Here is a 378018-nt window from a genome sequence, read left to right on the forward strand (position 1 = left end):
GGCTCCTGCCGCGTCACCTCGAAATGATCATAGCCTTCCTTGATCATCTTCCAGAACGGCATGTTCGGGTTGTTCCGGTGCCTGGCCATGTTCACCGGAGTCATCTTGAACGGATAGGCCTGCAGCTGGAATGCCTTCTGGCCGCCGAAGAAGGATTCGCGCCCGAGCGAATAGATCTCCGCGATCTGCTCGTCGGTCATCGCGTAGCAGCCGCGCGAGGAGCAATCGCCATGCACCATCAGCTGCGAGCCGGTGCGCCCCAGCGCCTTGTCGAACGCGTTCGGGTAACCCGTGTTGAACGACAGGTAATAGGCCGATTGCGGATTCATCTGGCTCGGATTGATCGAGTAGAATCCCTCCGGCGCCTGCCGGTCGCCTTCGCGCACCTTCGGTCCGAGGTCGCCCGACCAGCGGCAGATCGGATAGGTCTTGAGCAGGGCGAACTGGCCGCTCCGTGTCTGCTTCCAGATCTCGAGCTCGGCCTCCTGCTTGAACAGCCGGACCAGGATCGGCGATTGCAGGTCCATGTCCTTCTCGGCCATCGCGGCGATCAGCTTCGGCGGCACCGGCTGGTTGGCCTTGGCGTTGGTCGCGAGCGAGACCTGGTCGGTGTTGCAGCCCGAGAGCAGGACGCCGGCCGTCATCAGCGCAACCGAAGCCAAGAGCGCGCGAGCAAGCGAACGAGAAATCAAGATCGACCCCACACCGTGCCGGGCAGCGAGCGCAAACCCCAATCGTTTGGAGCACGATCCGACCGGATGACCGGGCCCGCCTGGGACGGGTTTTTCAGACCACGCTCCAGCGCTTATGCCCTGAAGCCATTGATTAAAATTCTAACCTCTGGGTCATGTGGTCGCAACCCGAGCGGGGATCACGAGGGCGTTGGCCCAGTGGCATGGTCAACGAAGACTGAATGGACGCGACTTTGGGCCGGACTTGGGCTTTTCGGGCCCATCACCACTCAGATCGCCGATTTGGGCAAAAAAAGGGTTAATGCGGGGTTACCTGGCCCGGCCCGACATTCCGGTTTCGCCCTTTGGACGCCCGGAATGACGGCCCAATGCCAAATCAGCCCAGTTTCCGGCCGATCTCCAGGAATTTCTGCCGCCGCTGCTTGCGGATGGCCTCGCCATCAAGCCCGCGCAGCTCGTCGAAGGCCTTGGCGATCGCATCGCCCGTGGTGGCGATCATGGCGGCGGGGTCGCGGTGGGCGCCGCCGACCGGCTCCTTCAGGATGGCGTCGATCACCCCGAAGCGGAGCATGTCCTGGGCGGTGATCTTCATGTTGTTGGCGGCTTCCTGCGCCTTGGTGCCGTCGCGCCAGAGGATGGAGGAGGCGGCCTCGGGGGAGATCACGCTGTAGATGGCGTGCTCCAGCATCAGCACCTTGTTGGCGGTGGTGATGGCGATGGCGCCGCCCGACATGCCCTCGCCGGTGATGATGGCAACGTTCGGCACGGTCAGTGCCAGGCACGCATCGGTCGAGCGCGCGATCGCCTCGGCTTGGCCGCGCTCCTCGGCGCCGATGCCGGGATAGGCGCCTGCCGAATCGGCGAGCGACAACACGGGCAGGCCGAACCGCTCGGCCATCTCCATCAGCCGCACGCATTTGCGATAGCCTTCCGGCCGGGCCATGCCGAAATTGTGCCGGATGCGGCTCTCGGTGGAATCGCCCTTTTCCTGGCCCATCACGCAGATCGGCTCGCCACGGAAACGGCCGAAGCCGGCGACCAGCGCCTCGTCCTCGCCGAACTTGCGGTCGCCGGCGAGCGGGGTGAATTCGGTGATCAGGCCCTTGATGAAGTCGTTGAAATGCGGGCGCTGCGGATGCCGCGCCACCAGCGTCTTCTGCCAGGGCGTCAGGTTCTGATAGAGGTCGGCCAGCGCCTGCGCCGCCTTGTCCTCGATGCGCGAGACTTCCTCGGCAATGTCGGTGCCGGAGGCTGCCATGGCCCGCAGCTCGTCGAGCTTGGAATCGAGCTCGGCAACGGGCTTTTCAAAGTCGAGATAGCTGCGCATCTGGTCTTGCATCAACTCAATATAGGGAGGACGGGGCGAGGCGGCGAAGCGGATTTAGATTGTCGGAAAGAAGTGTAGCTTCTTCAATGGGTTGACCTGTGCGCTGCGAGCGAGCCCGCCAATCAGTCGAAAGGCCCCGGCTCTTTCTGCGGAGAAGTGGCCGAAGTCAAGGCGGTTTCATGGGTCGCCCCTGGCCCGGATGAAGCGCGGCGCAACCCGGGGGGTCTACCCGCAAGGTGAGAATCCCGGATTTCGCTGCGCTCCATCCGGGCTACGGAAAACTCACTTCTCCGCCAGCGGGTGCAGGTCGCGCACGAGGCTCTTCAGCCGTTCCTCGACCACATGGGTGTAGATCTGGGTCGTGGAGATGTCGGTGTGGCCGAGCAGGGTCTGCACGATGCGCAGGTCCGCGCCATTGTGCAGCAGATGGCTCGCAAAGGCGTGGCGCAGCACGTGCGGAGACACCAGCCGGGCCTGCAGGCCCGATGCGACCGCGAGCTCCTTGAGGTCGCGGGCAAAATGCTGCCGCGTCAGATGCCCGCTTTCGCCGAAGGACGGGAATAGCCATTTCGAGGCGGCCAAGCTGTTCTTCTTGTCGCCCTTGGCGGCTTCCGTCGCGGCGAGATAATCGGCCATCGCCTGGCGCGAGGCCTCGTTCAGCGGCACCAGCCGCTCCTTGTTGCCCTTGCCGCGCACCACGATCATGCGTGCATCACGCTTGGCCGCCGAGCGCGGCAGCGCCACCAGCTCGGAGACGCGCAGGCCCGTGGCATAGAGCACCTCGAGCAGGCAATAGAGCCGCAAGCTTCGCATCCGTTTCGATGGAGAGGCGTCTTGCGCCTCGCTCAATTCCTTGGCGCGGCGAAGCATGCGATCGACGTCTGCGATCGACAGCACCTTTGGCAGTCCGCGGCCGCGCTTGGGGCCGGACAGGATCGCGGCGGGATCGTCGGTCCGGATGCGCTCGTTCAGCAGGAAGCGATAGAGATGCCGCATCGCCGACAGCCGACGTGCGACGCTGGTGGATTTGAAGCCGCGGGCGTCGAGGTGGGCAAGATAGTCGCGCAGCGTTTGCGTCTCCGCATCCGCAAAATTGTGGCCGGCTCGGCCCAGGAACTCCGAGAAATCGGCGAGGTCGCGGCGATAGGCATCGAGCGTGTTGGGCCCGGCACCTTGTTCCGCGGCGAGCATGTCGAGGAACAGGCCGATGAGCTTGGTGTCTGAGGGCTTGGTGCGCATGCCCCGGAGGCTAGCTCCTATTTCTTGAGAAACTTATCCGGCGGGATCGTCACGATCATCTCCCGCGACTTGGGGCTGACGAAATTCGCCAACGCGAAAACCGCGGCGTAGACGATGCCTGCGATCACGGCGACGACCGTCAGGAAGCGGAACAGGCTGGGCATCGGCGAGATCTCGGAGACGGGGCCGGACGGACAAATTAATCAATGAAATCATCCAACATGTTCGTCCTTTCATGGCAAGAGTCCTCTGGCGAGGGCCCTTGTGGGGTCGTATAGGTGGCCGAAGCCTGCTGCCTTTGGCGGTAGATCGAGCGAGATCCGATCGAGCGAGACATGTCCGACGCCGCGTTGCCGCTTCCTGCTTCGCCCGAGGCCGACATCCTGTCGGCGCTCGGTGCGCGCTCGATCGTGCTCGTCGGCATGATGGGGGTGGGCAAATCCACCATCGGCCGCCGCCTGGCGACCCGCCTCAAGCTGCCCTTCGTCGATGCCGACACCGAGATCGAGGCGGCAGCCGGCATGACCATACCGGAAATCTTCGAGCACCACGGCGAGCCGCATTTCCGCGACGGCGAGGCGAGGGTGATCGCGCGCCTGCTCGAGAGCGGACCCGTGGTGCTGGCGACCGGCGGCGGCGCGTTCATGCGGGAGGAGACGCGCACGCGCATCGCGGCGAAAGCGATCTCGATCTGGCTGAGGGCGGACCACGACGTCATCATGCGCCGCGTGCGCCGCCGTGCCGACCGTCCGCTGCTCCAGACCGCCGACCCCGAAGGAACCGTGGCCCGCCTCCTCGCCGAGCGCGAGCCGGTCTATGCCGATGCCGACCTCACCATCGCCTCGCGCGACGTGCCCCACGACAAGATCGTCGAGGAATGCATCGAGGCGCTGCACGCCCGCCTCTGCGGCGGACACGCCGCCCAACCACCTGCCGACGTTGCGAGTGCGTTAAGATGACTGCGCCATTGAAACATTCCGATCCGGTCAAGGTGGACGTCGCGCTCGGCGATCGCGCCTATGACATCGTCATCGGCCGCGGCGTGCTGGCCTCGGTCGGCGAACGGCTCGCGCGCCTGCGCCCCGGTGTCCGCACCGCGATCGTGACGGATCGCACCGTTGCGAAGCACTGGCTCGAGCCGACCGAAGCTTCGCTCGCCGCCAGCGGCATTCCGACCTCACGCATCGTTGTCGAGGAAGGCGAAATCTCCAAGACCTACGCCGGCCTCGAGAAGGTCAGCGAGGCCCTGATCGCCGCGAAGATCGAGCGCAACGATCTCGTCATCGCGCTCGGCGGCGGAGTGGTCGGCGATCTCGCCGGCTTTGCGGCCGCGATCCTGCGCCGCGGCGTCGATTTCGTGCAGGTGCCGACCTCCCTGCTGGCGCAAGTCGATTCATCCGTCGGCGGCAAGACCGGCATCAACTCGCCGCAGGGCAAGAACCTGCTCGGGGCCTTCCACCAGCCGGTGCTGGTCATTGCCGACACCGCCGTGCTCGACACGCTGTCGCCGCGCCAATTCCGGGCCGGCTACGCCGAGGTCGCCAAGTATGGCGTGCTGGGCGACGAGGCCTTCTTCACCTGGCTGGAGAAGAACCATTCCGACATCTTCAAGGGCGGCGCGGCCCGCGAGCACGCCATCGCGACCTCGTGCCGTGCCAAGGCGGGGATCGTCGCGCGCGACGAGCGCGAGACCGGCGAACGCGCGCTGCTCAATCTGGGCCACACTTTCGGTCATGCCCTGGAGGCTGCGACCGGCTTCTCGGATCGCCTGTTCCACGGCGAGGGTGTCGCGATCGGCATGACGCTGGCGGCACAGTTCTCGGCGAAGCTCGGCATGATCGGCGAAGCCGACGCAGCGCGGGTCGAGCGTCATCTGATCGAGGCGGGGCTGCCGACGCGCTTGCAGGACATCGCGGGGTTCGCGCAGGAAGGACTCGCCGATGCCGACGCGCTGATGGGTCTGATGGCGCAGGACAAGAAGGTCAAGCGCGGCAAGCTCACCTTCATCCTGCTCGAAGCGGTGGGACGCGCGGTGATCGCGAAGGACGTCGAGCCGGCGCTGGTGCGGGATTTCCTGAAATCGAAGCTGTCGCAATGATGGCGGGATCGTCCGGACATGCCGCCCACACGGAAGGGCGGACGGTCACGGCGGTCGCGAGGCAAACATGAGTTCGATCTCGATCAATCTGCTGCTTGCGGTCCTCTTGCTCGCTGCCAACGCGTTTTACGTGGCGGCGGAGTTCGCACTCGTGAAGAGCCGCGGCTTCCGCGTCAAGGCCATGGTCGAGCAGAACCGCTTCGGCGCGCACCTGCTGCAGGCCATGATGGGAAACATCGAATCCTATCTCGCCTGCTGCCAGCTCGGCATCACCATGGCCTCCCTCGGGCTCGGCTGGATCGGCGAGCCGACCGTGTCTGCGCTGCTGAGCCCGGTCCTCAGCCCGCTCGGACTGTCGGAAGCCACGCTGCACTTCACCTCGTTCGTGGCGGGTTTCCTGGTTTTCTCTTCGCTGCACATCATCATCGGCGAGCAGGTGCCGAAGACGCTTGCGATCAGGGAGCCGATGCCGGTGTCGCAGTGGATCGCGTATCCGCTTCATGTGTCCTATCTCGTGTTCTATCCGCTGAGCTGGTGCCTCAACACGGCCTCGGGCGCGATCCTGCGTCTGATCGGAGTCCAGGAGTTTTCGCAGCACGAGATCCTGACGGATTCGGAAATCGAAGGCCTGGTCGAGGAATCGGCCGTGCACGGCAAGATCGAGAGCGGTGAGGCCGAGTATATTCACAACGTCTTCCGCCTCGGCGAGCTGACCGTGTCCGACGTGATGGTTCACCGCACCGCCATGGTGATGATCAATGCCGACCTGCCGCCGGAAGAGCTGGTGCGGGAGGTGCTGGCTACCGAGTACACACGCATTCCGCTGTGGCGCGAAAAGTCGGAGAACATCATCGGCATTCTGCACGCCAAGGATCTGCTGCGGGCCATCCGCGCGTCGGAGGGCGACACGTCGCGCATCGACGTCACCACCATCATGCTGCCGCCCTGGTTCGTGCCGGAGATGCGGCCGATCTCCCAACAGCTCAAGGCGTTCCGCCGCCGCAAGACGCATTTCGCGCTGGTCGTGGACGAGTACGGCGAGGTCGAGGGCCTCGTGACGCTCGAAGACATCTTGGAGGAGATCGTCGGCGATATCTCCGACGAGCACGATGTCGTGGTCGCAGGCGTGCGCCGCCAGCCCGATGGCTCTGTCGTGGTCGACGGCTCGGTCCCGATTCGCGATCTCAACCGCGCGCTCGACTGGCATCTGCCCGATGAGGAGGCAACGACGGTCGCCGGCCTCGTCATTCACGAGGCGCGATCGATCCCCGACCGCGGCCAGAGCTTCACCTTCCACGGCTTCCGCTTCCGTGTCCTCCGCCGCGAGCGCAACCGCATCACCGCGCTCCGTATTTCACCGGTGCCGCGCGAGACCGAGCTGGAAGAGGCCAAGCCGAGGCGGGCCGGCACGTCGTTTTGACGCAGCAGATTTGGACGTCGGAGTTTCCACATCGTCATGGCCGGGCCTGACCCGACCATCCACGTCTGCGCTGTTGCGCGAATGAACGTGGGGGGCACGGGTCAAGCCACTGCATGACGAACGTTTCAACTATGTGCAAGCTCGTCCGGGACGGGAGGGTAGCATCAGCCTTCCCCCGGCGCCTGTGCCTGGATCGCGAGCGCATGCACGCCGCCGGAGAGTTCCGCGGCCAGCGCCGAATTTATCATGCGATGTCGGTCGACCCGGCTCTTCCCTTTGAAGGCATCAGACACGATATAGACGCGAAAGTGCGTCTCGCCGCCCGCCCGATGGCCGGCGTGCCCCTCATGCAAATGTGACTCGTCGACGACTTGCAGGCTTTCCGGCGTGAAAGCTTCCTGCAACTTGTTGCTGATAGTGTCTTTCATAGCCATGTGTGCCATTAAGGTGCGCGATCGCACTCCGTCAATACCCGGACGTCCAAGGTCATTGCGACCGGGTGCTCAGCGAATTGCAATGTCAAGACTTGAAGGTTTTTGCATTGCGTAGTCAAAGTCAGCCATGCCGATCGATTCATCAAAGTTCTTCGACTCCATCCGCGTCAAGCCGCGCGGCAAGCAGCCGGAAGTGAAGCCGCGCGACACCGCCGTCAATTGCGAGTGGGCGGGCTGCGCGAACAAGGGCTCGCATCGGGCGCCCAAGGGGCGCGAGAACCAGCGCGAGTATTGGCATTTCTGCCTGGATCATGTGCGCGAGTACAACCAGAACTACAATTTCTTTTCCGGAATGAATGCCGACGCCGTCGCACGCTACCAGAAGGATGCGCTGACGGGCCACCGCCCGACCTGGAAGATGGGCGCCAATGGCGGCAAGAAGAATGCGGAAGCCGAAATCGACATGGCGTCCGATCCGTTCAGCATGTTCTCGGAGATCAATGGCCGCGCCAACTGGCGGAAGGGTCCCGAAGCCCAGCCCAAGGCCGAGACGCGCAAGGTGATGAATGCCGAGCGCAAGGCGCTCCAGGTCATGGGCCTCGGCCCCAGCGCCACGCTCGCCGACGTCAAGACGAAGTACAAGGCGCTGGTCAAGCAGCACCACCCCGACGCCAATGGCGGCGACCGCTCCACCGAAGATCGCCTGATCGAGATCATCAAGGCGTACAATTATCTGAAGACGGTGGTGCGGGAGGCGTAGGGTGCGGCAGGCGCCTTGCTTCCACGCATGCTTTCCAAGCTCATAATGAATGCCGTCCGCCCGGAAGCGGACGGCACCATCAACGTCACCTCACCCGGCAGACGCGGACGCGCTTGACGATGCGACGCCCGTGATAGCCGCGCTTGACGACCGTGCGTACGGTGCAGACTCGTCGCGGAGCGTAATGATAGCGAGCGTTCACGATGTCCGCCGAGACCGCAGCGCCCGGGATCGGATGAGCCGTCAGCGCATGGGCTGGCATTGCGAGTGACGACAGAGCGAGCAGCGTTCCTGCAGCGAGGGCGTAGAAGAGTTTCTTCATTATCGTTCCTTTGTTGCCTGCCCCTGAGAAGGCATTCGTTGGGGCAAGCATGAATGCGCAGCGCGCGTTATCGTTCCGGATCGCCTGCTGAAACCTTCGTCGCATGCTCGTAGAAAGCCCGGTGATGGATTCGGCAGGCCGGAGGTCGCTCGCGATCAGTCCGCAGGCATCGCGCCCACATAGGACGAGCTCGGCCTGATCAGGCGCCCGGTCCGCTGCTGCTCGCGCGCATGCGCGGTCCAGCCTGCGGCGCGCGCGACCGCGAAGACCGGCGTGAACGCCTGCCTCGGAATTGCCAGCGCATCGAGCAGGATCGCGGTGAAGAACTCCACATTGGTCTCCAGCGGCCGATCCGGATTCTTCTTGCGCAGTGCGCTGCGGATATAGGCCTCGACCTCGCCGGCAAAGGGCAGGTCGGCGCCGTCCGCCGCGAGCCGCTCGATCGCAGCCTTGAGCACGTCGGCCCGCGGATCGCGCACGCGATAGACGCGATGGCCAAAGCCCATCAGCCGTTCGCCGCGCGCGAGCGCTGCATCAACCCAGGGCCGGATGCGACCGCTTGAGCCGATCGCATCGAGCATTTCCAGCACCGGCTCCGGCGCGCCGCCATGCAGCGGGCCGGTGAGCGCGCAATAGCCGGCGGTGACGGCGGCGAACAGGTCGGCCTGAGTCGAGGCCACCACACGCGTCGTAAAGGTGGACGCATTCATGCCGTGATCGCAGACCGTCACGAGATACGCGTCGAGCGCCGCGACCTCGCGCGGCTCCGGCGAGGAGCCGCGCAGCATCCGCAGCGTATCGGCGGCATGGCTCGCATTCGGATCGGGCGCGACCGGCTCGAGCCCCTTGGCGCGGCGAACCAGCGCGCCCGCGATCACCGGCAACGCGCCGACGATGGTCGCCTCGTGCGCCAGCCCGTTCTCTGCACGAAGCCCCGCGACGCCTGCGCGAAACCCGTCGACGATGCCCATGCCGCGCGTCGCCGGCAGGAGGTCGCCCAGCCGTGCGAAGGCGCGCTCGCGCGCCGTGCCCAGGCTTGCCCGCACATTGGCTTCGCTGAGATTGCTCTTGCTGGCGCCGTTCCAGAGCCGGGCAGTGACGCCTTCAAAGCTGGACTGGCTTGCCAGCCGGCCGACATGCTCGCCGGCGATGATCAGCTCGCCCCGCTCGCCGTCGACATGACTGAGCACGGTCTCGGCGGCGGGAACGCCGTCCAGCCCGATCTGGCTTTTGGTGAGGTGGATGTTCATGGCCCAAATCTCCCTTTTGCATTGCACGCAGGGGAAAGGTCAGGCCTCTCGACACATTGATCAATCTTGATTACATAAATCAACATGAAAAATTCTTCGGCGCTCTACTTGTCTGCCCGGGAAGCCGCCGCCGAGCTCGCGGTTTCCCCGGCCACCCTCTACGCCTATGTCAGCCGCGGCCTGATCCGCTCCGAGCCGACGCCGGACTCCAGGAAGAACCGCTACCGCGCCGAGGACGTCCGAGCGCTGAAGGAGCGCCGCGTGCCGTCGCCGGAGCCGCGCGGACTGCGTAGCTTCGATGCCGACCTGCCGGTGATGGACACCGAGATCTCGACCATCACCGAGGAGGGTGCGATCTACCGCGGCGTCAATTGCGTCGATCTTTCCGAGAGCGATACGCTCGAGCACACGGCGACGCTGCTCTGGGACGTCTCCGGCGTCGATCCGTTCGATCCGGACAATCAGCCGGAGATTTCCGATGAGATGCGCGCGATCGGCCAAGCCGCGCGCCGGGCCGCGCCGATCGACCGCGCCATCGCCGTGCTCGCGCTGGCCGCGAGCGCCGATCCCCGCGCCTTCACCCGAGCGCCCGACGGCCGCGCGCTCGTCGGTGCGCGCATCGTCCGCCTGCTGGTTGCGACCATGCTCAACGCCGAGCCGTCGGCCGAGCCGCTGCATCAGCAGATTGCCGGGGCCTGGGTGGCCGACAACAAGCATGCGCCCGACCTGATCCGCCGCGCGCTGGTGCTGCTCGCCGATCACGAGCTGAACGCCTCGACCTTCACCGCACGCTGTGCCGCCTCGACCGGCCTCAACCTCTACGACTCCGTCATCGCCGGGCTCGCCGCGCTCAAGGGCCCGAAGCATGGCGGTGCCGGCGTGCTGGCCTCGCAACTGGTGAAAGCGCTGGTCGATCGCGATGTCGAGCCGATGGTGCGCGAGCGCGTCGCGCTCGGCGAGCGCTTTGCCGGCTTCGGCCATGGTGTCTACAAGCGGGGCGACCCCCGCGCGCAATCGCTGCTCAATGCGCTGTCGCGCGCCGGGGCGCCGCGAAAGTTCACCCGCGAGGTGCCGGAGCGGATCGCCGAAGCCACCGGCGAATTCGTCAATATCGACTACGCGCTCGCCGTCCTCGTGCACGCGCTGCGCCTGCCCGCCGGCAGCGAGCTCGCTCTGTTCGCGATGGCGCGCAGCGTCGGCTGGATCGCGCATGCCAGCGAGCAATTGCAGTTCGGGAAGTTGATCAGGCCGAGGGCGAGATATGTGGGGCCTGCGCCGGGGCGTCGGGCGGGAGCTGCTGGTTAGAAGCTCGATGCCGGGCTGTCGTCCCCGCGTTCGCAGGGACGGCATCTTTGGCGTCGCAGCAGCCTACTCCCCCGGCTTGGCCACGGCGGCAGCGCCGTTCCGCCGACGGCGATAGATCCACATCCCGACGCTCGCCGTGACCGCAACGCCCACCACGGTCAGCATCCAGATATGCTTGCCGACATGCTGGTGATGATGCAGCCCGGCATAATCGTGCAGCGCGGTGACCGCGAGAACGCCCGGCAGCACATGCGCGGGGGCCCAGGCCAGGATCGCCGGGATGTTCACGGCGTAGAATCTCGCGGGCGCCATGCCCAGGGCGCCGGCGGTGACGGGCACGAAGGCGCGGATCGGCGGGACGAAGCGGGCGAAGAACACGGCCCACGTGCCGAAGCGGTTGAAGAAGTTTTCGCTCTCGGCGACCACGCGGGGATAATTGGTCAGCGGCCAGGTGCTGAGGATCTCGCGCTGGCGCCGGTGGCCGATCCAGTAGGCCGAGCCGTCTCCCAGCAGCGCGCCGGCTGCGGCCGCGAGCAGCACCCATGGCAGCTGCAGCTCGCCGCCCGGGACCAGCGCGCTCAGCGCCAGGATGATGGTCGAACCGGGGATCACCGATCCCACCACCGGCACGGCTTCGAGCAGCGCCGCCAGGAACAGGGTGAGATAGCCGAGCCAGGCATGGGCCGAGACGAAGGCGATGAGGGGATCGAGGAAGGATGTCACGTCGTCTCTGCGGCCGGCTGGAGAGCTGGAGTTCGGACCCTACATGGGCAGGCCCATGCCGCAACAGTGCCATCGCGGGCTGCTGCGCCCAAATCGCAGGGAAATTGGGCGTGATTCGCAAGGCAGCCCTCCAAAAACTGCGTTCCTTACCTATCTAAATGAAAAGACAACGGAACTTTGATTGTTGCCCGGGCTTCTGCCGGCTCGTTGTCTCTGATAGGTTGCTTTCCAGCACCCAGCCGCAGCCAACGTGCGAATAACCGGTTTCGGGACCGCCCGGGACCTCGGAGGATTGATGACGACCGCCGCCCTGTCCAAAGTTGAGGAAGTTTCCGGTCTGCCCGACATGAAGGTGTCGGTGCGCCAGGTGTTCGGGATCGACAGCGATCTCGAAGTGCCCGCCTATTCCGAAGTCGATCCTCACGTGCCCGAAGTCGATTCCGATTACCGCTTCGACCGCGCCACCACGCTCGCCATTCTCGCCGGCTTCGCCAAGAACCGCCGCGTCATGGTGACCGGCTATCACGGCACCGGCAAATCCACCCATATCGAGCAGGTCGCCGCCCGCCTGAACTGGCCCTGCGTGCGCGTCAACCTCGACAGCCACATCAGCCGCATCGATCTCGTCGGCAAGGACTCCATCGTGGTCCGCGACGGCAAGCAGGTCACAGAATTCCGCGACGGCATCCTGCCCTGGGCGCTGCAGCACAACGTCGCGCTGGTGTTCGACGAATACGACGCCGGCCGGCCGGACGTGATGTTCGTGATCCAGCGCGTGCTGGAGGTCTCCGGCCGCCTGACGCTGCTCGACCAGAACAAGGTGATCAAGCCGCATCCGGCGTTCCGCCTGTTCGCGACCGCCAACACCGTCGGCCTCGGCGATACCTCGGGCCTCTATCACGGCACCCAGCAGATCAACCAGGGCCAGATGGACCGCTGGTCGATCGTCACCACGCTGAACTATCTCAGCCACGACGAGGAAGTGGAGATCGTGCTGGCCAAGGCCAAGCACTATCGCACCCAGGAGGGCCGCGACATCGTCAACAAGATGGTGCGCCTGGCCGACCTCACCCGCAACGCCTTCGCCAACGGCGACCTGTCGACGGTGATGAGCCCGCGCACGGTGATCACCTGGGCGGAAAACGCCGACATCTTCGGTGATATCGGCTTTGCCTTCCGCGTCACCTTCCTCAACAAGTGCGACGAGCTCGAGCGTCCCCTGGTCGCCGAATTCTACCAGCGCTGCTTCAACGCCGAGCTGCCGGAATCGGCGGTGAACGTGGCGCTGAGCTGAGGTGTGGGATGTCGTCCCGGACCAGCGCAGCGCAGATCCGGGACCCATAACCACAGGCCGTGGTTTTGCGAAGAGCGGGGCCGTCAGTACCTCACTAACTGCTCCCTGTGGTTATGGGTCCCCGCCTTCGCGGGGACGACGGCTCGGGTTGAGCCTGGGACGACGGTGAGATCGAGATGAGCACCACCTCCAACTCCAAATTCCGCAACACCAAGGAAGCGCCGACCGAGCCGTTCAAGCGCTCGGTGGCCTCCTGCCTGAAGGCGATCGCGAAAGCGCCCGAGCTCGACGTCACCTTCGCGGCCGAGCGCCCGGGCCTTGCGCCCGGCAAGGCGCGGCTGCCCGAGCCGGCGCGGAAGATGACCAAGCGCGACGCTGCGATCGTGCGCGGCCATGCCGATTCCATCGCGCTCAAGATCGCCTGTCACGATCCCAAGGTGCATCGCAAGCTGATGCCCGGCAATCCGCAGGCGCGCGGCGTGTTCGAGGCGGTGGAGCAGGCCCGCGTCGAGGCGATCGGCGCGCGCCGCATGGCCGGCGTTGCCAAGAACCTCACCGCGATGCTCGACGACCATTTCCATCGCGGCAAGTTCGACGAGATCACCGACCGCGCCGACGCGCCGCTCGCCGATGCGCTGGCGATGCTGGTGCGCGAGCGCCTGACCGGCATGGCGCCGCCGGCCGCGGCCAAGAAGATGGTCGACCTCTGGCGTCCCATCCTCGAAGACAAGATCGGCAAGCGGCTCGACCGGCTCGACGGCGTGCTCGAGGACCAGTCCAAGTTCGGCGATGCCGTGCATGACCTGCTCTCGGCGCTCGAGCTCGGCGACGAGCGCAGCGCCGACAGCGAGGACAACGACGAGAACGACGAGAACCAGGACGGCGACAACGACCAGTCCGGCGCCGAGGGCTCGCCCGATTCCGACGCCGCGCAGGAGATGAGCGCCGACCAGGCGCAGGCCTCGAGCGAGGAGATGAGCGAGAGCGCGATGGAAAGCGCGCAGGCCTCGACCTCCGACACCTTCGACGACGGCGAGCTCGGCGACGACGAGACGCCGGGCGAGGCGACGCGCCCGAACCAGCACGGCAAGAACGAGCCGCGCGGGCCGGAATACCACGCCTTCGCGCCCAAGTTCGACGAGGTCATCGCCGCCGAGGACCTCTGCGACCATGACGAGCTGGAGCGCCTGCGCGCCTATCTCGACAAACAGCTCGCGCACCTGCAGGGCATCGTCGCCCGCCTCGCCAACCGCCTGCAGCGCAAGCTGATGGCGCAGCAGAACCGCGCCTGGGAGTTCGACCTCGAAGAGGGCATCCTCGATCCCGCGCGGCTGTCGCGCGTCGTCACCGATCCCTATCACCCGCTGTCCTTCATGCACGAGAAGGAGGCGACGTTCCGCGACACCGTGGTGACGCTGCTGCTCGACAATTCCGGCTCGATGCGCGGCCGCCCGATCACGGTCGCCGCGACCTGCGCCGACATTCTCGCGCGCACGCTGGAGCGTTGCGGCGTCAAGGTCGAGATCCTCGGCTTCACCACGCGCGCCTGGAAGGGCGGGCAATCGCGCGAGGCGTGGCTTGCCGCCGGCAAGCCGGCCAATCCCGGCCGCCTCAACGATCTCCGCCACATCATCTACAAGTCGGCCGATGCCCCCTGGCGCCGCGCGCGCAAGAACCTCGGCCTGATGATGCGCGAGGGGCTGCTGAAGGAGAACATCGACGGCGAGGCGCTGGACTGGGCGCACAAGCGCCTGCTCGGCCGGCCCGAGCAGCGCAAGATCCTGATGATGATCTCGGACGGCGCGCCGGTCGACGATTCCACGCTGTCGGTCAATCCCGGCAATTATCTCGAGCGGCACCTGCGCCACATCATCGAGGAGATCGAGACCCGCTCCCCGGTCGAGCTGATCGCGATCGGCATCGGCCATGACGTGACGCGCTATTATCGCCGCGCGGTGACGATCGTGGACGCCGAAGAGCTCGGCGGCGCCATCACCGAGAAGCTCGCCGAGCTGTTCAGCGAGACCAACACGGCGCCCACGCAAGCCCCCGGTCGCCCGCGACGCAAATTGCATTCGTGAGCACGCATTCGTCCCGCCGCAGCTTCCTTGGGCACGCCGCGGCGGGATTTTCCACTCTCGCCGTCTCCCGCCTCGCGCAGGCGCAGGCCGCGGCCGAGCCGCCGCCAAGAACGGCTCAACGCGCGCTTCAGGTCGAGCACGCGGTCGCAGAGCCCGTCAGCGTCGAGGTCAATGCGCGCCCCATTCCCAATTTCGAGCCGCGCGACCGCTCGCGCACGCGCTTCGGCTCGCTGGACTATCGCAGCGGCCTGGTGCTGACCTCGCCCTATCGCGGCTTCGGCGGCCTGTCCGGCCTCCGCTTCCTCGACGGCAAGGGCGAGCGCTTCCTCGCCATCTCGGACCAGGGTGGCTGGTTCACCGGCGCCATCCGCTATTCCGGCCGCGAGATGACCGGACTTGCCGATGTCGAGGCCGCGCCGGTGCTGGGCCCCGACGGCCGGCCGATCACCGAGAAGAAGCTCTGGTACGACACCGAGTCGCTCGCGCGCGACGGCAATCTCGTCTATGTCGGGCTCGAGCGCGTCAACCAGATCCTGCGTTACGATTTCGCCAAGGGCGGCACGCGCGCCCGCGGCGAGGCGATCGCCATCCCGCCGGCCCTGCGCAAGCTGCCCTACAACAAGGGGCTGGAGGCGATGGTGGCCGTGCCGAAAGGCAAAGACCAGAAGTTGCCGCTCGCGGGCAGCCTGATCGCCTTCTCCGAGCGCGCGCTCGATGCCGACGGCAATCTCATCGCCTTCCTGATCGGCGGCGCCTCGCCCGGCCAGTTCAGCGTGCGGCGCACGGAGACCTACGACATCAGCGATGCCGTGCTGCTGCCATCGGGCGAGCTGCTCATCCTCGAACGCAAATTCTCCTGGTTCACCGGCGTCAACATCCGCATCCGCGCGATCCCGCTGAAATCGATCGCGCCGGGCGCGCTGGTCGACGGTCCCGCGCTGTTCGCCGCCGATCTCGGTCACGAGATCGACAACATGGAAGCCATCGACGCCCACGTCACGAGCGAAGGCGAGACGGTGCTGACGCTGATCTCCGACGACAATTTCTCGATGCTGCAGCGGACCCTGCTGCTGCAATTCACGCTGACGGAGTAGGGCAGTCTGTCTCGGTGGGGACGCTGGCTTGCTTCAAACCGCCATTGCGGAAATGCACGCCCGGGCTACCCCCCATTCCCGCCGCGCAGCTGGCAATCCGCCGCGCGCCCACTACACTCTCCCGCATCATCCTCCTTCCCCGGAACTCCCCGCATGAGCGTCCTGTTTTCCCCGATCAAGCTGCGCGGCCTGACCCTGAAGAACCGTCTCGTGGTGTCGCCGATGTGCCAGTATTCGGCCGAGGACGGCGTCGCCAATGACTGGCACTTCACCCACATCAACAATCTCTGCCTGTCGGGCGCGGCGATGTTCTGCATCGAGGCGACCCATGTGGAGGCGATCGGCCGCATCACCCCGGGCTGCCTCGGGCTCTACAGCGACGCCTGCGAAGCCGCGCTGAAGCCGATCCTCAACTCGGTGCGCAGATATTCCTCGACCGCGATCGCGATGCAGCTCGCCCATGCCGGCCGCAAGGCCAGCAGTGCCAGGCCGTGGGACGGCGGCCAGCTGATTCCGGTGAGCGAGGGCGGCTGGCAGACCGTCGGCCCGTCGGCGGTGCCGCACAAGGAGGGCGAGGCCGCCCCGCTCGCGCTCGATGAAGCGGGCCTGAAGCGCATCCGCGAGGCCTTCGTCGATTCCGCCAGGCGCGCCGCGCGGCTCGGCATCGACGCCATCGAGGTGCACGGCGCGCACGGCTATCTCCTGCATCAATTCCTGTCGCCGATCGCCAACAGGCGCACCGACGAATATGGCGGCAGCCTCGAGAACCGCATGCGCTTCCCGCTGGAAGTGTTCGACGCGGTCCGCGCGGCATTCCCCGCCGACAAGCCGGTCGGCATGCGGGTGTCGTCGACCGACTGGGTCGAGGGCGGCTGGGACCTGGCGCAGACCATCGCGTTCGCGAAAGCCTTGAAGGCGCGCGGCGTCGACTGGATCGATGCGTCCTCCGGCGGCGTCTCGCCGCTGCAGAAGATCCCGCTCGGCCCCGGCTACCAGGTGCAGTTCGCGGACGCGATCAAGCGCGAGACCGGCCTGCCCACCATCGCCGTCGGCCTGATCACGGAAGCGAAGCAGGCCGAAGAGATCGTCGCATCGGGCAAGGCGGACATGGTCGCGCTCGCCCGCGGCATGCTCTACGACCCGCGCTGGGCCTGGCACGCCGCCGCCGAGCTCGGCGGCCAGGTCGAAGCCCCGCCGCAATACTGGCGCTCGCAGCCCTCGACCCAGAAGGAGCTGTTCGGCAAGACCACGTTCGGCGCTAGGTAGGCAGCGCGCTGCCGCCCCCCGTCATTGCGAGCGCAGCGAAGCAATCCAGCATCCCTCCACGGAAAGACTCTGGATTGCTTCGCGGAGCCTGTCATCGGGCCGCGCGAAGCGCCGACCCGTTGGCTCGCGATGACAATAGCAGGCAGGCGTGCACAAGGTGATTCAGGTGTTCTTCACCCCTCCGTAACTCCCCCGAGCTTCCACGGCCCGCCAAACTGGCCTAACCTTCCGCGAAACCAGAGGCAATGGAGGGGCTGCCCATGCGTTATCCTGTCCGCAAAGCGGCTCACATCTTCGAGCGCGTCGGCCTTGCGATGGCGGGCGCCGCCTGCGGGCTGTTCGTCGGCGCCCATGTCGGGTCGGCTATACCGATGCTGACGACGCAGGGCTTCCTGCTGCTGATGATGCTGCTCGGCGCCATCGGCTTCTATCTCGGCATCGACACGCCGCAGATGCCGTTCGACGATGCGCACAGCCAGATCGACGCCGCCGAGTTCATGAGCGCCGCCGGCACCCTGTTTGCGACGCTCACCGCCTTCGTCTCCGTCGTCGTCATCGTGCTCCGGCTCGACCCGCACATGACCTGGACCTGGCTGGTGTTCGCCGGCTGGCTCGCCGGCGTGGTCATGCAGATCGTCGCCGGCGCAAAGGCGAGGATGCGGAAGTAGCTGCGGTCGTGGTGCGAGAGGTCGCGCCGCGAGCACACTGCGTTCCCTCCCCCCTTGTGGGGGAGGGCTAGGGAGAGGGGTAGCCACCCGGCGTGCTGTATCGAGTTCGGGGAGACATGTTGCCGCTGCTCGCACGCGACGAACACCGTTTGCTGAGCCACCCCCCTCCCCAACCCTCCCCCACAAGGGGGGAGGGAGCAGGGCGGAGCACGTGGCTCGACCTGCGCTCGGAGGCTCGAAGAGCGATGTCCCCTGGAGCGTTTTCGAGCGAAGTGGGTACCGGTTTGCGTAAAGAAAACGCGTCAAGACAACAATCCAGAGCTTCGGTTCGGATTCAATCAGAACCGAAAATGCTCTAGAACACCACGCCCACGCGCGTGCCGCGCTTCCACGCGATCCGGCAGCGCTTCTTGGTGTTGACGTGCAGGAGCTCGAAGCGATCGGGAATCTTCACCTGGCCGCCGAGATCGACGCAGGCTCCGCCGGGCGAATAGTCGATCAGCGTGCAGGGGATCACCGGCGCGCGCGGGTCGGTGATGATCTTGGCCTGCCGCGACACCAGCCCTGCGGGCTTCACGCGGGTAAATCGGCGCGGATGCTGTGGCACGTCTCCTCCAAGTCCGCAGGTTCGCGGTGATCGTGCCGAATGATCGCAAGGAGATGATGCGATCCGGCTAAGGCGCGGAGGAGAATTTTAATGAAAAGTGTCGGCGAACCGGGAAAGCGGCGGTAGCTGGCCACCCGCCAGGGGAGGGTAAGGGACAGCGTGCCGCGATCCTCACGCCTCCGCCGTCTCCCCCGCCGCCAGGTCCGCCCCCGGCTCCACCGGCATCGGCACGGTCACGTAGTCCTTCGGCATGTTCACCGGCCGGTAGTCCGGCTCCACCGCCATCCGCTTCAGCACGCTCTCGTGCACATGCGCTCCATCGGGAATCACGCGCGGCTCGGCGTCGGGGATGTAGAAGCCGAGCACCACCTTGCGCTCCGGCCATTCCCTGTATGTCGCGCGCTTCGGCACATATTCCAGCAGGCGCCAGGCCCAGTTCATGGAATCGTGCAGCGTGCCGGTCTTGCCGGTGAAGGCGGGCGCCACGTAGTGGAACGGCGAGTTCTTGCGCTGGACGCCCCAGGCGAGCTGGTTCACGGTGCGCGGGTTGAACTTCAGCCCGGCCTTCGCGGCCTCCGCGATCATCCACAGCAGCGGATATTTCGATTGCCCGCTCTCCGCCTCGGGATAGCCGCCGCCAACGTCGCCATGCACGCCGGCGAACCACACCTGCCGGATGTCCTGCGCCACCTTCTTCTCGTCGGGCACGTAGCGGTTGCTCCAGAACTCCTGCGGCTCGCAATATGTGTTCAGGCGGAACATGCGACGGCGCTCGTCGATCGCGATCGCCTGCCGGAAGGTCCTGACGCTGGGATTGCGCCGCGTGAAGGCGAGCTCCTCCAGGCTCGGCAAGAACAGGCGGTCGGGGCGCGGCACGATCACGCTGGCCACGCTGTCCCATACGCCGACGAAGTGGATGGTCGGCCACCGCGTCGAGGTGATGCGCGCGAACTGCGCGGCGAGGTCGAACTTGTCCTTAGGGACCGGCCCGCTCTCGTCGAACGCGACGTCCTCGACGTCGGCGGCATCGTTGCCGTGCCCGGTGCCGGAATATTGCTTGTAGGCGATCAGCCCTGAGCCTGCGAGGTTCGCCTGCTCCGGCGAGATCAGGCCGATCTTGTGGATCAGCCCCGCCAGCACGCGCACCGTGTAGGCCCCGCGCGAGAAGCCGAACAGGTAGATCCTGTCGCCGGGCGCGTAATGCTGGACCAGGAAGCAATAGGCCGAGAGCACGTTGTCGTCGAGCCCGTAGCCGGTGGCGAGCCCCAGCACCATGTTGACGTTGGCCTTGAAGCGGTGCCACGTCGTCGGCTCCGTCACCGTGCCGACCCCGGGATCGTAGAACACCAACTGCCGCGGCTGCGTCCTGTCCGTCTTGCGCAGGCAGCGATAGAGCTTCAGGACGTTGGAGATGTTCTCGCTGATCTCGTTGCCGGTGCCGTCACAGCAGATGACGAGATGCTTCGGCTCGGGCTTGCGATCGGTGGTGTGCGCAGGGTCCATGAGGTGCGCCTCCGAGGGATGCTACCGGGGCGAGTATAGCGGAGAATTGGGTGTTTGCCGAACATTACCCTGCGTCATCAATCGTCACTGTTACTCACTAAGAGCAATTGGATCCCTAACGCCCACAGTTCGAGTCCAAGTGCAGCGCCGACGGCATCCTCTGGGCTTCTCGCTTCCTCCTTAAGACGGTTAAGTCGTTCATTTCTCTGCGCGCGACGGCGATCGTCGGGTGTGCGCGACGAGCCCTTATGACTCAGGAATGCGCTTGCCTCCCGAAGCTGATGCCGCCTTATCTCCGATCGACTCTCAAGACCTTCATAGACGTGCCAAACCGCGTCTCCTAAGCGTCGTTCGTCGCTGCTCAACCGTTCGCGAATTTTATTCTCTATCAATCCAAGGCGCATCTCCTCAATTTCAGATGGCTCAGAGCAAACGTGAACGGATGATCGATCGTACACGATCCGATGAATGCCGTCTGGAGAGCTCTTTGCGACCAGTGCTTGCCTTATGCTGGTCGGGGAGATCACTATTGACTGATTTAGTACCTCTTTCTTTTCAAAGAGGTCAGCATACTGAGGCCAATCGGCGAATCGAGGCGCCACATAATATGCTTCGGCTCCGTCCATTTCAGCCTTTAGAAGCGTCTCAAATTGCCCATCAGGTTCGGCAGTATCTATTGAAAATCGGAAAAACGGTCTCTGAACTGCTGGAGCTGGAAAACGTTTATCGGTACGTACAAATCTCTCTACCGATTGTCCAAGTTTGAACTGAAGAAGGAGCGCAAGGCCCGGTTTGTCAAACCTTACATCGAACCCAAGCCCCTTCTCTTGAATTAGGCTTGGTAAGAAAGGGACTGTCTTGATGCCTAGGCCTGAAAGAAGGTCTTCCGCTTCTCGTGTTACGCCGTACGGCCGTAACAATCTTGGCGTTTGGGATGAAAGTCCCTCGGATAGTATTCTCTCCTACCACGTAGGCAGCGCGGCCCTCGGGCACCAACACCCGGGCGCACTCGCGCACGGACTGCATCATATCGCTGATGTAGTGAGCAAGAATGGCCTCGTGGCGAGGAGACAGCTTTGGCGTTAACCTCAGGTCACGGATAATTCTCTTTACATTCTCATCCTCGCGCGCGGCATGATCGCCGCATTCTGTTCCTACGCTTTCGGAACGAATGTCGCCAAGCTCGCCAACTGTATATCCCATCCAGATCAAAGAGAATTTGCTACAGCGCATGTAATCGATTGCATTGAGATAAGGCGGTGACGTCAAAACCAGATCGATACTGCCGTCCGCGAGAGGTAGCTTTCGCGCGTCGCCGACGAAATCCATCGGCTTGAGGATCGTCGCGTCAGAGACGCATTGTGGTGCGCCTTTTCCCGCCTCATCATAACAAAACAGGCTGGCGCATCCTTGGCGATGGACCTCTCACACAGCCGTCCTCATAAGGCATTCGATCTTGCTCCGATTAAGCCGTTTAACAAGTTTCTGACCGCTGTAGACCACGTACTCAAGAACTGCATTTCCAAGAGTCAGCTTAACCGTGGTCCCGCAGCGCGAGCATTGCTGGGAGAGGAAAGAAGATATCCTGGCCTGTGTAGGCATCATGCGGTGGGAAGTTGACCCATTTCTCGTTATCGTTGTCAAACGTGTTGTTAAGGTCTAGCCGGGCGGGGGTTGCCGTCACGCCAATGTAGATACCGTCGTGACTGATAAGCTTTTTGATCAGCGCGTTTATCTTGGTGACGTCGCCCTTGTTAATTAGCGCATTCGGTGTCGCGAAATCGGCTTCATCGTCGATAATCACCTTATCGCGGATGCGCTCCAACTTCTGGTTCAGCTTTGTCAGGTCGCTCGCATTCTTCTTGCAGAAGATGACGTGATATCCCGTAGATAAGGAGTATTCCGGATCTATAACGTCTGAGAAATTGCGGGCGGCGGGCGAAAGCTTCGACCGTTGGAAGCGGTCCAGATTTTGTTGAAGTAGCTGAACGCTGTCGTTCAGCAGGTGGACCACCACGCGATGACCATCATCTAGGAGTTTAGCCGTAAGACAGATCATCATCTCTGTCTTGCCACTCTGGGGTTCTCCATAGATGACAAATGACGAGGTGCCACTCTTAAGAGTATCGCAAGCGCTTGAAACAGCTGCTTCAATGCATGAGGTCTGCTTGCTTAGCGACTTCAGCCGATTAAGCTGTGTTTGGTATCTATCGCGCTGCTGCGCAATGGCCCGCAGCTCGGTGATGTCGAGCCCCAATCGATTGCCCCCTAGTTGAACTATCGTTTTGCACGATCATAGCGAGCATTAGATTCGGGGCAAGTTAGGCGGAGGTATAATGAGGCTGACCGAGACAAAAACGGCCGGATCTTCCGATCCGGCCGCCACACAAACTCTACTCGGCTAAGCCTACGCCACGCGACGCAACCTAGCCCCCGCCCAATTTCTGAAAACTCAGCTCGCCTTCTTTTCCGGCGCGGCCGTCGGGCCGACCTTCTTCTGGATGGCGCGCTTCAGCTCGAGGGCGCGCGGCGACAAATTGTCGGCGTCGGCCTTGAGCAGGAAGGGGTCGAGGCCGCCATTGTGGTCGACGCTCTTGACCGCATTGGTGGAGACGCGCAGGCGCACGTTGCGGCCGAGAGCTTCCGACTGGAACGTCACGTTGACGAGGTTCGGCAGGAAGCGGCGCTTGGTCTTGATGTTGGAGTGGCTGACCTTGTGGCCGACGAGGGGGCCCTTGGCCGTCAGTTCGCAGCGGCGAGACATGGTAGAAATCCTCAATCTAAGCCCCCAACGATCTGCGGCCGCCATTCTGGGCGCCACGGGGGCAAATTCTTTCGTCCTTGCAGGGAGCGGGCGGACGTATAGGGGGGAAGGGGCGTTGCGTCAAGTTTTCGGGGCTGTTGGGACGCGGGTTTTCGTGCCGCCACCCTGGTGTCATCGCCCGGGCTTGACCGGGCGATCCACTACGCCGAGGCGGCGCGGCTGGCCAGAGGAGCCGCGCCGTACTGGATGCCCCGATCGAGCCGGGGCATGACGTCGGAGAGAGCGGGAGAGGTAGGAGCCCGCGGCAGCCGCCCCATCATCAAAACGGCAATGTTTGTCGCGCCTTACCATCACATAAAGGGCGTATTCGCGCTTGATGAGTGCAGTGGAGTTCCCGGCCCTTTCGGGCCCGACTACATTGCTTGCCGCGGTTTTTGGCTTAAGTAACAGCGTATCGCGCTCCGATTGGATTGTTTCGTGCCGACAACGCCTCATTTTGCGCAAGAGCTGCGCCCGGTCCGTCCGCGTTTTGCCGGCAGGCTGGTGGCGCTTTGCGCGCTGGGCCTCGGGTTCGGCCTGGCGTTCGGCGCGGCGCCGGCGGCGGCGCAGGGCAAGCTCGAGGCGCAATATGAGGCCTCGCTGGCCGGCATTCCCGTCGGCAAGGGCGCCTGGAACATCGATATCCAGGACGACGTGTTCTCGGCGGCCGCCTCCGGCGGCACCTCGGGGCTGCTCAAGTCGTTCACCGGCGGGGCCGGCACCGGCGCCAGCCAGGGGCGCGTCGTCAATGGCGCGCTGGTCGCGACCGGCTACCAGGCCTCCACCACCACCCAGAAGAAGACCGAGGAAATCCGCATCACCCTCGACAAGGGCAATGTGAAGGATTTCTCCATCCTGCCGGAGCCGCCGGTCGATCCTGACCGCATCGTCGTCACCGAGGCGCATCGCCGCGGCGTCTGGGACCCCATGACCGCCTCGCTGCTGCGCGTGCCCGGCAATGGCGATCCCGTCTCGCCGGAAGCCTGCCGCAACGCGGCGCCGGTGTTCGACGGCCGCATGCGCTACGAACTCAAGCTCGATTTCAAGCGCATGGACACGGTCAAGGCGGAAAAGGGCTACAAGGGCCCGGTCGTGGTCTGCTCGATCTATTTCGTGCCGATCGCCGGCTACATCCCCGATCGCCCCGTGATCAAGTACCTCGCCGCCCAGCGCAACATGGAGATCGCGTTCGCCCCCATCGCCGGCACGCGCATCCTGGTCCCGTTCTGGCTGAAGGTGCCGACGCCGCTGGGGCCGGCCATGCTGGAAGCCACCAGCTTCGTCACCTCCGCCCAGCCTCCGCGCGTCGCCAAGACGCAGTAGGCGCGCTGCGCAGCTCCCTCTCTCTCGGCGTCACTCCGGCCTCGCGCCAGTGGGGCGCGCCACGGAATGGCGAACGAAATCGGGTCCGGAAGCGGGCCCCAATGATTTCAAGGACTTGCCTACTGTGCATGGGGTTGTTTTGCAAAATGGGTTGGGAAGGCCGGCCATCCATCCGCTTCGAAGACGATGGAGGCGGACCAAGCCCGCGCATGGCGCGCCGGGAATCCATTTGACTCCTGCCCGATTCTGATTCGACTCGGGGCCGTCCCCAGTTTTAACGGTCTCGCCCGCTTGTGCGCCTGCGCAAAACTCCATCTAGTGCGCAACCATTGCGAGTCCCGCGACATGTTGCGGGAACGGAACAGGACTCAATCGGGAGTCAGCGATTCGGCCGCGATTCGTTCTAGAGTCGTTCCGAAGCTTAAAGCGAACGGGAAAAGCGTCGCAAAGTGAAACAGTTGCGCGGGGTTCGGGGGATGGGCGTTCCCACACCGGGGCATGACAGCGGAGCGCGTGGCTGGCCGCCCGGCGTTCGGCGGCATGGCTGACACTGCCAAGCCCCCACACCGCCCCATCCAGCACTGACATTCGCCCAAATCGGCACTACCTAATCCCCACACATGGCTTTTTCCTCCTCCCCCTTCGCTTCCGAGCGCGCCCTTCACGATCGAGTGCCTGGCGCGGGCGTCACCGCGGTGCTCGGGCCGACCAACACCGGCAAGACCCATCTCGCCATCGAGCGGATGCTCGCGCATCCCTCCGGCATGATCGGCCTGCCGCTGCGCCTGCTCGCGCGCGAGGTCTACAACAAGATCGCCGCCAGGGCCGGTGAAGCCAGCGTCGCGCTCGTCACCGGCGAAGAGAAGATCAAGCCGAAGAACCCGCGCTATTGGGTCTCGACGGTCGAGGCGATGCCGCGCGACCTCGACGTCTCCTTCCTCGCCGTCGACGAGGTGCAGATCGCCGCCGATCTCGAACGCGGCCACGTCTTCACCGATCGCATCCTCAACCGCCGCGGCCGCGACGAGACGCTGCTGCTGGGGGCCGCCACGATGCGGCCGATCATCGAGCGGCTGCTGCCGGGCGTCTCCATGATCACGCGGCCCCGGCTGTCGCAGCTCGAATTCGCCGGCGACCGCAAGATCACGCGCCAGCCGCGCCGCACCGCCATCGTCGCGTTCTCGGCCGATGAAGTCTACGCCATCGCCGAACTGATCCGGCGCCAGCACGGCGGCGCCGCCGTGGTGCTGGGCTCGCTCAGCCCGCGCACGCGCAATGCGCAGGTCGCGATGTTCCAGAACGGCGACGTCGATTATCTCGTCGCCACCGACGCCGTCGGCATGGGCCTCAATCTCGACGTCGACCACGTCGCCTTCGCCTCCGACCGCAAGTTCGACGGCTACCAGTTCCGCCGGCTCACGCCGTCCGAATTCGCGCAGATCGCCGGCCGCGCCGGCCGCGCCACCCGCAACGGCACGTTCGGCACCACGGGCCGCTGCGCGCCGTTCGAGCCCGAGCTCGTCAACGCGCTGCAGAACCACACCTTCGATCCCGTGAAGGTGCTGCAATGGCGCAACGCCAGGCTGGATTTCTCCTCGCTCGGCGCGCTCCAGGTGTCGCTCAACCTCGCTCCCGGCCACGAGGCGCTGACGCGCGCGCCGATCGCCGAGGACATGCGCGTGCTCGATCACGCCGCCCGCGACGGCGAGGTGCGCGATATCGCGCATGGCAAGGTTGCGGTGGAGCGGCTGTGGGAAGCCTGCCAGGTCCCGGACTATCGCAAGCTGTCGCCGGCCGCCCATGCCGAGCTGGTGACGACGCTGTACGGCTTCCTGATGCAGAAGGGATGCATCCCCGATTCCTGGTTCGAGGCCCAGGTCACCCAGGCCGACCGCATCGACGGCGACATCGACACGCTGTCGGCCCGAATCGCGCAGATCCGCACCTGGACCTTCGTGGCCAACCGCCCGGACTGGCTGAGAGACCCCGAGCGCTGGCAGGGGATCACGCGGGAAGTCGAAAATAAATTATCGGATGCGCTCCATGAACGCTTGACTGAGCGTTTCGTTGATCGCCGGACCAGTGTATTGATGCGCCGCCTGCGGGAGAACACGAGCTTGAATACTGAAATCGGCAAGACCGGCGAAGTCATCGTCGAAGGCCATGTCATCGGCCGCCTCGACGGCTTCACCTTTGCACCGGATGCGGCGGAAGCCGGCTCCGATGCGAAAGCCTTGCAGGCTGCAGCGCAAGCCGTGCTCGCCGGCGAGATCAACGCCCGCGCCGAAAAGCTGGGCAATGCCCCGGACGAGCAGTTCGTGCTGACCTCCGAAGGCATCATCCGCTGGACCGGCGATGCCGTGGCGCGACTGTCTGCCGCAGACGAGGCGCTGCATCCGCGCATCCGCATCATCTCCGACGAGCGCCTGACCGGTCCCCCTCGCGACAAGGTGCAGGCGCGGCTCGAGCTCTGGCTCAAGACGCATATCGAGAAGCTGCTCGGGCCGATGTTCGAGCTGTCGAAGGCCGAGGACGTCACCGGCATCGCCCGCGGCATCGCCTATCAGCTGGTCGAGGCGCTCGGCGTGCTGGAGCGGCCCAAGATCGCGAACGAGCTGAAGGATCTCGACCAGCCCTCGCGCGCCGTGTTGCGCAAATACGGCGTCCGCTTCGGCGCCTATCACATCTATTTCCCCGGCCTGCTCAAGCCCGCCGCGCGTGCGCTCGCAGCGCTGTTGTGGGCGCTGAAGCAGGACAATGTCGATCTCTCCGCGCTCTCGGGCGCGCAGCATCTGGCATCGTCGGGCCGCACCTCGTTTCCGGTCGACAAGGCTCTGCCGCGCGACGCCTATCGCGTGCTCGGCTACAAGCAGGCCGGCGAACGCGCCGTTCGCGTCGACATCCTGGAGCGGCTGGCCGATCTGATCCGCCCGGCGCTGGCCTGGCGCGAGAATTCGCCCGGCGAAAAGCCGGCCGGCGCGTTCGACGGCCGCAGCTTCGTCGTCACACAGGCGATGACCTCGCTCACCGGCTCGGCCGGCGAGGACTTCGCCTCGGTGCTGCGCGCGCTCGGCTATCGCATGGAGAAGCGTCCGCCGCTGCCGCCGAAGCCTGTCGTGGCCGAGACGGTTGCTACCGAAACGGTTGCTACAGAGACGGTCGCGGCCGAGACGCCGCCGGTCGAAGGCAGCGCGGAGACCTCGACCGAGACTGCGGCAGAGGCCGTTGCCGGCCTGCCGGCGGAAACGACTCCCGCGACCGAAGCCGCTGTCGAAGCCGTTACGGTCGAAGACGCGCCCGGAATGGAGCCGCGCGACGAGCCCGCTCAAGAGGAGCCGGCGCTCGAAGCGGCTCCCGAGGCTCCCGTCACGCCCGAAGATGCCCCCGGCATAGCGCCGCCGGCCGAAGAGGCTCCTGCGTCCACCGAGGCTGCCGGGCTCGAAGCCGCTGCTGCCGAGACTGCCGCGGTTGAAGCTGCCGCATCGCCCGACGCTGCTGCGCCCGAGGCTCCGGCCGCGCCCGCAGAGCCCGAACTCGTCGAAGTCTGGCGTCCCGCCGGCCGTCACGAGGATCGCAAGCCGCGCCACGAGCGCCATCGCCATCAGCGTCACCACAACCAGCCGCGCACACAGCCGGGTGCTGAGACTGGAGCTGCACCCGGTGCGGCGAGCGCCGCGCCCGGTGAAGCGGCCGAAGGCGCGAAGCCGGGCCATCGCCATGGCGGACATCGCAAGGACTTCCGCAAGGGGCGCGAAGGTGGCGAGGGCGGCGATCGCCGCGACGACCGCAATCGCAGCTTCCAGGGCAAGGATCGCGACAACAAGGATCGCGATCGCAACCGCGACAACAAGGGCAAATTCGGCGGCGATCGTGACAAGGGCCGCGAGCATCGCGGCCGCGACCGCGACAAGGGGCGCGATCGCCAGGGCGGTCCGTCGCTGCGTCCCTACGCCTCGAGCGCGAACCCGCGCGAGCGCGATCGTCCGGCTGATCCGAACTCGCCCTTCGCCAAGCTCGCCGCGTTGAAGGAGCAGCTCTCGGGGCGGAAGGAGTAGCCCACGACCGAGCGGCAGCGCATCGACAAATGGCTGTGGCACGCCCGTGTGGTGAAGGCGCGCAGCTCGGCCGCTGAGCTCGTCGTCACCGGCCACGTCCGCGTCAACGGCGCGCGCGAGACATCGCCCGGGCATGCGATCAAGGCCGGCGACGTCCTCACCATCGCGCTCGATCGCACCGTCCGCGTCCTGAAGGTCATCGCCTTCAACGAACGCCGCGGCGATGCGGCCTCGGCGCGGGTCCTCTATGAGGAGCTCGGGACGCGCAATTAATTGCGCTTCTTATTCATTTCTTGGTCGATCAAGCGCACAAAGCCGTCATGATCGGGCCTTCCCGATCTTGCGGCGCCGGGCCATCCGCGCTACGCAAGCCGCGACTTTTGAAAGAGCTTTTCGGAGCGTTGGATGACTTACGTCGTCACTGAAAACTGCATCAAGTGCAAGTACACCGACTGCGTCGAGGTCTGCCCGGTCGATTGCTTCTACGAGGGCGACAACATGCTCGTCATCCACCCCGACGAGTGCATCGATTGCGGCGTGTGCGAGCCGGAATGCCCTGCCGACGCCATCAAGCCGGATACGGAACCGGGCCTGGAAAAGTGGCTCGGGGTCAATGCCGAGTACGCCAAGAGCTGGCCGAACATCACCCAGAAGAAAGAATCGCCTGCTGACGCCAAGGAGTTCGACGGCATGGAGGGCAAGTTCGAGAAATATTTTTCTCCGAACCCGGGCTCCGGCGATTAATTCGGGCCCAAACTTAACCCTAATAGCGGCCCTTCCGCCGAAAACCAGCCCTGAAGACCCCTAAATCATTGATTTTTGCGGGAAATGTGCTATATTGGGCACATTAAGCCGAACCCCGTCAGCCCGTTGGCCCCTCTGGGTTCCCGTGAAAACCAAATGTCGAACAGGGGCGTGGCAGTTTCCGCGCGCAGGCTGTGTCACAGAAAACGCGTAAAAAGAGTACTTCAGCGAGGGCTTCCCATAAGGAGGCCAAAAAAGTCGCCGCGGCCAGCCGTAGCGCATCCAAGGGTCGGACCGCGACGAAGGCGCCGGCTGCAAAGTCCTCGAAGAACAAAAGAAGCGCAATGCCTAACAAGACTGCCAAACCGGCCGCGAAAGCGACCGCTGCCAAGCCTGCTGCCGCCAAGCCTGCCGCTGCGAAGTCTGCTGCCGCCAAGCCCGTGACTGCCAAGGCTCCCGCTGCCAAGCCCGCGACGAAGGCCCCTGTTGCTGCTGCGCCTGCCAAGGCGCCCGCCGTCACCAAGCCCGCTGCCGCGCCGAAGGTCGAGGAAAAGAAGGTCGTGACCCAGCGTCAGGGCTTCAAGGCCAACGAATTCGTCGTCTATCCCGCTCACGGCGTCGGCCAGATCCTCGCCATCGAGGAGCAGGAGATCGCCGGGGCCAAGCTTGAGCTGTTCGTCATCAACTTCATCAAGGACAAGATGACGCTGCGCGTTCCGACCGCCAAGGTCGCCAATGTCGGCATGCGCAAGTTGTCCGATCCGGCGCTGGTCAAGAAGGCGCTGGAGACGCTCAAGGGCCGCGCCCGCGTCAAGCGGACCATGTGGTCGCGCCGTGCCCAGGAGTACGAAGCGAAGATCAATTCGGGCGACATCGTCGCGATCGCGGAAGTCGTGCGTGATCTCTACCGCTCGGAATCGCAGCCGGAGCAGTCCTACAGCGAACGCCAGCTCTATGAGGCAGCGCTCGACCGTCTGTCCCGCGAGATCGCGGTGGTGCAGCACTCGACCGAGACCGAAGCGGTCAAGGAGATCGAGGCCCAGCTCGCCAAGAGCCCGCGTCGCGCCAACGCCAAGGCGGAAGCCGCCGATGGCGAGGGTGACACGGATGCCGAGGGCGATGCCGATGATACCGATGGCGACGACACCACCGTCGCCGACGAGGCGGCGTAAGCCCCTCGCTGCCTCGACCGCAACAGATCAAAAGCCCGGCCGCTTGGCCGGGCTTTTTATTGATGGAGGGGGCGCTTCGAGCGGCCGCTGGCCTGCCGTTCGCCTCAATGAAGAACTGCACCGTCGCCGTCCGGCCGCGTTGTGTGACGCCGGACACTTTCTCCCGTCTCGCTTTCATCCAGAGTGCCGCCACGCGCTGGATGTCCCGGCCGCACAAGCCAAGGGAGAAGGGTCATGAAGTTTCCTCGTTTCGCTATGTCCGCCTTTGCAGCCACCGTCGGAATCGGCCTGCTGGCAGTCTCCGCCTCGTACTCGCCCGCCGCTGCAGGCGCTTTCGGCCCGGACTACAGCTGGATGGGCAATCGAAAATACATGGACTGCCTGAAATATATGGGGGCGTTCGGGCCCAACTATCCCGGACGGGACAAGAACATCGCGATCTGCAAGAGAGAGTTTCTTCCGGGCGGTCGCTGATCGTGACCGGCAGGCGGCTGCATCGCGCCACGCCTACTTCACCGGACGCTTCTCGAGCTTTCTCGCGAGCGTCCGTCGGTGCATCCCGAGCCGCCGAGCCGTTTCCGAGATGTTGAATTCCGTTTCGATCAGCGTCTGGTGGATCCGTTCCCATTCCAGCGTCTTGATCGAAGTGGGCCGCGCATCGAGGGCGACCTCGGCATTGCCCTCGGCCTTGTGGAAGGCAGCCTCGATGTCGTCGGTGTTCGACGGCTTTGCGAGATAGTGGCAGGCGCCCAGCTTGATCGCCTCGACGGCGGTGGAGATGCTGGCGAAACCGGTCAGCACCACGATCAGCATGTCCGGATCGTGTGCGTGCAGCAGCTCGACGCAGGCGAGGCCCGAGGCTCCTCCCAGCTTGAGGTCGACCACGGCATGGCTGAAGGAGCGTTGCTCCAGCACCTGTCGTACCTCCTCGATCGAGGCGGCGAGCACGACCTCGTAGCCTCGGCGTTCAAAGGAGCGCTTCAGCGTGCGTGCAAAGCCGGCGTCGTCCTCGACGACGATGAGCGAACGGTCAGCCGTCAAAATTCCCTCCGATCGCGAGCGTTGCGAGCGGCAACGTCAGGCGCACCGTGGCCCCGCGCTTCCTGTGGTTCTTGGCGGTCACGGTGCCACCTAGCTTGCGTACCACGTTCACGACCAGGAACAGGCCGAGGCCGCCGCCGGTGCGGCCCTTGCTCGATTGGTAGGGCTTTCCCAGCTGCGCGAGCATTTCCGGCGCAAAGCCGGCGCCGCGGTCGCTGATCGACAGCACCAGATTGTCGTCCTCGCGCTCGGCCACGAGCTCGACCCAATCGCGCGAGACCTCATAGGCGTTGTCGAGCACGTTGAAGATCACCTGCTTCAGCGCGACGTCGGAGACGATCGCGACGTCCTCGCCGAAGGTGTTGACGAAGTAGAGCGTGCGGGCCGAGCGCGCGTCGCGCCACTCCTCGACCAGCGCAGTCACGAACGCTGTCACCGTCGTCGGCGAGGAGCCCTCGCCGCGTGCTTCGCCCGCCGAGACCAGGATCCCCGTGACGATCGACTTGCAGCGCTGCAGCGAGGTTTCCATCTCCGCAAGGTCTTCGGCGAGCTCCTGATCGGCGGCGAGATCCGGCATGCGCCGCCAGTCGCTGAGGATCACCGAGAGCGAGGCGAGCGGCGTGCCGAGCTCGTGCGCCGCTCCGGAGGCGAGCAGGCCCATGCGCACGATATGATCCTGCTCGGCGGCATGCTGGCGCAGCGCTGCCAGATTGGCGTCACGCTCGCGCAAATTCCTGTTGATGCGGGTGACGAAGACCACCAGCAGCACGGCGTTGAGCACGAAGCCCAGGAGCATGCCAAGCACGGTGAGACTATAGGTCTCGCTCAAGGGATTGGGCGGCAGATCGAGCGGGCGGTAGGCCAATGTCAGCCAGACGAAGCTTGCGCAGGTCAGGGCGACCAGCGACCAGGTCGAGCGGGAATCGAGCAGCACCGCGCCCAGCGTGACCTGGAGCAGGAACAGCGAGGTGAAGGGATTGGTGGCGCCGCCGGAGAGGTAGAGCTGCGCGGTCAGCGCGGCGACGTCCAGCATCAACGCGACCAGCAGCTCGTTATTGGTGATCGCGGCGCGATGGCGCACCCACACGAGGCTTGAGACGTTGAGCAGCACCAGGGCGCCGATCACGGCGCCCATCCGTTCCAGAGGCAGCGGGATGCCGAGACCAAAATGCACGACGCCGATGGTCACCATCTGGCCGACCACCGCCGTCCAGCGCAGCTGGATGAGCAGCGCCATGTTCTTGCGGTTGGTCTCGTGATCGGTCGGGGCCGTCCCGACCAGCTCGCTACGCGCATCGGCCTGCGATTGCAGCGTGACCAGCCCGCCGCGCGCAAGCGTCTGGGAAAGCGTCTTCCCGTCGTCAGGTGGGCTCGGCGATCGTTCCAGCATCTGATCCCGTCCTGCGGGCGAGGGCATTCGGGCCGCCGGCCTTGTCGTGGACGAAGCGTTTGCGGCGGAACAGCCCGCCGCCGAATGTGACGAACAGTCGGCCGGCCAGCATGAAAGCCAGGGCAAACCACGTCAGCGCGTAGATCAGGTGGTTATTGGGAAAGCGGATCACGGTCAATCCGCCGATCGGCCCGCCAGCGATTTGTGATCTGGCGTCGGCATCGACAAAGAAGGGCGCGACCTCGTGGAGACCCCGCGCGGCCGCGATCGCGGCGACGTCCCGCGAGTACCAGCGGTTGTGCTGCGGCACGTTGTTCCTGAGGAATCCACCCTTCGGCTCGGTGATGCGAAGAAGACCGGTGATCTCGACCAGGCCCTCCGGATTGCCGTCTCTGCGCGTCGATGCGTCGCGCCGCTCCGACGGCACGAAGCCGCGGTTGATCAGCACCTGCGTGCCGTCATCGCGCTGGAGCGGCGTCAGCACCCAATAGCCGGGGCCTTCCTCGGTGACGGCATGAACCAGCGTCTCGCGGTCATGGAGGAAGCGGCCGCTGAGGCCGACGTGCCTGTATTCGTCGTTTGCGGCGCTGATGATGGGCCATGAAGCGGCCGAGGGAACCGGCTGGGCCGGAGCGTGGACGCGCTGCTCGACACGTTCGATGAGAGCCAGCTTCCAGGCGCGGCGCTCGATCTGCCAGACGCCCAGAGCGATCAGGAGTACAAGAGCGGTGAGCGAGAGGACCGTGAACCACAAGGAGGGCGGACGCACAGCCTTGCTGTGCATCCCTGTCTCGCTCGTCGCCGGCCGGGTCATGCTCACTTCATCCCGCTCATCTGGTGCATCGGCATCATGTTGCTGTTCAGGTGGCTCATCACCCACAGCGATCCGGACAGTGCAATCACCACCATCACGATGGTGAAGATCAGCGCCATCAGGGTCCAGCCGTTCTCGGAGGCCGCGTTCATGTGCAGGAAATAGATCATGTGCACGACGATCTGCACGATGGCGAAAGCCATGATGACCAGCGCGGTGATCTGCTTGCTCGGCAGTGTGCCGCTCATCACCAGCCAGAACGGAATTGCGGTGAGCACGACCGAGAGCACGAAACCGAGCATGTAGCTCGAGAACGTGCCGTGGGCGTGGCCGTCGCCGTGGTGATGGCCGTGAGCGTGCGCGGCGTTCGTATCGGTGCTCATCGCAGAACTCCCAGGAGATAGACGAAGGTGAAGACGCCGATCCAGACCACATCGAGAAAGTGCCAGAACATCGACAGGCACATCAGGCGGCGGCGGTTGGCTTCGATCAGGCCGAACTTTCGGACCTGCACCATCAGCGTCACCAGCCAGATCAGGCCGCAGGAGACGTGCAGGCCGTGAGTGCCGACCAGGGTGAAGAAGGCCGACAGGAAGGCGCTGCGCTGGGGCGTGGCGCCCTCATGGATCATGTGGGCGAATTCAAAGAGCTCGATGCCGATGAAGGCCAAGCCGAACAGGCCGGTGATCGCAAGCCACGCTTGGGTCTGTGCGACCTTGTTCTGCTGCATCGTCAGCATGGCGAAGCCGTAGGTGATCGACGACAGCAGCAGCATCGAGGTGTTCACCGCGACCAGGTTCAGGTCGAACAGGTCCTTCGGTGCAGGTCCGGCCGCATAGTTGCCGCCGAGCACGCCGTAGGTGGCGAACAGGATCGCGAAGATGAGGCAGTCGCTCATCAGATAGATCCAGAAGCCGAGCGACGTGCTCCAGCCTTCCGGATGCGGGTGCTCGTCGGCGAGATAGAAAACCGGCTCGCCGGTCTGCGAGGGATGAACAGCGACGGTCATTCAATTGACTCCCGCGAGCAGCTTGGTGCGCGCGTCCTCGGTCCGGATGACGTCTTCAGCCGGAATGTCGAAGTCGCGGTGATAGTTGAAGGTGTGGCCGATGCCGACGGCGACCATCGCGATGAAGCTCACCGCTGCCAGCCACCACATGTACCAGACGAGAGCAAAGCCCATCGCGGTGGCAAGGCCGGCGATGATGATACCCGTGCCGGTGCTGCTCGGCATATGGATCGGCTTGAACCCGGTGAGCGGACGCTGGTAGCCCCGGCGCTTCATGTCCCACCATGCGTCGTTGTCGTGAACGACGGGGGTGAAGGCGAAGTTGTAGTCCGGCGGCGGCGAGGACGTCGCCCATTCCAGCGTGCGTCCATCCCAGGGATCGCCGGTGACGTCCTTGAGCTGCTCGCGCCGGAGCAGGCTGACCGCGAACTGCATGAGCATCGAGAGAATGCCGATGAAGATGAAGAGGGCTCCGACCGCGGCGATGACGAACCAGATCTGCAGTGACGGGTCGTCGAACACGCGCAAGCGGCGGGTCACGCCCATCAGGCCGAGCACATAGAGCGGCATGAACGCGAGATAGAACCCGGTGACCCAGAACCAGAACGACATCTTGCCCCAGAACGGATCGAGCTTGAAGCCGAAGGCCTTCGGGAACCAGTAGTTGATGCCGGCGAACGCACCGAACACCACGCCGCCGATGATCACGTTGTGGAAGTGCGCGATCAGGAACAGGCTGTTGTGCAGCACGAAATCGGCCGGAGGCACCGCGAGCAGCACGCCGGTCATGCCGCCGATCACGAAGGTCAGCATGAAGGCGACCGTCCACATCATCGGCAACTCGTAGCGGATGCGGCCGCGATACATCGTGAACAGCCAGTTGAACATCTTCGCGCCCGTCGGGATCGAGATGATCATCGTGGTGATGCCGAAGAACGAGTTGACGCTGGCGCCCGAGCCCATCGTGAAGAAGTGGTGCAACCACACCAGGTACGACAGGATGGTGATGACCACCGTGGCGTAGACCATCGAGGTGTAGCCGAACAGCCGCTTGCCCGAGAAGGTCGAGGTGACCTCCGAGAAGATGCCGAAGGCGGGGAGAACAAGGATGTAGACCTCTGGGTGGCCCCAGATCCAGATCAGGTTCACGTACATCATCGGGCTGCCGCCGAAATCGTTCGTGAAGAAATTGGTGCCGACGTAGCGGTCGAGCGACAGCAGCGCGAGCACGACGGTCAGGACCGGGAAGGAGGCGACGATCAGGACGTTGGTGCAGAGCGAGGTCCAGGTGAACACCGGCATCTTCATCATCGTCATGCCGGGGCATCGCAGCTTGACGATGGTGCAGATCAGGTTGATGCCGGATAACGTCGTTCCGACGCCGGCGATCTGCAGCGCCCATATGTAATAGTCGACGCCGACATCCGGACTGTAGCCGATGTTCGACAGCGGCGGATAGGCCAGCCAGCCGGTGCGGGCGAACTCGCCGATGAACAGCGAGGCCATCACCAGCACCGCACCGCCGACCGTCATCCAGAAGCTGAAATTGTTCAGGAAGGGGAACGACACGTCGCGGGCGCCGATCTGCAGCGGCACGACGTAGTTCATCAGGCCGGTGACCAGCGGCATCGCCACGAAGAAGATCATGATCACGCCGTGAGCGGTGAAGATCTGGTCGTAGTGATGGGCATTGAGATAGCCTTCGGAGCCGCCAAAGGCGAGCATCTGCTGGCCGCGCATCATCAGCGCGTCGGCGAAGCCGCGCAGCAGCATCACGATGCCGAGGATCATGTACATGATGCCGATGCGCTTGTGGTCGACGGTGGTGAACCACTCGCGCCAGAGATAGCCCCAGAGGCGGAAATAGGTGAGGCCGCCGAGCAGCGCGGCGCCGCCGAGCGCGACCACCACGAAAGTGCCGACGACGATCGGCTCGTGCAGCGGCAGTGACTCGAGGGTGAGCCGGCCGAAGATGAGCTTGGGAAGATCAGGAGACATGCGGGATCTCGTTAGGAGTCTGATTTCGGACGCTGTCCGAGGAAGAAGGACGAGGATTTGAGCGGCATGAACGAGGGTCGCTTCAGGCCGGCGCCGAGCAGAGGCGCGGTATCGAGGGGTGCTGCGATCGAGGCGGTGGTCCTGCCCTGCGGCGCATCGGGTGTACAGGTGCCGGCGACGAAGGTCGGCTCAGGCCCAAGCGCGGTGCCGCGGCGGGCGTATTTGTCGTAGGCCAGCGGCAGGGTGTTGGTGAGGCCCTGATGACCGGCGCCGCCCCTGGCGTCGATCGCCATCATCTCGCTCTGGCACATCTTGCCGGTCTCCACGCACATGTTGAGGATCAGGCGATAGAGATCGGCATCGACGGTGCCCCAGCGCCGCACCGGCTCGTTCTGACTGGGCTTTTCGAGCTGGAGATACTCGGCGCGGCCGAGCGTGCCGCCGGCGGACTTGGCGCTGGCGATCCAGGCGTCGAAGCCTCTGTCATCCAGGCCCTGGAAGTTGAAGTGCATGCCGGAGAAGCCGGCGCCGCTGTAGTTCGCGGAGAAGCCCTTGTAGGTGCCGGCGTGATTGACGACCGCGTGCAGCTTGGTCTCCATGCCCGGCATCGCATAGATCTGGCCGGCGAGCGCGGGGATGTAGAACGAGTTCATGACCGAGGACGCGGTGATGCGGAAGGTGATCGGACGATCGACCGGCGCGGCCAACTCGTTGACGGTCGCAATGCCGTAGCCCGGATAAATAAAGAGCCACTTCCAATCGAGCGCGACCACATCGACCTCGAGCGGAGCCTTGGACTGGTCCACGGCGCGCTCGGCATGGATGCGGCCGAGCGTGCGATAGGGATCGAGCAGATGCGTGCCCATCCAGGTCAGCGCGCCCAGGCAGACGATGATCAGGAGCGGCGCCGACCAGATCACCAGCTCGAGAGCGGTCGAATGATCCCAATCCGGTTCATAGCGAGCGTCGGTGTTGGACTGGCGGTAGCGCCACGCGAACAGCACCGTCAGCGCCATCACGGGCAGCACGATCAGGAGCATCAGGACGGTCGAGATGATCACGAGGTCGCGCTGCTGGGCGGCGATGTCGCCGGCTGGCGCCAGCACGACGTAGTCGCAGCCGCCGAGAGCGGCAGCCAGAGGGAGCAGCGCCAGGATCTTGAGACGGGACACGGGCCGGGCCTTTGAGAATGAGTTTCCTTTGCGGGACCGACGGGTAGCTGCGGCGCAACAGGCCGGACATTGGACAATTTGCCCAATGTTGCAGTGCGGAGCGTTGGACCAGACAGGGCCTGATCGCCTGGCCTCGCCGGGCGGTCGGCTTTGGTTTTCAGGACGTTGAAGGCGCACGGATGGCGACGGCACAGACCCCCGCAATGGCAGACCTCCACACCGGCGAGCACGGCCACGACCAGGCGAGTCCCGGCGAGATCGCCATCGGCGTCATCATCGGCCGCACCTCGGAATTCTTCGACTTCTTCGTCTTCGCGATTGCCTCGGTGATCGTGTTCCCGCGCCTGGTATTCCCGTTCGCGAGCGAACTGACCGGCACGCTCTATTCTTTCATGATCTTCGCGCTGGCTTTCATGGCCCGGCCGATCGGCACCGTCATCTTCATGACGATCGACCGGAGTTACGGCAAGACCGCCAAGCTGATCTCGGCGCTGTTTCTGCTCGGCACAGCCACCGTCGCGATCGCGTTCTTGCCCGGCTATCCGGAGATCGGCGCCGCCGCGATCTGGCTGCTGGCGCTGGCGCGAATCGCACAAGGTCTTGCCTGGGGCGGCGCCTGGGACGGCATGGCTTCGCTGTTGGCGCTGAATGCCCCGCCTTCCCAGCGCGGCTGGTACGCGATGGTACCGCAGTTGGGCGCCCCGCTCGGACTGATCGTGGCGAGCGCGCTGTTCGCCTATTTTGCCGGCAATCTGTCTGCCGACGATTTCTTCGGCTGGGGCTGGCGCTATCCGTTCTTCGTCGCCTTCGCCATCAACGTCGTGGCGCTGTTTGCCCGCCTGCGCATGGTGACGACGGAAGAATACGCCTCGCTGTTCGAAAGTCGCGAATTGCAGCCGTCGCGCATCTCCGAGACCGTCGCGCGCGAAGGCCAGAACATCATGCTCGGCGCATTCGCGCCGCTGGCGAGCTTTGCGCTGTTCCACATGGTCACGGTGTTTCCGCTGTCCTGGGTGTTCCTCTTCACCCATGAAAGCCCGGTTCGCTTCCTGATCATCGAGATCGTGGCCGCCGTGTTCGGCGTCGGCGCGATCGTGGCGTCCGGCATCATCGCCGACCGCGTCGGCCGCAAGTCGCTGCTGATGGGATCGGCGATCGCGATCGCGATCTATAGCGGCTTCGCCCCGCAATTGCTCGACGCCGGGGCATTCGGCGAGACCATTTACATGGTGATCGGGTTCATCCTGCTCGGCCTGTCCTTCGGCCAGTCTTCCGGCGCGATCGCCTCGAACTTCCGGCAGACGTACCGCTACACGGCTTCGGCGTTGACTTCGGACATGGCCTGGCTGTTCGGCGCCGGCTTCGCTCCGCTGGTGGCGCTGCTTCTCGCCACCAATCTCGGCGTCATCGCCTCGGGTGCGTATCTCCTGTCGGGCGCGTTCTGGACCTTGCTCGCGCTCTGGCTCAGTGGCCAGCGCGAGAAGGGGGATATGGACACGGGGCGGTAGGGCTCAAGCAGCACGCGATTCGTAGCCCGGATGGAGCATCGGCGTAAGCCGGGACAGACGGGCCATCGATACAAATCCCGGATTGCGCTACGCTCCATCCGGGCCACGGCGTGCGCCTGGTGCCAGCCTCAATCCGCCACGATCTTCACGCGATCGCGCACCTTCACTTGCGCGTTGCGTTCGAGACCGTTGAGCACGCGGAAGCGCTCGGCGGGACGGTCGACGCCGGCCATGCGGTGGGACAGCGATTCCACGGTATCGCCGGGCTGCACGGTGATGACCTTGATCCGCAGCGGGCGCGCGGCCTGGATCTCGTCGAGTGTCAGGCGGCGGAATGAATTGACGGTCTCGCGCGCATTGCGGTCGCTTTCCGTCGACCTCTGCCGTGTCGCAAAGATGAAACGGTACACGTCGCTCCCGAAGCGCAGCGCATAGACCTTGAACTGCCACTGGTCGCCCTTGGCGGTGGCGGATGCCGCCGGAAAACCGTTGATGGTGATGTCCTCGGTCGAGGCCTTCTCGACGCCATCCATCCAGCCAGAGTTCAGGTACTCGCCGAGCGACTGTTCGGCCGGCACGCGCACGACATCGAAGCGCATCGCCTGCGCGCCGCCCTCGCGCACGCCGATCACGGCCTGCGCGGTGTTGTCGAGCGTGAAATTCTCGGGTGCCTGGAAGGTGAAGCCGAGCTTCGGATGCAGGAAGCGCCGGCCGCGGACGAAACCTTCGCTCGGGTCTTCGCCATAGACGAGGTTGTCGACCGCGGCGAGATAGCTCTCGCGGTCGCGCTCGGCGCCTTCCGGCGCAGTGTATTGCCGCGCGATGTTCTGCGCGTTCTGCACCCGCTCGGGCGTCGCCGGGTGCGAGGAGGTGAAATCCTGCGCGCGCGGATCGAGCGAGTTCTTTCCGGCCTTCAGCTCGGCATTGCGCTCCATCGCGGAGAGGAAGCGCGCCGCTCCATAAGGGTCGAAATGCGCCTTGGCGGAGATGCCGACGCCGATGCCGTCGGCCTCGATCTCCTGCTTGCGCGAGAAGCTCGCCATGGTGAGCTTGGTCTTGGCGAGCGCGAGGGCGGTGAGATCGGGATCGTTGCTCATGTCCGTGACGACGCGGGTGACGATTGCAGCCTGGCGGGCCTGGTCCTCGCGCATCGCCGCATGCTTGGACAGCACATGGGCCATCTCGTGGCTGAGCACGGAGGCCAATTCCGAGGTGTCGCTCGCAAGCGCAAGGAGTCCGCGCGTGACGTAGAGCTGGCCGTTCGGCAACGCGAAGGCATTCACCGCGCCGGAATTGAGAATGGTGACCTTGTAGCCCTGGTCCGGACGGTCGGAGGCCGCAACCAGCCGGTCGACGGTCTTGCTGACGAGCGCCTCGAGCTTGGGATCGTCATAGGTCCCGCCATAGCTCGACAGGATGCGCTCGTGCTCCTTCTCGGTGGCCGGCGTTTGCGCGATTGCGGGCTTCGGCTTGGGCATCACGACGGCCGCCGGGGTCGCCGCGGTGTGGAACCGGCCCATATCGCCGCATCCCGCCAGCGCAGTGCCCAGAGCAAGGCACAGCACGGCCGGCGCAGCCCGCAGCCGGCGGCCTTCACCTCGTCCCTGCCGTTCTAGCACCCCATTCACGTCGCTTAACCCGTGCCCGGCCTGATCTAAGGCCTTACCCCTATCGGCTCGTTTGCGCCCAGCAACTCGACCTGTCCCACGAGGCGTATATCGATCCGCGGCCCCGTGTTCCCTTCGACCCAGCCTCGAATTCGAATACGTTTATTCTCCAAGGACTTAAGGGCGATTCCGGCGCTTTCGAATGCCGGTAGCGTGCGCCTTGAAATAGTCGCCGCAAAGCTCCGTGTCCAGTTTCGCCCGAAGTTGAGGTAGGTCATTGCCCCAGCTTGCCGGACCGACAGGACCTTGCCCTCGACCACCGTAAAGCGCCCGATCTCCGCCAAAATATCGTCCGGACTTTCCGCGTTTTTTATGGCCGACGAGTCAGCCCAGCTGCCCATTTTTTGGCGCCGCGCTGCGGCTTCGGACGCCATCAAGACTGCCGCGCAGTCCCTGTCCACGATTTCGGCGGAGACCATGGCATCGCCCTGGGCCAGCAGCATGGCCTGCACCGACGTGTCGCTTCCGCCGATGAACAGCAGCGCGCCCTGGCGGCCGTATCGATCGGGCATGTCGTCGGGACTCCGCAGCGTCACGTCACGGCCGGCGAGCAGCGACACCAGCGCCTGCTTCGTGGCCGCCGTCGGCTCGATGCCGGCGAGGCGGACCTCGCGCCCGTCAGCGAGGCGCACGCTGCGCGGATCGATGATCGCCGCAACGCGGCCCTCGCCGATGGCTTCGAACTGGCAGGGCGCGGCGAACGCACAATGTCCGGCCACGAGCAGAAATGCGACGATGAGGTGAAGCCGTGGCGTCACGTGACCGGAGAGGTTGCGTTGTCTGCCGATCATAGCTCAAGCGTGCTGGATCGCGAAGAGACGGTTGTGTGACCTCTCGCTGTTGCCCCACATCCGTCACTGCGAGCGCAGCGAAGCAAATCCAGACTCATTCCATCGTGAGATCCTGGATTGCTTCGCTGCGCTCGCAATGACGCGTGGAAACCTTCGTGGCCGACTCGCCATTCCGTTTTGCGGAAATCATGCGCGGCAATTCTGCTATCGCAACCCCCTCGCGCTTGCTGCGCTGTTGCGCATGCGGCATGATTGCGGCAATAGCAAACACCCATCTGCTATAGCCAAGAGCAATACCAAGCCGCCATCAGAGTACGGCGCGATAAGGGAGGTTGTTTTCGATGAAGATGATTTTGTCCGGCATTTTTGCCGCCGCGTTTGCCCTCAATGCGAGCGCCGCGCAGGCCCAGGACAAGCCGCCGCTGAAGATCGGCGGCATCCTCGACATGTCGAGCCTCTATGCCGACATCACGGGTCCCGGCAGCGAGACCGCGGCCAAGATGGCCGTCGAGGATTTCGGCGGTGAGGTGCTGGGGCGCAAGATCCAGGTGCTGGCAGCCGATCATCTCAACAAGGCCGATCTGTCCGCCAACATCGCCCGCGACATGCTCGACAATCAGGGCGTCGAGATGATCTACGACGTGGCGGCCTCCGCGACCGCGCTCGCCGCCGGCGAGATCGCGAAAGCGCGCAACAAGATCATCATGTTCAACGGTCCGGGCTCGATCCGTCTCTCCAACGAGGCCTGCGGCCCCTACACCATCCACTACGTGTTCGACACCTACGGTCAGGCCAACGTCACCGGCCTTGCGGCCGTGAAGTCGGGCCTTGACAGCTGGTTCTTCCTTACCGCCGACTACGCCTTCGGACAGGATCTGGAGAAGGACACCAGCGCGGTCGTGACCAAGACCGGCGGCAAGGTGCTCGGCAGCGTGCGCCATCCGCTCAACACGTCGGATTTCTCGTCCTTCCTGCTCCAGGCCCAGGCTTCCAAGGCCAAGGTGATCGGGCTCGCCAATGCCGGCGGCGACACTATCAACGCCATCAAGCAGGCGGCGGAGTTCGGCATCACCAAGGGCGGCCAGAAGGTCTCGCCGTTGCTCGCCTTCGTCACCGATATCGACTCGATCGGGCTGGAGACCGCACAGGGCTTGCTGCTTGCGGAAGCGTTCTACTGGGACCTCAACGACGATACGCGCGCATTCTCCAAGCGCTTCATGGAGCGCACCAAGCGGGTGCCGACCTCGGCGCAGGCCGGGGTCTATTCCTCGGTCACGCATTACCTGAAGGCGGTGAAGGCGGCCGGCACCACCGACGCCGCGGCCGTGATCAAGGTGATGAAGGAGACGCCGATCAACGACTTCTTCGCCAAGAATGGCAAGATCCGCGAGGACGGCCGCATGATTCACGACATGTACCTGTTCGAGGTGAAGAAGCCCTCGGAGTCGAAGGGCCGCTGGGATGACTACAAGCTGATTGCCACCGTGCCCGGCGCCGAGGCGTTCCAGCCGCTGGAGCAGTCGCGCTGCCCGCTGGTGAAGAAATAAGCCTCGTCGTTGCGAGCGAAGCGAAGCAAGCCAGAGACGTTTCCGCAGAGACGGTCTGGACTGCTTCGTCGCTTCGCTCCTCGCAATGACGGCGTGGTGAGAGCTAAATCAAAAAACAAGGGAGACGTCCTGTGAGCAACGACATGGTCTTGCAAAAGCTCGAAGGCGGGCTGCTCACCATCACGATGAATCGCCCGGAGCGGAAGAACGCGCTGAACCCCGAGATGGTCGTCGGGCTGGTCGAAGCGGCACGACGCGCAGCCGACGATCCCGAGGTGCGGGCGGTGCTGTTCAAGGGTGCGGGCGGCTCCTTCTGTGTCGGCGGCGATGTCAAGTCGATGGCGGCAGGCCGCGCACCGCTGCCGTTCGAAGTGAAAATGGCCAACCTGCGCCGCGGCATGGAGGTCTCGCGCATCCTGCACCAGATGCCGAAGCCGGTGGTGGCCCAGCTCGACGGTGCGGCGGCCGGCGCGGGGCTGTCGATGGCGCTGGCCTGTGACCTGCGCATCGCCTCCGAATCCTGCAAGATCACCACGGCCTTCGCCAAGGTCGGCTTCTCCGGCGATTACGGCGGGACTTATTTCCTGACGCAGCTGCTCGGCAGCGCCCGGGCGCGCGAGCTCTATCTGATGTCGCCGGTGCTGACGGCGAAGGAAGCACATGCGATCGGCATGGTGACGAAGGTGATGCCCGACGCCGAGATCGACGCCGCCGCGCACGAACTGGCGCTGTCGCTGGCGCAGGGCCCGTCGATCGCGCTCGGCTTCATCAAGCGCAACATCAACAATGCCGAGCATCTGGCGCTGGAGGATTGCTTCGACGGCGAAGCGATCCATCACACCCGTTGCGGCGATACCGAGGACCACAAGGAGGCCGCAAAGGCCTTCGTCGAGAAGCGCAAGCCCACCTTCAAGGGCGCATGACGATGGCGCCCTATATGCGGCTGCGGCAGATCTGCCTGGTTGCGCCGCAGCTCGAGCCCGTCATCTCGGACATCGCCGAGATCATGGGCCTTGCGGTCTGCTACCGCGATGGCAATGTCGCAAAATACGGCCTGGAGAATGCGCTGCTCCCGGTCGACACGATCCTGCTGGAGGTGGTCGCGCCGTTCAAGGACGGCACCACGGCCGGCCGCTTCATCGAGAAGACCGGCGGCCGCGGCGGCTACATGGCGATCTTCTGCTGCAACGATCCCGACGAGCGCGGCCGCAACGCCAACGCGATGGGCGTGCGCACCGCCAATGTCATCGACCATGCGCCCTATCACGGCGTCCAGCTCCACCCGCGCGACTGCCGCGCCGCCTTCATCGAATTCAACCACACCGAAGGCAGCGACGACATCCTCGGCGCCTATCCGCCGGCGGGACCGGACTGGCAGAAATTCATCCGCAAGGATGTGACGCAGGCGCTGACGGCGGTGGAGATGCAAAGCCCGGATCCGGCGGGGCTCGCGGAGCACTGGGGCAAGATCATCGGTGTTGCGCCGAGTGGCGATGCCGAACTGAGGCTGCCGAACGCCACCTTCCGCTTCGTCAAAGGCCGCAGCGAGATCATGAGCGCACTGGAGTTCCGGGTCGCCGATGCTGCTCGTGTGCTGCATGCCGCGCGGGCGAAAGGCGTTGCGGTGACCGGAAATGAGTTCTTGTTGGGCGGTGCGACGTTTCGCGTTGCTTGAGCCGCTTCATCGTTATCCGTCACCCTGAGGCGCTCGCCTCTTCGGCGAGTCTCAGGGGCGACGTTGCGGGCGGAGCCGTTCATCCTTCGAGACTCTCTGCACGTGCTGTGCGCCGTGCAGCCCGCGCCCTCAGGATCCAAGGTCCGATGGCGCGGCCGCTCAGGGATGGAACAGGGGCGAGAAGAGACGCTACCGTCCCTTGAAGTTCGCGACCCGCCGCTCTTCGGTCGCCTTCACGCCTTCCTTGAAGTCTTCCGTGGCGCGCAGGCGCGTCTGCTCGGCGAGCTCGTGGTTGGTCGCGGCCATGACGCGGTCGGCGAGGCCGGCGCGCATGGTGGCGCGAGTCGAGAGCAGGCCGAGCGGGGAGCATTCGGCGATCTCGCCAGCGAGCTTCATCGCGGCCGCCTTCACCTGATCCTGCGGCACCAGCTCGTTGGCGAGGCCCCACTTCACCGCCTCTTCGCCGGTGACGCGGCGGCTGGTGTAGAACATCAGCTCGGCGTTGTTCTTGCCGATCAGTTCCGGCAGCGTCACGGTCAGGCCGAAGCCGGGATGGAAGCCGAGCTTGGTGAAGTTTGCGGAGAAGCGCGCTTCGGGACAGGTGACGCGGAAATCCGCCGAGACGGCCAGGCCCAGACCGCCGCCAATGGCGGCGCCCTGCACGGCCGCGACGATCGGCTTCTTGGCGCGGAAGATGCGGACGGCCTGGATGTAGAGATGGTTGATCGGGCCGAGACTGTCGGCCGGATCGCCCTTCTTCTCGGCCTCTTGAGCCTCCTGGGCCTGCCGCGCCGGATCGCCGAAATTGGCGCCGGCGCAGAACGCCTTGCCCTGCGCGGAGAGAACGGAAGCGCGGATCTCGATGTCGCGGTCGAACTCCTCCAGCGCATCCGCGATCTGGTTGATCAGCGAAATGTCGAAGAAGTTCAGCGGCGGGCGGCGGATCTCGATGGTGCCGACATGCCCGACCTTCTCGACGCCGATATCTTTATAGGTGCTCATTTTTAGTCTCCAGTATCTCAGTAGCGAAGAACCACCTCTCCCATCGGGAGAGGTCGATTTGCGCCAGCAGATCGGGTGAGGGGATCAGCTTAGCGTGGGACCCTAACCCCTCACCCGGCGCTACGCGCCGACCTCTCCCGACGGGAGAGGTGGACGGAGCGCGGGGCGAAGCTTTCGATCCCATCTATCGCAGGCCAAGTCCGCGGGCGATGATGCCGCGCAGCACTTCCGTGGTGCCGCCCTGGATGGTGAGTTTCGGCGCGGTCTTGATGGCGAAGTCGAGCTGCCGCTCCAGGGTCTCGCGGTTGGTCGCGGTCTCCTCGACGAAGGCGGCGAGATCGCGCACGCGATGCGGCAGCTGCTGCTCCCAGACGGTGCCGATGTCCTTGACGATCGAGGCCTCCACCACCGGCTCCTTGCCCGCTTCCAGCATGCCGGCAACGGAGACCGACATGCGCCGCATCGTATGGAGTTGCGCGACGAGGCGCCCGATGCCCTCGGCGCTGCGTGTATCGGGATCGGGGCCGACCGCGCGGACGAGCTCGGTGAGCACGTAATAGGTCTCGAGGAAGCGCTCGGGGCCGGAACGTTCATAGGCGAGCTCGCTCGTCGCCTGCTTCCAGGCACCGTCGACCTCGCCGAGCACGTGATCATCGGGGATGAAGTAATCGGTGAAGACGACTTCGTTGAACTCGTACTGGCCGGTGATCTGGCCGATCGGGTTCACCTTGATGCCCGGCTGCTTCATCTTGACCAGAAATTGGGTCAGGCCGTGGCGGCGGTTCTCCTTGGTCGGCGGCGAGGTCCGGAAGATCGCGATCATGTAGTCGGCGATGTGCGCCGACGAGGTCCAGATCTTGGTGCCGTTGATGAGATAGCCGCCGTCGGTCTTGGTCGCGCGCGTCTTCGCGGCGAACAAATCGGAGCCCGAGTTCGGCTCGCTCATGCCGATGGCGAAACAGATCTCGCCGCGGCAGATGCGGGGCAGGATGTCCATCTTGATGTGCTCGGGCGCATATTTCAGCAGCACCGGTCCGCTCTGACGATCGGCCACGAAGAAGCGCCGCGTCGGCGCGTTGGCGACACGCATTTCCTCGGTCACGACATAGCGTTCGAGGAAGGAGCGCTCCTGGCCGCCATATTTCTTCGGCCAGGTCATCCCCAGCCAGCCTTTGGCGCCGACCCGGCGGGAAAATTCCGGCGCATCGGTGTCTTCGCGGTTGGGCTGGTGCGGATCGAAGGTGCCGGCGGCGATCTCCTCCGCAAGGAAGGCGCGCACTTCCTTGCGCAATTGCTCGCACTTCTCGGGGAGGCGGATCGGATCGAAACGGAGGGCAGCGGTCATTGTGTATCTCCCGGATCAGCGCGACGCCACGAGCGGCCACAATTCGTCGGCGCCGCGGTTTGCGACCAGCTTGCCGAGCTCGACCGCCCAGTAGCTTTCCGAGCCGAAATCGTCGCGCCAGGCCAGCGCGCGCAGGGAATAACGGTGCAGGATGTGCTCCATGGTGAAGCCGATGGCGCCGTGAACCTGATGCGCGATGCCGCCGCCTCTCTCCGCGGCTTCGGCGCAGCGGATCTTGGCCGAGGCGGCTTCGAGATAGACCTCGTCGTTGAACGACTTTGCATTCGCGATGGCGTCGGCCGCGGATGTTGCAGCGGCCAGCGCTGCGGCGGATTCGCCGGCAAGGCGCGCGAGATTGTGCTGCACGGCCTGGAATTTCGAGATCTTCTTCTCGAAAGCGACGCGCTCGTTGGAATAGCGCACGGAGATGTCGAGCATGGACTCCAGCGCACCCGCGATCTGAAGGCTGCGTACAACGCCGCCCATCAGCATCAGATTGGTCTGGTCGAGGCCTTTCGGCGCAGGCTTGATGGTGACGGGCTGGACCCTGTCGAGCGTCACGGTGTCGCTGTGGTCATAGCCAACGTTGAGGCCCGCCTCGATGCGCACCTTGGCCGCATCGACCAGGGCGATGGAAACGCCGTCCTTGCTGTGCACCAGCACCGCAAAGTGCTTCGCCGCCTTGGCAAATGGCACGCCGCGCGCGCGGCCGGAAAGCGCGCCGTCGGCATCGAGCGTTACACGGTCCTTCGGTGAGGCCGGCAGCACCGTCATCTCGCCTTCGGGCGAGGCGATCTTCGCCTGCGCCAGCAGCCAGCCTGCCAGCATGGTCTCGGCCAGGGGAACCGCGACGGCGAAACGCCCCGCGGCATTCAGCAAGGCAAAGCCATCGGCAAGGCTGGCAGCGGAGCCGCCGAGATCGTCGGGCACCCAGGCCAGCGGCAGGCCGGCTTCGCTCAGCGCCTGCCACAGCGGCGCCTGCCATGAATCTTTCTTGTCGTTGTTGATGGTTTGCGGATCGGCGAGATCGGCGAAGATCTTCTCCGCGGTCTCGACGACGATATTGTCACTCTCCGCCACAGCGTTCCCCGTGTTTTGCCCATTGGCGCGCCCCTTCGGGCGGCGCGCAGGCTCTTCTTGCGCCCGATGATCCGAAAAAGCCATGGCCCTGACAAGCGTTGATCGCAGATCAACCTGCGGCCTGGGCATGGGCGCGAGGACCGCAGAAGACTAATTCCGCTTAGCGGAGTTTGCTCGATTTGCAGGGCGCGGCAAACTCGCTAAACAGGATGCCGACGTCAGAACAGGGGAAGGAATTTCAGGATGGCAAAGGACGGCTTGTGCGCAATCGTGACGGGGTCGGCGTCCGGTCTCGGCGCGGCGACTGCGGAAATTCTCGCCCGGAGCGGAGCGCGGCTCGTCATCAACTATTCGTCGAGCCAGAAAGAGGCCGAGGCCACGGCCGAGCTCTGCCGCAAGGCCGGCGCCGCGGAGGTCCTGGTCGCGCAGGGCGACGTCTCCAGGGATGACGATTGTCGCAAGATCGTGGCTGCCGCTGCGCCCTGGGGCCGGCTGGATATCCTCGTCAACAATGCCGGCACCACCAAGCATGTCGCTCACGCCGATCTCGATGGATTGTCAGCGGAGGACTTCCAGCGGATCTACGGCGTCAACACCATCGGCCCGTTCCAGATGGTGCGCGCTGCGCGCAGCCTGCTCGAGGCCGGCGCCAAGGCTTCGGAGCGACCGTCCGCGGTGGTCAACGTCTCCTCGGTCGCCGGCATCAGCGGCGTCGGCTCGTCGATCGCCTACGCCGCGAGCAAGGGCGCGCTCAATACCATGACGCTGTCACTGTCGCGCGCGCTGGCGCCGCTGATCCGCGTCAACACGGTCTGCCCCGGCTATATCGACACGCCCTGGTTCACCAAGGGCCGCGGCGAGGCCGGCGCCAAGCAGGTGCGCGACAGCGTGGTGGCCAAAGTGCCGCTGAAGGTCGCGTCGACAGCGGAAGACATCGCCCAGCTCGTCTGCTTCCTGGCAATGCCGGCCTCCAGCAACATGACCGGCGAAGTCGTGCGCATGGATGCGGGCATGCATTTAGTGACGTGATTGGCGCGCTCTTTCCCCGTCATGGCCCGGCTTGACCGGGCGATCCACGCGTTGCCGCGTGGATCGAAAGACGTGGATGCCCGGGGCAAGCCCGGGCATGACGATGTGGAGACGGTTCGCCGTCTCTGGGCGTTTCGAGTTGTTATCCCTTGATCACGCCGCTCGCCACCAGCCGATTCCAGATGAACAGCACCACCACCGCGCCGATGGTTGCGGTGATGAAGCCTGCGCCCTGGTCGGGGTTGTAGTGGCCGATGGCCTGGCCGAGCCAGGTGGCGAGAAACGCGCCGGCGATGCCGAGGATGGTGGTGAGGATGAAGCCGCTCGGATTGTTCGGCCCCGGTGCGAGCCAGCGCGCGATGAGGCCGGCGACGAAGCCGACGACGATGATCCACAACAGGCCGCCCATGCTCATGATTGTGCTCCCCTTCCTGAGAACGCTTGGAGCATGATCCAGAGACGTGTGTCGCCGTGCTCCGAAGAGATCATGCTCAGACCAAAACCTCAGATTCGGCCCGAGAGCTCGTCTTCGGTCGGCAGCCGCCCGTCTGGCGTCAGCTGATCGACCACCTGCGGCAGATATTGGCTGAGGCCGGAGAGCAGGTCCTCGCGTGACAGGCCGCTCTGGGCGGACAGGCTGTCGATCTGGTCGGCGCCGAGTGCGCTGGCGAGATCGCCCGGCGCGATCGGCTTGTTCTCGCCCTTGCCGACCCAGGAATTGGCGGTGTCGGCGTGGCCGCTTTGCTGCAACTGGTTGAGGAGATCGCCGAGCCCGCCGCTAAGAATGCTGCCGGCCGCACCGCCGGCGAGCAGACCGCCGAGGCCGCCCTTGAGCATGTCGCTCAGACCGCCACCCGTGCCTGCGTTCACAGGCGGAGGTGCGGGCGCCGGTGACGGTTGGGGCGCAGAGCCGGACTGGTTGCCGGTGAAATGCTTGAATGCCTTCCAGGCCAGCAGGCCGAGCAGCGCCATGGTCATCGGCGACATGCCGCCGGAGGATTTGTCGGTGCTCGCTGTGGTCGGACCGCGCGGGCCGTTCTGCATGCCGTTGAGGACATCGAGTAGACCCATGGTGCTCTCCTTTGGCGTCTCGTTCGGCGAGCGCTCGCCGCTGACTGCCCCCCGGGCGAAAACATATGAGGCGCTCATGACGGTTACAAGGCGGCTGCGACGCGATGGGCAGCGGCCTTTGCCTCTGCTATCGAAGGCCGGCCATTCAGGGAGCGAATTCAGTGATGACGGATCGACCGATCGTGGTGGCCGGCGCGGGCGCCATCGGCTGTTTCGTCGGAGGCATGCTGGCGGCGGCAGACCGCCGCGTCGCGCTGCTGGTGCGGCCCCGGGTGAAGGCCGAGATCGAACGCTTCGGACTGTATTTGACCGATTTCGACGGCTCCGAGAAGAAGCTCGATGTGAGCCGGCTGACGCTGGCAGAGGATCCCGCGATCTTGCACAGCGCAGGCCTCGTGCTGGTCACGGTGAAGAGCGCCGACACCGCCGCTGTCGCCGAGCAGATCGCGCAGCATGCGCCGCAGGACGCGGTCATCGTCTCGCTTCAGAACGGCATCGGCAATGTCGCGGTCCTGCGCGAGCGGCTCGGCGGCCGCCGCGTGCTTGCCGGCATGGTGCCCTTCAACGTGATCGCGATGGGCGAGGGCCGCTTCCACCGCTCGACCTCCGGCGATATCCACGTCGGAGAGGATCCACAGAATACGGCCGCTGCGCTCTCGGTTGCCGGCCTCGCGGTGCGCGCGAGCGGTGACATCACCGGCGTGCAATGGGGCAAGCTGATCATCAACCTGAACAACGCGCTCAGCGCGCTCTCCGACATGCCGCTCGCCGCGCAACTGGCCAGCCGGGACTGGCGCAGGCTGTTCGCGGACCAGATGGCCGAGGGGCTGGCCGTGCTGAAGGCCGCCGGCATCGTGCCGGTGTCGTCGACGCCGATCCCGATGAACTGGTCTCCGACCCTGCTGCGCTTGCCGGATGCGATCTTCAACGCGATCCTGGGGCGCACGATGAAGATCGATCCCGAGGCACGCTCCTCGATGTGGCAGGACCTCAAGCTGGGCCGCAAGACCGAGATCGACTATCTCCAGGGTGCGCTGATCGCGCTCGCCGAGCAAAACAATGTCAGCGTGCCGCTGATGCGCCGCATTGTTGCGCTGATCAAGGAAGCCGAGGCGACCGGCAGCGGTCCCCTTCGCCTGACACCGCAGCAGATCCGCGGGAACGCGTGAGCGGAATGGAGAACAGGATGAAGCGTCGTTTTGTGATCGGGCTAGCGCTGACCGCGTTTTGCGGTGCACTGACGCTAGCCCATGCGAGGCCGCCGACGGTGATGAACTCTCCGGGCTACGACAGGCGATTGCAGGAGAGCAGGTCGCAGCTGGGGAGTTCGCCGACGGTAGTGGAGCCTGCGAGTCCGCCCGTGGTCAAACCGAAGCGCAGCAAGAAGAAGCGCGCGCGCTGACGCTCCATCCCTCCGCTATCGTCCCGGGCCAGCGCCAGAGGGCGCTCCAGCTTCGCGACTACGTTTTGTTGCAAGGCTATTCCGGCCTGGCGTGGCTCAACCCTTCTTCGCCGGCTTGCTGGGTGCCGGGTTGAACAGCTTCTTCAGATCGTTCAACCCTTCCGACAGGCGTGGCCATTCGCAGGAGAAGGAGCCCTTGGTGCATGCGCCCTTCGCTCGCGCGCGCGTATCGCCGATGGCGGCCTGCTGAACCTTCGGCCGACCGACGGGGATCGGCACGCGCTCGACTTCGGTTCGCAGCGCGACCTGCTGAAGCTGCTGCACCTGTTGCTCTTGTTGCTCGCGCTGCTGGCGGGCCGTGGCTTGCGCCGCTTCATTGCTGCGGCGCTGCTTGGCGAGATAGGCGGTATAGGCTTCGTCGATCTTCTTCTGTTCCTCCGGCGTCGGATTGGGGCCGGCGATGTCGAAGGTGCGATCCTGGAGGAAGTCGTAGTAGGAATAGCCGCCGCCCGGCTTGCGGCGGCCGGCAAACTTGGCGTTGCAATCGGCAAGGGCCGCCGTCTTCTCCGCCTTGGTTGCGGCTTTCTCGGCGGCGTCAGCGCATTCCTCGAAATCGACCGGTGCGCGTCTCCACCATTGCGCCTCGGCGTGTGCAGGCATCAGCAGGAAAAATCCTGCTGCGGCCGCGGGAAGCAGCGCCGCACGACGCGATGTATCTCCGGTCGACATTCTACGAGAGCATTCCTTGCAAGACTCAACCCGAGCTGAGTCGAGTCGGATTTTTGCCCCTTTATCGTCGCCTTGTCACCCGTGGAACCCGGGAATTTCATGGCTGTGATGCTGACATTTTGTGCTTGACGTGGCGCGAGAGTCACAGCGCTGCGGCGGCATGCTGTTACACTTGTGCCGCCAGCCCCTCACTGCCGAGGTGCCGCCAAGAAAATGGAAACGCCTGATGCTGTTGCCCCTGTCCGATGTGCCGCGCTGGTATGCCGAGCGCAAGCCGCAAGGCACGATCGCCATTCGTCACGGGCAGGACACCCTGACATGGGACGAGCTCGAGCGCGGCGCCAACCGGCGCGCGCGGGCGTTTGCGGCCAAGGGCGTCAAGCCCGGCGATTTCGTCGCGATCGGATTGCCCAACGGCAACGCGTTCTTCGAGACGTCATTTGCGGTCTGGAAGTGCGGGGCGACGCCGACCTCGCTGTCATGGCGGCTGCCGCGCGGCGAAGCGGCCGCCGTGCTCGACATTCTCAGGCCTGCGCTCGTGGTCGGCGGCGAGGCCGACTGGAATGCGCCGAACCGGTTGCCCGCCGAGTTCGTGCCGGAAGGTTTCTCGGATGAGCCGCTGACGCCGCCGGTGGCGCGCTACTGGAAAGCGATGACCTCAGGCGGCTCGACCGGCCGTCCCAAGGTGATCCTCGACCACCAGCCGGCGGTGACCGATACCGCGGCCGCCCCGCCGCTCAATATTCCCTTCGGCGTCTCGCTGCTCAATCCCGGCCCGCTCTACCACAACGCCCCGTTCATCGTGTCGCACTACGCGCTGTTCGTCGGCGGCATGCTCACGGGGCTCACCAAATTCGATGCCGAGGAAACGCTGCGCCAGATCGAGCGCGAGCGCGTGCAATGGGTCAATTTCGTGCCGACGATGATGCACCGGATCTGGGCCCTGCCGGAGAGCGTGCGCAACGCCTACGACCTGTCGAGCCTGCAGACGGTCTTCCACATGGCGGCCCCGATGCCGCCGTGGCTGAAGGAAAACTGGATCGCCTGGCTCGGACCCGAGCGGATCTGGGAGCTCTATGGCGGCACCGAGCGGCAGGGCGCCTGCATCATCTCCGGTACCGAATGGCTGACGCACAAGGGCTCGGTCGGCAAGATCGGCGACATGGCGCGCTTGCGCATCATCGGCGAGGACGGCAACGACGTCGCGCCCGGCGAGACCGGGGAGATCTACTTTCTCAACAACGACGGCAAGGACGCCACCTATCACTACCTCGGCGCGGAGCCGAAGCGCCGCGCCGACGGCTGGGAATCGCTCGGCGATATCGGCCGGCTGGATGCGGAGGGCTATCTCTATCTGGGCGACCGCCTCGCCGACATGGTACTGCGCGGCGGCGCCAACATCTATCCGGCGGAGGTCGAGGCCGCGGTGTCCGAGGCTCCCGGCGTGCGCTCCTGCGTCGTGGTTGGGCTGCCCGATCCGGAACTGGGCCAGCGTGTGCATGCCATCATCGAGCCGGAGCCCGATGCGGACGGCCAGGCCATCGCCGACGGGATGGCGGATTTCCTGAAGGACCGGCTTAGCCGCTACAAGCATCCCGAGAGCTTCGAATTCGTCAACGCCCCGCCGCGCGACGACTCCGGGAAGGTCCGGCGCACGCTTTTGCGCGACGAACGCGCAGCATGGATGAAGGAAGGGCGCGCCTTCCGGATTCTGCCGGCGAGAGCGCGGGCGCATGCCGACTGAGACAGATACGGAAGGACTGACATGACGATCGCCATTGCAGCGAACAGCGTGCCGAAACCGCCGGCCGACATCATCGCGGGCTTTCGAGACGCGCCGACCTCGATCATCTCCGACAATCTCTCCCGCCTGCCCGGCGCGGTGGGGCTGAGGCCCTTTCATCGCGGCGCCAAGCTGGTGGGCACGGCCTTCACCGTGCGCACGCGGCCCGGCGACAATCTCGCCATCCATCGCGCGCTCGAACTGGTCGGTCCCGGCGACGTCATCGTCGTCGATGGCGGTGGCGATGAGACGCGCGCTTTGGTCGGCGAGATCATGAAGAACATCGCGCAATGGCGCAAAGCCGAAGGCTATGTCATCGACGGCGCGATCCGCGACGTCGCAGCCTTCGCGGCCGACGACTTTCCGTGCTTCGCCCGCGCGGTGATCCATCGCGGCCCATACAAGAACGGTCCGGGTGAGATCAACGTGCCTGTCACCATCGGCGGCAGCGTGATCTCGCCCGGCGACATCGTGGTCGGCGACGAGGATGGCGTGGTGTCGTTCCCCGCTGCCGGCGCAACTGCGCTGCTGCAGGCGGTCCGTGCCCAGATGAGCCGCGAGGAGGAGACGCTGAAGGCGATCCGCGAGGGCCGCTACCAGGGCTCTTACGGAAAGTCCTGATCAGAGAAGCGAAGGGGAGGATGGCGTGAGCCAGAAGGACGAGTTCCACAACATCGACGATACGAACGATGGCCTTTTCCGCGAGCTGGCCGCCGGAGTGACGACGCGCATCTTCTCCGGGGAGCAGGCGATGCTGTCTGTTGTGACGCTGGCCCCGCATGCGCAAGGCACGCTGCACCATCATCCCGAGGAGCAATGGGGCGTGCTGCTCGACGGTTCGGCCATCCGCGTTCAGGGCGATGAGGAAATCGCGGTGAATAAGGGCGATTTCTGGCGCACGCCGGGTAACGTGCCGCACACCATGCGCGCCGGACCCGAAGGCGCCCGCGTGCTGGACATCTTCAGTCCGCCTCGGCCGGAATACCGGAAAGCAGGGTCGGGCTTCGGAACGACCTGAAGCGCTCCGCGCTTCAGGTATTGATGTGGGGCATGATCTTTCCGGAGAACCGCTGACCGTTTTTTCCGATCGTGCTCGAGCGCCAAATAGCAAAAAGCCGGGCGCAACGACGAGGGGGGGACCGTGACGATCACACGACGGGCGCTGCTGGCCGTGCCCGCCATCCTCGCGATGGCACCGGCGCGCGCCCGGGCCTCGAAAATCACGCTGGTGGTGCCGTTTCCGCCGGGCGGATCGACCGATGCGATGGCGCGGCTGCTGCAGAGCAATCTGCCACCCAGCTGAAGGAGACGCAACACATGACGCTGCTGCTCCAGGACGGCGCCGCCTTCAAGACCTTCTTCGACAAGCAGGTCGCCACTTGGCGCAAGGTGGTGAAGGACAACAATATGAGGGCGTAGCCGGCGGCCTCGTCACGCGCCGCGCAGCGGACGGGCGAAGCTCAGCTCATGGCCATCGGGGTCGGTGAGATGAAAGTAGCGCTCGCCCCATTCCGCATCGCGCGGCGTGGTCGACGGCTGCCATCCGGCCGCGCGAGCCTGCTCATAGGTGGCGTCGACGTCGGCGACATAAAAGATGACTCGGCCCCACCAGGACCACTGCCTGTCATCGGGCTGTGCCGTCAGGTTGACATAGCCGGTGCCGGCGCGAAAGCTCGTGAACGCCGCGGCCTCGCCGCCATACAGGAGCTCGAACCCCAGCGAGCGGTAGAAATGCACGGCGCGCGCCATGTCATGGGTGCCGAGCGTGATGGCGCTGATGCTGTCGATCATGTGGCTGCTCCGCGGCAATGGATCTGGAGCTGAATGTACAGCTCCTTCTGCGCGTTGAGATGACCCGCGTTGCGGCTGGCGAACCGCATCCTCCTCTGCTATGAGAAGGCCGAACCTGCAAGGCCGGGTTCCGCGGTCCCGTAGCTCAGCCGGATAGAGCGGCGGTTTCCTAAACCGTAGGTCGGAAGTTCGAGTCTTCCCGGGATCGCCACTTCGGCATGTATCCAGCCCGAAGACATGGGCTGCGGCGTCCTCGTCCGTGCGCCCCCGTCGGCGAAAGCCGATCGGGTACGCCCCCTAAGATCGACGGCTTGGACGCACCTGTCAGTCCCTTCCCGCCTCCATGATCGCCCTGGCAAGCCGCGCCGGATCGGAGAAGCACAGCTCGTGGCTTCCCGGCACCTGCACCAGGCGGAACAGGCCGAGCTTCTCCGACAGACGCGGATGCCAGCCATAGCTGTGCGGCAGCGCGGTGTCCTCGGTGCAGTTGATGTAGGATTTGGCCAGCGGCATCTCGGCCGGATTGGCCTTGAGCGCGATCTTGTCGGTGAAGGTCGCGAGCGGGTGCGGATTGAGGACGTCATAGGCGCGTTGCGCCGTCTCCAGGTCGGCATCGTTGATGAAAGCCTCGCGCCAGATCGGGAAGGGCAAGACGACGGAGCCGTCGCCGCGCTCGGCTGCGATCGCGTCGAACAGCCCGACATAGTGCGGCGGCACCATGTCGTTGAGGCATTCGCCGTTGTTGGGCACGAAGGCATTCCAGTAGACCAGGCGGCGGATGCGCTCCGGCGCGAGGTCGGCAACGCCGGTGATGATCATGCCGCCATAGGAATGGCCGAGCAGGACGACGTCCTTCAGATTGTTCTCGGCAAGGTGGTCGGCGATCGACTGGATCGGCTCCTTCAGCCCGGTCGTCTTGGCATCGCCGGGACGGTTGCCCTTGATGGTGGGGGTGTGGACCTGGTGGCCGGCCGCGCGGATCGGTGCGGCGACGGGCTCGAACTCGGCACCGGTGTGCCAGGCGCCGTGGACGAGAACGTAGGTCGACATGTTGTGGCTCCTCCCGAGGGTGTGGTTAGATCGAGGCCGCGCCGTTCTGACCGGAGCGGCGCCGCCGCACGTCAATTCTGGACGCGCGGCTGATCTGCCGCTTGGCTGGAAGTGAACCGGATTGGTCTCGGAGTGAACCGATGCAGCTGATCGAGCGCGCCGTTTCGTCACGCCAATCGGCCTGGGACACCGGGGGCGTCCGGCCGGCGGAGCAGTTCGCCTATTATCGCGAGGCGATCTGCCAGGCCTTCATGAATCTGACGCCGGAGCCGGCGGCCGCAGCCGGCTTTCCTGCCAGCGTCGAACACATCCGTCTCGGCGATGCCGCGATCAACCGCGTCAGCTTTCCCGAGCACGTGGTGCGGCGCTCGGCGGCCGACATCGCGGCGTCCGAGCGCAGCTGCTTCTACCTCAATTTGAAGCTTGCCGGACGTTGTCGCATTCAACAGGGCGATCGCGAGGTCAGCCTGTCGCCCGGGCAGGTCGGCATCTTCGACAGCGATCGGCAGTTTGCGCTTCTGCACGACCGCGGACCGCAATTGCGCGTCGCCTCGTTCTGGGTGCCGGCCGAGGCCTTGCGCGAATGCCTGCCGGCATCGTTCGGCGTCGCTGCGGCGCGCGTCTCCGATGATCCCTATGTCGGCCATCTCATCGTCGAGACCGCGCGTACGCTCAGCGACGGGGCCTTGCGCATCTCCGAGGAGGAGGGCGTGCTTCTGTTCCGGGCGTTGATCGAGCTCGTCGCGGTGAGCCTGTCGCGGCGCAGCCGGGCAGGCGCAGCGGAATCTGAAAGTCTCGCCGATGCAACTGCGCTGGCGGTGAAGCGCGCCATTCACCGGCGGCTCCGCGAGCCCGGCCTTGCGGTTGCCGATATCGCCGGTGCCGTGGGCATCAGCGAGCGCTATGTGCACAAGCTGCTGGCGCGATCGGGCTCCAGCTTCACCGACTACATCATCGACCGCCGGCTCGACGGCGCGGCGAGGGATCTCGCGGATCCCGCGATGGCGGATCGTGCGATCGGCGCCATCGCGTTCGACTGGGGTTTCTCGGATCTCTCCCACTTCACGCGGCGCTTCAAGCAGCGCTTCGGCTGCCGGCCGCGCGACTGGCGTGCGCGATGATCTAAAGCGACCTCGAAATCAGCAGCTTCATGATCTCGTTGGTGCCGCCGTAGATCTTCTGGATGCGGGAATCGATGAAGATGCGGGAGATCGGATATTCCTGCATGTAGCCGTAGCCGCCGAACAGCTGGAGGCATTCGTCGGCCGTCTCGACCTGCTTTTCCGAGCACCAATATTTCGCCATCGACGCCGTCACCGTATCGAGATCCTTTGCGATCAGGCGCTCAATGCACCAGTCGACGAAGACGCGCGCGATCATCGCCTCGGTCTTGCGCTCGGCCAGCGTGAAGGCGGTGTTCTGGAATTCCATCAGCGGCTTGCCGAAGGCTTTCCGTTCCTTGGTGTAGTCGGTGGCGAGCTTGACCGCGCGCTCCATCGAGGCGACGGCGCCGACCGCCAGCGCAAGGCGCTCCTGCGGCAGCTGCTGCATCAGCTGAACGAAGCCCTGGCCTTCCTCCTTGCCGAGCAGGTTTTCCGGCGGCACGGTGACGTTGTCGAAGAACAATTCCGACGTGTCGGAGGCGTGCAGCCCGATCTTGTCGAGGTTGCGCCCGCGCTTGTAGCCCTCGGCGCCCGCGGTCTCGACCACGATCAGCGAAATGCCCTTGGCACCGGCATCGCCGGTGCGCGCGACCACGATGACGAGATCGGCGGCCTGTCCGTTGGTGATGAACGTCTTCTGGCCGTTGATGACGTAGGAATTGCCCTGCTTCTTCGCCGTGGTCTTCACGGCCTGCAAATCCGAGCCGGTGCCGGGCTCGGTCATGGCGATGGCGCCGACCATCTCGCCGGAGGCCATCTTGGGCAGCCAGCGCTTCTTCTGCTCCTCCGAGCCGTAATTGAGGATGTAGTGGGCCACGATGGCGCTATGCACGGAGACGCCGGTCGTCAGCTCCGGCACGGTGCTTTCGAGATCGTCGAGCACGGCGGCGTCATAGGCGAAGGTCGCGCCGAGCCCGCCATATTCCTCCGGCACGCTGGCCAGAAGTGCGCCCATCTCGCCGAGCCGGCGCCAGGCGAAGCGATCGACCATCTTCTGCTCGCGCCATTTCTCGGCGTGAGGGGCCAGGTCCTTGGCGAGATACTTGCGGAACTGGTCGCGGAACGTGTCCAGCTCTTCGGTCATCCACGACGATCGGTAATGCATCAGCGCCTCGCTCTCAGACAATCAGGCCGCCACCGGCGACGACCACCTGGCCGCTGATATAGTTGGATTCCGGGCTGCAGAACAGATAGACGGCGTCGGCTGCTTCTTCCGGCGTGCCGCCGCGGCCGAGCGGGATCATGCGCGACATGGCTTCCAGCATGTGCGGCTGCACCCCTACCTTGATGTCCCGGCCGGCGACGTCGATGGTCTTCTGCTGCGCCTCGATCGGCTGGGTCAGGCGGGTGTTGATGAGGCCGAAGGCGACGCAATTGACGTTGACCTTGTAGCGGCCCCACTCCTTGCACATGGTGCGGGTCAGCCCGATCAGCGAGGCCTTGGCCGAGGAATAGCTCGCCTGACCGGCATTGCCGTAGAGGCCCGCGATCGAGGAGATGTTCACGACCTTGCGGAACACCTCGCGCCCCTCCTCGGCTTCCTTCCTGGCGAACACGCGGATCGGCTCGGCGGCGGCGCGCAGGATGCGGAACGGGGCGACGAGGTGGACGTCGAGCATGGCCTGAAACTGCTCGTCCGTCATTTTCTGGATGGTGGAGTCCCAGGTGTAGCCGGCATTGTTGACGATGATGTCGAGCCCGCCGAACTTGTCCAGCGCGGCTCCGACGAAGCGGTCGGCGAAACCCGCCTCAGAGACGCTGCCGTTCACGGCGACGGCGTCGCCGCCGAGCGCCCTGATCTCCGCGACCACGGCGTCGCCCGGTTCGGCATCGAGGTCATTGACGACGACGCGCGCGCCTTCACGCGCGAGCTTGAGTGCTATCGCGCGCCCGATGCCGCGGCCCGAGCCGGTGACGAGCGCGACCTTTCCCTGCAGTTTTGCCATTCTGAATAAGTCCTCTTGCTGTTACAGCGCGACGACGGCGCTGCCTTCGAGCTTGACCTCGCCGCGATCGTCCCTGGTGGTGAGCGCAAGCCTTGCGCGGCGCTCGCCATCCTCGGCGAAGAGCTCGGTCACCGTGCCTTCGCATGTCAGCTTGGCGCCAAGCTGGGTGATGGCGACGAACCGGGTCGCGAAACTGCGTAGCCGCGACGGTGGCACCGCATCCGTCAGCGCCTGCCCGAGATAGGCCATCGCCAGCATGCCGTGAGCGAACACATCCGGAAATCCGGCCGCCTTGGCGAAGTCGAGATCGACATGGATCGGATTGTGGTCGCCCGAAGCGCCGCAATAGAGCGCCAGCGTGTGGCGGGTGATCGGCGGAAAGACCTTGTGGACGATCCGGTCGCCGGCCCTGATGTCTCCGGATGCCGTCATCACGTCACCTCGTTCCGGACGACGATGGTGCGCGTGGTATCGGCAACGTGCACGCCGTCCTGGTTGGTCACCTCGCATCGAATGCCGATCAGCGTCATCGCGCCGCCCTTCTTGTCCGTCACGCTGGTCACGCGCGGCCGGAACGTCAGGGTGTCTCCGACCAGAACCGGCGCGTGATAGGCGAAGCTCTGCTCGCCATGCAGCACGCGGGCAAGGTCGATGCCGAGCGCGATGAACATCTCGAAGGGGTCGTCGACGTCCATCATCTCCAGGCAGAACAAGTAGGTCGGCGGCACCGGCATGCCGTCGAATCCGGCCGCCCGCGCCGCATCCGCGTTGCGGTAGACCGGGTTCTCTTCACCCAGTGTATTGAGAAAATAGCGGAGGCGGCCCGGCTCCACCCGCGCGGTGACGGGCGTGAAGCTGCGCCCTACGGCGGACTGATCGACCATGTTTGTCAGTGCCGCTTGTAGAGCGTAACGACGCAGGCGCCGCCGAGGCCAAGATTGTGCTGCAGCGCGACCTTGGCACCCTCGACCTGCGTGGAGCCGGCCGTGCCACGCAGCTGCCGCGTCAGCTCGTAGCACTGCGCAAGTCCGGTGGCGCCGAGCGGATGTCCCTTCGACAGCAATCCGCCGGACGGATTGGTCACGATCCGGCCGCCATAGGTGTTGTCGGCGTCATTGATGAACTTGCCGGCTTCGCCCTCGCCGCAAAGGCCGAGCGCCTCGTAGGTGATCAGCTCGTTGTGGGCAAAGCAGTCGTGCAGCTCGACCACGTCGAGATCGTCGGGCCCGATGCCGGCGCTTTCATAAACCCGGCCTGCCGCCTCTTTTGCCATGTCGTAGCCGACCAGCTGCATCATGTCGCCGGCCTTGAAGGTCGAGGGCGTGTCGGTGGTCATGGCCTGCGCCGCGATGCGAACCTCCTTGCCGATGCCGTGCTTGTCGGCAAACCGCTCGGAGACCAGCACGGCGGCTGCGCCGCCGCAGGTCGGCGGGCACGCCATCAGGCGCGTCATGACGCCGGGCCAGATCACCTGATCGTTCATGACGTCGTCCGCCGTGACCTCCTTGCGAAACAGTGCGAGCGGATTGTTCTTGGCATGGCGGCTCGCCTTGGCGCGCACCTTGGCGAAGGCGTCGAGCGGAGTGCCGTACTTCTTCATGTGGCTCAGCCCGGCGCCGCCGAAATAGCGCAGCGCCAGCGGAATGCCGGGAGCGTCGATCAGCTGGTCCGCTGCCGCGTCGAATTCCTCGAATGCGCTCGGACGATCGGTATAGACGCTGCCGAGCGCGCCGGGCTTCATCTGCTCGAAGCCGACCGCCAGCACGCAATCCAGCGCTCCGCTCGCGATCATCTGCCGCGCCATGAACAGCGCGGTGGAGCCGGTCGAGCAATTGTTGTTGACGTTGACGATGGGGATGCCGGTCATCCCGACATGGTACAGCGCGCGCTGCCCGCAGGTGGAATCGCCATAGACGTAGCCCGCGTAGGCCTGCTGCACCTTGTCGTAGCCGAGGCCCGCATCGGCGAGCGCCAGCTTGACCGCTTCCGTCCCCATCTCGTGATAGGGCGCGCTGGCTCCCGGCTTGGCGAAGGGAATCATGCCGACCCCTGCGACGATGACGTCAGACATCGCTTCCTCCAAATAAATTACCCGTTGGACTTTTTCTTACCCGTGGGTAACATATCGGTCGATGCCCACGAGAGTCAACCGACCGAGCATGGATTCAGCGCCGCCCGTTCCGCCCTCATTGCCGTCGTCTTCGCCCTGGCTGCCGTTCGAGAGCCGCCGCCGCGCCCGCGACGAAAAGCGCGAGGCGGTGCTGCGCGCCGCAGTGCAGCTGTTCCTGGAGCAGGGCTATCATCGCGTGACGCTGAACGAGGTCGCCGAGCGGCTGAACATCACCAAGCCCGCGCTGTACAATTATTTCCGCGGCAAGGACGAGATCCTGTTCGAATGCTGGTCGATGGGCGCCGAGCTCGTCGACAGCGTCATCACGGAGATCAACGGCGGCGGCGGTTCGGGGCTCGCCAAGCTGCGCAAGCTGGTGCACGCCTATGCCGCGCTCATGGCGACCGATTTCGGCGCGAGCCTGGTGCGTTTCGACCTGCGCGACCTGACCGAGCGGAACGCCGCCGTCGCGCGTGCCTCCAAGAAGCGGATCGACGCCACCTTCCGGCGCTACATCGCCGCAGGCACGGCCGACGGCTCGATCAGGCCTTGTGATCCCAAGCTTGCAGCCTTCGCGATCGCGGGCGCGCTCAACTGGATCGGCCATTGGTATCGCCGCGACGGCGAGCTGTCGCCGAGCGAAATCGCCGACGAGTTCACGGTTCGCCTGACGGAGGGCCTCGCAACCGAGAGCCGGCAGCAGATGACAAAGAAGACGCCGGGGGCGCCGCAACGGCGCAACTCAGGACGCACGACGGCAGGGAAGAAGCGTACAGGAGGAGGAACGCGATGAACATCACGCACGGACTGCGGCGCGCGCTGCAGATCAACCCGAAGGGACTCGCCACCGTCTATGGCCAGCGGCGTCGCAGCTGGGGCGAGCTCGGCGAACGCGTTGCAAGGCTGGCCGGCGGGCTGCGCTCGCGCGGCGTCAGTGATGGCGATCGCGTCGCCGTGCTGTCCTTCAACTCGGATCGCTACCTCGAGCTCTACCTGGCGACCGGCTGGGCGGGCGGCGTGATCGTGCCGCTCAACATCCGTTGGAGCGCCCTTGAAAACGAGGATGCGATGCGCGACTGCCGTGCCTCCGTTCTGCTGGTCGACAAGGCCTTTGCGCAGGTCGGCGCGCAGCTCGCCGGCGCAATTCCGGGTCTGGAGCTGATCTATGCCGACGACGGCGAGGTGCCGGCCGGAATGGAGAGCTATGAGGAAATGGTCGCGGGCAGTGCGCCCGTTGCCGATGCCATGCGCAAGGGCGAGGATCTCGCCGGCATCTTCTACACGGGCGGCACCACCGGGCGTTCCAAGGGCGTGATGCTCAGCCACCAGAACCTGATGGCCAATGCGCTCAACGCTCTCGGCGAAGGACTGTTTCCGGCGAGCACGATGTACCTGCACGCGGCGCCGATGTTTCACCTCGCCAACGGCGCGGCCATGTATTCGCTGCTGCTCTCCGGCGGCTCCAACGTGATCGTTCAGGGCTTCACGCCCGAAGGTGTGATGGCCGCGATGCAGAGCGAGCGTGTCACCGACGTGCTGCTGGTGCCCACCATGATCCAGATGCTGGTCGATCACCCCGCGATCGGGAACTACGACCTGTCCTCGCTCAAGCACATCATCTATGGAGCCTCGCCCATCAGCGAGGCGGTACTCGACCGTGCTGCGCGCGCACTGCCGCATGTGCGTTTCACCCAAGCCTACGGCATGACCGAATTGTCGCCGATCGCGACGCTGCTGCATGCGAGCGAGCATGTCGGGGAGGGGCGCAGGAAGGGACGTCACCGCGGCGCGGGCCGCGCCACGCTCGGCTGCGAGGTGCGGATCGTCGACGAGAACGATCAACCCCTGCCCACGGACGCTGTCGGCGAGATCGTGGTGCGCGGCGACACCGTGATGATGGGCTATTGGGAGCGGCCGGAGGAGACCGCGCGGGCCGTCGTCGACGGCTGGATGCACACAGGCGACGGTGGCTACATGGACGAGGAGGGCTTCATCTATGTCGTCGACCGCGTGAAGGACATGATCATCTCGGGCGGCGAAAATGTGTACTCGGTCGAGGTCGAGAACGCGCTGGCGCAGCATCCCTCGGTGCTGCAATGCGCGGTGATCGGCGTTCCCAATGAGCAATGGGGAGAGCAGGTCCACGCCGTCGTGGTCAAACGCAGCGGTGTCGAGGTTTCGCCCGGCGAGCTGATCGAGTTCACGAAGACGTTGATTGCCGGTTATAAATGTCCCCGCAGCATCGAGATCACAGAAACGCCGCTGCCGCTGTCCGGCGCCGGCAAGGTGCTCAAGCGCGAGCTGCGCAAGCCGTTCTGGGAGGGGCGGGAACGGCGGGTCAGCTAGGGCCTTCGCGGACACGTGCGAGGTTTCCTGTTTTCAGATCGCGGTCGCGCAGGTACCATCGAGAGCATTCATCGGGAACATTCGGTCTTGGTCGAGACGCGCGAGCTCAAGCTCGACATCGAACGCATTGGTACGGTCTCGGCGATCCTGACGCGGCCGGACCATGCGCGCGCCTGCTACGTGCTGGCGCACGGCGCCGGCGCCGATATGCGGCATTCCTTCATGGAGAAGGTCGCGGAGGGGCTCGCGAGCCGCGGCATCGCGACCTTGCGCTTCAATTTTCCCTACATGGAGAAGAAACAAGGGCGTCCCGACCAGCCGGCTGTTGCGCATGCCGCCATCCGCACGGCAGTCGAGGAGGCGGCGCGGCTGTGTCCTGGCCTGAAACTTGTTGCCGGCGGCAAATCGTTCGGCGGGCGCATGACCTCGCAAGCGCAGTCGAAGGCACCGCTCCCTGGTGTCAAGGGCCTCGCCTTCCTCGGCTTTCCCCTCCATGCCGCCAAGAAGCCGTCGTCCGAGCGCGCCGAGCACCTCGCCGGCATCGCGATCCCGATGCTGTTCCTGCAAGGCACGCGCGACGAGCTTGCCGATCTCGGCCATCTCAAGCCGGTGACCGAAATGCTGGGCGCGAAGGCGACGCTGCATGAGGTCGAAGGCGGCGACCACTCCTTCGCGGTGCTGAAGAAGTCCGGCCGCAGCAATGACGAGGCGCTCAAGGAGGTGCTTGATACTCTCGCGGCCTGGATCGACCAGCGCGCCTGACCTCAGGCTGAATAGAGCCCCTTGTCGCGCGCTTTCTGGATCGCCAGTGCGGCGATCAGGTCGAGCGTCGGCGTCGACAGGCCGGCGGTCCGCGCGAAGGCCTGCGGCGCCTTGACCAGCACGTCGATCTCCATGGCGCGGCCGAGTTCGTAGTCCTGCAGCAGCGACGGCTTGTGATTTGGGGCGGGGCCGCTGCGCGTGACGCGCTTGACCTCTGGGATGAAATGCTGGGCAATCTCGTTGGCCTCGTTCAGCATGCGCGGAATCACGTCCGCGAAGGCCGGGTCGTCGCGCACGCCACGCGCGGTCTGGCCGGTGAGCAGGCACAGCACCGAGAGCGACATGTTGGTCAGCAGCTTTGACCAGATCGCCTCGCGGATCTCGGCCACCGGCGGCGATTCCAGCCGGGCATCGTTGAGGACGTTGCGGAGCTTCGTGATGCGCTCGCAATTGCGGTCGTCGCATTCGCCGATCAGAAGCCGGTTGCGGTCCGGGGTCAGGTTCTGCACCACGCCCGGCGCGATCACCTCGTTGGAGGAGAACACGACGCCTCCGATGATCCGCTCCTTCGGGATGCAGGCGCGCAAGCGTCCGCCGGGGTCGAGAAATGAAATGTCGGGCGGGGCGGGATGCCGCGGCGGCAGGCCGATACCGTACCACCAGGGAATGCCGTTCTGGGCGAACACGATGGCGGTGTCGTCCTGGAGCAGCGGCTTGATGCTGGAGACCAGTCCCTGCAGCGCCGTCGCCTTCAGCGTCGAGATCACCACGTCCTGCGGGCCGAGCTGGGCCGGATCGCCTGTTGCGTTCACCTTGGCGCCGACCTCGGAATCGCCGACGCGCAGCTTGAGGCCGCCCGCGCGCGCGGCCTCGAGATGCGCGCCGCGCATCACGCACGAGACCTCGTTGCCGGCGCGCGCCAGCCGTACCGCAATGTGGCTGCCGACGGCGCCCGCACCGAAAATGCAGATACGCATGATGATGTCCGGTCCCTGTCTCTTTGCCGCCCGGAAGCCAGCATGACACAAGCCGCCATGCGGTGGACGCGGCCGCCCCACGCCGGAAAGATATGGATCAGGACACGCCGCGTCGGCCATAGTGCGCAGCAAAGAAACCGACCGGAGGACCACCGATGACCGCCAACCCCGTCCTGTGGACATCAGATGAGCGTGGGGTTGCGACCGTCACGTTGAACCGCCCGGAGGTCAATAACGCCTATGATGGCGCGCTGATCGCGGGCGTGCTCGCGGCCATGGACGATCTGTCCAAGAAGCCGAACCTGCGCGTCGTCGTGCTCAGGGGCAACGGCAAGCATTTCCAGGCCGGCGCTGACCTCAAGTGGATCAATAGCGTGCGGCCGCAATCGGCTGAGGCCAACGAAGCGGCCTCGCGGGCGACGTTCGAGGCTGTGCAGCGGCTCAACACGCTGCCGATCCCCACCGTCGCGCTGGTGCAGGGCGGCTGTTTTGGCGGCGGCACCGGCGTGATCGCGGCCTGCGACGTCGTGATTGCCGCGGATAACGCGTTGTTCTCGATCACCGAGGTGCGCTGGGGGCTGACGGCGGCGATCATCATCCCGCAGCTCTGCGACGCCATTGGTGTACGCCAGGTCCGCCGCTACGCGCTCACCGGGGAACGTTTCGGCGCCGAGGACGCCCGCCGCATCGGCCTCGTCCACGAGGTGGTGCCGCTCGCCGATCTCGAAGGCGCAGGCAGCAAGGTGGTCGAGCAATTGCTCGCCAACGGACCGGATGCGATGGCCGAGACCAAGCGTCTCGCGCTCGAGAGCTCGTTCGGCGGCATGGCGGTGGGCGATGCCGCCTACACCCGGCTCGTGCAGCTGCATTCGCTCAAGCGACAGAGCGCGGAGGCAGCGGAAGGGCTGGCGTCGTTCGCCGAGAAGCGGACGGCGAATTGGGGCGGCGGTAAGGGCTGAACGTCAGCAGCCGCGGCAGATGTTGTTGATGCTGCGATAGACTGGGTCGTCGTTCTGCCGCATCTCGCGGAGCGTTTCGAGCGCGGTACTTTCGCGAGGCGGCTCGGGCCTGCGCTTGGCCGCAAGCTCATCCTCCTGCCGCTTGTAGCAGGCTTCGCGGTCAGGCTTTTCCCGGATGAAGCGGCAGTTCTGCTCCAATGCCGCTGCATGGCCCGATGGGAGCACGAAGGCGACCAGGGCAACGAGCGCGGATTTCTTGGCCATACGATACATGGCTGCCCTTGTCTCAGGTCCAGCGAGTGGGAGCAACCGTGATCTTGCGATGGTGGGGCGAGCCGGGCTAATCCTCCATCCCTCCAGACAAATGCCGGGAGCGGACGCGCCATGCGGCCCAGGATGATCGAAGAACCGGCACGGAAAGTGCCGCTCTATGGCGAATACGAAGTGGTCGTGCTTGGCGGCGGTCCGGCCGGCATCGTGGCGGCGGCCTCGGCCTCGCGGGCCGGGCGGAAGACGCTGCTGATCGAGCGTTACGGGTTTCTCGGCGGCATGGGCACCGCAGCCGGCGTCACCAACTTCTGCGGCCTGCATGGCAATGTCCATGGCGAGCACCGGCGGCTGGTGCAGGGCATGGCGTCGGAGCTGCTGGCGCGGATCGATCGCTTGAACGGCCTGAACACGCCGCATCTGATCCTCGGCAAGGTCTATGCGCAGGCCTACGACACCGCGGCCTACAAGATCGCGGCCGATCAACTGCTCGCCGGTCACCAGGTGAACATCCTTTTCCATGCGCTCGGTGCCGGCGTCGTGATGGGCGATGACCGCCGCATCGACGCGTTGCTGGTCGAGACCAAGGCTGGCCGGCAGGCGGTGCGGTCCGAGATCTTCATCGATTGCTCCGGCGACGGCGATCTTGCCGTGTGGGCCGGCGCGCCGTTCGAGCTCGGCGATGAGCACGGTCATCCGCTCTACCCTTCGATGATGCTGCGCCTCAACGGCATCGATCCGGAGAAGGCGGGCGATGCGTGGCGCACCATTCCGCAATTGATGGACAAGGCCCTTGCGGCCGGCACCCACACATTCCCGCGCAAGAGCGTGATCGTGCGGCCGCAAAAGTCCGGCATCGAGTGGCGGGTGAACTTCACGCAGGTCGCGCGCGAGGACGGCCACGCCATCAACGGCGTCGAGCCCGACGATCTCACCCGCGGCGAGATCGAGGGCCGCAAGCAGGCGCTGGCCGCGTTCGAATTCCTGCGTACCGTGCCGGGCTTCGAAAGATCCTACATCGTCGACCTGCCGCCGCAGCTCGGCATCCGCGAGACCCGCCGCATCAAGGGCGGCTACCAGCTCAGCGGCGAGGACGTGCTCGGCTGCGCCTCGTTCGAGGATTCTATCGGCGTCAATGGCTGGCCGATCGAGGCGCATGTTCCCGGCGACGTCGTCTTTACATTCCCGCCGATCCCGGACTCGCGCGGCTACAACGAGCTGCCTTACCGGATGCTGGTGCCCGAAGGCGTCGACAATCTCCTGGTTGCGGGCCGCTGCGCGTCCATGACACATGAGGGCCAATCGGCCGCGCGGGTCTCCGGTGCCTGCTTCGCGATGGGCGAGGCCGCAGGTTCCGCCGCCGCGCTCGCGCTCGCTGGAAATCGGATTCCGCGCGACATCCCCATTGAAAAATTGCAGGAAACCTTGAAACAACAGGGCGCCTTCATCGGGCGGGACCAGGCGCTGCCTGAAGGCCTGTAGCGGACTGCAAGACAACCACGAGAGGAAACGGGATGATCGGGATGGTGCGGCTCGTGCTCGCGGGCCTGGTGGCGATCATGGTGATGGGTACGGCGCGGGCCGAGGACGGCCTGAAGGCCAAGATCGGCGTGCTCCGCCTGTCCTCCTCCGCGCCCGTCTTCATCGCGCAGGATAAGGGCTATTTCCGCGACGCTGGCCTCGAGGTCGAGCTGAAATTCTTCGATGCGGCGCAGCCGATCGCGGTCGCCACCACCTCGGGCGACGTCGATTTCGGCATCACCGCCTTCACCGCCGGTCTCTACAATCTTGCCGGCAAGGGCACGCTGAAGGTGATCGGCGGGATGAGCCGCGAGAAGGCCGGCTATCCCCTGATCGGCTATTTCGCAAGCAACAAGGCCTATGCCGCCGGCCTGAAGACGCCGAAGGATCTTGCAGGCAAGCGCGTGGCGGTCACACAGGTGGGATCTAGCTTTCACTATTCGCTCGGCCTGCTCGCCGACAAATACGGCTTCAAGCTCGCCGAGGTGAAGATCGTGCCGCTGCAATCGCTGTCGAACGCGGCCGCTGCGCTGAAGGGCGAGACCGTCGATGCGGCGCTGCTGCCGGTCTCCACCGCGCGAAAGCTGATGGACGAGGGCGGCGCGAAGTTCCTGGGCTGGGTCGGCGACGAGACGCCGTGGCAATTGGGGGCGGTGTTCGCCTCGCCGAAGACGCTGACCAACAGGGCGGCGGTGACGAAGCTGCTTGGAGCGCTGGCGAAAGCCGACCGTGAATATCACGATGTGATCCTCGCCGCCATGAAGGGCGGCGTCGCGCCGATCAACGAGCAGACAAGGCCGCTGCTGGAGATCGTCGCGAAATACACCAACCTGCCGGTCGAGCAGGTGGTCGGCAACTGCGCCTACATCGATCCCGACGGCAAGCTCGACGTGACGAACGTCGACAACCAGATCAAATGGCTCCAGGAGCAGGGATTTGCGGACAAGGGGTTCAATGCCGACGCGATCATCGCCAAGGAATACGTGAAGGCGGATTGATGCTTCTGTCATTCCAGGGCTCGGGAAGCGAGAGCTCCGGTGCGCACTTGCGCACCTGAGAATCTCGAGGTTCCCCGGTACGCAAGTGCGCACCTGAGGTCTGATCCTTCGGATCATCCCGGAGCGACGGAGAACAGGATAGACGAGGCAGCATGGACCTGATTGCCAGCCACATCTCCCATCGCTTCGGCGATCTCGCCGTGCTCGACGACGTCTCCTTCACCGTCAGCGCCGGCGAGGTGGTGGCGATCGTCGGGCCCTCGGGTTGCGGCAAGAGCACGCTGCTGTCCATCCTGGGCGGCCTCCTGCAGCCGACCTCCGGCGCGCCCGAGCTGCGCGGTGACCCGCCGGCGGACAGTTTCAATCCGCTGACCTTCGTGTTTCAGGATTTTGCGCTCCTGCCCTGGGCCAGCGTCGAGGAGAACGTCGAATTCCCGCTGCTGCACACGGCGCTCTCGCCGACGCGGCGGCGCGCGCTGGTCGACGACGCCCTGCGCCGCACCGGGCTGACCGAATTTCGCACCACTTATCCGAAGCAGCTTTCCGGCGGCATGCGCCAGCGCGTCGGCATTTCGCGCGCGCTTGCGGTGAAGCCGGCGATCCTGCTGATGGACGAGCCGCTCTCGGCGCTGGATTCGCAGACGCGCGAGCTCTTGATGGAGGATTTCGTCCGCCTGCTCGCCGATGGCAGCATGGGCGCGGTCTATGTCACCCACAATCTCGAAGAGGCGTCGCGGCTCGCCGATCGCATCGTGGTGCTGTCGCGCCGGCCGGGCCGCATCCGCGAGGTCGTCTCCGTGCCGATGACGCGGGCCGAACGGGGCGAGACTGCGGCGCGCGAGAAGCTATTGGCGATCCAGAGCCAGATCTGGTCGCTGATCCGGAACGAAGCCATCGATGCCGAGCGCGAGGTCCAGCATGCTTGATCGCGCGGAAGCTCCTTCGACTGATCAGGCGACGCGCCGAGTCCGCTTTCGCGGCGCCGGCTTCGTGCCTGCGTCGAGCCGCTTCGGCGGCTGGATCGCGCTCGCGCTCGCGGTCGCAATCTGGCAGGCGGCCGGCAGCGCCGGTCTTGCCAATCCGCTGTTCCTGCCGCCGCCGTCGGCGATCGCGCGCGCGATCTACCAGCTCGCGATCTCCGGTGCGCTCTGGCAGCATCTGTCGGCTTCGCTCCTGCGCATCGGTGTCGGCTGGCTGCTCGGGACTGCGGCCGGCGTCGCCGTCGGCTTCGCCATCGGCCTGTCGCGGCTCGCGCGCAGCGTCGGCATCACCTTCATCTCGGCGCTGTTCCCGATCCCGAAGATCGCGCTGCTGCCGCTTTTGATCCTTTGGCTGGGCATCGGCGAGGAGCCGAAGATCGCGACCATCGCGCTCGGGGTGTTCTTCTCGACCGCGATCTCGGTCTATAGCGGCGTTGATGCGGTGCCGCGCAACCTGATCCGCATGGCGCAGAGCTTCAACGTGCCGTTCGCGACCATCGTGCGCAAGGTGATCTGGCCGGGAGCGCTGCCCGCGATCCTTGCCGGCTTCCGCATCACTGCATCGGTCGCGCTGCTCCTCGTCGTCAGCGCCGAGATGATCGGCGCGCAATATGGGATCGGGGCCTTCGTCTTGCAGGCCGGCAATTTGATGCAGACGGATCAGCTGCTCGCGGGCGTGGTGATCCTGTCGGTGTTCGGGCTCGCGGTCGGCAAGGTGATCGGCTGGCTGGAGACGCGGCTGCTGCACTGGCGCTGAAGCCTACTCCGTCATTGCGAGCGCGGCGAAGCAATCCAGACTCTTTCCACCGCGGCAGCCCGGATTGCTTCGTCGCAAGGGCTGCCCGCAATGACGATCTGGCTAGCACCAGAATCTCACGCGTTGCCGCGGTCCTCGCGGAACAGATCCAGCTTCTGCTGCACCGGGCGGTCCGAGAAGCTGAACAGCACCGCGTCCTCGTCCGCCTCGTGCGTGACCCAGTGCCAGCTCGGCACCACGAACAGGTCGCGCGGGCCCCATTCGAAAACGGCATCGCCGATGCGGCTGCGCCCCTTGCCTTCGATCGGGCAGAACACGGTGGCATCGGTCGACCGATAGCGCGCGGTCTTGAAGCCCTTCGGCAGCAGCTGGATGAAGGTGCCGATGGTCGGCATGGCGAAATCGCCGGTCTCGGGATTGCTGAACTTCAGCTTCAGGCCGTGGCATGCGTCCCACTCCTGGCTCGTGCGCGCCTTCTCCAGCGCCTCGCGGGTGTAGGCGTAGGGATAGCTGAAGATCGGCGAGGTCTTCGAGCTGCGCTTCACATCGACCGGCAACAGGTTGTGGCCGTAGCGCGCAAAGCTGTCGCCGGCGGGCTTCGTGATCTTCTGCTGATCCTCCTTCGAACCTTCCGCGAAGGAGCAGTCGAAGAACTGCACCAGGGGGATGTCGAGACCGTCGAGCCAGAACATCGGCTGATCGGTTTCGTTGGAATGATCGTGCCAGGTCATCGAGGGCGTGATGATGAAGTCGCCGGGCTCCATCGCGGTGCGCTCGCCGTCCACCGCGGTGTGGGCGCCCTTGCCTTCGAGCACGAAGCGCAGCGCCGACTGGCTGTGGCGGTGCGCAGGCGCGACGTCGCCGGGCACCACCATCTGCACGCCGGCGTAGAGCGACGTCGTGATCTTGGATTGCCCGCGCAGGCCGGGATTCTCCAGCACCAGCACGCGCCGCTCGGCCTCCTTGGCCGTGATCAGCTTGCCGGCTTCCGTCATGTAATCGCGGATGACGTCGAATTTCCAGAGGTGAGGCCGGCAGGCGCTCTTCGGCTCCGGCGTGATGAGATCGCTCATCACCGTCCACAGCGCGGTGAGGTTTTCGCCGTCGATCTTTCTGTAGAATGCCTCGCGTTCCGGCGTCTTGGCCACGGCTTCCATGGTCGCTGCTCCCGATCGTTTGTTGATTGACAGTATACTGACGATCTAGGTAGCGTCAACGTAACGAAGGGCATACAAGCCACCGTCATTCCGGGGCGTGCGCTAGCATCGGACTATGGTGCGCACTTGCGCGCCTGAGAATCTAGAGGTTCCGGGTTCTCGCTGCGCGAGGCCCGGAGGACAGAAAATTGGGAGGTCTACATGAAGCTGCACGGCTATTTCCGCTCCAGCGCCGCTTACCGGGTGAGGATCGCGCTGAACCTCAAGGGCCTCGGCGCCGAGCACCTGCCGCACCATCTGCGCAAGGGCGAGCAATGCGCGCCCGCCTATCTTGCCATCAATCCGCAAGGCCTCGTGCCGGCGCTCGAAAACGACGGCGGCGCCGTGCTGACCCAATCGGTCGCGATCATCGAATGGCTCGACGAGACCCACCCCAATCCGCCGCTGCTGCCCAAGGATCCGCTGCGCCGCGCCAAGGTGAGGGCGTTCGCGCTCGCAATCGCCTGCGACACCCATCCGGTACAGAACCTGAAGGTGCTGGCGCGGCTGCGCGAGCTGGGCCTGCCCGAGGAGAAGGTCCAGGATTGGGCAGCCTGGGCCAATCGCGAGGGCCTGTCGGCATGCGAGACCCTGATCAGGGACGAGCCGGGCCCGTTTTGCTTCGGCGATGAGCCGAGCCTGGCCGATCTCTGCCTCGTGCCGCAGCTCACCAATGCGCGCCGCTTCGGCGTCGATGTCTCCGCCTATCCGCGCCTGCTCAAGGCCGAGGCCGCGGCGAAGGCGCTGCCAGCGTTTGCGGATGCCGCGCCGGAGAAGCAGCCCGATGCCGAGTAAGCCGCTTCCTCCGATCACGATGGACGCGGTCTATGCCGCGCCGGGTTATCTGTTCCGGCGCATGCAGCAGATTGCGGTCTCGATCTTCATGGAGGAGTGCAAGGCATTCGATCTCACGCCGGTGCAATATGCCGCGTTGATCGCCATTCACACCCATCCCGGCATCGACGCCACGCGCCTCTCGGCGGTAGTCGCCTTCGATCGCTCCACGCTCGGCAGCGTGATCGAACGGCTCCAAGCCAAGGATTACATCGAGCGCAAGCCGGCGCCGGAAGACAAGCGCATCAAGCTGCTCCACCTGACCAGATCCGGCGCCGCGATCCTGCGCGAGATCATCCCCGCCGTCGAGCGCGCCCAGGCGCGCATGCTGGAGCCGCTGAAGCCCGCCGACCGCAAGGTGTTGATGGACCTTCTCGGGCAGCTCGTCGATCTCAACAACGAGGCGTCGCGCGTGCCGCTGCGGGCGGAGGATGCGCTGGAGCATCTGGGGAAGGCGGGCTAGTGGAGTTTGAGGCGATACAGTTGCGTCATCTCCGCCGTCGTCCGGGGCGCCGTAGCGCGAGCCCGGGACGACACCAGCAGTGCTTCGGCAGTGGTTGCTACAACCTGAGCAGCGCCTGCCGATCGATCTTCCCCGTGCCGGTCTTCGGCAGCTCGTCGATGAAGATGACCTCGCGCGGATATTTGTAGGGCAGCAGCTTGCGCTTCACATAGTCCTGCAGCCGGCGTGTCGTTTCGCCCTGGTCAACGGCGCGGTTGTTCATCACCACCACCGCCTTCAGCGTCATGCGGCGGTCCGGCAGTTCGGCGGCGAACACAGCGCATTCGCGGATGTCGGGGTGGTCGGCGAGGCACAGCTCGACCTCGAGCGGGTAGACCCATTGGCCGGAGATCTTGATGAGGTCGTCGGCGCGGCCGCGGAAAAAATGGAAGCCGTCGGCATCGCGGATGAAGCGGTCGCCGGTATAGATCCAGCCACCGTCGCGGATGGTCTCGGCGGACTTGTCCGGCCGGTTCCAGTACAGCGGCGTATTGGAATCGCCGCGGACCCACAGGATGCCTTCCTCATTGTCGCCGACGTCGCGTCCGTCCGTGTCGCGCAATGCGACCTCGTAGCCGGGCACGCGCAGGCCGGCGGCGCCGAGCTTCTTCTGCTCCGGACGGTTGGACAGATAGATGTGCAGCACCTCGGTCGAGCCGAGACCCTCGACGATTTCGAGGCCGGTCAGGGTCTTCCAGCCGTTGAACACCTCGGCCGACAGCACTTCGGCCGCCGAAAGGGACATGCGCAATGACGAGAAATCCGTCTTGTCCGCGCCTTCGGCCTTGGTCAGCGATGTGTAGAGCGTCGGCAGGCCGAAGAACACGGTCGGCTTGTACCGCTCGATCGCGGCGAAGATCGCGGCAGGCTTCGGCTGACCCGGCAGCAGCAGCGTCGCCGCTCCGGCCGAGAACGGGAAGGTGACGGAATTGCCGAAGCCGTAGGCGAAGAAGATCTTCGGCACCGAGAAGCAGATGTCGTCGGGCGTCAGCTTCAGGATGTTCTGCGCGAAGGCGAGATCGCTATAGGCCATGTCGTGCTGGAGATGCACGATGCCCTTGGGCTTTCCGGTCGAGCCCGACGAGTACATCCAGAACGCCATGTCGTTGCGATGGGTGTCCGCTTCCCTCAGCTGGGTGGAGAATTGCGCAAGCCAGTCTGCCGCCGCGAGCACCCTCGGTGCGGCGTGGTCGCCGGGCGCGCCGTTGACGGCGATCAGCGTATGCAGCCGCGTGTCCTTGCAGGCTTCCGCATTGAAGCGCGCGCAGAACTCCGCGTCCGCGACCGCGACACTCGCCCCGGAATCGGCGAGATAGAATTGCAGCAGGTCCGGCGGCGTCAGCGTGTTGATCAGGAGCGGCACGAAGCCGGCCCGCACCGCGCCGAAGAACGCGGCCGGATAGGCCGGCGTGTCGTCGAGGAACAGGAGCACGCGGTCGCCGCGCTTCAGGCCGAGCGAGGCAAGGCCATTGCCCCAGCGGCACGCTTCCGCGCAGAGTTCGGCATAGGTTCGCGTACCCGCCGGGCCCATGAGCGCGCATCTCTCACCACGGCCCTTGCCGAGATTGTCGAACAGCACGCGGCTGGCATTGTAGGTGTCGGGGACGACAAAGCCGATCTCGCGTGCCCCCGCGCTGTCGGCTGGCACCTGGTCGCGAATCTCGTTGCTCATGCCGCATCCCCGGCATTCCTGGCGGCCTCGTAGCGCGCCATGAAGGCCGGCGACATGTGGCGCAGGCGTGCGTCGTCGATGCGGCCGGAGCGGGTGATGTAGCTGTAGGCGAAATCCAGCAGGGGAAGCTTCATGTGCTCGGCGAAGTGTTCGTACCAGAACGCACTCGTGCGCGCGGCGTTGACGAGCTTCTGCACGATGGGCTTGCGCGCGGCCTGATAGCGATGCAGCGCCGTCGCAAGATGCGCGTCGGATTCCAGCGCCTTGACCAGCGCGATCGCGTCCTCGATCGCGAGCCGCGTGCCCGAGCCGATCGAGAAATGCGCCGAATGCAGGGCGTCGCCGAGCAGCACCATGTTCTTGAACGACCAGTGCTCGTTCCAGACCCAGGGAAAGTTGCGCCAGATCGATTTGTTGGAGACAAGGCAATGGCCGCCGAGCGTGTCGGCGAACACCTCCTCGCAGACTCCCTTGGATTGCTCGACGTCCTTGTAGGCGAAACCGTAGGCCTGCCATGTGGCGTGATCGCATTCGACCAGGAAGGTGCTCATGCTGGACGAATAACGGTAGTGATGGGCGTTGAAGGCGCCGCGCTCGGTCTTCACGAAGGTCTGCGACAGCGTGTCGAAGCGTTTCGACGTACCGTACCAGACGAACTTGTTGGAGGAGTAGGACAGGGAGGTGCCGAAATCGCCTTCGAAGGCGCGGCGCACCAGCGAGTTCAGCCCGTCGGCGGCGACGATCAAATCATGGCCGTTGAGCTGGTCGATGGTGTGGATCTGCGTGTCGAAGCGAGGCGTCACTCCGACGCCGAGCGCACGCTGCTGCAGGAATCTGAGGAGCTCGAGCCGTCCGATCGAGGAGAAGCCGACGCCATCGATGGCGACGCTGTCGCCGTGCAGGTGCAGCGTGATGTTCTCCCAGCTCTCCATGTGCGGCGCGATCGCATCGACCGTTTCGGGGTCGTCGGCGCGCAGGAACTCCAGGGCCTGATCGGAAAACACGACGCCAAAGCCCCAGGTCGCGTCGGCCGGGTTCTGTTCGAACAGATCGACCTGATCCTCGGGGTGACGCTTCTTCCAGAGATAGGCGAAGTAGAGCCCGCCGGGCCCCCCGCCGATCACGGCGATCCGCAACGTCTGCCTCCCTTTAATTGACAGTATACTTACTATCTAGGGGTAGACTAATGTGCTCCAGCCGCTGGCGCCAGCAGAATTATCGGTAGCCTGCGTGCGGCACCTCGGCCTCGGCCTCGGATGCGTATAGGCGTGCGTCCAAGATCGTCTGGTCAGAACCATAGCCAAACCACTCCGGAATGGCCACCGCAGTGTCAGGCGGACGCTGTAGCCCAAACCCCATTCACCGGCTCGCCGGTGGCAGCGGACGACCGGACCAGGTCTGGGGATCGCGACCTGCCTCGCCTATCGCGCGGCGAATCGCCCCAGCACGTCCCTGCAGGCCGGTGACAGCGATGCGGCATTGCTGGCGAGGCACTGGATGATGCGGCCGCCGCCAGCCTCGACGCCGGCGCAGATCGTGCGGATGTCGGCTCCGCAGGCCGATTGGGCGACGAACAGCTGCTCGCGTGGCCGCAGCGGGCGAAGCACGAGCACGGTCGGCGCCGCAGCGGGCGCTGTCGCGGGAGCTGCGCCTGCGGGCGCAGCCGTCGCCGCTGTGCCGGATGCCGCGCCCAACGCGGCTTGGCAGGAGGAAGAGACCTTGGCCTTGTTCTTCTCCAGGCATTCGAGCGCGGCCGTTCCGCCCGGGGGCACGCTGGCGCAGACCTTGGGATAATCGCCGCGGCAAGCGCTCTTGATGGTCGAGACCTGGGCAGTGCTCGGCTGCTTGGCGGGAGCAGTCTTAGGCGCCGCGGCAGTGGCCGGCTTTGCAGGTTCTGCGGGAGGCACACCAGGCGCGGCCTGGGCCTTCGGTGCTGCGAGTGCCGCCGGCGCGGCCTCGGTCTTGGGTGCAGCCGGAGCGGCTTCAGCCTTCGGCGCCGCCGGAGGCTCGAGCGCGCGCACGGCAGTCTGGCATCCCGGTGACAGGCTGGACATGTTCTTCTGCAGGCATTGAAACGCTTCCGCGCCGCCAGGCGTTACGCTCGAACAACGTGCCATGAAGTCCGAACGACATGCAGAGCGGATCGCGCTCTTCTGGGCCTCGGTCGGTGTCTGCGCGATCGCCACTGTTGCCGTTGCGAGGAGCGCTGCCGCCAGCAAGGTCACGCGCGCGGATGTGTGCTTCAACGTATTGAACATCTGACTGCTTTCCCGCCCCTGTCGGCAAACGCCGGCGGCTTCCTGAGATGTGATGCGATTGCAATCGTCGCGAGTGGTGCCCGCGACCGATATCATTGGCCGCTTCAGCCCCACCTGCAAGGTCAATTATTCCGGTGCAACCTGCCTCGTCAAAGCCTGATCATGCGCTTGCCGCGGTTTTCGCCCGCGAGCAATCCGATCAGCGCCTTCGGCGTGTTCTCCAAGCCTGCGATGATGTCCTCCTGCACCCTCAGCTTGCCGGACTTGACCCATGCCTGCAGGTCGGCGAGTGCGCGCTGGCTCTCCTTCATGTAGTCCATCACGATGAAGCCCTGCATGGTCAGCCGCTTCACCACGATCAATCCAGGCACGCCGCGCGGGCCGTGTGCTGCGGGGACGCCGTCATATTGCGAGATCGCGCCGCAGCAGGCGATGCGCCCGTAATTGTTCATCTGCGGCAGGCAGGCTTCGAGAATGTCCCCGCCGACATTGTCGAAATAGACGTCGATGCCTTTCGGAGCGGCTGCGCGCAGCGCCTTGAACAATGCGCCGTCCTTGTAATCGACGGCGGCATCGAAGCCGAGCTCGGAGGTCAGCCAGTTGCACTTCTCGGCCCCGCCGGCGATGCCGATGACGCGGCATCCCTTGATCTTGGCGATCTGCCCGACGATCGAGCCGACCGAGCCCGCGGCCGCCGAGACCACGACCGTCTCGCCCTCCCTGGGCTTGCCGATCTCCAGCAGGCCGAAATAGGCGGTGAGGCCGGCGATGCCGAACACGCTGAGCAGGTGCGTCATCGGCTCGAGCTTCGGCATCTTGGTGAGATGCTTCGCCGGCACCGCGGCATATTCCTGCCACCCGGTGTCGCCGAATACGATGTCGCCGGGCGCAAGCTCGGGCGCCTTCGAGCTGACGACCTCGGCGATGGCGCCGCCGGCCATCACGCTGTTGGCTTCGACAGCCGAGCGATAGGTCGCACCGTGCATCCAGGCGCGGTTCGCAGCATCGAGCGAGATGTATCGGACGCGCAGCAAGGCCTCGCCGTCCTTCGGCTCCGGCACGGCGCCCTCCACCATCTTGAAATGCTCGGGGCCCAGCTTGCCGCTGGGCTTCTCCACCAGCAGAATCTGGCGATTGACGTTGCTGCTCATGGACATTCCCTCGTCGATGGTCTGATTATCGATGCCGGCGTTCAAACAAACGTGCGAAGCCGCATTCGCCGTGCGCTGTGCGAAGGCTAGATCGCAGCGTTCCATTGCACAACGGGAACATCCTGCCAACGGCTGGACGCCGACATCCTGCTCTCCGGCGTGGCGCGCGCGACAACGCGCCGCTCAAGCACATCTCTCCGAGCGTGATCTCGATGTGGCGTGTGCCGGCCGAGCTGCTCGCTGCCGTCTGACCGGACTCAGGGCCGTCCCGTCACGTTGAAATCCGGTCTTGCGTGACCGCGCATCTCCGTGGCCGGCGAAGTGCCCAGCAATCGCGCCGGCACGTGTCTGCCGGTGAAAGTCTGCGCATCCATGCTCTGCTGCATGTAGAGCTGCCCCGCGACCAGTGTCACGGCCGCACAGGCGAGCACGAACATCGCCAGAGCCAATTGGTGCGCTTCATTCATGTCCGCAGCTCGAAAGACTGGAAACTGCTGATTTAGCTGCCAAAAGGACGGTGCAACGTTGATGTTGCGCAACTTCAGAGGTTGAATTCTCTCCGGCAGACTACTTAGGGGACTCGCCCTAAGATAAGCCGCGCAATCGCGCGACCCGGCGGTTCCGTTTAACAACGCCTTAGCGGAACAGAGTCCGGAGAGCCCAATGAATCATTCGATTTATAGCGCCGACCGCGCCACTCATTCGAGGATCGTCATCGTCGCGCTGCTGGTTGCCGCGGCCGTCGCCGGCCTTGCCGTTTCCCGCCACGCCGATGTGAGAACCGTATCGGTCGAGAGGGCCGCCGTATTCAAGCCTAGCAAGGCGGTGGTTCTGAGCGGTTCGGCCATCGTCGCCGTCCGCTGACCCGGAGATCCCCGATGCGAATGAGCAGAACTGAGGCCGGGATTGCCAACAAGCCGTTTGACGCGGCGTTCTGGTCCGTTGCAGCCGTCCTTAGCGGGGCGGTTGTCTATCTCGCCTGTCTGATCTAGCGGGCCGCGAGCCCGTCAGAGGCCGATGCCGTCTTGCGAGCGGCGTGCCGCCGCGCATTTCGTTATTGTTTGCGCTGGCGCAACTGACACGACCAGATGCGCGATAGCGTCTTGGAGCCTGGCGGCTCTCTCTGAAACCCCGATGCAGTTGCTATGGCAACGAGGCTCGGTAATTCCGGGCCTCGTTCTATTTTGCCGATTGGCTGTCGAAGGATATCGGCGGTCAGCGCTGGCGGCTCAGTGCTCTGCCTCGAAGATCCGGTCCAGCGCCGCCTCATACGCCGCATGCACCATTTCCGGATGCAGCTTGCCCAGTGCTTCCATCATCACGCCGGAATTGATCTCGAGCACTTTCCATTCGCCGCCGACGCGGACCACGTCGATGGACGCGAACGCGATCCCGATGGCGCTTGCGGCGGCGCTTGCGAGTCTGACGCAAGCCGCGCGAACCTCGCCATCGCCGAGCAATATCGGCGTTGCGCCGGCATCGAGATTGTGCCGCCAATCTGTGCCACGCCGCTTGCTGTAGACGACGAGCGGGAGATCACCGAGCAGCACCACACGGACTTCGTCCTCCATCGCGACATAGGGCGAGATCACGAGTCCGGCGCTCATCGAAAACACGTCGCGAACCGCGCGGTCGAGCTCCGCCTCCGTCGTCGCCTTGAACACGGCCCGGCCCGAGGTGCCCTCGTTCGGCTTCACCACGACGCCTTGCGAATTCTGGGCGAGCAGCATCAGCATCTCCCGGCGCCAATCGGTGCCGGCGACGTGAATGCCCAGGCTCGGATTGAGGAACAGGTGATGCGGAACGCACGGCACGCCCGCCAGCGTCAGCACCTCGGCGGTGGCCGACTTGTCATTGGCGAGGCGGTGGGCGATGGCGCTGTTGAGGCCGATGTCGTAGCCGAAGGCGAAGTGACGCTTCGCACCCTGGCGCATCGCGATCAGCCAGCCACCCGCGCGGACATCGACCGCGATGCCATGCTCCGCGCAATAGCGCCTGATCGCCTGAACGAAGATTCGCTCGCCGCTCGCCATACTTTTCGTTTCTGTCGCCAAAAGCCGTAAATGCGCGGAAAGGGCGCCAGCCGGGGATGAAAATCAGAGCTATTCTTAATGAATTTCTCGCGAGCGCAGCAGAAATTAACTGCTCCAACCACGCGGCTGAGTGGAAGGAAATTGCCTGCCGTGCCTGCTCGGGAGGGGAATCGTTAATGCTGTGGCCAGTTCTGCCGCAAATGCCGGTTTGACCGGCATCAATTGCATCCGGAACGAGGTTGATTATTGGTCGCAATGGCGTAGATCACACACGCGAAATCCTCCGCCATGGCAATGGTGTCCGCCCCCATTTCAGGGCCGGGCTACGCTTTTGCCCGAAAGCCGCAACTATTCGGAATATCGAGAATCATGAGCGCGTTTTACCGAGAGAAGGTTCTTTCCGTCCACCATTGGACCGACACGCTGTTCAGCTTCCGCGCCACGCGCGATACCGGCTTCCGGTTCCAGAACGGCCAGTTCGCCATGATCGGCCTCGAGGTCGACGGTCGTCCGCTGCTGCGGGCCTACAGCATGGCGAGCGCCAACCACGAGGAAGAGCTGGAATTCTTCTCGATCAAGGTTCAGGACGGCCCGCTGACGTCGCGCCTGCAGAAGATCAAGGAAGGCGACACCATCCTGGTCGGCCGCAAGGCGACCGGCACGCTGATCACCGACAACCTGCTTCCCGGCAAGCGGCTGATGCTGCTGTCGACCGGCACCGGCCTTGCGCCCTTCGCGAGCCTGATCAAGGATCCCGAGGTCTATGAGCAGTTCGAGAGCATCGTGCTGGTGCACGGCTGCCGCCAGGTCTCCGAGCTCGCCTATGGCGAGAAGCTCGTCGCGACCCTGCGCGAGGACGAGCTGTTCGGGGAGCTGCTCGCGGACAAGCTCGTCTATTATCCGACCGTGACCCGCGAGCCGTTCAGGAATCGCGGTCGCATCACCGACCTCATCAGCTCCGAGCAGATATTCAACGACATCGGGCAGTCGCCCCTCGACATCGAAACCGACCGCATCATGATGTGCGGCAGCCCGGCGATGCTCGAAGAGCTGAAGGCGATGTTCGAGAGCCGCGACTTCGTGGAAGGCTCCGGCAACAAGCCCGGCCATTTTGTGATCGAGAAGGCCTTCGTCGAGCGGTAAGCTCGGTTGGAAAGTGGCGCGATCGTGCGCCACATTCAGCTCGTCGTCCCGGCTCTGCCGCTCAAGCTTGCCCGGGACGGCAGCTCTGTCTGGTGGCGGCTGTCGCTCTTCCATCCTCTTGCTGCACCGCAACCCGGTCCATCGGGCTGATTGATTTCTCTCGGCCGAATTCGCTAGCCTGAAACAAGGGCCGCGTCATATCCGTATGACAGGCGCGGGCGTATCGTAGCGCCTTCTGGCGAGAGGATGTGATCGTGGCCGAGGACAACAAGACGCAGCAATCTCCCAAACGTCTGCCGCTGGCGGAAGAGGGGATCATGGAGACCCTGCTGCTTCCATTCTCGCCCCGCTTCATTGTGCTGACGATCTGCGCGATCGTCACCGCACTTCTCATCGGCATCGGCCTGGCGGATCGCAAGATCTTCGACATCATGCTGGTCCCGATCCTGATCTTCGGCGCGCTGACGCTGCTCGGGGTGCGCGATCTCCTGCAGAAGAGCCACGCGGTGCTGCGCAACTACCCGATCTCCGCGCATATCCGCTTCCTGCTCGAAGAGATCCGGCCCGAGATGCGGCAGTATTTCTTCGAGAGCGAGAAGGACGGCATGCCGTTCTCGCGCGACACCCGCGCGGTGGTCTATCAGCGCGCGAAGATGGAGCTGGACAAGCGGCCGTTCGGCACCCAGGAGGACGTCTACCGCGAAGGCTACGAGTGGATGCATCATTCGGTGTCGCCGAAGCCGCATGCCGCGGAAAAATTCCGTGTCGTCATCGGCGGGCCGGATTGCGCAAAGCCCTACTCCGCCTCGGTGTTCAACATCTCCGCGATGAGTTTTGGCGCACTCAGCCCCAACGCCGTTCGGGCGCTGAATGCCGGCGCGAAGAAGGGCGGCTTCGCGCACGACACCGGCGAGGGCGGCGTCAGCCCCTACCACCGCGAGATGGGCGGCGACATCATCTGGGAGATCGGCTCGGGCTATTTCGGCTGCCGCCATCTCGACGGCACCTTCGATCCCGAAGCGTTCGCGCGCGTCGCGAGCGACGACCAGATCAAGATGGTCGAGCTCAAGGTCAGCCAGGGCGCCAAGCCGGGCCACGGCGGCGTGCTGCCTGCGGCGAAGGTCTCGGAGGAGATCTCCAAGATACGAGGCGTAGCGATGGGTGAGGACTGCATCTCGCCGGCCTCGCACCGCGCCTTCTCCACGCCGGTCGGCATGATGCAGTTCGTCGCCGAGATGCGCCGCCTCTCCGGCGGCAAGCCGGCCGGTTTCAAGCTGTGCATCGGGCACCCCTGGGAATTCCTGGCGATCTGCAAGGCGATGCTGCAGACCGGCATCTATCCGGATTTCATCGTCGTTGACGGCAATGAGGGCGGCACCGGAGCCGCGCCGCTGGAATTCATGGATCATCTGGGCATGCCGATGCGCGAGGGCGTCAATTTCGTCCACAACGCGCTGGTCGGCATCAATGCGCGCGACCGCATCAAGATCGGCGCCTCGGGCAAGATCGCGACCGCTTTCGACATGGCGCGCGCGATGGCGATCGGCGCCGATTACTGCAACTCGGCGCGCGGCTTCATGTTCTCGCTCGGCTGCATCCAGTCGCTGAGCTGCCACACCGACCGCTGCCCGACCGGAGTCGCGACGCAGGATCCGACGCGCGCCCGCGCGCTCTACGTGCCGCTCAAGATCGATCGCGTGTACAATTATCACCACGCGACGCTGCACTCGCTGACGGAGCTGATCGCCGCGGCCGGCCTCGACCATCCGCAGCAGCTGCGTCCGATCCACTTCACCCAGCGCAGCTCGACGACGGACGTGAAATCGTTTGCGCAGCTCTATCCGGCGCTGCGCCCGGGCGAGCTGCTCGAAGGCACTGAAGACCCGCGATTTCGCGACGCCTGGCGAATGGCGCGCCCGGAGACGTTTCAGCCGGCGCTGTAGGATGCCGGCTGCCTGATTCATCCCGACTTCAGCCCGCACTTAACGTTTGTTTCAACTTTGGGTGTAAATTGGGCTCATGGGCGACGAACGACGCAGCAGGGCGAGACATCGCGTGCTGAAGGCCGGAACGATCGAGTTCGGCGGCGGCGCGATCGACTGCACCGTCCGCAACCTTTCCGACACCGGTGCGGCGCTCGATGTCACGAGCCCCGTCGGCATCCCCGAGCGCTTCACCCTCTTCGTTCAGGCGGATGGAACTCACCGGGCCTGTACCGTGGTATGGCGCAAGGAAAGGCGGATCGGCGTGAAGTTCGGGTAAGGCCACACAGGCGTGCTGAACTCACGCCGCGGCCTGCTCGCTCCGCCGGGTCGCCAGGATCTTGTCGATCCTGCGCCCGTCGAGATCGACCACCTCAATGCGCCAGCCGCCGACGTCGAAGGCATCGCCGGCGCTGGGCAGCACGTTGAACTGTTGCAGCACGAGGCCGGCCACCGTGTTGTAGCGGTGCGGCGGCAATTCGATGCCGAGCAGCTCGCCGAATTCGTCGGCCGGCATCCAGCCGGAGATCAGGAGCGAGTCGTCGGCGCGCCTGACATAGGCCGGCTCCGGCGGTCCCGCCTCGGAATGGAAGGCCCCGACAATGGACTCGAGGATGTCGGCAGCCGTCACCATGCCTTCGAAGGAACCGTATTCGTCGTAGACGAAACCGACGTGAACCGGCGCAGCTTTCAGGATGGCCAGCACGTCGCGCGCATCAGCCGACACCGGGATGCCGGGCGCCTCGCGCACCAGCGCGCGCAGGTCAGGATCGCGCTTGTTCATATAGGCGACCAGCAGGTCCTTGGCCTGGAGCACGCCGATCGGCGTGTCGCGGTCCCCGTCGGAGACGGGAAAGCGCGAATGCGGGCTCTTGGCGATGATTTCCTGGATGACCGCCGGATCGTCGTTCAGGTCGATCTCGTCGACCTCCGTGCGCGGCGTCATGACCGCACCGACCGGCCGATCGCCGAGCCGCATCACGCCCGCGATCATCTCTTTCTCGCCGGGCTCGAGCACGCCCGCGCTCTCGGCCTCGCTGACGAGGTGATGGATCTCGTCCTCCGAGACCTTCTCGTCCGCTTTGCCGCCGCGGCCGAGCAGCGTGAGGATCAGCTTTCCCGAGACGTCGAGCAGAAAGACGAGCGGCAGCGATATTTTCGCGAGCACGTGCATCGCGGGCGCGACCCTGACTGCGATGCTTTCGGGGTCGCGAAGCGCGACCTGCTTCGGTACCAGCTCGCCGACGATCAGCGTCGCGTAGGTGATGAGCGTGACGACGATGCCGACGCCGATGATGTCGGCAATGCCCTTGGACAGCCCGAGCTCGAGCAGCCATTGCGTCAGCCGCTGTCCGAGTGTCGCGCCCGAGAACGCCCCGGAGAGCACGCCGACCAGGGTGATGCCGATCTGCACCGTCGAGAGAAACTTGCCGGGATCGGCGGCCAGCGTCAGCGCCCGCTCGGCGCCGCGCACGCCCTTGGCCGCGAGCAGCGACAGACGCGCCGGACGTGACGAGACCACGGCCAGCTCGGACATGGAGAGCAGGCCATTGATGACGATCAGCACGACGACGATAGCGAGTTCGAGTGAGAGCATTGACCTTCCGGAGGTAAATAAGTGTGTCGCGCATCGGCGCGCCAGTCACTGATATAGGTATTACTGAGGAGAATGCGGGCAATTCTGCGTATTTGGCATCGAAGGGAACCCGCGTCCGCCAGCGGTATCCAGGCCGCCGCGACGACCTGACGCTCCGCGGAACTACGGATCGTTGCTTAACGGGGTCTTAGTGGCCCGACGGCTAGGTTTCGACATTGCAGAAATCTAGCTGGGGACTGAAAGATGCGGATTGGGAAGCTCTTCGCACTGTCGATGCTGACGGTGACGGTATTTGCAGTCATCCTCGGCGCAGAGGTGCTGATACCCCAGGCGCGCATCTTCACGAACCGCTCGGACGCGATCAAAACCGTCGACGCTTTTGGCGCGACGCTGATGGCCAGCCAGCACGTCGCGAGCCTTCGCGCGCCCTACATCGGACCGATCTTCCAGGAAGGCGCTGCGACGCAGGCGCAGCTCGAAGCTGCGACGAAGGCTGCGAAAGCTGCCGAGGCGGGCTTCGAGGCGGCACGGCGCGCTGTCCTGGTGCTGGATGACGGGGCCGCCATCGCCGAGAATATCGACCGGGCCGCACGGCGACTGAAGGATATCACCACCGCTGCCGATCGGGCGATGAGCGTTCCGCTCGCGGCGCGTGACAGCGCGGCGACAAAGGGCTTCCTGCCCGGTGTTGCCGAGGTCATCGGCCACATCGAACCGGTCATGAACCGTCTCGAGGCAAAGGTCGTCAATGTCGATTCCTCGCTGGCCGCACTCCTGAGCCTGGCGCGAACGGCTCAGGATCTGCGTGTCTCGGCCGGCAGCCGCGCCGCCACGCTGTCCCCGGCGCTCTCCGCACGCCGCCCGCTCACCGCGGCTGAACTGTCGCTGATGGACCGCATGCAGGGACGCGTGGAGGCCGATCGCGAGCGTATCGAGGCCGGAGTCGACCAGCTTGGAAATCCCGCCCGCATCGCCGCCGCGCTGAAGGCGGCAACGGAATCCTACTTCGGACAAGCAGCGGTCGCCGTGGACAAGGAGCTTCCTGCGGCCCGGAGCGACGGCAAGTACGGCGCCACGGCGGACGAGCTCGCGAAAGTCATCGTGCCGGCGATCCAGATGTTCTACGGCGTGCGTGACGCCGCGCTGGCGGAAGCAGCCGAGCGCGCCTCCGCCGCGCGCGACGGCGCGCTGGCGATGCTCGCGCTCGCCGCTGTCGTCGTGACGGCGCTGCTCGGGACGCTCGCTGGCGTGACGATCATGTTGCGCAGGCGCGTGGTGACGCCGCTTGCGAAGCTCGCCGACGTGATCGGGGTGCTCGCCGCAGGACGGCACGAGGTCGAGATCCCTGCAACGGGCCGCAACGACGAGATCGGCCAGGTCGCGGGCTCGCTCCAGCACTTCAAGGATTCGCTGCTCGCCAAGAAGGCCGCCGACGAGGCCGCCGCGGCCGAAGCCGAAGCGAAGCTCAAGCGCAGCCAGCGCATGGACCAGATCGCGCGCGAGTTCGAAGCCATGATCGGCGACGTGATCAATACCGTCTCGTCGGCCTCCTCGGAGCTGGAAGCGTCGGCGGGAACATTGACGAGCACGGCCGAGCAGTCGGAAAAGGTCACCGCGACGGTGGCGGCCGCGTCCGAGCAGGCCTCGACCAACGTGCAGACCGTCGCCGCCGCGGCCGAGGAGATGGCCTCGTCTGTGGACGAGATCAGCCGTCAAGTCCAGGATTCCGCGCGCATCGCCGGCGAGGCAGTGCAGCAGGCGACGCGCACCAATGATCATGTCGGCGAGCTCGCCAGGGCCGCGGGCCGCATCGGCGACGTCGTCGAGCTCATCAGCCAGATCGCCGGCCAGACCAATCTTCTGGCCCTCAACGCCACCATCGAGGCGGCGCGCGCCGGCGAGGCCGGCCGCGGCTTTGCCGTCGTCGCCTCCGAGGTCAAGGCGCTGGCCGAGCAGACCGCCAAGGCCACCGGCGAGATCAGCCAGCAGATCTCCGGCATCCAGGCCGCGACCGAGGACTCCGTCGGCGCCATCAAGGCGATCGGCGACACCATCACGCGCATGTCCGAGATCGCGTCCGCCATCGCATCGGCGGTCGAGGAGCAGGGCGCGGCGACGCGGGAGATCTCTCGCAACGTTCAGCAGGCCGCGCGCGGCACCCAGCAGGTCTCCGCCAGCATCGTCGACGTGCAGCGCGGCGCCAGCCAGACCGGATCGGCCTCCGCCAACGTGCTGACGTCCGCGAAGTCGCTGTCCGGCGAGAGCACCCGTCTCAAGGCCGAGGTCGGAAAATTCCTGGACGCGATCCGGGTGGCGTAAAGGCCGCAGAATATTGGCTCGATGCAAGCCGAGGACAAGAACACCTCTCCCCTCCGGGGAGAGGTGAACGACCATCGAGCCCGTGCTGAATAGGCTCAGAACTCCCCGTGCAGCCGCCCCGAGAACACCGACACGGGTCCGCGATCGGCGTTGTAGGCGGGGTTGACGATGAGCTGGTAGTCGCCGGTGAGGGTGAGGTTCTTGTTCAGCGCGTAGGCGTAATAGGTCTCGAGGATGCGCTCCTTGCGGTAGTTGAGCGCGCCGTCGCCGACGAGAACGCCGAGGCCGCCGGCGGCGAGGAAGTCGCGATAGTCCCGAGAAATCGCGTTGATGGCGCCGCCGATGCCGATCACGTCGTCGGAGCGCCCCCATGCCGCGCCCCTGATCGAGAGGCCGCCGGACAGGCTGCGATGAATGTCGGTGAAGGCGAGGGTTTCGGTCCTGCCGTCGTTCGAGCTCCAGCGGCCGAACAGCCCGACATCGTCCGTGATCGCCTGCTCGACGTTGAGCACATAGCCGTACTTCAGGCGGCCGCGCCGGGTCCGCGCGATGTCGAGGTTGAGTCCGGGATTGTCCAGCGTCTCGCGGAAGCTGCCCATATTGGCGCTGTCCAGCCAGCCTATGGTCCTGAGCTTGCCGGGGCGGCCGAACAGCGAAAACCGGGTCTCGAGCTCGAGTAAGTATTGCCCGCGCTCCCCGACCCTGGTGTCGAAGTGATTCCCATTGGACTCCGCCACCATCAGGAAATAGCCGCCGCGCAGTGCCCATTGCCGCTGGTTGAGTTCGGCAGTGACGCCGTAGGTGAGGCCGACTCTGTCGGCGGAATAGTCGAAGGCGCCGGGCGCCCAGATCGACCAATTCATGAAATCCCGGCGGGTGTCCTTTGCATAGGCATTGCCGTCGAACACGTCCACCACCGCGAACTTGCCGGCCTGCAGGGTGAGGCGTGACACGTCGGCCTTCTGGGCGAGCTGCAGCTGGCCGCTCGCGAGCTCCTCCTGCTCGCCGCCAAATCCAAACGTCTGGCGCACGAACAGGCGCGAGGCGTTGTAATGTGGGTAAGGGAAGTTCGACTTCTGCGCCTCGCCGTTGGGAAAGCCCGCTGCACCGACGGTGTCGTTCAATCCAAAACCCTGAAGCAGTTCGGGATTGTAATAGACCTCGCCGCCGTCCCAGAGCCGTGCGTTCAGGAACAGGCTGTTGCTCCACGTCGCCTTGGCCTGCCGCGACGGCGAGAGCGAGTTCGGTCCGCTATAGAGCGCGGGAAATGACGGATAGCCTTGCGGCAGATAGGTGCTCTGGCCGTGGATCTCCCAGCGATCGGATTCCGTGTCGAAAAGAGAGCTTTTCGGGTTGTAGCTCGGCAGGCCCGGCCAATCGACCTTGCGATTGAGGCCGAGGCGGATGGCGTGCATGTCCAACGTCGATGCGTAGTTCACGCCCGACGGAAAGCTCACCGCCGCGCGGTCGAAACCCTGATAGAGATATTCGAGCCGTGCCGTCCAGTGCGGCGCAAACCCGTATTCGAGGCCGGCTCCAGCCGCCCAACCGAGTCTCGTGTGCAGTCGCCTGTCCTCGACGTCGTTGATGGGCGTTGAGAGAAAGCGCTCGCCGGCAAAGGCGAGCCCGCCGGTCGCGTAAAGGAGCCCGTTGCCGCTGGTGTAGCCAAGCCGCGCGCGCAGGCTCGCGACATAGTCCCAGCGCTCCTCCGCGCTCGACAGCCCGGTCGCAGCCGATGACACGACGTGATTGGAGGGCAGGTAGTTCGGAAACGAGATGTCGCCTTCGACGCCGAGCAGGACCCCCGAGCTGAGGCGCCAATTGTAGCCGGCCTGGACGCCCCCGGTCATGCCGTTGAACACGTGGTTGTCGGTCGCGACCGTGGGATCGGCGAGCGTGGCCGAGGACGTGCCGCGGGTGAATCCGGTGTGCATGCCGATATAGAGTCCGGCCCAGTCGTAGACCGCTTTCAAGGCGGGGGCCTTCAGCACCAGATCAGCCGCCTGGCCGGCGGCGGGAAAAGCCAGCGCGCCCCAGGCAATCGCCGCAGCCGTCCGCAAGGACCTGTAACGGTGACCTCTCAACGTCAAAACGCACGCCCCCAAACGCAAGTCTATTCCACCCGCCGCAGTATCCCTGCCGATTCGCGGGGGCCCTGTCATCAAGCCTCGATCGTCCACGCGAACCGATGCTACTTAGCCCCAAGTTCCCACGGCTACCGCAGCCTTATTGCAATCCATTCGCAACTGCAAAATGTGGGGATTGTTGCAAGTGGATGCTTCGCACTGCTTTGTGACGGGAGTGCAACAACGGCTCCGGCGCAGGAAATGGATGACCCCGCCCGGGGGGACAGCCGGACGGGGTCGGGGGCACGACACGGGGTGGATGAGGCGCCCGTGTCGGACGCAGGATCCACGTGAGATCGGCCTCAGATACTCAGATCAGTAGCAGGTACGAACGCGGCCGACGTACTGGCCGAAGGCGTTGTATTGGGCGACCCAGCCGCAGCGATGATAGCCGTAGTAATAGGGGTCGTTGCTGGCAGCCATCGCGGAGCCGACGACGGCGGCGGTGGCGAGGCCGGCACCCATACCCCAGACCCAGGCGGGCTGCTTGGCTTCAGCCGAGGAGGTGGTGGACACGATGCTGCCGGCGACGGCGAGGGCAGCGAAGGCGACGGCGGCAATCTTGGTCCTGGTCGACATGAGAACTCCATCCGGATTGAGGCGGTCCGTTGTGGCCCGCGTGCCCAATTGGACGGAGCCTCTTCGCGTCCGGTTCGAATCCGGCGGATGAGGCGCTGGTGCGCGCCCTTTTCCCGAACGAATCCAGATGGATGTGAGCTAACCGAGGGGGCCTTTGGCCAGCCTGTTCACGTCGAAGTTATCGACCTCGCCGAGCAGCTCGCAAAAGCCCGTCGCGCCCTGATCGATCAGCTGCTCGCCTTTCTCGGCCACCGCCAGCGTCGCATTGCCGACTGCACCGCTGGCGTTCAGATCCTGCGCCTGCCAGGCGAACGGCGCCGGACGCTGGGTCGACAGCCAGCGATACTGCCGCTCCATCGCGATGCTGCTTGCGGGAAAATCCGCGATCGCGCTCTTGCGCACCTGGTCGGGATAGCGCGCCAGCATGATCGAGGTCTCGACCGCGCCGCCGTGAATGCCGTGGCGTACTTCATCGGCCGGGAACAGCTTGTCGGCGCCGGAGAGCCGCGACCACGACGTCGTCACCACGAACAGCTTCCGATGCGCGCGAAGATCCTGCGCCACCAGCATCATGGCCGCGCTGTTGCCGCCATGGCTGGTGACGATGACGAGCTTCTTTACGCCGCGGCGTGCGACGTCCTCGCCGATCCCCGTCCATTTCTTCAGCGCGGTTTCGGTCGGCAGCGTCTGCGTCCCCGGAAAGTCGATATGCTCGGTGGAGATCCCGATTGTCTCGACCGGCAGGAAACAGGCCGGAACGGACGCCGGCAACAACTCGCGTACGCGCGCCAGATAGGCGTCCGCGATCAGCACGTCGGTTGTCACAGGCAGATGCGGGCCGTGCTGCTCCGTCGCAGCCAGCGGCAGCACCGCGATCCATCGCGACACATCCGCGGGGCTCGCATGAGCCCAGTCGATGTCGATCCAGTCGCGAGGCGGCGTCATCAAGGTTTCCCTGCCTGAATTTGTCACGTAATTTGGGGTATGAGGGGACGCGGGCCCGGCCGGCTCGCGTCCCCTGGCGTCATGCGGTTCTATCGCGTCGCGTTCATATCGGCCAGCCACGATCGACGGAGTGCCATCATGACCCCCTCTCATTTGCGGCGAGCGCTAACGGCGGGCCTGATCGCCGCTCTGGTCGCTCTTGCACCGGCCCGCGCCGAGACGCTGGACAAGGTCACCTTCGGCACCAACTGGGTCGCCGAGGCCGAGCATGGCGGCTTCTTCCAGGCGGTCGCCGACGGCACCTACAAGAAATACGGGCTTGACGTCACTATCGTCCCGGGCGGCCCCAACGAGAACAACCGCATGCTGCTGATCGCGGGCAAGATCGATTTCTTCATGGCCGCGAACACGCTGATGTCGTTCGACGCGGTCACCAACAACGTGCCTGTCGTCACCATCGCCGCGATTTTCCAGAAGGATCCGCAGGTGATGCTGACGCATCCGGACGCGAAGGTCGGCAAGATCGAGGACCTCAAGCCGCTGACGCTGTTCGTCTCCAAGGAGGGCATGACCAGCTACTTCCAGTGGCTGAAATCCGAATACGGTTTCGGCGAGAAGAACGTTCGTCCCTACAATTTCAATCCGCAGCCCTTCATCGCCAATCCCAAGAGCGCGATGCAGGGCTACGTCACCTCCGAGCCTTTCGCGGTCGAGAAGGCGGCCGGCTTCAAGCCCAACGTGCTGCTGCTTGCGGATTACGGCTTCAACACCTATTCGACCCTGATCGAGACGCGCCGTGACATCGTCGAGAAGAAGCCCGACCTGGTCCAGCGCTTCGTCGATGCTTCCATGATCGGCTGGTACAACTACCTTTACCGCGATAACTCCGCCGGCAATGCCATGATCAAGAAGCTCAATCCGGAGATGACCGACGATCTGCTCGCCTATTCCGTCGCCAAGATGAAGGAGCACGGCATCGTCGATTCCGGCGACAGCCTGAAGAACGGCATCGGCGCGATGAGCGACGAGCGCTATACTTCCTTCTTCAACAAGATGGTGAAGGCCGGCGTCGTGAAGGCGGACCTCGACTTCCGCAAATCCTATACGCTGCGCTTCGTCAACAAGGGCGTCGGCGTCGAGCTGCGCCCCAACAAGCCGTAGCGCATGCCGGGACCAATCCACGGTGTAGCGGCGTCGCCCACCTCTGCCCGATGGGGAGAGGTCAAAGACGCGGCGCGACCGAGCTCCACAACGGCCGCCCATCAATGATGGCGAATCCGACGCCACCCACCGTCGAGGCCAAGCTGACGGCTCTCGCCGTCAGCCTGCGCGGCGTGACGAAAGCCTATGACAACGGCGTAATGGCGCTCGGCCCCCTCGACCTTGCCGTGCGCAAGGGCGACTTCATCTCGCTGCTGGGGCCGTCCGGCTGCGGCAAGTCGACGGCCCTGCGCATCATCGCAGGCCTCACTGCGGCGTCTTCAGGCACGGTGCGGGTGGCGCGGCCGGAGGGCGAGATGCAGCCGGGCCACGGCATCGGATTCGTGTTTCAGGAGCCGACCCTGATGCCCTGGACCAGCGTGCGCGAGAACGTGAGGCTGCCTCTGAGGCTTGGTCGGATTCCGAAGGCGGAGGCATGCGCGCGTGCCGACGCGGCGCTCGCCAGCGTCGGGCTGGCCGATTTCGCCGACGCCTATCCGCGCGAGCTCTCCGGCGGCATGAAGATGCGGGTGTCGCTCGCGCGCGCGCTCGTCACTGATCCCGACATTCTGCTGATGGACGAGCCGTTCGCGGCGCTCGACGAGATCACGCGCTTCCGCCTCAACAACGATCTGCTGGCGCTATGGCGAGCGCTCGGCAAGACCGTCATCTTCGTCACCCATTCGGTGTTCGAATCCGTCTACCTGTCACAGCGCGTCATCGTGATGACCGCGCGGCCCGGCCGGATCCAGGCCGACATCCGCATCGAGACCGTCGAGCCGCGAGCCGAGGAGTTTCGCACCTCGGCCGCCTATTCGGACTATTGCCGAAGAGTGTCGGCTGCGCTGGCGCCATCCTATGCGGGACGGTCGACGCTATGACCGCGCAAGCTGCCGTCACCGCAAAACCGTCCGGCGCACGACGCGCGATGCGTTTCGTGCTTCCCCTCATCGTGTTCGCGGCGGGGCTCATCGCCTGGGAGCTGCTGGTCCGCCTCAAGGGGATCCCGCCCTATGTGTTGCCGGCGCCGTCTGTCATCGTCCTGACGCTGATAAAGGACTGGGCCGTGCTTTCGCAATCGCTGGCCACCACGCTGCTGACCACGCTGGAGGGTTTTGTCGCCGCCAGCATCGGCGGGATTGCGCTGGCGCTGCTGTTCAACCAATCGAAATGGGTGGAGTACTCGCTGTTCCCCTATGCAGTCGTGCTTCAGGTGACGCCCGTCATCGCGATTGCGCCACTGCTTCTGATCTATCTCGAGCAGCAGACTGCGGTCGTGGTGTGCGCCTTCATCGTTGCCTTCTTTCCGGTGCTGTCCAACACCACGCTCGGGCTGAATTCGGTCGATCGCAACCTCGCCGGCCTGTTCCAGCTCTATGGCGCCTCGCCGCAGCAGACCCTGCGCTTTCTCAAGCTGCCCGCGGCCTTGCCCTACATTCTTGGCGGCCTGCGCATCGCCGGCGGCCTGTCGCTGATCGGCGCGGTCGTCGCCGAGATCGCGGCGGGAACTGCGGGCGCCGGCTCCGGGCTCGCCTACAGGATCGCGGAATCGGGATATCGCCTGAACATACCCCGCATGTTCGCGGCGCTGCTTCTGTTGTCGCTCGCCGGGATTGTCATCTATGGGGTGCTGGCGCTAGTTTCGCACCTCGTTTTGCGGCGCTGGCATGAGAGCGCGCTTGGAAAGGAAGACTGATGACCGCCGGTTCGATTTCGTCCGAGAAGATCGACCTTCTGATCTATGGGCCGGTGCGGCCGATCCTAGAAAACGGCTTCTCCGATCATTTCGTCGTGCACAAGGCGGAGACGCGCGGCGATCTCGAGCGGCTGACGCCGGCGGTCCGCGACAAGATCCGCGGTGTCGCGGTGACCTATCACACCGTGCGCGCCGACAGGGATTCGCTGTCGCAGCTGCCCAAGCTGGAAATGGTGGCGAGCTTTGGTGTCGGCTATGACCATGTCGATGCCAAATATGCGGCCGAACACGACATCATCGTCACCAACACGCCCGACGTGCTGACCGAGGAGGTCGCCGACGTTGCGATGGGCCTCTTGATCGCCACCCTGCGCGAGTTCATCAAGGCCGACCGCTATGTCCGCTCCGGGCTCTGGCAGACCCAGAACTATCCGCTGAGCGTCGGTTCGCTGCGCGACCGCAAGGTGGGCATCGTCGGCATGGGCCGGATCGGCCAGGCCATCGCGCGCCGGCTCGATGCCTCGCTGGTGCCGGTGGTCTATCACTCCCGCAATCCGTCCAAGGACGTTTCCTACAAGCACTATCCCGATCTGATCGAGATGGCGAAGGCGGTGGACACGTTGATGGTGATCGTGCCCGGCGGCGCCTCGACCAACAAGATGATCAATGCCGAGGTGCTGAAGGCGCTCGGCCCGCGCGGCGTGCTGATCAACGTCGCGCGCGGCTCGGTGGTCGATGAGCCGGCGCTGATCCAGGCGCTGAAATCCGGCACCATTCTCGCCGCCGGCCTCGACGTGTTCGCGGCCGAGCCGAACGTGCCGGACGAGCTCAAGTCCATGCAGAACGTCGTGCTGCTGCCGCATATCGGCTCGGCCTCGGTGGTGACGCGCAACGCGATGGACCAGCTCGTGGTCGACAACCTCAAGGCCTGGTTCGCCGGCAAGGCGCCGTTGACGCCGGTCGCGGAAACGCCGGTCAAGGGGCGCTGATGACCGCGCCTCGGCTCCTCGCATTCGCCATCATGGCATGTGCAGCCGCGGTGGGTTCTGCGCGTGCGCAGGATGCGACGAGCCTGAAGAAGCAGATGCCGGGTCAGTGGGAGCTCTCGACCACCGAGCGCAGCAAGACCTGCGTCGTCACGCTGAAGGGTGATGCCGCTGGCCAGGGCTTAAAGCTGGAGCTCGAGCCGGCCTGCAAGACGGCGCTGCCCTTCACCAAGGACATCGTCGCCTGGAGCGTCAGGGGACTCGACATCGTCCGCCTGCAGGATGCGGCCGGCGAGGCCGTCATCGACTTCACCGAGGTCGAGGCCGGCATCTTCGAGGGCTTGCGGCAGGGCGAAGGCGTCTACATCCTGCAGGATCTCGCCGCCGCGCGTTCCATGGCGAAGTCGATGGACCAGATGATCGGCGACTGGTCGATGGTGCGCGGCAACGGCCAGCCGGTCTGCGGGCTGACGCTGACCAACACCGAAGCGGACCCGGACAATTTCCAGGTCTTCCTCAAGCCGAGATGCGACGCGGCGGTTGCGCAGTTCAATCCGACGCAATGGCGCCTCGAGCGCGGCCAGATCATCCTGATGTCGAAATCGGGTGAGGCCTGGCAATTCGAGGCCGACGATCACGCCCAATGGCGTCGTGTCCCCGACACCGCCGATCCCCTGATCATGCTGCGGCAGTAGGCGGCGGCTGATAACGTTGATGCCGTGCCGCGTTTGGTCGGGTCCCGACGGGGACGAACTCGGATGGGCCGAAGATCGCCTGCCAAGGCAATTCCCGTTCGAACTTTTCTCGCATCTGGAGAGACCAAGACGGGAATCGCTCAAATTCGATCGGGCTTTGACATGAAACTGTTTGCCCTGGCCTTCTCGTGTCTTCTGCTTTTCGCGGTGTCCGCCAGCGCGAATGACACCCGCACCTTCAATGCGATGGTCGCATTGGCCAATCGCGGAGATTCCGAGGCGCAATATCATGTGGGCATGATGTACAACAACGGCATCGGCACGCAGCAGGATCGCAGTCGGGCCTTCGAGTGGTTTCAGAAATCGGCCGCCGCCAACGACCCCCTCGGTGCCTACAAGCTCGGCTGCTACTATGACGGACAAGGCGCAGGCATCATCACAACCGACGCGGATCAAGCACTGAAGTACAAGCTCGTTGCCGCCAATGCGGGTTATGCGCGTGCCCAGCACGATGTCGCTCTCACATATGACCGGCGAGGCAATCCGGAAGAAGCGCTGAAATGGTGGAAGCTGGCGGGCGATCAGGGGCTTCCCGAGGCTCTCTTCAGCCTGTCCCGCGCCTATTCGGCCGGAAAGGGAACGCCGAGAGATTTGTCACTGTCGTATGCCTATTTCAAGCTCTCGAAGGTGGCGCCGGCGAAGAACGTGAACGAGATGGCTTCCATGTTGTCCAAGCCCGAGCTCGAGAAAGCCGAGAAACTCGCTGCCGCATGGAAGCCGCGACCGACCGCCCTGACGCTCAAGGCATTCGCCGGCATCACAGCCGCGGAAGACCATTTGAAAGCCGCCAGGAACCAAGTGTTCTGATTTGGCCTAAATCAACCGCATTCCACGCAAGCTCGCGTGGCCATTCTTGCCCACGATGATGTGGTCGTGCACGGCAATGCCGAGCGGCTTGGCGATGTCGATGATGGCCTTCGTCATCTGGATGTCGGCCTGCGACGGCGAGGGATCGCCGCTTGGATGGTTATGCACCAGGATCAGCGCGGTCGCGGAGAGCTCCAGCGCGCGCTTGATCACCTCGCGCGGATAGACCGGCGTGTGGTCGACGGTGCCGGTCTGCTGCACCTCGTCGGCAATCAGCTGGTTGCGCTTGTCGAGGAAGAGCAGGCGGAATTGCTCCTTGTCGGCAAAGGCCATGCTGGTGCGGCAATAATCGATCACCTCGTTCCAGGACGACAGCGCGTTGCGGCTGTTGACGCCGCCCTTGGCGATGCGGTGCGCCGCCGCGGCGATCAGCTTGAGCTGGTTGACCGCGGCCTCTCCGACGCCGTGGACCTCGCGCAAGCGCGCCACCGGGGCATGGACGACCTCGGCGAACGAGCCGAACGTCTTGATCAGCGATTTCGCCAGCGGCTTGGTGTCGCGCCGCGGCAGCGCCGGAAACAGCGCCATCTCCAGCAGCTCGTAGTCGCTGAGGGCATCCGCGCCCGCGCTGTAGAAGCGCTCGCGCAGCCGCTCGCGATGGCCGTGATAGTGCGGCGCCTCGGCGGATGGATTGTCTGGCTGGTCGGTCTTGCGGGGCATCGGCGCAAGGATGCCGCGCCGGGCGGTTTTTGCAACTCTGAAGTGCTGCGCGACGTCCGGCGGCGGCGAGAAATCAGGCGCCGCGCGAACACGGAGCCTTTCGCATTCACGGCTTGCGGCGCGATCAGGCCTTGACGGCGGCGAAGGCGTAGCCGTTGCCGTCCTTGGCCAGCGTGCCGACGTTCGGAAAGCCGAAATGATAGCCGGCGATCATCCCCTTTTCGGCGATTACGCGGTCGAAGAAGGCGCGCCGCGTGGCTTCCGCCTTCGGCCCGTCGCTGTCGAAGCCGGAGAACCAGCCGGGGTTCTTGACGAACAGCTGATAGATGCCGGTGACGTCGCTCTGGATGAAGAGCTGCTGCCCGCCGGAGGCCACCAGGAAGGACATGTGGCCGATCGTGTGACCCGGCGTGGCGATGGCCTTGACGCCGGGCGCGAGGTCGGCGCCGTCGCCATACTGCTTGATGTTCTTCCAGGTCGGGAAGGTCGCCTGAATCCGCTTGACGTGGGGGCGATTGGCCTCGGGCACTTTCTCCACCAGGGCCGCATCGGTCCAGAACTTGTACTCCACTTCGGGCATCATGATTTCCGCGTTCGGAAATACCTGCGCGTCGGTTTCCTTCACCCACAGGCCCGAAATGTGATCCGGATGGAAATGCGAGATGACCACCGTCGATACCGTCGCCGGATCGAGTCCGGCAGCCTTCATGTTGCTCGCAAGCTTGCCGACGCTGGCGGGGCCGTTGCCGCCGAAACCGGCGTCGAACAGCACGACCTTGCCGCCGGTACGGATGGCGGTGACCGTAAAGGGGTTGTCGATCTTGTCGGGCCCGATGCCGGCTGCGGTCAGCGCCTTCTTGACCTCGTCGAGCCCGGCATTCTTGACCATGCCCTCGGTCACCGGCCGTTCGATCGAGCCTTCATGGAGGCTGAACACCTCGATGTCGCCGACCTTGTATTTGAGGCTGTCGGCGGCGCGCTGTGCAGAAGCGGCTCCGATGAAAGACACTGGTCCGTTGAGGCCGAAGACCAGTGCCGCCCCGGTGCTTCCGAGGACCAGATCCCGGCGTGAAATCTCGAACATTGTGGTGCTCCCTTTGAGTGAATCCTCGGGCGGCGCTTTTCATGGGTTGAATGCGCCCGCCATGGTTCGACACCGGGATGCGTGGCCTATTCCATGGCGATTGTCGTGCAGGGAACGGCAAGATGACGCAGTCAGGCTGCGGTCTTGAGAACAATTTGCAACAAAGAGCGTGCGCTTACGCTGCCGCCCACAGCTTCTCGCCGTGCCGCTCCGACAGCGTGAAGATCTCCACGCCCGTCGCCGTGACGCCGACCGAGTGCTCGAACTGCGCCGACAGCGAGCGGTCGCGGGTGACCGCGGTCCAGCCGTCGGAGAGGATCTTCACATGCGGCTTGCCGAGATTGATCATCGGCTCGATCGTGAAGAACATGCCGGGCTTGAGCTGAACGCCCTCGCCGGGCCGGCCGACATGGATGATGTTCGGCTCGTCGTGGAACATGCGCCCGAGGCCATGGCCGCAGAAGTCGCGCACCACGCTCATGCCCTGCGGCTCGACGAAGCTCTGGATGGCATGGCCGATGTCGCCGGTGGTGGCGCCGGGCTTCACCGCGGCGATGCCGCGCATCATCGCTTCATAGGTGACCTCGATCAGCCGCTCGGCCTTGCGCGCGATCGGGCCGATCGCATACATCCGGCTGGAATCGCCATACCACCCGTCGACGATGAAGGTGACGTCGATGTTGACGATGTCGCCTTCCTTCAGCGGACGGTCGCCGGGCATGCCGTGGCAGACCACGTGATTGAGGGAGGTGCAGGTGGAGTAGCGATAGCCGCGATACATCAACGTCGCCGGATAGGCGCCGTGGCTGAAGGCGAAGTCGCGGACGAATTCGTCGATCTTCGAGGTCGGCACGCCCGGCCCGACGATGTCAGTGAGCTCGTCGAGGCATTTTGCCACCAGCGCCCCCGCCTTGCGCATGCCTGCAAAGGCGTTCGGCCCATGCAGCTTGATCTGTCCGGTCTTGCGCAGGGATGTATCGGTGGCTTCGACGTAGCTCATGCGTGTCAGGTCTTCCGGGTCTTATCTCGATTCGGTGGAAAGGCTTGATTTCAGGCCCCAATCTAATGATTGGCGGCCTTCATGCAAGCCAAGGCAGGGCGTTTTCGAGCGAAGTGGCGACCGGTTCGCGCGAAGAAAACGCGTCAAAACAGGGGCCTTGCCGGCCCGGGGGGGCGAAAGCAGCCTAATCCGGGACTTCCACGGTGGTTTCCACCGGCAGGACGCCGCCGCGGATGCGGATTTCGCGGACGGGGTAGGGAACCCGGATGCCTTCGCGCTTGAACGCGTCCCACAGCGCCAGCATCACGTCGCTCTTGACGGTGTCCATGCCGTCGGGATCCGCAAGCCACAAGGTCAGCGAGAACTTCATCCCGGCCTCCGCAAACTCGGTCAGGATACAGTTCGGCGGCTTGCCCTTCTGGGCGCGTGGATGAGCGGCGGCGATCTCGGCCGCGAGCTTGCAGACCAGCTTCGGATCGGCGTCGTAATTGGTGCCGAAGGCGATCTTCACCAGCGTGTTCTTGTCGGTGTAGGTCCAGTTGACGACCTTCTGCGTCACCAGATCCTCGTTCGGGACCAGGAACTCGCGGCCGTCGCCGGCGGCGACGGAGATGTATCGCGTCTTCATCGCGCTGATGCGACCGGTATTGTCGCCGATGGTGACGAGATCGCCGGGCTTCACCGACTTGTCGGCGAGCAGGATGATGCCCGAGATGAAATTGGCGACGATCTTCTGCAGGCCGATACCGATGCCGACGCCGACCGCGCCGGAGAACACCGCGAGCGCCGACAGATCGATGCCGACGGCGCCGAGCGCAATGACGATTGCGACGGCCAGAAGCCCGATGCGGATGATCTTCATCAGCAGCACCTGCACCGACGGCGTCAGGTCGGTGGTCGCGTTGATGCGGCTCTCGGCGAAATTGCTCGCGATATTCGTGAGCCAGAGCGCGATGAGGAGGAGGGCGCCGGCCTTGATCGCCAGGAGCGGGGTCAACCTGAGACCGCCGAGCACGATCGCGAAGGAATCAAGCAGGTCGACGGTCGCATCGAGCTGACCGACGATGGAGAGCGCCGCGACCAGCCACGCCGTGACCGACACCACCTTGACGATGAAGGCGTTGCGCAGCACCGAGGTGACGAGCCGGATTACCAGCCAGGCGAAGCCCAGCTTGGCTGCGACCATCAGGAGATAGCTGCGGCTTGGCCAGGTCGCATGGTACATCACGACCCGCGAGATGATCACGAGCAACGTGAACACCGCCGTGGAGGCGCTGGCGATCATCACCCGCGCGAAGTGCCGGAGCGGCAGCGGCCACCGCATCGCCAGCGAGGTCATGTCGAGACGGCTGCGAATGGCGGCTTCGGCCGCATAGGCGATACCGGCCGCGGCCAGGATGAGACCGAATTGCAGGTAGAACCAGGGTGAGGAGATTTCCGCTCCGACGCTGCGTGCGGTCGTCTGCACGAACTCCATGAAGTCTTTGAGGTCCATGTCCGTCGGTCTCGTCAGGGAAGCGGAGGAGGGATTGATGCGAGGGGGCCGGAGAATCCCACAAGGGGCACGGCCGAGCCATCGATACACCGCCAAGTGAAGCGCGTTAAGGCCGTAAAAACCTGGCAGATTGCCGCGAGCCGCAGAAAATGGGTTGGCGCGAGAGTCCACCGACGATATGGATGCAATTCCAGCGAATTTTGCCCGGAAGGTGGATGGCTTCCCTCGATTCCGTCAGTCTCGCCATATTGCTCGGCTCCGTCCTCGTCATGGCCGGCATCCTGTCCAGCCTGCTTGCGCTGCGCTTCGGCGCGCCCCTGCTGCTGGTCTTCCTTGCGATCGGCATGCTCGCCGGCGATTCCGGCCCGGGGCAGCTCCAGTTCGACGACGTCCGCACCACCTATTTGGTCGGCTCGGTCGCGCTGGCCCTGATCCTGTTCGACGGCGGCTTGCGGACGCGCTTTGCCAGCATCCGCACCGTGCTGGCACCCTCGGTGGCGCTGGCGACCATCGGCGTGCTGCTGACCGCTTTGATCACGGCACCCTTCGCGAAGTATGCGCTCGACCTCAACTGGTCGGAATCGCTGCTGGTCGGCGCCGTGGTGGCCTCGACCGACGCGGCCGCCGTGTTCCTGCTGGTGCACACCCAGGGCCTGCGCCTGCGCCCGCGCGTCGGCGCGACGCTGGAGGTGGAATCCGGCACAAACGATCCGTTCGCGATCTTCCTCACGCTGATGCTGGTGGAATACATCTCGCTGGGCTCGAGCTCGCCCGGCCATGTGCTGATGGAGTTCGTCCTGGAGGCGGTGCTGGGCGCCATCGTCGGCATCATCGGCGGTCGCCTCGTCGTGATGGCGCTCAACAAGGTCGCCTTGCCGCAGGGGCTGCATGCGCCGTTCGTGGCCACGGCAGCGCTCGTCATCTTCGGCGGCTCGCAGATCATGCACGCCTCCGGCTTTCTCGCGGTCTATCTTGCCGGCATCATCATAGGCAACCGGCCGACGCGCGCGCATAATTCGGTGGTGACCTTCCTCGATGCCGCAACCTGGCTGGCGCAGATCGTCATGTTCGTGCTGCTCGGCCTTTTGGTCTCGCCGAGCCGGCTCGGCACCAGCATATTGCCGGCGGTCGCCGTCGCGCTCGTCCTGATGCTGGTGGCGCGGCCGCTCGCGGTGTTCCTGTGCCTTGCACCGTTCCGCTTCAACTGGCGCGAAAGGATATTCATCGCCTGGACGGGCCTGCGCGGCGCCGTCGCGATCTTCCTGGCGTCGATCCCCATGCTGGTCGGCCTGTCCAAGGCCTATCTTTATTTCGACGTCGCCTTCGTGGTCGTCATCATCTCGCTGTTGCTGCAGGGCTGGACCCTGGCGGCCGCCGCGCGCAAGCTGCACGTGGCACTGCCGCGCGTCGAGCGCGGCCCGCGCCGCGTCGAGCTGGACCTGCCGGGCCAGCTCGAGCAGCAGCTCGTCGGCTATCCGGTGCGGCCCAAGAGCCTGTATTTCCGCCGCGGCCTGATCCCGTCCTGGTCCAAGCCGACGCTGGTGATCCGCAACGAGCACATCCTGACGCCGACGGAAGCCGACCCGGTCGCGCCCGGCGACTACATCTATCTGCTGGCACCGCCGGAAAAAGCCGAGTCGCTCGACCGGTTCTTCGTCGACATGCAGCCGAGCTCGGCGCCAGATCCGCATCTGCTCGGCGACTTCGTGGTGTCCGGCGAGCATACGCTGGCCGAGCTCGCCGAGATCTACGGCGTGATGGTGAGCGAGGATGCGAGCAAGCTCACGCTCGCCGATTATTTCGACGTGCATCTCGACCACGCGCCCAAGGAGGGCGCCGAGCTCGCCCTGGATACCATCGTCCTCGTGGCGCGCAGCATCTCCGGCGGCCGCGTCAACGTCGTCGGCCTGCGCCTGCCCGAGGAGGACGAGACTCCGCCGCCGCTGACGCGCGCGCAAGCGCTGCGGAAGAAGCTCGCGGATGTGTGGGCCTCGGTGGCGGGGGTCTAGCTTTTCCTCGTCATTTGCGAGGACGTCGGGCTTACGGGGCTACGCCAGCACCTTCACGCCGCCGAGACTCGTCACCCGCCCCTGCTTCAGCATCACGATCTGCGTGGCGAGCTGGCGCAGCTCGGCGACGTCGTGGCTGACATAGACCATCGGCACGTTGGCCTCGTCGCGCAGCCGCACCAGATATGGCAGGATCTCGAGCTTGCGGCCCTCGTCGAGCGCGCCCAGCGGCTCGTCGAGCAGCAGCAGCCGTGGCTTCGACAGCAGCGCGCGCCCGAGCGCAACGCGCTGGCGCTCGCCGCCGGAGAGCTTGCCGGGGCGGCGATCCTGCAGCGCGCCGATGTCGAGGAGGTCAATGATGCGCTTGTGCTGCGCCGGATCGAAGGCAAGCCCGTTCATCCGCCGTCCGTAGTCGAGGTTCTGCGCCACGCTCAGATGCGGAAACAGCCGCGCATCCTGGAACACATAGCCGATGCGGCGGCGGTATGTGGGCACGTGAATGCCGGCCGCGGTGTCGTCCACCGTCTCGCCGTCGATCACGATGGTGCCGCGATCCGGCCGCAACAGCCCCGCGATCATGTTGACCAGCGATGTCTTGCCGGCACCGGAGGCGCCGAACAGGCCGATGACGCGCCCTTCGCTGCTGAAGGATGCATGCAGCGAGAAGTCGCCGAGCTGCTTTTCGATGTCGACCCGCAGCATGGTCAATTCCCGTGCAGGCGCTGCGTGGCGCGGCGGGCGAACCACTCGGCGGCGATGAGTGCACCGAGCGCCAGCACGATCGAGACGATCACCAGCCGTCCCGCAGCGGCATCGCCGTCCGGCGTCTGGATCAGCGAATAGATCGCCGAGGAGATCGTCTGCGTCTCGCCGGGGATATTGGAGACGAAGGTGATGGTCGCGCCGAACTCGCCGATCGCTTTGGCGAAGCCCAGCACCATGCCGGCGAGCACGCCGGGCAGCGCCAGCGGCAACGTCACCGTGAGGAACACTTTCCACGGCGCCGCGCCAAGCGTCTCTGCCGCCTGCTCGAGCCGTCGGTCGATCGCCTCGATCGACAGCCGCATCGGGCGCACCAGCAGCGGAAACGACATCACGCCGCAGGCGAGCGCCGCGCCGGTCCAGCGGAACGAGAACACGATGCCGAGATGGTCGGCGAGGAAGCCGCCAACGAGGCCGCGGCGGCCGAACGTCAGCAGGAGCAGATAGCCGGTCACGACCGGCGGCAGCACCAGAGGCAGATGAACGAGGGCATCGAGCAGCGACTTGCCCCAGAAGTCACGCCGCGCCAGCAGCCACGCCAGCGCAATGCCGAATGGCGTCGCCACCAGCGTTGCGATGATGGCGACCCTGAGCGAGAGCAGGATCGCCGTCCATTCGGCGGGAGAAATCTCGGTCATCGAGCCCCAGCTATCACGTCGCAAGACCTAAGTTACGGGACTGATCAGGAACTTGAAGCCGTACTTCTCAAAAATGGACTTGGCCGCCGTGGAGCGCAGGAAGGTCAGATAGCCGCTGGTCTCGGACTTTGCCGTGGTGGTTGCGGCGACCGGATAGATGATCGCGGGATGCGAATCCGCCGGAAAGGTGCCGACGACCTTCACGCCCGGCTCGACCTTGGCGTCGGTGGAATAGACGATCCCGAGCGCGGCCTCGCCGCGTGCGACCAGCGTCAGCGCGGCGCGCACGCTCTCTGCCATCGCGAATTTCGGCTCCGCGGCCTGCCAGGCGCCGAGCCTTTCAAGCGCAGCCTTGGCATATTTGCCGGCAGGTACAGATTTGACGTCGCCCGTCGCGATCCTGCCGTCGCCGGCGAGCCTGGCGAGATCGAAGCCTTGCGCGACAGTCACGTTGTCGATCCTGGAATCCTTGGGCGCGATCAGCACGATGCTGTTGCCGAGCAGGTTGACTCTGGAAGGCTCGTTGATGGTCTTTTTGGAGATCGCGTAGTCCATCCAGTCGGTGTCGGCGGACACGAACACGTCGGCCGGCGCGCCCTGCTCGATCTGCTTGGCGAGCACCGAGCTTGCGGCATAGCTGACCGAGAACTTGACACCGGTCCTGGCGGTATAGGCCGCGTCGATCTCGTCCAGCGCGTTCTTCATGGAGGCCGCGGCGAACACGGTGATGGTCTTGTCCTCGGCGACCGCAGGTGAGAGGGGTGCGGTGGCAAGGATCACGAAGGCGGCGAGAAGCCGGGACAGACGAAACATGGATGCGCTCCGTGCGAGCTCGCGCGCGCAGGAGGCGCGCAATCTGGCGTTGGTTGGGTCAGATGCGACGGGCGGACGCGCTGTTCCACGTGGCCTTGCGACGGCTTACGACCGGCAGGGATATCGCAATTGCGAAGATAGCAGGCCAGGTCGGAAGGTCAAACCTGGTGCGTCATCCCGGGCTCGCTTCGCGCCCCCGGGACGACAGCGATGGGCGAGGCGGCAGCTTGCCTTCCGCCGCAACCTTACCGCTTCGCATCGCCGGCGTGCAGCACCGCTTTGCAGGCCGCCGGCATCTGGGCCAGCGTCATCGGCGGCTTCGGCTTTGGCGGCTCCGGCGGCGGCTTGGGGTGCAGCACCGCGTCGGAAAACCAATAGGCGAGATCCGCGGGCTTGCAGCCTTCGTCCTCGGCCTGTGACGGCTGGCCCTCGCATGCGCCGGCACCGGCAGGGCAGCGCATGCGGATGTGGAAGTGATAGTCGTGGCCCCACCAGGGGCGGATCTTCGACAGCCATGCGCGATCACCCTTGGCCTCGCGGCACACCGCCTTCTTGATCGCGGCGTTGACGAAGATGCGCTGCACCGCGGGCTCCCGCGCCGCATCGCGCAACACCAGCACATGGCCCGGCGTGAACACCTTGGGATCGACGTCGAGCCGGTCGGGCCGCACCATCATCACGGCCGACATCTCCTCCCGCTCCTCGCGCGAGAGCCGGCGGTTCGGCATCGGCGTCAGCCAGATGTCGGCATCGAGGCCGATCTGGTGGCTGGCATGGCCCGAAAGCGCCGGCCCGCCGCGCGGCTGGGCGATGTCGCCGACCAGGATGCCCGGCCATCCCGCATCCCTGTGGGCCTTCGCCGCGAGCCGCTTGATCAGCGCGATCATGTCCGGGTGGCCGTAGCTGCGGTTGCGCGACAGGCGCATCACCTGCCAATGCTCGCCGCTGACCGGAATCGGCTCCGCGCCGCCGATGCAGCCCCTGGTATAGGAGCCGATGACATGGGCCGGCCCCTTCGACGGCAGCAGCTTTCGCGCGAACAGCTCCTTGGCGGCGAGATCGGGGTCGTTCGGATTGGCGAGCGGCGGCAGCGGCTTCGGGGTGACGCTGCCCTTGTCCTGGGCCAGCGCGCCGCCGGTGCCCGGGAGAGCCAATGCAAGCAGGAGGAGGGTGATGCTGCGGCGACTCATGCTGTCGTCCTTATAACGCAATTGCCGCATCAGGGTTAAGAACTCAGGCTTCTGTTCCGGCCGCAGGCTCGCGGCGCAGGAGCTCAGTCAAACCGCGCCTCGAACTGCCGTTTCTTAACTGTGCAATAACCTTGTCCCGTATTGACCAAAATACGTGCGCGGCGGGCGGAATAACTGCGGCCTGGCATGCAATCGCGTGCGATTTCGGAACTGATTCAGGTGCGCGCGCAATTTTGCGCCAGATCGATCCCTGATTGCGGCGCTGAACCCATTTTGACGGTGCCTGCCGTCGCAGCCGCGCCTCGCAAACAGGCAGCAAGGTCCGCCTCGCGCGGATCGCCACCGGGCAAGATTACTTTTTTTTCAGACACTTGTCTCAAGACTCGCGGCCGCCGGGCGCACTGGGACGCGTGAAGTTGAGTTTGAAATCTCGAAGAACAAGAAAGCGAACGCAAAGCGTGCTTGCAAGCGTCGGCAAAAGGGCGCGCAAGCCGCGCTTTGCGGTCGCGTCGCGAGTTCCTTCCGAGCGCAGCGAAGTGCTGCGCAGCCGTGCCGAGGCGGAAGCCGCGATCGCGGAAGCACGCAAATCCCATGAACGCCTGCGCCAGGCCATCGATATGCTGCCGCAGGGCATCGTGTTTCTCGATGCTGAAGGCCGCTACGTCCTCTGGAACAAGAAGTACGCCGAGATCTACAGCAAGACCGCCGACCTGTTTGCGGAAGGAGCGCGCCTTGAGGACACGCTGCGCATCGGCGTGGCCCGCGGCGACTATCCCGAGGCCGTCGGCAACGAGGACGAGTGGATCTCCGAGCGCCTGCAAAAGCTCTATCAGCCCGGTGCGCGCCACGAGCAGAAGCTGTCGGACGGCCGCGTCATCCTGATCGACGAGCGTCTGACCGATGACGGCGGCGTCGTCGGCCTGCGCGTCGACATTACCGAGTTGAAGCAGCGCGAGGCTTCGTTCCGCCTGCTGTTCGAGGGCAATCCCGTGCCCATGATCGTCTGCGCGCTGGACGACGAGCGCATCATCGCCGTCAACGACGCCGCGGTCGCGCACTACGGCTACAGCCGCGCCGAGTTCGAGCGGCTGAAGATCCGCTCCTTGCAGGCCTTTGACAGCGAGCCGCCCTGGACCGCCGACGTGACCGGGGAGGAGCAGGCAGGCCGCACCTGGAAGCACGTCAAGGCAGACGGCGCGCTGATCGACCTTGCGATCTATTCCCGCGAGCTGACTTATGCCGAGCGGCCCGCGGTGCTGCTCGCGCTGATGGACATCACCGAGCGCAAGCGCGCCGAGGCGCGGCTCGCCTTCATGTCCCAGCACGACGGTCTGACCGGCCTGCCCAATCGCAGCCTGCTGCGTCAGCAGGTCGACGAGATGCTGCTGCATACGCGGCGCAGCCCCGAGAAGGTCGCGCTCCTGATGCTGGGGCTCGACAGTTTCAAGGCCGTCAACGACACGCTCGGACATGCGGTCGGCGACAAGCTCCTGCGCGGCGTCGCGAAGCGGTTGCGTTCCACCCTTCGTGAGGAAGACGCGCTGGCGCGGCTCAATTCCGACGAGTTCGCGATCGTGCAAAGCGGGCTGACGCGCCCCGAGGACGCGGTGATGCTGGCCAAGCGCCTCCTGGCGGCGATCGCCGATCCCTATCTGCTCGACGGCCATTCCGTGGTCATCGGCGCCTCGATCGGCATTGCGATGGCGCCCGGCGACGGCGACGATTCCGAGAAGCTGCTCAAGAGCGCCGACATGGCGTTGTCGCGCGCCAAGCTGGACGCGCGCGGCACCTTCGCCTTCTTCGAGGCCGCGCTCGACGCCAAGGCGCAGAGCCGCCGCAAAATCGAGGTCGAGCTGCGCGATGCGATCCAGAACGACGTGCTGCGACCCTATTACCAGCCGCTGATCGACCTCCAGAGCGGCCGCATCACCGGCTTCGAGGCGTTGGTGCGCTGGCCGCATGCGGAGCGAGGCATGGTCTCGCCGGCCGAGTTCATCCCGGTCGCCGAGGACACCGGCCTGATCAATCCGCTCGGCGGGCAGATGCTGCGCCGGGCCTGCCTGGATGCCGCGGCCTGGCCCGACGACGTCCGCGTCGCGGTCAACCTGTCGCCGCTGCAGTTCCGCAGCGGCAATCTGCTCTCGGTGGTGACGGACGCGCTGAAACATTCCGGCTTGCCGCCGCGCCGGCTCGAGCTCGAGATCACCGAGACCCTGCTGTTGGAGAAGAGCGCCCAGATCCTGGCGACGCTGCATGCGCTGCGCGCGCTCGGGGTGCGCATCTCGATGGACGATTTCGGCACCGGCTATTCCAGCCTCAGCTATTTGCGAAGCTTCCCGTTCGACAAGATCAAGATCGACCAGTCCTTCGTGCGCGATCTCGGCTCCAACCGCGAAGCCCAGGCGATCATTCGCTCCATCGTCAGCCTCGGGAAGGGCTTGGGCGTCACCATCACCGCCGAGGGTGTCGAGACCGAGGCCGAGCTGAGCTGTCTCCGCGCCGAAGGCTGCCATGAGGGCCAGGGCTTCCTGTTCAGCAAGGCCCGGCCCCATGCGGAGATCGTCAGCCTGCTGGCGGCGCAGCGCGGCATCGACGGCAACGAGGACGCCGCCCTGGTGGCGTGAGCCGTTAACGCGTCCGCAAGGGAGTGCTGCACTCCCTCGCCCCTCTTTCAAGGGGCGAGGTGAAGAGATCTCAGGCTGCCCGCAGTCCGGCCAGAAACGTATCCACGCTTCGGATCAGCACCGAGGCATGTTGTCCCAGCTCGCCCGTGGCAACCATGACGTCGCCGGCCAGCGCCCGGGACTGGTCGGCGGACTGGCTGGCGCCGGCGACATTGGCCGAGACGTCCGTGGTGCCGGCCGAGGCCTGCTGCACGCTGCGGGCGATCTCCCGCGTTGCCGAGCCCTGTTCCTCGACCGCGGCGGCGATCGTGTTGGCGATGCCGCTGATCTCGCGGATGGTGTCGCTGATGCCGGAGATTGCGGTGACGCAATTTCCGGTGGCGGCCTGGATTGCGGTGACCTGGCTTGCGATCTCGTCGGTCGCCTTCGCGGTCTGGCTCGCCAGCTCCTTCACTTCGGCGGCGACCACGGCAAAGCCGCGGCCGGCTTCGCCCGCGCGGGCGGCCTCGATCGTGGCGTTGAGCGCGAGCAGGTTGGTCTGGCTGGCGATTTCGCTGATCAGCCGCAGCACGTCGCCGATGCGCTCGGCGGCGGTGGCAAGGCTCGTGACCATCTCGGTCGTCTCCGCGGCCTTGCGGACGGCGCCGCTCGCAACCTCGCTGGAATGGGTGACCTGACGGCCGATCTCGTTAACGGATGAGGCCAGCTCCTCCGTCGCTGCCGCGACGGCATTGACGCTGGCCGAGGCTTCCTCGGAGGCCGTCGCTGCGGCGGAAGCTCGCTGCGAGGTGCCGTTGACGCTGGTGGTGATCTCGCCGGCCACGCTCTGCATGCCCTCGGTCGCCTTTGCCACGGCGGCCACCACGCCCTTGACGTCGGCCTCGAAGCGGTCGGCCATCTGGCGCTGGAGTGCCTGCTTCTCGATCTCGGCCCTGGCCCTGTCCGCTTCCTGCGCCTCGCGCAGGGCGCCCGCCTCGAGCATGTTGCGGCGGAACACGTCGACCGCCTTGGCCATGGTGCCGAGTTCGTCCGTGCGTTCGCTTCCGGGAATGGTGACGCTGGTATCGCCGCTCGACAGCCGGTTCATGACCGCAGTGATCGCGGTAAGCGGCCGCGACAGGCCTCGCCCGAGCAGCAGGGCCAGCACGATCGTGACGGCAAGGATCGCAAGCGTGCCGAGGATCAGGTTGCGCTCGGCTGTGGCGAACGCGGCCTCATACTCGCTCGTGTCCTTGATGATCTCGAGCACGCCGACGGGCGCTCCCGCATAGTTCTTGATAAGTCCGGCATAGACCTCGACTGGATGACCGTCGAGCTCGGCCGCATGCCGGACCACCGAACCGTCGATTGCGTTCTTCAGCTGATCCAGCGTGGTGACGACCGTGTCGCCAAAGGTTGACGACAGCTTGTTCAGGTTCTTGCCGTCGAGCGAGTAGACTGCGAGGTCGATGCCAAAGCGCTTCTTGGCGCGGTCGACGAATTCCTTGCCGAAGGCTGCGCCGATATCAACGTTGGCAAGGCTTTTGCCGCCTCGCACGATCGGTGTCATGCCGAAGATGCCAAGCGCCTCCCGGCCGGGCTCGACGCCGACGATCTGCCGGCCGCCCTTGATCGCCTCGACCACGGTCTCCCGGCGCGCCGAGACGTCATCGCCGAACACCTTGGGAGCATGTACACGGTAAAATGCGACCGCGGGCGGAACCTGGAAGGTGATGAGTGGGATACCCTGCGCTTTCAGCGATTTGTTGGCCTCGCCGAGCAGTGCGGCCAGGCTGTCGCGGTCGCCCTTCGCTATGGCATCGCCAACCGGCGGCAGCGCCGCGATCACGGCGGAGACGGCCAGTGCCGAACGCCCTTCATAGTCGATCGCCGCAATCACGCTCTCATATTGCAGCTTGAGCTGCTGATCGAGCGCCATCCGCGTCAGCGCCCGCTGCTGGGTGATCGAGAAGCCGGAGAGGATGGCGCAGGCCACTGCCACTGTGAGTGCGATGGCGAGGATCAGGCGGGCGGCAATCGACTTGATCTTGAACATGAACAATTCCCGGGTATTTCCAAATTCTGCTTTGGTGGGAATGGTTGCAGAAATTGCTTAACAATAAGGCCGGATGGCCCCCGTGTTTTAACGGAGACGCCGTCATCCCTTTGCATGACTCGCTGCAACGGGCGCATGGTGGTTTGCCGCGAGCAAAGGCAACGCGCGCAGTCATTCCTGCAGGCGACCAGTGCAAGTCGCGGAACCGGCGTGAGCGGTCGAAGCCCGATGTTGATCCATCTGGCTGATGGGACCAGGCGATGCGTCGTTCGACGCCGGAGCATCGTTCGAACGCGAGGGCCTCGCCACCATTCCTGGATCTCAGCGACGAGGGCAACGCGGCGAGATGCTTTCTGGACCATAGCAAAGCGGCAATGTACCTTCTCCGGCGGACCATACGGCAAGACCACGTCCCGCGAGGCGATCGGGCAAGCGCGCGCCGACGGGGCGGTGCTCCGATGACGAAAGGCAGTGCGCGGGAGTGAATTGGAATTCGACCATACCGGCACCTCTGAAGGAGCGCGATCTTCGGATCGATCTCTTTCGGGGCCTTTCCCTATGGTGGATCTATATCAATCACATCCCGGAAACTTATCTCAACAGGTTCACGCCCAAGAATTTCGGCTTCAGCGATGCGGCAGAGATTCTCGTGTTTCTGTCGGGCTTGGCGTCCGGCATCGTGTACGGCGATCTGTTGCGCAGCTCCGGCTTTGCGGCGGCGAGCCTGCGCATGTTGCGGCGTTCGTTCGAAATCTATATCGCGCAGATTTTGACGGTCGTCCTGTTGCTGGCGGAAGTGTCCTACATCGCGGCATGGCAGCTCGACATGTTCGATCACGCCAACCTGGCCGTCCTGCTGCAACAGCCCGCGGAAACACTGCTGCAGGCCGCGCTGCTGCGATATACGCCGGTCAATCTGGATCCTCTGCTCCTGATGGTCATACTTCACTTCGCGCTCGTTCTCATCGTGCCGTTGACGATCGGCGCCTGGCCGCTGGCCCTGGCCGGATCCGTGGCTCTTTATGTTTGCGCCCACCTGTTCGACTGGTACATCCCGGCCTATCCAAAGGGGCAACTCTACTTCAATCCGCTGAACTGGCAGTTGCTGTTCGTGATCGGCATCTGGTGGGGAGCGAACCGCGGTGATTGGCAGCTCGCCATTCTCAACTCCCGGATGCTTGCCGTCCTGGCGGCGGGCTACGTGCTGTTCTCGTTCGTGATCACTCTGGGCTGGCAGATCCACGCGATCGAAGCCTATGTGCCGGCCTGGCTGTCGCGTCTGATCTATCCCGTCGACAAGACCAATCTCGACATCCTGCGATTGTTGCATTTTGCTGCGCTCGCGCTGCTCTGTTGGCGTTTTCTTCCGAGCAATGCCAGCATCTTGAAAGCCAGATCGCTGGTGCCGCTGATACGGTGCGGCGAGTATTCGCTCGCGATCTATTGCGTCAGCGTTCTGCTGTCCTTTGCAGCCCATGCGCTGCTCAGCCTGGGCTCGAACGGCCTGGCATCGCAGACGCTGGTCACCCTGCTTGGCTTGGTCCTGATGAGCGCCCTGGCGATGTCGCTCGCCGCGATAGATCGCGGCGTCTTGCCCAATCTCAGGCCATTGTAGGTCGACCGCGACCGCACAGGCGCATCATGCAGATGTCAGACCGCGGCGCGACCGAGATCGAGCGACGGCCGGCGCCTGGTCGGAAAGCTCAGCGCCACTGCGACGGCGGCGAGGCCGATCGCGAATGAGCCGGCGTGCAGCCAAGTGTAGCGCTGGAAGTTATCGAACACGATTCCGCCGGCCCAGGGCCCCAGCGCCATGCCGAGGCTGGCGAAGGCCGACACCGCGCCGAACACGGTGCCCATGATGCGCGCGCCGAAGTATTCGCGGACCAGCACCGCATAGAGCGGCATCACCCCGCCATAGGCGAGGCCGAACACCACCGAGAGCGCGTAGAACTCGCCGAGTTGCGCCACCGCGAGATAGGTCGCGATGCACATCGCCTGCACGAACAGCCCGCCGACCAGCACGGGCTTCGCGCCCATGCGATCGGCCAGCACGCCCAGCAGCAGGCGTCCTCCGAGGCCGGAGACGCCGGCGACGCTGTAGACCGTCACCGCCGTGAGCGGGGCGATGCCACAGACCATCGCATAAGACACCATGTGGAAGATCGGGCCGGAATGCGCGGCGCAACAGGCGAAATGGGCCGCGGCGAGTGCGATGAATTGCGGCGTGCGCAGCGCCTGCGCTGCGGTCAGCTCAACGGCGGCTGCCTCGTCCGCCGTCGCCGGCGCGGGGGCCGCCGGCGCCGGACGCACCAGGAAGCAGGCGGGGATCAACAGCGCCCAGGCGGCAATGCCGATCACCAGCATCGCGGTGCGCCAGTCATAGGCCGTGATCAGCCAGCTCGCGGCCGGCGCGATCGTCACCGGAGAAACGCCCATGCCGGCGGAGACCAGCGCCACCGCAAGGCTGCGGTTCTTCTCGATCCAGGCGCTCGCGAGCGCCATCATCGGTGCATAGAAGCTGCCGACGGCGATGCCGATCAGAACGCCGAAGCAAAGCTGGAACTGCCACAGGGTTGTCGCCTGGCTCGCCGTCACCAGCCCGAGCCCCAGCAGCAGGCTTCCCGAGAGCACCACGATGCGGGTGCCGAAACGATCCGACAACGTGCCCCACAGGAACGCGGCAAATCCCATGCAGAGGAAATCCAGCGTCGCCGCCGCCGAGACGCCGGCGCGCGACCAGCCCATCGCTTCCGAGATCGGCTGCAGAAACACCGCGAGCGACAGCATCGTGCCGAACCCGACACAGGTCATCAGTGCGCCCGCGGCGACAACGACCCAGCCATAGTCGAAGCGTGCTGGCCTGCTCATGCGTTTCCCCGCGCTGTTTGTCTTGTTGGTGGTGCGCGGCGGGATGGTGGCCTAACTTCCGCGCGAGGGCAAGGTGGCCGCAACGGCACGCTGACACTGTCTGTCCGCTTTGGTAGCATGCCTTGGTCCCCGGCCTGCGAGGTTGTTCTCATGAGCGCACACACAGGAATGTGTGAGGAGACAAGTTCAATGAGGCGGGAAGCGCTCTGCAGGCTGCGCGATTGCCGCAGGCTGTTCGTTTCCGTCGTTTTCGCCGTCGCGGTCTCGGCACCTCCGGCATGCGCACAGGACGGCAGAAGCTCGCTGCGCGAGCCGGGGCCGGTCTTCTCGGACAGCGGTCCCGACGCCGAACTCTACGGCGCGGCTGAGGGTTATCCGGTCGGCACCCGGGCCACAGCCACTCAGCTCGACAAGCTGGTCGGCGTCTACAGCCGTTTCGGCGACATCCATCGCTCGCGCACGGTTCGTCGCGCGGCGGCGCCGTGGCACTTCAAGCGCGCGCCTGAGCCATCGATAACGTACAGCTTTGGTACCGAACGGCTGAGCATCGGGGACTATCTCAAGCGCAACCCGGTGACGGGGCTCCTGATCGCCAGGGACGACACCATCCTGTACGAGCACTATCAATATTCGCGGACCGACCGCGACCGCTTTCTCTCGCAGTCCATGGCGAAGACGCTGGTGGCCATGCTGGTCGGGATCTCGGTCTCGGAGGGGCGGATCAAGTCGATCGACGACGTCGTCTCGACCTACGTGCCCGCCCTCGCAGGAACGGAATATGGCAACACATCGCTCCGCGCTTTGTTGAACATGTCGTCGGGCGTCGCGTTTTCCGAAGTCTATGATGGGAAAGATGACATTGCCCGGCTGAGGCGGGCGCTGTTTGCTGGTGAGCCGAGAGACCCCGCGGAGATCGTCGCGCAATTCAACAACCGGACCGCACCACCGGGGACCAGATGGCACTATGCAAGCGTTGAGACCGAGATACTCGGCCTGGTCCTGCGCTCCGTCACCGGCACGCCGGTCGCCGACTATCTCCACGACCGGATCTGGGACCCCATCGGCACCGAAGCGGATGCGTCGTGGGCGATAGACGGTAGCGGGCAGGAGATCGCGTTCTGCTGCTTCAACGCAACCTTGCGGGACTACGCGCGCCTGGCCCGCTTGCTCGCCCATGACGGCGCGTGGGAAGGTCGGCAGCTGATCCCGCGGCAGTGGCTTCTGGATGCCACGACCGTCAGGCCCGAGGATCGCCATCTCGCTCCGCGCGTGGCCACGCCCTATTTCGGATACGGCTATCAGGTGTGGCTTCTTCCGGGCGAGCAGCGCCGATTTGCTCTGCGCGGCATTCGCGGTCAGGTCATCCTGGTCGATCCGGCCTCCAAGCTCGTCATGGTGCACACTGCCGTTCGCAAGAAGCCGACCGAGCCCGGAGGCCTCAGGGAGCCGCTCGCGTTGTGGTCTGCCGTGCTTCAGCAACTCGGGCAATGACGACCTGACGCCGCCTTATATACCCCAGATATTTGCGACCACCGTGTCGGCGCAGGCGAGGTTCGATCGTCCTAGGTCCACAATCGCGGACCTGCCGCGGATGGCCCGGCACCCGGGATGTCGTCACCTCGACTGCATGAATTGAACTGGAGAATACCGATGAGGATCACCGTCGAAACCAGCGTAGCAGCCCCGATCGATCAGGTCTGGCGCGCCTATACGACGCCTGCCGATATCGTGAAGTGGAATGCGGCGTCCGACGACTGGCATACGACCAAGGCGACGGTCGACCTGCGGGAGGGCGGGGCCTTCTCGTCGCGAATGGAAGCCAAGGACGGCAACATGGGCTTCGACTTCGCCGGCACCTACACGAAGATCGTGGAGCACAAGCGGATCGAGTACGCGTTCGGCGACCGCAAGGCCGAGGTCGAGTTCGTGCCCGGCGCGAATGGCGTCCTCGTCCGCGTTGTCTTCGATGCCGAAACGACGCACTCAGAGGAGCAGCAGCGGGGCGGTTGGCAGGCGATCCTCGATAATTTCGCGCGATACGTCGAGGCGAAGCAGAAGGTGTGAATGTTCGGCGAGCCGGACGCACTGACTGCGCCTGCATCACACACCCTGCGATGCTGACACCGTACCCCTGTTTTGCCCGACGGAGCAAGCCAACTTCGCAAAATCGAAAAAGCGCAAGCCCGCCACGAGGGCGGCTACTGTGCATGGGGTTGTTTTCGCGGTTTTGTGTCGCGGGGTGCTGAACGGGTCGGCCGAACCGGTCCCGCGACGAATTCTGCTCCACATCGTCGTCATGGTCGGGCTTGCCCGGCCATCTACGGCTCTTGTCGCTCCAGAAACGTGAATGCCCGGGACGAGCCCGGGCATGACGGCGGTTCGCGACGAGTGAAGCCCCGTTGCTCAGCTATCCACCTTCAGTGCGGCAATGAAGGCCTCCTGCGGGATGTCGACCTTGCCGAACTGCCGCATCTTCTTCTTGCCTTCCTTCTGCTTCTCCAGAAGCTTGCGCTTGCGCGTGATGTCGCCGCCGTAGCACTTGGCGGTGACGTCCTTGCGCAGCGCGCGCACCGTCTCGCGCGCGATCACCTTGCCGCCGATCGCCGCCTGGATCGGGATCTGGAACATGTGCGGCGGGATCAGCTCCTTCATCTTCTCGACCATGGCGCGGCCACGTCCCTCGGCGCGGGTGCGATGGACCAGCATCGAGAGCGCGTCGACCGGCTCGCCATTGACCAGGATCTGCATCTTGACCAGATCGGCCGGCTTGTAGTCGGTGAGGTGATAGTCGAACGAGGCGTAGCCCTTGGAGACCGACTTCAGGCGGTCGTAGAAGTCGAACACGACCTCGTTGAGCGGCAGGTCGTATTTCACCATGGCGCGGGAGCCGACATAGGTGAGCTCCTTCTGGGAGCCGCGGCGGTCCTGGCACAGCTTCAGGACGCTGCCGAGATATTCGTCCGGCGTCAGGATCGTCGCCTCGATCCAGGGCTCGTCGATCTCCGCGATCTTGACCACATCGGGCATGTCGACGGGATTGTGGATCTCGATCTCCTGGCCGTCGGTGAGCTTCATCTTGTAGATGACGCTCGGCGCGGTCGCGATCAGGTTGAGGTCGAACTCGCGCGACAGCCGCTCCTGGATGATCTCGAGGTGCAGCAGCCCGAGGAAGCCGCAGCGGAAGCCGAAGCCGAGCGCGGCAGAGGTCTCCATCTCGAAGGAGAAGCTGGCGTCGTTGAGGCGCAGCTTGCCCATCGCGGCGCGCAGCGTCTCGAAGTCGTCGGCATCGACCGGGAACAGGCCGCAGAACACGACGGGGATCGCGGGCTTGAAGCCCGGCAGCATCTCGGCGACCGGCTTCCTGTCGTCGGTGATGGTGTCGCCGACGCGGGTGTCGGCGACTTCCTTGATCGCGGCGGTGATGAAGCCGATCTCGCCGGGGCCGAGCTCCTCGACCTGCTGCATCTTCGGCGTGAAGAAGCCGACGCGCTCGACGTCGTAAGCCGCGCCCGTGCCCATCATGCGCACGCGCTGGCCCTTCCGCATCGTGCCGTCGACGATGCGCACCAGCACGACGACGCCGAGATAGACGTCGTACCAGCTGTCGACCAGGAGCGCCTTCAGCGTCGCGTCGCGATCGCCCTTCGGCGGCGGCAGGCGGGTGACGATAGCCTCCAGCACGTCGGGAACGCCGAGGCCGGTCTTGGCCGAGATCATCACTGCATCCGAGGCGTCGATGCCGATGACGTCCTCGATCTGCTGCTTGACCTTCTCGGGCTCGGCGGCGGGCAGGTCGACCTTGTTCAGGACGGGAACGATCTCGTGATTGTTGTCGAGCGCCTGGTACACGTTGGCGAGCGTCTGCGCTTCGACGCCCTGGCTGGCGTCGACCACGAGCAGGGAACCCTCGCACGCCGCCAGCGACCGCGAGACTTCGTAGGCGAAGTCGACATGGCCGGGCGTGTCCATCAGGTTGAAGATGTAATCCTTGCCGTCCTTGGCGCGGTACTGAAGGCGCACCGTCTGCGCCTTGATGGTGATGCCGCGCTCGCGCTCGATGTCCATGGAATCGAGCACCTGCTCCTTGCCCGCCATCTCGCGGTCGGAGAGGCCGCCCGTCATCTGGATCAGGCGGTCGGCCAGCGTCGATTTGCCATGGTCGATATGGGCGACGATGGAGAAGTTGCGGATGTTGGAAATGGGGACGGTCGTCATGGGCGCGGGATACCACTCACATCCCCGTGCGGCAACCATATTGCTGTAATTTCAGGGTCTTTGTTCACGCCAAGCTGATTCCAACACGGGCCAAAACGCGCTACGCACGGCCCATGTCCAGGCTCATGTCCACCACCTCGATTCCCTCTGCCCGACCGCGCGTCAGAACCCGGGTGAGTTATGACCGCTTCCGGGCCTGGCTGGTTGCCTGCGCGGTCCGCCCCGAGGCGCGCCTGTGGCTGGTGATCCAGTTCGCCATCCTGCATGCGGTGCTCTGGACCTTCATCCTGATCAATCTCAAGGCGGCGCAGGACGTTCACATGGACGTCGCAGAAGCCTGGGGCTGGGGCCAGAAATTCCTCTGGGGCTATGGCAAGCACCCGCCGCTGTCGGGCTGGGTGGCCGGCCTCTGGTTCAGCGCGTTCCCGGCGGCGGACTGGGCGACCTATGCGCTCGCGATGACGACGGTGAGCGTCGGCATGGTGATCTGCTGGTTCGTGAGCTTGCGCGTGGTGGATGCGCGCCGCGCGTTCCTGGTCGTGGTGATGATCGCGCTCTATCCGATCTTCAATTTCAAGGGATTCAAGTACAACCCGGATCTGTTGCAGCTCGTCACGCTGCCGCTGTTGGTGCTCGCTTATCTGAACGCATTCGAGAGGCGGAGCTGGCAATCCGGAATCCTGCTCGGCCTGGCCGGCGCGCTGGCGCTGATGACCAAGTATTGGGTGCTGACCATGATCGGCGCCATCGGTCTTGCCGCGCTGATCCATCCGGAGCGGCTGCGCTTCCTGTCGTCGCCTGCGCCGTGGGTCGCGATCATGACGATGGTCGCGGCGATGATCCCGCACATCGTGTGGCTTGCAGATGCGCATTTCGTGCCGCTGACCTATGCCGGCGACACCTACAGCCTCGCCGACAGCGCTCAGGTGCACCAGCTCGTCGCGGGCTACGTGCTGCACAATCTCGGACTGCTGGCCCTGCCGGTGGCGCTCGCGGCGCTGGCTATGGCGCTGGTGCCGCCTTGGGGCAGGCTGCTGCTGCGCGCCCCCTCGCGCATCGTCACGCGTGCCTGGGCACGCGGCGGCAATTCCGGCGTCAACGTCTCGCAGGCGTTGAACGTCTGGATCATCCAGGTCGTCGTCGCCCTCGGCCCGCCGCTCGGCGCGCTGGTCTTCAGCATCTACATGAAGACCGATTGGGGAATCTCGCTGTTCTTCCTGGTCCCGCTCGCCCTGGTCGCGATCCCGACGCTGCGCGTGCAGGGCGCCGTGCTGTTCAACATCGCCGCGATCTGGCTCGTGCTCAGCGTCGCGACACTCGCTGCCTCGCCCTGGATCGCCGCGCGCGAGATGGCGGCCAATTCCGGCAACACCGCGACCTACGGCGCGCGCTCGGAGCTGGCGCGCGAGCTGACCCAGGCCTGGCACGCGCGCTTTGCCTCGCGCTGGGCCGTCGTCGCCGGCACCATGGAGTCGATCCAGCCGATGGTGTTCTACAGCCCGGATCATCCGTCCGCATTGCTGCCGCTCGAGGCCTGGGATTCCGGGTTGACCTCGCGCGATGACGCCAAGACGTACGGCTTCATCGGCGTGTTCGATCCGACCGACGGCCGGCTGCCCAAGTTCGAGAAATGGGTGTCGGAAGTCGCGCCCAACGCCGAGCGCATCGTGATGACGACGCGCCGCTTCACCCACGGCAAGGCCGGCCCGGCCATGAGCTGGAACATCTACATCGCGCCGCCGGCGAAGTGAGATTGCTGTCGTTCCCAACGCGCGACGCGTGAATACGGTGCGCGATTGCGCACCTGAGAACCTCGAGATTCCGGAGGTGATGCTTCGCACCATCCCGGAATGACGATCGGGCCTAAACCCCTTCCTCGTTGAACTTGCTCTCGACGAGCTCGGTAATGGCCGCGAGCGCCGCTTCGGCATCGCTCCCGGCGGCGGATACCGTGATGGTCGTGCCGGGGCCTGCGGCGAGCATCATCAGGCCCATGATCGAGGTGCCGCCGACGGTCTCGCCGCCGCGCGTCACCCACACCTGCGCATCGAAGCGCTCGACCGCCTGGACGAACTTCGCGGAGGCGCGGGCATGCAGGCCGCGCTTGTTGACGATCAGAAGATCCTTGGAGATCGCGCCTGCGGGCACGCCTGTCCCCGCTTGTGACGCCTCGTCGCTCATTTGCCGGCGAGCACGCGGCTGGCGATGGTGACGTATTTGCGGCCCGCTTCCTGGGCCATCGCGATCGCATCGGGCAGCGACCGCTCCTCGCGCACCTTGGCGAGCTTCACCAGCATGGGCAGGTTGATGCCGGCGAGCACTTCGACCTTTGGCCGGCTCATGCAGGATATTGCGAGGTTCGAGGGCGTGCCGCCGAACATGTCGGTGAGGATGGCAACGCCGTCGCCGGAATCGACGCGGTTGACCGCCTCGATGATGTCGCTTCGGCAGAGATCGGAATCGTCTTCGGCGCCGATCGTGATCGCCTCGATTTGTTTTTGCGGACCCATGACATGCTCAAGCGCCGCCTTGAATTCGTCGGCAAGGCGCCCGTGGGTCACAAGTACTAGACCAATCATCGGAAAACTCCTCGCGGGCGCTTTTGGTGCACCGCACGAACGCGCCACTTTGACCATCCAGAGCCCCCGCGCAAGAGGGGATGTTGCGTATCTCCCTGAATATAGACGGATGGATAAGGGGAGCTGCGCCGGTCACTCGGTCGCGATACTGGGGTTCATATGGTTACCATTTCCCTTCAAACAATCGCCGGAAAGGTTAACGGAAGATGAACTCTTGGTAGTGGTCAAGGCCGCGACAACCAGGGGAAGGGGCGAATAGTCGCGGGCCACCGGGATTCGCGGTATTTCGACACCCAAAATGCTGGTTTTCAGGGACTCGGCTGGGGGCAGTCGCTCCGCGTCCGCGGCATGCAGATCAACGACGAGACCGACGGTCGCATGCTCCACGAAGTCGCAGCTGCGGATGCCGAGGCCCCGGATCTCGATCAGTCCCACCAGCGGCGCGGCGGGGCGGACCTCAATTTCATGGCCGACTGTCGCCAGATGGACACGGTCATCGCCGACCAGAACGGTCCTTTCGACCAGGCCGGCGCGTCCCGCCATGATCAAATCAAACGCGAGGCGCGACTTGCCCGAGCCGGAGGGCCCGCGGATCAGCACCGCACAAGTCCCGACCATGACGGCGGAGGCGTGAACGCTGGGCCCATCGCTCATAGCGCCGGCAGCCTCACCACGAAGCGCGCGCCTGATACGGTCGGGACGCCTTCGTCATCGGGCGGGCCTGCGCGGTTCTCGGCCCAGATGCGTCCGCCATGGGCGTCGACGATCTGCTTGGAGATCGACAGGCCGAGGCCGGAGTTCTGGCCAAATCCCTGATGCGGTCGGTCGGTGTAGAAGCGCTCGAAGATGCGCTCCAGCGCGTCGTCGCGAATGCCGGGACCATCATCGTCGACCACGATCTCGATCTCGCCGCGGACCCGGCGGCAGGTGAGGCGCACCTTGCTGCCGCGTTCGGAGAACGATTGTGCGTTGGAGAGCAGGTTGGAGACGACCTGTCCGAGTCGCGAATCGTGGCCGCTCACGGCGAAGGTGTCGGTCGGGCTGCGGCCCTCGAAGCGGGTCTCGACCGCGACGTCGTGGCCGAGCTTGGTCTCGTTGGCGACCGACACCAGCGTCGTCAGCAGGCGGCGCAAATCGACCGGGACCGCATCCTGCCGCTGCAGCTCGGCATCGAGCCGGCTGGCGTCGGAGATGTCGGAGATCAGCCGGTCGAGCCGCTTGACGTCGTGTTCGATCACCTCGAGGAGGCGTGCGCGGCTGTTCTCATTGCGCGCGAGCGGCAGCGTCTCGACCGCCGAGCGCAGCGAGGTCAGCGGGTTCTTCAATTCATGGGCGACGTCGGCGGCGAACATCTCGATCGCCTCGATGCGGCTGTAGAGCGCGCTGGTCATGTCGCGCAGCGCGCCGGAGAGATGGCCGATCTCGTCGCGGCGGCGGGTGAAATCGGGAATCTCGATGCGGGCCTTGATGCGGCGGCGGACGCGCTCGGCACTGTCGGCGAGCCGGCGCACGGGGCCCGCGATGGTGCTCGCGAGCAAGAGCGAGAGCATGATCATGACGGCGGCGGCGACACCACCGACCTTCAGGATGGCGAGGCGCTCGGCGGTGACCATCTGATCGATGTCGTCGCCTTGCGTCGACAGCATCAAGGCGCCGTGAATGGCCCGCGAGCGCAGCACGGGGACGGCGACCGAGACGATCACCTCGCCGCGCGCATTCACCCGCACCATCGAGCGCTTCTGCCCTTGAAGCGCGTCGCCCACCTCCGCATAGCCATTGCCGTTCTCGGGCCCGAGCTCCCGATAAAGCGGCAGGTCGCCGCGATTCAGCCAGGTGCGCACTGCGACCATGCCGCGCTCGACGAAACCGGGCTTGGCGGCCGGAGGCGGCAGATCGAAGCGGAGCACGTTCTCGAGGTTTCGGCTGTCGAGCAGCAGGCTGCCGTTCGGATCGTAGATGCGGGCGCGGGTCTTGGTCGGCGAGATCAGCGTGCGCAGCACCGGCGCGACGCGCTCGGGATTGATCGGGAAGTCCAGCGGCGAATACTCGTCCGGGCCGCCATAGGTCTCGCCCGGCTTGAGGTCGAGCAGCCTGTCGGGGTCGATGGTGATGGCGTTGGTCTGCACCGTCGCGGAGGCCGCGATCGCCCCGGCGATGATCTCGGCCTGCACCAACAGGCTCTGCGCGCGCGCGTCGATCAGGCCGGCGCGGAATTGCGACAGATAGAGGATGCTCGCAACCAGCGCCACGAGGCCGGCGAGATTGAGGGAGACGATGCGGCGGGTCAGGCTCGAGAAGGAGAGAGCGAAGAAGAACTGCCCGGCGCGCTTCAGCCAGTTCAGCGGCCGGAAGCCTGACGGCTTGTCCTCGGCAACGAGCTCCTGAACGCCGTTGGAGGTGCTATCCCCGACGCTCGGGTTGGGATCAGGCTGCGTTCGGTCAAGCAATGCTTACGCCCGCGTTAGGACAAGTGGTCGAGAAGGTCCCCGCACCCTAGAGCATGATCCGGAAAAGCGTGCAGCGGTTTTCCGAACAGACCATGCTCAAACGATAACCCAAAGCGCGAGACGCTTCATCCCGTTCTCATCGCGCTTTAGAGCGATCCCGGCCCCGATGGAAATCGGGCCCGGCGATGCTCCTGGTCGTTTGTGAGGCTGCAGAGCCTCAGGCCTCCTTGAAACGATAGCCGACACCGTAGAGCGTCTCGATCATCTCGAACTCGTTGTCGACCACCTTGAACTTCTTGCGCAACCGCTTGATGTGGCTGTCGATGGTGCGGTCGTCGACATAGACCTGGTCGTCATAGGCGGCGTCCATCAGCGCGTTGCGGCTCTTCACCACACCGGGACGGGTCGCGAGCGCCTGCAGGATCAGGAATTCGGTGACGGTGAGCGTCACCGGCTCGTTCTTCCAGGTGCAGGTATGCCGTTCCGGATCCATGCGCAACAGGCCGCGGTCGAGCGCCTTGGCGTCGTTCTCCTTCGGCGCAACGGTCGGATCCTTCGGCGCCGAGCGCCGCAGCACCGCCTTGACGCGTTCGACCAGGAGGCGCTGCGAGAACGGTTTGCGGATGAAGTCGTCGGCGCCCATCTTGAGGCCGAACAACTCGTCGATCTCCTCGTCCTTCGAGGTCAGGAAGATCACCGGCAGGTCGGACTTTTGCCTCAGACGGCGCAGCGTCTCCATGCCGTCCATGCGCGGCATCTTGATGTCGAGGATGGCGAGATCAGGCTGGGTGGTGCGGAAGCCGTCGAGCGCGGAGGCGCCGTCGGTGTAGGTCATGATGCGGTAGCCTTCGGCTTCCAAAGCGATCGAGACGGATGTGAGAATGTTGCGGTCGTCGTCGACCAAAGCGATTGTGGGCATGAGCCTCTGCTTTCTGCTTTCCGTTTGGGTCGTGGCTTGAAACGGCGAGCAATCCAGTGATGCGCCGCATACATGGGTGCCGAAGTGGCGTTCGAACCTTGTCACCGAGCAATGCAAGCTGGGCTGAAGTGTGACCAAGTTCCACGAAACACGGCAGATTCGCCGCATCTCGACCCATAACCGGGCCCCCGTTTACCCGAAAAAAGGCCCCCCACGCAACCACCTGATCCGAGAAAGCCGATGCAACCGACTCCCGACTTCGACCCTGGAAAGCTAGCCAAATCGCTGCTGAGGCGGTCTCGGCAAGGCGCCCTGGCGACGCTGATGACCGGCAGCGGCGATCCCTATTGTTCCCTCGTCAATCTCGCCAGCCACCCCGACGGCTCGCCGATCCTGCTGATCTCGCGCCTCGCTGTGCACACGAGAAACATCCTCGCGGACAGCCGGGTCTCGCTGATGCTGGACGAGCGCGTGGCCGGCGATCCCCTGGAAGGGGCCCGGATCATGCTGGCAGGCCGGGCGGAAGAGGCGGGCGCAGACAAGGATCTGCTTCAGCGGCGGTATCTCGCTGCCCATCCGTCGGCAGAAGGCTTTGTTTCCTTTACGGATTTTTCCTTCTTTCGGATCCGGCCGACGGGAACTCACCTGGTCGCCGGATTTGGCCGGATCGTCGATCTCAAGCCTGAGCAATTCCTGACGGATCTCACCGGCGCCGAGGACCTGCTGGCGGCAGACGAGGGCGCGGTCGAGCACATGAATGCCGACCATCGGGACGCCATGAACCTCTATGCGACAAGGCTCCTCGGTGCGGCCTCGGGCGACTGGCGCTGCACCGGTTGTGACCCTGAAGGCCTCGATATGCAGCACGGCCAGGCGACGCTGCGGCTGGACTTCCCGGAGCGGGTCACGGACGGCACAGGGCTGCGCAAGATGCTGGTCCGCCTCGCTGGTGAGGCGCGCAAGAAGGTGGAGCAGGGCGCAACGCCTTGAACGCCGCCGCCCGTCGCAGCGACCCAAGCCGTAACCGGTCCGGTTGGCAGCGAGGAGTTATGACGCATCGACGTTTGGCACTGGCGGTGGGTGTAGCACTCGCGATCGCCACCTCATGTGCCACGGCCGCTCTCGCCCAGAAGGCCAGTCCGGCCGCGCAAGGTGCGCGGATCAGCGCGCTCATGAGCGCCGGCAAATATGCGGAAGCGCTTCCGCTCGCCCAGGCCATGGTCGCGAGCCTGGAGAAGACCAACGACGGTCGCGAACTGTCCGCCGCGCTCAACAATCTCGGCCAGGTCTATGCCGGCCAGGGCCGCGACGATCTGGCCGAGCCGGTCTACAAGCGCGCCATTGCGTTGATGGAGAAGTCGCTCGGCCTCGACACGGGCTTGATCGCGCCCGAACTGAACAACCTTGCCGCACTGTATCAACGGCAAGGCCGCTTCACTGAAGCGGAGCCGCTGTTCAAGCGCGCGCTCGCCGTCAGCGAAAAGAGCCTGTCGCGCGAGCATCCCGATATAGGCCGAGCTTTGAACAATCTCGCCACGCTCCATGTGAAGCAAGAGCGTTTTGCCGACGCCGAGCCGCTGTTTCAGCGGGCGCTCGCGATCTATCATCAAGCCGCCGGGCCCGAGCATCCCGCTGTTGCAACCGTCCTGAACAACATCGGTCAGCTCAATCGCGATCTCAATCGCGACGCCAATGCCGAAGCGCCGATCAAGCGCTCGCTCGCGATTCGCGAGAAAGTGCTGGGGCCGGAGCATCCCGACGTCGCCCGCTCGCTCAACAATCTAGCCGGGCTCTACGAGCACCAGAAGCGCCATGCGGAGGCAGAGCCCCTTTACCGCCGGGCCCTGGCGATACGCGAGCATGCACTCGGAGCCGATCACCCTGACGTCGCGACCTCGACGAGCAATCTTGCTCATTTCCTGCAAGCGACGGGACGGACGGTCGACGCTTTGCCGCTCGCGCAGAAGACGCTCGGCGCGAACCGTGCGCAGCTGCCCGTCGTGTTGCCGATCCTGTTCGCTGCGCGCCAGCAATCGCTGCTGGCGAGCGACAAGGCGCTCGATGACGCGCTCGCAGCGATCCAGCGCGGCACGCAATCCTCCGCAGCGTCTGCCGTGAACAAGCTTGCGGTGCGGCTTGCCGCCGGCACCGACCGGCTCGCCGAGCTCGTGCGCAAGGACCAGGATCTCGCGGCCGAAGCTGAAGCGCTCGACAAGGCGATCGTCGCTGCGGTGTCGAAGTCCTCGGCGCAACGCGATGTTGGGGCCGAGCAGCGCAGCCGGACGCGGATCGCTTCGATTGCGAACGAACGCGCGGCCCTGCAGAAGACGCTCGCCGTCGAGTTTCCCGAATATTCCTCGCTCTCCAATCCGCTCCCGCTGGCCGTGAAGGACATCCAGCCGTTGCTCTCGGCCGACGAGGCGATGGTGATCTATTCCGTCACCAAGGGTCAGAGCTATGTGGTCGCGATCACGCGCGAGGGTGTCGACTGGAAGGAGATCAATGTCGGAGCGGATCTGCTGGCGCAGAAGGTGTCTGCTTTTCGCAAGGGGCTCGACGTCGGCAAGGCGCGGGACAGCTCCGGAAAATCGGGACTGTTCGATCTTGCGCTGGCGCACGAGCTCTATCTCGCGCTGCTTGGCCCGGTCGAGGTGCTGACGAAGGACAAGCGTAACCTGCTGGTCGTGCCGTCGGCGGCGCTGACCGCGCTGCCGTTCCATCTGCTGGTCACGGAGAAGCCGCAGGCTCCGATCCCGGACAAGCTCGAAGGCTATCGCGATGCCACCTGGCTGCTGCGGCGTCAGGCGGTCTCGGTGCTACCGTCGGTGGTCAGCCTCAAATCCCTTCGGGCCTTTGCGCGCAGGGACCACGGCGTCAAGCCGATGACCGGTTTCGGCGATCCCGTGTTCAACCCTGCTGAAGGACCCGCCGATCGTCGTGCCGCGGGCGGCAAGATCGCCGCGCGCAGCATCGCGACGATTGCCTATGCCGAATTCTGGCGCGGTGCCGGTGTCGATCGCGCTCGACTGGCTCAGGCGTTGCCGCAACTGCCCGATACCGCCGATGAGCTTAACGCGGTGGCGAGGGACGTCGGTGCCGCCGCGGCCGACATCCATCTCGGCCGCGAGGCCAGCGAAACGACGCTGAAGCGTGCAGCGCTTGCCCAATACGGCATCGTCTACTTTGCCACCCATGGCCTCGTTGCCGGCGACGTCAAGGGATTGGGTGAGCCCTCGCTTGCACTTTCCATTCCCGACCAGCCAACGGAGCTCGACGACGGCCTGCTGACCGCGAGTGAGGTGGCCCAGCTCAAGCTCAACGCCGATTGGGTGGTGCTGTCCGCCTGCAACACCATCGCCGGGGACAAACCCGGCGCGGAAGCGCTGTCGGGATTGGCGCGCTCGTTCTTCTATGCCGGCGCGCGCGCATTGCTGGTCTCGCATTGGGCGGTGGATTCCGAAGCGGCCACCCGCCTGACCACGTCGACGTTCGCGCTGCTCAAGAACGAACCAGCGATCGGGCGTGCCGAGGCCCTGCGCCGCGCGATGTTAACGTTTGTTGATGACACCTCCTCGCCCCAGAACGCCTATCCGGCGATGTGGGCGCCATTCGCACTGATCGGCGAACGCGAGGTAAGATAAGAAGACGCGACGAGGAATTGTGCGTCGCAATAACCAGACATAACGCGCAACCACGCCTTTGGTTGCGCGATCATTGTGGTTTCTGCATGCGTCTACTCAGGGCTGACATGCGCGAAGTTTGGCGTGGTCCTTGAATAAACCAAATCCTGCGGGATCAGCTTGGCAACGCCAGCGTTCATCAGTATTAGGTCGTTCAGCCGAGGCCGAATGGCCCATTCATCACGGTGACCGCGATGGCGGCAAACTTGGTCGCGCTAAGTGTCGCGGGTTCTAGGAGGGTTTTTTCGTGCAAGAGACGGGCGTGCGCAACGGTGCCTTCGGCGCCGACAAATTCGGCTTAAAGAATCTCAAGCAGGTTCACTGGAATCTGGGTGCGCCGCAACTCTATCAATACTCGCTTGCTGCGGGTGAGGCGGTGCTCTCCTCGGACGGCGCGCTCTGTGCCGACACGGGCGAGTTCACCGGGCGCAGCCCGAAAGACAAGTTCACGGTGCGTGACGCCACCACCGACAAGAAGATGTGGTGGGCCGGCAACCAGTCGATCACCGCCGAGCAGTTCGAGACGCTCTATCAGGATTTCCTCAAGCACGCCGAAGGCAAGCGGCTGTTCGCGCAGGACCTCTATGGCGGCGCCGATCCGGCCTATCGGATCAAGACGCGCGTCTTCACCGAGCTCGCCTGGCACTCGCTGTTCATCCGCACGCTTCTGATCCGCCCCGAGGCAATCGAGCTGTCGACCTTCGTGCCGGAGCTCACCATCATCGACATGCCGAGCTTCCGCGCCGATCCCAAACGCCACGGCGTGCGCTCGGAGAACGTCGTCGCGATCGATTTCGCCCGCAAGATCGTCCTGATCGGCGGGTCTTATTATGCCGGCGAGATGAAGAAGTCGGTCTTCACCACGCTGAACTACTATCTGCCCGAGCGCGGCGTGATGCCGATGCACTGCTCGGCCAATGTCGGGGCCAAGGGCGACACCGCGATCTTTTTCGGCCTGTCCGGCACCGGCAAGACCACGCTGTCGGCCGACCCCAATCGCACGCTGATCGGCGACGACGAGCACGGCTGGGGCCCGAACGGCGTGTTCAATTTCGAGGGCGGCTGCTACGCCAAGTGCATCAAGCTGTCGAAGGAAGCCGAGCCGGAGATTTATGCGGCATCGACCCGCTTCGGCGCGGTGCTCGAGAACTGCGTGCTCGACGAGGACACACGCGTGGTCGATTTCGACGACGGCTCCAAGACCGAGAACACGCGCTCGGCCTACCCGCTCGACTTCATTCCGAACGCCTCGCGCACCGGCCGTGCGCCGCAGCCCAAGAACGTGGTGATGCTCGCCGCCGACGCCTTCGGCGTGCTGCCGCCGATCGCCAAGCTCTCGCCGGCGCAGGCGATGTATCATTTCCTGTCCGGCTACACCGCCAAGGTCGCCGGCACCGAGCGCGGTCTCGGCAACGAGCCGCAGCCGGAGTTCTCCACCTGCTTCGGCTCGCCCTTCCTGCCGCTCGACCCCTCGGTCTACGGCAACATGCTGCGCGACCTCATCGCCCAGCACAATGTCGATTGCTGGCTGGTCAATACGGGGTGGACCGGCGGCAAGTACGGTGTCGGCTCGCGCATGCCGATCAAGGTGACGCGCGCGCTGCTCACCGCAGCGCTCGACGGTTCGCTTCGCAACGTCGAATTCCGCACCGACAAGTATTTCGGCTTCGCGGTCCCCACCGCGCTGCCGGGCGTGCCTCACGAGATCCTCAACCCGGTCAATACCTGGAAGGACAAGGACGAGTTCGACAAGACCGCCCGCGCGCTGGTCGGCATGTTCCAGAAGAACTTTGCCAAGTTCGAAGCCCAGGTCGACGCGGAAGTGCGTGCGGCCGCGCCGGACGTGAAGCTGGCGGCGGAGTGATCGCTCTCCCTTCAATGCAAAGGGCGGCCGCAAGGCCGCCCTTTTTGTTTGTCGCACAATCTTTCCGCCGTCCTTGATGAGTTCGTGGACGCAGCTACGCCTTGAAGTACGCGATCTGCGTCGTGGTCGCGAGCAGGCGGCCGTTCGGCGACCACAGCTCGCCATGCTGATCGCCGTAGCTCCGGTGAAAGATCTTGGCGTCCGCGGTCGCCAGCACGCGCGTGGTGTCCTCGGCGGCGAGGTTTTCGCTCGTGGTGTGGAAGTAGGTCGTCAGCGACACCGTGCCGAACGGCACCAGCTCGCGTCGCGCATGGAAGACGCGGCCGAAGAAGGCGTCCGACATCGACATCAGCGACAGCATGTCGAGCTTGCGCGGCGTGCGGTCGCTGATCCAGAGCTTCGAATAGGTGCTGGCGGGGTCGGCCTGCCGCGGGCCGATCCGCATCTCGCCCTCGACGAAGCGGAATTCGTACTGGTTGGCCCACGCCGCCGAGATCTTCGGGAACGGCAGCGTCTGTTCGAACGGCGTCGCGTCGGGGACCTCGACCACCCGGTGCTCCCAGGACGGCCGGCGCTCGGCGAACACGGCGGTGGCGAGCGTTGCGACCTCGCCGCCGTTCTGCGACAGCTCCACGCTCCAATGCTGGCTGGAGCGGTTGGCCTTCACCAGCCGCACGTCGAGATCGAACGCTCCCTTGGCGATCGGCGCGCAGTAATTGACGGTCATTGCCAAGGGATCGCCGGCGCGTTGCGGGTGCTCCATCAGCGCGCGCAGGATGGTCGCGGCGGTGGCGCCGCCGAACGGACCGACGAAGGCCCAGTAATCGTCGCTGGTGTGCCCCTGCCAGCTTGAGTCACCGGCGGTGATGCGGGTGGCGTCGTCGAAGGGGTGCGGGAGCTTGGAGTGCATTGTTGGTCCTCGATGCCTCCACAGCCGTCATTGCCAGCGCAGCGAAGCAATCCGGGCTCTTTCCACGGAGACGGTCTGGATTGCTTCGCTGCGCTCGCAATGACGGCGGTTGAGGTTGCGGCGTCGTGTCACCGTGCCGCCTTGGGGATGATGGCGATCATATCATCATCCCTTGCAGAGGATGCAATAACCTCGCAGGTAACCCGCTTCCACACCGCGGAAAATCAGCCCGCGGCGTCGCGCAGGTTCGGCAGCAGCGGCGTGGTCGGATTGACTGGCACGTTCCAGATCTCCTCGGCGTATTCGCGGATGGTGCGGTCCGAGGAGAACCAGGCCATGCGCGCGACGTTGAGGATGGAGGCCCGCGTCCAGGCCGGTATCACCTGCCAGCGCGCATCGACCGCGCGCTGCGCCTCGTAATAGGAATCGAAATCGGCGCTGACCATGTAATGGTCGAGATAGCGCAGCGCATGCGCGATCGATTCGAAGCGGCCGGGGTCGCCGGGCGAGAACTCGCCGGCGCCGATCGCATTGATGGCGCGCTGCAGTTTCGGCGAATTGCGGATCACGTCCGATGCGTCCAGCCCCTGCTTGCGCCGGATCATGACGTCGCCGGCTTCCATGCCGAAGATCGCGATGTTCTCCGCGCCGACATGGTCGCGGATCTCGATATTGGCGCCGTCGAGCGTGCCGATCGTGATGGCGCCGTTGAGCGCCAGCTTCATGTTTCCGGTGCCGGAGGCTTCCATGCCGGCGGTGGAGATCTGCTCGGACAGGTCGGCCGCGGGAATGATCACCTCGGCGAGGCTGACATTGTAGTCAGGCAGGAACACGACCTTGAGCTTGCCGTCGATTGCGGGATCGTTGTTGACGATCTCGGCGACGTCGTTGATCAGCTTGATGATGAGCTTGGCGTAGCGATAGCTCGCCGCAGCCTTGCCGGCGAAGATCTTCACCCGCGGCACCCAGTTGCCGTTCGGATCGTCCTTGATGGCCTGGTACAGCGCGACCGTCTCGATGATGTTGAGCAGCTGGCGCTTGTACTCGTGGATACGCTTGATCTGCACGTCGAACAGCGCGCTCGGATCGACCTTGATGCCGAGCCGCTCGCCGATCACGCGCGCCAGGGCCGTCTTGTTGTGGTGCTTGACGTTGCGGAATCTCTTCTGGAATTCGACGTCGCTCGCGCGCGCCTCGATCAGGCCGAGCTGGGTCGGATCGTCGAGCACGGCATCGCCGCAGGTCTCGCGCAACAACTCGGTCAGCTTCGGGTTCGCCAGCATCAGCCAGCGGCGGAAGGTGATGCCGTTGGTCTTGTTGGTGATGCGGCCGGGATAGAGATGGTTGAGGTCGTGGAAAACGGTCTCGCGCATCAGGTCCGAATGCATCGCCGAGACGCCGTTGATGCGGTGCGAGCCGACGAAGGCGAGCTGCCCCATGCGCACACGGCGGCCGCTCTTCTCGTCGATCAGCGAGACCGAGGCGCGGAAGTCGATGTCGCCGGGGCAGCGTGCTTCGGCGAGCGCCAGATGCTGCACGTTGATGCGGTAGATGATCTCCAGATGCCGCGGCAGCAGCCGCTCGAACAGCTCGACCGGCCAGGTCTCGAGCGCCTCGGGCAGCAGCGTGTGGTTGGTGTAGGAGAGGGTGGCGACCGTGATCTTCCAAGCCTCGTCCCAGCGGAAATTGTGGAGGTCGACGAGGATCCGCATCAGCTCGGTTACGGCGAGGCTCGGATGGGTGTCGTTGAGCTGCACCGCGACCTTGCCTGCCAGGCTGCGCAACTGCCCATCGGACGACAGATGTCGCTTGACCAGGTCCTGAAGCGAGGCGGAGACGAAGAAATATTCCTGGCGCAGCCGCAGCTCGCGGCCCGCCGGGCTCTCGTCGTTCGGATAGAGGAACTTGCAGATCGCCTCCGCGCGCGCCTGTTCGGCGCTGGCGCTGACGTAATCGCCCTTGTTGAACGCGTCGAGCTTGAGCGGATCGGGCGAGCGGGCCGACCACAGCCGGAGCGCATTGACGTGCTGGCCGCGCCAGCCCACGATCGGCGTGTCATAGGCGATGGCCTGCACGGTCTCGGCCGGATGCCAGATCGCGCGGTCGCGGCCCTTGTCGTCGACATGCTCGACGCCGCCGCCGAAATTGACGTCGTAGATCACCTCGGGCCGCTGCAACTCCCAGGGGTTGCCGAAGCCCAGCCACTCGTCCGGATATTCCTGCTGCCAGCCCTGATTGATGATCTGGCGAAACAGGCCGTAATCGTAGCGGATGCCGTAGCCGATCGCGGGGATCGACAGCGTCGCCATGCTCTCCATGAAGCATGCCGCGAGCCGGCCGAGGCCGCCATTGCCGAGCGCGGCGTCTGGCTCGCATTTGCGCAACTCGGGCAGCGAGACGCCGAGATCGCCGAGCGCGAGCTCGAAGATCTTCAGAAGGCCCATATTGTTGAGCGCGTCGGTGAACAGGCGACCGATCAGGAATTCGAGCGAGAGATAATAGACCCGCTTGCGCCCGGTATCGTAGCTGTGCTTCTCGGCCGTGAGCCAGCGATGCACGATGCGGTCGCGCAGCGCCAGCGCCGCGGCCTGGTACCAGTCGTGCTTTGTCGCCATGCCCGCGTCCTTGCCGATGGCAAGGCGCAGCTTTGCCAGGATGGCGCCCTTGATCTCGGTCAGCGCGAGTTCGTCGATAGGCTGTCCGGGGGCGGAATAATTGGGCTGGAACGATGAATCCTGCAAAGCCTTCACTTCCTGGGTCGAAAGAGCTCTCAACTAACCCTACGCGTCCTGCCCTTGCACCGGAACTGTCGTCGGTGCGGTCGTGCATTGCGCTGGCGTAAATTTATGCAAGGAACGGGCCGACTTGGGTACCCGGGGGAGCACGGAGAAACCGGGATTCGGTGCTAGATTAAGGAAGATTCAGCCATCAGTATGGAGACGCCTCATGAGAACGCCCACGCGAGTGCTGATCGAAATCGCTACTGCCCTCCTCGTCGTCTGCATTGGCGCCTCCAGCGCGGCGCTTGGCGCCGGCAAATCCGGCCGCAGCCCCGACGGCCTCAGCTGCGGCTTCACGGTCCCGCAGAAGGCGTCTCCCGCAGCTCGCTGCGCTGCGATCAAGCGCCAATGTGGCGGCAAGTTCTACGCAAATGCGTGCGGTGACAGATTGATCTCCGCAGCAAGCTGAGAGCGCCGAAGGTTCAGCAGACTCAAGCCGCCTTCGTTTGCACCGCATCGCAAAACTGCGCCAGACGATCGGCGAGCCGCAGCGTTGCCGGACTCGCATTGGGCGAGGCCATCAGTGCGAGCTCGGTCTTGTTGATCGGTGCAAAGCCTTCCTTCGCCGTCAGCACGCGGTGGTCTGAGAGGATCGACATCTCCGACAGGATGCTCAGCCCCATGCCGGCGGCGACCGCGGCCTGGATGCCGGCGAGGCTCGATGACGTGTAGGCGGTGTGCCAGGCGCGGCCCGCGCTTTCCAGCGCGTGGATGGCGCCGGCGCGATAGATGCAGCCGAGCGGAAAGCCGATCAGCGGCACGGACGGCACGTCGACGTCGACCGGATGGCTCTTGCTGGTGACCCAGTGCACCCGCTCCGGCCACACCGCGACCGCGCCCTTCTCGCCGGCCTCCCGCTTGTAGAGCGCAAGATCGAGCTCGCCGCGTTCGAGATCGTGGGCGAGGTGCTTGCTCTGGCCCGCGCGCACGTCGAGGCGCAGGCGTGGATGCGAGCGCGAGAACGCGCCCAGCAGCTTCGCCAGGCGGTAGGCCGCGAAATCCTCGGGAATACCGAGCCGGATCGCGCCCTCGCCGTCGGGCTGGCGCAACACGTCGCGCGCCTCCTCGGCGAGCGAGAGCAGCCGGCGCGCATAGGAAAGCAGCCGCTCGCCCGCCTCGGTCGGGCGCACGTCCTTGCCGTCGCGATGCAGAAGCACCTGACCGACATCCTCCTCCAGGCGCTTGATCTGCTGGCTCACGGTCGATTGCGTGCGGTGGACGCGCGCGCCGGCGCGGGTGAAGCCGCCGGCCTCGACGACCGAGACGAAGCTGCGCAGCAGCTCCAGATCGAGCATTGCGGCCTCCATTCGAAAATCCACTGATATGGAGTTAATCATTTAATTTCCAAATGGCAAGCGATCTCCCTAGATCGAGGGCTCAGGAGAATGCCGCATGTCGCTCGCTCCCTCGGTTTCTGTTCCTCGCAGCCGTTTCAACACGCTGCCGCTCGCTATCGGTCTGTTCTGCCTGCTCTGGAGCTACGCCTTCATCGCCGGCAAGATCGGCGTCACCCATTGCCCGCCGCTGATCCTGCTCGCCGCCCGCTTCTCGCTCGCAGGCATTCTGATCCTGGGCGCCACGATGATACGGGGCGATGATTGGTCCCTGTCCTGGCGCGACGCTGCGGTCTTCGCAGTGCTCGGCATCGCCAACAACGCGCTCTATCTCGGGCTCGGCTACACCGGCCTGCAATCGGTTTCCGCCGGTCTTGGTGGCCTGATCGTCTCGGCGAACCCGGTGTTCACGGCCGCGCTCGCCGCGCTTCTCCTCGGCGAGGGCATGACCTGGCGCAAGGCGGGCGGCCTCATGCTCGGCGTGATCGGCGTGACGGCGATTGTCTGGCACCGTCTCTCGGTCGGCACGGACTCGCTGCACGGCATCCTCTTCACGCTGGCCTCGCTGGCTTCGATCGTCGCCGGCACCATCCTGTTCAAGCTGCTCGCGCCGAAGGGGTCGTTGTGGATCGGCAACGGCGTCCAGAACCTCGCCGCCGGCATCGTGCTGACGCCGGTCGCGTTCACCTTCGCCGATATCCACGCGATCGACTACACGCCGAGTCTGATCGGCGCGTTCGCCTTCCTCGTGCTCGGCGGCTCGATCCTCGCCTACTGGCTCTGGTTTCATCTGCTGAAGGTGTGTGGGGCCACCGCTGCCAGCGCCTATCATTTCCTGATGCCACCGCTCGGCATGCTGTTCGCGTTTGTCGTACTCGGAGAGCATGTCGAGGCGCGCGATCTCTTGGGAATCATCCCGGTGGCGCTCGGCATCTATCTGGTGACGCGACTGGCGAAGGCGGCGGCGTCTGCAAGCTGAGAAAGCCCTGCTGTCTCCCCAACGTCCGGCTAGTCTTTCCGGAACACGATCGACGCCATCCATCCCGTCATCAGAGCCATCGCCACTGTTGCAAGGCCGTAGAGCAACCCGTTGTGCCGCGCACTGTTGGCGACGAACTGCTCGAAGCCGACCTTGACGATCTCGAAGGCGGTGTCGGTCTTGCCGATGAACGCCCCGTTCGCAAACAGCTTGATCTCGACCTGATAGGTGCCGATCGGGACCTCTCCCGGCAGTGGAATGCCGGTCCGGAACAGGGTCGGCGTCAGGAACGTCACCGCGCTCGAATCCTCGCGGTAGAGGCCGCGCTGGGTGCGCAGGCGAATGAAGGCCGAGCGGAACACATCGTGGGGCACCACGTCGGCGTAATCGCCGCCGACTCGCTGCGTCAGCAGCACGTTGTTGAGCCCGATCTGCTGTCGCCGCGCGATCTCGGGCGAGGTGATCGCATCGAAGGGGCGGTTGGCGAACAGCGCGAGATAGCTCGGCACCTGCAGGAACTGCCGGTAGTCGGTGTTGATCCAGATCCCGAAGGTGCGCTCCTTGCGCCGCGTCACCATGTCCGCGCGCGGGCCCATCACGGTGACCACGAGATCGTAGGCCGTGCGGTCGGCCGGCGTCGTGGCGTCCTTTTCCACCGAGCCGAACAGCACCAGCTCCTCGCCCGAATAGTTCGGCGTCACCGTGACCCGATGGTTGGAGACTGACACGATCAGCCGCTCGGCCCGCGCGGCGCCGCCGAGCAGCAGGACGAGAGCGATGGCGAGAAGCACGCGAATCATCCGCTCACTCCGAGCTCGCGGATGGTGAAGAGGTCCGAGGGCTGGATCACCAGCTCGATCGCAAAGCGGATTCCGACCGAGAGGATCAAGAGGCCGAGCAGCAGCCGCAGCTGCTCGCCGCGGATCTTCTGGCCGGCGCGGGCACCGAACTGCGCACCGGTAACGCCGCCCACCATCAGGATCAGCGCCAGCACGGCGTCGACCAGGTGATTGGTCACGGCGTGCAGCATGGTCGCGAACAGCATCGTGACCAGCGTCAGCACCATCGAGGTTCCGATCACCGTCGAGGTCGGGACTCTGAGCAGATAGATCATGACCGGCACCAGGATGAAGCCGCCGCCGATGCCCATGATGGCGCCGATGAAGCCGATCGCGATGCCGACGACCACGACCGGAATTACCGAGAGATAGATCTTCGAGCGCTTGAACCGCATCTTCAGCGGCAGGCCGTGGATCCAGTTGTGCGTGCGGCGTGGCGGCAGCGCGCCGCGTCGGGTGCGCATCAAGGCGCGCAGGCCCTCGTAGAACATCAGGCCGCCGACCGTGGTGAGCAGCACGACGTAGGACAGCGCAATCATCAGATCGAGCTGGCCGAGCGCGCGCAGCTGCGTGAACGCCCAAACCCCGAGCGCCGTGCCGGTCACCCCGCCGCAGAGCAGCACGGTCGCCAGCGCCGGATCGATCGCGCGCCGCCGCCAGTAAGAGAGCGCGCCGGAAAAGGACGAGGCCGCGATGTGGCTGGCGACGGAGGCGACCGCGACGGCCGGCGTGATGCCGATGAAGATCAGCAGCGGCGTCATCAGAAAACCGCCGCCGATCCCGAACATGCCCGAGACGAAGCCGACCGCCGCGCCCATGGCGAGCACCAGGAAGACGTTGACCGGGAGGTCGGCGATCGGAAGGTAGAGCTGCATCGAAGGACCACGCTCCGGCGAGACGGATCGATTGCGCGGAATGCCCGCCGGACGGTCGGAACGATTGCCGCGCCCTTCAATAGCGGAATTTGCCGGCCGGCGGGACCGGGAATTTCGGGCGTGGTGAATGGGCGCGACGGCGGTATCGACGCTTTTGCTCCTCACCCCGAGGAGCCGGCGCAGCAGGCGTCTCGAAGGGCGAGGCCCGGACCGAGAGGCGGGCCTGCATGGTTCGAGACGCGCGCGAGGGCGCGCTCCTCACCATGAGGGGAGAGATTTCAATGCGCCGCGGATGCCGAGCGCTTGGTTGCGACTTGCTTCGGCGCCGGCTTGGCGTTCGCCTGCGGCGCGCTGTCCCAGCCTCCGGCGGGCGTCGCAACGTTGACGGCGTCGTCGGGCTGGGGCTCGGCGCTGAAGGTCTGGATCGCGAGCTTGGCCGCAGCGAGCGATTGCGGGTCGAGGCGCTTGGCGACGTCGTCGCGCTTGCCGGCGGCGTCCGCATCGCCCTGCGCGGCCGCCAGGCTGAACCATTTGTAGGACTCGGCGAGGTTCTGTTCGACGCCGATGCCGCGGGCATAGAGAATGCCGAGGTTGAACTGGCTGTCGGCGACGCCGCGATCGGCCGCCTTGCGGAACCACTGGGCCGCGCTCTTGTAGTTCGCGCCGCGTCCGCCGCCGTCGGCATCGAGCACCGCGAGGTTGTGCATCGCCTTCGCGTTGCCGCGCTCCGCAGCCTGCGTGTAGTAGCGTCGGGCGATGTCGGCGTCCTTCTTCACGCCGAGGCCCTTTTCGTACAGCGTTCCGAGCCGGAAGATCGCGGGCACCACGCCGGCCTGCGCCGCGCGGTCGTACCATTTGGCGGCTTCGTCGTAGTTCGTGGCGACGCCCTTGCCTTCGGCGAAGCGCAGGCCGATTTCGTAGGCCGCGGTCGCATCGCCCTTCATCGCGGCGGTGCGCAAGGCCGGGCCGCCGATTCCGTCGGGCAATCTCTCGCTCGGCGGCACCTGGACCAGGCCGAGCTTGGCGCGGCTCGTCCCCGACAACGCGCCGGTGATTTCGCCGGCGGCCGGCGGCAGCGGAGCCGCGGCGGGTGCGGGCGGGATTTCGACCGAGGCCGCGCTGCCCGGATTGGCCGCTTGCGCCGGCGCGGCATTGTTCTGGGACTGCCGTCCGATCGGCGTCGGCGATGTCATCGACGGCGTCACCTGCTCCGGTGTTGCCGGCTTTGTTTCGACTGGAGGCGGCGGGGCGGGCGCCGCCGGCTCGCTCGGAATGTTCTGCATCGCCTGCGGCGCCGGCGGCGGGCCGTCGCCGTCGAGCAGGTTCATCGCCATCTTGAAGGTACCGAGCACGATCACGACCACGCTCGCGCCGACCAGCAGCGAACGGATCTTCGAGGTGATGGTCGAACCGCCGTCCTTGCCCGTTTCCTTCGAACGGTCGGTCCCCGCCTTGGCGGCGCGGCCGGTCTTTTCCGGCTGGGCTGCGGCAGCCTGGGCGGCCCGGCGCGCGGCGGCGATGAAGCTCGATGACGACACCGGCTCTTTCGGCCCGGCGGGAATTTCGCTGATCGCGCTCTCGGACGCCGCGATGCGCTCCGATGGCGTGGCGACGCGTCCGCCTGGCCGTGTGCCTGGCTCGAGCGGATGATCCGGCGGCAATTCCGGCGCCAGGGCGGCGCGTGGCGGGGCCGTATGCGGCTCCAGGATCTCGCTGATCGCGCGCGGCGGAATGGGGGGCATCGCCGGTACCGGGGGCGGCGCGGCGGGAGCGGCGGCATGGAATTCGCGCGGCGCGGCGACGAAGGCGGCGGCCTGTGCGGCTTGCGCGGCGGCGGGGTTGGGCAGCTCTGGCTTCGGATCGTATTTCGGCGGCTGTGCTTGCGGCCGCGGCTCGCGCGCCATCGGCGCGGGCTCCATCGGAGCCGCGGACGGCATCGGCTGCGGAGCGGCGGGCTGCGGCGCAGTGCGCACCCCGCGAAGATCGCCCTCGATCATCGAGAGGCGATCGACGACGTGGCCCAGCGCGCTGTGGACGGCTTCGAGCGAATCCTGGGTGTGCCGGTTGGTCTCGGCCTGGCTGAAACGGATGTCGGAGAGCTCGCGCTTGACGAGATCGACCATGTCGGGATCGGCGGCCGGCGCGGAGTTGCGGCTTTCGGCCAGCGCGGCATAGGTCGCCTGCTGCCGCTCCAGGTGCCTGAGGATGTCGTGCAGCCCGTCCTCGACGCGGCTCAGGTTGCCGTTGCGCGGATCGGAGGCGGCCTCGATCCGTTCCAGCAGATACGAGACGCGCTGCTCGAGATGGGCGAAGGTGGAGGCCGAGTCGTTGCCGACCTGCATGCGGTCGAAGCGGTCCGACAGCGCGCGGATTGCGGCTTCGAGATGCTCGGTGCTTTCGGACGGCTGAGGCCGCTCGCGGGTTTCGAGCGCGGCGGTGAGCGCGGCAATGCGCTGTTCCAGCACCGTAAAGCTGTCACCCTGGCCGGAGGCGCGGGTGATCTGGTCGACCTTGGACGACAGCAGCTGCACGTCTTCGGACAGCCGCGCGAGCGCTTCGTTGGAGGCGACATTGGAGACGATGGCGCGCAGCGCGGAGATCGCGCCTTCGAGCTGCTGAACGGTCGAAGGATCGTCATTCGCGCGCAGGATCAGGTCGAGCTTGGCTCCGAGATTGCGGATCGCCTCGTCATAGCCGGTGAGCTGCTCGGCAGGCGTCAGCGTGCGCAGCACCTGCTTGATCTCGGACAGCGCGTGCTCGATCCCCGACAGCACCTGGCCGTCGGTGCCGTTGGACCGCGTCTCGTCGATCCGACGGTGCAGCGAGCGGATCTCGTTCTCGATCGATTCGATCGCGCGCCGCGGCATCGCCTCGGTGATGGCGGCACGGATTTCGGCAAGCTCGCTGCGGAAGGCGTTGATCGCCTGCTCGGTATTGTCGGGACGCTGCAGCGACTCGATCTGGCTCGTGATCTTGAGCAGATGGCGCTCGAGCGAGGAGAAATCCGGCCCCGGCTGCGGAGGCGGCGGCGGCGCGTAGGCAGGGCCGGGCGGCGCCACTGGAGGCGCGTAAGGAGCCGCCGTGGGTGCAATCGGCGGCGCGGCGCGCGGCGGCATCTGCCTCGGCGTAAAGCCATCGAGCTCGCTCTGGCGCGCGGTGATCTCGGCGACCGCGACGTCGAATGAAGCCGGACTAAGGGGAGGGGAGTTGCGATAGACTTGAGCCGCCGCGCGCTCGACCGCATCGGCCTGGCGCTGGCGCGCCTCGATGGGCGAGGCCGCAGGAGCCGGACGCGGCGCCTGAGGCTGTTGCGGACGGGAGATTTGCGACAGGCGTGCGTCGAGCCGCGAGATCGCGTCGTTGAGCTGGCGCGCGACGCCCTGCTCGCGCGAGATCTCCTGGCGCGGCGTGGGCTTCGAAATCCGTTCGATCTGCTGGGTAATCGCGTCGAGCCGCTGGTGAATGTCGGCGACTTCGCGGCTCTCCTGACTCGGCATGTGCTGCGGACGCTGGTCGTAGGCCGCGCGAAAGTTCGGCGGGGCAGTCTCGCCGAGCGTGGAGTTCAGCCAGTCGTTGAGCGACATGCCGGCCCTGCGCGCAGCAGCTTCGGCCCGCTCCCGGACGGATGGATCGATGCCGTCAGCACTCCACGATACGCGCGAATTCATGACTCTGTCCGGTTCCGACTCCGGCGCCCCACCCGGCGCCTCCAGCCTCCCCACGCGTGCCGGTTGCAAACACAATCGAATTTGGCGCGGGTCGTCTGCCTCGAAAACCGACTTTTTCCTGTTACGGTAAATAACGGGTTAAGGAATGCAGGCCCGGTGTCTTAAAGTTGGCCGCGGGAACTTGGGGCCTGGCGTTCGGCCTTCGCCCAGTGGTCGGTGCGCTGCCTGCCCTGCATGCGGGGAGGGCTGGGGCTGGGAAGAGGGTGCTTCGGCCCCGGGGCAATCCGCAAGAGGACAAGCCCCCTCACCCGGCGCTTCGCGCCGATCTCTCCCGCAAGCGGGAGAGCTGACCAGCACCGCCGGCGCCGATCTACCCCTTCCCCTCGCGCTTGCCATCCTCCAGCGGCACCACCGTGCCCTTGCCACTCTCCGCCGACAGCGCCTCCAGCGCCTCCTCGCAGAAATCGGCCACCATCTGCTCGTGGCGGGCCCCGAGACGGAGCAGCAAGAGGTTGCCAAGGTCGAGCCGGCCTTCTGCCCTGCCGTCGGGAAAGCGCTTCTTCAGGATCCGCTCGTAGTTGGCATGGCGGTCGCGATGGTGCTCCAGGCGGGCCATCAGGTCGGTCCGCAGGGGCTCGATGTCGATGCTGTCGAGCGCGTGCAGGCGCACCAGCAGGTCGTCCTTGGTCGAGGCTGGCGTGCTTGGCCGCGCGGCCCAGTGCCGCAGCGCTGTTCTACCCTCGGGCGTCAGCGTATAAACGAGCTTGTTGGGCTTGCCTGTTTGCACGACCTCGCGGCCCTGGATGTAGCCGCGGTCGCGCAGCTTGGAGAGCTCGCGGTAGATCTGCTGGTGGTCGGCCTTCCAGAAGAAGCCGATCGAGGAATCGAAGGTCTTGGCGAGCTCGTAGCCAGTCATCGGACGTTCCGTCAGGCATGCGAGGATTGCGTCGCCCAGTGCCATGATCGGCCTCCTTCTTCGGTTCGACCAAGTTGCTTGACTTTATGCGCATCGGCGCATATGCGTCAATGTGCATATGAGGCAGCATGCAGGCGGGCCGAAGGCCCGGCTGAAAAATCCAGCGCAATCAACTCCCCCGCTACTGTGCATGGGGTTGTTTTCGCACTTTGCCCTTGGCCTAGGGAGGCACCTGAGAATGACCGGCCTCGATTCCTGGTACGCCTACATGAAGTCCCACGACCGCGCCGCGCTCCGGGACCTGCTGCATCCCGATGCCATGTTCGAGAGCCCCGTCGTGCATTCACCGCAGCGCGGGCGCGACATCACCTTCAAATATCTCTCCAGCGCCGAGAAGGTGCTCGGCGGCCCCGGCTTCACCTATGTCGGCGAGTGGAAGAACGAGCGCGGTGCCGTGCTTGAATTCAAGACCATGATCGACGGCATCGAGATCAACGGGGTCGACATCATCAGCTTCGACAGCGAGGGACGCATCACCCATTTCAAGGTGATGGTGCGCCCGCTCAAGGCGATCAACATGCTGCACCGCCTGATGGCGGACCAGCTTGCCGCCGCCCAACCATAAGCCCAACATCATCCCCACAAGGCCCATGCCGGGAGAACGCCATGCCGATCTATAAAGCCCCCGTCGAAGACGTGAACTTCCTGCTCAACGACGTCTTCCAGATCGACCGCTACGACAATCTGCCGGGGTTCTCTGACGCGTCGAGCGACTTGCGCGAAGCCATTCTCGGCGAAGCCGCCAAGCTCGCCGAAGAGGTGCTGCAGCCGCTCAATCGCGTCGGCGACCTCGAAGGCTGCAAGCGCGCCGAGGACGGCAGCGTCACCACGCCGAAAGGCTTCAAGGAGGCGTTCAAGCAGGTCGCCGAGGGCGGCTGGCTCGGCCTCTCGGCGCCGACCGAATATGGCGGGCAGGGCCTGCCGGTGACGCTCTCCCAGGCGGTCAACGAGTTCCAGATCTCCGCCAACATGGCGTTCTCGATGTATGGCGGCCTCACCATGGGGGCGACCGCGGCGCTGCTGGTGCATGGCTCTCCGGAGCAGAAGAAGACCTATGTGCCGAAGATGATTGCGGGTGAGTGGACCGGCACCATGAACCTGACCGAGCCGCATTGCGGCACCGATCTCGGCATGCTCCGCACCAAGGCGGTGCGGCAGGCGGACGGCAGCTTCAAGATCACGGGCACCAAGATCTTCATCTCGGCCGGCGAGCATGATCTCGCCGACAACATCATCCACCTCGTGCTTGCCCGCATCGAGGGCGCGCCCGCCGGCATCAAGGGCGTCTCGCTGTTCGTGGTGCCGAAATTCCTGGTCAATGCCGACGGTTCGCTGGGGCAACGCAACGGCGTCGTCTGCGGCTCGATCGAGCACAAGATGGGCATCCACGGCAATTCCACCTGCGTGATGAACTACGACAACGCCACGGGCTGGCTGATCGGCGAAGAGAACAAGGGCATGCAGGGCATGTTCGTGATGATGAACGAGGCCCGCCTCGGCGTCGGCGTGCAGGGGCTCGCGCAGTCCGAGGTCGCCTATCAGAACGCGGTCGCCTATGCCCGCGAGCGCATCCAGGGCCGTTCGCTGACCGGTGCGAAGGCGCCGGACAAGCCGGCCGATCCGATCATCGTGCATCCGGACGTGCGCCGCACGCTGCTCTCGATCCGCGCCTTCAACGAGGCCGCGCGGGCCTTCGTGATCTGGACCGCGCTGAAGAGCGACGTCGCCCATCGCTCCGAGGATCCGAAGGACCGCCAGGCCGCCGACGACCACATGGGCCTGATGACGCCGGTGCTGAAGGGCTTCCTCACCGATTACGGCTTCGCCAACGCGGTGCAGGCGCAGCAGATGTATGGCGGTCACGGCTACATCGCCGAGCAGGGCATGGAGCAGTTCGTGCGCGATGCCCGCATTGCGATGATCTATGAGGGCGCCAACGGCATCCAGGCGCTGGACCTCGTCGGCCGCAAGCTGCCGCGCGACGGCGGCCGCGCCATCATGGCCTTCTTCGGCGAGGTCATGGCCTTTGCCAAGGAGAACGGCGGCGACGAGGCGCTCAAGCCCTTCATCGCCCCGCTGTCGACCTCGCTCGGCCATCTCCAGCAGGCGACGACCTGGCTGATGCAGAACGCGATGGCGAAGCCGGATAATGCCGGTGCCGCTGCAACCGATTACCTGCATCTCTTCGGCTTCGTCGCGCTCGGCTACATGTGGGCGAAGATGGCGAAGGTGACGAATGCGAAGATTGCCGAGAGCGGGGCGACGCCCTATCTCTCCACGAAACTCGTCACCGGCCGTTTCTTCATGGAGCGGATGCTTCCGGAGACCGCGGCCAATCTCGCGCGCATCCAGGCCGGCTGCGCCACCATCATGGAATTGCCGGCGGAAGCGTTCTGAGCCTGCTTCCGCTGCCTGCTCCCAATCGTCTCGAAAATCACATCAGGAGGGCGTCATGCCTGAGGCATTCATCTACGATCACGTTCGCACCCCCCGTGGCCGCGGCAAGGCGGACGGCGCGCTGCACGAAGTCACTGCGCTGGCACTTGCCACGGTGCCGCTGAAGGCGCTGAAGGACCGTAACAACCTGCCGGAAGATTCGGTCGACGACGTCGTGCTCGGCGTGGTCGATCCCGTCGGCGAGGCGGGTTCCGACATCGCGCGCTTCGCCGCGCTGAAGGCCGGTCTCGGCGAAGCCGTGCCCGGCGTGCAGATCAGCCGCTTCTGCGCCTCCGGCCTCGACGCCGTGAACTTTGCTGCCGCACAGATCATGAGCGGCCAGCATGAGCTCGTGATCGGCGGCGGCGCCGAATCGATGAGTCGCGTCGGCATCGGCGCCTCAGGCGGCGCCTGGCCGATGGACCCGTCGATCGCGGTGCCGGCATATTTCATGCCGCAGGGCGTCTCGGCCGATCTGATCGCGACCAAGTACGGCTTCTCGCGCGACGACGTCGACGCCTATGCCGTGCAGAGCCAGCAGCGCGCGGCCAAGGCCTGGGACGAGGGACGCTTCGACAAGTCGGTCGTGCCGGTGAAGGACATCAACGGCCTCACCATCCTCGCCAAGGACGAGCACATGCGTCCCTCGACGACGATGCAGTCGCTGGCACAGCTGCAGCCGTCGTTCACGATGATGGCGCAGATGGGCGGCTTCGACGGCGTCGCAGTGCAGTCGCACCCGGAGATCGAGCGCGTCAATTACGTGCACCATGCCGGCAACTCCTCGGGCATCGTCGACGGCGCCGGCGCCGTGCTGCTCGGCAGCAAGGAAGCCGGCAGCAAGTACGGCCTGAAGCCGCGCGCAAAGATCCGTGCGTTCGCCAACATCGGCTCGGAGCCCGCGATGATGCTGACCGGTCCGGTCGACGTCACCGAGAAGCTCTTCGCGCGTTCGGGCATGAAGAAGACGGACATCGATCTGTTCGAGCTCAACGAGGCTTTCGCATCCGTCGTGCTCCGCTACATCCAGGCCTTCGACATCGACAACGCCAAGATCAACGTCAATGGCGGCGCCATCGCCCTCGGCCATCCGCTCGGCGCAACCGGCGCGATGATCCTCGGCACCGTGCTCGACGAGCTCGAGCGTACCAACAAGTCCACCGCCCTCGTCACGCTGTGCATCGGCGGCGGCATGGGCACCGCGACCATCATCGAGCGCGTGTAAGGGCAGGGAGCAACCAACATGTCGTACAAGAACTTCAAGGTTGAGACCGATTCCGACGGCATCGCGCTCGTCACCTGGGATATCCCGGGCCGTTCGATGAACGTGCTCGACGAGACCTCCACCAACGAACTCGAGGCGATCGTCAAGGCGACCACGGCGGATGCTGCGGTGAAGGGCGTCGTCATCACCTCGGCCAAGGAGGCCTTCTGCGCCGGGGCGGACCTCTCCATGCTCGAAGGCATGAACCAGGCCTACGCAAAAGTCTTCAAGGAGCAGGGCGAGACCGCGGCGAACCAGATGCTGTTCGACCAGAGCCGGCGCTTCTCGCAGGTGCTGCGCTCGATCGAAACCTCAGGCAAGCCCTGGGCGGCCGCGATCAACGGCCTCGCGCTCGGTGGCGGCTTCGAGATCACGCTGTGCTGCCACTATCGGGTCGCGGCGGAGAATCCCAAGACCCGCCTCGGCCTGCCCGAGGTCAAGGTCGGCTTGTTCCCCGGCGCCGGCGGCACGCAGCGGGTGCCGCGTCTTGTGCCGCCGCAGGACGCCATGACGATCCTGCTCAAGGGCGATCCTGTGACGGTGGAGAAGGCCAAGGCGCTGAATTTGATTCACGCCGTCGTTCCCGCCGCCGATCTCGTCAAGGCCGCGAAGGACTGGATCAAGGGTGGCGGCAAGGCCGTCGCGCCCTGGGACGAGAAAGGCTTCAAGCTTCCGGGCGGTCCGGTGTTCTCCAAGGCCGGCATGATGATGTTCCCGGCTGGCAACGCCATCTATCGCCGCGAGACTTACGACAATTACCCGGCCGCTCGCGCGATCATGAGCTGCGTCTATGAGGGCCTGCAGCTGCCGATCGATGCCGCACTGCGTGTGGAGTCGCGCTACTTCACTTCGGTGCTGCGATCCAAGGAAGCGGCGGCGATGATCCGCAGCCTGTTCCTGTCGATGCAGGAGCTCAATAAGGGCGCGCGCCGTCCGAAGGACGTGGCCCCGACCAAGGTGAAGAAGATCGCCGTGATCGGCGCCGGCTTCATGGGCGCGAGCGTCGGCTACGTCTCGGCCCGCGCCGGCCTCGACGTCGTCCTGATCGACCGCGACCAGGAGAGCGCCGACAAGGGTAAGGCGCATGCGCAGAAGGTGATCGAGGAGCAGATCAAGAAGGGCCGCGCCAAGCCTGCGGATGCCGAAGCACTGCTCGCGCGGATCACGCCGACCGCGGACTACGCCGCGCTGAAGCACGTCGATCTCGTCATCGAGGCCGTGTTCGAGGACCGCAAGGTCAAGGCGGACACCTTTGCCAAGGCGCAGCAATATCTCAAGCCCGACGTGATCTTCGCCTCCAACACCTCGACGCTGCCGATCACCTCGCTGGCCGAGAGCTTCAAGGACCAGGGCAAGTTCATCGGCATCCACTTCTTCTCGCCCGTCGAGAAGATGATGCTGGTCGAGATCATCCTCGGCAAGAACACCGGTGACGTCGCACTCGCGACCGCGCTCGATTACGTCCGCCAGATCGGCAAGACGCCGATCGTGGTCAACGACTCCAGAGGCTTCTTCGCCAACCGCTGCGTCGGCCGCTACGTCGCCGAAGGCAACGAGATGTTCCTGGAAGGCGTGCCGCCGGCGATGATCGAGAACTGCGCCAAGATGGCCGGCATGCCTGTCGGCCCGCTCTCGCTCTCGGACGAGGTCGCGCTCGACCTCGGCCTCAAGATCATGAAGGCGACGGAAGCCGATCTTGGCCCCAATGCCATCAATCCCGACCAGAAGAAGCTGATGGTGGAGATGGTCGAGAAGCAGGGCCGCCTCGGCCGCAAGAACGGCAAGGGCTTCTACGATTACCCTGAGAAGGGCAAGGGCCAGAAGAGCCTGTGGCCGGGCTTGTCAGCGCTGCAGCCGAAGCAACTCGACCCTGACACGCTCGACGTCGAGGAGCTGAAGCAGCGCTTTTTGGTGGTACAGGCGGTGGAAGCCGCGCGCACGGTGGAGGACCACGTCATCACCGATCCGCGCGAGGCGGATGTCGGCTCGATCCTCGGCTTCGGCTTCGCGCCGTTCACCGGCGGCACGCTGTCCTATATCGACTTCATGGGCACGAAGAAGTTCGTCGAGCTCTGCCGAAAGCTCGAGGCCAAGTACGGCTCGCGCTTCACGCCGCCGAAGCTGCTGGAGGAGATGGCAGCCAAGGGCGAGACCTTCTATGGTCGCTTCGCGCCGAAGAAGGCAGCGGCTTGAGTAGCACGTGTAGCGGGGATTGCGCTGCACGCTTTCATGGTGGCGCAGGAACGACAGGCAGGCCGGATCATCGATCCGGCCTTTCTGTTGTGCCGGCCTTCGCCTGCTAACCGGTTCCCTGCCGCACCAGCGCCGCTGCAGATCCTCGCTGCCGTCAGGCGCTCCGCACTGGCATCCCGCTTGCTAACGCATTCACAAGATGACCATTCGCATTGGAAGTGTCCCGCAATGAGCCTCACACCGTTTCAGGATGGTGCGGCCGGCGTGCGCGCAAGATATTCTCCGATGTTGGTCCTCGATCGGCCGCGCGCAGGTCCCAGAATCATGCGGCGGCGCAGAAAAATACCGTCCTGGATCGGTTGGGCCTTACTCGTTTTGACCGCCGATGTGGTTATGGCTTTGCTTGCCTGGTTCGCCGTTGGTTTCGTCCTGCATTGAGAGTTCTCCTCTGTACAGATGAAACGTCGCTGCGAGGTAGGCGAACTGGCCCATCATGAGGCAAGCGGTCACGATCGGAATACCCGCCCAAAATCCGAACTCCGAGCTCTGGAGCACGGTTGCTGCAACAATCGCAGTCGCCGGTGAAACGAGCAACAGAGCCCAGACCCGAAAGAACAGTCCCGTCGCAAGTCCCGCGATTCCGCTCGCGACCAAGAGAAGTAGTACGATCGTCACGATAGAATCCCAATTCAGCAGTCCGCGTTGCGGTTCCTAGCTGAAGTTGAGCCAACGAGATTGCTCTCACAAGGATGGTGACGACTGCGGAGCGGACAAGGCGGGGTTATTGTTAACCGGGACAATGCGTATCAAATTGACATCGCCACGCCGAGACGCGGGTCTTCAAGTCGGTATCTTTCAAGCCGGTATCTTGATGAACTGTCGGCCGCCGCAACTGCTGGTCCATGAGGTCGCCGTGGCCGGAACTTGTGCCCCACGCTGTCACGGGCGGTCTATCGGCGTTCATCTGGACAATCACCGGACCTTCGGTCACGATTTGATCGTTGTCGAGTCCCAGCGCCGGGAGCAGGTCGCTGGACTTCAGCTTCAGATCGTCCCCGCGATTTCGAGCTTCATGCGCCTCTGTCGACCTCGCCCCGCTCATATGACAATGCTGCTTCCAGAGCAGCAATGTGGGGGACAGCGAGCAGGCACCGGGCGAACGGGAGAGTTCGCGGTATTTGCGCCCGAGGCTTTTCTCGGCCGAAAGAGCAACTACATGCACCTGCTTTGATAGTCAAGATTGATGCAGCTGCATCAAATGAGGTAAGAGTCGGACGACGAGCTTGAGCGGGACCATGAAACGCAGACCATCGACCGAGGCAACGGCCGCCTGGATCCGCCTGATGCGGGTGCAGAGCCGCGTGCTCGATTGCGTCGAGCAGGACTTGAAGAAAGCCGGCTTTCCACCACTGGCCTGGTATGACGCGCTGCTCGAATTGTCGCGGGCGCCCTCGGGCGAACTGCGCCCGGTCGAACTCGAGCGGCAGATGCTGATCCCCCAATATTCCACATCGCGGCTGATCGACCGCCTGGTCGATGAGGGCCTTGCCTCGCGGCGCGAATGCAAGATCGACAAGCGCGGCCAGTTCGTGGAGATCACGGAAGCCGGCCGCGAGCTGCAGAAGCGGATGTGGGGCGCCTATTCCGCTGCGATCGAAAAATATGTCGGTTCGAAACTGTCAGATGCCGACGCCGTCAAGCTCAGCGGTCTGCTCGACCGCCTGGGCTGCTCGTGCGGCGAGATGAAACTGCCGCCCGCGGGCGCCAACGAAAGCATGCCGTCGCGATGATCGCGCGGCAAACCCGCTCGCCCGCGCACCCGGTGGGTTCGCGGACGATCCCTGTCACCCGCGCGCGTTCGGTCGAAGCGCCGTTTGAATAGAGTTTGAGATGGCGCGAGACCAGATCGATATGACGCCTCTGCAATCGCGCGACGAACTCGTCGCGTGGTTCGAGGCCGGCTGCAAGGACCCGTCGGAATTCCGCATGGGCACCGAGCACGAGAAGACGCCGTTCACGCTCGAAGGCCACCGTCCCGTGCCCTACGAAGGCGCACGCGGAATCGGCGCGCTGCTCGAAGGCATGAAGCTCCTGCTCGGTTGGGAGCCGATCATGGAGAAGGGCAACATCATCGGTCTCTACGACGTCACCGGCGGTGGCGCGATCTCGCTCGAGCCCGGCGGACAGTTCGAGCTGTCCGGCGCGCCGGTCGAGAACGTGCACCAGACCCAGAGCGAGTTGATGGCGCATCTTGCACAGGTGCGCGAGATCGCAACGCCGCTCGGCATCGGCTTCCTCGGGCTTGGCATGACGCCGACCTGGTCGCGCGCCGACATCCCGGTGATGCCCAAGGGCCGCTACAAGATCATGACCAACTACATGCCGAAGGTCGGTCAGTACGGCCTCGACATGATGTACCGGACCTGCACCGTGCAGACCAATCTCGACTTCTCCTCCGAAGCCGACATGGTCAAGAAGCTGCGCGTCTCGCTCGCGCTCCAGCCGGTCGCGACTGCGCTGTTCGCCAATTCGCCATTCACCGAAGGCAAGCCGAACGGCTTTCTCTCTTTCCGGTCCGAGATCTGGCGCGACACCGACAACGCCCGCGCGGGCATGATGCCGTGGGCTTTCGAGGACGGCATGGGGTTCGAGCGCTATGTCGACTACGCGCTCGACGTGCCGATGTATTTCGTCAAGCGCGGCGAGGAGTACATCGACGTGTCGGGCTCCTCGTTCCGCGCGTTCTTCGAGGGCCGCAACAACAATCTTCCCGGCGAGCGTCCGACGCTGTCCGACTGGGCCAATCATCTCTCGACGATCTTCCCGGAAGTGCGGCTCAAGCGCTATCTGGAGATGCGCGGCTCCGACGGGGGGCCATGGGGCCGCTTGCCGGCGCTGCCCGCCTTCTGGGTCGGAATCCTGTACGACGACGCTTCGCTCGATGCCGCCTGGGACCTGGTGAAGCACTGGACCGCACATGAACGTCAGGCTCTGCGCGATGACGTGCCGCGTCTCGGCTTCAAGGCGCGGATCAAGGACCGTTATCTCTTCGAGATCGCCAAGGAGTGCCTCGTTCTGGCTCATGCCGGCCTGCGGCGGCGCAGCCGGATCGACCAGCTCGGCCGCGACGAGACCCGGCACCTCGAGCCACTCGATCGCATCGTCGATTCCGGCAAAACTCCCGCGGAGGAAATGCTGGAGAAATTCAACGGTCCCTGGAAGGGTTCGGTGGAACCAGCCTATGTGGAGTACGCGTTCTAGGGCGCTGAATTGGATCGTGATCGCGGCTCAGGTTATTGTTTGAGCATGATCTTCTCCGAAACTCGCTGCACACTTCTCGGCATCATGCTCTCAACCTATAGGCCAACGAGCGGGACTTGAGCCGTTCATCGCCCGTACAGGTTTGCGGCGATCAAATGACCGGCCGAAAAACCTGAGCTTCGTCAATAACTCGAAAGCTGTTTCGATGCGCAAGGGCCGCCTATCCGGGGCCGTCATGGCCAGCGTCGTGGCATCTGCCGCGCTGCTTTCGCTCGCATTTGCGGGCGTGCCGGCGCTTGCCCAGACGGCGTTCGATCGGCCCGGTGGCGACTACTTCAGCACACCGGTCGCCTCGGGCGATCCCGAAGATTGCGCGCTGCTGTGCGAGCGCGACCGCCGCTGCCGCGCCTGGAGCTTCAGCTATCCCGACGTCGAAGGCGGGTCTGCCGTTTGCTGGCTCAAGAACACCGTGCCCGCACGCGTGCCGGGGAGTTGCTGTATCTCCGGAGTGCGCGGTGCGGGCGTGATTGAGCCGCGGATCGAGGGCGTCGAAACCTCGATCGACCGCCCTGGCGGCGATCTGCGCAACTTCGACTTGAAGGACGGGGAGGGTGTGGAGGTCTGCAAGGCTGCATGCACCGCCGACAACAAATGCCGCGCCTTCACCTATGCCCGCCCCGGCTACACCGGGCGCGAAGCGCGCTGTTTCCTGAAGAAGGAAATCAAGCCCCCGCGCCGCAAGGCGGGATTCACGTCGGGCGTGGTTCGTTAGTCGTCTCGTCCCCCGTACGTGCCGCGGCGCTTTTCGAGCTGCGTTGCAGAGCGCGGTCCACCCGGCGCCGGATTCGATGCGTCATGGATCCCGGCTCATGCGTCCGCCTCAATCACCGTCAGCTCCGGCCATAGCGCCTTCCATCGCGCGACCTTCGCCGCGTAATTGGCGGCGGAAAAATTCAGCGCCCGGTTGGGTCGTACGATCAGCTTTGCGATGTCGTCGAATCCGTGGGGCGCATAGACGTCGAACTCTCCACCTGAGGGCCGGATCCCCAGTTGCGTATTCTCCGTGAGGAACCGGTCGATACCGTCAGTCGAGCGCGCCAGCGGCGGATAGGGCAGGCCATGCTTGTCGGGGTACCATAAATGCACTCGCGCCTGGTTGCGGATCTCGACCTTGGCGCCGAGATGCGCAAGACGCGCATGCAGCCCGCGGATCACAGTGTCTTCCGCTTCCCACGAGGTATCGGGGTCAAAATAGAACACGTCGTAGTCGGCGATGCCGTGGCTGATCGCACGGCCGGTAAGCGCGTTCCAAACCGTCTGCACGAGGCAACCTGCGACAAGCCACGCATCGGGCAGCGCGAGCCGATCGAGTTCATCGACGATCGCGGCGTTGACCGGATTCTGCAGCGCCAACGCGAGGAATTCGTCGCGGGTCATTGGAAATCGCAGGGTAGGCTAAGATGCGCGCCCGGCGTCGTGCCACCATCTCTCAACGTTGCGACAGAAGCAGTGGGTACGCTTCGGGCCTTGCCATCCCATGATCGACGCTTCGATCAATGCACGGCGGTGAAGAACCGCGCCAGCCTGAAACCGGACAGCCAAGTCCACACCGGTTGGCTGCGCATGCCGAGATCCCAGGAGCCGACCACAGCGTCCGCACGACCGATCAGGTTGTCGATCGGCAGCAGGCCGACGCCGCCCGACCGCAGCGGCACACGGCTGTCGGCGGAATTGTCGCGGTTGTCGCCCAGCACGAAGAGATGGCCGGCCGGCACGGTCACTTCAGGCGTGTTGTCCAGCGGACCGCTGTCGCGCATCTTGAAGATCAAATGCGAAACACCGTTCGGCAGCGTCTCGACATAGCGGTAGGCGGGTTCGCTTCGGCCACGGTCGTCCTCGGCGGTGCCGATGCCATCGGGCTTCAGCTCGGCCGGACGGTCGTTGATGAAGAGCTGGCCCTGCCGCATCTGGATGCGATCGCCCGGCAAGCCCACGACGCGCTTGACCCAGGCCTGCGAGCGATCGCCGGGCCAGCGGAAGACCACGACGTCACCGAGTTTCGGTGTTTCCGCGAAGACGCGGCCGCTTTCGGGCAGGCTGATCTGGATCGGCAGTGACGAGGTGCCGTAACCATAGGGGAATTTCGAGGCGAGCAGCGCATCGCCGATCAAGAGCGTCGGCTCCATGGAGCCTGACGGCACATAGAACGGTTCGGCGAGCGCGCCCTTGGCGATGAAGACCGCGGCGACGATGCCGGCGAGCTGAGCAAGTTGCCCGGCCCAGCCGCTGCTCTTCCGCTTGGGGGTGGCAGTGACCTTCTCTTCAACGCTCATGCGCCCGTCCCACCCACGGTAATGCGTTCCATCAGCAGCGACGGCTGGCCAACGCCGACGGGCACGCCCTGGCCGTTCTTGCCGCAGGTTCCGATTCCGGTGTCGAGCGCAAGGTCGTTGCCGATCATGCGGATGCGATGCAGGTCGGTCGGGCCGTTGCCGATCAGCATGGCGCCCTTCAACGGGGCGCCGATCTTGCCGTTCTCGATCTTGTAGGCTTCCGTGCACTGGAACACGTACTTGCCCGAGGTGATGTCGACCTGGCCGCCGCCGAAATTCGCGGCGAACACGCCGTTCTTCACGGAGGCAAGGATTTCGGCCGGATCGCGGTCGCCGGCGAGCATGTAGGTGTTGGTCATGCGCGGCATCGGCACGTGGGCGTAACCCTGGCGGCGGCCGTTGCCGGTCGGCTTCATGTTCATCAGCCGCGCGTTCTGGCGGTCCTGCATGTAGCCGACGAGGATGCCGTCCTCGATCAGCACGGTACGATTGGTCGGCGTGCCCTCGTCGTCGATCGACAGCGAGCCGCGCCGCGAGGCGATCGTGCCGTCGTCGACCACGGTGACGCCCTTCGCGGCAACCTGCTGGCCCATCAGGCCTGCGAAGGCGGACGTCTTCTTGCGGTTGAAGTCGCCCTCGAGTCCATGACCGACCGCTTCATGCAGCATCACGCCGGGCCAGCCGGCACCGAGCACGACGTCCATTTCCCCCGCGGGGGCCGGGATCGATTCCAGATTGACCAGCGCCTCGCGCAACGCGCCATCGGCAGCCTCGCGCCAGGATTTCGTCTCGATGAATTCGGCATAGCCGGCGCGGCCGCCATAACCCTTGCTGCCGCTCTCCTGGCGGTCGCCTTGGCCCGCGACGACGGAAATGTTCACGCGCACCAGCGGACGGATGTCGCGATAGCTTTCGCCATCGGGGCGAAGGATCTCGACGACCTGCCAGGTCGCGCCCAGGCTGACGCTGACCTGCCGCACCCGCGGATCCTTGTCGCGCAAATAGGCGTCGATCTCGGCGAGCAGCTTGACCTTGGTCTCGAAGCCCGGCGCATCCAGCGGATTGTCGTCGCCATAGAGCCGCACATTGGTGTGCGGGGGCGGCGCGGCGAAGCTGCCGGAATAGCCGCCGCGCACGGCCGAAACTGCATCCGCCGCGCGCATCAGCGCCGGCAGGGACACGTCGGAGGAGTGCGCATATCCGACCGCATCGTCCTTGACGGCGCGCAAGCCGAAGCCCTGCGAGGTGTCGTAGGTCGCCTGCTTGAGCCGCCCATTGTCGAACATCAGGGCTTCGGTCTGGCTGTACTCCAGGAACAGCTCGCCGTCGTCGGCGCCCGAAAGCCCCCGCGCGATCTCGTGGCGAACCTGGTCGCGGTCGAGATTGGCGCGGTCGAGCAGGGAGGTTGTGGCAGGGTTGGTCATGCGTCCGTCCATTAGCCGGGGTATGTACGGCAAGATAATGATTTCGCGCCGGTTCCGCGAGGGCGCGAAGCCTCACATTACGGAAACAATAGGATTGCCCGCGACGCTACGGCAGCTTGTCATATCCCTCACCCAGCCCGTTCAGACTGAGCGGAAAGCCGATGCCTTCTTCGGGGGTCTCGAAGATGATGAAGGTCGCGGTCTTGGCGCTGCGCAGCTGGCCCAGCAGCTTGTCTTCCAGGACGACCTCGGCGACGCAGCCATTGGGCAGGCAGCGGACGAAGCCGGCGCGGCCGACATCCTGGTTGTCGAGCTTGAGGCCGAGGCCGGAGGGCAGGAGCACGCCGAGCGGGGCGACCACGCGCATCAAGCGGCTCTTCTGGTCGGCGGTCTTGAGCACGATCACGGTCAGGCCGGCATTGGAACGGTCCTCCGCCACCACGCTCTGGATCAGGGCGCATTGCTCGGTCTGGGCGCCGGGCGGGGTGTCGCAGCGGATCTGCCAGTCGCCATGGACGGAGCGGACCGCGCCTTGCGCATGAGCGAGGCCCGGGAGCGCCGGCAGGACGATCGAAGCCAGCAGGGCCAGCGCCGGGAGGCCGTTGGCCGGCCTTGCCATCGATCTCGAAAGCCCCATCGGGTCGGTCCCTCTGCTCGCCTGGCTCGCTCGTGCTTGGCGGACCAATCCGGCGGACTGATACGGGAATGACGGCGTCTTGAAGGCGATTCCCAAGCAAAATCCGCGCCGCCCACGCCGCCATCGCCCGCACGAATCAGGCTGCTGCGCGGCCATTCGCCTGTGCCTACCGCGAGCAATTCCGCTGTCAAGCCGCAGCATCCCGGCCAACGGTATTTTTGTCTGATGTTACTAGGAAATATCTTGCGGGTGATGGCTGACAGACGAAGCTCAAGACTGCATTGCGATAGATCAAGAATTATGGTTTGAGAGGCTTGATTTCGCGTTCTAGCGATCTGGCCCCAGTTCCTCTTAGAGGTATTCTTGCGTGGCGGTTTGTCAGACCGGCGGATCGAATAAGTGCTTCCCGCAAACAGGGGGATGCATCTGGGGTGATTTCGTAAGGGGAGCGCGAACGGCATGAGGATGTCGATGGGTCGGGTGGGCCGGCAATTGCTGGGATTGGCCACCATCTTCGTGGCGGTGGCTGGCATCATGCTGGCGACGGGTGGTGCGGCATTCGCCGAGCTCGGGCAGCCGGCGCCGTGGGAGTGGACGCTGCAGCAGTCCGGTTCCCCGGTGATGGACAACATCATCTGGTTCCACAACTTCCTGTTCGTGCTGATCACCCTGATCACACTGTTTGTCCTGGCGCTGCTCGTCATCGTGGTGGTCAAGTTCAACGCGCGGGCCAATCCGGTGCCGTCGCGGACCACCCATAACACGCTGATCGAGGTGGCCTGGACACTGGTTCCGGTGCTCATCTTGGTCGGCATCTCGGTGCCGTCGTTCCGGCTTCTGTTCCTGGAGCTCGACGTGCCGAAGGCCGACCTGACCATCAAGGCGACCGGCAAGCAGTGGTACTGGTCCTATGCCTATCCTGATAACGGCAAATTCGAGTTCGACTCGCTGATGGCGCAGGACAAGCAACCCCGCCTGCTCGGCGTCGACAACGAGATGGTGGTGCCGGTCAACAAGGTGATTCGGGTCCAGACGACCGGCGCCGATGTCATCCACGCCTTTGCGGTGCCGGCTTTCGGCGTCAAGATCGATGCCATTCCCGGCCGCCTGAACGAGACCTGGTTCAAGGCCACCAAGACCGGCATGTACTACGGTCAGTGCTCGGAGCTTTGCGGCAAGGACCACGCCTTCATGCCGATCGCCGTGCGAGTGGTGAGCGATCAGGAGTTCGCCTCCTGGGTCGAAGCGGCGAAGAAGAAATATGCGAGCGGCGGCACCAGCACCTACGCCTCCGCTGCTGGCCCGACGCAGTAGGCGTCGGGTGACGGCTTGAGGGACTGAAAGCGACAAAAGGGCGGGACCTCCAGAGGTCCGAACGGGACGCAAGGCAGGATTTGAAAATGGCAACGAGCGCAGCGGCACACGGCGATCACGCGCAGGCCCACGGACATGACGAGCACGCCCATCCGACCGGATGGCGGCGCTACGTCTATTCGACCAACCACAAGGACATCGGCACGATGTACCTGATCTTCGCGGTCATTGCCGGCATCATCGGTGCCGCGATGTCGATCGCGATCCGGGTCGAGCTGATGTATCCGGGCGTGCAGATCTTCCACGAGGCCCACACCTACAACGTGTTCGTGACCTCTCACGGCCTGATCATGATCTTCTTCATGGTCATGCCTGCGATGATCGGCGGCTTTGGCAACTGGTTCGTGCCGCTGATGATCGGCGCGCCCGACATGGCTTTCCCGCGCATGAACAACATCTCGTTCTGGCTGCTGCCGGCGTCCTTCGCGCTGCTGCTGATGTCGACCTTCGTCGAGGGCGAGCCGGGCTCCAACGGTGTCGGCGCCGGCTGGACCATGTACGTGCCGCTGTCGAGCTCTGGCCATCCGGGGCCCGCCGTCGATTTCGCGATCCTGGCGCTGCATCTTGCGGGCGCCTCGTCGATTCTCGGCGCCATCAACTTCATCACCACCATCTTCAACATGCGTGCGCCGGGCATGACCCTGCACAAGATGCCGCTGTTCGTGTGGTCTATCCTGGTGACGGTGTTCCTGCTGCTGTTGTCGCTTCCGGTGCTCGCCGGCGCGATCACCATGCTGCTCACCGACCGCAATTTCGGCACGACGTTCTTCGCGCCTGACGGCGGCGGCGACCCGGTGCTGTTCCAGCATCTGTTCTGGTTCTTCGGTCATCCCGAAGTGTACATCCTGATCCTGCCGGGCTTCGGCATGATCAGCCAGATCGTCTCCACCTTCTCGCGCAAGCCCGTGTTCGGCTATCTCGGCATGGCCTACGCGATGGTCGCGATCGGCGGCATCGGCTTCGTGGTGTGGGCGCACCACATGTACACGGTCGGCATGTCCTCGGCGACGCAGGCCTACTTCGTCGCGGCCACGATGGTCATCGCCGTTCCGACCGGCGTGAAGATCTTCTCGTGGGTCGCAACGATGTGGGGCGGCTCGATCGAGTTCCGCGCCCCGATGATTTGGGCGGTGGGCTTCATCTTCCTGTTCACGATCGGCGGTGTCACCGGCGTCGTGCTGGCGAACGCGGGCGTCGACCGCGTGCTCCAGGACACCTACTACGTCGTTGCGCACTTCCACTACGTGCTGTCGCTCGGCGCGGTGTTCGCGATCTTCGCCGGCTGGTACTACTGGTTCCCGAAGATGTCGGGCTACATGTACAACGAGACTTTGGCCAAGGCGCACTTCTGGGTCACCTTCGTCGGCGTCAATATGGTGTTTTTCCCGCAGCACTTCCTCGGTCTGTCGGGCATGCCGCGCCGCTATATCGACTATCCCGATGCCTTCGCGGGCTGGAATCTGGTCTCGTCGATCGGCTCCTACATCTCCGGTTTCGGCGTGCTGATCTTCCTGTACTGCGTGTTCGACGCTTTCGCCCGCAAGGTGCCGGCTGCCGACAACCCCTGGGGTGCGGGCGCGACCACGCTGGAATGGACGCTGACCTCGCCGCCGCCGTTCCACCAGTTCGAAGTGCTGCCCCGCGTGCAGTAAGCCATCTCCCGCGGCGCCCGTGACGGGCGCCGCGGCGCTATAACGAAGCGAGTAGATCTAAGTGTCCGTCCTCGACCAGAACGCCATCGACATCAATCCCCGCATCTCCGAAGCGGAGGTTGGCGATTATATCGCGCTGCTCAAGCCGCGGGTGATGTCCCTGGTGATCTTCACCGCGCTGGTCGGGATGGCGATGGCGCCAGGGCACTTTCACCCGGTGCTGGCGATCACCTCTCTGCTCTGCATCGCGGTCGGTGCCGGCGCCTCCGGGGCGCTCAACATGGCGCTGGAGGGCGACATCGACGCCAAGATGTCGCGCACGGCAAACCGCCCGATCCCGCGCGGCCGCATCACACGTCCCGAAGCCATGGCGTTCGGCACGACGCTCGCCTTCTTCTCGGTGATGACGCTCGGCATCCTCGTCAATTGGGTCGCGGGCGCGCTGCTCGCCTTCACCATCTTCTTCTACGTCGTGATCTACACGATCGGCTTGAAACGCTGGACCGCGCAGAACATCGTGATCGGCGGCGCCGCCGGCGCGCTGCCGCCGGTGGTGGCCTGGGCTTCGGTCACGGGCACGGTCGATGTCGAACCGCTGCTGCTGTTCGCCATCATCTTCTTCTGGACCCCGCCGCATTTCTGGGCGCTGGCGCTGTTTCGTTCCGACGACTACGCGCGCGCCGGCATTCCGATGCTGCCCAACGTCGCCGGTCCCGACGCGACGCGGCTCCAGATCCTGCTCTACACCGTCGTGCTGATCGCGGTCGCCGCGGCGCCATGGGCGCTTGGCTATTTCGACGCCGTCTACGGCATCGTCTCGCTGATCCTGGGGGCTGGCATGCTGGTGCTCGCGATCAACGTCTACCTGCGTCGCGAACGCAGCCAGTCGCTGCGCGCGACCCGCAAGCTGTTTGCATTCTCGATCCTGTATCTGTTCGCGCTGTTCGCGACCTTGCTGGCCGAGGTCGTGTACCGGGCGCTCGTGCCGATGGCAGGGGGCGCATGATCACAGCGATGGCCGACAAACCCGAGCCAGACGGAATCGTCCTCACCGAGGCGCAGCGGAAGAGCCGTCGTCAGCGTTCGATCGCAATCGCGCTCGCGCTCGGCGTGCTCGTGGTGCTGTTCTTCGCCGTCACCATGGTCAAGGGACCGGCGGTACTCGTGCGGCCGATGTAGGAAACATGAATCACGAGCCGATCATATCACGGGACGTCAGCGCCAAGCCGGCCGATCGTAAGCCGGCCGGGAGCCGTGCGCTGCGGCGCGATGTGGTGGTGGCTTCCATCTGCGGCGGCGTGGTCGCGCTGATGGTCGGTGCTTCCTACGCGGCGGTGCCGTTCTACAACTGGTTCTGCCGTGCCACCGGCTTCAACGGCACGACGCAGGTTGCGACCTCTGCGCCGGCCTCCGGCCCGATCGCGCGGAAGATATCGGTGCGCTTCGATTCCAACGTCGCGCCCGGCCTGCCCTGGAAGTTCGAGCCGGAGCAGAGCGAGATCGAGGTCAATATCGGCCAGGTCGTGACCGTCTTCTACACCGTGACCAACCAGGCCGCGCGCACAACGGCCGCGCAGGCCGCGTACAATGTCGCGCCGCTGACGGTCGGCTCATATTTCCAGAAGATCAACTGCTTCTGCTTCACCGAGCAGACCATGGCTCCGGGCGAGAAGCGCGAGATGCCGGTCGTGTTCTACGTCGATCCATCGATCGCCGACGACCGCGAGAATGATGCGTTGAACACCATCACGCTGTCCTACACGTTTTATCCGGTGAGGGATCCGGTGGTGAAGCCGCTGGCTTCGGGCGAAGGCGACAAGCGCAAGGGAAATCTCTGACCGCCGGGCGCGCGCTCGGGATGTCGGAAGCAAGGGGATAAGTGCCTGCCAGGCACGGGATTGAGGAGAGAGACGGAATGGCTACGGCGCACACCAAGCATCACGACTATCATCTGGTCGATCCCTCTCCCTGGCCGGCGGTCGGCTCGCTCTCGGCGTTCATCATGGCCGTCGGCGCGGTCGCCTGGATGCACCACATGTTCTCTGCGGCGCCGATCGTGTTCGGCGTCGGTACCGTCGGCGTGCTCTACACCATGGCGAGCTGGTGGGGGGACGTGATGAAGGAGGCCCAGTACAAGGGCGACCACACCCGCGTCGTGCAGCTGCATCATCGCTACGGCATGATCCTCTTCATCGCCTCCGAGGTGATGTTCTTCGTCGCTTGGTTCTGGGCCTATTTCAACGCCGCGCTGTTCCCGGCCGACGCGGTGCAGGCGACCCGCGACGCCGTGTTCGGCTGCGGTCTCGGGACCCAGGCTGGCGCCTGCTCGGTCCCCGGCACTTGGCCGCCGAAGGGCATCGAGACTTTCGATCCCTGGCATCTGCCGCTCCTGAACACGCTGATCCTGCTCACCTCAGGCACCACTGTGACCTGGGCGCACCATGCGCTGCTCGAGAACGACCGCCAGGGCCTGAAATACGGCCTGATCCTCACGGTCGTACTTGGAGCCCTCTTCACCTGCGTGCAGGCCTACGAGTACAGCCATGCGGCGTTCTCCTTCGCCGGCAACGTCTACGGTGCGACCTTCTTCATGGCGACGGGCTTCCACGGTTTCCATGTGCTGGTCGGCACCATATTCCTGCTGGTCTGCCTGTTCCGCGCCTATGCCGGCCATTTCACGCCGAAGCAGCATCTCGGCTTCGAATTCGCCGCCTGGTACTGGCACTTCGTTGACGTGGTCTGGCTGTTCCTGTTCCTTTGCATCTACGTCTGGGGACGCGGCGCCGAGACCATGGCTCACGCTGCCCACTAAGCCAGATTGAACGACCAGAAAGGGCGGCCGCAGGGCCGCCCTTTCGCGTTCCGGCCGCCGGAAGTTTCGGCCGAAAGTGTGATAGAGTCCACCATCATGAACGACACCGCCGGCACCTCCCCGTCCGAAACCACCGTCCTGCAGAGCGCGATGCGCGGGCTTGCCTGCAAGTGCCCGCGCTGTGGCCAGGGCAAGCTTTATGCGGGCTTCCTGACGCTCGCCCCCGCTTGCGACCGTTGCGGTCTCGACTACGCCTTCATCGATACCGGAGATGGCCCGGCAATCTTCATTATCATGCTCGCCGGCGCCATCGTCGTCGGCTGCGCGCTCGTCGTCGAGGTCAAGTACCAGCCGCCGTTCTGGCTCCATGCGGCGCTCTGGCTGCCGCTGATCCTCGCCACCACGCTGCTGCCGCTGCGTGCGATGAAATCGCTGCTGATCGCGCTGCAATTCCACCACAAGGCGGCGCCCGGCCGGCTGGTTGATCGCGCGAAATGAACGAGGCCGCGCGCAAGGGCCGCGTGGCCGGCTTCGCGCTGTTCACGCTGTTCCTGACAGCCGTGTGCGTCGCGCTCGGTGTCTGGCAGTTGCAGCGTCGGACAGCCAAGCACGAGCTGATTGCGGCCCTCACCGAGCGGCTTGCGGCGGCACCCGGCGCGCTGCCTTTGCCGGTGCTATGGTCTGGTCTCAATCCCGCCCGCGACGAATTCCGGCGCGTCAGCTTCACGGCGACGTATGCGCCGCTGCCCGATGCGATGGTCTATTCCGCGGGCTCCGCGGTGCGCAAGGACGCCTCCGGCCCCGGCACCTGGGCGTTCCTGCCGGCGCGGCTTCCGAGCGGCGAGACCGTCGTGATCGATGCGGGCTTTATCGAGAACACGATGCAGGATCGCGATGTCGAGGATCGTGCGGTGAAGAAGCTCGTCACGGGTGAGCCGGTCACGCTCACCGGCTACCTGCGCTTTCCCGAGGCGCCAGGCTGGCTGACGCCGGGGGAGAATCGCGCCAAGCGGCTCTGGTTCGTGCGCGATCATCTGGCAATGGCAAGCGCGCTCGGCTGGGGCGCTGTTGCGCCGTTCTATGTTGACCTCGAGCAGCCAGCACCTGCGAATGGCATTCCGCGTCCGGGGCCGCTCGTCGTGAATCTGAAGGACGATCACCTGCAATACGCCATCACCTGGTTCACGCTTGCGGGCGCCGTGCTGATCGCCTTCGCCGTGTGGGCAAGAGGCCGCCGGCGGAGCTGAGCTCATCCGAAGATTTTCCGTGGAACCCGGTATCGCCCGGGGTTTATTATTCAGCGCACATTCACGAGTGTGGTCCCAAGCCGCCGCCGATTCTTCGCGGCAGACAGGATTGCGGCGTGAGCGACTTCGATCAGATGGGAATTGTCGTCGACTGGGTGGACGCCTGCCGGAAGGGCGACCTCATGACGTTGCTCGGCCTCTACGCGGATGACGCCCAGGCCGAATGTACGTGTAACGGCACCCAGCGCTATAGCGGTCGAAGCGAGCTCGAGGCGTATTGGCAGCCGCGGCTCAGCACTTTCTCGGCGGCGGGTTTCGGGCTTGAGGAGATTCATCCGGCACCCGACGGCGTCGACCTCGAATACTCCGTTGCCGGCGCGTTGCGCATTCACGTCTCGTTCCGCTTCAGCCCGGAAGGCAAGATCCGCAGCACGCTGTGCGAACCGGCGCTGCAGAACGTGCGAGATGGCTGCTGGTGCCGGCTGGCCTCATGACGCCGGGTCCCGACTTGCCTTAGCCGGAAGGCGGCAGCGCACATAAGTCCGTTCGTTCATGCGCAGCAGGGACAGCGATCCGCTGAGCGCGCGCACGCGCTCTTGCATGCCGGTCAGGCCCCGGCCGAAGACGTTGCCGGCCGGAAAACCGGCGCCATCGTCGGAAATCTCGATGACGACCGTCTCACCGGTGACGATCGCCTGCACATGGGCGCTGCCTGCCTTGGCGTGGCGTAGCACATTGGTCAGTGCCTCCTGTGTCACCCGATAGACGGTCTGTGCCGACGGCCCCTCGATCACGTTCAGGTCCGGGTCGATCGTGTCCGTCAGGACGATATGCGGCGCCTGCTTGCGAAAGTTCCGAAGCAGCGTCTGCACGCTGGTCGAAAGGCCCAGTTCCTCGATGTAGAGCGGTCGGAGCCGGTCGAGGATACGGCGGTTGGTTTGCTGGAGTGCCTCGACCGATTGCAGCAGATCCTGCGCCGGGTTGCCGAGATTTCCCACGGGCGGTGAGGCCTCGACGAGCGCGATCGTGCCCGCGCGGATGCTGAACAGCAGCGGCCCGAGTTCGTCGTGCAATTCGCGGGCGAGATCGCGTCGCTCGTCGTCCTGGAGCGACACCAGGCGGTGCATCAGATCGCGATTGTCCCGGCTCAATTGCGCCAGCGTTGCAGCGAGCGCATTCGCCTCTTCGCAGCCCTGCCGGATCTCCGGCGGCCCCCTGACCGGAATCGGCCTGGTGTAGTCGCCCTGTCGTATTCGCGTGAGACCTTCGCCGAGATCCTGCATGGGGCGCAGGGCAGATCCCGACAAGACGTAGGCGATCGTGCCGGTAAGAGCCATCAGCACGGCCACCAGGCCGGTGAACGCCAGAAAGCCGATCCACTTCTCGAACAGATCGGCCGACATGTCCGACAGGAAGACGATGTCGCCGACACGTTGGCCATCGATCATGACCGGGGATGCCGCGTCGATTTCGGGAATGGCGAGAAGGCGGATGAACCATTGCGGCACGCCATGCGACTTGCGCGAGTCGTCCTTCGGTGACGGCGTGGGACCTGCTCCCAGGGCACGGAATTGAATATCCGAGGAGGTGTCCAAGGAATGGACAAAGGCGTCGAGCGTCTGCCGCGGATTGTCCGATGCACGCAAGGTGTTGTTGAGCGCGGTGGCGATGGCCTGGATCGATCGCCTTCCCGGCTCGCGTTCCTCGGCCAGCTGGCCCGTTGCGAATATCTGGAGCAGCACGCCGCCCAGGATCAGCACCGCCAGGAAGCTCGCGCCGAGCGGAAGAAACAGTTGCGTCCTGAACGAGAGTCGCTGCCACATTAGGTCAATTCTAACGCGCATCGGCGGAATTTACTCTTTCCATTTCTTCCCGTCGGTCTATGAGTCGAAAAACGAGAGAGTGCGCGATGCAAGATACCGCCAAGCTGGCGACCAGGGTCCTGATCGTCGACGACCATCCCGTGGTGCTGTCCGGTTGCCGGACCTTGTTCGCTTCCGACCAGTCGATACGCATTGACGAAGCGACCGATGCCAAATCCGGGCATCGCGCCTATGTCAGCAAGCGGCCCGACGTCACCGTGATCGACATCAGCCTGCCCGATGTCTCCGGCTTCGAGCTGATGCGACGGATCCGCAAGGACGATCCCGCCGCCAAGATCATCATGTTCAGCATGAACGACGATCCCGCCTTCGTGGTGCGCGCCGTGGAGCTTGGGGCCCAGGGCTACGTCTCCAAGGGCGATGATCCCAGGCTCCTGCTAAAAGCGGTGCGCAAGGTGGTCGCGGGGGACAATTTCATCTCGCCGCAGCTTGCGGAAGCCGTCACGTTTTCCGGCGCGGCAATCAAGGCCAATCCGGCCTCGCAGATGACGCCGCGGGAGCTCGAAATTCTCCGCCTGCTCGGACGCGGCGACAAGATCGTCGAGGTCGCCGAGGCGCTCGGCATCTCCTACAAGACCGTCGCCAACACCACGTCTCTGCTCAAGCAGAAGCTGGGCGCCAAAAATCACTCCGACCTGATTCGGATTGCCGTGGAAATCGGGATGAACTGAGCTTCCGCCCAGCGACCGAACCGGCTGCTCCAGGATGCAGCGGTTCGGTCGACGGATCGACGCCGCCGTTGGCCGGGCAATGCATGGGCAACGGGCTGACACCCATCCGCAAACACAATGGGCCGAGGCTGCATTCGTTCCTGCGAGAGGAAAACTTTTCGGGAAAAAATGGTATTTCCTGTCGAGCCTCGCCGCGTGTGAAGTCCTTGTGCCTTGGGATGCCTCGGGAAAAATAGGAACATTCTTCGGCGCGCGCGATTTGGCTCTTGACGATTTCGTGACAGGCGAGGAAAGCTCGCCGAAACGGTCGGCGGTCATCGACCCCGGACAGGCAACCGGTCTGCACACAACGACAGACCTTCCAAGAGAAGGGCTGCGGCAATGCCGCAGCCCTTTTTCGCTGGGCGAGGGTGGGCCGGAAGCGGTTTGCCGATGCCGCAAAACGCTTTATGGTGGGCGAGCCTCTGGCTTTGAACAAGTAACTTCGTAAAATCAAAGGCTTAGGCGTCGGGTTGCGGCCCGGCCGGCCTTTGGAGGGCAGTTTGACTCGTTATATCTCGACCCGGGGGGAGGCCCCTGAACTCGGCTTCTGTGATGTGATGCTGACCGGGCTGGCCCGCGACGGCGGCCTTTATGTGCCGACGACATGGCCGCAGCTTCCGACCGAGACCATCGCCGCCTTCTTCGGCCGCCCCTATTGGGAGGTCGCGGTCGATGTGATTCGCCCCTTCGCCGGCGGCGAGATCACCGACGTTGAACTCGGCCGGATGGCGAACGAGGCCTATGCCACCTTCCGCCATCCCGCAGTGGTGCCGCTGCGCCAGATGTCGCCGCATCAGTTCGTGCTGGAGCTGTTCCACGGCCCAACGCTCGCCTTCAAGGATGTGGCCATGCAGCTGATCTCGCGGCTGATGGACCATGTACTGGCCAAGCGCGGCCAGCGCACCACCATCGTGGTCGCGACATCAGGCGATACCGGCGGGGCCGCGGTCGAAGCCTTTGCCGGGCTCGAGAATGTCGATCTCATCGTGCTGTTTCCGCACGGGCGCATCTCCGAGGTGCAGCGGCGGATGATGACGACCACGGGTGCCGCCAACGTCCATGCGCTCGCGGTCGAGGGCAACTTTGACGATTGCCAAGCGCTCGTGAAAGCGATGTTCAACAATCATCGCTTCCGCGATGCGACCTCGTTGTCAGGCGTCAACTCCATCAACTGGGCGCGTATCGTCGCTCAGGTGGTCTACTATTTCACCTCTGCCGTTGCCGTCGGCGCGCCGGCGCGCGCGGTCGATTTCGTCGTGCCGACGGGGAATTTCGGCGACATCTTCGCGGGCTACGTCGCCAAGCGCATGGGACTGCCGGTGCGGACCCTGCGCATCGCCGCCAACGTCAACGACATCCTGGCGCGCACGCTGAAGACTGGTATCTACGAAGTGCGCGAGGTGCATGCGACGGCGTCGCCGTCGATGGACATCCAGATCTCGTCGAATTTCGAGCGGCTGCTGTTCGAGGCAGGCCGGCGCGATGCGGCTGGCGTGCGCCGCTTGATGGAGTCGCTCAAGCAGTCCGGTCGCTTCGTGCTGCCCGATGCGACGCTGGCCGCGATCCGCGAGGAGTTCGACGCAGGGCGCGCCGACGAGACCGAGACGGCTGCCGCGATCCGCGCCGCCTGGCGCGAAGCAGGCGAACTGGTCGACCCTCATACGGCGGTGGCGCTCGCCGTCGCGGACCGCGACACCACCGACACGCGGGTGCCGAGCATCGTGCTCTCCACCGCCCACCCGGCCAAATTCCCCGACGCTGTCGAGGCGGCCTGCGGCCAGCGGCCGCAATTGCCGGCCTGGCTCGACGGCTTGATGACCAAATCCGAACACATGAGGGTGATGAAGAACGATCAGGCCGAGATCGAGCGGTTCGTGCTGTCGGTCAGCCGCGCCGCAAAGCAAGGAGTTGCCGGATGAGCGTCGAGATTTCCAAGCTTGCCTCCGGCCTGACCGTCGTTACCGACGAGATGCCCCATCTTGAAACCGCGGCGCTCGGCGTCTGGGCCGGCGTCGGGGGACGCGACGAAAAGCCGAACGAGCACGGCATCTCACATTTGCTCGAGCACATGGCATTCAAAGGCACGACCAAGCGCTCCTCGCGCGAGATCGTCGAGGAGATCGAGGCGGTTGGCGGCGACCTCAACGCCGGCACCTCGACCGAGACCACGTCCTATTACGCGCGGGTGCTGAAGGCGGACGTGCCGCTCGCGCTCGACGTGCTCGCCGACATCCTCGCCAATCCCGCCTTCGAGCCCGACGAGCTGGAGCGCGAGAAGAACGTCATCGTGCAGGAGATCGGTGCCGCGCAGGACACGCCCGACGATGTCGTGTTCGAGCACCTGAACGAGCTCTGCTATCCCGACCAGCCGATGGGCCGATCCCTGCTTGGCACGGCCAAGACGCTGCGCGCCTTCAACCGCGACATGCTGCAGGGCTATCTGTCGACGCATTATCGCGGGCCCGACATGGTGGTGGCGGCGGCCGGCGCGGTCGATCACAAGGAGGTGGTCGCCGAGGTCGAGAAGCGCTTTGCCAGCTTCGAGGGGACGCCGGGGCCGAAGCCGCAGACCGCTCAGTTCGGCAAGGGCGGGACCAAGGTGGTGCATCGCGAGCTCGAGCAGGCGCATCTGACGCTGGCGCTGGAAGGCGTGCCGCAGACCGATCCGTCGCTGTTCTCGCTCCAGGTCTTCACCAATATCCTCGGCGGCGGAATGTCCTCGCGCCTGTTCCAGGAGGTGCGTGAGAAGCGCGCTCTCTGCTACTCCATCTATTCGTTCCACGCGCCCTATACCGACACCGGCTTCTTCGGCCTCTACACCGGCACCGATCCAGCCGACGCTCCGGAGATGATGGAAGTCGTGGTCGACATCATGAACGATTCGGTGGAGACGTTGACCGAGGCCGAGATCGCCCGGGCCAAGGCGCAGATGAAGGCTGGCCTTCTGATGGCGCTGGAGAGCTGCTCCTCCCGTGCCGAGCAACTGGCCCGGCATGTGCTCGCCTACGGGCGGCCGCAGACGGCGCAGGAACTGGTGACTCGCATCGATGCCGTCAGCATCGAATCGACCAGGGACGCGGCACGTGCGCTGCTGTCGCGGAGCAGGCCCGCCGTTGTCGCACTGGGCAGCGGCAGGGGTCTGGACACCGCGGTATCTTTCGCGGAAGGATTGACCCGGGCGCGCGCCAAGGCGCGGCTGCACTAGGAGCCGCCCAAGGGCGCCCGCCCCCCGGAAGCATCACCATGGCTCTCTTTCGCCTGCCATCCAGTGGACCCGCCGCCCTCGCGCCGCGCGGCAACGGTCTGCTGCTGCGCGCCCCGCAAATGTCCGACTTCCTGCAATGGGCCCATCTGCGCGAAACCAGCCGTGACTATCTCACGCCCTGGGAGCCGATCTGGCCCTCCGACGATCTCACCCGGTCCGGCTTCCGCCGCCGCCTGCGCCGCTATTCCGAGGACATTGCCGCGGACCGCTCCTATCCGTTTCTGGTGTTCCGTGAGCTCGACGGCGCACTAGTAGGCGGAGTCACGCTCGCCAATGTCCGGCGTGGCATCGTGCAGGCCGGCACCATCGGTTACTGGGTCGGCCAGCCGTATGCCCATCGCGGCTACATGACGTCGGCTCTGCGGGTGTTGTTGCCGACGCTGTTCGGCGAGCTCAATCTGCACCGGGTCGAGGCCGCCTGCATTCCCACCAATGCGCCCTCGATCCGGGTGCTGGAGAAGTGCGGCTTCTCACGCGAGGGGCTGGCGCGCCGCTATCTCTGCATCAATGGAGTCTGGCAGGATCATCTGCTGTTCGGCCTGCTGCACGAGGATTTCCGCGGCTGAGCTGCAATCTCCCGTGCGGCCATATTCTCGACGATCCGGCCTCGTTGCTACCCTGTCCGCTTGCCTTGTCCGCGCACCCTGTTTGTTGGCCTTGGGTTCGCCGATTTTGGCGATATAACGGCGCGGGCCGGCCGGTGGATCGGCCGGATGTTCGGATGGAGTTATGGGGTCGATGGTGAAGGAGCTTCGGTCATCGCGGAATGCATCGCGGCGGGGAACAGCGGTCGCGTTGATGCTGTCGGCTGCGCTCGCCTCTGTCTCCCCGGCGGCGGCCCAGTCCTTAACCGACCGCTTCAAGAGCCTGTTCGGCGGCAAGTCCGACGAGTCGGCGCAGCCCACTCCGGCGCCCGCGCCCGGTCAGCCCGCCGAAGAAGATGACTTGGATTGCCCGCAGGTCACCGTGCGCTCCGGCGCCTCCACCTATGCGGTCGGTGCGAGCGGCAAGCAGGCCGTCGGTAACGACATCCGCTTCCAGGCCACGATCACCAAGATGGCACGCGAGTGTGCCCGGAACGGCGGCGATATCACCGCTCGGATCGGCATTCAGGGCCGCGTCATCGCAGGCCCCGCCGGGGCGCCTGCGACCGTCGAGGTCCCCTTGCGCGTCGCGGTCGTGCAGGGTGGCATCGGCGAGAAGGTCATTGCCTCCAAGGCCTACCGGACCACAGTCTCGATGTCGGAGGGCGGCAGTGTACCCTTCACTTTCGTCGCCGAGGACCTGGCCTATCCGATGCCGTCACCCGCGGTCGCCGACAACTATATCTTCTATGTCGGCTTCGACCCGCAGGCGCTTTCGCCCGAGCCGAAGGGACGGAAGAAGAAGTAGGCGAGGTCTTGCGGCAATCTCAGCCGTCGTTGCCGGCGAAGGCGGGCAACCCAGCAAACAAAAAAGCCGGCGCTCGTCGCGCCGGCCTTTTTGTTCGGAAGGCGTTCGCCCTCAATTCAGCTTCTGTCGAACCTCGTTGATGCCCTTGGCCAGCAGGTCGTCGGCGACTTGGCCCCTGACGGATTGCGACAGGATCGCGGAAGCGGCCTGCACGGCGGCTTCCGCGGCAGCGGCACGGACGTCGGCGAGAGCCTGAGCCTCGGCGAGCGCGATCTTGCCCTCCGCGGTCTTGGTCCGTCGTGCAACGAAGTCTTCCATTTTCGCCTTGGCCTCGGCTGCGATTCGCTCTGCTTCGGCGTTTGCGTTGGCGATAATGTCGGCGGCCTCGCGTTCAGCCGATGCAGTGCGCGCCTTGTAATCGGCCAGCACCTTGGCTGCCTCTTGCTTGAGGCGCGCCGCCTCGTCCAGCTCGGCCTTGATGCGAGCGGCACGATGATCGAGCGCCGACATCGCAGTCTTGAACACCCCGACATAGCCGAAGATCACCATCAGGATCACGAAGGCGACGGCGACCCAGAACTCAGGTGTGAAGAACATCTCGACTAACCCTTCAAGGATGCGTCAACGGCGGCATTGACCGACGCTGCATCCGGAACGACGCCCGTGAGCTGCTGAACGATGGTGCCGGCCGCATCAGCCGCGATGCCGCGCACGTTGCTCATGGCGGTCGCGCGGGTCGAGGCGATCGTCTTCTCCGCCTCGGCGAGCTTGGCGGCCAGCTGCTGCTCCAGCGTCTTGCGTTCGGCGTCCGCCTGCGCATTCGCCTTTTCGCGGGATTCGTTGCCGATCGCCTGAGCACGCGCGCGCGCCGCCGCGAGCTCACCTTCATAGGCCTTGAGCGCGGCCTCGGACTGATCCTTCAGCTTCTGCGCTTCGGCGAGATCGCCTTCGATCTTGTTCTGACGCGCCTCGATCGCACCGCCGACACGCGGCAGCGCGAGCCGGGAGACGATCAGATACAGCGCGACGAAGGCGATCGCGAGCGACACCAGTTGCGAGGCAAAGGTGCTGCTCTCGAAAGGCGGAAAGCCACCGCCGTGGTGACCGCCATCGGCCTCCGTGTGAGCGCCGGTACCCGTGGCGCCGCCATGACTCTCAGCCATGGAGTTCTCCTGTTGCTGTCAGACGCGCCGCCTCCCACCAGGAAGCGGCGCGAAACGCGTTCAGAGCGGGACGAACAGCAGCAGCAGAGCGATCAGCAGCGAGAAGATGCCGAGCGCTTCGGTCACGGCGAAGCCGAAAATCAGGTTGCCGAACTGGCCCTGGGCAGCTGCCGGGTTGCGCATCGCTGCGGACAGGTAATTGCCGAAGATGAAGGCCACGCCGATGCCGGCGCCGCCCATGCCGATGCACGCGATGCCCGCGCCGAGAAATTTCGCTGCTTGCGGATCCATTTTTGACTCCTTCGAAGAAAGACAGGTGTGGGTGGAAAAGCACCCGGATCACTCAGTGTCCAGGGTGAATGGCGTCGTTGAGGTAGATACAGGTCAAGATCGCAAACACATAGGCTTGCAGGAACGCGACCAGCAATTCGAGCGCGGTGAGCGCGACGGCAAGTGCCAGCGGCATCACTCCGCCGATCCAGCCGACCACGCCAAGAGAGGCGCCGAGCATCGCGACGAAGCCGGCGAACACCTTCAGCGCGATGTGGCCGGCCAGCATGTTCGCGAACAGTCGAACGCTGTGCGAGACCGGGCGCAGGAAGAACGACAGCACCTCGATCGCCATGACCAGCGGCAGGATGTAACCCGGAACGCCCGAGGGCACGAACACTTTCAGGAACTTCAGGCCGTTCTTGTAGAGGCCGTAGATCAGGACCGTGAAGAACACCAGCAGCGCAAGCGCCGCGGTGACGATGAGGTGGCTCGTAACAGTGAACGTGTAGGGAACGATGCCGACCAGGTTCGAGACGCAGATGAACATGAACAGCGAGAAGATCAGCGGGAAGAACCGCATGCCGTCCGCGCCCGCAGTGCTCCGGATCATGCTGGCCACGAACTCATAGGAGAGTTCCGACACCGACTGCAGGCGCCCCGGAACGAGTTGCTTGCCGCTGGTGAGCAGCAGCAGCGCAATGATCCCCACCGCCACAAACATGTAGAGAGAGGCATTGGTGAAGGCGATCGTGTGATCGCCGATACGGCCGATCGTAAAGAGCGGTTCGACGTTGAACTGGTGGATCGGGTCGATTTTCATCCGCGCGGCATCTCTCGTCTGCCGGACGAGCCGACCTATCAAGGTCGGCCGGCCGGCCGTGCCGGCGAGCGGCACGTCAGTTAATCTGGCCAAGCCAGTTACGAACCACCGCGCCTGTTCTGACCGGCGCCTGCCGTTCTCACCACATTCACCACGCCGGCGGCGAAGCCAAGCAACAGGAACACGATGAACCCGAAAGGCGACGTCGACAGCAAGTGGTCGAAGCCCCAGCCAATCCCCGCCCCGACAGCGACCCCGGCGATCAACTCCGAGGATAACCGAAAACCAAGCGCCATCGCCGAGGCTCTGGCCGCTCTGTCTCCATCGTCACCTGCGGGTTGCTCGGTCCTGGTCCGGCGGTCGCGAAACTCGGACAACCGTTGATCCAGGCTCCCGAGCCGTTCGGAAAGCGCAGCTTCCTCCGACGACCGATCGCGATCTCCATCCTCGCCGTGTCCCGTGCCCTGTGTCATGCAACGAAGACCCGAAACGCTGCGGCTGAATGGAAATTACGCCCGTCACCCTCAAAAGCCGCGCGGACCATACTGATGGCCCATAATCAAGTCAAGCCAAGTCACGATTGCGTCTACTTCAGTTATGTAGCTGATTTATATGAATATATTGGCATGTGCGACAGCGCTGCACACAGCGTGACGCCGCACCGCAGCAGGTCTGCTCATGTTCGGCCGATGTAGCCGTGCTTTCGCCGGGTTGCCGCGATCAAAGAAGCCACGGCGTTCGTTGGTTTCAGTGGTGGGTTTTGGGCCACGGATTCCCGATGCCGGTGTAGAATTGCAAAGCCGCCGGGGCGGAGACAGCGATGAGACCAGCGACGTCATCCACAACATCATGGCTAGCGGTGGTTGCCGCCGTGTTCGTCGTCAGCGGCAGCCCCGTAGCCGCGCAATCTGCTCCAGACGGCGAAAATGGCCGCTACAGCATGACGCCCATCCCCGAGGGCGTGCTGCGGCTCGACACGCGCACTGGCACGGTAGCGACCTGCACCAGAAGCGGCGCAGGCTGGGCCTGCTACGCGGTGCCGGACGAGCGGACCGCACTCGACGCCGAGATTGGAAGGCTCCAGGCCGAGGTCGAACGGCTGAAGGGACAGCTGGCGGCAGGGCCGACTGTGTCGGGCAAAATCGACGAGGCGCTGCCGAAATCCGACCCGCTGAAGAAGGCCGAACCCAAGGTCGCCGAGGGCGAGCGCAAGATCGAGATTCCGTTGCCGAGCGATCAGGACGTCGATCGCGTGATGTCGTTCCTCGAGAGGGCCTGGCGGCGGCTGATCGACATGGCCAACCGCGTGCAGAAGGACGTGTCGGGGAAAATCTAGCGCGTCGCGAGCCGCCTTTTGGGGGGGCGCAACGTGCCCGCCAACTGACGCAACGGAATGGGGATGGCGGGCACGTCGCTTGTTCGAACGATCGAGACCTTTCATGACATCAGCCAAATCCGTCACGCGCTCGGCAGCATCGTCCGTGCAAGCCTCCACCATCGCTTCGTCATTGCTGACAGTACAGACGCCGGGCCGCGGATTCAGCGATCTCACCGGCGAAGCCGCAAAGTTCGTCGCCGAGGTGCACGCAGGCGAGGGCGCATTGACCCTTTTCGTTCGCCACACCTCTGCCTCGCTGACGATCCAGGAGAACGCCGATCCTTCCGTGCTCGTCGATCTCACCACCGTGCTGTCCCGGCTCGCGCCGGAAGACGGCGGGTGGACGCACGATGCGGAAGGGCCCGACGACATGCCCGCCCATATCAAGGCGATGCTGACGCAGACTTCGCTTCATGTTCCGGTCCTGAACGGCAGGCTTGCGCTCGGCACCTGGCAGGCGATCTATCTGATCGAGCATCGCAGCCGCCCGCACCGCCGTGAGATCGTCCTGCAATTCATCGGTAGCCTGCAGTAAAGCACTCAAAACAAAACCGGCCGCGGAGTCCGCGGCCGGTTCGTGTTGCCGATCGATGATTTCGATCAGTTCGCCTTGATGTCGACGTCCTTGGTCTCCGGCAGGAACAGGAAGCCGATGACGACGGTGATCGAGGCGAAGATGATCGGGTACCAGAGGCCCGCATAGATGTCGCCCGTCGAGGCCACGATGGCGAAGGCGGTTGCCGGCAGCAAGCCGCCGAACCAGCCGTTGCCGATGTGGTAGGGCAGCGACATCGAGGTGTAGCGGATGCGGGTCGGGAACAGTTCGACCAGCATTGCCGCGATCGGGCCGTACACCATGGTGACGAACAGCACCAGGACGAACAGCAGCCCGACGACAGCTGCCACCTGCGGGCGGAAGACGTCGAACGGATGCGACATCTTCACGATGCCGGCGTCACCAGCCTTCGGATAGCCAGCTGCCTGCACGGCGGCGAGGACGGCCGGGTTGCTGTCCTTGGCGCTCGTGTAGGGAACTTCCTTGCCGTTGACCATCACCTTCACGCCGGAGCCAGCCGGGGCTGGCGTGGTCGAGTACTTGACCGACGACTGTGACAGGAAAGCGCGAGCGGTATCGCACGGCGCGGTGAAGACGCGGGTGCCGACCGGATTGAACAGATCGCCGCAGCCCGCTTGATCGGCCACCACCTCGACCTTGACCTGCTCGATGGCCTTCTCCAGCGCCGGGTTGGCATTGGTGGTGATCATCTTGAAGATCGGGAAGAAGGTAAGTGCCGCGATCAGGCAGCCGCCGAGGATGATCGGCTTGCGGCCGATCTTGTCGGAAAGCATGCCGAACACGATGAAGAAGCCGGTGCCGAGCAGCAGCGACCAGGCGACCAGGAGGTTGGCGGTGTAGCCGTCGACCTTCAGGATCGATTGCAGGAAGAACAGCGCATAGAACTGGCCGGTGTACCAGACCACGCCCTGGCCCATTACGCCGCCGAGCAAAGCGAGCAGCACGAGCTTGCCGTTCTGCCAATTCCCGAAGGCTTCCGTCAGCGGCGCCTTCGAGCCCTTACCTTCTTCCTTCATCTTCTGGAAGATTGGCGATTCGTTGAGGCGTAGCCGGATCCAGACGGAGATGCCGAGCAGAACCACCGAGACCAGGAACGGAATGCGCCAGCCCCACTTCGCGAACTCGGCCTCGCCGGTTGCGGTGCGGGTGAACAGGATCACCAGCAGCGACAGGAACAGGCCGAGAGTCGCCGTGGTCTGAATGAACGATGTGTAGTAGCCGCGCTTGCCGTTCGGCGCGTGCTCCGCGACGTAGGTCGCCGCACCGCCATATTCGCCACCAAGCGCCAGGCCCTGGGCGAGGCGCAGCACGATCAGGATGATCGGGGCGGCGATGCCGATGGTGGCCGCATTGGGGAGCAGGCCGACGATGAAAGTCGACAGGCCCATGATCAGGATGGTGACCAGGAAGGTGTATTTGCGGCCGACGATGTCGCCGACACGGCCGAACACGATGGCGCCGAACGGACGGACCAGGAAGCCCGCGGCAAACGCCAGCAGCGCGAAGATGTCGCGAGTGGCCGGCGGATAATCCGAGAAGAACTGCGCGCCGATGATGCCGGCGAGCGAGCCATAGAGATAGAAGTCGTACCACTCGAAGACGGTACCGAGCGAGGAGGCGAGAATGACGAACCGTTCGTCCTTCGTCATCCCCCCCGCGCGTGCATCAGACACAGCCACTGTCGACATGTTGAATCGCTCCCCAAAAATGCGTTTCCCTCGCGCCCCGGGCGTCCGGACGTGCCGGATCAACCCAGGTCTTGGCCACAAGGTAACATCGGCGTGAAACCCGCCCCAATACGACTTTCGGCCTTGCGCACTGTCGCGCAGCTGACGTTGCGGTATCTGGGACTAGCGCGCAGGTCATCAGGCAGGTGATTAACCCCATTGCGGCAAAGGGATAATGTGCCCTTGCATGCCACGGCGGCTCGGGGAAGAATTGACGCACCCCGGGATATGCGCGCGGGTCGGCACGAACGATAGCAAGAGAACGATGAACGCTCCCTCGACTCATCTCGTCATCGCCGATGACCATCCCCTGTTTCGCGACGCGCTGCGGCAGGCGGTGGCCGGGGTTCTGGCCTCGGCAAGGATCGATGAGGCCGGATCGTTTGAGGATCTGACCAAGCTTCTGGAGCAGACCTCGGACGTCGACCTGATCCTGCTCGACCTCTCGATGCCCGGGATCTCCGGCTTTTCCGGCCTGATCTACCTGCGCGCGCAATATCCGGCGATTCCGGTCGTGATCGTCTCGGCGTCCGACGACAGCGCGACAATCCGCCGCTCACTCGATTTCGGCGCCTCCGGCTTCATTCCGAAGCGATTCGGCGTCGAGACGCTGCGCGATGCCATCCTCAAGGTGATGGAGGGCGACGTCTGGGTTCCGGCCGACACGGATCTGTCGGCCGCGGCCGACCCCGAGATGACGCGCCTGCGCGACCGTCTGGTGACTCTGACGCCGCAGCAGGTCCGGGTCCTGATGATGCTGTCGGAGGGCCTTCTCAACAAGCAGATCGCGTATGAACTCGGCGTCTCCGAGGCCACCATCAAGGCCCACGTATCGGCCATTCTGCAAAAGCTCGGCGTCGAGAGCCGCACCCAGGCCGTGATTGCCGCGGCCAAGATCGCCGGCGGCCAGTGGAAGCAGGGGAATGCCGACGGGATGAGCCGCTAGAGTGTGGTCAGAAGGCCGTTGGCTGCTCTGATATCCGCCGTCTCGGACCCATCGGCAAAGCCCTTGAGCGACGATTGGAGCAATCGCTTCGCTTCCTCCCGCTGCCCGCGGTCGGCAAACAGCCGGGCGAGATCGATCGCGGTGCGCAGTTCCCAGGCTGTGGCGCCCTTGCGGCGGCTCAAAGCCAGTGATTGCATCAACTGGTCCTCTGCTTGCTCGCCCCCAGGCCGTGGCAGCGACAAGAGGGTCATACCTTTCATTCGAAGCAGTTCGGGCATGTAGAGATGATCGCCGCATTGCTTGACCAGCCGGATCGCGTCATCGATCAGGATTGCGCCCTGTTCGAACTGTCCAAGCGCCACCAAGCCCTGAACGAGCGCGATGTTGAATGTCGTGGTGAGCAGTTCGTAGCCGGCCCCGTGGAGCTCGCGCAGGCAAGCATTGATCGTCTGGATGCCATGCGCGGCGTTTCCTCGCCGGATCGCCAGCTCTCCCTTCACGCCGCGGCCAACCACAAGATAGGGACCCATCGACCGAGATCTGGCATGTGCGATGAACAGATCGATGCTCTCTTCCGCGGCGTCGAGGTCGCCTCCCCAAAGTGAGATCGAGACCGCCCAGATCAGCGCGATACAGAGCGTGATCGGGTGCTCCATCTGCGCGGCCTCGGCGATCGTCTGCTGCGCCAGCTGCAGCGCTTCCGCGGGCCGGCCCTGCAACCAGAGCTCGCGGGCCAGCGTGATGCCGGCCCGGTTGCGATGATCGAAGCCGTGGACGGTGCTGATTCGCTCCGTGCCCGGACCTTGCCAGGCACCTCCAGCATCTTAAGCGCGTCCCGATGCTCGCCGGCCAGGTGGAGCGAGACTCCCATGAGGGAATGAGAGAGGGCGATTGAGCCTGCATCGCCAAGCGATCGCGCGACCGCAAGGCTTTGCTGCGCATAGCCAAGCGCGGCCTCGAACCGCCCCATCCGTTCGTGGAAGATATGCATGCGACCGAGCAACTGGAGCTGGTTCGGTGCGTCGCCGCGCGCTGCGGCAATCGCAAGGCTCCTGTTCAGGGCGCTCCGCGCCGCTTCGCTGCCGCCGCGGGTGAACATCAAGGTCAGTCCGAGAGCGGCCTGGATGTGCATTTCCTCGGCGCTGCCACGCGAGGAGGGGGCAATCGCCAGCAGCGCCCGTTCTGACCAGCGTCGGCATTCGATTAGCAGCGACATCGCCAGGAAGATCGGCGCTGCGGCGGCTGCGAGCGCAATACCGATGTCGAAATCACCCTCTGCGCCGAAGCACCATTCCAACGCGGCACGCACATTGTGAAGCGCCGAGAAGTGAGCCGCTCGCTCGTCCGCGCTCGGCACGGTCGCCCATGTCGTCCCGGCCTGTTCCAGCCATCGCCGGTAAAAAGTCGCATGGCGGGCGGCGAGGGCGGCGTCGGCCGGTTCGATCTCAAGCAGATAGGCGCGCGTCGTGTCGAGCAGGCGGTAGCGCATCATGGCGCCTATGGGGCGCGGCGCGACCATCGATTTGGCAACGAGACTGTCGACGGCATCGAACAGGCGGGTGCGGTCGACGCGCTCGTCCGGCACGACCTCGAGTGCCGCATCGATGGTGAAGTGCCCGGCGAAGACCGCAAGTCTGCGCAGCACGAGGCGCTCAAGATCCGACAGCAGCCGGTAGCTCCAGTCGAGCGTGGCCTGCAACGTCTTCTGCCGTGGTGGCGCCGTTCGCTGGCCTTGCCAGAGTAGATTGAGGCGCTCGTCGAGCAGCGCAGCCGTTTGCTCCAGGCCGTAGGCTTCGACCCGGCCAGCGGCGAGCTCGATCGCCAACGCCATGCCGTCGAGCTTGCGGCAGATCCCGGCGATGATCACGGCATTGGCATCATCGAGCGTTATCTGCGCGCCGCTGGCTGCGGCACGTTCGAGGAACAGTTGAAGCGCGGGATAGACTTGTGCTGCAGCGATCGTCACTCCGGCGCCGTCGGGCGGAACAGCGAGCGGGGCCAATCGATAGACCTGCTCGCCCTCAACGCGCAGGGCTTCACGGCTGGTCGCGAGGATATGGACGTTCGGCGCCGCATGGAAGATCTCAGCCGCCAACGGCGCCGCAGCGGCAATGACGTGCTCGCAATTGTCGAGGATCAGCAGCATCCGCTTGTCCCGCAGATGCGCCAGCAGCGCGGGCAGGGGATCCTCGGCCTCGGCCGGCAAGCCAAGCATCAGCAGGATTGATGTGATCACGAGATCGGGATCGCTCAGTGCGGCAAGGTCCACGAAATGTGCGGCGTCGGAGAAAGTCGTGAGCAGATCATGGGCGAGCGCCACCGCGACGGCGGTCTTGCCGACGCCACCTGGCCCGGCGACCGTGACGAAACGTGCGGTCAGGAGCTTCTCGGAGATGGCGGCGAGCGCCTCGTCGCGTCCGACCATCCGCTGCAGCCGGTTCGGGAGTTTGACTGGCGGCAACTCGGCCCGAGGTGCGGAGCGACGCGCGGCCGGAAGCTGCGCTTGCGAAATCGGCGCCACGAAACAATAGCCGCGGCCGGAGAGCGTGGCGATGTAGCGCGCGCCATCCTTGCCGTCGCCGAGCGCCTTTCGAAGGGCTGCGACGTGAAAGCGCAGGTTGCTCTCTTCGACCGTGATGCCGGGCCAAACTATCGCCATCAGCTCCCATTTGCTGACGACCTCGTTCGGCCGCGACATCAGCGCCAGGAGCGTGTCGAATGCTTTCGCGCCGAGCGGCACGGCGACGCCGTCGCGCATCACGAGCCTTTCATGCGGCCTCACGGAGAATGGCCCGAACGATAGAGTTCCCGTCGTGGTGCCGGCCGGCTCGGTCATGGCGAAATCTTCGTCCCTTCAAGAAGGTCCGATAGCCAGATGATCGCGATCCGGCAAGGCCGTCCGTGCATCGGCGCGATCGCGGATGCAGGCCTTGTGAGGCGCGTAAGGTCGCATCTCACAACTTCTCACAAGTCCAAACGGGCACGCTGCGGCGGCCGCTGCTAGTCAGTGGCGCGACGGCGAAGGAGTCCATGATGACACAGGCGGCAAAGGTACTCTACACGACCAGGACCCACACCAGCGGCGGGCGCCACGACGGCATATCGCGCAGCTCAGACGGTCGCTTGGACGTCAAGCTGTCGCCGCCGGGCGGCGCGGGCATCGGTACCAATCCCGAGCAATTGTTCGCCGCCGGCTGGTCGGCCTGCTTCGAAGGCGCGATGGAGATCGCAGCGCGCAAGCGGAAGATCGAGCTTCCCAGAAAATGCGCTGTTGATGCCGAAATCGATCTCATGCTGGACGAGGGCGCCTATTCGCTCCGGGCGCGTCTCAATGTCAGCCTGCCGGGCCTAGATCGCGAGATCGCACGCGGCATCGTCGACGATGCGCATCGGACCTGTCCTTATTCCAAAGCAGTTCGTGGCAATGTCGATGTCACGATCGCCCTGATCTGAGGCGCACTACCAATCACAACAAGGCAGCAAGATCATGAAGCAAACCATCAACCAGCAGCGCCGCAGCTTCCTTGGCATCGCGGCGGGAACCGTCGCCGCCGGTCTCGGCGTGATTGAGTTCGCTCGCGCCGAGACGGAAGCGAGGTCGTCCTCTGCATCAAATGCGTCCTTCAGCACGATCAAGCAGGTCGATGCGGGCGTCCTCAACGTCGGTTATGCCGAGGTGGGACCGTCGAACGGCCCCGTCGCGATCCTGCTGCACGGCTGGCCTTACGACATTCACGCGTTCGTGGACGTCGCGCCGATCCTGGCAAAAGCCGGCTATCGCGTGATCATCCCTTACCTGCGCGGCTATGGCACGACGCGCTTCCTCTCGGGAGAGACGCCGCGCAACGGCGAGCCTGCCGCAATGGCCGCCGACATCATCGCGGTCATGGACAAGCTCGACATCAAGAAGGCCGTCGTCGCCGGCTTCGATTGGGGCGCGCGTACCGCTGACATCATCGCCGCGCTGTGGCCGGAGCGCTGCGGTGCGCTAGTGTCGGTCAGCGGCTATCTGATCTCCAGCCAGGCTGCCGGCAATGCGCCGCTGCCGCCATCGGCTGAGCTGCAATGGTGGTACCAGTTCTATTTCGCCACCGAGCGCGGCCGGGCCGGATACGAGAAGTACACGCATGATTTTGCCAAGCTGATCTGGAGGCTCGCCTCGCCCCAGTGGAAGTTCGACGACGCCACGTTCGCCCGGAGCGCGGCGGCGCTCGACAACAAGGATCACGTCGCGATCACGATCCACAATTACCGCTGGCGGCTGGGTCTCGCCCAGGGCGAAGCGAAATACGAACATCTCGAAAAGAAGTTGGCCGGGGCTCCCGTCATCGACGTGCCGACGATCACCATGGAAGGCGACGCCAATGGCGCGCCACACCCCGATCCAAGCGCCTATGCGAAGAAGTTTTCAGGTCGTTACGAGTTTCGTCTGATCACCGGGGGCATCGGCCACAATCTCCCGCAAGAAGCGCCGCAAGCCTTTGCCAAGGCCGTCATCGACGCCGACGGTGCCTGGTGATCGATGCGATGCTCGGTCCAGCGTGACTGGACCAAGGATATGCCGAATCCAGATTGAAGAAAAAGTCATGACGTCCTTCGAAACCGAAAACAAGAAGCGCTCCTATGCCACGGCGATTACGCTGGCCGTGCTCCTCCTCGTCATTGTCTTGACTTGCGTGCCATGTCTGGTCTCGATCGCTCTGGCTGCGGAACCTGCGCAAAATGCGGCCGAGGCCTCGCCGATTTTCGGCGTCACGATTCCGTCGGGCTACAGGCAGTGGGAGTTGATCGCACCTGCCGAAGAGGCCGCGCCGCTCGACGAGCTTCGCGCCGTCGTCGGCAACCAGACCGCAGTGGAGGCGTATCAAGCCGGCAAGCTCCCGTTTCCGGACGGCACCATTCTGGTCAAGCGTGCTTGGAAGCGGAAGCAGTCGCCGGAATTTGCGTCCGCAACGATTCCTGGTGCCGCCACCACGGTCCAGGTGATGGTCAAGGACTCCAAGACGTACGCCGCAACGGGAGGATGGGGCTTTGGCCGCTTCATCGATGGCAAGCCGGTCGACGAGGCTCAGCATCGCACCTGCTTCGCGTGCCATGAAGCGCGCGCCAAGGGCCGCGATTATGTGTTCACGCGGCTGGCACCTTAGGCCACCTGGAGATCGCGTTATTGAAAACATGGTTCATCAGCGGCAGCTCGACCGACTACTGACCTTGCGCCTCACTCCGCCGCCACCATCTGCTGCGTGCGCCACTGGCCGAGCAGGGCGCGAAGCGAGGCCGGCTTCACCGGCTTGTTCAGCACCGCGACTCGCTCCTCGCGCGCCGCGACCTGTACGGCGGGGCTGCGATCGGCAGTGATCAGGATCGCGGGGATGCCATCGCCGAAGCGGCGACGGATCTCGCGGATGGCCGCGATGCCGTTGCCGCGATCGAGGTGATAGTCGACGAGCAGGCCGGTGACGCGCTTGCCGGCCGCCTCGATCGCGGCGATCGCGCCTTCCGGATCGGCAACCGCGATCACTTCGGCGTCCCAGGCCATCAGCAGCGTGCGCATGCCGTCGAGAATCGCCGCATCGTTCTCGATGCAGACGATCAGCGCGCCCGAGATCGGCGTGCGCGCCAGCGGCGTTGCGCTGGTCACGGCCGCGGTGTGGGTGATCGCCTTCGCCGTCGGCACCGTCACCAAGAAGACCGAGCCGCCGCTGGCATTGGCGTCGATGGCGATGCCATGGTTGAGCACGCGCGCCAGCCGCTCCACGATCGAGAGCCCCAGCCCCAGGCCGCGCGCGATCCGCGCCCCCTGTTCCAGGCGATGGAATTCCTTGAAGATCTCGCCGCGCTTGACCGGGGGGATGCCGACCCCGGTGTCGTAGACGCAGATCTTGAGCGCGGCGCCGCGGCGGCGGCAGCCGACCAGCACGCGGCCGCGCGGGGTGTACTTGATTGCATTCGAGATCAGGTTCTGGAGCAGGCGCCGCAGCAGCAGGCGGTCCGATTCGACCGGCAGCGAGCAGGGCACGAAGGTGAGCTCCAGGCCCTTGGCGCGGGCGATCGGCGCGAACTCGATCTCCAGCGAACGCATCAGGTCGGCCATCTTGAAGCTCGAGATCGAGGTCGTCATCGCGCCGGCGTCGAGCCTGGAGATGTCGAGCAGTGCGCCGAGGATCTCCTCGATCGCCTGCAGCGATTCGTCGATGTTCTCCACCAGCCGCGTCTCCTCGCCATTGTGCTGGCGCTCGACCAGGCTGGTGACATAGAGCCGGGCCGCATTCAGCGGCTGGAGGATGTCGTGGCTGGCGGCGGCGAGGAAACGAGTCTTGGAGATGCTGGCGTCTTCGGCCGCGCTCTTGGCCAGTGCCAGCTCGGAGTTCAGCCGGGTCAGCTCCTCGGTGCGGTCGCGCACGCGCTTTTCCAGCGTCGCATTGGCGCGCTCCAGCGCTTCCGCCGCTTCGAAGCTGGGCGTGACGTCGGTGAAGGTGATGACGAAGCCGCCGCCGGGCATGTGGTTCGTGAGCACCTCGATCACCATGTGGCGCTCCGGCAGGCGTTCGAGATAAGGCTCGCTGTCGGTGGTGTAGGCGGCAAGGCGCCGCTCCAGCGCGGCGTCGCGCTCGAACGGATCCTCGGGATCGCCCACGCCGATAAACTCCAGAATCTCACGCAGCGGCGTGCCGAACTGGATCAAATGCGGGGGAACGTTGAGGAGATCTCCGAACTGCCGGTTGGAGCAGATCAGCTGCAGATCGGCATCGAACACGGCGATGCCCTGGCGCACATGGTTGAGGGCCGTCTGGAGGATCTCGCGGTTGAAATGCAGCGCTGCGTGGGAGTCGTCGAGCAGCTTCAGCGCGGCCTTGGCGGAGACCGTCCGCTTGCGCAGCAGCAGCGACATCACGAGACGCGAGGAGGCAGCGCCGATCGAGGAGGCGATTAGGTGCTCGGCATGCTGCAGCAGCTCGAAATCGGCAGGCGCTCCAGGCTCCAGCCGCACGTTTCGCCGCGCCGAGAATGCCTCGAAGGAATGCCGCGCGCGCTCGGGTCCGAGATATTGCGCCACAGTGGTCTGGATGTCCTGAACGGTGACGCTGGTGCGCCAGCGGCGGAAGCTCGGGGAGATCGGCGCGAGCGTATTGGGCACGAACAGATCGGCCTGCAACAGCTCGATGGACGACGGCTGACGCGCCAGCGACAGCAGCACATAGGTCAGGATGTTGAGCGACAGCGACCAGATGACGCCGTGCATCAGCGGCGGCAGGTCGGCACCGAACAGCGCCTGCGGCCGTAGCGCCTCGATGCCGAACGGGCCGTGCTGGAGCAGCATGATGCCTGATGTCGAGGAATCCATGAAGCTCGGCATGAACAGCGTGTAGAGCCACACCGCGAAGCCGACCAGCATGCCGCCGATGGCGCCGCGCGCGGTTGCGCGTCGCCACAGCAGCCCGCCGAAGAAGCTCGGTGCAAGCTGGGCGATGGCGGCAAAGGAGAGCAGGCCGATGGCCGCGAGCTGGGTACTGCCGAGCGCGCGATAGTAGAAATAGGCCATCACCATGATGGCGAAGATCGCGAGCCGGCGCGAACGCAGCAGGAAGTCGCTGAAATCGGCACCGCCGGCGCGTCCCTCCGGCCGGCGTTGCAGCACCAGCGGCACCACGAGGTCGTTCGAGACCATGATGGAGAGCGCGACGCATTCGACGATCACCATCGCGGTCGCCGCCGACAGGCCGCCGACGAAGATGACGACGCTGAGCAGGTCCGCGCCCCCCTCCATCGGCAGGGCCAGCACGTACATGTCGGGGTCGGCGGCGCCGAACGGGAAAGTGACGAGGCCGGCAATCGCGATCGGGATCACGAACAGGTTGATGGCGACCAGGTAAAGCGGGAACAGCCACCGCGCGCGCCCGACCTCGGCGTCCGAGGAGTTCTCCACCACGCTGACGTGAAACTGGCGCGGCAGCAGCATGATCGCGCACAGCGACAGCAGCGTCATGGTCAGGAAGTTGCCGATCGACGGCGAATAGTTGATGGTGCGCACCGCCTCCGGGGTCTTCATGGCGCGCTCGATCAGTTCGTGCGGCGAGAACATCCAGAAGGTGACGAAGATGCCGGCGGCGAGGAAGGCGACGAGCTTGATGATGGATTCCGTCGCGACCGCCAGCATCAGGCCGTGCTGGTGCTCGGTGGCGTCGGTTTGCCGCGTGCCGAACAGCACGGCGAACGCCGCCATTGCCAGCGTCACCATCAGCGCCACGTCGCCGACGAGCGGGATGTGGGAGAAGGCCTGGTCTTCGGTCAGGATCGTTTCGAGCGAAGAGGCCACGGCCTTGAGCTGGAGCGCGATGTAGGGCACCGAGCCGATGATCGCGATTCCGGCGACGGTCGCCGCCACCGCCTGGCTCTTGCCGTAGCGGGCGCCGATGAAGTCTGCGATCGAGGTGATGTTGTGGGCTTTGGCCAGCTGGATTACGCGGCGCAGCACGCCGGCGCCGAGCCCGATCATCAGGATCGGGCCGACATAGATCGCGAGGAAGTCGGTCGAGGTCCGGGTGGCGAAGCCGACCGATCCGAAGAAGGTCCACGAGGTGCAGTAGATCGCCAGCGACAGCGGATAGATCAGCCCGGAGGCGCGCCTGGCCGGCGAGCGGCGGTCGCCATGGCTCGCCACCAGGAACAGGAAGCCGATATAGCCGAAGGCGACGGCGATCACGCCCCAGTCGTGCAGCATGGTGAGCGTGCTTCTCCCCTGGGCGCTGCCAGCGCCCCGAACTTATTTTCCCCGTGAACCTAGCGCGTCGGACGAGGGGAGGCGACAGCGAAATGCCGGGTGGCGGCAGGAACCGGGGCTTGTCGTCAAGGTGCAAGCGTGCACCGTGGGCGCCTCCCCGCTGGAGGGGGAGGGTCGATCGGGCGCAGCGCGAGCGGGTGAAGTGATCTCCACGCGGGCAGCGTTCGAGGTGGAGAGACCATTATCCAACCCCGTCTCACATTCGCTGCGCTCAAGGTGCGCCGGCCCACGGGCGAGCTACGCCCGTCCCGGCCCCTCCAGGGAAGGGTAAGGGCCTATTCCGCCGCGAGCGACTTCGCGCGCAGCGGCAGGCCGAGGCGGTCCCACACTTGAAGCAGCGCTTCGGCAAGTTGATCGATCAGGCCGTCATCGTGGTAGGGCGAGGGCGTGATGCGCAGCCGCTCGGTGCCCTTGGCGACGGTCGGGTAGTTGATCGGCTGGATGTAGATCCCGTGCTCTTCGAGCAGCAGGTCGGAGGCCTGCTTGCACTTCTCGGGGTCACCGACGAACAGCGGCACGATGTGGGTGTCACTCGACATCACCGGCAGGCCGGCGGCATTGAGGATCGCCTTGACGCGGGCGGCGCGGTCCTGGTGGCGCTCGCGCTCCCAGCTCGAGGTCTTCAGGTGCCTGATCGCGGCGGTGGCCGCCGAGCAGACCGCGGGCGGCAGAGCGGTGGTGAAGATGAAGCCCGGCGCGTAGGAGCGCACGGCATCGATGATCTGGCCGTTGGCCGCGATGTAGCCGCCGAGGCAGCCGAATGCTTTCGCCAGCGTGCCCTCGAGGATGTCGATGCGATGCATGACGCCGTCGCGCTCGGCGATGCCGCCGCCGCGCGGGCCGTACATGCCGACGGCGTGGACCTCGTCGACATAGGTCATCGCCCCATACTTCTCGGCGAGATCGCAGATCTTGGCGAGCGGGGCGACGTCGCCATCCATGGAATAGAGGCTCTCGCAGACGATCAGCTTCGGCCGATCGGGGCCGGCCGCTTTCAACAGCTCTTCCAGATGCGCCAGATCGTTGTGGCGGAACACGACCCGCTCGCAGCCGGACTGGCGGATGCCCTCGATCATCGAATTGTGGTTGAGCTCGTCCGACAGGATCAGGCAGTTCGGGATGAGCTTTGCGATGGTCGGGATGCCCGTCTGGTTCGAGACGTAGCCCGAGGTGAACAGCAGCGCGGCCTCCTTGCCGTGGAGGTCGGCGAGCTCGGCTTCGAGCTGGACCAGCGGATGGTGCGTGCCGGCGATGTTGCGGGTGCCGCCGGCGCCGGTGCCGACGCGCGTGGCTGTCTCGACCATGGCGCCGACCACCTTCGGATGCTGGCCCATGCCGAGATAATCGTTGGAACACCAGATCACGACGTCGCGCTTGCCCCTGGGCGAGTGCCAGACCGCGTGCGGGAACCGGCCGGCGGTGCGTTCGAGGTCGGCGAACACGCGATAGCGCCGCTCGGTGTGGAGACGATCGAGGGCGGAATCGAAGAACTGGTTGTAATCCATCGGCAAAACCTGCAGCGGAACCTGGCCCAAGGTGGCCGTTCGATTTTTAGAGCTTTTCGAGCTCCAATGTCCATGCGCCAGCACACATTTGAGGCAAGGCGAGCGGGTATATTGATAGCGGCGGATGGCGCGGGATTGTTGATTTGGATCAACCGCCTAGCGCTTCTGCAGCCCAGGACCGGGTTTCTTCGGGGAGGTCAGGGCTGTCGTGGACATTTTGTCTATGGTGCGCTCGCCGTTCATGATTGGCGGACCGGCCACACCGACGCCGCAGCTCCCGCAGGGTCGGCCAGCGCGGCGCACTCGCGCGAAAGGACGCCCCGATGAAACGTGTCATGATCCTCAACGGCCCCAACCTCAACATGCTTGGCATCCGTGAGCCGCACATCTACGGCACCACGACGCTCACAGAGGTCAACGCAAGCTGCGAGCAGGCTGCCGCCATGCTCGGGCTCAAGCTTGCCTTCCACCAGTCCAACCATGAGGGTGTACTCGTCGATCTGATCCAATCGGCGCGGCAGGACGCCGACGCCATCGTCATCAACCCGGCCGGTCTCTCCTTCACCTCGGTCTCGATCATGGACGCGATCAAGACGTTCGAGGGTCCGGTGCTGGAGGTGCACATCTCCAACATCCACGCCCGCGACGAATATCACCGCCACTCGAAGATCTCGTTCGTGGCGACCGGCGTGATCTGCGGGCTGGGGCCGTTCGGGTACATCGCAGCGCTGCACGCGATCGCGAACATGAAGTGAGCTGGCGCGGCAGCGGAGATCTGCTCCTCGCAGCGAGGGCGGCGTGATGACGGAGGCAATTCGCGGGTCTGGGTGGCGTCGAGGGCGCCTTTGTCGCGATCATGTACGGTGTCGCTGACGATCGGCTGCGCGCATCCCGACGCGCTTTCTCGACGCGACTTTCTCGCGGGTCGTCGCCACATACGAATGCGACTAGTCTGGTCTTTGCGCGTTTGTCTTGTCTCCAATATCGCTGGCAAACGCCGCCGCCATGGGGCAAAAGCTCGTGGCTCTATTCTCAAGGTCCAAGCCATGAAGCTTCCCACAGTCGGCCCAGCCGATATTCGCCGCGCCCTGCTGCTGCGCGAAGAGATCGCGCTTCTCGATCTCAGATACGAGGCCGCCTTCGCGACGGGACACCCGCTGTTTGCCGCCAACATGGCCGCCGACCGGATCGAGGTCGAAGCCGAGGTGAGATTGCCGCGCAAAAATGTGCCCATCGTTCTCTATGATGACGGCGAGGAGCTGGTCGAGGCGGGAGCCGAGCGTCTGGCCGCGCTCGGCTACACCGATGTCAGCGCACTCGGCGGCGGCCTGAAGGCCTGGCGCGCGGCAGGCTATGAAGCCTTCGAGGACGTCAACTCCTATTCGAAAGCGTTCGGCGAGCTGGTCGAGTCGCGCCGCCACACGCCCTCGCTCACCGCCGACGAGGTCGCAAGACTCATCGCCGACAAGGCCAACATCGCCATCCTCGACGTCCGCCGTTTCGACGAATATGCGACCATGAACATCCCGGGCTCGGTCAGCGTGCCCGGCGCCGAGCTGGTCCTGCGGGCAGGTCAAGCCGCGCCCGATCCCGACACCACCATCATCGTCAACTGCGCCGGTCGCACCCGCTCCATCATCGGCACCCAGTCTCTGATCAATGCCGGTGTGCCCAACAGGGTGCACGCGCTGCGCAACGGCACGATCGGCTGGACGCTGGCGCGGCATACGCTCGATCACGGCTCCGACAGGCGCGGCGCCATCGGGCCGGTCGAAGGCGGCCTGGCCAAGGCCCGCGATGTCGCCTATCGGGCTGGCGTCCGCCATGTCGGTGCGAACGAGATGTCGGCGCTTGCCACGCAGACCGCTCGCACGCTCTATCGCTTCGACGTGCGCGACGCCGAGGAATATGCGGCCGGCCATCTCCCAGGTTTCCGACACTATCCTGGCGGCCAACTGGTCCAGGAAACCGACATGGCCGCGCCCGTCCGCGGTGCACGCATTCTCCTGACGGACGACAAGAACATTCGGGCCGACATGACGGCGTCCTGGCTGGCACAGATGGGCTGGGAGGTTTATGTGCTCGAAGGCGGCTATGACGGTGCGCTCGAGGTCGGGCCGCCGCACGTCCTGCCGAAACCAAATCCCGCACACCGTTACCGCCGGCCCTACGAAGGGACCGACGTGGCCGAAGCTGCGATGCAGGCCTATCTCGAGTGGGAGTACGGCCTCGTCGAGCAGCTCCGCCGTGACGGCACGCATGGATTCTATGTGATTTGACCTGACGGGGGCGACGGGCGCCTAAGCGGGCCAACTTCTCCCCCTATCGAGCGCTATTGTGCCGCGCGCCGTCCGCGGTCTATGAGCTGCGTCGAAGCTGTGACTTACGGAGATTTCATGTCAGCCCCAGGCCGAAGCCCTGAGCGAAGCGCCAAGGCGCTGCTGCTCGAAGGCGTCAACGACAGTGCCGTGGATCTGTTCAGGAGCGCGGGTTTCACCAATGTCGAGCGGCTGACCAAGGCACTGGACGGCGAGGATCTGCGGCGCGCGCTCAAGGGCGTGTCGTTGCTCGGCATCCGCTCTCGCACCCAGATCACCGACGACGTGCTGGGCGCAGCCGACCAGCTTCTCGCGGTCGGCTGCTTCAGCGTCGGCACCAACCAGGTCGATCTTTCGGCGGCGCGCAAGCGCGGAATTCCCGTCTTCAACGCGCCGTTCTCCAACACCCGCAGCGTCGCCGAGCTCGTGATCGGCGAGATCGTGATGCTGCTGCGGCGGATCTTTCCGCGCTCGGTCTCGGCCCATGCCGGCGGCTGGGACAAGTCGGCGACCGGCAGCCGCGAGGTGCGCGGCCGCACGCTCGGCATCGTCGGCTACGGCAATATCGGCTCGCAGCTCTCGACTCTGGCCGAAGCCATGGGCATGCGCGTGATCTATTTCGACCGCACTGACAAGCTCCGCCACGGCAACACCGAGCCGGTCGAGAAGCTCGAAGAGCTGCTGGCGCAGAGCGACGTCGTCAGCCTGCACGTGCCGGAGACACCGGAGACCGCGGGCATGATCGGGGAGAAGGAACTGCGGGCGATGAAGCCCGGCTCGTTCCTCATCAACAATAGCCGCGGCACCGTGGTCGATCTCGATGCGCTCGCCGGCGCCCTGCGCGACGGTCACCTTGCCGGCGCGGCGATCGACGTATTTCCGGTCGAGCCGTCTTCGAACGCGGAGCGTTTCAAGAGTCCGGTGCAGGGCCTCGAGAACGTCATCCTCACGCCGCATATCGGTGGATCGACCGAGGAGGCGCAGGAGCGCATCGGCGGCGAAGTCGCGCGCAAGCTGGTCGACTATTACATCACCGGCTCGACCATGGGCGCGGTGAATTTCCCCGAAGTGCAGTTGCATCTTCGCCCCTCCGGCGCGCGCTTCAGCCATGTCCATCGCAACGTGCCGGGCATGCTGCGGCGGCTGAACGAGGTCTTCCTCCAGCGGGACATCAACATCGCCGCGCAATATCTGGAGACCGCCGGCGACCTCGGCTATGTCGTGCTCGACGCCGATCTCGGTGGTCAGGATTCCGGCGAATTGCTCCAGCAGATCCGCAGCCTCGAGGGGACGGTCGGCGCACGGCTGGTGTTCGAGCATTAAAGCGGTCGTCTGCCGGGCTTCGAGTTTCACCTGCGCGGTTTAGCGAAACGCCTCGTTTGACAAAAGCCCCGCGCTTGTCTATATATTTCGCATGCGAAATAATAGCGGCGCGGGACACCACCGGCTGATCTACCTGCTGAGCGTCGCGAACCGGCGCTTGCAGCGCTGGATGGCTGCGCGGCCGGAGAGCGCGGTGACGCCGGCACAGGCCGGGCTGCTCTTCATTCTCGGCAAGCAGGATGGCGTGCTGATGGGCGAGGCGGGCGCGGCGCTTGATCTGGGGCCGGGCGGCATCTCGGGCCTCGTCGACCGCACCGCAGCCGCAAAGCTGATCGAGCGGCGGGCTGATCGCGAAGACGGCCGCGCCTGGCGGATCTGGTTGACGCCGAAGGGGCGCGCCGCGCTGGCGCAGGCCAAAGCAGGCGCGGCAGAGGTCAACGCGGCGCTGACGGAAGGATTTACGGCAGCGGAGATCGACATCGTCGCGCGCTGGCTGACGAGCATTCAGGACAAGTTTCCAAGAGGAGCAGACGAATGACCGAGCACGTCCGGATCGATAACAGCGGCGGAATTCTCACGTTGACATTGGCGCGCCCCGACAAGAAGAACGCGCTGACCGATGCGATGTACGGCAAGCTCGGCGATGCAATCGAATCTGCCGAGTTCGATCCGTCCGCCCGCGTGATCCTGATTCGCGGCGAGGGCGACATGTTCACCGCCGGCAACGATGTCGGGGAATTCGCCGCTGTCGCAGCCGGAAAATCGGAAGGCAGCCGCAACGTCGTACGTTTCATCCAGTCGCTGGCGCGCTGCACCCGGCCGCTGGTCGCGGCCGTGCAGGGCCGCGCCGTCGGCGTCGGCACCACGATGCTGCTGCATTGCGATCTCGTCGTCCTCGCCGACAATGCGCAATTATCGACGCCGTTCGTCAGCCTCGCGCTCGTGCCGGAGGCTGCTTCCAGTCTGCTGATGCCGGCGCGTATCGGCCATGCGCGCGCCTATGAGATGTTTGCGCTCGGCGAGACCGTGCCGGCCAAGTCGGCGCTGGAATGGGGGCTTGCCAACCGTGTGGTTCCGCTCGAGAGGCTCGATGCCGAGGCGCTTGCACTGGCGCAGCGTCTTGCCCGCCAGCCGGCCGGCGCCCTCACAGCGACCAAGCGGCTGATGCGCAACGGAGAGGCTCTGGTCGCTCAGATGCAGGCCGAAGGCGAGCAGTTCGCGCAGCGCCTGCGCACTGCCGAGGCGCGTGAGGCGTTCACGGCATTCGCCGAGCGCCGCCCTCCGGATTTCACGAAAGTGGCGTAAAGGCCCAAGTTCCTGGGACCGGTACTTCCCGGGACACACATCATTTGAATAAACCTTAACGAAACTTTGGCATGTCCCCCTGCAAGATGACCGCTCGCGACGAGTAGGTCTTTTGGTCCATGTCAATTTTTAAGAAATCGGTAAGCACGCTCCTCCTGGTTCTGATGACGCTGCTGGCCGCCGGTGCGCTGACCAGCACGGCCATACAGATGGTCGGGGCCTTCGGCCGTTACAGCGACAGCCTGGAGACCGAGCGGCTCGCGAATGCCGACAAGGCGATATTCCATGGCGTGCTCGCGTTGCGTAACAATCGCGGCGACGCGCAGAGCGTGCTGCTAGGCGAGGACGATCCGCGCGCCAAGCTCGGTGTCGCGGAGAAGGCGGAGCAGGCCGGCTTCGATGCCATCATCGCCGCGCTCTCCACCGTCGAATTCGCCCGGCGCGACGAGCTCGCGGCCACGTTGAAGCAGCGCTGGAGCGAGGCCGCGCCGAAGTTCCAGCTGTTCTATGACGAGGCCAAGCTGCCGCGCGCCGACCGCAAAGTGGAGCGCACGGCACCCTGGTACGATGCGGTGACCAAGGTGATCGAGCCGGCCAATCTGGCGTCCACCGCGGTGTCGAACCGGGCCTGGATGAACGATCCCTTCATCGCCCGCATGATCCAGGTCCGCCGCCTCGCCTGGCAGGTGCGAGATCGCTACGGCATCCAGTGCTCGACCTTGCGCCCGAACGTCAATGCCAGCAAGCCGCTCGACGAGAGGCAGAAGCAGACGGTGGCAGGCTGGAACGGCATCATTACCGCCGGCTGGACCGGCATGGAGGAGGTGCTGGCGGCGCCTGACGTGACGACCGACCTCGTTAACACCGCCAAGGAGGCGCGCGCCAGGACCGACGGTGTCCTCAAGCAGATCGGCGACATCACCAGGAACTTGGACGGCAGCGGCCGTCCCGCGATGCCGGCTTCGGAATGGAACGCGTTGTGCCAGTCTCCGTTCGCCTCCATCGTCGCGGTCGCGAACAAGGCACTCGACCTGTCGATCGCGCGCGCCGACACGGTTCAGGCGAAGGCCCTCACCAATCTGGTCGTGCAATCGCTCGCATTCCTGCTCGCGCTGGCCGTGACCCTGACCGGCGTGTTCGTGGTGCGCAACCGTCTCGTGCGGCCGGTGGGCGCTATCCTCGACGCCATCGCCCGCATCAGCGCACGTGACTATGAGACGCCGGTGCCGCAACCCCGCCATCGCGACGAGTTCGGCACCATGGCTGCTGCGCTTGAAAGCCTGCGCGAGAGCGCGGCGACGGCGGAACGGCTGGGCCGGGAGCGCGAATCGCAACAGGCGCTGCAGCTCGCCCGCTCCGGCAGCGTCGACGCAGCCTGCCGCAGCTTTGATGATGCGGTGCAGGCGGTCATCCAGAGCGTCGTGGCCTCGACGCAGGAGCTCGATGCCACCGCAACCGGCGTACGCTCGCTGGTCTCGGAATCGAGCAGCCAGACCGCCGCGGTTTCATCCGCCGCCGAGCAGGCCACCAACAATCTCGAGACTATCGCTGCCGCGACCGAGGAGCTCTCCGCATCCGTCGGCGAGATTTCCGCGCAGGTGCAGTCGAGCGCACGGGAGGCCCGCGAAGCTGTCGCACAGGCTGAGCAGACCAATGCGACGGTGGAGATCCTCGACCAGACTGCAAGCCGCATCGGCGAGGTCGTCAAGATGATCAACGCCATCGCCGGCCAGACCAACCTTCTGGCCCTGAACGCCACCATCGAAGCTGCGCGGGCAGGCGAGGCCGGCCGCGGCTTCGCCGTGGTTGCAGGTGAGGTCAAGAGCCTCGCTGCGCAGACGGCGACAGCGACCGAAGAGATCTCGCGCCAGGTCGAGGAGATCCAGGGCGCGACCGGCCAGGCTGTTGCTGCGATCCGCTCGATCGGCGGCGCCATCAGCGGCATCGACGAGAAGATGACCGCGATCGCCGCCGCGGTCGAGCAGCAACGCGCGGCGACCACCGAGATTTCGCGCAATTTCCAGCAGGCAGCTCAGGGCACCCGCGAGGTCACCGACACCATCGGCAGCGTCGCGAGACTTAATCAGGAGACCGGCAACGCCGGCACGGTGCTGTCGGAGTCCGTCAAGAAGATGTCGGTCGACGCGGATCGCCTCCGCGTCGCGGTCGAGGGCTTCCTGGGAGCGGTGAAGACCGCATAAGATTGATCTCTCCGTCGAGTGACGAGCGGGCATTGCCGCCGGTCCGCGCGGCAGGTACATCTGTGCCGCCACAGCTCGCTAGCGGCACCAGACAGAAGACACGTCAGGGATGGAGAGTTCGATGCCGGTCACCCCACACAAGGCCCCGCGTCCCTATCGCGGAGTGTTCCCCGTCGCGCCCACCATTTTCGACGAGCGCGGTGAGCTCGACCTCGAAGGCCAGCGCCGCTGCATCGATTTCATGATCGATGCCGGCTCCCACGGCGTCTGCATCCTCGCCAATTTTTCCGAGCAATTCGTGCTCACCGATGCGGAACGAGAGGCCGTGATGCACGCCGTGCTGGAGCATGTTGCAGGCCGGGTTCCCGTGATCGTCACCACCACGCATTTCAGCTCGGCCGTCTGCGCGGCCCGCAGCAAGCAAGCGGAGGCGGCGGGCGCCGCCATGGTGATGGTGATGCCGCCCTATCACGGCGCGACGTTCCGGGTCCCCGAGAAAGGCATCATCGAATTCTTTAAGGTCCTCTCCGGCGCGATCGACATTCCCATCATGATTCAGGACGCACCTGTTGCCGGCACGCCGCTGTCGGTCGAGCTGCTCGCGCGACTGGCGCGCGACTTCTCCAACATCCGCTACTTCAAGATCGAGGTGGCCGGCGCGGCCGCAAAGCTCCGCAGCCTGATCGAGGCCGGCGGCAAGGACATCGAAGGCCCATGGGACGGCGAGGAGGCAATCACGCTGCTGGCCGACCTCGACGCCGGCGCCACCGGCGCGATGACTGGCGGCGGCTATGCCGACGGCATCCGGCAGATCGTGGACCCCTATTTCGCCGGCGATCGCGAAAAGGCCAAGGCCGCCTACGAGCGCTGGCTGCCGCTGATCAACTACGAGAACCGCCAATGCGGCCTGATCGCCTGCAAGGTGATGATGCAGGCCGGCGGGATCATCAAGTCGGATGCGGTGCGCCATCCGCTCCAGCCGCTGCATCCGGCAACGCGGGCGGGCCTGCTGGAGCTTGCGAAGGAGCGCGACGCACTGGCGCTGCGGTGGGGAAAGTAGCTCTCTCCGCCGTCATTGCGAGGAGCGCAACCGAGGAAGTAATCCAGAGCACCTTGCGGAGACAATCTGGACTATCTGGATTGCTTCGCTGCGCTCGCAATGACCAGTTTGGAGGTTACTCGGCCAGCAGCCACTCGCCAATGACGCGGAAGCGCGCCTTGGCATCATCTTGCCTGAACAGCGCGATACGGTCGATCATCAAGCTCTCGAGCTTCAGCCCTGCAAATCGCCCCCGCAGCATCTCGAGGATCGGCCCGCGCCGCTCGACATCCAGCCGCCCGGTCAGCGTCATGTGGAAGCGGAACTCCTCCATCACGTAAGGGTAGCCCCAGCGGTCGAGATAATCGCGCTGCCGCTGGCTCAGCTTCTCGGGCCGTCGACGTGCGCGATCCTCCGCCGTCAGCGCGGCGCGAAACGGATCGAAATCGCGCACGCAATCGGCGGCGAGCTGTTGCAGTGCATCGACCGGTTCGGCCGGAATGACGGCAATGAATCCGCTGATGGAATCCACAATCGGCCGAATCACGGGGCGCGGTCGTGACCTGCCGGCGAATGCCGCGCAGGCGGCCATCAGCTCCACCTCGGTCTTGCCGGACGCTAGCACCATCGGCGCTTTCAGCGTCGCGTGAAAACCGTACTTGCGGGGGTCGGCGGTGACGTCGCTCCAGTCCGCAGCGAGCTGCAAAGCGTCGGCGGGAAAGGCTAGTTCGTTGCCGGTGCAGGCATCATAGCCGAGCAGCTCGGCGCCGAAGCGGGAGAGGGCGCTGTTGCGGCCTGCGGCAAAATAGATCGCGTAGCGGGGAAGACCTGTCATCGCCTCAGCATAGCCAATTTAGGCGGCCACGATAGCCTGGCGCGGCGCCGCTGCCGCGGTGAGCAGCCGAGTTGCATCGCTGAGATGCACGAGCTTGCCACCTGAGATCACCGCGATCAGCCGCGGGCGTAGCGCCATGCTGCCGTCGACGAGGAGAATGTCGGCGCGGCATCCTTCCGCGAGCATGCCGCGATCGGCAAGGCCGGTCGCGCGCGCGGGGCCGGCGGAGACCAGGTCCCAGGCCTTCGCCAGCGGCAGCACGCCGTCGGCAGCGAGCCGGAACGCGGCGAGCAGCTGCGCGGGATAATAATAGTCCGACGCCAGCACCGAGCAGAGGCCCTTGGCGATCATGTCCGATGCTCTGGTCCAGCCGGTGTGGCTGCCGCCGCGCACGACGTTGGGCGCGCCGTAGACGATGGCGTCACCGGCATCCGCAGCGGCGCGCGCCGTCTCCTCGTTGATCGGAAACTCCGCGATGTGAGCGCCGAGTTCGCGAAAATGCCGGCGCATCGCCGGCGTCGCATCGTCATGCGAAAGCATTCGCACCCCGGCAGCGCGGGCGACCGCAGCCAGCCGCGATACCGAGGCCGGCACAGCGTCGGCGCGCGAAACCACGCGCTCGACCAGCCGATCGAACTCGTCGATCGAAAGGCAGGTCCGCTCCACCATGCGGTTGCGCTTGCGGGGCTTGGCCATGTCGGCGACGGTCCCGTCCATGTGGTCGTTGAAGGCGAACAGGTCGACGCGGCCGTCAGCGAGCCACTGGCTGATCTCGGCCTCGGCGTCGAGATTGTAGGTTTCGTGGCGCAGGTGGAAGCGGGTATCGGCAGCGAATTGCGGGCGCTGCCGCTCGATGGCTTCCAGCAGTCCGCGCGCATTGTCGGCGCTGCGCAGGCCCGGCTCCCAGGAACAGGTCGTGGCGTGAAACACCGTGGTGATGCCGTTGCTGATCGCCTGGCGATCGCTGTCGGCAAGCGCGACGTCGATTGGGAAATTGACGCCTGCGCGGGGCATCATCTGCCGCTCGAAGGCATCGCCGTGCAGATCGACGATGCCCGGCAGCACCAGCAGGTCGCGGGCATCGAGCGCCAGCCGCGCACGGCCTCGAGAAGCATCGACCTGGGCGATATCCGTTCCGGATACCAGAAGTGAGGTTTCGACGAACTCGGTGCCGATCAGGGCCCGGCCGCTTTCGAGGACTATGTCTGTCACGCGATCGCGCTTCGTTTGCTGGCGGGAGAATTGGTGAGAGGGCTCGCCTGTGCTTCGTATGTCGCAAGAAAATCTTCAATCCCGAGCTTGCGAAAATCCGGCAGCGCCCGGCGCAACTTGTCGTGATCCCAGTCCCACCACGCGAGCCTGGCAAGCCGCCCAGCGATCTCCTCCGAGAAGCGCCGCCGCACGATCCGGGCCGGATTGCCGGCAACGATGGTGTAGGCCGGCACGTCCTTGGTGACGATGGCGCCGGCGGCAATCACCGCGCCGGTGCCGATGTTGCGACCCGGCAGCACGACGGCGCCGTGGCCGATCCAGACGTCGTGGCCGATATGGATGTGATGCTGGCGCCGCCACTCGAAGAATTCGGCATCGTCGCTCTCGCCCTCGAAATAGGCGCTGGAGCGGTAGGTGAAATGCGCCTGTGTCGCGCGGTGCATCGGATGGTTGCCCGGATTGATGCGCGTCATTGCCGCGATCGAGCAGAACTTTCCGACAGTGGTGTAGGTGATCTGCGAATCGTTCACGACATAGGAGTAATCGCCCATCGCCACTTCATGCAGGATGGTGCGTGCGCCGACCTCGGTATAGGCGCCGAGCCGGGTCTCATGCAGCACGGCCGAAGGGTCGATGGTCGGCTGAACCGAGAGAATTTTGGCCATGTCGTATCCCTGGTGCGAAGGCGGGCGTTCCTCTTCGAGCGGCTTGATGACAATGTCATGACGTCGAGATGACGGGGGATGAACCGCACAGGATCGCCGCACCGCAACGGTACTGTCACACAAGTGTTAAGCACCGACGTTAGCGGTTGGGCCCAGCAAATCTGGAGCCTGGCATGCTGGTGGTGGATGGTCTGACGTGTCGCTTCGGCACAAAAGCCGCTGTGGACGACACCTCGTTTCAAGTGTCCCCCGGCGGCTTCGTCGGTGTGATCGGGCGATCCGGCGCCGGCAAGTCGACCTTGCTGCGGAGCATCAATCGACTGGTGACGCCGACCGAGGGGCGCATCCTGTTCGATGGCGTCGACGTCACCGCATTGCGCGGCAAAGAGTTGCGCCAATGGCGGGCGCGGTCAGCGATGATCTTCCAGCAGTTCAATCTGGTCGGCCGGCTCGATGTCCTCACGAACGTCCTGATGGGACGGCTAGCGGCCATGCCGGCCTGGCGCTCACTGTCCCAAATTTGGCCGGAGCAGGACAAGGCGCTGGCGATGTCCGCGCTGGAACAGTTCGATATCGCGTCGCTTGCCGCCCAGCGCGCCGACCAGCTCTCCGGCGGTCAGCAGCAGCGCGTGGCGATCGCGCGCGCCCTGGTGCAACAGCCCGACATTATTCTGGCCGACGAGCCGATTGCCTCGCTCGACCCGCGCAACACCAAGGTCGTGATGGATGCGCTTCTGCGCATCAACAAGCATTTCGGCATCACCGTGCTCTGCAATCTGCATTCGCTCGATCTCGCCCGCAGCTACTGCGACCGCCTGATCGGCATGGCCGCGGGCCGCGTGGTGTTCGACGGCGCGCCGTCGATGCTGACCGATCAGGTCGCGCGCGAGCTCTACGATCTCGAAGCCAACGAGGTCATGGGTGGTGCGCCGGCCGCCGCGCCCGAGGGTGTTCCGGCGCTCGGCAGCGCTGCCGCCGCCTGAGCGGCGGGAGCGCACACTCAACGTCTCGCGTTAAACGAACTCCAGCTGAAGAAGAGGGGTATCATGATTACTCGTCGATTGGTTCTTGCCGGTGCCGCGGCCCTGGCCTTCACCACCTCCGCCTCCGCCGAAGACTGGCGGAAGAAATACCCGGAGATCACTCTGGCCGTCGTTCCGGCGGAGAATGCCTCCGGTGTGACCGAGCGGTTTACGCCCTTCATCAACTATCTGTCGAAGGAACTCGGTACGAAGGTCACGCTGCGCGTCGCCAACGACTATGCCGCCGTGATCGAAGGCCAGCGCGCCGGAAACATTCACATCGGCTATTACGGCCCTGCGGCCTTTGCCCGCGCCCGGCTGACCGGTGTCAAGACCGATGCGTTTGCGATCGAGGTCAATGCTGACGGCTCGAAGGGCTACTACTCGGTCTTCTACGTGCTCGCGAAATCGCCCTACCAGAAGATCGAGGACCTCAAGGGCAAGAACCTCGGGTTGGTCGACCCGAACTCGACGTCGGGCAACAACATGCCCCGCTTCAAGCTGAACCAGATGGGCGTCGATCCCGAGGCCTATTTCTCCAAGGTCGTCTTCACCGGGAGCCATGAAAACGCGGTGCTGGCGCTGGCGCAAGGCACTGTGGATGTCGCCGCCAACTGGTGGAACGCCGAGGATGATTCCAACCTGACCCGCATGCTCAACAAGGGCATGGTGAAGAACGCCGACGGCGCGCCGATGAAGAAGGAGGACTTCCGCGTCATCGTGAAATCGGACATGATCATCAATTCGCCCGTCGCCTATCTCAGCGACCTTCCGGACGACATGAAAACCGCGATCAAGAAGGCGTTCCTGGACGCCGCGCAGAAGGACCCCGAAGCCTTCAAGAAGCTCTCCGACGGCAAGAACAAGCCCTGGGATCCGGTCACGAACGAAGAGTACAACAAAACGATCGAGCTGATTAAGTTCGTCGACCATCTGCGCAAGAAGGCGTCCTGATCGTAGGGACACATCGCCCGAGCCGGGTCAATCGACCCGGCTCTTTCCATGATCGGCTCGCCTCCCACCGAATGACAATTGCGGTTTCGATCCTTCCCGAGCAGCAGCTGACTGTGCTGAATGCGGCCTATCGCAAGGCGGTCGCACGCAAGCGGTTACGGCTGCTGCTTGGCACTGTGCTGTTCATCGCCGCGCTGCTTGTCGCTGCGGTCGGCGCCGAAGTGAACTTGCGCACCTTCTTCACCCATTTCGGCAATTTCGTCAGCTACTTCGATCGTATTCTCACGCTCGACACTGGCCAGCGCGTCTGGACCGATCTCGGCGAGTGGTTCTGGGGCTGGCGCAAATGGCTGAAGCTGCTCGCCGAAACGCTTCTGGTGAGCTATGTCGGTACGTTGATCGGGGCTATCCTCGCCTTCGGCTTGAACTTCTTTGCGGCCGCGAACACCGCGCCGGCGCGCTGGCTGCTCTTCGTCGTGCGTCGCCTGCTTGAATTCGCCCGCACCGTGCCGAGCATCGTATTCGCGTTGATCTTCGTCATTGCCTTCGGCCTCGGACCGATGGCGGGCGTGCTGGCGATCGCCATCCACTCGACCGGCGCGCTCGGCAAATTGTTCTCCGAGATCGTCGAGAATGCGGACATGAGGCCGGTCGAAGGCGTGCGCTCGACCGGGGCAAGCTGGCTGTCCTGCATGCGCTTTGCCGTGCTGCCGCAGGTGATCGCAGGCTATGCCAGCTACGCGCTGCTGCGCTTCGAGATCAATGTACGAGAAGCCTCGGTGATGGGCTTTGTCGGGGCCGGCGGCATCGGACAGGAGCTGATTGTTGCGATCCGCAAGTTCTACTATTCGGACGTCAGCGCGATCCTTCTGACCATCATCGTCACGGTCTTCCTTATCGACATCGGCACCGGCTGGCTGCGCGGCCGCCTGTTCGGCAGCGAGGCGCGGACATGAGCCGCCACCCCGAGGTCGATACGGTACAGCTTCGCGCGCGCCACCCGAATGTCTTCAACCGGCCGGCGTCGGCGCGGCTCGCGACGCCGGCGATGCTTGCCGCCGCGCTCGCGCTCCTGGTGTTCGGGCTGGTCGACCTCGACTTTTCGCCGTCGCGTTTCGTTGCCGGCGTCAATCAGCTTGGCTGGATCACGATGATGATGATCCCGCCCGATCCCGGCTCGTCGCTGCCGCTCTATCTGAAGGCGCTCGGAGAGACGCTGTCGATCGCGCTGCTCGGTACCACGCTCGCCGCCCTGTTCGCACTCCCGGTGAGCCTGCTTGCCGCGCGCAACATCGTGCCGTCGGGCTTCTTCCGTTTCCCGGTCCGGCGCTTCCTCGATTCGATTCGCGGCGTCGACACGCTGATCTGGGCGCTGGTCTGGATCAATGTCGTGGGTCTCGGGCCGTTTGCCGGGGTGCTGGCGATCGCGGTGTCGGATTTCGGCGCGTTCGGCAAATTGTTCTCGGAAGCGATCGAGGCCGCCGACCAGAAGGAGGTCGAGGGCATCCGTGCCTCCGGCGGCAGTGCCCTGCACGAGATCCGTTTCGGTCTGATGCCGCAGGTGCTGCCCGTCATCGCCGGCCAGGTGCTCTACTATATCGAATCGAACACCCGATCGGCCACCATCATCGGCATCGTCGGCGCCGGCGGTATCGGCCTGCAACTAGCCGAGCAGATCCGCGTGCTGGAATGGCAGAAGGTCTCGTTCCTGATCCTGATGATCCTGATCGCAGTCGCCGCGATCGATTTCATCTCGGGCAAGCTGCGCTTTGCGATCATCGGGCGAAGGCCGGTGGTGTAGAAGATCCTTTCCGTCATGGCCGGGCTTGACCCGGCCATCCACGCTCTTTTTGTGGGATCGGAACGGAGAATGCCCGGCTCAAGCCCGGGTATGACCGGAACGTGGAACTGGCTGCGGTCGCCTACGACTCCACCAAGAACTCCACCCGCTCCGCGGCGAAGCGCGAATGCTTGGTCAGCAGCGGCTTGCCCGCGAGGTCGTGGTCGGTGGCGTCGACCACGAGAATCGGCCGACCCAGCGCCAGATCGAGCCGTACGGCATCGGTCGCGTCGACGATGCCGGCGGTAATTCGGGTCGCGCCGCGGCGGTAGTCGCGCACGCCGTAATGCGCGAGCAGCTTCGTCATGGAGTGCGTGGCTGCGAACACGGCGCCCGCGTCCGGAAACAGTTCCGCCGAGAGCCAGGTGGTCGAGACGCAGATCGGCGTGCGATCAGCGAGGCGGATCGCCTCGATTCGCACCAGCGGTGCGCCGGTCTTCAACCCCAGCTCCCGCGCGAGCTCGCGCGTCGCGACATCATCGCTTGCCTCGATCAGACGCCCATGCGGCTCCCGTCCTCCGGCGCCGACGATCTCGGAAAATCGCGTGCGCGAGCGCAAGGGATAGGCGAGCTTCTGCGCCTCGACATAGGTTCCGCTGCCGCGCTCGGCGCGCACGAGACCGCGCTCGGCGAGCGCAGCCAGCGCGCGCCGCACGGTGTGACGGTTGACGCGATAGGCCTCGGCGATCTCCACCTCACCGGGAAGCTTGTCGCCCGCCGCAAAGCGGCCGTCCGCGATGCCGCGCTCGATGCCGTCGGCGACGAGACGCCAGAGCGCGACGCCCGAAGAGGCTGTGTCCTGCATGCTCATGTCGCGGAAGCCTACTCCAGAAATCACATCATTGTCACGAAACGGTCATGGCGCGTCCGTATGAAGTTGTCTATTATCATAGACAACTTCGGCGCGGCAAGTTCGGTGGAGCAGGTGACGCAGCACAACAATCAGCAAGCCCAGCGCAGGGCCGCGATGGCGGTGCTGGCGCACGCGGAGGCGGGCGAGATCGCCGCTCGCCTCCGCAACCTGGCACTCCCGGCCCATCAGGATCTGCGCGCGCCCGAAAACGGCCTCGTCATGCTGCGCGGCCGGGTCGGGGGCGACGGAGCACCGTTCAATCTCGGCGAAGCCACGGTGTCGCGCGCCGCGGTGCGGCTTGCGACCGGCGAGATCGGCTTCGGCTATACGCTGGGACGCGACGGTGAGAAGGCGCGGCTGATCGCGCTATGCGATGCGCTGGTGCAATCCCGTGAATTCGGCAGCGCGCTGGAGCGCGACGTGATTGCCCCGTTGCGCGACCAGCTCATGATCAAGCGTCAGCGGGCCGCGGAAGAGACCGCTGCGACGAAGGTTGATTTCTACACCATGGTGCGCGGTGAGGGGTGAGATCATGACCACGATTGCAGAACTGCCGCCCGGTTTCGTAGACAAGGTGTTGTCGGCACAGTCGACCTTCCGCTCGGTCATGGATGCGATGGCGCGGCCGGGTTCGGTCCGGCGCATTGTGCCGGGAGCGGGGACGCCAGGGCCGATGATGCGGGGCACCGCTGCGATCGCGCTGACGCTGTTCGATCACGACACGCCGCTCTGGCTCGACGCGCGGATGGCGGAGAGCTCGGACGTGGTGAAGTGGCTCAAGTTTCACACCGGCGCCCCGGTGGTGCAGGACACGTCCATTGCAGGCTTCGCGCTGATCGGCGATGGCGCAGCTTTGCCCTCGCTGGAGCGTTTTGCGCTCGGCACCAGCGAATATCCGGATCGATCGACCACGGTGATTCTCCAGGTCGATTCGCTCGATGCCGGGCGCGGCTTCGAGCTGCGCGGCCCCGGCATCGACGGTGTCGCGACGCTCAAGGCGTCGATCACGCCTTACGATCTATTCGAGCGCCTGCATGTCAACGAGGCGCTGTTTCCGCGCGGCATCGATGTGGTGCTGGTCGCGGATGATGCCGTGGTTGCGATCCCCCGCACTACGCGCGTCGTGAGCAAGGAAAGCTGAAAAATGTATGTCGCAGTCAAGGGCGGCGAACGCGCCATCGAGAACGCCCACCGCCTGCTCGCCCATAAGCGGCGCGGCGACCAGGGCGTTCCGGAGGTCACGCTCGCCCAGATCTCCGAGCAGCTCGGTCTCGCCGTCGACCGCGTCATGAGCGAAGGCTCGCTCTACGACCGCGAGCTTGCGGCGCTCGCGATCAAGCAGGCGCGTGGCGACCTGATCGAAGCGATCTTCCTGGTTCGCGCTTTCCGCGCCACGATGCCGCGCTTCGGCAGCAGCGAGCCGGTGGACACCGGCACCATGCGAGTACGGCGGCGGGTATCGGCCACGTTCAAGGACATTCCCGGCGGGCAGATTCTCGGGCCGACCTTCGACTACACGCATCGCCTGCTCGATCCCTTGCTTGCTGAAGGCCTTGCGCCGGAAGCGCCGGCAACGGCCGACGCGCACACCGCGCCAACGCCGCGCGTGACGGACATTCTCGGGCGCGATGGGCTGATCGAATGTTCGCCGCCGGCCGACGACGGCGCAAGCGTCGGCGATCTTACCCGCGAGCCGCTGAACTTTCCCGCGGATCGTGATTTGCGGCTGCAGAACCTCGCGCGCGGCGACGAGGGTTTCCTCCTTGCGATGGGCTATTCCACCCAGCGCGGCTATGGCCGCAATCACCCCTTCGTCGGCGAGATTCGCTTCGGTGAGGTCGAGGTCGAACTGTTCGCCGAGGACGCCGGCTTTGCGGTGCCGCTGGGCTCGATCGAGCTGACCGAGTGCCAGATGGTCAACCAGTTCAAGGGCTCCGCGACCGAAGCGCCGTGCTTCACCCGCGGCTATGGCCTCGCCTTCGGTCAGAGCGAGCGCAAGACCATGTCGATGGCGCTGGTCGACCGGGCATTGCGTGCCCGTGAGCTCGGCGAAGAGGTGCGTGCACCGGCCCAGGACGAGGAGTTCGTGATGTCGCATTCGGACAACGTCCAGGCGACCGGCTTCGTCGAGCATCTGAAGCTGCCGCATTATGTCGACTTCCAGTCCGAGCTCGGCCTGTTGCGCAAGCTGCGTCAAGAGTTTGCCGATGCCAGCACGCCCGATGCCATGAAGGAGGCCGCGGAATGAACGCGCCCGCCTACAATTTCGCCTATCTCGACGAGCAGACCAAGCGGATGATCCGTCGCGCCATCCTGAAGGCGATCGCGATCCCCGGCTACCAGGTGCCGTTCGCCAGCCGCGAGATGCCGATGCCCTATGGCTGGGGCACCGGCGGCGTACAGGTGACGGCTGCGATCCTCGGGCCCGAGGACGTGCTGAAGGTGATCGATCAGGGCTCCGACGACACCACCAACGCGATCTCGATCCGCAAGTTCTTCGCCAAGACCGCCGGTGTCGCCACGACGACGGCGACGAATGAAGCTACCGTGATCCAGACCCGTCACCGCATTCCGGAAACGGCGCTGCACGAGAACCAGGTGCTGGTCTATCAGGTGCCGATCCCCGAGCCGCTGCGTTTCCTCGAACCGCGCGAGACCGAGACGCGGCGCATGCACGCGCTCGCCGAATACGGCCTGATGCACGTGAAGCTCTACGAGGACATCGCCCGCTTCGGTCACATCGCGACGGCCTACGCCTATCCCGTGAAGGTCAACGCCCGTTATGTGATGGATCCGTCGCCGACCCCTAAATTCGACAATCCCAAGATGGACAATTGCCCGGCGCTGCAATTGTTCGGCGCCGGCCGCGAGAAGCGGATTTACGCGATCCCGCCTTACACCCAGGTGGTCTCGCTCGATTTCGAGGATCATCCGTTCGAGCCGTACCGTTTCAACGCGCCCTGTGCGTTGTGTGGCGCAGAGAACTCCTACCTCGACGAGATCGTCACCGACGACAAGGGAGGACGGATGTTCGTCTGCTCGGACACAGACTATTGCGAAGGCCGTCAGGCCACCGGCCATCACGGCAGCCTCAGCGCCGCGCCGTACAAGGAGAAGGCGCATGGTTGATCAAGCCGCGCTTGAAAGCGACCAGCCGCTGCTGACGGCGAAATCCCTCGGCAAGTCCTTCGGCCGCATCGCCGCCTGCCGCGACGTTTCCTTCGCGCTCTATCCCGGCGAGGTGCTGGCGATTGTCGGCGAGTCAGGGTCGGGTAAGTCGACGCTGTTGCAGATGCTGTCGGGCCAGCTGGCGCCGAGCGCCGGCCATGTGTCCTACCGCATGCGCGACGGCGTCACCCGTGATCTCACGACGCTCGGTGAAGCCGAGCGACGTTTCCTGTTTCGAACCGATTGGGGGTTCGTACACCAGGATCCCGCGCAGGGCCTGCGCATGGCGGTCTCGGCCGGTGCCAATGTCGGCGAGCGTCTGATGGCGGTGGGCTGGAATCACTACGGCCGCATCCGCGACACGGCGTCCGATTGGCTTAGCCGGGTCGAGATCGACGTCGCGCGCATCGACGATGCTCCGCGCACCTATTCCGGCGGCATGCGCCAGCGTCTTCAGATCGCCCGCAACCTCGTCACCGAGCCGCGGCTGGTATTCATGGACGAGCCGACCGGCGGCCTCGACGTCTCCGTGCAGGCGCGGCTGCTCGATCTTGTGCGCAGCCTGGTCGCCGAGCTGCATCTGGCCGTCATCATCGTCACGCATGATCTTGCTGTGGCTCGCCTTTTGTCGCACCGGGTGATGGTGATGAAAGGCGGGCGTGTCATCGAGACCGGCCTCACGGACCAGGTGCTCGACGATCCCCGAGAGCCCTATACGCAGCTCCTTGTCTCCTCCATTCTGCCGCCATGAGTGCTTCGATGACCGCGATGATCGACGTTGCCAATGCCCAGAAGACCTTTACGATGCACTTGCAGGGCGGCATCGAGCTGCCCGTCGTGCGCGGCGTGACCTTCCACGTCAATCCTGGCGAATGCGTCGTCCTCTCCGGGCCGTCAGGCGCCGGCAAATCGTCCATCCTGAAGATGATCTTCGGCAATTACCGCTGCGATAGCGGCCGCATCGGCATCCGCCATCGCGGCGTGGTCATCGACCTTGCCACTGCCGAGCCGCGGCAGATCCTCAATGTGCGGCGTGCCACGATCGGCTATGTCAGCCAGTTCCTGCGGGCGGTGCCGCGCGTTGCCACCATCGACGTCGTCGCCGAGCCGCTGATCGCCGGCGGCATGACACGCGCCGAAGCGCAGCAGCGTGCCGGCGCGCTTCTGCAGCGTCTCAACATCCCCGAGCGGCTCTGGCAGCTGCCGCCCGCCACCTTCTCCGGCGGCGAGCAGCAGCGCGTGAACATCGCGCGCGGTTTCATCTCGGATCTGCCGATCCTGCTGCTGGACGAGCCGACCGCCTCGCTCGATGCAGCCAATCGCGCCGTGGTGGTCGAGTTGGTCGCCGCGAAAAAACGCCAAGGTGTCGCCATGGTCGCCATTGTCCATGACGACGAAATCCGTCATCTGATCGCCGACCGCATCGTCGACGTCACCAGCTTTGCCGCCGCGGCCTGAGGAAATGGAAATGAATGCCAAGCCGAAAGAAGCCGTGATCGGCAATGCCAGGATCGTGCTGGGCGACCGGGTGATCGAGCAGGGGTGGCTTGCTCTTGCCGACGGACGCATCGCCGAAATCGGTGAGGGCAGGGCTCCCGCCGGTGCGGAGGATGCCGGCGGCGATCTGATCATGCCGGGCCTGGTCGAGCTCCACACCGACCATCTCGAAGCGCATTACGTACCGCGGCCGAAAGTGTTCTGGAACCCGGTTGCGGCCGTGGTCTCGTATGACGGCCAGCTCGCGACGTCGGGCATCACAACGGTTTTCGATTCGCTACGGGTCTGGCGCGAGGACGGCGCCGAGGAGGTCGATGGCCGCGCCGGCGTGCTCGCTGCCGCGATCACCACGGCGCGCGAGGCCAGCCTGCTGCGCGCGGACCATTTCCTGCATCTGCGCTGCGAGATCCCGATGCCGAGCGTGGTCGAGGAAGCCAAGGAGCTGATCGACCGCCCCGACGTCAAGCTGATGTCGCTGATGGATCACACGCCGGGACAGCGTCAGTTCCGGGACGAGGTCAAGCTGCGTGACTATTATCGCGGGAAGGGGGGCGGCAAGACCGACGCCGAGCTCGACGAGCTGTTCGCAAAGCGCTTCGAGTACCAGAAGCAATATGCGGCGGCCAACATGCGCCAGATCGTGGCGCTGGCGCACAAGTACAACATTCCGCTGGCAAGCCACGACGACACTACCGAGGAGAACGTCGCCGACGCCGTGCGCGATCGTGTCTCGGTTGCGGAGTTTCCGACGACGCTCGAAGCCGCGCGCGGCCTGCATCAGGCCGGCATCGACATCCTCATGGGTGCCCCCAATGTCGTGCGCGGCGGCTCGCACTCCGGCAACATCGCCGCGGTCGATCTCGCGCGCGAGGGTCTGCTCGACATTCTCTCCTCAGACTACATCCCGTCGAGCCTCCTGATGGCCGCGCTGCAATTGCCGGAGCATGTACCGGCGATCAGCCTTCCCGCGGCGGTGCGCACCGTGACGAAGGCGCCTGCCGAGGCGGTCGGCCTCACCGACCGCGGCGAAGTCGCGATCGGCAAGCGCGCGGACCTGATCCGCGTGCATGTCGCGGGTCACATTCCCGTGGTGCGCAGCGTCTGGCGCGAAGGAAGTCGCGTTGCATGAGCGAGATGGTCGCAACCGCATGGGACGAGGCGGGCGCGATCGGCCCCGGCCGGCTCGTGCTGGTGGTCGGCCCCAGCGGCGCCGGCAAGGATACGTTGCTGCGGCTGGCACAAGCAGCCTGCATCGATGACCCCGATATCGTCTTCCCGCGCCGCGTCGTGACACGAGAGTCCTCCGATGCGGAGGACAATATCGCCGTGAGCCCCGACGAGTTTCGTCGCGCGCGCGAACAGGGCGATTTCGCAGTGTACTGGGACGCCCATGGGCATTCCTACGCGCTGCCGCTCGATATCAACGACGATATCCGCGCGGGGCGCACTGTTGTCGTCAACGTCTCGCGCACCGTGATCGCCGCCTTGCGCCGGGCCTATGTCAATGTCGTCGTGGTCGCGATTACGGCGCCGCCGGACGTGCTGGCGCAGCGGCTTGCCGCCCGTGCCCGGCAAAGCGACGGCAACATCGTCGAGAGGCTGTCGCGCAGTGTCGGCGACGTGCCGGCGCAGGCCGATGTCACCATCCTCAATTCGGGGAGCGCGGACTATCACAGCCGCCAGCTGGTGCGCGCGATCAGGAATGAATGCTGGCAAGAGTAGCCGCCGGTACGACAAGGAGAGAGCGGAATGACGGTGATCGAGACGGTCGAACAGCTGGAAGAGATCTACGGCCCCACCAATGATGCCTCGACCGTGAAAGTCGCCGACCATGTCACTCCGCTCTATCGCATCTTTATCGAGAAGGCGCCGTTCGCCGCGCTCGCGACGATTGGACCCGAAGGTATCGACTGCTCGCCGCGCGGCGATCTTCCCGGCTTCGTCCGCATCCATGATCCCAGGACGCTGATGCTGCCGGACCGTCGCGGCAACAACCGGGTCGATTCCCTGCGCAATATCGTGCGCGACCCGCGCGTGTCGCTGATGTTCCTGATTCCGGGCTCCGGCAATGCGGTCCGTGCCAACGGCCGCGCTTATCTTTCGATCGACCCGGAACTCCTGGCCTTGTTCAAGGTGGAGGGCAAGGCGCCGCGCAGCGTCATGGTGATGAACGTGGAAGAAATCTACTTCCAGTGCGCCCGAGCCATCGTCCGTTCCGACCTCTGGAATCCCGACAAGCGGGTCGATCCGAAGATGTTGCCGACGCCCGGACAGATCCTCGCCGAGATGAGCGAGAACAAGGTCGGCGGGGCGGAGTACGACCGCATCTGGCCGGAACGCGCAGCGGCGACGATGTGGTGAGCCCGCTCGCGCCTTTCCCTCTCCCCGGAGGCGGGGAGCGGTGAGGAGCGCGCGCCCTAATTGAACGCCATCCCGCCGCTCAGCGCGACCGTCTGCCCGGTCATGTAGGCGTTGTCGACCAGCAGCATTACGGCTTTCGCTACCTCCTCGGGCGTCCCGAAGCGGCCGAGCGGGATGCGGCTGACGAGCTGTGGTTGATCGCGCATCATGTCGGTCTCGATCAGTGACGGCGCGACCGCATTGACGGTGATGCTCTCCTTCACGAGGCGGGCCGCATAGCCTCGCGTGAGGCCCTCCATGCCGGCCTTGGATGCGTTGTAGTGGGGCCCGATCGAGCCGGCGCCGCGCGCCGCGCCCGAGGAGATGTTGACGATCCGGCCCCATTTTCGGGCCCGCATCGATGGCAGCACCGCCTGCGTGCAGAGGAAAGCGGATTTCAGGTTGACCAGGATCGTTCGGTCGAAATCCTCCTCCGTGAGATCGTCGATGCCGCGCGGGATGGCGATACCGGCGTTGTTGACGAGGATGTCAATGGGCCCGAGTTCGGCTGTGACGTCCTCCACCATGGCAGCCACTTGCTCGCGCTGCGACACGTCGGCAGTGACGACAATGGCTCGGCCGCGCTGCTTGCCGATCTCGCGGGCCAACTGCCCGGCCTCCTCTATCCGCTCGCGGCAATTGATCGCCACGGCCGCGCCGGCTTCCGCAAACGCGCGACAGACGGCGGCGCCGATCCCGCGTGAACCGCCGGTAACCAGCGCCGTGCGCCCCTTGAGTGTCCCTGACATGAATGCTCCGCTTGATCAGACGAGGCGGGGATCGTCAGGCGGCCGCCGCGCGCATTCAATTCACAAGCTCGCTACACGAGATCAGCCTCTGCGCCTCGCTCTGGTGCGCGCCGCCTTCTTCGCGGCCGCGGAGCGGGACCTGGCTCCCTTGGTGCGGCTCGCCTTTCGGGCTGCGGCCGAACGCGATGCGGCGGTTCGCCGGCTCGCCGCACGCTTGCCTTGCTTCGACAGCGCGCTGCGCGATGCAGTCGAACGTGGCTCTTTCTTCAGAACGTTCGCGACAGCGCGCGATACTTTCGGCCGGCGCTTCGGCGTACGTTTGCCCTGGCCGACCTCGTACGCGTATTTGGCACTGCGGCGCGTTGACTTCTTGGTCCGCCCTTTTCGTGGTGGCGGTAGGTCGACGCCGGCCCGGCGCGCCTCGGAGAGGCCGATGGCAATGGCTTGCTTGGTCGACCGCGCACCATGCTTGCCCTTCCGGATCCTGTCGATCTGGTCCTTGACGAATTCGCCGGCCTGCGTGCTCGCCGATTTGCCAGCGCGTTTGTCCCGCCTGGCTTTGCGAACAACTTCCTGTCTTGGCATGGGTCGAACTCCCCTTCCTAATTCGAGGAATATCTGACCGCAACGCGCAAGACAGAAGATCGATCCGTCTAGCTCCTCAGCGCCGCCAGCAACTCATCCGGACGCTCGGCCATGATCATGTGACCGGCGCCCGGCACGATGACTGTTTTCGCATGCGGGATCGCAGCCGCGAGCGCCTTGCCGGCCTTGGCGGGCGTCATCATGTCCCGCTCGCCGAGGATCAGCGTCGTCGGCACCTTCACGCTCGCGGCGGCTTGAAGTGCGTTCGTATAGGAATTGCACGCGGACAGATCCCTGAACAGCACGCCCGGCTCGCAAGCCTTCAGCACCGCCTGCGCGCTGCCATGCATCCACAGGCCCGGCGCAAGGCTGCCGCCGAGTTCGGCCCTGAAGCCGAGGCCCCAGATCGAGACCATGTCGTTTGCATCCTGTGAGTTGGCTTCGGCGGCCTTGAGCAGATCCGGGCCGACTGTCATGGTCGCGGCGGTGCCGATCAGGCTCAGGGCGGAAACCTTTTCCGGGTGGCGCGCCGCCGTCTCCAGCGAGATCAGCGAGCCCATGGAATGGCCTATCAAATGCGCCTTCGAAGCGCCCGCCGCATCGAGCAGCGCCGCGGTCCAGTCGGCCATCTCGGCGATGCTGCCGAGCGATGGCCCCGCCGAGCGGCCGTGGCCCGGCAGGTCGGGCGCCAGCACGCCAAAGCCGTGATGGGCGAACCAGCGCGTATGCAGCGCCCATGTCGAATGATCGAAGCCGGCGCCGTGGATGAAAACGACCGCAGGCAGCGACTTGTCGAAGTCGCGGCCGCCGGTTGCCGCGAACACTTCAGTGCCGTTGACGGAGAGCTTCATGACGTCAGACCTTTTGCGAGATGCGCAGTGCCTGCGCGAGATCGTCAATGATGTCGCTTGCCGTCTCGATGCCGACCGACAGCCGCACCAGCTCCTCGCCGATGCCGGCGGCCTTGAGCTGCTCGGCGTCCATTTGCTGATGCGTGGTCGATGCGGGGTGGATCACCAGCGTCTTGGCGTCGCCGACATTGGCGAGATGGCTGACCATGCGCAAGCTCTCGATGAACTTGCGGCCCGCCGGCCGGCCGCCCTTAATGCCGAAGGAGATGATTGAGCCGGCGCCGCGCGGCAGGAGTTGTTTCGCGAGTTGGTAGTCCGTGTGCGTCTCCAGCGAGGGATGCAGCACCCAGTCGACCGCCTTATTGGATTTCAGCGCTTCCAGTACGAGATGCGTGTTCTGCATGTGGCGGTCCATGCGTACGGGAAGCGTTTCGATGCCCTGCAACAGCTGGAACGCGTTCGTCGGCGAGAGGCAGGCGCCGAAATCGCGCAGACCCTCGTTGCGCGCGCGCATGATGAAGGCTGCGGTGCCGAACTGCTCGTCGAAGACTATACCGTGGTAGCCGCCATAGGGCTCCGTCAGCACGCCGAACTTGCCTGATGCGCGCCAGTCGAAGCGGCCGCCATCGACGATCGCGCCGCCGATCGCGATGCCGTGGCCGCCGATCCACTTGGTCGCCGAATGCATGACGATGTCGGCCCCTAGCTCGATCGGCCGGCTGAGATAGGGTGTGGCAAAAGTGTTGTCGATCAGCAGCGGGATCTTGGCCTCATGCGCGATCGCCGCGACCTTCGGGATATCGAGCACTTCCAGGCCGGGATTGCCGATCGTCTCGCCGATCACGAGCTTGGTGTTCGGCTTGATCGCCGCGCGGAATGCATCGAGGTCGCGCGGTTTGACGAACGTCGTGGTGATGCCGAAACGCGGCAGCGTATGCGCGAGCAGGTTGATGGTGCCGCCATAGAGCGAACTCGACGCCACGATGTGGTCGCCGGCATTGAGCAGCGTCGCGATGGCCAGATGCAGCGCGGCCATGCCGCTCGCGGTGCAGATCGCGCCGACGCCGCCCTCAAGCGCCGCGATTCGCTCCTCGAGGACGCCCGTAGTCGGATTGGAGATGCGCGTGTAGATGTGCCCGGCGCGCTCCAGGTTGAACAGCGCGGCCGCGTGATCGGAATCCTGGAACACGTAGGACGTGGTCTGGTAGATCGGCACTGCGCGGGCGCCGGTGACGGGATCCGGATGCTGCCCGGCATGCAGGCTCAGGGTCTCGAAGGCAGGCGGCTTTGGCGCGGGCATGCGTGGCCTCGTTGGTCGGTCGGCGATGGGGCGTTGTGCCACAAAACGGAGCGCCGCGTCAGCCCATTGATGGAGAGGGTGCGCTCCCTCTCCCGGCAAACCGGGCGAGGTGAAGCGAACACCGTCTGCGCCTTAGCCTCCGATTGCCTGTTCGATGATCCGCGCCTCCCGCAATAGAACCTCCGCGACCTCCTGTTCGCGCCTTGGCCCGAGCCGTGTTCGCACTGCGGAGACGGTCATGGCCGCGGCGGGGCGGCCGTCGGGGGTCTTGATCCAGGTTGAAATCGACTTCGTGCCCTGCACCAGCCCGATCTCTCGCCTGCCGTATCCCAGCCGTCGTGCGGCGGTCACCTCGCCGAGGACCGTCGCGATGTCGGTTTTGTACGCTTCGAACCTCTTCTCGTTGGCCGCGACGATCCTTCGCGCGTCCTGCGCCGGCATCGCGGCGAGAATGGCGACGCCGGCGCTGGAGACGCCGAGCGGCCTGCGGGCACCGACCTCGATGGACAGCACCTGTATCGGATAGATTCCGATCCGGCGATCCACGCATAGCGTATCGTTGCCGGTCCGCACGGTCAGGAACAGCGTGTCGCCGATCTCGCTGGACGCGCGTTGCAGCGAGGGGTTTGCGGCGATCAGCAATCGCGATGGCCGCGGCCGTGCCAGCGCCAGTTCAGGCACCTGGTTGCCGATCGCGTAGTGGCCGCTCCGCTCGTTTCGCTCGACGATGCCCTCCTCGATCAGCACGTGCACGATGCGATGCACGGTGGGGCGGGTGAGGCCGGTGGCCTGCACCACCTCGGCCAATGGCACACCGGCCTCACGGCCTGCGGCAAGAATGCGCAGCACCGCGAGGGCGCGCCGGATTGCCTGTGCGCCCGAGCGCGGTTCCGATGCACTGTTGCGTGCTGGCCTTCTGGGATTTGCCTTGTCCATAATATGGACAAGAACGCCACAATTCACTCGACAGGACAAGCGCGCATCTGGAGATTGCGCGGCGATCGGGCGCCATGCGCAATGTCAGGCGCTCGAGATGAATTGGAAGCGCCGCCGGGAGGTTAACATGAGATTAATCTGGATTGCCATAGCTGCCGTCACTGCGATGCTGGCGGGACCTGCGTCGGGCCAGGAATGGCCGGCGCGCAACGTCAAGCTGATCGTGCCCTATCCCGCCGGCGGCAACGTCGACAGCGCCGCGCGCATCGTCGCCGATAAGCTCCAGGAAAGGCTCGGCCAGCCCTTTGTCATCGAGAACAAGGCCGGAGCCGGCGGCATGATCGCGGGCGAGGCTTTCGCCAAGTCCGCGCCTGACGGCTACACGCTGTTCGTCGGCGCTAACGGACCGGTGCTGTTTGCGACCGAGATCAACAAGCGCGACGCCTACAACTGGAAGAAGGACTTCCTCCCGATCTCCACGATCTCGATGACGCCGCTGGTGCTCGAGGTTCATCCTTCGGTACAGGCAACGACGCTCAAGGAGTTTCTCGATCTCGCCAAGCGCGAGCCCGGCAAGCTGACCATGGCCTCGCCCGGCCCCGGCACCACCAACCATCTGCTCAGCGAGCTGATGCAGTCGAATCTCGGCCTGCAGTGGGTCACCGCGCACTATCGCGGCAATGCGCCGGCGATCAATGATCTGCTCGGTGGTCAGGTCCAGTTCGCGTTCGACCAGCTCACGGTCAGCCTGCAGCATATCAAGGCCGGCCTGTTCCGTGCGCTCGCCGTCACCAGCCCGCACCGCCTGAAGTCCCTGCCTGATGTGCCGACCTTCGCCGAACTCGGCTACAAGGAATTCGACGGACAGACCTTTACCGGCCTGTTCGCGCCCGCGGGCACGCCGGCTCCCATCGTCGACAAGCTGCACGAGACGCTGGTCGCGATCCTCAAGGACCCCGCCGTGATCGACAAGTTCGAGAAGCTCGGTGGCGAAGCCACGCCGATGACGCCAGCCGAATTCAAGGCCTATCTCGAACGCGAGGACGCCAAGTGGATTCCCGTGGTGCGCAAGGCCAACATCAGGGCGGACTGATCGATGCGGATCGATCCCACCGAGCTCGGCGCGGAGCGCATCTACCGGCTGATGACCGGCATCGTGGTGCCGCGCCCGATCGCGTGGGTGACGAGCCTGTCCAGCAAGGGCGTGCTCAATCTCGCGCCCTTCAGCGCCTTCACCTTCGTCTCGCAGAAGCCGCCGATGCTCGCGATCAGCGTCGGCCGCAAGGGCGCCAATTACAAGGACACCGCGCACAACATCCTCGACACCGGGGAGTATGTCATCCACATCGCCGACACGCCTCTGATGAATGCGGTGCACGACAGCTCGGTCGAGCACCCGCCTGAAATCAGCGAGGTCGAGCATCTCGGGCTCGAAACGCTGCCCTGCGATCTCGTCAAGGTGCGCCGGCTTGCCGCCGCACCGATCGCGATGGAATGCCGCTTCCGGCAGTGCCTCGAATTCGGCGAGGCCAAGAGCCGGCTCATCGTCGGTGAGGTCGTGATGTTCCATTTGCGCGACGGCCTCGTGAACGACGGCAAGGTCGAGACCAAGGCGCTCGATCCGATCGCACGCATCGGCGGCCCGCGCTACGCGCGGCTCGGCGAGATCGTGACGCTCAACACCGTCTTCCAGACTCCCAAATCGAAAGACTGAATGCGCGGGTCTGTCTTGGGCCCCGCTGCCTCACGATCATTGGAGGAATACAATGCGACTCCTGAGCTATCTCCTGGACGGAGAGCCGCGCTATGGCGCGGCCGTCGAAGGCGGCGTGGTCGATCTGACCAAACGCATCGGCCGTGACTTTTGCGACCTGAAGGCGCTGATCGCGGCGAATGCGCTTGGCGATGCGCAGGAAGCGGTCGCCGGACAGAAGCCCGATTACGCGCTGGACAAGCTCGTCCTGCTGCCGCCGGTACTGGCGCCGGAAAAGCTCTGGTGCATCGGCGTCAACTATGCCGAGCGCAATGCGGAATACAAAGACAATTCGGACCTGCCCAAATATCCCAGCCTGTTCGTGCGCAGCATGTCCTCCATGACGGGCTCCGGCCAGCCGTTGGAGAAACCCAAAGTCTCGGATCAGCTCGACTATGAAGGCGAGCTCGTCATCGTGATCGGGCAGGGCGGCCGCCACATCCCGCGAGAGAAAGCATGGTCGCACATTTTCGGCATGACGCTGTGCAACGAGGGCACGATCCGCGACTGGCTGCGCCACGGCAAGTTCAACGTCACGCAGGGCAAGAATTTCGACCGCTCCGGCAGCATCGGTCCCTGGATCGTCACCGCGGACGAGCTCGACCCGCGCGGCCCCCACGACATCGTCACGCGTGTCAACGGCGAGGTACGGCAGCAGGACACGACCGAGCGGCTGATGTTCCCGTTCGATCTCCTGATCTCCTATCTCTCAACATTCGCGACGCTGAAGCCCGGCGACATGATCGTGACGGGTACGCCGACTGGGGCCGGCGCGCGCTTTGATCCGCCGCGCTGGCTCAAGGCTGGCGACGTCGTCGAGGTCGAATCCAGCCGCATCGGCGTGCTGCGCAACACCGTTGCCGCGGAGCAATAGGCCATGCTGGACGCTGCCACGATCGAACGTCTCGCCGCCCGGCTTGACGAGGCCGAACGCACCAAGACGCTGATCCCGATGTTCTCGAAGGAATATCCGGATTTCAGCATCGAGGATGCCTACGCCGTCCAGCGCGCCTGGACCAAGCTGCAGCTCGGCCGCGGCCGGATCATCAAGGGGCACAAGATCGGCCTGACCTCGAAGGCGATGCAGAACGCGGTCGGCATCAGCGAGCCCGATTACGGCGTGCTGTTCGCGGATATGTTCTATGCCGACGCGACGCCTGTTCCGTTCGACCGCTTTCACGCGCCGCGCATCGAGGTCGAGCTCGCCTTCGTGCTGAAGGCACCTCTGCGCGGGCCCGATTGCACCATCTTCGATGTGCTGAACGCCACCGACTACGTCACCCCCGCGCTGGAGATTCTGGAGACGCGCATGCACCGCGTCGATCCGGAGACAGGGAAGACCCGCAAGGTCATGGACACGATCTCGGACAACGCGGCCAACGCCGCGCTGGTGCTCGGCGGAAGGCCGATCCGCCCGATGGATGCGGACCTGCGCTGGATCGGAGCGCTGCTGTTCCGCAACGGCGAGGTCGAGGAGACCGGGCTTGCCGCCGGCGTGCTCAATCATCCGGCGAATGGCATCGCCTGGCTCGCTAATCGCCTCGCGCCGCATGACGAGCATCTGGCGGCCGGCGAGGTCGTGCTGGCGGGCTCGTTCACCCGGCCCGTCGACATCCGCCGCGGTGATACCTTCCATGCCGACTACGGCGCCTTCGGCTCGGTGTCGTGCCAGTTCGTCTGACCCAATAACAGGAGGGAGCGTATCATGAGTGCTCACACGCGGCGCAGGAGCATCCACATCGGCGGCTTCAAGCACGTCAACCCCATTCCGAACGCCTGCCGCATCGGCAATCTCGTGATGTCCGGCGTCATTCTTGGCCGCGATCCCGCGACCAACACGATGCCCGAGAGTCTCGACGCGCAATGCGCCAACATGTTCGCGCATATGAAGGCGACGGTTGAGGCCGCCGGCGGCACCACCGACGACATCATCAAAATGACGGTGTGGCTGAAGGACCGCGGGAATCGCGGTCCCGTCAACGTCGAATGGCTCAAGATGTTTCCGGACGAGCATTCCCGGCCCGCGCGCCACGCGCTGCCGATGGACAAGATGGATGGCGGCGCGCTGGTGCAGTGCGACTTCACCGCCGTGATCGACTGAAGGAGCTTTGGGCATGCCGACCTATCTGCCGTTCGATCCCAATCCGCGCCGTCCCAGCAAGGCGCCGCCGCCGAAGACCGTCGACAGCCAGTTTCACGTGCTGGGTCCGATCGAGAGATATCCGGAGCGTCCCGGCGCCGCCTATCGGATGCCGACGGCGACCTGGGAGGCGGCGCTGCGCATGCACAAGGCGCTCGGCATCGAGCGCGGCATCATCGTGCAGACCACGACGTACGGCGCCGACCACGCCGTCGTGCTCGACGGCCTCGCAGCGATGGGCCCGAACTATCGCGGCTGCGCCAACGCGCTGGTGTTCGCCGAAGCGAGCGATTCCTATCTCGCCAAGCTGGACGATGCCGGCGTGCGCGGCGCGCGCTTCAGCTTCCGCCAGGAGCTCGGCGCCGTACTATCGGATGCCGATTTCGCCCGCGCCATTGCGCGCATCCGCGAGCTCGGCTGGTACGTCAAGATCCAGCCGGAGAAGGACGGCATCATGTCGAGCGTTGCCAAGTACGAGGATCTCGACGTGCCCGTGCTGATCGACCACATGGCGCGCCCGGATCCCGAAGCCGGCAAGAACGATCCGAATTTGCGCAAGATGCTGGAGCTGCTCGGCAAGGGCAATTTCTGGGTGATGCTGTCGCTCGGCGAAAAGACCTCGAAGACCGGTGCACCCTATGACGACGTGATCCCGATCGCGCGCGCCTACATCGAGGCCGCTCCCGACCGCTGCGTCTGGGCCAGCGACTGGCCGCATCCGGTATCGGTCAAGCAGCCGCCGAACGATGCCGACCTGCTCGAGCTGATGTACCGCTACGCGCCGGACCAGGCGGAGCTGGAAAAGATCCTGGTGCACAATCCGGCCAAGTTGTTCGGGTTTGCGGACTAGAAGGTTCTAAGCGCACCTTCATCGCCGCAACAATCGGCCTCACATCGGCTGCTTCGCCAGCCGGTCCCGCACCTCGGCCGCGATCTCGAACGAGCGCAGCCGCGCGGCGTGGTCGTAGATTTGCCCCGTCGTCATCAATTCGTCCGCGCCGGTCTCGGCAATCAGCGCCCTCAGCTTCTCTTCCACGACGGCGGGTGAGCCCACCGCGGAGCACGACAGCGCTTGCGCAACGCCGGCCTTTTCCGCGGGCGACCACAGCGCGTCCATGTCGTCCACCGGGGGCGGCAGCGGCCCCGGCGTGCCGCGGCGCAGGTTGATGAACTGCTGCTGCAGCGATGAGAACATCCGCTGCGCCTCGACCTCGCTGTCGGCCGCGAACACGTTGACGCCGATCATCGCATGGGGCTTGTCGAGCTGCGCCGACGGCTCGAAGCGCGCGCGATATTCGCGCAGCGCCGGCATCATCATCTGCGGGGCGAAATGCGAGGCGAACGCGAAGGGCAGACCCAGCATCGAGGCGAGCTGCGCGCCGAAGGTGCTGGAGCCAAGGATCCACAGCGGCACCTTCGTTCCCATGCCTGGCACCGCGCGGATCGTCTGGTTCGGCTGCACGTCGCCGAGCAGGGCCTGCAATTCCAGCACGTCGTGCGGAAAGTTCTCGGACGTGGTGGCGAGATCGCGCCGCAGCGCCCGGGCCGTGAACTGGTCGGTGCCCGGCGCGCGGCCGAGCCCGAGATCGATCCGCCCGGGATAAAGCGACTCCAGCGTGCCGAACTGCTCGGCGATGACCAGCGGGGAATGGTTCGGCAGCATGATGCCGCCGGAGCCGACCCGGATCGTCTTCGTCCCGCCCGCAACATGGCCGATCACCACAGACGTCGCCGCGCTCGCGATTCCGGTCATGTTGTGGTGCTCGGCGAGCCAGAACCGCTTGTAGCCCCACTTCTCGGCATGCTGCGCGAGATCGAGCGAGTTACGGAACGCCTGGGCGGCATCGCCGCCCTGGCGGATCGGCGCGAGGTCGAGGATGGAGAAGGGGATCATGTGAGGGGACCTGTGAAGGGACGTACTGCGCGCGAGACCTCACATATAGGAGGCCGACGGCGGGAATGCTGCACGAACTCTGCTGCGCGATCCGGATCTTGATGGCGCCGCGTGTCCTCTGAGCTGTTCAAGCAGCCCGCACCCCGGTTCACAACACTGTTATTGCGACCTGTGGCGCCCCTGATCTCGATTGGGCGTTTCTCGCCTGTTGTTGTAACTTGCCGGACAGCAGAGCTGCCAGGAGGAACCGACATGAGCACGGTCGCAATCAACCGCCGGAGCCTGCTCGCCGCTGGCGGGTCCGTCCTCGCAACCGGAGTTTTGACTTCGGGCGTTTCCGGGTTGCTGCTGCCGGCACGTGCGGCAGGCCTCGCACCGACCGAAACGATGTCGGGCGGGGCGAACAACTATCGAAAGGGCGCGCCGGTCGTGGAGCGGATTGGCAAGGGCGGCTTCTGGATGAGCGGCACCGTCCGCCGCGCCGGCGACGGCGCGCCGCTCGCCGGGCAGCGCATCCAGATCTGGGCGCACACGGTCGAAGGCCAGGAGCACGAGCCGCAGAGCCACGGGGCCACGCTCACCGACAAGGACGGCAAGTTCCGGCTCGAGATGCCGCAGATCATTCCCGTTTTCGGCCAGCCGCACGGCCATCTCGCCTATGACAGCGGCGAGTTCAAGACCGTGTTCCTGCGGCCGGTGATGCGAAGCGCCAAGGAAACCAGCCTCGAAGCGCACTTCGTGCTTCAGCCGGCCTGACCGGGCCGGCGCATGACGGGGTGGAGATCGGTGCGGGTGGTCCTGATCTGGGCGGCCCTTGCCTTGGCGATTGGCGTGCCGATTGCCGCTGCTGCAGGCAGCGAGCTGCTCGCATGGCGCGGTCCGATCTATATCCTCGCCGGGTTCGCCGGGATCGTTGCGCTTGGGCTTGTGCTTCTTCAGCCGCTGCTGATCGGCGGCTATCTGCCGGGCCTGTCGGCCTATCGCGGGCGGCGCGCGCACCACTGGATCGGCGGCGCGCTGGTGGTGGCGGTCGTTATCCACGTCGCCGGCCTCTGGTTCACCAGCCCGCCCGACATGATCGATGCCCTGACCTACGCATCGCCGACGCCATTCTCGCCTTTCGGCGTGACCGCGATGTGGGCGATCTTCGTCGTCGCGCTGCTGGCTTCCCTGCGCCGGTGGTTGGGATTGCGCCTGCGAACGTGGCGCTTCATTCACATGCCGCTGGCGATCGTCATCGTCACGGGGAGCGTGGTCCATTGCCTCCTCATCGAGGGGACGATGGAGAGGATCTCAAAGGCGGCCCTGTGCGTGCTGGTACTCGCGGCAACCGTGAAGGTCATGATTGACCTGCAGGTGTGGCGAAAGCGAAGGACGCTGCGCGGGGAGAGTCCAGCGCAGCAGTAGGCTGGTTGCTACGAGCTGCTTGCCGCAGTCGGGGACGGGGCGTAATTTCGCACCATGACGCTCACGGCTCCCGATCTGAAAGCGTTCCTGCTCGCGACGCCGTTCTTCGGCGGCCTGTCGGACGGAAGCCTCGACCTGCTGATATCGATGCTGGCCGAACGCCGGTTCGAGGCCGGCGACACCGTCGTGGCGGAAGGCGAGCCGGGACGATCGATGTTCATCGTCAAATCCGGCCGGCTCGCGGTGAGCAAGAGGACGAGTGCGGGTCGCGTCATCCCGCTGTCCGTTCTGCAGCCTGGTGATTTCTTCGGCGAGATGACGCTGATCGAAATGCAGAACCGCTCCGCCACGGTGGTCGCGGAAGCGCCGACGGTGCTGTACGAGCTGACCGCCAAGAATCTCTACGCCTGCTACAAGACGGACATCCACGCCTATGTGATCGTCCTGCAGAACATCAACCGCGAACTTTGCCGGCGGCTGCGAAGGGCGGACAATCGCCTCACCAGTCGCCAGGCAGGGAACGACAATTGATCATGCGTAGGATGGTCGAAGCCTTGCGAACCCATCATGTCTGGTCATCGCGCAAGGGACTTGTTGGGTTCGCTTCGCGCTCCCTGTCCTGCGAACTGAGATGGCTAGAGCAGCGCCATCGAGTGCAGTGAGTTTCTATGAAAGCCGAAGGCAACGAGGCTGGAGAGAAGCAACACGATTCCAGTCACGATCAGGAAAAACGCAAACACTGTCGGAGCCTCTGGTTCATCATCCGCGGCGAGGACCATAATAGATAAAATTTTACCGACAATCGAAAGGAAGTATTAACCTTACCTGCGGGACCCGATCGCGAACCGTCGGGCAAACACCCCGCCTTCCGCAAAACCTCTTCCTGCACAATATTCGGCTCTGTCGAAATTCTGATTTACAGCATTATTCCGCCTTCCCGGCCCGAGGAGAGCGGCGATCGTACGTCGCAACGAACGTGGACGCGGCTGAGTCTGGCACGGCAAGGCAAGGTAGGACCAGAGCGGTTGAACTCGTGAGGTCCCTCTCGGTGTGACGAACGGGGCTGCCGCGTACGGCCAAGCCGTGTCGTTCCGGCTGTGGTTGTTACAGCCAAGCCTTCGCGAAGATGCACCGGCCGACCGGACGCGCGGCATCGGTTTTCGCGAGGTGACGGCCAGAAGGAACTCCGGGGAGAGCATGCATAGGCCGTCAACCCATCGCGCAGGGAAGGCCGAGTGTTTTTCCGGTCCAGCTGTTTTCCGCCTGCGCATTGCGTATGCGATTTTTTCCGCGCGAGCGGACCATCGGTCCCAGCCGGCCCCCGGCCCTGCCTGCGCTCGCTTCAGAAGCGAGGGCGAAAGAGAGCAGCAAGATTCGGGCGCTTCGCGCCGCGAAAGCGCTGCTTCATGTGGGAGAGAGGAACGACCGGGCGCTCTCGCCTCGCCGATGTCGCTTGTCTCAGCGACGTGCGGCGATCGCCGTCAGCTCCAGCCTGACGCCGGGGCCGAGATCCGCAACGCCAATGGCGGCACGCGCCGGCAGATGGTCCGCGGTGAAATAGCGCTTCCACACCTGGTTGAACGCCACCTTGTCGGCGAGATCGGCCATGAAGACGGTTACCTGCAGAACGCCGGAAAGATCCGAGCCCGCTCCCTCGAGCAGGGTCTTCAACTGGCGCAGCACATCGTCGGCTTGGCCCGCCATGTCGAGCCCGGTGTCCTCGGGGACGATGCCGCCGAGATAGAGCACGCCGTTATGCTCGACGATCTCGTGGAGCAGTCCTTCATAGGGCAGGGAGCGTTTGATCACGATGCATCCGTGGATGTTGCAGGTTCACTGACCAGGCGAAGGGCTCGCTTGAAGGGGGAAAGATGGTGCTGCCAGACAGGATTGAACTGTCGACCTCTCCATTACCAATGGAGTGCTCTACCACTGAGCTACGGCAGCATGTGCTGGTGAAGAATCGGGCGCCCGAGGGGGCCTACCAAGCGGGCCGATATCTGCCACAAGCCCCCCTCCTGCGCAAGCTTGCAAGCTCCGTCAAATCGAGAAAATCGGGTCGATATCCGGGCCAAAATGCCCATTTCCGCGCGAAACCATCAGCTTTCCCCCGATTTCGGGCCGACCTCCCCGGCCAATTGGCCAGTTGCTCCGGACGTCGGACTTGCCTCATTTCGCGTTTCGCACGATCGCATCGCGGCCGCCTCTTGAGCTGCCATAGTTCGGTGGCATCCTGCTCCAGATCCCATGAATGGACCTTTGATGACGGACCAGGACGACAAGAGCGCGGGGCAGGCGAGGGCATCGCGGGACGATCGCCTGAAATCGGCGCTGCGCGAGAACCTGAAGCGGCGGAAGGTGCAGGCACGCGAACGTGCCGCGATGACCGGGGCCTTGGAGAACGACGACGGTTCCCTAGATGAGGGGACCGCCGGCGAGACCTGAAGTTGAACGCCGGCGGCTGAAATCTGGAGTGCATATGGTGGCGATCGGGCAGGACGAACCGCAAAGAACCGAAAGCGACGTGCTGATGTCCCGGTTCACCCGGCCAGAACAGACGTTTCCAAACCTGACACCCGCCGAGATCGAGCGCATCAGGCCGTTCGGCGAAATCCGCACCTATGCGGATGGCGCGTTCCTGTTCGAGACCGGCAAGCCCGGCCCCGGGATGTTCGTCGTGCTGAAGGGCCATGTCGCCATCACCCAGCGCGACGGGCTCGGTCATGTCACACCGGTGATCGACCAGGGGCCCGGGCAATTCGTGGCCGAACTCAGCCAGCTCTCAGGCCACCCGGCGCTGGTCGACGGCCGCGCCGAGGGCGAGGTCGAGACTCTGCTGTTGCCGCCGGACCGGCTGCGCGCGCTGCTGGTCGCCGAAGCCGAACTCGGTGAGCGCATCATGCGCGCGCTGATCCTGCGCCGGGTCAATCTGATCCAGGGCGGCGTCGGCGGTCCTGTGCTGTTCGGCCCGTCGAACTCCGCCGGCGTGGTGCGGTTGCAGGGCTTCCTCACCCGCAACGGTCAGCCGCATCATCTGCTTGATCCCGAGCGCGATCGCGACGCCGCCGAGCTCATTGCGCGCTATTCGCCGCAGCCCGAGGACTGGCCGTTGGTCGTCACCGCTGACGGCGCCGTGCTGCGCAACCCCGATGAGACCGAGCTTGCGCGCGCCATCGGCATGATCGGCGGGCCGAAGGGCGACCGCATCTACGACGTTGCCGTCGTCGGCTGCGGACCCGCGGGGCTCGCCACCGCGGTGTATGCCGCGTCCGAAGGGCTGTCGGTCGCCGTGCTCGACACCCGCGCCTTCGGCGGTCAGGCCGGCGCCAGCGCGCGCATCGAGAACTATCTGGGTTTTCCGACCGGCATTTCCGGTCAGGCGCTGACCGCGCGCGCCTTCACCCAGGCGCAGAAGTTCGGCGCCGACATCATGATTCCCGTCACGGTGAAGTCGCTCGACTGCACGCGCAAGGACGGCGCGTTTTCGGTCGCGCTCGAAGGCAGCGACCCCTTGCGCTCGCGTTCGGTCGTCGTTGCGAGCGGCGCGCGCTATCGCCGGCCTGATATCGCGAACCTCGACAAGTTCGAGGGACGCGGCGTCTGGTACTGGGCCTCGCCAGTCGAGGCGCGGCTCTGCGCAGGCGAAGAGGTCGCTCTGGTCGGCGCCGGCAATTCGGCCGGCCAGGCCGCCGTGTTCCTGTCGGGTCATGCCAAACGCGTGCTGATGATCATCCGCGGCGGCGGCCTGGGTGCCAGCATGTCGCGCTATCTCATCGAGCGCATCGAAGCGACCCCGAACATTGAATTGATGTTCAACACCGAGATCACCGCGCTCGAAGGCGATGAGGCTTCGCTGCTGCGTCGGATCCGCTGGAAGAGCCGGTTGTCGGATGACGAAGACTCAGCCGACATCCGCAATCTCTTTCTGTTCGTCGGCGCCGATCCCGCCACCAACTGGCTCGACGGCTGCGGCGTGACGCTCGATCGCGGCGGCTTCGTCGTGACCGGCGCGCAGTCCGAGCAGAACCAGGGCAAGCTGGTGGCGCCGCTGGAAACCTCCGTGCCCGGCGTCTACGCCGTCGGCGACGTCCGCTCCGGCTCGGTCAAGCGCGTCGGTGGGGCCATCGGGGAGGGCGCCCAAGTCGTGGCCTCCCTGCATGGCTATCTCGGCGACGCCGCAAAGCCGGCGCTTTAGGCAAGGACAAGACAAGCGAATGGCAAGTCGAATGAGGCTTGCCATCTCGCCGCATCCTGCCGACTATCCCCTCATCCCGAGGAGCCGCGAAGCGGCGTCTCGAAGGATAAAGGCCCGGGTGCATCTGGGCCGTTCATGGTTCGAGACGGCGCTCACGCGCCTCCTCACCATGAGGATCTACCAGCAAAAAAACCAACGGGAGGACCAAATGGCTGAAGTCGTCGTGCTCTACAAAACACCCAAGGATGCTGCCGCCTTCGACAAGCACTACGCCGAAACGCACATCCCGCTCGCGAAGAAGCTTCCAGGCCTGAAGAAATACGCCGTCAGCAAGGGACCGGTTTCATCTCCCGCAGGTCCCTCCGGAATTCATCTCGTCGCCGTCCTAACGTTCGACAGCGTCGCCGACATCCAGGCGGCATTCGGCAGCCCGGAAGGCAAGGCGACCGGCGCCGACGTGCCGAAATTCGCCAGCGGCGGCGCCGACATCTTGATCTTCGACACCAAGGAAGTGTGAGAGATCGATCCAACTTTCGTCGAAAGCCTGCCGTCGTTTGTGACAGCGGTGCAAAAAAATCAGTCATGCGTTTGTCGTTCGCAGGACGGCGCATGGCTGCGCTCATGCATGTGACGACAACGCATGTAGCAATCCGATGAGGACCGTAATACCATCCTCCGCATCTCGATGGAGACGAGGAGAAATGTGATGGTCCTTGGGTTGAGCCTGCCTGCTCTTACGCTGATCCATGTCGTCATCAGCCTGATCGCCATCGTTGCCGGCCTGGTCGTGATGTTCGGCCTGCTCGGCTCGAAGCCCATGCCGGGCCTCACTGCGAACTTCCTGCTGTTCACCATCCTCACCAGCGCGACCGGTTTCCTGTTTCCATTCAAGGAGCTGCTGCCCTCGCACATCATCGGCATCATCTCGCTGGTGCTGCTCGCGGTCGCCTGCGTCGCTCTCTACGGCATGAAGCTCAAAGGCGTCTGGCGTCCGGTCTATATCGTGACCGCGATGATCTCGCTCTACTTCAACGTCTTCGTGCTGGTGATCCAATCGTTCCTGAAGGTGCCGGCGCTCGCCGCGCTCGCACCGGCCGTAGCGCCGGCGCCGCCCTCCGGTCCCGTGTTCGCCGTCGTGCAGGGCATCGTGCTGGTGTTCTTCGTCGTGCTCACAATAGGTGCGTGGCGCCGCTTCAGGCCGATGGCGTTTGCCTGATCACACGATTCTCAACGTCCCCTCGTGATGCGGGCCATCGCATTCGGGATCCCGCGCAACTAACTGCGGATCGCCGGCGCGAGCTCGTCCTCGCCTCATGCAACTGATCTTCATCGAAAGAGAGACATCCATGCCCACCATCACCACCAAAGACGGCGTCGAGATCTTCTACAAGGACTGGGGATCGGGCCAGCCGATCGTGTTCAGCCATGGCTGGCCGCTGTCGTCGGACGATTGGGACGCGCAGATGATGTACTTCGTTACGCGCGGCTATCGCGTCATCGCCCATGACCGCCGGGGCCACGGCCGCTCGGCGCAGGTCGCCGACGGTCACGACATGGATCATTATGCCGACGATCTCGCTGCGCTCACTGCACATCTCGATCTCAACAATGCCATCCATGTCGGGCATTCCACCGGCGGCGGCGAAGTCGTGCACTACATCGCCCGCCACGGCGAGAGCCGGGTGGCGAAGGCCGCGATCCTCTCGGCGGTGCCGCCGCTGATGGTGCAGACCGCTGCCAATCCGGGCGGTTTGCCGAAGAGCGTGTTCGACGATTTCCAGGCCCAGCTCGCGGCCGGCCGCTCGGCCTTCTATCGCGACATCGCCGCCGGCCCGTTCTACGGCTACAATCGCCCCGGCGTAAGACCACTCGAAGCGGTGATCCAGAATTGGTGGCGCCAGGGCATGATGGGCGGCGCCAAGGCGCATTACGACGGCATCGTGGCGTTCTCGCAGACCGATTTCACCGAGGACCTCAAGAAGATCAACGTGCCCGTGCTGGTGATGCACGGCGATGACGACCAGATCGTGCCTTACGCCGATTCCGCCCCGCTGTCGGCCAAGCTGCTGAAGAAGGGTATCCTGAAAACCTACAAGGGCTTCCCGCACGGCATGCCGACTACGCACGCCGAAACCATCAACGCCGATCTCCTGGCGTTCTTCAAGGAGTGAGAGACCTCACTTCAATATTGCCTTGATCGCATCGAAGGTGCGCTAGACGAAAGCTTCCGGCTTCTCTCGCGCACCTTCGCCGCTCCAGCTCTCGCTGCGACGCGCATCCTCGATGATCGTCGTTTCGAAGTGGCGCTCCAGGAACAGCGCCGGCGCTGTGCGGCTCAGCCGCTCGCAAGTTTTCTGCAATTTCCGCTGGCGCAAGCCGGGGTCGTCGTGGGCTTTTGCCCCTGCCGGCAATGGCTTGGCGTGATTCCTGACCGATCTCCCGACGACCTTGGAAGCCTTCAAATCGTTTCCGGCTCTTGCAAATTTGCACTCAGTGCACATTTAGATCCGTCGCGGGCGTTTTCGCCTCGTGAAAGCCGCGGGAGGCATGGCATGATCGACTGGACCACGGCAGGCATCCCCACGCTCGGCGGCATGACCGCCGTCGTGACCGGAGCGACGGGCGGGCTCGGTTACGAGACGGCGATGGCGCTCGCTGGCGCCGGTGCCATCGTCATACTCACCGGACGCAACGACGCAAAGGGCCTGCAGGCGATCGAAGGCATTTGCGAGCGGTTTCCCGACGCGCTGATCGCCTACGAGCATCTCGACCTCGCAAGCCTTGCCTCGATCGCCGATTTTGCCCGGCGCTTTGCTGCCGACAACGAACGGCTCGATCTCCTCGTCAACAATGCCGGCGTGATGGCCGTGCCGAAGCGGCAGCAGACGGAGGATGGATTCGAGATGCAGCTCGGCATCAATTATCTCGGTCATTACGCCCTGACGGCGCGGCTGCTGCCGCAGCTTCGCCGCGCCATTGCGCCCCGCGTCGTCAATCTCTCCAGCCTTGCGCACCGCGCCGGTGCGATCAATTTCGAGGATCTGCAAGGCAAGCACTGCTATCGTCCGTGGCGCGCCTACTGCCAGTCCAAGCTGGCGATGCTGATGTTTGCGCTGGAGCTCCAACGTCGCAGCGTCGCCGCCGGCTGGGGTCTGATGAGCCTTGCTGCTCATCCCGGCTACGCGCGGACTGACCTCATTGCGAACGGGCCGGGTGCCAACACGTTCCAAGGGCGGGTCGGCCGGCTGCTGCAGCCTTTGATCAGCCAGTCCGCTGCCGAAGGCGCGCTGCCCACGCTGTTCGCCGCGACCTCCCCTGACGCTGAGCCGGGTGGCTACTACGGTCCAAGCGGGTTTTGCGAATTGAAGGGGATCCCGGGGCCGGCAAGGATCATGCCGCAGGCGGAGGATCTCGCGGTGGCGGCCATGCTGTGGGATGCCTCGGCGACCTTGACCGGTCTATCCTTCGATGAGATCGCGGCGGCCGCGTGAGCGGCGAATCCCAGGGGCATCCCGATGCGAGTCATGATCTTCGGCGCGACCGGCATGGTCGGGCAGGGCGTTTTGCGCGAATGTCTCGTCGATCCGGGCATCGATCATGTGCTCGTGGTCGGCCGCAGCCCGACCGGTGTGCGGAACGCCAAGCTCACGGAGATCATCCACGATGACTTCCTGAATTATTCCGCGATCGAAGGCAGGCTCACCGGCTACGACGCCTGCTTTTTCTGCCTCGGCGTCTCCTCGATCGGCATGAGCGAGGAGCGCTACCGCCACCTTACCTACGACCTCACGCTCGCGGCGGCCACGATGCTGGCACGGCTCAATCCGCGGATGATTTTCACCTATGTCACCGGCGCCGGCACCGATTCCACGGAGCAGGGCTCGCGGATGTGGGCGCGGATCAAGGGCAAGACCGAGAACGACCTTCTCAAACTGCCGTTCAAAGCCGCCTACATGTTTCGCCCCGCAGCGATCCAGCCCCTGCACGGCGCCCGGTCCAAGACCGCCTGGGTGCAGGCCGTCTATGCCGTGAGCGGACCGCTCTGGTCGGTGCTGCGCCGGATATCGCCGCGGCTTGTGACCTCGACCGAGCAGATCGGCCGAGCCATGATCCGCGTGGCCAGAGAGGGGTATCCGCGCAAGGTGCTGGAGGTGGAGGATATCAATAGCCTCTAGGGCGTCGGGCCGCTAGTTTGGACGGAAATTTCGGGGCCTACGCGCGTTGAGCCCCATCCCACAAGGAGAAGCGCCGGCGATGTCGCCCCAGCTCAAACTGATCGCGCTCGATGCCGACGATCTCGCCGTGATCTCGACCCATGTCCAGGATGCCCGCGTCCAGACGTCCGACATCATCTGGCGGCAGAGCGAGAAGCGGCTCGTGGTCGGAATGAGCCGGCTGGACTGGGAGCAGACATTGGAGGGCGAGGCCGAGCCGCGAAGGCTGGTCGCCGCGCTCCGTTTCGACCGTGTGCTCGCCTGCAAGTCGCGCAACATCGATCTCGCCGCGCCGGACAAGGTGCTGGACCTCGTCGGGATCGAATTTCACCCCCAGAACGGGCGTCACGAGGAGCCCAGCGGCAGCGCCCTGCTTTTGTTCGCCGAGGGCGGCGCCATCCGCCTCGACGTCGAATGCCTGGAATGCGAGCTGACCGACCTCGGAGCGGACGCGCTGGGGACGGGACCGGGCATCGAGGAATGAGGCGGTATGCCAGCGCCCGGTAGACCGGTGTCCTTCCGGCGGCCCGCCGGTACGACATCTCGCAAGGGTTGACGGCGGGGGGCCGCCGCGCCATTGAGCAGGGGGTTGGTGCGCCGATCCGCCCTCCAAGACCAGCTGGAAGCCAAGCGAAATATGCCCGTTCGCCTCGACCGCAGCAGCGACGATTTTGACCAGCGATTCGCCGCCTTCCTCGGCGCCAAGCGCGAGGCTTCGGCCGATGTCGAGGCTGCCGCGCGGGTGATCGTCGACGACGTCGCCAAGCGTGGCGATGCGGCCCTGCTCGAAGCCACGGCAAAGTTCGACCGCTTGAAGCTGGATGCCGGGGGCTTGCGCGTTTCCGCAGCCCAGATCGAGGACGCCGTGAAGGCCTGCGAGGCGGCGACGCTGGATGCGCTCAAGCTCGCGCGGGATCGCATAGAGACCTATCACCGCCGTCAGCTTCCGAAGGACGAGCGCTTCACCGACCCGCTCGGCGTCGAGCTCGGCTGGCGCTACACCGCGATCGAATCCGCCGGCCTCTATGTGCCGGGCGGCACCGCGGCCTATCCATCCTCCGTGCTGATGAATGCGGTGCCCGCAAAAGTGGCCGGCGTGTCGCGTCTGGTGATGGTGGTGCCTTCGCCCGACGGCAAGCTCAATCCCCTGGTGCTGGCGGCCGCGCATCTCGGGGGCGTCACCGAGATCTACCGCGTCGGCGGCGCGCAGGCGATCGCCGCGCTCGCGCACGGCACAGCGACCATCGCGCCGGTCGCAAAGATCGTCGGCCCCGGCAACGCCTATGTCGCCGCCGCCAAGCGGCTGGTGTTCGGCAAGGTCGGCATCGACATGATCGCCGGCCCCTCGGAGGTGCTCGTGATCGCCGACGACACCGGCAATGCCGACTGGATCGCCGCCGACCTGCTGGCGCAGGCCGAGCACGATGCCAGTGCACAATCGATCCTGATCACGGACTCCGCGCGCCTTGCCGCCGATGTCGAGAAGGCGGTCGAAGCGCAATTGAAGACGTTGCCGCGCGCCGCGATCGCGGGCGCCTCCTGGGCAGAGTTCGGCGCGGTCATCTTGGTGAAGAACCTCGGCGAGGCGATCCCGCTCGCGGACGCCATCGCGGCCGAGCATCTCGAGATCATGACTGACGATCCCGATGCGCTCGCCGCGAAGATACGCAATGCGGGTGCCGTCTTCCTTGGTCCCCATACGCCCGAGGCGATCGGCGATTATGTCGGCGGCTCCAATCACGTGCTGCCGACGGCCCGCTCGGCGCGATTTTCCTCAGGGCTCTCGGTGCACGATTTCATAAAGCGCACCTCGATCCTGAAATGCGGCCCAGATCAATTGCGTGCGCTGGGCCCGGCCGCGATGACGCTCGGCAAGGCGGAGGGGCTGGACGCCCATTCGCGTTCGATTGGATTGCGCCTCAATCTGTCATGACAAAGCCGCCCGTACAGGACGACTCGACCAACCGCATCGTCGGCGTCACGCTCGACGAGGAATCGATCGGCCGTTCCGGGCCTGACATCGAGCATGAGCGCGCGATCGCGATCTACGATCTGATCGAGCAGAACCTGTTCGCGCCCGAGGGCGCGGAGGGAAAGGGCCCGTTCACGCTGCATATCGGCATCACCGGCAACCGGCTGATGTTCGACATCCGCCGCGAGGACGGCACGCCCGTGGTCGCGCATCTCTTGTCGCTGACGCCGTTCCGGCGGATCGTGAAGGATTATTTCATGATCTGCGACAGCTATTATCAGGCGATCCGCACCGCGACCCCGGACAAGATCGAGGCCATCGACATGGGCCGCCGCGGCATCCATGACGAGGGATCGCGCACGCTCCAGGAACGGCTGAAGGGCAAGGTGCGGGTCGATTTCGAGACCTCGCGGCGGCTGTTCACGCTCATCACCGTCCTTCATTGGAAAGGCTGATCGCGCATGATCCCGAAAGGTGGGAACCGGTTTTCGGATCGGATCATGCGCAAAGATAAAAGAGCGTGAGCGATGGCTGCGCCCTCACGCGCAAGCAATCCGCAATCGGTGCTGTTCGCCTGTGCGATGAACAGCGTGCGCTCGCCGATGGCCGCAAGCCTGTTGCTGCACATGTTTCCCCAGGGCCTCTACGTGAAGTCGGCCGGCACCAAGAAAGGCGAGCTCGACCCGTTCGCCGTGGCCGTGATGGCCGAGCTCGGCCAGGATATCTCGGCTCACAAGCCCCAGACCTTCGAGGAGCTGGAGGATTGGGAGGGGCTGAATTTCGACCTCATCATCACGCTCTCGCCCGAGGCGCATCACAAGGCGCTGGAGCTGACGCGGACGCTCGCGGCCGACGTCGAGTACTGGCCGACGCAGGATCCCACCACGATCGAAGGCAGCCGTGAGCAGAAGCTCGCGGCCTATCGCGAGGTCTGCGACCAACTCCTGATGCGCATCCGGAGACGGTTCGCCAAGACAGGCGCGGCGAGCGGCTAGCACGCGGTGTTCGTAACACCGGCGTCACAGGATGCAGGCACAGCCATGTCGAGAGGCTCGAATCACCAAACCTCGGGTTCCCGGGTTGTGAAATCAGCCCCCTTCCGATAGGTTCCGCGCGCAATTCACCCCCGCTTCATCTCCCAAATCACCTGATGCTTGGCCGCCCCAAATTCGTACTTGCCTCCGGTTCGCCGCGGCGCCTGTCGCTGCTCAACCAGGCCGGCATCGAGCCGGACGCGCTCAGGCCGGCCGACGTCGACGAGACGCCGAGGCGGGGCGAGCTGCCGCGCGCCTGCGCCAACCGGCTCGCGCGGGCCAAGGCTGACGCCGCGCTGAAATCGGTGCAACTCGACGACGAGCTGCGCGGCGCCTTCATCCTCGCCGCCGACACCGTGGTCGCGGTCGGCCGCCGCATCCTGCCCAAGGCCAACCTCGTGGACGAGGCCGCGCAATGCCTGCGGCTGCTGTCGGGCCGCAACCACCGTGTCTACACCGCGATCTGCCTCGTCACGCCGCGCGAGGCCTTCCGCCAGCGCCTGGTCGAGACCCGCGTCCGCTTCAAGCGCCTATCCGAGGACGACATCCAGGCCTATATCGGCTCGGGCGAATGGCGCGGCAAAGCCGGCGGCTACGCCGTGCAGGGCATTGCCGGCTCCTTCGTGGTCAAGATGGTGGGGTCCTACACCAACGTCGTCGGCCTGCCGCTCTACGAGACCACGGCGCTCCTCGGCGGCGAGGGCTTTCCGATCCGCTTCGGCTGGCTCAATACCACCGCCGTGTAAGGCCGAAGGCCGCAGCCCGAACAAAGCTGCAAAACAACCCCATGCACAGTAGACGGGCCGCGACGGCCCCATGCGCCGGCGCCTCGGGAATCCGTTTCCTGACAGGCGCTTGAAGCCCTTCACCTCGTATAAGCTGCCGACACCATGAATGACCAAGCCGAAAAGCCCGCCACCCCGCGGAAGGCCTGCCCGATCTGCGGCAAGCCGCAGTCGGAGAAGACCCGCCCGTTCTGCTCCTCCCGCTGCCGCGACGTCGACCTGAACCGCTGGCTGAAGGGCTCCTATGTCATCCCCGGCCGCGATGACGACGTCGATGAGGAAGAATAGCAACACTTTCAATCGCTTGTGAGTATCTATGGCGCGCGGCGCGCCAGCCGCAGCCGGGCCGCCGTACCTTGTGCACAGCCGGGCCGCGCCCGACGAAGACTGTTGGCGAAGCCGGGTGGACAGGCCGCCCCGCGCCCACTATAAACCGCCCGCTCGATGGGCTTTGGCCCCTCTCTTGGAGCACGCCCAGGTAGCTCAGTTGGTAGAGCATGCGACTGAAAATCGCAGTGTCGGTGGTTCGATTCCGCCCCTGGGCACCACTTCTTCCGGGAATATCTCAGGCACCGCTCTCCTTGGCCTGATGCCGTGCCCTGAGCCGCCTCAGCTCCGACGCGCAAACACCAGCTGCCCGACGTCGATCTTTCCGGCCCTGAAGCCGGCCTCGCAGTAGCACAGATAATATTCCCACAGCCGGCGGAAGGGCTCATCGAAGCCGAGCGAGGTCAGGTCGCTCCAGGCCTGGCTGAAATTGTCGCGCCAGAGCGCGAGCGTCTTTGCATAGTCCTGTCCGAACAGGCGCTCGCGAATGACGGGCATCTCGAAGCGCTCGCCGAGCGTGCGCAGGATGCTGGTCGAAGGCAGCATCCCTCCGGGAAAGATGTATCTCTGGATGAAGTCCACGCGCTGCCGATAGCTGTCGAAGAGCTCGTCGCGAACGGTGATGGCCTGGATGCCCGCCAGGCCGCCCGGTTTCAGCCGTTGGGACAGCTGGCTGAAATAGGCCGGCCAGAATTGCTCGCCGACCGCCTCGATCATCTCGATGGAGGCGATGCGGTCGAAGCGACCGTCCTGGTCGCGATAATCCTGCAACCGCACCTCGACCTTCTCCGCGAGCCCGGCCTCGTGAATTCGTCGGCTGGCAAATTCGTGCTGCTCCTTGCTGATGGTGAGTGCCAGCACGGTGGCGCCGTAAGTCTTCGCGGCAAATTCGGCGAATCCGCCCCACCCGCATCCGATCTCGAGCACGCTCTGTCCGGGCTGCAATTCGATCGCCTTTGCGAGTTGCTCGTACTTGTGTCGTTGAGCGGCGGGCAGGTCGGCCGTTTCGGTCGAGAACAGAGCCGATGAGTAGGTCATGCTGGTATCGAGCCACGCCGCGAAGAACTCGTTGCCGAGATCATAGTGCCTGTGGATGTTGTGCCTCGAGCCCTGTCTCGTGTTTCGGCGCAGCCGATGAAGTGCCCGCCGGCAGAGGCGGACCAGCACATTCCCGGCAAAGGCGCTGTCGACCAGATCTTCGTTGAGACAGAACAGATAGAGAAGCTGGGTGAGATCGGGCGTGGTCCAATCGCCTCTTATGTACGCCTCGGCCATGCCGATGTCGCCGCCCAGGACGAGGCTGCGCGCGAACCTGTAATTGTTGAGTTCGATCGTGGCCGATGGACCCGGAAGCTGGCCGCGCAAAGCAACAACTCTCCGGTCGGGGAGGCGCACATGAACGGTGCCGTACCTGAGCTGCGATGCAAGGCGCAGGGCCAGCCGGGCAAGGAATGGAACACCATCGAATTGGACGGAGTGACGAGCGGCAGCGAGGTCCATGGTTCAAGTCTCGCGTTGTTTCAAGCGGGGCAGGTAGGGGACACCCTTCAGCCAAAGCCGCATCGCTTCCCAGTGTATAGCTGCGATCACCTTGAACGTGAGGAAGGGCAGGGCGACGAGCGCCGCCAGCAGCGAGCGGCTGTTCAGGGCGCGCCGTCGTCCGCTGAATGCTGCCGCGAACATCGCGCCTTGCTCGCCCGTCTGCACGATTCTGACCGTCACGTTTTGCGCCGGTGGAGAAATGCTGAAGCGGTAGTGTGTTCCCATCTCCATGAAGGGTGAAACGTAGAACTCCTTCGCCTGGTTCTGTCGTATTGCGCCGCCCGGTCGTGCATCCTGCACGGGCAGGACGTAGGAGTGCATCTCGCCGAAGGTGTTGCGGACCTCGTAGATCAACAGCGCAAGATCGCCCGACGCCGCATAGCAGAAATAGACCGAAAGCGGGTTGAACACGTAGCCCAGAACGCTGGGATAACAGAGAAGGAGAACGCGACCGCCCGAGAGGTCGACGCCGCGCTCGGCCGCCAGTCGTCGGGCGTGCTGGCTGAGGCACCCGCCTTTGCCGTCGCCGTGGTCGCACTCGTGGAAGCTGAAGGGGGCTGCTCGGTTGATGCCGAATAGCCAGGACTGGCGATCCGCCTCGTTCAAGCGGTCAAGGTCGATCAAGAGGCTCATCACGCGATAGGTGAACCTGTGCTGCACGGGCCGCCAGCGCGCGTGCAGCACCTTTCCCCAGTAGAGCGCTGCCGGCGCTGTCGCATTCTCCGCGTTGGCCGGTTTCGTTGGCGTCATCGTGCTACTCGGCAGCCTGGATCAGCAGCGAGTCAGAATGCCGCCACGGCACCGTGCTGCCAAGTGCCTCGGCAACGGAGATGCCGGCCTGCAAGCCATCCTCGTGAAAGCCGTAGCCGGTCCACGCACCGCAGAACCAGGTCCGGCGACGCCCCTGAATGGCCGGGAGTCGTCGCTGCGCCGCAAACGCAGCCAGGTCGTATTGAGGATGGGCGAAGCTGAATTTCGCAAATGTCAGATGGGCTGCCGGCTCGAAGGGAGGGTTGAGGCTGACGAACAACGGCTTGCTGTCGTCGATGCCCTGCAGCCGATTCATCCAATACGTCACCGCAACGTCGTTTTGGGTCGGCGTTTGCCGCGGCCATCGCAGGAAGTTCCAGGAACCCCATGCTTGACGGCGCCTGGGCATGAGACTGCGATCGCGATGCAGATAGACGGTGTTGGGAGCGTACTTGATCGCGCCGAGAATGGAGCGCTCGTGGGCGTCGGCATCCGACAGTGCCGCGAGAGCCTGGTCGCTATGGCAAGCCATCACCACGGCATCGTAGGTTTCCACACCGCCATAACTGTCGCGGATGGTCACGCCATGCTCCGCTCGGTTGACCGACGTCACGGCACAGCCTAGCCGAATGTTGTCCTTGAACAAAGCGGTGAGCTTGTCGACATAGCGACGGCTGCCCCCCTCGACGGTACGCCAGCGCGGCCGGTCCAGATGCAGGAGCCGGTGGTTGTCGAAGAAGGCGACGAAGTTCTCCGCCGGAAAGGACAGGATGTCGGCCGACGAGGAGGACCAGATCGCCGCTCCCATCGGTCCGAGATAATCGGCGAACAGGCGCGGCCCGAATGATTCCTTGCGCAGGTAGTCGCCGAGCGTCAGCCCGTGCAGCCGGCCGGCGCGCAAGTCCGTCACGCTCTGGCGGTTGAACCGCAGCACTTCGGCCAGCATGCGAAAATATGACGGCGATCCGAGATTGCGCGGTTGTGCAAACAGGCCGCGGGCAGCTTGCAGAAGGGTCTCGCCGCCACCCCGCCATTCGAATCGACCGTGATCGGCCGACATGGCGAAGCTCATACAGGTCTCGACGGTCCTCACGCCGAGATGCGCGAACAGCGCCGTCAACTGCGGATAATTCGCCTCGTTGAACACGATGAAGCCGACATCGACGTCGATCGGCTCTCCGTCATATAGGACGCGAACGGTATGGCTATGTCCACCCGGCTGCAGCTCGCGCTCGTACACTGTCACGGCATGGCGTTTCGACAGGAGCCACGCGGCAGCATTGCCGGCAATTCCCGTCCCGATCACGGCCAAACGCATTCCTTGTCGCCCCCACTGCAATACCGTCAGCTACGGTCGTGAAACAATCGATTTGGAAACGTTTGGCGGAATGATGCGGATCACCTTACCCTTTACCCGCAGGCCTGCCACCGAATGCGAAACCGGTTCCCGCAGCGGACGTACCGAAGAGAAGTTAACCTGGAGACGGCATGGTTCTTGTGCATGTGCAGGCGATCGGCGGCATTGCGCTGGCCCTTTGTATCCTGATGGGACTTGCCTGGGTCGTTCAGCAGCGCACGGGAAATTCCGGATGGGTTGATGCGATCTGGTCCTACGCGACCGGCCTCGTTGGTGCGGTCGCCGCTGTGTGGCCTTTTGAGGACGGCACGCCGGAACGCCGTGTGCTCGTCGCGACACTCGCGCTGCTTTGGTCGGTGCGACTTGGTACGCACATCGCGCGCCGCGCGGCGGCAGGCATCGACGATCCACGCTACGCGAACTATGCGCGCCAGTGGGGGGCGGCGGCCCCTCGCCGGATGTTCCTGTTCCTGCAATCGCAGGCGCTGGTTTCAGTGCCGCTGCCGTTCGCCATCTTCCTCGCCGCCCACGCTCCCGAACCTGGATTGCGGCTGCAGGACTATATCGGAGCCTTCATCATTCTAGTGGCAATCGCAGGCGAGGGATTGGCGGATCAGCAATTGCGCCGGTTCAAGCTCTCCCCATGCAACCACGGACTTGTCTGCGACATGGGGCTCTGGCGGTGGTCGCGACACCCCAACTATTTCTTCGAGTGGCTGGGTTGGCTGGCTTACCCGGTCATCGCGCTCGCGCCCGGATACGCCTGGGGTTGGGCCAGCCTGGCGGCGCCAGCGATCATGTACTGGATCCTCGTGCATGTGACAGGGATACCGCCACTGGAGGAGCAGATGCTGAAGTCGCGCGGCGATCTGTACCGGGATTATCAGGCGCGAACCAACGCATTCTTCCCATGGCCGCCCTGACGGGCGCCGTGATGAAACCGTGTCTCGGCGCGACGCCGTTCAGGTTGCTGAACCGGGCTGCAAGCAGAGGTGAGTGCGCGGACGTGATCCGGTGTGGCTCGTCAGACGTTATTTTCTGACCGGCGCGACAACCGGCCTGACGCAACCGCAGGGGGACCACGGACATGAATCTTCTCTTCACCTATCTTTCGGTGGCCGTGACCTTCGTTGCAGTCGATATGATCTGGCTCAGGATCATGGTTGAGAGGCTTTACCGGCCGGTGCTTGGGGACATGTTGCGGGCCGAGCCCAACCTGGGAGCCGCCGCAGTTTTCTATCTGCTCTATCCCGTCGGTTTGATCTGGTTCGCGGTGCTGCCGGCACAGCAGGACGGAAGCGCGTTGCGCGCTTTCACGTCGGGCCTGATGCTCGGCTGCTTCACCTATGCCACCTATGACCTCACCAATCAGGCGACTTTGCGGAACTGGTCGACCGGGCTTACGCTCGCGGACGTTTGCTGGGGATCGCTGCTCGCCGGCGTCAGTTCCTGGATCGGATACCTGGTCGCCCAGAAGCTGGCCCACTGAGCATGCGAAATAGATCTGCGCAGAGCTGACTTGAACTCGAAAAGCCGTGCGTGGCTGATCAGGTCGACTTTCGTCCTCCGAGCTGGTCGAAGGTTTCTCTGGTTTCCGCGATCTTCTCGGCCAGGGATTCAAATGCACTCTGCGCCTGCAGCCGGGTCACTTCGTCAAGCAAGAGGTCTGCGAGATCGACCAATTGTTGACCGATGCGCTCGGTGGCAGCAAGCAATCGATCCAGCCCGGCTTCGGGATCGTCGGCTGCAACGCGCTCGACTTCTCTCACCATCGCTTCGAGCCGTGCGACCGAGAAGACGAGTCTGTCCTGAGGCCTACGCTCGGGGAATTCAATGATCTCCGCGGCCATGCGCGCATCCTCCGGATTCAGGCGGCAGCCGATGCCGCGAGGCAATCCTTGCGAACGGCCACGATGGTTCGGTGCAGCCACGTCTTGATGGTGCCGACCGGCACACCGAAGCGTCGTGACAAGCTCGCGCGGCTCTCGCCTTCGAGGTAGGCCAGGGTCACCAGCCTGCGGCGATCTTCCGGCAAGCGAGCCAGTGCCCCCCGCGCGATCGGTTCGGCGCGGGCGTAGTCGAAGTCCTCGACATGTGACGCGTCGGAAGCCGCCGGGACCGAAACTGCCTCGTCCAGTTCGAAGGTCGGCTGTCGCCGAGTCCGCAGATGATCGATCGCGGTGTTCCGGGCAATCGTGGACATCCAGGCCGTGACCGGCGCCCGCCTGGAATCATACCGGCCGGCGTTACGCCAGACTTTCAGAAAGCTTTCCTGGAGGATGTCGTCGACGTCATGAGGCGAGGCTCCTGCGGCCAGCACGATCGCGCGCAGCCTGCCTCGTGTCAGCGTGTGAAGCTCCGCGAAAGCCCGCGTCTCACCTGAGGCAACGCGTGCGAGCAGTTCGGATAACCTTTCGCTCTGCACCTGACGTGCGAGGCTCGAACAGGCCATGCCCTGTCTCCCTTGCGTTTCTTTCAGAACGCTTCAGGTGCAGGCCCGGATCACTCCAGAGGAGAGATCGCAAGAGAATCACAGTCGCACGAACGGGCCGATCAGACGGCCGAGCAAGCCGTTCATGCGCAGGTCGCCGGTCATTGCGACCAGGCAGACACAGGGGCCCTCATCGCCAACGATAGGACGATGCTCGACCTCGTCGTCGCCGTAGTCGAAGTCGCCGGGACCAAAGCGTCCGCCCTCGTGACTGAAGCTGCCCTCGAGCACGAGAGTGAGCTCGGTGCCGGTGTGCGTGTGTTCGAGCATGCGCGAGCCCGGCGCGGACCGAAGCAGAAAGGCGCGGGCCTTGCCGGAACCGGAAAGCTCGATCGGCCGCATGCTCAGGCCGGGCGCGACGCGCCGGCGCTTGCCGATCCGATAGTTTCGGAGAGCGGGCGGAACATCATTGTCCGTAACGGACGCGGGGGGAGGCGCCTTTGTGTCTTCCGGAAGCTCATCAATTCGCGACATGATGCGGTCGAACGCATCCGGCGCGGTCGGCACCGGCTCGACCTCTTCCAGCGCCGCGCCCGCAAGCTGCTCCAGGGCTCGCACGAAACGGGCACAGCGCGTGCATCCCGCCACATGCACGCCGACGACTAGCTGATGGGCCTCTTCCAGATTGCCGGCGGCGAACTCGGCCAGAAGTTCTTCAGGCGGATGGTGGCTGATCGTCATGCGTCTTCGTCCAAAATATCTCTCAACCGGTTCATCGCCAGTCTGATCCTCGACTTGACCGTTCCGAGCGGGATGCCGAGCTGGCTTGCGATTTCAGGGTGTGCCTTCTCCTCAATGAACGACAGCCTGACGACCGCAATCTGCTCCGCCGAGAGTTGCTTGATGGCGGACTCGATGCGCGCGGCATCCTGCGCGCGGGAAATGACCGCATCGGCCGGTTCGGTGGGGTCCGGTGCATCAGGCAGCTCAGAGACGTCTTCCAGTCGGCCCGCGCGTGCTCTGCGCCGGAATAAATCGATCCGCAGATTGCGCGCGATCGTGAATATCCAGGCCGCTGCGCCGGCTGTTGCCGGGTCGAACAGGCTGGCCTTCCGCCACACGGCGATCATCGCGTTTTGAGCGATCTCTTCCGCTTCGTCGGGGCTGCAGCCGGCTTTCTGCATCAGCCCCTTGATGCGGGGGGCGAAATGCTCGAATAGCCGCTTGAAAGCCTCCCGGTCTTGGCGAGAGGCAACGCGTCCGATCAAATCAGCCCAGTCCACCTTTGCCTTCGGCCCTCTGCTCGCACCAAACGACAGCCGCGCCTCGAGCCTCCGGGGCAAACCCGCCTCGGCCCGGATTGGCACGCCTAAAGCCCGGATAGCAGCGATCATAGCGCCTCGACAAGCGACCTCTGAGGCTAAGAACGACCGGGAACCGGCGCCAGATCACCGCGAATCCGCAATTCTCGGTTCCCAAGCGCATACCCGCGAAGCCGGCCGTGCTGGCACTCCGCTTGCTCAGTCAGGACCAAGCCCTGGCCTCGGCGAAGAGGCCGTTTCAGGTTGAGGCAAGCGATGCAGGAAGTGTCCCGTTCTGGTGCTGCTGATGAACTCCGGCTCGACGCGTTGATCGCCGATCTGTGGTGGCGCGTCCGCCTGATCAACACCGACATTCTCGAGGAAGAGGGTCGTGCCGGGGTGTTCGACCCCCACCAGCCGACCTACCCGCTGCTCGCGGCCAACCTTCGCGCCCGGCGCGATAACCTGGTCGCGACCATCGGCGTGCTCGAGCAGCGTGCGAGATCGACGTCGCAAGCGGCGTGAGGCCGGTCCGCGGTTGCACGGGAAGCTTCGAAGACCTGGTCGGCCGGCTGGCGGCAGCGTCGACCGTGGGCGCGGGATGCGATGAGCATCATCGCATGCCGCCGGCGCTTTGCCGGCGGCAACACTTGAGTTCACGCCACGCCTGCCTGTGATATGGCTGGCCTCTGCAATCCCCGCGAGGCCTCCATGCTCCCCATTCCCGCCGATATCTTCACCGAGCCCGAGGACGTCTCGCCCGACGGACTTGCCAATCTTGGCCCGCTCCGCCGTCTCGCCGGGACCTGGCAGGCCGACAAGGGCATCGACATCAATCCGAAGGCGGAAGGGCCGGAGCAGCGGATCTTCATCGAGCGCATCCGCATGGATCCAATCGATCCGCAGGCCAACGGGCCGCAGCTTCTGTACGGGCTGCGCTATCACATCCACATCAACACGCCCGAGGAAGACATCACCTTCCACGACCAGGTCGGCTACTGGCTGTGGGAGCCGGCGACCGGATTGATCATGCAGACGCTGGCGATCCCGCGCGGGCAGGTGCTGCTGGCCTCGGGCAAGGTGGGGCCGGAGGATAGGGCAATCTCGGTCACGGCCAAGCGCGGCGAGACCGCCTACGGGATCTGCTCGACCGATTTCCTGGAGCAAGCCTTCCGCACCGATGCTTACCGCTGCGATATCACTTTCAACGACGACGGCAGCTGGACCTATCTGATCCAGACCGAGTTGTTCGTCCGCGGCGCGCCGTTCAATCATCGCGACACCAACACGCTCCAGCTCGTCACCCCGCCGAAGCCCAATCCGCTGGCGGTGATCGTGAACGGTCGCGCCGGGGAGAATGCAGGTGGCGCCGGATCGGCGGCCCGAGCGCGGCATGGAGAACCATATGAAGCCTTATGTCGTTTGTCTCATGCACTCCAGCCTCGACGGCCGCACGCATCCCAGCCGATGGCGTCCTAAGGGTGCAGGCACGGATTGGTTCGAGAAGATTCATGACGAGCTCGGCGGCGATGCCTGGGTGATCGGCCGTGTCACCGGGTCGGAGTTCGCCAAGGGCAAGCCCTATCCAGCGAGCGAGGCGATCTTCCCCCGCGAAAACTGGTTCGCGCAGCGCGGCGCGAAAACCTATGGCATCGTCCTCGATGCAGAGGGCAAGATCGGCTGGGGCCGCTCGGATATCGGCGGCGATCCGATCGTCGTCGTGCTGACCGAGAGCGTGCCGGATTCGCATCTCGCCGGCCTGCGGGGCGAAGGCGTGTCCTACATCTTTGCCGGTACGTCCGAGATCGACCTCGCGTTGACGCTGGACATTCTCGCCCGCGAGCTGGGCGTGAAGCGTCTGTTGGTCGAGGGCGGCGGCATCGCCAACGGCGCGTTCCTGCGCGCCGGCCTCATCGACGAATTCAATCTGATCCTCAGCCCCGCCATTGACGGCGCGAAAGGCGCCCCGTTCGTGTTCGACTCGACGGAGGCGGACAGTGACCGGCGCGCGCCGATCACCGCGATGACGCTGGAGAGCACGCGCGAGCTCGGCGGCGGCGTCTTGCTGCTGCGCTATCTGATCAAGAACGATCCGCAAGCCGTGAGCCGATAAGGGCGGCGATGTTCGACATGGCCGAGCACATTGTCGTCGTGGGAGCCGGCGCAGCCGGCCTGATGGCGGCGCGCGAGCTGGCGCGCGCCGGCCGCAAGGTAACAATTCTCGAAGCGCGCCAGCGCTGCGGCGGCCGCATTCATCCGTTGCCGGCGTCGGAGTTCGGCTATCCCGCCGATGGCGGTGCTGAATTCGTCCATGGCGAGGCGCCGGTCACACGCGCACTCCTGCGCGACGCCGGGCTGTCGCTCCAGGAGATCGAAGGCGAGCCGTGGAGCTTTCACGGCACAACGTTCGCGCGCGAGGATCGCCACCAAGCCCATGAGGCGGAGCTTCGGGCCGTGCTGAGGGACCTCAAGGACGACCTCACGGTGGCCGACTTCCTGCGCCGGCATTTTGCCGGCGATGATTATGCGCCGATGCGCCGTTCGATCGAACGGATGGTCGAGGGTTACGACGCGGCCGACCCTGAGCGCGCGTCAACGCTGGCACTGCGTGCGGAATGGATGGACGGCGGGCACGCTCTGCAGGCGCGCATCGATGGCGGCTATGGCACGATGATCGATTTCCTGGCGGCCGAGTGCCGCAGGCACGGCGTCACCATTCATCTCGGTTGCGCCGTATCGGCCATCGCGGAGGAGAGCGGCGCAGCCGTCGTTCGCTGCGCCGGCGGCGACCTGCACAGCTGCGATCGCGTGATCCTCACCGTGCCGCTGCCGCTGCTGCGGGAGATCGCGCTGCCGGCGAGCGCGCGCACAAGGCTTGCGGCGACCGATGACATCGGCTTCGGCAATGTCATCAAGATCCTGCTGCGTTTCGCGCGGCCGTGGTGGCGCGAGCGCAAGGAAGAGCTCGCGAACATGACCTTCCTGTTGTCCGACGAGACGATCCCTGTGTGGTGGACGCAATATCCGGACCTGCGGCCCGTGCTCACGGGCTGGATCGGGGGGCCGCGTGTCGCGGAGCTGGACAGCCTCGATTCGCAGGGGCTGATCGATGCCGGTCTCGGTTCGCTCGCTGGCATTTTCGGAATGGTGCGCGGGGACATCGCGCGCGAGCTCATGGCGGCGGCTGCGACAAACTGGAGCCATGATCGCTACGCGCGCGGCGCCTATTCGTGGGCGACACCGCGGACCCGGGAGGCGCAGGCGATCCTTGCGCGCACCGACGATGGCCCCGTGCTGTTCTCCGGCGAAGCGCTCTATCGCGGCCGCGACATGGGCACGGTCGAGGCGGCGCTGGCGAGTGGCCTGGAGACGGCGGGGACGCTGTTGCGGGAAGAGCAAAAGTAAAGGCCCGCATCTCTGCGGGCCTTTTGTCGTACCAGTGTCTGGCTTACCAGCGTCCGCCGCCGAAGCTGAAGGTCACGCCGGGACCGCCGCCGTAGTACCCGGGCCCGCGGCCATAATAGCCGTGGCGCGGGTAATAGCCGTAGCTTCTGTAATGGGGCCGGTGATAGCCGTGACGGTGCCGCCAGTGATGGCGGTGGCCGTGCCAGCGATGATGCCTGCGATGCGCGCTGATGTCGGTCGTCTGGCTTTCCTGCGCGGTCTGCTTGCCGCTCGCGCTGCTGCCGGCCGCGTTCGCCGCCGATCCACCGGCAAGCACCGCGGCACCGACGGTCATCGCGACAATGAGATACTTCATGTCATCACTCCAGTTGGATGTCGTGCAACAACAGCTGTGCGCGTCGGGCGTTCCGCTTAGCGCGGGCGTCGAAACGACGCAGACACCGGGTTCCGATGAACGCGTGTTCATGTGTGTGAACGATCAGCGGACGCGCGTCCATGTCGCCTCAGGGCGTTTCGCGTTGCTCCCGCCGCGATGTCTCGTTTCGCGATTAACGCTTGCGGTGTCTCCAGGCGACAATGCGGACACCATCGCATGATTTCTTCGGCCGAGTGCGCTCCATCCTGGTGGGGCAACCTTGCTGAGGATCAAGGTGCGAATGGTAGGCAGGGGATATTCTAGCCGTGAGCCTCACGGGGAGCAGAACTAAAGAACGCCATGCTGGTGCCGATCATTCAACCGCAGTCACTCGCTGACGTGACGACATTGCCGGAGCTCCTGCGCTGGCGCGTTCAAGCGACGCCGGAGGCGGAGGCCTATCGCCATTTCGATGTTGCCGCCGGGCGCTGGGTCAGCCGGTCCTGGCGGCAGATCGATGCGGAGTTCGAGCGCTGGCGGCGGGCACTGGCCGCCGAGGGGTTCGCGCCCGGCGAGCGCGTCGCCATCCTGATGCCGAACGGCATTGCACATGTTGCGATGGATCAGGCGGCGCTGGCGCGCGGCCTCGTGCCGGTGCCGATGCATGCCGTGGATAACCCCGACAGCATCGCCTATATCCTCGCAGATTCCGGCGCGCTGCTGCTGTTCGTCGACACGCTGGCGCGCTGGCAGGCGATCACGGCCACCGGCCAGCCGCTCGACCATCTCAAGCGCATCGTCTGCGCGGACGGGACGGGGCTCACTGCTGTCGATGCCCGCATCGTCGCGCTCGACAGCTGGCTGGCGGAGGCCGCCGGCGCGGGAGCGCCGCTGGCTGACGTCACGGTCGAGCCAAATGACCTTGCCGCCATCGTCTACACCTCGGGCACGACCGGTCGGCCCAAGGGCGTGATGCTGTCGCACGGCAACATCATCGCCAATGTGAAGGCCGTCGCGCGACGCATCGCAGCCGTGCCGAACGATGTCTTCCTGTCCTTCCTGCCGCTCTCGCACACCTTCGAGCGGACCGGGGGCTACTATTATCCGATCGCGGTAGGAGCCTGCGTCGCCTATGCGCGCTCGGTGCAGCAGCTCGCGGAAGACCTGAAGACGGTGCGGCCGACTGTACTGGTCTCGGTGCCGCGCATCTATGAGCGCATTTACGCCCTGATCATGCAACGCCGCGCGGCGGCCGGCGGCGCAGAACGCACGCTGCTCGATCTTGCGCTTGCCGTCGGGGGCCGGCGCTTCGATGCGCGCCAGGGGCGAGGCTCAATGTCGCTGTTCGACCGGCTCGCCTGGCCGGTCCTGAAGCGTTTCGTCGCCAACAAGGTCTTGGCCCAGTTCGGCGGACGCCTGCGCGTTGCGGTCTCCGGTGGCGCTCCGATTGCAGAGCCCGTCATCCGGCTGTTTCTCGCGCTGGGGCTCGACATCCTTCAGGGCTACGGCATGACCGAGACCTCGCCGGTCGTGTCCGTCAATACGCCCGAGGACAACGATCCGCGCTCGGTCGGCTGCGTCCTCGACGGGCTCGAGGTCAGGCTCGGCGATCTCGATGAGCTGCTCGTTCGCGGCCCCAGCGTGATGCTTGGCTACTGGCGCAAGCCGGAGGAGACGCGCAGGGTGAAGGAGGCCGACGGCTGGCTGCACACCGGCGACCAGGCCCGCATCGAGAACGGGCGCATCACCATCACGGGACGCATCAAGGACATTCTCGTGACATCCACGGGCGAGAAGATCGCGCCGGTGGATCTGGAGACCGCGATTCTCGCCGATCCCTTGTTCGAGCAGGCGCTGGTGATCGGCGAACAGCGGCCGTTCCTCGCCGCGCTGGTCGTGCTGAATGCAAAAGCCTGGACGCAGGAGAAGGAAAGGCTCGCTGCAAGCGGCGAGCAAGGCGACGCGGCGGAGCGCGCCGCGCTGCTGGCCAGAATTGCGGCAGCCGTGAAAGCCTATCCGTCCTATGCGACACCGCGTGCTGTATGGTGGACGTTGGATCCGTGGACCATTGCCGCGGGCCTGCTCACGCCGACACTGAAGAACAAGCGTCCCGCGCTGGAACGCCGCTTCGCCGCAGAAATCGAGCAGATCTACGCCAGGAAGCCGACCCCGATAACGTCGACGTGATTGCGCCTCGCCTTCCCCTTGATCCAGCGCAACTCTGGCGCCCGCCGCACGATGCAATCTTGCTGCGGCATTCGAACTGCAATCGAGGCAAGTCATGAAGGCGTATTTCATCGGCGGTGGCATCGGATCGCTCGCAGGCGCGGCGTTCCTCGTGCGCGATGCGCAGCTGCCGGGACGCGACATCGTGATCTATGAGGCGCAGCCGCTGGTCGGCGGCAGCCTCGACGGCGCGCAGCTCGCGAACGGCGCCTATTCGCTGCGGGGCGGACGCATGCTCACAACCGACCACTACGAATGCACCTGGGATCTGCTCTCGAGCATTCCCTCGCTCGAGCATCCCGGTCTCAGCGTGCGCGACGAAACGGTCGCGTTCAACGTGGAGAACCCGGCGCACTCCAGGGCACGCCTGGTCGACCGCAACCGCTTCAAGATCGACGTCTCGCATATGGGCTTTTCCGCGCGCGACCGGCTCGAGCTGCTGCGGCTCACCGAAGCTTCGGAGGAGGCGCTCGGCAACAGCCGCATCACCGACTGGCTGTCGCCCGGCTTCTTCGAGTCCAATTTCTGGTACATGTGGCAGACCACCTTCGCTTTCCAGCCCTGGCACAGCGCGATCGAGCTGAAGCGTTATCTGCACCGCTTCATGAACGAGTTTCCGCGCATCGAGACGCTCGGCGGCGTCAAGCGCACCGTCTACAACCAGTATGACGCGATCGTGCGGCCGCTCGCCGACTGGCTCAAGCGCCAGGGCGTGCAGTTCGTGCGCGGCACGCGCGTCACCGACATGGCGATCGAGACCGACGGGGCGCGCTTGCGCGTGCGCCAGCTCACGCTCGACCGCGACAGCCGCACGGCCAATGTCCGGCTCGAAGACGACGACATCGTGTTCTTCCAGAACGGCTCGATGACGGACGCCTCGAGCCTCGGCACGATGACCGAGCCGCCGCCGCGCCTGACCAAGGCCGACAGCCAGGGCTGGGCGCTGTGGGAGACGGTCGCGCAGGGACGTCCCGAGTTCGGCAACCCGTCGGTATTCAACAGTTCGATCCCCGAATCCTATTGGCTGTCCTTCACCGTCACCTGCCGCGATCCCCGGTTCTTCGACCGGATGGAAGCGTTCTCGGGCAACAGGGCCGGCACCGGCGGCCTCGTCACGTTCAAGGACTCCAACTGGCTGATGTCGGTTGTGCTCTATCACCAGCCTCATTTCGCGGGTCAGCCGAAGAATGTGCAGGTGTTCTGGGGCTACGCGCTGCATCCCGACCGCGTCGGCAATTTCGTCGCCAAGCCGATGTCGGATTGCGGCGGTGCCGAGATCCTGAAGGAGCTCTGCGGCCATCTGAACTTCGATCCCGTCGTGCTGGAGGATGCGATCTGCATTCCCTGCCGCATGCCCTACATCACCAGCATGTTCATGCCGCGCAATCTGGCCGACCGGCCGCTGCCGGTGCCCAGGAATTCCGTCAATCTCGCCTTCGTCAGCCAGTTCGTCGAAATCCCCGACGACGTCGTGTTCACCGTTGAATATTCGGTACGTGCGGCGCAGATGGCGGTCTATCAGCTCATGAAGATCGACCGCCCGGTGCCGCCGGTGACGCGGCACGACAAGTCGTTGTCGGTGATCTTCGCGACGCTGGAGAAAGCGTTCACGTGATCACTACTTGAACGGGTCCTGGATCGACGGTGCCGACTGGCGGATACGGCGCACGCTGACCGGCGTGCCGTCGGAAACGAACAAGAGCTCGTATTTGCGACCCTGGTTGTCGGTGGCTGAACAGGTGACGTCGTTCACCTTCTTGGCGGCGAAATTGCCGGTCTGGCGGCAGATGCCTGTAGAGGTCTGCTCGGCCGGCACCGGCAGGCCGTCGACCCTGGGGCGGTCCTTGGAATTGAGCAGCATGCGGTCGATCGGCAGCTCGTAGGAATTGTCGTCGGCGCGCTTGCCGTTCTCCCCGGAGAACGACACCACATGGCTGTCGTCGGAGGGGTCGTCGACCGCGACCGCGAAGTTGACCCGACCCTTGTCGCCGTGGGCATAGGCCACGGTCTTGCACGCGAAGGTGCGGCCCGCGACCTTGAGCGTCTTGCAGTGGCCGGACATCAGAGCCAGGAGATCGATGAAGGCGTTCTGCTGGGCCTGCGGATTGTTGACCGGGATGGGCTTGGAAGCCTCGGCAAAACAAGGGCTTGCCAGCGTCGTGAGGAGGGCGGCAAGCGCCACTGAGCGGAGGCGCATGGTTCGGCTCGTGCGACAATAGGATGTGGCGGCCGGAAAGCTTCGTCCGGCGGCCATCGAACCGCGAATGAGTCGCGATCCCGTTCGTTCTGTAAGACCAGCCTGGAATACCACCGCGTCACCCCAACGGCGATTCGCCCGATCGCCCAACCTGTCCGCCGGCACTTGCCGCTAGGCCGGTGTTTTTTTCGTGGCAGATGCGGGCACGATTCACGCCGCCTGCGTCATGCTCCGCGCAAAGGCCGGATAAGTCTCGGCGAGTTCGTCGAGAATCTGCCCGCGCAGCAAATCCAGGGTTGCGCCATCGGGCCTCGGCGTCTCGCGGACGACCTCCGGCTCGGCATAGTCGAAGCCGGTATTCTTCCTGATGTCTGCCGGGGTGAAGGGCGGATGCACCGAGCGTAAGGCGAAGCCGCCCGCCTCGCGATCGAAATCGAACAGCGCCATGTTGGTCAGAAGCGCGTAGGGGCCGCCGCGGCGGGGTACTTCCGGCGTGGTTGCCCGGGCGCTGACGAAATCGACCTTTGGCACGAACACACGCGGCGAATGCTCCTCGCGGAACAGGATCACGCGCGGGATCAGGTGATAAAGATAGGCCGAGCCGAACGAGCCCGGCCAGCGCACGTCGGTTCTCGGATAATCGCCAGTGCCGACGAGATTGATGTTGCCTTCGCCGTCGATCTGGCCGCCGCCGAGAAAGAACGCGTCGACGCGGCCTTGCGCGGCGCAGTCGAACAGCTCGATGCCGCCATTGGTGAAGAAATTGTGCCGCTGCGAGCCGAGAATCGAGATGCGCACCGGCGGCTTGCCGTCGCGCGCGTTCCGCGCGCGCAGCAGCATCGCGCCGGCGGCGGGAATTGGCGACGATGCGCCGACCGCGACGTGGCGGATGCCGTCGAGCAGATCGGCGATAGTGGCAATGAGGAGCTCGCGGCGCTCGTGCTCGGACTGCATTTACGCCACCTGCTTGCGATGTGACAGGAACGTGGAGAGATAGGCGCGAAAGCCGTCTTCGCTGCGCGCCATCGCCGTATAGCGTGCGATCTCCGCCTCGTCCGCGGGATATTCGTCCCACAGCGCGAGCGGCCAGCTGCCGCGCTCGGCGACCGCGATGGCGTCGACGTAGAGCGAAGGCAGGACGCCGGCGGCGGAATCCTCCGTCTCCAGCAAATTGCGGTCGACGATGCGTTCGACGGTGACCAGCGTGCGCCTGGCGGCATAGGCCATGGTGGCGAGCTCGCGGAAGCGGCCGATCCTGACATTGCCGGCACGGTCGGCCTCCGGCGCGTGAAACAGTGCGACGTCGGGTTTGATCGCCGGCACCACGACGACCTTGCGCGGCTCGCCGACCGGACTGTCGATCACCTTCCAGTCGGGCCGCACTTCGAGCAGGTCACTGCCGATTATGCCGGCGATCGGCATGAAGGGCACGCCGTGCTGCGCCGCTACCAGGCCGGCATGAATGGCGGGACAGGTGGCGTCCCGCAGCGTCAGGGAGCCGGCCCGCACTGCAGCACCGAAGCGCGGCGCGCCACCGGCCTCACCGAGCGAGACGGCACTGGTTTCGAGCGTCTTGATTGCGCCGGCGCCGATCAGGAGATCGGCCTGCATGCCGCTGATGGGGACACAGACCAGATGAAGATTGTCGATGCCGTCAGCGATGATCGCGGCGGTCGCGGCCATCGCGACGCCGGAGCGGTCCACGGGGACGGCCAGCGACTGTCCGGATTCGACACGTGCAGCCAGCGCCTCAAGCGCAACGATTTCGGTCATGGGTGTCCTCCGGTCGGTTTTTTTGCATCCTGCCTCAAGCCATCGCCGCCTGCCAGCGCTTATCACGCAGGGAGGGCCGGCGGTGCAAGCGGGCGTCCAGCAGAGCGCGGGCGCGGGGCAACTCCCCGCCGCGCATCAGCGCGACGATATAGGTGTCCTCGATCAATTCGCGCTGGGCGTGGCTTCCGCCGATCCGCGCCACCTCGGTGAGGACCGGTGTGAGGATTCGTACGCAAGTCCCGTAATCCTCCTCGGCGAAAGCCGCGAGCGCCCGGCAGATCGCCGGCACCACCGCGCCGGCCGGCAGCTTACCTTCAGCGAGCCGTTGCTCGATCACCGCAAGACGCGCGGCGAGCGCCTGGTGGTTCTGCGTTGCCGCCGCGAACAGCGCCATGTGGACGTCGGCAAAAGAGAGGCTCGACTTCGGAAACAGCTCTTGCGCGGCCGCCGCGGCCTCCCGCCACACCGCCTGCGGCACGGTATGGCCGTAGATCGTGAGACGCCACAGCAATGAGGCGGCATCGGTGACGAGGTTGAGCGGTGGCGCCTTCGTGGCGGCCGGCTGAAGCACATCGGCATAGATCGCGAGCGCGCGCGCCGCATCGTCATGCTCCAGCGCGCCGAGCGCCTGATGCCAGCGGATGTGGCCGTGCAGAATTCCATCGCGGCCGTAGCCCGGAATCCATTCGTCGACGAGGCGGTCGGCCGCCTCGATCGATCCGTCCTCGAACATCGCGTGCAGCACTGCGTGCGCTGCGTGGGCGTTCTGCCGGCGCAGGTTGAAGCCGCGCTCGGTGACGGCGCGGCCGCGCGCGACGTCGCCGTTTTCCGTCATGGCCCAGCCCGACATGGTGAGGAACCACCAGTCCTCGCCGTAATGCCGCGCGACGCTCTCGCACAGTTCGTGCCGGGCGCGATCGTGGTCGGCCATGCCGGAGAAGGCGAACAGGCCGAACGCGCCGAGCGGCAGCGACAGCACCAATGCATCGCGCGGCCATGCCTCGACATGCTTGCGCATCGCAGCGATCGCGTCCGGCAGCCGGCCCTCGATCGCGAGCGCCAGCGTCTCGACGTGCGAGCGCTCCCGCTCGGTGCCGCGCTTGGCCACGAGCTCGCGCGCCAGGGCCGCCTTTCCGCGCGCGAGATCGCCCTGCTGGTAGAAGGCGTGCACGCGGCCGCGGGCGATATGGGGAAGCGCGAAATCCGGGTCCGTCGCAATCGCGCGCTCCAGCGTCTCCGCCGTGCCGGTCCAGCCCGCGAGCATGAGGTCGACGCCCTCGCGATAGGCGCTTGCTGCCTCGTGCGAAGAGGTGGAGAGCGGTAGGCCGTAGCGATCTTCGAGCGTCATCGTGGTCTCCCGTTCTCACGCCGTCCGCGCGCGGCGGCCTTCGATCGGATAGGCCGGATCGTTGTAGCCGGGCGTCGAGGGATGGCCCGGCGCCACCAGCCTGTCGATCAGCGCCTCGTCCTCTGCGGTAAACCGATAGTCGAGCGCGCCGATGTAGCCGTCCCATTGCTCCTCGGTGCGGGGACCGGCGATCACCGAGGAGACGAAAGCGGAGTTCAACACCCAGGCGACCGCGAACTGGCCGGCGGTGATGCCCTTGCGCTCCGCATGCGTCTTGATCTCCTGCGCGAGCTGAAGCGATTCCGGTCGCCATTCGGTCTGCATCATGCGGGTGTCGTTGCGGCCCGCGCGCGTCTCCTTGTCGGGCGCTGCATCCGGCTTGTATTTGCCGGTGAGCACGCCGCGCGCCAAGGGACTGTAGGGCACGATGCCGAGACCGTAGTATGAGCAGGCCGGAAAGTGCTCGACCTCCGGCATGCGGTTCATGGCGTTGTAATAAGGCTGGCTCACCGCGGGGCGGTCGATGCCGAGCCGGTCGCAGATGTTGCAGATCTCGGCGACGCGCCAGGCGCGGTAGTTCGAGACTCCAAAGTAGCGCACCTTGCCCGCGCGGATCAGGTCGCCCATCGCGCGCACCGTTTCTTCCAGCGGTGTCGCGTGGTCTTCCTTGTGCAGATAGTAGATGTCGATGTGATCTGTGCCGAGCCGCCGCAGGCTTTCGTCCGCGGCCTGCAACACCCAGCGCCGCGACAGCCCGCCGCGATTGGGATCGCTGCCCATCCCCGTGTTCATGGGATTTGCGAGTTTTGTCGCGAGCACCCAGGAATGGCGATTGTCGCCGATCGCTCGCCCCACGACTTCCTCCGATGCACCTTTCGAATAGGCGTCCGCAGTATCGATGAAGTTGATCCCGGTATCGCGTGCCTTGGCGATGATCCGCTTCGATGCGGCTTCATCGGTCGGCCCGCCGAACATCATGGTGCCCAGGCAGATCGGCGACACTTTCAGGCCGCTGCGGCCGAGCTGGCGGTATTGCATGGGCTGTCCTCGGTGTTCGGTCCCGGCAGCATAGCCAGCCAGCGGCGTCATTGCGAGCGCAGCGAAGCAATCCAGAACTGCATCCGCGGAAAGATGCTGGATTGCTTCGTCGCAAGAGCTCCTCACAATGATCGTGTGGGGAGCGCTCATGCCCCTTAGCCGGTGTCGTCGCCCGAATTGATCGGGCGATCCAGCATTCCAGAGACGATCGGGATTGAATCGAGAGGCTGCGGCGTACCGGGCACCCGGCTAGTCGAGGGACGACAGCGGAGGGTGTGGCTGCGACGGTGACGGCCTGACCAAACCATCCCTACCCCGGCCCCTTCAGTATCTTGAACACGCCATTGGCCATGACGATGCAGCGGCCATCCACCGTCACCTCCGTGCTCATGAAGATCAGGCTGCGGGTCGAGCGCACCACGCGGGGGCGGGAAATGAGGACGTCGCCGATCTGGCCGGCCTCGACGAAATGGGTGTCGAGCTGCACCGTTGCCAGGTAATCCTTGCCGGAGACGTAGCGGGCGGTCATGCCGCAGGTTCGATCGGCAAAGGTCATCATCACGCCGCCCTGGACCATGCCGCGGCGGTTGTGATGCTTGTCTTCGGTGGCGAGTGCGAACTCGTGATGCCCGTCGACCTTGCGTTCCCACAAGGGGCCGATCAGGTGCAGGAAGCCCGTGGTCTCCAGGATGCTCCAGCCGTCCGATTTCAGCCTTGCGGCGGCCTTGTTGGTCATGTCGTCGTCCATTCCTGTGCGGGCCTTGCGAGCTCATTTCATCGAGGCCGGACGTAGTGTAGTCAAGCATCATGAGACCGTTCGACGATGCCACAAGACGGAATATCGCGGCTGCCTGCGCGGCCTTCGCGCGCCTGCCGGAGGACGGCGCGCCGGCGGCATTGAAGCGTGCCGCGGTGGCTGTCGCGCTGACCGCGAGCGACGGCGACGACACGGCGCTACTGCTCACGTTGCGTGCATCGCATCTGCGCGCGCATGGCGGTCAATGGGCGCTGCCGGGCGGCCGCTGCGACCCTGGCGAAACACCGGTCGAAGCCGCACTCCGCGAGATCGACGAGGAGCTTGGCCTTCGCCTCACGAATGCGGATGTGCTCGGCACGCTCGACGATTATCCGACGCGTTCCGGCTATCTGATCACGCCGGTCGTGGTGTGGGCTCCCGATACCGCCGCGATCAAGCCGAACCTGGACGAGGTCGCGTCCGTCCATCGTATCGCGCTCGCCACGATCGAGCGCGAGGACGCTTTCGACTTCGTCGCAATTCCCGAGAGCAGCCGTCGCGTGATTCGCTTCCATCACCAGATGAGCCTGATCCACGCCCCGACCGCGGCGCTGATCTACCAGTTCCGCGAGGTGCTCGCGGGTCGGCAGACCCGCGTCACAGACTTGGAACAACCGGTGTTTGCCTGGAAGTGACGATGGTAAACGGCGCGTTAACGCAACGGTTACCCGATGCCTGCTAAGAGAGCTGCATGCATCATTCCTTTCGAAAGCCCAAGGCATTGGTTCCCCTTGCGCTGGTTCAGCTCGCGCTTGTCCTGAGCTCGCCCGCCGCGCGCGCCGAGGCCGACGTGCTGCCGCCGGCCGTCCGCAATGCCAACGCCCAGCTGCTGTCACAGTTTTTCGCGCAAGGTGGCGCCTCGCCGGCCGTGCTCGAATATCGCCGCAAGCTCGCGGAGTACCAGGCCGCGCGCGCAGCCTTCGACGCTGAGGCCGGCGCCTATTGGAGCCAGATCTACGAGAAGCGGAAGACGCGCAACGCCAAGCGGCGCAGCGGGCAGCAGATCACGCTCGACGATTACGTTCTCGAGCATCCGCCGCTCTATAACGGGCCGAAGAAGCCGGTGAATCCCGAGCCGGAGGAAACGCCGGAGCGGCCCCGGAAACCGATTCCGGTGACCGCCGATTTTCTGCGCGCGGCGCAGGAGCTTTACCGGTTCACGCCGCAACGGCCGACCAGCGAGGTCGAGTTCAAGCGCGCCTATGCCCGCTACGCCCTCGCATCCGGGCTGACGCGCGAGCAGGCGGTGCGGGTCTACGCGTTCGAGACCGGCGGCACCGGCACTCACGACGTGCAGGCCGGCATCGAGCATGGCGGCAAGCGCGCGATCTCGACCGCGATGGGCTACAACCAGCTCCTCACCACCAACAGCGTCGAGCTGCTGGCCGAGCAGGGCCATGAGCTCATTCGCGCGCTCTCCGAGAAGGTCACGCGGACCCCGGGGCCGGCGCGCCATGCGCTGGAGCACAAGCTCGCCGTGCTCAAGAAAATGGTGGCGCACGCGAAGTCAGTGCCCGACACCTGGTCGGAGCACGAGAAGATGGGCAGGACTCCCCAAGGCTGGGCCATGCATGCGATGGTCCTCGACATCGACATCGGGCCGATGCTGCAGACCCACAAGCTGCTGACCTCTGTGCTGTTCGCGCGCGCCAAGGGCCACTCCCGCCCGCTCTCCGCGGCCGAGCTCGAGATGATGAACCTCACCGGCGACGGCACGGGCCTCGACATGGTGACGATGCCGCAGGCGATGCGCGAGCAGGTGCCGACCTCGAATTTTTTCCAGCGCGGCGGCTATGAGCGAAACCCGGTCGCGATCCGCCACAATACGGTGGCCAAGCTGCTGGCCGTGACGGACCAGCGGATGGATGCGAACAGCAGCAAAGCCGGGGCGAGGGAGCTGGCGGCGGCGTTTTAGCCCTGTGCCCGCCAAGCTCCGCTGTCATGCCCCGGCCTTGACCGGGGCATCCAGTGGGCCGCGGAGTCTCGATTGAGGCCCACTCGCCGTCGCCTTACTGATCCGGGCCGAACTTGAACTTGCCGTCGCCCTCGAGATACGGGCCACTGCGCATGTAGAGCTGGCCGTTCTGGCCGATGAAGAACAGCGTGCCTTTCGGCACCTTCTTGGCGCCCTTCAGCAACTCGCCGGCGTTGCTGGTGCCCATCTTGTAGGAATAGGTCTTGCCGTCCCTGTCATAGGCATAGCCCATGTCGGGCCTGAGCTCCCACGGTGTCGCCGTCTGCGCGAATGCCGGCGCGGCGAACGCGCCGAGCATCGGCAAGAGCGCACCCGAAACGCGTGCAAATGTGCTGGTTGAAAATGCCATGATCGATCCTCCCCGTCCTTGGGGCGTCCGGCCCTGAACAAATCACGAACGACATGTCCGGGTCAATTTGCGAAAGCGCCGCAGCGCATCACGACTTGCCCAGCAGCTTGTGATTTTCCCTTCGGCCCCTCGCGACTATGTTCCGCTTTCCGTCTAGAACGCAACTCGACAAGATTATCGGTAGGGATGATTCGGATGCGCCATGTGTTCAAGCTTTGCTGGGCTGCTTTGGTGTCGCTGACCGCGCTGGCGCCGGCGGCCCGGGCCGATGACTACCAGCTCAGTCACAACCAGCGCATCTCGTGCAGCCGCGGCCTTGCCCCGGGCAAGCTGAACACGGCGACCTGCAAATCCTACACCTATCTCTTCAACACCAGGACCTCGGAATATTTCCGTTGTCAGGTCTCGCTGGCGCTGACCCGCGACAACAAGGAGGTCATCAACGTCCAGACCGACGGCGGCTGCATCAAAAAGCCACGCATCTTCGAAACCGACGGCAAGTACGATTTCGACGCCACGGAGACCGAGCCGCCGAACACCAACTCGTTCTTCGGTCCCGGCGGCTATGCGGTCTGGGCCGCCGACGTCGGCGCGCAGAAGGTGCGCGGCTGCATCATCATCTCGTCCGGGCTCGGCTCCGACATCTCCAAGTGCCTGGACATGACCTTCCAGTAGGATCGTCGGCGACGGGGCAGCCTCGCCTCGATCCCTGCCCAGCAAACGGGAGAGGTGTTCCTCCGCTTCCTGCGCCACCTCGCCGCACCCCGCGGGTTCCCAAGGTCGAGCCGGATCGGCCCGTTGCCGCAGTCCTGTTTTGCCTTTTGGATGGGTTGACCCGCACCCCTGATGCGGCCAATTTCGCCGCCGGTTTGGGGAGTACAACAACCATGAAACGGACGATTTTCGGCGTGGCCGCGGCTATTGCTCTGGCGGCGTCGGCACCTTGCGCTCAGGCGCAATCCTTCATCAACGTGCTGACCGGCGGCACCTCGGGCGTCTACTATCCGCTCGGGGTCGCGATCGGGAAGATCTACGGCGAGAAGATTCCGAACGTGAAGACGCAGGTGCAGGCCACCAAGGCGTCGGTCGAGAACCTGATCCTGCTGCAGCAGGGCCGCGGCGAGCTGGCGTTCACGCTGGGCGACTCGCTGAAAGCCGCCTGGAACGGCGAGGAGGAGGCGGGCTTCAAGACCAAGCTCGACAAGCTGCGCACGATCGGCGCTATCTATCCGAACTATATCCAGATCGTCGCCACCGCCGAGAGCGGCATCAAGACGCTGGCCGACCTCAAGGGCAAGAGCCTGTCGGTCGGCGCGCCGAAGTCGGGAACGGAGCTGAACTCGCGCGCGATCCTCGGCGCCGCCGGCATGAGCTACAAGGATCTCGGCAAGGTCGAATATCTGCCGTTCGCCGAATCCGTCGATCTCATGAAGAACCGGCAGCTCAACGCCACGTTGCAATCAGCCGGGCTCGGCGTCGCCTCGCTGAAGGACCTGTCGACCTCCAGCCCGATCACGGTGGTGTCGGTGCCGAAGGAGACGGTGGACAAGATCGGCCCGCCCTTCGTTTCCGCGGTCATTCCGGCCAACACCTATAGCGGCCAGGACAAGGACGTGCCGACTGCGGCCGTGATCAATTATCTCGTCACGAACTCCGCCGTGTCCGACGATCTCGCCTACCAGATGACCAAGCTGGTCTACGAGTCGCTGCCCGAGCTCGTCAACGCGCATGCGGCGGGCAAGGAGATCAAGCTCGAGACGGCGGCCAATGGCAGCCCGGTTCCGCTGCATCCCGGTGCGATCCGCTATTACAAGGAAAAGGGGCTGATCAAGTAGCACAGGAGTCATGGCCGGGCTTGCCCCGGCCATCCATCCTCCAGGACTCATCTTTCGATCGATGCCCGGGTCAAGCCCGGGCATGACGATTTCAGGGCGCGGGAAATATGATATCGCAGGCACAGGCTACCGAGGCCCCCATCAAGGTCGAGTTTGACAATTTCGAGCATGGCTTCCCCGAAGGCTTTGGTCCGGGCAGGTGGGGCCAGCTCGCCTATTGGATCGGCATCGCCTTTGCGGTGTTCCAGCTCTATGTCGCCGCCTTCAACTATCTGCCGAGCCAGGTGGTGCGCGGCGTCCATGTCGGTTTCCTCGTTCTGCTCACCTTCGGCCTGATCGCAAACTTCACCGCGAGAAGCGATTTGGGCCGCGCGGCCGGCTGGGTGATCGGCGGCGCCGGCTTCTACTGCGGCCTCTATCAGTGGATCTTCTATGCCGACCTGATCGCGCGCGACGGCGATCCAACGCGGCTTGATCTCGTGGTCGGCACGCTGCTCGCGGTGCTGATCTTCGAGGGCACGCGGCGGCTGATGGGCGCGGCGCTGCCGCTGATGTGCGGGGCTTGCCTGGTCTACTGGTTCTTCGGCCAGTACCTGCCGTCGCCGCTCAATCACCGCGGCTACGATTTCGACCAGGTCATCACCCATCTGTCGTTCGGCACGGAAGGCTTCTACGGTGTGCCGATCTACGTCTCGGCCACGTACATCTTCCTGTTCATCCTGTTCGGCTCGTTCCTGGAACGCGCCGGCATGATCCAGCTCTTCACCGACGTCTCGCTCGGCCTGTTCGGCCGCACCCGCGGCGGACCTGCCAAGGTTGCGGTGTTCGCCTCGGGCATGATGGGCACGATCTCCGGTTCGGGTGTCGCCAACGTCGTCACCGTCGGCCAGTTCACGATTCCCTTGATGATCAGGTTCGGCTATCGCCGCGCCTTCGCCGCCGGCGTCGAGGCGACGGCCTCGATGGGCGGACAGATCATGCCGCCGGTGATGGGTGCGGTCGCCTTCATCATGGCGGAAACGCTTGGCGTTCAGTACTCGGAGATCGTGAAGGCGGCTGCGATCCCCGCAATGCTCTATTTTGCCTCGGCCTTCTGGATGGTGCATCTGGAGGCCGGCAAGCATGGCCTCGTCGGCATGAAGCGCTCGGAGATCCCGAGCGCCTGGAAGGCGCTGGTGGCGCGCTGGTATCTCGTGCTGCCGCTCGCCGCGCTCGTCTACATGCTGTTCGAGGGCTTCACGCCGCTCTATGCCGGCAGCATGGGCCTTGCGCTGACCGTGACGCTGATCCTCGGCACCGCCGTCACGACGGGCGCCTCCTCGAATGTGATCCGCTACATCTTCTGGATCGGGCTCGCGCTCGTCGTCGCCGCGCTGTCGCGCGACGGCCTCCAGATCGTGCCGGTTGCTACGGTCGTGGTCGGCCTGATCGTGATCACGGCGTTCGTCCGTGGAGGTTTTGCGGCGCTGCGCGCCTGCCGCGATGCGCTGGCCGAGAGTGCAAAATCGGCCATCACGGTCGGCATGGCCTGCGCCATCGTCGGCGTCATCATCGGCATGATGTCGCAGACCGGCGTCGGCACCATCTTCGGCGGCTGGGTGATCGGGCTCGGCGAGAAGAGCCTGTTCCTGGCGCTGGTCATGACCATGCTGCTGTCCATTCTGCTCGGCACCGGCATTCCGACCATCCCGACCTACATCATCACCGCCGCGCTTGCCGCGCCGGCGCTCGCGAAACTCGGCGTGCCCCTGATCGCGAGCCACATGTTCGCGTTCTATTACGGCATCATGGCCGACCTCTCGCCGCCGGTGGCGCTGGCCGCGCTCGCGGCCGCACCGATCGCCAAGGAGAATCCAGACAAGATCGGCTGGGAGGCGATGCGCATCGCGCTCGCCGGCTACGTCATCCCCTTCATCTTCGTCTATTCGCCCGCCCTGATGCTGCAGGCTGGCGATCCCATGGCGGCCAAGCTCGGCTTCTATGGCGCAGTGGCGCTGGCGAGCCTGAAGGCGCTGGTGGCGATCGGCTTGTTCGGCATGGTCGCGATCGGGTTCCTGTTCACACGGCTGACGCTGATCGAGCGCCTGGTCGCGCTCGGCGGGGCGTTCTGCCTGCTCGGCGAATTCCCCTTCAGCGACACTGCAGGCTTCGTGCTCGCCGCTGCGCTCGTGCTGTGGCAATGGCGGCAGCGTCCGTCGGCGCCCGTCGAGGCCGTGTGAGCCTCTGCCTCGCAACGGCAGGCTCCGTGAAGGCGCTGGCGATGTCCGCGTTCACGCTTGTATGGACGCATTCGATCGCAAAGGTCGATTGGCAGGAAGACTGGCGTGTCACGCCCGCCGGCCTCGAACTGGTGCAGGCCCGCGTCAAGGGCACCGGCCCCGGCATGGAGCCGCCGTCCGAGGCGCGGCTGGTCGACGGCTGGTTTCAATGGCGGCCGCAGCGTGCTCCGACGCCGGAGGTCGTGCTTGGCAATTCGGGCGCGGCGGGGGAGTGGCGGCTGTGCGTTGACGGACAATGCCGGACGCTTTCGGAGATTGTCGGCCATCCCATTGGTGCTAACGTCACCAAGATGAGCATCTGTAAAGAACCGTAGCCGGATGGAGCGCAGCGAAATCCGGGGGCGGCGGTCCCGGATTGCGCTGCGCTCCATCCGGGCTACAAGAAGAATAAGCAGGGAGACATACGATGGATCGGCTCAGGGGCAAGGTTGCGATGGTCGTGGGCGCCGGCTCGATCGGTCCGGGCTGGGGCAACGGCAAGGCGACCGCGGTGACCTTCGCGCGCGAGGGCGCGCAGGTGTTCTGCGTCGATCGCAACGGCGCGGCCGCCGAGGAGACCGCGAAGATCATCACCGACGAAGGCGGCAAGGCGATCCCGTTCACGGCCGACGTCTCGCGGCACGCCGAGATCGAGACGATGGTGGCAGAGTGCCTGAAGGCCTATGGCCGCATCGACGTGCTCGACAACAATGTCGGCATCGCCGAGATGGGCAGCGTGGTCGAGGTGAGCGAGGAGAGCTGGGACCGCGTCTTCAACGTCAACCTCAAGAGCGCCTATCTCGCCATGAAGCACGTCATCCCCGTCATGGTGAAGCAGGGCGGCGGCTCGATCATCAATATCTCCTCGATCGCCTCGATCCGCCACATGGGCATCTCCTACGTCACCTACGGCACCTCGAAGGCGGCCATGAACCAGATGACGCGCACCACCGCGATCGAGTTCGCGCGTCATCATGTCCGCGTCAACGCGATCCTGCCCGGCCTGATGAAGACGCCGATGGTGGAGCATTCCGCCGGCCTCGCCGCCAGCTACGCCAAGGGTGACGTCGAGGCGATGTGGCGTGCGCGCGACGCGCAGGTGCCGATGGGTCATATGGGCGATGCCTTCGACGTCGCCAACGCCGCGCTGTTCCTCGCCTCGGACGAGTCGAAATACGTGACGGGGATCGAACTCGTGGTCGACGGCGGGATCACGTGCAAGGCGGGAGCGTAACCACCGCCTCACCCTCTGCTGCCGAAAGCTATTGCGCCAGCGCCAGGATGCCGCCGGCAAAGGCGTGCCACACCGCCGTCTCGCTGATCGGCCAGTTCAGCACCTTCACTGCCAGCAATGCGAGCGTGCCGTAGATATAGACAGGATGCACGCGGCCCTCGGTGCGCCAGTCGCGGACCATGGCGACGACGAGCAGAAGCGAGGCGACCACGGCCGGCGCGATGGTGACCGGCACCGGCGGCGGGCCGGGCGGTCCCGGAGGCGCAAGGAAGGTCAGGAACCAGCGCGCGATCGCCGCGTCCAGGATCGAAACGGCGGCAAGCAGCATAAGCCGCCTGTGAATATCGGGCTTTCGCGTGTTCATGATCGCCAGCACGAACATCAGTGCGAAGAACGCGATCCCGCTCATCGGCACGATCGAGAAGGTGATGCCGGCGTCGGCCTGCCCGAGCGCGGCAGCGTTCTTCATCGAGCTGACCGAGGCAAGGAAGCCGAAGATCGTCATCGCGGTGGCGAGCGAGACACCGGCGATCCCGAGCGCGCGATGATTGACCACGCGGCCGGAAGCCACGAGCCAGGTCTGGAGCACGAAGTAGAGTGTCCAGGTGAAGAACAAGAATCCGTGAAAATGAATCACGGGGCTCGCGGAGAGCGCACCACGGGCGAGCGGCATCCAATAGGTCGGCGCGAAGCCAAGAAACGCAGTGGCCGCGCAGGCCAGGGACATGTTCAGATAAAAGTATCGTGCAGGCGACGCATCTCGCGCGCGGACACGACGGTCGTCGATCAGGGTCGTCATCTGGGGTGAGTCTGCGAGGGCGGGCTTTGGTTCAATCCGGCCGTTCACCGTATGGTGCCGTCCCGGATCGTTGCGCGCTGTTGCGTGCTTGCCGGACCGGCGAGAATCATCCCCCTGCGCTCAATTCTGCGCGATCGAGCTCCTCCTCCAGCCGGTGAAACGCGTCGTCGCCGATCACCTCGGTGGCGCGGAGATCGAAAATCGATCTGCGTGCGGCCTCGATGGCGCGGCGGCGCAGGTGATCCGCAGGCAGCTCGCCATTGGCGATGCCGCCGTTGGGATCGTTTTCGGCCTGCATCAGGATGGCGCGATATTCGAGCCGCAGGATTTCGGCCTCTTCCGACGGATCGCCTTCAATTGCATCGAGCGCGGCGCGATAGGCGACCGCGCGTCCGCGCGCGACCTCGATGCCGACCGGATCGTCGTCCTCGAGGCGGAAGGCGATGATCAGCGGCCGCAGCGTCAGGCCCTGGATCACCAGCGATCCCAGCACCACCGCAAACGCGATGAAGACGATGAAGTCGCGATAGGGGAAGCTCTCCGGCAGGGCAAAGGCTGCAGCGAGCGTGACGAGGCCGCGCATGCCGCACCAGGAGATGATCAGGCCGCCCTTGGCCGAGGCAATCTGCTTCGGATCCTTCGGACGATAGATCCCTTGAGCGACCAGCACACGCAGCGTCGTGCGATAGAATGTCACCCAGAACAGCCGGACCAGCACCACGGTGAGGAGGATCGAGGCGGCGGCCACGCAATATTCCCAGCGCACGTCCGCATCCAGCCGCGCCCAGATCGGCCGCATCTGCATGCCGATCAGCATGAAGGCGAGCACGTTGAGCACGAACACCATCGTTTCCCAGACCGCATAGGACGGCACGCGCAGCCGTGCCGGGATGCGCGCCGGCGCGGTCCGTGCAACCGTGATGGCATAGACCACGATCGTGAGGATGCCGGAGAGGCCGAGATGCTCGGCGGCGATCCAGACCATGAACGTGGTGGCGAACTGCACGATGATCGCGCTTGGCGCCTCCGTCACCCGCTCCATGAACAGCGGAATGATCCGGCCTGCGACGAGGCCCGCGATGACGCTGCCGACCAGCACCAGCGCCATGGTCGGCGCAACCTGGCCCCAGGTCAGATGCTCGGTGGCAACGGCGCCGACGGCAATGTGATAGATCAGGAGTGCGCTGGCATCGTTGAGCAGGCTCTCGCCCTCCAGTACCTTGACCATGCGATGGGGCAGCTTCACCTGGCTCAGGATCGCGACGGCAGCGGCTGCGTCCGGCGGGGCGACAATCGCGCCGAGCGCAACCGCGGCGGCCCAGGGTATGTCGGGCATCAGCCGGTGCGCGACGAAGGCGACGCCGGCCGTGGTCAGGCCGACCGCGGCGACGACCAGGGTCGAGACCGGAACCCAATTGTTTCGCAGATCGCGCAGCGAGGTGTCGTAAGCGGCGTCGAGCAGGACAGGTGCAACAAAAAGCGCCAAGGCCAGGCCGGGCTCCAGCGTCCAGGACGGGCTGGACGGCACAAATGCGATCAGCGCGCCGCCGATGGCGAGAAAGGTCGGGTAGGGGACCTTGATCCGTCGCGCCAGCGCCGATAAGCCAACGGCGCCGAGCAGAAGCGCGATGATCCATTCGAATGTCGACACGATGATCCCCGAACCCGATTTGAGCGGCGCCACAAGCTAGCACCAATCCGGCCGCATGATGGATGATGCGGCTGCAAGGCAAGAGCTCAAGGCAAGAACTCAAGGCTAGAGCTTACGCAAGACCTCAAGACAACTTTCCGATTTGAAACGAGCATGCGTTTTCTCAACCACTTGTTCGGCGCATGGCTGCTCTACGGCCTCTCGCTTGCGTCGGTCGATGCTGCGACCGGCGGCGAGCCGGTTGCGGTGGTGCAGGTCGATCTCGAGTCCTGCCTCGCGGCCACCGCGGCCGACGACCTGGACAAGGCAGCCACGGCCTGCGCCGCCGTGATCGACAATGAGAAGACGGCGAAGGCGGACCTGATCAAGGCCCTGATCGCGCGCGGCGCGCTCTATGCGCGGCACGACCAAGTCGACCGTGCCATCGCTGACGACAGCCGTGCTCTCCTGCTTGATCCGACCCTTGTGGATGTCTTCAACGCGCGGGGGGAACTCTGGCTCAAGAAGGGCGACAAGCCCAAGGCGGTGCAGGATTTCGGCGCCGCGCTCAGGATCGATCCGAACCACGAGAAGGCCAAGGCAAATCACAAGGCGATGGCACGCGAGCTCGAGCGGATCGGCGCGCAGATGGCGATCGCCGGCAAGCCCAGTTTCAATTGCGCGCGAGCACGCCGGGCGGTGGAAAAGGCGATCTGCGGCAATCGCGAACTCGCCGACCTCGATAGGGAGATCTTTGCATCGAACGCCCGCGTGATCCGCGAGGCGCGCAATGCCGGTGAAGCGAAGGCGCTCCAGCGCGAGCAGGATGAGTTCATCGCGCGCCGCAATGCCGATTTCGGCCGACCGGGATACGACCTGAAGAAGGCCATGCAGGAGCGGCTGCAACGGCTCAACGGCGTGGATGGGTATTGAGGTGTGCCGCCTCTCCTGCGGCTGGGCGACGGAGAGAGGCGCCGGTGCCCTGACAACCCCTCTTTGAACCCATCCATTGCCGGCAGCGACAATGGTGAGAACCCGATGTCATGGAGCTCTGTAACATGTGCGGCATTCGAGCCACCGCGCAAACGCATCCGCCTCGCAAAATCTCGCTTCGCGCCCTCTTCCTTGGCGCGGCAATGAGTCTTGTTCTCGCTCCGGCCGCTGCGAGCACCGAGTGCGTGCTGGGCAGCAAGGCTGACCCGGCCGAGCTGATCTCGGCATGCAGCGTCATCATCGACCAGGCCTCAAATCCGACCACTGATCGCAGCGCGGCTCTCGTCGTCCGCGCCGAAGCCAACGCGCGCACCTCGGCTGGCCTCACGCGGGCGCTGCGCGATCTTGATCGCGCCATCGCGCTCGACGGCAAGAATGCAAAGGCCTGGCGCCTGCGCGGCGACATCTTGCGGGAGGCCGGCGGCGATCTCAATCGCGCTGCGGCGGATCTCACCAAGGCGATCGAGCTCGATCCCGAGGATGCGGAGGCTTATGAGACGCGCGGCGTCGTCTACACCAGTCAGCGCCGACTCGACCGGGCGCTGGCGGATTACGATCAGGCGATCAAGCTGAGGCCGGATGATGCGCAGGCCTGGTCCGACCGCGGCGTGGCCTATTATCTCGGCGGCGACAACGAGAAGGCGATCAGGAATTTCGATGAGGCGCTGCGGCTCGATCCCAGCCGCGCGCGAACCTACACCAATCGCGGCGCGGCCTATAAGAAGCTCGGCCAGCTCGACAAGGCAGTCGCCGACGACGGGGAGGCGATCAGGCTCGATCCGAAGGTGCCGGAATATTATGACAACCGCGGCCTGACCTATGCTGCGATGGGGGAGTACGACAAGGCGATCGCCGATTACGACCAGGCGATCCGGCGGGAGCAGCGCGCCAACTTCCTGACCAATCGCGGCGATTCCTACCAGTTCAAGGGCGAGCTCGGGGCTGCGCTGAGCGACTACGAGGCTGCGCTGAAACTCGATCCGAACTTCGCCAAGGCGTACAACAACCGCGCCGTGCTCTACAAGAAGATGGGGGAGCGCAAGAAGGCGCTGGCCGACTACGAGACGGCGCTCAAGCTGGACCCCGGCAACGAGAATGCCGCGAACGGCCGCCGCAGCATGATCGCCGAGATCGCCAAGTTCGGCGCGGCAACGCCAGGTCCGATACATGCGCGCTCGGCGGACGATAGCGGCCCGTCGTTCGATTGCGCCACGGCCAAACGCGAGGTCGAGAAGGCGATCTGTGCCGATCCGCAGCTGGGCGTGCTCGACCGCCAGATCGCCGAGACCTATGAACGTGTGCTGAGGACCTCGAAAGGACGTTCCGCGGGCGACCTGCGCAAGACCCAGCGCGCCTTCATCGCCACCCGCAACGCCAGCTTCGGCCGTCCCGGCTATGATCTGAAGAAGATCATGCAGGATCGCCTGCAGCGGCTGAACGCCGTGGGAAGCTGAGGGCCGATTCTTGTCCCTCGCCCCGTAAGAACCGGGAGAGGGAGATGACCCGTTCTTTCAGCTTGAACCGCGGCCCATTCCCGGGAAAATACCCGCCAAAGAAGCCGGCAATTGATCCTGATCATGGCGGGACGTTCGTCCGGTCGTCAGGTCAAGGCCAGCGAAAAAAGGGAATGGGAGCGCGGGAATGAACGTCCAGGGCGAGAGTCTCTATCACAAGGTCCACGCGCGTTCGCTGGCCGATCCCGAAGGATTCTGGTCCGAGGCGGCCAAGGAGATCGACTGGGTCGAGTCGCCGAAAAAAATCTTCGACCCCTCGCAAGGAACCTACGGCCGCTGGTTCGCCGGCGGTGTCGTCAACACCTGCTACAACGCGCTCGACCGCCATGTCGAACGCGGCCGCGCCGACCAGCTCGCGCTGATCCATGATTCGCCGCTGACCAATTCGGTCACAAAGCTCACCTACGCGGAGTTGCTGAACGAGGTGCAGGCGCTTGCCGCCATCATGCACGATTTTGGCGTCGCCAAGGGCGATCGAGTCATTCTGTATATGCCGATGGTGCCCGAGGCGGTGGTTGCGATGCTCGCCTGCGCGCGGATCGGCGCGGTGCACTCGGTGGTGTTCGGCGGCTTCGCCGCAAAGGAGCTTGCCACTCGCATCGACGACGCCCAGCCGAAGCTTATTCTCTCCGCGAGCTGCGGCATCGAGCCGGGCCGCATCGTGCAGTACAAGCCGTTGCTCGACGAGGCGATCAGGCTGGCCGGCAGCAAGCCGAAGGCCTGCATCGTGCTGCAACGTCCGCAGCTCACCTGCGATCTGACCGCAGGCCGGGACTATGATTGGGCGAGCCTGCGCCGAAAGGCGCTGAACGACGGCAAGAAGGCTCCCTGCGTTCCCGTTGCCGCCACCGATCCGCTCTACATCCTCTACACCTCGGGTACGACGGGCATTCCGAAAGGCGTCGTGCGCGACAATGGCGGGCACCTCGTTGCAGTGAAATGGTCGATGTTCAACCTCTATGGCGTCAAGCCGGGGGAAGTCTGGTGGTGCGGCTCCGACATCGGCTGGGTGGTCGGCCACAGCTACATCGTCTACGGGCCGCTGTTCCACGGCGCGACCACCATCATGTATGAGGGCAAGCCGGTTGGCACGCCCGATGCCGGCGCATTCTGGCGCGTCATCAGCGAGCACAAGGCCGTCGCCTTCTTCACGGCGCCGACCGCATTCCGCGCGATCCGGAAAGAGGATCCGGAAGGAAAATTCATCCGGCAATATGATCTCACCAAGTTCCGCACGCTGTTCCTCGCCGGCGAGCGCGCCGATCCGCCGACGGTGGAATGGGCGGAGCAGCAGCTGAAGGTGCCGGTGATCGACCATTGGTGGCAGACCGAGACCGGCTGGTGCATCGCCGGCAATCCGGTCGGGCTCGGCATGCTGCCGGTGAAGCACGGCTCGCCGACGGTGCCGATGCCGGGATACCAGGTCGACGTGGTCGATGAAGCGGCCAAGCCGGTAGGTCCCAACACCATGGGCTCGATCGTCATCAGGCTGCCGATGCCGCCGGGCTGCCTGCCGACGCTGTGGAATCAGGACGAGCGCTTCAAGGAGGCCTATCTCAGCGAATTTCCCGGCTATTACAAAACGTCCGATGCCGGCTACAAGGACGACGACGGCTATGTCTTCGTCATGGGCCGCACCGACGACATCATCAACGTCGCCGGGCATCGGCTCTCCACCGGCGGCATGGAGGAGATTCTGGCCTCGCATCCCGACGTCGCCGAATGCGCCGTGCTCGGCGTCAAGGACGCGATCAAGGGCGAGGTGCCCTGCGGCTTCCTCGTGCTCAAGGCCGGCGTGAAACGCGCGCCCGCCGAGATCGAGAAGGAGATCATCGCATTGGTGCGCGACAAGCTCGGCCCGGTCGCCGCCTTCAAGCTCGCCATCACCGTCGGTCGCCTGCCCAAGACGCGCTCCGGAAAGATCTTGCGCGGTACCATCAAGAAGATCGCCGACGGCGAGTCCTGGACCATGCCGGCGACGATCGAGGACCCCAAGGCGCTCGAGGAGATCGGGGAGGCCCTGAAGGGGCGGGTGTGAGTTTGCTCTTCCGTCATGCCCGGGCTTGACCCGGGCATCCATCAATGAGCAAGCAATTGCCTTGATTTCGATGGATTGCCGGGCCAAGCCCGGCAATGATGAATGAGACGGGACGACCAATGTCAGCCAAGCTCGCGCAGTATGGGGCAATCTCCCTGCTAGCCCTCGCACTCGCTGCCTGCTCCGCGCGCTACCAGACGCCGGTGGCGGTGGGCGGCGACGACGATGACGCGGTCTGCCAGGGCCGGGGCTATGCGCAAGGTTCGCCGGAATACGTGGCCTGCCGGAAGGATCGGGACGTCCAGCGCAATGCCGCCGTCGCCCGCGCCGACCGCCGCCAGCGCGATCTCGGCGAATACATGCTGAACAATCCCGTGCGGCCGTGATGTGAGCCGCGGCACTATGGTGCTGCGCCACGCGCCCATTCGTCAGGCTTTCCGTGACACAATTGCAACGCCGCGGCCAAATCGTGGCGCGCTTGTCCTGATTTGATCGGCGTCAAATCCTTCACGCCCCCCTTTCTGCTCTGACGCTCGTGTCGCGCGACGATGCGCGAGAGATGGCTGAAGGGGATTGAAATGCATAGAACGACGAGAAACCTGGCGCGGCTCGCCACAATTGGCGCGATGCTCGTGGGCACTCTTGCCTCGGCGCAGGCTGCCGATCTGCCGGTCTACAAGAAGGCGCCGCCGCCGGTGGAGGCGTTCAATCCGTGGATGATCCGCCTGCGCGCGCTGGGCGTGTTGCCCGATGGCGGCGGCAGCAGCGTCACCGTGGCGGGCGTGCCTTCGCTCTCGTCACCCAATTCCGGCCTCTCGATCAGCGATCAGGTCGTCCCCGAGCTCGACATCAGCTATTTCTTCACCAAGAACATCGCGGCCGAGCTGATCCTGGGTGTGACCCGGCATTCGATCAGCGGCACCGGCTCGCTGGCGAACCTGCCGATCGGCAAGACCACGCTGCTGCCGCCAACGCTGACGCTGCAATATCACTTCGACAATTTCGGCGCGTTCAAGCCCTATATCGGTGCGGGCGTGAACTACACCGTGTTCTTCAACAATTCCGCCGCGAATGTGCCTGCCGCAATCGCCGGTCCCCCCGCGATCGTCGCCACCACCACCAACCTGCACGTCAGCAACGCCTGGGGCGGCGCCGTCCAGTTCGGCTTCGATTACATGATCGACCGGCACTGGGGTCTCAACGTCGACGTCAAGAAGCTCTGGCTGCGTCCGAACTACAGCGCGACCGTCAGCGGGTTGCCGGTCACCGGCACCGCGCACATCGATCCGTGGCTGGTCGGCGCGGGCGTGACGTACAAGTTCTGACGTGACGCCCGAACCAGGGCGCACAAACAAAAACGCGGCTGGTGTCCCTGCCGCGTTTTTTCTTTGCCTTCGATGCGAATGAAGAGGAGCCTTACTCCTCCTCGTCTTCGTGCTTCTTGCCGCCGAGCGTCTTCAGCTTGGCGAACACGGCGTCCACGTTGAGGTCGTCGCTGGACTTCTCCGCGGGCTCGTACTCGTCCTTGCGGGTGGTCTCGGAGGCCGGCAGCAGGGTGGCGCCGCCATAGGCCGCGTCGATCGGCTTTTCCTTGGCGGCGCGCTGCACCTCGAAATCGAGCTCGATCTGCGAGCAGAGGCCGAGCGTGACCGGATCGATCGGGGTCAACGCCGACGTGTTCCAATGGGTACGGTCGCGCACGCTGGCGATCGTGCTCTTGGTGGTGCCGACCAGGCGCATGATCTGGGCGTCCTTGAGCTCGGGGTGGTTGCGCAGCAGCCAGAGGATGGCGCTCGGGCGCTCGTGGCGGCGCGACACCGGGGTGTAGCGCGGTCCCTTGCGCTTGGGCTGGGGCGGCAGCACCACCTTGCTCTCCTGGAGGCGGAGCCGGTAGTCCGGGTTCTTCTCACCCTTCTCGATCTCCTCGCGGGTCAATTGGCCGTTGGAGAGGGGATCCATGCCCTTGATGCCCTGGGCCGCGTCGCCGTCGGCGATCGCGCGCACCTCGAGGGGATGCATCTTGGTGAAATCGGCGACCTGGTCGAAGGTCAGCGCGGTGTTGTCGAGCAGCCAGACGGCGGTCGCCTTGGGCATCAGAGGTGCGTTGCTCATGGCAAATCTCCTTTGTGCTTCGCCCACCCCTCTGGAGGCGAAACCGGTAGTCATCAACGATGACAGGGAATTCGCGTTATATAAGCCGGGAGGGGGTAGCCACGCAATGGTTCCGCTATAGATAGTGCCTTGACACCGCCCGAAAGGGGGCCCAATTCCCTTTGAACCGCTGTAAGGTTCAAGCCGACAGTTTTAAGCCCCAATCCATCCATCGACCGCCCCCTGCCACAAGGCGAAACGGGCGATTCGGTCACGAGATCGCTCAATGTCAGCCAAACCAGACCTCAAGATCGTGCTTTGTTCTCCCCGCGGCTTCTGTGCCGGGGTGGTCCGGGCGATCGACACCGTGGAGCGGGCGCTCGATAAATACGGCGCCCCCGTCTATGTTCGCCACGAGATTGTGCACAACAAGTATGTCGTCGACGGGTTGAAGAAGAAGGGCGCCATCTTCGTCGAGGAGCTGGCAGAGATCCCGGAAAACACCAGCGCTCCCGTGGTGTTCTCGGCGCACGGCGTGCCCAAATCGGTTCCGGCCGACGCCCAGTCCCGCAACCTGTTCTCGCTGGATGCGACCTGCCCGCTGGTGACGAAGGTGCACCGCGAGGCCGCGATCCATTTCAAGCGGGGTCGCGAGATCTTCCTGATCGGCCACTCCCATCATCCCGAGGTGGTCGGCACGCTCGGCCAATTGCCGCCCGGCGCCGTTACCCTGATCGAGACCGCCGAGGACGCCAAGACCATCACGCCGAAGGACCCCAACAACCTCGCCTTCGTGACCCAGACCACGCTCTCGATCGACGACACCGCGGAGATCGTCGCGCTGCTCAAGGAGCGCTTCCCGAACATCAACGGGCCGCACAAGGAAGACATCTGCTATGCGACCACCAACCGCCAGCTCGCGGTGAAGAAGGTGGCGCCTGTGGTGGACGCGCTGATCGTGGTCGGCGCGCCCAACTCGTCGAACTCGCAGCGCCTGCGCGAAGTCGCCGAGCGAGAGGGCTGCAAGATCGCGGTGCTGGCGCAGCGCGCAACCGACCTCGACTGGAGCAGGTTCGAGAACATCAAGAGCCTCGGCATCACCGCGGGCGCGTCGGCGCCGGAAGTCATCGTCGAGGAGATCATGGACGCCTTCGCCGAGCGCTTCACGCTGCATGTGGAGACGGTCTCGGCCGCGGAAGAAAACGAGTTCTTCCCGCTTCCGCGCCAGGTGCGCCCCGAAGCCGCCGCCGAGTGATCGTTCATGGCGGTCTACACCGACGTCGCCGCCGACGAGCTTGCGGATTTCCTGAAACAGTACGATCTCGGCGAATTGCTCTCCTACAAGGGCATCGCCGAGGGCGTCGAGAATTCCAACTTCCTGCTGCACACCGGCAAGGGATCATTCATCCTCACGCTCTACGAGAAGCGCGTGGCGAAGAACGATCTGCCGTTCTTCCTGGCGCTGATGACGCATCTTGCCGAGCACGGCGTCAATTGCCCGCTGCCCGTGAAGGGACGCGACGGCGAGGCGCTGCGCGAGCTCGCAGGCCGGCCCGCCGCGATCATCACCTTTCTCGAAGGCGTCTGGCCGCGCAAGCCGAATGCGGCGCATTGCGCCGGCGTCGGCGAGGGGCTGGCAAGGATGCATCTGGCCGGCGCCAGTTTTGCAATCCGGCGCGCCAATGCGCTCTCGGTTTCCGGCTGGCGGCCGCTGTTCGATGCGGCTTCGAACCGCGCCGACGAGGTGCAGCCGGGCCTGCGCGACTTTCTTGCCGCCGAGCTCGATCATCTCTCGAGCGGGATCTGGCCCACCGATCTGCCGGAAGGCGTCATCCACGCAGATCTCTTCAACGACAATGTCTTCTTTCTCGGCGACAAGCTCTCGGGGATCATCGACTTCACCTTCGCCTGCAACGACATGCTGGCTTATGACGTCGCCATCTGCCTCAACGCCTGGTGCTTCGAGCCGGATCATTCCTTCAACGTCACCAAGGCGCGCGCCTTCCTCAACGCCTATGGCCGCGTGCGAAAGCTCACCTCGGCGGAAGAGGCGGCGCTGCCGCTGCTGGCGCGCGGCGCCGCGATCCGTTTCCTGCTGACGCGGCTGGTCGACTGGCTCAACGTGCCGCCGGGCGCGCTGGTCAAGCCAAAGGATCCTCTGGAATATGTCCGCAAATTGCGCTTCCACCAGAGCGTGGCGAGCGCACGCGACTATGGGCTGATGCCATCGGGGCTGCTGGCGTGAGCGAGCGTCCCAATGTCACGATCTATACCGATGGCGCCTGCTCGGGAAATCCCGGCCCGGGCGGCTGGGGCGCGATCCTGAAGTTCGGCGACAAGGAAAAGGAGCTGAACGGCGGCGAGCGGCATACCACCAACAACCAGATGGAACTGATGGCGGCGATCTCCGCGCTCGAAGCGCTGAAGAAGCCGTGCACGGTCGATCTCTACACCGACAGCCAGTATGTCCGACAAGGCATCACGGGCTGGATCTTCGGCTGGAAGCGCAACGGCTGGCGCACCGCCGACAAGAAGCCGGTGAAGAATGTCGAGCTGTGGCAGCGCCTGGATGCCGCGCTGAAGCAGCACGAAGTCCGCTGGCACTGGGTCAAGGGCCATGCCGGCCACCCCGAGAACGAGCGGGCCGACCAGCTCGCCCGCGACGGCATAGCCATGGCGCGGTTGCAGCAGCGGGTGACGGAGTAGGTGTCATTCCGGGGCTCGCCCTGCGCGCGCCCCGGAATGACCAGAGTCTTACAGCTGCCCCAGCAGCGTATCCCCGCCGGAGACCTCGACCTTGCCGGGCATCGCCTCGAGGTTCAGCTTCTTGACCACGCCGTCCTCGACCAGCATCGAATAGCGCTTGGAGCGGATACCGAGGCCGTTGGCGGAGGCGTCGAGCTCCATGCCGATCGCCTTGGTGAAGTCGGCATTGCCGTCGGCGAGGAAGACGGCCTCGTCGCGCTGGTCGGTGTCGCGCTTCCAGGCGTTCATGACGAAGGCGTCGTTGACGGAGACGATGGCGATGGTGTCGATGCCCTTGTCCTTCATCGCATAGGCGTTGAGGAAGATGCTCGGCAGATGCATCTTGTGGCAGGTGCCGGTGTAGGCGCCGGGCACCGCGAACAGCGCCACCTTCTTGCCCTTGAAGATATCGTCGGTGGTCTTCACCTGGGGACCTTCCGCCGTCATCACGCGGAATTTCGCCTCGGGCAGCTTGTCGCCAATCTGGATCGCCATCGTCACTCTCCCTGGAAATCGGTCCCGCGTTTTAGACCTTGAAGCGGGCCTGCACAATATTGCCTGCCGCGGAAGCAGCAAGGGGCGCCCCGGCGTTCACGGTCAGGTCAGCCGGCAAAGCCGCCTCCGTCCAGGAAAGCCTGTTCGTCCGGCAAAGTCTCGCGGCCAAGAATGCTGTTGCGGTGGGGAAAGCGGCCGAAGCGGCGGATGATATCCGCGTGGTCCCGGGCGTATTTCAGGCTCTCGGCGTCGCCGGCGCGTTCGAAGAGCGCAACGCAGTGCTCCTGGTCCGCCAGGTGCTCGGAATGCATGAAAGGCATGTAGAGGAATTCGAGCAGGGCCGGCTCGATCCTGCGATCGGCGCCCCGTTCGATGGCGCGACGGGCAACGTCGCGCGCCAGCGCATCGCTGGCAAAGGCTTGGGGCGTGCCGCGGAACATGTTGCGCGGAAACTGATCGAGCAGAATGACGAGTGCCAGCGCCCCATCGTCGCTCGCCTCCCAGGCCGCCAGTTCCCCGGCGGCCGCCTTGTGCCAGAGCGCGAGAAAGCGGCGCCTGATTTCCGCGTCGAAAGCCTCATCGCGCGCGTACCAACGCTCGCGGCCGGCCTCGCGCCAGAACGCGAGAATGCCGGCCGGGCCAACGTCGTCCGGGTCGGTCATGGACCGGAGGGCAGACTTACGCCGCCTCCGCCTTCTTCTCGTCGCGGAGCTGCCGGCGCAGGATCTTGCCGACGTTGGTTTTCGGCAGGTCGTTGCGGAATTCGATGTGCTTGGGCACCTTGTAGCCGGTGAGCTGCTCGTGACAGAACTTGATCACCGCCTCGGCAGTGAGGTTCGGGTCCTTCTTCACCACGAAGGCCTTCACCGCCTCACCCGACTTGGAATCAGGGATGCCGATGACGGCGCATTCGAGCACGCCCGGATGGCTCGCGATCACTTCCTCGATCTCGTTCGGATAGACGTTGAAGCCGGAGACCAGGATCATGTCCTTCTTGCGGTCCACGATCTTGGTGTAGCCCCGCTCGTCCATGATGCCGATGTCGCCGGTGCGGAAATAGCCGTCCGCCGTCATGACCTTGGCGGTCTCGTCGGGCCTGTTCCAGTAGCCCGACATCACCTGCGGACCCTTGGCGCAGATCTCGCCGGGCTGACCGAGCGGGACTTCGTTGCCATCATCGTCGCGGATCGAGATCCAGGTCGAGGGCACGGGAATGCCGATCGATCCCGAAAACTCGGTCGCGGTCGCGGGATTGCAGGTCAGGGTCGGCGAGGTCTCCGACAGGCCGTAGCCTTCGGCGATGAAGCAACCGGTGATCGCCTTCCACTGGTCAGCGACGGGGCGCTGCACCGCCATGCCGCCGCCGTTGGAGATCTTGAGCTTGGTGAAATCGAGCTTCTTGAAATCGGGGTGCTGCATCAGCCCGTTGTAGAGCGTGTTCACGGCCGGGAAGCTGTTGACCTGGTATTTCGCCAGCTCCTTGATGAATCCGGGAATGTCGCGCGGGTTGGGGATCAGGAGATTGCAGCCGCCGGCGCGTACCGCGAGCAGGTAGCAGGCCGTGAGCGCGAAGATGTGATAGAGCGGCAGCGCGCACACGACCATGAGCTGATCGACATGCGGCGGCGCCGCGAGCGCCGGCTGGAGCCAGGCGTCGTTCTGCAAGACGTTGGCGACGATGTTGCGGTGGAGCAGGGTGGCGCCCTTGGAGAGGCCGGTGGTGCCGCCGGTATATTGCAGGAAGGCGACGTCGCCCGGCGACAGCTTCGGCTTGTTGAAGGTCATGCCGCGGCCGGCCGAGACCGCGTCATTGAAGGACACGGAGCCAGGCAGCGACCAAGCCGGTACCATCTTCTTGATGCGGCGGACGACGAGGTTGACGATCACGCCCTTGAAGCCGAGCAGGTCGCCCATGCTGGCGACGATGACGTGCTTGACCTGCGTCTTCGCGATCACCTGCTCGACCGTGTGCGCGAAGTTCTCCAGCACGATAATGGCTTCGGCGCCCGAATCCTTGAGCTGGTGCTCGAGCTCGCGCGGGGTGTAAAGCGGGTTGACGTTCACGACAGCATATCCGGCGCGCAGCACGGCAGCGGTCGCGACCGGGTATTGCAGGACGTTCGGCATCATGATCGCGACGCGGGCGCCGCGCTGGAGTCCACGGCCCTGCAGGTAGGCAGCGAGCGCAACCGACATCTGGTCGAGGTCGCGATAGCTGATCGACTTGTCCATGCAGATGAATGCCTTGCGGTCGGCGAACTTGGTGAAGCTCTCCTCCAGCAGGTCGACCAGCGATGCATATTGGGTCGGCTCGATATCGGCAGGCACGCCGGGCGGATATTGTTTGAGCCAGATGCGCTCCATGGAAGACTCCCCTCATTGACCAGAGCCCGTTGTGTCTCGGGCTTGCCTCATTGCCGCCAGTATCCAGCCTGCCGGAACGGGTGGCAAGCCGTTGTGGCTTAGGGCAAAGGTCGGGGCGTCGCTACTGGAATCGTCACAAACCGTAGCTGCGCGGGTGCGAGGCAGCCTGCGGTTTTTATTTCTGGGCGGCGTTAACTGTTGTTGGCCGGCTTGGCGGCAGCGGCGGGCTTCGTCGCGGCCTTGGGCTTGGCAGGCTTCGCCGCCTGATCGCTCGCCGCAGGCTTCTCGGCGGGCTTCGCCGCCGCATCCTGCTTGGTTGCGGCATGCTTGGGCGCTGCCGGCTTGGCTGCGGCCTTGGTGTCACCCTTGGTGTCACCCTTGGCGCCGCTCTTCGCTTCGGACTTGGCTTCAGATCTGGCTTCGGGCTTGAGCTTGGTATCCGGCTTCGTCGCCGCCGTCTTGGTGTCCTTGCCGGCGTCCTTGCCTCCGTCCTTGCCTCCATCCTTGGGCTTGTTGGCGACGCGCGACTTCTTGCCGCGTGGTTTCGACGCTGCCTGCTTGTCGGCGTCGGCCGCGACTGCGGCGATCAGCGCCGTGCCGGTGCGGGTCGGGCCCGTATAGACCAGCACGGGCTCGGTTGGCGTCGGGGCCGAGGCCATCAGCTCGGAGGCTCTCATCAGCGGCGGCTGCAGACCTGCCGTGAAGAACGTGACCTGGGCCTCGCCGCCGGTGGCCGAGGCCGATCCGGGCGCTCCGCCATTGGCGGCAATCAGTGCACCGTCGTCGTCGCTGGCCGGCCGCTTGCGGTGCGGACCGCACATCTCGTCGCGCAGGTTCGGTGGCGTGGCGTCGACGGGCACGAGATTGTCGACGGTGCCGAGCGAGGGCCTCAGCCAGGTGAGATTGTCCTGAGTGAAGCCGCGCTCCAGCAGCTGCGCAGCCTTCACGGCGCGCGCGGTGCCGGAACTGGCGCCGAGCACCACCGCGATCAGCCGGCGCCCGTTGCGCGTCGCTGATGCCACGAGATTATATCCGGAGGCGCAGATGAACCCGGTCTTGAAACCGTCGGCGCCGGGATAGCGGCCGATCAGCTTGTTGAAATTGCCGGTGACGCGCTTGCCGAAGCGGATTGCCGGGATGTGCACGAAGTATTCGTATTCCGGAAGATCCCGCAGGAACGCGCGCGCCAGAATGCCGAGATCGCGCGCCGACGTGATCTGGCCGTCGGCGGGCAGGCCGTTCGGATTGACGTAGCTCGTCTGCGTCATGCCGAGCTTCCGGGCGGTGTCGTTCATGATCGCGGAGAAGCCGTCGACCGAGCCGCCGACGCCTTCGGCGAGGACCACGGCCATGTCGTTCGCAGACTTGACCATCATCATCTTCAGCGCGTTGTCGACCGTGACCTGCGTTCCCGGCGGGAAGCCCATCTTCGAGGGCGATTGCGAGGCTGCAACCGGCGACACCGTGAGCAGCGAGTCCAGCGTGAGCCTGCCGTCCTTGACCGCCCTCAAGGTCACGTAGGCGGTCATGATCTTGGTGACGGAAGCGGGGTACCAGGGAATGGTCGCGTTGTCCGCTTGCAACACCTTGCCGCTGTCTGCCTCGATCAGCAGCAGCGCTTCGGCACTTGCCGCGCGCGGCGCGAGCAATGCGGTACATGCGATGCCCGCGGCGAACAGGTTGAACAGCGATCTGCGAAGCAGCGGGCGAAGGGCGTGCACTATCCGATTTCCGGTCCTTGGAGATCCGCCCGGGGGGCGGGTCTCGTGATCTGATGTTCGGTTTTGAGATCCAGCGCCGCCGCTTGCGGCGTCGCAAACCTATACCGCCTGATGCGTCGAGAATAGGGGGATTGGTGCGGTATTCCGCGATGAAATAGGCCGAATTTCGACGATGCTGTGAGGGCTTGCTAGGGTGATTCGGAAGCCGTCGCAGCAGTCTCGGCCGCCGTCACGCCGGCCCGTGTGCTCTCCTGCACCATGAACTGGGCCCTGGCGAGCGCGGCGAAATGGCCGCCTTTGGCCACGAGTTCATCGAAAGTTCCATTTTCGATCACGCGTCCGTTCTCGAACACCAGAATGCGGGTCGCATTGCGGATGGTCGAAAGACGGTGGGCGATCACGAAGGTGGTGCGGCCCTTCATCACTTCGTCGAGAGCGGCATTCACCTTGGTTTCGGTGACGGCGTCGAGCGCGCTGGTGGCTTCATCCAGGATCAGGATCGGCGGATCCTTCAGCAGCGCCCGGGCGATGGACAGGCGCTGGCGCTCGCCACCGGAAAGCATACGGCCGCGCTCGCCGGCATTGGTCTCGAAGCCGCCGCTGCGCTCGATGAATTCGAGCGCCTGGGCGCGCTCCGCCGCCTTGCGCATCTCGGCCTCGGTCGCGTCCGGCTTGCCGACGCGCAGATTCTCCGCGATCGAGCGGTTGAACAGCAACGCTTCCTGGAACACGACGCCGATGTTTCGCCGCAGCGAGGTCAGCGTGACGCCGCGCACATCCATGCCGTCGACCTTGATGACGCCGGACTGAGGGTCGAAGGCGCGATGCAACAGCGCAATGGCGGTCGACTTGCCGGCGCCGGTCGGACCGACCAGCGCAATGGTCTGGCCGGGCAGCGCGGTGAAAGTGAGGTCCTCGATCGCCGGCCGCTTGCCGTCGTAGGAGAACGTGACGTCGTTGAACTCGACGAGGCCCGACAGCCTGCCGGCGTCGATTGCATCCGGCCGGTCGTGCACCGCGGGCACCGCGTCGAGCACATTGAAGAATTCGCGCAGGCGCGGAGCTTCCATGAACACGCTGTTGATGAAGCTGACGACCTGCTCGAGCTTCTGGATCAGCATCGTCGCGAAGCTCACGAACATCACGATCTCGCCGACCGACGTCAATCCCCGGTCGTGCAGCGCGATGCCGAACGTGAAGATCGCGAGCACCGTGATGGTGGTGGAGGCGCGCGTGATCACCGTGACCAGCGCCCACCACGACAGCACCGGCATCTGCGCGGCCAGCAGCTCGTCGGCGACGGAACGCAGCCCCTTCACCTCGGACTCGACGCGCACGAAACTCTGCACCAGCGCGACGTTGCCGAGTGCGTCCGAGGCGCGCGCGGAGAGCTCGCTGTAGCGTTCCTCGACCTCCATCTGCATGCCGAAGGTCTTGCGCACCACGAAAGTGGTGAGCGCAGTGAAGACGATGCAGAGCACGAACAGCAGAATCGCGAGCCGCCAGTTCAGGTAGAGCGACAGCGGCAGCAGGACCACGACCGAGAGGATTGCGGCAAAGTGCTCGCGGAAGAACCCGAGCCAGAGCCGCCACAGCGCATCCGTGCCGTTGAGCATGACCTTCATCAGCCGTCCGGAATGGGTGCCGGAATGGAAGGTCAGGGGCAGTTGCAGGATGTGCTCGAAATAGTCAGTCAGCACGGCCTGGCGCTGGCGGTGCGAGAGCCGGTCGGCTTGCCAGGCAACGAGCGCGCTGCAGGCGATGGTGAAGAGTCCGAACGCGACCCAGGCGGCCAGGAAGGGCCAGGCCGAGTTGGAGCCCGCCACGGTCTTGCCCGAGAGCACGTCGACGATCCGGCCGAACAGCACCGGCTCGGCGAATTGCGACCCTGCGAGCAGGAGATTGGCGACCGCGAGCAGCCAGCCCAGCCGTGCCTCGCTGCCGAGCAATTCGAGAACGCGGGTGTAGAGACGGAGGATGGACATTCGGGCGAGGGACTCGGCGGCGACGGGGCCCACATTCTAAGCAGGGAACGCCCCGAGATACAGCGCCAGCTTCGGTTTGGCTCAGTTGATCGTCCGCTCCGCCGCCGGCGGCAGGTATTGATCGTCGAAGATATCGCCCGCCGCGGGCCGCTTGCGGAACTTGAAGTCCTGCGCGATCTGATCGATCGAGCTCTCCAGGCGCGCCGGCTCGACGCCGCCGAGGCCGTTGCGTCTGACTTCCTCGGTCAGGATGTTGTCGACGAGGACCGCGCGCAGGCGCTCCAGCTCGAGGTTGCGGTCGCCGCCGTCGATGCGGCTCGCCGCCTCCTCCGCCGCACGTTCCGGCTCCCTGACGGTGGCGCTGACGCCAGCCATCAAGGCACGGACGAAGCCCTTCACGGCGGCCGGCTTTGCTGCGGCGAAAACGGGATTGACCGCCACGGCAAAGCCATAGGCCTCGCAGCCATAGTCCGCAAAGCGCAGCACGACGAGATCGGCTCCGGGGACGCCGCGATCGCGCAGGTTCACCGCCGAGAGATAACTCAAGCCGGCGACAGCATCGACCTGTCCCGCGGACAGGATCGGCTCGCGCACCGCCGCACTGATCTTGTGGAATTTGACGCGCGATGCCTTGATGCCGTTCTGTTGCGCCAGCGCCGGCCATAGCCGCATTGACAGATCCCCATCGGCAACGCCCACGGTCTTGCCGTCGAGATCGGGCAGCACCTGGATGCCGCGGCTCCTGCGCGCGATGATCGCGTAAGGCGTGCGGTTGAACAGCGCGAACACCGCCTTGACCGGCGCGGCGTCTTGCTTGTCTCGAAAGCGGATCAGCTCATTGATGTCGACGAGCGCAAGCTCGCTGTCGCCCTTGGCAACGCGCGCGAGCGCTTCCTGCGATCCGCTTGCGCTGTTGAAGGACACGTTGAGACGCTCGGCGCCGAACCTGCCGTCCTTCGCCGCCAGGAAGAACGGCGCCATGCTCGCGTCCGGCGCCCGGTCGAAGGTGAAGTGGATCGCAACGGAGGGCGTGGTGGCCTCGGCCGCGCTGAGATCGCTTGCAATCAGTGCTGCAAGCGAGATCGAAAGAGCGAGGAGGCCGTGAAGGGCGGTCTTGAGTCCTGACATCAGTTGCGCCGGTCCCGCATTGTTGTGATTTCGTGACGCTTGCAGCGCCGGCCGGCGACGACCGTGCGCGCGCCAACATGAACGGCGGATGAGCGGCGTTGCGGCATCGTTACGCAACCCCGTTCAGCTTCTGTTGGGGTCGGGGAACCCAATTTGGGTGGTGCGGGTTTGAAAGACATGAGCCTGTCTAGAGGCACCCATTCAGCCCCAAGGAGGGTCCGGAACATGTTCGACAGATTTTCGAAGCTTGCCGGCCGCAAGGCCATTCTCGCAACCGCTGCCGTGCTGGCGCTGAGCACCGTCGCCCCCACCGCGTCGTTTGCGGGCGGTCGCCATTGGCATGGCGGGGGTGGCGCTGCTCTTGCTGGCGCGGCCATTGCCGGCGCCGTCGGCACCGGCCTTGCGATCGCCGCCACTCGGAACGCCTACGCCTACGATGCTCCCTATTATGGCGGCCCGGTCTACTACGCCGACGGTCCCGTCTACTACGGCGGCGACTCCTATATTGGCCCGCGCCCGTTCCATCGTTGCGGCGGCCCCTACCAGTCTGCGCGGGGCGGCCAAGGCTACATTTCGACCTGCTACTGAGCGGCGGGCGACGGGGACCTGCCCCGAACAAGAGGCCGTCGCGCTTGCCGCGCCGGCCCGTTTTCCGCTTTTCTTGTCGTGCGTTAACACGCCCGCCATTTGTTTAGAGTAGTTTCGAGTACCATGAGTGATTCGCTTGAGCGGCTATATCTGGCTGTGCTCGCGGCCAGAGACCTTGATCCGGCAACGTCGCGCACGGCGCGGCTGTTTCAGCGCGGGCCGTCCAAAATGGCGAAGAAGCTGGCCGAAGAGGCCATCGAAGTCGTCATCGACGCGGTCAATGGCGACAGCGAGGCCGTGATCCGGGAAAGCGCCGACTTGCTCTACAATCTCACGGTGCTGTGGGCCTCGGCCGGGGTACGTCCCGAGGACGTCTGGCGCGAGATGACCCGGCGCGAAGACCTGCTCGGCATTGCCGAGAAGCTGCCGAAATCACCGATGAAGCTGCCCAAAGTCGCGTCACCACGTGTTGCTGCCAGGCGGCCAATTGTCGCGCTCGAGGGCCGCGGCGCGCGCAAGCGCCACTAGAATCCTCATCATTCGCCTCAATCCTGGCATGGACAAATCCGTCCCATGGTGCTTCATCGCGGCGCCATGCTGAAACGTATCTACGACTGGTGTATCGACGCCGCCCACAAGCCCTACGCGCTCTGGATCATGGGCATCGTGTCCTTTGCCGAAAGCTCCTTCTTTCCGGTCCCGCCGGATGTGATGCTCATTCCGATGTCCCTGGCGCGTCCGCAGCGCGCCTGGCTCTATGCCGCGGTCTGCACCGTCACCTCGGTGCTCGGCGGCATCGTCGGCTATGCCATCGGCGCGCTGCTGTTCGACTCGGTCGGCCAATGGCTGATCCAGGTCTACGGCCTCGCCGACAAGGTCGACGCCTTCCGCGCCTCCTATGCGGAATGGGGCGCGGTGATCATCCTGCTCAAGGGGCTGACGCCGATCCCGTACAAGCTCGTCACCATCACCTCGGGCTTCGCCGGCTACAACATCATCCTGTTCATCCTGTGCTCGATCGTCGCGCGCGGCGGACGCTTCTTCGTGGTCGCGATCCTGCTCAACCGCTATGGCGATTGGATCCGGGTCAGGATCGAACGGCATCTCGGATTGTGGGTTGCGCTGGGCGCCATCGTGCTGGTGCTCGGCTTCGTCATTGCCATCAAGCTGATCTAGAGCCGCGGCGCTTTGCCGCCGCGCCGGCTTCGGCTACGGTTGCCATCATGATGGTTCGATCCGGCAATCCGGCCGTGTGGTTCGGAACGTTGATGTCAGCGGCGCTGCTGCTCCTGCTCGGCGGCGGGACGGGGCAGACGCAATCCGCCCCGCCTGCGCTCGGGATCCAGGGGCAGGATATTCGGGCCGCGCCAGCGCCGTCGTCCCCTGCGCCATCCGTGTCACCGGCGCCTGGGGAAAATTCCGGGTTGATCAATGAAATGGGCAAGCTGTTCGAGAAGCTGCCCTCGATCCTGCCGCCGATCAAAAGCCCGAGCGAGACCATGAACGATCTGTCGCGGCTGGCCAAGCCCTCGACCATGGTGTCGGGCCGCATCGCCTGCCCGGCCTCCTCGAACGGAGCGCCCGACTGCAAGCAGGCGGCCGACCAGCTCTGCCAGAGCAAGGGCTACAAGGAAGGCAAGAGCCTGAATGCCGATTCCGCCGAAAAATGCTCGGCCAAGGTCCTGATTCCGGGACGGCCGCGCAAGCCGGACGATTGCCGTACCGACACGTTCGTGACCAGCGCGCTGTGCCTGAACTGACGTGGGCCTTGCGCGTAAGCAACAAGGAGCGCCCATGAGCCGGACGGAGCAGGACTTCCTCGGACAGCGTGAGATCGCCGACGACATCTACTACGGCGTCCAGACCATCCGGGGTAAGGAGAACTTCCACATCACCGGCATTCCGATGAACCAGGAGCCTTACTTCGTGAAGGCGCTTGGCTACGTCAAGAAGGCCGCCGCCATGGCCAATCGCGATCTCGGCGCGATCGATGCCAAGGTCGCGGACGCCATCATCCTCGGCTGTGACCGCGTTATCGCCGGGGACATGATGGACCAGTTCGTCACGGACTTCATCCAGGGCGGCGCCGGCACCTCCACCAACATGAACGCCAATGAGGTGATCGCCAATCTCGCGCTGGAATCGCTCGGCTTTGCCAAGGGCGACTACCAGCACGTCAGCCCCAACGATCACGTCAATTACGGCCAGTCGACCAACGACACCTATCCGACGGCCTTTCGCCTGGCGTTGATCCTGCGGCTCGAGAGCTACATGACGGCGTTGCGCCAGCTCCAGGAGGCCTTCTTCGCCAAGGGCCGCGAATTCGACCGCGTGCTGAAGATGGGCCGCACGCATCTGCAGGATGCGGTGCCGATGTCGCTCGGCGCGGAGTTCAGGGGCTGGGGCACCACCATCGGCGAGGAGGTCGAGCGCATCTCGGAAGCGCGTGCTCTGCTGCGCGAGATCAATCTCGGCGCCACGGCGATCGGCACCTCCGTGACCGCGGCCGTCGGCTATCCCCAGCTGGCGGTCCGGCACCTCGGTGAGCTCACCGGCGTAGACTTCGTGCTTGCCGGCGATCTGGTCGAAGCGACCTCCGACACCGGGGCCTATGTGCAGCTGTCCGGCGTCCTCAAGCGCACGGCCAGCAAGCTGACGAAGATCTGCAACGACATCCGCCTGCTCGCTTCGGGTCCCCGCGCCGGCTTCAACGAGATCAACCTGCCTCAGCTGCAGCCCGGCTCCTCGATCATGCCCGGCAAGGTCAATCCCGTCATCCCCGAGGTCGTGAACCAGACCAGCTTCCTCGTCATCGGTCTCGACACGACGGTGACGCTTGCGGCCTCGGCAGGCCAGCTCCAGCTCAACGTGATGGAGCCGGTGATATCGTTCGCGCTGTTCTTCTCGATCCGCACCATGGAGCGCGCGGTGAACAGCCTGCGCGAGAACTGCGTCGTCGGCATCACCGCCAACGAGGAGCACACCCGCAACATCGTGCTGAACTCGCTCGGCATCGTCACGGTGCTGAAGCCGCTGCTCGGCTACAAGCTTTGCGCCGAGATCGCACGCGAGGGCTACAGAAGCGGCAAGTCGCTGCACCAGATCGTCGTGGTCGAGCGCAAGCTTTTGACCCAGGAGAAGTGGGACGAGATGTTCTCGTTCGAGCGGCTGATCAATCCGGATTTGATCGGGTAAGTGTTCGCAATCCGCCGCTCCCTCCACGTCATTGCGAGGAGCACTTGCGACGAAGCAATCCAGAATCTTTCCGCGGAGACAGTCTGGATTGCTTCGCTTCGCTCGCAATGACGGGGCCGAATTCCGCTGCTTGGAATTGCACCGGCCCCAACCCGCCGCGGCGTCAAAACGCAATACTTGACAGTGGAAAGATTGCCTTGTTGGTATGACGGCCAACCTTCGATTTCAGCGCCAAGAGAGGATCGCTCCGCAATGTCCATGCCTGCCTTGTTCAAGGGACGCCTGTCGATCCCGGTGATCGGCTCGCCGCTCTTCATCATCTCGGTGCCCGATCTGGTGATCGCGCAGTGCAAGGCGGGTGTGGTCGGTTCGTTTCCGGCGCTGAACGCACGGCCGCCGGAGCTGCTCGACGAGTGGCTGGCGCGGATCACCGAGGAGCTCGCGGCCTATGACCGCGCCCATCCCGACAGGCCGTCGGCGCCGTTCGCGGTCAACCAGATCGTGCACAAGTCGAACAACAGGCTCGACCACGACATGCAGCTCTGCGCCAAGTACAAGGTGCCGATGATCATCTCGTCGCTGGGGGCGCGCGAGGAGCTGAACCAGGCCGTGCACGGCTGGGGCGGCATCGTCTTCCACGACGTGATCAATCAGAAATTCGCGCACAAGGCGATCGAGAAGGGCGCCGACGGCCTGATCCTGGTGGCAGCCGGCGCGGGCGGCCATGCCGGCACCATCTCGCCGCTGGCCTTCGTTGCCGAGACACGAAGGTGGTTCGACGGACCGATCGCGCTGTCGGGCGCCATCGGCAACGGCAAGGCGATCCGCGCCGCACGCATCCTGGGGGCCGACTTCGCCTATATCGGCTCGGCCTTCATCGCGACCAAGGAAGCCAACGCGGTCGAAAAGTACAAGGAGATGATCGCAGGCTCGAGCGCCGACGATATCGTCTATTCCAACCTGTTCACCGGCGTGCACGGCAACTACCTCAAGCCCTCGATCGTCGCGGCCGGCATGGATCCCGACAATCTGCCGACCTCCGACCCCTCCAAGATGAATTTCGGCACCGACGCCTCCGGCGAGCGCGCCAAGCCGAAGGCCTGGAAGGAGATCTGGGGCTCGGGCCAGGGCATCGGCAGCATCGACAAGGTCGTGCCGGCGGCCGAGCTGATCGCGCGTTTCAAGAAGGAGTATGACGAAGCGATCGATCCGCCGTTGTGATCGCTTCGAGATCGCGCTCGCCATGCCCGCCATTTACCGCGTCGACGGCAATAGCGTCCTCACCAGCCCGGAGGCCGCGGGCCCGTGGGACCGCCGCATGCAGCACGGCTCGGCACCGTCGGCACTGGTGACGTGGGCGGCGGAGCGCATCCCTGCACCGGCGCCAATGGATGTCGCGCGCGTGACAATCGATCTGATGCGCCCGGTGCCGGTGGCGCCGCTGACGATTGAAAGCGAGGTCCTGCGCGAGGGCCGCAAGATCCAGCTCTGCGAGATCAAGCTGCTGGCCGAGGGCGTGCAGGTGGTCGGGGCCACCGTGCTAAAGATCAGACGCCAGACGCAGGCGCTGCCGGACGAGGTCAAGGATCTGCCCGTCACGCTGCCGTCACCAGAGGATTCGCTGGTCGAGGACGGGCATGGCGCGACCAGCCCGTTCGCCGGCATGGTCTCGATGCGCGCCGCGCTCGGCCGATTCGGCAAGGCCGGCCCCGGCGCGATCTGGTTTCGCCTCGACCATCCGCTGGTCGAAGGCGAGGCTGTATCCCAGGCGATGCGCGCCGTGGTCGCCGCCGACTTTTCCAACGGCACCGCTTCAACGCTCGACTTTCGCGCCTGGACCTACATCAACGCCGATCTCACCGTGAGCCTGTCGCGCCAGCCAGTGGGCGAATGGATCCTGCTCGACGGTGAATCCTGGATTGGTCCGGACGGAGCGGGCCTCGCGATGTCGCGGCTTGCGGACCGGCAGGGCTATTTCGGCCGCGCGATGCAGAGCCTCGTCATCGAGAAACGGTGATGGTGGGCGACATGGCCGCCGGGAGCCGATTTGAACGGCAGACTTCCGCCGCCGCGGAAGGGATGCTCGCCATCCTGCCTGTTCACATTCCGTAGAAGATCTTGATCCCCCACAGCACCACGATGATAGCCGTGATCAAGGTGATCGCGGCGACTGCACTTTCCAGGGAAGCGACTCTCATCTCACTCTCCGCTTCCCAGCCCCATCAGCGGTCTAGGTGATTCCCTGATTCGCCGGCAATTGCGTGGGCCGCACCGCCACCCACTCCGTTGCGCGTTGTGGTGTCTGGGCCACAACGACACCGTAGAATTCCGGGTTTTATCCCACCATCCGGTCCCGCCCGCTCCAGAAGCCCGCGCGCAGCACCTTCTTGTCGACTTTGCCGACGCCGGTCATCGGCAGCTGCTTGACGAACTGTATCTGCTTCGGCGCATGCGCCGAGCCTTTCCGCGTCTTCACCAGGTTGATCAGCTCATCCGGATCGGGCCTTGCGCCTTCACGCGGCACGACGATGGCGGTGACGGCCTCGCCCCATTTCTCGTCGGGGATACCGACCACTGCGACCATGGCGACGTCGGCATGTTGCGACAGCACGTCCTCGACCTCGCGCGGGAAGATGTTGAAGCCGCCGGTGACGATCATGTCCTTCTTGCGGTCCAGGATGAACATGTAGCCGCGCTCGTCCCTGCGCGCGATGTCGCCGGTATGGACCCAGCCATTCTTCAGCGTCTCGGCGGTGATATCCGGGCGCTTCCAGTACTCCGCCATGACGTGCGGTGCGCGCACGCAGATCTCGCCGGCCTCGCCCGTTTTCACTTCCTCGTCCTTATCGTCGAGGATCTTGACTTCGCATGCCGCGATGGGGAAGCCGCAGGACAGGAACAACTCCGGCTGCTTGGGATCGTGGTCGGCCTTGCGCAGCACCGAGACCGGGTAGCATTCGGTCTGGCCGTAGAGCTGCGAGAACACCGGTCCGATCCGCTCGATGCCTTCGAGAAGCCGGCTCGGCGACATCGCGGAAGCGCCATAGAGCACGAGCTCGAGCGAGGAGAGGTCGGTCCTGCCCAGCGCCGGCTGATCGAGCAGCACATAGATCATGGTCGGAACGAACAGCGTGAAGTTGATGCGTTCGCGCGCGATCGTGGCCAGCACGGCTTCGGGATCGAAACCTTTCAGCATGTGCACGGTGCCGCCGCGCATCAGGGTCGGCAGCACCTTCGTGCCGGCGACGTGGCTGATCGGCGCGACAGTAAGATAGCGCGCAGCCTCGGGGATCTCGAAGTCGGCCAGGATCGCGCCGGCGGCGCCGGCGTTCTCGCGGTGATAGCGCAGCGCGCCCTTGGATTTGCCTGTGGTGCCGCCGGTATAGTTCAGTGTGGCGAGATCGTCGGGGCCGGCGAGGCACAGCGGGCTCGCATGTCCGGCATCTTCGATCGCGGCCAGCAGATCGGCGCCGTAGCCGGCCGGTCCCATGGTGAAGACCGCCTTCAGCCGGGCCGCCCTCGCAGCGAGCTCGCCGCCGCGATCGCGGAAGGCGGCGGCGTCGACCACCAGCATCTCGGCCTCGGAATCCTCGAGCTGAAACAGCTGGTCCTCCAGCGATCCCAGCGGATGCAGCCAGGTGATGCAGAGCCGGGCCAATTGCGCCGCGACACCGGCGCACCAGGTGTCGGCGCGGTTCGCGGTCAGGAAGGCGACACGCGCGCCGGGCTGCAAGCCGAGCCGCATGAACACGCCCTGGATCCGCCCGATCAGGTCGATGGTGCCCTGATAGCTCAGTGATCCCCCAGGCCAGGCGAACGCGATACGATCCGGATAGCGCGACAGCGCCCGTAGCGTCTGCGCACAAGCTGGAGGGGATGCGTGGAGCCGATCAGACATATGTTTCCTCGTTGCTTTGTCACCGGCTTCTGGCGTGCCAATGTTGCTGATGACGCTAGCACAGAGACTGCGGGAGGAAACGACAAAGCCCGCGCAGGGAGGCATGCATGCCATCGGATCGACTGCACCGCTTCGGCGATCGTCTCGCCCTGCCTCTGATCGCGGCGCCGATGTTTCTGGTGTCGGGCGTCGAGCTCATGGCCGCATGTTGCCGCAATGGGGTGACCGGCAGTTTTCCCACCGCGAATTGCCGTAACACGGAACAACTCGATGAATGGCTCGCCGGGATCGCGGCGCGGTTGCGGCAGCACGAAGATCAAACCGGCCGGAAGGCCGCACCGCTCTGTCCGAACCTGATCGTGCACCGCTCCAATACGCGCCTGGAGCAGGATCTCGCGGTGCTGCTGCGGCACCAGCCGGAGATCGTCATCACCTCGGTCGGCTCGCCCGCGCCGGTGCTGAAGCCGCTGCATGACGCGGGCGCACTGGTGCTCGCGGATGTCGCTTCGATACGCCACGCCGAACGCGCGGCCGAAGCTGGTGCCGACGGGCTGGTGCTGCTGAGTGCCGGCGCCGGCGGCCAGACCGGCTGGCTTAATCCATTCGCCTTCGTCCGCGCGGTGCGCGCATTCTACGACGGCATCATCGTGATGGCGGGCGGCATCAGCGATGGCCATGCGCTGCACGCCGCGGAGGTGCTTGGCTGCGATCTCGCCTATATGGGCACGAAGTTCATCGCGACGCGCGAGAGCATGGCGGATGACCGTTACAAGCGGATGCTGGTCGAGAGTAGCGCCGACGACATCCTGCTCACCACCGCGTTCACGGGCTTGCAGACCAGCATGCTGAGGCCGTCGATCGTCGCCGCCGGGCTTGATCCGGACGATCTGCCGGCGCGCGGTGCGATCGACATCGCCAAGGACATCGACGTTGCCGCACGCGAGAACCGGCCAAAGCGCTGGCGTGACATCTGGAGCGCCGGGCACTCCGTATCGGGGGTGACGGATGTGCTCGCGGTCGACGATCTCATCGGGCGGACGCTCGCCGAGTATCGTGACGCGCGCGGCGGCAGGTGATCCTGTCAGTGGGATGGCCGAGCCAAGCCCGGTATGAGGATATGGCAAGCTCAGCGCCGAGATCACGTTAGTCCCGCGCTCTTCCGCTCCCCTCATTTAACGGCGGATTAACCATCGCCCGCCAAGAATCCCTCTTACGGCCGCCAATCGGGACGAGAGGGACAGGCGATGGACTTCGATTATCTCAACAGCAAGACGTCCGCGACGATGGACGAAATCCGCATCCGCGTTGCTCACGCCCTGGCCCGGCACCCGCTCTGCCGCAACGTCCGTTTCGACATCGTCAGCGTCCCTCGCACCCGCAGGGGCGGCAACTGGACGGTGACGCTGCAATCGGTCGAGCCGCGTGCGGTCTGGGAGGCCTCCGAGATCGTCGCCGACATCCAGGACGCCTACGAGCTGGCGGCCGCCGCCTGATTGACTGAGTTTTCCGGCCGATGTCGCCGCAGTCCGCGCGATTGCCGCCGCAACGGCACGGTTAAGCCTTAATTACCGCCCAGTTTCCGGGCACTGATCACGTGGACTTGAAGCTGGGCGCGGAGAGACGTTTGTCCAAAGCCATCACCATCGTCGTGCTGACCTGTTTCCTGGTTCTCGGCGCCGCCACAACCGCCATTCTCGGTCGCGACAGTGTTCCAAGCGTCAGCGCCGAGATGATCGCCCAGACGCCCCCGGCCAAGCCGCCTGCGACCAACCGCGCCGCCAAGGCCGATCGTCTGATTCCGACGCTTGCGCTGGCTTCGGCCGCGATTGAGCCGGTCCAGGTGGCCGCCGACAAGCTTTCGCAGGCGCCCGTGCTGGCCGAGCCGCTCCGCCAGGCCTTTGCGGCGGCTACGCCCTCCGATTTCCCGATGCCGAAGCGGAGCGCTCACGAAGCGCCCGCCGTGACGGAGGTTCCTGCCGTCGAAGTTCCGGCCAAGCCGAAGGCTGTCGCCAAGCCGCAGCCGCAGAAGTCCTATTCACTGCTGTCCGACGTGCAGATCGCGGGCATCAGGGATCGCCTGAGACTGTCGTCGTCGCAGGAATATTACTGGCCTTCCGTCGAGACCGCGCTGCGCAACGTCGCCCGCAAGATCCAGGCGAACAAGTTGTCGAATCCGAATGCGCCGCCCAGCGCGCAGATCGATCCGAATTGCGACGAGGTGCAGCAGTTGAAATCGGCCGCGATGCCGCTGCTGTTCCAGCTCCGTGACGACCAGAAGGAAGAAGTGCGCAAGCTCGCCCGCCTTATCGGGCTCGAGAAGGTCGCGCAGCAAATCTGATCCGTGCGGTTCCTCTTCGAGGAGCCGCAGCCCATCAGGAACATCTGGCAATCCCCACGCGTTGCCCGCTCCAAAGAGGGAGTGGATGAATGCGCGCCTCGACAGCCTATTTTGTCGGTGCCGGAACCATCGTCGCGGCCATCGCCATTGGTTTTGGCGGCGGTATCGTTGCCGGCAACATCATGAATCCGGTCGCGCCCAAGCAGGGCCCGGACACAAGCAAGATGGCGCAGCGTACGGAGGCTGCCGGCCCGCCGGCGGCACCGGATGCTCCCTCTGAGCGCGTGAACTATCTCACCGGCTCGCAAGCCTTCGGCGCGATGATTGCCACGCCGGCGCAGGCCGAAGCAAAACCCGAGCCCGCAAAGCCTGATACGCAATCTACCCAGGCGAATGACGGACCGCCGGCGGCGCAGCCCTCGCAAGCGGCCGCAGTCGAGCCGCCCAAGGCGGCGCCGCCATCGGCACCGCAGGCGGCAAGGCCTGCCGAGCAGCAGGCTTCGACCGAGCCGTCATCGTCGTCGTCGAATAATGCCTATGCCAGGGCAAGGGATTCCGATGTGAAGCGCGCGGCGAGCGAGCGGCGCCGAGCCGAGCGCCGGGAGCGCTGGACCGAGCGCCGACATTATCACGAGTCCCGCGAGCCGCGCGGCAGCCGCGGCCGCACCGATTGGGACGACGTGGCCCGCAACATCCGCGAAGATTCGGATGCGCGCGACTACGCCGACCGGCCGCGCAGCGGCTTTCCGCAGGTTCGGTTGTTCGGGCCCGACGACGATTAGCGCCTAGCCCAGGATCGCCGCGGCTGCGCATTCCGCAATCAGGATCGTCGGCGTCTGGATGTTGCCTGAGATCATGATCGGGATCACCGAGGCGTCGGCGATATGCAGGCCGTCGATGCCGCGCACCTGCAATCGCCTGGGATCGACGACGGCCAGATCATCGATGCCCATGCGGCAGGTCGAGGCAGCGTGATAGAGCGTCGTGCAATGGCCGCGGATGTAATCGGCAATCTCGCCATCGTTGATCGCTTCTGCACTCGGTGTGACCTCGCACTCGATCATCTTCCTGAGCGGCGACTGCGCGGCGATGCGACGGTTGATGCGTACGCCTTCGACCATGGTTGCGATATCGCTTCCGCTTGGGTCCGATGCGAAATAGCCGGGATCGATTGCGGGGTCTTCGATAGGGTCGGCCGAGCGCAGCGTGATCCGGCCGCGGCTCTTCGGCCGCTGCAAGGTCGCATGCAGGGTGATGCCCGGCTTGGACGAAGGAAAGCGGACATAGTCGCGGTGCGGGCTGATCGCGCCATAGAGCTGGAGATCGGGCTCGACATCGGGGCGGCTGCGCACATGGGCGCCGGCGGCGACCCAGGGCGAGGTGCGCGGGCCGCTGCGGTGCGCCTGCCATTCCGCAAGGCTCGTCGCGAGACTCTCCTCGGTCCAGGCTCCGATGCCGATTCTCTCCTTCGTGTAGAAGGTGATGGGAATGTTGATGTGATCCTGGAGATCCCTGCCGACGCCGGGCAAATCATGCACGACCTCGACGCCGGTTAGCTTCAATTCGTCAGCCGGGCCAACCCCTGACAGCAGGAGTTGTTGCGCCGAGCCGATGGCGCCGGAGGCGAGCACGATCTCGCCGGCGGCGAATGCGCTCTTCGGCTGCCCATTATCGAGATATGCGACGCCGATCGCGCGGCCGCGCTCGATGATGATGCGCGTGACGTGTGCGCTGGTCTTGAGGACGAGATTGGGACGCGCCAGCGCCGGGCGCAGATAGGCCTTGCCGGTGCCGAAACGCTCGCCGCCCCTGATGACGAACTGGAAAAAGCCGGCGCCCTCCTGCGTGACGCCGTTGAAATCGGGATTGTGCGGGAGCCCCGCGGCCTGCGCTGCCTCCAGCCATTTCAATTCGTTGGGATCGACGAACGGTACGTCGGCGACGTGCAGCGGCCCGCGGGTGCCGTGGAGAGGATCGTCGCCGAAGCGGGCGTTGTTCTCGAAGGCGATGAACTTCGGCAGCACGTCCTTCCAGGCCCAGCCTGCGCAGCCCGCCTGCGCCCATCCGTCGTAGTCCGACGGCAGGCCACGGATATAGATCATCGCGTTCATCGCGCCGGAGCCGCCGACCATCTTGCCGCGCGGCCAGAAGATTCGACGTCCCCGGCAGCCTGCTTGCGGCTCCGTGTGAAAGCCCCAATCGACCGCGGTATTGAACATCGTCGGCCAATCGGATGGAATGTCCGAGGCGGGCGGGGCGGCACGACCGGCCTCGAGCACCAGCACCTTCCGGCCCGGATCGGCCGACAACCGGTTGGCCAGCACACAGCCGGCCGAGCCGGCGCCCACGATGATCGTGTCGTACATTTGAAGAGCACTCCGCCCAGACATTGATGCCGCGGGCGCCTGCAAGATTCGTGCTTCAGGGGAGAGGATGCGCCGTCATTGCGCCGGTGTCACGTCATGCCCGCGCGCCGCAGGCCCTCGAGATAATGCGTGCGGTCCTCATCCCGCAGCATCGGCAACTCGCGCGTGATCCACTCAAGCGAGACCTCGGGCTGGGCGCGCCGCAGGTTTTCCAGGGCGGAAGCGGCGAGCGCGGGATCGCCGAGCATGCCGGCGGCCGCCGTCAGCACGCGGTGCGCGCCGACGAAATCTGCGCGCTGGCGCAGCGATTCCCGCGCCATCTGTGCGGCTCCCTCGTAGTCGCGGCCGACGAACCGGGCATAGGCCGCAACGCCGCAATAGATCGCCGCAAGCGGGTCGCGCGGGCTCAGCCGCAGCGCGCGGCGCGCGGCCGCATCGCCGTCCTGCCATCGGCCGGCGTAGCACAGCGTCACGCCGTGGAAGGCATGCGCCATTGCGAAGTTCGGATTGAGCCTCAAGGCCAACTCGAATTCTGCCAGCGCGTCGTCAAAGCGGCGGCGGAACAGATAGGTGTAAGCGAGGCCGTGATGGGCCCAGGCATCCTCGCGATCGGCCTCCACCGCCGCGAGCGCCGCGCGTTCGGCGACCGGGATGGTCGCCGCCATGTCGGCCCAGCCCATATGCGCGCCGAACATATGGCTGGTCGCGAGCAGGCCCAGCGCCTTGCCATAGGCGGGGTCGATCGCGACGGCCTGTTCCAGCAGTCGTTGCGCGGCGGCGTTGCCCTCGCGGGTGCTGCGCCAATAATGCGAGAGCGCCCGCATCACGAGGTCCCATGCATCCAGGCTGCCCGGCGGCTTCTGCTGGGCTCGGAAACTTTCGGCTGCGTAGAGCTGCGGCTCGATGGCAGCGACGATCGCCTCGGTGATCTCGTCCTGCACGGCGAAGATGTCGGCGAGCTCGCGATCGTAGCGTTCGGCCCAGAGATGGCTGCCGGTCGAGACGTCGTTGAGCTGGGCCGAAATGCGCACCCGCTCGCCGCTCCGCCGCACGCTGCCTTCGACCACGTAGCGAACGCCGAGCTCCCGCGCGACCTCCTGGATGTGCACGGCGCGGCCCTTGTAGACGAAGGAGGAGTTGCGCGCGACCACGAAGAACCATCGCAGCTTCGACAGCGCGGTGATGATGTCCTCGCTGATGCCGTCCGAGAAATAATCCTGCCCGGCCTCGCCGCTCATATTGGTGAATGGCAGCACGGCGATCGCGGGCCGCTCCGGCAGCGCGAAGGCTGCCTGGGGCTGGGCGATACGGACCGGTTCCGGCGCGACGGCGGCGGATTGTGTCTGGACGTCCCCGACGAAGCGAAAACCCTTGCGCGTGATGGTGCGGATCAGCGTCTGGCTCGCGCCATCATCGCCGATCGCCTTGCGCGCCGCGTTGATCCGGCTGGTCAGGGTGGATTCGGAGACGCTGCGCCCGTGCCAGATCTTGTCGATCAGTTCGTCCTTGCTGACGACCCGGTCGCGGTTCTGCATGAGGTGAACGACCAGGTCGAAAACCTGAGGCTCCACGGCAATGGGAACCTGCTCGCGGCTCAGCTCGCGCCGGTCAGTGTCGAGAAGGTGGTCCCGGAACAGAAACTGCACGTCGAAAACTCAGGCCTCATTGCGAAATAACGCGAATAACGCGAATAAAATGACAAAAGGAAATTTGGGTCGAAAATCGTGTGTCTGCCGAAGAGGCCCCTTGGTTCATCGAGATTGCGTGATGGCTGCCATGCCGTTTTCTGAGGGGAATACAACCGAAGCTCGAATGTTGCGCTCCGGGGCCGATGGCCGCGGTCCGTCCTGAAGGGGCGATGCGCAGTACAGGCCTCGGAGTCACCGAGAAAAAGGCTTGCGAGAACCATCGGACGGCACCGAACGTGTGATGAACCCTGAATGTCGGATTGCTCTGCCGAGCAACCTGCGTAAGCTGCCGCACACACAAGACTTCAACCACGAAGAAACGCCCATGCCAGCTTTCCCCGCCTCCACCACCGTGCTCGACTCCATGCTGTTTCGCGACGCCTTCGGCACGCCAGAGATGCGCGAGGTGTTCTCCGACGTCGCGACGGTCGCGCGCTATGCCGAAGTCGAGGTGGCGCTGGCGAGGGCGGAAGCGAGATGCGGCGTGATCCCACAGGAGGCGGCGGCAGCGATCGCGGCGCGGACCGACGTCGCCGCGTTCGATTTCGACCTGCTCAGGCAGGAGACCGATATCGTCGGCTATCCGATCCTTCCTTTGGTGCATCAGATGGTGAAGCAATGCGGCGAGGCCGGCCGCTACGTGCATTGGGGTGCCACCACGCAGGACATCATGGACACCGCCGTGGTGCTGCAGTTGCGCGCCGGGCTCGAGATCGTCGAACGCGACATCGGCGAGCTGCGCAGAATTCTCGCCGATCTGTCGAAGTGCCATCGCGACACGGCGATGGCAGGCCGAACCCATCTCCAGCAGGCGCTGCCGGTGACCTTCGGCTACAAGACCGCGATCTGGCTCGCGATGTTCGATCGCCACGCCGAGCGGCTGGCGCAGCTCAAGCCGCGCGTCCTGGTCGGTCAGTTCGCCGGCGCCGCCGGCACGCTGGCCTCGCTCGGCGACAAGGGCTTTGAGGTGCAGGAGGCGCTCTGCGCCGAGCTGAAGCTCGGCGTTCCCGCCTCGACCTGGCACGTCGCGCGCGACGGCTTTGCCGAGGCCGTGAACTTCCTCGCGCTGGTCACCGGCTCTCTCGGCAAGATCGCGCTCGACATCATGATCATGGCCTCGACCGAGTTCGCCGAGGTCTACGAGCCTTTCGTCAAGGGGCGCGGCGCCTCCTCGACCATGCCGCAGAAGCGCAACCCGATTTCGTCGGAACTGATGCTCGCGGCTTCCAAAGCGGTGCGCCAGCATGCCGGCCTGATGCTCGACGCCATGGTGCAGGATTTCGAGCGTGCCACAGGGCCGTGGCACGCCGAATGGATGGCGATCCCTGAAAGTTTCGTGCTGACCGCTGGCGCGCTGCACCAGGCGAAGTTTGCGCTCGCCGGTCTGATCGTGGACGAAGCGAAGATGAACGACAATCTCGCCATCAGCCGCGGCCTGATCGTGGCCGAAGCGGTCATGATGGGGCTCGCGCCGCAAATCGGCCGGCAGGAGGCGCATGACGTGGTCTATGACGCCTGCCGTCAGGCCAACGAGAAGGGAATGAGCCTTGCCGATGCGCTGTCAGCAGATTCGCGCATCTCAAGCCGCATCAATCGCGCCACAATCGAGGCGCTGACTTCACCGAAAAATTACCTCGGCCTCGCGCCTGCCATGGTCGATCGGGTGCTGAAATCGGCAACGCGTTGAAAACCAAATGCGTGAAACCGCGTATCTTTCATGTGCCGCATGGCGCTCGCATACTTGTGTCTGGCGGTGCTAGACTTAGATTGACTGAGAGAGTTCGGCAGAGGGTCCGGCATGACTGATCAACGCAATACCTCCACTCCCATCGATCCCGTGAAGCTCGACCGTCTGGCCGAGGTGGCGGTGAAGGTGGGCCTGGGCTTGCGGCCGGGACAGGATCTGCTTCTGACGGCGCCCGCGGTCGCGCTGCCGCTGGTGCGACGGATCGCCGTGCATGCCTACAAGGCCGGCGCAGGTCTCGTGACGCCGATCCTGTCGGACGAGGAGATGACGCTGGCGCGCTATCGTCACGGCCACGACGACAGTTTCGATCGTGCCGCCGGCTGGCTTTATGAGGGCATGGCCAAGGCATTCTCCGAGAACACCGCGCGGCTCGCGATCGTCGGCGACAACCCCATGCTGCTGTCGGGCGAGGATCCGTCCAAAGTGGCGCGCGCCAGCAAGGCAAATTCGATGGCCTATCAGCCCGCGCTGGAGAAGATCGTCAATTTCGACACCAACTGGAACATCATCGCCTATCCAAGCCCGTCCTGGGCGAGGTTGGTATTCCCTGATGATCCTGAGGACGTGGCGGTCGGCAAGCTTGCGGATGCGATTTTCGCAGCGTCCCGTGTCGATCACGAGGACGCGATGGGCAATTGGGCGAGCCACAATGCGGTGCTGCGCGAGCGCACCAATTGGCTCAACGGCCAGCGCTTCCGCGCGCTGCAATATTCGGGTCCCGGCACCGACCTCACCATCGGACTTGCCGACGGTCACGAATGGGAAGGCGGTGCCTCGCTCTCCAAGAACGGCATCAGCTGCAACGCCAATATCCCGACCGAAGAGGTCTTCACCACGCCGCATTGCCGCCGCGTCTACGGCCATGTCGTGAGCTCGAAGCCGCTGTCCTACCAGGGCACGCTGATCGACAACATCGCCGTGCGCTTCGAGGACGGCAAGATCGTCGACGCAAAGGCCTCGCGCGGCGCGGAGGTGCTGAACAAGGTGCTCGACACCGACGAGGGCGCGCGGCGCCTCGGCGAAGTGGCGCTGGTGCCGCATTCCTCGCCGATCTCGCAGAGCGGATTGTTGTTCTACAATACGCTGTTCGACGAGAACGCAGCCTCGCACATCGCGCTCGGCCAGTGCTATTCGAAATGCTTCGTCAACGGCGCGCAGCTCACGCCGCAGCAGATCGCCGCGCAAGGCGGCAACCAGAGCCTGATCCATATCGATTGGATGATCGGATCGGCCGAGACCGACATCGACGGCATTTTGGCCGACGGCAGCAAGGTCCCGGTTTTCCGCAAGGGCGAGTGGGCGAAGTAGCCGGCGTACCTCTCTTCAGGGCGGGGTGGGTGCGGCGGCAGATCCGTGCGCTCATTCCTTGCGTGCGCAATGGTATATGGGCGCCGGCGCCTTCGCGCGTTTTGTCGCACCCGGGAAAGGACCGCGGCATGTGCGCGGATTTGCAAGGGAATTGCGACGTTAACCGTTTGCACTTGTCGCTTCCGGCTGATTCTCGAAATGGCTGTAAGAAAGAATTAAAAACGGGCTACTAGCGTCCGAACATCTTTCGAAACACTCCCGGCCGGGATCGGCCGCAAATATCATTTCCCGAGGAAGCAAATGGCATTGATTGAAGTCGGTAGTTGCAATGTTGACCTCGAACTGCGGCCGATCGAGCCGTCCTGGGTCATCGAGGGCAATCCGGTCTCCCGCTCGCGCGTCCTGTCGACCAGCGCCGACGGCACCGCCCAGACCATCATCTGGCAATGCACCGAAGGGCGCTTCAACTGGTACTACGACATCGACGAGACGATCATGATCATGGAAGGATCGATCGTGCTCGAAAGCGACGGCATGCCGCCCAAGCGCTATGGTCCCGGCGACGTCATCTTCTTCCGCGACGGGGCGCACGCCAAATGGCATGTCGAAGGCCACGTCAAGAAGATCGCGTTCTGCCGCAAGACCAATCCCGTGATGATCGGCTTCCTGATCCGCGTCGTCAACAAGCTCAAGAAAATGTTCGCCTCCAGCGGTGAGCGCCGTCCGGCCTCGCTGATGGGCGCCGGCTAGAATTCCGACGATCAAGTTTCAAGAACGCTTCCCAGCGGCCACGACGAAGAGGGGTCGGGATCAGCATCCCGGCCCCTCTTGTCGTCATGACGGCAGCTCGAGCCGGTAGAAGTCGGCCGCGGTTTGCGAGAACAGCGCCGTCTTCTCTGCCTCGCTCAAGGACGATGCGATGCGCTTGAACGCATTGAAGATCACCTGGTAGCTGCACTGGCCCTTGTCCGGCGGGAAGTTGCTCTCGAACATCGCCCGCTTCACGCCGAATGCCTCGATGCAGGTCTCGATATAGGGACGCCACGCCGCGGCGAGGTCCTCGGATGACGGCGGCCTCTCGCGCAGATGGAAGTCGTAGCCGAGCAGGCACATTGCGAGGCCGCCGAGCTTCACCACCACGTTCCCGCATGTCGCGATCTCGCGGATCGAGGCGCGCCATTGCGCGAACACCTCCTCGCGCCGGCCCGCGAAGCGACCGATGCCGGCCGGGCCGCCGCAATGGTCGAGCACGACCCTGGTGTCGGGGAAAGCGCGCGCCAGCTCGGTCAGCTCGCCGATCTGCGGATGGAATAGCCAGGCATCGAAGCTGAGGTTCAGGGGGGCGAGACAGGAGAAGCCTTCGCGGAAGGTCCTGTCCCGCAGCAGTCCCTTCGGCCTGTTCGCGTACATCCCCGCCACCACAGGGTCTTCGTCCCAGGCCGAGGAATGCCTGATACCGCGGAAGCGGCCGTTGCCCGCCGCGATCTCGGCTTCGAGCACCGGCTTTACCGAATCGCCGAGCAGAAGATTGGCGTGGCTGACGATGCCGGCGCAGATCGCAGCGTTGCCGTAAGCTCCGCTGGCGCTCATTGCTGCGACGCCGTTGGCGAACTCGACCTCGCCGACGGGCCGGAACGCTTCGGGGCCGTGCGCACGGTACATCGACCGGCAATCGACATAGACGGTGGCAACGACGTTGTGGCCGGATGCGATGTCGGCCGCCATTTCCTCGATCAGGTAGCGATGGCCGCGATTCCAGAGATGGTGGTGGGGATCGACGATCGGTCGCAAGGGATCGATGATCTCCTCGCGATGCAACGCGAGCCAGTCCTCGCGCGGCTCGACGAAGAGCCCGCTGGTGTTGCTAGGCAGACCGCTTGCGGCCATCGGCGTTCGCTCCCTTCGTTCATTGTTGGGGAGGAGCCTAGCATCTGATCTCGTCAGGCAGCAGCGCGTGTTCTGCAACCGCCTCCGTCATCACGAGCACAGCGGCCTTCGTCAGCTCCTGCGCCGCTTCGCCCTCACGTCGACCGCGAGCCGCCAGTCGGCTGCCGCAGGCGGTTTGGATTCGCCGAGCCAGTGAAAGGACTGGTCGGTGATCTCCGTGAAGCTCCACCGCGTCAGCTCGCCGGCTTCGGTCGTGCCTTCCTGCACGATGTCCTTGCCGCGCGGACGGCCGATCTGCTGGCGGAACACGCAGCGCGCGGGATCGAACCAGCAAATTCGCCAGGCCGAGATGGCGGGATCATAGACCCGCAGCGTCGTGCCGTACCAGTTGCCGGCGATCGGAAAGGCCGGCGCGCTCGCGGGCCGGGGAATGATCCAGACGTCCTGGACGGCGCGGCCTTCGAGCACCCAGCCAAAATGGATTTCGCCGGGGGCGGTGTGCCTCGTTCCGTCGGTCCCATGGGCGGTGATCTCGGCGTCCCAGTCGCCGACGAAGCGGCCATAGAGCTGGAGTGCCTCGGCATGCTCGGGGTTGGCTGCGTCCGCGTGCAACAATCGCGCAAAGTCGCTCATGTCGATCTCCTGTTGCGAGGAGATCAGCATGATCGGCCGCTGGCCGGCTTGGAGAAAATTGCGCCTCAGACGCCGTCGAGGATGATCACGATCGGCTTGTTCGGCAGCGTATCCCGCGACATCCGGAATGAGCGCTCGAGGCGGCGCTCGATCTCGAAGTGCTGGCCGATCCGCCGCATGAAGTCCTCGAGCGGGGTGGCGAAGCGATGCATCGGCAGCACCACGGAGGCGCGCAGCCGTTTGGTGATCTCGGAGATGCCGTCCAACGACATGGTGTAGGTGCCGTCGATCGGCACCATCACGATGTCGAGCCGTCCGATCTGGGCGAAATGGGTGTCGTCCAGCTTGTGATGGAGGTGGCCGAGATGGCCGATGCAGAGGCCGGCCGCCTCGAAGATGAAGATGGAATTGCCGTCCCGGATCATGTCGCTGCCGAGATCGTCGCCGATATAGCGGCGGATGTCGGTCGTGACGTTGCGGATGAAGGTGTCGCTGATGCGCTGCGACACGATCGCCGGCTGGCCGTCATCGCTCCAGCCATGCAGCACATGGGGAATGCGCTTGTCCGGATACAAGGAATAGTGGGTGCTGTGGGCCCGGTTCATGGTGACGACGTCGGGCAGCCGTCCCACCTGGTACGCGCCGCTGTAATCGGTCGCGATGCGCAGGCCGCCCGGCGTGTCGATGAAGTAAGTGGAGTGTCCGGCATAGGTGATCTCTACCCCGGCCGAGCCGGCCGCTGGCCGATACGCGACGGACATGACCCGCGGCGCCGCATTGGCCATCGCCAGGCATTCGCTGCGCTGTGGCTGCTGCGCCAGCGCAGGTGAGAGGAGCGCGCCGAACAGCGCCAGAGCCGTCGAAAACAGTCGCCGCATGGATCCGTCCCCGATGATGTCAGGGAAAGTCTAGCGTGCAAGGCAGTGCGTGGCCAATGGGCCGCGATCAACAGCGCGTCAGCGTCGCACCTTTGGGCCGGCCTCTAGTCGCGCTTTGGGCTGAGCTTCCAGGTGATGGCGACCAGGCCGGCGGTGATCAGGCCGCTGATGAGGCCGGCGAGCGGCAAGGCGAGCAGCAGTGCGGCGCTCGCAGCCCAGCCGATCGAGGAGAAAGCTTCGGCGAAGGTCGCAAGCCTGGAGGACGTCTGCCGGCGCCGGAATTGGCTGCGCCGCGCCTGCACCCGGAACCAGAGCTGGATCGCGGTCGCCGCGGCCGCGCTGACGATGATCGCGCCGGCACTGATCGCGGCCTGGTACGGCGAGGCCCAGGCCAGCGCCGCGATTAGCGGACTGAAGATCGCGGCGACGGCGATCAGCACCACCTCGATCTTGGCGCGGATGACGCTGGAGGGCGTCAGCGGCGCGGTGGCGACGAGATCGGGAGCGTCCTCGCCCGAGATCGTCAGCCAGGCGAGCCCGCCGGCCAGCTGTCCGGCCGCCATCACGATGACAGGTGTGATCAGCGTCAGCGCCGCGGAGCTGTCGGCAAAATTCCGCCAGAGCAGGAGCGCCGGCGGCACCAGATAGAGCAGCTGCATCAATGTTTGCGAGATCAGCCAGGGATCGCGCCACAGCAGCACGAACTCCTTGCGCCGCAGCGCCTGCTGGCGCGATCCGCCCCGGAACGGGCGCTCCTTGCCACGGGTGCGGCCCGACGTGCCGTAAGCTGCCGCATCGATCGCGGTATCGGCGAAGCGGTGCGAGAAGATCGCCATGACGCTGCCGAGCAGCACCAGGGCCAGCGCGAGAAGCAGCAGCAGCGCCTCGCTGTCGCCCAGGGCCGCCCGTGCCGGCCACCACCAGATGCTGTCGATGTCGGGCGCGTAGGCCGCCAGGCTGCCCGAGGTCAGCATGGTGAAGCGGGACAGCGTGCCGTAGGACATGATCGCCGCAACCTGCAGCGCGATCACGAAGCCGGCGCCGATGATCGCGGCGAGGATCTGGGCAATCAGGCGCGTTCGTGCCGGGCCGATCAGCCGGAACAAGAGGATGGTCACCGCAATCGCGATCGCCGCGGCGGACAGGCCCATGGCGACGACGACGCCGAAGGCGGCCAGCCAGCGCGCGCCGCCGCCGAGCACCAGCACGTCGATGAAGGGCGTCGAGAACAGCAGCGCGAGCACCGTGACGGTCAGCGCGATCGCGGCGATGCGGACCGAGAACAGATTGGCCAGCGTTGCCGGCGAGGACATGATCAGGTCGAGATCGGCGCGCGCGTAGAATACCCGCGTCACGGATTCGATCGCCTGCGACAGCATCAAGGTCCAGGCGAGAAAGATCGTCGCCGTGATCACGATCAGGGCGGACTTGTCGAGCGGCAGCTGCAGATCGGCGAAACGGCCGATCACCGCCCAGGCCGGCAGGTGCAGCAGCGCGGCGAAGCAGAGCAGGCCGATCACCGCAGCGCGCGTGCGTTTGCGCCGTCCGCCCGTCATCATGGCGAACCATTCGCGCCAGGCGAGCCGCAGCTCGTGGCGGGCAAACCAGGACAGCGCGGTTGCCGAGCTCATGCCGCGGCCTGAAGCGTCACCAGCGCGATGAAAAGGTCTTCGAGGCTGGTATCGGCATGGCCGTTTTGCTGGCGCAGCTCGGTGAGCGTGCCTTCGGCGACCAGGCGCCCGGACGCGATCACGCCGATGCGGTCGGCCATCCGCTCGGCGACCTCGAGAATATGCGTGGTCATGATGACGGTGCAGCCGGCGCGGACGCGTTCGCCGAGCAGGCCCTTGACGTGGCGTGCGGAGACGGCATCGAGCCCCGTCAGCGGTTCGTCGAGAATGATGAGGCGGGGATCGTGCACCAGGGCCCCTGCGAGAGCGACCTTCTGGCGCATGCCCTTGGAAAAGCCCTCGCAGCGCTCGTGCCGGTGCGCCTCGAGCCCGAGGGAGTTGAGCAGCTCCTGCGCGACCGGCTCCGAGACCGACGGCGCGATGCCCCAGAGCCCCGCGACGAACTCGAGATATTCGAGCGGGCTCAGCTTGTCGTAGATCATGGGCTCGTCGGAAACCCAAGCCATCGCCTGCTTGGCTGCGACGGGGTCCGCCAGCGCATCGATCCCGAAGATCGAGACCGCGCCGGCATCGGGGCGCAACAGGCCCGCCACCATGCGCAAAGTGGTGGTCTTGCCGGCGCCGTTCGGGCCGACCAGTGCATAAAACTCGCCCGCGTGAATGGTGAGATCGAGGCCGTCGACCGCCAGACGGTCAAAACGCTTCGTTAACCCTCGGACTTCCAGCGCCGCGTGGTCCGGCTTCATGACGGGTCACACCATCCGGTTTTGCATTGCCCGCGACCATGACCGCAAGATGTTTCGGCACCGTGAATCGCGCTGCCGCAAATTCCGTCATCCGGCGGACCAAGGGAGTGTCACCGTTTGTTGACAGCGCAGGGCGGTTCAGGCTGAATTGATTCCGGACAAATGGAGCTAACGCGGCGAAACGACCGCGTAGCGACTGGACACAAGATGCGGCAAACGGTCATCAAGAACCGCCGGTCGCATCGGGAGGATGCGCGTCGATGCTGGATTTCGTTCAGCAGCTCGTCAGCGGTGTTGCGCTCGGCTGCGTTTACGGCCTGATCGCACTCGGCTTCGTGCTCGTCTACAAGGCCACCGAAGTCGTCAATTTCGCCCAAGGCGATCTGATGATGCTCGGCGGCTTCTTCGCCTTCACCTTCATCGGCATGATGGGCCTGAACTACTGGATCGGCTTTGCCGGTGCCGTGGCGGCGATGGCGCTGTTCGGCATGGTGGCGGAGCGCGTGGTGGTGCGGCCGATCCTCGGCTATCCGCAGTTCTCGATCATCATGGCGACGATCGGGCTCGGCTACTTCCTGCGATCGGTCGCCGGCATGATCTGGGGCACCGACGATTTGAAGATCGATACGCCGTTCAGCCAGGGCGTGCTGCGCATGGGCTCCCTGGTGCTCGCCTATGACAAGCTCTCCGTCATCGCGGCGACGATGATCCTGTGCACGCTGCTGTGGCTGTTCTTCAACAAGACCGTGCTCGGCACCGCGATGCGCGCCAGCTCCGAGAACATGCTGGCGGCCTACTACATGGGCATCCCGGTCAAGCGTGTGGTGTCGGTCGTGTGGGCGATCAGCGCGGCGGTCGCAACCTGCGCCGGCGTGCTGCTGGCGCCGATCACCTTCATTCACTCGAATGTCGGCCTCGTGCTCGGCTTGAAGGCATTTCCTGCCGCCGTGCTCGGCGGCTTCGGCTCGATCCCGGGCGCCGTGGTCGGCGGCGTCCTGATCGGCGTGATCGAGAGCATGGCCGGCTTCTACCTGCCTGAAGGCTGGAAGGACGTCGCGCCCTATGTCGTGCTGCTGACCGTGCTGCTCCTGAAGCCCGAGGGCCTGTTCGGCCTCCACGTCCGCAAGAAGGTCTGAACGCCATGCGCTTCCTGTTCAAGACCGACTATGAAGACGATATCAAGCTGTTCCCGCATTCGGGCTACGTCGTCTCCTACGGCATCCTGCTCGCGCTGCTGCTGGTCGCGCCCTATGCGCTCTCCAGCTACTTGATGAGCCAGCTCGTCTTCGTCTGCATCTATGCGACGGTCGGCGTGGCGCTCTTGATCCTGACCGGGTTCACCGGCCAGGCCTCGCTCGGGCACGCCGCCTTCCTCGCGATCGGGGCCTACACCGCGGCCTATTTGCAGGAATACAACGTGCCGTTCCCGGTCTACTTCCTCGCCGCCGGGCTCTTGACTGGCATCATCGGCGCGATGGTCGGCTTTCCCGCGCTGCGTCTCACCGGCATCTATCTCGTCATCGCCACCATCTCCTTTGCCCTGATCGTCGAGGAGATCCTGGCGCGCTGGGAGAGCGTCACCCACGGCAACGAGGGCATGCGCGTCAAGGCGCTGTCGCTGCTCGGTGTTACCGTGCCGCGCGACAGCCCGACCTTCTATTATCTTTGTCTTGCCGTGCTGGTGCTGACCATCGTCGGCACGCTCAATCTGCTGCGCTCGCCGACGGGCCGCGCCTTCGTCGCGATCCGCGACAGCGAGACGGCCGCGCGCAGCATGGGGGTCAATGTCGCGCTCTACAAGGTGAAGTCGTTCGCGATCTCGGCGGCGATCACCGGCCTTGCCGGCGTCTTGTTCGCGCACAAGCTCTCCTTCATCTCGCCGGAGATGTTCACGCTGCAGCTCTCGATCGAGTTCATCATCGTGATCCTGATCGGCGGCACCTTCAGCCTGCACGGTGCGGTGCTGGGCGCGATCTTCATCGTGATGATCGATCCGTTCCTGACTTATCTCAAGGACGACATGCCCGGCATCATCGCGGGTATCGCCGCGGCATTCGGCGCCGGGCCGGCCACCGCGGGAAGCATCCAGTCGAGCGTCGCGGCCTTCGCATCGCTCAACGGCCTGAAAGGCGCGATCTACGGCATCATCATCGTGTTGTTCGTGCTGTTCGAGCCGCTCGGGCTCTACGGCCGCTGGCTCAAGATCAAGCTCTTCTTCCAGCTGTTCCCGCTCTACAAGCGCGCCACCTTCAAGCGGCAGAAGATCTACGTGAAGTCGGAGCGCAATCGATGAGCTATTTTCGCGCCGAGAACCTGTCGCTGCACTTCGGCGGCCTCAAGGCCGTCGATGCGGTCTCGTTCGCGGTCGAGAGGGGCGAGATCCTCTCGATCATCGGGCCCAACGGCGCCGGCAAGAGTTCGATCTTCAACCTGATCTCGCGGATCTACCGGCCGACCTCGGGCCGCATCTTCTTCGAGGACCAGGACATTACGGAAGAGCCGCCCTACGACATCGCCAAGCTCGGCATCGCGCGCACCTTTCAGAACATCGAGCTGTTCGAGAATGCGACCGTGCTGTCCAATCTGCTGGTCGGCCGCCACCGGCACTCGACGACGCAGCTCTGGCAGGAACTGCTGTTCCTGCCGAGCGTGCGGGCCAACGAGAAGGTACACCGCCGCCGGGTCGAGCAGGTCATCGAATTCCTCGATCTCGAGCCGTATCGCGACAAGCTGATCTCGGGTCTGCCTTACGGCGTGCGCAAGGTGATCGAGCTGGCCCGCGCATTGTGCTCGGAGCCGAAGCTGATCCTGCTCGACGAGCCGTCCTCCGGTCTCAACGTGGAGGAGACCGGCGACATGTCGTTCTGGATCCGCGACATGAGGAGCGAGCTCGGCATCACGGTGCTGATGGTCGAACACGACATGTCGCTGGTCAACCGCGTCTCCGACCGCGTCATTGCGCTGAATTACGGGCGGGTGCTGGCGATGGGCTCGCCGGCCGAGGTCCAGCAGCACCCCGACGTCGTCGCCGCCTATCTGGGAGCCTGACGCATGGATGCCGCCACGACCCCGGATATCATCCTCAAGCTCAGCAACATCGAGAGCTATTACGGGCCTATCATGGCGATTCGCGGCATCTCGCTGGAGGTGCCGCGCGGCCGCATCGTCACGCTGCTGGGCGCCAACGGCGCCGGCAAGACCACGGTGCTGAAGACGATCTCTGGCATCCTCGACCCGCAGAAGGGGACGATCGAGTTCCTGGGCAAGCCGATCCAGCGCATGGAAGCCGACCGGATCGTGCGGCTTGGCCTCAGCCACGTGCCGGAAGGACGCGAAGTGTTCCCGTTCCTTTCCGTGCGCGAGAACCTGATGATGGGCGCCTACCCGCGCAAGGACAGGGACGGCGTCGCGGAAGATCTGGAGCGCGTCTACGGCTATTTTCCGCGTCTGAGGGAGCGCATCAACCAGCCGGCCGGCCAGCTCTCCGGCGGCGAGCAGCAGATGCTCGCGATCGGCCGCGCCCTGATGAACCGGCCGGCGCTGCTGCTGCTCGACGAGCCCTCGCTCGGCCTGTCGCCGCTGCTGGTGAAGGAAATCTTCACCATCATCCGTCGCGTCAACGAAGAGCAGGGCATGTCGATCCTGCTGGTCGAGCAGAATGCCAAGGTGGCGCTGGAGACCGCACATTACGGCTACGTCCTGGAGATCGGGCGGATCGTGATGAACGACACCTGCGACCGCTTGATGCATTCCCAGGACATCCAGGAATTCTACCTTGGCGCCAAGGAAGCGGGCGCGCGCGGCGAGCGGCGCTGGAAGAAGAAGAAGACGTGGCGGTGAGGACGAGCTGGCAGTAAGATGAGCTTGCCATCCGCAACATAGACCGCCGACAAGGCAGGCAGCGGAGGCTGGCGACGAGGAGGGAGGAGAGGCGCATGGCCCGACCGGCGGTGCTGACGGTCGCTGATACGATCGCAAAGAGCTTCTTGCGCGCCGCCGAGACGCGGGGCGACAAGCCGGCGATCCGCGAGAAGAAGTTCGGCATCTGGCAGCCGACCAGCTGGCGCGAATGGCTGGAGATCTCGAAAGAGATCGCCTATGCGCTTCACGCCATCGGCTTCGCGCCCGGTGACGTTGCCTCCATCATCGCCAATGCCGTTCCGGAATGGGTGCACGCCGATATGGGCATATTGTGCGCCGGCGGCGTCTCCTCCGGAATCTATCCGACGGATTCTTCATCCCAGGTCGAATACCTCGTCAACGATTCCCGCACCAAGGTGATCTTCGCCGAGGACGAGGAGCAGCTCGACAAGATCCTGACCTGCCGCGCGCGCTGCCCGAGCTTGCAGAAGATCATCGTGTTCGACATGGAAGGACTCAGCGGCTTTACCGACGACATGGTGATGTCGCTCGACGAGTTTCGCGCGCTCGGCCGCAACCACATGGTCGGCCGCGAGGCGCTGTGGCAGGAGATGATCGACAGCCGCAGCGCCGGCGATCTCGCGATCCTCGTCTACACGTCCGGCACGACCGGCCCGCCCAAGGGGGCGATGCACGCCAATCGCAGCGTCACGCACCAGATGCGGCACGCCAACGACTTCATCCCGGCGCGGGAGGATGAAGACCGGCTGATCTTCCTGCCGCTCTGCCATGTCGCAGAGCGCATCGGCGGCTATTACATCTCGGTCGCCCTCGGCTCGGTGATGAATTTTGCCGAGAGTCCGGAGACCGTGCCGGACAATCTGCGCGAGGTGCAGCCGACCGTCTTTCTGGCGGTGCCGAGAATCTGGGAGAAGTTCTACTCCGCGATCACCATCGCGCTGAAGGATGCGACGCCGCTGCAGCAATGGGTCTATCGGCGCGCGATCGGCATCGGCTATCGCATGGTCGAGTACCGGCTCGAGGGCGAGACGCCGCCGCTGTCGCTGCGGATCGCCAACCGCATCGCCTACCAGGTTGCCTTCCGCAACATCCGCCGCATGATCGGGCTCGACCGCTGCCGCATTGCCTTCACTGGTGCGGCCCCGATCGCACCGGAGCTGATCCGCTGGTATCTGGCGCTCGGCATCGACATCCATGAGGTCTACGGCCAGACCGAGAACTGCGGGGTCGCCACCATGATGCCGGCGGAAAGGACCAAGCTCGGCTCGGTCGGCACTGCGGTGCCCTGGGGCGAGGTCGCGCTGTCGCCCGAAGGCGAGATCCTGATCAGGGGCGACTTCCTGTTCATGGGCTATCTGAACCAGCCGGAGAAGACCGCGGAGACGATCGATTCCCGAGGCTGGCTGCACACCGGCGACGTCGGCACCATCGACAATGAAGGCTTCGTCCGCATTACCGACCGGATGAAAGACATCATCATCACCTCCGGCGGCAAGAACATCACGCCGTCCGAGATCGAGAACCAGCTCAAGTTTTCGCCCTACATCTCGGATGCGGTCGTGATCGGCGACAAGCGGCCCTATCTCACCTGCCTCGTGATGATCGACCAGGAGAACGTCGAGAAGTTCGCTCAGGATCACGACATCCCCTTCACCAACTACGCCAGCCTGTGCCGGGCGAGAGAGATCCAGGACCTGATCGGGCGCGAGATCGAGCAGGTCAATGGCAATTTCGCCCGCGTCGAAACCATCAAGAAGTTCTACCTGATCGAGCGTCAGCTCACGCCGGAAGACGAGGAGCTGACACCGACCATGAAGCTGAAACGCGGCTTTGTGAACAAGCGCTACGCCGCCGAGATCGAAGCGATGTATCGCGAGCGTGCGGTGGCGTGACGAGTCCGGCGATTCGAGAAAGCGAAGGAGCTGTGGCCCCCGCCCTTCGTCCAACACGGGCCTTTAGGAGAGGAGACGTCAATGTCGAAATCGTTCAGCGCATTCGGCCTTGCAATGAGTGCCGTCGTGCTCACCTGTCTGCCGGCCGCAGCGCAAACCAAGGTGACCAACGAGGGCATCTCGGCAACCGAGATCGTCGTCGGCACTCACCAGGACCTGTCGGGTCCGATCAAGGGGTGGGGCGTGCCGGTCGCAAACGGCATGAAAATGGCGACCGAGGAGATCAACGCCGCCGGCGGCATCCACGGCCGCAAGATTCGACTGGTCGTCGAGGACAGCGGCTATGATCCGAAGAAGGCCGTGCTGGCGTCGCAGAAGCTGATCGAGCGCGACAAGATCTTCGCAATGGTGGGACCGATGGGATCGCCGACCGTTCTCGCCGCGCAGGACATCCTGTTCGACGCCGGCGTCCTGCAGCTGTTCCCGCTGACGGCCGCCGAGTTCACCTTCAAGTTCGATCCGGCGAAGCCGCAGGAACGATTGAAGTTCAACAACCTGCTTCCCTATGTCGAGAGCACGCGGGCCGCGGTGAAGTACATGATGGAGTGGAAGGGCTTCAAGAAGCCCTGCATCATGCACCAGGACGACGAGTACGGTAAGAACGTGCTCGACGGCTTCAATCAGCAGCTCACCGCCATGAAGGCGCAGCCGGCTTCGATCACGAGCTACAAGCGCGGTGCCTCCGACTTCAGCGCGCAGATCGCCAAGATGAAATCCGACGGCTGCGACCTCGTGGTGCTCGGCACCGTGCTTCGCGAGACCATCGGGGCGATGAGCGAAGCCAAGAAGCTCGGCTGGGACGTCACCTTCCTCGGCGCGACCCCCACCAACGTGATGGAGGTTCCTGCGCTGGGCAAGGAAGCGGTCGAGGGGCTCTATGCCGCAAGCGGCTTCGAGATTCCCTATGAGGACACCGCGAAGGGCAAGGTGAAAGACTGGCTCGTCAACTACAAGAAGATGTTCAACGCAGACGCCAACACGCAGGCGATCATCGGTTACAACGCAATGATGACGTTTGCGTTCTACGCGAACAAGGCGGGCAAGGATCTCACCGGTCAGAAGATGCTTGAAGCACTCGAGTCGGGCGAAAAATTCCTCGACATCTTCAACTCACCGCCGACCAAGTTCTCCAAGACCGACCACCTCGCCAACACCATTACCCAGGTGCAGCAGGTCAAGGGCGGTCGCTGGGTGCTCGTGAAGGACAATCTGGTGTTCTGATCGGTTCGCTTTCACCCTCGTTCGAGCGAGGGTGAAAGCAACCGCTTGTCCCGGCGGTGCCGGGGGCGCCGGGAGCATGATTACGGAAAAGTGTGCAGCGGTTTTCCGGAATGATCATGCTCAACCACAATCCGAAGCGCGATGACGATTGATCCGGATCTCGTCGCGCTTCAGGCAATTGCGGGGCGAACTGGCTTGTGGCAACAAGCTGCGAGCAGTCACCGCGTCTCGGCGACCGCCACCGAAGCCTGCACCGGCTCGACATACTTCATCACCGCCGCCTGTTGCAGCACGAACAGCGGCTGATAGCTCCGCGTCGCGTCATCCTTGACCATCGCCATGCGGCGATTGTCGAGCATCAGCCAGTGGTCCTCGAGCCGTGCAGCGGCAACGGCATGCTCCTCGCCGGCGCGGATGTCGCGAACCACGACGATGCGGAGGTCTTCAGGGGGCACGCCCGCCAGCCGCAGCGCGGCGAGCTTGGCGATGGCATAATCCTCGCAATCGCCGGCGCCGCGCGCGAAGGTCGCGAGCGGCGAACTCCAGAGGTCGTCGGTGCCGTCATTGACGGCATGGATGGCGAGATTGATGGCGCGGTTGGTCTCACCGAGGCGCGCGCGGCCCTCGCGGGCGCGGGCCTGGTCGACGATGGCGAGCAGCTTCAGGGCTGCCGGCGATGCGCAATTGTCTCGGTCGCCGTCGCACAGCGCGAGCTGCACCATGTCGTCATCGAGCCTGTCTTTTAGTGCGGACCATTTCTGCTGCAAGCCGCCGGACGAGATGGCGAAGACGAATACGCCGAACGGCTCGGCGGATTTGCGCACGAGGACGCCCGCGCCCGGCGACAGCAGCGTGCCGGCGCGAAGCTCGGCGGCCGATCCGAGCAGGATCAGGCCGCACAGGACGAGGATTGCGCGAAAGGTGCACGAGCGAGCTGCGGTCTCCATCTGACATCCCCTTCCCAGGCTTCGCGGGACCTTCTCGATCTCGACGTGCTGGGCCTTGTTGCTTTCGGGCAGATAGTGCGAGACGGGCCGTTTTGTTCTGCTTAATGCGACCGGCTGGGGTCCGGAAACCAGAGGACAGGCTGAAGCGGATCTGGCCAAATTGCGTAAAATTTTACGATTGGCGCGCTACGAGGTGTCCTGATGCCGCGAAATGAACCTTATTGCAGGCACAAGTTGTGCAGTGCCGAATCGGGCCTTTTGGCTAACGACCCCCATTTCATGGGGTTCTGTTACTTCGGTCACAGATTTAACTCCGCAATTGCCGCAGGATGTTCCGGGACCCTGCCAGGGAAAGATGCTGCAAGTATCCGTTCCGCAACTTTACGATCGATTACTTTTGGTGAGTGGAAATGGGCGCGAATAAGTCGAATTCGACTTGCGAGTACTTTCAGCTTTACTTCAACTCCTCTGGATGGGAGCTCTTCCCTGGAGGCCCTTGCCGCCAAGTGACGCGAAATCACACAAGCAATAGATGGTTTCGCTAAGGACTTGGTAATGCTAAGCAAGCTTAGGCAGTCGATACTTACTTAAATTTTAACCCTTTTCACGGTGCCCGGTTGAATTACGCTGGCAAATTTGACGCCGCGACGTTCTTGGACGGCCAGGGTTCCAACTCGCCCGCCTATGTCCATTTCGACTCCTTTGCGGCCAAGCCCTTCATCGCAAAGGCGCATGGCCATGTGCCGGATGGTGCGTTCGTTGTTCCCGACCCCAATCTGATCTTCAACGGCGAGTTCAAGCGCGCCGGCCTCGATCTCGTGCTGTCCCACGACGGCCGTGAGTTCGTGGTTCACGATTATTTCAGGGGCGACAAGCGTGCCGCGATCGCCTCGCCGGACGGCGCCCACCTCACCGGCGACATCGTCAACGCCCTCACCGGCCATGTCCAGGTCGCCCAGGCCGCGCCCGGCGCCTCTGCCGCGCAGGTCATCGGTCACGTCACCAAACTTTCCGGCAGCGCGACCGCGATCCGCAACGGCGTGTCGGTGATCCTGAACAACGGCGACAATGTCGAGAAGGGCGACGTGGTCTCGACCGGGGCCGATTCGACGCTCGGCATCACCTTCATCGACGGCACCGTGTTCGGCCTGTCGTCGAATGCGCGGATGGTGCTGAACGAGATGGTCTACGACCCCAACGGGTCGAGCAACTCCTCGCTGCTCAGCCTGGTTGCGGGCACCATCACCTTCGTCGCCGGCGAGACCGCCAAGCATGGCGACATGAAGGTCGACACGCCGGTCGCCACCATGGGCATCCGCGGCACGGCGGTGCTGACCCAGATCAACTTCGTCGTTCCCGCCGGCGGCGGCGATCCGCAGCCGCAGGCGAGCTTCCAGGTGCTGGTCGAGCCGAACGGCACGACCGGCTCCTACATCCTGTTCGACAAGGTCACGCTGCTGCCGATCGCCACGGTCAACCAGGCCGGCCAGATGATCCAGATCAGCGGCGGCAACGTCTCGATCTCCAATGCGCTGATGTCCCCGGAGGTGCAGAAGCTGATCACGGACGTGTTCACGCTGAAGTTCACGGACAACAACACCAACACCAAGCTGACCACGAATTTTACCGACACGATCACGCCGTTCAGTCAGGACGTGGTGTTCAAGTCGGGATCCGGCCTGACTGCAGTCGCGACATTCGTCAACCTCAGTCCGCCGGGACAGGATGCTCCCCAAGTCTCGACGCCGCCGGCCATCCGCATTCCCGGCCAGCCGATTGCACAGAGTTTCGACCTCGGCGGCAATGTGAAGACGGCGTTCGCGCTGACCGAACGCGCCGACACCACCGGCGACACCCAGGCCGATACAGTCAGCGGCCTCATCCGATTCGTCGATCAAAACCTCGGCGACCGGCCGACGGTGTCGGTGAGCCTCGCGGAGGCGCCGAACTACGTCTACAAGAACGCCGGCCAGCAGGACGTCACGGGCTCGCTCACCGCGCTCCAGAAGCAGGGCATCGCGGCGACGCAGATCCAGATCAGTGTCATTGCCGACCCCACCAACGAGAACAACGGCTCGGCAGTCTGGACCTACACGATTCCCGACAAGGTCTTCGACTTCCTCGCGGCCGGCGAAACCCTGACGCTGACCTACATGGTCCGCGTCGACACCAACTTCACCGTCGACCCCGAGTCCAGGTTCATCCCGATCACCATCACGATCACGGGAACGAACGACAAGCCGACTGTTGCTACATCGGGCGGCACCCTGATCGAGAAGGTGGGCACGGGCAACGAAGCTCTGGACATCATCACCGGCACGGTCACCTTCACGGACGTCGATCTGACGGACCGGCCGATCGTGAGCGCTGAGCTCTCGTCGACCCAGCCGTTCAAGTATCTCGATGCGGAGGGCAACGACATCACCGCGACGCTGACCCCGGAGCAGCTCGCGGCGATCGCGGCCGTCAAGGTGCCGCTGACCGTGGTTCAGGGCGCTGGAAACGGCAACAACGGGACGGCCACCTGGACCTACAGTGTTCCCGACTATCTCTTCGACTTCCTTGCCGAGGACGAGAGGCTGATCCTCAACTATGTGGTGCAGGTCGATGACGGGCACGGCGGCGTCGTCAGCACGCCGCTCACGGTCTCCATCAATGGAGCCGACGTCAATGTCGAGGGCACCAACGACGTGCCGACGATCGTCGAGGACGAGACGGATACGACCGGCGCGGTGACCGAGGATGATGCGGTCGCGCTCCAGGCGAACGGCACCATCACGTTCAACGATCCAGATCTCACGGACACTCACACCGCAAGCTTCGTCGTGAAGTCGACGACGTCGAGCGCGCATCTCCCCGGCTTCACCGACGGAACCTCGCATGTCGGCACGTTCGCATTGACGGCAGTGACCGAGAGTCCCGGCGCCAGTTCGCAAGGGTCGGTCGGCTGGACCTTCACGCTCGACAATGACGATCCGGTGCTGCAGTCGCTGGCCGAAGGCCAGACCATCACCCAGGTCTACACCGTCACGGTGATCGACAACAATAATGCCATGGTGACGCAGGACGTCACAATTACGATCACCGGGACCAACGATGCCCCGACCATCACCAGCGATGAAGACGCGGCGAAGGGCTGCGTCACTGAGGACGCCGGCTTGTCCCTTTCGATCGGCGGCACGCTGGCGATCCAGGATCTGGATCTGATCGACACCCACACGGCGCAAGCGGTGTTCACCTCGTCGTCCGTCAGCTCCCCTCTGCCGGGGTTCGGCGCCAACGCGAACATCGGCACCTTCACGATCGATCCGTCGGTCCTGGAATCCAACGTGGACACCAACAACGGTGCTACGCTGGGCTGGCACTTCACGCTCGACAACAGCAATGCGGTGCTGCAGTCGCTGGCGCAGGGCCAGAGCATCACCCAGGTCTACACCGTCACCTTCACCGACGATCACGGCGCGCAAGTCTCGCAGGACGTCACCGTCACGATCAACGGCGCCAACGACGCGCCGACGATCATCAGCAGCGCCGCGGATGCCGCCGGGGCCGTCACAGAGGACAGCGCGACACTGTCGATCGGCGGCACGCTTGAGATCCAGGACCTCGACCTGATCGACACGCACACCGCGGAAGCCGTATTCAAATCGGCGACGTCCAACGCGCAGTTGCCCGGTTTCGACGGCAGTACACCGCTCGGCACGTTCACGATCGATGGGGACGTCGCGGAGTTCAATACCGACACCGACAATGGGGCGTCGCTGGGCTGGCATTTCACGCTCGACAACAGCAATGCGGTGCTGCAGTCGCTGGCGCAGGGCCAGTCCATCACCCAGGTCTACACCGTCACCTTCACCGACGATCACGGCGCGCAAGTCTCGCAGGACGTCACCGTCACGATCAACGGCACAAACGACGCGCCGACGATCATCAGCAGCGCCGCGGATGCCGCCGGGGCCGTCACCGAGGACAGCGCGACACTGTCGATCGGCGGCACGCTTGAGATCCAGGACCTCGACCTGATCGATACGCACACCGCGGAAGCCATATTCAAATCGGCGACGTCCAACGCGCAGTTGCCCGGTTTCGACGGCAGTACACCGCTCGGCACGTTCACGATCGATGGGGACGTCGCGGAGTTCAATACCGACACCGACAATGGGGCGTCGCTCGGCTGGCACTTCAGCCTCGACAACAGCAATGCTGTGCTGCAGTCGCTGGCGCAGGGCCAGACGATCACCCAGGTCTACACCGTCACTTTCACCGACAATCACGGTGCCCAAGTTTCGCAGGACGTCACCGTCACGATCACTGGCACAAACGACGCGCCGACGCTCGCCGACCTGCACATCGGTTCGCTGGCGGATACGGCTGCTGCCGACACCTTCTCCGATCTGACCGGGACGCTGGTGGGCAACGATGTCGATACCGGCGAGACGGCGACGCTGAGCTATGCCGTTCTGAACGCCGATCACCATGCGGTGACGACGGTTGCAGGACTGTACGGCTCGCTGACGGTCAACCCCGACGGCAGCTACAGCTACGTTCCGAACGCGACGGCGATCAACGCGCTTTCGGATGGAGCCTATACCGATACGTTCACCGTTCAGACCAAAGACACCCATGGTGCCACGGGTACAGCAACGCTTACGGTGGACGTGACCGGCACGAACGACGAGAACGATGCTCCGGTGATCGACGTGAACCAGATCAGCGTCTCGCAGGAAGGCGACCAGGTCTTCGTCCACGGCATTACGGTTACCGACGCCGATGCGGTCGACGGTGAAACCTTTACGCTTAGTGCGATCGCGGATTCAGGCACTTACGTGGACCCGGCATCGGCGTCCGATACATTTGGGGGCATCGCCTCGGCCCTCCAGGGGCTGACCTATACCGATCCGGGTCAGAACGCGCCTGCAACAACGGACACGGTGACCGTCACCGTCACCGACGGTCACGGCGCGAGCGATACGGTCAACCTGATCTTCAACCTGTCCGAACAAGGCCCGGTCGACCTTGCCAGCACGACCGGCAAGGACGTGCTGTTCGGGTCCGGCTACCAGGATCAGTTCGTGTTCGAGGCCAATTCGAACCACGACACGATCCTCGATTTTGCGCACGGTCAGGACCACATCGACCTGACGGCGGTCGTGGCGACAGATATCGACGCGGCATGGATAGCCCAGCACGTGGCGCCCTCAGGGACGGATACCCTGATCACGCTGAGTGCGACGGACACCATCCTCCTGAAGGGCGTCGCGAACGTCCAGCCAAGCGACTTCATCGTCCATGCCTGACTGAGGCGCCGCGATCGTCCACACACCGATCGGAGCTGCCGCCGTAGTCAAAGCGTGATATCGAATCCTCATGAAACGTCTCAAACTCCTGCGGCTTTGGTTTGCGCGGAAGCTCGGCTTCGCACGGCTGATGTGCCTGGCGCTGCTGGTCCTGTTCGCCGGCGCCCGTCTCTGGGATCCGCCGCCGATCCAGGAATTGCGGCTGCGCACCTTCGACATGTTTCAGTTGATCGATCCGCGCCACAAGGCGGCGCGGCCGGTCACCATCGTCGACATCGACGACAAGAGCCTCGCCAGGCTCGGCCAGTGGCCGTGGCCGCGCACGCGCATCGCCGACATGATCCAGAACCTCACCAGCAACGGCGCGGTCGTGATCGGCTTCGACGTGGTGTTCTCGGAGCCGGACCGGCTCAATCCGGATCTGGTCGCGAGCCAGATGCGCTATCTCGATGACGCCACCCGGATCAAGCTCCGCGAGCTGCCGAGCAACGACCAGGTCCTCGCGGATGTGATCAAGCGCTCGCGCGTGGTGCTGGGCGAGACCGGGCTTCCGGAGGTCTTGTCCGAGCTGGACAAGTCGCTTCCGTTCACGGGCGTGGCGACCGTCGGCGAGGACGGGGCCGAACGCTTCCTGTTCGAATTCCCCGGCTTGTTGCGCAACGTGCCGATCATCGAGAAGGCCGCGGCCTGTTCTCGATCAGGACCGAGCGCGACGGATTGATTCGCCGCGTGCCGATGATCCTGCGCGCCCAGGGCAACATCATGCCCTCGCTCAGCCTCGAGATCCTGCGCGTCGCGACCGGCACGCCGACGCTGCTGGTCCGTACCGACAAGGCCGGCATCAGGGGCGTCCGCCTCAAGGGCGTGGAAATTCCAACGGACCGGAACGGCCAGCTCTGGGTCCACTATGCCCGCCGCGATCCCTCGATCTATGTCTCGGCCGCCGACGTGATCGACAATACCGTGCCGCCGGCCATGCTCGCGGGCAAGCTGGTGCTGGTCGGCACCTCCGCTGGCGGACTCAACGACATCAAGACCACGCCGGTCTCCCGCGCCATGCCGGGGGTCGAGATCCACGCCCAGGTGCTGGAGAGCGTGCTGAGCGGCGCGGTGATCTCGCAGCCGAATTATGCGTTCGGTGTCGAGCTGATCGCGGCGCTGATCATCGGCCTGCTCGTCATCATCTTCACGCCGAATCTCGGGCCGGTACGCCTCGTGCTCGCCGGCGCGACCTTTGCCGCCATCCTGATCGGCGTGTCCTGGTTCTTCTATACCCAGTACCGCTACCTCATCGACTTCACCTATCCGCTGCTGTCGACCACCGCGGTCTACCTGACGCTGATCTTTGCGAGCTTCGTGCGCGAGCAGCGCCAGCGCGTGCAGATCCGCGGCATGTTCGCGCAGTACATGTCGCCGGTGCTGGTCGAGCAGCTGGCACAGTCGCCGGAAAAGCTCGTGCTCGGCGGCGAGGAGCGCGAGATGACGATCATGTTCTCGGACGTGCGCGGCTTCACCACGATCTCGGAGAGCTACAAGCACGATCCGCAAGGCCTGATCGCGCTGATGAACCGCTTCCTGACCCCGCTGACCGACGTCATCATCGAGCGCAAGGGCTACATCGACAAGTACATGGGCGATGCCATCATGGCGTTCTGGAACGCGCCGCTCGACGACCCCCAGCACGAGGTCAATGCCTGCGAGGCTGCGATCCAGATGCTGGAGCAGATCGATCTGGTCAACAAGGAGCGCGAGCAGGAAGCTGCCGACGGCGGCCACGTCTACATCCCGCTCAATGTCGGCATCGGCCTCAATACCGGCGTCGGCGTGGTCGGCAACATGGGCTCCGACCTGAAGAAGAACTATTCGGTGCTGGGCGACAGCGTGAACCTGGCCTCGCGCCTGGAAGGGCAGACCAAGGAATACGGCTTTCCGATCATCGTGGGATCCCGCACCGCGCTCGCGGCCAAGGACAAGTTCGCGATCCTCGAGCTCGACTTCATCATGGTCAAGGGCAAGACCGAGCCGGAGGTCATCTATGCCATCGCGGGCCGCGAGGATGTGATGCATTCGGGTGCATTCCAGCGCCTGCGCAACATCACCATCGAGATGCTCGGCTGCTACCGCAACCGCGACTGGCAGGGCGCATTGGACGCGATCGAGCGCGGCCGCCGCAGCGAAGACGCCGACACGCTGGAGAAGCTGTTCAGGCTGTACGAGGCGCGGATCAGGGAATTCCAGATCAATCCGCCGCCCGAGAACTGGACCGGCGCCTATGCGCTGCTGACCAAGTAGCTGTGTGATCGAGGCATCTCCGGTGCCTCATGCTCCGTCATTGCGAGCGTAGCGAAGCAATCCAGTGATGCATCCGCGGAGATATTCTGGATTGCTTCGCTGCGCTCGCAATGACGAGTTTGATGCGCCTGTGTGCGCCAAACATCAGCTTTTGTAGGGGTGGGCAGAGACGCGTCAGCGCCGTGCCCACCATCTCTCCTCGCATTGGCCCGAAGCGGCGGGCGCGCTTGCGCTTTGCCTACGCAGCGACAGCTGTCTCCGCTCCCGTCACTCCACCCCGATCGTCGTGAGATCCTGGAACCAGTGCTGCGCCTGCACGAACCGCTTGATCTTCGGCGACAGCGCGTGAGGGTTGGTGTCGTGGACGACCCAGACCAGCGTGGCGTCATCGACGATCAGCGCATGCGCCTGCGCCAGGAGCGCGTCCTGCTGGGTGGAATCGAAGGTCTGCTTGGCCTCGTCGATCAGCGCATCCACCTTCGGGTTCTTGTAGCCGCCCCAGTTGACGCCCACGGGCGCGATCTGCCCGGAATGGAAGAAGCGGACGATCGCATAGAGCGGGTCCGAGGTCACATAGGCGATGTTGTTGGCGGTGATGCCGGCATTCATCTCGTCCGCCGCGCCCTTGCGCCAATGCGTATAGAGCGTCTCGAGCTCGACCACCTTGAAGTCGATGTCGATGCCGATCTCCTTGAAGCTCTGCTGCAGGAATTCGTTCATCGGCAGCGACAGCATCTGGCCGGTGCCGCCTTGCGCGATGATGAAGGTGGTCTTCAGCGGCTTGGCCTTGGAGTAGCCGGCTTCCTCGACCAGTCTCTTCGCGGCGGCAAGATCATACTTCAATTCGAAGCTGGGCTTGCCGAACCATGGGCTCGACGGGTCGACCTGTCCCTTCGCGGGCTTCGCCAATCCGTTCATCAGGCCCACCACCGCGTCGCGATCGATCGCGAGGTTCAGCGCCTTGCGCAGGCGAATGTCGGTCCAGGGCGAGCCCGGCAGCACGCTGAGGTGATAATTCCAGACATGCGGCGTGACGTTGTCGACCAGCTTCATGCCGGCGGCTTTCAGCTGCGGCACCGCGTCCGGCGCCGGCGTCTCGATCAGATCGACCTGCCCAGCAAGCAGCGCGTTGGTGCGTGTCAGCGCCTCAGGCATCGGCACCAGCACGATCTTGTCGGCCTTCGGAATGCGCTTCTTGTTCCAGTAGTCAGGGTTCTTGGTCAGCTCGGCGAGCTCGCGCGGCACCAGTCTCGTCAATTTGAAGGGGCCGGTGCCCGAGGGCTGGCTGGCGAACTTGTCCCAGTCCTTGCCGAGCTTTTCATACTGGGCCGGGCTCGACACCAGGAACCACAGCATCTGGTACGGGAAAAAGGAATCGACCGCCTTGGTGGTGATCTCAACGGTGGAGTCGTCGATCTTGGCGTAGCTGGCGACGGAGGGGAGGCGCGTCTTCACCTGCGCGCTTTGCCGCTTGTCGAACTGCGGTGCCTTGTCGTTGAGCACCTTGTCCAGATTCCAGATCACCGCATCGGCGTTGAACTCGCTGCCATCGTGAAACTTCACGCCCTTGCGCAAAGTGAAGCGCCATTTGGTCTTGTCGGCATCGTCCACCTTCCATTCGGTGGCGAGGCCCGGCACCAGCTTGCCGGGCCGGTCGGCCACGTCCATCTCCCAGGCCACCAAGGGATCGTAGATCGTGTAGGCGGTGAATTGATAGGCGCCCGCGCCGCGATCGGGTTGGCCCGTGGTCAGCGGGATGTCCGCCATCGAGATGCCGTAGCGCACAACAGTTTCGGCGCACGCCGAAACTGCGGAGAACGCCAGCGCAAGCACGGCGAGACAGGTCGATAGACGAAGACGCATGGCCCAAAGCTCCAAGGGGAATTGAAGGGGGAGTTCGGGCCAAACCTGCAATCTTGATGCCAGAATAGGCAGCGCCTTGGTTTTGCCTTCCGGCGATCCACAAGGACTTGTCGCCGCAGGGGCAATCTGCAGAAAAAGTTTCTCCTTGGCATAGGCATTGCATACCATTGCATCAAAATTAATCATCCAAGCCGGAGAAGGACGAGGCGATGTTTATTAAGAAGAATACGCGTGCGGCACTGTTCGCGGTGCTTGCTCTAACGACAACCGCGGCCTGGCCGCGCGTCGCAAGCGCGGAGACCGTGCTGCGCATCGGCATGACCGCTGCCGATATTCCGCGCACGCTGGGCCAGCCCGACCAGGGCTTCGAGGGCAACCGCTTCACCGGCCTCACCATGTATGACGCGCTCACCGGCTGGGACCTGTCCTCCGCCGAGAAGGCAAGCGTGGTGATTCCGGGCCTTGCCACCGAGTGGAAGGTCGACGATGCCGACAAGACCAAGTGGGTCTTCAAGCTGCGCCCCGGCGTCACCTTCCACGATGGCTCGCCGTTCAACGCCGATGCCGTGGTGTGGAACGTCGAGAAAGTCCTGAAGCAGGATGCGCCGCAATTCGACGCCAGCCAGGTCGGCGTCACCGCCTCGCGCATGCCGACGCTGGCTTCTGCGAAGAAGATCGACGACATGACGGTCGAGCTCACCACCAAGGAGCCCGACAGCTTCCTGCCGATCAATCTCACCAACCTGTTCATGGCGAGCCCGGCGAAGTGGCAGGCGTTCTACGACAAGGCCGACGGCGCCGACGCCAAGGCGAAGTCGCAGGCCGCATGGACCGCCTTCGCCAAGGACGCCTCGGGCACAGGGCCGTGGAAGATGGCGAGCTTCACGCCGCGTGAACGGCTGGAACTGGTCAAGAACGCGAACTACTGGAATAAGGATCGCGTGCCCAAGGTCGACAAGATGGTGCTCCTGCCGATGCCGGAGGCGAATGCGCGCACTGCGGCGCTGCTCTCGGGCCAGGTCGATTGGGTCGAGGCGCCTGCGCCGGACGCGCTCCCCGAGCTCAAGCAGCGCGGCTTCAAGCTCTACGCCAACGAGCAGCCGCATGTCTGGCCCTGGCAGTTCTCGCGCGTCGAAGGCTCGCCCTGGAACGACATCCGCGTGCGCAAGGCGGCGAACCTCTGCATCGATCGTGAAGGTCTCAGGGACGGGCTGCTCGCCGGCCTGATGGTGCCGGCGACCGGCACCTTCGAGCCCGGGCATCCCTGGCGTGGCAATCCCACCTTCCAGATCAAGTACGACAAGGCGGCCGCACAAAAGCTGATGCAGGAGGCCGGCTTCGGCCCCAACAAGAAGCTGACGGTGAAGACTCAGACGTCGGCGTCCGGTTCGGGTCAGATGCAGCCGCTGGCGATGAACGAGTATCTGCAGCAGGCGCTGGCCGAATGCTATTTCGACGTGAAGCTCGACGTCATCGAGTGGAACACGCTGTTCACCAACTGGCGCCGCGGCGCCAAGGATCCCAGCGCCAATGGCTCGAACGCGACCAACGTCACCTATGCGGCGATGGACCCGTTCTTCGCGCTGGTGCGCTTCCTGCAATCGGGTATGGCGCCGCCGGTCTCGAACAATTGGGGCTTCATCAACAACCCCAAATTCGACGAGCTGGTGAAGAAGGCGCGGCAGACCTTCGATCCCGCCGCGCGCGATTCCGCGCTCGCCGAGCTGCACGCAGCCTCCGTCGACGATGCAGCCTTCCTCTACGTCGCCCACGACGTCGGCCCGCGCGCGATGAGCCCGAAGGTGACCGGCGTCATACAGCCGAAGAGCTGGTTCATCGACTTCTCGCCGGTGTCGATCAAGCAGTAGTCGAAGCTTGCTCAGTGCATCCTCTCCCCTTGTGGGAGAGGGTGGGTTCGCGACAGCGAAGCCGGGTGAGGGGTCTCTCTCCGCGGAGGGACTCTCTCTCGTTTGAAATGGTGTAGCCGCGGAAACAACCCCTCATCCGGCGCTTGCGCGCCACCTTCTCCCGCAAGGGGAGAAGGAAGAAAGAAACAACGTGCTCGCCTATATCGCCCGACGCATCGTCTATGTCGTCCCCATCGTCATCAGCGTGGCGCTGGTGTGCTTCCTCCTTGTGCACATCACGCCGGGCGATCCGCTCGTCGCCGTGCTGCCGGCCGATGCCTCGCAGGAGCTCGCCGCGCAGCTGCGCACCGCCTATGGCTTCGACCGCCCGCTGCCGGTGCAGTTCGGGCTTTGGCTTCTTCGTGCCCTTCACGGCGACCTCGGCAACTCCATCGCGACGGGGCGTCCGGTGCTCGCCGAGGTCATGCGCGCAGTGGGCAACACCGTCACGCTGGCGATTGCTGCGGCCATCATCGGCTTCACCATGGGCATTCTGCTCGGCTTGATCGCCGGCTATTTCCGGGAGACCTGGATCGACAAGGTCGCGACCTCCTTTGCCATCGCCGGTGTTTCCGTGCCGCATTACTGGCTGGGCATGCTGCTCGTCATCATCTTCTCGGTGCAGCTCAACTGGCTGCCTGCGGTCGGCGCCGGCCCGAGCGGCTCCAATTCCTGGGCCTGGGACTGGGCGCACCTGAAATATCTTGTGCTGCCGGCGATCACGACCTCGGTGATCCCGATGGGCATCGTCACGCGCACCGTTCGCGCGCTGACCGGCGACATCCTCAGCCAGGACTTCGTCGAGGCGTTGCGTGCAAAGGGCCTGCGCGAAACCGGCGTGTTCCGACATGTCATCAAGAATGCCGCGCCGACCGCGCTTGCCGTGATGGGGCTCCAGCTCGGCTACATGCTCGGCGGCTCCATCCTGATCGAGACCGTGTTCTCCTGGCCGGGCTCGGGCTTCCTGCTCAATTCGGCGATATTCCAGCGCGACCTGCCGCTGCTGCAGGGCACGATCCTGATCCTGGCGCTGTTCTTTGTCTTCCTCAACCTGCTGGTCGACATCGCCCAAGCCGCGATCGACCCGCGCATCAAGCGGGGCTAGCGGGATGAGATCGAGCCCAGCTGTTGCCGCGAAGCCGGTGCGCTCCCTCCCCCGCGAGCGGGGGAGGGTTGGGGAGAGGGTGTCTCCTCGCGCGAGGACCCCCGAACCTGTCATCGGGCGCGCCTGCGGCGCGACCCGTTGGGCGCGACCTCTCCCGCAACCGGGAGAGGTGCACCGCCTTGTTGGCTTGTGTCGATTGAACCAACATCTTTCGGGAGCCGACTGATGAGCGAGCTTCCGTTGTCCGCCACCAGCGACGCCGCGCTTCAGGCCGCGCCCGCGACCAAGGCACGCGGCTATTGGGCCACCGTCGGCCGCCGCATCATGCGGGACAAGGTCAGCATGGCCTGCGCGCTGGTGCTGCTGCTGATCTTCCTCTCGGCGATCCTTGCGCCATGGCTCGGCCTGGAAGATCCCTACAAGGGCTCGATGATCCGCCGCCTTCGTCACATCGGCACCCCAGGCTACCCCCTCGGCACCGACGAGCTCGGCCGCGACATGCTGGCGCGTCTCGTCTATGGCGGCCGGCTGTCACTGGTCATCGGCATCCTGCCCGTGATCCTTGCTTTCTGCATCGGCACCTCGCTCGGTCTCGTTGCCGGTTATGTCGGCGGCAAGCTCAACACCGCGATCATGCGCACAGTGGATGTGTTCTACGCGTTCCCGTCGGTGCTGCTGGCGATCGCGATCTCCGGCGCGCTGGGTGCCGGCATTCTCAACTCCATCGTGTCGCTGACGGTCGTGTTCGTGCCGCAGATCACCCGCGTTGCCGAGAGCGTCACCACCGGCGTGCGCAACATGGATTTCGTCGAGGCCGCGCGCGCTTCGGGGGCCGGCGCCTTTACCATCATGCGCGTGCACATCCTCGGCAATGTGCTTGGTTCCATCTTCGTCTACGCCACCAGCCTGATCTCGGTCTCGATGATTTTGGCTGCCGGCCTCTCCTTCCTCGGTCTCGGCACCAAGCCGCCGGAGCCGGAATGGGGTTTGATGCTGAACACCTTGCGCACCGCGATCTACATCAATCCCTGGGTCGCCGCGCTTCCGGGCGCGATGATCTTCGCGGTTTCGATCTGCTTCAACCTGCTCTCGGACGGACTGCGCAGCGCCATGGACATCAGGAACTAATGATGATGAGAGCAAGACAGGCCGCCGCAGCTTCGGTGCCACACCTCTCCCCGATTGGGAGAGGTGGGAGGTCGCGGCCATGAGCGAGAGCACATCCGTCGAGATGCTGGAGCCGGTCGAGGACCGCGGCGGCGTCGCGCAGCCGCTGCTGCAAGTCAACGGCCTGACCAAGCATTTCCCGGTGCGCGGCGGGTTGTTCGCCGCCAAGCGCACCGTGCGCGCCGTCGACAACGTTTCCTTCTCAGTCGCGAAGGGCGAGACCGTTGGCATCGTCGGTGAGTCCGGCTGCGGCAAGTCCACGACTGCACGGCTGCTGATGCATCTGATGCCGCGCGATGACGGCGACATCATCTATGACGGCATGACGGTCGGCCAGTCGCTGAGCTTGCGTGAGCTGCGCCGCGGCATGCAGATGGTGTTCCAGGATTCCTACGCCTCGCTCAATCCGCGCCTGACGATCGAGGAATCGATCGCGTTCGGCCCCAAGGTCCATGGCATGGCCGATCACGCGGCGCGCACGCTGGCGCGCGAGTTGCTCGGAAAGGTCGGCTTGCGCCCTGAAAACTTTGCCAATCGCTATCCGCACGAGATCTCCGGTGGACAGCGACAGCGCGTCAATATCGCGCGGGCGCTCGCGCTGTCGCCGCGGCTGGTGATCCTCGACGAAGCGGTCTCCGCGCTCGACAAATCCGTCGAGGCGCAGGTGCTCAATCTGCTCGTCGATCTCAAGCGCGAGTTCGGCCTGACTTATCTTTTCATCAGCCACGATCTCAACGTCGTCCGCTACATCTCGGACCGCGTGCTGGTGATGTATCTCGGCGAGGTCGTGGAGCTTGGTCCGGTCGACCAGGTCTGGGATCAGCCGGCGCATCCGTATACGCGCGCGTTGCTGGCAGCGATGCCGTCATCCGATCCCGATCGTCGCACCGAGACGCCGCCGATCACCGGCGATCCGCCCAATCCGATCGACCCGCCCTCGGGATGCCGCTTCCATACCCGCTGTCCGTTTGCGGAGCCGCTCTGCGCAAATGCGACACCAAAACTCACCGCGCTCGATAGAATGGGCCACGAGGCCGCGTGCTACATGGCGATACCGGGTTCGGGCCATAGCCGCGCGCCCAGGGGAGAAACCGCATGACGAGACCCACACCGAAAGAGATCAAGCCGATCGCGCAAATTGCCGGCGTTCCCGTCGATGACGAGATTGCAACGCGCATCTCCAATGCCATCGGGCCTGCCTTCGAAGGCTTCGCCGCCATTGCCGGTACGTTGCCGTTCGACCTCGAGCCGGCCGGCTATGTGCTCGCCCAGACGCAGAAGGTGTCGAAATGAGCACCGAACCCGCATTGATGACGCTCACCGAGGTCGCGCGTGCGATCGCGGCGAAGCGGGTGTCTTCGCGCGAAGCAACCCGCGCGTTGCTGCATCGCATCGGACAATGGCAGCCGCATCTCAATGCCTTCATGTCGATCGAAGCGGAGGCGGCACTCAAGGCGGCGGATGCCGCCGACGCCGAGCTGGCCAAGGGCAATGTCCGCGGTCCTCTCCATGGCGTTCCGCTCGCGCACAAGGATATGTATTACGAGGCCGGCAAGGTCGCGACCTGCGGCTCTCTCATCCGCCGCGATTTCGTGCCGACCGTCACTTCCACGGCCTTGCAGCGGTTGAAGGACGCCGGCCAGGTTCGCCTCGGCACGCTGCATCTTGCCGAGTTCGCCTATGGCCCTACCGGCCACAACGCCCATTACGGCCCGGTGCGCAATCCATGGAACGTCGCGCACATCACCGGCGGCTCGTCCTCGGGCTCCGGCTCCGCGGTCGCCGCGCGCCTGACCTATGCGGCGCTCGGCTCGGACACCGGCGGCTCGATCCGCATGCCCGCGCATTTCTGCGGCGTCACGGGGCTCAAGACCACCGTCGGCCGCGTCAGCCGCGCCGGCGCGATGCCCCTGTCGCAATCGCTCGACACCGTCGGACCGCTGGCCCGCACCGCCGAGGATTGCGCGTTGTTGCTGGCGTTGATGGCCGGCCCGGATCCCGCCGATTCGACCTGCAGCCACGAGCCGCTGTCGGACTACGTCGCGGCGACGAAAGGCTCACTGAAGGGCCTCAAGATCGGCGTGCCCGCGTCCTTCTATGTCGATGATCTCGACGGCGAGGTCGGCCGCGTGCTGGACGAGACCATCGCGGTGCTCAAGCGCGAGGGCGCCGACATCGTCAAGGTCGAGTTGCCGGACCAGCGGCAATTGTCGTCGGCGAGCCAGCTGGTGCTCGCCGTCGAAGCGGCCGCCTTCCACAAGCGCTGGATGATCGAGCGACCGCAGGATTATGGCCCGCAGGTGCTGATGCGGCTGCAGAACGGCCTCGCCGTTCCCGCCATCACCTATCTCGAGGCGATGCGCTGGCGCGGGCCTGCGCTCGCCGCGCACAACGCGGCCACTGCCGGCGTCGACGCGGTGATCGCGCCGGCCTCGCCCGTGCCGGCGCCGACGATCGAGGAGAGCGACGTCGGCGGCGGCCCGAATGCGCCGGCGCTGCTGCAGCGGCTGACGCTGTTCACCCGTCCGGTGAACTTCCTCGGCCTGCCGTCGCTCACGGTGCCGTCAGGTTTCACCAAAACCGGCCTGCCTGTCGGCATGCAGCTGATCGGCCGCTCCTTCGATGAGGCGACCCTGCTCACCATCGGCGCCGCCTTCCAGCGCGTCACCGACCATCACGATCGATTGCCGAAACTGCCGTCATGACCAAGCTCGTCGAGATCTCAGGCCTCAACATCCGCTTCACCGGCGAGCGCACGGTCTATGCCGTGAACGACCTCAGCCTCTCGCTGGGCAACAGCGAGGTGCTGGGCCTGCTCGGCGAGTCCGGTTCGGGCAAGAGCGTGACCTTGCGTGCGCTGATGCGGCTGTTGCCGAAGAAGCGCACGCAGATATCAGGCACGGTCAACGTGCTGGGGCAGGACGTGCTCGCCATGAACGACGAGCAACTGTCGTCGTTCCGCGGCCAGACCGTCTCGATGATCTTCCAGGAGCCCGCGCTCGCGCTTGATCCGGTCTACACCATCGGCGCGCAGATCGCCGAAAGCGTGGTGCGCCACGAGGGCAAGAGCTTTGCGGAAGGGCGGGCACGCGCGCTCGAAATGCTCGAGGTCGTGCGCATCCCCTCGGCCAAGCGGCGGCTCGACGCCTATCCGCACGAAATGTCCGGCGGCATGCGTCAGCGCGCGATGATTGCCTTGGCGCTGGCCTGCCGGCCGAAGATCCTGCTCGCGGACGAGCCGACCACGGCGCTCGACGCCACCGTGCAGATCCAGATCCTGCTGCTGCTGCGCGAGCTGCAGCGCGAGTTCGGCATGTCCGTCATCTTCGTCACCCACGACATCGGCGTCGCCATCGAGATCTGCGACCGCGTCGCGGTGATGTATGCCGGCCAGATCGTGGAGCAGGGCACGCTGCGCGACATCGTCCGCGCACCGGTCCACCCCTACGCCAAGGGCCTGCTCGCCTCCACCATCCACGGCGCTAAGCGGGGCGAGCGCCTGGAGACCATTCCTGGCACGCCGCCTTCATTGGCCGAGAGGCCGCACAATTGCTCATTCGCGCCCCGCTGCAAATTCGTCGAGCCGCGCTGCCTGGAGCAACTGCCTGCCAACGTGGAGGTCGGGCCGGGCCGGGCGGCACGGTGCGTGCTGGCGGAGCCGGCGGTCGCGTCATCGTAATGCTTGCCGCGCAATCGCCTCCTTCTTCCGCGGAGGAGTGACGAGCGTGCTCTCACTTCGGAATTGCTCTGTGACAACACCGACTTGTCGCAGCCCGCCGCGCGCGGACAGCTGAGCGCGCCTCTACTGTGCATGGGGTTGTTCTCGACATTTTGTCGGGGCAGCCAGCAACCGGCTGGCCCCAGCGCGCATTCACACCCCATTCATCCCGGTTCCCCTTCCATGCCGGGCATCCACGGAGAGGGACGTCACTCATGCACATTTCCAACGAAGGCCTGCTCGTCATCCTGTTCGTCGGCCTGGTCGCCGGCTGGCTGGCCGGGAAGGTCGTGCGGGGCGCCGGGTTTGGCATCATCGGCGACATCGTGATCGGCATCTGCGGTGCGCTGGTGGCAAGCCTCCTGTTTCCGAGGCTCGGCATTCGGCTCGGCACCGGCCTGGTGTCGGAGATCGTCTATTCCGCGATCGGCGCGGTTATCCTGCTGGTGGTGGTGCGGCTGGTGCGCGGCGGCGGCCGGCTTTAGCCCCGCATTGGACTGGAACTTGCCGCCGCTCTTTCCGCGGAAGAGGCTGAAAGCCTGCAAGAAAAAGCCGCAAGCCTGTGAAAATCCGGACTTGCGCCGAAGGCTGCCAGGGGTAGATGTGGCGCAGCGGGGCCCCGGATTATTTCGACCGTGTCGGACGGCCGGAAAACAGATGTTAATCCGAGGCGAGTACCTGTTAAATCGCTCTTGAAATCAGGGCTTTGCCCGTTACCTGAAAGAGACCAGACTGATGGCAGCCATCCCTGGCGTCCGCCGTTCAGAGCTCGGTGACGCCTTGCGCGCCTGTCGCACGGCGTTCATCGGCGTCGGCTTGATGAGCTGCATGATCAACCTGCTCTATCTGACCGGGTCGATCTTCATGCTGGAGGTCTACGACCGGGTGCTGCCGAGCCGCAGCATTCCGACCCTTGTCGGCCTCATCATCCTCGCCAGCTTCCTCTACATGGCGCAGGGCATGCTCGACATGATCCGCAACCGCATCCTGGGGCGGATCGGCACCTCGCTCGACGAGGCCCTCAACAAGCGCGTCTTCGACACCATCGTGCGCCTGCCGCTGATCGTCGGCAATCGCAACGAGGGCCTCCAGCCGCTGCGCGATCTCGACAATGTCCGCTCCTTCCTGGGCGGCATGGGCCCGAGCGCGTTCTTCGACTTGCCCTGGCTGCCGCTTTATCTCGCCATCTGCTTCGCCTTCCACGTCCTGATCGGTGTCACTGCACTGGTCGGCGCCATCATCCTGGTCGGGCTCACGCTGGTTACCGAATTCATGTCCCGCCAGCCGGCGAAGGAGGCGATGGGCCTCGCCGCCCAGCGCAACGATCTCGCCCAGGCCAGCCGCCGCAACGCCGAGGTGATGGTGTCGATGGGCATGGCCGGGCGGATGAACCAGCGCTGGAGCGAGGCCAACGAAAAGTATCTCGCCGGCAATCAGCGCGCGAGCGACGTCGCCGGCGGTCTCGGCGCGGTCGCCAAGGTGCTGCGCATGATGCTGCAATCGGCCGTGCTCGCGGTCGGCGCCTATCTCGTCATCCACCAGGAGGCGACCGCCGGCATCATCATCGCCGGCTCGATCCTCTCCGCCCGCGCGCTCGCGCCCGTTGATCTCGCCATCGCGCACTGGAAGTCCTTCGTCGCGGCCCGCCAGAGCTGGCACCGGCTCACCCGCCTGCTGGAGCAGATGCCGGCGCAGCCGATGCCGACCCAGTTGCAGCCGCCCACCAGCCGGCTCTCGGTCGAAGGCATCGCGATGGTGCCGCCCGGCGATCAGCGCCTCGTCGTGCAGGACGTCACCTTCGCGCTCGCCGCGGGCAACGGCCTCGGCGTGATCGGGCCGAGCGGCTCCGGCAAGTCGTCACTGATCCGCGCGCTGGTCGGGGTCTGGCAGCCGGTGCGCGGCAAGGTGCGGCTCGACGGCGCGGCGCTCGATCAATGGTCGAGCGACATGCTCGGCCGCCACATCGGCTATCTGCCACAGGACGTCGAATTGTTCGGCGGCACCATCGCCCAGAACATCAGCCGATTCGATCCCGAGGCGACCTCCGACGGCATCATCGCGGCTGCGAAAGAAGCCGGCGTGCACGAGATGATCATCAAGATGCGCGAAGGCTACAACACCCAGGTCGGCGAGCAGGGTGCCGCGCTGTCCGCCGGACAGGCGCAGCGGGTCGCGCTGGCGCGCGCGCTTTATGGCAACCCGTTCCTGATCGTGCTCGACGAGCCCAACTCCAATCTCGACACCGAAGGCGATGAGGCGCTGACCCGCGCGATCCGCTCGGCGCGCGAGCGCGGTGCGATCGTGGTCGTGGTGGCGCACCGGCCAATCGGGGTCGAAGCGGTCGATCAGATCCTGGTGCTGCGCGACGGCCGCATGCAGGCGTTCGGCCCGAAGGAGCAGGTGCTTGCCCAGGTGCTGCAGCCGCGCGCGACGCCGCCCGCACCGATCAAGATCGTCAGCGAAGGCGGAGTGGCCAAGCCATGAGCACATTGGCAATAGGCGGCCCGAAGCCCGCCGCGGCGAAGACCGTGCGCGATTCGATCAAGTTCCACCTGATGCTCGGCCTCGCGATCGTGCTGGTCCTGGTCGTCGGCCTCGGCGGCTGGGCCTCCACGGTGCTGATCTCGGGCGCGCTGATCGCGCCGGGACAGATCGTGGTCGAATCCAACGTCAAGAAGGTGCAGCATCCGACCGGGGGCGTGGTCGGCGAGGTGCGCGCCCGCGACGGCGATCGGGTCAAGGCCGGCGATATCGTGGTGCGGCTCGACGACACCGTCACCAAGGCCAACCTTGCGATCGTCACCAAGAACCTGGACGCCGCGCAGGCGCGTGCGGCGCGATTGCAGGCGGAACAGCGCGGCCTCGACCGGATCGAGTTTCCGCAGGTTCTGCTCGATCGCGCTGGCGATCCCGACGTCAAGGTGCTGCTCTCCGCAGAGACCAAGCTGTTCGACGTCCGCGTCAATGGCCGCACCGGACAAAAGGCGCAGCTGCGCGAACGCATCACGCAGCTCAACGAGGAGATCGCAGGTCTCAGCGCCCAGGAAAAGGCCAAGGACCAGGAGATTTCGTTGGTTCAGAACGAGCTCACCGGCGTTCGCGAGCTCTACGAAAAGCGCCTGGTGCAGATCTCGCGCCTGACCCAGCTCGAACGCGACTCGGCGCGGCTCAACGGCGAGCGCGCGCAATACATCGCCGCGCGGGCCCAGGCCAAGGGCAAGATCACCGAGACGGAGCTCCAGATCATCCAGATCGACAAGGACGTGGTCAGCGAGGTCTCAAAGGACCTGCGCGAGACCAACGACAAGATCGGCGAGCTGATCGAGCGCAAGGTCGCCGCCGAAGACCAGCTCCGCCGCGTCGACATCCGCGCGCCGCAGGACGGCATGGTGCTGCAATCGACGGTGCACACCGTCGGCGGCGTCGTCACCGCCGGCGACACCTTGATGCTGATCGTGCCGCAGACCGACGATCTTCAGGTCGAGGCCAAGGTCAACCCGGTCGATATCGACAAGCTCCAGATCGGGCAGAAGACGCTGCTGCGCCTGTCCGCCTTCAACCAGCGCACCACGCCCGAGCTCAACGGCCTCGTCAGCCGGGTCTCGCCGGACGTCACCACCGACCAGCGCACCGGTCAGAGCTACTACACCATCCGCGTCTCGATGCCGCCGGAAGAGATCGCCCGTCTCGGCGACGTCAAGATGATCCCCGGCATGCCCGTGGAAGCCTTCGTCCAGACCGGCGACCGCACCATGCTGTCCTATCTGATGAAGCCGCTGCACGACCAGCTTATGCGGGCGTTCCGGGAGAAGTGACGCGAAAGCGCGTCATCCACTCGCAATGACGACTTGCAGATGACGACTTGCAGATGACGACTTGCAAATGACGACTTGGCTGTCAGTTTGCTATACTGCGCTTGCCAGCAGCAAACCGGCGGTCGAACAATGCAGTCCCCTTCCTCCATTGCCACCGAATCCTTCACGGACGCGAGCCTTGCCGTCGCCCGCCTCGAAGAGATCTACGAGCGCAACACGAAGTTCCTGCGCCACCGGTTCGAGGCCTATGTCGGCGGCGAAGCGATCACGACGCGGGTGCGCGCTTTTTATCCCTTCGTCCGCATCACCACTGCAACTCATGCGCGGCTGGATTCGCGCCTCGCTTATGGCTTCGTCGCCGGCCCCGGCGTGCACGAAACCAGCGTGACGCGGCCCGACCTGTTCCGCAGCTATCTCACCGAGCAGATCGGACTCTTGATCCAGAACCACGGCGTGCCGGTCGAGATCGGCGAGTCCGCCGAGCCGATCCCGATCCATTTCGCCTATCGCCGCGACATCAACATCGAGGCCGCCATCACCACCAGCGAGAACTCGGCGGTGACGCGGTCGCTGCGCGATGCGTTCGACGTGCCCGTTCTCGCCACGATGGACGATTCCATCGCCGACGGCACGTTCGAGCTGCAGCCCGGAGCGCCCGAGCCGCTGTCCCTGTTCCGCGCCGCTCGCGTCGATTACTCGCTGCGCCGCCTCTACCACTACACCGGCACGGATCCCGAATACTTCCAGAATTTCGTCATCTTCACCAACTATCAATTCTATGTCGACGCCTTTGCGGAGCTTTGCCAGCAACGGCTCCAATCCGGCGAAGCCGGCCTCGATGCTTTCGTCGCGCCCGGCAACGTCGTCACGCGCAGCGGCGGCGCGAGCAGCGGCACCGCGCCTGCTCGTGCGCCGCAGATGCCCGCCTTTCACCTGACCACGCCTGGTTATCGCGGCATCACCCTGATCAATATCGGCACCGGGCCATCCAATGCGCGCAACGTCACCGACCACGTTGCGGTGCTGCGGCCGCACGCCTGGCTGATGCTTGGCCACTGCGCCGGCCTGCGCAACACGCAACGGCTCGGCGATTACGTGCTCGCGCACGGCTATGTGCGGGAGGACCACGTGCTCGACCGCGAGCTGCCGCTGGGAGTGCCGATCCCGGCGCTGGCCGAGATGCAGGTCGCGCTCGAGCAGGCGGTCGAGGATGTCACGGGGCTCGAGGGCTTCGAGCTCAAGCGCCTGATGCGCACGGGAACGGTGGCGAGCGTCGATAACCGCAACTGGGAGATTTCCGGGCCCGATGTGATCCGCCGCCTGTCGCAATCGCGCGCGGTTGCGCTCGACATGGAATCGGCCGCCATCGCCGCCAACGGCTACCGCTTCCGCGTCCCCTACGGCACGCTGCTCTGCGTCTCCGACAAGCCGCTGCACGGCGAGATCAAGCTTGCCGGCATGGCCAGCGAATTCTACCGCCGCCGTGTCGGTCAGCATCTCGAGATCGGCCTGAAGGCGCTGGAGCGGCTCAAGCAGCAGGAATCGGAGCGGCTGCATTCGCGCAAGCTCCGCAGTTTTGCCGAAGTCGCGTTCCAGTAGGGTGGGCCTTCAACCCCGCTGACAAGGCCGAGAAATTTCCGCACTGTCCGCGATGGGGCCGACCGGGACGTTTCGATGCCGCTGACACGCGACAGGATCATCGGCCATGACCGCGAACGGCTGGCCTTTCGCTTCACCATGCTGAGCGACGGGGAGGTCGTGCAGTGCCAGATCAGCGACGCCGCGATGGACGAGCTCGCAGGCATGCAGGGCACCGAAAGCAGCGCGCGTCAGGCCCAGTTCCTGTCCCTGCGTGAAACCATCGAGCGGATCGCGTCAGACCTCTACGACGAGGCGCCGCGGGTGAAGGGGCATGTGGTGCGGATATTCACGCGGCATTTGGGGCGGTAAGGTCGAAGGTCACGGCGATCACCGGTCCTCCCCGTCATCCTGAGGTAGTGGAAGTGTGTCCCTGCCGCGCCAGCCGCTCACGCCTCCAGCTTTCTCAGCAGCAGGTTCAGCGCCGTCGCGGCGAAAGCCTGCATGTTTGCGAGCCGGTCGTTGCTTCCCGTCTCCAGCGTCATCACCTCTGACGCAGGCCCCGCAACTGCCATGCAGCTATGGCCGGCGGCATCGCCGTAGCGGTTGCCGGTTGGGCCGGCTGCGCCGGTCTCGGACAGGCCCCAGTCGCTGTTGAAGCGCGTTCGCATCTGCTCAGCCAGCAATTGCGCATAGGGCGCCGAAGACGACCGAAAGCCCTTCATGCCGTCATCCGAAATATCCATCAGCATGCGCCTGGCATCGCGGGTGTATACCACCGCGCCGCCGAGGAAGTAGGCGGAGGCGCCGGGCACCGCGAGCAGGCTGGCCGAGATCAGGCCGCCCGTGGAGGACTCGGCCACGGCGATGGTCTGTTTGCGGGCGATCAGCTGTGCCGCGACCTTTTCCGCGATGCCGACGAGTTCTTTCATCTCTGGTACCCCTCATTCCTTCGCAACCGAGCTCGTCCTTCCTAGCATACGACGGGACGCCTGACCGAGTTGCGGGCGGCGGGCAGGCCTGCTTCAATGGCGGGACAAGAAGAGACATGAGGAAACGTGAGAAGGCAGACGTCATGACGTCCCCGATCGCCGGCGGTGTAGATTGCGACGTGCATCCGGCCTTGCCGCATCTGACCAGCCTGCTGCCGTACCTGAACGACTACTGGCGCGATCAGGTGACGACGCGCGGCATGGTGGACCTCGTCTCGCAATCCTATCCGCAGAACTCACCGATCACGGCACGGCCGGATTGGCGTCCGGAGACCGGCAAGCCCGCTGAGAGCCTGTCGGACATGCAGCGCCATGTGCTCGATCCGTTCAAGCTCAAGCATGCCATCTGCAATCCGCTGTACGGCGTGCAGATGGTGTTCTCCGAGGACATGCAGGCCGCCTTCTGCCGCGCGCTCAACGATTGGCTGGCGAAGGAATGGCTCGATCGCGATCCGCGGCTGCGGGGCTCGATCGTGATCCCCACGCAGAGCGTGGAGAAAGCGGTTGCCGAGATCGAGCGTTGCGCACAGGACAAGCGCTTCATCCAGGTGCTGATGCTGGTGATGGGCGACATGCCGCTCGGCAAGCGCGTGCTGTGGCCGATCTATGAGGCGGCGGAGCGGCTCGAACTTCCAGTCGGAATCCACGCCGGTTCCGCCTATCACAATCCGCCGACCGCGGTGGGCTGGGGATCCTACCACATCGAGGATTATGTCGGTCAGGCCCAGGCCTTCCAGGCCCAGCTCACGAGCCTGATCGTCGAGGGCGTGTTCGCCAAATATCCGCGGCTGAAAATGGTGATGCTGGAATCGGGCGTCTCCTGGATCGCGCCTTATCTCTGGCGTCTGCACAAGTTCTGGCGCGGGGTGCGGATGGAGACGCCCTGGGTCGATCGCGCGCCGCTGGAGATTGTGCGCAGCAACATCCGCTTCTCGTTACAGCCATTTGATGCGCCGCCGGAACCTGAGACATTAATTCGCCTGTTTGAGCATATGCAGTCGGACGAATTGGTCTTATTCTCCACCGACTATCCGCACTGGCAGTTCGATGACCAGGACGCGCTGCCCGAAGGTCTGTCCCCCGATCTCGTGCGCAAGATCATGATCGACAATCCGCATGCAACCTATCCCCGCCTGACGTGAGCCCGCTGCCAAAGGAGGCAAGGCGATGAATATTCAGTTCCGCGAGAGCCAAGAAGCTGAATCCCCCCTGACCGTCAAACCCGCAATCGCGGACTGTGACATCCACCCGGCACGCGCCAGCCGCACCGAGCTCTATCCCTACCTCGCCAAACGCTGGCAGCATCACCTCGAAGTCTACGGCGTCCATGCCTATCAGGGCATGATGGAGGGCCCGCCCTATCCGAAGGCGCAGCCCAACGCGTCGCGCCGCGATGCCTGGCCGCCGGAAGGCGGGCCGCAGGGCTCCTCGCTGTCCTTCATGCAGAAGCAGCTGCTCGATCCCAACAATGTGCAGCTCGGCGTGCTCAATCCGCTCAACACCGGGCAGGGCATCCGCAATCACGAGCTCTCGGCGGCCTTATGCTCGGCGATCAACGACTGGCAGATCGACAAATGGACCTCCAAGGACAAGCGGCTGAAAGCGTCAATCGTCGTCGGCAATGAGGACGGGCTCTCGGCCGCCGCTGAGATCCGCGAGCGCGCCGGGGACAAGAATTTCGTGCAGGTGCTGCTGCTCAGCCGCAATGTCGAGCCGCTCGGCCAGCGCCGCTACTGGCCGATCTATCAGGCAGCGGAAGAGGCCGGCCTTCCCGTCGGCGTCCACGCCTTCGGCTTCGGCGGCAACCCGATCACGCCGTCGGGCTGGCCGTCCTACTACATCGAGGAGATGGTCGGACACTCGCAGTGCCAGCAATCGGCGCTGGCCAGTCTTGTCCTGGAGGGCGTGTTCGAGCGCTTCCCGAAGCTGAAGATGGTGATGATCGAGGCCGGCTTCGGCTGGGCGCCGTCGCTCTGCTGGCGGCTCGACAAGGTCTGGCAGCGGCTGCGCAGCGAGGTGCCGCATGTGAAGCGGCCGCCGTCGGAATATATCCGGGAGCAGGTGTGGTGGACCACGCAGCCGATGGAGGATCCGGAGCGACGCGAGGACCTGTTCGACGTGATCAAATGGATCGGCTGGGACCGGCTCCTGTTCGCCACCGACTATCCGCATTGGGACTATGACGAACCGTCTCGCGTCTTGCCGGCGGGCGTCAGCGAAGCTAATCGCGAGGCGTTCTACCTCGGCAACGCGAAGAAGCTTTACGGCGTTTCCTGATGGCAAGACACGTCATCGCGCCGGTCGACGAGCTTCCGCCGGGCACGCGAAAGTTTCTGGAGATCGACGGGCGGCCGATCGCAATCTTCAACATCAAGGGCGAGTATTTCGGCCTGATGAACCGCTGCCCGCATCAAGGCGCGGCGCTGTGCGAAGGTCCGCTGATCGGGCTGGCGCAGTCGAGCAATCCCGGCGAGATCGAATACACCAAGTTGGGTGAGATCATCCGCTGCCCCTGGCACGGCTGGGAGTTCGACATCCGCACCGGCCAGTCCTATTGCGATCCCCGCCGCTTCCGCGTGAAGGCCTATCCGGCCCATGTCGAGCCGGGCGCGAGCGTGGTGAAGGGGCCTTACATCGCTGAGACGATTCCGGTGAGTGTCGAGAGCGACTACGTGGTGGTCGAGCTGTAGGGCAACCGCGTCGTCCTTCGGGCTCGTCTCTTCGAGGCGCCCCCCGGAATGACATCCCGGCGGGGCAAGCCGCTGCTTTTTCAGGCCTTATTTTGCGTTGCAGCGAGGAGCCATTGCCTGAAGGCGGCAAGCTTCGGCGCCTCGCGGCGCCCCTCCGGTGCGACCAGGTAGAACCCGGCATCGGCCGGCAGTGCGATCTTGAAGGGGACAACGAGGCGCCCCTTGGCGATGTCGTCCTGGACGTAGGACGTCCGTCCCATGGCGACGCCGATGCCGTCGATCGCGGCCTGGATCGTCATGAAGATCATGTCGAAGGTGATGCCGGGCTGTCTTGCGATGTCCGAGGGCAGGCCCGCCGCAGTCAGCCACAGCCGCCAATCGTCGCTGTTCGCGTTCGAGGTGTGCAGCAGTGCGTGGTTGCGCAGATCCTCCGGCCGGCGCAGCGGCTTGTCGCCGCGCAGCAGTGACGGGCTGCACACCGGAAACAGCTCGTCCGCCATCAGCCAGTCGGCGCGCAGGCCCGCCCACTGGCCGCGGCCATAGCGGATCGCGGCATCGACGTTGTCGCGCTGGAAGTCGACCAGGCTGGTCGAGGTGGTGATGCGCACGTCGATGCCGGGGTGCTGCTCCTGGAAATCGGCGAGTCGCGGCAGCAGCCATTTTGCCGCGAGCGAGGCCAGCGTCGACACCGTCAGCACCTTGTCGTCGTCCCTGCGCAGCAGGCGATCGGTGGCGAGGCGCAGGTCGTTGAAGGCGGCGCGGACGCCCGGCAGGTAGTCGCGCGCCTCCGGCGTCAGCGCCAGTGCGCGGTTCTGCCGGACGAACAGGCGAATGCCGAGCTCCTCTTCCAGGCGCCGGATCTGATGGCTGATCGCGGTCTGGGTCACGTTGAGCTCGCTGGCCGCCAGCGTGAAGCTGAGATGGCGCGCGGCGGCCTCGAACGCCCGCAATCCGTTCAAAGAGGGCAATCTGGCAGTCATCCGGCAGCATGATGCATGACGTTATTTCATGCGAAAAGGTGCAAATTGTCGTTTGTCGCGGTGCAGCAGGAGGCAGATATCGGCGGTCAGGTTAGCTCAAGGAGCTGAGAATGTCTATTCTGACCCAGAATTCGATGACAAATCATCATGCGGCCGGCCTGCTCCAGCAGATCGGCGAGATCCTCCACGTCTGGCACGAGCGCTATCGCACCCGCCGCGAGCTCACCAACTGGACCGCGCGCGATCTCCACGACGTCGGGCTGTCCTGGTCCGACATCGCCTACGAGGCCGACAAACCCTTCTGGCGGGCCTGATAGGCCACCAGGCCGGCGCCGCCTGAGCACAGGGGCGCCGGCGGTCCCCCTCCGGATGGACGTGTCATGAGCACCCTTCGCCTCGAAGACCTCCAGCAATATTCCGAGACTCTGCGCACCCGGCTCGGCGAGGTGATGAATGTCCGCTTCGTCGAGCCTCGCGATAGGGACGAGATCCAGCATTATTTCCGCTCGCTCTCGACCCGCTCGCGCTACAACCGCTTCTTCGGTGCGATCAGCGAACTGCCGAAGGGCCTGCTGCAGGAGTTCCTCGAGGTCGGCGAGCGCGATCGTTTCACGATCGTTGCGACAATGATGGTCGACGGCTTCGACAATATCGTCGCTGAAGCGCGCTATGCCTTGAATGTCGGGACCGCGACGCTCGAGTTCGGCCTCTCGGTCGACGACCGCTGGCAAGGCCACGGCATCGCCACCGCGTTGATGAACAACCTCGAATGCCGCGCTGCAGCACTTCGCGCCGAACACATGTTCGGCGACACGCTGCGTTCCAACGAGGCCATGGTCTCGCTCGCGCGCAAATCGGGCTTTGGTTTCGTCAACCATCCCGACGACTGGAAGCTCGTGCGCTTCGAGAAGGAGATCAGCGTCTCGCCGGAAGACATTCCGTGCGCGAACTGGCGTCTCGCTGCTCTTTCCCGTCAGGCCGACAGCCCCTCAGCCTCGGCCTGACATGACTGCGGCCCGGCCTGGTCATCCCAGAGCCGGGCCTTTTTTGCCTTCGTGGTCTCTCTCTCCAGCGTCATTCCGGGCTCGATGCTGCGCATTGCCCTGGAATGACGGGCTACTTCCCCGTGAACACCGCCTTGCGCTTCTCGATGAAGGCCTGAACCGCCTCCTTGTGATCGGCCGTCGTGGTGAGGCGGACCAGCCGTTCGGCTTCGTGGTCGCGCGCCGTTTCGAAATCGAACAGCAGGGCCTCGTCGAGATTGTCCTTCATGTAGCGCAGGGCCAGGCGCGGGCCTTCGGCCAGCGACTTGGCGAGCGCGAAGGCTTCGGTCTGCAATTTGTCGTCGGGCACGACGCGGTTGACGAGGCCGATCGCTTCGGCGCGCGCGGCATCGACGCGATCACCCGTGAACATCAGTTCGCGTGCCCGCGCGGTGCCGACGAGGCGGGTGAGCAGCCAGGCGATGCCGTAATCTCCGGAGAGCGCGATGCGGGCATAGCCGGTCGCAACGAAGGCAGATAGCGCGGCAATGCGGATGTCGCAGGCCATGGCGATGGCGAGCCCGGCGCCGACCGCGGGCCCGGGCAGGGCGGCGATGGTCGGCTTGCGCACCGACACCAGCGCGCCGGTCAGCAGCCGTTGTCGCTCCTGGAGATCGGCGACCCTGTCGTCGAAGGACATGTCGAGCTTTGCCTTGTCGCGATGCGCGCCCATGCCCTTGACGTTGCCGCCGGCGCAGAAGGCCTCGCCCGCGCCGGTGAGCAGCAGGGCGCCGACAGCGGGATTCTCGCCGCAGGCCCGGATCATCGTGCGCAGCGCGGGCGTCAGCGCATCCGAAAGCGAGTTGCGCGCCTCCGGCCGGTTCAGCGTGATGATGGCGACGCGGTCGCGGATGACGCAGAGGAGCTCGTGGGTACCGGTGTCGATGGTGGTTTCCGTGGTCATGGCTTCTCCCTTCCTTCGTCATTGCGTGCCAACGGGTCCGCGCGAAGCGCGGCCCGATGACAGGCTCCGCGAAACAATCCAGAATCTTCCGTGGGGACAGTCCGGATTGCCTCGTCGCTTCGCTCCTCGCAATGACGGATGTTGTTGGCTCGGTTCAAAACTTCTCCACCCAGGGTCGCAGCTCCAGCTCCCAGCTCCAGGCGCTGCGCGGCTGCTGCAACACATTCCAGTAGCTCTGCGCGATCGCGTCGGGATCAAGCATCGAATCCGGCTTGTCCGCCGGTTCGCTTCGCGCGGCACTCCTGATGCCGCCGTCGACGACGAAATGCGCGACATGGATGCCTAGCGGCGACAATTCGCGCGCCATGCTCTGCGCGAGCCCCCGCAGCGCGAACTTGCCCATCGCGAACGGGGCCGACTGCGCATACCCCTTGACGCTGGCCGAAGCCCCGGTGAACAGGATCGCGCCATGCTTGTTCGGCAGCATGCGCTTGGCTGCCTGCTGAGCAACCAGGAAGCCGCCATAGGCGCTGACCGCAATCGCCTGCGCAACGTCGGCCGGAATGAGGTCGACGAGCGGCCCGCGCGTGCGGCCGCTGGCGTTGTAGACGACGAGGTCCGGCGTTCCGATCTCGCGCTCGACGAGCCCGAACAGCCGCTCGACCTCCTCGGGATCGGTGGCGTTGCAGGCATAGGCTTTCGCGCCGGTCTCGGCGCAGAGCGCGCCCAGCTTCTCGATCTTGCGCGCAGCAAGGGCGACGCGAATGTTCTGGGCTGAGAGCAGCCTCGCCAGCGACGCGCTCAGGCCTTCGCCGACGCCGACGATGAGGGCGATCTTGTATGTTGGGTGTTCCATGGCGCGATCTCTCGGAAAGGGGAGCCGTTGATCTAGGCATGGTCGGTGCGGACAACCAGCCGAAGCGTTGGGCCGCGCGATCACAGTTCCGCAGAGCGAATTGCTCCTCCGCGGCGATCATGCCGCCCTGACAATTTGCGGCTTTATCGCTATCCGCGCCTGGAGCATGATCGACATCATCGAGCGCGGCAAGCCCTAAGAATTGCCGTCGGACGGAAACGAAGAGGACGATCATGCACAAGCCGGTCACAGCGCAGCCACAAGATATCGCGGCCGCACCATCCGGCCTGCTGGCGCCCGATACGTCAGGCATGAATTTCTACCGTGCCGATCCGGCGCTGACGGACCTGCTCCGCATCCATCTACCGGACCATCTGTTCCGCCACATCGAGCCGCATCTCGATCGTCTCGGCGAGCTCGCCGGCGGCCGGCTCGACGAATGCGCGCGGCTTGCCGACCGGCACACGCCCATTCTGCACCAGCGCGACAAGTTCGGCCGCGACGTGCAGTGGATCGAATACCATCCGGCCTATCGTGAGCTGGAGAACGCCGCGTTCGGCGAATTCGGCATCCACGCGCTCTCGATCCGCAAGGGCATCATGGGCTGGCCGGACAAATATCCCGTGGTGGCCAAGCACGCCTTCACCTTCCTGTTCAACCAGACCGAATTCGGCATGGGCTGCCCGATCAACGTCACGGATGGCTGCGCAAAGCTGCTGGCGAACTTCGGCAGCGACGCGCTGAAAGCGAAGTATCTGGATGGTCTGACCTCGACCGACATGAGCAAGCTGACTCAGGGCGGCCAGTTCATGACCGAGAAGGAGGGCGGCTCCGACGTCGGCACGCTGACCACGCGCGCGGTGCAGGAGGGTGACCATTGGCGCCTCTATGGCGAAAAATGGTTCTGCTCGAACGCCGATGCCAAGGTGGTGATGCTGCTCGCGCGCCCCGAAGGGGCGGGCCCCGGCACGCGCGGCGTCGGCCTGTTCCTGATGCCGCGCTTCCTCGACGACGGCACGCAGAACCACTACCGGATCGTGCGCCTCAAGGACAAGCTCGGCACGCGCTCGATGGCATCTGGTGAGATCAAGCTCGAAGGCGCCATCGCCCATGCCGTCGGCAAGCTCGACCGCGGCTTCGTGCAGATGGCGGAGATGGTGAACTCGTCCCGCCTCTCCAACGGCGTCAAATCCGCCGCGCTGATGCGCCGCGCCTATCATGACGCGATGACCGTGGCGAAGAACCGCGTGGTGTTCGGTCAACGCATCATCGATCTGCCCCTCGGGCGACGACAGATGCTGAAGATCATGCTGCCGGTCGAGCAGGCGCTGTCGATGAGCTTCTTGACGGCGGATGCGCTCGATCGCGCCGAAGCGGGCAGTCAGGATGCGGCGGCGCTCCTGCGCATCCTCACCCCGACGCTGAAATTCCGCGCCACGCGCGATGCGCGAAAGGTCTGCGGCGATGCGCTCGAGATGCGCGGCGGCATCGGCTATATCGAGGAGTTCGCCACCGCCCGCCTGCTGCGCGATGCCCATCTTGGGTCGGTCTGGGAAGGCACCGGCAACATCGTCGCGATCGACGCGCTCCGTCGCGCGGTCGGCCGTCATGGAGCGGAATCTGCGCTATCAGCTGATCTTCATGCCCGGCTCGATGACAGTCCGTCCGTGCCGCAGGCCTGGCGCGACAGGCTGCGCGGCCTGGTCGATCGTGCCGTGGGTTTTGCGCGCGAGGTCGCCGGAAAGGCCGAGAACGAGGCGGATGCGCGTCGCGCCACGAGCGTCCTCTATCACGTCGCCAGCGCCGTGGCATTCGCCTGGGAGGCGCATCGCATCCACGCCATGCGCGGCGACGCGCGCCGCTTGCTGCTGTCACGCCTCGTGATCGATCATCGCGTGCTGCCGAGCGATCCGTTCCGGCTGGCGGAAAATACCGCGCAAGCGCAGATTGCCGCGCTGCTGCTTGGCGACAGCGCGGCCGGCATGAGCGAGGTTGGCGAACTGGTTCTGGCGGCGTAGGCTGCGCTCCACGTCAAACCATAAAAGCGCGATAGGGAGTGCTCGATGAAGGCCGCCGTCCTCTACGAAGTCAACCAGCCGCTCGTCATCGAGGACATCAGCCTGCCGAAGCCCGGCCCGCGCGAGGTGTTGATCCGCACCGCGGTCGCCGGGCTCTGTCACTCCGACCTGCATTTCATGGAAGGGCTGTATCCGCACCCGCTGCCTGCGGTGCTCGGTCATGAGTCGGCTGGCGTTGTCGAGCAGGTCGGCTCGGATGTGACTTACGTGAAGCCGGGCGATCACGTCGTCACTTGCCTCTCCGTGTTCTGCGGCACCTGCGACAATTGTACAACGGGCCGCACCGTGCTCTGCACCGACACCACGGTGAAGATGCTGCCGGGCGCCTCCAACCGGATGCAGTGGTCGAAGCCCGAGAAGCTGCACCAGTTCCTCAATCTCTCGTCCTTCGCCGAGCAGATGCTCGTGCACGAGAACGCCATCGTCAAGATTCGCAAGGAGATGCCGCTCGATCTCGCCGCGTTGATCGGCTGCGGCGTCATCACCGGGTACGGCGCGGTGGTGAACACGGCGAAGGTGACGGCCGGCGAGACCGTGGCGGTGATCGGCTGCGGCGGCGTCGGCATGGCCGCGATCAACGGCGCGCAGATCGCCGGCGCCGGCCGCATCATCGCCATCGACACCAATCCGGCCAAGCTGCAGCTCGCGACCAAGCTGGGCGCCACCGACATCATCAATCCGGCCGACGGTGACGTCGTGAAGCAGGTGCGCGATCTCACCAATGGCGGCGTGCATCATTCCTTCGAGGTGCTCGGCCGCAAGGAGACCGCCGAGCAGGCTTTCGCGATGCTCGCTTCCGGCGGCACCGCCACCATCGTCGGCATGATCCCGTTCGGTCAGAAGATCGAGCTGCACGGCTTCGACTTCCTGCGCGAGCGCAGGATCCAGGGCTCCTCGATGGGCTCCAATCATTTCCGCGTCGACATGCCGCGCCTGGTCGATTTCTACCTGCGCGGACGACTGCACCTGGAAGACTGGATCTCGGCGAAATTGAAGCTGTCCGAGATCAACGAGGGCTTTGCCAACATGAAAGCCGGCAAGACGCTGCGCAGCGTGATCGTGTTCGACAACTGAGGCATGATCGCCGTCATCGCCCGCGAAGGCGGCGATTCGCATTGCGAGGAGCGCGCAGCGACGAAGCAATCCAGGCTCATTCTGCGGATGTATTTCTGGGTTGCTTCGCTGCGCTCGCAATGGCGAAGACCGCTAATCATCGAACATCCTCGGCGGCTTGAACCCGCCGAATTCGCGCTCGATCAGCTCTGCGAGCTTCAGTGGCGTACGGTCCTCCAGCCAGGGGCCGACGATCTGAACGCCGACCGGCAGGCCGTCGGGCGCAAAGCCGGTCGGGATCGCGGTCGAGGGTAGACCGGGCAGGGTCGCGATGCCCGGCCAGGCGAGCTGGTCGGTGTAGACATGCGCCGTGCCGTCGATGCTGATGCGGCGCTGCTCCTGGTCCGGCGCATGGTCGTGCGGAAAGGCCGGCGTCGGCATCACCGGGCAGATCACCGCATCAAAGCTCTTGAACAGCTCGCGCCATTGCGCGCGCAACCGCGTGCGCCCGCCGTTTGCGGCCTGCCAGTCGCGATGGCTGAGCGCGATGCCGCGCAACCGCTCGGCGGCGAGACTGTTGTCGCTCTCCGGCAGCGCGGCTGCGGCCGCCCTGGCGCCGGCATAGATGTCGGGTGCGAAGGTCGCGCCCAGGAACGACATCAGCATGCGCATATAGAGCCGAGACGACGCGGCAAAATCCGGCAGCAGCGGGCTGCTGCGCCCGATCTTCACGCCTGCCTTGGCGAGCTTGTCTGCGAGCGCGTTGATGCTGCCGCGTACCACGGCGTCGGTCGGCATCACCGGATCGGTGTCGATCACCAGAACGCGGAAATCCCTGAATGCGGTGTGCCTGGCTGGCGGCAGTTCGAGACGGTAGGCGATGCCGGCATCGAGCGGATCGGGTCCCGCCATCACGTCGAGCACGAGCGAGAGATCGACCGCGCTGCGCGCCATCGGGCCGATCACGGAGAGGTCGCGCTCGAACGGCAGAGGCGGCAGTGGCGGCGGCGTGTGGCCGCGCATCGCAACGAGGTTGAAGGTCGGCTTGTGGGCGTAGATGCCGCAATGAAAGGCCGGGACGCGCAGCGAGCCGCCAATGTCCGAGCCGATCGACAGCGGACCGTAGCCTGCGGCGAGGGCTGCCGACGAGCCGCCGGAGGAGCCGCCCGGCGTACGACCGAGATCGTAGGGGTTGTTGGTGGTGCCGTAGATGTCGTTGTAGCTCTGCCAGTCGCCGAGCCCGAGCGGCACGTTGGTCTTGCCGATCACGATCGAGCCGGCGTCCTTCACCCGCGTGACCGGCAGCGCGTCCTCCTTGGCGATGAAGTCCTTTTGCGCGGGAATGCCCCAGGTCGTCGGCAGGCCGGCGACGTTGTAGGATTCCTTCACCGTCATGGGCAGGCCGAGCAGCGGCTTGCGCTCGCCGCGCGCCAGCGCCGCGTCCGCCGCGCGTGCTGCCTCAAGCGCGCGATCGAAATCGCGCACGCAGATCGCGTTGATCCTGCCGTCGTGCCGTTCGATGCGCTCGATCGCATCCCGTGTGAGCTCGACCGCCGAGACCTTCTTTGCGGTCAGTGCAGCAGACAGCTCGACCGCGCTCTTGAAACTCCATTCCGATTTGGCCACGCCGCATCTCCCTTTCTTTGTCGAAGGATGATGCGCAGTCTGGCCGAATGCCGCAACCGACGTTTGATCGCGCTTGCCATGCGACGGACTGCAGAAGCTACGCCGCCCCGATCACGATGCCCACCGCCAGCACGATGGCGCCGCCGAGCACGATCTGGAACACGGCCTGGAGGAACGGCGTGTCCATGTAGCGCGAGCGGATGAAGGCGATCGCCCACAATTCGAAGAACACGACGACGCAGGCGATTGCCGTCGCGATCCAGAACGCGTTGGCCCAGCTGTCGGGCACCAGATAGGGCGCGGTGTGGCCGAGGCCGCCGAGCGTCGTCATCGCGCCGCAGGTGATGCCGCGCAGCCAGGGCGAGCCTCGTCCCGTGAGCGAACCGTCATCGGATAGCGCTTCTGCAAAGCCCATGCTGATGCCAGCGCCGATCGAAGCGGCGAGGCCGACCAGGAAGGTCTGCCAGTTCTGGTGCGTGGCGAAGGCGGCCGCGAACAGCGGCGCCAGTGTCGAAACCGATCCGTCCATCAGGCCGGCGAGGCCCGGTTGCACATATTGCAGCACGAACATGCGCCGCCGCGTCCGGTCCTCCTCGGCGCGCACGTCGGGCTTGAGGATCTCGTCGGTCAGCCTGGCTGCGGTATGCTCGTGGTTCTTCTCGGCTTCGGCGAGATCGCCGAGCAGCCGGCGCACGTTGACATCCTCGGCCTGCTCGGCCGCCTTGGCGTAGAAGCGCTCGGCCTCGAGCTCCATGGTCTCGACTTCCTTCCGGATCGTGTCGAGCGGCAGGTTCTTGGTCAGCCAGATCGGGCGGCGGCGCAGGAAGCCCTTGACGTCCTCTCGCCGGATCGGCGGCAGATGCTGGCCGAAGCGCTGCTCGTACAATTCCAGCAGCATGTGACGATGGCCGCGCTCCTCCTCGGCCATCTGCTCGAACAGTTTCGCCGAGTCCGGGTAGCGCTCCTTCAGATCCTCGGCGAAGGTCATGTAGATGCGGCTGTCCTCCTCCTCGGAGGAGATTGCGACCGCGAGCACCTCGCGCTCGGTGAGATCGGCAAAAGTCTTCACGGCGGGCCTGTTCTCAATTTAGAATGGTTCTAAATTATACAGGTCGCGGGCGTTCCCGGTCAAATCAGGCCGTGCCGGCCCTGGCGAGGAAATCGAGCAGCAGCCGGCTCACCTCGGCCGGCTGCTCCTGCTGCACCCAGTGTCCGGCGCCGTCGACGAGATGGCAGCCGAGCATCTTTGTGCAGGCGCGCGCCTGCATCGTTTCGAACACGCCCGGACGCTGATAAGTGCCCCAATCCTGCTTGCCTGCGATGAAGCAGGAGGGCACGTCGATGCTGCGCCCCGCGAACAATTGCATCTCGTTGTTCAGCGTCCCCGACGTGCCGTAGCGATACCATTGCAGCCCGCCCTGGAATCCGGTGCGGCAATACTCGGCGCTGTAATAGGCAAGCTCGCCCTCAGGCAGCCATTGGTTGGCGGCGATCGCGGCCGGCGACGGCATCTCCTTCGCAACCGTCTCCGCCATCGTCTCCTTCTGGTCCATGACGTAATAAGTCGGCAGCTTCGCCAGCTCCTGCGCCGACCACGATTGCAGCGGATACGGCTTGTTGTCGGCCCAGTCCGCGCTCTTGTGATGATAATAGGCACGGAGGAAATCATGCACGCCTTGCGGCGCCTGCTGCATGTCGGCATTGGCCTCGCGTGTCGAATAGTACCATTGGTAGTGTTTGCGCGGCCGCGGTAGCGCCGCGAGGTCGCGATGCACGGGGTCTTCGATCGCAGGCGTGGCCGGCGCATCGACTGTGCCAAACGGCAGCGGCGGCGGGCCCCCGAACGGCGCGCTCATCATCGTCACCGAACGAAACACGTCCGGCCTGATCAGCGCACACCACGCCGCGACCGGGCTGCCGAAATCGTGCCCAACCACATCGACCTGTCGGTAACCGAAGGCCGACACCAGGGCGACCGCATCGCGCACGAGGTTGAGGAGCGAGAACGGCGCGAGATCGCCGTCGTAATCCGCACTCCATCCGGTCGTCCGGCCATAGCCGCGCTGGTCCGGCGCGATCACGTGGTAGCCGGCCGCAGCTAGCGCCGGCATCACCTTGCGCCAGGAGAAGGCAAGCTCGGGAAAGCCGTGCAGCAGGAGGACGCAAGGTCGGCCCTTGGTCTCGAAGCCGGCCTCCAACACATGTACGCGCAGGCCGTTGATGCCGTCGACATAACGCGAGCGGATGCCGGCGGGCAGGGGAATGTCGGGGAGTGCGGTCATCGTTTCCTCCGTGAGGCCGTCTCTTACCCTGCCCTGGAGGGGGAGGGTCGATCGCGCGAAGCGCGAGCGGGGTGGGGTGATCTCTCAACACGGGGAGCGTCTAACGCGGATAGACCACCACCCCACCCCGGTTCTCATTCCGCTTCGCTGAATGCGAACTGATCGTCCCCCTCCAGGGGAGGATGGGAGTTCGCGGCGCGAGCCGCGCTGGATTACACCGCAGCGCAGACGAACCCGTTGCCCTTGCGCCTGATCTTTCCCACCGACGGTGACGGAAAATGCGCGGTGCAGCACAGCGTGTCGGTGTCGCAATAGCGCTCCAGGAAGCTGCGGCGCGTCTTCGCCGCCGCGGCCGGATCGACGTCGAACTTGATCGACAGCTCCGGATGGAGCGTCTGCAGCGGTGAGTGCATGAGGTCGCCGGAAAACACCGCATCGTCCTTGCTGCGGCCCATCGTGATGGCGATATGGCCCGGCGTGTGGCCGGGCGTCGGCAGGATGCGCACGTGGTCGCCGATCTGGTGATCGTTGCCGACGAGCTCGTGGCGCCCTGCCTCGACCACCGGCAATACGCTGTCGACGAAGGGCGGGATCTCCGTCTTCGCGTTCTGCGCCGACCAGTGATCGAATTCCTGTCTGGCGAAGACGTAGCGCGCCTTGGGGAAGGTCGGCACCCAGCGGCCGTTCAGCAGCCGCGTGTTCCAGCCGACGTGGTCGACATGCAGATGCGTGCACATCACGAAGTCGATGTCGTCGACTGTGAAGCCGGCGGCGCCGAGCGCACGCAGATAGGCGTCGTCGGTCTTCATGTTCCATTTCGGCCGCTGCGGCCGCGGCTTGTCGTTGCCGATGCAGCTGTCGATCAGGATGGTGTGGTGCGGAGTCTTCACGACGTAGGACTGGAAGCAGAGCAGCAGCACATCCTGCTCGTCCAGCGCCCTTGCCTCGCGCATCCAGCCCCGGTTCTCGGCCAGCACTTCCGCTGTCAATCCCGGCAGCATCTCCAGCGCCGGGACGAACGATGTTTCCTGCTCGATGACGCGATGGATGGTGAGATCGCCGACCGAAAACTTGAGGCTCATGAGAACTCCGCGGGTTATGCCGCCGGCGGGACCGAGATCTTAACGGAAGGCCGCTCCAGCATCTTCTGGTGGAAGGCATCGAGCTTCGGATAGGCCTTGCGCCAGCCGCAATCGGCGAAGCGGAAGTCGGCATAGCCGAGCACGCAAACGAGGCCGATCTGCGAGATGTCGAACGGGCCGTTCAGCACCTCCGGCATGTTCTCGAAACGCGCCATGCCGGTCCAGGCCCTGTTCCAATGGTCGTCCGACCAGGCCTGCCATTGCAGGCCTTGCGGGCGCACCATCTTCTCGTAGCGGCACAGCAGCATGGAATCGAGCATGCCGTTGATCAGGGAGTGGTTGGTCTTCGCCTTCCAGCGCCGCGGGCCGTAATCCGGGATCAGGCTGCCGCCGGCCATCTCGTTGAGATATTCGACGATGACGTAGGAATCCAGGATGACGTCCCCGTCGTTGGTGATCAGCACCGGCAGCTTCTTCAGCGGCGTGATGCGCGAATAGTCCTCGTTGGCGGTGCCCGGCGTGACCGCCGCGGGCACGAACTCGATCTTGTCGATCAACCCGAGCTCGATCGCGGCAATGCGCACCTTGCGGGCGAAGGGTGAGGCGGGGGAGAAGGTGAGCTTCATGGAGAGTATCCCACAATTGAACGTTTTGCTTCGTCATTGCGAGGAGCGAAGCGACGAAGCAATCCAGAGTGTCGCCGCAGAGGGATTCTGGATCGCTTCGCTTCGCTCGCAATGACGTGGAGAGGGCCGGAGCGCCCTAAGCCGCGATGATCTCCTGGCGCTGCTCGCCGAGCCCTTCGATGCCGAGCGTGACGACGTCGCCGACATTGAGGAAGGTCGGCGGCTTCATGCCGAGGCCGACGCCGGGCGGGGTGCCGGTGGTGACGATGTCGCCGGGCAAGAGCGTCATGAACTGCGAGACATAGGAGATGCACTTGGCCATGGAGAAGATCATGGTCTTGGTCGAGCCGGTCTGGCGGCGCTGGCCGTTGACGTCGAGCCACATCGACAGGTTCTGCACGTCCTTGATCTCGTCCTTGGTCGCGAGCCACGGCCCGAGCGGGCCGAACGTGTCGTGCGACTTGCCCTTGGTCCACTGGCCGAGGCGCTCGATCTGGAAGGCGCGCTCGGAGACGTCATTGCAGACGCAGTAGCCGGCGACATGGTTGAGTGCGTCGGCTTCCGAGACGTATTTCGCACGGGTGCCGATGATCGCTGCGATCTCGACCTCCCAGTCGAGCTTGGTGGAGCCGCGCGGCTTTTCGACCGGATCGTTCGGGCCCGACAGCGAAGTGTTGGCCTTCATGAAGATGATCGGCTCGCTCGGAATCTCGGCGCCGGTCTCCTTGGCATGGTCGCTGTAGTTGAGACCGATCGCAACGAATTTCGAGATTCCGGTGACGGGCGCGCCGAACCGCGGCTTGCCGGACACGGCGGGCAGCGAGGCGGGATCGAGCGCCGCCAGCTTCTTCAGCGATTCCGGCGAATAGGCCTCGCCGGTGAGGTCCTTCACATGCGCCGACAGGTCGCGCAATTGGCCGGATTTGTCGATCAGGCCGGGCTTTTCCGCACCCTTCTCGCCGTAACGAACAAGCTTCATTCTCGTTTCTCCCTGGAAATTGGACCGATCGGTTAACAGCTTCATGGAACAGGGCGGCCGGAAATTCAACCGTTCAGAACAGGGATCACCCCAGCGCCACGAACCTGAACGCCTCGCCCTCGCGCCTGATGTGTCCAGCCGAAAAGTGCCCGCCGATCACCAGCGTCGGCGTATCCGCAAAGCGGCCGAATAGGGCCGCCCTCGTCGCGGCGGATTGCGCCTGGTCGGAATCGGCGGTCGAGGACCAGTCGAGATGCGCCATCTGGCAGGGATGGTGCGCAACGTCGCCGGTGAGCAGGGCCTGCTCGCCGTCCGACTGGATCAGAATGCTCATATGGCCGGGGCTGTGGCCCGCGGTCGGGATCATGCTGATCTCGTCGCAGAGCCGGTGATCGCTTGAGACCAGATCGGCCTTGCCGGCATCGACGATCGGCTGCACGGAATCGGCGAACACGGCCTGCTTGTCGGGCTCGGTCGAATGGTCGCGCCAATGTTCGTATTCGCTCTTGCCGAAGACGTAGCGCGCCTTCGGGAAGGTCGGCACCCATTTGCCGCCGGACAGCTTCGTATTCCAGCCGACGTGATCGACATGAAGATGCGTGCACAATACGGTGTCGATGCTGTCGGGCGGAAAGCCCGCCACCGTCATCGTCTCCAGAAACGGCGTGCTGCGGTTGTTCCAGGTCGGGACGTTGCGGCCCTGCTTGTCGTTGCCAAGGCCGGTATCGACCACGATCCGCTTGCCGGGCGTCTCCACCACCAGCGAATGGATCGACATTTTCAACCGGCCTTCTTCGGTGGCGAAATGCGGGGTCAGCCAGGGCAGCTTGCAGATTTCCTCATTGGTCGCGAGCGGCAGGATGAAGCGGGTCGAGCCGACCGTCTCCAATTCCACCACTTTGGTGATTTTGACCCTGCCCACCTTCCACTGCATCCGCTATCCTCCCTTCTTGCTGTTATGGTGCCGGAACATGCGGTTTTCCGCCACCAAGCGCAATGGATCATCTGACGCGATGCGGCGTTATCGCGGGAACCGAGGAAGACGCCGAAGAGAGAGCCATGCCCGAACTGACGATTTCCGCTGAGAAGGTCGCCTTCATCATCGAGAAGGCGCGCGAATTCGACGTCAAGGAGGGGGAGTCCAATCCGGATTCCGGCTCGAACCCGAGCGATGACGATGCGCTCGATGTTCTCGAGGATGATGGCTCCGACCCTGTGGTCAACGAGCTTGGAAGCTTCATGATCGCCTTGAACGAGGACGAGCAGGTTGATCTCGTCGCGCTGACCTGGCTTGGTCGCGGCGACGGCACGATCGATGATTGGGACGATCTGCGGGCCCGCGCCGTCGAGGCGCGGGGTGAGTATCGCAGCCCGCGACGTGAAACGGTGCACTATCTGCTCGGCGATCCCATGCTGGGCGACCTGCTCGCCAACGGGCTCGAGGAGTTCGGCATCGACTGGACCGGCGAGCGCACCACGGCCGATTCGTCCGGTCCCAGCCAGCAGGACGAAGACGAGCCGACCAAGCAGCGGTGATGCTGGACGCGTGCTCTCTCCCCGCAGGGGAGAGAGCAGGGGCAGGTCAGAGCGTCCCCGGGAACGCACCACCATCCAGCAGGATGTTCTGCCCGGTGATGAAGCCGGCCTTGGCGCCGCACAGGAAGGCGCAGGCATAGCCGAACTCGTCGGGCTGGCCGAAGCGGCCGGCCGGGTTGAGCTTGGCGCGCTCGGCCAGGATCTGCTGCGGCGTGACGCCGCGCTTGTCGGCTTCGCCCTTTGCGGTGGTGGTGAGGCGATCGGTCTCGAACGGGCCCGGCAGCAGGCCGTTGATGGTGACGTTGTTGATCACCGTCTTGCGCGACAGGCCGGCGATGAAGCCGGTGAGGCCGGCGCGCGCGCCGTTGGAGAGGCCGAGGATGTCGATCGGCGCCTTCACCGCCGCCGAGGTGATGTTGACGATGCGGCCGAACTTGCGATCCATCATGCCGTCCACAGTCGATTTGATCAGTTCGATGGGAGTGAGCATGTTGGCGTCGATCGCCTTGATCCAGTCGTCGCGGGTCCAGTTGCGGAAATCGCCGGGCGGCGGGCCGCCGGCATTGTTGATCAGGATATCCGGCTCGGGGCAGGCCTTCAGCACCGCCTCGCGTCCGGCCGGCGTCGTGATGTCGCCGACGATCTCGGTGACCGTCACCTCGGGATAGGCTTTGCGGATCTCATCGGCCGTTTTCTTCAGCGCTTCGGCGCCTCGCGCCGTCAGCGTGACATGAACGCCGGCCTCCGCCAGCGAGAAGGCGCAGGCGCGCCCGAGGCCTTTGCTGGATGCGCAGACGATGGCGCGGCGACCCTTGATCCCAAGATCCACTGTTTCACTCCGTGATGTCAGGCAGTTTTGGACGGCGGCCACCTTAGCCAACTGTGGCGCCGCTGATAAGGGAGACGATCGCGCCAAAATGCATGCGCCTCGCCGCTGCGATGCATATGCATTCCATCAGATGCGCCGCTCCTGCTTGAGCCGGTCGATCGCAGCGGCGGCCTCCGGCGGCAGCGACTTGAAGCCCATCTGACCGGCGGCCGAAAACATCGGCCGCAGATGCGAGCCCGCGAGAAACGGCGGCTGGCGGTTGGCCGGCACGATCTGGTCGAACACCAGCACCAGCGTGGTGGCGACGAGGCCCACCCTGATGGCGCCGAGCGCGGCGCCGCCGAGCCGGTCGCCGATCCCGGCCTCACCGATGGTGTCGTTCAGCGCGACGCGGCCGATATGGCCGAACAGCATGCCGACGATCACGAAGATGCCGAAGAACCAGATCCAGTTCTGAAGCATCGGCGAGTTCGGATTGCCTGCAATCTGCGGCGCGATCAGCGGCATCAGCGCCACGGCGATCGGCGCGGCGATGAGATAGGCGAGGATGGTCATGGCGCTGCGCAGCAGGCCGGTCCTGAAGCCGAATCCGACCGCGACGGCGAGCGCGGCATAGACGGCAAGATCGAAACTGTTCATGGGCACAACCCTGCCACGATGGAACGATGAACGCCAAGCCGATCATTCCGGTTTCGGATCGTTAAAATCGTCTGTATTGATGGCGGAAAGCCTAGAGGTTACCGCCAATGTCAGACTTGTTCGACGTCAGTCAAGAAACCATCCTCGTCACGGGCGCGAGCCAGGGGCTGGGCCGGCAATTTGCCCGGGTGCTCGCGGCGCATGGCGCCGCCGTCGCGCTCGCCGCCCGGCAGACCGAGAAGCTGAAGAGCCTGGAGGAGGAGATCCGCGGCAAGGGCGGCCGTGCCGTTGCGGTCGCGCTCGACGTCACCGACACGGGCTCGATCGCCAAGGCTGTCGATGCCGTCGAAGCTGCGCTCGGGCCCGTCACCGTGCTGATCAACAATGCCGGCATCGCCATCGAGAAGCTCGCGACCGAGCAGACCGAGGCGGACTGGGACGCGGTGATCGGCGCCAACCTCAAGGGCGCCTATTTCCTCGCGACGGAAGTCGCCCGCCGCATGATCGCGCGCAAGCAGCCCGGCAACATCGTCAACATCGCCTCGGTGCTCGGCACCGGCGTGCTCAAGGCGGTCTCGCCCTACGCGATCTCCAAGGCCGGCATCATCCAGGCGACCAAAGCGATGGCGCTGGAGCTTGCGGGCCAGAACATCCGCATCAACGCGCTTGCGCCCGGCTACATCGACACCGAAATGAACCATGCGTTCTGGTCGACGCCGGCCGGCGAGCGCCTCGCCAAACGCATCCCCCAGCGCCGGGTCGGTGCCGAGTCCGATCTCGACGGCGCGATCCTGCTGCTGGCGTCACGGGCGTCGCGGTACATGACAGGGAGTGTGGTGACGGTGGACGGCGGATTCCTGCTGAATTGAGCGCACTTCGCCTCCCGGCCTGGGGAAAAGGTCGGAATTTGCGACAGAGTTCCCGAAAGGGACTCTCCGCGAGGCGAGATCGTTGGCACTCGCACGGTACCCATCCGCACCGTCATTGCGAGCGCAGCGAAGCAATCTGGAGTCTTTCCGCGGGAGGATTCTGGATTGCTTCGCGGAGCCTGTCATCGGGCCGCGCTTCGCGCGGACCCGTTGGCTCGCAATGGCGCAAGAGAGGAAGCTATCGCATCTCCTCCCGGATCATGTCCGCCGCCTTCTCCCCGATCATGATCGTCGGCGCGTTGGTGTTGCCGCCGATCAACGTCGGCATGATCGAGGCGTCGACGACGCGCAATCCCTCCACCCCGCGCACCTTCAGCGCCGGATCGACCACAGCCATCGCGTCCGCCCCCATCCTGCAGGTGCCGACGGGGTGATAGACGGTGTCGACGCGCGCGCGCAGGATGGCGCGGATATCGTCGTCGGTTCTCACGTCGGACGTGAACATGTCCTTCTTCTGCAGTGCGCGCAGCGCAGGCGTCTCCATCAGCCGTCGCGTCGTCTTGAAGCCTGCGACCATCGCCTCGACATCCTCTTCCTCGCCGAGGAAATTCGGATCGATCATGGGCGCTGCGAGCGGATCTGCGCTCTTCAGCCATACGCTGCCGCGGCTCTTCGGCCTGAGCAGGCAGACATGGCAGGAGAAGCCCGCCTCCTTGTGCTTCTTGCGGCCGTGGTCGTCGAGCATGGCGATGACGAAGTGAAGTTGAATGTCGGGTATGTCGAGGTCGGGCCGGGTCTTCAGGAAGCCGCCGCATTCGGCGAAATTGGTGGTCATCAAGCCGCGCCGTTCACGGCGATATCGCTGGATTGCGCGCAGCAGGGACGGCAGCCGTCCGAGCGAGGCGTGAACGAAGTGGGGATAGTCGGAGGCGTAGACGAATACGAAATCTGGATGGTCCTGCAGATTGCGCCCGACACCCGGCAGATGATGCACGAGGCCAATGCCGTGCGCTCGAAGCGCATCGCCGTCGCCGACGCCCGACAACATCAGCAATTGCGGTGACTGGAAGGCGCCGGCGGCGAGGATCACCTCGCGGCGGGCGCGCAACTGCTTTGTCTGCTTGCCCTGCAGATATTCGACTCCGACCGCGCGGCTGCCTTCGAACAGGATCTTCGTGGCGTGCGCGCCCGTCTCGACGCGCAGATTTGTGCGCTTGGCAACGTGGGGATCAAGATAAGCGCGCGCCGCGCTCCAGCGCTCGCCATTGTGCTGGGTTACCTGGTAGCTGCCGAGCCCTTCGTGGTCCTCGGCATTGAAGTCCTCGCGGATGCGGAACTGCGCCTCGCGCGCCGCCTGATGGAAGACGTCATGGATCGGATTGTCCGAGCGCAGCTTGTTGACATGCAGCGGGCCGCCCTTGCCGTGATATTCGCCGTCGAAATCGGCGTTGTTCTCAGAGCGCTTGAAGTAAGGCAGCACGTCCGCATACGACCAGCCGGCGTTGCCGAGCGCGGCCCAATGGTCGTAGTCCCATTTGTTGCCGCGGATGTAGACCATCGCGTTGACCGCCGATGAGCCGCCGAGGCCCTTGCCGCGCGGTTGGTAGCCGATACGGCCGTTCAATCCCTTCTGCGGCACAGTGTCGAAGGCCCAGTTGGCCGCGCTGTATGGCAAGGCGAGCCCGAATGGCGTGGTGATCCGCCATGTGTCGTTGCGTCCGCCCGCATCGAGCAGCGCCACGGATGTCCCAGCATCCTCCGACAGCCGCCCCGCAACCGTGCAGCCGCCGGAGCCCGCGCCCACGACGACGAAATCGAATGTGTCAGTCAATGTTGTTTCCCCCGTTACGTCATTCCGGGGCGATGCGGAGCATCGAACCCGGAATCTCGAGGTTCCGGGTTCGCTCCGCGCCCCGGAACGACTCCTCCCCTACGACATAAACCGCATCAACTTCTCCAGCCCTGCGATCTTGCCGCCGTAGGGCGGATAGAGATCGGCGAGGCGGTTGAACTTGGAGCGATAGAACACCGGCTTCAGCTTGCTAAAGGTCTTGAAGCCCCATTCGCCGTGATAGGCGCCGGTGCCGGACGCGCCGACGCCGCCCATCGGCTGGTTCACTTGCGTGAAATGGAACAGGCAATCGTTGATCGTGACGCCGCCGGAGACGGTACGCGCCAGCACCTCGTCCCGCGCGCTTGCGTCCTTGCCGAACCAGTACAGCGCCAGCGGGCGGTCGCGGCGGTTGACGAAGGCGATCGCCTCGGCCGGATCGCGCGCGCCGAGCACCGGCAGCACCGGGCCGAAGATCTCCTCCTGCATCACCGCCATCGCTTCGGTCGCACCGATGATCAGCGTCGGCGGGAATTTGCGGTGGGCCTTCCAGTTGGGATCGTCAGGTTTCGCCGGCTGCAGGATTTTCGCACCACGCTGCGCCGCGTCCGCAACGAGGCCTTCGAGCCGCGTGTAATGCCTATCGGAGATGATGGAGGTGTAGTCCTTGTTGGCGGGATCGGCGCCGAACATGCGCCGCATCTGCGCGCGGACCTTCTCGGCGAAGGCCTGCACGGAGCTCTCAGGCACCAGCACGTAGTCCGGCGCGATGCAGGTCTGCCCGGCATTGAGCAGCTTGCCGTAGGCGATGCGCTCGGCCGCCTCGTCGAGATCGGCCGAGGCGTCGATGATCGCCGGCGACTTGCCGCCGAGCTCGAGCGTGACGGGCGTGAGATTGCGCCCCGCGGCCTCCGCGACCAGGCGCCCGACCCGGGTCGAGCCGGTGAACACGAGGTGGTCGAACGGCAGGCTTGCGAAAGCCTTTGCGATCTCGTCCTCGATGCCGGTCACCAGCAGCTCCGTCGCGTCGAACCGTCGCGCGACCGTCTCCTTCAGCAGCGCCGAGAAATGGGGCACAAGCTCGCTCGGCTTGATCATGACGCGGTTGCCGGCGGCAATGGCGCCGATCGCGGGCGCGAGCGTCAGCTGCAGCGGGTAATTCCAGGGCGCGATGATGCCGACCACACCGAGCGGCTGCGGCATCAGCCGGTTGCGCGCGGGCAGGAACTGCAGCGCGGTCGCGACGCGCTGCGGCGTCATCCAGGCTTTCAGGTGCTTTGTGGCATGCCGGATCTCCGAGAACACCAGCATGGTCTCGGCGATGGTGGTCTCGACCGCGCAGCGGTGGCCGAAATCGGCCGAGATCGCCTGCCGGAAGCGCTCCTCGTTGTCGGCAACGACCGCGCGCAGCCGCGCCAGCCGGTCGAGTCGTTCGGCGAGGCCCGGCGCCGGCTCGTCTCGCGACCGCGCGACCATGGTGTGGAAGGCCTCTTCGAGGGCCCGTAGCGGGGCGCTCGTCAGGGATTTGTCCACGGCGTTCCTCCTGGAATGGCGTTTTCAGCCTTAATCTTGTTGCCGCAGGCTGGCCGTTTGTGGAACTTCTGGCAAGAGCGCGCGGAACAGACCGGAATTGTCTCCATTCGCGTGTCATAAACTCGAAAAAAACGTTCCCGCAGCCCTTTCCAAAGGCACCTCGCCTTGATACATACGCCTCGCAACCGACGGGCTTTGCCCCGGGATTGCCTTCCAAGGAAGCCTTTGGGACGGACCAACCAAGCCACGCGAACAGCGCCGGCCTCAATTGACCGTCTCCGGACTTTTTTATTGAAGGCGTGCAAATGTTTAACGCGGGGTGGAGCAGCCCGGTAGCTCGTCAGGCTCATAACCTGAAGGTCATAGGTTCAAATCCTATCCCCGCAACCAAATAAGATGCTGTATTAGCAGGGTAAAATCAAAAAGCCGCTCGAAAGGGCGGCTTTTTGTTTGCGCGGAATCGCCACCGAGTCGCCACCGCGAGATATGAATCCTTCCGCGAACTAGGATTGTCATTAGTCGGGCGCCTGGCTTGCTTAGCGTTCGCATCGAGAGCTCGAACCGGTGTGCCTCTGTACGGTCAGCCAAACTGGCTCGCAAATCTCCTCCGGTCTTTTGCTGGCAGAGAAATCCACATCGGCTGGTCGGCGGCGCCATTGATAGGTCCCGGTGAGCGGATGTTTTCCAAATCTCACTACCCGCAGAATCGACCCAGCGCGGCATTTCCTGCCCAAGCGCCTTGTGAGAAAATTTGGTTCACTTCTCCCTCAACAACGATTCGATGGAGCCGCACCTGTTCAACCACAAGAATTATTTCGCAGAGGTGTCGCACGTAATCATCACCCTTGCGAAACTGGCCGAACGGATGCCAAGGTTCTTTGGGTGCTTTGAAGTCTGCGCTGCATCTCTGTTGGGCCGAGCGGCGATTGATCGGACGTATTTGATCTTCGAAATGAGGCCCTCTGCCTTCAGCAGGCAACAATGAGGTGCACGTGAAATCGAGACGATCGGGCATTAGGGATAACCGGAGCAGGGGCGCGGTCCACGAGTTCATCAGCGAGCGCGCGGTTCCGGGCAGCCGCCTTTCTGTTGTCTCGGCTTATTTCACGACCTTTGCTTACGATCGCCTTCGCACGGCGTTGGACGGCGTCGGCCACATGCGTTTCCTCTTCGGCGAGCCTAGATTCTTGAAGGATGCGGACAATGCGGGCCTCGTACCGCCAGCCTTCTCGTTCGGTGAGTCAGGGTTACGCCTCACCGAACAAATCACGCAGCGGGCTGCAGCGCTGCGATGTGCTAGATGGATCAAGGACCGGGTCGAGATACGGTCGGTCAAACGTCCTGGCCTGCTGCACGGAAAGCTAATCCATATCGACGACGGCCGACGTCCGCATGCCGTGCTTGGCAGTTCAAATTTCACGATAAACGGGCTTGGATTGGGCGATTCGTCGAACATCGAACTCAATCTCATCGTCGATAGTGATCGCGACCGAGAGGACCTATTGGCTTGGTTCGACGAGCTATGGAGTGATACGAATCTTACTGAGGACGTGCGCGAAGAAGTGCTGCGCGCGCTTGAGGCTAGCTACGCCCATGCATCTCCCGAATTCATCTATTTCAAGACGCTGCTTCACCTGTTCGGTGATTTCCTGACTGCCCAAGCGACCGAAGAGGCGCTGATCCAGCAAACGGCGTTCGAGCGGACTGCGATCTGGCGTGCTCTGTTCGATTTCCAGCGCGATGGTTTGCGTGCTGTGCTTGCCAAGATCGAAAAGCATGGTGGTTGCATCCTGGCCGATAGTGTCGGGTTGGGCAAAACCTTTACCGCCCTTGCGGTCATCAAGTGGTTTGAGAAGCGCAACAAGAACGTGCTCGTGCTGTGTCCGAAGAAGCTGCGCGAGAACTGGACCGACCATCTCGCTGCCAACAACAGCGAGATGAACCCGCTACGAGAGGACAGGTTTGGCTACACTGTTCTGTCCCATACTGATCTTTCGCGCGAAAGAGGCAGGGTTGGCGACGTCGATCTCGGGAGGATCGAATGGGGCAATTACGATCTTGTCGTCATCGACGAATCCCATAATTTCCGAAGTGCATCCCGGAACAAGAGCGCAGGTGGACGCCGCAGTCGTTACGAACGACTAATGGACGATGTCATCAAGGCCGGCCTCTCGACCAAGGTTCTGCTGCTCTCAGCCACGCCGGTGAACAACGACCTAAGCGACCTCAAGGCCCAGCTCGATCTGATCTCTGCGGACAGAGTTGATGGTTTCGCGGAATTGGGCGTGCCCAACCTTGGCGCGCTGATCGGCAGCTCGCGTCGATGCTTTACCGATTGGGCAAAGAGCGGCAGCCGCGACGCTGGCGAGCTCCTCAACAAGCTGCCGCCCGCGCTATTTGGCCTGCTCGACGGCGTGACGATTGCACGCTCGCGCAAGCTGGTCGAACGCCACTACGCTGCTTCGATGGAGCAGATTGGCGGTTTTCCGAAGCGTGCGGCGCCCGAATCCGTTTTCGCAAGTATCGACACCCAAGGCGGTTTTCCAGCGTTCGAGGACGTGGATGCAGCAATCGGCAAACTAGAACTGGCGCTATACGGTCCACTAACTTTCGTTCTTGCCGAGTATCGCGCGCTCTATGACAAGGGCGGCAATTTCGATCAGGCAAATCGCGAGAAATATCTCATCGCGATGATGAAGGTCGGCTTTCTGAAACGACTGGAAAGTTCCGTGAGCTCGTTCCGCCAGACGATGGATCGCATGATCGCCCGCATCGACCAGCGGCTTGATGATCTCGATAGTTTCGATGCGACAGCAGCCATCGACGCGCCCGTACCTGACGAGATCGAGCTGGACGAGGAACTGGAAGAAGCCTTTGAGGTCGGCGGCGCGCTCAAGTATAATCTCGCCCATATTGACCGGGCGGCATGGAAGGCGGCGCTGAACCGCGATCGCAAGCGGATTGCAGCGCTAGCCGACGAGGCTCGCAAGGTTACACCCGGCCGCGACGCCAAGCTGGGCCGACTCAAGGACATCATCCAAGCCAAGGCCGCCGAGCCTCCCATCAATCGCGACGGCGAGGCCAATCGCAAGATCATCCTGTTCACTGCCTTCACCGATACCGCGCGCTATCTTTACGAAGAGTTGCTCCCGCTCGCACGCGAGTGTGGGTTGGAAGCGGCGCTTGTGACGGGCGACGGCTGCAAAGCGACCTTCGGCAAGGGGCGCTTTCAGGACGTGCTGGTCAACTTCGCGCCGCGCGCCAAGCGCCGCGCAGCGATGCGCGGCGCGCAGACCCGCGGCGAGATTGATCTGCTGATCGCGACCGATTGCATTTCCGAGGGACAGAATCTCCAGGACGCCGACCTGCTGGTGAACGTGGATATTCACTGGAACCCCGTGCGCCTCATCCAGCGCTTCGGACGGATCGACCGAATCGGTAGTCGCAACGTCACGATCCGCATGATTAATTTCTGGCCGACTGAGGACCTCAACAAATATCTACGCCTCAAGGATCGTGTGGAGGCGCGCATGGCGTTGGTAGATCTCTCGGCGACAGGCGACGACGACCTGCTCAACGCGCGCGCCGAGGCCGACGGTGACGCGCGATGGCGCGATGAGCAACTGCTCCGCCTAAGGGATGAAGTGTTCGACCTGGAGGAAACGGGCGGAGGCGTGACGCTAGCCGATTTCGCGCTAGACGACTTCCGCGCTGACCTGCTCGGCTTTGCGCGCGCCAACGAGCAGGCGTTGTGCGACGCGCCGCTCGGCCTACACGCAATCGTACCCAACGAAATCGAAGGCGGCGCCATCGATCCCGGCGTAATCTTCTGCCTCCGCCGCCGTCCGCCTGATCCGAATCCGGAGCAGGCGAAGATCAACCCGCTCGATCCACACTATCTCGTCCACGTGAGAGATGACGGTGCGGTGCGTTTTGGCTTTGGCCAGCCCAAGCCAATCTTGGAGGCATATCGCGCACTTTGCCTCGGGCACGGCGAGCCATTCGAGGCCTTGTGCGATGTCTTCGACGATGAGACTGGCCACGGTCATAAGATGGAACACTACGAAGCGCTGATCCGCACTGCTGTTGCCTCGATCGGCCAAACATCGGCGACGCGCACGCTATCCGCGCTAGCGGGTTCGCGCGGCGCGCGCGTGCCCGACGTAGGCGCGCAGGCACGAGCCAATCTGGATTATGATCTGATCACGTGGCTCATTGTTCGGCCCGGGAACGGCGCGGCATGAGTCATACGCCCGAACGTCTCACCGTGGTTCGCGATGCGGTCTCCAGACTCGGCGGCGCCGACCTTGCCAGCACTGGACGTGCGCTGTTTGGCACACTGGGCTATCGTAGCCCGAAGGCGCTAGATGCTCCCACGGCACCGACCCAATTCCTAGCGGCACTGGGCATGGACCCGGCGCCCTTCGAGACGCTCGACCGCTGGCGCGCCGTGTATTTCCTGTTTCAGCTTACCGGCGACGAACTGCCGGCCTTGTCTCGCGGCGCCGAGCCGGCGACCGGTGAAACCTACCAGCGTGGCGCAATCGATTCCTTCGTCTTCCTCGCAATTGATCTTGATGATGGCGTCTGGTCGCGCCGCCAGCTGGTAGCTGTCGTGCGCGCCCTTAATCGCGGGTTCGCGATGCCCGCAATCGTGCTGTTCCGTCATGGCGGACACGCGACCCTGACGGTGATCGACCGCCGGGCCCATCGCCGCGACGCTTCGCGCGATGTGGTCGGCGGGCGGATCAGCCTGATCAAGGATATAGACCTCGCTAGTCCCCACCGCGCGCATATCGAAATTCTCGCCGACCTGTCACTCGCCGCGCTCGCGCGGCGCCAGGCTCCATCGGATTTCCGAGAGCTCTACGACCTGTGGTTGGAGACGCTGTCGGCAACCGAACTCAACAAGCGTTTCTATGAGGAACTGGCCAACTGGTTCGCTTGGGCGAGCACCAGTGCGCCGGTAGTCTTCCCCAAAGGGCAAGGCAATGGCGATGGCGCGAGGGAAATCGCGCTGATCCGTCTGCTCACTCGGCTGATGTTCGTCTGGTTCATCAAGGAAAAGGGCCTTGTGCCGGAAACCTTGTTCGGCGCCGGCCCGCTGGCGAAGCTGCTGAACGAACCGCCCGCCACGACGCCCGCCGGCCATGACTATTATCTCGCCGTTCTACAGAACCTGTTTTTCGCCACCCTGAATACCGAGATGCCCGAACGACGCTGGCGCCAGGACGAGGGCGGGCAATCGAAGGATTATCTCGGCCATCACGTTTATCGCCACGCCGCCCTGTTCGCCGAGCCGGATAGGGCGCTGGACGCCTTCGCCAGCGTGCCTTTCCTCAACGGCGGCCTTTTCGAATGCCTCGATACCGAAGTGACGACGGACGATCCGCGCGCCGGCCATGCCGAGCGGGAACGCGGACGGTTGATTCTACGTATAGACGGGTTTTCCGACCAACCCAACAAGCAACCGCGCCTGCCGAACGCTTTGTTCTTCGGTGGGGCGAAAGGCGTCGATCTCTCTGGTTGGTTCGAGAAGGCCAAGGCGCCGCGCGATGTGCCCGGCCTGATCGATCTCTTCGAGCGCTACAAATTCACCGTGGAGGAAAACACGCCTCTGGAGGAGGAGGCCGCGCTCGACCCTGAGCTGCTTGGCAAGGTGTTCGAGAACCTCCTTGCTTCCTACAACGAGGACACAAAGACCACCGCCCGCAACAAGTCGGGCAGTTTCTACACGCCGCGCGAGGTGGTCGATTTCATGGTGAACGAGGCGCTGGTAGCCTGGCTGCTGCCCAAGCTACCGGGTGAACTTGATCTGAACAGCGCGCGCTCGCGGCCACAGGGACTCGATTTTGGCCCCTTGCCGGGCGAGCTTGACCTCGAAAATCCCAAGCGGCCTCCATCTGCTCAGACGCCCGGCAAAGACGAAGCCCGCCTTCGCGCCCTGCTCAGCTTCGCCAGCCGCTCGCACGAATTCAGTCCCGCCCAAGTGGACGCGCTGATCGCAGCGATCGAAAGCTGCAAGTCGATCGATCCGGCTGTTGGCTCGGGCGCCTTTCCCCTCGGTCTGCTGCAGAAGTTGGTCCACATGCTCGACGTCCTGGATCCCGGCGGTGAAAAATGGAGAGTGCGCAACCGCCTGTATTACGAGCGCCGCCTCGTGGAGGCCGAGGCCATTCCGGCCGCCAATGAGCGCGCGGCCGAGATCGAGAAGGCCGAGGATGCGCTCGCCGACTTCGACGCCAAGTTCGAAAGCGGTCATTATCCCGACTACACCCGCAAGCTGTTCCTAATCGATCGCTGCCTGCATGGCGTGGATATTCAGCCCGTCGCGGTGCAGATCGCTAAGCTGCGCTGCTTTATTAGCCTGGCGGTGGAACAGAAAGAGCATCCGGACCGTCCCAATCGTGGCATCACGCCACTGCCCAATCTCGAAGCCAAGTTCGTCGCTGCCAATACCTTGACCCCGCTGCACCGTGAAAAACAGGCGGGGCTGGTGACGCGGGATTTGGCTGCCAAGCAGCGTTCGCTGCGCGAAGCCAATCGCGCATTCTTCGCCGCGGCGAACAGCCGCGCTAAGCGGCTGGCTCAGAGGAAGATCAAAGTGCTGCGCGAGGAGATCGCCGAGGAGGTGAGTCGCGAGCACACCTTCGCCAGCGAGGATGCCAAGAAGCTTGCGGCCTGGGACCCGTTCGATCCCAACGCTTTCGCCCCCTTCTTCGACGGCGAATGGATGTTCGGCCTCGACGCCTCGGCCGATGAAGGCTGGTTCGACATCGCCTTCGCCAATCCACCTTATATCCGCCAGGAAAAAATCGAGAGTTTCCGGGTCAACGATAAGCCCGTCGTTGCCAAGGTCCAGCTCAAGGCGGACTACAAGACCTTCGCCGGCACTGCCGATATCTATGTGTATTTCTACGAGCGCGCGTTAAAGCTTCTCAAGCCCCAGGGAGCGCTCGCGTTCATTACTTCGAATAAATGGTATCGGATTAACTATGGGAAGCGCCTGCGCGATTGGCTGAGCACCCACGCCCGCATCCTAAGGATTGTTGATTTTGGTGATGCGCCTGTGTTTGAGGCGATTGCCTATCCCACCATCTTAATCGGTACACGCAAAGTCACACCAGGCAAGCCCGGACAGAGCGAAACGGTCCAGGCGCTCAATTGGATCCCTATGGAGGGCGAGGACCCGAAAGAATCGGTCAAGCTTTTCCCCGAACGGTTCGCTGCTGAGGCCTTCGACATGCCTCAGGCAAAGTTGGCTGACGCAACCGACTGGCAATTTATACCGCGCTCATTCGGAGAAGTTCTAGCCCGCCTTCGATCGAGCGCATTGACGGTCCAGGACTTCACAGTTGGCACCGTGCATCGCGGTATTACGACCGGCTACAACGAAGCCTTTGAAATCGATGAGTCGGAGCGACTGGCCTTGATTGGCGAAGATAGTTCGTCAAGCGAGCTCATTAAGCCTTTATTGAAGGGCAAGGATCTATCCCGTTGGACGACCCCGACGGCTGCCAGGTGGATAATATTTGTTCGAAGGGGTACTAGACTTGCGGACTACCCAGCGATCAAGCGACATCTCTCTCATTTCCGGGACCGATTGGAGCCGAAGCCGAGAGGTTGGAGCGGGACTTGGTCAGGACGCAAACCGGGAAGCTATAAGTGGTTTGAAATTCAGGACAACGTCGCATATTGGCCAGTCTTTGAGAAAAAGAAGATCGTTTCCAACAAAGTTACGGACAGGCCAAATTTCTCGATTGATACCAAAAAGTCTTATCTTGCCAACACGGCCTATTGTTTCGAAACGAGAGAAGCCGAATTCATCACGGGAGTCTTGAATTCGAGCACTCTCCATTACGTGGCGAAACGGGTCTTCGCTGATAAAGAGGGAGGATTTTATGAGGTCCAGCCCACGGCGCTCCTCAAGCTCCCGATCCCCCGTTGCAGCGAGGAAGACAAGGGACTTTTGGTGGCCGTAGTGAGCAGTTTGATCGCCGGTGCCGACCGCCCCCGTCTCGAAGCACTGATCAATGCCTTCGTCTATGAGTTATTCTTCGCGGACGAGCTACACGACCGCAACCTTCGTCCCTTCGCCGCTGCGCGCAAGGCGGGCCTAATGGCCGTGGCCGACCTGAAAGGGCCGGCCCTCGCCCGAGCAGCTGACGATTGGTCCCGCTGCCTCGCTGATCCTGCCCATCCTCTGTACGCTACCCTCTTCGACCTCCAATCGATCGACGCCGTGCGGATCATCGAGGGGCGGACGTGACATGGCGGCATCGGGAGGAGAAACTGCAGCAAAGATTGCGTCCATCTATATTTCGGATTTCCGAGCCTTCCCCGCCCTGGCACCGGCCTCGGTCATGCTTGATGGCAAGAACTTATTGGCCTGGGGCGAGAATGGATCGGGTAAGTCCTCCATTTACCGTGCGCTTCGCGGCCTGTTCTCAGTGGAAGCGCAGGACATCTCGCCGATGGGAAATGTCTTCAGCAATCCGGCCGTACCGAGCGTCAAGGCCACTCTGACCGACAAGACTGAGCTGCACTGGTCGTCGGCAGGGCACCCGACTGTAACGGTGCTAGATACGGCACGTAAATCGGCATTTCTGAGCCATACTAGGCTAGTCGAAATGAACACCGGGCATACGGCGAACGACGCCCCAAATCTGTTTCCTGTAGCGGTGGAAAAGCTACTCGCGGATTACGAGGCCACCGTAGCTGGTGGGCTTAAGCGCACCATCGGCGAACTTTGGGCGGAATTGAAAACTGCTCTTGAGCGTCGCGTGTCTTATAGCAAGGGAACACGCCGCCCGCCGGACTTCGCACATAGGGTTATAGGAGCCTGCGAGCAATTCAACGAAGGCATGAAGCAAGCACTTGAAGCGTTGGAGGCTCATGCCAAATTGCTCCTTCGGAAGCTGCTCGACGTTTTTCAAACGGATGCGCTTGAACTGGTAGGCTTCACGTTTTTCGGCTTGATCTATGACGAGGAGGCACGCGAAGTTCGCAATCAAACGTTGGCTGCTAGCGTAAAGTTCCGGGACCATGCGCTGCCAGCGCCCCCCAACTTCCTGAATGAAGCTCGCCTCTCAGCGCTGTCGATCGCGATTTATCTTGCTGGTCGTCTCGTCTGCGTTCCGAAAGACGACAAGGCGCTGAAGCTGCTTGTGTTGGACGACCTGCTGATCAGCCTCGACTATTCGCACCGCCGGCCGGTGCTGGACGTAATCGGGGATATGTTCAAGGGCTGGCAGATCATCCTGCTTACCCACGACCGCTTTTGGTTCGAGCTGGCGCGGGAACAACTTTTGGGCGAGCCCTGGAAGGCTATCGAGATCTACGAAAAGGTCGACGAGGATGGCATGCTGCGCCCAGTTATCTGGGAGACCCAGGAGGATCTGGTTGCCGAGACGCTGAAACAGGCAACCCGTTTCCTGGATAGCAATCATCCCGCCGCGGCAGCAAATTATGCGCGCACAGCATGTGAGCTGACTCTGCGCCGCTACTGTCGCAAGCATAACATCCAGTTCGGATACACGGATGATCCGCAGAAGATCAAGATCGAGGATCTACTGAAAAAAAGTGAGACGCACGCAAACGGAAATGTGGATCGTGAGGCTGCTTTCAAGGAACTTAGAAAATATAAAAGGCTGATTCTCAATCCGCTTTCGCACAATCCCACTCAACCCATCGTCAAGGCCGACGTCGCTGCTGCGCTTGCGGCTGTAAAGGCACTTGTGAGCGTATGCAAAAAATAAGGTTCGAAGAAATTGTTTTTAGTTGGAACGTGGCTCGCCGGTTTTGAGCCATTCGAGTGTATTGGCGATGGAGATCAGCTAGGCTCAAGCTTGCGACCCAACCCTCGACGCCGAGCGGATGCTTCTCAACCTTCACCTCGATCCGGGATGGCGGCACTCCGGCGTAAAGGTCAGCTCGGCAATTTCCGCCCTGCCTTTGAGCTTCCTGGGAGCAGTACCTGCGCCCGAACCTGCATATGGCGAAAGTCGCTGTAGAGGCGATCGTCGTAACGGGGATCGTTGTCACGCCGAAGCTGTAGCTCCAATTCCAATCCTCGATCCGGACGATATAAGTGCAGCTCAGGTCCTCCGGTCTCACGGGCTGCTTCCGTTTGGGCATGGGATAGCTCCCACTGGTACAGAGGTGGACCCCCGCCGCAGATTCTTCGAAAGACGCCGCGTACAGGAGGCTCAGGTGTGGTCCTGACCCGAGGGAACATCTTCAACCGTATCGGCTGCATCGGCAAAGAGGGCATTCAAGGTCCGACCATCTGCGGACTTCCAAACCTGCCAGCCGTTTTCGGAAGGCCGCACCGTGCCAGCCTGCTCATAGCAGCGGACGGCCGCCGCGCTAGGAGCGGCAACAAAGCCGTCGGGCAATTCGATGCCCGACCGTTTGGCCTTCCCAGTGAATGTCTTCCCCTTGTAAGTCAGATAGAGCGGCGCCTCGTCCAAAAGAATCCCTGAATCGATCAGATACGCGAGCGCCTTCTGTATCCTGCTGCTATCGACCGCCGGTCTGCGCTCGGCCGCTTCGCCAACAAGAAGCCAATTGAATTTCTCGGCGATCAGTTTCTTTCGCTCAGCAATAAAATCCTCAAACCGTTCAAGTTTCCAGAGAGACTTGTCCGAGGGGATCAGGTGCATCTGAAGATAATCCGCTTCCGCCCGTTCTCCGACGAACCACTCTTCCGGCGGCAGGTCGGACTTCCCACCTGCACCGTTCTCCTGCATCGTCAGAAGCATGCAGTTCGCGAGCTGGTTTCGTTCGGCCTCGCGGTACTTCATCATGTTCATGCGGCCGGTCGCGGGATTGCGGGTCTTGACCTGCCGAAGGAGGCTCTGCGGAAAAATGTGGTCAACCTGCGGGAGATTATTTGAGTAGGCGGGTGTGTAATTGAAGTCCCGGTACCAAAGATTGAACAGAAGGTGGACAGCCTCGGAACCGTAGCCCGTCGTCCACAACCGATCTTCAGTAAGCTCCAGACTGCGATTTTGCGAGCGAATGATGCCGAAAGCTTCCTTGAGGTCGAAATCCTGCGCTTGATTAATCTCCCTTACGAGATCGTCGATGAGTTGGTCGGGCGTACCGCCGAATGCTCCAGCAAGGGACGATCGTAGTAGATATTGATCCATATCCCGCGCGCGCTGCCACGCATTGCGAAACTTGTAGCGCAGATGGATCAGCGGAATAAGCACGAGATAGGTGGGCAGGGCCTTATCGCAGCGTATGAATGTCTTGCCGCGAACGAAATCGAGCACGTCGCTAATCGCGTTCGCGATCTCGTCCCATTTCTGCTCGATCTCTTCCCTGACGCCCGGCTTACGGAATTTCTCGACCTCATAGCGCGCCCCGTGTCCCAGCAGTGTGAGGCAGGTCTTGAGGACGAAATCGCGCGTAAACGCAAATCCGTGCCGGTTGAGCCTGTCGAGGAGGTCCTCCATCTGGTCATTCGCGTCGTCCCAGGTAGAGGTGAGTAGTGCAAACAACAGATCAGACTTGCCAAGCCGCGTACCACCCGAATTGGCACGAATGAAAACCTCGACAACATCGTCTTCAGTATAGAGCTGAGGGTTTTCCGTGCTGTCGAGCTCCTGGTAGCTAATGCCGTCGTCGCTGTGGAATGCTTTGAAGATGATGGCGATGTGTCTTCCGATCTTCACCTTCTCGTCTTCGGTCAGCTCGCGATCCGCCAGGTTCACAATCACCTGGGTCGCCGTAAAGGAGTTCGCGTCGCCGAAGACGAGATCCTTGAACTTGATCCAGGGGAAGTTGGCTTCGGCTGGCTTCAGGAAAGCAAACTTGTATTTAATATCGTCGGGGGCGCCAACCTCGCCGCTCAGGATATTGAGGAAGAGTTCGCGGCCTTCATAGCTGCCCTTCAGGCCAATAAAGAGGCTTTGAAGCCGCTGCTGGCCATCGAGGACCAGACACTTCTTCCTGTCGTTCTGCGGAACGTAGAAATCCGCGAGATGATTTCTCTGCTCCGGCCAAAAGTTATCGATGAATCTGCGACAGCGGATGTTGCTGCGCGTTTTCCAGACCAGCAGGGTGCTGATAGGATATTCGCGCAGAATGGAATCGAAGAGACGACAGGTCTGCTCTTCGTTCCACACGAACGGTCGTTGGATATTCGGAAGCCAAAAGCCTCCATCCTCGTCGGGATTGTTAAGATAGCTAACGATTTTCCGCAGGGAATGCTTTGGCGTCTTCATCGGATCACTTGAAAATTCGACTAGGTTTTCAAAGTCGGCGACAGGCTACAACGCAGCATCGCGTCTTACAACCACTCCGCGATTGCCTTCCACGACATTAAACGCGCAAACGCATCCCCCTTTCGGCTAGGTCGCACCCTCGTCGGCTAAGGGATCAAGTGAAGGCACTCCTCCACTGCGTTCCGGCCGCTACCCAAACCGAGAGCCTAGAAGAACTCACACCGGCAGAGTCTGCAAAAGCAGACGTTAACATCACGCATGAGAATGCCGATGAGCAAGCCTGGAATGAGATTGAGACTCTCCTTCGCGCCATGCGGCCCTATGATCTTCAGAATTCTCGATGCGGCAGCCGACCTGTTATGTGCTCTCGGCGGACAACAGCCATATGGCTTGCATCGATTTCTTTCAGGAAGCGATTAGCTACTACGCGACGCTTGCCCTTGAAACTACGCACTGGACGCGCCACGAAAGCCGCCTCAACCGCGAGTTCGGCCGCAAGCGCTTTGGCGATGAAGGCTATGCCATGGAAGAGTTGGTCGCAGCGTGGCGCGGCCTTCCTGTCCGCAGATCTCGGCCCGACGCCGGGAGGTGAGGGAGGATCACGCCTCCTATATCGCCTCATGGATCAAGGTATTGAAGAACGACAAACACGCCATCTTTAGTGCTTCCTCGCACGCGCAGCGCGCGACGAACTTCCTGCATGCATTCCAGGCAAAAAATTCCGCCGCTGCCTAAGCCGCGGCGGCTTCGGCTGGCCCGATACCAAGCACTATCCGCTATAGAGCGGGCCTATCAACGGGCGTAGCGGGTGGACCGCCCCTGCTCACGGGCTTGCATGCCGCGGCCTCCATAGGGCTCGGGAGGTTTCGTGCCGGGCCTGTAATCTGTCGGAGATCGGGCTTGCGGGCAAAGGGTTCAAGTCCGATGCCAATGACCTCAAGGCCCTTCCAGCCGAAATAAGCTGCAATCACATCCAGAAACCACGAACTGCCGGACGGCAGGAACAGCCAGACTTCGAAGCCGATCATCAAGCCGCCAACGAAGGCGAGGAAGACGGCTCGTCCACTCATGACGGCCAAGCGGACGAAATTGGCGATGCGCGTGATGCTGCTTATAGATCCTTCCTGAAGAAACGGAGGCAAGCTAACGGCTCGCCAGCTCTCGAAATCAGTCTGTTTGGGAATGTTGCCTAGTATCGCGTAATCCGTGGGCAGTATCGCTTTCCCGAGAGGCAGAGACGTGCGACTTGATCGAACTAGCTCTGGAGTTCACCGATAAGGCTGAGCATCTTGATCAGCGTCTGTTTGGAATCGCCAAGCTTCTTCGCCAAAATCAAGTCGTTCCTGCCCGACATGCGCAATACCGCTTCGAGGACTTCGTCCGACGTGCGTACGAGATCAACCAGGTGTCGACCCGTTGGCCCATTCTTGGCTGAGAACCAGTTCTTCACCGCGCGTTCGTTGGCCTTGGTCAGCGCAACGACTGTCTTAACCGCGGCGTGGGTGTCGCCAAACTCTTTGTGAAGGGCGTCTGCAATCTCTCGTGCAAACTCCGCGCTTCCGAGGTCTGTTGGCCCGTTGGGAGGAGAGTTTCCTGAAACGGACTGAATCTTTCGGTCCTTTTTCGGAAGCGACATTCCGGCTCTCCTTTGGGTACGCTGAGCTATCCGCGAGCCTCGACCCGAATTCAGGTTGATCGATGACCGAGTAGCTGTCCGTGCGACGTCCCAAACAAGCAAACGCCGAGGAGGCAACCAGAGGGCCGGCACGGGCTGCGCAATATGTGCGCATGTCCACGGACCATCAGAAGTATTCGACGGAGAACCAGAAGGATGCGATCGCAGCCTACGCCGCCCGACACGGCCTCACGATCGTTCGCACCTATGCCGACGAAGGCCGCAGCGGCCTCCGGATCGAAGGACGGGATGCCCTCAAGCAACTGATCGAAGATGTCAGAAGCCGCCGTACCGACTTCAGCGTCGTGCTGGTCTACGACGTGAGCCGCTGGGGCCGCTTCCCCGATGCCGACGAGAGCGCCTACTACGAATACACCTGCAAGGAAGCGGGCATCCGGGTACAGTATTGCGCCGAGCAGTTCGAAAACGACGGCAGCTTGTCCTCTACGATAATCAAGAGCATGAAACGGGCGATGGCCGGCGAATACAGCCGGGAACTCTCGGCCAAGGTCTTCGCGGGGCAGTGCCGACTGATCGGTCTTGGGTTTCGGCAGGGTGGTACTCCCGGATATGGTCTCAGGCGGCAATTGATCGACGAACACCGGACGCCGAAAGCCGATCTTGGCCGCGGCGAATACAAGAGCCTACAAACTGACCGGGTCATCCTGAAGCCAGGACCGCCGCAGGAAATCGAGCTGGTGCGGCGCATCTACAGATGCTTCGTCCTCCAGCTCAAATCCGAGGCCGAGATTGCCGCCATGCTCAATCTCGAAGGCATTCCGAACGAGTTTGGTCGGCCTTGGACCCGCGGGACAATCCACCAGATCCTCACCAACGAAAAATATGTGGGCAACAACGTCTATAACCGCGTTTCTTTCAAGCTGAAGCAGGCGCGTGTAATCAATCCGCCGGATATGTGGGTACGCGCCGATCACGTGTTTGATGCAGTGGTCGACAGCGACTTCTTTCTTGCCGCGAGGCGTATCATCGAGGAGCGCAGCAAGCGGCTAACGGACGAAGAAATGCTGGAGCGACTCACAACCCTTCTCAAGCAGAAAGGGCATCTTTCCGGACTGGTTATCGACGAGATGGATGAGATGCCCTCAAGTTCGGTCTACCGAACGCGTTTCGGCAGCCTTATCCGGGCCTATCAGCTCGTCGGATACGATCCAGGACGCGACTACCAGTATATTGAGACCAACCGCGCCCTTCGGACCATGTTTCCGCATGTGCTTGAGAAGGCGATGGCGGGAATATGCGACGCCGGCGGGACCGTCGAGTTCGACGACTTGACGGACATCTTGACGATCAACGGTGAATTTACGGCATCGATCGTGATTGCCCGCTGTATGCACACTCCGGGGGGGGTCCTACGCTGGAAGCTAAGGCTTGATACCGGCTTGCGGCCGGACATCACGATCGCGATCCGCATGGACGGAGAGAACAAAGAGATACTCGACTATTACCTCCTGCCCAGCATCGACATGTCGGCCGACCGGCTCAGGCTCGCGGAAGAGAACGGTATCTATCTGGACGCCTATCGCTTCGACGATCTCGACGCGCTCTTTGGACTTAGCGCGCGCATCGAACTGGGAGTTGCCGCATGAGCGACGAAACGGCTCCGGAAATCATCAAAATTCCTGTAACGGACATCAGGGTCCTCAATCCTCGATCGCGCAACAAGCGGATCTTCGGCGAGCTCGTAACGAGCATCGCCCATCTTGGCCTCAAGAAGCCAATCACGGTTAGCCGCCGCAATGGTCACGGATTTGACCTCGTCTGCGGTCAGGGGCGGCTGGAAGCCTTCATAGCGCTGGGTCAAACGGAAATACCCGCAATTGTCATCGAAGCATCCGAAGAGGATTGCTTCGTGATGAGCCTCGTCGAAAACCTCGCGCGGCGCCACCATTCTCCTCTTGAACTGGTCTCCGAGATCGGTAATCTCAAGAAGCGCGGTTATTCGATTGGGCAGATTGCGGCCAAGATCGACTTCAGCACCGAGTATGTCTACGCAATCTGCGCCCTCCTGGAGAATGGTGAGCAACGTCTATTGGCCGCAGTAGATCGGGGGCTCATTCCCCATAGCATTGCCATGGAGATCGCAAAGGCCAAGGACGGCGACGTCCAAAAGGCACTTGCCGAAGCCTACGAAGCCAATGCGATTCCCGGCAACCAGGTCCTCGCAATCCGCAAAATCATTGAACAGCGCAACTTGCTCGGCAAGGCAAAGAGCCCAACCGGGCCGCGGCAACAGGCAAAGCGCGTAACCGCCGGCGCCCTTGTGCGCGCCTACAAGAAGGAGGCGGATCGGCAGAAGCTACTCGTGAAGAAGGCTGGCCTCGCGCAGAGCCGGTTGCTCTTTGCGGTCAACGCTCTGCGAATGCTGATGGGGGAGGCGCCGTTCGTCAAGCTGTTGCAGGGGGAGGAGTTGCACACGCTGCCCCGCCCCATCGCCGAGCGGCTTCAAGGTGCAGGAGGACAGTTATGAGCATGGCCGACGTCCGCATAGCGTTTGAGCAAAACATAATCGTGCTCCCGTTAGAGTCGATCTTGCCGCTCAAGCAAATCTCCGACGAGGCAAAAAGGCTTGTCAGATACAAGCGCGTGGCCCAGTCGATTGCCGAAATCGGATTGATCGAGCCGCTCGTGTTGTCGAGGCACCCCGACGAAAACGGGAAGTATCTACTCCTCGACGGCCACTGGCGCCGCGCGGCTCTCATGGATCGTGGCGAAACGAGCGCCCGCTGCATTCTGGCGCATGACGACGAGACCTTCACCTATAACAAGCGTATCAATCACCTCGCCACGATCCAGGAATACTTCATGATCGTGCGAGCCCTTGCCAGGGGAGTTTCGGAAGAGAAGCTGGCGAAAGCACTGGACGTCAATATCGGTCACATCAAGCGGCGTCGGGCCATGCTGGACGGCATCAGTCCGGAAGTCATCGAGATGCTGAAGGATAAAATGGTCAGCACGGTGACGTTTGATGTGATGCGCAAGATGGGTCTGATGCGCCAGATCGAGGTCGCGGAATTGATGCTGTCGGCCTCTAATTTCACGGTCGGTTATGCGCGGGCGCTTCTCGCGGCAACGAAACAGGCCGATCTGGCGAAGCCCGAAAGGGCGAAGCGCATCGATGGTATGACGCCCGAGCAACTGGCGCGCATGGAACGCGAAATGAGCACCCTTCAGCAGGACTTCAAGGCCGTCGAAGCCTCCTACGGCGAGGATGTCCTTCATCTGGTGATCGCGTCAGGCTACATATCGAAGCTCATCTCCAACCGCAAAGTGGAGCGCTATCTCGATCAGAACCACCCTGAGATCCTTGAAGAGTTCAAGGCAATCGTTTCTGTGACATCTCTCGACCATCCGGTCCCGGAATCCACGGCACGGTGATCGCGCCCGGCTTGCTTCAACAAATGGCGCTTGCCTGGGAGGGGGACTTGGGATGTGACGATAGCGCACGTTCGGACTGGTCTGAGCCCCGGTATTTCCTCCAAAAATGGGTAGAGTCCATAACCCGGATTGGGGGATGGACGATGAAGAAGAGCCGGTTCACCGAAGAACAAATCATCGGGATTTTG

At 64.6% G+C, this 378018-nt stretch carries 349 protein-coding genes, 4 tRNA genes and 5 pseudogenes (1 of these 358 only partly in view); 208 read left to right on the top strand and 150 right to left on the bottom strand.

Annotated elements, in window-relative coordinates:
• From K408_RS0112830 to K408_RS38000, 4 genes are all read right to left on the bottom strand, one after another.
• Nucleotides 1–644, bottom strand: the beginning of a protein-coding gene (locus K408_RS0112830; RefSeq protein WP_051160668.1) for a L,D-transpeptidase family protein. It extends 877 nt beyond the left edge of the window; the window shows 644 of its 1521 coding nt (coding positions 1–644); the start codon lies at nt 642–644; the stop codon falls past the left edge of the window.
• A 424-nt stretch (nt 645–1068) separates the two neighbouring features.
• Nucleotides 1069–2031: an acetyl-CoA carboxylase carboxyltransferase subunit alpha gene (locus tag K408_RS0112835; RefSeq protein WP_024339261.1), complete on the bottom strand. Its 963-nt coding sequence runs from the start codon at nt 2029–2031 to the stop codon at nt 1069–1071.
• Between the two features lie 270 nt (nt 2032–2301).
• Entirely contained in the window at nt 2302–3258 is a 957-nt protein-coding gene (gene xerD / locus K408_RS0112840; RefSeq protein WP_024339260.1) for a site-specific tyrosine recombinase XerD, read from the bottom strand.
• 17 nt (nt 3259–3275) lie between these two features.
• Complete coding sequence (locus tag K408_RS38000; RefSeq protein WP_035698066.1) at nt 3276–3422, bottom strand: hypothetical protein; 147 nt, start codon at nt 3420–3422, stop codon at nt 3276–3278.
• 171 nt (nt 3423–3593) lie between these two features.
• On the opposite strand from K408_RS38000, the gene K408_RS0112850 reads away from it, so the two are divergent.
• The 3 genes from K408_RS0112850 (at nt 3594) to K408_RS0112860 (ending at nt 6776) form a co-directional block, all read left to right on the top strand.
• Nucleotides 3594–4217: a shikimate kinase gene (locus K408_RS0112850; RefSeq protein WP_024339259.1), complete on the top strand. Its 624-nt coding sequence runs from the start codon at nt 3594–3596 to the stop codon at nt 4215–4217.
• Nucleotides 4214–5356, top strand: a complete 1143-nt coding sequence (gene aroB, locus K408_RS0112855) for a 3-dehydroquinate synthase (RefSeq protein WP_024339258.1) — start codon at nt 4214–4216, stop codon at nt 5354–5356. Before K408_RS0112850 ends, aroB begins: the two co-directional genes overlap by 4 nt.
• A gap of 67 nt (nt 5357–5423) precedes the next feature.
• A complete protein-coding gene (locus K408_RS0112860; protein ID WP_024339257.1) occupies nt 5424–6776 on the top strand; it encodes a hemolysin family protein in 1353 nt (450 codons plus the stop codon).
• A gap of 164 nt (nt 6777–6940) precedes the next feature.
• On the opposite strand, the gene K408_RS0112865 is transcribed toward K408_RS0112860, so the two are convergent.
• Nucleotides 6941–7210, bottom strand: a complete 270-nt coding sequence (locus K408_RS0112865; RefSeq protein ID WP_024339256.1) for a BolA family protein — start codon at nt 7208–7210, stop codon at nt 6941–6943.
• A 127-nt stretch (nt 7211–7337) separates the two neighbouring features.
• Here K408_RS0112865 and K408_RS0112870 point away from each other — a divergent pair, with 127 nt between their 5' ends.
• Nucleotides 7338–7970, top strand: a complete 633-nt coding sequence (locus tag K408_RS0112870; RefSeq protein ID WP_024339255.1) for a J domain-containing protein — start codon at nt 7338–7340, stop codon at nt 7968–7970.
• A gap of 85 nt (nt 7971–8055) precedes the next feature.
• Here the strand turns inward: K408_RS0112870 and K408_RS0112875 are convergent, their stop codons facing one another.
• Nucleotides 8056–8292: a hypothetical protein gene (locus K408_RS0112875; RefSeq protein ID WP_024339254.1), complete on the bottom strand. Its 237-nt coding sequence runs from the start codon at nt 8290–8292 to the stop codon at nt 8056–8058.
• A 155-nt stretch (nt 8293–8447) separates the two neighbouring features.
• The gene (locus K408_RS0112880) at nt 8448–9542 is read right to left on the bottom strand and encodes a citrate synthase/methylcitrate synthase (protein ID WP_024339253.1); all 1095 of its coding nucleotides are present in this window, start codon (nt 9540–9542) and stop codon (nt 8448–8450) included.
• Nucleotides 9543–9626: 84 nt separating this feature from the next.
• Here K408_RS0112880 and K408_RS0112885 point away from each other — a divergent pair, with 84 nt between their 5' ends.
• Entirely contained in the window at nt 9627–10847 is a 1221-nt protein-coding gene (locus K408_RS0112885; protein ID WP_024339252.1) for a citrate/2-methylcitrate synthase, read from the top strand.
• A gap of 63 nt (nt 10848–10910) precedes the next feature.
• On the opposite strand, the gene K408_RS0112890 is transcribed toward K408_RS0112885, so the two are convergent.
• Complete coding sequence (locus K408_RS0112890; protein WP_024339251.1) at nt 10911–11570, bottom strand: DedA family protein; 660 nt, start codon at nt 11568–11570, stop codon at nt 10911–10913.
• 295 nt (nt 11571–11865) lie between these two features.
• Here K408_RS0112890 and cobS point away from each other — a divergent pair, with 295 nt between their 5' ends.
• The 5 genes from cobS to K408_RS0112915 all read left to right on the top strand — a co-directional run bounded on the left by cobS (nt 11866) and on the right by K408_RS0112915 (nt 17973).
• Nucleotides 11866–12864, top strand: coding sequence for a cobaltochelatase subunit CobS (gene cobS / locus K408_RS0112895; protein ID WP_024339250.1), 999 nt, complete (start codon nt 11866–11868; stop codon nt 12862–12864).
• A 176-nt stretch (nt 12865–13040) separates the two neighbouring features.
• Complete coding sequence (gene cobT / locus K408_RS0112900; RefSeq protein ID WP_024339249.1) at nt 13041–14945, top strand: cobaltochelatase subunit CobT; 1905 nt, start codon at nt 13041–13043, stop codon at nt 14943–14945.
• Complete coding sequence (locus K408_RS0112905) at nt 14942–16039, top strand: esterase-like activity of phytase family protein (protein WP_024339248.1); 1098 nt, start codon at nt 14942–14944, stop codon at nt 16037–16039. The genes cobT and K408_RS0112905 overlap by 4 nt, the downstream gene beginning before the upstream one ends.
• A gap of 153 nt (nt 16040–16192) precedes the next feature.
• Nucleotides 16193–17305, top strand: a complete 1113-nt coding sequence (locus K408_RS0112910) for an NADH:flavin oxidoreductase/NADH oxidase (protein ID WP_024339247.1) — start codon at nt 16193–16195, stop codon at nt 17303–17305.
• 260 nt (nt 17306–17565) lie between these two features.
• Nucleotides 17566–17973 (top strand): hypothetical protein, encoded by a 408-nt coding sequence (locus K408_RS0112915; RefSeq protein ID WP_024339246.1) that lies wholly within the window; start codon nt 17566–17568, stop codon nt 17971–17973.
• Between the two features lie 355 nt (nt 17974–18328).
• On the opposite strand, the gene K408_RS0112920 is transcribed toward K408_RS0112915, so the two are convergent.
• The 4 genes from K408_RS0112920 to rpmB form a co-directional block, all read right to left on the bottom strand.
• Nucleotides 18329–18580, bottom strand: a complete 252-nt coding sequence (locus K408_RS0112920) for a PilZ domain-containing protein (RefSeq protein WP_024339245.1) — start codon at nt 18578–18580, stop codon at nt 18329–18331.
• 171 nt (nt 18581–18751) lie between these two features.
• Nucleotides 18752–20083 carry a T6SS phospholipase effector Tle1-like catalytic domain-containing protein gene (locus K408_RS0112925; protein WP_024339244.1) on the bottom strand — a complete coding sequence of 444 codons (1332 nt, stop codon included), beginning with the start codon at nt 20081–20083 and terminating at the stop codon, nt 18752–18754.
• Nucleotides 20084–21617: 1534 nt separating this feature from the next.
• Nucleotides 21618–22340 carry a DEAD/DEAH box helicase family protein gene (locus K408_RS0112930; RefSeq protein ID WP_024339243.1) on the bottom strand — a complete coding sequence of 241 codons (723 nt, stop codon included), beginning with the start codon at nt 22338–22340 and terminating at the stop codon, nt 21618–21620.
• Between the two features lie 195 nt (nt 22341–22535).
• The gene (gene rpmB, locus K408_RS0112935; protein WP_024339242.1) at nt 22536–22847 is read right to left on the bottom strand and encodes a 50S ribosomal protein L28; all 312 of its coding nucleotides are present in this window, start codon (nt 22845–22847) and stop codon (nt 22536–22538) included.
• Nucleotides 22848–23354: 507 nt separating this feature from the next.
• Here rpmB and K408_RS0112940 point away from each other — a divergent pair.
• The 6 genes from K408_RS0112940 to K408_RS38005 all read left to right on the top strand — a co-directional run bounded on the left by K408_RS0112940 (nt 23355) and on the right by K408_RS38005 (nt 30654).
• Nucleotides 23355–24209, top strand: coding sequence for a DUF3108 domain-containing protein (locus K408_RS0112940; RefSeq protein ID WP_196232369.1), 855 nt, complete (start codon nt 23355–23357; stop codon nt 24207–24209).
• Nucleotides 24210–24829: 620 nt separating this feature from the next.
• Nucleotides 24830–28264, top strand: a complete 3435-nt coding sequence (locus K408_RS0112945) for a helicase-related protein (protein WP_024339240.1) — start codon at nt 24830–24832, stop codon at nt 28262–28264.
• Between the two features lie 21 nt (nt 28265–28285).
• Nucleotides 28286–28537, top strand: a complete 252-nt coding sequence (locus K408_RS0112950) for an RNA-binding S4 domain-containing protein (RefSeq protein ID WP_080654872.1) — start codon at nt 28286–28288, stop codon at nt 28535–28537.
• 132 nt (nt 28538–28669) lie between these two features.
• The gene (gene fdxA / locus K408_RS0112955; RefSeq protein ID WP_024339238.1) at nt 28670–29008 is read left to right on the top strand and encodes a ferredoxin FdxA; all 339 of its coding nucleotides are present in this window, start codon (nt 28670–28672) and stop codon (nt 29006–29008) included.
• A gap of 344 nt (nt 29009–29352) precedes the next feature.
• Nucleotides 29353–30180, top strand: a complete 828-nt coding sequence (locus K408_RS0112960) for a CarD family transcriptional regulator (protein ID WP_080654871.1) — start codon at nt 29353–29355, stop codon at nt 30178–30180.
• A 234-nt stretch (nt 30181–30414) separates the two neighbouring features.
• Nucleotides 30415–30654: a hypothetical protein gene (locus tag K408_RS38005; RefSeq protein ID WP_024339236.1), complete on the top strand. Its 240-nt coding sequence runs from the start codon at nt 30415–30417 to the stop codon at nt 30652–30654.
• A 33-nt stretch (nt 30655–30687) separates the two neighbouring features.
• Here K408_RS38005 and K408_RS0112970 read toward each other — a convergent pair whose 3' ends face one another.
• The 7 genes from K408_RS0112970 to cyoA are packed head-to-tail and all read right to left on the bottom strand — an operon-like array spanning nt 30688 to nt 37604.
• Entirely contained in the window at nt 30688–31221 is a 534-nt protein-coding gene (locus K408_RS0112970) for a response regulator transcription factor (protein ID WP_024339235.1), read from the bottom strand.
• A complete protein-coding gene (locus K408_RS0112975; RefSeq protein ID WP_024339234.1) occupies nt 31211–32611 on the bottom strand; it encodes an ATP-binding protein in 1401 nt (466 codons plus the stop codon). Before K408_RS0112975 ends, K408_RS0112970 begins: the two co-directional genes overlap by 11 nt.
• Nucleotides 32583–33395 carry an SURF1 family protein gene (locus K408_RS0112980; RefSeq protein ID WP_245265899.1) on the bottom strand — a complete coding sequence of 271 codons (813 nt, stop codon included), beginning with the start codon at nt 33393–33395 and terminating at the stop codon, nt 32583–32585. Before K408_RS0112980 ends, K408_RS0112975 begins: the two co-directional genes overlap by 29 nt.
• Nucleotides 33396–33427: 32 nt before the next feature.
• On the bottom strand, nt 33428–33808 hold the full coding sequence (gene cyoD, locus K408_RS0112985; RefSeq protein ID WP_024339232.1) for a cytochrome o ubiquinol oxidase subunit IV: 381 nt from the start codon (nt 33806–33808) through the stop codon (nt 33428–33430).
• Entirely contained in the window at nt 33805–34434 is a 630-nt protein-coding gene (gene cyoC / locus K408_RS0112990) for a cytochrome o ubiquinol oxidase subunit III (protein WP_024339231.1), read from the bottom strand. Before cyoC ends, cyoD begins: the two co-directional genes overlap by 4 nt.
• Nucleotides 34435–36432: a cytochrome o ubiquinol oxidase subunit I gene (cyoB, locus tag K408_RS0112995; RefSeq protein ID WP_024339230.1), complete on the bottom strand. Its 1998-nt coding sequence runs from the start codon at nt 36430–36432 to the stop codon at nt 34435–34437.
• 11 nt (nt 36433–36443) lie between these two features.
• The gene (cyoA, locus tag K408_RS0113000) at nt 36444–37604 is read right to left on the bottom strand and encodes a ubiquinol oxidase subunit II (protein ID WP_024339229.1); all 1161 of its coding nucleotides are present in this window, start codon (nt 37602–37604) and stop codon (nt 36444–36446) included.
• A gap of 179 nt (nt 37605–37783) precedes the next feature.
• Here cyoA and K408_RS0113005 point away from each other — a divergent pair, with 179 nt between their 5' ends.
• The gene (locus tag K408_RS0113005) at nt 37784–39112 is read left to right on the top strand and encodes an MFS transporter (RefSeq protein ID WP_024339228.1); all 1329 of its coding nucleotides are present in this window, start codon (nt 37784–37786) and stop codon (nt 39110–39112) included.
• A gap of 128 nt (nt 39113–39240) precedes the next feature.
• Here the strand turns inward: K408_RS0113005 and K408_RS0113010 are convergent, their stop codons facing one another.
• Together K408_RS0113010 and K408_RS0113015 are read right to left on the bottom strand one after the other, a co-directional pair.
• Nucleotides 39241–40731 (bottom strand): M48 family metalloprotease, encoded by a 1491-nt coding sequence (locus K408_RS0113010; RefSeq protein WP_051160665.1) that lies wholly within the window; start codon nt 40729–40731, stop codon nt 39241–39243.
• Nucleotides 40732–40766: 35 nt separating this feature from the next.
• Nucleotides 40767–41570 (bottom strand): thermonuclease family protein, encoded by an 804-nt coding sequence (locus K408_RS0113015; protein WP_024339226.1) that lies wholly within the window; start codon nt 41568–41570, stop codon nt 40767–40769.
• A gap of 341 nt (nt 41571–41911) precedes the next feature.
• Between K408_RS0113015 and K408_RS0113025 the strand changes: the two genes are divergently transcribed.
• From K408_RS0113025 to K408_RS0113035, 3 genes are all read left to right on the top strand, one after another.
• Nucleotides 41912–43117, top strand: a complete 1206-nt coding sequence (locus tag K408_RS0113025; protein WP_024339225.1) for an ABC transporter substrate-binding protein — start codon at nt 41912–41914, stop codon at nt 43115–43117.
• A gap of 131 nt (nt 43118–43248) precedes the next feature.
• Complete coding sequence (locus K408_RS0113030; RefSeq protein WP_024339224.1) at nt 43249–44040, top strand: enoyl-CoA hydratase; 792 nt, start codon at nt 43249–43251, stop codon at nt 44038–44040.
• 2 nt (nt 44041–44042) lie between these two features.
• Nucleotides 44043–44792 carry a VOC family protein gene (locus K408_RS0113035; protein WP_024339223.1) on the top strand — a complete coding sequence of 250 codons (750 nt, stop codon included), beginning with the start codon at nt 44043–44045 and terminating at the stop codon, nt 44790–44792.
• A gap of 189 nt (nt 44793–44981) precedes the next feature.
• Here K408_RS0113035 and K408_RS0113040 read toward each other — a convergent pair whose 3' ends face one another.
• The 3 genes from K408_RS0113040 to K408_RS0113050 all read right to left on the bottom strand — a co-directional run bounded on the left by K408_RS0113040 (nt 44982) and on the right by K408_RS0113050 (nt 48219).
• Entirely contained in the window at nt 44982–45794 is an 813-nt protein-coding gene (locus K408_RS0113040) for an enoyl-CoA hydratase/isomerase family protein (RefSeq protein WP_024339222.1), read from the bottom strand.
• A 184-nt stretch (nt 45795–45978) separates the two neighbouring features.
• Nucleotides 45979–47139 carry an acyl-CoA dehydrogenase family protein gene (locus tag K408_RS0113045; protein ID WP_024339221.1) on the bottom strand — a complete coding sequence of 387 codons (1161 nt, stop codon included), beginning with the start codon at nt 47137–47139 and terminating at the stop codon, nt 45979–45981.
• A gap of 15 nt (nt 47140–47154) precedes the next feature.
• The gene (locus tag K408_RS0113050; protein WP_024339220.1) at nt 47155–48219 is read right to left on the bottom strand and encodes an acyl-CoA dehydrogenase family protein; all 1065 of its coding nucleotides are present in this window, start codon (nt 48217–48219) and stop codon (nt 47155–47157) included.
• Between the two features lie 243 nt (nt 48220–48462).
• Between K408_RS0113050 and K408_RS0113055 the strand changes: the two genes are divergently transcribed.
• The gene (locus tag K408_RS0113055; RefSeq protein WP_024339219.1) at nt 48463–49248 is read left to right on the top strand and encodes an SDR family NAD(P)-dependent oxidoreductase; all 786 of its coding nucleotides are present in this window, start codon (nt 48463–48465) and stop codon (nt 49246–49248) included.
• Between the two features lie 142 nt (nt 49249–49390).
• On the opposite strand, the gene K408_RS0113060 is transcribed toward K408_RS0113055, so the two are convergent.
• Nucleotides 49391–49663, bottom strand: coding sequence for a GlsB/YeaQ/YmgE family stress response membrane protein (locus K408_RS0113060; RefSeq protein ID WP_196232368.1), 273 nt, complete (start codon nt 49661–49663; stop codon nt 49391–49393).
• Nucleotides 49664–49752: 89 nt separating this feature from the next.
• Nucleotides 49753–50319: a YidB family protein gene (locus K408_RS0113065; protein WP_024339217.1), complete on the bottom strand. Its 567-nt coding sequence runs from the start codon at nt 50317–50319 to the stop codon at nt 49753–49755.
• Nucleotides 50320–50480: 161 nt separating this feature from the next.
• Here K408_RS0113065 and K408_RS0113070 point away from each other — a divergent pair, with 161 nt between their 5' ends.
• Nucleotides 50481–51488, top strand: a complete 1008-nt coding sequence (locus K408_RS0113070) for a 2-dehydropantoate 2-reductase (RefSeq protein ID WP_024339216.1) — start codon at nt 50481–50483, stop codon at nt 51486–51488.
• Between the two features lie 17 nt (nt 51489–51505).
• Nucleotides 51506–51721 carry a hypothetical protein gene (locus K408_RS41050; protein WP_080654877.1) on the top strand — a complete coding sequence of 72 codons (216 nt, stop codon included), beginning with the start codon at nt 51506–51508 and terminating at the stop codon, nt 51719–51721.
• A gap of 96 nt (nt 51722–51817) precedes the next feature.
• Here the strand turns inward: K408_RS41050 and K408_RS0113080 are convergent, their stop codons facing one another.
• Nucleotides 51818–52450 carry a hypothetical protein gene (locus K408_RS0113080; protein WP_024339215.1) on the bottom strand — a complete coding sequence of 211 codons (633 nt, stop codon included), beginning with the start codon at nt 52448–52450 and terminating at the stop codon, nt 51818–51820.
• Nucleotides 52451–52676: 226 nt separating this feature from the next.
• On the opposite strand from K408_RS0113080, the gene K408_RS0113085 reads away from it, so the two are divergent.
• From K408_RS0113085 to K408_RS42055, 4 genes are all read left to right on the top strand, one after another.
• Entirely contained in the window at nt 52677–54194 is a 1518-nt protein-coding gene (locus K408_RS0113085) for an AMP-binding protein (RefSeq protein ID WP_024339214.1), read from the top strand.
• A 21-nt stretch (nt 54195–54215) separates the two neighbouring features.
• The gene (locus tag K408_RS0113090; RefSeq protein ID WP_024339213.1) at nt 54216–54854 is read left to right on the top strand and encodes an RraA family protein; all 639 of its coding nucleotides are present in this window, start codon (nt 54216–54218) and stop codon (nt 54852–54854) included.
• A gap of 25 nt (nt 54855–54879) precedes the next feature.
• A complete protein-coding gene (locus tag K408_RS0113095) occupies nt 54880–55251 on the top strand; it encodes a cupin domain-containing protein (RefSeq protein WP_024339212.1) in 372 nt (123 codons plus the stop codon).
• Between the two features lie 123 nt (nt 55252–55374).
• On the top strand, nt 55375–55536 hold the full coding sequence (locus K408_RS42055; RefSeq protein WP_155248412.1) for a hypothetical protein: 162 nt from the start codon (nt 55375–55377) through the stop codon (nt 55534–55536).
• A 128-nt stretch (nt 55537–55664) separates the two neighbouring features.
• Here the strand turns inward: K408_RS42055 and K408_RS0113110 are convergent, their stop codons facing one another.
• Nucleotides 55665–56024 carry a VOC family protein gene (locus K408_RS0113110; protein WP_024339211.1) on the bottom strand — a complete coding sequence of 120 codons (360 nt, stop codon included), beginning with the start codon at nt 56022–56024 and terminating at the stop codon, nt 55665–55667.
• Nucleotides 56025–56158: 134 nt separating this feature from the next.
• Here K408_RS0113110 and K408_RS0113115 point away from each other — a divergent pair.
• Nucleotides 56159–56235 (top strand) — tRNA-Arg (locus K408_RS0113115).
• 113 nt (nt 56236–56348) lie between these two features.
• Here K408_RS0113115 and K408_RS0113120 read toward each other — a convergent pair.
• A complete protein-coding gene (locus K408_RS0113120; RefSeq protein WP_024339210.1) occupies nt 56349–57074 on the bottom strand; it encodes an alpha/beta fold hydrolase in 726 nt (241 codons plus the stop codon).
• Nucleotides 57075–57214: 140 nt separating this feature from the next.
• Between K408_RS0113120 and K408_RS0113125 the strand changes: the two genes are divergently transcribed.
• Nucleotides 57215–58195, top strand: a complete 981-nt coding sequence (locus K408_RS0113125) for a helix-turn-helix domain-containing protein (RefSeq protein WP_028145884.1) — start codon at nt 57215–57217, stop codon at nt 58193–58195.
• A 1-nt stretch (nt 58196) separates the two neighbouring features.
• On the opposite strand, the gene K408_RS0113130 is transcribed toward K408_RS0113125, so the two are convergent.
• From K408_RS0113130 to K408_RS0113150, 5 genes are read right to left on the bottom strand one after another with little or no spacing between them, the layout of a single operon-like run.
• Nucleotides 58197–59342 (bottom strand): acyl-CoA dehydrogenase family protein, encoded by a 1146-nt coding sequence (locus tag K408_RS0113130; protein ID WP_024339208.1) that lies wholly within the window; start codon nt 59340–59342, stop codon nt 58197–58199.
• Between the two features lie 13 nt (nt 59343–59355).
• Nucleotides 59356–60183, bottom strand: coding sequence for an SDR family NAD(P)-dependent oxidoreductase (locus K408_RS0113135; protein ID WP_024339207.1), 828 nt, complete (start codon nt 60181–60183; stop codon nt 59356–59358).
• Nucleotides 60184–60204: 21 nt separating this feature from the next.
• Nucleotides 60205–60615 (bottom strand): MaoC family dehydratase, encoded by a 411-nt coding sequence (locus K408_RS0113140; protein ID WP_024339206.1) that lies wholly within the window; start codon nt 60613–60615, stop codon nt 60205–60207.
• Nucleotides 60615–61067 carry a MaoC family dehydratase N-terminal domain-containing protein gene (locus K408_RS0113145; RefSeq protein ID WP_024339205.1) on the bottom strand — a complete coding sequence of 151 codons (453 nt, stop codon included), beginning with the start codon at nt 61065–61067 and terminating at the stop codon, nt 60615–60617. The genes K408_RS0113140 and K408_RS0113145 overlap by 1 nt, the downstream gene beginning before the upstream one ends.
• 5 nt (nt 61068–61072) lie before the next feature.
• Nucleotides 61073–62254: a lipid-transfer protein gene (locus tag K408_RS0113150; protein ID WP_024339204.1), complete on the bottom strand. Its 1182-nt coding sequence runs from the start codon at nt 62252–62254 to the stop codon at nt 61073–61075.
• 88 nt (nt 62255–62342) lie between these two features.
• Between K408_RS0113150 and K408_RS38010 the strand changes: the two genes are divergently transcribed.
• The 3 genes from K408_RS38010 (at nt 62343) to K408_RS0113165 (ending at nt 65401) form a co-directional block, all read left to right on the top strand.
• Nucleotides 62343–63086, top strand: coding sequence for a TetR/AcrR family transcriptional regulator (locus tag K408_RS38010; RefSeq protein ID WP_024339203.1), 744 nt, complete (start codon nt 62343–62345; stop codon nt 63084–63086).
• Complete coding sequence (locus K408_RS0113160) at nt 63083–64639, top strand: long-chain-fatty-acid--CoA ligase (RefSeq protein WP_024339202.1); 1557 nt, start codon at nt 63083–63085, stop codon at nt 64637–64639. The genes K408_RS38010 and K408_RS0113160 overlap by 4 nt, the downstream gene beginning before the upstream one ends.
• A gap of 87 nt (nt 64640–64726) precedes the next feature.
• Nucleotides 64727–65401: an alpha/beta hydrolase family protein gene (locus tag K408_RS0113165; RefSeq protein ID WP_024339201.1), complete on the top strand. Its 675-nt coding sequence runs from the start codon at nt 64727–64729 to the stop codon at nt 65399–65401.
• A 2-nt stretch (nt 65402–65403) separates the two neighbouring features.
• On the opposite strand, the gene K408_RS0113170 is transcribed toward K408_RS0113165, so the two are convergent.
• Complete coding sequence (locus tag K408_RS0113170) at nt 65404–66378, bottom strand: ketopantoate reductase family protein (protein WP_024339200.1); 975 nt, start codon at nt 66376–66378, stop codon at nt 65404–65406.
• 155 nt (nt 66379–66533) lie between these two features.
• Between K408_RS0113170 and K408_RS0113175 the strand changes: the two genes are divergently transcribed.
• Nucleotides 66534–67337 carry an enoyl-CoA hydratase-related protein gene (locus K408_RS0113175; RefSeq protein WP_024339199.1) on the top strand — a complete coding sequence of 268 codons (804 nt, stop codon included), beginning with the start codon at nt 66534–66536 and terminating at the stop codon, nt 67335–67337.
• A 3-nt stretch (nt 67338–67340) separates the two neighbouring features.
• Here K408_RS0113175 and K408_RS0113180 read toward each other — a convergent pair whose 3' ends face one another.
• Entirely contained in the window at nt 67341–67610 is a 270-nt protein-coding gene (locus K408_RS0113180; protein ID WP_024339198.1) for a hypothetical protein, read from the bottom strand.
• A gap of 111 nt (nt 67611–67721) precedes the next feature.
• Between K408_RS0113180 and K408_RS0113185 the strand changes: the two genes are divergently transcribed.
• The 4 genes from K408_RS0113185 to K408_RS0113200 all read left to right on the top strand — a co-directional run bounded on the left by K408_RS0113185 (nt 67722) and on the right by K408_RS0113200 (nt 71860).
• Nucleotides 67722–69086, top strand: a complete 1365-nt coding sequence (locus tag K408_RS0113185; protein WP_024339197.1) for an FAD-dependent oxidoreductase — start codon at nt 67722–67724, stop codon at nt 69084–69086.
• A 32-nt stretch (nt 69087–69118) separates the two neighbouring features.
• Nucleotides 69119–70123 carry an ABC transporter substrate-binding protein gene (locus K408_RS0113190; RefSeq protein WP_024339196.1) on the top strand — a complete coding sequence of 335 codons (1005 nt, stop codon included), beginning with the start codon at nt 69119–69121 and terminating at the stop codon, nt 70121–70123.
• A 152-nt stretch (nt 70124–70275) separates the two neighbouring features.
• The gene (locus tag K408_RS0113195) at nt 70276–71049 is read left to right on the top strand and encodes an ABC transporter ATP-binding protein (RefSeq protein WP_024339195.1); all 774 of its coding nucleotides are present in this window, start codon (nt 70276–70278) and stop codon (nt 71047–71049) included.
• Nucleotides 71042–71860: an ABC transporter permease gene (locus tag K408_RS0113200; RefSeq protein ID WP_024339194.1), complete on the top strand. Its 819-nt coding sequence runs from the start codon at nt 71042–71044 to the stop codon at nt 71858–71860. The genes K408_RS0113195 and K408_RS0113200 overlap by 8 nt, the downstream gene beginning before the upstream one ends.
• 116 nt (nt 71861–71976) lie before the next feature.
• On the opposite strand, the gene gtdA is transcribed toward K408_RS0113200, so the two are convergent.
• Nucleotides 71977–73017, bottom strand: coding sequence for a gentisate 1,2-dioxygenase (gene gtdA / locus K408_RS0113205; protein WP_024339193.1), 1041 nt, complete (start codon nt 73015–73017; stop codon nt 71977–71979).
• Between the two features lie 201 nt (nt 73018–73218).
• Here gtdA and maiA point away from each other — a divergent pair, with 201 nt between their 5' ends.
• Together maiA and K408_RS0113215 are read left to right on the top strand one after the other, a co-directional pair.
• On the top strand, nt 73219–73851 hold the full coding sequence (gene maiA / locus K408_RS0113210; RefSeq protein WP_024339192.1) for a maleylacetoacetate isomerase: 633 nt from the start codon (nt 73219–73221) through the stop codon (nt 73849–73851).
• Nucleotides 73841–74353 carry a MarR family winged helix-turn-helix transcriptional regulator gene (locus K408_RS0113215; RefSeq protein ID WP_024339191.1) on the top strand — a complete coding sequence of 171 codons (513 nt, stop codon included), beginning with the start codon at nt 73841–73843 and terminating at the stop codon, nt 74351–74353. Before maiA ends, K408_RS0113215 begins: the two co-directional genes overlap by 11 nt.
• A gap of 97 nt (nt 74354–74450) precedes the next feature.
• Here K408_RS0113215 and K408_RS0113220 read toward each other — a convergent pair whose 3' ends face one another.
• The 5 genes from K408_RS0113220 to K408_RS0113250 form a co-directional block, all read right to left on the bottom strand.
• Entirely contained in the window at nt 74451–76064 is a 1614-nt protein-coding gene (locus K408_RS0113220) for a benzoate-CoA ligase family protein (RefSeq protein WP_024339190.1), read from the bottom strand.
• Nucleotides 76061–77200 carry an FAD-dependent monooxygenase gene (locus K408_RS0113225; protein WP_024339189.1) on the bottom strand — a complete coding sequence of 380 codons (1140 nt, stop codon included), beginning with the start codon at nt 77198–77200 and terminating at the stop codon, nt 76061–76063. Before K408_RS0113225 ends, K408_RS0113220 begins: the two co-directional genes overlap by 4 nt.
• A 285-nt stretch (nt 77201–77485) precedes the next feature.
• Nucleotides 77486–78322, bottom strand: coding sequence for a cysteine rich repeat-containing protein (locus K408_RS0113230; protein ID WP_024339188.1), 837 nt, complete (start codon nt 78320–78322; stop codon nt 77486–77488).
• 149 nt (nt 78323–78471) lie between these two features.
• Nucleotides 78472–79473 (bottom strand): NADP-dependent oxidoreductase, encoded by a 1002-nt coding sequence (locus K408_RS0113240; RefSeq protein ID WP_024339187.1) that lies wholly within the window; start codon nt 79471–79473, stop codon nt 78472–78474.
• Between the two features lie 257 nt (nt 79474–79730).
• Nucleotides 79731–79940 carry a hypothetical protein gene (locus K408_RS0113250; RefSeq protein ID WP_035728909.1) on the bottom strand — a complete coding sequence of 70 codons (210 nt, stop codon included), beginning with the start codon at nt 79938–79940 and terminating at the stop codon, nt 79731–79733.
• 196 nt (nt 79941–80136) lie between these two features.
• Between K408_RS0113250 and K408_RS0113255 the strand changes: the two genes are divergently transcribed.
• The gene (locus tag K408_RS0113255) at nt 80137–80337 is read left to right on the top strand and encodes a hypothetical protein (RefSeq protein WP_024339185.1); all 201 of its coding nucleotides are present in this window, start codon (nt 80137–80139) and stop codon (nt 80335–80337) included.
• A gap of 365 nt (nt 80338–80702) precedes the next feature.
• Here the strand turns inward: K408_RS0113255 and K408_RS0113265 are convergent, their stop codons facing one another.
• Nucleotides 80703–81506: an ATP-grasp domain-containing protein gene (locus K408_RS0113265; protein ID WP_024339184.1), complete on the bottom strand. Its 804-nt coding sequence runs from the start codon at nt 81504–81506 to the stop codon at nt 80703–80705.
• Nucleotides 81507–81875: 369 nt separating this feature from the next.
• Here K408_RS0113265 and K408_RS0113270 point away from each other — a divergent pair, with 369 nt between their 5' ends.
• The 3 genes from K408_RS0113270 to K408_RS0113280 all read left to right on the top strand — a co-directional run bounded on the left by K408_RS0113270 (nt 81876) and on the right by K408_RS0113280 (nt 84911).
• The gene (locus tag K408_RS0113270) at nt 81876–82649 is read left to right on the top strand and encodes a ferredoxin--NADP reductase (protein ID WP_024339183.1); all 774 of its coding nucleotides are present in this window, start codon (nt 81876–81878) and stop codon (nt 82647–82649) included.
• A gap of 254 nt (nt 82650–82903) precedes the next feature.
• Nucleotides 82904–84592: an FMN-binding glutamate synthase family protein gene (locus K408_RS0113275; protein WP_024339182.1), complete on the top strand. Its 1689-nt coding sequence runs from the start codon at nt 82904–82906 to the stop codon at nt 84590–84592.
• 76 nt (nt 84593–84668) lie between these two features.
• Entirely contained in the window at nt 84669–84911 is a 243-nt protein-coding gene (locus K408_RS0113280; protein WP_024339181.1) for a PilZ domain-containing protein, read from the top strand.
• 21 nt (nt 84912–84932) lie between these two features.
• Here the strand turns inward: K408_RS0113280 and K408_RS0113285 are convergent, their stop codons facing one another.
• On the bottom strand, nt 84933–86228 hold the full coding sequence (locus tag K408_RS0113285) for a hemolysin family protein (protein ID WP_024339180.1): 1296 nt from the start codon (nt 86226–86228) through the stop codon (nt 84933–84935).
• A gap of 243 nt (nt 86229–86471) precedes the next feature.
• Here K408_RS0113285 and K408_RS0113290 point away from each other — a divergent pair, with 243 nt between their 5' ends.
• A complete protein-coding gene (locus K408_RS0113290) occupies nt 86472–88547 on the top strand; it encodes a methyl-accepting chemotaxis protein (RefSeq protein ID WP_024339179.1) in 2076 nt (691 codons plus the stop codon).
• A gap of 95 nt (nt 88548–88642) precedes the next feature.
• On the opposite strand, the gene K408_RS0113295 is transcribed toward K408_RS0113290, so the two are convergent.
• The 3 genes from K408_RS0113295 to K408_RS0113305 form a co-directional block, all read right to left on the bottom strand.
• The gene (locus K408_RS0113295; RefSeq protein ID WP_024339178.1) at nt 88643–90607 is read right to left on the bottom strand and encodes a carbohydrate porin; all 1965 of its coding nucleotides are present in this window, start codon (nt 90605–90607) and stop codon (nt 88643–88645) included.
• Nucleotides 90608–90988: 381 nt separating this feature from the next.
• Nucleotides 90989–91252: a hypothetical protein gene (locus tag K408_RS0113300; protein ID WP_024339177.1), complete on the bottom strand. Its 264-nt coding sequence runs from the start codon at nt 91250–91252 to the stop codon at nt 90989–90991.
• Nucleotides 91253–91390: 138 nt separating this feature from the next.
• A complete protein-coding gene (locus K408_RS0113305) occupies nt 91391–92197 on the bottom strand; it encodes a creatininase family protein (RefSeq protein ID WP_024339176.1) in 807 nt (268 codons plus the stop codon).
• 138 nt (nt 92198–92335) lie between these two features.
• Between K408_RS0113305 and K408_RS0113310 the strand changes: the two genes are divergently transcribed.
• From K408_RS0113310 to K408_RS40270, 6 genes are all read left to right on the top strand, one after another.
• The gene (locus K408_RS0113310; RefSeq protein WP_024339175.1) at nt 92336–93358 is read left to right on the top strand and encodes an ABC transporter substrate-binding protein; all 1023 of its coding nucleotides are present in this window, start codon (nt 92336–92338) and stop codon (nt 93356–93358) included.
• Nucleotides 93359–93462: 104 nt separating this feature from the next.
• The gene (locus K408_RS0113315; RefSeq protein WP_024339174.1) at nt 93463–94278 is read left to right on the top strand and encodes an ABC transporter ATP-binding protein; all 816 of its coding nucleotides are present in this window, start codon (nt 93463–93465) and stop codon (nt 94276–94278) included.
• Nucleotides 94275–95093, top strand: a complete 819-nt coding sequence (locus tag K408_RS0113320) for an ABC transporter permease (protein ID WP_024339173.1) — start codon at nt 94275–94277, stop codon at nt 95091–95093. Before K408_RS0113315 ends, K408_RS0113320 begins: the two co-directional genes overlap by 4 nt.
• The gene (locus K408_RS0113325) at nt 95093–96082 is read left to right on the top strand and encodes a 2-hydroxyacid dehydrogenase (protein ID WP_024339172.1); all 990 of its coding nucleotides are present in this window, start codon (nt 95093–95095) and stop codon (nt 96080–96082) included. Before K408_RS0113320 ends, K408_RS0113325 begins: the two co-directional genes overlap by 1 nt.
• Nucleotides 96082–96774, top strand: coding sequence for an AprI/Inh family metalloprotease inhibitor (locus tag K408_RS0113330; RefSeq protein ID WP_024339171.1), 693 nt, complete (start codon nt 96082–96084; stop codon nt 96772–96774). Before K408_RS0113325 ends, K408_RS0113330 begins: the two co-directional genes overlap by 1 nt.
• 162 nt (nt 96775–96936) lie before the next feature.
• Entirely contained in the window at nt 96937–97641 is a 705-nt protein-coding gene (locus K408_RS40270; protein ID WP_024339170.1) for a tetratricopeptide repeat protein, read from the top strand.
• 6 nt (nt 97642–97647) lie between these two features.
• Here K408_RS40270 and radC read toward each other — a convergent pair whose 3' ends face one another.
• From radC to K408_RS0113355, 4 genes are all read right to left on the bottom strand, one after another.
• Nucleotides 97648–98361, bottom strand: coding sequence for a RadC family protein (gene radC / locus K408_RS0113340; protein WP_024339169.1), 714 nt, complete (start codon nt 98359–98361; stop codon nt 97648–97650).
• 124 nt (nt 98362–98485) lie between these two features.
• Nucleotides 98486–99445: an MBL fold metallo-hydrolase gene (locus K408_RS0113345; protein WP_024339168.1), complete on the bottom strand. Its 960-nt coding sequence runs from the start codon at nt 99443–99445 to the stop codon at nt 98486–98488.
• Between the two features lie 175 nt (nt 99446–99620).
• Nucleotides 99621–100445 (bottom strand): type I methionyl aminopeptidase, encoded by an 825-nt coding sequence (map, locus tag K408_RS0113350; RefSeq protein ID WP_024339167.1) that lies wholly within the window; start codon nt 100443–100445, stop codon nt 99621–99623.
• A 184-nt stretch (nt 100446–100629) separates the two neighbouring features.
• Nucleotides 100630–101940: a mechanosensitive ion channel family protein gene (locus K408_RS0113355; RefSeq protein ID WP_024339166.1), complete on the bottom strand. Its 1311-nt coding sequence runs from the start codon at nt 101938–101940 to the stop codon at nt 100630–100632.
• Between the two features lie 215 nt (nt 101941–102155).
• Here K408_RS0113355 and K408_RS0113360 point away from each other — a divergent pair, with 215 nt between their 5' ends.
• Nucleotides 102156–103949, top strand: coding sequence for a potassium/proton antiporter (locus tag K408_RS0113360; protein ID WP_024339165.1), 1794 nt, complete (start codon nt 102156–102158; stop codon nt 103947–103949).
• A gap of 39 nt (nt 103950–103988) precedes the next feature.
• Here K408_RS0113360 and modC read toward each other — a convergent pair whose 3' ends face one another.
• The 4 genes from modC to mepA all read right to left on the bottom strand — a co-directional run bounded on the left by modC (nt 103989) and on the right by mepA (nt 107352).
• Nucleotides 103989–104651 carry a molybdenum ABC transporter ATP-binding protein gene (gene modC, locus K408_RS0113365; RefSeq protein ID WP_024339164.1) on the bottom strand — a complete coding sequence of 221 codons (663 nt, stop codon included), beginning with the start codon at nt 104649–104651 and terminating at the stop codon, nt 103989–103991.
• Nucleotides 104652–104653: 2 nt separating this feature from the next.
• Entirely contained in the window at nt 104654–105349 is a 696-nt protein-coding gene (modB, locus tag K408_RS0113370) for a molybdate ABC transporter permease subunit (protein WP_024339163.1), read from the bottom strand.
• 27 nt (nt 105350–105376) lie between these two features.
• On the bottom strand, nt 105377–106162 hold the full coding sequence (gene modA, locus K408_RS0113375; RefSeq protein WP_024339162.1) for a molybdate ABC transporter substrate-binding protein: 786 nt from the start codon (nt 106160–106162) through the stop codon (nt 105377–105379).
• Nucleotides 106163–106407: 245 nt separating this feature from the next.
• On the bottom strand, nt 106408–107352 hold the full coding sequence (gene mepA, locus K408_RS0113380) for a penicillin-insensitive murein endopeptidase (protein ID WP_024339161.1): 945 nt from the start codon (nt 107350–107352) through the stop codon (nt 106408–106410).
• A 617-nt stretch (nt 107353–107969) separates the two neighbouring features.
• Here mepA and K408_RS0113385 point away from each other — a divergent pair.
• Complete coding sequence (locus K408_RS0113385; RefSeq protein ID WP_422866061.1) at nt 107970–109976, top strand: putative bifunctional diguanylate cyclase/phosphodiesterase; 2007 nt, start codon at nt 107970–107972, stop codon at nt 109974–109976.
• A gap of 70 nt (nt 109977–110046) precedes the next feature.
• Here K408_RS0113385 and K408_RS0113390 read toward each other — a convergent pair whose 3' ends face one another.
• The gene (locus tag K408_RS0113390; protein WP_024339159.1) at nt 110047–112011 is read right to left on the bottom strand and encodes a methyl-accepting chemotaxis protein; all 1965 of its coding nucleotides are present in this window, start codon (nt 112009–112011) and stop codon (nt 110047–110049) included.
• A 481-nt stretch (nt 112012–112492) separates the two neighbouring features.
• Between K408_RS0113390 and K408_RS38020 the strand changes: the two genes are divergently transcribed.
• Entirely contained in the window at nt 112493–113626 is a 1134-nt protein-coding gene (locus K408_RS38020; RefSeq protein WP_024339158.1) for an OpgC domain-containing protein, read from the top strand.
• 35 nt (nt 113627–113661) lie between these two features.
• Here K408_RS38020 and K408_RS0113400 read toward each other — a convergent pair whose 3' ends face one another.
• Nucleotides 113662–114882: an MFS transporter gene (locus K408_RS0113400; RefSeq protein ID WP_024339157.1), complete on the bottom strand. Its 1221-nt coding sequence runs from the start codon at nt 114880–114882 to the stop codon at nt 113662–113664.
• Between the two features lie 189 nt (nt 114883–115071).
• On the opposite strand from K408_RS0113400, the gene K408_RS0113405 reads away from it, so the two are divergent.
• Both K408_RS0113405 and K408_RS0113410 read left to right on the top strand, forming a co-directional pair.
• Entirely contained in the window at nt 115072–116373 is a 1302-nt protein-coding gene (locus tag K408_RS0113405) for a serine hydrolase domain-containing protein (protein WP_024339156.1), read from the top strand.
• 159 nt (nt 116374–116532) lie between these two features.
• Nucleotides 116533–116946: an SRPBCC family protein gene (locus K408_RS0113410; RefSeq protein ID WP_024339155.1), complete on the top strand. Its 414-nt coding sequence runs from the start codon at nt 116533–116535 to the stop codon at nt 116944–116946.
• A gap of 339 nt (nt 116947–117285) precedes the next feature.
• On the opposite strand, the gene lepA is transcribed toward K408_RS0113410, so the two are convergent.
• Nucleotides 117286–119097: a translation elongation factor 4 gene (gene lepA / locus K408_RS0113415; RefSeq protein ID WP_024339154.1), complete on the bottom strand. Its 1812-nt coding sequence runs from the start codon at nt 119095–119097 to the stop codon at nt 117286–117288.
• Nucleotides 119098–119222: 125 nt separating this feature from the next.
• Between lepA and K408_RS0113420 the strand changes: the two genes are divergently transcribed.
• Entirely contained in the window at nt 119223–120848 is a 1626-nt protein-coding gene (locus tag K408_RS0113420) for a glycosyltransferase family 39 protein (protein WP_024339153.1), read from the top strand.
• Between the two features lie 112 nt (nt 120849–120960).
• On the opposite strand, the gene K408_RS0113425 is transcribed toward K408_RS0113420, so the two are convergent.
• The 5 genes from K408_RS0113425 to K408_RS0113445 form a co-directional block, all read right to left on the bottom strand.
• Nucleotides 120961–121278 (bottom strand): HPr family phosphocarrier protein, encoded by a 318-nt coding sequence (locus K408_RS0113425; RefSeq protein ID WP_024339152.1) that lies wholly within the window; start codon nt 121276–121278, stop codon nt 120961–120963.
• The gene (locus K408_RS0113430; protein ID WP_024339151.1) at nt 121275–121676 is read right to left on the bottom strand and encodes a PTS sugar transporter subunit IIA; all 402 of its coding nucleotides are present in this window, start codon (nt 121674–121676) and stop codon (nt 121275–121277) included. Before K408_RS0113430 ends, K408_RS0113425 begins: the two co-directional genes overlap by 4 nt.
• Before the next feature lie 132 nt (nt 121677–121808).
• Nucleotides 121809–122330, bottom strand: coding sequence for an HPr kinase/phosphorylase (locus tag K408_RS0113435; protein WP_024339150.1), 522 nt, complete (start codon nt 122328–122330; stop codon nt 121809–121811).
• A complete protein-coding gene (locus K408_RS0113440; protein WP_024339149.1) occupies nt 122327–124123 on the bottom strand; it encodes a sensor histidine kinase in 1797 nt (598 codons plus the stop codon). The genes K408_RS0113435 and K408_RS0113440 overlap by 4 nt, the downstream gene beginning before the upstream one ends.
• A 217-nt stretch (nt 124124–124340) precedes the next feature.
• The gene (locus K408_RS0113445; protein WP_008542552.1) at nt 124341–125042 is read right to left on the bottom strand and encodes a response regulator transcription factor; all 702 of its coding nucleotides are present in this window, start codon (nt 125040–125042) and stop codon (nt 124341–124343) included.
• A gap of 240 nt (nt 125043–125282) precedes the next feature.
• On the opposite strand from K408_RS0113445, the gene K408_RS0113450 reads away from it, so the two are divergent.
• The 3 genes from K408_RS0113450 to K408_RS0113460 all read left to right on the top strand — a co-directional run bounded on the left by K408_RS0113450 (nt 125283) and on the right by K408_RS0113460 (nt 130586).
• Nucleotides 125283–126032, top strand: coding sequence for a HugZ family pyridoxamine 5'-phosphate oxidase (locus tag K408_RS0113450; protein ID WP_024339148.1), 750 nt, complete (start codon nt 125283–125285; stop codon nt 126030–126032).
• A gap of 59 nt (nt 126033–126091) precedes the next feature.
• The gene (locus K408_RS0113455) at nt 126092–128683 is read left to right on the top strand and encodes a CHAT domain-containing tetratricopeptide repeat protein (protein ID WP_024339147.1); all 2592 of its coding nucleotides are present in this window, start codon (nt 126092–126094) and stop codon (nt 128681–128683) included.
• Between the two features lie 286 nt (nt 128684–128969).
• Nucleotides 128970–130586: a phosphoenolpyruvate carboxykinase gene (locus tag K408_RS0113460; protein ID WP_024339146.1), complete on the top strand. Its 1617-nt coding sequence runs from the start codon at nt 128970–128972 to the stop codon at nt 130584–130586.
• A 94-nt stretch (nt 130587–130680) separates the two neighbouring features.
• On the opposite strand, the gene K408_RS0113465 is transcribed toward K408_RS0113460, so the two are convergent.
• Both K408_RS0113465 and K408_RS0113470 read right to left on the bottom strand, forming a co-directional pair.
• Entirely contained in the window at nt 130681–131496 is an 816-nt protein-coding gene (locus K408_RS0113465; protein WP_024339145.1) for an acyl-CoA thioesterase, read from the bottom strand.
• A 224-nt stretch (nt 131497–131720) separates the two neighbouring features.
• The gene (locus tag K408_RS0113470) at nt 131721–134237 is read right to left on the bottom strand and encodes a glycogen/starch/alpha-glucan phosphorylase (protein WP_024339144.1); all 2517 of its coding nucleotides are present in this window, start codon (nt 134235–134237) and stop codon (nt 131721–131723) included.
• A 205-nt stretch (nt 134238–134442) separates the two neighbouring features.
• Between K408_RS0113470 and K408_RS0113475 the strand changes: the two genes are divergently transcribed.
• On the top strand, nt 134443–134685 hold the full coding sequence (locus K408_RS0113475; RefSeq protein ID WP_024339143.1) for a hypothetical protein: 243 nt from the start codon (nt 134443–134445) through the stop codon (nt 134683–134685).
• Nucleotides 134686–134707: 22 nt separating this feature from the next.
• Here K408_RS0113475 and K408_RS0113480 read toward each other — a convergent pair whose 3' ends face one another.
• Nucleotides 134708–135571, bottom strand: a complete 864-nt coding sequence (locus K408_RS0113480; protein ID WP_024339142.1) for a LysR substrate-binding domain-containing protein — start codon at nt 135569–135571, stop codon at nt 134708–134710.
• A gap of 97 nt (nt 135572–135668) precedes the next feature.
• On the opposite strand from K408_RS0113480, the gene K408_RS0113485 reads away from it, so the two are divergent.
• Nucleotides 135669–136589: a DMT family transporter gene (locus K408_RS0113485; RefSeq protein ID WP_024339141.1), complete on the top strand. Its 921-nt coding sequence runs from the start codon at nt 135669–135671 to the stop codon at nt 136587–136589.
• 29 nt (nt 136590–136618) lie between these two features.
• Here K408_RS0113485 and K408_RS0113490 read toward each other — a convergent pair whose 3' ends face one another.
• From K408_RS0113490 to K408_RS0113505, 4 genes are all read right to left on the bottom strand, one after another.
• Entirely contained in the window at nt 136619–137389 is a 771-nt protein-coding gene (locus K408_RS0113490) for a TIGR02186 family protein (protein WP_024339140.1), read from the bottom strand.
• Nucleotides 137386–138303, bottom strand: a complete 918-nt coding sequence (locus tag K408_RS0113495; protein WP_024339139.1) for a sulfite exporter TauE/SafE family protein — start codon at nt 138301–138303, stop codon at nt 137386–137388. Before K408_RS0113495 ends, K408_RS0113490 begins: the two co-directional genes overlap by 4 nt.
• A 278-nt stretch (nt 138304–138581) precedes the next feature.
• On the bottom strand, nt 138582–141971 hold the full coding sequence (locus tag K408_RS0113500; protein ID WP_024339138.1) for a tetratricopeptide repeat protein: 3390 nt from the start codon (nt 141969–141971) through the stop codon (nt 138582–138584).
• 370 nt (nt 141972–142341) lie between these two features.
• Entirely contained in the window at nt 142342–142932 is a 591-nt protein-coding gene (locus tag K408_RS0113505) for a PadR family transcriptional regulator (RefSeq protein ID WP_024339137.1), read from the bottom strand.
• A gap of 193 nt (nt 142933–143125) precedes the next feature.
• On the opposite strand from K408_RS0113505, the gene K408_RS0113510 reads away from it, so the two are divergent.
• The 4 genes from K408_RS0113510 to K408_RS0113525 are packed head-to-tail and all read left to right on the top strand — an operon-like array spanning nt 143126 to nt 148840.
• Nucleotides 143126–143512, top strand: a complete 387-nt coding sequence (locus tag K408_RS0113510) for a nuclear transport factor 2 family protein (protein ID WP_024339136.1) — start codon at nt 143126–143128, stop codon at nt 143510–143512.
• 41 nt (nt 143513–143553) lie between these two features.
• The gene (locus tag K408_RS0113515; RefSeq protein ID WP_024339135.1) at nt 143554–145344 is read left to right on the top strand and encodes an acyl-CoA dehydrogenase C-terminal domain-containing protein; all 1791 of its coding nucleotides are present in this window, start codon (nt 143554–143556) and stop codon (nt 145342–145344) included.
• 55 nt (nt 145345–145399) lie between these two features.
• Nucleotides 145400–146608 carry an acetyl-CoA C-acetyltransferase gene (locus tag K408_RS0113520; protein WP_024339134.1) on the top strand — a complete coding sequence of 403 codons (1209 nt, stop codon included), beginning with the start codon at nt 145400–145402 and terminating at the stop codon, nt 146606–146608.
• An 18-nt stretch (nt 146609–146626) separates the two neighbouring features.
• A complete protein-coding gene (locus K408_RS0113525; protein WP_024339133.1) occupies nt 146627–148840 on the top strand; it encodes an FAD-dependent oxidoreductase in 2214 nt (737 codons plus the stop codon).
• A 366-nt stretch (nt 148841–149206) separates the two neighbouring features.
• Here K408_RS0113525 and K408_RS38025 read toward each other — a convergent pair whose 3' ends face one another.
• Together K408_RS38025 and K408_RS40275 are read right to left on the bottom strand one after the other, a co-directional pair.
• Nucleotides 149207–149515: a hypothetical protein gene (locus tag K408_RS38025; RefSeq protein ID WP_024339132.1), complete on the bottom strand. Its 309-nt coding sequence runs from the start codon at nt 149513–149515 to the stop codon at nt 149207–149209.
• Nucleotides 149516–149627: 112 nt separating this feature from the next.
• Nucleotides 149628–150062, bottom strand: coding sequence for a glutathione S-transferase family protein (locus K408_RS40275; protein WP_155248406.1), 435 nt, complete (start codon nt 150060–150062; stop codon nt 149628–149630).
• Between the two features lie 73 nt (nt 150063–150135).
• Here K408_RS40275 and K408_RS0113540 point away from each other — a divergent pair, with 73 nt between their 5' ends.
• The 3 genes from K408_RS0113540 (at nt 150136) to K408_RS0113550 (ending at nt 152873) form a co-directional block, all read left to right on the top strand.
• Entirely contained in the window at nt 150136–150630 is a 495-nt protein-coding gene (locus tag K408_RS0113540; protein WP_024339130.1) for a MarR family winged helix-turn-helix transcriptional regulator, read from the top strand.
• A gap of 100 nt (nt 150631–150730) precedes the next feature.
• Entirely contained in the window at nt 150731–152101 is a 1371-nt protein-coding gene (locus K408_RS0113545; protein WP_024339129.1) for a glutamate--cysteine ligase, read from the top strand.
• 205 nt (nt 152102–152306) lie between these two features.
• Nucleotides 152307–152873, top strand: a complete 567-nt coding sequence (locus tag K408_RS0113550) for a PAN domain-containing protein (protein ID WP_024339128.1) — start codon at nt 152307–152309, stop codon at nt 152871–152873.
• A 95-nt stretch (nt 152874–152968) separates the two neighbouring features.
• Here the strand turns inward: K408_RS0113550 and K408_RS0113555 are convergent, their stop codons facing one another.
• The 4 genes from K408_RS0113555 to K408_RS0113570 form a co-directional block, all read right to left on the bottom strand.
• Nucleotides 152969–153538: a nucleotidyltransferase family protein gene (locus tag K408_RS0113555; RefSeq protein WP_024339127.1), complete on the bottom strand. Its 570-nt coding sequence runs from the start codon at nt 153536–153538 to the stop codon at nt 152969–152971.
• Nucleotides 153539–153654: 116 nt separating this feature from the next.
• Nucleotides 153655–154434 (bottom strand): signal peptidase I, encoded by a 780-nt coding sequence (gene lepB, locus K408_RS0113560; protein ID WP_024339126.1) that lies wholly within the window; start codon nt 154432–154434, stop codon nt 153655–153657.
• Complete coding sequence (gene tldD, locus K408_RS0113565) at nt 154431–155858, bottom strand: metalloprotease TldD (RefSeq protein WP_024339125.1); 1428 nt, start codon at nt 155856–155858, stop codon at nt 154431–154433. Before tldD ends, lepB begins: the two co-directional genes overlap by 4 nt.
• Nucleotides 155859–155964: 106 nt before the next feature.
• The gene (locus K408_RS0113570; RefSeq protein WP_024339124.1) at nt 155965–156495 is read right to left on the bottom strand and encodes an invasion associated locus B family protein; all 531 of its coding nucleotides are present in this window, start codon (nt 156493–156495) and stop codon (nt 155965–155967) included.
• Between the two features lie 459 nt (nt 156496–156954).
• Between K408_RS0113570 and coxB the strand changes: the two genes are divergently transcribed.
• From coxB to K408_RS0113615, 9 genes are all read left to right on the top strand, one after another.
• Nucleotides 156955–157809: a cytochrome c oxidase subunit II gene (coxB, locus tag K408_RS0113575; protein WP_024339123.1), complete on the top strand. Its 855-nt coding sequence runs from the start codon at nt 156955–156957 to the stop codon at nt 157807–157809.
• Between the two features lie 86 nt (nt 157810–157895).
• On the top strand, nt 157896–159521 hold the full coding sequence (ctaD, locus tag K408_RS0113580) for a cytochrome c oxidase subunit I (protein WP_024339122.1): 1626 nt from the start codon (nt 157896–157898) through the stop codon (nt 159519–159521).
• Nucleotides 159522–159582: 61 nt separating this feature from the next.
• Nucleotides 159583–160527 (top strand): heme o synthase, encoded by a 945-nt coding sequence (locus tag K408_RS0113585; protein WP_024339121.1) that lies wholly within the window; start codon nt 159583–159585, stop codon nt 160525–160527.
• Nucleotides 160524–160700 carry a cytochrome c oxidase system small membrane protein gene (locus K408_RS0113590; RefSeq protein WP_024339120.1) on the top strand — a complete coding sequence of 59 codons (177 nt, stop codon included), beginning with the start codon at nt 160524–160526 and terminating at the stop codon, nt 160698–160700. Before K408_RS0113585 ends, K408_RS0113590 begins: the two co-directional genes overlap by 4 nt.
• 5 nt (nt 160701–160705) lie before the next feature.
• Entirely contained in the window at nt 160706–161359 is a 654-nt protein-coding gene (locus K408_RS0113595) for a cytochrome c oxidase assembly protein (protein WP_024339119.1), read from the top strand.
• Between the two features lie 77 nt (nt 161360–161436).
• Nucleotides 161437–162333 (top strand): cytochrome c oxidase subunit 3, encoded by an 897-nt coding sequence (locus tag K408_RS0113600; protein ID WP_024339118.1) that lies wholly within the window; start codon nt 161437–161439, stop codon nt 162331–162333.
• Between the two features lie 96 nt (nt 162334–162429).
• Nucleotides 162430–162831, top strand: a complete 402-nt coding sequence (locus tag K408_RS0113605) for a DUF983 domain-containing protein (protein WP_024339117.1) — start codon at nt 162430–162432, stop codon at nt 162829–162831.
• On the top strand, nt 162828–163580 hold the full coding sequence (locus tag K408_RS0113610) for an SURF1 family protein (RefSeq protein WP_024339116.1): 753 nt from the start codon (nt 162828–162830) through the stop codon (nt 163578–163580). Before K408_RS0113605 ends, K408_RS0113610 begins: the two co-directional genes overlap by 4 nt.
• Nucleotides 163581–163696: 116 nt before the next feature.
• Entirely contained in the window at nt 163697–164074 is a 378-nt protein-coding gene (locus K408_RS0113615) for a nuclear transport factor 2 family protein (RefSeq protein ID WP_024339115.1), read from the top strand.
• On the opposite strand, the gene K408_RS0113620 is transcribed toward K408_RS0113615, so the two are convergent.
• Entirely contained in the window at nt 164069–165403 is a 1335-nt protein-coding gene (locus K408_RS0113620; protein WP_024339114.1) for a histidine kinase, read from the bottom strand. The genes K408_RS0113615 and K408_RS0113620 overlap by 6 nt on opposite strands.
• A gap of 86 nt (nt 165404–165489) precedes the next feature.
• Between K408_RS0113620 and K408_RS0113625 the strand changes: the two genes are divergently transcribed.
• The 6 genes from K408_RS0113625 (at nt 165490) to K408_RS0113645 (ending at nt 170833) form a co-directional block, all read left to right on the top strand.
• Nucleotides 165490–166134 (top strand): response regulator transcription factor, encoded by a 645-nt coding sequence (locus K408_RS0113625; protein WP_024339113.1) that lies wholly within the window; start codon nt 165490–165492, stop codon nt 166132–166134.
• 34 nt (nt 166135–166168) lie between these two features.
• Nucleotides 166169–166624 (top strand): hypothetical protein, encoded by a 456-nt coding sequence (locus K408_RS42065; protein ID WP_155248405.1) that lies wholly within the window; start codon nt 166169–166171, stop codon nt 166622–166624.
• 52 nt (nt 166625–166676) lie between these two features.
• The gene (thrC, locus tag K408_RS0113630; protein ID WP_024339112.1) at nt 166677–168095 is read left to right on the top strand and encodes a threonine synthase; all 1419 of its coding nucleotides are present in this window, start codon (nt 166677–166679) and stop codon (nt 168093–168095) included.
• A complete protein-coding gene (locus tag K408_RS0113635) occupies nt 168092–169381 on the top strand; it encodes a M16 family metallopeptidase (RefSeq protein WP_024339111.1) in 1290 nt (429 codons plus the stop codon). The genes thrC and K408_RS0113635 overlap by 4 nt, the downstream gene beginning before the upstream one ends.
• Before the next feature lie 38 nt (nt 169382–169419).
• Nucleotides 169420–170007 (top strand): GNAT family N-acetyltransferase, encoded by a 588-nt coding sequence (locus K408_RS0113640; RefSeq protein WP_024339110.1) that lies wholly within the window; start codon nt 169420–169422, stop codon nt 170005–170007.
• 172 nt (nt 170008–170179) lie between these two features.
• Entirely contained in the window at nt 170180–170833 is a 654-nt protein-coding gene (locus K408_RS0113645; RefSeq protein ID WP_024339109.1) for a hypothetical protein, read from the top strand.
• A gap of 111 nt (nt 170834–170944) precedes the next feature.
• Here K408_RS0113645 and K408_RS0113650 read toward each other — a convergent pair whose 3' ends face one another.
• From K408_RS0113650 to K408_RS0113670, 5 genes are all read right to left on the bottom strand, one after another.
• Nucleotides 170945–171430 (bottom strand): F0F1 ATP synthase subunit B family protein, encoded by a 486-nt coding sequence (locus K408_RS0113650; RefSeq protein ID WP_024339108.1) that lies wholly within the window; start codon nt 171428–171430, stop codon nt 170945–170947.
• 5 nt (nt 171431–171435) lie between these two features.
• Nucleotides 171436–171996: a F0F1 ATP synthase subunit B gene (locus tag K408_RS0113655; RefSeq protein ID WP_024339107.1), complete on the bottom strand. Its 561-nt coding sequence runs from the start codon at nt 171994–171996 to the stop codon at nt 171436–171438.
• 60 nt (nt 171997–172056) lie between these two features.
• A complete protein-coding gene (locus K408_RS0113660; protein WP_008541273.1) occupies nt 172057–172287 on the bottom strand; it encodes a F0F1 ATP synthase subunit C in 231 nt (76 codons plus the stop codon).
• Nucleotides 172288–172339: 52 nt separating this feature from the next.
• A complete protein-coding gene (locus tag K408_RS0113665; protein ID WP_024339106.1) occupies nt 172340–173089 on the bottom strand; it encodes a F0F1 ATP synthase subunit A in 750 nt (249 codons plus the stop codon).
• 98 nt (nt 173090–173187) lie between these two features.
• Nucleotides 173188–173562, bottom strand: a complete 375-nt coding sequence (locus tag K408_RS0113670) for an AtpZ/AtpI family protein (protein WP_024339105.1) — start codon at nt 173560–173562, stop codon at nt 173188–173190.
• Nucleotides 173563–173909: 347 nt separating this feature from the next.
• On the opposite strand from K408_RS0113670, the gene K408_RS0113675 reads away from it, so the two are divergent.
• Complete coding sequence (locus K408_RS0113675) at nt 173910–174425, top strand: hypothetical protein (protein WP_024339104.1); 516 nt, start codon at nt 173910–173912, stop codon at nt 174423–174425.
• 103 nt (nt 174426–174528) lie between these two features.
• Nucleotides 174529–175002, top strand: coding sequence for a secondary thiamine-phosphate synthase enzyme YjbQ (locus tag K408_RS0113680; RefSeq protein ID WP_024339103.1), 474 nt, complete (start codon nt 174529–174531; stop codon nt 175000–175002).
• 65 nt (nt 175003–175067) lie between these two features.
• On the opposite strand, the gene K408_RS0113685 is transcribed toward K408_RS0113680, so the two are convergent.
• Nucleotides 175068–176693 (bottom strand): MFS transporter, encoded by a 1626-nt coding sequence (locus tag K408_RS0113685; protein ID WP_024339102.1) that lies wholly within the window; start codon nt 176691–176693, stop codon nt 175068–175070.
• 343 nt (nt 176694–177036) lie between these two features.
• Between K408_RS0113685 and K408_RS0113690 the strand changes: the two genes are divergently transcribed.
• Nucleotides 177037–177717, top strand: a complete 681-nt coding sequence (locus K408_RS0113690) for a response regulator (RefSeq protein ID WP_024339101.1) — start codon at nt 177037–177039, stop codon at nt 177715–177717.
• Here the strand turns inward: K408_RS0113690 and K408_RS38035 are convergent.
• A pseudogene (locus tag K408_RS38035) lies at nt 177714–180553 on the bottom strand (ATP-binding protein). The gene K408_RS0113690 and the pseudogene K408_RS38035 overlap by 4 nt on opposite strands.
• 197 nt (nt 180554–180750) lie before the next feature.
• Here K408_RS38035 and K408_RS0113700 point away from each other — a divergent pair.
• From K408_RS0113700 to K408_RS0113710, 3 genes are all read left to right on the top strand, one after another.
• Nucleotides 180751–181170 carry an organic hydroperoxide resistance protein gene (locus K408_RS0113700; RefSeq protein WP_024339100.1) on the top strand — a complete coding sequence of 140 codons (420 nt, stop codon included), beginning with the start codon at nt 180751–180753 and terminating at the stop codon, nt 181168–181170.
• 34 nt (nt 181171–181204) lie between these two features.
• Nucleotides 181205–182236 carry an alpha/beta fold hydrolase gene (locus tag K408_RS0113705; protein WP_024339099.1) on the top strand — a complete coding sequence of 344 codons (1032 nt, stop codon included), beginning with the start codon at nt 181205–181207 and terminating at the stop codon, nt 182234–182236.
• A 67-nt stretch (nt 182237–182303) separates the two neighbouring features.
• Nucleotides 182304–182864, top strand: a complete 561-nt coding sequence (locus tag K408_RS0113710) for a cytochrome P460 family protein (RefSeq protein WP_024339098.1) — start codon at nt 182304–182306, stop codon at nt 182862–182864.
• Nucleotides 182865–182935: 71 nt separating this feature from the next.
• On the opposite strand, the gene K408_RS0113715 is transcribed toward K408_RS0113710, so the two are convergent.
• Nucleotides 182936–186439: a hybrid sensor histidine kinase/response regulator gene (locus K408_RS0113715; RefSeq protein ID WP_024339097.1), complete on the bottom strand. Its 3504-nt coding sequence runs from the start codon at nt 186437–186439 to the stop codon at nt 182936–182938.
• 335 nt (nt 186440–186774) lie between these two features.
• Complete coding sequence (gene hemA / locus K408_RS0113720) at nt 186775–188004, bottom strand: 5-aminolevulinate synthase (RefSeq protein WP_024339096.1); 1230 nt, start codon at nt 188002–188004, stop codon at nt 186775–186777.
• A gap of 323 nt (nt 188005–188327) precedes the next feature.
• Here hemA and aroQ point away from each other — a divergent pair, with 323 nt between their 5' ends.
• The 7 genes from aroQ to K408_RS0113755 all read left to right on the top strand — a co-directional run bounded on the left by aroQ (nt 188328) and on the right by K408_RS0113755 (nt 196211).
• On the top strand, nt 188328–188759 hold the full coding sequence (aroQ, locus tag K408_RS0113725; RefSeq protein WP_024339095.1) for a type II 3-dehydroquinate dehydratase: 432 nt from the start codon (nt 188328–188330) through the stop codon (nt 188757–188759).
• Between the two features lie 291 nt (nt 188760–189050).
• A complete protein-coding gene (locus K408_RS0113730) occupies nt 189051–190283 on the top strand; it encodes a rhodanese-like domain-containing protein (RefSeq protein ID WP_024339094.1) in 1233 nt (410 codons plus the stop codon).
• Between the two features lie 117 nt (nt 190284–190400).
• A complete protein-coding gene (serA, locus tag K408_RS0113735) occupies nt 190401–191645 on the top strand; it encodes a phosphoglycerate dehydrogenase (protein ID WP_024339093.1) in 1245 nt (414 codons plus the stop codon).
• Nucleotides 191646–191736: 91 nt separating this feature from the next.
• Nucleotides 191737–192183, top strand: a complete 447-nt coding sequence (locus K408_RS0113740; protein ID WP_024339092.1) for a MarR family winged helix-turn-helix transcriptional regulator — start codon at nt 191737–191739, stop codon at nt 192181–192183.
• On the top strand, nt 192180–192950 hold the full coding sequence (locus tag K408_RS0113745) for an enoyl-CoA hydratase (protein ID WP_024339091.1): 771 nt from the start codon (nt 192180–192182) through the stop codon (nt 192948–192950). The genes K408_RS0113740 and K408_RS0113745 overlap by 4 nt, the downstream gene beginning before the upstream one ends.
• Before the next feature lie 119 nt (nt 192951–193069).
• Nucleotides 193070–195151 carry a methyl-accepting chemotaxis protein gene (locus K408_RS0113750; protein ID WP_024339090.1) on the top strand — a complete coding sequence of 694 codons (2082 nt, stop codon included), beginning with the start codon at nt 193070–193072 and terminating at the stop codon, nt 195149–195151.
• A gap of 121 nt (nt 195152–195272) precedes the next feature.
• Nucleotides 195273–196211, top strand: coding sequence for a dihydrodipicolinate synthase family protein (locus K408_RS0113755; RefSeq protein WP_028145888.1), 939 nt, complete (start codon nt 195273–195275; stop codon nt 196209–196211).
• A 115-nt stretch (nt 196212–196326) separates the two neighbouring features.
• On the opposite strand, the gene K408_RS0113760 is transcribed toward K408_RS0113755, so the two are convergent.
• The 3 genes from K408_RS0113760 to K408_RS0113770 are packed head-to-tail and all read right to left on the bottom strand — an operon-like array spanning nt 196327 to nt 198902.
• Nucleotides 196327–197025, bottom strand: coding sequence for a DUF1045 domain-containing protein (locus K408_RS0113760; protein ID WP_024339088.1), 699 nt, complete (start codon nt 197023–197025; stop codon nt 196327–196329).
• Between the two features lie 18 nt (nt 197026–197043).
• On the bottom strand, nt 197044–198237 hold the full coding sequence (locus K408_RS0113765; RefSeq protein ID WP_024339087.1) for an alpha-D-ribose 1-methylphosphonate 5-triphosphate diphosphatase: 1194 nt from the start codon (nt 198235–198237) through the stop codon (nt 197044–197046).
• On the bottom strand, nt 198234–198902 hold the full coding sequence (locus tag K408_RS0113770) for a transferase hexapeptide repeat family protein (protein WP_024339086.1): 669 nt from the start codon (nt 198900–198902) through the stop codon (nt 198234–198236). The genes K408_RS0113765 and K408_RS0113770 overlap by 4 nt, the downstream gene beginning before the upstream one ends.
• Before the next feature lie 173 nt (nt 198903–199075).
• Here K408_RS0113770 and phnC point away from each other — a divergent pair, with 173 nt between their 5' ends.
• The 4 genes from phnC (at nt 199076) to phnE (K408_RS0113790) (ending at nt 202679) form a co-directional block, all read left to right on the top strand.
• Nucleotides 199076–199885: a phosphonate ABC transporter ATP-binding protein gene (gene phnC, locus K408_RS0113775; protein ID WP_024339085.1), complete on the top strand. Its 810-nt coding sequence runs from the start codon at nt 199076–199078 to the stop codon at nt 199883–199885.
• 63 nt (nt 199886–199948) lie between these two features.
• Nucleotides 199949–200878, top strand: coding sequence for a phosphonate ABC transporter substrate-binding protein (phnD, locus tag K408_RS0113780; RefSeq protein WP_024339084.1), 930 nt, complete (start codon nt 199949–199951; stop codon nt 200876–200878).
• Nucleotides 200879–200949: 71 nt separating this feature from the next.
• On the top strand, nt 200950–201834 hold the full coding sequence (gene phnE / locus K408_RS0113785; RefSeq protein ID WP_024339083.1) for a phosphonate ABC transporter, permease protein PhnE: 885 nt from the start codon (nt 200950–200952) through the stop codon (nt 201832–201834).
• Nucleotides 201831–202679: a phosphonate ABC transporter, permease protein PhnE gene (gene phnE, locus K408_RS0113790; protein WP_024339082.1), complete on the top strand. Its 849-nt coding sequence runs from the start codon at nt 201831–201833 to the stop codon at nt 202677–202679. The genes phnE (K408_RS0113785) and phnE (K408_RS0113790) overlap by 4 nt, the downstream gene beginning before the upstream one ends.
• Nucleotides 202680–202800: 121 nt before the next feature.
• Here phnE (K408_RS0113790) and phnF read toward each other — a convergent pair whose 3' ends face one another.
• Complete coding sequence (gene phnF, locus K408_RS0113795) at nt 202801–203529, bottom strand: phosphonate metabolism transcriptional regulator PhnF (RefSeq protein ID WP_024339081.1); 729 nt, start codon at nt 203527–203529, stop codon at nt 202801–202803.
• A gap of 105 nt (nt 203530–203634) precedes the next feature.
• On the opposite strand from phnF, the gene phnG reads away from it, so the two are divergent.
• From phnG to K408_RS0113840, 9 genes are read left to right on the top strand one after another with little or no spacing between them, the layout of a single operon-like run.
• Nucleotides 203635–204099 carry a phosphonate C-P lyase system protein PhnG gene (gene phnG / locus K408_RS0113800; RefSeq protein WP_024339080.1) on the top strand — a complete coding sequence of 155 codons (465 nt, stop codon included), beginning with the start codon at nt 203635–203637 and terminating at the stop codon, nt 204097–204099.
• Nucleotides 204100–204103: 4 nt separating this feature from the next.
• Nucleotides 204104–204712 (top strand): phosphonate C-P lyase system protein PhnH, encoded by a 609-nt coding sequence (gene phnH, locus K408_RS0113805; protein WP_024339079.1) that lies wholly within the window; start codon nt 204104–204106, stop codon nt 204710–204712.
• 3 nt (nt 204713–204715) lie between these two features.
• Complete coding sequence (locus K408_RS0113810; RefSeq protein ID WP_024339078.1) at nt 204716–205819, top strand: carbon-phosphorus lyase complex subunit; 1104 nt, start codon at nt 204716–204718, stop codon at nt 205817–205819.
• Nucleotides 205816–206700 (top strand): alpha-D-ribose 1-methylphosphonate 5-phosphate C-P-lyase PhnJ, encoded by an 885-nt coding sequence (locus K408_RS0113815; RefSeq protein WP_024339077.1) that lies wholly within the window; start codon nt 205816–205818, stop codon nt 206698–206700. Before K408_RS0113810 ends, K408_RS0113815 begins: the two co-directional genes overlap by 4 nt.
• On the top strand, nt 206693–207490 hold the full coding sequence (gene phnK / locus K408_RS0113820; RefSeq protein WP_024339076.1) for a phosphonate C-P lyase system protein PhnK: 798 nt from the start codon (nt 206693–206695) through the stop codon (nt 207488–207490). The genes K408_RS0113815 and phnK overlap by 8 nt, the downstream gene beginning before the upstream one ends.
• Before the next feature lie 8 nt (nt 207491–207498).
• Nucleotides 207499–208197: a phosphonate C-P lyase system protein PhnL gene (phnL, locus tag K408_RS0113825; protein ID WP_024339075.1), complete on the top strand. Its 699-nt coding sequence runs from the start codon at nt 207499–207501 to the stop codon at nt 208195–208197.
• Between the two features lie 10 nt (nt 208198–208207).
• Nucleotides 208208–209365, top strand: a complete 1158-nt coding sequence (locus K408_RS0113830) for an alpha-D-ribose 1-methylphosphonate 5-triphosphate diphosphatase (protein WP_024339074.1) — start codon at nt 208208–208210, stop codon at nt 209363–209365.
• Nucleotides 209362–209958, top strand: a complete 597-nt coding sequence (gene phnN, locus K408_RS0113835) for a phosphonate metabolism protein/1,5-bisphosphokinase (PRPP-forming) PhnN (protein WP_024339073.1) — start codon at nt 209362–209364, stop codon at nt 209956–209958. The genes K408_RS0113830 and phnN overlap by 4 nt, the downstream gene beginning before the upstream one ends.
• 27 nt (nt 209959–209985) lie before the next feature.
• A complete protein-coding gene (locus K408_RS0113840; RefSeq protein ID WP_024339072.1) occupies nt 209986–210597 on the top strand; it encodes a pyridoxamine 5'-phosphate oxidase family protein in 612 nt (203 codons plus the stop codon).
• Between the two features lie 56 nt (nt 210598–210653).
• On the opposite strand, the gene K408_RS0113845 is transcribed toward K408_RS0113840, so the two are convergent.
• From K408_RS0113845 to K408_RS0113865, 5 genes are all read right to left on the bottom strand, one after another.
• Nucleotides 210654–211385, bottom strand: a complete 732-nt coding sequence (locus K408_RS0113845) for an SDR family NAD(P)-dependent oxidoreductase (protein WP_024339071.1) — start codon at nt 211383–211385, stop codon at nt 210654–210656.
• 81 nt (nt 211386–211466) lie between these two features.
• Nucleotides 211467–211970 carry a DUF6496 domain-containing protein gene (locus K408_RS0113850; RefSeq protein ID WP_024339070.1) on the bottom strand — a complete coding sequence of 168 codons (504 nt, stop codon included), beginning with the start codon at nt 211968–211970 and terminating at the stop codon, nt 211467–211469.
• A 68-nt stretch (nt 211971–212038) separates the two neighbouring features.
• On the bottom strand, nt 212039–212821 hold the full coding sequence (locus K408_RS0113855) for an alpha/beta fold hydrolase (RefSeq protein ID WP_024339069.1): 783 nt from the start codon (nt 212819–212821) through the stop codon (nt 212039–212041).
• Nucleotides 212822–212825: 4 nt separating this feature from the next.
• Nucleotides 212826–214121 (bottom strand): O-acetylhomoserine aminocarboxypropyltransferase, encoded by a 1296-nt coding sequence (locus K408_RS0113860; RefSeq protein ID WP_024339068.1) that lies wholly within the window; start codon nt 214119–214121, stop codon nt 212826–212828.
• 132 nt (nt 214122–214253) lie between these two features.
• Nucleotides 214254–215057 (bottom strand): IclR family transcriptional regulator, encoded by an 804-nt coding sequence (locus K408_RS0113865; protein WP_024339067.1) that lies wholly within the window; start codon nt 215055–215057, stop codon nt 214254–214256.
• 127 nt (nt 215058–215184) lie between these two features.
• On the opposite strand from K408_RS0113865, the gene K408_RS0113870 reads away from it, so the two are divergent.
• From K408_RS0113870 to K408_RS0113895, 6 genes are read left to right on the top strand one after another with little or no spacing between them, the layout of a single operon-like run.
• A complete protein-coding gene (locus K408_RS0113870; protein WP_024339066.1) occupies nt 215185–216150 on the top strand; it encodes a Bug family tripartite tricarboxylate transporter substrate binding protein in 966 nt (321 codons plus the stop codon).
• Nucleotides 216151–216153: 3 nt separating this feature from the next.
• Nucleotides 216154–216771, top strand: coding sequence for a flavin reductase family protein (locus tag K408_RS0113875; RefSeq protein ID WP_024339065.1), 618 nt, complete (start codon nt 216154–216156; stop codon nt 216769–216771).
• Between the two features lie 52 nt (nt 216772–216823).
• Nucleotides 216824–217684, top strand: a complete 861-nt coding sequence (locus K408_RS0113880; protein ID WP_024339064.1) for a fumarylacetoacetate hydrolase family protein — start codon at nt 216824–216826, stop codon at nt 217682–217684.
• A gap of 3 nt (nt 217685–217687) precedes the next feature.
• Entirely contained in the window at nt 217688–218491 is an 804-nt protein-coding gene (gene hpaH, locus K408_RS0113885; RefSeq protein ID WP_024339063.1) for a 2-oxo-hept-4-ene-1,7-dioate hydratase, read from the top strand.
• Nucleotides 218492–218515: 24 nt separating this feature from the next.
• Nucleotides 218516–218911 carry a RidA family protein gene (locus K408_RS0113890; RefSeq protein ID WP_024339062.1) on the top strand — a complete coding sequence of 132 codons (396 nt, stop codon included), beginning with the start codon at nt 218516–218518 and terminating at the stop codon, nt 218909–218911.
• Nucleotides 218912–218924: 13 nt separating this feature from the next.
• Entirely contained in the window at nt 218925–219800 is an 876-nt protein-coding gene (locus tag K408_RS0113895; protein WP_024339061.1) for an amidohydrolase family protein, read from the top strand.
• A 39-nt stretch (nt 219801–219839) separates the two neighbouring features.
• Here K408_RS0113895 and K408_RS0113900 read toward each other — a convergent pair whose 3' ends face one another.
• The gene (locus K408_RS0113900) at nt 219840–220844 is read right to left on the bottom strand and encodes an LLM class flavin-dependent oxidoreductase (protein WP_024339060.1); all 1005 of its coding nucleotides are present in this window, start codon (nt 220842–220844) and stop codon (nt 219840–219842) included.
• 252 nt (nt 220845–221096) lie between these two features.
• Here K408_RS0113900 and K408_RS0113905 point away from each other — a divergent pair, with 252 nt between their 5' ends.
• From K408_RS0113905 to K408_RS0113915, 3 genes are read left to right on the top strand one after another with little or no spacing between them, the layout of a single operon-like run.
• Nucleotides 221097–221600 (top strand): peptidase associated/transthyretin-like domain-containing protein, encoded by a 504-nt coding sequence (locus K408_RS0113905; RefSeq protein WP_024339059.1) that lies wholly within the window; start codon nt 221097–221099, stop codon nt 221598–221600.
• Nucleotides 221601–221612: 12 nt separating this feature from the next.
• Nucleotides 221613–222251 (top strand): ferric reductase-like transmembrane domain-containing protein, encoded by a 639-nt coding sequence (locus K408_RS0113910; RefSeq protein WP_024339058.1) that lies wholly within the window; start codon nt 221613–221615, stop codon nt 222249–222251.
• Between the two features lie 54 nt (nt 222252–222305).
• A complete protein-coding gene (locus tag K408_RS0113915) occupies nt 222306–222782 on the top strand; it encodes a cyclic nucleotide-binding domain-containing protein (RefSeq protein WP_024339057.1) in 477 nt (158 codons plus the stop codon).
• Nucleotides 222783–223709: 927 nt separating this feature from the next.
• Here K408_RS0113915 and K408_RS0113925 read toward each other — a convergent pair.
• Nucleotides 223710–224060 (bottom strand): RidA family protein, encoded by a 351-nt coding sequence (locus K408_RS0113925; RefSeq protein WP_024339056.1) that lies wholly within the window; start codon nt 224058–224060, stop codon nt 223710–223712.
• 63 nt (nt 224061–224123) lie between these two features.
• Nucleotides 224124–224198: transfer RNA gene (locus tag K408_RS0113930), tRNA-Thr, on the bottom strand.
• A gap of 315 nt (nt 224199–224513) precedes the next feature.
• Here K408_RS0113930 and K408_RS0113935 point away from each other — a divergent pair.
• The 5 genes from K408_RS0113935 (at nt 224514) to K408_RS0113955 (ending at nt 228617) form a co-directional block, all read left to right on the top strand.
• Nucleotides 224514–224696 carry a hypothetical protein gene (locus K408_RS0113935; protein ID WP_024339055.1) on the top strand — a complete coding sequence of 61 codons (183 nt, stop codon included), beginning with the start codon at nt 224514–224516 and terminating at the stop codon, nt 224694–224696.
• Nucleotides 224697–224730: 34 nt separating this feature from the next.
• Nucleotides 224731–226446 (top strand): FAD-dependent oxidoreductase, encoded by a 1716-nt coding sequence (locus K408_RS0113940; RefSeq protein ID WP_029674042.1) that lies wholly within the window; start codon nt 224731–224733, stop codon nt 226444–226446.
• A gap of 208 nt (nt 226447–226654) precedes the next feature.
• Nucleotides 226655–226963, top strand: a complete 309-nt coding sequence (locus tag K408_RS0113945) for an EthD family reductase (protein ID WP_024339053.1) — start codon at nt 226655–226657, stop codon at nt 226961–226963.
• A gap of 189 nt (nt 226964–227152) precedes the next feature.
• Nucleotides 227153–227662 carry a hypothetical protein gene (locus K408_RS0113950; RefSeq protein ID WP_024339052.1) on the top strand — a complete coding sequence of 170 codons (510 nt, stop codon included), beginning with the start codon at nt 227153–227155 and terminating at the stop codon, nt 227660–227662.
• 130 nt (nt 227663–227792) lie between these two features.
• Nucleotides 227793–228617, top strand: coding sequence for an alpha/beta fold hydrolase (locus K408_RS0113955; RefSeq protein WP_024339051.1), 825 nt, complete (start codon nt 227793–227795; stop codon nt 228615–228617).
• A 42-nt stretch (nt 228618–228659) separates the two neighbouring features.
• Here K408_RS0113955 and K408_RS38040 read toward each other — a convergent pair whose 3' ends face one another.
• The gene (locus K408_RS38040) at nt 228660–228908 is read right to left on the bottom strand and encodes a hypothetical protein (RefSeq protein ID WP_035698078.1); all 249 of its coding nucleotides are present in this window, start codon (nt 228906–228908) and stop codon (nt 228660–228662) included.
• Nucleotides 228909–228998: 90 nt separating this feature from the next.
• Here K408_RS38040 and K408_RS0113965 point away from each other — a divergent pair, with 90 nt between their 5' ends.
• The 9 genes from K408_RS0113965 (at nt 228999) to K408_RS0114005 (ending at nt 234999) form a co-directional block, all read left to right on the top strand.
• A complete protein-coding gene (locus tag K408_RS0113965; RefSeq protein WP_024339050.1) occupies nt 228999–229937 on the top strand; it encodes an SDR family oxidoreductase in 939 nt (312 codons plus the stop codon).
• 24 nt (nt 229938–229961) lie between these two features.
• Entirely contained in the window at nt 229962–230621 is a 660-nt protein-coding gene (locus K408_RS0113970; protein WP_024339049.1) for a Rossmann-fold NAD(P)-binding domain-containing protein, read from the top strand.
• Nucleotides 230622–230700: 79 nt separating this feature from the next.
• Nucleotides 230701–231144, top strand: a complete 444-nt coding sequence (locus tag K408_RS0113975) for a DUF2948 family protein (RefSeq protein WP_024339048.1) — start codon at nt 230701–230703, stop codon at nt 231142–231144.
• Between the two features lie 153 nt (nt 231145–231297).
• Nucleotides 231298–232593 carry a histidinol dehydrogenase gene (gene hisD, locus K408_RS0113980; protein WP_024339047.1) on the top strand — a complete coding sequence of 432 codons (1296 nt, stop codon included), beginning with the start codon at nt 231298–231300 and terminating at the stop codon, nt 232591–232593.
• Entirely contained in the window at nt 232590–233087 is a 498-nt protein-coding gene (locus K408_RS0113985) for a UPF0262 family protein (RefSeq protein ID WP_024339046.1), read from the top strand. The genes hisD and K408_RS0113985 overlap by 4 nt, the downstream gene beginning before the upstream one ends.
• 72 nt (nt 233088–233159) lie before the next feature.
• The gene (locus tag K408_RS0113990) at nt 233160–233627 is read left to right on the top strand and encodes an arsenate-mycothiol transferase ArsC (RefSeq protein ID WP_024339045.1); all 468 of its coding nucleotides are present in this window, start codon (nt 233160–233162) and stop codon (nt 233625–233627) included.
• 155 nt (nt 233628–233782) lie between these two features.
• Nucleotides 233783–234412, top strand: a complete 630-nt coding sequence (locus K408_RS0113995; protein WP_024339044.1) for a Maf-like protein — start codon at nt 233783–233785, stop codon at nt 234410–234412.
• A gap of 144 nt (nt 234413–234556) precedes the next feature.
• Complete coding sequence (gene yacG, locus K408_RS0114000) at nt 234557–234739, top strand: DNA gyrase inhibitor YacG (RefSeq protein WP_024339043.1); 183 nt, start codon at nt 234557–234559, stop codon at nt 234737–234739.
• Between the two features lie 184 nt (nt 234740–234923).
• A tRNA-Phe gene (locus tag K408_RS0114005) sits at nt 234924–234999 on the top strand.
• 61 nt (nt 235000–235060) lie between these two features.
• Here the strand turns inward: K408_RS0114005 and K408_RS0114010 are convergent.
• From K408_RS0114010 to K408_RS0114020, 3 genes are read right to left on the bottom strand one after another with little or no spacing between them, the layout of a single operon-like run.
• On the bottom strand, nt 235061–236278 hold the full coding sequence (locus K408_RS0114010) for an SAM-dependent methyltransferase (RefSeq protein WP_024339042.1): 1218 nt from the start codon (nt 236276–236278) through the stop codon (nt 235061–235063).
• A 3-nt stretch (nt 236279–236281) separates the two neighbouring features.
• Nucleotides 236282–237070, bottom strand: a complete 789-nt coding sequence (locus K408_RS38045) for a DUF1365 domain-containing protein (RefSeq protein ID WP_024339041.1) — start codon at nt 237068–237070, stop codon at nt 236282–236284.
• A 4-nt stretch (nt 237071–237074) separates the two neighbouring features.
• The gene (locus tag K408_RS0114020; RefSeq protein WP_024339040.1) at nt 237075–238388 is read right to left on the bottom strand and encodes an NAD(P)/FAD-dependent oxidoreductase; all 1314 of its coding nucleotides are present in this window, start codon (nt 238386–238388) and stop codon (nt 237075–237077) included.
• A 170-nt stretch (nt 238389–238558) separates the two neighbouring features.
• On the opposite strand from K408_RS0114020, the gene K408_RS0114025 reads away from it, so the two are divergent.
• Together K408_RS0114025 and K408_RS0114030 are read left to right on the top strand one after the other, a co-directional pair.
• The gene (locus K408_RS0114025) at nt 238559–239350 is read left to right on the top strand and encodes a DUF1295 domain-containing protein (protein WP_028145890.1); all 792 of its coding nucleotides are present in this window, start codon (nt 238559–238561) and stop codon (nt 239348–239350) included.
• A 164-nt stretch (nt 239351–239514) separates the two neighbouring features.
• Nucleotides 239515–239916: a DUF2177 family protein gene (locus tag K408_RS0114030; RefSeq protein ID WP_024339039.1), complete on the top strand. Its 402-nt coding sequence runs from the start codon at nt 239515–239517 to the stop codon at nt 239914–239916.
• Nucleotides 239917–239974: 58 nt separating this feature from the next.
• On the opposite strand, the gene K408_RS0114035 is transcribed toward K408_RS0114030, so the two are convergent.
• The 4 genes from K408_RS0114035 to K408_RS0114050 all read right to left on the bottom strand — a co-directional run bounded on the left by K408_RS0114035 (nt 239975) and on the right by K408_RS0114050 (nt 242141).
• Nucleotides 239975–240277, bottom strand: a complete 303-nt coding sequence (locus K408_RS0114035; protein ID WP_155248397.1) for a hypothetical protein — start codon at nt 240275–240277, stop codon at nt 239975–239977.
• Between the two features lie 17 nt (nt 240278–240294).
• A complete protein-coding gene (locus K408_RS0114040) occupies nt 240295–240879 on the bottom strand; it encodes an RNA polymerase sigma factor (RefSeq protein WP_024339037.1) in 585 nt (194 codons plus the stop codon).
• 78 nt (nt 240880–240957) lie between these two features.
• On the bottom strand, nt 240958–241599 hold the full coding sequence (locus K408_RS0114045; protein ID WP_024339036.1) for a ChrR family anti-sigma-E factor: 642 nt from the start codon (nt 241597–241599) through the stop codon (nt 240958–240960).
• A complete protein-coding gene (locus K408_RS0114050; protein WP_024339035.1) occupies nt 241596–242141 on the bottom strand; it encodes a sigma-70 family RNA polymerase sigma factor in 546 nt (181 codons plus the stop codon). Before K408_RS0114050 ends, K408_RS0114045 begins: the two co-directional genes overlap by 4 nt.
• Before the next feature lie 294 nt (nt 242142–242435).
• On the opposite strand from K408_RS0114050, the gene K408_RS0114055 reads away from it, so the two are divergent.
• The 4 genes from K408_RS0114055 to K408_RS0114070 all read left to right on the top strand — a co-directional run bounded on the left by K408_RS0114055 (nt 242436) and on the right by K408_RS0114070 (nt 245564).
• Nucleotides 242436–242684 (top strand): hypothetical protein, encoded by a 249-nt coding sequence (locus K408_RS0114055; protein ID WP_024339034.1) that lies wholly within the window; start codon nt 242436–242438, stop codon nt 242682–242684.
• Between the two features lie 186 nt (nt 242685–242870).
• Nucleotides 242871–243638: an FABP family protein gene (locus K408_RS38050; RefSeq protein WP_024339033.1), complete on the top strand. Its 768-nt coding sequence runs from the start codon at nt 242871–242873 to the stop codon at nt 243636–243638.
• Nucleotides 243565–244272, top strand: a complete 708-nt coding sequence (locus K408_RS0114065) for a RibD family protein (RefSeq protein ID WP_024339032.1) — start codon at nt 243565–243567, stop codon at nt 244270–244272. The genes K408_RS38050 and K408_RS0114065 overlap by 74 nt, the downstream gene beginning before the upstream one ends.
• Before the next feature lie 8 nt (nt 244273–244280).
• Nucleotides 244281–245564, top strand: coding sequence for a flavin monoamine oxidase family protein (locus K408_RS0114070; RefSeq protein WP_024339031.1), 1284 nt, complete (start codon nt 244281–244283; stop codon nt 245562–245564).
• A gap of 43 nt (nt 245565–245607) precedes the next feature.
• Here the strand turns inward: K408_RS0114070 and K408_RS0114075 are convergent, their stop codons facing one another.
• The gene (locus K408_RS0114075; protein ID WP_024339030.1) at nt 245608–245919 is read right to left on the bottom strand and encodes a hypothetical protein; all 312 of its coding nucleotides are present in this window, start codon (nt 245917–245919) and stop codon (nt 245608–245610) included.
• Between the two features lie 360 nt (nt 245920–246279).
• Between K408_RS0114075 and K408_RS0114080 the strand changes: the two genes are divergently transcribed.
• On the top strand, nt 246280–248106 hold the full coding sequence (locus K408_RS0114080; protein WP_024339029.1) for an AMP-dependent synthetase/ligase: 1827 nt from the start codon (nt 246280–246282) through the stop codon (nt 248104–248106).
• A gap of 94 nt (nt 248107–248200) precedes the next feature.
• The gene (locus K408_RS0114085) at nt 248201–249760 is read left to right on the top strand and encodes an oleate hydratase (protein WP_024339028.1); all 1560 of its coding nucleotides are present in this window, start codon (nt 248201–248203) and stop codon (nt 249758–249760) included.
• A 3-nt stretch (nt 249761–249763) separates the two neighbouring features.
• Here K408_RS0114085 and K408_RS0114090 read toward each other — a convergent pair whose 3' ends face one another.
• From K408_RS0114090 to K408_RS0114115, 6 genes are all read right to left on the bottom strand, one after another.
• Nucleotides 249764–250342 carry a hypothetical protein gene (locus K408_RS0114090; protein ID WP_024339027.1) on the bottom strand — a complete coding sequence of 193 codons (579 nt, stop codon included), beginning with the start codon at nt 250340–250342 and terminating at the stop codon, nt 249764–249766.
• 210 nt (nt 250343–250552) lie between these two features.
• The gene (locus K408_RS0114095) at nt 250553–251296 is read right to left on the bottom strand and encodes a CoA transferase (protein ID WP_024339026.1); all 744 of its coding nucleotides are present in this window, start codon (nt 251294–251296) and stop codon (nt 250553–250555) included.
• A complete protein-coding gene (locus K408_RS0114100) occupies nt 251297–252115 on the bottom strand; it encodes a CoA transferase subunit A (RefSeq protein ID WP_024339025.1) in 819 nt (272 codons plus the stop codon).
• Between the two features lie 34 nt (nt 252116–252149).
• Entirely contained in the window at nt 252150–253463 is a 1314-nt protein-coding gene (locus K408_RS0114105) for a tetratricopeptide repeat protein (RefSeq protein ID WP_024339024.1), read from the bottom strand.
• A 15-nt stretch (nt 253464–253478) separates the two neighbouring features.
• Complete coding sequence (locus tag K408_RS0114110) at nt 253479–254501, bottom strand: aldo/keto reductase (protein WP_024339023.1); 1023 nt, start codon at nt 254499–254501, stop codon at nt 253479–253481.
• 310 nt (nt 254502–254811) lie between these two features.
• Nucleotides 254812–255237, bottom strand: coding sequence for a PaaI family thioesterase (locus K408_RS0114115; RefSeq protein ID WP_024339022.1), 426 nt, complete (start codon nt 255235–255237; stop codon nt 254812–254814).
• A gap of 68 nt (nt 255238–255305) precedes the next feature.
• Between K408_RS0114115 and K408_RS0114120 the strand changes: the two genes are divergently transcribed.
• Together K408_RS0114120 and K408_RS0114125 are read left to right on the top strand one after the other, a co-directional pair.
• Entirely contained in the window at nt 255306–255932 is a 627-nt protein-coding gene (locus K408_RS0114120; RefSeq protein ID WP_024339021.1) for an NUDIX hydrolase, read from the top strand.
• A gap of 56 nt (nt 255933–255988) precedes the next feature.
• Nucleotides 255989–257212, top strand: a complete 1224-nt coding sequence (locus K408_RS0114125; RefSeq protein ID WP_024339020.1) for a hypothetical protein — start codon at nt 255989–255991, stop codon at nt 257210–257212.
• A gap of 94 nt (nt 257213–257306) precedes the next feature.
• On the opposite strand, the gene K408_RS0114130 is transcribed toward K408_RS0114125, so the two are convergent.
• Nucleotides 257307–257621 carry a hypothetical protein gene (locus tag K408_RS0114130; protein ID WP_024339019.1) on the bottom strand — a complete coding sequence of 105 codons (315 nt, stop codon included), beginning with the start codon at nt 257619–257621 and terminating at the stop codon, nt 257307–257309.
• A gap of 195 nt (nt 257622–257816) precedes the next feature.
• Here K408_RS0114130 and K408_RS0114135 point away from each other — a divergent pair, with 195 nt between their 5' ends.
• From K408_RS0114135 to K408_RS0114155, 5 genes are all read left to right on the top strand, one after another.
• Complete coding sequence (locus K408_RS0114135) at nt 257817–258296, top strand: hypothetical protein (RefSeq protein WP_024339018.1); 480 nt, start codon at nt 257817–257819, stop codon at nt 258294–258296.
• A gap of 212 nt (nt 258297–258508) precedes the next feature.
• Nucleotides 258509–259456, top strand: coding sequence for a TAXI family TRAP transporter solute-binding subunit (locus K408_RS0114140; RefSeq protein ID WP_024339017.1), 948 nt, complete (start codon nt 258509–258511; stop codon nt 259454–259456).
• Nucleotides 259457–259563: 107 nt separating this feature from the next.
• Complete coding sequence (locus K408_RS0114145; RefSeq protein ID WP_024339016.1) at nt 259564–261675, top strand: TRAP transporter permease; 2112 nt, start codon at nt 259564–259566, stop codon at nt 261673–261675.
• Entirely contained in the window at nt 261636–262049 is a 414-nt protein-coding gene (locus tag K408_RS0114150) for a DUF1850 domain-containing protein (protein ID WP_035698080.1), read from the top strand. Before K408_RS0114145 ends, K408_RS0114150 begins: the two co-directional genes overlap by 40 nt.
• A 92-nt stretch (nt 262050–262141) precedes the next feature.
• A complete protein-coding gene (locus K408_RS0114155) occupies nt 262142–262948 on the top strand; it encodes an SDR family NAD(P)-dependent oxidoreductase (RefSeq protein WP_024339014.1) in 807 nt (268 codons plus the stop codon).
• Between the two features lie 28 nt (nt 262949–262976).
• Here the strand turns inward: K408_RS0114155 and K408_RS0114160 are convergent, their stop codons facing one another.
• Complete coding sequence (locus K408_RS0114160) at nt 262977–263747, bottom strand: hypothetical protein (RefSeq protein ID WP_024339013.1); 771 nt, start codon at nt 263745–263747, stop codon at nt 262977–262979.
• Nucleotides 263748–263853: 106 nt separating this feature from the next.
• The gene (locus K408_RS0114165; RefSeq protein ID WP_155248394.1) at nt 263854–265431 is read right to left on the bottom strand and encodes a cation:proton antiporter; all 1578 of its coding nucleotides are present in this window, start codon (nt 265429–265431) and stop codon (nt 263854–263856) included.
• Nucleotides 265432–265551: 120 nt separating this feature from the next.
• Between K408_RS0114165 and K408_RS0114170 the strand changes: the two genes are divergently transcribed.
• The 5 genes from K408_RS0114170 (at nt 265552) to K408_RS0114190 (ending at nt 271247) form a co-directional block, all read left to right on the top strand.
• Nucleotides 265552–266310 carry a tetratricopeptide repeat protein gene (locus tag K408_RS0114170; RefSeq protein ID WP_024339011.1) on the top strand — a complete coding sequence of 253 codons (759 nt, stop codon included), beginning with the start codon at nt 265552–265554 and terminating at the stop codon, nt 266308–266310.
• A gap of 125 nt (nt 266311–266435) precedes the next feature.
• The gene (locus K408_RS0114175; protein ID WP_024339010.1) at nt 266436–267824 is read left to right on the top strand and encodes a tetratricopeptide repeat protein; all 1389 of its coding nucleotides are present in this window, start codon (nt 266436–266438) and stop codon (nt 267822–267824) included.
• 187 nt (nt 267825–268011) lie between these two features.
• Nucleotides 268012–269922 carry a propionyl-CoA synthetase gene (locus tag K408_RS0114180; RefSeq protein WP_024339009.1) on the top strand — a complete coding sequence of 637 codons (1911 nt, stop codon included), beginning with the start codon at nt 268012–268014 and terminating at the stop codon, nt 269920–269922.
• Nucleotides 269923–270041: 119 nt separating this feature from the next.
• The gene (locus K408_RS0114185) at nt 270042–270308 is read left to right on the top strand and encodes a hypothetical protein (protein WP_024339008.1); all 267 of its coding nucleotides are present in this window, start codon (nt 270042–270044) and stop codon (nt 270306–270308) included.
• A gap of 192 nt (nt 270309–270500) precedes the next feature.
• Complete coding sequence (locus K408_RS0114190) at nt 270501–271247, top strand: OmpW/AlkL family protein (protein WP_024339007.1); 747 nt, start codon at nt 270501–270503, stop codon at nt 271245–271247.
• Between the two features lie 91 nt (nt 271248–271338).
• Here the strand turns inward: K408_RS0114190 and K408_RS0114195 are convergent, their stop codons facing one another.
• Nucleotides 271339–272034 (bottom strand): DUF1013 domain-containing protein, encoded by a 696-nt coding sequence (locus K408_RS0114195; RefSeq protein WP_024339006.1) that lies wholly within the window; start codon nt 272032–272034, stop codon nt 271339–271341.
• A 265-nt stretch (nt 272035–272299) separates the two neighbouring features.
• On the opposite strand from K408_RS0114195, the gene ispH reads away from it, so the two are divergent.
• The 3 genes from ispH to rnhA are packed head-to-tail and all read left to right on the top strand — an operon-like array spanning nt 272300 to nt 274719.
• Nucleotides 272300–273268 carry a 4-hydroxy-3-methylbut-2-enyl diphosphate reductase gene (gene ispH, locus K408_RS0114200; RefSeq protein ID WP_024339005.1) on the top strand — a complete coding sequence of 323 codons (969 nt, stop codon included), beginning with the start codon at nt 272300–272302 and terminating at the stop codon, nt 273266–273268.
• 6 nt (nt 273269–273274) lie between these two features.
• Nucleotides 273275–274258: a homoserine kinase gene (locus K408_RS0114205; RefSeq protein WP_024339004.1), complete on the top strand. Its 984-nt coding sequence runs from the start codon at nt 273275–273277 to the stop codon at nt 274256–274258.
• Nucleotides 274255–274719, top strand: coding sequence for a ribonuclease HI (rnhA, locus tag K408_RS0114210; protein ID WP_024339003.1), 465 nt, complete (start codon nt 274255–274257; stop codon nt 274717–274719). The genes K408_RS0114205 and rnhA overlap by 4 nt, the downstream gene beginning before the upstream one ends.
• 48 nt (nt 274720–274767) lie before the next feature.
• On the opposite strand, the gene K408_RS0114215 is transcribed toward rnhA, so the two are convergent.
• From K408_RS0114215 to K408_RS0114240, 6 genes are all read right to left on the bottom strand, one after another.
• A complete protein-coding gene (locus tag K408_RS0114215; protein WP_024339002.1) occupies nt 274768–275253 on the bottom strand; it encodes a peroxiredoxin in 486 nt (161 codons plus the stop codon).
• 107 nt (nt 275254–275360) lie between these two features.
• A complete protein-coding gene (locus K408_RS0114220; RefSeq protein WP_024339001.1) occupies nt 275361–275915 on the bottom strand; it encodes a DUF924 family protein in 555 nt (184 codons plus the stop codon).
• A gap of 16 nt (nt 275916–275931) precedes the next feature.
• Nucleotides 275932–277617: a long-chain fatty acid--CoA ligase gene (locus K408_RS0114225; RefSeq protein ID WP_024339000.1), complete on the bottom strand. Its 1686-nt coding sequence runs from the start codon at nt 277615–277617 to the stop codon at nt 275932–275934.
• 191 nt (nt 277618–277808) lie between these two features.
• Entirely contained in the window at nt 277809–279338 is a 1530-nt protein-coding gene (locus K408_RS0114230; protein WP_024338999.1) for a D-alanyl-D-alanine carboxypeptidase family protein, read from the bottom strand.
• Between the two features lie 188 nt (nt 279339–279526).
• Entirely contained in the window at nt 279527–281323 is a 1797-nt protein-coding gene (locus K408_RS0114235) for a glucan ABC transporter ATP-binding protein/ permease (RefSeq protein ID WP_024338998.1), read from the bottom strand.
• Between the two features lie 81 nt (nt 281324–281404).
• Complete coding sequence (locus tag K408_RS0114240; protein WP_024338997.1) at nt 281405–282451, bottom strand: ABC transporter substrate-binding protein; 1047 nt, start codon at nt 282449–282451, stop codon at nt 281405–281407.
• A gap of 225 nt (nt 282452–282676) precedes the next feature.
• Between K408_RS0114240 and K408_RS0114245 the strand changes: the two genes are divergently transcribed.
• From K408_RS0114245 to K408_RS0114275, 7 genes are all read left to right on the top strand, one after another.
• Nucleotides 282677–283039 carry a hypothetical protein gene (locus K408_RS0114245; protein ID WP_024338996.1) on the top strand — a complete coding sequence of 121 codons (363 nt, stop codon included), beginning with the start codon at nt 282677–282679 and terminating at the stop codon, nt 283037–283039.
• 123 nt (nt 283040–283162) lie between these two features.
• Nucleotides 283163–283567 carry a phosphoribosyl-ATP diphosphatase gene (hisE, locus tag K408_RS0114250; protein WP_024338995.1) on the top strand — a complete coding sequence of 135 codons (405 nt, stop codon included), beginning with the start codon at nt 283163–283165 and terminating at the stop codon, nt 283565–283567.
• A gap of 45 nt (nt 283568–283612) precedes the next feature.
• Complete coding sequence (locus K408_RS0114255) at nt 283613–284215, top strand: YqaA family protein (protein ID WP_080654868.1); 603 nt, start codon at nt 283613–283615, stop codon at nt 284213–284215.
• Between the two features lie 47 nt (nt 284216–284262).
• Nucleotides 284263–284799 carry a hypothetical protein gene (locus K408_RS0114260; protein WP_024338993.1) on the top strand — a complete coding sequence of 179 codons (537 nt, stop codon included), beginning with the start codon at nt 284263–284265 and terminating at the stop codon, nt 284797–284799.
• A gap of 34 nt (nt 284800–284833) precedes the next feature.
• A complete protein-coding gene (locus K408_RS0114265; protein WP_024338992.1) occupies nt 284834–286234 on the top strand; it encodes an aspartate ammonia-lyase in 1401 nt (466 codons plus the stop codon).
• Between the two features lie 252 nt (nt 286235–286486).
• Nucleotides 286487–287455 (top strand): NAD(P)H-dependent flavin oxidoreductase, encoded by a 969-nt coding sequence (locus K408_RS0114270; RefSeq protein ID WP_024338991.1) that lies wholly within the window; start codon nt 286487–286489, stop codon nt 287453–287455.
• Nucleotides 287456–287477: 22 nt separating this feature from the next.
• The gene (locus K408_RS0114275) at nt 287478–288251 is read left to right on the top strand and encodes a thioesterase family protein (protein WP_024338990.1); all 774 of its coding nucleotides are present in this window, start codon (nt 287478–287480) and stop codon (nt 288249–288251) included.
• A gap of 318 nt (nt 288252–288569) precedes the next feature.
• Here K408_RS0114275 and K408_RS0114290 read toward each other — a convergent pair whose 3' ends face one another.
• Nucleotides 288570–290132 (bottom strand): AMP-binding protein, encoded by a 1563-nt coding sequence (locus K408_RS0114290; RefSeq protein WP_024338989.1) that lies wholly within the window; start codon nt 290130–290132, stop codon nt 288570–288572.
• Nucleotides 290133–290239: 107 nt separating this feature from the next.
• Between K408_RS0114290 and K408_RS0114295 the strand changes: the two genes are divergently transcribed.
• The 4 genes from K408_RS0114295 to K408_RS0114310 all read left to right on the top strand — a co-directional run bounded on the left by K408_RS0114295 (nt 290240) and on the right by K408_RS0114310 (nt 293252).
• On the top strand, nt 290240–291208 hold the full coding sequence (locus K408_RS0114295; RefSeq protein ID WP_024338988.1) for an NAD(P)H-dependent flavin oxidoreductase: 969 nt from the start codon (nt 290240–290242) through the stop codon (nt 291206–291208).
• Nucleotides 291209–291376: 168 nt separating this feature from the next.
• Nucleotides 291377–291625, top strand: coding sequence for a hypothetical protein (locus tag K408_RS0114300; RefSeq protein WP_024338987.1), 249 nt, complete (start codon nt 291377–291379; stop codon nt 291623–291625).
• 131 nt (nt 291626–291756) lie between these two features.
• Entirely contained in the window at nt 291757–292470 is a 714-nt protein-coding gene (locus K408_RS0114305; protein ID WP_024338986.1) for a hypothetical protein, read from the top strand.
• Between the two features lie 89 nt (nt 292471–292559).
• Complete coding sequence (locus K408_RS0114310; protein WP_024338985.1) at nt 292560–293252, top strand: hypothetical protein; 693 nt, start codon at nt 292560–292562, stop codon at nt 293250–293252.
• 3 nt (nt 293253–293255) lie between these two features.
• Here K408_RS0114310 and K408_RS0114315 read toward each other — a convergent pair whose 3' ends face one another.
• Complete coding sequence (locus K408_RS0114315; RefSeq protein WP_024338984.1) at nt 293256–294836, bottom strand: GMC family oxidoreductase; 1581 nt, start codon at nt 294834–294836, stop codon at nt 293256–293258.
• Between the two features lie 89 nt (nt 294837–294925).
• Complete coding sequence (locus K408_RS0114320) at nt 294926–296482, bottom strand: winged helix-turn-helix domain-containing tetratricopeptide repeat protein (protein ID WP_024338983.1); 1557 nt, start codon at nt 296480–296482, stop codon at nt 294926–294928.
• 367 nt (nt 296483–296849) lie between these two features.
• Between K408_RS0114320 and pcaB the strand changes: the two genes are divergently transcribed.
• From pcaB to K408_RS0114335, 3 genes are all read left to right on the top strand, one after another.
• Nucleotides 296850–298211 (top strand): 3-carboxy-cis,cis-muconate cycloisomerase, encoded by a 1362-nt coding sequence (gene pcaB, locus K408_RS0114325; protein WP_024338982.1) that lies wholly within the window; start codon nt 296850–296852, stop codon nt 298209–298211.
• 111 nt (nt 298212–298322) lie between these two features.
• Nucleotides 298323–299579 (top strand): aminopeptidase, encoded by a 1257-nt coding sequence (locus tag K408_RS0114330; protein WP_024338981.1) that lies wholly within the window; start codon nt 298323–298325, stop codon nt 299577–299579.
• Nucleotides 299580–299879: 300 nt separating this feature from the next.
• Nucleotides 299880–300329 (top strand): cupin domain-containing protein, encoded by a 450-nt coding sequence (locus K408_RS0114335; RefSeq protein WP_024338980.1) that lies wholly within the window; start codon nt 299880–299882, stop codon nt 300327–300329.
• 84 nt (nt 300330–300413) lie between these two features.
• Here K408_RS0114335 and K408_RS0114340 read toward each other — a convergent pair whose 3' ends face one another.
• The 5 genes from K408_RS0114340 to K408_RS0114360 form a co-directional block, all read right to left on the bottom strand.
• Complete coding sequence (locus tag K408_RS0114340) at nt 300414–301466, bottom strand: amidohydrolase family protein (protein WP_024338979.1); 1053 nt, start codon at nt 301464–301466, stop codon at nt 300414–300416.
• A gap of 111 nt (nt 301467–301577) precedes the next feature.
• On the bottom strand, nt 301578–302099 hold the full coding sequence (locus tag K408_RS0114345; RefSeq protein ID WP_024338978.1) for a hypothetical protein: 522 nt from the start codon (nt 302097–302099) through the stop codon (nt 301578–301580).
• Between the two features lie 65 nt (nt 302100–302164).
• A complete protein-coding gene (locus K408_RS0114350) occupies nt 302165–302977 on the bottom strand; it encodes an MBL fold metallo-hydrolase (protein WP_024338977.1) in 813 nt (270 codons plus the stop codon).
• 104 nt (nt 302978–303081) lie between these two features.
• Nucleotides 303082–304608, bottom strand: coding sequence for a hypothetical protein (locus K408_RS0114355; protein WP_024338976.1), 1527 nt, complete (start codon nt 304606–304608; stop codon nt 303082–303084).
• A complete protein-coding gene (locus K408_RS0114360; RefSeq protein WP_024338975.1) occupies nt 304605–305354 on the bottom strand; it encodes an ABC transporter ATP-binding protein in 750 nt (249 codons plus the stop codon). Before K408_RS0114360 ends, K408_RS0114355 begins: the two co-directional genes overlap by 4 nt.
• 260 nt (nt 305355–305614) lie before the next feature.
• On the opposite strand from K408_RS0114360, the gene K408_RS0114365 reads away from it, so the two are divergent.
• From K408_RS0114365 to K408_RS0114390, 6 genes are all read left to right on the top strand, one after another.
• Nucleotides 305615–306490, top strand: a complete 876-nt coding sequence (locus tag K408_RS0114365; RefSeq protein ID WP_024338974.1) for a branched-chain amino acid ABC transporter permease — start codon at nt 305615–305617, stop codon at nt 306488–306490.
• Nucleotides 306491–306495: 5 nt separating this feature from the next.
• Complete coding sequence (locus tag K408_RS0114370; protein WP_024338973.1) at nt 306496–307647, top strand: branched-chain amino acid ABC transporter permease; 1152 nt, start codon at nt 306496–306498, stop codon at nt 307645–307647.
• Nucleotides 307644–308402, top strand: coding sequence for an ABC transporter ATP-binding protein (locus tag K408_RS0114375; protein WP_024338972.1), 759 nt, complete (start codon nt 307644–307646; stop codon nt 308400–308402). The genes K408_RS0114370 and K408_RS0114375 overlap by 4 nt, the downstream gene beginning before the upstream one ends.
• Before the next feature lie 3 nt (nt 308403–308405).
• Nucleotides 308406–309194: an ABC transporter ATP-binding protein gene (locus K408_RS0114380; RefSeq protein WP_024338971.1), complete on the top strand. Its 789-nt coding sequence runs from the start codon at nt 308406–308408 to the stop codon at nt 309192–309194.
• Nucleotides 309195–309289: 95 nt separating this feature from the next.
• Entirely contained in the window at nt 309290–311128 is a 1839-nt protein-coding gene (locus tag K408_RS0114385) for an AMP-dependent synthetase/ligase (protein WP_024338970.1), read from the top strand.
• A gap of 81 nt (nt 311129–311209) precedes the next feature.
• The gene (locus K408_RS0114390) at nt 311210–312409 is read left to right on the top strand and encodes an ABC transporter substrate-binding protein (RefSeq protein ID WP_024338969.1); all 1200 of its coding nucleotides are present in this window, start codon (nt 311210–311212) and stop codon (nt 312407–312409) included.
• 218 nt (nt 312410–312627) lie between these two features.
• On the opposite strand, the gene K408_RS0114395 is transcribed toward K408_RS0114390, so the two are convergent.
• The gene (locus K408_RS0114395) at nt 312628–313356 is read right to left on the bottom strand and encodes a transglutaminase-like cysteine peptidase (RefSeq protein WP_024338968.1); all 729 of its coding nucleotides are present in this window, start codon (nt 313354–313356) and stop codon (nt 312628–312630) included.
• 617 nt (nt 313357–313973) lie between these two features.
• Here K408_RS0114395 and K408_RS44295 point away from each other — a divergent pair.
• The 3 pseudogenes from K408_RS44295 to K408_RS43885 form a co-directional block, all read left to right on the top strand.
• Nucleotides 313974–316538 (top strand): annotated as a pseudogene (locus tag K408_RS44295) (VCBS domain-containing protein); the annotation flags it as partial.
• 186 nt (nt 316539–316724) lie between these two features.
• A pseudogene (locus K408_RS44300) lies at nt 316725–318653 on the top strand (VCBS domain-containing protein); the annotation flags it as partial.
• 70 nt (nt 318654–318723) lie between these two features.
• Nucleotides 318724–320945: pseudogene (locus tag K408_RS43885) on the top strand (CHASE2 domain-containing protein).
• Between the two features lie 267 nt (nt 320946–321212).
• On the opposite strand, the gene K408_RS0114410 reads toward K408_RS43885, so the two are convergent.
• On the bottom strand, nt 321213–322808 hold the full coding sequence (locus K408_RS0114410; protein WP_024338967.1) for an ABC transporter substrate-binding protein: 1596 nt from the start codon (nt 322806–322808) through the stop codon (nt 321213–321215).
• A gap of 209 nt (nt 322809–323017) precedes the next feature.
• On the opposite strand from K408_RS0114410, the gene K408_RS0114415 reads away from it, so the two are divergent.
• From K408_RS0114415 to K408_RS0114470, 12 genes are all read left to right on the top strand, one after another.
• A complete protein-coding gene (locus K408_RS0114415) occupies nt 323018–324676 on the top strand; it encodes an ABC transporter substrate-binding protein (protein WP_024338966.1) in 1659 nt (552 codons plus the stop codon).
• A 190-nt stretch (nt 324677–324866) separates the two neighbouring features.
• The gene (locus K408_RS0114420; protein ID WP_024338965.1) at nt 324867–325820 is read left to right on the top strand and encodes an ABC transporter permease; all 954 of its coding nucleotides are present in this window, start codon (nt 324867–324869) and stop codon (nt 325818–325820) included.
• 225 nt (nt 325821–326045) lie between these two features.
• The gene (locus tag K408_RS0114425; protein WP_024338964.1) at nt 326046–326948 is read left to right on the top strand and encodes an ABC transporter permease; all 903 of its coding nucleotides are present in this window, start codon (nt 326046–326048) and stop codon (nt 326946–326948) included.
• A 79-nt stretch (nt 326949–327027) separates the two neighbouring features.
• Nucleotides 327028–328086, top strand: coding sequence for an ABC transporter ATP-binding protein (locus tag K408_RS0114430; protein WP_024338963.1), 1059 nt, complete (start codon nt 327028–327030; stop codon nt 328084–328086).
• Nucleotides 328083–328280, top strand: coding sequence for a hypothetical protein (locus K408_RS0114435; protein ID WP_024338962.1), 198 nt, complete (start codon nt 328083–328085; stop codon nt 328278–328280). The genes K408_RS0114430 and K408_RS0114435 overlap by 4 nt, the downstream gene beginning before the upstream one ends.
• Nucleotides 328277–329692 (top strand): Asp-tRNA(Asn)/Glu-tRNA(Gln) amidotransferase GatCAB subunit A, encoded by a 1416-nt coding sequence (locus K408_RS0114440; RefSeq protein WP_024338961.1) that lies wholly within the window; start codon nt 328277–328279, stop codon nt 329690–329692. Before K408_RS0114435 ends, K408_RS0114440 begins: the two co-directional genes overlap by 4 nt.
• Entirely contained in the window at nt 329689–330666 is a 978-nt protein-coding gene (locus tag K408_RS0114445; protein ID WP_024338960.1) for an ABC transporter ATP-binding protein, read from the top strand. The genes K408_RS0114440 and K408_RS0114445 overlap by 4 nt, the downstream gene beginning before the upstream one ends.
• A gap of 254 nt (nt 330667–330920) precedes the next feature.
• Nucleotides 330921–331190: a GlsB/YeaQ/YmgE family stress response membrane protein gene (locus K408_RS0114450; RefSeq protein ID WP_024338959.1), complete on the top strand. Its 270-nt coding sequence runs from the start codon at nt 330921–330923 to the stop codon at nt 331188–331190.
• Nucleotides 331191–331440: 250 nt separating this feature from the next.
• Nucleotides 331441–333189, top strand: coding sequence for a type I secretion system permease/ATPase (locus tag K408_RS0114455; protein ID WP_024338958.1), 1749 nt, complete (start codon nt 331441–331443; stop codon nt 333187–333189).
• The gene (locus K408_RS0114460) at nt 333186–334520 is read left to right on the top strand and encodes an HlyD family type I secretion periplasmic adaptor subunit (protein ID WP_024338957.1); all 1335 of its coding nucleotides are present in this window, start codon (nt 333186–333188) and stop codon (nt 334518–334520) included. The genes K408_RS0114455 and K408_RS0114460 overlap by 4 nt, the downstream gene beginning before the upstream one ends.
• Nucleotides 334521–334649: 129 nt before the next feature.
• Nucleotides 334650–336119 carry an AMP nucleosidase gene (locus tag K408_RS0114465; protein WP_024338956.1) on the top strand — a complete coding sequence of 490 codons (1470 nt, stop codon included), beginning with the start codon at nt 334650–334652 and terminating at the stop codon, nt 336117–336119.
• Between the two features lie 75 nt (nt 336120–336194).
• Nucleotides 336195–336470, top strand: a complete 276-nt coding sequence (locus K408_RS0114470; protein ID WP_024338955.1) for a DUF1488 family protein — start codon at nt 336195–336197, stop codon at nt 336468–336470.
• Between the two features lie 77 nt (nt 336471–336547).
• Here K408_RS0114470 and K408_RS0114475 read toward each other — a convergent pair whose 3' ends face one another.
• Nucleotides 336548–337030 carry a CinA family protein gene (locus K408_RS0114475; protein ID WP_024338954.1) on the bottom strand — a complete coding sequence of 161 codons (483 nt, stop codon included), beginning with the start codon at nt 337028–337030 and terminating at the stop codon, nt 336548–336550.
• 143 nt (nt 337031–337173) lie between these two features.
• On the opposite strand from K408_RS0114475, the gene K408_RS0114480 reads away from it, so the two are divergent.
• Genes K408_RS0114480 through K408_RS0114490 form a run of 3 tightly spaced genes read left to right on the top strand, consistent with a single transcriptional unit; the run spans nt 337174 to nt 339780 of the window.
• On the top strand, nt 337174–338232 hold the full coding sequence (locus K408_RS0114480; RefSeq protein ID WP_024338953.1) for an amidohydrolase family protein: 1059 nt from the start codon (nt 337174–337176) through the stop codon (nt 338230–338232).
• A gap of 25 nt (nt 338233–338257) precedes the next feature.
• Entirely contained in the window at nt 338258–339367 is a 1110-nt protein-coding gene (locus tag K408_RS0114485; RefSeq protein ID WP_024338952.1) for an amidohydrolase family protein, read from the top strand.
• The gene (locus tag K408_RS0114490) at nt 339367–339780 is read left to right on the top strand and encodes a Rieske (2Fe-2S) protein (RefSeq protein WP_024338951.1); all 414 of its coding nucleotides are present in this window, start codon (nt 339367–339369) and stop codon (nt 339778–339780) included. Before K408_RS0114485 ends, K408_RS0114490 begins: the two co-directional genes overlap by 1 nt.
• A gap of 80 nt (nt 339781–339860) precedes the next feature.
• Here the strand turns inward: K408_RS0114490 and K408_RS0114495 are convergent, their stop codons facing one another.
• Nucleotides 339861–340760 carry a transcriptional regulator GcvA gene (locus K408_RS0114495; protein WP_024338950.1) on the bottom strand — a complete coding sequence of 300 codons (900 nt, stop codon included), beginning with the start codon at nt 340758–340760 and terminating at the stop codon, nt 339861–339863.
• 110 nt (nt 340761–340870) lie between these two features.
• On the opposite strand from K408_RS0114495, the gene K408_RS0114500 reads away from it, so the two are divergent.
• Entirely contained in the window at nt 340871–341074 is a 204-nt protein-coding gene (locus K408_RS0114500) for a DUF1127 domain-containing protein (protein ID WP_024338949.1), read from the top strand.
• Nucleotides 341075–341140: 66 nt separating this feature from the next.
• A complete protein-coding gene (locus K408_RS0114505) occupies nt 341141–341764 on the top strand; it encodes a GNAT family N-acetyltransferase (protein ID WP_024338948.1) in 624 nt (207 codons plus the stop codon).
• Between the two features lie 112 nt (nt 341765–341876).
• Here the strand turns inward: K408_RS0114505 and K408_RS0114515 are convergent, their stop codons facing one another.
• Both K408_RS0114515 and K408_RS0114520 read right to left on the bottom strand, forming a co-directional pair.
• Complete coding sequence (locus K408_RS0114515) at nt 341877–342707, bottom strand: enoyl-CoA hydratase (protein WP_024338947.1); 831 nt, start codon at nt 342705–342707, stop codon at nt 341877–341879.
• 154 nt (nt 342708–342861) lie between these two features.
• Nucleotides 342862–343563 (bottom strand): SDR family NAD(P)-dependent oxidoreductase, encoded by a 702-nt coding sequence (locus K408_RS0114520; protein ID WP_024338946.1) that lies wholly within the window; start codon nt 343561–343563, stop codon nt 342862–342864.
• Nucleotides 343564–343796: 233 nt separating this feature from the next.
• Between K408_RS0114520 and K408_RS0114530 the strand changes: the two genes are divergently transcribed.
• Together K408_RS0114530 and K408_RS0114535 are read left to right on the top strand one after the other, a co-directional pair.
• Entirely contained in the window at nt 343797–345581 is a 1785-nt protein-coding gene (locus K408_RS0114530) for an acyl-CoA dehydrogenase family protein (RefSeq protein WP_024338945.1), read from the top strand.
• 45 nt (nt 345582–345626) lie between these two features.
• The gene (locus K408_RS0114535; RefSeq protein ID WP_024338944.1) at nt 345627–346715 is read left to right on the top strand and encodes a Zn-dependent alcohol dehydrogenase; all 1089 of its coding nucleotides are present in this window, start codon (nt 345627–345629) and stop codon (nt 346713–346715) included.
• A gap of 132 nt (nt 346716–346847) precedes the next feature.
• Here the strand turns inward: K408_RS0114535 and K408_RS0114540 are convergent, their stop codons facing one another.
• The 7 genes from K408_RS0114540 to K408_RS0114570 form a co-directional block, all read right to left on the bottom strand.
• Entirely contained in the window at nt 346848–348320 is a 1473-nt protein-coding gene (locus tag K408_RS0114540) for an amidase (RefSeq protein WP_024338943.1), read from the bottom strand.
• Nucleotides 348321–348417: 97 nt separating this feature from the next.
• Entirely contained in the window at nt 348418–349389 is a 972-nt protein-coding gene (gene mbfA, locus K408_RS0114545; protein WP_024338942.1) for an iron exporter MbfA, read from the bottom strand.
• A 64-nt stretch (nt 349390–349453) separates the two neighbouring features.
• Complete coding sequence (locus K408_RS0114550) at nt 349454–350602, bottom strand: alpha/beta hydrolase (protein WP_024338941.1); 1149 nt, start codon at nt 350600–350602, stop codon at nt 349454–349456.
• 212 nt (nt 350603–350814) lie between these two features.
• Nucleotides 350815–351684: an MBL fold metallo-hydrolase gene (locus tag K408_RS0114555; RefSeq protein WP_024338940.1), complete on the bottom strand. Its 870-nt coding sequence runs from the start codon at nt 351682–351684 to the stop codon at nt 350815–350817.
• Between the two features lie 14 nt (nt 351685–351698).
• The gene (locus K408_RS0114560; protein WP_024338939.1) at nt 351699–352310 is read right to left on the bottom strand and encodes a glutathione S-transferase family protein; all 612 of its coding nucleotides are present in this window, start codon (nt 352308–352310) and stop codon (nt 351699–351701) included.
• A 136-nt stretch (nt 352311–352446) separates the two neighbouring features.
• Nucleotides 352447–353289, bottom strand: coding sequence for a fumarylacetoacetate hydrolase family protein (locus tag K408_RS0114565; RefSeq protein ID WP_024338938.1), 843 nt, complete (start codon nt 353287–353289; stop codon nt 352447–352449).
• An 85-nt stretch (nt 353290–353374) separates the two neighbouring features.
• Entirely contained in the window at nt 353375–354223 is an 849-nt protein-coding gene (locus tag K408_RS0114570) for an MBL fold metallo-hydrolase (protein ID WP_024338937.1), read from the bottom strand.
• A 125-nt stretch (nt 354224–354348) separates the two neighbouring features.
• Here K408_RS0114570 and K408_RS0114575 point away from each other — a divergent pair, with 125 nt between their 5' ends.
• Entirely contained in the window at nt 354349–354825 is a 477-nt protein-coding gene (locus K408_RS0114575) for a DUF3775 domain-containing protein (RefSeq protein ID WP_024338936.1), read from the top strand.
• Nucleotides 354826–354871: 46 nt separating this feature from the next.
• Here the strand turns inward: K408_RS0114575 and K408_RS0114580 are convergent, their stop codons facing one another.
• Together K408_RS0114580 and K408_RS0114585 are read right to left on the bottom strand one after the other, a co-directional pair.
• The gene (locus K408_RS0114580) at nt 354872–355654 is read right to left on the bottom strand and encodes an SDR family oxidoreductase (protein ID WP_024338935.1); all 783 of its coding nucleotides are present in this window, start codon (nt 355652–355654) and stop codon (nt 354872–354874) included.
• Nucleotides 355655–355780: 126 nt separating this feature from the next.
• Nucleotides 355781–356293 carry a CvpA family protein gene (locus tag K408_RS0114585; RefSeq protein ID WP_024338934.1) on the bottom strand — a complete coding sequence of 171 codons (513 nt, stop codon included), beginning with the start codon at nt 356291–356293 and terminating at the stop codon, nt 355781–355783.
• 107 nt (nt 356294–356400) lie between these two features.
• Between K408_RS0114585 and K408_RS0114590 the strand changes: the two genes are divergently transcribed.
• Nucleotides 356401–357162: an SDR family oxidoreductase gene (locus K408_RS0114590; protein ID WP_024338933.1), complete on the top strand. Its 762-nt coding sequence runs from the start codon at nt 356401–356403 to the stop codon at nt 357160–357162.
• Nucleotides 357163–357400: 238 nt separating this feature from the next.
• Here the strand turns inward: K408_RS0114590 and K408_RS0114595 are convergent, their stop codons facing one another.
• Together K408_RS0114595 and K408_RS0114600 are read right to left on the bottom strand one after the other, a co-directional pair.
• Nucleotides 357401–358993, bottom strand: coding sequence for a GMC family oxidoreductase (locus K408_RS0114595; RefSeq protein ID WP_024338932.1), 1593 nt, complete (start codon nt 358991–358993; stop codon nt 357401–357403).
• 99 nt (nt 358994–359092) lie between these two features.
• A complete protein-coding gene (locus K408_RS0114600; protein ID WP_433994137.1) occupies nt 359093–360469 on the bottom strand; it encodes a coniferyl aldehyde dehydrogenase in 1377 nt (458 codons plus the stop codon).
• Nucleotides 360470–360839: 370 nt separating this feature from the next.
• Here K408_RS0114600 and K408_RS0114605 point away from each other — a divergent pair.
• The 4 genes from K408_RS0114605 to K408_RS42075 all read left to right on the top strand — a co-directional run bounded on the left by K408_RS0114605 (nt 360840) and on the right by K408_RS42075 (nt 370284).
• A tRNA-Met gene (locus K408_RS0114605) sits at nt 360840–360916 on the top strand.
• A gap of 602 nt (nt 360917–361518) precedes the next feature.
• Nucleotides 361519–364770, top strand: a complete 3252-nt coding sequence (locus tag K408_RS0114615) for a helicase-related protein (protein ID WP_024338929.1) — start codon at nt 361519–361521, stop codon at nt 364768–364770.
• Complete coding sequence (locus K408_RS38060; RefSeq protein ID WP_080654866.1) at nt 364767–368795, top strand: Eco57I restriction-modification methylase domain-containing protein; 4029 nt, start codon at nt 364767–364769, stop codon at nt 368793–368795. Before K408_RS0114615 ends, K408_RS38060 begins: the two co-directional genes overlap by 4 nt.
• A 1-nt stretch (nt 368796) precedes the next feature.
• On the top strand, nt 368797–370284 hold the full coding sequence (locus K408_RS42075; protein WP_035728908.1) for a hypothetical protein: 1488 nt from the start codon (nt 368797–368799) through the stop codon (nt 370282–370284).
• A gap of 450 nt (nt 370285–370734) precedes the next feature.
• Here K408_RS42075 and K408_RS38065 read toward each other — a convergent pair whose 3' ends face one another.
• Nucleotides 370735–372759, bottom strand: coding sequence for a GmrSD restriction endonuclease domain-containing protein (locus tag K408_RS38065; protein ID WP_024338926.1), 2025 nt, complete (start codon nt 372757–372759; stop codon nt 370735–370737).
• A 409-nt stretch (nt 372760–373168) separates the two neighbouring features.
• Between K408_RS38065 and K408_RS42730 the strand changes: the two are divergent.
• Nucleotides 373169–373494, top strand: a pseudogene (locus K408_RS42730) (zincin-like metallopeptidase domain-containing protein); the annotation flags it as partial.
• A gap of 520 nt (nt 373495–374014) precedes the next feature.
• Here the strand turns inward: K408_RS42730 and K408_RS0114645 are convergent.
• The gene (locus K408_RS0114645; protein ID WP_024338924.1) at nt 374015–374395 is read right to left on the bottom strand and encodes a hypothetical protein; all 381 of its coding nucleotides are present in this window, start codon (nt 374393–374395) and stop codon (nt 374015–374017) included.
• An 80-nt stretch (nt 374396–374475) separates the two neighbouring features.
• Between K408_RS0114645 and K408_RS0114650 the strand changes: the two genes are divergently transcribed.
• The 4 genes from K408_RS0114650 to K408_RS43110 form a co-directional block, all read left to right on the top strand.
• Nucleotides 374476–376041, top strand: coding sequence for a recombinase family protein (locus K408_RS0114650; RefSeq protein WP_029674030.1), 1566 nt, complete (start codon nt 374476–374478; stop codon nt 376039–376041).
• Complete coding sequence (locus K408_RS0114655) at nt 376038–376922, top strand: plasmid partitioning protein RepB C-terminal domain-containing protein (protein WP_024338922.1); 885 nt, start codon at nt 376038–376040, stop codon at nt 376920–376922. The genes K408_RS0114650 and K408_RS0114655 overlap by 4 nt, the downstream gene beginning before the upstream one ends.
• Complete coding sequence (locus tag K408_RS0114660; protein WP_245265897.1) at nt 376919–377830, top strand: plasmid partitioning protein RepB C-terminal domain-containing protein; 912 nt, start codon at nt 376919–376921, stop codon at nt 377828–377830. Before K408_RS0114655 ends, K408_RS0114660 begins: the two co-directional genes overlap by 4 nt.
• On the top strand, nt 377827–378018 hold a 192-nt coding region (locus K408_RS43110), incomplete at its 3' end, for a hypothetical protein (protein WP_028145895.1). The genes K408_RS0114660 and K408_RS43110, both read left to right, overlap by 4 nt.

It is taken from the genome of Bradyrhizobium sp. in8p8, assembly GCF_000426845.1.
GTDB lineage: Bacteria > Pseudomonadota > Alphaproteobacteria > Rhizobiales > Xanthobacteraceae > Bradyrhizobium > Bradyrhizobium japonicum_C.

Coding starts and splice junctions, on each gene's coding strand:
- K408_RS0112835 (WP_024339261.1), bottom strand. CDS start 2,031: ATGCAAGACCAGATGCGCAGCTATCTCGACTTTGAAAAGCCCGTTGCC.
- xerD (WP_024339260.1), bottom strand. CDS start 3,258: ATGCGCACCAAGCCCTCAGACACCAAGCTCATCGGCCTGTTCCTCGAC.
- K408_RS38000 (WP_035698066.1), bottom strand. CDS start 3,422: ATGCCCAGCCTGTTCCGCTTCCTGACGGTCGTCGCCGTGATCGCAGGC.
- K408_RS0112850 (WP_024339259.1), top strand. CDS start 3,594: ATGTCCGACGCCGCGTTGCCGCTTCCTGCTTCGCCCGAGGCCGACATC.
- aroB (WP_024339258.1), top strand. CDS start 4,214: ATGACTGCGCCATTGAAACATTCCGATCCGGTCAAGGTGGACGTCGCG.
- K408_RS0112860 (WP_024339257.1), top strand. CDS start 5,424: ATGAGTTCGATCTCGATCAATCTGCTGCTTGCGGTCCTCTTGCTCGCT.
- K408_RS0112865 (WP_024339256.1), bottom strand. CDS start 7,210: ATGGCTATGAAAGACACTATCAGCAACAAGTTGCAGGAAGCTTTCACG.
- K408_RS0112870 (WP_024339255.1), top strand. CDS start 7,338: ATGCCGATCGATTCATCAAAGTTCTTCGACTCCATCCGCGTCAAGCCG.
- K408_RS0112875 (WP_024339254.1), bottom strand. CDS start 8,292: ATGAAGAAACTCTTCTACGCCCTCGCTGCAGGAACGCTGCTCGCTCTG.
- K408_RS0112880 (WP_024339253.1), bottom strand. CDS start 9,542: ATGAACATCCACCTCACCAAAAGCCAGATCGGGCTGGACGGCGTTCCC.
- K408_RS0112885 (WP_024339252.1), top strand. CDS start 9,627: ATGAAAAATTCTTCGGCGCTCTACTTGTCTGCCCGGGAAGCCGCCGCC.
- cobS (WP_024339250.1), top strand. CDS start 11,866: ATGACGACCGCCGCCCTGTCCAAAGTTGAGGAAGTTTCCGGTCTGCCC.
- cobT (WP_024339249.1), top strand. CDS start 13,041: ATGAGCACCACCTCCAACTCCAAATTCCGCAACACCAAGGAAGCGCCG.
- K408_RS0112910 (WP_024339247.1), top strand. CDS start 16,193: ATGAGCGTCCTGTTTTCCCCGATCAAGCTGCGCGGCCTGACCCTGAAG.
- K408_RS0112915 (WP_024339246.1), top strand. CDS start 17,566: ATGCGTTATCCTGTCCGCAAAGCGGCTCACATCTTCGAGCGCGTCGGC.
- K408_RS0112925 (WP_024339244.1), bottom strand. CDS start 20,083: ATGGACCCTGCGCACACCACCGATCGCAAGCCCGAGCCGAAGCATCTC.
- rpmB (WP_024339242.1), bottom strand. CDS start 22,847: ATGTCTCGCCGCTGCGAACTGACGGCCAAGGGCCCCCTCGTCGGCCAC.
- K408_RS0112945 (WP_024339240.1), top strand. CDS start 24,830: ATGGCTTTTTCCTCCTCCCCCTTCGCTTCCGAGCGCGCCCTTCACGAT.
- fdxA (WP_024339238.1), top strand. CDS start 28,670: ATGACTTACGTCGTCACTGAAAACTGCATCAAGTGCAAGTACACCGAC.
- K408_RS0112960 (WP_080654871.1), top strand. CDS start 29,353: ATGCCTAACAAGACTGCCAAACCGGCCGCGAAAGCGACCGCTGCCAAG.
- K408_RS38005 (WP_024339236.1), top strand. CDS start 30,415: ATGAAGTTTCCTCGTTTCGCTATGTCCGCCTTTGCAGCCACCGTCGGA.
- K408_RS0112975 (WP_024339234.1), bottom strand. CDS start 32,611: ATGCTGGAACGATCGCCGAGCCCACCTGACGACGGGAAGACGCTTTCC.
- K408_RS0112980 (WP_245265899.1), bottom strand. CDS start 33,395: ATGCACAGCAAGGCTGTGCGTCCGCCCTCCTTGTGGTTCACGGTCCTC.
- cyoD (WP_024339232.1), bottom strand. CDS start 33,808: ATGAGCACCGATACGAACGCCGCGCACGCTCACGGCCATCACCACGGC.
- cyoC (WP_024339231.1), bottom strand. CDS start 34,434: ATGACCGTCGCTGTTCATCCCTCGCAGACCGGCGAGCCGGTTTTCTAT.
- cyoB (WP_024339230.1), bottom strand. CDS start 36,432: ATGTCTCCTGATCTTCCCAAGCTCATCTTCGGCCGGCTCACCCTCGAG.
- K408_RS0113005 (WP_024339228.1), top strand. CDS start 37,784: ATGGCGACGGCACAGACCCCCGCAATGGCAGACCTCCACACCGGCGAG.
- K408_RS0113015 (WP_024339226.1), bottom strand. CDS start 41,570: ATGATCGGCAGACAACGCAACCTCTCCGGTCACGTGACGCCACGGCTT.
- K408_RS0113025 (WP_024339225.1), top strand. CDS start 41,912: ATGAAGATGATTTTGTCCGGCATTTTTGCCGCCGCGTTTGCCCTCAAT.
- K408_RS0113035 (WP_024339223.1), top strand. CDS start 44,043: ATGGCGCCCTATATGCGGCTGCGGCAGATCTGCCTGGTTGCGCCGCAG.
- K408_RS0113040 (WP_024339222.1), bottom strand. CDS start 45,794: ATGAGCACCTATAAAGATATCGGCGTCGAGAAGGTCGGGCATGTCGGC.
- K408_RS0113045 (WP_024339221.1), bottom strand. CDS start 47,139: ATGACCGCTGCCCTCCGTTTCGATCCGATCCGCCTCCCCGAGAAGTGC.
- K408_RS0113055 (WP_024339219.1), top strand. CDS start 48,463: ATGGCAAAGGACGGCTTGTGCGCAATCGTGACGGGGTCGGCGTCCGGT.
- K408_RS0113060 (WP_196232368.1), bottom strand. CDS start 49,663: ATGAGCATGGGCGGCCTGTTGTGGATCATCGTCGTCGGCTTCGTCGCC.
- K408_RS0113065 (WP_024339217.1), bottom strand. CDS start 50,319: ATGGGTCTACTCGATGTCCTCAACGGCATGCAGAACGGCCCGCGCGGT.
- K408_RS41050 (WP_080654877.1), top strand. CDS start 51,506: ATGAAGCGTCGTTTTGTGATCGGGCTAGCGCTGACCGCGTTTTGCGGT.
- K408_RS0113080 (WP_024339215.1), bottom strand. CDS start 52,450: ATGTCGACCGGAGATACATCGCGTCGTGCGGCGCTGCTTCCCGCGGCC.
- K408_RS0113085 (WP_024339214.1), top strand. CDS start 52,677: ATGCTGTTGCCCCTGTCCGATGTGCCGCGCTGGTATGCCGAGCGCAAG.
- K408_RS0113090 (WP_024339213.1), top strand. CDS start 54,216: ATGACGATCGCCATTGCAGCGAACAGCGTGCCGAAACCGCCGGCCGAC.
- K408_RS0113110 (WP_024339211.1), bottom strand. CDS start 56,024: ATGATCGACAGCATCAGCGCCATCACGCTCGGCACCCATGACATGGCG.
- K408_RS0113120 (WP_024339210.1), bottom strand. CDS start 57,074: ATGTCGACCTACGTTCTCGTCCACGGCGCCTGGCACACCGGTGCCGAG.
- K408_RS0113125 (WP_028145884.1), top strand. CDS start 57,215: ATGCAGCTGATCGAGCGCGCCGTTTCGTCACGCCAATCGGCCTGGGAC.
- K408_RS0113130 (WP_024339208.1), bottom strand. CDS start 59,342: ATGCATTACCGATCGTCGTGGATGACCGAAGAGCTGGACACGTTCCGC.
- K408_RS0113135 (WP_024339207.1), bottom strand. CDS start 60,183: ATGGCAAAACTGCAGGGAAAGGTCGCGCTCGTCACCGGCTCGGGCCGC.
- K408_RS0113140 (WP_024339206.1), bottom strand. CDS start 60,615: ATGACGGCATCCGGAGACATCAGGGCCGGCGACCGGATCGTCCACAAG.
- K408_RS0113145 (WP_024339205.1), bottom strand. CDS start 61,067: ATGGTCGATCAGTCCGCCGTAGGGCGCAGCTTCACGCCCGTCACCGCG.
- K408_RS0113150 (WP_024339204.1), bottom strand. CDS start 62,254: ATGTCTGACGTCATCGTCGCAGGGGTCGGCATGATTCCCTTCGCCAAG.
- K408_RS38010 (WP_024339203.1), top strand. CDS start 62,343: ATGGATTCAGCGCCGCCCGTTCCGCCCTCATTGCCGTCGTCTTCGCCC.
- K408_RS0113160 (WP_024339202.1), top strand. CDS start 63,083: ATGAACATCACGCACGGACTGCGGCGCGCGCTGCAGATCAACCCGAAG.
- K408_RS0113170 (WP_024339200.1), bottom strand. CDS start 66,378: ATGCGTATCTGCATTTTCGGTGCGGGCGCCGTCGGCAGCCACATTGCG.
- K408_RS0113175 (WP_024339199.1), top strand. CDS start 66,534: ATGACCGCCAACCCCGTCCTGTGGACATCAGATGAGCGTGGGGTTGCG.
- K408_RS0113180 (WP_024339198.1), bottom strand. CDS start 67,610: ATGTATCGTATGGCCAAGAAATCCGCGCTCGTTGCCCTGGTCGCCTTC.
- K408_RS0113185 (WP_024339197.1), top strand. CDS start 67,722: ATGCGGCCCAGGATGATCGAAGAACCGGCACGGAAAGTGCCGCTCTAT.
- K408_RS0113190 (WP_024339196.1), top strand. CDS start 69,119: ATGATCGGGATGGTGCGGCTCGTGCTCGCGGGCCTGGTGGCGATCATG.
- K408_RS0113195 (WP_024339195.1), top strand. CDS start 70,276: ATGGACCTGATTGCCAGCCACATCTCCCATCGCTTCGGCGATCTCGCC.
- K408_RS0113200 (WP_024339194.1), top strand. CDS start 71,042: ATGCTTGATCGCGCGGAAGCTCCTTCGACTGATCAGGCGACGCGCCGA.
- gtdA (WP_024339193.1), bottom strand. CDS start 73,017: ATGGAAGCCGTGGCCAAGACGCCGGAACGCGAGGCATTCTACAGAAAG.
- maiA (WP_024339192.1), top strand. CDS start 73,219: ATGAAGCTGCACGGCTATTTCCGCTCCAGCGCCGCTTACCGGGTGAGG.
- K408_RS0113215 (WP_024339191.1), top strand. CDS start 73,841: ATGCCGAGTAAGCCGCTTCCTCCGATCACGATGGACGCGGTCTATGCC.
- K408_RS0113220 (WP_024339190.1), bottom strand. CDS start 76,064: ATGAGCAACGAGATTCGCGACCAGGTGCCAGCCGACAGCGCGGGGGCA.
- K408_RS0113230 (WP_024339188.1), bottom strand. CDS start 78,322: ATGTTCAATACGTTGAAGCACACATCCGCGCGCGTGACCTTGCTGGCG.
- K408_RS0113240 (WP_024339187.1), bottom strand. CDS start 79,473: ATGAGCAGCAACGTCAATCGCCAGATTCTGCTGGTGGAGAAGCCCAGC.
- K408_RS0113250 (WP_035728909.1), bottom strand. CDS start 79,940: ATGAATGAAGCGCACCAATTGGCTCTGGCGATGTTCGTGCTCGCCTGT.
- K408_RS0113255 (WP_024339185.1), top strand. CDS start 80,137: ATGAATCATTCGATTTATAGCGCCGACCGCGCCACTCATTCGAGGATC.
- K408_RS0113265 (WP_024339184.1), bottom strand. CDS start 81,506: ATGGCGAGCGGCGAGCGAATCTTCGTTCAGGCGATCAGGCGCTATTGC.
- K408_RS0113270 (WP_024339183.1), top strand. CDS start 81,876: ATGAGCGCGTTTTACCGAGAGAAGGTTCTTTCCGTCCACCATTGGACC.
- K408_RS0113280 (WP_024339181.1), top strand. CDS start 84,669: ATGGGCGACGAACGACGCAGCAGGGCGAGACATCGCGTGCTGAAGGCC.
- K408_RS0113285 (WP_024339180.1), bottom strand. CDS start 86,228: ATGCTCTCACTCGAACTCGCTATCGTCGTCGTGCTGATCGTCATCAAT.
- K408_RS0113290 (WP_024339179.1), top strand. CDS start 86,472: ATGCGGATTGGGAAGCTCTTCGCACTGTCGATGCTGACGGTGACGGTA.
- K408_RS0113300 (WP_024339177.1), bottom strand. CDS start 91,252: ATGTCGACCAGGACCAAGATTGCCGCCGTCGCCTTCGCTGCCCTCGCC.
- K408_RS0113305 (WP_024339176.1), bottom strand. CDS start 92,197: ATGACGCCGCCTCGCGACTGGATCGACATCGACTGGGCTCATGCGAGC.
- K408_RS0113310 (WP_024339175.1), top strand. CDS start 92,336: ATGACCCCCTCTCATTTGCGGCGAGCGCTAACGGCGGGCCTGATCGCC.
- K408_RS0113315 (WP_024339174.1), top strand. CDS start 93,463: ATGATGGCGAATCCGACGCCACCCACCGTCGAGGCCAAGCTGACGGCT.
- K408_RS0113320 (WP_024339173.1), top strand. CDS start 94,275: ATGACCGCGCAAGCTGCCGTCACCGCAAAACCGTCCGGCGCACGACGC.
- K408_RS0113325 (WP_024339172.1), top strand. CDS start 95,093: ATGACCGCCGGTTCGATTTCGTCCGAGAAGATCGACCTTCTGATCTAT.
- K408_RS0113330 (WP_024339171.1), top strand. CDS start 96,082: ATGACCGCGCCTCGGCTCCTCGCATTCGCCATCATGGCATGTGCAGCC.
- K408_RS40270 (WP_024339170.1), top strand. CDS start 96,937: ATGAAACTGTTTGCCCTGGCCTTCTCGTGTCTTCTGCTTTTCGCGGTG.
- radC (WP_024339169.1), bottom strand. CDS start 98,361: ATGCCCCGCAAGACCGACCAGCCAGACAATCCATCCGCCGAGGCGCCG.
- K408_RS0113345 (WP_024339168.1), bottom strand. CDS start 99,445: ATGTTCGAGATTTCACGCCGGGATCTGGTCCTCGGAAGCACCGGGGCG.
- map (WP_024339167.1), bottom strand. CDS start 100,445: ATGAGCTACGTCGAAGCCACCGATACATCCCTGCGCAAGACCGGACAG.
- K408_RS0113355 (WP_024339166.1), bottom strand. CDS start 101,940: ATGGACCTCAAAGACTTCATGGAGTTCGTGCAGACGACCGCACGCAGC.
- K408_RS0113360 (WP_024339165.1), top strand. CDS start 102,156: ATGGCTTCCCTCGATTCCGTCAGTCTCGCCATATTGCTCGGCTCCGTC.
- modC (WP_024339164.1), bottom strand. CDS start 104,651: ATGCTGCGGGTCGACATCGAAAAGCAGCTCGGCGACTTCTCGCTGCAT.
- modB (WP_024339163.1), bottom strand. CDS start 105,349: ATGACCGAGATTTCTCCCGCCGAATGGACGGCGATCCTGCTCTCGCTC.
- modA (WP_024339162.1), bottom strand. CDS start 106,162: ATGTTTCGTCTGTCCCGGCTTCTCGCCGCCTTCGTGATCCTTGCCACC.
- mepA (WP_024339161.1), bottom strand. CDS start 107,352: ATGAGTCGCCGCAGCATCACCCTCCTCCTGCTTGCATTGGCTCTCCCG.
- K408_RS0113385 (WP_422866061.1), top strand. CDS start 107,970: ATGCTGCCGCAGGGCATCGTGTTTCTCGATGCTGAAGGCCGCTACGTC.
- K408_RS0113390 (WP_024339159.1), bottom strand. CDS start 112,011: ATGTTCAAGATCAAGTCGATTGCCGCCCGCCTGATCCTCGCCATCGCA.
- K408_RS0113400 (WP_024339157.1), bottom strand. CDS start 114,882: ATGAGCAGGCCAGCACGCTTCGACTATGGCTGGGTCGTTGTCGCCGCG.
- K408_RS0113405 (WP_024339156.1), top strand. CDS start 115,072: ATGAGGCGGGAAGCGCTCTGCAGGCTGCGCGATTGCCGCAGGCTGTTC.
- K408_RS0113410 (WP_024339155.1), top strand. CDS start 116,533: ATGAGGATCACCGTCGAAACCAGCGTAGCAGCCCCGATCGATCAGGTC.
- lepA (WP_024339154.1), bottom strand. CDS start 119,097: ATGACGACCGTCCCCATTTCCAACATCCGCAACTTCTCCATCGTCGCC.
- K408_RS0113420 (WP_024339153.1), top strand. CDS start 119,223: ATGTCCACCACCTCGATTCCCTCTGCCCGACCGCGCGTCAGAACCCGG.
- K408_RS0113425 (WP_024339152.1), bottom strand. CDS start 121,278: ATGAGCGACGAGGCGTCACAAGCGGGGACAGGCGTGCCCGCAGGCGCG.
- K408_RS0113430 (WP_024339151.1), bottom strand. CDS start 121,676: ATGATTGGTCTAGTACTTGTGACCCACGGGCGCCTTGCCGACGAATTC.
- K408_RS0113435 (WP_024339150.1), bottom strand. CDS start 122,330: ATGAGCGATGGGCCCAGCGTTCACGCCTCCGCCGTCATGGTCGGGACT.
- K408_RS0113445 (WP_008542552.1), bottom strand. CDS start 125,042: ATGCCCACAATCGCTTTGGTCGACGACGACCGCAACATTCTCACATCC.
- K408_RS0113450 (WP_024339148.1), top strand. CDS start 125,283: ATGCAACCGACTCCCGACTTCGACCCTGGAAAGCTAGCCAAATCGCTG.
- K408_RS0113455 (WP_024339147.1), top strand. CDS start 126,092: ATGACGCATCGACGTTTGGCACTGGCGGTGGGTGTAGCACTCGCGATC.
- K408_RS0113465 (WP_024339145.1), bottom strand. CDS start 131,496: ATGCACTCCAAGCTCCCGCACCCCTTCGACGACGCCACCCGCATCACC.
- K408_RS0113475 (WP_024339143.1), top strand. CDS start 134,443: ATGAGAACGCCCACGCGAGTGCTGATCGAAATCGCTACTGCCCTCCTC.
- K408_RS0113480 (WP_024339142.1), bottom strand. CDS start 135,571: ATGCTCGATCTGGAGCTGCTGCGCAGCTTCGTCTCGGTCGTCGAGGCC.
- K408_RS0113485 (WP_024339141.1), top strand. CDS start 135,669: ATGTCGCTCGCTCCCTCGGTTTCTGTTCCTCGCAGCCGTTTCAACACG.
- K408_RS0113490 (WP_024339140.1), bottom strand. CDS start 137,389: ATGATTCGCGTGCTTCTCGCCATCGCTCTCGTCCTGCTGCTCGGCGGC.
- K408_RS0113495 (WP_024339139.1), bottom strand. CDS start 138,303: ATGCAGCTCTACCTTCCGATCGCCGACCTCCCGGTCAACGTCTTCCTG.
- K408_RS0113500 (WP_024339138.1), bottom strand. CDS start 141,971: ATGAATTCGCGCGTATCGTGGAGTGCTGACGGCATCGATCCATCCGTC.
- K408_RS0113505 (WP_024339137.1), bottom strand. CDS start 142,932: ATGGCACTGGGCGACGCAATCCTCGCATGCCTGACGGAACGTCCGATG.
- K408_RS0113510 (WP_024339136.1), top strand. CDS start 143,126: ATGACCGGCCTCGATTCCTGGTACGCCTACATGAAGTCCCACGACCGC.
- K408_RS0113515 (WP_024339135.1), top strand. CDS start 143,554: ATGCCGATCTATAAAGCCCCCGTCGAAGACGTGAACTTCCTGCTCAAC.
- K408_RS0113520 (WP_024339134.1), top strand. CDS start 145,400: ATGCCTGAGGCATTCATCTACGATCACGTTCGCACCCCCCGTGGCCGC.
- K408_RS0113525 (WP_024339133.1), top strand. CDS start 146,627: ATGTCGTACAAGAACTTCAAGGTTGAGACCGATTCCGACGGCATCGCG.
- K408_RS0113540 (WP_024339130.1), top strand. CDS start 150,136: ATGAAACGCAGACCATCGACCGAGGCAACGGCCGCCTGGATCCGCCTG.
- K408_RS0113545 (WP_024339129.1), top strand. CDS start 150,731: ATGGCGCGAGACCAGATCGATATGACGCCTCTGCAATCGCGCGACGAA.
- K408_RS0113550 (WP_024339128.1), top strand. CDS start 152,307: ATGCGCAAGGGCCGCCTATCCGGGGCCGTCATGGCCAGCGTCGTGGCA.
- K408_RS0113555 (WP_024339127.1), bottom strand. CDS start 153,538: ATGACCCGCGACGAATTCCTCGCGTTGGCGCTGCAGAATCCGGTCAAC.
- lepB (WP_024339126.1), bottom strand. CDS start 154,434: ATGAGCGTTGAAGAGAAGGTCACTGCCACCCCCAAGCGGAAGAGCAGC.
- tldD (WP_024339125.1), bottom strand. CDS start 155,858: ATGACCAACCCTGCCACAACCTCCCTGCTCGACCGCGCCAATCTCGAC.
- K408_RS0113570 (WP_024339124.1), bottom strand. CDS start 156,495: ATGGGGCTTTCGAGATCGATGGCAAGGCCGGCCAACGGCCTCCCGGCG.
- coxB (WP_024339123.1), top strand. CDS start 156,955: ATGAGGATGTCGATGGGTCGGGTGGGCCGGCAATTGCTGGGATTGGCC.
- ctaD (WP_024339122.1), top strand. CDS start 157,896: ATGGCAACGAGCGCAGCGGCACACGGCGATCACGCGCAGGCCCACGGA.
- K408_RS0113590 (WP_024339120.1), top strand. CDS start 160,524: ATGATCACAGCGATGGCCGACAAACCCGAGCCAGACGGAATCGTCCTC.
- K408_RS0113595 (WP_024339119.1), top strand. CDS start 160,706: ATGAATCACGAGCCGATCATATCACGGGACGTCAGCGCCAAGCCGGCC.
- K408_RS0113600 (WP_024339118.1), top strand. CDS start 161,437: ATGGCTACGGCGCACACCAAGCATCACGACTATCATCTGGTCGATCCC.
- K408_RS0113605 (WP_024339117.1), top strand. CDS start 162,430: ATGAACGACACCGCCGGCACCTCCCCGTCCGAAACCACCGTCCTGCAG.
- K408_RS0113610 (WP_024339116.1), top strand. CDS start 162,828: ATGAACGAGGCCGCGCGCAAGGGCCGCGTGGCCGGCTTCGCGCTGTTC.
- K408_RS0113620 (WP_024339114.1), bottom strand. CDS start 165,403: ATGTGGCAGCGACTCTCGTTCAGGACGCAACTGTTTCTTCCGCTCGGC.
- K408_RS0113625 (WP_024339113.1), top strand. CDS start 165,490: ATGCAAGATACCGCCAAGCTGGCGACCAGGGTCCTGATCGTCGACGAC.
- K408_RS42065 (WP_155248405.1), top strand. CDS start 166,169: ATGCAGCGGTTCGGTCGACGGATCGACGCCGCCGTTGGCCGGGCAATG.
- K408_RS0113635 (WP_024339111.1), top strand. CDS start 168,092: ATGAGCGTCGAGATTTCCAAGCTTGCCTCCGGCCTGACCGTCGTTACC.
- K408_RS0113640 (WP_024339110.1), top strand. CDS start 169,420: ATGGCTCTCTTTCGCCTGCCATCCAGTGGACCCGCCGCCCTCGCGCCG.
- K408_RS0113645 (WP_024339109.1), top strand. CDS start 170,180: ATGGTGAAGGAGCTTCGGTCATCGCGGAATGCATCGCGGCGGGGAACA.
- K408_RS0113650 (WP_024339108.1), bottom strand. CDS start 171,430: ATGTTCTTCACACCTGAGTTCTGGGTCGCCGTCGCCTTCGTGATCCTG.
- K408_RS0113655 (WP_024339107.1), bottom strand. CDS start 171,996: ATGGCTGAGAGTCATGGCGGCGCCACGGGTACCGGCGCTCACACGGAG.
- K408_RS0113660 (WP_008541273.1), bottom strand. CDS start 172,287: ATGGATCCGCAAGCAGCGAAATTTCTCGGCGCGGGCATCGCGTGCATC.
- K408_RS0113665 (WP_024339106.1), bottom strand. CDS start 173,089: ATGAAAATCGACCCGATCCACCAGTTCAACGTCGAACCGCTCTTTACG.
- K408_RS0113670 (WP_024339105.1), bottom strand. CDS start 173,562: ATGACACAGGGCACGGGACACGGCGAGGATGGAGATCGCGATCGGTCG.
- K408_RS0113675 (WP_024339104.1), top strand. CDS start 173,910: ATGAGACCAGCGACGTCATCCACAACATCATGGCTAGCGGTGGTTGCC.
- K408_RS0113680 (WP_024339103.1), top strand. CDS start 174,529: ATGACATCAGCCAAATCCGTCACGCGCTCGGCAGCATCGTCCGTGCAA.
- K408_RS0113685 (WP_024339102.1), bottom strand. CDS start 176,693: ATGACGAAGGACGAACGGTTCGTCATTCTCGCCTCCTCGCTCGGTACC.
- K408_RS0113690 (WP_024339101.1), top strand. CDS start 177,037: ATGAACGCTCCCTCGACTCATCTCGTCATCGCCGATGACCATCCCCTG.
- K408_RS0113700 (WP_024339100.1), top strand. CDS start 180,751: ATGACACAGGCGGCAAAGGTACTCTACACGACCAGGACCCACACCAGC.
- K408_RS0113705 (WP_024339099.1), top strand. CDS start 181,205: ATGAAGCAAACCATCAACCAGCAGCGCCGCAGCTTCCTTGGCATCGCG.
- K408_RS0113710 (WP_024339098.1), top strand. CDS start 182,304: ATGACGTCCTTCGAAACCGAAAACAAGAAGCGCTCCTATGCCACGGCG.
- K408_RS0113715 (WP_024339097.1), bottom strand. CDS start 186,439: ATGCTGCACGACTGGGGCGTGATCGCCGTCGCCTTCGGCTATATCGGC.
- hemA (WP_024339096.1), bottom strand. CDS start 188,004: ATGGATTACAACCAGTTCTTCGATTCCGCCCTCGATCGTCTCCACACC.
- aroQ (WP_024339095.1), top strand. CDS start 188,328: ATGAAACGTGTCATGATCCTCAACGGCCCCAACCTCAACATGCTTGGC.
- K408_RS0113730 (WP_024339094.1), top strand. CDS start 189,051: ATGAAGCTTCCCACAGTCGGCCCAGCCGATATTCGCCGCGCCCTGCTG.
- serA (WP_024339093.1), top strand. CDS start 190,401: ATGTCAGCCCCAGGCCGAAGCCCTGAGCGAAGCGCCAAGGCGCTGCTG.
- K408_RS0113740 (WP_024339092.1), top strand. CDS start 191,737: ATGCGAAATAATAGCGGCGCGGGACACCACCGGCTGATCTACCTGCTG.
- K408_RS0113745 (WP_024339091.1), top strand. CDS start 192,180: ATGACCGAGCACGTCCGGATCGATAACAGCGGCGGAATTCTCACGTTG.
- K408_RS0113750 (WP_024339090.1), top strand. CDS start 193,070: ATGTCAATTTTTAAGAAATCGGTAAGCACGCTCCTCCTGGTTCTGATG.
- K408_RS0113755 (WP_028145888.1), top strand. CDS start 195,273: ATGCCGGTCACCCCACACAAGGCCCCGCGTCCCTATCGCGGAGTGTTC.
- K408_RS0113760 (WP_024339088.1), bottom strand. CDS start 197,025: ATGACAGGTCTTCCCCGCTACGCGATCTATTTTGCCGCAGGCCGCAAC.
- K408_RS0113770 (WP_024339086.1), bottom strand. CDS start 198,902: ATGGCCAAAATTCTCTCGGTTCAGCCGACCATCGACCCTTCGGCCGTG.
- phnC (WP_024339085.1), top strand. CDS start 199,076: ATGCTGGTGGTGGATGGTCTGACGTGTCGCTTCGGCACAAAAGCCGCT.
- phnD (WP_024339084.1), top strand. CDS start 199,949: ATGATTACTCGTCGATTGGTTCTTGCCGGTGCCGCGGCCCTGGCCTTC.
- phnE (WP_024339083.1), top strand. CDS start 200,950: ATGACAATTGCGGTTTCGATCCTTCCCGAGCAGCAGCTGACTGTGCTG.
- phnE (WP_024339082.1), top strand. CDS start 201,831: ATGAGCCGCCACCCCGAGGTCGATACGGTACAGCTTCGCGCGCGCCAC.
- phnF (WP_024339081.1), bottom strand. CDS start 203,529: ATGAGCATGCAGGACACAGCCTCTTCGGGCGTCGCGCTCTGGCGTCTC.
- phnH (WP_024339079.1), top strand. CDS start 204,104: ATGACCACGATTGCAGAACTGCCGCCCGGTTTCGTAGACAAGGTGTTG.
- K408_RS0113810 (WP_024339078.1), top strand. CDS start 204,716: ATGTATGTCGCAGTCAAGGGCGGCGAACGCGCCATCGAGAACGCCCAC.
- K408_RS0113815 (WP_024339077.1), top strand. CDS start 205,816: ATGAACGCGCCCGCCTACAATTTCGCCTATCTCGACGAGCAGACCAAG.
- phnK (WP_024339076.1), top strand. CDS start 206,693: ATGGTTGATCAAGCCGCGCTTGAAAGCGACCAGCCGCTGCTGACGGCG.
- phnL (WP_024339075.1), top strand. CDS start 207,499: ATGACCGCGATGATCGACGTTGCCAATGCCCAGAAGACCTTTACGATG.
- K408_RS0113830 (WP_024339074.1), top strand. CDS start 208,208: ATGAATGCCAAGCCGAAAGAAGCCGTGATCGGCAATGCCAGGATCGTG.
- phnN (WP_024339073.1), top strand. CDS start 209,362: ATGAGCGAGATGGTCGCAACCGCATGGGACGAGGCGGGCGCGATCGGC.
- K408_RS0113840 (WP_024339072.1), top strand. CDS start 209,986: ATGACGGTGATCGAGACGGTCGAACAGCTGGAAGAGATCTACGGCCCC.
- K408_RS0113845 (WP_024339071.1), bottom strand. CDS start 211,385: ATGTCAGGGACACTCAAGGGGCGCACGGCGCTGGTTACCGGCGGTTCA.
- K408_RS0113850 (WP_024339070.1), bottom strand. CDS start 211,970: ATGCCAAGACAGGAAGTTGTTCGCAAAGCCAGGCGGGACAAACGCGCT.
- K408_RS0113855 (WP_024339069.1), bottom strand. CDS start 212,821: ATGAAGCTCTCCGTCAACGGCACTGAAGTGTTCGCGGCAACCGGCGGC.
- K408_RS0113860 (WP_024339068.1), bottom strand. CDS start 214,121: ATGCCCGCGCCAAAGCCGCCTGCCTTCGAGACCCTGAGCCTGCATGCC.
- K408_RS0113865 (WP_024339067.1), bottom strand. CDS start 215,057: ATGGACAAGGCAAATCCCAGAAGGCCAGCACGCAACAGTGCATCGGAA.
- K408_RS0113870 (WP_024339066.1), top strand. CDS start 215,185: ATGAGATTAATCTGGATTGCCATAGCTGCCGTCACTGCGATGCTGGCG.
- K408_RS0113875 (WP_024339065.1), top strand. CDS start 216,154: ATGCGGATCGATCCCACCGAGCTCGGCGCGGAGCGCATCTACCGGCTG.
- K408_RS0113880 (WP_024339064.1), top strand. CDS start 216,824: ATGCGACTCCTGAGCTATCTCCTGGACGGAGAGCCGCGCTATGGCGCG.
- hpaH (WP_024339063.1), top strand. CDS start 217,688: ATGCTGGACGCTGCCACGATCGAACGTCTCGCCGCCCGGCTTGACGAG.
- K408_RS0113890 (WP_024339062.1), top strand. CDS start 218,516: ATGAGTGCTCACACGCGGCGCAGGAGCATCCACATCGGCGGCTTCAAG.
- K408_RS0113895 (WP_024339061.1), top strand. CDS start 218,925: ATGCCGACCTATCTGCCGTTCGATCCCAATCCGCGCCGTCCCAGCAAG.
- K408_RS0113900 (WP_024339060.1), bottom strand. CDS start 220,844: ATGATCCCCTTCTCCATCCTCGACCTCGCGCCGATCCGCCAGGGCGGC.
- K408_RS0113905 (WP_024339059.1), top strand. CDS start 221,097: ATGAGCACGGTCGCAATCAACCGCCGGAGCCTGCTCGCCGCTGGCGGG.
- K408_RS0113910 (WP_024339058.1), top strand. CDS start 221,613: ATGACGGGGTGGAGATCGGTGCGGGTGGTCCTGATCTGGGCGGCCCTT.
- K408_RS0113915 (WP_024339057.1), top strand. CDS start 222,306: ATGACGCTCACGGCTCCCGATCTGAAAGCGTTCCTGCTCGCGACGCCG.
- K408_RS0113935 (WP_024339055.1), top strand. CDS start 224,514: ATGACGGACCAGGACGACAAGAGCGCGGGGCAGGCGAGGGCATCGCGG.
- K408_RS0113940 (WP_029674042.1), top strand. CDS start 224,731: ATGGTGGCGATCGGGCAGGACGAACCGCAAAGAACCGAAAGCGACGTG.
- K408_RS0113945 (WP_024339053.1), top strand. CDS start 226,655: ATGGCTGAAGTCGTCGTGCTCTACAAAACACCCAAGGATGCTGCCGCC.
- K408_RS0113950 (WP_024339052.1), top strand. CDS start 227,153: ATGGTCCTTGGGTTGAGCCTGCCTGCTCTTACGCTGATCCATGTCGTC.
- K408_RS0113955 (WP_024339051.1), top strand. CDS start 227,793: ATGCCCACCATCACCACCAAAGACGGCGTCGAGATCTTCTACAAGGAC.
- K408_RS0113965 (WP_024339050.1), top strand. CDS start 228,999: ATGATCGACTGGACCACGGCAGGCATCCCCACGCTCGGCGGCATGACC.
- K408_RS0113970 (WP_024339049.1), top strand. CDS start 229,962: ATGCGAGTCATGATCTTCGGCGCGACCGGCATGGTCGGGCAGGGCGTT.
- K408_RS0113975 (WP_024339048.1), top strand. CDS start 230,701: ATGTCGCCCCAGCTCAAACTGATCGCGCTCGATGCCGACGATCTCGCC.
- hisD (WP_024339047.1), top strand. CDS start 231,298: ATGCCCGTTCGCCTCGACCGCAGCAGCGACGATTTTGACCAGCGATTC.
- K408_RS0113985 (WP_024339046.1), top strand. CDS start 232,590: ATGACAAAGCCGCCCGTACAGGACGACTCGACCAACCGCATCGTCGGC.
- K408_RS0113990 (WP_024339045.1), top strand. CDS start 233,160: ATGGCTGCGCCCTCACGCGCAAGCAATCCGCAATCGGTGCTGTTCGCC.
- K408_RS0113995 (WP_024339044.1), top strand. CDS start 233,783: ATGCTTGGCCGCCCCAAATTCGTACTTGCCTCCGGTTCGCCGCGGCGC.
- yacG (WP_024339043.1), top strand. CDS start 234,557: ATGAATGACCAAGCCGAAAAGCCCGCCACCCCGCGGAAGGCCTGCCCG.
- K408_RS0114010 (WP_024339042.1), bottom strand. CDS start 236,278: ATGGACCTCGCTGCCGCTCGTCACTCCGTCCAATTCGATGGTGTTCCA.
- K408_RS38045 (WP_024339041.1), bottom strand. CDS start 237,070: ATGACGCCAACGAAACCGGCCAACGCGGAGAATGCGACAGCGCCGGCA.
- K408_RS0114020 (WP_024339040.1), bottom strand. CDS start 238,388: ATGCGTTTGGCCGTGATCGGGACGGGAATTGCCGGCAATGCTGCCGCG.
- K408_RS0114025 (WP_028145890.1), top strand. CDS start 238,559: ATGGTTCTTGTGCATGTGCAGGCGATCGGCGGCATTGCGCTGGCCCTT.
- K408_RS0114030 (WP_024339039.1), top strand. CDS start 239,515: ATGAATCTTCTCTTCACCTATCTTTCGGTGGCCGTGACCTTCGTTGCA.
- K408_RS0114035 (WP_155248397.1), bottom strand. CDS start 240,277: ATGGCCGCGGAGATCATTGAATTCCCCGAGCGTAGGCCTCAGGACAGA.
- K408_RS0114040 (WP_024339037.1), bottom strand. CDS start 240,879: ATGGCCTGTTCGAGCCTCGCACGTCAGGTGCAGAGCGAAAGGTTATCC.
- K408_RS0114045 (WP_024339036.1), bottom strand. CDS start 241,599: ATGACGATCAGCCACCATCCGCCTGAAGAACTTCTGGCCGAGTTCGCC.
- K408_RS0114055 (WP_024339034.1), top strand. CDS start 242,436: ATGCAGGAAGTGTCCCGTTCTGGTGCTGCTGATGAACTCCGGCTCGAC.
- K408_RS38050 (WP_024339033.1), top strand. CDS start 242,871: ATGCTCCCCATTCCCGCCGATATCTTCACCGAGCCCGAGGACGTCTCG.
- K408_RS0114065 (WP_024339032.1), top strand. CDS start 243,565: ATGAAGCCTTATGTCGTTTGTCTCATGCACTCCAGCCTCGACGGCCGC.
- K408_RS0114070 (WP_024339031.1), top strand. CDS start 244,281: ATGTTCGACATGGCCGAGCACATTGTCGTCGTGGGAGCCGGCGCAGCC.
- K408_RS0114075 (WP_024339030.1), bottom strand. CDS start 245,919: ATGAAGTATCTCATTGTCGCGATGACCGTCGGTGCCGCGGTGCTTGCC.
- K408_RS0114080 (WP_024339029.1), top strand. CDS start 246,280: ATGCTGGTGCCGATCATTCAACCGCAGTCACTCGCTGACGTGACGACA.
- K408_RS0114085 (WP_024339028.1), top strand. CDS start 248,201: ATGAAGGCGTATTTCATCGGCGGTGGCATCGGATCGCTCGCAGGCGCG.
- K408_RS0114090 (WP_024339027.1), bottom strand. CDS start 250,342: ATGCGCCTCCGCTCAGTGGCGCTTGCCGCCCTCCTCACGACGCTGGCA.
- K408_RS0114095 (WP_024339026.1), bottom strand. CDS start 251,296: ATGCAGTCCGAGCACGAGCGCCGCGAGCTCCTCATTGCCACTATCGCC.
- K408_RS0114100 (WP_024339025.1), bottom strand. CDS start 252,115: ATGACCGAAATCGTTGCGCTTGAGGCGCTGGCTGCACGTGTCGAATCC.
- K408_RS0114105 (WP_024339024.1), bottom strand. CDS start 253,463: ATGACGCTCGAAGATCGCTACGGCCTACCGCTCTCCACCTCTTCGCAC.
- K408_RS0114110 (WP_024339023.1), bottom strand. CDS start 254,501: ATGCAATACCGCCAGCTCGGCCGCAGCGGCCTGAAAGTGTCGCCGATC.
- K408_RS0114115 (WP_024339022.1), bottom strand. CDS start 255,237: ATGACCAACAAGGCCGCCGCAAGGCTGAAATCGGACGGCTGGAGCATC.
- K408_RS0114125 (WP_024339020.1), top strand. CDS start 255,989: ATGCATCATTCCTTTCGAAAGCCCAAGGCATTGGTTCCCCTTGCGCTG.
- K408_RS0114130 (WP_024339019.1), bottom strand. CDS start 257,621: ATGGCATTTTCAACCAGCACATTTGCACGCGTTTCGGGTGCGCTCTTG.
- K408_RS0114135 (WP_024339018.1), top strand. CDS start 257,817: ATGCGCCATGTGTTCAAGCTTTGCTGGGCTGCTTTGGTGTCGCTGACC.
- K408_RS0114140 (WP_024339017.1), top strand. CDS start 258,509: ATGAAACGGACGATTTTCGGCGTGGCCGCGGCTATTGCTCTGGCGGCG.
- K408_RS0114145 (WP_024339016.1), top strand. CDS start 259,564: ATGATATCGCAGGCACAGGCTACCGAGGCCCCCATCAAGGTCGAGTTT.
- K408_RS0114150 (WP_035698080.1), top strand. CDS start 261,636: ATGGCGGCAGCGTCCGTCGGCGCCCGTCGAGGCCGTGTGAGCCTCTGC.
- K408_RS0114155 (WP_024339014.1), top strand. CDS start 262,142: ATGGATCGGCTCAGGGGCAAGGTTGCGATGGTCGTGGGCGCCGGCTCG.
- K408_RS0114160 (WP_024339013.1), bottom strand. CDS start 263,747: ATGACGACCCTGATCGACGACCGTCGTGTCCGCGCGCGAGATGCGTCG.
- K408_RS0114170 (WP_024339011.1), top strand. CDS start 265,552: ATGCGTTTTCTCAACCACTTGTTCGGCGCATGGCTGCTCTACGGCCTC.
- K408_RS0114175 (WP_024339010.1), top strand. CDS start 266,436: ATGTGCGGCATTCGAGCCACCGCGCAAACGCATCCGCCTCGCAAAATC.
- K408_RS0114180 (WP_024339009.1), top strand. CDS start 268,012: ATGAACGTCCAGGGCGAGAGTCTCTATCACAAGGTCCACGCGCGTTCG.
- K408_RS0114185 (WP_024339008.1), top strand. CDS start 270,042: ATGTCAGCCAAGCTCGCGCAGTATGGGGCAATCTCCCTGCTAGCCCTC.
- K408_RS0114190 (WP_024339007.1), top strand. CDS start 270,501: ATGCATAGAACGACGAGAAACCTGGCGCGGCTCGCCACAATTGGCGCG.
- K408_RS0114195 (WP_024339006.1), bottom strand. CDS start 272,034: ATGAGCAACGCACCTCTGATGCCCAAGGCGACCGCCGTCTGGCTGCTC.
- ispH (WP_024339005.1), top strand. CDS start 272,300: ATGTCAGCCAAACCAGACCTCAAGATCGTGCTTTGTTCTCCCCGCGGC.
- K408_RS0114205 (WP_024339004.1), top strand. CDS start 273,275: ATGGCGGTCTACACCGACGTCGCCGCCGACGAGCTTGCGGATTTCCTG.
- K408_RS0114215 (WP_024339002.1), bottom strand. CDS start 275,253: ATGGCGATCCAGATTGGCGACAAGCTGCCCGAGGCGAAATTCCGCGTG.
- K408_RS0114220 (WP_024339001.1), bottom strand. CDS start 275,915: ATGACCGACCCGGACGACGTTGGCCCGGCCGGCATTCTCGCGTTCTGG.
- K408_RS0114225 (WP_024339000.1), bottom strand. CDS start 277,617: ATGGAGCGCATCTGGCTCAAACAATATCCGCCCGGCGTGCCTGCCGAT.
- K408_RS0114235 (WP_024338998.1), bottom strand. CDS start 281,323: ATGTCCATCCTCCGTCTCTACACCCGCGTTCTCGAATTGCTCGGCAGC.
- K408_RS0114240 (WP_024338997.1), bottom strand. CDS start 282,451: ATGTCAGGACTCAAGACCGCCCTTCACGGCCTCCTCGCTCTTTCGATC.
- K408_RS0114245 (WP_024338996.1), top strand. CDS start 282,677: ATGTTCGACAGATTTTCGAAGCTTGCCGGCCGCAAGGCCATTCTCGCA.
- hisE (WP_024338995.1), top strand. CDS start 283,163: ATGAGTGATTCGCTTGAGCGGCTATATCTGGCTGTGCTCGCGGCCAGA.
- K408_RS0114255 (WP_080654868.1), top strand. CDS start 283,613: ATGGTGCTTCATCGCGGCGCCATGCTGAAACGTATCTACGACTGGTGT.
- K408_RS0114260 (WP_024338993.1), top strand. CDS start 284,263: ATGATGGTTCGATCCGGCAATCCGGCCGTGTGGTTCGGAACGTTGATG.
- K408_RS0114265 (WP_024338992.1), top strand. CDS start 284,834: ATGAGCCGGACGGAGCAGGACTTCCTCGGACAGCGTGAGATCGCCGAC.
- K408_RS0114270 (WP_024338991.1), top strand. CDS start 286,487: ATGTCCATGCCTGCCTTGTTCAAGGGACGCCTGTCGATCCCGGTGATC.
- K408_RS0114275 (WP_024338990.1), top strand. CDS start 287,478: ATGCCCGCCATTTACCGCGTCGACGGCAATAGCGTCCTCACCAGCCCG.
- K408_RS0114290 (WP_024338989.1), bottom strand. CDS start 290,132: ATGTCTGATCGGCTCCACGCATCCCCTCCAGCTTGTGCGCAGACGCTA.
- K408_RS0114295 (WP_024338988.1), top strand. CDS start 290,240: ATGCCATCGGATCGACTGCACCGCTTCGGCGATCGTCTCGCCCTGCCT.
- K408_RS0114300 (WP_024338987.1), top strand. CDS start 291,377: ATGGACTTCGATTATCTCAACAGCAAGACGTCCGCGACGATGGACGAA.
- K408_RS0114310 (WP_024338985.1), top strand. CDS start 292,560: ATGCGCGCCTCGACAGCCTATTTTGTCGGTGCCGGAACCATCGTCGCG.
- K408_RS0114315 (WP_024338984.1), bottom strand. CDS start 294,836: ATGTACGACACGATCATCGTGGGCGCCGGCTCGGCCGGCTGTGTGCTG.
- pcaB (WP_024338982.1), top strand. CDS start 296,850: ATGCCAGCTTTCCCCGCCTCCACCACCGTGCTCGACTCCATGCTGTTT.
- K408_RS0114330 (WP_024338981.1), top strand. CDS start 298,323: ATGACTGATCAACGCAATACCTCCACTCCCATCGATCCCGTGAAGCTC.
- K408_RS0114335 (WP_024338980.1), top strand. CDS start 299,880: ATGGCATTGATTGAAGTCGGTAGTTGCAATGTTGACCTCGAACTGCGG.
- K408_RS0114340 (WP_024338979.1), bottom strand. CDS start 301,466: ATGGCCGCAAGCGGTCTGCCTAGCAACACCAGCGGGCTCTTCGTCGAG.
- K408_RS0114345 (WP_024338978.1), bottom strand. CDS start 302,099: ATGAGCGACTTTGCGCGATTGTTGCACGCGGACGCAGCCAACCCCGAG.
- K408_RS0114350 (WP_024338977.1), bottom strand. CDS start 302,977: ATGCGGCGACTGTTTTCGACGGCTCTGGCGCTGTTCGGCGCGCTCCTC.
- K408_RS0114355 (WP_024338976.1), bottom strand. CDS start 304,608: ATGAGCTCGGCAACCGCGCTGTCCTGGTTTGCCCGCCACGAGCTGCGG.
- K408_RS0114360 (WP_024338975.1), bottom strand. CDS start 305,354: ATGAAGCCGGACCACGCGGCGCTGGAAGTCCGAGGGTTAACGAAGCGT.
- K408_RS0114365 (WP_024338974.1), top strand. CDS start 305,615: ATGCTGGATTTCGTTCAGCAGCTCGTCAGCGGTGTTGCGCTCGGCTGC.
- K408_RS0114370 (WP_024338973.1), top strand. CDS start 306,496: ATGCGCTTCCTGTTCAAGACCGACTATGAAGACGATATCAAGCTGTTC.
- K408_RS0114375 (WP_024338972.1), top strand. CDS start 307,644: ATGAGCTATTTTCGCGCCGAGAACCTGTCGCTGCACTTCGGCGGCCTC.
- K408_RS0114380 (WP_024338971.1), top strand. CDS start 308,406: ATGGATGCCGCCACGACCCCGGATATCATCCTCAAGCTCAGCAACATC.
- K408_RS0114385 (WP_024338970.1), top strand. CDS start 309,290: ATGGCCCGACCGGCGGTGCTGACGGTCGCTGATACGATCGCAAAGAGC.
- K408_RS0114390 (WP_024338969.1), top strand. CDS start 311,210: ATGTCGAAATCGTTCAGCGCATTCGGCCTTGCAATGAGTGCCGTCGTG.
- K408_RS0114395 (WP_024338968.1), bottom strand. CDS start 313,356: ATGGAGACCGCAGCTCGCTCGTGCACCTTTCGCGCAATCCTCGTCCTG.
- K408_RS0114410 (WP_024338967.1), bottom strand. CDS start 322,808: ATGCGTCTTCGTCTATCGACCTGTCTCGCCGTGCTTGCGCTGGCGTTC.
- K408_RS0114415 (WP_024338966.1), top strand. CDS start 323,018: ATGTTTATTAAGAAGAATACGCGTGCGGCACTGTTCGCGGTGCTTGCT.
- K408_RS0114425 (WP_024338964.1), top strand. CDS start 326,046: ATGAGCGAGCTTCCGTTGTCCGCCACCAGCGACGCCGCGCTTCAGGCC.
- K408_RS0114430 (WP_024338963.1), top strand. CDS start 327,028: ATGAGCGAGAGCACATCCGTCGAGATGCTGGAGCCGGTCGAGGACCGC.
- K408_RS0114435 (WP_024338962.1), top strand. CDS start 328,083: ATGACGAGACCCACACCGAAAGAGATCAAGCCGATCGCGCAAATTGCC.
- K408_RS0114440 (WP_024338961.1), top strand. CDS start 328,277: ATGAGCACCGAACCCGCATTGATGACGCTCACCGAGGTCGCGCGTGCG.
- K408_RS0114445 (WP_024338960.1), top strand. CDS start 329,689: ATGACCAAGCTCGTCGAGATCTCAGGCCTCAACATCCGCTTCACCGGC.
- K408_RS0114450 (WP_024338959.1), top strand. CDS start 330,921: ATGCACATTTCCAACGAAGGCCTGCTCGTCATCCTGTTCGTCGGCCTG.
- K408_RS0114455 (WP_024338958.1), top strand. CDS start 331,441: ATGGCAGCCATCCCTGGCGTCCGCCGTTCAGAGCTCGGTGACGCCTTG.
- K408_RS0114460 (WP_024338957.1), top strand. CDS start 333,186: ATGAGCACATTGGCAATAGGCGGCCCGAAGCCCGCCGCGGCGAAGACC.
- K408_RS0114465 (WP_024338956.1), top strand. CDS start 334,650: ATGCAGTCCCCTTCCTCCATTGCCACCGAATCCTTCACGGACGCGAGC.
- K408_RS0114470 (WP_024338955.1), top strand. CDS start 336,195: ATGCCGCTGACACGCGACAGGATCATCGGCCATGACCGCGAACGGCTG.
- K408_RS0114475 (WP_024338954.1), bottom strand. CDS start 337,030: ATGAAAGAACTCGTCGGCATCGCGGAAAAGGTCGCGGCACAGCTGATC.
- K408_RS0114480 (WP_024338953.1), top strand. CDS start 337,174: ATGACGTCCCCGATCGCCGGCGGTGTAGATTGCGACGTGCATCCGGCC.
- K408_RS0114485 (WP_024338952.1), top strand. CDS start 338,258: ATGAATATTCAGTTCCGCGAGAGCCAAGAAGCTGAATCCCCCCTGACC.
- K408_RS0114490 (WP_024338951.1), top strand. CDS start 339,367: ATGGCAAGACACGTCATCGCGCCGGTCGACGAGCTTCCGCCGGGCACG.
- K408_RS0114495 (WP_024338950.1), bottom strand. CDS start 340,760: ATGACTGCCAGATTGCCCTCTTTGAACGGATTGCGGGCGTTCGAGGCC.
- K408_RS0114500 (WP_024338949.1), top strand. CDS start 340,871: ATGTCTATTCTGACCCAGAATTCGATGACAAATCATCATGCGGCCGGC.
- K408_RS0114505 (WP_024338948.1), top strand. CDS start 341,141: ATGAGCACCCTTCGCCTCGAAGACCTCCAGCAATATTCCGAGACTCTG.
- K408_RS0114515 (WP_024338947.1), bottom strand. CDS start 342,707: ATGACCACGGAAACCACCATCGACACCGGTACCCACGAGCTCCTCTGC.
- K408_RS0114520 (WP_024338946.1), bottom strand. CDS start 343,563: ATGGAACACCCAACATACAAGATCGCCCTCATCGTCGGCGTCGGCGAA.
- K408_RS0114530 (WP_024338945.1), top strand. CDS start 343,797: ATGCACAAGCCGGTCACAGCGCAGCCACAAGATATCGCGGCCGCACCA.
- K408_RS0114535 (WP_024338944.1), top strand. CDS start 345,627: ATGAAGGCCGCCGTCCTCTACGAAGTCAACCAGCCGCTCGTCATCGAG.
- K408_RS0114550 (WP_024338941.1), bottom strand. CDS start 350,602: ATGACCGCACTCCCCGACATTCCCCTGCCCGCCGGCATCCGCTCGCGT.
- K408_RS0114555 (WP_024338940.1), bottom strand. CDS start 351,684: ATGAGCCTCAAGTTTTCGGTCGGCGATCTCACCATCCATCGCGTCATC.
- K408_RS0114560 (WP_024338939.1), bottom strand. CDS start 352,310: ATGAAGCTCACCTTCTCCCCCGCCTCACCCTTCGCCCGCAAGGTGCGC.
- K408_RS0114565 (WP_024338938.1), bottom strand. CDS start 353,289: ATGAAGCTTGTTCGTTACGGCGAGAAGGGTGCGGAAAAGCCCGGCCTG.
- K408_RS0114570 (WP_024338937.1), bottom strand. CDS start 354,223: ATGCAGTGGAAGGTGGGCAGGGTCAAAATCACCAAAGTGGTGGAATTG.
- K408_RS0114575 (WP_024338936.1), top strand. CDS start 354,349: ATGCCCGAACTGACGATTTCCGCTGAGAAGGTCGCCTTCATCATCGAG.
- K408_RS0114585 (WP_024338934.1), bottom strand. CDS start 356,293: ATGAACAGTTTCGATCTTGCCGTCTATGCCGCGCTCGCCGTCGCGGTC.
- K408_RS0114590 (WP_024338933.1), top strand. CDS start 356,401: ATGTCAGACTTGTTCGACGTCAGTCAAGAAACCATCCTCGTCACGGGC.
- K408_RS0114600 (WP_433994137.1), bottom strand. CDS start 360,469: ATGGTCGCGCGGTCGCGAGACGAGCCGGCGCCGGGCCTCGCCGAACGA.
- K408_RS38060 (WP_080654866.1), top strand. CDS start 364,767: ATGAGTCATACGCCCGAACGTCTCACCGTGGTTCGCGATGCGGTCTCC.
- K408_RS42075 (WP_035728908.1), top strand. CDS start 368,797: ATGGCGGCATCGGGAGGAGAAACTGCAGCAAAGATTGCGTCCATCTAT.
- K408_RS38065 (WP_024338926.1), bottom strand. CDS start 372,759: ATGAAGACGCCAAAGCATTCCCTGCGGAAAATCGTTAGCTATCTTAAC.
- K408_RS0114645 (WP_024338924.1), bottom strand. CDS start 374,395: ATGTCGCTTCCGAAAAAGGACCGAAAGATTCAGTCCGTTTCAGGAAAC.
- K408_RS0114655 (WP_024338922.1), top strand. CDS start 376,038: ATGAGCGACGAAACGGCTCCGGAAATCATCAAAATTCCTGTAACGGAC.
- K408_RS0114660 (WP_245265897.1), top strand. CDS start 376,919: ATGAGCATGGCCGACGTCCGCATAGCGTTTGAGCAAAACATAATCGTG.